Origin of the sequence: Pseudomonas sp. Irchel s3b6, assembly GCF_900187415.1 — a bacterium.
GTDB lineage: Bacteria > Pseudomonadota > Gammaproteobacteria > Pseudomonadales > Pseudomonadaceae > Aquipseudomonas.
Window position 1 is genome coordinate 398792 of the sequence record NZ_FYDM01000001.1, and the last position, 325932, is coordinate 724723.

Genomic DNA, 325932 nt, shown 5'->3' on the forward strand with positions numbered 1-325932 from the left:
CTGCCGGACGACTCGGTGCCGCACTCGGGCAGCAGTTGCAGGATCGAGTGGGCGGTCACCGATTTGCCCGAGCCGGACTCGCCCACCAGCGCCAGGCACTCGCCGGGACGGATGTCCAGGCACAGGTTGCGCACCGCCGCCTGACCACTGAAGGCCACGTTGAGGTCACGGATTTCGATCAGGTTGTCGCTCATATCAACAGTCCGCTGAAAAATGGTGGATCAAGATCGCGGATCAAGATCGTGGATCAAGATCGCGGATCAAACGCATCGCGCAATGCTTCGCCGATGAACACCAGTAACGAAAGAATCAACGCCAGGGTGAAAAACGCCGTCAGCCCCAGCCACGGTGCTTGCAGGTTCTGTTTGCCTTGGCCGATCAACTCGCCCAGCGACGCACTGCCGGCGGGCATGCCGAAGCCGAGGAAGTCGAGGGCGGTGAGGGTCGAGATGGCGCCGGTGAGAATGAACGGCAGGTAGCTCAGGGTGGCGTTCATGGCGTTCGGCAGGATGTGCCGCACGATCACTTTGCGATCCGTCAGGCCCAGGGCGCGTGCGGCCTTGACGTATTCCAGGTTGCGCCCGCGCAGGAACTCGGCGCGCACCACGTCCACCAGCGCCAGCCAGGAAAACAGCGCCATGATCCCCAGCAGCCACCAGAAGTTCGGCTCGACGAAGCCCGACAGGATGATCAGCAGGTACAGCACCGGCAACCCCGACCACACCTCCAGCAAGCGCTGGCCAAGCAGGTCGACCCAGCCGCCGTAGTAACCCTGCAAGGCACCGGCGGCGACACCGATTAGCGCGCTGATGAAGGTCAGGGCCAGGGCGAACAGGATCGACACCCGCGCCCCGAAGATCACCCGCGCCAGCACGTCGCGCGCCTGGTCATCGGTCCCCAGCCAGTTGACGGTCGAGGGTGGGCTCGGCGCCGGTTGGTTGAGGTCGTAGTTCGGTGTGTCGTCACTGAACGGGACCAGCGGGAACAGCATCCAGCCGCCGTCCTGTTTGATCAGTTTCTGCACGTAGTCACTGCGGTAGTCGGCCTGGAACGGCAGTTGCCCGCCGAACTCCTGCTCGGTGTAGCGCTTGAACGCCGGGAAGTACAACGTGTCCTGATAACTGAGCACCAGCGGTTTGTCGTTGGCAATCAACTCGCCGCCGAGGGTCAGCAGGAACAGGCCGATGAACAGCCACAGCGACCACCAGCCACGACGGTTCTTCTTGAAGCGCTCGAAACGACGGCGCGCCAGGGGCGAGAGCTTGAGCATCAGGCGTTCCTCGCGGCGAAGTCGATGCGCGGGTCGACCAGGGTGTAGCACAGGTCGCCGATGAGTTTTATCAGCAAGCCGAAGAGGGTGAAGATGAACAGCGAGCCGAATACCACCGGGTAGTCCCGGGATACGGCCGCTTCGTAGCTCATGCGCCCCAGGCCGTCGAGGGAGAAGATCACCTCGATCAACAAGGAGCCTGCGAAGAACACGCTGATGAAGGCCTGGGGAATGCCCGACACCACCAGTAGCATGGCATTGCGAAACACGTGGCCATAGAGCACCCGGCGCTCGCTCAGGCCCTTGGCGCGAGCGGTCACCACGTACTGGCGGGTGATTTCATTGAGAAACGAGTTTTTGGTCAGGATGGTCAGGGTGGCGAAACCGCCCACCACCAGCGCGGTCACGGGCAGCACCAGGTGCCAGAAGTAGTCGGTGATTTTGCCCAGTGTCGACAACTGGTCGAAGTTCTCCGACACCAGGCCGCGCACCGGGAACCAGTTCAGCGAGGTGCCGCCGGCAAACACCACGATCAGGAACATGGCAAACAGAAAGGCCGGCATCGCATAGCCGATGATGATCGCGGTGCTGGTCCAGACATCAAAGTGGCTGCCGTGATGCACCGCCTTGCGGATGCCCAGGGGGATCGACACCAGGTAGGTGATCAGGGTCGCCCACAGTCCCAGGGAAATGGTCACCGGCATCTTTTCCAGGATCAGGTCGGTCACCGTGGCGCCGCGAAAGAAGCTTTTGCCAAAGTCCAGGCGGGCATAGCTCTTGAGCATCAGCCACAGGCGCTCCACGGCGGGCTTGTCGAAACCGTACTGTTTCTCGATGTCCTTGATCAGTTGCGGGTCCAGGCCTCGGCTGGCCCGTGAGCCATGGCTCACGGCGTCGCCGGTAGCACCGGGGCCGGCACCGCCGATCCCTTGCAAGTGGGCGATGGCCTGCTCGACCGGGCCTCCGGGCGCGGCCTGCACGATCACGAAATTGACCAGCAGGATGATCACCAGGGTGGGAATGATCAGCAGCAAGCGGCGAATGATGTAAGCCAGCATCAATGGGGCCCTCCGGGTTGACTACGCCTGATGCGTTCGGCGGCCATCTGCTCATTGGTCAGCGGGGTCCGGCTCACTTCCCACCAGCTTTCGATGGCGTCGTCATTGCTCGCCTGTACCGCCGGCATGCCAAAACGGTTCCACCAGACCGTCGAGGTGCCGGGCGGGTAGTAGTTGGGAATCCAGTAGTAGTTCCATTGCAATACCCGGTCCAGGGCGCGGGCATGGTGCAGCATGTCGACCTGGGTGGTGGCCTTGACCAGGCCGCTGATCAAGGTGTCGACAGCGGGGTTCTTCAGTGCCATGTAATTGTTGGAGCCTGGGTCGGTGGCCGCCGCCGAACCGAAATAGTTGAACAGTTCGCCCCCGGGGGAGGTGGTGACCGGGAAACCGGTGACGATCATGTCGTAGTCGCGACTCATCAGGCGATTGACGTATTGCGACGAGTCGATCAGGCGGATGTTCAGGCTGATGCCGATTTGCGCCAGGGTGCGCTTGTAGGGCAGCAGCAAGCGGTCCATGCCGTTCTGGCTGATCAGAAAGGTAAAGGCCAGCGGCTCGCCTTCGGCGTTGACCAATTGGTCGCCTTCGGCTTTCCAGCCAGCCTGTTCGAGCAGGGCCAGGGCCTGCAGTTGCTTGTCGCGGATCAGGCCGCTGCCATCGGTCTTCGGTGCTTCGAACACCTGGGTGAAGACTTCATCGGGAATCTGCCCGCGCAGGGGTTCGAGAATCGCCCGCTCACCGGCATCCGGCAACTGCCTGGCGGCCAGCTCAGTGTTGGAAAAAAAGCTCTGCTGGCGGATGTACAGGTCGCGCATCATCTGCCGGTTGCTCCACTCGAAGTCCCAGAGCATTGCCAATGCCTGGCGCACGCGGCGGTCCTTGAACAGGGGATTTTGCAGGTTGAACACAAAGCCCTGGGACGGTTGCGGCGCCTGCCTGGCGAGGTGGGCTTTTTGCAGGCGGCCGTCGCTCAACGCCGGGCTGTCATAGCCGATGGAGTAGCCGGTGGCGGAGAACTCGCGGTTGTAGTCATAGGCGCCCCCGCGCAGGACCTGGCGGGCGACGTCAGTGTCGCCGAAGTACTCGATGCTGAAGTGGTCGAAATTGTACAGGCCACGGCTGACGGGCAGGTCCTTGCCCCACCAGTCGGCGTTGCGTTCGAAGGTAATGCTGCGCCCGGAGTCAATCTTGCTCACGCGGTACGGGCCGCTGCCCAGCGGGGCTTCGTAGCCGCCGCCGTTGGCGAAGTCGCGGGTTTTCCACCAGTGCTCGGGAAACACCGGCAAGGTGGCGATGTCCAGCGGCAAGGTGCGGTTTTCGTTGTTCTTGAAATCGAAGCGCAGGGTGCGCGGCGATTCGACTTCGACGCCTTTGACGTCGGCGAATTGTGTGCGGTAGCGCAGGCTGCCCTGGGTCATCAGCAGGTCGAAGGTGTAGCGCACATCCTCGGCGGTAATGGGCGTGCCATCGGCGAAGCGCGCCTTGGGGTTCAGGTAGAAGCGCAACCACAAGCCATCGTCGGCGCGCTCCATCTTTTCCGCGACCAGCCCGTACACGGTGTAGGGCTCATCCAGTGAGCGCTGAGCCAGGGGCGAATAAATCATCCCGTCGAGCTGGGACACGCCAATGCCTTTGTCGATGTACGGCAAGACGTGGTCGAAACGCCCGATTTCGATGGCCGAGCGCCGCATGCTGCCACCCTTGGGCGCCTGCGGGTTGGCGTAGGCGAAATGACTGAAGTTGGCGGGGTACCTGGCCGGTTCGCCGTAGACGGTCAAGGCGTGTTGAGGCGCCGCGTTCACGACGCCAGCACTCAAGAGCAAGGCCAGAACCGTGAAAATCAATGAGGGGAAAGCCAGTCGCATTGTCAGCCTTGAGCGCCGGGTGATCGGTGGTTCAATTTGTACGCTAGCTGTGCGTGACTCGCCAGCCAATCTCATTCGTTACATGCGCAACGGCCCACCAAAAGGCGGGCCGTTGTTTAACGCATTCGCAGGTGATCAGTCCTGACGGCTGGTCACTTCCAGCAGGTGGTAGCCGAACTGGGTCTTGACCGGGCCCTGTACGGTGTTGACCGGTGCGCTGAAGACCACGGTGTCGAATTCCTTGACCATCTGGCCTGGACCGAACGAACCCAGGTCACCGCCCTGGCGGCTGGAAGGGCAAGTGGAGTTGGTTTTGGCAACTTCAGCGAAATCAGCGCCGGCTTCGATCTGCGCCTTGAGTTCGTTGCACTTGGCTTCGCTGGCAACCAGGATGTGACGGGCAGTGGCTTTGGCCATGGGGAAATCTCCAATCTATGTTCAATAAAGTGCTGAGCCTACCGGATTCAGTGGTCTATTTCTTGTCAATCTGGTGATTGATTCGGTGTCGCCTTGCCGTCGGTCGAAAACCAACGCTCGATCCCCTCAGAGGCCGATGCGTTTCAGGCGTTCGGCGTGCTCCACGTACAACCCCACCGGGTCGACGCCAGTGCGCACCAGACCTGCCGTCTGGTTGATGCTGTCCATGTGGTCCATGGGATGGTCGGAGCGCAGGACCGTGCCCAGGTGCGAACTGTAGCGTCCGACCATGCCATCGTTCTGCTGCGCCTCGCGGGTGAAGAAACCGGAAAAGCCGCGACAGAAGACGTGCAGCGGATCAAGGGCATTGATCCCTTCAGCTAGCAGATTGCCCTGCAGTATGCCGCTCCAGGAATAGTAGCGAACACCATTGACCTGCTCATCCCCCTGGCCGCCCCAGGTATCTGGCAGACCCTGCGGGTATTTGGCATTGAAGGCGGCAACCCCTTCAGTGGTCAGCGCGTTGAGCGCGGTCAGGGCGTTCTGCGGGATGTTCGGTTGGCCACTGGCAAAACGCAGGAACTCGACAAACAAGGTCGAGGCGGCCACGGCAATCTGTTCGGGCAAGCGTCCCGGGGTCAAGGCCTTGCGCAGGCAGTCGGCCAGTTCCGAGCCGTGGTTCGGCCCGCTGACCGAGGTCACCGAGGCGACCTGCTGCGGCACGGTGGCTGCTGCATAGCGTGCCGCCAGTGCGCCCTGGCTATGGCCGATCAGGTTGACCTTGCTTGCACCGGTGCCTGTCAGCACCCGCTCGATCTGGGCCAGCAATTGCTGGCCACGGACTTCATTGCTGTGAGTGGCCGAGAGGTAGGGGATGTACACGTGGGCGCCAGCGTTCCTGAGCGCCTGCCGGATACCGTGGAACATTTCGAGTTTGCCGATGCGGTTGAATCCGAAGAGACCGTGGACCAGCATGATGGGGTATTGCGTGTCTGCATTCCGTTGCATACGCGTGCCTCTATTCCGTAAGTTCGGGAGGGATGTTCACGGCCTCACTCTAATGCAGGTGAGTAGCGGATCGATGTACGAAAAAGCCGCTATCCGTTGTTGAAAGCGGAATTTAACTACAAGGAAAAATCAGGAGTGAAGGCACTGCTCGCAGCGTCCGCCGTTACGCAATGGTCGGCGCAACGGCAGTCGAGCGAGGTCGCTTCAGGCGCTCGCCGGGTGGCCGGATTCACGCAGCCTCAGGCTGGCACTGCGCAGCAACTGCTCGGTCGCGTCCCAGCCCAGGCAGCCGTCCGTCACCGACACGCCGTAGCGCAGCGACGGGCTCAAGGGCTGGCAGCCTTCGAACAGGTGGCCTTCGATCATCATGCCGATCAGTGCGCGATTGCCGTTCAGGCGTTGCTCAAGCACGTCATTGAATACCACCGGTTGGCGCAAAGGGTCCTTGCCACTGTTGGCGTGGCTGCAATCGACCATGATGCGCGAGGCCATTTTCAGCGTCTGCAGGTCCGCCTGCAGGTGCGCGACATTCTGGCGGTCGTAGTTGGGGCCGCGGTGGCCGCCGCGCAGTACCAGGTGAGTGTCGGGGTTGCCCTGGGTCTGAATGATTGCCGGGTGCCCCTGGCTGTCGACGCCGAAGTGCCGGTGCGGATGAGCGGCCGAGCGCATGGCATCGGTGGCCACGCCAACGCCGCCGTCGGTACCATTCTTGAAGCCGACCGGGATGCCCAGGCCGCTGGCCATTTCCCGATGGATCTGCGATTCGGTGGTGCGTGCGCCGATGGCGACCCAGCTGAGCAGGTCGTCGAAGTAGCTGGCGGCCATGGGTTGCAGCAGTTCAGTGGCGATGGGCAAGCCCAGGCGCAGCATTTCACGCATCAACTCGCGCGAGAGCGTCAGGCCACCGACCATGTCGTCACTGCCGTCCAGGCGGGGGTCGTAGGCCAGGCCTTTCCAGCCGACCGTGGTGCGGGGTTTTTCGACGTAGGCGCGCATCACGATGAGCATTTCACCGCTGACGTCGGTGGCGAGTCGGGCGAGCTTTTCAGCGTATTCCAGGGCTGATTGCGGATCGTGGATGGAGCAGGGGCCGACGACGACCAGCAGACGGCTGTCTTCACCTTGCAAAATGGCGCGGACCGCTTGGCGGTGGGCGGCGACTTGCGCCGTCAGGGCATTGTTCAGTGGCAATTGCTGTTTGAGTTGCAATGAGCTGGGCAGGCGCTGGGTCAGCGTTTCATTGGCAGGGCTCAGGGTGGACAGCGGCAGAGCAGAGAGGGATGCGTTCATGTTCGGGCTTCCTGGGCTGGCGGCGGGTTCTGTCCCGCGCGCTCGGCCCTACTGGGGTGTTCGACAATTGGCCGGATTGGCCTGGCGTGTGTGCTTGCCACCGGTGGGTGACCGATCGGAGGCGGCAGGCTGTCCCGATCGGAGGCTGGTAAATCGCCAGGCGGAAAAACTGTCGTAACGGTAATAAGTGGCGTAGTTCATGTCGTAATTCCTTGAAGTCAGTGATGTCGCTAAAAAGGTGTGGCGCTAAAAAACAAAACCCCCGGTCGGGAGGCCGACCGGGGGTTGAGAACTCTCTGGCAGGCGACCCCTTGAGTAGTGGCCGCCGTGTGGGTATCAGGCGCGCCAGTGGCTAAACCAATACCCAAAATAAAAGCTTGCCGGCGCACAGACGTGATTCACCCGGGCAGCCGCAACCGAGCGCTGGGCGCTGGCGAGATGAAGCTGTGAAGGGGAATGCAACATGATCTGTCTCCGATGAATGCGCCGAGCTTACTTGAGGCGGGCACGCAGATTCAATCAGAAATTACTATCGATCCAACGTCCTGTCGCTATGGCTTAAGTCGCGCAACGCTTTGTGACAGACTCGGGGTTTGCCACGTGACACTTTTCCAGGGAAAGCAGGGATGACAACGCTGACTATCGCCGCGGCTCAATCGATCTCCATGGCCGGAGATCTCCAGGCCAATATTGCGCGGCATCAACACTTGATCCAGGCCGCTGCCGAGCACGGCGTGCAACTGCTGGTGTTTCCCGAACTGTCACTGACCGGCTATGAGCGCGGGCTGGCGGCGGAACTGGCGATCGCCCCGCACTCCACGGTGTTGCAACCGCTGCGCGATCTGGCGCGGGAAGTGGGGGTGACGGCGGTGGTGGGCATGCCGATCCGGTTGTCGGTCGATGGGCCGGTACTGATCGGTGCGCTGGTGCTGGCGGCCGATGGCTCCCTGGGGGTCTACAGCAAGCAGCATTTGCACCCCGGCGAAGAGGTGGCGTTTGCGCCGGGCTCGGGTGGCTCGCTGCTGACCATGGCTGACGATCGGGTCGCGCTGGCGGTCTGTGCCGATTTTTCCCATGCCAGTCATGCCGCCGAGGCGGCGAACAACGGTGCGAACATTTATGCCGCCGGGGTGTTGATCACCCCGGGCGGCTATGGGGCCGATGCCGCACAGCTCCAGGGCTATGCGGGCGAGCATTCGATGGTGGTGCTGATGGCCAATCACGGCGGTGCAACCGGTGGCTGGGAGTCGGCGGGGCGCAGTGCTATCTGGGCGGCGGACGGTTCGCTGCTTGCGGCGGACCCGGGTGTCGGCGAGTCATTGGTGATTGCGCGCCGAACGGCGGGTCTGTGGAGCGGGGCGGTGGTTCCGGTGCACAGTGCCTGAGCCGGCGGCAAGGGGGCTGGCGCTGCGGTTGGCCACGGCGCAGCATTTGCCTTTTGCGAGAGACCTGACGCGGCGGTCCATGCTTGCCTATTACATCCGTCATGACCTGCTTTGGCTCGATGAGGCCTTCGATGTCGCCTGGACCGGCCGGGAAAACTGGCTGATTTGCCAGGATTCAGCGGTGCTGGGGTTTGCCAGCCTGAGTCGCGATTCGAAGGCGCTGTACGTCCGCGAGTTGCACGTTGTCGAGGCATCGCGCGGGCAGGGCATCGGTACCTGGGCGCTGGGTCAGGTTTTTTCCAGGGCTTGCCAGGAGTCACGTCCAGCGCTGCGCCTGACGGTGTTCGAGGACAACCCGGCGCAGGCGCTTTACTTGCGCCTGGGACTGCAGCAAGTCGGGCGGGATGCCTGCTTCCTGAGGATGGAGCGCCGATGCCTGCGCTGAAATGTCTGCAAGGCCCTTAACTCAAGCCTTCCAAGATGTATTGAAACTGTTTAAATAACAGCTTGCTGCTAGGTCTGGCGGATCCTTTTTGCTAAGGTGTTCGGCAATCAATAAGAACATATCGCGGGGTGTCTGCTTGATTAGGGTGCTAGTAGTCGATGACCATGATCTCGTTCGTACAGGTATTACACGAATGCTGGCTGACATCGATGGCCTGCAAGTAGTCGGCCAAGCAGAGTCGGGGGAGGAATCCCTGCTCAAGGCGCGTGAGCTGAAACCCGATGTGGTCCTGATGGACGTCAAGATGCCTGGCATCGGTGGCCTTGAAGCCACCCGCAAGCTGTTGCGCAGCCATCCGGACATCAAGGTCGTGGCAGTGACCGTGTGCGAGGAAGACCCTTTTCCTACGCGGCTGTTGCAAGCCGGCGCGGCGGGTTACCTGACCAAGGGCGCCGGCCTCAATGAAATGGTGCAGGCGATTCGCCTGGTATTCGCCGGCCAGCGCTACATCAGCCCGCAGATTGCCCAGCAACTGGCCATCAAGTCGTTCCAGCCCAGCAATGATTCGCCCTTCGATGCGCTGTCGGAGCGGGAAATCCAGATCGCCCTGATGATTGTCGGCTGCCAGAAGGTCCAGATCATTTCCGACAAACTTTGCCTGTCACCCAAGACCGTGAATACCTATCGCTATCGCATTTTCGAAAAGCTTTCGATCAGCAGTGATGTTGAGCTGACACTGTTGGCGGTGCGTCACGGCATGGTCGACGCCAGCCTCTGACAATGACCGAGCCGTTTGATCCCAGCGCCTTTCTCTCGACCTGCAGTGGGCGCCCGGGTGTGTATCGCATATTCGACAGCGATGCGCGCCTGCTTTACGTGGGCAAAGCCAAGAACCTGAAGAAGCGCCTGGCGAGTTACTTCCGCAAGACTGGCCTGGCGCCCAAGACCGCCGCGCTGGTTGGTCGTATCGCCCAGGTCGAAACCACCATCACCGCCAATGAAACCGAAGCGCTGCTGCTCGAGCAGACGCTGATCAAGGAATGGCGGCCGCCCTATAACATCCTGCTGCGGGACGACAAGTCCTACCCCTATGTCTTCCTGTCGGACGGCGCATTTGCGCGCCTGAGCATTCATCGCGGGGCGAAAAAGGCCAAGGGCAAGTATTTCGGGCCTTACCCCAGCGCGGGGGCCATTCGTGAAAGCCTCAGCCTGCTGCAAAAGACCTTCTTCGTTCGCCAGTGTGAAGACAGCTACTACAAGAACCGTACGCGGCCTTGCTTGCAGTATCAGATCAAGCGCTGCAAGGCACCCTGTGTCGGCCTGGTGACGCCCGAAGCCTATGCCGAGGATGTGCGGCACTCGGTGATGTTCCTCGAGGGCCGCAGCAACGCGCTCGCGGACGAACTGTCGGCGGGGATGGAGCAGGCGGCCAGTACCCTGGACTTCGAACGGGCGGCCGAACTGCGTGACCAGATCGCCTTGCTGCGCCGGGTGCAGGACCAGCAGAGCATGGAAGGTGGCACGGGTGACGTCGACGTGGTGGCGGCGTTCACCAACCCGGGAGGCGCCTGCGTGCACCTGATCAGTGTGCGTGGTGGCCGGGTACTGGGCAGCAAGAACTTTTTCCCGCAGGTGGGTATTGAAGAAGACGTGGCCGAGGTCATGGCGGCGTTTCTTGGACAGTATTACATCAGCAGTCCCGAGCGGGACTTGCCGAGCGAGCTGATCGTCAACGTGGTCCATGACGACTTCCCGACCCTGATCGAGGCCATTCATGGGCTGCGCGGTCGCGAATTGACCATCAGCCACAGGGTACGCGGTACCCGGGCGCGCTGGCAGCAGTTGGCGGTGACCAATGCCGAGCAGGCCCTGGGCGCGCGCTTGGCCAATCGTCAGCATGTGGCCGAACGGTTCGAGGCCCTGGCACAAGTGCTCGACCTCGATGAACCGCCCCAGCGGCTGGAGTGCTATGACATCAGTCACTCCAGCGGTGAAGCAACAGTGGCTTCCTGCGTGGTGTTCGGCCCGGAAGGGCCGTTGAAGTCCGACTACCGTCGCTACAATATCGAAGGCGTCACGCCAGGGGACGATTACGCGGCGATGCACCAGGCGCTGACCCGACGCTTCAGCAAACTCAAGGACGGCGAGGGCAAGTTGCCGGACATTTTGCTGGTGGACGGCGGCAAGGGCCAGTTGTCGATGGCCCGCGATGTGCTCAATGAACTGGCCGTTCCCGACCTGATTCTGCTGGGCGTGGCCAAGGGCGCCACCCGCAAGGCCGGATTCGAAACGCTCTACCTGAATGACGCCGCCCACGAATTTACCTTGCGCGGGGATTCGCCGGCGTTGCATCTTATCCAGCAGATCCGCGACGAAGCCCACCGCTTTGCGATCACCGGGCACCGGGCGCGACGCGGGAAAACCCGCCGTACCTCAACGCTGGAAGGGATCGCGGGAGTAGGGCCGACCCGGCGCCGGGACCTGTTGAAACATTTTGGTGGATTGCAGGAGCTGTCTCGTGCAAGCATCGACGAGATCGCTAAAGCACCTGGGATCAGTAAAAAGCTTGCAGAGTTGATTTATGCAAACCTGCACAGCGAGTAGAATGCCAACTCACCTCGTAGCCAGTTGTGCCGATGAATATCCCTAATCTGATCACCGTTCTGCGCGTCCTGCTTATCCCGATCTTCATTCTGCTGTTCTATTTGCCGTATCACTGGAGCTACATCGCCTCGAGTTCAGTCTTCGCATTTGCTGCCGCGACCGACTGGCTGGACGGTTATCTGGCCCGTCGGCTGGAGCAGAGCACACCGTTCGGGGCGTTTCTCGACCCGGTGGCAGACAAGCTGATGGTCGCCGTGGCCCTGGTGTTGCTGGTACAGGAACATGCCAACCTGTGGCTGACACTCCCCGCAGCCGTCATCATTGGCCGCGAAATCGTCATCTCCGCCCTGAGGGAGTGGATGGCCGAGCTGGGAGCACGGGCACAAGTCGCCGTGTCGAACCTGGGCAAATGGAAAACCGCCGCGCAAATGCTGGCGCTGGTGATCCTGTTGGCCAACCCGTCGGACTTCAGTTTCTGGGTACTGGTGGGCTATGTCTTGCTGATGGTATCGGCAGGCCTGACCTTGTGGTCCATGGTGCAGTACCTGAGCGCCGCCTGGCCGCATCTGAAAACCGATGTGGAAAAGAAATAAAAGTTTTTTGAATCAAGGGGTTGACGCGTAATCTATTTTCTATAGAATACGCCACACCAAGACGCGGGAATAGCTCAGTTGGTAGAGCACGACCTTGCCAAGGTCGGGGTCGCGAGTTCGAGTCTCGTTTCCCGCTCCAAATATACAAAAACGCCACTCAATAGAGTGGCGTTTTTGTTTGTGCGCGATTTGTAGGCATCAGCCTGCAAATTTCAGTTATCACCGTTCTCCAGGTATTAGACGAGAGCAAATCGATCAAAGAGATGGACCCGCCACAACAGCGGGTCCGAAGGTGGATCAGAGTGTCGGCAACTGCCCGATGCGGCCCATCATCTCGGTCACGATCTGCAGGTCGAGCATGAACTGTTCGACGGTCTTGAACTCGTTGTCGTTGTGGCCGGTGTATTTGACGTCAGGCATGGCCAAGCCGAACTGCACGCCGTTGGGCAACTCATGGACCGAGGTGGCGCCGGCAGAGGTGCCAAACGTGTGTTCCATGCCAAGGTTTTCGCTGGCCACGGTAAGCAGGGCCTTGACCCATTCACCCTTGGGGTTGCGGTACATCGGCTCGGCGATCGAGTAGTCGAAGGCCGGTGCGATGTGGGTCTTCTTGCTCCAGGCGCCAAGCTTTTCGGCGATTTCGGCCTTGAGCGCTTCTGGGGACTTGCCTTTCGGCACGCGCAGGTTGACCGCGAGCTGGAAGGCGTTGTCATCCATTCCGACATAGGTCAGGGACGTGGTCAGCGGCCCCATGAAGGCATCGGAAAAACCGACCCCCAATTTCCCGCCCAGGTAGTCCAGCCCCCAGTTGTCGGCGGCATAACGGGCGGCGTCGGTAATGTGGTTGTGCTTGAGCGCGACCTTGCCGTCGAGGCTGTTGATGAAGTCCAGCATCCTGGCCACCGGGTTGACGCCTGACTCGGGCTCGGAGGAGTGGGCGGAAACGCCGGTGACCGTGAGTTTGACGTCCTTGCCGACGACCTTGGCGCTTACCTCGAAGTTGCCGCCATTGCGCTGGGCATAATCAGTACCGGCCTGCTGCAGGCTGGCGGCCAGTTCGGCGGGCTTGTCAGTCACCAGGGTGGCGACCGACGTCGACGGAATCTGGTTGGTTGCCAGGCCGCCCGTCATCGAGGTGATTTCGGCGCCTTTACCCTCTGCGGTACGTCGGGCAAAGCTTGCCATGACGGTGCCGTAGCCTTTCTCGGCAATCACCACCGGGTAGCCGCCATCCAGCGCCAGGTTGTAGTTGGGTGTCGGGTTGCGTTCGAAGTAATAGGGGATGGCGTCGCCGGTGGTTTCCTCGGTGGTGTCGACCAGCAGCTTGAAGTTCCGAGCCAGCGGCAGCTTCTCTTCCTTGATGATTTTCATGGCGTAGAGCGTCACCACGATGCCGTTCTTGTCATCCTCGGTGCCCCGGCCATACAGGCGGTCGCCGACCAGGGTGACCTTGAACGGATCGAGTCGGGTGCCGTCTTTCAGGACCCAGTTCTCCGGGGTCACGGGCACCACATCGGCATGGGCGTGAATGCCCACGACTTCATTGCCGCTGCCTTCAAGGGATATTTCATAGACGCGGTTGTCGACGTTGCGAAAGTTCAGGTCGAAGGCTTGGGCGAGGCCCTTGAGCTTGTCGGCGATCTTGATGAACTCGGGATTCTCGTGCTGGGCAACGCCGTCCACGCGCACGGTCGGGATTGCCACCAGTTCGCGCAGGGTCTGGGTGGCAGCCGTGCCGTACTTCACCCGTGCATAGAGGCCCAGCAGGCGATGGATCTCGTTCTGTTGTTCGGGGGAAAGGGTCTTGTTGCCCTGGAAGGCACTGATTGCCGGGCCGAGGTCGTCGGTTTTGGCCAGGTCGCTCTTGGCCAGGCGTTCCAGGAACTGCCTGAAATCCGTTACCGATACGTCATTGAAGGTCTTGAGGATGGCCGCGCTCTGTTGCGGGGTGATGTTGGCGTGCGCTGACGTGGTGAACGACGACAGGCTGGCGAGCATCAGGGTGGTCGCGGCCAGGTGCTTGAGTGAAAAATCCATTGCTGGGGGCATTCCTTTGCAGGCAGTGAGTGAGAAGTGTCTGATCGATGAAACAAAACATTTCAAAACTAACACCGGGAGGGAGCGGTACGGGAGTCCCTGAAGTGGGATCTGTCGCACAGAAATGCAAAAGCGACGCAGAAACGAAAAAGTCCCCCCTTCGGGAAGAAAACACATCCTGTGTTCCAAAGGGTGGGTCACTAGAGGCGAGTCTCGTTTCCTGGGGCAATTTGCCCGGGCGTGGTGATGACAGAGCTGTTCCAGGAGTGGTACACGCCAAATCGGACAAACCGAACTCCCCCAAATACGACATTTGGCGCTATCCTTACGTCAAATGTCGCATGGAGGTAATCGGTATGTCCGTAGCAAATCAAGTCGACAAGCCGACCGTCAAATCCAGGGCAAAGGCAGCCATGACGGGGGCAACGAAGGTCGCCAGAAAGCCTACCGAGGTGCTGTTACATGGCCGCAAGGGTGATACGCGCATGTTGATCATCCGGTACACGCAGGAAGGTTTTAACCTGAGCGACGTCAGGGACATGCTTTCCACTTCGGATCTGTACATGGAGCAGGGGCTGGTTCAGCGCATCACAGGGAAGTCCATCAGAACGGTCCAGCGCTTGGCGAAAGAAACCAAGCCGGTACGGCTGAATCAGCAGCAGAGTACTGTCGCCTTCCAGTACGCGCAGACCCTGGAGCACGCCACCACCGTGTTTGGCAGTCAGCAGTTGGCCGAGGACTGGCTGAAGAAACCTTGCAAGTACCTCGACGGCCATGTCCCGCTGGAGCTCATCGACAACTCGTTGGGTTTCCAGGTGGTAGAGGACTACCTGGCCCGGATTGAACACGGGGTCTACCAATGAATCCTTTGCCCTGGGACGGGAGGTGGCACGCATGGCGCCTTGACCGCGAAGTCTACAAAGATACGTGGGACAGTGGCATTGGTGCGCAACGATCCGGTGGTCGATGGAATCCTCCCGGCCGCCGGGTTATCTACGCTTCGGCCGACCCGTCCACAGCCATCCTGGAGGTCGCGACCCACCTGGGCTTTGATGCCCTCGACAGGGTGCCTCATGTGCTGACGCGCTTCGAAGTGCTGGATCCGGGACTCATCAAGGTTGTTCAACCTCAGGACGTGCCGAACCCGAACTGGCTCATCCCGTCTCAACCCTCGCCCAATCAGCAACAGTTTGCTGATGAGTTGCTGGCCCGGCATCCCTTCGTGCTCATCCCTTCTGCAGTGACTCGTCATTCGTGGAATCTCCTGGTCAGCTGCGACTTGGCCGAGGATCAATTCAAGCTTGTCACTCAGGAGCGCTTTGGTCTGGACACCCGTTTGATCAAGTAAAGGTTGCCTGGCCGGTGAGTACTCAGCCGTCGCCGTTCTTCCGAGTCAATCTGCTTGAGGGGGGAGCGCAACAAGCTTCGTCGTTCAGGTAGCGTCGCCCTTCAGCGCCGTAAGGTATCGCGCGACTGGGCGCGCGATCTCTGTGCAGGCAGGGCGGCGCTTCAGGGCCGAGGTACAGACAGGCTCAAGACTTGGCCGTCGTCAGTCCGGGCTCGGTCAGCGGTGCCGCACGGGCAATGACGCTGATGATGGTCAATGCTGCGATCACCAGCCCCGGTGAGGTTGCCAGCAGTACCCCGGCAGTGCCGGCACCGGCCGCCAGGATCTGCCCCGCGGCCAAGGGCCCGGCCACTGAGCCCAGGCGACCGATGGCCACGGCTGCGCCGACCCCGGTGGCACGCACCAGGGTCGGGTAGGACGGCGGTGCGAGGGCGTACAGCACCAGTTGCGCAGCCATCACAAACAGCCCCGCGGCAAACCCGGCGATGCCCATGGGCACGATGCCCACCGACAGGCCGACCCCGGTCAGCGCCGCCAGCAATCCGGCATAGATAAACAGCACCACCTTGATGCTGTTGCAGCGATCCAGCAGCAGCCCGCCGAGCAGCGAGCCGAGGGCGCCGCCGATGTTGAACAGCATCTGCACCAGGCCGGCCTGGGGTTTGGTGAAACCTTGTTCCAGCAGCAGCGACGGCAGCCAGTTGAGCAGCATGTACATCACCGTCAAGGTGAAAAAGTAGCTCAGCCACAAGGCCAGCGTGACGCGGGCCCGGCCTTCGCCGAACAGGGCCCGGCCGGTGGAGGTGTGCGCCACGCGGGCGTTGCCTTGTTGCAAGCGAAAGGCGCTGGACTCGGGCAGCAGCAGGATCATCAGTGGCACCACCAGCAAGGGCGCGAGGCCGCCGATGATGAAGGTCGCCTGCCAGTGATCGGTGAACAGCATGGCAACCACCGCTGCCAGGGCGCCACCCAGCGGCACGCCGGCATACATGATGCTGATGGCGGTGCCGCGGCGTTGCTCGCCCACCGCCTCGGCACACAGGGCGATCAGGTTGGGCAGGGCGGCGCCCAGGCCCAGGCCGGTCATGAAGCGCGCCAGCAGCAGGCTGGAGAAGCTACCGACGTAGGCAGTGCTGAGGGAGAACACGCCGAACAGCAGCACGGCACCGATCAGGATTTTCTTGCGGCCGATGCGATCGGCGATCCAGCCACCGAAGAACGCGCCGGGCAGCAGGCCGATGATGCCGGCACTGAACACCCAGCCCATCATTTTCGGGTCCAGGGCAAAGGTCTGGCGCAGGCCCGCGGCGGCAGTGCCGGCGGCTTGCAGGTCGAAGCCTTCGATCAGTGCAACGATAAAACACAGGGCAATGGTCAACGTCGTGCGACGTGATGGGGTGTCCATGGCGAACCTCATTATTGTTTTTGTTGGGGCTGACAGGTGAAGCAAGCAGGCCCGCATCAGGCGATGGTGGGCTGGAATTAAGATTAACAAATATAACTAAAAAATGAACGACCCAGAGTATTGCCTGAAAAAGTAGATAAATTACTTTTAAATCAACTGGATGGCATGCGGAGACAAGCTTGTCTTTAAAATAGATAACAATATTAATGTTCGATTATCGGTCACTGCGGATTGACGCCAGCCCTCGGCTGTTTCCATTCTCTGGCCGCAGACTCCCGGGACAACCCGGGTCTCGCGCTTAAAAAAACAACAACAAAGAGTGGACATCGAACATGCAAAATCCCCCTCGGGATGCCCTTGCGGCGACCCCCGCCTTACCTGTTCACGCACGCTGCCTGGCCGTGTTGGGCTTGAGCGTGATTGCCAGTCCGGCGCTGGCCGAAGGCTTCGTGGACGACAGTCACGGCACCCTGACCCTGCGCAATTACTACCTGGACCGGGAGTACAAGGACGACGGGGCGAAAACCGCGGCCCGGGAATGGGCCCAGGGGTTCATCATGAATGTGGAGTCGGGGTACACCCCTGGGGCCGTCGGCTTCGGCCTGGACGCCCGGGGATTGCTGGGGGTCAAGCTGGACTCCGCGCCTCATCGCAGTGGCACCGAGTTGCTGCCGGTGTCCAGCAGCGACAAGCGTGCGGCGGACGAGTATTCGCGCCTGGCCATGACCGGCAAGTTTCGCGTTGCCCAGACCACGGTGAAGACCGGCGATGTCTCGATCTTCCTGCCGTTCGCCTTTGCCAGCCCATCGCGGTTGTTGCCGCAGACGTTTCGCGGCACCACCCTCAGTTCCAGGGATATCGATGGGCTGACCCTCAACACTGGCTACATCGATCGCATCAACAAGCGTGATTCCACCAACTACCAGGCGATGAGCATTGCTTCGCCCAACCGGCGTTTCAACGGCGCGGCCACCACTTCGCACATGGCTTATGTCGGCGGCGATTACCAGGTGAACGAGGACCTCAGCCTGCGCGCCTATCACGCCGAGGTGGCCGAGTTGTACCAGCAGAACACCTTGGCCCTGCTGCACAATCTGCCCGTGGGCGAGGGCGTACTGACCAGCGACCTGCGCAGCTTCTTCAGTGATGAAGACGGCAGTGCCAAGGCCGGCAAAGTCGACAACCGCAACCTTTCAGCGCTGTTTGGCTATCGCCTGGGCGGCCATCGGGTGAGCCTGGGCTACATGCACGCCAGTGGTGACACAGCGACGCCCTATGTGTCGGGCACCGAGTTGATGGGCATGAGCGAGTTGACCATGAGTTCGGACTTTCTCAACGCCAAGGAGCGGACCTGGCAGGCGATCTACGACTATGACTTTGCCGCCGCCGGGGTGCCTGGCCTCAAGAGCCGGCTGCGCTATGTGCGCGGTGACCATATCGAACTGGCGGCCCTGAATGCCGACGACCGCAAGGAGCGTGAGTTCCAGATGGAGCTGGGGTATGTGATCCAGAGTGGTCCGCTGAAAAACCTCGGGCTGTTGGCGCGCAAGTCGATCTATCGCAATGACTTCCCCTCTGGCGCGGCGTTCCGCGATGAAAACCAGACCCGCTTCCAGGTGCTGTACAGCGTGCCGATCTGGTAAGGGAGCCCTGCCCAGGGCTGCCGCCGGCCGTTCCTCGCGGTGGGGGAGCGTGCCGGCGTTTTGGGTTATGCCTGGTAGACCTTTCGCAGTAGCCTGAGCAGTTCGTCCCGTTCCTGGCTGTCGAGGGCCGACGTGGATTCCTGGTCGCTCTGGGCGGCGATCTGTTTCAACTCCTTGAGCAGGGCCTCGCCGGTCTTGCTGAGAAAGATCCCGTAGGAGCGCTTGTCCGGCTTGCACCGCACCCGCACCGCCAACGCCCGTTCTTCCAGCTTGTTGAGCAGTGGCACCACTTGCGGCGGCTCGATGGCCAGCGCCTTGGCCAGGTCAGCCTGCATCAGCCCCGGGTGCTGTTCGATGATCGCCAGGGCCGAAAACTGTGCCGGCCGCAGGTCGTAGGCCGAGAGCCGGCCAATCAGGTTCTGGAACAGTTTCAACTGTGCCCGGCGCATGGCGTAGCCGATCAGGTCGTCCAGGGCGGCGTCCAGCGGCGCCTGGGTTTCGGTGGTGGCGTCCGGAGCCTGGGGGGCAGCGGCAATCGTGGAAGACTTGGCCATGACAGGGTCAATCCTCGGGCTGGCGGTTAAGAAGACTATCTAGTTTGCCGAGTTTGGCCGGGGATAGCCATGAGCATTGTCATATATCCGGGTTCCTGGCTCGGCTCATGGGTTGAAAATGCTTTGTTAAAATTGTTAATAGTTAATTGACATAACTAATTCGTCGGTTTAGTTTTTGCTCATCTTCAAACCCAGAACAAGAGAGAGCATCGCCATGAGCAACTACGAAGGTCGCTGGACAACGGTCAAGGTGGAAATCGACGAAGGCATCGCCTGGGTCATCCTCAACCGCCCGGAAAAACGCAACGCCATGAGCCCGACCCTGAACCGCGAGATGATCGACGTTCTGGAAACCCTGGAGCAGGATCCGGCCGCTGGCGTGCTGGTGCTCACCGGTGCCGGCGATGCCTGGACCGCGGGCATGGACCTCAAGGAATACTTCCGCGAAGTGGATGCCGGTCCGGAAATCCTTCAGGAAAAAATCCGTCGCGAAGCCTCTCAGTGGCAATGGAAACTGCTGCGCATGTACGCCAAGCCGACCATCGCCATGGTCAACGGCTGGTGCTTCGGTGGCGGTTTCAGCCCGCTGGTGGCCTGTGACCTGGCGATCTGCGCCGACGAGGCGACCTTCGGCCTGTCGGAAATCAACTGGGGCATCCCGCCGGGCAACCTGGTGAGCAAAGCCATGGCCGACACCGTGGGTCATCGCCAGTCGCTGTACTACATCATGACCGGCAAGACCTTTGGCGGGCAGAAGGCCGCCGAGATGGGCCTGGTCAACGAGAGCGTGCCCCTGGCGCAACTGCGCGAAGTGACTATCGAGCTGGCGCGCAACCTGCTGGAGAAAAACCCGGTGGTGCTGCGAGCGGCCAAGCATGGTTTCAAACGTTGCCGCGAACTGACCTGGGAGCAGAACGAGGATTACCTCTACGCCAAGCTCGACCAGTCGCGCCTGCTGGACACCGAAGGCGGTCGCGAACAGGGCATGAAGCAGTTCCTCGACGACAAGAGCATCAAGCCTGGTTTGCAGACGTACAAACGCTGACCCCCGGCGGTGCACGGAGGGCAGGCTGGCCGGGTGATCGAACGCCCGCCAGCGCCTGGCCCCGGTGCTCCCCTCCAACGTATTCCCGACAAAGACAATAAAGAGGAATTCCCATGCTGGACGTGCCCCTGCTGATCGGCGGCCAGTCGTGCCCCGCCCGTGACGGTCGAACCTTCGACCGGCGTAATCCGGTGACCGGTGAAGTCGTGTCGCGGGTGGCCGCCGCCACCCTGGAAGATGCCGATGCCGCCGTGGCCGCGGCCAAGGCGGCGTTTCCGGCCTGGGCAGCCTTGGCCCCCAATGAACGACGCACCCGGCTGCTGCGTGCGGCCGAACAGCTGCAGGCCCGCAGTGCGGAGTTCATCGCGGCGGCCGGCGAGACCGGCGCCATGGCCAACTGGTACGGCTTCAACGTGCACCTGGCGGCCAACCTGTTGCGCGAAGCCGCCTCCCTGACCACCCAGATCAACGGCGAGGTGATTGCGTCCGATGTCCCCGGCAGTTTCGCCATGGCCCTGCGTCAGCCCTGCGGCGTGGTGCTGGGTATTGCGCCGTGGAATGCCCCGGTGATCCTCGCCACCCGTGCCATCGCCATGCCGTTGGCCTGTGGCAACACCGTGGTACTCAAGGCCTCGGAACTGAGCCCGGCGGTGCATCGGCTGATCGGCCAGGTATTGCAGGATGCGGGCCTGGGCGATGGCGTGGTCAACGTCATCAGCAACGCGCCCGCGGATGCCGCGGCCATAGTCGAGCGGCTGATCGCCAACCCTGCGGTACGTCGGGTCAACTTCACCGGCTCGACCCATGTCGGGCGCATCGTCGGTGAACTGTCGGCGCGGCATCTCAAGCCGGCCTTGCTGGAGCTGGGCGGCAAGGCGCCGTTCCTGGTGCTGGACGACGCCGACCTGGAGGCCGCGGTGCAAGCCGCCGCCTTTGGCGCCTACTTCAACCAGGGGCAGATCTGCATGTCCACCGAGCGCCTGATCGTCGACACCCAGGTGGCCGATGCCTTTGTCGCCCGGCTGGCGGCGAAGATCGCCACCTTGCCGGCAGGCAACCCGGATGCCGGGGATTCAGTCCTCGGTTCCCTGGTGGACGCCAGCGCCGGCGAGCGCATCAAGGGGTTGATCGACGATGCCCTCGACAAGGGCGCCACCCTGGTCACGGGCGGCCAGTTGGAAGGCAGCATTCTGCAACCGACCCTGCTCGACGGCGTCACCGCTGACATGCGCCTGTATCACGAAGAGTCCTTCGGCCCGGTAGCCGTAGTGCTACGTGCCGAGGGCGATGAAGAACTGCTGCGCCTGGCCAACGATTCCGAGTTCGGCTTGTCGGCGGCGATCTTCAGTCGCGACACCAGCCGCGCCCTGGCCCTGGCCCAACGGGTCGAGTCAGGCATCTGCCATATCAACGGCCCGACCGTGCACGACGAGGCGCACATGCCATTCGGCGGGGTGAAGTCCAGTGGCTACGGCAGTTTTGGCGGCAAGGCGGCCATTGAGCAGTTCACCCAGTTGCGTTGGGTCACCTTGCAGAACGGTGCACGGCACTACCCGATCTGAGCATCCGTCGCACCGTCGGGTGACGAACGCTCGTCACCCGCGTGCCAGCCAGACATAACAATAACAAGGCTGCAGCCACCGGCTGCCACGCACCTGGTCGAACTGCTGTGCAGCGGACCGGAGACGTGCCTTGATGGAGGACAAGCACGTGAGTTCCGAATTCAGATCGCCACCCCAGGCCGAGGCCCGCGCCCCGCGTTATCGCCAGGTGTCCATCGGCCATCCGGCGGTCGAGGTCAGCGAAGAGCAGGGCGTCCTGCACATGCGTTCCCTGGAACCCTTGGCCGAATTGCCCGGGCGCCTGCTGGACCGTCTGCTGCATTGGGCGCAAGTGCGCCCGCAACAGACTTTTATCGCGGCGCGCCAGGCCGGCGGCGACTGGCGTCGGGTCAGCTACGCCGAGATGCTCGCCAGCGTCCGCGCCATTGCCCAAAGCCTGCTGGGCTACGGCCTGTCAGCCGAGCGCCCCTTGGCGCTGTTGTCGGGCAATGACATCGAGCACCTGCAGATTGCGCTGGGCGCCATGTATGCCGGTATTCCCTATAGCCCGATTTCGCCGGCCTATTCGCTGCTGTCCCAGGACTTCGCCAAGTTGCGGCATGTCTGCGATCTGCTGCAGCCCGGGCTGGTGTTCGTCAGCGATGCCGCCGCCTACCAGCGGGCGATCGACGCGGTATTGCCCAGTGAGACGCCGCTGATTACCGTTCGCGGCGAAGTGGCGGGGCGGCGGCAGACATCCTTTGTCAGTCTGCTGCAACAACCCGGTGGCAGCGAAGCCGAAGCGGCGTTTGCCGCCACCGGCCCGGACAGCATCGCCAAGTTCCTGTTTACCTCCGGCTCCACCAAGCTGCCCAAGGCGGTGGTCACCACCCAGCGCATGCTCTGCGCCAACCAGCAGATGCTGTTGCAGACCTTTCCGGTGTTCGGCGAAGAGCCTCCGGTGCTGGTGGACTGGCTGCCGTGGAACCACACCTTTGGTGGCAGCCACAACGTCGGCATTGTGCTGTACAACGGTGGCACCTTTTACCTGGACGACGGCAAGCCCACGGCCCAGGGGTTTGCCGAGACACTGCGCAACCTCAAGGAAATCTCGCCCACCGCCTACCTGACCGTGCCCAAGGGCTGGGAAGAACTGGTCAGTGCCCTGGAGCAGGACGGCGAGTTGCGCGAGCGTTTCTTCGCGCGCATGAAACTGTTCTTTTTTGCCGCCGCCGGTTTGTCCCAGCGGATCTGGGATCGCCTGGACCGGGTCGCCGAGCAGCACTGTGGCGAGCGTATTCGCATGATGGCCGGGCTTGGCATGACCGAGGCATCACCGTCCTGCACCTTCACCACCGGGCCACTGTCCATGGCCGGTTATGTCGGCCTGCCGGCCCCCGGTTGTGAGGTGCGGCTGGTGCCGGTGGACGGCAAGCTGGAAGGACGCTTTCGCGGGCCGCACATCATGCCCGGCTACTGGCGTGCGCCGCAGCAGACCGCCGAGGTGTTCGACGAGCAGGGCTACTACTGTTCCGGCGATGCGCTGAAACTGGCCGACGCCTGTGATCCGCAACTGGGGCTGATGTTCGACGGGCGCATCGCCGAAGACTTCAAGCTCAGCTCCGGGGTCTTCGTCAGCGTCGGCCCGATGCGCAATCGCGCGGTGCTTGAAGGTTCGCCCTATGTCCAGGACCTGGTGGTAGCCGCGCCGGACCGCGAATGCCTGGGGGCCCTGGTCTTTCCCCGGCTGTTCGAATGCCGACGCCTGTCCGGCTTGGGCCCGGACGCCAGCGATGCCGAGGTCCTGGCCAGCGCACCGGTGCGCCAGTGGTTCGCCGAATGGCTGCAACGGCTCAACCGCGACGCCATCGGCAATGCCAGCCGCCTGGAGTGGATCACGCTGCTGGACGAGCCGGCCTCCATCGACCGCGGTGAAATCACCGACAAGGGCTCGATCAACCAGCGCGCGGTGCTGCAGTGGCGCGCCGACAAGGTCGAGGCGCTGTATCGCGGCGAGGAGCCTTCCATCCTGCGTGCCGGTTCTCAGGTATGAGCTGCATAGGGTAGGGCACTGCGGTGTCCCTGGCCCTATTCACCCTTTTGCGGGCAGGTGGTGCGTCTGTGCACCCTTATAAAGCCGAATCCTTGAGCATTGCACTAAGCCAAGGCAAACACGGGGTATTGGCAGGGGCTGGACTCAAGACCTGAGGCCAGGCAAATACCCTGAACAGAGCTTTGTCATCATCGCCTGAGCTTGTCTGGCACATTCACTGCATAGCCTCGATCAACAGCCACGGATGATGCAGTCCAGTGGCCCGCCCAGCCGGTCAACGACGATCGGTCGGCCCTTGCGGTCGTGGGCGCTATCGGTGGGTCCGGCACAGAGGTTGGATCAAACACCGCAAAAGAACAGGCAAAGACGCCTGGAACCGCAAGGTTCCAGGCGTTTTTTTTTGCTTTTTGATCCGTGATTGATTTTGCCCAGGTGCTACTTATGAACGCCAAGGTTGCCGAGTTGAACAAGCTGCAAACGCTGATCGTGATTGGCAATGGCATGGTCGGACATCATTGTGTCGAACAGCTGATCGAGCGGGGTGCCCTTGAGCGCTACCGGCTGCACGTCTTCAGTGAAGAACCGATGCGGGCCTACGACCGCGTGCACCTTTCCGAATACTTCACCGGTCGCGATGCCGAGTCGCTGGCGCTGTCCGAGGCGTCTCTTTACCAGACGCCGGGAGTGACCTTGCATCTGGGGGTGCCAGTCCTTGCGATCGACCGCGAGCGGCGCCAAGTGATGACCGCGCAAGGGAGCGTTGCTTACGACACCTTGATCCTGGCCACCGGTTCGTACCCCTTCGTGCCGCCTGTCGAAGGCGCCGAGGGCGATTCGCGCCTGGTGTACCGCACCCTCGAAGACCTCGACGCCATCCGCGCCGCCGCCGCCAACGCCCGCCGCGGTGTGGTGGTCGGCGGTGGCCTGCTCGGCCTGGAAGCGGCCAACGCCCTGAAGAGCCTGGGCCTGGAAGCCCATGTGGTGGAGTTCGCCCCGCGCCTGATGCCGGTGCAACTGGACGAACTGGGCGGCCTTGCGCTCAAGGCGCAAATCGAGCGGCTGGGTGTCGGTGTGCACGTATCGCGCGGTACGCAGTCGATCAGCCCGGGCGAGCACTACCGCTACCGGATGAACTTTGCCAACGACGAGTTCCTCGAAACCGACCTGATCGTGTTCTCGGCCGGTATCCGGGCCCAGGATGCGCTGGCCCGCCAATGCGGGTTGGAGGTCGGGCCGCGCGGTGGCGTGGTGATTGATGACCAGTGCTTGAGCCGCGACGAGAATATTTATGCCATCGGCGAGTGCGCCTCCTGGAACGGCAGTCTGTTCGGCCTGGTCGCACCGGGCTACCAGATGGCACGCAGCGTCGCGGCCCGCCTGTGCCACGAGGCCGCCGAGCCGTTCCTGGGCGCGGACATGTCGACCAAGCTCAAGTTGCTGGGCGTCGATGTCGGCTCCATCGGCGATGCGCACGCCCATACGCCGGGCGCGCGCAGCTACCAGTTCATCGACGAGGCGACGGCCAGCTACCGGCGCCTGGTGGTGGACGCCACCGGCAAGCAGGTGCTGGGTGCGGTGCTGGTCGGTGACAACAGCTATTACGACACCCTGTTGCAATACATGCAGAACGGCATTGCCTTGCCGTCCGAACCGGCCAGCCTGATCCTGCCGTCGTCCACGGGGGCGCCGACCCTGGGCCCGGCGGCGTTGCCTGAGTCGGCCACGGTCTGCTCGTGCCATAACGTCACCAAGGGCGCCATCTGCTCGGCCATCGACGGTGGATGCTCGGACCTCGGTGTGCTCAAGGCGCAGACCAAGGCCTGCACCGGCTGTGGCGGCTGTGCCGGTTTGCTCAAGCACGTCTTCGAGCATGAGTTGGTCGCGCGGGGTGTCAGCGTCGACAAGAGCCTGTGCGAGCACTTTGCCTATACCCGTCAGGAGCTCTACGCGCTGGTACGGGTAGAAGGGGTGATCAGCTTCGAAGAACTGCTGGCCAGGCATGGCCGAGGCCACACCGGTTGCGATGTGTGCAAGCCGGCAGTCGGCTCGATCCTCGCGTCGTGCTGGAACCAGCCGATCATGGACGCCTCGCTGGTGCCGTTGCAGGACACCAACGACACCTTCATGGCCAACATGCAGAAGAACGGCACTTATTCGGTGGTGCCGCGCATTCCCGGTGGCGAGATCACCGCCGACAAGCTGATCGTGATCGGCCAGGTGGCGAAGAAATACGACCTCTACACCAAGATCACCGGTGGCCAGCGCATCGACCTGTTCGGCGCCCAGTTGCATGAGTTGCCGCAGATCTGGGCCGAGCTGATCGAGGCCGGTTTCGAAACCGGGCACGCCTACGGCAAATCGACCCGCACGGTGAAGTCCTGTGTCGGCAGTACCTGGTGCCGTTATGGCGTGCAGGACAGCGTGCACATGGCCCTGGCCCTCGAAGACCGCTACAAGGGCTTGCGCTCGCCCCACAAGCTCAAGTTCGCGGTGTCCGGTTGCACCCGCGAATGCGCCGAAGCCCAGAGCAAGGATGTGGGCGTGATCGCTACCGAGAAGGGCTGGAACCTGTATGTGTGCGGTAACGGTGGCATGCGCCCGCGCCACGCCGAACTGTTCGCCACCGACCTCGACGATGCCACGCTGATCCGTTACATCGACCGCTTCCTGATGTTCTACATCCGTACCGCCGACAAACTGCAGCGAACCTCGGTCTGGCGTGAAAGCCTGGAAGGCGGCCTGGACTACCTCAAGGACGTGATCATCAACGATAGCCTGGGACTGGGTGCGGAGCTCGAATCGCAGATGCAGTTGGTGGTCGACCGCTATGAATGCGAATGGGCCAACGCCCTCAAGGACCCGGAAAAGCTCAAGCGCTTCCGGACCTTCGTCAACGATCAGCGTCCCGATCCGGACATTCATTTTGTCCAGGAACGCGGGCAGCGGCGCCCGATCATGGCGGCCGAACTCAACCTTATCCCTGTCACCGAGGAGCTTGTCCGATGAGCCAGTCCACAACCCAGCGCAGTACTTGTTTTTCGACCCAGGACAACGCCCAGGCCTGGCAAAGGGTGTGTGCCCAGCAGGACCTGGTGAACAACTCGGGCGTCGTCGTCTGGCTCGACGGCGCCCAGGTGGCCGTGTTCTACCTGCCGGCCGCCGAGGGGCGGACCCTCTACGCCATCGACAACCATGACCCGCAATCGGGCGCGAATGTCGTTGGCCGTGGGTTGGTGGGCTGCATCAAGGGTGAGCTGGTGGTAGCGTCGCCGATCTACAAGCAGCATTTCCGCCTGGAGGACGGACGCTGCCTGGAGTACCCGCAACAACGCCTGCGGGTCTGGCCGGTACGGCTCAACGCCGGCGTGGTGGAGGTCGGGGTGGCCTGACGACGCGGCATTCGATTGATCATTCATCCACGGCACCGAGCCTCATCCCCTGAGGTCCGGTGCCTGCCAACGCCAGTGGAGACTCGTATGAAAACAGCCGCTCAGTTGCTCAAGTTGAAGGTCGTGCAAAACCGGCAGGTACACAGCATCGCGCCGGATGAAATGGTGCTGGAAGCCCTGAAGATGATGGCCGAGAAGAATGTGGGAGCACTGCCGGTCATCGAGGACGGGGTGGTGGTGGGCGTGGTCAGTGAGCGCGACTATGCACGCAAGGTGGTCTTGCAGGGACGCTCTTCGGTGGGTACGCCGGTCAGGACCATCATGAGTTCACCGGTGGTCACGGCCGACAGTCAGCAGAGCATCGAGCGCTGCATGGCGGTCATGACCGACAGTCACTTGCGCCATCTGCCGGTGGTGGAGGGTGACCGCTTGATCGGCCTGTTGTCGATTGGTGATCTGGTTAAAGAAGCCATCGTTGAACAGGCCGATCTGATCAGGCAGCTGGAGCACTACATTCGCGGGCATTGACGTCGCCCGTGCCGGGGTCAGAAGTTGATCGAGGCACTCAGGCGGGCGGTCAGTGGCGCGCCCTGGAACAGGTAGTTGTCGCCCATGTATTCCCCTGCGTCACGCCAGTAGCGCTGGTCGAACAGGTTATCGACGGTCAGGCGGAACACGGTGTCATAGCCGTCGATGCGGGTGCTGTAGCGGCTGCCGATGTTGAAGATCGCGTAGGCGTCGGCTTCTGCCTGGCCTTGCGGGTCGGCGTACTTGCCAGCGCTGTACTGCAGCCCGCCAAGCAGGGCCAGGCCGTCGACCCAGGGCAGGGCGTAGTCACCGTAGAGGCTGGCGCGCAGTGTTGGCACGTTGATCGTCTGGTGACCTTCATAGGCGGGTGTATCGCTGCCGCTGACCCGGGAGCGGATCGCCGCGACACTGGCGGTCACTTGCAGGCGGTCGCTGGCCCAGCCATTGGCCGAGAGTTCGAGGCCGGTGTTCTTCTGTTCGCCCTGTTGGGTGAAAGTGAACGAACCATCGTCATTGGGCCGGGAATACTGGTAGGCCTGGCGGATCTGGAACAGCGCCGCGGCCAGGCTGATGCGCTGCCAGTCGTACTTGATCCCGGCCTCGATTTGCCGTGAAACGGTGGGTGCGAGGGTTTCAAAGGCATTGTTGGCAAACCACGGCGCTTCGCCGCCCAGGGACAGGCCCTTGCTGTAGCGGGTGTACAACGCCAGGTTGTGTACGGGCTTGTAGATCAGTGCGGCCTGGGGCAGGAATTCATAGCGCCGGGTGTGCCGGGTGGTGTTGCCCAGATTATCGAAGGCCTCTTCATCCAGGCGCACTTCGCGCCCGCCGAGCACGGTCTGCCAGTGCTCGTTGAAGCTGATCCGGTCATTGAAAAACAGCCCGTACTGGCGACTGTCCAGGCGTCGCTGACTGTCGTTGAGCGGCCCCTGGTAAGGGGCAAAATCCTCCGGTTCGCTGTCGATGTTGGCGCTGCCGATCATCTGGTTGATGGGGTCGCGCTTATCCACCACACGGCGGAACGCGCTGGAGCCCAGGGTGAGTTCGTGGCCCAGGCCGCCGGTATCGAAGCGTCCGCTGAGCGCTGCCTGCACCTCATCGTTGCGCCGGGTATCGTCCGGGCTGTGGAAGTCGTAGAGGTCGTAGTCGCCTTGCGGGCTGAAGTAGTTGGGCACGGCCACGCCGGCGCAACTGGCCGCGCCGTAGCAACCCCAGGCAAACGAACTGTAGTCATCGATCACTACCTGGCTGCGCGAGGCGCTGAGGTTGCCTGTCCAGGTGTCGCTGAAGCGGTACTCGAAATTGCCGTTGAGGTTCAGCGCGTCCGTGGTCACCGGTTTTGAACCGCTCTGGTGGGCCAGCAGCTGTTTCGGCGAGGCGTCGTGCGGCAGGCTTGTGCCACCGAGCAATTGATAACCCGGTGCCGAGCGCTGCTCCCTGGTCTGGTACTCCAGGTCCAGTTGCAACAGCGCGGCGTCGCTGATGTTCCAGTCGAAGGCCAGGGAGGCGAAGTCGCGTTGCCCGTTGGTGTGTTCGACATAGGAGTGGATGTCTTCATGGGCCAGGTTGGCCCGCAGTCCGAACTGTTGCTCGCTGCCGAACCAGCCGCCGACGTCGGTGGCCAGGTAACCGCTGCCGCGGTCATCGGTGGAGACCGTCACCGAGCGTACGTCGGTCGGGCGCTTGGTCACGTAGTTGATCAGCCCACCGGGCTCGGAAGCGCCGCTCTGCAGGCCGGAAAGGCCCTTGAGCAATTCCACCTGTTGCTTGTTTTCCAGGCCGACATTCTGCTCGCCGGTAATGGTGCGGCCGTTGATCCTGTAGCTGCTGGCCGAGTTCAACGAGAAGCCGCGCACCATGAAGTTCTCGTAGTAACCGACCGGCGCATAGCTTTCCCCCACCGAGGCGTCGTTCCTCAGCACCTCGCTGAGCAGGCGGGCCTGTTGATCCTTGATCAAGGCTTCGTTGAACACCGCAATCGACGCCGGGGTATCGAGCAAGGGGGCCGCCTCGATGCCCGCGACCGAGGCGCTGTCGACCCGGTAGCCGGAACCGTCTTCGCCCGTCACGTTGACCGCTGGCAGTTCGGTACCGGCGGCCCGGGCCGCAGGCGCGGCGCTGGCCAATAGCAGGCCCAGGGTCAGCAGGTTGAGTGCCAGGCGCGGGGCGGACTCTCCTTCGTGGAAAGTCCGGTAAAGCATATCCATGAAAAGCTCCTGAACGACGACTGACCCGGGCAGGCGAACACCAGGGCAGGTGCCCGCGTGCGCTTCAGGCAGTCGTCGTGCTGTTAAGGCAGGGGAAAGCGAAGTGCGCCTTGAAGGTGTCAGGCTGCAGAGCTTGAGGTGGTTATCGGCACGTTTGAATCCGCGGTCCGTTGCATAAGCGCGCCATCATACAAGAGGACGAACCGCGCTCGATGATTGTTAGTGTCAGGGGGATTCCCGAGCTATTAGCAGGACCTGTGCGCCATAGATCCAAGGCTATCAGTAAGCCGAACGCCAGGTTGCACAACGAGCCCGCGGGCCTCGCTATACGCCGTGGCGCTGGACGACGACAGTCACCCGTCTTGCCGGGACGACGAACACCTGCACCTGATCGAGGTGTAAACCTGTCGGCTGTCCGTTGCCGATCTCCCCAATGAGCTACCCTCAATTGAACCATCAATGTCGGTCGCGCCCCGGGCCAATGAGCGGGGGGCCGTCCTGCGTCGATCTGTTGTTTCATTTTTGCGCCGTGCGCACAGAGTCAGCCGATGCCGTTTCTGATGCAAAGTCATGGGTGCAGTGGCTGGAACGGTGAAATGGCCAGGCGTATTCGTGCGTTCGACTGGACCCTCACGGAACTGGGCAGCGTCGATACCTGGTCGACGAGCCTGCGCAGTTCGGTGCAGTTGCTGCTGGCCTCGCCCGTTCCCTTGGTGCTGCTCTGGGGCAAGCCCGGCTACATGATCTACAACGACGCCTATTCGGTGTTTGCCGGTGGCCGGCATCCGTACCTGCTCGGTTCTCCGGTTGAGCTCGGCTGGCCTGAAGTCGCCGAGTTCAATCGCCAGGTGCTCGACACCTGCCTGGCCGGTGGCACGCTGTCCTTTCGCAATAAAGAGCTGGAACTGTTGCGCAACGGCCAGCCCGAAGCGGTGTTCATGGACCTCTATTACAGCCCGGTGGCCGATGACGACGGGGTGCCGGCCGGGGTGCTGGCGGTGGTCGTGGAGACCACGGCCCACATGGCGTCCGAGCGGCTGCGCGAGCAAACCGAAACGGCCTACCGCGCCGATAACGAACGAGTGCGCCTGGCGCTCAACGCCGGGGCCCTGCTGGGCTCCTTTGTCTGGGACATCAAGGCCGATCTGCTGTCCGGGGACGAGCGATTTGCCCGGACGTTTTCCTATCCCGCCGATCAATCGCTGGCGTTCCTGTCTCCCGAGGCCGCGAGCGAGAAAATCCATCCCGATGATCTGATCCAGCTCAGTCAACAGGTCGAGCAGGCCTTGAAAAACGGTGGCCCGTTCAATGCCGAGTACCGCATCCGGCGGCCTGATGGTAGCTATGGATGGGTGTTGGCCAGTGGCTGCTGTGAGTTCAACGAACAAGGCCAGCCCTTTCGCTTTCCCGGTGTGCTGATCGACATCCACGAGCGGAAAATCGCCGAAGAGTCCTTGCTCAAGTTCACTCGCAATCTGGAGCAGCGTGTCGCCGATGAAGTCGAAGGGCGGCTGGCCGCTGAAGAACAGTTGCGCCAGTCACAGAAGCTTGAGGCCATTGGTGGACTGACCGGAGGGGTGGCCCATGACTTCAATAATCTGTTGCAGGTCATCGCCGGCAATCTGCACCTGTTGGCACGCCACGAACCGGACAACGAGAACGTGCAGCACCGGGTGAGTGCCGCGATTGCGGCGGTGGAGCGCGGCGCGATGCTGTCGTCACAATTGCTTGCCTTCGCCCGTCGGCAACCGTTGTCGCCGGCGGTCTATAGCCTGCGGCAAATTTACGAAGGCCTGGGCGAAGTACTGCAGCGGGCGCTGGGAGAAACCATACAGATCGATGTGCAATTGCCGGACGAGTCCTGGTGCATTTATGTCGACCGCAATCAGTTGGAAAACGCCTTGTTGAACCTGGCGCTCAATGCCCGTGATGCGATGCATGGCGAGGGCACCATTGCCATCAGTGGCAAGAACGTGGAGCTCGATCAGCGGTTTTGCGCGGGCAAGGGCATCAGCACCGGGGACTACGTGCGCCTGTCGGTGGTCGACACTGGCGACGGGATGGATGCGGCGACGCTGAAACAGGCGTTCGAGCCGTTTTTCACCACCAAGGCCGATGGCCAGGGTACGGGCCTGGGGTTGAGCATGGTGTTCGGTTTCGTCAAGCAGAGCGGGGGCCATATCGATATGACCAGCGAGGTGGGGCAGGGCACGCAGGTGCATCTGTATTTCCCCCGCAGCGCGCGCGCGCAGAGCCACGAGTCGCCAATGCGCAGTGTCCAGCACAGAGGCGGTCACGAGACTATTCTGGTGGTAGAGGACAACGAAGAAGTGCGCGGTGCGACAGTCGAATTTTTACAACAGTCGGGCTATCAGGTGCTGGTGGCCGCCAATGGCGACGGCGCGATGCAGATGTTGCTGGACGGTGTGGAGGTTGACCTGATTTTCACCGATGTGGTCATGCCCGGGTTGATCAAGAGCTCGGACCTGGCCGCCTGGGCCAAGGTCCAGACGCCTGCGGTGGCGGTGCTATTCACTTCGGGGCACACTCGGGACATCATCTCCAACAACCATCAGCTCAGCCCGGACACCCATTTGCTGAGCAAACCCTACAGTCCAGATGCGCTGATGACCATGATCCGCAGTGTGCTGGCCGGTTGACGACGGCTCCCAGGGCACAGGGCCGATCACCACCAATCGGATCATCGGTTACCGCTGGTCTGATTGACGGTCGACAGCCACCGTCGGGCAAGGCCATTCTGACAACTGGCGAGCGCGTATCATGGTGTTCGCCATCGATCATCCAACGGAGGTGTTCCATGCCGGTGAAACATGACCTGTATCAGGACTTGAGCTGCAGCAGGGAAGTCGTTCAGCAAAAGCGCGCCAATGATCCACATTTGAATGCGTTGCTGGATAAATACTCGGTTATCGACGATCTGGTACTGAAGGCGGAGGCCTCGGCCCAGGGCGATGACGACGTGAGGAAGCTCAAGGAAAAACGCCTTTCGATCAAAGACGAAATATCCCAAAACCTGAACGGTTCTGCCAGAACGTGACCCGAGCACGGGGGGCGCAAACGGCCCCCCCGTGTTGCATCTAATCAGACGGTTGCAGGGCCTTGGCCAGGGGCAGGCGCACCATGTGGCTGGACTTCAGCGAGCCGAAATACAACCATTGGCCGTACTCGCGAACAGTGGTGATGGGGGCGTAATTACCGCTGCTGGCGTCCTGCAGATTGGCAATGATGTTGCCGTCCAGGTCCACACCCAGTGCCAGCGCACGCCGCTCCACGGGTTTGGGCAGCACCTTGAGTGCCCGCACGATCATCTTGCGCACGAAGGGGTACTCCGCCGTGCTGTCCAGCAGAGCATTTCGCGGCGCGTACAGCGCCACCCAGAAACGCTCATGACCATTGAAACTGAGGTTGTCCGGCAAGCCTGGCAGGTTGTCGACAAATACCTCGTGCGAGCCGGCCTTGGGGCCGCTGAGCCAATAGCGGGTGATGCGGTAGGCACCGGTCTCGTTGACCAACACGAAGGCGTCATCGGGCCCGAGCGCGACGCCATTGGCGAACTCCAGACGGTCCAGCAGCAGCTCGGTCTTGCCTGTCTGAAAGTCGTAGCGCAACAGGCGCCCGTCGCCACCGTGCTCGATGATCGCCTCGCCATCATGGCCATAACCCCACCGGCTGGACGCGTCGCTGAAGTAGGCGTAGTGCCCGGTCTTGTCGATCGTGACATCGTCGGTGAAGCCGAACCGCACGCCACCGGCTTCGGTGCTCAGGGGAATCAACTGGCCCAGCGAGTCGAGGGCCAACAGTCCCTTGATCCCGTCGGCAATGATCAACCGGCCATCCGGGTGACGGGCCAGGCCCAGCGGTCGGCCACCGGTGTCGGTCAACACCGTGAGTGCCTTGCCGTCCAGGCTGGTGCGGATCACGCGGCCGTCGTGCAGGCCGGTGATCAGGTAGTCGTCCTCCAGCAGCAGGGCTTCGGGGCCGTTGATGTTCGCCGCGCCGATGTGCTCCACGCCCTTGAGTATCCGGTTCTCGGCAAATGCCCCAGATTGCAGGGAAGGCGCGGGCTGCGGTTTCCAGGCCACCGGTTGCACCTGGGTCGGTGCCAGCAGCAGGAACAGGCCGACCAGCACCAGAAGGACGATGAGAAACCCGCTAACGCTGACTCCACGGGGTACACGACTCATCAGGCGACTGCTCCGGTCCGGGTGGGGATGCTCAGTTGCGCCTGGTCACGCAAGGCCAGCATCGACGCGGCGGACTCGTGTTCGATGCGCCGTTTGAGCAGCAACTGATTGGCCAGGCGCATCAGTAGGCCACTGAAGCGGTATTCCAGGGTCCGGACGAAGCGAGTGCCAGCGCCTTCGCTGATGCATTCATAGGTGAGCAGCAATTCCAGGCCATGATCGCCCTGGGCGCGGGCGCACCAGCGACGTCCCGGCAGGTACTCGTTGACCTCCCAGCTCAAATGCCCGGCGCGACCGCCGGCGTGAATGTCCTCTTCAAAAAGCGCACCCGCGTGCAGTGGCCCTTGCGGGCCCTCGACCTTCAACGACGAGGGGTGCCATTGCGGCCAGAGGGTCGGGCTGCTGGCATAGGCGAGCACGTCGACGGGGTCGCGTTCGATGTCGATATGGTGTTGCATGCAGGTCATGGGGCGGCTCGTGGAGTGATGGTGGGCGTGGTCCGGTTCGGCTTCCCAATACAGTGTGCCGAACAGGTAGTCCATCAGCGGAAAAACGATATTGAAATTGCGGGCCTGCATCAGCTCGCGACGGTGATGCAGTTCATGCAGGCGGCGCATCTGGCGAATCCATGGCAGGCGGGTGACAGGGTTGCCAGGTGGCAGATGCTCGCAAGCGTGGAACACTTCGTAGGTCAGGTAGCCAAGGATCATACAGCCTGCGAACAGGCCCGCCACGTTACCATTGAGCTGTTTGAGCAGCCACCAGGCGGGCAGGGTGATCACCAGGCTGTGCAGCACGATCAGCCAGGCGGGGAACAGGATCACCCGCCAGTCGCGCGCGGTGTCGTAGGTCATGTGGCCTGGCGCGAAAAAGCTGTGATGATCGCCGGCATGGCGGGCATAGAACAGCCGCGCAAAGGCCTTCTTGTGATGCCCCAGGTGCCGGTGGACCCCGTAGACCGCGAAGTTGAAAAACAGCAGGGTCAACGGTACCGCCAACCACTCAAGCGGTTGCACCTGATGGACCGTGCTCCAGAACAGGCTGATCGCCGTGATTCCGAACACCAGGACGAAACCTGCGTGCAGCCACGGGTTGTAGAACCGATGAACATCCGCCCGGTAACGGGTACGAAACGCCTGCGTGGTTTGCCTCACTGCGGTCACCTTTTATCCTTGTTATTGATAGAAGATTAGTCGTGGCCAAATTATCCGGCCAATGGATGTTTGTGATGGGGGTTCATCAAGCCGCTGAATGGGCTGGGGGAGACTCCGGCGTGGCCCCTTCAGCATCCCGAGCAGGAGGCAAGTCCATGATCGAGTGCAAGCGAGCTTATGCGCCGGCCAGTGAGAGCGACGGCTACCGGGTGCTGGTCGACCGACTGTGGCCACGCAATTGCCGCAAGCAGCAGTTGCCGCTGAATGAATGGTTGCGTGAGGTGGCGCCCTCCACGGCATTGCGGCGGGCATTCAAGGCCGGTGAGCTGGATTTTGCAGCCTTCCGGGCGAGGTATCGTCAGGAACTGGCGGCCCGGCCCGGTCATTGGTGGAAGCTCTTGGAAATCGCCGAAAACGGCACGCTGACGTTGATTTATGGCGCGCGCGACGAGACGCAGAATAATGCGCAGGTGCTGGCCCAGTGGCTTGAAGAGGAACTGGACCGGCGTGCCGATGCCAGTTCACCGGTGTGTTATGCCGAGGGGTTCAAGGCGCCCTGATCGCGTACGCCGCGGGTTCAGGTCAGCGGGTCCCAGCGCTGGGACCAGTCACTGTCGCTCTTGACCAGCCCGCGTAGCAGGTCGAACGCCTGCTGCAACGCGGCCGAATCGCGATCACGGGAGTACACCAGGTAGGTCGGGTAGCTGAATTCGGGGGCCTTGGGCACGCATTCCAGCACGCCGCTGTCGAGGTAGGACTGAACCACCCGGGTGCGGAAGTACCCGGTACCACCGTTTTGCAGGAGATACTGCAACGCCAGTGGGCCGAGGTTGAAGCTCAGTGCGGCCCTGGCCTTGTCTGGTAGCGCCGCGTCGTGCTGGCGGCGAAAATCCTGGCCCCAGTCGATGTACACGTAGGGTTCGGGCCGCGACGGCAGTCGCACCTGAATCAACTTCTCTTCCAAGAGTTGTTCGACTTGCAGCCGTGGCCAATATTCGGGCTGGAACACCAGCGCTGCGTCCAGTACGCCCATTTCCAGTTGCCTGAGCAGGTTGTCGCCGTCGCGGATTTCCGTGCGCAAGGCATAGGCCGGAATATGTTCACGGATCTCACGGGCCCAGTTGAGCATCAACGGGTTGCACAGGCTGACCTCGCCACCGATGTGCAGCACATTGCGGTAACCGTCCGGCAGCGGCAGGTCACGGCGGGCGGCTTCCCAGGTCTGCACCAGTTGATTGGCATACACCACGAAGGCCTCGCCATCGGCTGTCAGACGGGCACCGGCACGGTTACGCACGAACAAGGTACTGGCCAACTGGCTTTCAAGCTTTTGCACCCGCGCGGTGATCGCGGTCTGGGTCACGTGCAGTTTGTCCGCGGCGGCGGCGAGGCTGCCGCAACGAACGATTTCCAGGAAGGTACGGGCGAGGTCGATGTCCATGGCGGGTCGCTGATGGGGAGAGCCCGGCAGTGTAGAGCAAGGCGCCAGCAAAGGCTGCTCCGGGGACAGAAACGACGAATCCCGCCAACAAGGGCGGGATTCGTGTGGGGCAAGGCAGGGCTCCCCGTGGGGAAGCCGCTGTCTCAGGCCGGGAACAGCTCGGACAGTTTCATGGCCAGCATCATGTCGCCTTCAGCGCGCAGTTTGCCGCCCATGAACGCTTGCATGCCATCGGTTTCACCGCTGACGATGCCTTCCAGGGTTTCGCCGTCCATGACCAGGGTCACTTGAGCGTCCGGGTTCACGCCTTCTTGCAGTTCGCAAGTGCTGTCCTTGACGACCAGCGAGAAGTTCTTGTCTTCGTCGATACGGAAACCGAAAACCAGGTCCAGGCCGGCAGCAGCGGCTGGGTTGAACTTGGCTTTCATTGCTTGTACGGCGTCAGCTACGGAGGTCATGGTTCGATCCTTTTAGGTGTGTTACAGCAAGGGTCACAGTAATCCGGACTCAACGAAAGGTGATGAGGTCCGGGGCCTTCAGCAGTTGCAGGTGTGCATGACTGTTGAAGGAAGCCAGTGCCACCTCGCGACCACGGAACTTCAGGTGGTTGAGCGAGGTGTTGACGATTTGCCAGTTCAGCTCGAAGGCCTGCCTGGCCGGCATTTGAGTGATCAGGTGGAGCAGGGCGGTAATGGTGCCGCCGGACGTGAACACGGCGATTTTCTGGGTGTTGTCGGCCTGTTCGAGAATACGCTGCAAGCCGGCCTGGACCCGCTCGACGAATCCGAGCCAGCTTTCCAGGCCCGGAGGGTCGTAGGTGCCGGCCAGCCAGCGCTCGATGATCAGGGCGAAGATTCGCTGGAATTCACCCCGATTCTGCGCCGCGTTACGCAAAATGTGCAGCGCTTCGGGTTCTTCGGGCAGCAGGTCCGGCAACAGGGCGCGGATGACGGCATCGGCATCGAATTCATTGAAGGCCGAGTCGATTTCCAGAGGCGGTACCGGCAGCCCGACCGCGCCAAATTGCGCCAGGGCGCTGTTGGCGGTGTGTTGCTGGCGACGCAGGTCGCCCGACAGGCAGCGGTCGAAGCTCAAACCCAGTTCGGCCAGGTGGCTGCCGAGGATTTCCGCCTGGCGCACACCGGTCGACGACAGCACGTCGTAGTCGTCTGCACCGAAGGAGGCTTGGCCATGTCGAATCAGGTAGATGCTGCCCACGTCCGCGTCATCCCGGTACGTTGAAGGTTTTGCGAGGTTATGAGGATGCCGGTGAGCTGTCAATGAAAAAACATACGCTTGTTTGAAATGCTCGTTGGAGGCCAGTAACAGAAGGTTTCACGACTGGTCGCAACGCAGTCGCATGGGTATGCTGCAAACATCCGCGCCCGCGTGTTGAGCGGGGCACAGTCGTTAAGGAGTCAATGTGGAGTTTTTGTCCGAGTACGCAAGTTTTCTGGCTAAAACCGTAACCCTGGTCGTTGCCATCCTGGTGGTGCTGGTCAGCTTTGCTTCGCTGCGCAGCAAAGGTCGGCGCAAGTCCGCGGGCCAGTTGCAGGTCAGCAAGCTCAATGATTTCTACAAGGGCCTGCGCGAGCGTCTGGAACAGACACTGCTCGACAAGGACCAGCTCAAGGCCTTGCGCAAGTCCGAGGCCAAGGCTGAGAAAAAACACAAGAAAAAGCCCGAAGCCAAACCCCGGGTGTTCGTGCTGGATTTCGACGGCGATATCAAGGCCTCGGCCACCGAGAGCCTGCGCCACGAAATCACTGCGCTGCTGTCCCTGGCCACGCCCAAGGATGAAGTGGTGCTGCGCCTTGAGAGTGGCGGCGGCATGGTGCACAGCTACGGCCTGGCCTCCTCGCAGCTGGCGCGTATTCGCCAGGCCGGCGTGCCGTTGACCGTGTGCATCGACAAGGTCGCGGCCAGTGGCGGCTACATGATGGCGTGCATCGGCGAGAAGATCATCAGCGCCCCCTTTGCCATCCTGGGTTCGATCGGGGTGGTGGCACAGTTGCCCAACGTCAACCGCCTGCTGAAAAAGCACGACATCGACTTTGAAGTGCTGACCGCTGGTGAGTACAAGCGCACCCTGACCGTGTTTGGCGAAAACACCGAGAAGGGCCGGGAGAAGTTCCAGGAAGACCTGGACGTCACCCACGCGCTGTTCAAGAACTTCGTTGCCCGCTATCGCCCGCAACTGGCTATCGACGAAGTGGCGACCGGTGAAGTCTGGCTGGGGATTGCAGCACTGGATAAACAACTGGTCGATGAACTGAAAACCAGCGACGAATACCTCGCCGAGCGGGCCAAGGGTGCAGAGCTGTTCCACCTGCACTATGCCGAGCGCAAGACCCTGCAGGAGCGTGTCGGCCTGGCGGCCAGCGGTTCGGTTGATCGCTTGCTGCTGACCTGGTGGAGTCGTTTGACGCAACAACGCTTCTGGTGATCCCTTGCGGTCGATCAGCGACCGCTATCGCCTGCCGTTGCATCGACACCCATCAACGAGGCCTTGAGCGCTGCCAGGCAGGCAATGCTCAAGGCCTTTTTCAGGTAAGCACGGTCACCCTCGAGAGACATTGGGAATGCCGCTTGTCCTGACGGATAAAGCTCATACTGCAACTGGAATGAATACAGGCGATCGGCATGAACATGCCGGGCTGAGTGAGGATCTGCTGGGGGACTGATGAGGGCAGCAAGCCTTGAACCCCGGGTGGGGTTCAAGGCCTTGGCCCGTTAACGGCGACGGAACAGCGGCAGCGGCTCGTCGGTGGCGGCCTGGTAGGTCACCGAGAAGTCCTTGAGGCTTTCCAGGGCTTCATACGGGTCCTTGTCGGCGCGCAACGCGTAAGCGTCGAAACCGCAGCGACGCAGGTAGAACAGCTGGTCGCGCAGCACATCGCCGATCGCCCGCAACTCACCCTTGAAGCCATAGCGGTCACGCAACAGGCGCGCGTTGGAGTAGTTGCGCCCGTCGGTGAACGCCGGGAAGTTCAAGGCAATCACCTGGAACTGATCGACGTCGTCACCGATTTCCTCGGCTTCTTCTTCGGCATCCAGCCACACACCCAGGCCACCATCGCGGGCCTTGAGGGCGTGAGCATGTTCACGCCACAGGGCCAGCGGCACGATCAGGTCGTCGCAGTTGGAGATGCCGTCGAGGGTCGCGTCCTTGGGCAGCAAGTGCCAGGTTTCGTCGATGACCTCGTTGTTCTTAATGATTCGCTGCATAGACGCGTTCCTTGAAGAGGTCGATGCCGATACGTTGATAGGTGTCGATGAAGCGTTCGTCTTCGGTACGTTGTTCCACGTACACGTCGATCAGCTTCGAGATCACGTCCGGCATGTCGTCCTGGGCGAACGACGGGCCGAGGATCTTGCCCAGGCTGGCGTCGCGGCTGGCGCTGCCACCCAGGGACACCTGGTAGAACTCTTCACCTTTCTTGTCCACGCCCAGGATGCCGATGTGGCCGACGTGGTGGTGACCGCAGGCGTTCATGCAACCGGAAATGTTCAGGTCCAGTTCACCGATGTCGAACAGGTAGTCCAGGTCGTCGAAACGGCGCTGGATGGCTTCGGCGATAGGAATCGACTTGGCGTTGGCCAGGGAGCAGAAGTCACCACCGGGGCAGCAGATGATGTCGGTCAACAGGCCGATGTTCGGGGTGGCAAAGCCTTGCTCGCGCAACTCGCCCCACAGGGTGAACAGTTGGCCCTGCTCAACGTCAGCCAGAATGATGTTCTGCTCGTGGGAGGTGCGCAGTTGGCCGAAGCTGTAGCGGTCGGCCAGGTCGGCAACGCCGTCGAGCTGCTTGTCGGTCAGGTCGCCTGGAGCAACGCCGGTCGGCTTGAGCGACAGGGTCACGGCCACATAGCCCGGCTTCTTGTGGGCCAGGGTGTTGCGGGTGCGCCAGCGAGCGAAGCCCGGATGCTGCTGGTCGAGCTCGGCAAGCTCGGCGGTCTGATTGCTCAGGGCCTTGTAGTCCGGGTCGACAAAGTGTTTGGCGACGCGATGCACTTCGGCTTCGGTCAAGGTGGTCTGGCCACCGCGCAGGTGTTCCATTTCCGCGTCGACTTTCTGGGCGAAAACCTCGGGCGTCAGGGCCTTGACCAGGATCTTGATCCGTGCCTTGTACTTGTTGTCGCGACGGCCATAGCGGTTGTACACCCGCAGGATGGCATCGAGGTAGCTCAACAGGTCTTGCCACGGCAGGAATTCATTGATGAACGCGCCGACCACCGGGGTACGGCCCAGACCGCCACCGACCAACACGCGAAAGCCCAGTTCGCCAGCGGCGTTGTGTACCGGCTCAAGGCCGATGTCATGGACTTCAATCGCGGCGCGGTCGGAGGTCGAACCGTTGATTGCGATCTTGAACTTGCGCGGCAGGTAGGCGAATTCCGGGTGGAACGTGGTCCACTGGCGCACGATCTCGCACCAGGGGCGCGGGTCGATCAACTCGTCGGCGGCGACACCGGCGAACTGGTCGGTGGTGACGTTGCGCAGGCAGTTGCCGCTGGTCTGGATGGCGTGCATCTGCACGGTGGCCAGCTCAGCCAGGATGTCCGGGATGTCTTCCAGTGCCGGCCAGTTGAACTGCACGTTCTGCCGGGTACTGATGTGGGCGTAGCCCTTGTCGTAGTCGCGAGCGATCCTGGCCATCATTCGCGTCTGGCGCGAAGTCAGTTGGCCGTAAGGCACGGCAACCCGCAGCATCGGGGCGAAGCGCTGGATATAAAGGCCATTTTGCAGGCGCAGGGGGCGGAATTCTTCTTCGCTCAGCTCGCCTGCCAGATAGCGTCGGGTCTGATCACGGAACTGCTTGACGCGGTCCTCGATGATCCGCTGATCGTACTCGTCGTATACGTACATATAAGTCCTGTTCTCAGGCTTGGGCTACTTCGCAATCCGCTGCGTTTCTCGCTTGCTTGATTGTGAAAACGCCTTGGCAGTTCTGCGCGCACGGCCGCGCACTCCCCACGGAGCCGGGGCAAGATATCAGTTTGCGTTTATGCGCAAAAGTGATGTTTTAGTATATATAAAGAACCAAATCGACTAATGAGACTGATTGCTATACGACCCCCAAGTTGTCGTGCGGGCAATCATCGACTTAACTGTGATCGAGTCTTTATGCAATCACCGATAAAACCGACAAGAGGCGATGCAATGAGCAACCCGACCAAAGCACAGAAGAGCGACAGCAGCGTCGACGCATGGGCAATCCTGTTCCTGATCCTCCTGGTAGTGGGCACTGCGGTGTACTGGGTCAGCCATCAATAAGTCCGTCAAACCGGGCCCTGATCCGACGATTGTCGGACAAAACGCTAATTAATCGCGATTTGCCAGTATTTCGCTGGCTATAATGCGCGGCTGGTGACCGGGGCCCGGATGTTCAATGTTCAAGTTTCTTTATGGGGTGGTGCTGACGGTTTGCGCGGTCTACGGACCCGGTGCGCAAGCCGAGTCGGTGCTATTCCTCAATCCCGGTAACTCCAGCGAAGTGTTCTGGGTCAGCTATACCCGGTTCATGGAGGCCGCCGCCCGGGACCTGGGCATTGACCTTGAGGTGCAATATTCCGAGCGCGAGGCCGAAACCACGATCAAGCAGGCACGCGACGCCTTGTTGGGGCCGCGGCGTCCGGACTATCTGGTGTTCGTCAACGAGCAGTACGTGGCACCGGAGATCCTGCGCCTGTCCCGGGGCAGCGGGGTGAAGCTGTTTATCGTCAATAACAGCCTGACCGACGACCAACTGGCGCTGCTGGGCGATCCTCGGGAAAAGTACCCAGAGTGGCTCGGTAGCCTGGTCACCAATGACGAGGAGGGTGGCTACCTGATGCTCAAGGAGTTGATCCGCTTGCATCCTGCTGCCGCCCCCGGCCAGAAGCTCGAGCTGCTGGCATTTTCCGGGTTGAAAATCACCCCCGCCGCACAGTTGCGCGAGAAAGGCATGAGGCGTGCGTTGCGCGAGCATCCCGAGGTCGTGCTGCACCAGTTGGTGTCCGGTGCCTGGAGTCGTGAACGGGCCTATGAACAGGCGACATTGCTCTTCAAACGCTACCCCAATGTGTCGCTGATCTGGTCCGCCAACGACGAGATGGCGTTCGGCGCGATGCAGGCTTACGAAGAGTCCGGTGGCATACCGGGCGAGGGCGCGCTGTTCAGTGCGGTCAATACTTCACCGGCCGCCTTGCAGGCCCTGCTGGACCGACGCCTGAGCGTGTTGCTGGGCGGACACTTCAGCCTCGGTGGCTGGGCGCTGGTGCAACTGCATGACTATGAACAGGGCGTCCCGGTCGACCAATATGGCGGTCGTGACCGACAGGTTCCGTTGTTGCAGCTGATTGACCGGGCACAGGCCAGGCGCATGCTGGCGCAGCAAGAGACCCAGGACTACGGGGTGAACTTTCGCAGCCTGTCGGCCAGGCATCGTCCGTTGAGCTATCGCTACCCGTTCAGCCTGCAAACCCTGATGCACTGAGACGCCGATCAAATTCCGGCCAGATGCACCACCAGTTTCACGATGCCGAACAGCGTCAACGCAAAGACGGCGGTGAACACAATTCCCAGCACCACGAAATGACTCGGCTTGCCGTGGGTGAAGTCGCGGGCGCGGTTTTTGCCGCTCTGCACGCCGAAGGCCGCCGCCAGGACGCTGTGCAGCATCTGCCAGAAACTGGGTGGCTTGTTGTCGACTGGATCGTCCATAAATCCCTCGTCACCGGTGGGTGTGAGGCAAGCATAGTCAAATCTGCGGGGGGAGTGGGCCAGCACGCCGGTGCCCGCTACAGGGCTTCCATCGCCAGCAACCGTCGATCCACCGTGACAATGGCTTGCACCATCGCCTGTGCCGCCGGCGTCAGTGAATGGCCGGCGCGGCTGACCACGCCGTAATGCAACTGCAGGCCCGGGTCATCCCTGGGGATGTCGGTGAAGGTCAGCAAGCTGATCTCGCCCTTTCTGGCCAGTTCGCTCAAGGCCTCCATGGTGGCAATGCCGACGGCGTCGGAGCGCATCACCACGCGGCGGATCGCATCGAACTGGGCGCATTCCACGCGAGTCTCGAAGTCGGCTTCGCCCATCACGTCGGCGAGGATCTTGCGGATCATCGGCGGAATGCGCGTGCCCACCACCGGGTAGTCGAGCAAGGCGCGCAATGGCAGGTTCCCGGCGCGGGTCAACGGGTGTCCGGCCCGGCAGAAAAACCGCCCACGTCGGGGGCTCAGCAGTTGCACCTGATACTGCGGGTCGCCCGTGAAGTAGCGCGCGTCGGCCACCAGGAACTCGATCTGTTGCTCCTTGAGCCAGACCGCCAGTTGCTCCCAGTCGCCCTGGTCGAAGCGGGTGCGGATCGCCGGGTGGGCGCTGATGAATTCGGCCAGCGCTTCAGGTACCAGCAATTGCGCCGGGTAGGGGCCGCAGCCGAAATGCAGTTCACCACCGGTCAGGCCGTTGAATTGCATCAGTTCGTTGTGCAGGGCCTGGCTACCGGCCAACAACCGCCTTGCATGCTGCAGCACCAGTTGTCCCTGGCCCGTCAGGCGGAACTCGCGACTGCTGCGTTCCACCAGCGCGCAATCGAGGTCGCGCTCCAGGGTCTGGATACTGCGGCTGAAGGCCGGTTGGCTGAGATTGATCGCCTCGGCAGCCCGCACAAAACTGCGGTAGTCGGCCAGGGCAACCAGGTGGCGAAGCTGACGAAGATCCATTATGCGTATCCTGCATTCATTAGATGCTTTTAATGCATTTGATCGATAGCACAGGGGCTGGCATAAGTACAACCCTCGTTTACCTTCAGCGGTCGCTCATGTCCGATCAAACCTTCGCTTCCAGTGCCTTCACCCGCACTATTCTCAGTCATGCCCGGCAGGTCGGCCTGTGTGAGGAGGAGCTGTTGCAGCGTGCCGGCATCAGTCTGTCGTGGCTCGATGATCAACAGCAGCACATCCCGGCACGCTTGGTGGAACAGCTGTGGCGTGAATGTGAAATCGCCGGTGTCGGGCGCCACTTTGGCTGCGAGCTGGTCAACGGCATGGCCACCAGTTGCCTGCAAGGCATGAACATTCTGCTGGATTCGGCCGCGACCCTGCGGGTCAGCCTGGGCTGCTTTACCGACTACCTGCCACGGGTCACCAATCACGTGCTGGCCGAACTCGAAGAGGTGGACGGCGAGGCTCGCCTGCACCTGCGCCCGGCCCAGGCGCTGCCGCATTTTTTTGGCCTGGACGCGGCCACGCTCAGCCTGGTGCGCAATATCTCCCGGCGGGTCGGCGCAGCGCCGGGCGAGCTGTTCTGTCATGTTCGGCTGGCGCCCGGACAAGCCGCCGGAGACTGGCTCGGCGGGCAGGGGGTGCGTGTCGAAGCAGGCGAGCACCCGTGCCTGATCCTGCCGCTGCACGCCCTGGATTTGCCGCTACTCAGCGCCAATCCGTTCCTGCACCAGAGCATGCTGCGCCATTGGCAGGTGGCGGCCCCCAGCGAAACCCGCAGCGACAGCCTGGAGCTGGCACGGCACTGGCTGACGGCGGGCGACCAGCCGATCGAACGGATCGCCGAACGCTTGGGGTATCGCCAGCCCAGCAACTTTATCCGCGCCTTCCGCAAGCAGTTCGGGATCACCCCCAAGCAGTTTCGTCTGGGCCATTTCCAGGCGTGCGGCGATCTGGCGTGAAACCCGGATGATCATTTTTTGTCGCGCCGCGCTTGCGCCTATTGTTTGATTGTTGGGCATTTTGACCGGGCTGAGTAAATCTGACCGGAGCCTAATAATGATAAGAACATGCTCGGCCAACGCCTGCGTCCGTCCGCGACGCAAACGGCCTGGCCACACCCGACCGCATCCTCTCGCACTGGCGATACTGGCCGTCATGGTCGCGCCCTCCCAAGCGACCACGCTGGACCTCAATGAAGACTGGAGCCTGTCGACCAAGACCACCCTGACCCTGGGCAGCAGTTGGTCCACCCAGAACCCGGAAAAGAGCATGATGACCCGCGCCAACGCCCTGCAGGCGCAAGGCAAGCAGGCCAACGGCAGCAGCGTCAGCGCCGACGACAACCGGCTGAATTTCGAGCGCGGCGACCCGATCTCGCAGAACTTCAAGGGCCTGACGGACTTCAGCCTCGACGGTCAGGGGCAGGGGGCCTTTGTCCGCTTCAAGTACTGGTACGACCATGCCTACGAAACCGGTGACGGCCGGTTCAAGGATTTCGATGACTCGGGCTGGGACGACCTGTCCAAGTTCAAGGGCTTCAAGGCCCTGGACACCTATGTCTGGAAAGACTTCGTGGTCGCCGACCGGCCGCTGAACGTCAAGGTCGGCAACCAGGTGTTGTCCTGGGGTGAGGCACTGCTGATCCAGAACGGCATCAACGTGATCAACCCGCTGGACATCTCGGCATTCAACCGCCCCGGCGTGGAAATCAAGGAAGGCCAGTTGCCGGTGGAGATGCTGTCCTTCAGCCTCGGCCTGACCGACAGCCTGAACCTGGAAGGCTTTTATCAATACAACTGGCGCGAGAGCGTGCTCGACGGTTGCGGCACCTTCTTCGCCAGCAGCGATGCGATCCAGAAGGGCTGCGGGCCGCTGTACCTGAGCCAGGTGCAGACCGACCAGCAAATGCAGAATGCCGGTTTGTACGCCACCTCCCGGGGCAATGAATCGCCGTCCGACAATGGTCAGTTCGGCTTTGCCCTGCGCAACATGATCCCGGCGCTGAACGACGCGGAAGCGGCGATTTACTTCATCAACTACCACTCGCGCCTGCCGTACTTCACCCTGAATGCGCGGGATGTCACCCAGCCCGGGACCTTCCCAGGCGGCGTGCAGAATCCGAGCTACGCCGCCGCGTTCCCGGAAGACATTCGCCTGTACGGCTTCAGCCTCAATGGCGTCGAGCCCAACTCGGGAATTTCCCTGGCGGGTGAAATCAGCTACCGGCCGAACATGCCGCTGGCGATCAACGCACCGGACATCAACGTGGCGGTGATTTCCGGGCCGGGCGGCAGTTCCTGGGTCGACCTGCCGGCGGGCTTCAGCACTACCCAGGGCGACCGGTTTGATGGTTGGGTGCGCAAGGGGGTCTGGCAGATGACCGGGTCGGCGACCCAGGCCTACGACAACATCCTCGGCGCCACGCGCTTGAGCCTGTTCGGTGAGCTCGGCGTGGTGCACATCGAGGACTTGGGCGACGAACGCCTGGGGCGTAACGCCGCCTTCGGTCGCAGCAGTCCGAAAAACGGCATGCCGTGTAACACCGTGGCCTCGGGCGTTACCAACCAGTACTGCACGGACGATGGTTTTGCCACCGACTGGTCCTGGGGTTATCGACTGCGCGCCAGCCTCGAGTACAGCGACGTTTTGCCGGGGGTCAACCTGATCCCGGCGGTCAACTGGCGCCATGACGTGTCGGGTTATTCCTATGACCCGCAAGGGCCGTTCCAGGAAGGCCAGCAGGCACTGGGCCTGAGCCTGACCACCAACTACCTCAACGATTACAGCGTGGAACTGGCCTACAACGCCTTCTTCGGTTCCAACGACTACAGCACCCTGGACGATCGCGATTTTGCCTCGGTCAGCTTCAAGGTCGACTTCTAAGGAGTATCAGTGATGCGTATGCAAATTTGTGTGCTGGCCCTGGCCTGCGCGGCGAGCCTGGCGCACGCCAAAGGTACCGATTCAGCCGCCCTAGGCAAGACCCTGACGCCCATGGGCTCGGAAATCGCGGCCAATGCCGACGGCAGCATCCCGGCCTGGACCGGCGGCCTGACCAGTTCCGCCGGCAAGGTCGACAGCAAGGGCGGTTACAGCGACCCCTATGCCAATGAAAAGCCGCTGTTCACCATCACCGCGCAGAACGTGGCGCAGTACCAGAAGTTCCTCAGCCCCGGGCAGGTTGCGTTGTTCAAGCGCTTTCCCGACACCTACAAGATGAACATCTACCCGACCCACCGCAGCGCCAACCTGCCTAAAACGGTGCTCGATCAGAGTCGTGAAAACGTCGCCAAGACCAGCATGGCCGACGGCGGCAACGGGCTGCATGACTATGTTCACGGCATTCCGTTCCCGCTGCCCACTGAAGGTCTCGAGGTGATGTGGAACCACATGACCCGCTATCGCGGCGGCAGCTACGAGCGCATCAGCAGCTCGGCGCTGGTCCGTGAAAACGGTGCCACCAGCTACGTGCGCAACCAGTCGTTGATCAACTTCGCCGACACCATCAGCGGTCTTGAACCGGCTTCCAACACCCTGTTCATGTTCAAGAGCCGTGTGCTGGAGCCGGCGCGCCTGTCCGGTGAAGCGGTGCTGGTGCACGAGCCGATCGACCAGGTGGCCGAGCCGCGTTCGGCCTGGCAGTACTTGCCGGGGCAGCGTCGGGTGCGTCGTGCGCCGATGATCGCCTACGACAACAGCGCCCGTTACAGCAACGGCCTGATCACCGCCGACAACATCGACGGCTACAACGGTGCGCCGGACCGTTTCGACTGGAAGCTGGTGGGCAAACAAGAGCTGTACATCCCCTACAACAGCTACAAGATCGGCAGCCACGAGCTCAAGTACGACGCGGTGATCAAGCCCAACCATGTCAACCAGGACCTGGCCCGTTACGAGAAGCACCGGGTCTGGGTGGTGGAGGCGACGCTCAAGCCCAACGCCCGGCACATCTATGCCAAACGCCGCTTCTATGTGGACGAGGACAGCTGGCAGATCGCGCAAGCGGACCAGTACGACAGCCGCGGCGAACTGTGGCGCAGCGGTGAACTGCATGCAATCCAGCACTACGACCACGGCTTCACCTACAACGTGCTGGAAACCTCCTATGACCTGATCGCCGGGCGCTACTACGCCGGTGGCCTGGCCAACGAAGAGGTCGAGCCGATGCGTGTCGGCTTCGCCGCCAAGACCGACGACTACACCCCGTCGGACCTGCGGCGCTGGGCCAAGTAAGCCGTCCCTTGCATGGTGCCCACTGCCGCCCCTTGTAGGAGCGAGCTTGCTCGCGATGAACTCAAGAGCGACGCGTTTATTCAGAAAACACGCGTCATCGTTAACGCCCATCGCGAGCTAGCTCGCTCCTACAAAGCGGGCACTGGGCGCCGCTTTCATTGCTGTCAGGAGACATTGCCATGCGCCACTGGATAACCGCATTAGCCTTGGGGCTCGGCGCGAGCGCCGTACAGGCCACCAGCCTCGATCAACAGCAGGCCCGGGCCCTGGCCCAGGAAGCCTATGTGTTTGCCTTCGCCACCGGCGAGCACAATAAAGTGCTCAGCGCCATCGCCGCCAGGCTGCCGTTCAATGTGTTGTACAGCGAGCCACGCTTGCTGGGGCCGCAGGACGACAAAGTGGTGTCGCCGAACAACGACACCTTCTACTCCCGCGCCTTGCTCGACCTGCGTGGCGAGCCGCAGGTGCTGCAAGTCCCTGAGGTCGAGGGGCGTTACTACAACTTCCAGTTGGTGGACCTGCGCACCGATAACCTCGACTACATCGGCACCCGCGCGACCGGCAGCAAGGCCGGGCGCTACCTGATCGCCGGCCCGGACTGGCAGGGTGAGGTACCGGCCGGTTTCAACGGGGTCATTCGCTCGCCGAGCCGCCTGGTGTTCCTGATCGGGCGCACCGAGGTCAAGGGCGCCGACGATCTCGCGCAGGCAGCGCACGTGCTCAAGGGCTACGCCTTGCAGCCCCTGTCCAGGGTGCTGGGAACCCCGGCACCCGCGGCGCTGCCCACCCTGCAGTTGCCGGCCTATCAGGACAGCAAGCAGGGGCCAGCGGTGGCGTTGTTCGAGCGCTTCAACCACCTCGCCGCGCTGCACCAGTGGACTCCGGTCGAGCAGCAGAAACTGGCGCGCTATGCCGAAATCGGCCTCCAGCCAGGCGTCGGATTCGCGCCGCCGCAAGACCTCAGGGACGCGGTGGCCGAAGGCGCCGAAGCCGGCCGCGAACAGGTGCGAGTTGCCTCCAGCAAGCTGTCCGTGGAGCAGCAAGGCTGGTTCCGCTCGCCGTCCAATGTCGGCAAGTTCGGTGACGATGACCTGACCCGCGCGGCCGTGGCCTGGCGCTACATCTACGCCAACGATCCTGCCGAAGCGTTGTACCCAATGGCACTGCATGACGCCCAGGGCCAGTTGCTCGATGGCAATAAAACCTATCGCCTGCATTTCGCCGCCGGGCAGTTGCCACCGGTGGACGCCTTCTGGTCCCTGACCCTGTACGACGGCAAGAGCCAATTGCTGGTGGCCAACCCGCTGGCGCGTTACTCCCTGGGTGATCGCAGCCCCGACCTGCGATACGACGCCGATGGAGGCCTGACCCTGACCCTGGCGCACCCGACTCCGACGCAGAGCGCCCAGAGCAACTGGCTGCCGACGCCGCAAGGGCCGTTCAACCTGATGTTGCGGTTGTACCTGCCGCAACAGCGGGCACTGGATGGCCGCTACCCGTTACCGACCATCGAAGCCATCAAGGGCGAGGGCTGAACCATGAATGCTCCTTTTAGCCGTCGTCGTCTGCTCGCCGGCATGAGTGTGGCCGGTGCCGCACTGGCATGCCCGGGTTGGTTGCTGGCTGCCAGCCAGGTCAACCCAACTTCTCCCGAGGATATCCAGGCCATCACCCGGGACGCGTGGATCTACGCCTATCCGATGCTGATGCACTACCAGACCCTGGAAAAGCAGGTGCTCGACCCCGGTGCTGCCGAGTACGTCGGCGGCTTCAACCGCTTTCGCCACTACAGCAACCTGTACACACCGAAGAACCGCGAAATTGTCACGCCCAACAATGACACGCCGTACTCCTGGGCCTGGCTGGACCTGCGCAGTGAACCCCAGGTCTTGAGCGTGCCGGCGGTGGCCGAGGACCGTTACTACGTGCACCAGTTGCTGGATCAATACACCCACAACTTTGCCTATGTCGGGGTGCTGAGCACCGGGCGCGAGGCGGGGGACTACCTGATCGCCGGGCCTGGCTGGACGGGCGCAACCCCGGTGGGGATCAAGACCGTGCTGCGCAGTGAAACCGAGATCGTCATGGTGCTGGGTCGCACCGCGCTGAAGAACGCCGAGGACATGCCGGCAGTGCGTGCCTTGCAGCAGCAGTATCGCCTGCGCTCGTTGCACGAGTACGTGGGCACCCCGGCACCCGCAGCGGCACCCACCATCGCGTGGCAGGCGTGGGACAGCAAGACCGGGCTGGGGCCTGGGTTCATCAATCAGTTGAACCAGATCCTCACGCTGTGTCCGGTCCAACCGAGTGAGCAAGCGTTGCGTGAGCGGTTTGCGCGGATCGGTATCGTGCCGGGGCAGGCGTTCGACCTGGCGGCCTTGTCCGCCGAACAGCGCCAGGCGTTGATCGCCGGTATCCAGGAGGCTCAAGCGCAGATGCAGGCCGCCGGGGCCAAGGTCCGCACCACCCTGGGCCTGTTCGGGACGCGGGAGGTGTTGCAGGGCAACTACCTCAACCGTGCATTGGGCGCAGCCATGGGCATCTACGGCAACAGCGTCGAGGAGGCGTTCTACACCGGCGCCAGACAGGACAGCCAGGGCCAACCCTTGGTAGGGGGACGCGGCTACCGCCTGCGCTTCGCACCCGGGCAATTGCCACCGGCCAGCGAGTTCTGGTCGCTGACGCTGTACGACTTGCCGGACCGCCAACTGGTCGACAACCCCATCGACCGTTACTGCCTGAGCAGCCGCGACCGGTTGAAGGCGGATGCCGACGGCGGGCTGACCTTGGTCGTGCAGAGTTCAGCGCCCACCGATGGAGGCAGCAACTGGTTGCCCGCACCGCAACACGGTGCGTTCACCCTGATCCTGCGCCTGTACGGCCCCGAGCGGCAGGTGATCGAGCAGCGCTGGCAGATGCCGGTGGTGGAGGCGGTTTGAATCCGGTTTCACCATCAGGCTGCGTGATCGTTGATCGCGGGAAAGGGGTGGGCGGACCCCTCTTACACGTACTGAGTGGTCTGTAGGAGGGGAGGTTTGCCCGCGATGCCCTCTGGGTTGTCTTCGTCTTGGGGCGAAACTATGATGCGCCGCCGTCACTCCCCTGTTGGACAGGCCATCAATTAGCTAAGGATTGGCTTATGATTTTCCCGCTATGACGGTTACCACCGGCTCATGTTTCTCCACAAACATAAGGTTAATCCTGTGCTCGGTGTTCTTTGTGCCGTCTTTCGCTCTGGCTGAAGAAACCCACACAAAACATTGGCAGGATCTGACGAGCAATGATCTTTATGCGATTCATCAGCTGATAGTCACCGCTCACCCAGGTGCCTTGGACCGTGACAATAAGGATTTTACCGGCTGGGTTGAACAGGGCTATTTAAAAGCCAGTCAGTTGTCAAAACAGGTCAAGTCAAGGAAGGACTCACTGGCTGTCCTCAACTTTTACATTGCCGGTTTCCAGGATGGCCACGTAGGGTTGAGCCCGTCTGATCAGGGTAAGTCTTCCTGGGCAGGTTTCGTTTTGGGCATGCAAGGACAGCGTTTTGTTGTAAAGAATACTTCCAGAAACTGGCCAGTGCCTTTACCACCCGTTGGCTCCGAAGTGGTGGCCTGTGATGACAAACCGGTCCGCGAGACACTGGAAAATGACCTGTCACCCTACATTGATCGCAGGCTGGGTCTGGCGTCGACATGGTTGCACCTGGCTACGCAGTTGACGGTGGATGATGCCCGCTATCCCGTACTGGGCAGAGTCTTGCCAAAAAGCTGCTCAGTGGTGCTCCCGGATGGGGTGCGACAGGACTTCACCCTGCTGTGGCAACAGGACCGCGGGGAACTGGAGTCTTTCCTGCTCCAGCCTCAACCACCACAGGCTCTGCAAGATCTGGGAGGCGGGCGCTATTGGATACACGTATCGAACTTCACGCCATCTGCTGCGGATAATGCGGCCCTCAAAAAAATGCTCGATGCCATCAATCACCTCGGTGACGCCAGTTTGGTGGTGCTCGATACGCGTGGTAATCGCGGGGGTAACAGTCTGGTGGGTGTAGAGATACTGTCTGCGCTGTTAGGTTCGCAAGTGGTCAATAGCGTGGACAAACAGTCTCGTGCGTATGCGATGTGGCGTGTTTCTCCCTTTGCCTACTCCACACTCAGTCATGTTCTGGGCTCCATGGAAGGTGATTATGGGAAAAACAGTGAGGCTTATAAATTTGTTTCCGGTTTAACCCATTCGATGGAATTCGCACTTCGCGAGAAGAAAGATTGGCTGCGGCAACCGAGCAGTTCTTCAATCAATCAAGAGCGTTTTGAAGGATCAAAGGCTCATGGCTTCAAAGGCCAGTTGGCGCTGGTGACCGACTCTTTTTGCGCGAGTGCCTGCCTGGATTTCGCAGACGTTGTTCTCGCCATCCCAGGGGTCGTCCATCTGGGGTTACCCACGAGCGCGGATACGCTTTACATTGATATAGGCGCTCAAACACTGCCCAGTGGCGGCCAGTTCTGGTTGCCGTTAAAAGTATGGCGAGACCGGGCGCGAGGGAATAATCAAAGTTACGATCCACCCTTTATCTTTGAAGGGGACATTGCTGATACAGCGGCCGTGCAAAAGTGGGTGCTTGAGCGTCTGTGATTGCTACTAGAACGCCGCCAGACCGAACCCGGCCTGGCGGCTTTTTTACCCTCGATGATCAGGGTGTGACGACATTGAACTGCGGGCTGAAGGTGTCCAGGCTGCCCAGCAGCTGGCCCAGTTTCTTGCCGTCGCCCTTCAACTTGACCAGGCCTTTCTGGATGGCTGTCGGGAAGTCCAGTTGCTTGAGGGCGATCTGTTCAAGCGTTGCCTTGTTCATGCTGATGCTCGCGTCGGCCTGGGGATTGCTGCCGCTGCGGTGGGTCAGTACGCCGTTGCGCAAGGTCAGGTTGTAGGCCTGGTTCGGGTCGTCGAAGGTCCAGTTCAACGTCAGGTCATGGCCGACGGCTTTTTCGCTGTTCAGGCGAATGGCCAGGAAGTCGAAGAACATGTCAGGGGTCAGCGCCCGCACCATGTCCGCCGACACCGAACTGCCGGCAATCGGTGGCACACCGTTGCGCAGTTCCATGGCGGCGGTCAGGTACATGTTGCGCCAGGTGGCGTTCTCGCTCTGGTAACCCAGTTGCTCCAGCGCCTGGGCCTGGGTTTCGCGGCCTTCACTGTTGTCCGGCTCGGCGAACATCAACTGGTTGCCCAGTTGCGTGGCCCAGCGGTAATCGCCCTTGGTCATGGCCTCGCGCATTTTGCCAATCACGGCCGCGCCACCGCCGATGGCCTCGACATAATGCTTGGCGGTTTCCACCGGCGGCAGCGGGTTGAGGTTCGACGGGTTGCCGTCATAGAAGCCCATGTAGCGCTGATACACCGCCCGCGAGTTGTGGCTCAACGAGCCGTAGTAGCTGCGGGTGTACCACTTGTTCTCCAGCTCCCCCGGGAGTTTCTGCATGTTCTGCGCGATCTCCATCGGCGTCAGGCCCTGGTTCAACAGGTGCAGGGTGCGGTCGTTGAGGAAGGCATACATGTCACGCTGATCGGCGAGGAAGGTACGGATGCGCTCGCCACCCCAGGTCGGCCAGTTGTGCTGGGCAAAAAGTACGTCGGACTTGTCGCCGTAACGCGTCAGGCTGCTGTCCAGGTATTGCGACCAGGCCTTGGCATCGCGCACCGGGGCGCCGCGCGGAGTGAGGATGTTGTGCATCATCTGCGTGGCGTTTTCCGCCATGCACAAGGCCCGCAGCTGCGGCAGGTACAGGTTCATCTCCGACGGTGCTTCGGTGCCCGGGGTCAGCTGGAACTGCACCTCGATGCCGGCGATGGTGCGGGTATCCAGTTCCTGGCTGATCAGGTCGGTCGGCGGGATCAGGGTGATGGTGCCGCCCGATGGCGTGTTCTTGCCCATGCCGGCGTCCACCTGGCCCTTGTCGCCCCGTGGCAACAGGCTGCCGAACTGGAACTGGGCGCGGCGGCTCATGGCGTTGCCGGCGTACACGTTCTCGCTCATGACGTGTTCCATGAAGCCTGCCGGCGCGAACACCTTGACCTTGCCGGCCTTGACGTCGGCCTCGTCGATCACCCCGCGCACGCCGCCGAAGTGGTCGACGTGGGTATGGCTGTAGATCACCGCCACCACCGGTTTGTGCGGACGGTTGCGGTAGTACAGGTCCAGCGCCGCCTTGGCGGTTTCAGCCATGGTCAGCGGGTCGATGATGATCAGCCCGTCGTCACCCTCGATGATGGTCATGTTGGCCAGGTCCAGGCCGCGCACCTGATAGAGCCGGGGGCTGACTTCGAACAAACCGGCGTGGGCGCTGAGCTGGGCCAGGCGCCACAGGCTCGGGTTGACGGTGTCGGGGGCCTGGTCCTTGTCGAGGAAGGCGTAGCTCTGCATGTTCCAGATCACCTTGCCGTCGGCGGTCTTGATCGGGTCCGTGAAAGGGGCGATCAGGCCACGGTTGACCGACTCGTAGTCGGTGCGGTCACTGAAGGGCAGTTGCTTGAGCACCGCCGCATTGCTGGCAGCGGTCAAGGGGCTGGCGGCGACGGGGGCTTGGGCGGCGGCGACCGATTGTGCCAGGCAGGCGGTGATCAGGGCGGCCAGCAGGCCGCGATGGGACAGGGTGAATCGAGGCATGGAGTCTCCGTTTTTATCATTATGGCTAGACCAGCCTGGAGCCTAAACGCCAGGCCAGAGACCTCGATAATCGTCAAACGACAAAAACCATGCAGGGCGTGCAAGGCTGTCCGCTATGCTTGGATTCACTGTCTGTGTAGCGAGCGCTGCCCATGCTCGAGGTTCAAGGCGTCTTCAAACGCTACGCCACCGCGCAAGGCCCGCTGGCGGTGTTGCAGGGTGTCGACTTGCAGTTGGCGCCCGGCAGCAGCCTGGCGCTGATGGGCGAGTCGGGCAGTGGCAAAAGCACCTTGCTGCACCTGATTGCCGGGCTGGACAAGGTCGACCAGGGCAGCATCCGCTTGGGCGAACAGCGCCTGGAACGCATGAGTGAAGGCCAACGGGCGCGCTGGCGGCGTACGGAGATCGGCCTGGTGTTCCAGCAGTTCAACCTGATCGGCAGTTTGCGGGTCGAGGACAATCTGGCGTTTCAGGCGCGACTGGCCGGGCGCCATGACCCGGCCTGGCACGGGCAACTGGTGGAACGCCTGGGGCTTGGGGATGTACTGGGGCGCTATCCGGAACAGTTGTCCGGTGGCCAGCAGCAACGGGTGGCGCTAGGGCGGGCACTGGCGTCGCGGCCACGGTTGCTGTTGGCCGATGAGCCCACCGGCAGTCTCGATGAACACACCAGCGAGCAGGTGCTGGACCTGTTGCTGGAACTGCTTGAGGACAGTCCCACCAGTTTGTTGATGGTCACCCATAGCCCCAGGGTCGCCGCACGCCTGGCGCGCAAGGTGCTGTTGCAGCATGGACGGCTGGTCGATGCCGGCGCGCCGCGATGAGTGTTTTAACCCAGACCCTGCGCGCGCTGCTCAGCCATTGGCGTCAGCATCCGGTGCAGTTCTTCAGTGTGCTGACTGGGCTGTGGCTGGCCACCGGTTTGCTGACTGGGGTCCAGGCGTTGAACAGTCAGGCACGGGACAGCTACGCCCGTGCCAGTCAATTGATCGGCGGCGAACCCCAGCCCAGCTTCAGCGCTCCCAATGGCGCGCCCTTCGCCCAAGCCCTGTTTGTCGAGCTGCGCCTGGCCGGCTGGCCGGTGTCGCCGGTGGTGCAGGGGCGGGTGATGCTCAAGGGGCAGGAAGCGCAGCGCCTGCAACTGATGGGCATCGAGCCCCTGTCACTGCCGACGGGCACGGTCTTGGCCGGACAGCCCCTGGACCTGGCACGGATGGCCGAGTTCGTCAGCCCGCCGGGCCGCACCTGGATTGCTCCGCAAACCCTGCAGGCGCTGGGATTGCGTGAGGGTGATCGAGCGCAGACCACGACGGGGGCCAGTTTGCCGCCGATGCATGCCCAAGCCGACATGGCGCCCGGTGTGCTGTTGATGGACATCGGTGTTGCCCAGCAGGTGCTGGGTCTGGCGCAGCAGCTGTCACGCTTGCTGGTGCCGAAGGCGTTCGTCGCCACCCACCCTCGGCTGCCCGCCGACCTGGCCGGTCAGTTGCAACTGCAACCCGGCGGTGAAGAGCACACCCTGGCGCGGCTCACCGAGAGCTTTCACCTGAACCTCGACGCCCTGGGATTCCTGTCATTCGTTGTCGGTTTGTTCATTGTCCACGCGGCGATTGGCCTGGCACTGGAGCAGCGCCGCGGCCTGTTCAGAACCCTGCGCGCCTGCGGGGTCAGCGCACGGATGCTGATCCTGGGCCTGAGCCTTGAACTGGGCGGGTTGGCCCTGCTCGGCGGGCTGGTCGGGGTGGTCAGCGGCTACTTACTGGCCAGTGTCCTGCTACCGGACGTCGCTGCCAGCCTGCGGGGATTGTACGGCGCCGAAGTGGCGGGGCAGTTGAGCCTCAGCCCCGGGTGGTGGTTGAGCGGCATCGGCCTGAGCTTGTTGGGCGCCGGGCTGGCCGGCGTCAACAGCTTGTTGCGTGCCGCACGCCTGCCGTTGCTGGCGCTGGCGGCCCCGCATGCCTGGCATCAGGCCTATGGGCGCTGGCTGCGGCGCCAAGGATGGGTGGCCGTTGTCATGGCGCTGATCGGCGTGCTCGCGTGGGCGTGGGGGGACAGCCTGACCAGTGGTTTTGTGCTGATGGCGGCCTTGATGCTGGGGGCCGCGTTGAGTTTGCCGGTACTGCTCGATTGGGCGCTGAGTCTGGCCTTGGGTCGCAGCCATTCGGTGCTCGGCCAATGGTTTGTTGCCGATTGCCGTCAGCAGTTGCCGGCCCTGAGCCTGGCCTTGATGGCCCTGCTGCTGGCGCTGGCCGCCAATATCGGGGCGGGCAGCATGACCGCCGGCTTTCGCCAGACCTTCAGCGACTGGTTGGAGCAACGGTTGATCGCCGAGCTGTACATCACCCCCCGCAATCCAGCGCAGGCCCGCGAACTGCAGCCGTGGCTGATGCAGCAGAATCTCGCTGCGGTGCTGCCCAGCTGGCAGGTCGCGGTGACCTTGCAGGGCTGGCCGGCGGACCTTCATGGGGTGATCGATCACGGGACCTATCGCCAGCACTGGCCGTTGCTCGCAGCCCAGGGCGATACCCCCTGGGAGCAGTTGGCGAGCCACGACACGGTGATGATCAGCGAGCAACTGGCGCGCCGACTCAAGCTTCAGTTGGGCGACCGATTGAGCATCCCCACACCGCAAGGCGCCTGGGCGCCGCAGCTGATCGGTATTTATGCCGACTATGGCAATCCCAAAGGGCATCTGCTGGTCAACGACCGACACCTGTTGCACTTCTGGCCACAGCTGACGCCGAGTCGTTTCAACCTGCGCATCGAGCCGGGCCGGATTCCGGCTTTGCTCACGGCGCTGCAAGCGCGCTTTGCCCTGGACGACAGTCGCATCGTCGATCAGGCCCGGCTCAAGGGCTGGTCGGAGCAGGTGTTCGAGCGCACCTTTGCGGCGACGGCCGCCCTCAACAGCCTGACCCTGGGGGTGGCCGGGGTGGCGTTGTTCATCAGCTTGCTGACGCAAAGCCAGAGCCGTCTCGGGCAACTGGCGCCGTTGTGGGCGCTGGGGGTGACCCGCCGGCAATTGATGCTGCTCAACCTCGGACAAACCTGGCTGCTGGCATTGCTCACCCTGGTGTTGGCGCTGCCGTTGGGCATTGCCCTGGCCTGGTGCCTGGACACGGTGATCAACGTGCAGGCGTTCGGCTGGCGCCTGCCGCTGCGGGTCTTCCCGTGGCAATTGGCGCAGTTGATGGGGCTGGCGCTGTTGGCCACCTTGCTGGCCTCGGCCTGGCCGCTCTTCACGCTTTACCGCACGCAACCGGCGGACTTGCTCAGGTGCTTTGGCCATGAGGACTGACAGGTTGCTCGCGGTGGTGTTGCTGGTCTTGGCCGGGTGCGACGATGCCCCCGAGCGCCAGGAGGGGTTCGCCGGGCTGGGTGTTGACGCCGCCGCGTTCCAGCAGGTGACGCCGGGCCGGGTCTTCGGGTTTCCGGCCGATCACGCGGCCCACGATGGATTTCGTGTGGAGTGGTGGTACCTCACCGCCAACCTCAAGGACCCGCAGGGCCGGGCATTCGGTGTGCAATGGACGCTGTTTCGCAATGCCTTGCAAGCCGGCTCGGAGCAGCCCGGATGGGCCAGCCAGGTGATCTGGCTGGGCCACGCGGCGGTGACGTCGGCGACCGTGCACCACGCCGCCGAGCGTTATGCCCGGGGTGGCGTGGGGCAGGCCGGGGTGCAACAGCCACCGTTTGCCGCCTGGATCGACGACTGGCGCCTGAGCTCGCAGACAGGCAGCGATAACCCGTTGGCCGACATGCGCTTGCAGGCCAGCGGTAAAGGCTTCAGCTATCAACTGCGCCTGACCTCCAGCCGGCCAGTGGTGTTGCACGGGGAGCAGGGTTTCAGTCGCAAGTCCGAGCAGGGCCAGGCGTCGTATTACTACAGCCAGCCGTTCTTTGCGGCCAGCGGCAACCTGGAGATCGATGGCACGACCTATCAGGTCAGCGGCCCGGCCTGGCTGGACCGGGAGTGGAGCAGCCAGCCATTGATGGTCGGGCAGAGCGGCTGGGACTGGTTCTCCCTGCACCTGGACAGTGGTGCGCAGTTGATGCTGTTCCGGATTCGCCAGCAGGTTGGCGCTCCCTACGTCACCGGCACTTGGATCAATCCGGACGGCAGCACCCGTACATTGTCCCGGGATGAGATTAACCTCACGCCGTTGACGAGTTCTGAGGTGGCAGGGCGTAGCCTGCCGACACGCTGGTCAGTCAAGGTGCCGGGCCAGGGGCTGGACATCACGGTCGCGGCGCTCAACCCCAAGGCCTGGATGGATTTGCGTATTGCCTATTGGGAAGGGCCGGTGCAGGTCAGTGGCAGTGATACGGGGGTGGGGTACCTGGAAATGACCGGCTATTGAGAGGCGGATCGCAGCCCTGAGCGGTGCGCGGCAAAGTTTTAGTAAAACCGCTGATCTATGTCTATGCTCACTCGGCGCGCAGGCTTCAGACTGCTGTTGAAAGCCTTTGCTTGCACTCTTTACTCTCTCAGGGAACGTACCGCTATGAAGCTTCACACACTGACCAAAGCCATTACGCTTGCAACGCTGCTGTCTGCCGGTAGCCTCAGTGCCTACGCCGCCGATATCCCATTGTCGGCCGTGGTTGAAGCGAACCAGGTGATGACCGAGGTTATTTCCGTCGATGCGGCCAACCGCCAGGTGGTACTCAAGGGCGCCGAGGGCCAGCCGGTCATGATCCAGATGACCGAAAAGGCCAAGGACCTGGGCAACCTCAAGGCCGGTGACAAGGTGCAGATCGACGTCATCCGTTCGGTCGCCGCTTCGCTCGACACCGACATCGACAAGGGCCTGCCGGGCACCGTTGAGCGCGTCGGGGAAATGCGCGCCTCCGAGAACAACCCGAACCCGGGCGGCGAAGCCTATCGTCAGATCAAGGTCGAGCTGAAAATCACCGCGATCGACGTGAAGAAAAACGAAGTGACGCTGCAGAATCCAGCGGGCCTGACCAAGACCATCAAGGTCGAAAAACCGGAAGTCCAGGCCAAGCTCAAAGACCTCAAGGTCGGCCAGAGTGTGGTAGTGGTCTACACCGACGTGCTGAAAGTCACGACCCAGCGCTAAGCTTCAACGCGACACCTGAAAAGCGACACTCGACGCTGGTGCGCCCTGATACGGGGCGCAACCTGAAACGGCGGGTTTCGCTTTTTTTCGTTTTTGCCGTTGAAATATTGTGTCCAGATTTATTCAGAATTTCTCACCGGACAGATCGGATCCAATGTATTAAAATCGCCCCGGTTCGCCCAGTGTCAGGGCTCTTTACCAGTGCAAGGATTGCCAGGCCATAGCACTGGGCGAACGTCTTCCAGACCGTTCGACAAACAACCTTCAGTTGTACATCGTTTCTGAGTACGCACGGTCCCGCACTGCCTCCTTCCTGCTCAGCACACCAACCCTTGCAGATTCAGCACACGGCCACATTCGTCAATCGAACGCTGCTGCGTTTGCGCATACAACGCCAGCTCATCAATGGTTGAACGGCCCAGCGCGGCTTCAAACGCTTGCCGGTTCGAATGCGCGTCGTAGCGGGTCTGTGCGGCATCGCCCAGGTTCGACTGGAAAATCCCCGCGGCGCTGACCGGCAGGAAGTCCTCGTACACCAGCGGTTCCGCGCGCACATAACCGGCTTTGAGCAACCCGGCCAGGGACATGCCCTTGAGTGTATCGCGCTCGACGGCCAGGCCCTTGTCGCTGACGAAATAGCGGAAGTAGGCCAGGCCTTGCTCGCGCATGTCAGTGTAGGCGTCCGGGAATTCCTGGAAATGTTGCGTCATCAGGCTGTCGTAGCGCGCTGCGTTGGCTTCGCTGGGGAAGTCCTCGAGCTCATCGCGGGCAGCGTTGAGCAAGCGGTCGTAGAGCGCCCGCCCTTGAGGAGTCAACGCAGCGCCACGCTGCTCGATTTCGCCGAAGCGGGCGCTGTGGCTGCCGGTGGCCTGCTGTTGGTCGGTGAACGCAATGGCTTCGTCCAGCGCCTTGAAGCTGGTCTGGCGCAGGAGGATCGGGCACTGGCGGCGCGGCGGTCCCTCGATCACTGCCTTGGGGGTGATGCCGTGGCCGGGCATGCTGGCCTGCACGATGTCGATGTCCAGGGTGCGCGGGGTCAAGTGATTGATGTGCGGGCCCTTGAAGGCCACCACGTCGGCGATCAGCCGGTGCTGGGCGCTCAATTGTCGGTACTGCGCGGCGGTGACGGTGGCGCTGTGGTGCCAGCGAAACGTCTCCAGCGCCTGCTCGACAAAAACCTCGGCCTGCTGTTCATCAAGGCCGCCGTTGTGTTCGGCGTGGGCGATCAGTTCCAAGGCCCTGGCGGTGAAAATCGAACGCCGGGCCAGCACCGATTCGGCAAAGGCGCGCAGCTCGGGGTTGTCGATCAGTTCCAGGCGCAGCAGCGAGGTGAACACGCGGAACGGGCTGACCTGCAGGGACGCTTCATGCACGGCGCGAAAGGCCGTGGAGTGCACCGGCACGCCGGCGGGTGTCAGGTCGTAGTAGCCGACCGGTTCCATGCCCATCACCGCGAACAGGCGGCACAGCGTCGCCAGTTCCTCGGCGGTGCCGACGCGAATCGCGCCGTGGCGCTCCAGATCCAGGCGCTCGATTTCGCCGGTAGCGCGCAACTGCGAGGCCATCGCCGGGTCGCTGGCCAGCACCTGGGCGTTGGTGCTGGCCACCAGTTCCATCAAGGCGCCGTACAGCGGCACTTCTTCGCGGTACATGTCCGACATCGCCCGCGAGAAGCGTTGGCGGATCAGGTCAGGGCTGACGACGTTCTGGTTGCTCATAAACTCGAATCCCGGCGCAGTGACAGTGGAGTAGGCCGATTCTGTTCGGCGCCGGCATGACTGACAAACGAAGTTTCTTCCGAACTTCATTCTGCAAACGACTGCTGCGTTCAGTGCTGCGCCTGGTTCACCCGCCAGAACCGCTACACAAGGCACTGTCCGCTACAGGAGGAGGTGGAAGCCAGGGCAGGTCAGTCGTTCTTCGACTGCTATGGCGCGTCAGGCCCACTTGTCTCGCCATAGGGACTGGCCCCCTTCATCTTGGCCTCTCCAGGAACTGGCGATATAACGCCGCGGTTCTCGCCGACTGTTCCACCATTGGCATATGGCCGACGCCGTCCCAGATTTCCACGCGCATTCCGGGAATGCCCTTGGCCCAGATTTGCGCGCTGCTGACGTGAATCAGGCGGTCTTCGCGACCCCACAGCAACAGGGCAGGGGCCTGGATATCGTGCAGCCTGGCGCCGACGGGCTGGCTGGTGTGAAAATCCTCGAAAATCTCCGCCAGTTCGTCGCGCCGGGCTTGATAACGCTCGGCCAGCGCCGCCCGCACCACCCCCGGCACCCAAGGCGGGGAGGCCATGGTCATGGCGTAGAACTGATTGAAATCGGCCCGCGAATGAATCAGGAACGGGTTGCTGCCCTGGGCCAGCAATCGCTCCATGTCGCTGGGCTCGGGTGAGCTGAGGCCGGCCGGGTCGATCAGCATCAGCGACGCGACTCGCCCCGGGTGGACGGCGGCCAGCCAGGCGGCGACGTAGCCACCCATGGAGTTGCCGATCACGTGGACCTTGCCGATCCCGCAGGCATCGATCAACTGGATCATCCGTTCGGCCTGGGTCGGGATGTCATAGCCACCGCCGGCCTTGAACCCGGTTTCGCCGTGGCCAGCCTGGTCGGGAATGATCACCCGGCAATCGTCGGTAAAGTGCCGGGCGAAGCGCAGCCAGATGGTTTTGTCGGCGCTGTACCCGTGCAGCATCAGGATGGTTCGTTCAGGCGTCTCCGGTCCGCCCTGGTAGGTGACCATCTCCATCTCGGCAATCGGTACCGCGACTTTCTGCAGGCCATACAACCGCGCCTCCAGCGCCATGCTGGCGTCGTACAGCACGTGGCCGATACGCGGCCAGGTGCGCCAGGTCCAGATGACCAACAACCCGAGAACAATCCATACAACAAACATCGCGCGCTCCCCAAAACAGGTCAGGACAGAATGTGGTCCGCGGTTTTCAGTCGTCGCGTCAGTTGGTGATAGCTGAAGCTGAAGCCGGGAAACATGGCGATCACATGACCGCTCTTGCTTTGATACCAACTGTGGCAACCACCGGACTGCCACACAGTGCGTTGCATTTCACGGTGAATCATTTGGGTATAGGCGTTTTCGGCTTCCTTGCGCACTTCAATGCTGCGCAGCCCCTGATCCTTGAGGGTACGAATGCAGTCGAGGATGTAGTTCATCTGCGATTCGATGATGAACAGCGCCGAGGTATGGCCAATGCCGGTGTTGGGTCCGGTGACGATAAACAGGTTGGGGAAGTCCGGCAGGCTGGTGCCCAGGTAGGCTCGCGGGTACTGGGCCCAGAACGCACTCAATAACGTGCCGTTCCTGCCGAGCACAGGGTAGGAAATAACCCCGTCGGTGGCATCGTAGCCCGTGGCCCAGACGATCAGGTCCAGGTCGATGTGCTGTCCATCCTGGGTAAGGATGCCGCGTTCATCCAGTGCGCCGATGCCTTGTTCGCGCCCGTGCAGGGTCACGTTGGGGCGGCACAACGCCGGGTACAGGGTGCTGGACAGAATCACCCGCTTGCAGCCGATGGTGTAGTCCGGGGTGAGTTGGCGTCGCAATCCGGCGTCCGGCACCTGTCGCTTAAGGTGCTTGAGTGCCTGCTGCTGCACCAGGCGCAGCGCGGTCCTTGAGTACTTGAAGGCAATCACCCGGGTTTCGAATTGCCAGTAAATCATCCAGCGCAGCATCTTGTAGGCCGGCTTGAAGCCCAGCAGCCAGCGCTGGAAACGACCGAAGCTGCGGTCGGCGCGGGGCAGTACCCAATGGGGCGTGCGCTGGAACACGTGCAAGTGTTCGACGTCCGGCGCGAGGGTGGGAATGATCTGCGCCGCGCTGGCGCCGCTGCCGACGATGGCGACCCGTTTGTGGCGATAGTCGTAGGCATGATCCCAGGCATTGCTGTGAAAGCTCTTGCCCGCAAAGCGCTGCAGACCCTCGAACGGCGGAATCACCGGCTGGCTCAATGGCCCGGATGCGTTGATCAGGAACTGTGCGCCGAACGTGCCTTTTTCCCGGGTATGCACCTGCCACTGACGGGCCGTTTCGTCCCATTGGACCCGATCCACATCGGCCTGCAGTTCGACCCTGTCGCGTAACTGGTAGTGGTCGACAACGTACTGGGTGTAACGATGCAACTCTGGCTGTTCGGCGAACATTTGCGTCCAGCGCCAGGAAGCGAACGACAATGAGTACAGCGGGGAGGGCACGTCGACGGCGGCACCGGGGTAGGTATTCTGGCACCAGGTGCCGCCAAAAAAATCACGACGTTCCAGTAGGCGAAAATCCGTGATGTCCGCCTTGAGCAGGTTGATGGCTGCACACTGGCCGCCGAAACCGCTACCGATGATCAGCACTTGATAGGTCTGCATGGGCCTCCTCTCTTGTAGGGGTGTGTGATGCACGCTCAGACGTCGACGGAAGTCCCTCTCATTTATAGTCAATTTTTCGACACCGGGCGTTCCAGAGCTGTTTTTCTGGCCGCTGGGTGGTGATGGCGATTTGCCGTCTCCCTGTTAGACTCCAGGCATTCCCGTCTGGATTTTTTTGCCGTCTGCAGTGGCGATCAGCCGCAAATGAGGAGCTTTGGCCCCTATGCAACCAATTGGAGGAAAGGGACTTTCATTGGCCAGGAGGCTCTACACATCACGCACCCTGGGCCTTGCGTTGGGGCTGTTGTGCGTGGCACCGGCGGTCCTGCCACTGGAGCCGCCTGCGTGGTTGTTGTTGCTGATGCTGTTCAATGGCGTGCTATGGCCGCACCTGGCGTACCAATGGGCGCGTCGTTCGCCATTGCCCTATCGCGCCGAACACCGCAACTTGCTGATCGACTCGTTGACCGGTGGCTTCTGGGTCGTGGCCATGCACTTCAATCCGTTACCCAGCGCGGTGACGCTGTCGATGATGGCCATGAACAATGTGGCAATCGGTGGCGTGCGCTTTCTGCTGGCGGGCATCGGGGCCCAGGTGTTGGGTATGGGGGTTGGCTGGCTGCTGTTTGTTCCCGTGGTGATTCCCCAGACCAGCCAGTTGCAGATGTACGCCTGCTTGCCGTTGCTGACCTTGTACCCGTTGGCGCTGGGCTGGATCTGCTTTCGACAGACCTTCGCCCTGGGCAAGAGCAAGCGCGAACTGTTGGCCCTGAGCCGCACCGACAGCCTCACCGGGCTGCTGAACCACGGCGCCTGGAAAGATGCCCTGGAAGTCGAATTCCAGCGGTGCCAGCGTCAGCAGCGCGGCGGTGCCATCGCGCTGATCGACATCGACCACTTCAAGGCCATCAATGACACCTACGGCCATGTGGCCGGCGATATCGTCCTGCGGCAACTGAGCAAGATCCTCAAGCAGAACCTGCGTGCCAGTGACGTGGCCGGACGTTATGGCGGTGACGAGTTCTGCGTGATCCTGCCCGATGTCCCCCTGGCACATGCCGTTCAGGCGATGGACGCGTTGCGTGATCGTTTTTCCGGGCTGGGCTACGAGCAGAACCCGGCCCTTGAAGTCAGCCTGAGCATCGGTCTGGCGGCGTTCAACCCGACGCACGCCGATGCCACGCAATGGCTCAACGATGCGGACCTGGCGCTGTACGCCGCCAAGACCACCGGCCGCAACCGGGTGATCTGCCATGCCGACGGGCTGGTGCAGCGGGTGGCGCTGGGCTTGGTGTGAGGTTCGGGGTGTGGCCCGGTGTCAGCCCGGCATAGCCCACTCGCGCAACACCTGCTTGGTCACCTTGCCCGCCGCGTTCAGTGGCATGGCCACTTCCCCCATGCGCTCGTCGGGGACGCCGATGAATGAACGATGTCCCGATGGCGAGGGAGCTTGCTCCCGTTGGGCCGGGCTGGTGTTCCAGCGCGACGCGGCCCTGGCCAGGCGGTTGGGGTGTTTCAGAAAAAACCGGCGACCTTTTTGGGTTTGCTGCGCAACCCAGCGCGAGCAAGCTCGCTCGCCACGGGGGAATGTTGTGGGTGATAGCGATCAGGAAGGCGCCTCAGGTCATCGGTGCGTTGATGAATGCCGGCAGTTGTTCGGCGTAGGCGCTGAATGCTCGGATCTTCGGAAACTGCGTCGCATCGATCTGGTCCGGCACCACAAGCTGGGTGAAGCTCCAGGCGACGGCGAGGGTGATGCCGTCCTGCTCCAGGGTGCCGTCCATGTTCAGCGGTTGTGTATCCAGTTCCTGCTCCAGCGCCGCATACGCCGCCTGCAATTGTCCGCTCACCCGTTCAAGCCAGGGCGCGTGCTGTTTCTCGGCGGGCCGCAGATTGCGTTCGTAATAGATCTGCACCGACTTCTCGCACGCCGCCAGGGCCAGGCCGATCACGCGTAGCGAGCGCAGGCGCAGGTCGAGTCGGGCAGGCATCAGGCTTTTTTGCGGACCGCTCAAGGCTTCCAGGTAGTCGATGATCAAGGTCGAATCCATCAGCACGTCGCCGTTATCCAGCACCAGGGTGGGTGCCTTGACCACCGGGTTGATCTGCTGGAACGCCTCGAAGCCGCGGAATACCGAAATCGAGGCATGCTCGAACGGGATGTCCAGTGCTTGCAGGCTGATGGCAACACGTCTTACGTAAGGTGAGTCGAGCATTCCGATCAGCTTCATGTACAACTCCTTGAGTGATGGGCGGTGAACAGGCGCGGGTCCTGCTGCTTGAATCTAGCGCTAAACCCATGATCTTGAATACTGCCAGGATGGACTTGCCGGACGACATCGGCGGTGGCCATCAGCCGTTTGTCTTCTATATACAGCCGCTGGATTGAATTTCTTGCTATAAACGCACTCCGATAACGGCCCAAAGCTTGCCAGAGAGCAATTTAAGGGCGTTGTCAGACAAATTCCCTGTCTTTTCAGTTGCTGAGGCTTCAAGTCGGCCTTAGACTGCCGCCCCTCGTAAATTGAGTGCCGGGTGGCGCTTGGAATGTATGGCGCCTTTCCGAGACCTTGCAGGTCGACCGGAACGCTCCCTGATTCGCCTTAATGCACGTATTTTTTATAGAGAAATCAATGACAAAGGAAAAGTTGCTGGCCATGCCGGCGGATGACTACATGAATGCCGAGCAACAGGCTTATTTCACTGAGCTGCTGCAAGCCATGAAAGTGGAAACCCACGAGCGCATCGAACAGAACCGAATCGCCATTGAAAGCCTGGACACCCCGGCCGACCCGGCTGATGCGGCGTCGGTCGAAGAAGAGCGTACCTGGCTGGTGAACGCCATTGATCGTGATCAGCGCATGCTGCCTCAGCTGGAACGCGCGCTGGAGCGCATCGGCGACGACACCTTCGGCTGGTGCGATGACAGCGGCGAGCCTATTGGCCTCAAGCGCCTGCTGATCAGCCCGACCACCAAGTACTGCATCGAAGCTCAAGAGCGTCACGAGCAGATCGACAAGCACCAGCGTCAGGCCTGATTCTGTGTGACAGCCCGGACCACGGGCGTCCTTGAAAGATCGCAGCCTGCACAACGTTTATGGGGGCACTCCCTTAACGTTGTTGCAAGCTGCGATCTTTGCGTTTGTGTGCTCGAACGGTCAGCGCATTCTTCAAAGCAACCGGTGATTGTTACCGTTTGAGCAAGTCAATAGTGCAGGCACTTGGCTATTTCCCGCTCCGGATATTCATTAATCTACCTACATTGTTAGGCAGCTAATGAAGTGGTCGAGGTGCTCTCATGCAATGCAAGGTCGATGTCGCGGTAATGATCGGCAGTGGTGTCCCTGCCGGATTACGGGCGATGGGGCAGCGCGTGTGCTGGGTAGTCCTGCTCAATGGTGAGCAACGGGGCACGGCATTTTCCAGTCGTAGCGATGCGCAGGAGTGCCAGGCGGCCTGGCTGGCACAGCTGGGGGCCAGGGGCAGCGATCGCGTGCATTGAAGGTTGGATCACAGTGCTTGATGTCACGGCGGGTTGATCAGGCCTTCAATGCGCCTTGATCGACGGCAAGTTTCAGTGCCTTGGCCGACTCCATGGCCGCCACTGCCGCGCCGTTGGAGGTTTTGAACCAGCGGTCTTTTTCGACCTGGTGGCAGGTCACAGTGGTCAGTGGCGGTTTGGCGCGCATCACAATGACCGCCTGGAACTCTCCGTCGACTTCTCTGGCTTCGCCGCGGATAAAAAATTCGCCGATATCAAATTCCGTCACGTGCGCCTTCCCTTGTTCATTATTGTGTTGTGTGCAACGCAGTCCGCTGAAGGGGCTGGGTTTCAATGGTCGGGCAGTATGGCAGTTGTTGCGGGGCGGCGGCGCAGTTATGTCATCGGTGTGACGAAATGACTGCGCCTGTCACGCAGGGTTCGGGTCTCAGTGACTGACCTCGAGGTTGCGCGCAAGGGTGCAGGCTTCGTTATGATTGATGCGGAAACCTCTTACACGACCAGTTGCAGTTTCTGTGATATGGAAGAAACTATTCCCTGCGAGAACCACTTGATAACGAAGGTGTATGTGCTGTTCAAACCGGGCGCTCTCTTCTGCGCAGGTCATGGAGTGTACGGCGTGCAGGTTATAAGTGCGGTTTTTGGCGTTCGCGGATGAAGGGGAATGCGTGCTCATAAGAATTCCTTTTCTCGGGTTTGCAAGCGGTTGTACGTCGCTTTGGGTAGTCTAGCAGCGCTTCGCTGCTCTAGAATTGCCCCCACTGGTTGGAGGTTGTTGCTCATCTAAAGCAATTTTGTTCGGGTGATATGTCGGAAAAATGCTTTTTTCAAAGGGTTTTCTCCCTAAAGTTGATAGTCCAGTAGCCTCTGGTTGCTAGAAGGGATTTTTCCCTCAGCCTCTGACGACCGACAGACAAGACGGTGGGCGCGGCGATCCAGTAGTCTGCTCTTGCCTTGCAATGAAGCGCTTTTCTGCGGACTTCACGGCTTCAGCCAGGACCCTTGTTGCACTATTTTCGCTAGGGCCATTTTTTTGCTGTCCTTTTTTCGGGCAGTGTCATTTTCAGATGTGGGGAAGTTTCCTTGGCAGTAAGTAATCTCGATATGCATGCGTTGTTTGTATTGGGTGACCTGCGTGCAAAGCTGGTTAAGCAGTTTCAATCACCTTTCGTCTACATCACCGAACAAACGCCTGAAGGTATTTACGTCGCCGAGATCGATACCGGGTCGGTCATGGTCGTGGACGACAAGCCGCGTCTTGAACTCAAGGTTGGCGATCATTTTCGCGCATCCGTATTACCCAGTCGTGAAGGCGGCAAGTTTGAAATCCGGTTTCGCGAGATCAAACTGACGGTCTACGGCCTGGGTGATTACGCGTTCGTGACCACGACAGAAGGCCACGCCATCGTGTTCAAGGAAGGTCACAACGTGCTGACGGTATTCGCCGCTCATGAGCAACTGCAGGAAGGCCTGACCAAAACCCTGAAGGCGGTGACCGGTAAGGTGGCCAAATGGCGTAAAGGCGAACTCGTGACGTTCAAGGCCAGTGAGTAATGAGCCTGTCCCGCGCCGATTTTCATGAACAGAACCTGTTCAGCGCGCGTGCCGAGGCACAGCACTTGTTTGCCCAGAAGGTCGTCCGGCAGGGCGCCTGGCTGAGTTGGGTGGCTTCGCAGATTTACCAGATGCGCCCGGCGGAGTACGCCAGCATGGTGCGCAGAGAGTTGCAGCGCTTGCAGGAGGCTGGCGAACACTGAACCTTGTCCCTTCAAATGCAGGAACCTCTACTACAGTCTATGGACCGAGTGACCCGAGGTTTGCCGCTTGCGCGCGCATGACCGTTCCGTCCTGCTATTGCTGAACAGTACGAGGTGCAAGGCATGAAAGGATTTCGCTTGTTGCTGGCGGGTGCTTTGACAGCCGTCGGTTTGCTGGCATCACCCCCTGCCGCAATGGCGGCCCAGACGCCGATCCACTTTGCTGACCTGAACTGGGAAAGCGGCAGCCTGATCACCGACATCTTGCGCATCATCGTCGAGAAGGGCTACGGCCTGCCGACGGATACCTTGCCGGGCACCACCATCACCCTGGAAACCGCGCTGGCCAACAATGACATTCAGGTCATCGGTGAGGAGTGGGCCGGGCGCAGTCCGGTGTGGGTCAAGGCCGAGGCCGAAGGCAAGGTGGTGAGCCTGGGCGACACGGTCAAGGGCGCCACCGAAGGCTGGTGGGTGCCTGAGTACGTGATCAAGGGCGATCCTGCCCGGGGCATCAAGCCCATGGCGCCGGACCTGCGCAGTGTGTCGGACCTGCCCCGTTACAAGGACGTCTTCCGCGATCCGGAAACCCCGGGCAAGGGGCGCTTTCTCAATAGCCCGATTGGCTGGACTTCGGAAGTGGTCAACCAGCAGAAGCTCAAGGCCTACGGCCTGACCGACAGCTATGTGAATTTCCGCAGCGGCTCAGGCGCTGCGCTGGACGCGGAAATCAGCTCATCGATTCGTCGCGGCAAACCTGTGCTGTTTTACTACTGGTCGCCAACGCCGCTGCTTGGACGCTTCAAGCTGGTTCAACTGGAGGAGCCGCCGTTTGATGCGCAGGCCTGGAAAACCCTGACCGATGCCACTCATCCCGATCCGCAACCGACGCGCTCGTTGCCCTCGAAGCTGTCGATCGGCGTCTCCACGCCATTCCAGAAGCAGTACCCCCAGTTGGTGGCGTTCTTCAGCAAGGTCGACTTTCCCATCGAGCCGTTGAACCAGGCCCTGGCGCGGATGAGCGAGCAGCACAGCACGCCGCGCCAGGCCGCCGAAGCCTTCATGAAGGATCATCCGCAGGTCTGGAAGGCCTGGTTGCCCAGCGACGTGGCCGACAAGGTTGCCGCCGGCCTGTAGCGAAGACGGTCGCCGGCCATTTCCGCGCGTGGGGATGGCCGTTTATCGCTGAATAGGGCGTACAGCCCGTTGATCCTGCCTTGCATTGATAAAACGCAATACGCTGACAAAAGCACTGGTCTAGTCTGTTTCTCTGTCACTGAATTCAGGAATCTCGATCATGACGTTTGTGCTAGCCCAGTGGATCGCCGCCGCCTTGGTGTTGATCAGCCTGATCCATGTGTATTGGGCGCTCGGCGGCCAATGGGCCAGCGATGCCGTCGTGCCGCTGGTGCAAGGGGATCAGGGGCCACGGCCAGCGTTCAAGCCTTCCGCCCTGGTCACCCTGGTGGTGGCGGCCGGACTACTGCTGATTGCCTTGATGGTGAGCCTGCGGGTCGGCCTGTTTGTCCCGGCGATCGAGCACTGGTCGCTGCAGTGGCTGATCAGCGCGATTGCCTTGCTGATGTTCGCCCGGGCCATCGGCGATTCGGAGTCGATGGGTTTTTTCAAGGAGCACGCCGAGTCGAAGTTTGCGCGCCTCGACACCTGGGCTTACTCACCCTTGTGCGTGGTGCTGGGGGCAGGGCTGTTGGCCGTCGCCTGGGCCTGAATCGGCGAACGCGCCGAACTCAGGCCCCGGACCTCGACCAGAGCGCCTCAGCTTCCGCTTTCATTACGTCGGCTACTGACCTCGGCGGGTACATCATCCCCGGCCATCCGCTTGCGGAACAACGCCGCCCGGGCCAGTAGCAGGGTGGTCACCGGCATGGTGATCGCCAGCAGCACCGGAATCAGCCAGGCGTGCAGCACCGGGCGGGATGTGAGTACCGAGAAGTACAGGATCGACGCCAGCGCCACGCACCAGGCACCCAGTGTCGAGGCCAGCGCCGGTGGGTGCATGCGCTGGAAGTAATCCTTGAGCCGCACCAGGCCGATGGCGCCGATCAAGGTGCACAGGCTGCTGGCCAGCAGCAGAACGGCCACCAGAATCTCGACCCACAGCGGCAGTTGGTCCATCCCGTTCATTCGATCACCTCGCCACGCAGCAGGAATTTCGCCAGGGCAAACGAGCCGACGAAGCCGAACAGCGCGATCAGCAGCGCTGCTTCGAAATAAGTATCGCTGGCGTAGCGGATACCCAGCACCAGCATCATCAGCATGGCAATGACGTACAGGTAGTCCAGGGCCAGTACCCGGTCCTGGGCCGACGGACCCTTGAACAGGCGGACCAGGGTCAGCACCATCGCCAGCGAGAACAGGAACAGGCTGAAGACAATCGCGTTCGAGAGCAGGGCACTCATTCGAAAATCTCCATCAAGGGGCGCTCGTAAGTCGCCTTGAAGTGCTGGATGAAGTGCGCTTCGTCATCCAGATCGAACACATGCAGCAGCAGAATGCTGCGATCCAGCGCCAGTTCCGACCAGACCGTGCCGGGCACCACTGTGGTGATCATCGACAGCGCCGCCAGGCCGTTGGCATCGCGCAAGTCCAGCGGTACCTTGATGAACGCCGAGCGCGGCGCCCGCCGGCCGGCGTTCAGGACGCCCCAGGCCACGGCCAGGTTGGACGCCAGCACGTCACGGCCCACCAACAGGAACAGGCGCAGGATCGCCCCGGGGCGGCGGATACGGATCGGCAGCGGACGCAGCTTGCGCATCATCAGCGGCGCGCAGAACCCCAGCAACGCGCCGAGCAACAGGTTGCCGGGGCTGACGGACAGGTTCAGCACCAGCCACAGCAGCCACAGTGCCAGCGACAACCAGGGGGCAGGAAACAGGCGCTTCATGGTTGTACCTCCTGGAGCGTCGCAGAGGTTGCGGGGCCTGGAACAGCGCGGGTGCCGAGGACCGCCATCACGTATTGCTGCGGGTCATTCAACGTGTCGGCTGCCGCTTGGGTGAAACGCATCAGCGGTTCGGCCTTGAAAGTCAGCGCAATGCTCAACGCCAGCAGGGCGAAGATCGGCACGCATTCCAGCCGGCGCAGGACCGGTGACGGGCGTTCTTCCGGGGTCCAGAAGCGCTGGATGCCCAGGCGCGCAAAGGCGATCAGCGAGGCCAGCCCGGACAGAATCAGCAGGGCCAGCAGGCTCCAGGCCGCGGTCGATACCGGGTGTCCGGCAGACGCGCCGAGACCCAGCGGGTTGAGCAGGGCGCTGAGCAGGCTGAGCTTGCCAATGAACCCGGAGAGCGGCGGCATGCCGATGATCAGCAGGGCGCAAGCGATGAAGCTCAAGCCAAGGAAGGCCATGGTCCAGGGAATCACCTGGCCGACCACGGCTTGCTGGTCGTCGTCGAGGTTGATGCCCTTGGTCGGCTGGCTGGACTCCAGTGGGCGCGGCAAGGCTTCGATTTCATCGTCCAGCGGGACTTCGACAGCGGTGCGTGAGCGCTCGATCAGTTCGGCCAGCAGGAACAGGGCGCTCAGGGCCAGTGTGGAACTGACCAGATAGAACAGCGCCGCCGCCACCAGGTTGGGTTGGCCGAAGCCGATGGCTGACAGCAGGATCCCCGCCGACACCAGGATGCTCAGGCTGGCCATGCGTTCCAGGCGCTGCGCGGAAAGGATCGCCAGCGCGGCGCAGACGATGGTCGCCATGCCGCCGTACACCAGCCAGTCGCCGCCAAAATACGCCGATGCGCCGGCCTGCCCCGAGAACAGCAACGTCCACAGGCGCAGCAGGGTATAGACGCCGACCTTGGTCATGATCGCGAACATGGCCGCCACCGGGGCGCTGGCCGCGGAATAGGCCGGTACCAGCCAGAAGTTCAGTGGCCACATCCCGGCCTTGACCAGGAACGCCACTGCCAGAATGCCCGCGCCGGCGTGCAGCAAGCCGCGATCGGCTTCCGGGATCAGCGGGATCTTCTGTGCCAGGTCGGCCATGTTCAGGGTGCCGGTGACGCCGTAGATCAATGCCGCTCCAATCAGGAACAGTGACGAGGCCAGCAGGTTGATCGAGATGTAGTGCAGCCCCGATGACACCCGCGCCCGGCCAGAACCGTGGAGCATCAAGCCATAGGAGGCGGCCAGCAGCACTTCGAAGAACACGAACAGGTTGAACAGGTCGGCCGTCAGGAAGGCCCCGTAGAGGCCCATCAACTGGATCTGGAACAGCGCATGGAAGCTGGCGCCGGCACCGTCCCAGCGGGCCATGGCGAACAGCAGGGCGCTGACGCCGATGATCCCGGTCAGGACCAGCATCAGCGCCGACAGGCGATCGACCACCAGCACGATGCCGAACGGCACTTGCCAGTTGGCCGGCAGGTACACGCCGATGGAGCCGGGCTCGCCCTGTTGCTGGGTCCACAGGAGCAGCATCACCGAAATGCCCAGGCCGATCAGGCTGGAGAACAGGTTGAGCCGAGCCTTGAGCGGGCGATGTTTTTCGCCCAGCAGCAGCATCAGCGCGGCGGTCAGCAGCGGCAGCAGAATGGGCGCGGCGATCAGATGTTGCATCCCGTTCATTCTTTAGGCTCCCGGCCATCGACATGGTCGGTGCCGGTCAGGCCCCGTGACGCCAGCAACACCACCAGGAACAGCGCGGTCATGGCGAAGCTGATGACGATCGCCGTGAGCACCAGCGCCTGGGGCAGCGGGTCGGTGTAGTTCAACAAGTCCTGGGGCACGCCGTCCTTGATGATCGGCTCCTTGCCAATGAACAGGCTGCCCATGCTGAAGATGAACAGGTTGACCCCGTAGGACAGCAGGCACAGGCCCATCACCACCTGGAAGGTTCGAGGGCGCAGGACCAGCCAGACCCCGGAGGCCGCCAGTACGCCGATGGCAATTGCGATGACTTCTTCCATCAGGCCGCTCCTGGCTTGGCAATAGGTTTGGCTTGAGCGCCGGGCTTGTGCCCCCGCACCGACTGGTGCGCCAGGGCGGTCAGGATCAGCAGGGTCGAACCGACGACGACGGCGTATACGCCGATGTCGAAGAACAACGCGCTGGCGATATGAATGTCGCCCAGCAGCGGCAGCGAGAAATGCCAGGTGTGGGTGGTCAGGAACGGATAGCCCGCCGCCATTGCCCCCAGGCCGGTGACGGTGGCGAACAGTAGCCCGGTGCCCATCCAGCGCACCGGTCGCAGGCTCATCTGCGCCTCGACCCACTGGGTGCCGGCCACCATGTATTGCAGGATGAACGCCACCGACATCACCAGCCCCGCGACGAAGCCGCCTCCGGGCAGGTTGTGCCCGCGCATGAACAGGTAGAACGACACCACCAGGGCAATCGGCAGCAACAGGCGTACCAGCACCGCCGGCACCATCATGAAGCCCAGGGCGGTATCGCTGGCCTGGCGCGGGTTGACCAGGTCGGTGACCACGTCCGGTGCCAGCAGGCGCTGTTGCGCCGGCAGTTGCATGCTTTCCTTGGGTGGGCGGAAGCGTCGCAGCAGGGCGAAGACCGCCAGTGCCACCGCCGCCAGTACAGTGATTTCGCCGAGGGTGTCAAAGCCCCTGAAGTCCACCAGCATCACGTTCACCACGTTGCTGCCGCCGCCTTCGGGCAAGGCGCGGCTGAGGTAGAACGAGGAGATGTCGTTGGGCGTCTGGCGGGTCAGCATGGCATAGGAAAGCAGGGCCATGCCCACGCCCACCGCAATCGACAGCAGCAGGTCGCGCAGGCGACGAACCCGGGCCTTCGACACGCTACCAGGCAGCGGCGAGACGTCTTCGATCCGGCGCGGCAACCAGCGCAGACCCAACAGGATAAGTACCGTGGTCACCACCTCGACCACCAATTGGGTCAAGGCCAGGTCCGGCGCCGAGAACCAGACGAAGGTGACGCAGGTCATCAGGCCGCAGACGCTGACCATGGTCAGGGCGGCGAGTCGGTGATACTTGGCTTGCCAGGCGGCGCCCAGGGCGCAGGCGATTGCCAGCAGCCACAGGGTGACGAAGACGATCGAGCCCGGGATTTTCGGCCGATCGCCCCAGCTGATGCCGCTGTACAGCATGGGAATCAGGCCGGCCAGCACGGCTGCCAGTACCAGCAGGAACAGCTGGGTCTGCAGGCGCTTGGTGCTGATCTGCCGCTCCAGTCGGCGCGCCAGGCGCATCATGATCACCAGGCTACGTTCGAACAGGCGCTTGCCATTGAGCCGGCCAATCAGCGGCGGGTACTTGAAGCGCCCGTGCTTGAATTGATTGCGCAGCAGCAGGTACAACACGATGCCGCAGGACATGGCGATCAGGCTCATGATCATCGGCGCGTTCAAGCCGTGCCAGATCGCCAGGCTGTACTCGGGCAGCGTCCCGCCGACCACCGGCAGGGCGGCGGCGGCAAGCAGCGGGCCGACCACCTGGGCCGGGAAGATCCCCACCACCAGGCAGGTAAAGACCAGCAACTCGACCGGCGCACGCATCCAGCGCGGCGGTTCGTGAGGCGTGTGGGGCAGGTCGGTGGCCGTCGGGCCGAAGAACACGTCCACGGTGAAGCGCAGGGAGTAGGCGACGCTGAAGGTGCCGGCGATGGTGGCGATGATCGGCAGGCTGGTCTCGATCCAGGCGGTCGCATTGATGAACACGGTTTCGGCGAAGAACATCTCCTTGGACAGGAAACCGTTGAGCAGCGGCACGCCGGCCATCGAGGCACTGGCTACCATCGCCAGGGTGGCGGTGAACGGGATCAGGCGGATCAGGCCATTGAGCTTGCGGATGTCGCGGGTGCCACTTTCGTGGTCGATGATTCCGGCGGCCATGAACAACGACGCCTTGAAGGTCGCGTGGTTGAGGATGTGGAACACCGCCGCGACCGCTGCCAGCGGGCTGTTCAGGCCCAGTAGCAGGGTGATCAGGCCCAGGTGGCTGATGGTCGAATAGGCCAGCAGGCCCTTGAGGTCGTTCTGGAACATCGCGCAGTAGGCGCCCAGCAGCAACGTACAGGCCCCGGCCCCGCTGACGATGTAGAACCATTCTTCGCTGCCGGACAGGGATGGCCACAGGCGAGCCAGGAGAAACACCCCGGCCTTGACCATGGTGGCCGAGTGCAGATAGGCCGAGACCGGTGTCGGTGCGGCCATGGCGTGGGGGAGCCAGAAGTGGAAGGGGAACTGGGCGCTTTTGCTCAAGGCGCCGATCAGGATCAGGGGAAGCAGGATGGGGTACAGCGCATGGGCACGAATCAGATCGCCGGCGGCCAGGACCTTGTCCAGGTCATAGCTGCCGACGACATGGCCGAGGAGCATGACTCCCGCCAGCAGGCACAAACCGCCGGCACCGGTTACCATCAGGGCCATGTAGGCGCCCCGACGGGCATCGGCGCGGTGGTGCCAGTAGCCGATCAGCAGGAACGAAAAGAGGCTGGTCAGCTCCCAGAAAAACACCATTTGAATCAGGTTGCCGGAGATCACCAGCCCGAGCATGGCACCCATGAATGCCAGGAAAAAGGCAAAAAAGCGTGGCACCGGGTCTTCCGGCGACATGTAGTAACGCGCATAGAGCGATACCAGGGTACCGATGCCCAGCACCAGCAGGGAGAACAGCCAGGCGAAACCGTCCAGGCGCAGGACGAAGTTCAAACCCAGGCTGGGCAGCCAGAAGTATTCTTCGCGTATCACACCGCCGTCGGCGATCTGCGGGTACAACAAGGCCACCTGGAGGGTGCCGACCAAGGCGATCAATCCGGAGAGAATCGATTCAGCATTACGTGCGTTGTGTGGCAGCAATGCCGCCAGACAGCTGCCAATAAATGGCAGAAGCAGTAGAACTATCAGGGACATAGGCTTCTAATCTGCGGAAGTTTGTGAAGGATCATACGTGCCGCGTCCCGGATCACCAACTGCCAAGCTGTGGCAGGATCCTACAAGGTAGGCAGAAAAAGCCTGATTCACATTGTTTTGAAGTGCTTGATCGACCGGTCGGACGCTATCGCGAGCAAGCGCCGCGCCGCCCGGTTCTCCCCACGCTGGGCATCTGTTGTGTCGTGATCGCGTGCCTGCCTCCGGACCCTGTGGGAGATTCTATGGTTGAGGGCTTTCCCTCAACCATACAAGCGAGTCTGCTCGCGATGGCTATTGTTCAGGCGACGCAGCGTTCACGCCTCGATCTTGTGGGTCCTGTTCCCGCTCTGCTTCAGGCACGACAGCCTTACCTTTGGTTTTCAGCTCACTGACGATCACCGCCGCGACAATCAATGCCGCGCCGAACAGCGCCAGCCCCGGCAACCGCTCACCCGCCAGGCGCCCGGCAATCCCGGCCCAGACCGGCTCGCCGGCATAGATCAGCGTCGCACGGGTGGGGGATACACTTTTCTGCGCCCAGTTCATCGCCACCTGAATTGCGGCACTGGCGGCACCCAGGCCCAGGGCGCTGGCCAGCAGGAGCCAGGAAAACGACGGAAGCGCTTCCCGGGTCGGTGCAATCATCAGGAACGCCAGCACCGAGGTGACGGCCAGTTGCACCACCGTGACCCGTCGCACATCGACCCTGCCGGCGTAGCTGCTGATCAGGATGATTTCCGCGGCGATCGCTACCGCACTGATCAGGGTGGCGATCTCACCGGCACTGAAGTTCAACGTGGCCCCCGCGGGGCCCGAGAGCAGCATCAGCCCGGCGAAGGCCAACATGATGCCAATGCTCGGCATCAAGCCCGGACGGCGCCCGAGTACCAGCCATTGCAACAACGGCACGAACGGTACGTACAACGCGGTGATAAACGCCGACTGGCTGCTCAGGATGGTTTGCAAGCCGTAGGTCTGCAGGCCATAGCCCAGCATGATCGCCACGCCGATGAAGGCGCCGGCCTTGAACTCGAACCAGGTCAACTGGCCCAGGTTGCGCCAGGAGAACAGGGCGACGATGCCGGCGGCGGCGGCAAAGCGCAGGCCGACGAAGAACATCGGGCCGCTGACGGTCATGGCGTGCTGCACCAGCAGGAAGGTGCCCTCCCAGATCATGGTGATCAGCACCAGTACACATTCGGCCTTGCTCAGCCGAAACAAGCTGGAAGTGGGTGTGGAAGAGTTCGCTGACGTCATGGCCTTGCGCGCTACCTGAGTGGGACGCACAATGCGCCAGAAGTTGGGCAGTATACTGCGCAACACCCTCAAGTGAGCAATATAGTGCACAAAGAAAACGGCCAACGGGCTTCCGTCCTGCAACACGTCAGCCAGAATGTCCGGCGTCTGCGCCATGCCGCCGAACTGAGCCAGACCGCACTGGCGGAAAAGTCCGGGGTCAGCCGGCGGATGCTGGTGGCCATCGAGGCGGGTGAGAAAAACGTCAGCCTGACCACCCTCGACCGGGTGGCCGAAGCGCTGGACGTGGCCTTCAGTGACTTGATTTCCGCCCCCGATGCCCGGGATCCGAGCCGCATCAATGAAGTGGCATGGGCGGGCGTTATCCCCGGCAGCAAGGCCGTGTTGCTGGCCAAGGCCGCTGCGTGCCGTGAAGTGGAGCTCTGGGAGTGGCGCCTGGAACCGGGCGAGCTGTACCTATCGGACGCCGATGCCGACGGCTGGAGCGAGCAGGTGTATGTGTTCGAAGGCTGCCTGACCCTGGTGCTGGGCGATGAAGAGCGCAGGCTGGCAACCGGCGATTTCGTCAGTTTCGCCAGTAACCGCACCCACGCCTATCGCAATGACGGTGATGTAGCCGTGAGGTTCGTGCGTAACGTGGTGATCTGAACGAATCCTGGTTAATCCATTTTCTACAAAGTTTTTATAAAGCCATGATTTTAAAATAATTTACTCTCTATAAGGCGCCGAAGACCCATGAGTGAAGTTCCCCTCGGGCAAGCACAGCAGGCGGTTCGCAGTGCCGACATCCTGATCGTCGGCGGTGGCTTGAGCGGGGCGTTGCTCGCCGCCCAGTTGATGCGGTTGCCCGGCCAGCGCCAGGTACTGGTGGTCGAACCACGCGCCGAACTGGGGCGCGGTGAGGCCTATAGCGCGGTCGAACTGGGGCACACGCTCAATGGCAATGCCGCGCGCATGAGCGTCGATCCGGACAATGCCGACGACTTGACGCAATGGTTGACGGCCTTCATTGCCGGCGGCGGCTGGCCACAATCGAGCGAGCAGACGGTGCCGGTTGCCGAACTGTTCCCGCCCCGGGGCCTGTTCGGCCTGTATGCGCAGCAACGCCTGGCTGAGGCGCGAGTGCAGGGGGCGGCTCAGGGGGCGAGTGTCGAGCATGTGCGCGCCGAAGGGGTCGACCTGCAGATCGACGAGCAGGGGGCGCTGCTGACATTGAATGACGGCACCCGGTTGCGGGGCGCGGTGGCGGTTCTGGCCACCGGCATGTTCCCGGCGGCCAGGACCCCGCAGACCGAATCCAGCGGCCTGAATGCGGCGGCGCTGGATCCTTGGGACGTGGCGGCGATGGCGCAACTCGATCCGCTCGCCAGGGTAATGATCATCGGCTCCGGCCTGACCATGGTCGATGCCGTGGTGTCGCTGGAGCAGGCCGGGCATCGCGGGCCGATCGACGTGTTCTCCCGCCACGGCCTGCTGCCCCATGTGCGGCGTCAGCCACCGGCGTGGGTGGATTTTCTGGCGCTGGACCCCGGCATTGGCAGCCCACGGCAACTGATGCATGAACTGCGTCGCCAATGCCGCGCGGCGGCAGTCGAAGGGATCGACTGGCAGGCACCGCTGGACACCGTCAGGGCTCATATCGGACGGCTCTGGAGTCAGGCCACGGATGTGCAGCGCCGTCAGTTCGTGCGCCATGTGCGCCCCTGGTGGGAAAGTCACCATCACCGTTCGCCGCCCTTGAGTGCCGAGTTGGTGGCCCGATTGCATGCCGAGGGGCGGTTGCGGATCCAGGCGGCCTCATTCAAGGGCCTGGCGCCCTCGACCGATGGCCGTGTCAATATCCGTATTCGCCGTCGCGGGGAGGCGGGGACGACCCTGGTCGGTGGCGATGCCCTGATCAACTCCAGCGGTATCGAGTACGACTGGCGCCGGGTCGCCCGGGCCTTGCCGCAGCAGTTGTTGGCCCGTGGCCTGGTTCAGCCTGGGCCGTTGGCCTTGGGGATTGCCGCGCAGGCGGACGGTGCCGTGCTCGACGCCCAAGGGCAGGCCCCCCGGCGGTTGTTCGCCATGGGCCCGCCCTTGCGGGGCATGTGGTGGGAAAGTACCGCCGTCACCGACGTGGCGAGCCAGGCCAAGGCGCTGGCGCTGCGGTTGGTCAGCGGGCCGCAATCCTTGTAGATACCGTCTCAACCTTCACCGGGCAATGCAGGCGGCGCCCATGTAGGAGCGAGCTTGCTCGCGATGACCGTGAGCGCGACGTGGGGTATCAGGCAGCACGCGTTATCGTTGGCAACCCTCGCGAGCGACGCTCGCTCCTACAGGGCAATGTAGGCAGAGCCCACAGAAAACGGTTTGGATCAGGACAGGAAGCCACCGTCCACATTCAGCGAGATCCCGGTGGTGTAGCTGGACGCATCGCTGGCCAGGTACAGCACGGCGCCGGCCATTTCGCTGGGCGCGGCCACGCGCTTGAGGGGGATCTGCTGCAGTGCGGTGTTGAGGATCGCGTCGTTCTTGACCAGGGCCGAGGCGAACTTGGTGTCGGTCAGGCCAGGCAGCAGGGCGTTGCAGCGGATGCCGAACTGCGCGCATTCCTTGGCGAAGACCTTGGTCATGTTGATCACGGCGGCCTTGGTCACCGAGTAGATGCCCTGGAAGATCCCCGGAGAGACGCCGTTGATCGACGCCACGTTGATGATGCTGCCGCCACCGTTCTCGCGCATCAGCTTGCCGGCTTCCACCGACATGAAGAAGTAGCCGCGAATGTTCACGTCCACGGTTTTCTGGAAGGCGCCGAGGTCGGTGTCCAGCACATTGCAGAACTGCGGGTTGGTCGCGGCGTTATTGACCAGGATATCCAGGCGCCCGAACTGTTCGCGAATACCGGCGAAGACCTGGCTGATCTGCTCCATTTCACCGATGTGGCACGCGATGGCGGTGGCTTTGCCGCCGTCCTTGATGATCGCGTCGGCCACGTGCTGGCAGCCGTCGAGCTTGCGGCTCGAGACGATCACGTGGGCACCTTGCTGGGCCAGCAGTTTGGCGATGGCCTCACCGATGCCACGGCTGGCGCCGGAGACGAAAGCGATTTTGCCGTCGAGGTCGAACAACTGAGTCTTGGACATGGTTTTTCCTTGTTGTGGGCCGCTGGGGGGCAATAGGAACCGTGATCAGAGGCTGGATTTCGAAATGACCTGCAGGCTCATCTGCTCCAGCAGTTTGTTCATGTGAATGAACTGTGCGAAGCGTTTGTCCTGGGTCTGGCCATGGAAGAAGCGGTAGTAGATCTGCTGCACGATACCGGCCAGGCGGAACAGCCCGTAGGTGTAGTAGAAGTCGAAGTTGTCGATCCGAATGCCCGAACGTTCGGCGTAGTAGTCGACGAACTCACGACGGGTCAGCATGCCCGGCGCATGGCTGGGCTGGCGGCGCATCAGTTGCACCGGTGCCGGGTCCGCGGCTTCGATCCAGTAGGCGAGGGTGTTGCCCAGGTCCATCAACGGATCGCCCAGGGTGGTCAGTTCCCAGTCCAGCACGCCGATGATCTGCATCGGGTTGTCCGGATCCAGGATCACATTGTCGAAGCGGTAGTCGTTGTGGACGATGCTCGACGTCGGGTGGTCGGCGGGCATTTTGTCGTTGAGCCAGGCCTTGACCGCTTGCCATTGTGGCGCGTCCGGGGTCAGGGCTTTTTCATAACGGTCGCTCCAGCCCTTGATCTGCCGGGCGACATAGCCTTCAGGCTTGCCCAGGTCGGCCAGGCCGCAGGCCGTGTAGTCGACACGGTGCAGTTCAACCAGTTTGTCGATGAAGCTCTTGCACAGTGCCCGGGTGTTGGTCGCGTCCAGGCCCAGTTCTGCCGGTAGCTCGGAGCGCAGGATGATCCCCTTGACCCGCTCCATCACATAGAACTCGGCGCCGATCACTGACTCGTCGGTGCAGTGCACGTAGGCCTTGGGGCAGTAGGGGAAACCGTCCTTGAGCTGGTTGAGAATGCGGAACTCACGGCCCATGTCGTGGGCGGACTTGGCCTTGTGACCAAACGGCGGCCGGCGCAGCACGAACTCCTGGCCGGGGTACTCGAGCAAGTACGTCAGGTTCGAAGCGCCACCGGGAAACTGACTGATCCGTGGCAGACCGCTCAGGCCTGGAATATGCGCCTTGAGGTACGGGTCGATCAGGCTGGCATCGAGTTCTTCGCCGGAGCGAATACGGGTGGACTGGTCATTCAGCGCCATGCTTATCCCTTCTGCTTATTCTGGAGGCCAGAGACTATTGGCTAATCTAATGCGCACACCCGGCCCCCACAACCTCGGCGGTCCTTTATAGGTGAGCGTGTTGCCGGTCAATCAGTGTGTTTGATACAGGTGTTTGAACCTTGGGTTCAACGCGCGGCATGGTGTACCGCAACCGGCAACGCCACCGGCGTCAGCACCGGGCGATTGGAGAAAAACGCCAGCAGGTTCTGCCCCACCAGTTCCACGGTGGCCTGGGTGGCTTCGGGCGACAGGCCGGCGACATGGGGGGTGAGGATAACGTTGGCGAGTGTTTTCAGGGCATCCGGTACCTGGGGTTCGGCGTCGAAGACGTCGAGGGCGGCGCCGGCAATCCGGCGTTGTTCCAGCGCGCTGATCAGGTCGGCGGTGACGACCACGCTGGCCCGGGCAATGTTGACGATAAAGCCATGGGGGCCCAGTGCGTCCAGCGTCTGTTTGTTGATCAGGTACTCGGTGCCCAGGCCGCCCGGGGTGCAGACGAGCAGAAAGTCCGAGGCGCGCGCCAGTTCCGTGGGGGTGGTGCAGAAGTCATAGGGCACGTCGCCGCGTACCTGGCGATTGTGGTAGCTCACACTCATGTCGAAGCCGTTGGCCGCACGTTTGGCGATGGCCATGCCCACGGCTCCCAGCCCCAGAATGCCCAGGCGTTTGCCTGCCAGGGACGGGCGCATGATTTTCGGCCATTCGCCGCGCCGCACCGCGGCATCGGCCCGCGGGATGTCGCGCACCAGGGCCAGCAACAGGGCCATGGCGTGGTCGGCGACCGAGGAGGCGTTCACCCCGGCGCCATTGGTGACAGTGATGCCCCGGTTGCTGGCTGCCTGCAGGTCGACATGCTCGTAGCCGGCACCGATCACACAGATGATCTTCAGGTTGGGCAGGGCGGCGATTTCTTCGGCGTGCAGGCCCAGTGGCCCGCGAGTGAGTACGGCGTCGATGTGCCCGCCGTGGCTGCTGATGGCCTGGGCACGTTCGTCGGGGGTGGGGGCGAGGATGAGATGAAAGCCCTGGTGTTCGAGAATCGGCAGATAGTCGTTGATGGTTTCAACCAGTACCAGAACGGTGGCAGGCATGCTCAGCTCCTGAGGGTGTCGAAAAGGGCACGTCACGAATTCGCAAGATGCTCAAAGATTGCCGATTGGCCGGCGTTTGGCAATGGGGGCGGCGACTGGCAGCACCTTCAGGCCATTGATGGGCGCGCGTCAGCGAAAAAAAGCGCTGATACGCATCACCGCTCCTCAGCTAAGTCTTTGCTTCTGCTCATTAATCCCGGACAATCGCGCCCCTGTTTCGGCCGGGGCGCTGCCTGTCAGCTTTTTCTGACTCGTCCTGACCGAGTGGCAAGTGACCGGAATGCGGAGATCCGACCGGATGAATGATCAGGCCAATAGCGTTGATGAACGCTATGAAGCGGCGGCACCAGCAAGCCTCACTAGCTGGAATCGCCATGACACCACCTGGATGCTGGGCCTGTTTGGCACGGCGATTGGTGCGGGAACCTTGTTTTTGCCGATCAACGCAGGTCTTGGCGGTTTCTGGCCGCTGTTGATCCTGGCGTTGCTGGCGTTCCCGATGACGTACTACGCGCACCGCGGCCTGACCCGCTTCGTCTTGTCCGGTCGTGAAGGGGCGGACATCACCGAGGTGGTCGAGGAGCATTTCGGGATAAAGGCCGGCGCCCTGATCACCTTGCTGTATTTCTTCGCCATTTTTCCGATCCTGCTGATCTACAGCGTTGCCTTGACCAACACCGTGGGCAGCTTCCTTGAGCACCAGTTGCACATCATGCCGCCACCCCGGGCGGTTCTGTCGTTCGTGCTGATCCTCGGCCTGCTGGCGGTGGTGCGCTGTGGCGAGCAGGTGATCGTCAAGGCCATGAGCCTGATGGTCTACCCGTTCATCGTGGCCTTGCTGTTCCTGGCGGTGTTCCTGATTCCGCACTGGAACGGCGGCATCCTGGCCACCGCGACCACGCTGCCCGAGCCGTCGGCGCTGCTGCACACGCTGTGGCTGGCGATTCCGGTGATGGTGTTCTCGTTCAACCACTCGCCGATCATCTCGGCCTTCGCGGTAGACCAGAAGCGTCGTTACGGTGCTAACGCCGAAGAGCGCAGCTCGCAGATCCTGTCCCGTGCCCACCTGCTGATGGTGGTGATGGTGCTGTTCTTCGTCTTCAGCTGCGTGCTGACCCTGTCGCCGGCGCAGTTGGCCGAGGCCAAGGCGCAGAACCTGTCGATCCTGTCGTACCTGGCCAACCACTTCAGTAACCCGACCATCGCGTTCGCCGCGCCGTTGATTGCGTTCGTGGCCATTTCCAAGTCGTTCCTGGGCCACTACATCGGTGCCAGCGAAGGCTTGAAAGGCTTGATCGTGAAAAGTGGCAAGCGTCCGGGTGCCAAGGCGCTGGACCGCATGACCGCTGCGTTCATGCTGGTGGTGTGCTGGATCGTCGCCACGCTGAACCCGAGCATCCTGGGCATGATCGAAACCCTGGGTGGCCCGGTCATCGCGGCGATTCTGTTCCTGATGCCGATGTACGCGATCCGCAAGGTTCCGGCCATGGCGCGTTATCGTGGCCAGGCCTCCAACGTCTTCGTGACGGCGGTAGGCCTGGTGGCCATTTCGGCGTTGATTTACTCGCTGGCAGCCTGAGTGCCGGGTGGTTCGACCGGCCAGGCCGGTATCGAACCCGACCCTGAGTGAAAGAATGGCCGCTGACGACACCGTCAGCGGCTTTTTTTTGGTTCATCGCGGATTACCGGGAAAGACGCTCTTGATCTTCATGAAAAAGAACTCGCTATCCCGGTAACCGTACGCCATCCGCTTGATGACCTTGATTCGATTGTTTATTCCTTCCAACTGCCCCGTGTGCATCGACCCGCCGAACATGACTCAAGTACTCGCCCGGCATACGCCCCTCATTTGGACTGCTGCACCACCGGCTGAGCGATGGAATCGATCGGTGTCACCACGTCGCTGAGGTCGATATGCTTGAAATGCGGCTTCTCGCCCAGGCGCGCGTTGAAGCGCGTGTTGAAGGTGAAGTCATCCTGGGTCGGCTGGCTGAGGGGAATGCCATATACCGGTTTGATGCCCGCCACGTCATATCCCATCAACTGCAGCAAGGTCGGGAAGATGTTGTACTGACTGGATCGGTCTTTGTTGGCCCCAAGCACTGCCGGCCAGTCGAGGGTCTTGAGGCCGGTCCCCTGGATGACGACCAGAGGCACCAGCCCCTCCTCTGGTACCGGATCGCCCCCGCAGTGAGTGTTCAAACCCGGGTTACCGCGCTCATGCAGATCCTGGCCATGGTCTGAGGTGTAGATCATCACGGCATTGCTCAGGTCTGCCTTGGCCAAGACCCGTGAAAAGAATTCACCGACATTCCACCGCAAGGTGTTCTTGTAGGCATTGCGGTACAGCGCCCAGTCATCCAACTGCCCGCTGAAGCCGTCGCGGCTGCCGGTATCGGCCACATCGTCGTACTTTCCACGCGGCAGCGCCGGCCGGTAGACCATGAAGTCGTCAGGATACTTGTCATTTACAGGGAAGTGCGCGCCGATTTTATTGATGACGATCAATTGTGGCTTGCCATCATTGAGATGCTCGATCAATTGCTGCGCCGCCGCCATGTCTCGGTCGCGTACACGGACAGTGTCAAACTGGACGAACCGGTCGATGTCCTGCTTCTCGGTCTCGGTCATCAGGTTTTGCAATTTGCCACCGGTGCGCTGGGCATCGATGTAGATCGTCTCCAGCCCGGCCTTTTTCGCGTACTGCCAGATTGAAGGCAGGGTCGAGTTGATGCGCAGGTAATCGCTGCGCGTGCCGCCGTAACGCAAGGTGATGTTGGTGTCGGCGCTGCAATTGGCGATGGAGGCGGCATAGCCGTAGTTATAGATATCCACGCCTGGGTGCGACTGCATGAGGTTGCTGCGTACTCCATGCTCGGTATTGAGGTCCAGGTAGTTGCCGGTAATGCTTTCATCGATGATCAGAACGATATCGTGGCTGACCGGTTCGGTATTGCGCCTCAGGCTGACCGCCTGACGAGGGCCCACGGTATTATGGGCAGTCTCGTAGGCGAACAGACTCAAATAGGCCAACGGCGTATACATGATCGGCAACCCCCGGGCACCTTCACCGCTACGCAGGAAGAGAATGCCTGACAGCAGCACGACACCAAGCACTGGCGCTGCGACAAGTGCGGCCCCGGGCAGTGGTAAAGATCGTTTCGGCTTGAGGGCGATTCCCACCAGCAGTAACAGCCCGCTGGCAAGTGCGCTCAGGATGGTCGAGTGGTACTGGTAGAGGGCTTCCTGGATAAAGCCGCCCGAATAAACCATCGATATAAACGCGCTGTAGCTCAAATAGTCGGCAGTCACGCGAGTATAGACGTCAAAAAAGACGGCGGACGTAAAGAACAACAACGCAAATAGGTAGCGAACCAATGACTGGCGTATATACGCAGTCAAAAGTAACGCAATCAGCAGAACCCCGAATAAGCCTATATACACAAGCGCCGGAGCGCTCATGCCTAGCGACAATAGGCGTTCGAGATAGTAATCATAGCTTTTTAATACATACAGAAAGATCAGCAGTTCCTTCAGGTAACGCGTCATCCTGTCTTCTCCTGCCTGGCTGCAATTCCTTTCGCCGTCGCGCTCGACTGCCCGTGCCAGGCACATGGAGGGTTGACGTTCCTGATCGAAACTGCCGTATCGATGTCACGATAGCATCACCGTTTCAAAGAGCAAGGCAGCCTCCATAACGGCATTGACAGCAATAAACTGATGTTAAAAAGCATCAACAATTCGTTACTCAGGGAGGGTAATTCAATAAAAATTCGGTTCAGTCTGTAAGGACTCTCCGAATAAGTCCCCCAAACGTGATGAACTACGCGCTCACCACCTGACCGCGCTGCCCATGAGCCAGATGAGCTTTTCCGACTTCGAGCACGCCGGCAGCGCAAGCAAACCCGCCGCGAATGCTTCCTCGCCGAGATGGAACAGGTGGTGCCCTGGAGCGGCTTTGGGGCTGCTGCGCATCCCAAGCTCCCTCGCTACGAAGGTGTTCGGCGCGGTATTTCTGGGTGGGACAGCATGACGCGGCCGCTACACTGCGTTGTTCAAGGTCCAATTGATGTTGCTCAGTACCGGTTGCGCTCCAGGCAGGTAGGCTTGCGCTGGCAAAACCCCGTGGACGTAGGTCGGTTTTGTGCCGTCATCGATCATCGGGTCGGCCTGGAAACACTGCTCTGGAGAGACCTGATTGCCGACTGATCCGCTAATTGCATCCAAACAAACCCCCGCCAAAGGTCGCAAACGCTGGCTGGATGTACTGGCCGGGTTGTCGATCGCCGGCCTGCTGCTGCCCGAGGCGGTGGCCTATTCGAGCATCGCCGCGCTGGCGCCCCAGGCCGGGGTGATCGCCCTGTTCGCCGGTTTGCTGTGCTATGGCGTGTTCGGCACCAGCCGGTTTGCCATTGTCGCGGCAACTTCCTCGTCAGCGGCAGTGCTGGCGGCCGCCACTTCTACGCTGGCCAACGGTGACCCGCAGCTGCGTTCGAGCCTGGCAATCGCCTTGGTCCTGGTGACCGGGGTGCTGTTTGTGCTGGCCGGGCTGTTCAAGCTGGGCCGCGTGACGTCGTTCATCGCCAAGCCGGTGCTGCGTGGGTTCTCCTTTGGCCTGGCGCTGACCATTATCCTCAAGCAACTCGCCAGTGTGGTGGGGGTGCACCTGAGTGATGGCAATCTGGTGCGTTTTCTGCCGCAGTTACTGGGGCAGTTGCCTCAGTGGAACTGGGCCGCAGCCGGTGTGGCCGGTGTGGCGCTGTTGCTGTTGGCGGTATTCGCGCGGTTTCCCAGGGTGCCGGGCGGGTTGTTGGTGGTGATGATCGGCATCGCGGCCGGCCAGTGGCTGAATTTGCCCAGCTATGGGATCAAGCTGATCGGCGTCATCGACCTGAGCCTGGAGTTGCCGAGTCTGCCGGTGTTGCCTTTTACCGACTGGTTGCGCCTGGGGGAGCTGGGCTTTGCGATGGTGATGATTCTGTATGCGGAATCCTACGGTTCAATCAGCTCATTTGCCCTCAAGCACGGTGACCGGGTGTCCTCCAATCGGGACCTGCTGGCGCTGGGCGCCTCCAACCTGATGTCCGGGCTGTTTCACGGCATGCCCGTGGGAGCGGGGTATTCCGCAACCTCCGCCAACGAGGCCGCCGGCGCCAATTCGCGGCTGGCTGGCGGTGTGGCGGCGTTGGTGGTGCTGGTCATTGTCCTGACCGTGCTGCCCTATATTGCCCTGACCCCGGAGCCGGTACTGGCGGCCATCGTCATGCATGCGCTGGGTCGTGGCCTGAGCCTGAAACCCCTGGGGCGCTACTTCGTCTGGCAACGTGACCGTGTGCTGGTGGTTTGTGCCGTGGTGGCGGTGCTGACGCTGGGGGTGCTGGATGGCTTGCTGGTCTCGGTGGCGATCAGTGTGTTGTTGATGCTCAAGCAACTGTCGGTGGCGGACATCCAGGTGCTCGGGCGTGCCGGTGACGGCCATGATTTCGTCGACCTGGAGCGTCATCCCTCGGCCAGCGCGGTGCCAGGGGTGATGATTGTGCGGCCGGGAGAGGCGCTGTTTTTCGCCAACGTCGAGCGGATTCTCGGTGGCGCCTTGCATTTGGTCCGGCATTCGGAAATGCCGATTCATACGGTGATTCTCAGTCTGGAGGAGTCGCCCAATCTGGATGGCACCAGCATCGAGGCCCTGCAGGAGTTTTTTGTGCGGGTGCATGCCGAAGGCAAGCAACTGGTGCTGGCCCGTCTCAAGCATCGCGCGAAAGCGGCGTTGCTGGCGTTACCCGAGGTGGAGCGCCTGGGGGTGGTCCTCAGTGGCCGGAGTGTCGACGGTGCGGTCGGGTTGGCACTGACGCAGTAAAAGAAAGCCAGGCATAAAAAAACGCCGCCCCTTGCAAGAGGGGCGGCGTTTTCTATTGCGTTGTCAGCTTAGGCTTGAACGACCGGGATGTTGGCGTTCGCAGCAGCTTCACGGAACTCGGCAATCTGGTCGAAGGACAGGTAGCGGTAGACATCGGCCGCCATGCTGTCGATCTTGCCAGCGTATTCCATGTACTCCTCGACGGTCGGCAGGCGACCCAGGATCGAAGCCACGGACGCCAGCTCAGCCGAAGCCAGGTAGACGTTCGCGCCGTCGCCCAGACGGTTCGGGAAGTTACGGGTCGACGTCGACACGACTGTCGAGTTCGGCTCTACGCGTGCCTGGTTACCCATGCACAGCGAGCAGCCCGGCATTTCCATGCGCGCGCCAGCCTTGCCGTAGATGCCGTAGTAGCCTTCTTCGGTCAGTTGGTGAGCGTCCATCTTGGTCGGCGGCGACAGCCACAGACGGGTTGGCAGCTGACCCTTGACCTGATCCAGCAGTTTACCGGCAGCGCGGAAGTGACCGATGTTGGTCATGCACGAACCGATGAACACTTCGTCGATCTTCTCGCCAGCAACGCTGGACAGCAGACGGGCGTCGTCCGGATCGTTCGGCGCGCAGAGTACTGGCTCCTTGATCTCGTTCAGGTCGATTTCGATGATTTCAGCGTATTCGGCGTCAGCATCGGCAACCATCAGCTCAGGGTTGGCAATCCAGGCTTCCATCGCTTGAGCACGACGTTCCAGGGTACGAGCGTCGCCGTAGCCTTCGCCGATCATCCAGCGCAGCAGGGTGATGTTGGAGCTCAGGTACTCGGTGATCGACTCTTTCGACAGCTTGATGGTGCAACCGGCAGCCGAACGTTCGGCCGAGGCGTCGGACAGCTCGAAAGCCTGTTCGATGCTCAGGTTGTCCAGGCCTTCGATTTCCAGGATGCGGCCGGAGAAGGCGTTCTTCTTGCCTTTCTTCTCTACGGTCAGCAGGCCAGCCTGGATCGCGTAGTAAGGAATGGCGTGAACCAGGTCACGCAGGGTGACGCCCGGTTGCATTTCGCCTTTGAAGCGCACCAGGATCGATTCCGGCATGTCCAATGGCATAACGCCAGTGGCTGCGGCGAACGCTACCAGGCCGGAACCGGCCGGGAACGAAATACCCATCGGGAAGCGGGTGTGGGAGTCACCACCGGTGCCGACGGTATCCGGCAGCAGCATGCGGTTCAGCCAGCTGTGGATGATGCCGTCGCCCGGACGCAGGGATACGCCGCCACGGGTCATGATGAAGTCAGGCAGGGTGTGGTGGGTGGTCACGTCGATCGGCTTAGGGTAAGCCGCGGTGTGGCAGAAGGACTGCATCACCAGATCGGTCGAGAAGCCCAGGCACGCCAGGTCTTTCAGTTCGTCACGGGTCATTGGACCGGTGGTGTCCTGGGAACCCACGGTGGTCATCTTCGGTTCGCAGTAGGTGCCTGGACGAACGCCAGTCACGCCGCACGCCTTGCCGACCATCTTCTGCGCCAGGGTAAAGCCCTTGGTGCTTTCGGCAGGTGCTTCCGGCTTCTTGAACAGGTCCGACGGTGGCAGGCCCAGTTCGGCACGTGCCTTCTCGGTCAGGCCACGGCCGATGATCAGCGGAATACGGCCGCCAGCGCGCACTTCGTCCAACAAGACCGGGGTCTTCATTTCGAAGGTGGTCAGGACTTCGTCGGTGCCGTGCTTGCAGACTTTGCCAGCATGCGGGTACAGGTCGATCACGTCGCCCATGTTCATGTTGGTGACGTCGAATTCGATTGGCAGTGCGCCAGCATCTTCCATGGTGTTGTAGAAGATCGGAGCGATCTTGCTGCCGAAGCAGAAGCCGCCTGCACGCTTGTTCGGCACGTAAGGAACGTCGTCGCCGAAGAACCACAGCACCGAGTTGGTGGCCGATTTACGCGACGAACCGGTACCGACCACGTCACCGACGTAGGCGATCGGGAAGCCGGCGTTGCGCATTTCTTCGATCTGCTTCATCGGGCCGGTGACGCCTTGCTGGTCAGGCTCGATGCCTTCACGGGCCATTTTCAGCATGGCCAGGGCGTGCAGCGGGATGTCCGGACGGGACCAGGCATCTGGAGCAGGGGACAGGTCGTCGGTGTTGGTTTCGCCGGTGACCTTGAACACGCGCAGGCTGATCTTGTCGGCCAGGACAGGGCGGTTCTTGAACCACTCGCCGTCAGCCCAGGATTGCATGACGCCTTTGGCGTGAACGTTGCCGTTCTTGGCTTTTTCCGCGACGTCGTGGAACGCATCGAACATCAGCAGGGTGTGCTTGAGTTGGGCCGCTGCGACCGGGGCCAGTTCGGCGTCGTCGAGCAGGTCAACCAAGGTCACGATGTTGTAGCCGCCTTGCATGGTGCCAAGCAGTTCAACCGCGCGTTTTTTGTCGATCAGGGGGGAAGTGGCTTGGCCTTTGGCCAATGCCGACAGGAAGCCTGCCTTGACATAGGCTGCTTCGTCCACGCCAGGTGGAACGCGATTGGTGATCAGGTCCAGCAGAACGGCTTCTTCGCCAGCCGGGGGATTTTTCAGCAGCTCGACCAGGCCTGCAGTTTGTTCGGCGTTTAGCGGCTGGGGAACGATACCCAGTGCTGCGCGCTCTTCGATATGTTTGCGGTAGGCTTCAAGCACAGTTATTACCCTCATCAGTGGTCCCAATTGGGTGTCCGGGACGCTCATCCCGAAATTGCCGTACTCATGCGCTGCATGGCGTTGTGGGCCACTTAGCCAGAATTACCGACAATTCCTTACAGAAGCTGCTTTCAAAGTTTTACGCCTGCAGAACGGGGAGCTGATGAGGGTTGGCGTCAGGTTTTTCACCGCTGAAAAACCTTTCGCCAACACCGCTCTGAAGGAACGACTGTGCTCGTGACGCTTTGAAAACAGCTTCTAACGGACATTGGCGCCTAAAAAGGCTGGCTGATTCTACGGCAAAAAAAAATTAAAGGTAAGTTAGTGAGGGGTGATCAATGCTAGACAAAGGGCTAACATGCCGGCCTGTTCTGCTTTTTCGCGTTTTGCCTACCTATGCCCAATCAGACCATCAAGACCCCCTGCATCGGCCTCTGCTCCACTGTTTACGGGGACTTGGTGTGCCGTGGCTGCAAGCGTTTCCACCATGAAGTGATTCACTGGAACGGTTACAACGAGCAAGAAAAACGCGCCGTGTGGCTGCGTCTCGAGCAGTTGCTGGTGCAGGTCATGGCCGCAAAACTGGAAGTTTTCGACCCCTGGCGCCTGCGCGAACAGCTGGAATCGCGAAAAATCCGCTTCGTGCCCCACCAATCGGAATATTGCTGGGCCTATCAGCTGATTGCCCGGGGCGCGCGGGTGATCAACAACCTGGAAGCCTACGGGATGGTGCTGCTGCCGGAGTTTCGCGAGTGGAACCTGCCGGAGTTGCGCGATGCCATTGATCGGGAATTCTTCCTGCTGTCCGAGGCGCACTACCAGCGCTACATAGCGCCGGGGTTTCTCAAGGACAATTTCGGCGGTTGAGCCGCCCATGACATCGCCGGATCGTCATCGCAAGCAGGCTGCGGGGGACGATCCGGCGATAACGGTCTTGCCGGCGCCTTACTTGCCGGCGCTCACCAACTCCTCCAGATGATCCATGATTTCCTGCGGCTTGAGCACCAGCACGTCGCTTTCCAGGGCATCGAGCACCACTTCCGCGGTATTGCCGATCAGGGCCCCGGAGAATCCGCTGCGCGCCACGGTGCCGATCACCGTGACCGAGGCCTGCAGTTTATGGGCAGTGTGGGGGATCAAGACGTCCGCCGGGCCTTCCTCGATGTGCAGGTGGTCGTTGTCGATGTCGAACTCGGCCTGGAACGCCTTGCACTGTTCGCGGTAGCGCGCCTCGATGGTCTCCTTGAGCTGGAACACCGGGTCAGCGGCCGACAGCATGGGCGACGGGTGGGCGGTGATCACGTGCAACTGGGCCTTGGCCAGGTGGGCGATGTCGAAACCATGGTCGACGATGCTGGCGTGCAACACCCGGTGTTCGGGGTCGCTGTTGCCGACGTCGATGGCCGCCAGAATGGTGCCGCCGGTCCAGGGCTTCGCGGTTTTCACCAGCAACACCGGGCTGGGGCACTGGCGCAGCAGCTTCCAGTCGTCGGGGGTCAGCAGGAATTTTTTCAGCGGGTTGTCGGCAAAGTGCTGCTTGACCACCAGCCCACAGCCTTCGGCTTGCTGCACGTCGATGATGGTCTGGTGCAGGCTGTCGTGCCACGCCTGCTCGGTGGTGACGCTGTAGCCTTCGTCGAGCAGGCTGGCCTTGAGCACGGTCAACAGCGCCGAGTGCTCCTGCTTTTTATCGCAAATCAGCAGATGCAGATGGGCCTGGGTCACTCCGGCGATCAGTTTGGCGCGCTTGAGGGCCAGGCTTTCGTCGGGCAGTGGCTCGATCACCACCAGGATGCTGCGAATGGCTTGCATGGTCAGACTCTCCGCTGAATGAAAATGGCCTCGTTGCTCAACTATAGTTGCTGGTCGTGGCCTGGGGTCTTGATGCATATCAAGTGTAGCGACTGGTGGTCTGCCGGCAGGCCGGTATAATCGCGCCCTCGCTTTGAACCTATTACCCGTGAGCCTCATGTTACTGACCCCTGAATTCGTCACCGTCCTGCCCAATGCGCCTGTTGAACTGTCGGAAGCGAGCCAATGATCCTTCCTGAAATTCACGAGTTCCTGGGTTGCCGCACGCCGGACGGCTGGGTTCAGGCAGCACTGGCTGATCAGGAAACCTTGCTGATCGACCACAAGAATTGCGAGTTCAAGGCGGCCAGCACTGCCTTGAGCCTGATCGCCAAGTACCACTCCCATGTCGACCTGATCAACCTGATGTCGCGCCTGGCCCGGGAAGAACTGGTGCACCACGAGCAAGTCATGCGCCTGATGAAAAAGCGCAAGATCGAACTGCGCCAGCTGTCTGCAGGGCGCTACGCCTCGGGCCTGCGCAAGGTGGTGCGCAGTCATGAGCCGGTAAAGCTGGTGGACACCCTGGTGGTCGGTGCCTTTATCGAGGCCCGCAGCTGCGAGCGCTTTGAAGCACTGGTGCCGCATCTGGACGAAGAACTGGGCAAGTTCTACTTCGGCCTGCTCAAAAGCGAGGCCCGGCATTTCCAGGGCTACCTGAAACTGGCCTACCAGTATGGCGACGCCAAGGACATCGCCCAGGTGATCGACAGGGTACGCGCCGCCGAGCAGGAACTGATCGAGTCCCCGGACGTCGAGTTCCGCTTCCACAGCGGTGTTCCAACGCTCTGACCGGCCGGCTGAAAGACCCTCAAACACCTTGGGGGCATTTCACATGACCCGTGGCGAGCGAGCCACGGGGTAGTGCTCATGCTCGGCTCAAGCCCAGGCGCTGATGCCATTGGGCGATGGACTCCTCTGGATAGACGTCGAACTGTCGGTCGCTAGGATGCGTCTCGACTTCCACCCACGGAGCCCTGGATCCGAGCATCAAGTGGGTGTGCTGCGGCGGTATTGGCAGCGGGGTGTCGATGGCCGATGCAAACGGATGGATCAAATCTGGCCATTCGGGACTGAACAGCCACAACCCCGAGCCGCACAGCGCGCAGAAATGCCGCTCGGCGGTGCTGCGACGGGCGCGTTGGTCGCCGTCGTCCTTGAGCCGCGCATGGTAAATCGTGATGTGCTTGCGACCGCGTACTTTCAGGCTGGCGGCATCGCCCCCGAGGTTGATCGCATAACCGCCGCCGCCCTGGGTCTTGCGGCAGATCGAGCAATAACACCGTTGATAGGGGTAGGGGTGGGCGCTGGTCACACTGAACGACACCGCGCCGCAGTGGCAGGAGCCTTCGAGTTGCATGGAAACCTCCCGTCAATCTTGAGTTTGTCCCTGCAAGCCTAGTCTTTCAGCGATCCTCGATCGGCACCAGAATCGCATCGCCGGTGGCCACCAGTTTCCGTTGATCGCCGTTCTGCGCGAACAACTCGGCGCGGGCGAACACCTGCTTTTTACCGGCCTTGATCACGGTTGCCCGGGCAATGAACACTTCACCAACGGCCGGTGCCAGGCAGTTCACTGAAAAGTGCGAGGCCAATACATTGCCGGCCACCGTTCCCGCCGCAAATCCGCAGGCGGTATCCAGTAGCGCGCCGATCAGCCCCGCATGCAGGAACCCGGCATATTGCGCCATGTCGGACTCGCGAAAGGTCATCGACAGTTCCGCCTCTCCGCTGGCGGCGTGGGTGACCTCGAAGCCGCCCCAGCGGTTGAAGGCTGAGGTCGAGTTGATCCGTTTCAGTGTATCGAGCATGGCGATTCCCTCCGGTTGAGGGGGTCACCTTGCGCCGGGCGTGAGGGGATGTCATTGCCGATAAGGGAAGGTGATGAGCGGCAGGCCTGATGGTGAATACACCGGCCCGGTCACGGTCTTGCTGGAGGCCACCGACTGCGGGCAGGCCGCACTATAATTAGTCAGTGTCGGTGTGGCTGTGGCGCCACAACGCATCGGGAATCCCTTGTGCCCGCCTGAACGGCAGCGGGTGGCACAGCCGGTGGGATGAGCCGTCCGCTTGATGACACGATAGAGGCACCTGCCATGAAAAATCATTCCTTCCAGCATTACTCCCACGACGTGGGAGCGGCCGTGCACGACGCGTGGATAACGACCCGGGTGAAATCAGCTCTGGCCTTTGCAGACACGAACCTGGCCTTGCACATCAATGTCAAAACCCACGCGGGTACCGTGGCATTGAGCGGTCGGGTCAATACCCACAAGCAATGTGAACAGGCCGTGGCGATCGCCCGCTCAGTGCCTGGCGTCTGCGAGGTCGATGCCAAAGAGCTGCTGACCCATGTGTTCACCCCCGGCGGCATCTCTGAACCGCCAAACGCTGAAGAAAGCGCCGAAGACCGCACGCAGTCGTCGAAAAAAATCGACGATCAATGACCCGGTCAACCTTGTGAACGCAGCGCTCCCGACAGGGATTGGGGAGCGCCGCGTGGTCGTGCTGGCTGGATAGCCTTGCCGGGCACACTGTCCGGATCTGACGGGACAGGGTTGGGCCGCGACCAGTCCCGACCGTGCTGGACGCTATCGCACCGCCTGTGGCATCGTCCGGAGGATAAGTCACGCAGTAATCGGGGTCGGAACGATGGTGGCGGGTGAGGTAGGCGGCACACAGATATCGATGGCAACGCTCAAGGCGTTCAATCGTTGCGTTCTTCAGTTGTCGAGCCTGGCACGTGAGCGTGGCGGGTCTCATTTCATTGCCGAGGGCCTGCAGGCCTTTAGGCAACTGGTGCCCTTTGCATCGGCCTGGTGGGGCGAGATGTCCGGGACCGAGACCAGCGCCTCCCCGCAAAGCTGGATGCATGGGCGAATCAATCTGCCCGAGTCGTTTGTGGGCGAGTGGAGCAAGGTCGCAGGCGCAGATGGTTTTGCCCGGACCACCTTGAACCTGCCGGGGCAGGTGGTGTGTGACAGCGGCTTCAACGACCCCGACGAGGAGGTCAATGAGTTTGCCCGGCGATACGACCTCTTCTACCTGATGTGCGTCACGTTCGAGTTGCCCGAAAGCGGGCTGAATTTCTTCGTTTGCCTGTACCGTGGCCTGGACGACACCGGGTTCAACGAGCGCGAGGCCGGCTTGTTCGCGGCGTTTTGCGATCACTTGCTGCAATTGTGGCGATTCCAGGTGCAGGACATGATCCGTTCCGACACGGGCGACGGGGCGACGGACTTCGGCGTGGCGCGCATGGACGGCAGTCTGCTGTACGTGGGGGCGCAATTGTGTGCAGCGATTCAGCGCGAGGTACCGGGCTGGAACGGTTCGGTGCTGCCGGCGGAAGTGATCGCGCAACTGCAGAAAGTACCTTGTGTGATGCGCCTGGGGCGCAGTGCCTTGACACTGAGCCCGAATGCCGACCACGTGATCCTGTCCCTTGAGGCACAGGCCCGCGGGGTGGTGCTGGCGCCCCGTGAGCGGACCGCCGCCATGCTGTTCGCCGCCGGCCACTCCTACAAGGAAATCGCCAAGATCCTTGCGTTGAGTCCCGCGACCGTGCGCACCTACCTGCGTAACTGCTACCTGCAACTGGGGGTCAAGAGCAAGGTCGAGCTGGGTTCGGCGCTGCGTTCTCACTCCTGACGCCCGTCAGGCAAGCCTCATCATCATAGACCTCCACGGCAGGCGGGCGGAGCACCACCCGGACCGCTCCCACCAAGTGCCGGTCTCAGTAACGCGTGAACGCTGTTCCCGTGGCGAGCGAGCGTGCTCGCGCTGGGCTGCCCGGCAGCCCCAAGACCCGTCACCGGGGTTTACCTGAAAGACCGCAACCATCTTGTTGGGGGCGTTTCACGCCCCAGCGCGAGCTTGCTCCCTCGCCACGAAGACAGTGTTCAATCAAGAACAGAGGCAGCGTACACATGCCCTGCGGCTTGATTGGTGGGTGCTGACCTGTCTTTGTGGACGTAAGCCTGCTCTTGCCCCTCCTCATTTGTGGAGGTCCTTTCCGCTCCCGCGTTCTATAGGGTGTGCCCTGCATACCTCACAGGTTGCACGGCAGCGTGTCAGGGCCACTTCCACAATTATAAGAACAGGGGTGAGGCATTTGAGATTGTCCAGGCTGTTTATCGCCATTACCACGACAACGGCGCTTTCCTGCACGGCCCTGATGGGGCAGGTGCAGGCCGCAGCACCGGCAGATATGGTCATGCGCAACGGTTACGTCTACACCGTCGATGGTCGCAACTCCGTGCAGCAGGCGATTGCCATCGCGGGCGGCAAGATCGTCTATGTGGGCAGCGATGCCGGGCTCGGCCCGTACATCGGTACGCAGACACGGCAGGTGGACCTGGCGGGGCGCATGCTGATGCCGGGCTTCATCGACGCCCACATGCACCCGGGTGACGGCGGGCGCGCCATGACCTTGTGCGACCTGAAATACCAGACGATGACCCGGGCGGCCTTCCAGGCGAGCATTCAGGCGTGCCTGGATGCCGACAAGGACAAAGGGCCCGATGTCTGGCTCGAAGTGGGCAGCTGGGACCGCATGGGCATGACGGGGCTCGACGGCGACGCCGACAAGTCGACCCTGGACGCGCTGAAGACGGATCGCCCGATTCAGGTCCGCTCCACCGACTTCCATACCGTATTGACCAACTCCCGTGGCCTGGCGCTCGCCGGCATCAACAAGGACACCGTGAATCCGGGCGACGGCAAGTACGCCCGCGACAGTGCCGGCAATCCGACTGGCATCTGCGAGGACGGTGCGGCCGAGGCCATGGCCGCGGTGGTGCCGCCGGCCACTGACGCCGAGAAGCTGAACCAGGCCCGTGCCGCGCTGGATGCTCTGCGTCAGCAGGGCATTACCAGCTTCTTCGACGCCCTGTCGGGCCCGGAAAACGCCAAGGCCTTCAGCGCCCTGCAACAGTCGGGTGAGTTGACGGCCCGGGCCTTGCTGGCGATCAAGCTGGACCCGGCCGCCGCCTCAGCGGACCCGGCCAAGACCATCGCCGAGGCCAAGGCGCTGGCCAGCACCTTCGACCAGGGCGAGGCCAAGGTGGCGCCGGGGGTGAACATGCGTCACGTCAAACTGTTCATGGACGGCATCATCAACGCCCCGGCCGACACCGGAGCTCTGTTGACCCCCTACCTGCACAACGCCGGAACCGATAAGGCGCCCCAGTGGACCCCCGGGAAAAACCTCGGCGAACTGTACTTCCCGGCGCAAGTGCTCAATCCGTTGCTGCTGCAGGCGGTCCAGGCCGGCCTTGATCCGCATCTGCACGCCACTGGGGAGCGGGCGGTGCGCGACGCGCTCAATAGCATCGAATACGTGCGCCGCCAATTGCCCGGCAATGGGTTCCGCCCGGCGATCACCCATGCCGAGACGGTGGACCCTGCCGATTACGGGCGCTTCAAGGCGCTGGACGTGACCGCCAACATGTCATTCCAGTGGGCCCAGCAGGCACCGTCCACGGTCGACGGCACCAACGAGCACCTGGGCGCCGAGCGTTTTGCCCGCATGGAGCCCTCGGGCAGCATCAGCCGCGCAGGTGGTCGGGTGGCCTATGGCAGCGACTGGCCGGTTGACCCGCTGGATGAATTCCTCGCGTTGAAGATTGGCGTAACCCGTTCGGGCGATCCGCTGAACCCCCACAGCTATGGCCCCAAATACGCCGGCAGGCTCAATGACGACCCTGCATTGACGCGGGCCGAAGTGCTGCGCTCCATCACCTTGAATGCCGCCGAGCAACTGCGCCTGGAGGCCGTCGTCGGCTCGCTCGAGGTCGGCAAGTTCGCTGACCTGATCGTGCTGGACAAGAACTTCATGCAGGCACCTGAAGAGGAACTGGCTCGCAACAGCGTGCTGCTGACCCTGGTCGGCGGCAAGGCGGTGTGGGCCAAGGCACCGTTCACCGGCCTTGCGCCGACGGCGTCGACCCAGGCTTCGATTTCCCGATCCGCCCAATAGAAAACTAGAGAGCGTTCCGATGCAAAGATTTATTCCAAACCTGTTGGCCGCCGCATTGGCCTTATCCTCGGTGCAGGCGATGGCCGCCGCCGATCTCGTACTGTTCAACGGCAAGGTATTCACCGCCGAACCCGGACAAGGGTTGGTCCAGGCGGTAGCGGTGCAGGATGGCAAGATTCTCAAGGTCGGCAGCGATGCCGAAATCAACGCCCTGGCCGACGCCAGTACCCAGCGTATCGATCTGGCGGGCAAGGTGCTGATGCCCGGGATGATCGATACCCATAGCCACCCGGTGGTGGGCGCGTTCGACAGCCTGCGGGCCAACCTGCTGGATGAAGTCAAGCCGATGCCGGAGCTTGAGCAGTGGTTGATCGAGCAGGATAAGGCAGGCCGCGCCCGTGCCGGTGACGTGATCAGTATTGCCGGGACGAGTTCGGCTTACTGGGAAAAAAGCCGCGAGCTTGGGAAGGTATTCAACCAGGGCCGCTGGGCCGACCAGCCGATCGTTTTCAGCGGAATCGACGGGCATACCGGCTGGGCCAACAATGCCATGCTCAAGCGTCTGAAGATCGACGCGGCACTGGTCAAGAGCCTGCCGGAAAGAGAACGCGGCTATGTGGGCCACGAGGCGGACTTCACCCCTAACGGCTACTTTGCCGAGTCGCTTTGGGACAAGGTACGCAACGGTATTCCCGCGCCGGATGAAGCGACCATGGTCAAGGCTGCCCGCGAGGCGGTGAAAATCAACAATGAATATGGCGTCACCGCCTGGATGGACGCGGCCTCGAACGGCGGCAGCGAAGATTCGCTGTTCGATTTCAAGGCCACCCCGGACAGTGTCGGCGTACTGCCGCTGTACCGTGAGCTGGCGCAGAAGGGCGAACTCACGGCCCACGTCGCGGCGCTGCTGGTGACCAACCCCAAGAGCAAGCCCGCAGACCTGGAAGTCCTGGCCACGGTGATGAAGAAGTTCGAGGTTGTGCCCAACCTGACGTTCCCCGGGATCAAGGTGTTTGCCGACGGTGTCCTGGAATACCCGGGGCAAACGGCCGCGGTCATCGTGCCGTTCAAGAACAGCCACAAGAACGGGCAACTGCTGATCGACCCGGCGCACTTCGGTGAGCTGGTGGTGGCGGCGGAGAAGCGTGACTGGATCGTGCACATGCATGCGGTCGGCGACCGGGCCGTGCGTGAGTCGCTCAATGGCTTCGAATACGCGCGCAAGCTCAATCCGCAGCCGATGCCCCATAGCATCAGCCACCTGCAACTGGTCAACCCCAAGGAGTTCCCGCGCTTCAAGCAACTGGGGGTGATTGCCTCCATGCAATTGCTCTGGGCCACCGGTGAGAGCTACACGGTCGAACTGGTCAAGCCGTACATCAGCGCCTTTGCCTACGGTTACCAGTACCCGGCCAATTCCCTGCAACACGCCGGGGCGATGATCGCCGGCGCCAGTGACTGGCCGGTGTCCAGCCCTAACCCATGGAACGCCATTGCCCAGGCCATCACGCGCAAGGGGCCGCTGGGTGTGTTGAACGCCAAGGAAAGCGTCGACCGCCAGACCATGTTCCAGGCCTACACCCTCAACGCCGCCAAGACCCTGCGCTTGGACAAGCAGATCGGCTCGCTGGCGCCTGGCAAGCAGGCTGACCTGATCATCCTCGACCGCGATGTGTTCAAGGTCAGCAACGAGGACCTGTTCGAAACCAAGGTCTTGAACACCTTCTTTGCCGGCAAACAGGTGTACGGCCCGGCGTCCTGACCAGCGCTTCACCCGTCGCACGCAACAACTGCCTGGCTCCTCTCGCATCGAGGGGCCTGGCAGCGCCTTGCCTGAATTTACCCGCACACTCAAAAACAACAATAAGGGTTTTACATGAACGCTCGCTCAATCTTCGCCCTGGCCGGCCTGGTACTGGCCCCCCTGACCGCACAAGCCCTGACCCTCAATGACGACTTCGGCCTCGAAGTCACCCTGGGTGCCGTCAGCGACTATCGCACCCGTGGTATTTCGCAGACCCTGGGCGACCCGGCGATTCAGGGGGGCGCCACGTTGCTGCACAGCAGTGGCCTGTACATCGGCGCCTGGACCTCGAACGTGGACTTTGGCGGTGGCTACAATACGCGCCAGGAACTCGAGTACTACGCCGGCTACTACTGGCAGGCGACCGAGGCCATCAGTCTCGACCTTGGCTACATCAAGTACGACTACCCCAAGGACAGCCAATTTAACCTGAGCGAGGTCTACGCCGTCCTTGACCTGTATGGGGTCAAGCTCGGCGCCTACTACTCCAACGACACCCCGAACTACTTTGGTGAAGACCAGGACACCCTGTACGCCTACGTGGGCTACACACTCGCCTTGCCGGCCGAGTTCGGCCTGGACCTGCGCGTGGGGCACAACGACGTGAAGGACCCGGCGTTCTGGACCGCCAGCGGTGATAACCGCGAGTCCTACTACGAGTGGGAAGCCAAGCTGACCCGTGACTTCGTGGGCGTGACCTGGGGGCTGAGCTATGTCGACACCGACCTGTCAAAAAGCGAATGCGCCAGTTGGTATGGTTACAACGATCTGTGCGAGGCCACGGTGGTAGCCAGCGCCAGCAAAACATTCTAAGTTCATGCCCGTACAACAAAAACAACAGCCGCTTTCGGTTCCGCCAAGGAAACACCCCCATGACCCAGGTCATCGATAGTCCCAAACGCAGCTCACTGATCGAGACACGCTCGATCGATTTCATCCCCGAGGCCGAGCGTCACGGCAGTCTCTACAGCCAGTTCACCCTGTGGCTCGGCGCCAACCTGCAGATCACCGCCATCGTCACCGGGGCCCTGGCCGTGGTGCTGGGTGGCGATGTGTTCTGGTCGCTGATCGGCTTGCTGATCGGCCAACTGCTGGGCGGCGCGGTGGTGGCGCTGCACGCAGCGCAAGGGCCCAAGCTCGGGTTGCCGCAGATGATCTCCAGCCGCGTGCAGTTCGGCGTCTATGGCGCGGCCATCCCGATTGTGCTGGTGTGCCTGATGTACCTCGGTTTCAGCGCCACTGGCGCGGTGCTGTCAGGGCAGGCCATCGCCCAGTTGATCAGTGTCAGCGACAGTGCTGGCATCCTGATTTTTGCCGCCTGTATCGCGTTCCTGACGATCTTCGGCTATCGGGTCATTCACCTGGTTGGCCGGGTGGCCAGTGTGCTGGGCATCATTGCCTTTGCTTACCTGTTCACCCGCCTGATGACCCTCAACGACATCGGCCTGTTGCTGGACAATCGCCACTTTGGCTGGAGCACCTTCCTGCTGGCGGTGTCCCTGTCGGCATCCTGGCAGATCGCCTTTGGTCCCTACGTGGCCGACTACTCGCGCTACCTGCCGAGCAAGACGTCGTCGTGGAAAACCTTCGCCGCCGTCGGATTGGGCACGGTGCTGGGCGCCCAGGCGTCGATGGTGCTGGGGGTATTTGCCGCGGCGTTGGCCGGGGCCAACTTTCGCGGGCATGAAGTCGCGACCATCGTCGGCCTGGGCAGCACCGGGGTGATGGCCTCCTTGTTGTACCTGAGCGTGGTCTTCGGCAAGGTCACGGTGTCCACCCTCAACGCCTACGGCAGCTTCATGTGCGTGGCCACCATCATCAGCGGCTTCCGCCGTCGCCTGGAGATTACCGCCGGGCAACGCATGGTATTCGTGCTGCTGATTGTCGCGGCATCCACCACGCTGGCACTGCTGGGGCAGTACTCGTTTCTCACCTCGTTCAAGTATTTCATCCTGTTCCTGCTGACCTTCTTCACTCCCTGGAGCGCGATCAACCTGGTGGATTACTACTTCATCAACAAAGAGCGCTATGACATCCCGGCATTGTCCGATCCGGCGGGACGTTATGGCCGCTGGAACCTGTTGGGGATCGGGACGTATGTGATCGGTGTGTTGATCCAGTTGCCGTTTGTCGACACCCATTTCTACTCGGGACCGATGGTCGCGCAGCTGGGTGGCGTCGATATTTCCTGGATCGTCGGGCTGGTGGTGCCGGGTATGCTGTATTACCTGCTGGCCCGCTCGTCCGCCATGGCCGCGTTGCCCGAGCCAGGCAGCAAGGCTTGAGTGTATAGACCAGAGAGCGCTCACCCGGACGGGTGGGCGTTTTCCAGCCCGAGTCAGTTGACCTGGCGCCTGTCGATACGAAAAAGCCCGCACAAGGCGGGCTTTGGAAATCGAGTAGGTGGCCGGTGCTGGTCTCCGGCTTACAAGGTTTATCAGGCCTCTCACAGAAAAGATTATTCAAATTGGGCTTTTCTGCTTCACACGGCATAAGGGCTGGATCCCAGCGCGGAGATCTTTCTAACCGTGTACCCTTCGGAACGCGCCCCACGTCTCCTTGCTATCCTCTTGCGCATCAGTCTGCGTCTTCACCTACACCTTCAGGATAGCAAAGCTAGCTCGAAGCAAGTCGGGCTTGTTAGACCGATTGCGTTCAAGGGAAAAGGCGGCAAGCTGGAAAAATGCTATCGCTTGCCGACTCTTCTGGCGGCCCCTCAAAAAGAATGAGCCTCTACCACCTGCTTGACCCTGGCGAGTGCTTGCTCAAGTGCGTCCAGCGCCAGCGAACCCAATGCGAGCCTGATCGCGTGAGGCGGATGGGCGGAGGTTGCGAAGGGCTCGGCGGTGGACACTGAAACCTGCTGCTCCATCAACGCCGTCGCGATCCGCTCAGCCCGAACCTCTTCGCCCAGCGGCAGCCAGAGGAAGTAGGAGTTGGGATGGCTGATGCAGGTAAAGCCGGACAACGCGGCCCTGGCCATGGCTTGCCGGTAGGCGGCGTCCTGGCGTTTTTCTCCCTCCAGGCGCGTGACCGTGCCGTCGTCGAGCCACTGGCAGGCAATCGAGGTCATCACGCCCGGGGTGTTCCAGACCGTGGCGCGGATGGCTCTTTCCAGGGCCGGGACCCAGCCGACAGGCGCCGCGACAAAGCCGACGCGCAGGCCGGTGGCGACGCTTTTCGACAGGCCGGACACGTACACCGTTCTTTCCGGCGCCCGTGCCGCCAGGGGCGCCGGCGGATCTTCGGCCAGGAAGGCATAGGCGGCGTCTTCGATGATGATCAGGTCATGCTCGCGGGCGATGCGCACCAGGCGTTGCCGCCAGTCCTCGCTGGCGACCCAGCTTAATGGGTTGTGCAGGGTCGGCATGGTGTACACCGCTCGTACCTTTCTGCGTTTGCACAAGTGCACCAGGGCATCCAGGTCCGGTTCGCAGCCGGCAGAGGGGATGGGCGCCAGCTCCAGGCGCTGGGTGTCGGCGAGGACTTTGAAACCGGGGTAGGTCAAGGCATCCGTCGCCACCACATCGCCCGGGCGCAGCAGCCCCATGACGGTCGTCGCCAGGCCGTGCTGAGCGCCACTGACCATCAGCACCTGCTCTTCACCGACGTCCAGGCCCCTGCAACGCAGATGCCGGGCCACGGCGGCGCGCTCATGGGGACGGCCGCCGTGGGGTTGATAGCGCAGCAAGGCTTCCAGATCGCCCGACGTCGCCAGTTGGCGCAAGGCGCCCCGCAGCAACTCGGCCTGGCCGGGCAGGGCGGGGTAGTTGAAGTTCAGGTCCAGCACGCCCGAAGCGACTGCGTGCTGGTCGATGCCCAGCCCTGGCGGCAACGAGGTCTCCCGGACAAAGGTACCGCGCCCGGCTTCGCCACTGACCAACCCCATGGCCTCCAACTCCCCATAGACCCGGGTCGCGGTGGCCAGTGCCAGGCCTTCGCGGGTCGCCAGTTCGCGGTGGGTGGGCAGGCGCGTACCCGGTGTCAGGCGTCCGGCGCGAATGTCGGCGGCGAACGCGTCCACCAGGGACTTGTAGCGGGAGCGGGCCATGGCGTTGTATCCAGTACAATAATTTGATTGTACTGATTATTCGCCATAGCCTGCGTCCGTACAACCGCCGACCTGCGGCGGCTGCCAGCCACTTCTGTGCGAAGGCCTCCTCATGCATATCGCGATTCTCACGTTCGAAGGTTACAACGAGCTCGACTCCCTCATCGCGCTCGGCGTTCTCAACCGCGTCAAGAAACCGGGATGGCGCGTATCGATTGCCAGCCCGAGCGCCCGCGTCCGTTCGATGAACGGGGTGGTGATCGAGTCCACCGCCACGCTGCGCGAGGCCAGTGAAGCCGAGGCGGTCATCATCGGCAGTGGCTCGCTGACACGCGAAGTCGTCGCGGACAGCGCCCTGATGGGGCAATTGCAGCTTGATCCGTCACGGCAACTGCTGGGGGCGCAATGTTCGGGCACCCTGGTGCTGGCAACACTGGGGCTGCTCGATGGCGTGCCGGCGTGTACCGACCTGACCACCAAGCCCTGGGTCCAGGCGGCCGGCGTTGATGTGCTGAACCAGGCGTTCTTCGCCAACGGTAACGTCGCCACCGCCGGTGGATGCCTGGCCTCGCCCTATCTTGCGGCCTGGGTCATTGCTCGCCTGGAAGGTGTCGAAGCGGCCGAAAGCGCATTGCACTACGTGGCCCCGGTGGGGGAAAAGGAGGCGTACGTGGCGCGCGGGATGGGCAATATCGCGCCGTATTTGTAAGCGCAGTGGTTGTCGGACCCCGGCGGGATTGGAGCATGCACGGCCCCAATCCCGCCAAGTGCAGGGTTAGCCCGCCAGCAACGCTGGGGTTCGAGGCGGGATCAATCGTTTGGTCCCGGTCGACTCAAATGCCGAGGCCAAGCGCAGCAGCGTCGAATCGTCATAGGCCCGACCGGCAAACGTCAGTCCGACGGGCATGCCGATGTCCGGCATGACGCCCATCGGCACGGTGACCGTGGGCACGCCCAGGTGGCGGATGGCAAGGTTGCCGTTGGCGACCCAGACACCGTTGCTCCAGGCAATGTCCGCCGCCTGCGGATCGACATCGGCATTCGCCGGTGCCACGTCGGCCACCGTCGGGAACAGCACCGCATCGAGCCCCAACCGGTCCATCCAGTCCTCGAGATCGATGCGCCGGGTCTGTTCCAGGCCCCGCAGGCCGTCAGGCACGGTACTGATCTGGTCCCAGGGGGTAATGCCGCGCTCGGCCATCCGCACGTACTCGTCCATGCCCGCGGCAAGGTCACCTTCCCGGTTGGGGAGGGTTCCCGGGTCGTGGGGGAAAATCAGCGGTCCGTCCACGTCGACCAGGCGGTTCAATTTGGGGTCGCCATTGGCCTGGAGAAAGTCATCGAAGGCCCAGGCCGTCAGGTCCCACAACTCATGGTGCAGGAACTCCTTGGACACCAAGCCCCGGTTGTATACGGTCGGCGCACCGGGACGATCACCCTCGCAATTGGAGACCAGCGGGAAATCGACCTCGATCACTTCGGCGCCAGCGGCTTCAAGTGCCTGGCGAGCGGCTTCCCAGAGCCCGATCACCGAGGGTCGGGTGTGGATGCGCTGGCCTGTCGGGCCACCGATACCGGGCGCATCCGCCGTGCCCGCTTCGGGGTCGGCATTGATGTACATGCGCGGCACGCCCAGGCGCTTGCCCGCCAGTGCCGAGGCATTCGCGGCGAGTGCCTGGTAGGAGGCCGGACGCACCGAGGCGACGCTCGGCAGGGGCACCCAGGGTTGCATGCGCCACAGATCGCCCCGGGTGTCGGGGTCCTCCGCGACCACCACGTCGAGCACCTCGAGCAGGTCCGCCATGGTTCTGGCGAACGGCACCACAACGTCCATGGTGGGCGTCAGCGGCCAGTTGCCACGTACCGAGATCACCCCACGCGACGGCGTATAGGCACACAAGCCATTGTTCGAGGCCGGGCCCCGACCGCTGGACCAGGTTTCTTCGGCCAGGCCGAATGCGGCGAAACTGGCCGCGGTGGCGGTGCCTGCACCGTTGGACGAGCCTGAGGCGAAGGGGGCGGTCAGATAGTCTGCGTTGTACGGACTCTCCGCCCGACCATAGACCCCGCGCTGCATGCCGCCGTTGGCCATGGGCGGCATGTTGGTCTTGCCCAGGCAGATCGCGCCCGCGGCGCGCAGCCGTTCGATGGTGAACGCATCGCGATGGGCGATCAGGTTGGCGAAGGCCGGGCTGCCTGAAGCTGCGGTGAGCCCCTTGACCAGGTAACTGTCCTTGGCGGTGTAGGGGATGCCATCGAGCGGACCCCGCGTCTGACCCTTGGCCCGACGCGCATCGGAGGCCTGCGCCTCAATGAGTGCGTCGGGGTTGCGTACCACCACCGCGTTGAGGGCAGTGGGTGTGTCGGGGCCGTCGTAGGCCTCGATCCTGGCGAGATAGGCCTGGACCAGTTCAACCGCCGTGGTCTGGCCGGATTCGAGCGCTGCGCGCAGTTGGGCAATGGAAACCTCGGTGACCTCGATCATGGGGTTATCACCGTCGGCTGATGAGGGGCGTGGTAAAGGTGTTCATCACGCGGGATCCTGTGCTCAGGGGCATCACTTGTCTCAAACTGGGTGTTCATATCGGTTCTCATGCGCAGCATGCGTCAGGTCGCAAGCGCATAGTTTACTGGCGATTGCCCATTCGAAAAGCACCCGTCTGCACCTTTCGGGTTTTCCCGGTCGTGAGGGATTCTTGATCACCGTCAATCGCCTAGTCCGGCCGACACTGTAGCCTGCAAGACAACCCGTTGCTGTCGTCGAAACCACAAGGCCTGTTGCCCATGAGCGAAGTTGTGCTGACTCACCTCGATTCCGATGGCCACGCGCGGATGGTCGATGTCACCGAAAAAAACGTGACCTGCCGCGAAGCCATCGCCGAAGCCTGGGTGCGGATGCGTGCCGAAACCGCGCAGTTGATTGTCAGCGGTGGCCATCCCAAGGGAGACGTGTTCGCGGTGGCGCGGATTGCCGGGATCCAGGCGGCCAAGCGTACCAGCGAGTTGATTCCGCTGTGTCATCCGTTGCTCCTGAGCAGCGTCAGCGTGACGTTGAGCCTGGAGAGCGACAATCGGGTGCGCATCGTCGCAGGCTGCAAGCTGGCCGGGCAGACCGGGGTCGAGATGGAAGCGTTGACCGCCGCCAGTGTCGCCGCCTTGACGCTGTATGACATGTGCAAGGCGGTGGACCGTGGCATGAGCATCGAGTCGGTGCGCTTGCTGCACAAGAGCGGCGGCAAGAGCGGTATCTATGAGGCGCCAACCCCATGAAACTCACTGTGCATTATTTCTCCCGCTACCGCGAAACCCTGGGGCGCGACGCCGAAGTCATCGAGGGGCAGTTCGCCTCGCTCGATCAATTGCGCCAGCACCTGGTAGGCCGCTCCGGCGCCTGGCAGGTGCTGGCCGAGCAGCACCTCATGTGTGCCCGCAACCAGGACATGTGTGGGCTCGATGAACCCTTGAAGGACGGCGATGAAGTGGCGTTCTTCCCCACGGTGACAGGGGGCTGAGACGATGATTCGAGTACAGACCGCCTGCTTTGATCCCGGCGCCGAACTCAACGCCCTGCAGGCCGGCAGCACAGGGGTGGGCGCGGTGGTGAGCTTTGTCGGTTATGTGCGGGATTTCAACGCAGGCCAGGACGTCTGCGGGATGTTCCTTGAACACTACCCGGGCATGACCGAAAAGGCCCTGGGCAAGATCGTCGACGAGGCCCACCAGCGCTGGCCGCTGCTGGGCCTGGAACTCATCCACCGGGTCGGCGCCTTGCAGCCGGGGGACCCGATCGTTTTCGTCGGCGTCACCAGCAGTCACCGTCAGGCGGCTTTCGAGGCCTGTGCCTTTGTCATGGATTACCTGAAAACCCGTGCGCCGTTCTGGAAGAAGGAGCAGGGGGTCCAGGGCGCGCAGTGGGTCGAGGGGCGCGACAGCGATCACCAGGCGGCACAACGCTGGGCCGAAGCTGTTCCGGGGGGCACATGAGCTATCCGCTGCTGCTGACCGTGCATCTGTTTGCTGCGCTGGTGTTTATCGGCACGGTGTTCTTCGAAGTCCTGTTCCTGGAGAGTATCCGCAAGCAGCTACCGGCCAGGGTCATGCTGTTGCTCGAGCAGGGCATCGGTCGGCGCGCCAGGACCCTGATGCCCTGGGTCTTGCTGGCGTTGTTCGGTGCCGGGCTGGGCATGGTCTGGTTGCGCTACCTGCCGGTCCTGGCCGCGCCGCTGGCATCGTCGTTCGGCACCTTGCTGCTGTTGAAAATCCTGTTGGCCGTCAGCGTGCTCATGCATTTCTTCACCGCGATGTTCCTGTTCAGGCGCGGGCGCATGAAGGCCCGTTACCTGAATGTGATTCACCACAGCCTGTTCGGGCACATGGTGGCCATCGTGCTGTTGGCCAAAGGCATGTTCTATCTGACCTGGTGAACGGGACAGACGGTGGAGCCGCGCGGCACCGGCGCTTGATGCAAATCAAGGAGCCTTGAGCGATAACGCTGGACACTGGCGACCTGCAGCCAGTCTCGGAGCTCTGTCATGGCCGATTTACTCCACGCCCGCCGCGAGCCCTTCGTTCGCCACGACCAAGGCGTGCTCGACCCCAATTGTCATGTCGACACCCGCAAGTTTCATGGCGGGATCGGTTCTCTGGATGTGCTGCGGGCATTGCGTGTCAGTCGCCAGAAATGTCGTCCGCTGTCGTTGAACGTGCAGCTTCCCGCGGGTTTCAGGTCTGAGCCTCATTTTCAGTGTCTGCTGCGCGAGATCGACCTGCTGGGGTGTCACCTGGGGGCGGGGCAACGTGTCGAGCAATTCCACCTGGGCGGAGGAACCCCGCAGGCGCAGCCTGTGCAACGGCTGATGGCGCACCTGCGCAACCGGTTCAACGTTCTCGGACACGAGTGCGGCGACTACAGTGTCGACGTCGATCTGCATCACACCGATTGGGCGATGATGGGCGTGCTGCGTGAGCAGGGGTTCAATCATGTGAGCATCGGTGTCCCGGACATCGGCACCGACGGCGAGCGGTCAGCGACCTGCTACCAGAACCCCGCACCGATCCACTCGCTGATCGACGCCGCCCGCACCTTCGGTTTTCGCTCCGTCAACGTCGACCTCGGGTACGGCCACGCCTGGCAGACCCCGCACAGCTTCGCCCTGAAACTGGCGGCCATCATCGAGCTGGAGCCGGATCGCGTGCAGGTGTTCGACTACGACCAGCCGCCACCGCGCTACCGGCACGGGCACCACGCCGCCGATGCCTGCAGCGAGGACGCCAAGGGCGCGATGCGCCGGATCTGTTTTGAACAGTTGCTGGCTGCCGGTTATCAACCCATTGGCCTGGGGCAGTTTGTCCGCCCCGACGATGACCTGGCGATCGCGCAGGAACGCGGCCGCTTGCGTCGTACCTGCCACGGCTTCACCCGGCACGGCTACTGCGATCATGTCGGCTTTGGACCGGGTGCCATCAGCCAGTTCGACGAGTTGTATGCGCAAAACACCGAGGACCCTGAGCACTATCTGCAGCAGCTGCACAGTGGCCAGTTGGCAATCTGCCGTGGCTGGCGCTGCGAGGCGGGCGATCAGGTCAGGCAGTTGGTGATGGAGCGCCTGGCCTGTGACCTGGAGCTGGATATCCGGGCTATCGAAAGCCGTTACGGACTGATTTTTCGCCAGTACTTCGCCGCCGCCTGGCAGTGCCTCCGGCAGATGAGCGAGGACGGCCTGGTTGAGCTCTCGGAGCGCTTTATCAGCATTCTTCCGGCCGGACGGCTGGAGGTGGACGCTATCTGCCAGGTGTTCGAACAGGACGTGAACCACCCGGGGCACTCATCCCCTCAAGAGTTGATCGATCATGATGCCTGTCTTTGATTTCAATCGTGCCCTGGTTCGCAAATATGACCGTCCGGGGCCGCGCTACACCTCCTATCCCACGGCGCCGCAGTTCCATCAGGCCTTTGCGGTCGACGACTATCGGCAAGCGGTGCAGGCCAGCAACCAGTTGGCCGTGCCCAAGCCGCTGTCCGCCTACATCCACATTCCGTTCTGCCAGAGCCTTTGTTACTACTGCGCCTGCAACAAGATTATCACCCGCAAGCCCCAGCGCGCCGTGGAGTACCTGGGCTACCTCAAGCGCGAGATCGCCATGCAGGCGGCCTTGTTCGACCGCACTCGAACACTCACGCAGCTGCACCTGGGGGGCGGCACACCGACGTACCTGAGCGACGAACAATTGGCCGAGCTGATGGCGTGCCTGCATCAGGCCTTCAATCTGGATGACAGCGATGACCACGAGTTCTCCATTGAGGTCGACCCGCGCACCATCAGCACCGGGCAGGTGCACACGCTGCGTGGGCTGGGTTTCAATCGCCTGAGCTTCGGCGTGCAGGATTTCGATCCGGCGGTACAGGCGGCGGTCAATCGCCAGCAAAGCGAAGAGCAGATCTATGCGCTGGTCGCCGCCGCGCGCGAGGCGCACTTCAAGTCGGTCAGCGTCGACCTGATCTATGGCCTGCCGTTGCAAACGGTGGACAGCTTCGGTGTCACCCTGGACAAGATCATCGCACTGCGCCCCGACCGGATCGCCGCCTACAGTTACGCCCACATGCCGGAACTGGTGCGCGCGCAACGGCTGATTCGCCCGGCCGACATGCCGCCGCCGGAGCGCAAGCTGGAGTTGCTGGAACTGACCATCCGCCGTCTGACCGAGGCCGGTTACGTCTACATCGGGATGGATCACTTTGCCTTGCCCGAGGACGAGCTGACACGGGCCCGGGCCAATGGCACCTTGCAACGCAACTTCCAGGGGTATTCGACCCATGCCGACTGTGACTTGATCGGCCTGGGCGTATCGTCGATCGGCAAGGTCGGCGACAGCTACAGCCAGAGCGTCAAGGAGCTTTCGCAGTACTACGCGCGGATCGATCAAGGCCTGTTGCCGGTGCATCGCGGCTACCGCCTGAGTGCCGACGACCTGTTGCGCCGGGAGGTGATCAGCGACCTGATGTGTCATGGCCGGGTCGATTTCTCCCGGTACGAAAGGCGCCATGGCATCGATTTTCGAGAGTACTTTGCCGACGCCCTGGGGCAACTCCAGGAGCATGTTCGTGACGGTCTGGTGCAGATTCATGCCGACGCTTTGCACCTGCTGCCGCAGGGGTACCTGATGATGCGCAGTACGGCCATGGCGTTTGACGCCTACCTTGGGGACGGGCAAAAAGGCCTGTTTTCGCGCACGGTGTGAGCCGCTGGCCGTGCGCTTGACGGCGATCAAGTTTGCCGGCCGTGGCGCTTGCCGAGTGATCGCCGGGGCCCGTAGCGTGTTCCTTGAACCCGCTATCGAATCAGGTATCCCATGGACCCCAGGCATGCGTGCGAACCCTTCTACCAACCGCTGAATAATGAGCAGGCGCTGTTCGAGCAAGCCTGGCGACACGGCATGCCGGTCCTGATCAAGGGCCCCACGGGCTGTGGCAAGACCCGCTTCGTCCAGCACATGGCCCACCGCCTGAACCTGCCGTTGCATACCGTGGCGTGCCACGATGACTTGAGCGCCGCCGACCTGATCGGCCGGCACCTGATTGGCGCCCAGGGCACCTGGTGGCAGGACGGGCCGCTGACCCGCGCGGTACGCGAAGGGGGCATCTGTTACCTCGACGAAGTGGTCGAGGCCCGCCAGGACACCGTGGTGGTCCTGCATCCATTGGCCGACGACCGTCGTGAGTTGTTCCTGGAGCGCACCGGCGAAGTGCTGCGGGCACCGCCATCCTTCATGTTGGTGGTGTCCTATAACCCCGGTTACCAGAACCTGCTCAAAGGCATGAAGCCCAGCACCCGACAGCGTTTCGTGGCGATGCGCTTCGATTACCCGGCGCCCGCCGAGGAAGCGCGCATCGTCGCTCGCGAGGCCCGGGTGGACGCCGCGCTGGCGAACCAGGTGGTCGGGTTGGGGCAGGCATTGCGCCGCCTGGATCAGCATGACCTGGAAGAAGTGGCGTCCACACGCTTGCTGATCTTTACCGCGCGCATGATCGGTGCCGGCATGAATCCCCGCGAGGCCTGCCTAGCCTGCCTGGCCGAGCCGCTGAGCGATGATGGGGTGACGGTGGCCGCGCTGATGGACGTGGTTGATGTCTACTTCGGCTGACACCGCCGGGCGCTCGCCTCGCCACTTGCCGGGGGACCTGGCGATGTGGTTTTTCATCCTCGCCGAGCTGACGGTGTTCGCCATCCTGATACTGGCGTTCGCCGTGACCCAGGCAATCAAGCCGCAGCTGTTCGTCGAAAGCCGTCTGTTGCTCAATACGTCTACCGGCCTCGCGATGACCCTGAGCCTGCTCACCGCCGGGCTGTTCGCCGCGCTGGCCCAGGAGCAAGTCAGACGCTCATGGCCTCGCCACGGCGCTGTCTACCTGCTGGCAGCGCTGCTCGCCGCCAGCGTCTACGTGGTGTTGAAACTCACTGAATACCGGCACTTGCTGGCCTCGGGGCTGGGCATGGAGCACAACACCTTTTTCACCCTCTACTGGATCCTCACCGGGTTTCATTTTCTTCACGTATTGCTTGGCATGGTCATTCTCGGATGGCTGGCCGAGCGTTGCCGCCGTGGCCTGTACGACGCCGGCAACCGCAGCGGATTTGAATCCGGCGTGTTGTATTGGCACATGGTCGATCTGATCTGGGTCGTACTTTTTCCGCTGGTCTACGTTCTGAATTGATGGGGGGCTGATGTCAGTTTCCAGGTTTTTGCTCGTCTGTTGGGCCGCATTGGCGACGTTAAGCGTGTGCACGGTGGTGCTGGCACAGTCCGGCACGACGTGGCCGCTGTCCATGGCCATTTTGCTGGTGGCGGTCGGCAAGGCCTGGCTGATCACCGATGGCTTCATGGAGCTGCGCCGCGCACCGCGATTGTGGCGAGGGTTGATGCTGAGCTGGGCGCTGGTGCTGGCAGCCGTTGTGGGATTGATGCTGGTGTAAGGCAGCTAACCAACCTGTGGCGAGGGAGCTTGCTCCCGCTGGGGCGCGCAGCGGCCCTAAAACCAGTCACCGCGATATTCAGATAGAAAGCAGGTGCAAATGCGGCCGCTACGCAGCCGAGCGGGAGCAAGCTCCCTCGCCACAGGTATGTGCCTGGCTTCCTGGCGCCAATACCCGAGTGAAACCATCGGCGTTTCTTGATCGCCATCAAGCAGATTCCAGACCCTCGCTTCCTATCATGGACGGGCCAAGCAAAGAGGAAGCGACCATGTCAGAGACCTTCACCAAAGGCATGGCCAGGAACATCTATTTCGGGGGGAGCGTGTTCTTCTTCCTGATATTCCTGGCCTTGACCTATCACACCGAGCAGACCTTTCCTGACCGCAGCAATGCAGCGCAATTGACCGAATCAGTGATTCGCGGCAAGACGGTCTGGGAGCAAAACAACTGTATCGGTTGCCACACGCTGTTGGGCGAGGGCGCTTACTTCGCGCCTGAACTGGGCAATGTGTTTCAGCGCCGCGGCGGCGAGGAGGCGTTCAAACCCTTCCTGCATGCCTGGATGAAGATGCAGCCCCTGGGCGTACCCGGGCGTAGGGCGATGCCGCAATTCAACCTGAGTGAGCAGGAAGTCGACGACATCGCCGAATTCCTCAAGTGGAGCTCGAACATCAATACCAATGGCTGGCCGCCAAACAGGGAGGGCTGAGTGATGAGCATTGCCAATCCACATCTGAAGTTCGCCTCGCAAGCCGTGGCCAAACCTTACTTCGTATTTGCCCTGATCCTGTTCCTGGGCCAAGTGTTGTTCGGTTTGATCATGGGCCTGCAGTACGTGATAGGGGACTTCCTGTTCCCGGTCATTCCTTTCAACGTCGCGCGGATGGTGCACACCAACCTGCTGATTGTCTGGCTGCTGTTCGGTTTCATGGGGGCTGCCTACTACCTGATTCCGGAGGAGGCCGACCGTGAACTGCACAGCCCGAGGCTGGCGCTGATCCTGTTCTGGGTGTTCGCCGCCGCCGGTGTGCTGACCATTCTCGGTTACTTGCTGGTGCCTTATGCGGGCCTGGCGAAGCTGACCCACAACGAGCTGTTGCCGACCATGGGCCGGGAGTTCCTGGAGCAGCCGACCATCACCAAGATGGGCATCGTGGTGGTGTGTCTGGGGTTTCTCTACAACATCGGCATGACCCTGCTCAAAGGCCGCAAGACCACCGTCAGCATGGTCATGATGACCGGGTTGATCGGCCTGGCGGTGTTCTTCCTGTTCTCCTTTTACAACCCCGGCAACCTGGCCCGCGACAAGTTCTACTGGTGGTGGGTGGTGCACCTGTGGGTGGAGGGTGTGTGGGAACTGATCATGGGCTCGATGCTGGCCTTCGTGCTGATCAAGATCACCGGGGTGGACCGGGAAGTGGTGGAGAAATGGCTCTACGTGATCATCGCCATGGCGCTGATCACCGGGATCATCGGCACCGGTCACCACTTCTTCTGGATCGGCGCACCCGAGGTCTGGCTGTGGGTGGGCTCGATCTTCTCGGCACTGGAGCCGCTGCCCTTCCTGGCCATGGTGATCTTTGCCTTCAGCATGGTGAAGAACCGCCGTCGGCAGCACCCGAACCGCGCCGCCACGCTGTGGGCCAAGGGCACCACCGTGACCGCCTTCTTCGGTGCCGGAGTCTGGGGTTTCCTGCACACCCTGGCACCGGTCAACTTCTACACCCATGGCTCGCAACTGACCGCCGCCCACGGGCACCTGGCGTTCTACGGTGCTTACGCGATGATCGTGATGACCTTGATCAGCTACGCCATGCCACGCCTGCGCGGGCTCGGTGAGGCCGCCGACGAACGCTCGCAGACCCTGGAGATCTGGGGCTTCTGGTTGATGACCCTGTCGATGGTGCTGATCACCCTGATGCTGACCGCCGCCGGCGTGGTGCAGGTGTTGCTGCAACGTTGGGCAGAGGACGGCAGTGCCTTGCCGTTCATGGCCACGGTCGAGCATCTGCAAGGCTTGTTCTGGGCGCGCCTGGTCAGTGGGCTGGGGTTCTTCGCCGGGCTGCTCTGCTATCTGGCGAGCTTCCGCCAGCGCGCTCGTGCCGCGTTGCGCGCACCGGCGGCGGTGGTTCCATCATGAGTCGCCGTTAGGTCTGGAAAGGGTCGGTCCGGCGGTGACGCCGGGCCGTTTTTTGGCACATGAAACCAGGAGGCTCCATGGCCTTCACCCTTGAATTGGAAGAATGGGTCGGTAGCGTCTGGCATCGCTTCATCACCCGCCGCGCGAGCCCGGACTTCCCCGAGGCCCGGGTCGAACTGGCCCCGCGGCAACGCTCGCTGGCGCTGTTGCAGCGGGCCATGGGCGATGTCGGCAACCGGGGCGTGGAAGCTGCCAGCGAGCGTGACCTGCTGCTGCGGCGCACCCTGTTGCAGCAGATCGCCGGCACCTGCCGGCAAGTGCCGTTGGCCTGGTGCGACGCGCAGAATCTGCGTCTGCCGGCGAGCCTGGCGGTGTTTCCCGATGCCGGACTGAATGAGGAACTCTATCGCTGGCTGGCACTGTTGGCGGCGCATTCCGGGCCGATGCGGCACTGGGGCCGGGACAATCAACGCTGGACCCAAACTCTGTTGCAGCGCTATCCGCCGTTGCGCGCCCGCTATCGGCGCCTGGTCGAGGCCCATCTGCAACTGCGTCCGGATCCGGCGTCGCTGAGCCCTGCCGAAGCCGCGCTGGAGCGCAGTGTGTGCCAAGCCCTGCGCGAACCGGGCAGTGTCAGCGAGTTTGTGCGCAGCGAGCGGGCGGCCTGGCCGGTGCCGCTGTGGCTGTATCCGCCGCTGCATCTGGCCAGCCCGCAAGCGGCGGATGTCGAGGAGTCGGATGAGTGCCTGGCGACACCTCCGGGCGAACAGCAAGGCGGTCGCAAGCGCGCTACGCGGATCGACGACAGCACGCGCCAGGGTGGGCTGCTGGTGGTGCGCCTGGAGAACCTGTTCAGTTGGACCGAGCACGTGGACCTGGATCGCTGGTCGGATGATCGCGAAGACCCCGACGCCGCAAGGGTCGCCGATGACCTGGACCAACTGACCCTGTCGCGCACCCGCCTGCGCAAGGGCGGTGGTCTCAAGCTGCACCTGGATCTGCCACCGGCGGACGTCGATGACATCCCCCTGGGGGCGGGCATCAAGTTGCCGGAATGGGACTATCGCCAAGCACGTTTGCGGGACGACTTCGTCAACCTGCAAATGCTCGTGCCCCGTGATTCCCAGGCGCAGCCGCTGCCTGCGCGGCTCAAGCCCTCGGCGCAGCGCTTGCGGCGACAGTTCGAACACCTGCGCAACGACCGGCAGTGGTTGCGGCAGCAGCCCCAGGGCAGCGAGTTGGATATGCAGGCCTGGCTGGATTTTCACGTCGAGCGTGCACATGGGCAATGCGCCGAGCGAGGCCTGTTCATGGAGCAACGCCAGACTCGCCGCGATCTGGCGTGCCTGTTGCTGGCCGATCTCTCGATGTCCACCGATGCCCACCTGAACACTGAACATCGGGTGATCGATGTGATCCGCGACAGCCTGCTGCTGTTTGGCGAAACCCTGTCGGTGCTGGGCGACGACTTTGCCCTGTACGGGTTTTCCTCGTTGCGCCGCCAGCAGGTGCGGATGCAGGAACTCAAGGCGTTCGATCAGCGTTATGACGACACTACCCGGGGGCGCATTCAGGGGCTCAAGCCGGGTTACTACACGCGCATGGGGGCCGCCATCCGCCAGGCCACCCAACTGCTGGGCGACTGCAAGCGGCGGCGCAAGCTGTTGTTGTTGCTCACGGACGGCAAGCCCAATGACCTGGATCTGTACGAGGGGCGCTACGGCGTTGAAGACACCCGCCAGGCGGTGCTGGAGGCCAGGCGACAGGGGCTGACGCCGTTTTGCATCACCATCGATCGTGAAGCCGGTGCGTACCTGCCGTACATGTTCGGCGGCCATGGCTACACCCTGATCCACCAACCGCAACAACTGCCCCTGCGCTTGCCGCAGCTGTATCGGCAATTGACCCAGCCTTGAGGGTAATGCTGTTCAGTTAAGCGAACGCCGACCTTTTGTAGGAGCGAGCGGGCTTGCGATGGACGTTAACGATAACGCGTGTTTTCTGATTAAACGCGCTGCTCTTGAGTTCATCGCGAGCCCGCTCGCTCCTACAAATGCGGTCTCATCTTCTTAAATGAACAGCATTACAGCCTTGAGGGGGGGAGGATGGCGGCGAGCGGCCGCGCTTAACCGCGCGGCAGCCAGAAAAACATCGTCACGCAGAAGATCGCAAGGCCGATGCAAAACCACCTGAAGCGTCGTAGCGTGCGTTGTCGGGCACCGTTCGCCAGCGCCGACAGGGGCATGCCGCAGTGGCTGCAAGTACTTTGCCGAGGCGGGTGGGGGCGTTGGCAATACAGGCAGACGGGCAGGGCATTCACTCGAAGTGCTCCAGGCGCGGACGGTCGAGAATGACAATCTGGCGGCCGTCCTGGGTGATGATCTTCTCATCGATCAGGCGGCGGATGATCCGCGAGAAGGTTTCCGGCTGGATGGACAGGTGGCCGGCAATCAACTGCTTGGCCATCGGCAACTCGAAATGGCGCTCGACCGGCTGCAGGTGCATCAGTTGCGTGAGCAGGTAACGCACGACCCGGTGGGTGGCGTTTTTCAGCGACAGGGTTTCGATTTCGTTGACCCGTTGATGCAGGCGCATGCTGAGTTTGCCGAGCAGGGCGAAGGTCAGGCGGCTGTTGCTCTGCAGCAGGCGCATGTAGGTGCTGTTGCTCAGGCGATAGAGCTGCGTGGGGCCCACGGCTTCAGCCGAGGCCACATAGTTGGGCGTGTCCATCAGCATCATCGCCTCGGCGAAGGTTTGTCGCGGGCCGATGACTTCGAACACTTTCTCCTGCCCGTCCGGGGTCAGGCGGTAGATCTTCACCGCACCGGCAATCACAAAGTAAAACGAATCGGCGGGCTCGCCCTGGCGAAACAGCGGTTCGCCCTTGTCGATGCTCAGCAAATGGCTGGACCCCATCAGCTCATCCAACTGTTCTTCATTCAAGGGCTCGAACAAGTGATGGCTGCGCAGAATCTGGTGATGGACGCGGTGAAGCACCATGAGAATTCATCCTGATAGCGGAAAAAGGGGGGAGCCATAGGGGTAGGAGCGAGCGTGCTCGCGATGAACTCAAGAGCAGCGCGGTTAATCAGAAAACACGCGTTATCGTTAACGTCCATCGCGAGCTTGCTCGCTCCTGCAAAGGTCGGCATTCGCAGGCCAAGCCGTCAAACCAGGCCCAGGGAGATGCCACTGGCCAAGGCGATGACCGAGCTGAGGACGACAAACCAAGCCAGTGGCTGGATAACGTTATTCATGACGACTCCGGCGGAGTGAAAGGGGATCAAGGTGGCATGGCTTGAGCAAGACTCGGGCCAGGCGCGCCTCCCTAGCATTTAGTGGGTTTTTCAAAATCATGAGGTCAAAATGACCAAGGTGTTACGAGTCAAAATGACCATCATCTTGTCATTTGGACCATTTTCTTGGTGGTCCTCGCGATGAGGGGGACTGCCGGGACCCTTGTGTGCCGGCACCGCAGTCTCACCACGGGGGCAGGGCACGGCCCTTGCAAGTCCTGGTGTGACAGCAGGCGGGCAGTTTGCCCCCGTTGTTGCCCGGTAAGCTTGATTTGCGACAAAGGCAGTGACGCGTCATTACCGGATGATTGCCTCGGAATTCAATTCGTCGCGAGCGGACCCGTGTCAGGTCGGCAGCGAGGTAAAGGAGTGGCTTGATGCAAGTACTTGACCGCCGTACGGCGATGGCCATCGCGCCAGTGTTACGCCTGGCTTTCCGGCCGTTGTTCCTCGCCGGCGTTTGCCTGGCGTTGCTGGCGATACCGCTCTGGCTGATCGCCTTGAAGGGGGGCGTTGGTGACTGGCAGCCCGCCGGTGGCTGGCTGGCCTGGCATCGGCATGAGCTGTTGTTCGGTTTTGGCCTGGCGATCATCGCCGGCTTCCTGCTGACCGCGGTACAGACCTGGACCGGCCAGCCCGGTCTGAGCGGCAAGCCGCTGGCGGCACTGGCCTTGCTCTGGCTGGCCGCGCGGGTGGCCTGGCTGGTGAATCTGCCATGGCCGCTGGTGGCGCTGCTGGAACTGGCGTTTCCGTTGGTGGTGGCGGGGCTGATGGGGCGCTCCCTGTGGCGCGTGAGGCAGCAACGCAACTACCCGATTGTCGTGGTGTTGCTGCTGTTGGCGGCGGCGGACGGCTTGTCGGTGTACGGCCTGGCACAGGGCCATGAAGGCTGGCAGCGCCAAGGCGTGCTGACCGGCATCTGGCTGGTGGCGGCGATGATGGGCTTGATCGGTGGACGGGTCATTCCGTTCTTCACCCAGCGTGGCCTGGGCCGGACCGAGGCCGTTGCCCCCTGGGCCTGGCTCGATCGTCTGTTGTTGGCAGGGGCGGCGCTGGTGGCGCTGCTGTATGCCGCCGGGCCCGCGCTGTCGGCCAATCTCTGGATCGGCCTGCTGTTCGCAGCATTGGCGGCCGGGCACCTGGTGCGCCTGGTGCGCTGGCATGACCGCGGGCTGTGGCGCGTGCCGTTGCTGTGGTCGCTGCACCTGGCCTATGGCTGGTTGGCGCTGGCGTGCCTGGGCATGGCGCTGTGGCATTTTGGGGTGGCACTCAACCCCAGCCTGGCGGTGCATTGCCTGACGATAGGGGCCATGGCCGGGCTGATTCTGGCGATGATCGCGCGGGTCAGCCTGGGGCACACCGGGCGTGCATTGGAACCGCCGTCGGGCATGACCCTGGCGTTCATTCTGCTCAACCTGGCCTGCTTCAGCCGGGTCGTACTGGTGCTGGTGCTACCGGTGGCGGCGTTGTGGCTGGCGGGACTGTGCTGGGCCCTGGCGTTTGCGCTATACGCTTGGCGCTACGGGCCGATGCTGCTGCGGGCCCGGGTCGACGGGCATCCGGGATAAGCGCACGGCGCAGGAGGCGGACGATGATCTATCCCTTTTTACTGGTCACCCATTTGCTGGCGGCCATCGGCTTCATTGGCACACTGTTTTTCGAGGTGTACATCTGGCACTCGGCGCGTCGGCAATTGGCGGCGGATGCCCGGGCAACGGCGGACCAGGCCATTGCCGTGCGCTCGCGCAAGGTGCTGCATGGCGTGGTGCTGGTGTTGTATGGCGCAGGTCTTGGCCTGGCCTGGCAGCATCGCAGTGTCCTGAGCCATCCGCTGGACAGCCGTTTTGCCAGCCTGTTGAGCCTGAAGATCGTGCTCGCCCTGAGCATCGTCGGGCACTACCTGCTGCTGGCGTACTGGCTGCACCACGCACGGCTGACAGAGGCCCGGGCCAGCTGGATTCGCCGCAGCATCCTGGGGCACATGCTGCTGATCGTGATCCTGGCCAAGGCCATGTTCTATTGGCACGGTTGAACGTCGGTGCGTTGACCGCCAGGGTTTCTTGATCAGTGAGGACTTTGTGCTGATGCATCACCCATTCAACGCCCGCTGTTGATGGTGATCAAGGTGTTGCTGTGCACGGCCTCGCAGACTGTGCGCAACCTCACCGGAGATCACCGTCATGCCCCTTTCCCTGGCTCAGATGCGTCGCAACTACACCCTCGATGGCCTGCAGGAGGAGGGCGCGCCGGACGATCCATGGCGGTTGTTCGGCCAGTGGCTGCAACAGGCCCGCGATACCGAACAGGCACCGGTCGAGGCCAACAGCATGCTGTTGGCCACGGTCGACCGTGAGGGCCGGCCGCACTGCCGGGTGTTGCTGCTCAAGGGTTTCAGCGAAGCCGGCTTGACCTTTTTCGGTCACTACCAGAGCGCCAAGGGCCAGGAACTGGCCGCCAACCCCCATGCCGCCATGACGTTCTTCTGGCCGGCGCTGGAGCGCCAGGTGCGGATCGAAGGGCAGGTATCGCGCCTCGACCCGGATCTGTCGGATGCGTACTTCGATTCCCGCTCCCGGGCCAGTCAGTTGGGGGCCTGGGCATCACCGCAAAGCCATCCGCTGGCCAATCGGGCGCAGCTGGATGGATGGCTGGCGCAAACAACCCGGCGCTTCGACGGCCAGCCCGTGCCGCGCCCCGAGCAGTGGGGCGGTTACTGCCTGCAGCCGCAACGCATGGAGTTCTGGCAGGGGCGCGCCGACCGCCTGCATGACCGGCTGGACTACCGTCTGCACCAGGGGGTGTGGGCACGCAACCGCCTGGCTCCCTGAACGGCGGCGCCTCGTGGAGGTACCTCCTTGGAGGAATAGGTTCGCCGGGTGTTTCGGTTCAGGCTTGGGCCAGTCCTCATTTACGGGAAGGCTTGGATATGGCCCATCTGGCGCAACGCACGTTTCAACCGTTGAACATTGCCGTGCTGACCATCAGCGATACGCGCACCTTTGCCACCGACACCTCGGGGCAGACCCTGGCCGACTTGCTGCAAAAGGCCGGGCATGTGCTGATCGATCGTGACCTGGTGCCGGACGATATCTATCAGATTCGCGCCAAGGTCTCACACTGGATCGCGGACCCCCAGGTACAGGTAGTGCTGATGACCGGCGGCACCGGTTTCACTGCCCGGGACAACACGCCGCAAGCGGTGATGCCGTTGCTGGACAAGCATGTGGAAGGCTTCGGCGAGTTGTTCCGCCAGGTGTCCCTGGCGGAAATCGGCATGTCCAGCCTGCAGTCCCGCGCCCTGGCCGGGATCAGCAACGGTGTGCTGGTGTGCTGCGTACCCGGCTCGCCGGGTGCCTGCCGCACTGCCTGGAACCAGATTCTGCTGCAACAGCTGGACAGCCGTACCGGTCCGTGCAATTTCGCTCCTCACCTCAAGCCTCAACCACACCAGGTGCTCGAGGCGTGCGAGGTGCGCTCATGACCGGCCGGGTCTGTGACAGCGGTCAACTGATGCCCGTTGACGAAGCTGTCCGCCATCTGCTCGACCAGGCACCACCGCCGCCCTCGGTGCAGACGATTCCCCTGGATCAGGCCCTGGGCCGGGTGCTGGCCCGCGACATCCATTCGCCGCTGAGCCTGCCCTGCTGGGACAACAGTGCCATGGACGGTTTTGCCTTCAGGGCCGCCGACCTGCCCGCCACGGGGGGCTGCCTGCCATTGGCCGGACGTATCGCCGCGGGGCAGCAGGCAGGCTCGCCCTTGCCGGCGCAAGCGGCGGTGCGGATCTTTACCGGCGCGCCGTTGCCGCCGGGGGCTGACACCGTGGTGCCGCAGGAGAGCTGCCGGGTCGAGGGCGATCGCGTCTGGTTGCCCCCGGCAACGGTGGGCGATCACGTGCGCAAGGAAGGCGAGGAGATCCGTCAGGGACATCTGTTGCTCATGGCCGGCAAGCGCTTGCGCGCCCAGGAGCTGGGGTTGCTGGCCGGTGCCGGGATTGCCGAGGTCGAGGTCTATCGGCCGTTGCGAGTCTGCCTGTTGAGCAGTGGCGACGAGCTGCGCGAGCCGGGCCAGTCCCTGGCGCCAGGGCAGATCTACAACAGCAATCGGTATTGCCTGTCGGCCTTGTTGCGCGGCTGGGGCGTCGAGGTGCATGACTATGGGGTCATGGCCGATGAGTTGGCGGCCAGCCGGCATGCTTTGAGCCTGGCGTCGTCGGAGTGCGATCTGCTGTTGACCTCGGGCGGTGTCTCGGTCGGCGAAGAGGACCATCTGAAACGGGCCATCGATGAGTTGGGCAGCGTGGATTTCTGGCGGCTGGCGATTCAGCCAGGCAAGCCACTGGCGTTCGGCGAAGTAGCCGGCAAGCCGTGGATCGGCATGCCGGGCAATCCGTCGGCGGCGCTGGTCACCGCCCTGGTGGTGGTGCGTCCGTTCCTGCTCAGGGCCCAGGGCGTGAGTCAGGTGATGCCGCGGCCCGTGGCGCTGCCAGCGGGCTTCGACTGGCTGCAAGCCAACCGGCGCCGGCAGTACTTGCGGGCAAAACTGGTCCCCGATGCCGACGGGCGATTGAGCGTGCAGCTGCATCCCCAGCAGAGCTCGGCCATGTTGTCGGCGGCCTGCTGGGCCGATGGACTGGCGGTCGTGGAGTGCGAGCAGCAGGTGCGCAAGCACGACAACGTGCAATTCCTGTCCTTCGCCGAGCTGATGCACTGATGGCAATTGATTGCCGTCAAGGCCGTCGCTGCCGGTCTCGCTAGACTGGCGGCGCACTCGACACCGCGGGCCTGTCCGCACCCGGCACGACGCGCAGGTCCGCACGCACTCCTTGATGAGGATTCCCCATGCAACTGGTCTGCCCGGCAGGCAACCTGCCTGCGCTCAAAGCGGCGGTGCGCCAAGGCGCCGACGCCGTTTATGTCGGTTTTCGCGATGACACCAATGCCCGGCATTTCGCCGGATTGAACATGGACGACAAGCAGTTCGATGCAGCGGTCGCCCACATTCGCCAGCATCAACGCAAACTCTATGTCGCGGTCAACACCTACCCGCAACCCAAGGGCTGGGAGCGCTGGCAGCGTGCCGTGGACCGTGCCGCCGATCATGGCGTGGACGCGCTGATCGCCGCCGACCCCGGGGTCCTGGCGTATGCCAGCCAGCGTCACCCGCAACTGACCTTGCACCTGTCGGTCCAGGGCTCCGCGACCCATGCCGCCGCGCTGGCGTTTTATGCGCAGCGCTACAACATTCGGCGCGCAGTACTGCCGCGGGTGCTGTCGCTGGCCCAGGTGCGTCAGGTCGCGGCCAGCAGTCCGGTGCCCATCGAAGTCTTCGGCTTCGGCAGTTTGTGCATCATGGCCGAGGGGCGTTGCCACCTGTCGTCCTACATTACCGGCGAGTCACCGAACCTGTGCGGCGTCTGTTCGCCGGCCAAGGCGGTGCGCTGGAGCGAAGATGCCGAAGGCTTGAGCGCACGGCTCAACGACGTGCTGATCGACCGCTACACCCCTGACGAAGCCGCCGGCTATCCGACCTTGTGCAAGGGGCGCTTCCTGGTCGACGGCAAACGCTTTCATGCCCTGGAGGAACCCACCAGCCTCGACACCCTGGACCTGCTGCCGGAACTCGCGGCCATCGGGGTGGAGGCGGTAAAGATCGAAGGCCGCCAGCGCAGCCCGGCGTATGTCGAGCAAGTCACCCGGGTCTGGCGCGCGGCCCTCGATGCCCATCGCGCCGCGCCTAAAAGCTTCACGGTCAAGGACCAGTGGCGTCAGGTGCTGGCCGGTTTGTCCGAAGGCAGCCAGACCACGCTGGGCGCCTACCATCGATCATGGCAATGAGGGGCAGAACATGAAGCTGAGCCTGGGACCGGTCCTGTATTACTGGGACAAAGAACAAGTGGGGCGTTTTTACGCCGAGATGTCGAACCTGCCCCTGGATGTGATTTACCTGGGGGAAACCGTGTGCTCGAAGCGCCGGGCATTGTCCCTGGATCAATGGCTGGGCCTGGGGCGCGAATTGCAAGCGTGCAGCCAGGCGCAACTGGTGCTCTCCAGCCTGACCCTGATCGAAGCCGCGTCGGAGCTCTCCAGCCTGCGCCGCCTGTGCGACAACGGCGAGTTGCTGGTGGAGGCCAATGACATGGGCGCGGTGCAGTTGCTGGCCGAACGCAAGCTGCCGTTCGTAGGTGGCCCGGCGCTCAATCTGTACAACGGTCACGCCCTGGCGCAACTGCAAGATAGTGGGATGATCCGCTGGGTGCCGCCGGTGGAGTGTTCGGCGGCCTTGATCCGTGCGGTGCTTGAGCAGGTGCGTGAGCTGGGGCGTGAAGTGCCGCAAGTGGAAGTCTTCGCCTATGGGCATTTGCCCCTGGCCTATTCCGCTCGCTGCTTTACCGCCCGGGCGGAAAACCGGCCCAAGGATGATTGCCAGTTCTGTTGCATCAACTACCCCGATGGGTTGGCGCTCAGCAGTCAGGACGGGCAGGCGCTGTTCACCCTCAACGGTATTCAGACGATGTCGGCCGAGGTGACCAATCTGCTGGCCGACTATCCGGGGCTGGTGGCCAGCGGCGCCGATATCGTGCGCTTGAGCCCACGGGCCCAGGGCATGGCCGAGGTGATTGCGGCCTGGCAGCGGGTCCGCCTGGGCGAGGCGCCACCGTTGTTCGTCGAAGGCTGCAACGGCTATTGGCATGGCCAGGCCGGGATGTTGCGCGTCGAGGAGGCCGGCCTGTGTTGAATCGAAAGAAATGGCTGTTGCACGGTGCCGATCGCGTGCTCCCGCTGGTCCGGCGGGTGCCTTTTGTGGTGCAGCGTCTGGCGTTGCAGCAGGCCCTCAATCGCTGCCTTGCCGAGCCGTTGCGCGAGGGCGAGTTCGATCTGTTGCGCGGGCGCTGGCTGTGCCTGCGGATCCCGGACCTCGGCCTGGCGTGGTACTTGACCCGATCCCGTGCTGGGCTGCAGATCGCCGAGCGGGTCGAGGCCGATGTGACCATCAGCGGCAACTGGCGAGAGTTTCTGCTGCTGGCCAGTCGGCAGGAAGATCCGGACACCCTGTTTTTTCGCCGGCGCCTGGTCATCGAGGGGGATACCGAACTGGGGCTGACCCTGAAGAACCTGATCGACAGCCTCGATCCGGAGGTCTTGCCGGGCTGGTTGTGGCGCAACCTGGAGCGGGCGGGGAAGGGGTTGGCGGCAGGTTGAGGGGGCATTGAGCTGAGCGCGGAGCATTGTGGCGAGGGGGCAAGCCCCCTCGCCACAGGTTCGGTGTTCGCCTTCTCAGGCCAACTTCGTCACAGGTTCAGCCAGCGGCTGCTCACCCTGTTGACCCTCAGGGGCAATCAACCCTTTGATCTCTTCAAACAACTCATCACACTGCAGCCCCGTGCAATCCTCGCCATAGCGCTTGCGCAGCCCGTAATGGCTGAGAATCAGGTGCACATCGGCGTGCAGGCCATGTTGTTTCAAGCAGTTTTCGACGCATTGCAGGGGGCAGCCGTCCAGCGCCAGGATCCGGCGCCCGGAGCGTGCCTTGTTGACCAGGGCGCTGACATGCCCGCCGACTCCGGCGATGCAGGACATTTCGGCAAGCCCCTGGCGATCCAGGCGCAAGGCCAAGGTGTTGGCCAGTTGGGCGACGTTGGAACAGCCTGAACAGGAATAAACCAGAGGCAGGGTGGATGGGGGCATGAAGGCTCTCCGCTGATGGACCCCGCCAGTGTGCAAGGCTGTGCGCCGGGCGCCTTGATGATGGTCAAGTCCGCCCGCGCGCATCAGAGGTGGTGGGTGGCCAGCAGGTCTTGCGCGAGGATATGGATGGTGCGCCGCTCCATGGCGATCAGGCCGCTCTCCACCAGGCGATGCAATATCCGCGAGAAGGTCTCCGGCTGGATGCCCAGCTTCGAGGCCACCAGGCGTTTGGACACTTGCAACACGACCTGGCCGTTGTCCGGGTCGTGCTCCTGCAACAGAAAATTGATCACTCGCCGGCTGGCGTTGCTCAGGGTCAGGGTGTCGATGTCCTTGAGGCGCTGATGCAGGTGAATGCTCATGCTCGCCAGGATCGCCAGGCAGACTTTCGGCTGGTCTTCCAGGGCATTGCGGTAATGGTTGCCCTCAATGCTCACCAGCACGCTGTCCTTCAGCGCCGTGGCGCTCACCGGGTAATAGCGGGTCTGGCTGAACAGCAGGGCCTCGGCAAAAGTCTGTCCGGGCTGGACGATCTCAACCAGGTTTTCCTGGCCGTCTCCAGTGATCCGGTACAGCTTGACCTGGCCGCTGACCAGCAGGAAAAAACGCTTGGCCGGGTCCCCTTGGTGCATGAGCGTGCTGTGACAACTCAGGCGCTTGAGCGTGGCCAGGCCACAGACCTCCTCGAAGACCTTGTCCGGCAGTTGCTTGAACAGGTGATGACGACGCAAGACTGAAACGGTGGATGGGTGGGTCAGCATGGCGTACCTCCGCTGCCGGCCATGGTAGAACGCGCGGCCGTCATGGCCTATGCCTCTGCCGGCCTACCTCCAAAGGGGCATGGCCCTCAGCCGGCGTTGCGCAGATGCTCCATGGCCCACACGGCCGCCTCGACGCGCGAGCGCAGCCCCAGTTTGTGCAGCAGATTCTTCACATGGACCTTGACCGTGCCTTCGGTGATGCCCAGCTTGTGGCCGATCACCTTGTTGCTGAAGCCGCTGGCAATGGTTTTGAGCACCTGGCGCTCGCGCTCCGTCAGCTCGACCTCGGCCTGGCGCGGAGGTGAGCGCAGCGCCTGGGCCATGACCCGGGTCAGGCCCGGGCTGATCACCAGGGCGCCGTTCAAGGCATCGCGGATGTACTGAATCAGCAGCTCGGGCTCCATGTCCTTGAGTAGATAGCCATCGGCATCCAGGCGCAACGCGTCGCGAATGTCGTCCTCGGCATCGGACACCGTGAACAGCAGCACCTTGGCGTTGCAGTTCATGGCTCGCAAGCGCCGCAGGGTTTCGATGCCATTCATTTGCGGCATGTTGTTGTCGAGCAGCACCAGGTCAGGTTGCAGGGGCTCGATCATGGCCAGGGCTTCCTCGCCGTGGCCGGCTTCGCCGACGATCTGGAAATCATCTTCAAGTTCGAGCATCTGGCGGATGCCGCGACGCATCATCGGATGGTCGTCTACCAGCAGGATTCGGTATTGCGGGGACGGGTTCATGTGACGCTACCTTCTGTGGGTTGTCCGAGAAATTCCGGTCGGAATTCCATCTGGACGAGGGTGCCCTGGGGCTCCCGGGACACTATCTGCAACTGGCCACGCAAGCTGCGGGCACGTTCGTTCATGATGTTCAGGCCGTGGTGCTCGCGCTGGTCGCAGCTGCCGCTGAAGCCCCGGCCATCGTCCTCGATCGACAGCCGCACGTGCTCGCCGTCCTGGCGCAGTTGCAGCCAGGCATTTTGCGCGTGGGCATGGCGCAGGCAATTGGAGAGCGCCTCGCGGGTGATCTGCAGGATGTGAATCTGTTCGCTGGCCGACAGCTCGAAGGCCAGGCTGTCGACATGCAGGTGCACCTGGAACTCTCCCCGGCGGGAAAACTCCTGGGCCGTGTCCTTGAGTTCCTGGACCAGGCCGGCGTCGTGAATCTGCAGGCGAAAGGTGGTCAGCAGTTCGCGTAACTGGCGGTAGGCATTGTTCAGCCCTTCGCGCAGTTCGGCGGTGACGGTTTCCAGGGTCGCGACCGGTTCGCCCCGGCGCATCAGGGTTTGCATGCGGCTGACTTGCAGCTTCATGTACGACAGCGCCTGGGCCAGCGAGTCGTGCAGCTCGCGGGCGATGATGGTGCGTTCTTCGAGCAACAACAGGCGATGATCCTGTTCCCGTTGCCGCTTGAGCGAGAGCGAAGTGCCGATCAGGTTGGCCAGGGCCTGGATCAGCTGGGTTTCCCAGGCTTGTGGTGCGTGTCCATCGATGAAGTGGGCCTTGAGCTCGCCCAGTTCGCTGCCCTGGTTGCTGATGCTGAGGGTGATCGGATGGGGCTGCTGGTGTTTCTGGCAGGAGGCGCAATTGCTGCTGGCGCAGACCTCACGGTTGCGCGCGCCATGCAGGGCGAGCAGTTGCTGGGCAGGGGCCTGCAACTGGCCTTGCAGGCACAGCGACAGGCGCAGCCCGGGCAGGCGCTTCTGGAAGCGCCGGATCAGTTCATCCAGGCCCTCGGCATTGGCCAGGCGTGTCGCCAGGCTGCGGCTGCTTTGATATAGCAGCTCCAGGGCGGCATTGGCCTGTTGCAGGTTCAGGGTCTTTTGCAGGACCTGGGTCTCCAGGGTGCGGTGCGACTCTTCGATGGTTTCGGCCATGGCATTGAAGCTCATGGCCAACTGTCCCAGCTCATCCGGGGAGCGATAGTTGACCCGGGCCTTGAAGTCGCCCCGGCGAAAGCGCTGGGTTGCCTCCACCAATTCCTCCAGCGGAGTGACCACGCTGTACTGCAGTTCGTACAGGCCAATCAGCAGGATGATCATGGTGGTGAACAGGGCGACGCCCTGGATCACCTGCTGCCAGGTTTGCTTGTGCTCGCTCTGGCGCTGCAACAGGCTGACGAACCGGTTCAGCTGTTCGACGAAGGGCAGGGCGCCGGCCTGAAACGTCGCCCCGTCGCCACGGACCAGAGCCGGATGCAGTGCCTCGTTCCAGTCTTGCTGGATCTGTTGGTAGCTGCGTTGCAGGTCGGGATTGGCACCGTCTTCCAGCACCGCCTTGAGTGACTGGCTGTTGAGGCGCTGTTGCAGGCTCTGGGCAATCCGGGTGAGCTCTTCGGCGTTGGCCCCCGAGGCCAGTTTCCAGCTCAGGTGATAGGTCTCCATGCGCACCGAGCCTGCGGTGTTGATGGCCGCCGCGTCGCCCTGGCTGAACCAGGCGATCAGGCCGGCGCTCAGGGAACTGGCGAGGGCGAGCACGGCAATCAGGATCACCGCCAGCCCGGCGCGCGCGGGCAGGGAGCTGCGCAACCAGCGGATCATGGGCGCGGGCCTTGGGCAAACACAGGAAAACCGGCCATGCAGAACTCCAGGGGGGGGCGGGCGATGGTGTTGCCGCCGATCCTTGGCGCACTACCTCTAAAGAGTTGTCGACCGCTCGATGTCAGCAATGGCCTTGAGGCGAAGCGGCAAGATGCTGATAAACAAAGGGTTTACAGGTTTTTACGGACTACCTCCTTGGAGGTAGGCAGCACAAGCATAGGCCTGAGGGCCCCGGGGCTTCGTTGATCCTGATCAAGTTTTTGCGGGGTTGCTCTCTCTAGTCTGCCGCCATGGCTAATTGACTGGAGAGCGAGATGACCCAACCGCGTGTACGACAGGGCCTGGTGCTGGGCATGAGTACGCTGGCCTTCACCGTGTGCTTCATGGTGTGGATGATGTTTGCCGTGCTCGGTGTGCCCATCAAGGAGTTGCTCCAGCTCAACGAAACCCAGTTCGGCCTGCTGGCCGCCACCCCGGTCCTGACCGGCTCGCTGGCACGCTTGCCGCTGGGGCTTTTGACCGACCGCTTTGGCGGGCGCAGCGTGTTTTTCCTGCTGATGCTGTCCTGCGTGTTGCCGCTGTACCTGATCAGCCATGCCACGGCCTACTGGCAGTTTTTGGTCCTGGGCCTGTTCGTCGGCCTGGCCGGGGGTTCGTTTTCGGTCGGCATCGCCTACGTTGCCAAGTGGTTCGACCAGGACAACCAGGGCTTTGCCATGGGCATCTTCGGTGCGGGTAACGCCGGGGCCGCGGTGACCAAGTTTCTCGCCCCGGCGTTGATTGCCGCCGGCAGCTGGCAACTGGTGCCAAAGGTCTTCAGCGCGATTCTGTTCATCACCGCGCTGCTGTTCTGGTTTCTCAGTGCCGACAACAAGCAGCATCGCAGTGCCTCGGGCGCCAGTTTGCGTGAGCAACTGAGCGCGCTGAAAGACCCGGCGGTGTGGCGCTATTGCCAGTACTACTCGATCGTCTTCGGTGGCTACGTGGCCCTGGCGTTGTGGATGACCCGGTACTACGTGCAGGAATACGGTTTCAGCCTGCAAAGCGCCGCGCTGCTGGCCGCCTGCTTTTCCTTGCCGGGCGGGGTACTGCGTGCGGTCGGTGGCTGGATGTCGGATCGCTGGGGCGCGCAGAGCGTGACCTGGTGGGTGCTGTGGGTGAGCTGGATCTGCCTGTTCCTGCTGTCTTATCCGCAGACCCAGTTGCAAGTGCAAACCCTCAACGGCCCGCTGGATTTCCACATCGGCCTCAACCCTGCGCTGTTCACCGTGCTGCTGTTCGTCATGGGCATCGCCTTCGCATTCGGCAAGGCCTCGGTTTTCAAATACATCGCCAACGACTACCCGAAAAACATGGGCGCGGTGTCCGGCATTGTCGGCCTGGCCGGTGGCCTGGGCGGCTTTGTCCTGCCGATTCTGTTCGGTGCGCTGGTGGACCTGACCGGCGTGCGCTCCTCCTGCTTCATGTTGTTGTACGGCGTGGTCTGGGTGTCCCTGGCCTGGATGTACCTCAGCGAAATACGCCAACGCCCACTGCTCGGCAAGCCAGCACTGGCGGCCGCGCCCCGGATTTCCAGCATTGCCCAAGGAGACAACCATGTCCGTTCTGCAAAAGCCTGACAAGGGGCCGGTCATTCATGACTGGCGCCCGGAAGACCCCGAGTTCTGGGGGCGTAGCGGTAAACAGACGGCGACGCGCAACCTGTGGATTTCCATCCCTGCGCTGCTGCTGGCGTTTGCCGTGTGGATGGTCTGGAGCACGGTGATCGTGCGCCTGAACGCCATCGGCTTCAGTTTCACCACCGACCAGCTGTTCTGGCTGGCGGCGTTGCCGGGGCTGTCCGGTGCGACCTTGCGGGTGTTCTATTCGTTCATGGTGCCGATCTTCGGCGGCCGCCGCTGGACTGCCCTGAGCACCGCTTCGTTGCTGCTGCCGGCGTTGTGGATGGGCTTCGCCGTGCAGGACCCGAGCACGTCCTACAGCGTGTTTGTATGGATTGCCCTGCTGTGTGGTTTCGGCGGCGGCAACTTCGCCTCGAGCATGTCCAACATCAGCTTTTTCTACCCCAAGTCCCAGCAAGGCACGGCCCTGGGCCTGAACGCCGGCCTGGGTAACCTGGGGGTTTCGGTCATGCAGTTCTGTGTGCCGCTGGTGATCACCTTCGGCGTGTTCGGCTTCCTCGGCGGCCAACCGCAGACACTCGAAGACGGCAGCCAACTGTGGTTGCAGAACGCCGGGTTCATCTGGGTGCCCTTCATCGTTGTCGTGACCGTGCTGGCCTGGTTCTGCATGAATGACCTGTCCAGCGCCAGGGCCTCGTTCAGCGAGCAGGCGGTGATCTTCAAGCGCAAGCACAACTGGCTGATGTGCTGGTTGTACCTGGCCACCTTCGGTTCGTTCATCGGTTTTTCCGCGGCCTTTCCGCTGCTGATCAAGACCGCCTTTCCTGAGGTCGTCGCCCTGAAATTTGCCTTCCTTGGCCCGCTGGTGGGTGCCCTGGTGCGGCCATTGGGCGGTTGGCTGGCGGACCGGCTCGGCGGTGCGAGGGTCACGTTGTGGAACTTTGTGTTGATGATCGTGATGGTCTTTGGCGTCCTTCATTTCCTGCCGCAGAACGGCACGGGCGGCAACTTCTACGGGTTCCTCGGCATGTTCATGCTGCTGTTCATCACCACGGGCGTGGGCAACGGCTCCACGTTCCGCATGATCCCGGTGATCTTCCGCACCCTGCATGAGAAAGCCGCGGCCGGCAAGGCGCCGGCGATCCGCGAACAGGCCTTGAAAAATGCCGGCAAGGAGTCGGCCGCCGTCCTGGGGTTCAGCTCGGCCATGGGCGCCTTCGGTGCGTTCTTCATTCCCAAATCCTTTGGCACGTCGATGGCCCAGACCGGTGGCCCGGAGATGGCCTTCTACATGTTCGTCGGCTTCTACCTGAGTTGCATTGTGGTGACCTGGTGGTGGTACGCCCGTAAAGGTGCCGCGACGCCCTGCTGACATGAACCGAATCCAAACCTTGCATGGGCGGGGCATAGAACCCCGCAGCAAGCCTGAGAGGAAAGCACCATGAGTCATTTGCTGGATCAACTGCGGTATTTCAATCGCAAGCAAGGCGAGTTCTCCGATGGCCACGGGGAGACCCGCAAGGAGTCCCGCGACTGGGAGAATGTCTACCGCTCGCGCTGGCAGTACGACAAGATCGTGCGCTCCACCCATGGGGTGAACTGCACCGGTTCCTGCTCGTGGAAGATCTACGTGAAGAACGGCCTGATCACCTGGGAAACCCAGCAGACCGATTACCCGCGCACCCGCAACGACCTGCCCAACCATGAGCCGCGCGGCTGTCCACGGGGGGCCAGTTACAGCTGGTACATCTACAGCGCCAACCGGCTCAAGTACCCGAAAATCCGCAAGCCATTGCTCAAGTTGTGGCGCGAGGCGCGCCAGACCCTGGCCCCTGTCGAAGCCTGGGCCAGCATTGTCGAGAACAAGGCCAAGGCCGACTCCTACAAGAGCAAGCGCGGCATGGGCGGCTTCATCCGTTCCAACTGGGAGGAAGTCAACGAGATCATTGCCGCGGCCAACGTCTACACCGTCAAGCAATACGGGCCTGACCGGGTGGTGGGCTTCTCGCCGATTCCGGCCATGTCGATGGTCAGCTATGCCGCGGGGGCCCGTTACCTGTCGCTGATCGGCGGCGCTTGCCTGAGCTTCTACGACTGGTACTGCGACTTGCCGCCGGCCTCGCCGATGGTCTGGGGCGAGCAGACCGACGTGCCGGAATCGGCCGACTGGTACAACTCCAACTACATCATTGCCTGGGGCTCCAACGTTCCGCAGACCCGTACCCCCGACGCGCACTTCTTCACCGAAGTCCGCTACAAGGGCACCAAGACCGTGGCCATCACCCCCGACTACTCGGAAGTGGCCAAGCTCACCGACCTGTGGCTCAACCCCAAGCAGGGCACTGACGCAGCGCTGGCCCAGGCGTTCAACCATGTGATCTTCAAAGAGTTCCACCTGGACAAGCCGAGCGCCTATTTCACCGACTACGCCAAACGCTTCACCGACCTGCCGGTGCTGGTGCTGCTCAAGCCGATGCTCGGCGTGGCGCCGGGCGCCGGCTATCAACCGGATCGCTTCCTGCGGGCCTCGGACCTGACCGACAACCTCGGCCAGGAGAATAACCCGGAATGGAAAACCATCGCCCTCGACGCGAGCGGCGAACTGGTCTCGCCGCTCGGCTCGATCGGTTACCGCTGGGGTGAGCAGGGCAAGTGGAACATCCAGGCCCGCGAAGGCGGTGAGGGCCGCGAGATCGACCTGACCCTGAGCCTGATCGGTGGCGAGGTCACGGAAGTGGCGTTCCCGTACTTCGCCGGTGAGTCCCAGGAGTACTTCCAGCACGTCGCCGGCGATGCCGTGCAGTATCGCCGTGTGCCGGTGCGCAGCCTGACCCTGGCCGATGGCAGCCAGGCCAAGGTCGCCACCGTGTTCGACCTGTCGGCGGCCAACCTGGCCATCGATCGCGGCCTGGGCGGCGCCAACGTGGCCAAGGACTACAACGACGCCACTGTGCCCGGCACCCCGGCCTGGCAGGAGCAGATTACCGGCGTCAGCCGCGAGAAGGCGATCCAGATCGCCCGTGAGTTCGCCGACAACGCCGACAAGACCCGTGGCCGTTCGATGATCATCGTCGGCGCGGCGATGAACCACTGGTACCACATGGACATGAACTACCGCGGGCTGATCAACATGCTCATGCTCTGCGGTTGCGTCGGCCAGACCGGTGGTGGCTGGGCGCACTACGTGGGCCAGGAAAAGCTCCGTCCGCAATGCGGCTGGCTGCCCCTGGCATTCGGCCTGGACTGGAGCCGTCCGCCACGGCAGATGAACGGCACCAGCTTCTTCTATGCCCACAGTTCCCAGTGGCGCCACGAGAAGATGAGCATGCACGACGTGCTCTCGCCGCTGGCGGACAAGAGCCAGTTTCCCGAACACGCACTGGACTACAACATCCGCGCCGAACGCGCGGGCTGGTTGCCGAGCGCGCCACAGTTGAACACCAACCCGCTGCATATTTGCCGTGACGCTGCTGCGGCCGGCATGGCGCCCAAGGACTACGTGGTCAAGTCGTTGCACGAAGGTTCGTTGCGTTTTTCCTGCGAACAGCCCGACAGCCCGGTCAACTTCCCGCGCAACATGTTCATCTGGCGCTCCAACCTGCTGGGGTCTTCGGGCAAGGGCCATGAGTACATGCTCAAGTACTTGCTGGGCACCAAGAACGGGGTGATGAACGAAGACATCGGCAAGGTCGGCGACTGTAAACCGACCGAAGCCGAATGGGTGGACGAGGGCGCCATCGGCAAGCTCGACCTGGTCACCACCCTGGATTTCCGCATGTCCTCGACCTGCGTCTATTCCGACATCGTGTTGCCGACGGCCACCTGGTACGAAAAAGACGACATGAACACCTCGGACATGCACCCCTTCATTCACCCGTTGTCGGCAGCCATCGACCCGGCCTGGGAGTCGCGTTCCGACTGGGAAATCTACAAGGGCATCGCCAAGGCGTTTTCCAGCATGGCGGTCGGTCACCTGGGCGTTGAGCAGGACCTGGTCACCGTGCCGTTGATGCATGACAGCGTCGGCGAACTGGCCCAGCCCTTTGGCGGCACCGACTGGAAAAGCGCCGGCGTGGCGCCGCAACCGGGCAAGAACGCACCGAACCTGCAGGTGGTGGAGCGCGACTACCCGAACATCTACAAGCAGTTCACCTCCCTCGGGCCGTTGCTGGAGAAGCATGGCAACGGCGGCAAGGGCATCAACTGGAACACCGAGGAGGAAGTGAAATTCCTTGGCGAACTCAATTACCGCGAAGGCGAGGCGGGGATCAGCCAGGGGCGGCCGAAGATCGACACGGCCATCGATGCCGCCGAGGTGATTCTGTCCCTGGCCCCGGAAACCAACGGCCATGTTGCCGTCAAGGCCTGGGCCGCGCTGTCGGAGTTCACCGGTATCGACCACAGCCACCTGGCCCTGTCCAAGGCTCACGAGGCGATTCGTTTCCGTGATATCCAGGCGCAGCCGCGCAAGATCATTTCCAGCCCGACCTGGTCAGGCCTGGAAGACGATCACGTCAGCTACAACGCCGGTTACACCAACGTTCATGAAGCGATTCCATGGCGCACCATCACCGGCCGCCAGCAGTTCTACCAGGATCACCCGTGGATGCAGGCCTTTGGCGAGCAGCTGATGAGTTACCGGCCGCCGGTCAACACCCGGACCATCGAAGGGGTGAAGGGCAAGCGCAGCAACGGCGAAACCGAAATCGTCCTGAACTGGATCACGCCGCACCAGAAATGGGGCATCCACAGTACCTACAGCGACAACCTGCTGATGCTCACGCTGAGCCGTGGCGGACCGATTGTCTGGCTCTCGGAAATCGACGCCAAGCGTGCCGGTATCGAGGACAACGACTGGATCGAATGCTTCAACGCCAACGGCGCCCTGACGGCGCGGGCGGTGGTCAGCCAGCGGGTCAAGGAAGGCATGGTGATGATGTACCACGCCCAGGAACGGATCGTGAACGTGCCAGGCGCCGAAACCACCAAGACCCGTGGCGGCCATCACAACTCGGTCACCCGGGTGGTGCTCAAGCCGACCCACATGATCGGCGGCTATGCCCAGCAAGCCTACGGTTTCAACTATTACGGCACGGTCGGTTGCAACCGCGACGAGTTCGTCGTGGTGCGCAAGATGGCCAAGGTCGATTGGCTCGATGGTTCGACTGGCGATGACCTGCCGCGCCCCCTGCCGACCGAGATGGATTGAGGAGTTGTCATGAAGATTCGTTCACAAATCGGCATGGTGCTGAACCTGGACAAGTGCATCGGGTGCCACACCTGTTCGATCACCTGCAAAAACGTCTGGACCAGCCGTGAAGGCATGGAATACGCCTGGTTCAACAACGTCGAAAGCAAACCCGGGATCGGTTACCCGAAAGAGTGGGAAAACCAGGACAAGTGGAAGGGCGGCTGGGTTCGCCACGCCAATGGTTCGATCAACCCGCGCATCGGCGGCAAGTTCCGGGTGTTGGCGAACATTTTCGCCAACCCGGACCTGCCAAACCTCGACGATTACTACGAACCCTTTGACTTCGATTATCAGCACCTGCATACCGCGCCGCTGGGCGAGCACCAGCCCACTGCGCGCCCGCGTTCGCTGGTCTCCGGCAAGCGCATGGAGAAAATCGAATGGGGCCCGAACTGGGAGGAAATCCTCGGCACCGAGTTTGCCAAACGGCGCAAGGACAAGAACTTCGACAAGATCCAGGCGGACATTTACGGCGAGTACGAAAACACTTTCATGATGTATTTGCCGCGCCTGTGCGAGCACTGCCTGAACCCGGCGTGCGCGGCGTCCTGCCCGAGCGGGGCGATCTACAAGCGTGAGGAAGACGGGATTGTCCTGATCGACCAGGAGAAGTGCCGCGGCTGGCGGATGTGCATCAGTGGCTGCCCGTACAAGAAAATCTATTTCAACTGGAAAAGCGGCAAGTCCGAGAAGTGCATTTTCTGCTACCCGCGTATCGAAGCCGGGATGCCGACGGTGTGTGCCGAAACCTGTGTCGGGCGCATTCGCTACCTCGGTGTGCTGCTGTATGACGCCGACCGGATCAGCGAAGTGGCGAGCACCGCCAATGAGCAGGACCTGTACGAGAAGCAGCTTGAGATCTTCCTCGACCCCAACGATCCGGCGGTGATTCGCCAGGCGCTGGAAGACGGTGTACCGCAGTCGGTGATCGACTCGGCGCAACGTTCGCCGGTCTACAAAATGGCCGTGGACTGGAAGCTTGCGCTGCCGTTGCACCCGGAATACCGCACCCTGCCGATGGTCTGGTACGTACCGCCGCTGTCGCCGATCCAGAACGCGGCCGCCGCCGGCACCGTGGGCATGAACGGGGTCATCCCGGATGTCGACAGCCTGCGCATTCCCCTGCGCTACCTGGCCAACCTGCTGACCGCCGGCGACGAGAAACCGGTCAAACGCGCCCTCAAGCGCCTGCTGGCGATGCGCGCCTACAAGCGTTCCGAACAGGTGGACGGAGTCCAGGACCTGCAAGTGCTCAAGGATGTCGGACTGAGCGTGAGCCAGGTCGAGGAGATGTACCGCTACCTGGCGATCGCCAACTATGAAGACCGTTTCGTGGTGCCCAGCGCACACCGTGAGGAGGCCATGAGCGACGCGTTCGCCGAGCGTTCCGGCTGCGGTTTCAGTTTCGGCAGCGGCTGCAGCGGCAGCTCCGACACCAATATGTTCGGGGCGAAGAAGGCCAACCGCCGCGACATCCTGAAAACCGTGCAGTTGTGGGAGGACTGAGCATGCGCATTCTCAAAGTGATTTCACTGTTGCTCGATTACCCGACCGACACCCTGATAGCGGCTCGAGACGAACTGGAGCAGGCAATCATCCACTCCCGGGAAATCAGCCCCCGGCAACGCGGTGCGCTGTTCGAGTTGCTGGAACTGATCTGCGGCAACGACCTGATGGATGGGCAGGAGCACTACGGTGCCTTGTTCGGTCGCGGTCGCTCACTGTCGCTGCTGTTGTTCGAGCATGTACACGGTGAGTCCCGCGACCGTGGCCAGGCGATGGTCGACATGATGGCGCAGTACGAGGCCGCCGGTTTCGCCATCGGCGTCAAGGAGCTGCCGGACTATATCCCGCTGTACCTGGAGTTCCTGTCTACCCGCGAAGACCTCGAGGCCCGCGAAGGGCTGGCCGATGTTTCGCACCTGCTGGCCTTGTTGGCGGCACGTCTGGAGGAGCGCGAGAGCGCGTATGCCAGCTGCTTCCGGGCGCTGTTGCAGATTGCCGGTGCCGAGCCGCAGGAGGCGGTGGCGCAATTGCGCGCGCAGGTCGCCGCCGAATCCAGGGACGACTCGCTGGAAGCCCTGGACAAGGTCTGGGAAGAAGAGGCAGTGGACTTCCTCCAGGCCGAGCAGCAGGACCGTTGTGGCGCGCAGCCGAGTGCGCCGGGCAAGGCCCGGGAAGAAAGCGCGGTACCGCTGCACTGGGTCGATTTTCAGCATGAAGGCGTGGCCAGCGTGCCCGCCGGGGAGGTGGGCAATGTCTAAGTGGAACCTGTTGTTGTTCGGGGTGTATCCCTATATCGCGCTGGCGATCTGTCTGCTGGGCAGTTGGGCCCGCTTCGATCTTTCGCAGTACACCTGGAAGGCTGGCTCCAGCCAGATGCTCAACAATCGCGGGATGCGCGTGGCGAGCAATCTGTTCCATGTCGGCGTGCTGTTCGTGCTGGCCGGCCACTTCGTCGGCCTGCTGACCCCGGCGTCGGTCTATCACCATGTGATCAGCACCGAGCACAAGCAATTGCTGGCGATGGTCTCCGGGGGCTTTTTCGGCCTGTTGTGCCTGATCGGCCTGCTGATGCTGGTGAACCGGCGCCTGAGCGACCCGCGGGTGCGCGCCACCTCCAGCACGTCGGACATCCTGGTGCTGTTGGTGCTGCTGGCGCAGTTGGTGCTCGGCCTGCTGACGATCGTGGCGTCCACCGAACACATGGACGGCTCGGTGATGGTGCTGCTCGCCGACTGGGCGCAGAACACCGTGCTCCTGCGGCCGGTGGAGGCAGCGGCGGCGATGGCGCCGGTTGGCCTGATCTACAAGTTGCACGTGTTGCTCGGCTTGACCCTGTTCGTGCTGTTCCCGTTCACCCGTCTGGTGCACATCGTCAGCGCACCGGTCTGGTACCTGGGGCGGCGCTATCAAATCGTTCGGCAGAAAATCTGAGGAGGCAATCATGTCAGGTGGATGTGGATGTGGCGGCGGTAAAGGCGGCAGCGGCGGTTGTGGTTCTTCCCGCACCCCGGAACCGGTAATGCCCGATATCGAAGAGGGCGGGGCGGTGACGTTTGAACCGCCACACCAAGAACCCGCGCAGGCTGACGAAGCCCCCGCACAACTGATCGCCAGCAGTGAGCAGGAGTGGCCGATCATCAGCGTCAATCAGGTGCCGATCACCCCGGAAGCGATGGCCCGGGAGCTGCAATATCATCCGGCGCCCAGCCGTGAGGAGGCGGTGTACCAGGCAGCCAGGGCGCTGGTGATCCGCGAACTGTTGCAGCAGCGCATCGCCGAGCTTGGCCTGTCGCTGCAACTGGGGGCCGGCGAAAACGAAGAGGAGGCCGCCACGCGCTTGCTGCTCGAGCGCGAGGTGCAGGTGCCCGAGTGTGACGAGGCCACCTGTGAGCGTTACTACGACAGCAACCGCGCGCGCTTCCACAGTGCGCCGTTGCTGGCGGTGCGGCACATTCTGCTCGAATGTGCCCCGGACGATGCCGAGGCGCGCAGCCTGGTGCACGTTCAGGCCGAGATCCTGGTGCAACGCCTGGAGGAGTTCCCCGGCAGCTTCGCCGAGCTCGCGCAAAAGTACTCGGCCTGCCCGTCGAAGGCCCAGGGCGGCTCGTTGGGGCAGATCAGCAAAGGCCAGACCGTGCCGGAACTGGAGCGGCAGTTGTTCACCCTGGCGCCGGGGCTGGCCAGCAAGCCGCTGGAAAGCCAGTTTGGCTGGCATGTGGTCAGTGTCGACCAGCGGATCGAAGGCAAGGCGTTGCCCTATGAGGTGGTTTCGACGGCGATCCGCACCCAGTTGCAACAGGGTGTCTGGCAAAAGGCGCTGGTGCAGTACCTGCAAACCCTGATTGGCGCCGCGGATATTCGCGGCATCCATCTACAGGGCGCCGACTCACCGCTGGTGCAGTAACCACGAGGCCAAGGGGAATGTGATGAGCACGCTGATGCAGGATGGATATGGACGGCAGATCGACTACCTGCGGATGTCGGTGACGGACCGTTGTGATTTTCGCTGTGTGTACTGCATGGCCAAGAACATGACGTTTCTGCCGCGCCAGCAGGTGCTCACCCTGGAGGAGTTGCAGCGCCTGGCGACGCTGTTCGTCGGCCTGGGTGTGCGCAAGATCCGCCTGACGGGGGGCGAGCCGCTGATTCGCCCCGGCATTGTCGACCTCTGCCGTCACATCGCCGCCTTGCCGGGCTTGCGCGAGCTGGTGATGACCAGCAATGGCTCACAACTGCAACGCCTGGCCCGGCCGCTGGTAGAGGCCGGGGTCAAGCGGATGAACATCAGCCTCGATAGCCTGGACCCAGAGAAGTTTCTCGCGATCACCCGCAACGGCAATCTCGATCAGGTCCTGGGCGGCATCGAAGCGGCGCGGGGGGCGGGGTTCGAGCGGATCAAGCTCAACTGCGTGGTGATGAAAGGGCGCAACTTCGATGAAGTGCTGGCGCTGGTGCAATACGCCATCGACCAGCGCATCGATATCAGTTTCATCGAGGAAATGCCCTTGGGCGATGTCGGCCGTGCCCGGGGCGAATCGTTCTGTTCCAGCGACGAGGTCCGGGCGCTGATCGCCAGTCGCTATCCGTTGCTCGACAGCACCGAAAACAGCGGTGGCCCCGCACGCTATGTGCGTCTGGCGCAGCATCCCGAGACCCGGATCGGTTTCATTTCGCCCAACAGCCACAACTTCTGTGGCAGCTGCAACCGGGTGCGGATGACCGTTGAAGGGCGGCTGCTGCTCTGCCTGGGACAGGAGGATGCCCTGGACCTGCGCGGCTTGCTGCGTCGTTACCCGCTGGACGACCAGCCCCTGATCAACGCCGTGCAACAGGCATTGCGCCACAAGCCGTTGCGCCACGACTTCAATCCCGAAGGGACGGTGCAACTGGTGCGATTCATGAACATGAGTGGGGGGTGATTCGGCGTGTGCGGTTTTTATGTAGGAGCGAGCATGCTCGCGATGAACGCAAGAGCAACGCGTTGAGTCAGAAAGCACGCGTTATCGTTGACGACCATCGCGGGCAAGCCCGCTCCTACAGGTGGCGTTTGGCAATCGAGCGTCGACCGGCTGCCGTCACAGGTTGTGCGCCATGGCTGACTGCCACTGGCGTTTTTTTTTGCCGGTAAATCTTGATATCGATCAATTGCAGGCGTGTCCTTTATCCGTAGCCTGCACTGCATATTGTGTTTTCAAGTTAATTAAAACCTATATGTAGTGTTTGGAGTTCCAATGCATAGCACGCTGATCAGTGTAGGACGCAACCGGCTGCACAAACGCGATGGCAGTCTGGTTGCCTTCGATGCGGACAAGATTCGCCAGGCGTTGATCGCAGCGGGCAAGGCCACTGGCGAGTACACCGAGGTCGAGGTCGAAGGGTTGCTCGAGGCGGTTCTGGCCCAGCTCGAAGGGCACGCGCGACTGCATGTCGAGCAGATCCAGGACCGGGTCGAACGGGTATTGATGGACGCCGGGTTTTTCTTCGCCATGCGCGCCTACATCGTCTATCGCGAGCAGCACGGACGTTTGCGCCGCGACCGCAAGACCATGGTCGAGGTGGCGACTTCGATGAACGAGTACCTGGACCGTGAAGACTGGCGGGTGCAGGCCAATGCCAACCAGGGCTATTCCCTGGGCGGGCTGGTGCTCAACGTATCGGGCAAGGTCACCGCCAACTATTGGCTGGACGAGGTGTACAGCGAGGCTATCGGCCGGGCCCATCGCGAGGCGGATCTGCACGTGCACGACCTCGACATGCTGGCCGGCTACTGTGCGGGCTGGTCGTTGCGCACGCTGTTGCACGAAGGGCTCAATGGCGTACCCGGCCGGGTCGAGGCCGGCCCGCCGAAACACCTGAGCAGTGCCCTGGGGCAGATGGTGAACTTCCTCGGCACCCTGCAGAACGAATGGGCCGGGGCCCAGGCATTCAGTTCGTTCGACACCTACCTGGCGCCCTACGTGCGCCAGGACCAGTTGAGTTTTCAGCAGGTGCGCCAGGCGATTCAGGAGTTCATCTACAACCTCAACGTGCCATCGCGCTGGGGCACCCAGACGCCTTTTACCAACCTGACGTTCGACTGGGTGTGCCCAGAGGATCTGCGCGAGCAGATCCCGGTGATCGGCGGCGAGGAAATGCCCTTTGCCTACGGTGACCTGCAGGTGGAAATGGACCTGCTCAACCGTGCCTATATCGAGGTGATGCAGGCCGGTGACGCCAAGGGGCGGGTGTTCACCTTTCCCATCCCGACCTACAACATCACCCATGATTTTCCCTGGGACAGCGAGAACGCTGACCGACTGTTCGAGATGACCGCCCGTTACGGCCTGCCGTACTTCCAGAACTTCCTCAATTCGGACATGCAGCCCAACCAGGTGCGTTCGATGTGTTGTCGGTTGCAACTGGATGTGCGCGAGCTGCTCAAGCGCGGGGGCGGCCTGTTCGGCTCGGCCGAGCAGACCGGATCGCTAGGCGTGGTGACCCTCAATTGCGCGCGCCTGGGTTACCTGTTCAAAGGCAACGCCAGCGGCCTGCTGCAGCGGCTGGACGCCTTGATGGAGCTGGCGATGGAGAGCCTGGAGGTCAAGCGCAAGGTGATCCAGCACCATATGGACGCCGGTTTGTACCCTTACACCAAACGGTACCTGGGGACCCTGCGCAATCATTTTTCCACCATCGGCCTCAATGGCCTGCATGAAATGCTGCGTAACTTCAGCGGTGACGAGCAGGGCATGCACACTGAGCAGGGCCGTACGTTTGCCCTGCAGTTGCTGGACCATGTGCGCGCCACCCTGGTGCGCTTCCAGGAAGAAACCGGCCATCTCTACAACCTCGAAGCGACCCCGGCCGAGGGCACCACCTACCGCTTTGCCAAGGAAGACCTTAAGCGTTACCCCGACATTCTTCAGGCCGGCAGCCGCCAGGCGCCGTACTACACCAACTCCTCGCAACTGCCGGCGGGCTTTACCGACGACCCCTTCGAAGCCCTTGAGTTGCAGGACGAACTGCAATGCAAATACACCGGTGGCACGGTGCTGCACCTGTACATGGCCGAGCGGATTTCCTCGACCCAGGCTTGCAAGCAACTGGTGCGCAAGGCGCTCGGGCGCTTCCGCCTGCCGTACCTGACCGTGACCCCGACCTTTTCCATCTGCCCGGTCCACGGTTACCTCGATGGCGAACACGAGTTCTGCCCCAAGTGCGACGAGGCCTTGTTGCGCGAGCAGCACCCGGGCACGGCCCATTGATTTCATTTCACTCAACCGCAAGGAGCTACACCATGAATGCACTGCACACATTGCCTCAGGCCAAGCGTCAACGTTGCGAAGTCTGGACCCGGGTGATGGGTTATCACCGCCCGGTCTCGGCGTTCAACCCGGGTAAGCAGTCCGAGCACCGCGAGCGGGTCCATTTCACCGAATGCGCGGCATCGGCCGGGCGCCAATGAGTCGAACGCTCAGGGTCGGGGGCATGGTGCCCCTGACCACGCTCGACTATCCGGGCATGCTGGCCTGCGTGCTGTTCTGCCAGGGGTGTGCCTGGCGTTGTCGTTACTGCCATAACCCGCAGTTGATCCCGCCTCGCGGCAGTGAAGAGGTGGACTGGTGCCGGGTGCTGGCGTTCCTGCAACGCCGTGAGGACTTGCTCGATGCCGTGGTGTTCAGCGGCGGCGAGCCAACCTTGCAGGACAGCTTGCTGGCGGCCATGGATGAAGTGCGCGCGATGGGTTTTCGTATCGGCTTGCACAGTGCCGGGATCAAACCGGACGCCTTTGCCAGGGCCGTGGCCGGTGCCGATTGGGTCGGCTTCGACGTCAAGGCGCTGGCCGAGGATTGCCAGGCGATCACCGGTGTCCGGGGCAGTGGCGTGGCCAACTGGCAGAGTCTGGAACATCTGCTGGCCAGCGGCGTCGACTATGAGTGTCGCACCACGGTGCATTGGCATCTGCTCGATCCCGCACGGCTATTGACCCTCGCCCGACGTTTGAGCGAGCGCGGGGTCAAGCGTTTTGCCGTGCAACTGGTCAGGACCGAACGGATGCTCGATCCGCGCTTGTCGAGTGTTTCATTGCAGTTTGACCAGGTTGAACTGTGGGCGGCCCTGCGTGATCTGTTTCCGGAGTTCGTGTTGCGTGGGTAGGGCCAGACAGGATGATCGTTCCCACGCAGAGCGTGGGAGCGATCTAGACAGGCTGTGCATGATGTCGTTGGATACCTCAGTTCCACCCCCAGAATTGCAACCACCAGCCATACCCCACCAGTGCGTTGGCCAGTAGCAGGCAAGCACCCGCGGCGCTGCGCCGAGGCAGGGGAATGCCCTGGAGGGCCATCCGTTTCCAGCCCAGCAACAGGCTCCAGCCGATGGCGCCCAGCAACAGCCAGGCCCGGGCCGGTTGTACCCATTCCAGCAACAGCCCTTCATAGCGCAGCAACTTCACGGTGGTCGCCGACAGCCCGAGAAACAGTCCGGCGGCGCCCAGAGGGGTGAGTGTCAGGCTCAGGGGCACGTAGAGCGCAGGGTCACCGGCCAGTCGCGCCGCCCCGCGCAGCAGGATCAGCAAGCCGCCACCCAGCACCAGGGCGCTGGCCGTCAGGTACAGGACGATACTGAAGCCGTCGAGCCAGCTGAAACTGTCGTTGAGTGCGGGGTAGTGGGTCAGCAGCCACCAGGGCGCGTTGTCCTGCAAGGGCCAGAACACTTCGTGCCCGACCAGCCATTGCGCGAGGGACTGCTTGAGGGCAATGAACCAGGGGCTGACCGTCCATTGAAACGCGCCCATGGCCAGACCGATCACGCCGAACAGCAACAAGCGGGCGTCCCACGGCGACAGGTTATCTTCTGTCGCGTGGAGGATCTCCTGGTTGCTGGACCGGGCGATCAGTTGCACGGCGTCACGTTGCCCGCTGCAACGCCCGCAGGCATGGCAGTCGCTGGCGCCCCGCAGGCGACGGATGTCCAGCAAGGGCGCGCAATTGGGAGGGGGCAGGCGGGGGCCTGCATTGTCTTTCCAGCGCTGTTCGTCGACCTGGAAGTGCACCGGGGCCAGGCGCGCAAGCAGGGCAAAGACGCCGCTGACCGGGCACAGGTAACGACACCAGACGCGCTTGCCCCTGGCGAACAGCAGGCCGACGCCGACCGCCACGACCGTGGAACCGCCCAGAATCAGCAGGGCGGCCTGGGCGTAGTCATACACACTGATCAACTGCCCGTAGAGGGTGGTCAGGCAGAACGCCAGGGTCGGCCAGCCGCCCCAGCGCACCCAGCGCGGCACGCCCAGGCCTTTGCCGTACTGGCTGGCCCACTCGCTCAGTGAACCTTCCGGGCACAGCACACCGCACCAGAGTCGCCCGAACAGCAGCATCGACAGCAGCACGAACGGCCACCAGATACCCCAGAACAGAAACTGCGCGAGCAGGGTCAGGTTGTCGAGTATCCGGGCCTGGCTGTCCGGCAGCGGCAACAGGGCCGGCAGCACCAGCAGCCCGCCATAGAACAGTACGACCAGCCACTGCACCACGCGAATCGCCGTCGCGTGGCGGCGCATGCCGTCGCCCAGGCGCTGCAACCAGCGGTTGTGCCGACTCAGCCCGGGCATGGGACGGCCCTCGGGGGGCGTTGACGCAACCAGCCGCCGACCGCCAGCCAGTAACCGCTCAGCACCAGCAGGCTCAAGCCGCTGGGCGCCGCCCGGTAACCGGTCATACTCGCCAGGAAACCGCCCAGGCCATGGCTGTCATTGAGTACGGCACGGCTGTCCCACAGCGCTTCGCCGATCAGGCCATAGGCCCAGTCCGGCAAGTCCAGGGCGAGCAGTTGGCCGCTGATTCGTTCGGTGGCACTGATCAGTAGCGCCGCGCCGAGCAACAGTAGAATGACTTCGCTGGCGGCAAAGAAGCGCTGCCATGAAATGAGTCGACGGGTGCTGTGCAGCAAGCCGATGGTCAACCCCGACAGCACCAGCCCCGCACCTGCGCCGACGGCAAACAGGCCCAGCGCCGGACCTTGCAGGCGGGCCCCGGCGCCATACAGAAAGACCACGGTTTCGCTGCCCTCGCGGCTGACCGCGAGCATGGCCAGGAGCATCAGGCCAACGCCGCCCTGGCGAGCCAGCTGGCTGTCGGCCTGGCGTTGCAAATCAGTCTTGAGGCTGCGTGCGTTGCGGTGCATCCAGCCGACCATCTGCACCATCAGCAAGCTGGCCACCAGCGCCAGGGAAGCCTGGAACCATTCGTTGGCGGAACCGCTCATGGCGTCACCGGCGAACAGAATCAGCAGCGCCAGCAGGCCCGAGAGCATCAACCCCAGGAGCACGCCCGCCCATAGGTAATTGACCAGCCGAGCCGCCTGGCTTTGCTGGCTGGCCCAGGCCTGGAGAATGCCGATCACCAGCAGCGCCTCGACGCTTTCGCGCCAGACGATGAACATTGATTGATTCATGGAAACTCCGTGGTTGAGCCGGTTATTTCGCGAGGATGGCGCCCTCGGGCAACTGCGGGTTGAACTCGTCGAAGAACGGGTAGTGGCCGGGCCGCAGGGGGTGAATCACGACAAAGGTCGTCACCCCCGGTGACAGCACCTTCTCGACCCGTAACGGGGTGCTTTCGAATTCCGCCGGCCCCTCGCCGACGTTCTTCAGGATGATTTTGAAGCGCTGCCCGGCGGGGACTTCCAGCAGGGCGGGGGTGAAATGGCCGTCGCGCAGGCTCAGCTCGAAGCTGGGCAATTGGGCGTGGACCATCTGGGGTATGACCGCCCAGGCCAGTATCAGCCAGGCCAGGCGTCGGTGAACCGGGGCCAGGGGGCCTGGTGCGGGTGGCTCGGGTGCCAGGGGGGGCATTTTAGTAGCCGCCTTTTTTGCCGATCCCGGCATAGATGAACTCGTAGCGCAGTTCGCACTGTTCGAACCAGGGTTCGACACCGGTTTCCTTGTCGGTATGACGGCCCAGGGAACCATGGCCGCCGGGCGGCAGGAGGGTGAAGGTCAGCTGGTATTTGCCGGGGCCCTGCAGCTTCACGTTGTCGCCGTAGTGAGGACCGTCGTTGGCGACCATGGCATGAAAAATCCCTTTGACCGGTGGCTCGCTGCCGGATTTCTGCAGGCTGAAGGCAACGTTCAGGTAGGGCACGAAACTGCCTTCCTGAAAGCCCTGGCGATTGTCCGCTGTGGCGCGGATATCGGCTTCCAGGTGGATATCGGAGTCGGCGGTGGCGCGCATCATGCCCGCAGGCGCCATCTCGATCGGTTGCAAGTACACCGCGCCGACTTCCAGCCCCGGACACAATTGGGGTTCTCCGATCGGGTATTCCTTGGCGTGTGCCAGTGGCGCGAACAGCAGCAGGGCGAGAGACAGCGAGAGGGGAGTACGCATGATGGCTTCCTGGGGACTGACGAGTAGGAGCCCGAGTCTAGGAAGCATTACTGAGAACAATAATGATTATGGTCAATTTTCGCAGCGATCAACCGGGGGCGTCAGTGCGCCTGTCCAGGCGTGTCATGGAAGCAGGGATGCCGGAATTGACCTGCATCAAGGGCAGAGTCGCCCCGGCGCGGTAGGTTGGACACCTACCCATCGATCATCCGGGGATCGACATGGCCAAGACCTTTCCCATCAGTCCCAAACATCCTGAACGCATTTGCTGGGGGTGCGACCGCTACTGTGCCGCCAGTGCCCTGGCGTGCGGCAATGGTGCTGACCGGACGATGCATCCGGCCGAGATGATCGGCGACGATTGGTACCTGCATGGCGATTGGGGCATCGAGCCGCCCGTCGTCACCGATAAGGCGGTGGACGAAGGGCGGTCCTGAGCCTGCGTATTAGCTGGAATGGGCGATTTCTTCGTCCACCCCTTCATCCTGCGGTTGCGCTTGCCCCGGCTCTTCGGTGATCACCGTGAAGTCACTGACCTCGACCGCGCCCAACCCATAGCCCAGCAGATGGAAGGAGAACGCCTTGCGCGACTCCGGGTTATCGAAGCTGAAATCCATCTCCAGCGGTTGGTCGGCGGTGACCATCATTTCTTCCGGAAAGCCCAGCGGCACATCCTGTTCCAGTTCCTTGGCCTTGAGCAGGATGTACGCCGTCTGCTGCGGGTCGACCGCGCGCACGGTCAGGCGCACGCGGGTCTGTGAGCCCTTGGGCATTTCCAGGTATTGCGCGCCGATCAGGTTGTCCGCCCAGTCGTCCTTGATTTGCGCCTGCAGCGGGATGATCGCCGGGCTGCCGAACTGGTAGTGCTGGTTCAGGGGCGTGCGCAGCAGGGTGCGATCCAGGGCCTCGGCCCGGGCGGTGATTTGCCGTGCCCGCTGGCCGCCATATTGCCCACCATACACTGCGCGATCGGCAATGAAGCCCTCGCTGGTGTAATAGCGGCACCGCTGCTGGAAGTCGCACTCGGTGAACGTGCCCTGGCCATCGTGATAGCGCAGGTTGCCGTTGGTGTACGACATGATCTCGCGACCGGTTTCATAGTCTCGAAACAACGAACGACCGCTCAGGCTCGGTGGTACCGGCAGGGCGAAGTAGTCGAGGACCGAGGAGCTCAGGTCGACATGGCCGTAGACCCCGGGATTGATGTTGGGCAGCTGCGCCTGCTCGGGTGCCAGGGTCAGGTTGAAGCCCCAAGAGGAGGCCAGGCGCACGCCATCGATGCCGTGGGACTCGTCGGAAGTGATCATCACCAGGGTGTCCTGCAGAACGCCTTGTTGCTCCAGGCCACTGAGGAAGTTGCCCAAGGCATCGTCCAGATAGGCAACGGCCGCCTGCTTGGGTGTGTCGTAGCGCTGCAGGTAGTCTTCGGGCGCCGAGTAGGGCTGGTGTGTGCCGACGGTCAGCAGGGTGAGCATCCAGGGTTGCTGCTGCGTCTTGAGCTGGCTGACATAGTCCAGCGCCCCTTCGAAGAAGGCCTTGTCATCCTTGCCCCAAGGGAAGTCCAGGTACGATACATTGGTGAACCAGTCCAGGCCCAGGGTGGTGTCGAAGCCGATGTGCGGCATGATCTTGTCTTTGGCCATGAAGCGCAGGCCGGCACCCTGGAGGTAGTGGGTGGCAAAGCCGTGCTTGCGTAACTGGGCCGGCAGGCACGCCTGGTTACGCTCGTTCTGGGTCAGCATCTCGACGCCCTTGGGCGTGCCGTTGTCCAGCTTGTCGTAATCGCCACAGAGCATGGCGTACAGGCCGCGGATGGTCTGGTGGCTGTGTAGCACGTAGTCCGGCGTGTTCATGCCACGCTCGGCCCAGCGGCTGAGGTTGGGCATGAGGTTTTCTTGATAACTGCTGTGCAGGGCCTGGCGGTTGGCCTGGACATAGGCGCCGGGAATGCCTTCCAGCGCGATGATCAAGACGTTGCGCGCGCGGCCGGGTTCGGCAAGGATTTTCTGTCCGTTCAAGTCCAGTTGGGTGAGCCCGGCCATCTGCGGGGCCGTCTCGACCACGTCGCCCTCAAGCCATTCTTCCGTGCGCATCTGCACCTCGCCGACACCGGCGGCCAATAATTGATGGGGCAGGTTGAACAGGCGCCATTGATCGGCATCGGACGGTGCCAGGTTCTGTACGCCCCAGTGCGCGAGCAACAGCAGCAGCGGAGCCGCCCAGGCTTTTCGGGGCAGTGCTGGCCGGGGCGTCGAGCGGCCGGTCCACTGGGTGATCAGCCAGGCCAGCAGGCCCAGCCCGAGGGCCGCGGCCAGCCAGGGTTGGGCAAAACTGCCACTGGTGGATTTTTCCACGAACTGCGGATCGATCAGGTAGTTCAGATCGCCGGCATTGGGCAGTCGCCCGACGGCGCTGACCAGTTCGGCGGTGGCCACGGACATCAGGCCCCAGACCAGCAACACCGGGAGCGCCAGCCACCAGGCACGGCGATGCAGGAGCACCACCAGCAGGCTGCCGATGGCGAGGTCGGACAGGTAGCCGAGCGGATTGGACCAGCCCAGTGCGGTACGCAGGCACAGGGGGACGATCAGCACCAGGGTGATGAGGGCAATGAGGCGGGCGCGGGGGTGCTGTAACCGATGACGAAAAAGATTCACAAAAAATACTTCCAGACACGAATTCTTCACATAAGTGTGCGCAATGGTACCAAGTGATGCCAGGAATGACCGGGATATTGGCTGTGGGATCGCCCGGCTGGGCGGGGGCGGGCACGGATCACGCCTGGCATTGACCGGGCGGCTGCGCTGCAGGCCAACGGTAGAGCGTGTCAGGGGGCAGGGGCGCGCTTGCGGACTGCCAGGGGATTAAGTGTTTCAGGCTGTTTAATCGGATCGCTCAGCGGATTTTTTCCACTGCGCATACGCCTGGGGCATGCATACCGCGCACGGGCGATAACCGGCGGCGCGGGCGGTGGCTTCGTCGGCGAAGAACACCCGATGCTTGACGTAGCCGCCCCGTGCGATGGCGCGCAGGGCGCCAGGGCAATCCAGACGGCCATAGATCCTTGAACGACGATGGCCACCCAGCAGCCCCGGTTCCGTGCTCGGCACCGTCTCGCGGCGGGCGTTCAGCAAACTGTAGGTTTTCATGTCTTCGGCACTCGCCACAGGTACCACGACGCCACCGTACGGTAAGGGTGGAAGGGTTGGCCAAGGTCGATCATCTGCTTGCGACTCGGCGTGGTCGCCAGGCCTTTGAGGCGTCGATAGCCGTCCCGCACCCCGAAGTCGTCGGCGGGCAGGATGTCCGGGCGTTCGAGGGTGTAGATCAGCAGCATCTCCACGGTCCAGCGACCAATGCCACGCAGCGGGGTCAGGCGCTCGATCAGGGTTTCGTCGTCCAGGGCCAGTGCGGTCGCGTAGTCGGGCACCACACCGTCCAGGGTCGCTTGGGCGATCCCCTGGATGGTCGCGACCTTGCTGGCCGAAAAGCCGCAACCGCGCAGCAGGGCAACGTCGCTGGCCGCCAGTTGTTCGGCACTGGGAAATGACTGGCCGGGGAACAAAGCCAGCAACCGGCCGACAATCGCATCGCCGGCGCGCACGTGCAGTTGTTGATAGGCGATGGCCCGCACCAGCGCTTCATACGGATCGCGAGTCGGCTTGGGTTCGTGCAGGCAAGGGCCGACGGTGGCGATCAGGCGCGCCCAGTCAGCGTCGAGGGCGGCCAGGAACTGGCTGGCGTGGTCATAGGGCATGGCGGATCCGGATAGGCAGTGGGGCACCCTGGACAGATTAGTCCTGTGTCCAGGGTGCCGCACCCGGTGTCTTGCGGTCACATTCGTCGTGGCTGCGCCATCAGGCCTTGCTGGCGGCCAGGTAGGCGCCCAGGCGGCGTCCCATTTCTTCGGCCAGCGCCTGCAAACCGCTCATGGGACGGACCATCACTTCAAACTCGACGATTTTTCCCTGTTCGTTGAAGCGGATCATGTCGATGCCTTTGAGCGTCTTGTCGCCGACCTTGGCGCTGAATTCGAGGACAACGTTCAGCCCGTCGGCGGTCGCCAGCTCACGGTAATAGGTAAATTCCTCAAGCACGTCGATCACCGTATTGAGGATCATCGACACCACGGGCGCCCCCGGGTAAGGCGAGTGGGCGATCGGCGAGCGGAATACCGCCTGAGGGTCCAGCAAGTCGGGCAGCGCCCGCAAGTCATGGCTGCGGATCATGGCGTGCCACTGTTGCAGGGACGCTGCGGCGCTGGGATGCAGTTTCAGCTCGGACATTGTCAGCTTCCTGTGTTTTTGTTGTGCTGGAAACGTTGCTGGATGGCACGGGCCGCATGGTCTGCCCAAAGGCTGTAGATCGCCGGGCCCGGATGGAACCCGTCCGCCGCCATCAGGCCGGCCACCGGGGCAAGGCTGATGGCCAGCAATGTGCAGTGGTCCTTGCGCTCGGCCAGGCCAGCCAGCCGGTGGTTGAAACGACTGGCCCGGCTGCCCAGGTACCAGCGTAGCGGTTGCGGCAGCGCCGGGAACAGGTGCATGGGCGGCAGCGGGGACACGACAATCTGCTTCACGGCGTATTTGCCGCTCAACAACTCCATCAAGCGGTCCTGTTGAGCCAGCCATTGATCAGCGCTGATGCGGCTGGTGACATCGTTGACGCCTACGCACAGCAGCACCACATCAAAGGGTTCCGGTGAGTTGCGTTCGAGCACGTTCAACAGCGCCCGGGAGTCCAGGCCCGATTGCGCCCAGAGTGTCCAGGTAATCCGATAATCGTTGGCCAGCCGTGCGACCAGCTTCCCGGTTATGGCTTCGTCCTGGGTCGCTGCGCCGACACCGGCGGCCGCGGAATCACCCAGAATCAACAGGCGCAGCGCCACGCCACAACCGGCCACGCCCTGGCGCTCGCCCTCGGCTTCCGGCAACTTTGGGGTAACCCAGCGGGTGTAGAGGCCCTGAATCAGCAGCAATGGCCCCAACGCAATCATTGCAAAGGCTTCAGTCATTTTACCGGTTCACCTCAGGCGCGGCGCGCCATCAAGAGTACGGTTGCCGCCGCCGACAACAACCCGGCGCAGCACCGATTGAACATCCGCTTGCCTTGGGGGCGGGCAAACCATCGACGCATATGCAGGCCCATGTAGGCATACGCCGCGATGGCAATCCACTCTAGCACCAGAAACAACAGGCCCAGCAGCGCGAACTGCGGCGTTACCGGCTGCGCCGGATCGACAAACTGCGGCAGGAAGGCGGTGAAAATCAGGATCGCCTTGGGGTTGCCTGGACTGAACGAGATATTGCATCTGCCATGCGCCTCTGGTGAAGGGCAGTAACCGACCCAATGCGGACGCTGACCAGCATTTGGTTAAGGGGCGGGCTTTAGCCCGTCCCAGTGAGCGAAGCGAACGGTTTGAACCAGTTGTTATGCATGTTTTACTAGCCGTTTCTTTAAATGATACAGGTTAGTCCCGATTGGTCGATCCTCAAGAACACCATAAATCTCATAACCATGCTGCTCATAGAACTGTTTAGCATCAACGGTTTTTAAGAATGCAACTACTGCCCCATTGTTGGCGCCAATCGTTTCTGCTTTTTCCAATAGCATAGAACCGACTTTTCTACCGCGATGAGATTCCTTAACCCAAAAGGTATCAATTTCTAAGCCATCCCAGTAACAATTACAGCTTATTGCACCGATGTAGTCGCCTACTTCATCGTGTGCAACCACCATAAATATTTTATCTTCCGATTCTGGCGGTAGATTTGGATATTGAATTCGAAGATGTTCTGAAAACCTATTATTCAGAACTCCCTGATCCTTTTCTGTTGGAGAATCCAATACATCAATCTTGATTTCCACTTTACTGCTCCGATCATTCAATTTTGAGGTGCCGTACGGCTTTTGGCATAACAATTAATTTTCGATATGCGATGTCGCATAACATTCCATGTCCATGCGTAATCCCTTGAATAATCAAAAAATCGAGTCTGTAAACGCGACATCAAGAAGGGGGAAAGCGGCATATTTTTTTGCACATTACTGAAGTGTTAGCTGCGTGTCCATGGTCTGCTTTTGGCCGATTTCTGCCTGTCGCGAAGGGCATCAATCGACCCAGGCTGTGTGAAAACGCATGCGCCGTTTTGAAGTCTGCGTTGCTACGTAAAATCTGTCGGCGTTTGCTTGGTCAGCAGACCTAAAATTTGCATAGGAACGCGATTTTTGTTCCGATTCTGACTGTCAAACTTGCTCTAAAACGGTTTCACACAGCCTGGACCCGAAGCAGCCATTTCATCAATGGCTGGAAGCGGCGACTAGGCTCCTGAGGTAGGCAGTCAAATCACGAAACGGGTTTCGCGATCTCAGAGGGTGGCAATATCTACTTTGTTCATGGCTATGGTCTCCGATAGGCACCCTGTGAAAGCTTAGTGGGGGTTCACAGGGTGGGAGGGGTAACCATTTTGTGTTTTACAGATTGTATTTCAACACTTCAGCGCACAGGCGGTGCGTACTGAATCCCGCCGTTGTTCCACAAGGCGTTGAGGCCTCGCTTGATCTTCAGCACGCTGCCCTGGCCAATGTTGCGCTCAAACACTTCGCTGTAGTTGCCGACCTGTTTGACTATCTGAACCACCCAGTCCTTGCGCAGCTTCAAGTCCTTGCCGTATTCACCATCGGCACCCAGCAGCCGTGCGACATCCGGGTTCTTGGTGCTCTTGGCCTGCTCTTCGACGTTCTGCGAGGTGATGCCCATTTCCTCGGCGTTGAGCATGGCGAACAGGGTCCACTTGACGATACTGAACCACTCCTCGTCGCCCTTGCGCACCAGCGGGCCGAGCGGCTCCTTGGAGATGATTTCCGGCAGCACCACGAATTCGTCGGGGTGGGCCATTTTGATCCGTTGGGCGTAAAGGCCCGACTGGTCAGTGGTCAACACATCGCAACGACCGGCTTCCAGGCCCTTGGCGCTTTCATCGGCGGTGTCGAAGGTGATGGGGGTGTATTTGAGGTTATTGGCGCGAAAGTAATCCGACACGTTGAGTTCGGTGGTGGTGCCAGCCTGGATGCAGATGGTCGCGCCGCCCAGTTCCTTGGCGCTGCTCACCCCCAGTTTGTTGTTCACCAAAAAGCCAATCCCGTCGTAATAGGTCACGCCGGTGAACACCAGGCCCATGCCGGCGTCCCGGGAACTGGTCCAGGTGGTGTTGCGGGAAATAAGGTCGATCTCCCCCGACTGCAACGCGGTGAAGCGCTCTTTGGCGGTCAACTGGCTGAACTTCACTTTCGACGCGTCGCCAAACAGCGCGGCAGCCACAGCGTGGCAAACATCGACGTCGATCCCGGTCATTTTGCCCTGAGCGTTCGGCACGCCGAACCCCGGCAGACCATCGCTGACACCGCACTGGATAAAGCCCTTTTTGGTAATGGCATCCAGCGTCGCCCCCGCTTGAGCGGTAGCGGTCACACCCAACAGGGCGGTGGCGGCCAACAAGGCCAGGGTGGATTTCATGCTCTTCATGCCAACGACTCCCTAGTGTTTCTTGTTATTCGACGCACATGTCGCGCGCCTGCACGCACCCGATAGTGGATGAAATCCTTGATACCGGTCAGTTTTAGTGGTTTTTTAGCCGTCCAACAAACGACCTTTCGGCAAGCGCTCCTTCCGGTTTGGAATGAACTGCCCCTGGCGCCGCATCCGTTCCCCTTTAGGTGGCCTCGTGTTTTCAAAACGTTTAACGCCGTCGATGACCGCCCTGCAGTGCTTCGAAGCGGCCGCTCGCCACCTCAGTTTCACCCGCGCCGCCCAAGAGTTGCACCTGACCCAAAGCGCCGTCAGTAAGCAGGTGGCGCAGTTGGAGGAAATGCTCTGCCACAACCTCTTCGAGCGAGTGCGCCAACGCCTGCACCTGTCGCCGGCCGGCGCCTTGTACCTGACCGAAGTGCACAAAATCCTCAATCAGGTGGACATCTCCAGCCGCTACATCCTCAGCTACGGCGGCGAAACCGAAGTCCTGCGTATCGCCACCCAGCCGACCTTCGGCGACCGCTGGCTGGTGCCCAAGCTCAAGGACTTCGCAGCGCTGCACCCCCGCATTCACCTGGACGTGCGCACCGATCTGGAGCCTTTCGACGTATTGCAGGCCAAGGCCGATATCGCGTTTTTCTACGGCCAGGGCTCCTGGCCGGGTGCGACCTGCATTGAATTGTTCAGTGAAGATGTGGTGCCGGTCTGCGCCCCGGGGTTCGTCGCCAGCACCGAGATCGCCCCTTCCCAACACACTTTGCTGCAATGCACCTCCCGCCCTGAGGCCTGGCATGCATGGTTTCTGGAACAGGGTCTGCATTCGCAGAACAGCTACCACGGCCCACGTTTCGACACGTTTTACATGTGCATTCGCGCCGCCCAGTCGGGGTACGGCGTGGCGCTGGTGCCCCGGTACATGGTGAGCGACGAACTGGCCCGGGGCAGCCTGGTAATTCCCTGGGATTACGCCATGCCCAGCGCCGGCGCACACTTCATCGCCCATGCCGAGCATGCGGGGGAAGTGCCCAAGGTGAAGGCGTTTTTGCGGTGGATGGTCACGTATATCACGCCCGCCTAGGACTCCCGTGGCTCTATGTGGGAGCGGGCATGCTCCAGAGAACACCACACATCCCAAATTTTTATAATGACCCGCACACTTTACTTAGTTTGCGGCACGGACCTGCCCCCGGCTTAGATACCCCTAGCTGCTCATCAGTATTGGCGCCGAATCAAACAACGTTGCTGACATGATGCAGCTCTTCCACTGGCCGCTATTGGCCGAAATCTGCCTGTCACCTGGGTTTATATTGGGCATCGTTAGGGTTGCCCACCGCCACCAGAAACTCTTGCCGGGCCAACGCCAGCAATCCCGCTTCAGCTGTCCTGGTCTGTGTTTCGGCCTGGGGATTGGCCTTCCACAATTGATAGGCGAGGTAAAACAGGTAAGCCGCGCCGAGGATCTTGATCCCGTAGAACAACCACTCCGATGTTTGCAGCACCACCGCCAGCCCGGCCGAGGCGAGGGCGATCATCCCGGCGAACGCCAGCAAACGCCCGACCCCGGCCAGGCAGGAGGTGCGGTAGCCGTAGCGGGTCGCGTTGCTGACCGACAGCAGGTTGTTGGGGCCTGGCGCCATGTTCAGGGCGAAGCAGGCAGGGAGAAACAGGGTGAAGGTGGCGAGATCCATGGACGGCTCCGGTATGAAGGTGTTGTCCTGTTTTCAGGAGGCGGACCCGAAGCAGACTCTGGAAACATAGGACATGGGCGCAAATCCGTGCAAGGGTCATCTTGGAGGGCGAGGTTTTTGTCTTGCGCGCTTCGCCTGCATCTGATGAGCGCTGTCCTGCGGGGACTTCGGTTTCTGTATCGTGCGGGACAGAATATTGCTGCTGGCACGGGCCGATCAGTGCGATCCAGCAATCACGACCAAGCGCTCAGGCGGGGCCTAGTAATGTTGCAAGCATGCGTCCGATTTCAGCAATGCCTGCGTTGCGTTCATCCATGGATGCGTCGGTCTCGGTGATGTAAATGGCGACCACCGCTGGTTTGCGCTCAGGCGGCCAGATCACCGCAACGATGGACCGCGAACCATACCCGCCTGCACCTGTTCGATCAGCGATTCGCCAGTTCGCTGGCAAGCCTGCACGAAGCAATGGTCCGCCCACTTTGTTACCGACAAGCCAATTTTCTAGCTGCTGGCGGGAGGAGGGTGAGAGTTTGGTCCCCAGGACAAGTTCCTGCAGGCTCCGTGCAATAGCTTCAGGAGTTGTGCTGTCGCGCGGGTCGTCGGGCATGGCTTCGTTAAGTGCGGTTTCCCAGCGATCGAGTCGGGTTATATCATCCCCCAACGAGCGCATAAACCTGGTGAAGCCATCTGGTCCTCCAAGGGTGCCAAGGATTATGTTGGCCGCAGTATTGTCACTCATGGACATGGCTGCCTCACAAAGCTCAGAAAGCGTCATGCCGTCGCCGCCAACGCGTTGCTCCGTCACGGGGGAGTACGTGACGAGGTCATCTTCATGGACGACGACCCTGCGATTTGGATCCTCCTTTCCCGCATCGATACGAGCAAGAAGGCCTGCGCAAGCAAATGCCTTGAACGTGCTTGTCATGGGGAATCGTTCGTCAGCCCGATGAGACCAAACCTTTCCCGACTCCGTATCGATGATCGTTGCCCCCAGGCGTGCATTCAGGTGCGTCTCGATCTCGGTGAGTGTGCGAGATAACGGGTCATCCGTCTCGTGTTTCGCCACGGTGATTAGCGGAAATAGGCTCAAACCTACTGCGAAAGCCGCACTGAAGAAGTGTGCATATTTTAAGGGTGGGGACTTCTTGTTGTATTTGCTCATCGGCTCAGCTAACGAAATGGAGTGGCGTAGGGCAAGGTTCGTACCCCAAGCGTAGAGAATACAAAAATATCGGCTGTCTGTTGGCGTTCAGGTTGGAAGTCGACGAAAAAGCAGACCCTGTAGAGCTGATTGCGTTTGGCACCGATGAGTAACGAGAGCGACCGCTGTGATGCGGCGCGCGCATGCGGTCTCTCCCGGAGCACTGATTTACATATAAAGAGGTTTTTCCTCCTGATAATTCAAAGTCTCCCCTGGGTGGGGCACCGCCCGTCACTACTGGAAAAGGGGTAAGCCAGCCGTACCGGCATAGAAGACAATCAACTCGACGGCTTCAGCGCCGGTGACCCCTTGATGAGTGGTATCCATCACTTCAAGTACTGCATCCCCCGTGCTGAAGGATTGACGCTCCCCTGTCGCTTGCTTGATGACTTGCAAGGAGCCTTTCACCACGTATGCAGCACTGGGCATGGGATGGCGATGCCAGCGAAGCGATGTATTGGCTGGAATGACAATCCGTGTAACGGTGAGCTGGGGAGTACCTTTGGGATATTGACCATAGGCAATACCGTCCCATGACGCTGTACCCTGAACCAGCACTGTTGACGTGGGTGTTGACGACTGCTCAGCCGAAGCGTTTACGGGCAGCAAGATGACTAAGCCGATGACGCAGATTATTGTTCTAAACATATCGTACCCACGCGTTGGGAAAATAGAGAAAGCATCGCTTGTCGATTGAGGTTCGGCGATACAGTGGACGCTGTGAAAAAGTTGCCTTCTGTCGTCTGGCCGGGAGATTAGCCTGCACGGGCGATGACAAAAAAGTTCGCTTGAGCCGTTTTAAGCGTTTTTGAGAACTATCTCACTTCAGCCGTCCTGGCCTGTGTTTCGGCCCGGGAGCGGGTGTTCCCCATCAGCGCGACGTCGATGGGGGAGAATCAGGGGGGGAGGGTGGCGAGATCCAGAGGCGGGTCCACACTTGTTGTTCTGTAAGCGTCTGTTTGTGGACCCTGAGTGACGGTTCGTGAATGCCTGCATCGAACCCGTGGCGACGGCGACAGCCTCACGAGACCGGTCTGCGCAGATCCTTCATGGGCGATGACCCACCGGCGACAAGGGGGCACATCCATAGAGGCTATCAATACCATTCCCAAAACCTATTGGATGGGGTGGGAACCGCGTTCCACACTGCACAGTGGATTAGTCTGAAAACAACAGTTGGAGTTAGCCATGTCAACCGAATCGAAGTGCCCGTTCGCGGGTGACGCTCGTAAACATGTGGTAGCACAAGCCCCGTCGAATGCCGACTGGTGGCCAGATCAACTGAAACTGAGCATCCTGCACCAGCACTCTTCCAAGTCCGACCCCATGGGGGAGGGATTCAATTACGCCGAGGCCTTCAAGCAGCTTGATCTGGATGCCGTGATCAAGGACCTGCATGCCTTGATGACCGATTCGCAGGACTGGTGGCCAGCGGACTTCGGGCACTACGGCCCCTTGTTCATCCGCATGGCCTGGCACAGCGCTGGCACGTACCGCATCGCCGATGGTCGCGGCGGCGGTGGGACCGGCAATCAACGGTTCGCCCCGCTCAACAGTTGGCCGGACAACGCCAACCTCGACAAGGCGCGCAGGCTGCTGTGGCCGATCAAGCAAAAATACGGCCGCAACATTTCCTGGGCCGACCTGATGATCCTGAGCGGTAACGTTGCACTGGAGTCGATGGGCTTCAAGACCTTCGGCTTCGCCGGCGGGCGCGCGGACATCTGGGAGCCGGAAGAAGACATCTATTGGGGCTCCGAGACCACCTGGCTGGGCGACAACCGCTACACCGGCGACCGGGACCTGGAAAACCCCCTGGGTGCCGTGCAGATGGGGCTGATCTACGTCAACCCGCAAGGCCCCAATGCTAACCCGGACCCGATTGCGGCAGCGCGGGATATCCGCGAAACCTTCGCCCGCATGGCCATGAATGACGAGGAAACGGTCGCGCTGATCGCTGGCGGCCACAGTTTCGGTAAAACCCACGGTGCCGGCGATGCGCAACTGGTGGGCCCCGACCCTGAGGCGGCCGACATCGCGCAGCAAGGCCTGGGCTGGAAGAGCGCCTTTGGCACCGGGGTCGCGGGAGATGCGATCACCAGCGGCCTGGAAGTCACCTGGACCAGCACCCCAACGTCGTGGAGCAACAACTTCCTGTCCAACCTGTTCGGCTACGAATGGGAACTGACCCAGAGCCCGGCCGGTGCGCACCAGTGGAAGCCCAAGAATGGCGCTGGTGACGGTACGGTGCCGGATGCCCATGACCCCTCGAAACGTCACGCACCTTCGATGCTGACCACCGACCTGTCGTTGCGGTTCGACCCGGCCTACGAAAAGATTGCCCGGCGCTTCCACGACCACCCGGATCAGTTGGCGGACGCCTTCGCGCGGGCCTGGTACAAATTGATCCACCGCGACATGGGGCCGATTGCCCGCTACCTTGGCCCGCTGGTGCCGACCGAGCAACTGCTGTGGCAAGACCCGATTCCCGCCGTGGACCACCCCTTGATTGACGAGCAGGACATCGCCGCCCTCAAGGCCAGGCTCCTCTCTTGCGGCTTGTCCGCACCTCAGTTGGTCACCACGGCCTGGGCGTCCGCGGTCACGTTCCGCGGCAGCGACAAGCGCGGTGGCGCCAATGGCGCGCGTATTCGCCTGGCGCCGCAGAACAACTGGGCGGTCAACGAACCGGCTGAACTGGCCAAAGTCCTGGCGCAACTGGAGGCGATCCAGAACGACTTCAACAACGCGCAGTCCGGCGGCAAGAAGGTGTCGCTCGCCGACCTGATCGTGCTGGGCGGTTGCGCCGCCATCGAGGCCGCCGCAAAAAAAGCCGGTCACGACGTGAAGGTACCGTTCTCGCCAGGGCGCATGGACGCCGTGCAGGACCAGACCGACGTGGACTCGTTCGCCGTACTGGAGCCGATTGCAGATGGTTTCCGCAACTACGCCAGCAAGGGACTGGAGGATTGTGCAGCCGAGGTGCTGGTGGACAAGGCACAGTTGCTGACACTCACCGCGCCCGAGATGACGGTGCTCATTGGCGGCCTGCGTGCGCTCAACGCCAACTTCGGGCAGTCCCACCACGGCGTGTTCACTCAGCAACCGGGAACACTGAGCAATGATTTCTTTGTGAACCTGCTCGACATGAACACCCAGTGGGCGAAATCCGCCACCGCTGAAGGCGTGCTGGAGGGGCGCGACCGGGCCACGGGCACGCTCAAGTGGACGGGCACTGTGGTTGACCTGGTCTTCGGCTCCAACTCCCAACTCCGGGCACTCGCCGAAGTCTACGCCAGCAGCGACGCCCAGCCGATGTTCGTGCGTGACTTTGTCGCGGCCTGGAACAAAGTGATGAACCTTGATCGATTCGACTTAACTTAAATAGCGGGGTATAGCGCAGAGGTTGTCATGATGTTGGCGTTTGCGGCAAAAAAGCGCCTCGGCGCGGTTGCCGGCTCCAACATCTGCAGAAGGCATCCAGCGGCCATGAACTCTGGCTATCATTGTCCAGTCTTCATGGCCTAACTGCTTGGCTACCCACATTGGATGCTCTCCCGCCGAGAGCATCATCGATGCGTATGTGTGGCAGCGTTGGCATGGCCTGCGGTATCGGACCCCTGACTTCTTCATTGCCGGTACCCAGGCAATTTTGTAAATTTGTCCTGCGTGCTCCCATGGCTTCCCGATGACTGGACTCATGAAGATCCTGCACCCGCCAGCCAAGTCGAAGCTTTTTGCTGAATAAGCGCCTCGCGCGGCGGGCTCTTACGTTACGCCCGCGGGCATCGCCAGTGGCGTCGCGAAATTCAACGCAACCATGTACACCAAGCCTCTGCCTGGCCCGGTTAGCCCGGCGTTTGCACAGATGAAGTCGAACACCGCTTCGGCCTGGGCGTCATCCACCACCACGTTGACCACCCGGGAGAGCACCGCTTCTGGCACTTCGTTGCGGGGCGCCTTGGCGGCCTGCAGTACGGCTACACCGCGGCAACTGACGCTGTCCGCGCGCGTAATGCCATGCGCCTCTCGCAACAGCAGCAACAGCCTGCGTTCCGTGCCATCGTCGGGCAACACGCAGGTAATGAGTTTTGCAGCCCCGCCCGGTATACCCGCAACCGGCACGCTCACGAGGCATTCCCCTGTTCCAGCATTTCCCGGGGGATGTAGGTGGCCACTTTTTCCACCGGTGTCGTATAGATCATGCCCGCACCGGGAACATCCAGGTTGGCCGCGTGATAGATGGCCTCGAGTACCGCGTCCTGGTAGTCGGTAGCGACCAGCAGGCTGACCACTTCTTTCTCCGCATCGATGGCGATGCTGAGCAGGCCGTGCCGCTCACGGGGGCCAAGCCCGTTGGCGTGGTAGACAATGGCGCCTGGCGCGCCCATGCCCTGGGCCGCACGGATCACCAGGTCTGCGCGCCCGACGGGGACAATGCAGGTGATCAGTGCAACGTCAGTAAGGTAGGTAATGCCTTCAGCTTTCATCCCGCTTCTCCCGTGCCCAATAATTGATTCGCAGGCTGTTTCGTGACGGCCTTTGCCTGTCTCCACAACTGGAAACGCGCCCACTGTCCGAGGAGCATGACGGTGATCACGGGGCCGACGGATGCCATACAAAGTATTCCGAAACCCTCGACTGCGTTGGTGGCATTGCCCAGTCCCAGCCCCATGGCCAGAACGAGCGGCACGGTGATTGGCCCCGTGGTGACACCCGCACTGTCCCAAGCCACATTGACAAACTCTTCGGTGGAAAAAACCGTCAGTACCACAGCGAATAGGTAGGACGGCACCACCAGCCAGACCAGTGGCAGGCCGAATACCAGCTTGGCCACACCCACGGCAATACCGCAGGCGACGCCTATCGATACCGCACGTATCAGGCTGCGCTTGCGGATAAAGCCGTTGGTCAGGGTCTCTGCGGTGACGCCGAGCGCATTCAGCGCGGGTTCGGCGACGGTCGCGCCGTACCCGAGCACCCAGGCGAAGGCCAAGGCCAGTACCAGCCCCACCTGATACCTATAGAGCGGGGAGTCGTCCGAGCCGGGAGTCTGCATGAAGGCCGTCGGAATCAGCGAACCGGCACTCCCTCCCAGCTTCGACAGACCGTAGGTCAGCCCGAGATTGAACACGCACATGCCCACCACGGTCAGGGCGATACCGAGCAAGATCTCACCGCGCCGCGGCAGGCTCTGGCGCAGCAGCAGTTTGAGCACGATCAGTAGGAATACCACCAAAGGCACAATGGCCCGTAGCCCCGAAACAATCTCCAGTCCGGGGCTGACCCTGTGCCAGTGCGCAGCCTGTTGTCCGGCGTCGGTAGCGGCCTGCGCCGCGGCGATGATTTCCGCCGGCGAGGAGATAGCCGCCACGTACAGGCCCAGCGCCATAACCCCGATGACGGGAAACAGCGAGGCCAGGGTGACAACACCGAACCCGGACAGCCCGGAGCCGCCCTTGCCTGCGGCAGCCGCGATGCCGATGCCCAACGCCAGGACCAGCGGTACAGTGACCGGCCCGGTGGTGACCGCGCCAGCATCCCAGGCCAGGCCAATAACCTTTGCCAGCTCAGGGTCACTGCTCATATACACCGTCAGCAGCAGAACGGGCGCCAGCGATAAATAGATCAACGGCTTCAGGCTCCAGCCGTAGAGGAAGCGGAGCGTGCCGGCTACAGCGGCCAGGCCGACGCTGGCCCCCACAACCAGGACCAGTTCGCTGGTCCACTGATTGAGTATCGCCCAGAGGTAGGGCGCGTGCTGCGCAGAAACGTTCTGCCCAGCGGCGCGCAGCGCGCCGATAGCGGGCTCGGCGAACGTCACCCCGATGCCCAGCAGCAGGGTAACCAGCAACACCACAGGCAGGGATAACTTGCGCGGAAGGTTGCTGCCGATGATTTCGCCGAATGGCATCAGGCCGAGTTTCAGCCCTTCCATGAACAGCATCAGGCCGACGATCACGGCGAACAGCCCGCCCGTGACAAGCAGCGAGTCCTCCACCAACTGGCGCAGGATGATGATCTGAAACAACACCAGGTACAGGGCCAGCGGCACCACGGCGCGAAGCTGCGCCATCAGCCGGACATTGATATAGGGCTTGAGGATGGCGGCGATCTCGTCTCCGCGCAATTTCGCAGCTTTGTGGGGCGCGGCCTGCCAGCGGCCATCGACATCGCGAACCGGTGCGGATACCAGTTCACGCATGGGTATTTCGCGGCGACCGGCTCCGATCATGTGCATGTAGTCGGCGTAGCGAATGGGGTCTTTCATAGGGTCATCTGTTGAGGTTGATCTACCGGTGTACGATCAACAGGCGGTCTCGCATTGTCGCGATTCTGGCTAAAAGCCTGTTTTCTTTTCCTGTCGCGTAGGATTTTGCCTGCCCTCGGCAAGCAACGTGATGACTTTAGTCATGATGTTGATTGATCTATCACCCCTGCTTTCGCAGGCATTCGAGGGGAGTTTTGTCCTTTTCCCTGCTGGCGGGAAGGGCGGATACCACTCATTCAGGTCAATCGTGACCAGGGCGCCACGAACGTTTTCGGCAACCTGGGCGCGATCCAGAGCGTGAGTTCCATGAAGGCCGCTTCCAGGGCGAGCTGATTTTCGTTGATCTTGAATAACAGGGAAGGGAGCAGGCCTGAGTCTGACCTCGCATATCCGCCGTGGAGTTTTCAGCGTAGCCGCGTGGGACAGAGCAGATGGGGGCTTTGTACGCTCGGAAGAACGCCTGTGATGGCTGGCAATGTTGTCATAAAGCTGGCATTGCACAGCCCACTGGGGCCATTCAGGCCCCAATGGGTTCGAGCGATACCGCTACAGGCCGCGTGAAATAGGGCCTGAAAACCCACTGGGTGAGGTGATGAGCCTCGATCGATTCGACCTCACGTAATCCCGGGACCTGGAGGCTTCTGTACCCACTGATCCCCGACCTGGCGCCGGATGCCCCGCGCCAGGTCGGGGCAGGAGGGCGCCTGCCCGGCACGCTCAAGGGGTGATTCTGATCCGTATTTTTCGTTGCTTTCTGCTGCTGTAACGAACACCGTCCGCGCCGCACAATAACGCCATGACCGCAGACTGAAGAGGGTGGAGACCACATGTTGAAGATGGCCGTGTTTCTGGGTGGATTTCTGGCGTTAACCATCCTGATTGGTGTACTCGCCACCATTTCTCCGGTTTGACCGGAAGAGGGCAAGAGCCGCTTCGGCACCCCTCAACCCTGGTACTCCAGGGGATCAGACCTTTAAAAATCAGTGGCTTGCATAACAGTGTGCATGCTAACCTATTGAAATTCAGGGCGTTATAGCCGGATCGTTCGCGACCTCGGCCGACCCTGTAGAAAGCTCTGCAGATCCATGATCTACAGAGCTTTTTTGTTTCGATTGCGTTGCAAGGTTTTGTCTTGAAATTAGCCTCGACGAACTTGCTTAGCAGGGGATGGCTGTATATATTTCTCCCCCTGCCGCGATAGTGGCAAAAACGACGGGTTTGCATCAGATCGTCGTGAACGCTTCACCGCGCTACCGCCCGAATGGCGAAACTGGTAGACGCATGGGACTTAAAATCCCCCGCTCGTAAGGGCGTGCCGGTTCGATTCCGGCTTCGGGCACCATTTACGCTTCCAAGGTTATACCAGACCTTCTCAAAAGCCCCGCAGGCATTGGCCTAGCGGGGCTTTTTCGTTATTGCCTCCCTCCATCATTTAGCACACCTTCTCGATTTTTTTAGTACATTGCTCAGCACATCTGAATTCGACTGCCATGGTTATGTACTAATGCCCCTCACTGATACAGCTGTCAGGCAAGCAAAGCCCAAAGAGAAGGATTACAGCGTCAGCGATACCGCTGGATTGTCCTTGTTCGTAGCCGTCAAAGGCTCGAAAGCGTGGCACTTCCGATTCTCATGGCATGGACAGCAACCGCGTATATCTCTGGGCACCTACCCCGAAATATCCCTGAAAGAAGCCCGCGAACGCCGGGACCAGGCCCGCGCGCTCATTGCAAAGGGTATAGATCCTCGTTCGCAGCGCCGTGAAGAGAAGCGTGCAGCCATAACTGGCGCGGTGAAGACCTTCGAGGTGGTGGCCAACGAATGGTACGCCTTCAAGGCGCCACGCATGCTGACGGCCAAAAAAGGTGGCGCTACTCAGTCGCGCATGTATCTGGACAAGGATCTGATCCCGGTGCTTGGCAAAATCCCGGTGGCCGATGTGAAACGCGCTGATGTACTAAGTGCCATGCGTCGAGTCGAGGCACGCGGCGCACTGAACGTGGCACGAAAGTGTCGTTCATGGCTCAATGAGATTTTCAGGTTCGCCATCGCTTCCGACTACATTGAAACCAATCCTGCCTCCGACCTGGATATCGTTGCGGTCAAAGAGCCACCGGAGAAGCACAATCCGATGCTTCGACAGGCAGAGCTGAAAGACTTCCTTGTGGCACTTCGCCAATTCAATGGGGCTGCCTACACGAAGAGCGCGATCCGCATTCTGCTTCTGACCGGGGTGCGCACCGGTGAACTGCGTAATGCAACCTGGAGTCAGTTCAATCTTGATGACGCGCTTTGGACTATTCCGGCCGAAGGCGTGAAACAGCTACAAAAGGTGATCAGGGCAAAAGGGGGGGATAAGGTGCCGGCCTATCTGGTGCCACTGTCGCGGCAGGCGGCTGAAGAGGTACGTCAGGTCCATGAGATGACTGGCCGATACAAACTGCTGATCCCGGGCCGGAGTGACCCGGGCAAGCCGATCAGCGACGGTACAGTCAATATGGCCCTGAAGCGCATGGGGTATGAAGGCAGACTGACCGGGCACGGTATCCGCGCCACAATCTCAACGGCCTTGAACGAGATGGGTTACAACGAGGACTGGATCGAGGCGCAGTTGTCGCATGCGAGCTCGAGCAAAGTGCGGAAGACGTACAACCACGCGGAATACGTCGAGCAGCGACGGGGGATGATGCAGGACTGGGCCGATTATCTGGACAAGCTAGAGGGGAGGTAACCATTCTGCTCGCGGGCAGCTGCACGACTGGCTGCCCATTGCGTGACTTCCGAACGAATCCAGGCGACTGCCTTATCACCAATCTTGGCCTGACGCGGAAATTTTCCGCTGGTCGCCATACGGTAAATGGACGCCGTGCTGAGCCCGGAGATGCGGCGTACTTCTGGCAGGCGGATGTACTCGATGAAGTCTTCATTTCTTTCAGTATTCATTTGATATTCCGTGTCGCGCGTGGCGGCAGAAGGTGGGGGGAGTGGTTGCTCGCGGCGCTGGAAGTCAGCGCAGAGGATGATCTTGGTTTGAACGACCCGGCAAGTGCAATGGCGTGGAAATACAAGTGGCTGCCTTTTTGGTGTCATTGCCGACGCCGCTGACGTTGAGCGGATAGTTGAGACCCGCAGATGATATGGTTCAGCGAGCAGTAAAAGAGTGAGCAAATTTTCTGCGTATGTTCGATTGTCGGAGATAAACGACTGGCTTTATTGGCCAGTCGGATACAGATTGATTGGAGTAAAGTTAGCTATTCATATTTCTGTACCTGCTCGAGTTCTGATTCGGCCGGGTTGTTCAGATGCTTTATTAATTCGCTGAGAATTATTAAGTCGCAGTGTCGCGCACCGGTTTCCAGATCTTGGAGAACGTGCGTTACGCCATGATATTGGCGTTGCGAGGCATTGTCAGATATAAGAAGAGAAGTTATTCCGTATTTTTCTGCGTATAAGTTTCCTGTTTCCCAGGCAATGCAGAGATCAATGTCCTTTATGTATTTTTCGTTGCTGTCGAAATCTTCGATCAGACCGTCAAGGCTGAATTTGTATTCAAGGACTTTAGGGTCGGTGGTTATGCCGAATAAAACTTCAGCAGTCTCTTCTGGGATTCCTAGTGGATTAGATTCTTCGTCATAAATATATAATTCTTTCTTGAGGTCGAGACATATTTTAAAGAGCCCGTCATAAGTAAATCTTTCGTTTGTGGACATTATGCGCAGGCCTCTAATTACCCCTCCTGCGATCAATTGGTGAAATAATGCAATTACATCCTGTTCTCTGGTCGGGTTTGAAGTTATGGATACCCGTTCTACTGGAAGAAAGAAATGCTTGTTTGTTAGTTGCAATGGCTCAGCTGCTTCATGTCCAAGCATATCCTTTTTCCAGTTGCTCACTTTCATTTCTCTAATGAAATCTGGCGCAACTCCTGTATTTGGCTTCATCAGGCTATAGAGTTTCGATAGGTGATTTTCCATCAGTTTCTGACTTACGCTTTTTGAGAAGTCTGAAAGCTCTCTGTGAAAACCCTTTCTTCCTAGGTCAGGCGTGTAATTGTCGAAATGTATTAAAAAATGAACTTGGTTCTGTCTGCCTACATACCGTTTCAATGGGACGATTAACGTTTCGCCCTGAGGCATGTTATTGGCTGCAAGCTGTATTCCTGCATTAAGTACTCTGTACCCGTTTCTCAATCCAAGAGAATCATTAAATTGCTGCCATAGCTTAGTTGTGGAGCCAAATTCTACACTTACGGTAGGGGAATGTCGGTCCAGTACAATTAGCTCTTCTTCATCGAGTTTTCCATGAAGGATTTTTATTATTTCATCTGAAGACCAGGAGTCGTACATAAAGTCTAGATTGCGATATCTGTCAGGCAGTTTTTTACTTGCGCCAAATTTCGCAAAATTCTTTTCTGATGCATCAATGAGTGTACGGATCTCTGCGTTCTTGCCGGCAGTGTCATGAAGCCACAAGTAACCAGTGCCTTGGGATTCATGCGTTGTGGTGATACTATTTGAAATAACATGTACTGTTGTTATGACAGTGTGGTCTTTGCGCACTGAGCCTAAGCCGGTTTTTATAGAAAGTATCTTAAACCACTGCTCTGCAGTCTCTGTTTTAATCCAGTTTAATTTTTTTGGGTGAGTCGTTTCGTCGAATCTTACATTTATTGAAACGCCTCTGTCGAAGTTGGTGAACTCAGAATCTACTTCTGCGGTGCTAATAGGTTCAACTTTTGGGTTGGCGCCTGCAACGCTACTTTTTATCCAGTTTCTAGCGTTTACTATTCTGCCGGATGCCTTGAAGTCAGGAACCTTTGTGGAAATGCGCATAAAGTTGAAACCGTATGCTACGTAGGTAGCGCCAACGCCTTTATGTCCGCGAGTATTGCCTGATTTGAAGGAGAAGTTGGGTGCTAAAAATTGCTCAAATTTCTCTTTGTCGAGTCCTATGCCGTTATCTGAAACAGTTAAGGTGTTTTCGTCCAAGTCGATAATTATGTTTATTTTAGGTGTGTAGAACGCTAGTGAGCCTGAGGATTGCTCTAGTGAATTTCGAGCTTCTACGGCGTCAAGTGAGTTCTGGATAAGTTCACAGAAAGGGTCGTACCATCCAACATACGAACTGAGGATGTTTTCTATCTCGCGCTTTAATGCACCTAAGGCGGCTTCGTTTACAGCAGTATTCTTAAACTCAAGAGGGTCGAAAGATTTGAATGTCATGATAAGTCCTTTGTCATTTTTAGCTAAAAATAGTGCATTTCAGCCACGTGCATTTGATATCCATACTCCATTTATAAGCCAAACGCTTGACTCCCTGCTATGGAAATTCTTCTTCACCGTCTGAATGGACGCGCAGGTGCTACTCGATCTGTCTAGGCCTGGATCTGTGTATCAGGGCGCAGACAGTCATAACAGAGGCATCCATCAGGGCTGGGCTAGGTTGGTGAGGTGGGCTTTTTCCTCGAACTGGATGGCGATATCGACTGCCGATTTGTACGACCAGCGAAATGCATGGGTCTTGCCTGTGACCAGGTCAACGATGTGGTACGCCTTTGGCCCTTTGTTCATCACCTGGAAGCGCACGCGCTTTTCAGGCATTACCAGGTTGCCGAGTCGAGCGAACTCTTCGAGAGAGGCATGGGGGCGAATCATAAGTGCGCCAAGGACGTCCCGGTGTTGTTGCAGCGGTGGGTGCATTTGCATGGCTGATCCCTAGGTGTGGGTTGCGTGTATTCGTCAGCACTCGGATCTCCTGCTGGTTGCCGTTGGGGGCAGAAGGGAGTGCTGACGGATAAAAGCAGGCGTAAAAAGCCCGAGGGTTCCCGGGCTTTTCTTTGTGCGTCACACAGACCTACCTATGTGAGCGCTGGTGCCGCCATTGGGCGGGCTGCGGTATTGGTTACATGGCTGCCAATCCTCCGTGTTGGGTTGGTTGAACAATGCAGGTGGCCGGTGCTGGACCGGTGTGTGCTCATCCGCATCGGTGAAGCGTTCTGTCTTGCCACCGGCACACCTGGGAATAGCAACAACGTGAAGAACGCTTCCCGATGCGGCCTGGTGCTGAGGAGGACCAGGTGCTCAGGCAGTTAGCGACAGGCTGTCGTATGGCGTTGGTTGATTCGTTACTGGGGCTTCGACAAGCCCGCCTGAATGCGCTGCGTGATCTCGTCTCGATGCACCGAGACATCTTTGGGTGCGCTTGTTCCGATGCGTACCTGTTTGCCACTCACACCCAGCACAGTGATCGTGATGTCGTTACCGATGTTGATGCTTTCGCCTGCTTTACGAGTCAAAATCAGCATTGTCCATTTCCTTGCGTTAGTTGGTTTCCCAATGTCGCCTTGCAAGAAGCGGCATCAGTGAAACGTCACTGCATTACGCGGATTTCATTGCGCGGGAACCACGCGCCGTCGACCTTGACCATGCAGCCAACAAAGGCCGCGTAGCGGGTCTCTCGATCAGTCTGGAACCCGTAGTAGGAGCAAGTGGCCCGAGAGGCCAGACTGCTCAGCAGCATGCAGCCCACGATCAGCACCAACAGGATCAGCAGAAGCTTTGTTGCGTACTTCACGCCTCGATACCGTAGTCAGCTAGGCGAAGTCCGAAGTGCATGCCTATCTCTTTCAGCACCACCATCTCTGCGGCCTCGATCTCTCCGTCGGCCTGAGCTACGGCCAGAATGTTTACGAAGGCTTCCTCCGCGTCGGCCGGAACGTTTTTGATGTCGGCCAGTTCACGCTTGATTGCCAGCCGACCTACCTGGAAGTTGGCGTTCAACTGACCGGTGAAGCGATTGATGGTCTCGGTGATCTCGCTGCCGAAGTGCGTCAAATTTGGGTTGGAGCGAATCAGTTCGTCGAGCTTGGAAACCTCACTGGCTTCAATCTCACCATCAGCAGCGGCGACCAGTAAGCCGCCACCGACAATGGCCTGCATCAAGTCGCGGTTAACGACTTTCTTCATTTCGGCCTGAGCGTTGCCGACTTGTTTACCGAAGAGCTTTTTCATACCGAACATGGTGTTTCCTAATTGCGTGGGTGATTTCCCGCTGCACCCGTCACCAGGTGCAGAAGTGAAATGTTCCAATTGCTCGTGCCGCTTACCGGGTCATTCGCCAGTTCGGTCAACACCTCGACAGCCGGATGGGGTATCCCACCGTTGGCAGGCTTTCGTACCTGTCTGTCGCTGGTCGCCAGTAGTGGCAGCGCGTTTTTGCTCACCTGACTTTCTCTCGCCCCACAGGTGTGGCCGGGGCTGACCTCCCAGCGAATCGCCGAGTAATCGTGTATGGCGCAGATTGTTAAAGAGCGGCGCGGCTTTCGCTGCTGGGCCATTGTTGTCGTGGCGTGGGATTAATTTAAGCAAGCTGAAATATTTATGTCAAGCATGCTTAACTCAAATTTCAGAATGCTGAATGTGTGGAGCAAAAAAAAGCCCGCTCAATGGCGGGCTCTAATCATGCTTCGCAGTACTCTCGCCACCCAATCCGGACGGCCCCGCTCTCAAGGCGATCAATGCAGATCCCATCGGTTTCTTCTATCTCTTGCAGAACCAGCAGCCATGCATCAGCAGACTCTATCTCTAGCCTGGTTATGACGATGGATTGAGTTTTCTGTGCATGCGGTGCAGAGATCAGACGTTGGATTCGTCGACGTACAAGCTCATATGAGGTCTCAGCTGGGCTTTGAGGAGGAGGGCGCCGCATTGTAGTGTTCCTTGTTTTTAGCGTTTGAAAACAAAGGCTCAGGATGTCAAAAATCTGACAAGCGACATTGATTTTTCTCAGAAGACCTGAAAAAGCTCTTTCATATTTTTTGTGAGTAAAAGAAAGCCCACACACGGCGGGCTTATGAACGTTGTGAAAGGAGTAGGGAGCGCTTCATCCTTAGGTGACTCGTGAAAGGATGTCTTAGATACGAAAAAGCCCACGCATGGCGGGCTCTTTATAGACGGGGCCAAATCCCTTTGGCTGACTGTATTGTGCATATCAGGTGTGACGACGGCATGACAGTGTTGATATGAAAATCCCGATGACTACAGTTTTTGTAATGCTCTGACCACAACACCGACTATCCGACAGTTCTCCGCGCACATCTCGGTGGGGTAGGCAGGGTTTAACGGCTTCAAGTAGCGTCGACCACCATCATCTACGAGCTTTTTGAACGTGGCCTGGTCACTGTCAGCCAGTTTGGCAATCACCAACTTCCCGGATTGAACATCAGCCTCGGTATCAACCAGGATCAGGGTTCCTTCAGTGATGCTAGTCCCGACAGGTGATGTCATCGAGTCACCCTTGACCTCAAGCCAGAATGCCGGTCCTTTTGAGTTGTAATCCGAGAGTTCATAACGATCGGAGAAACCAGGCGGAAAGGGCTCGACTGCTTCGGCCCATGCACCTGCTGCAACCCAACTGATCACAGGGTAACGGAACGATTCGATGGGCTGGCGAGTGGAGGCGACGTTGGACTCGTACGCCTCTGTTTCACTTCCCTCGCCGATAGCAAGCCACTCAGCCCTAAAGCCGGTTGCTTTTGCCAGAGCGTAGAGATTCTCAGGCCTCAGGCTTTTGCTTTCGCCAGAGATCCACTGAGTAACGGCTGAATTTGCAACGCCGCATAAGGCTGCAATTTCGCCCTTCTTTTTCCCGCTGAGCGCGATGGCTCGGGCAATACGTTCATGTCTTTCCATGGACTCAATATTAAGTTAACTGAATTTAAGCATGCAGTAGGTGTAAATCTGCGTTGACTCATTAAATTAAGCATGCTGAAATTACGGCAAGCTTGAGTGAGGTTGCGCAATGAACACGCATGAGGTCGCCGAATTTTTCGGTAGTAAGACAAAGCTGGCAGCTGCACTGGGTATTCGTCCAAGCGCCGTGACTATGTGGGGAGAAACCGTTCCTGAGTCTCGGCAGTACCAGATTCAGGTGCTTTCGAAGGGGAAATTCAAGGCTAAGCGTAGGTCGCAAGCTACCTGACGTTTCCTTGCCATCCACTGAACAAATGATCGCCTCTGCACCTGCAGAGCGCCACGGAAACAAGATCGAGGTTTTACGAATGGAAGATTTCTTGAGGGCCTGTCACGACGTAGTCAAGGACGCTGACACCAAGAAGCTTGCAACCCTGATGAATATGCCGCCCGTAAGCCTGCTTCAGCGAGCGAATCCAGACAACGATGGCCACTGGATGAACGTTAAACATCTCTATGCGCTGTTGCTGCATTCGAGCGACATGCGCCCACTTGCTGCGCTGGCCGACGAGTTCTGCTTTGACCTGGTGTTTCGCGAGAAGCCGCCGGCCAAGCCTCTGATGGTTGCTCTTGGGCATCTTTCTGCTGAGTGCGGAGATGTTGGCCGGTTGATCTTTGATGCTGCCGAGGACAACCACATCAGCCAGCACGAAAAGGCCCAAGGTGAGAAAGCAATTCTTGAAGCAATCGATGCGCTCCAGATTCTCCGCGAGTCGCTCAAGGCTGCCTAAATCGCAGGCACAAAAAAGCCGACGGTCGAGGTCGGCTTCTTCAACAGCGGTAAAACGTACTGGAGTTGATTATGCATAACCACGCCACCCCCAGCAATACCCCAGATGTCGTGACACGATTCGAGCAATGCGAAAACGTGTCACTTCACACCATGTCGTCACGCGAGATTGCCGAACTCACCGGCAGCACGCATGACAACGTTCTGAAAACCGTCCGGGCGCTGGTTGCGAAGGGTGTCGTTTCTTCAAACGACACCCCCTATGTCCACCCACAAAACGGCCAGATCTACCACGAGTTCCTGTTGTCTCAGCGTGACACCCTAGTGGTGGTCTCGGGTTACAGCGTCGAGCTGCGCGCGCGGATCATTGACCGCTGGCAGGAACTGGAAGCCCAGGCAGGGCAGTTCCAGATTCCAGCGACTTATGCCGAGGCATTGCAGGCCGCTGCCGATCAGGCCAAGGACAACCAATCACTGCGTCTGGTCATTCTCGATCAGGCGCCAAAAATTGCGGCCATCAAACGCTTGGCTGCGTCTGGCGGGGCGATCTGTATCACGGACACCGCCAAGCAACTGCACATCCCGCCGACCAAATTGTTCTCCTGGCTTGAGCAGCATCGTTGGATCTTCCGCCGCAAAGGCTCCAAGCGTTGGGTTGCCTATCAACCTCGTATCACCTCCGGCTACATGACCCACAAGGTGACGGCCTTGATACCTGACCGTGAGACCGGGATCGAACGTGCTGCCTTCGATCCTATGGTCACTCCCAAAGGCCTTGCCCGCTTGGCTGAAATTAATATCGGAGCCTCGCTGTGAGTGTTCAAGCAATGTCCTGGGCACTCTCTCTGTCCATCGAATCACTGAAAGACTCCAGCGCACGGCATGTGCTGCTGTGCCTGGCCAACTACGCCGGTTCCAACGGCGCAGGTGCGTTTCCATCTGCCTCGACCTTGGCTCAAGACACCGGCCTGTCCGAGCGTACCGTTCGCTACAAGCTGGACGATCTGGAGAAGGTCGGTCTGATCCAGAAGGGCAACCAAGCGATTGCTGCGGTACACATCGATCGTCATGACCGCCGACCAGTCGTTTATGACCTTCAGTTATCGCGGGGTGCAAATCCTGCACCCCGTACAAAACGGGGTGCAGATGACGCCACGGGGTGCAACTCACAACAGAACGGGGTGCAGCCTGAGACAGAACGGGGTGCAGCGGCTGCACCCAATACGTCAATTAACCATCAAGTAACCGAACAGCAGCTGCAGCGCGAGATTTCCGATGTGATTGCCGAGCAGGACCAGGCCGCCATCGCTCCTCCGGATGACCGTCAGCGCTTTGCCATGTTCGCCACCTGGGCGCCGAGTGAGAGAGCACTGGCTGATCAGCTCACGATTGCGGGCTTGCCTGGCGATTCGGTCACCAATGACTTGCTCGCTGACTTCAAGGGCTTCTTCGTCGCCAAGCCAACGACCGTCGACAGCGCGCCCGGTTGGTGTTTTCGCCTGACTCGTTGGGTCAAGCGTGAGCAGGTCAAAGATGCTTCCAATCAATCGGTATCCCCTGATTTTGATGACTCCACCTGGGCTGATGATCTGGGGGACTTGTGATGGAGGTGAAAGCGCCGCGTAGCGCCAATCAACTGCTGAGCAAGATGGGGAACCTGCCGCCCGTTGCGCTGGTTCAACCGAAGCAATTGCCGCCTGGTACCACCGACGTCGTGAACGCGCTGTTCAAGGAGTTGCAGGCGATCTTCCCCGCGTGGAAACAGGCCTGGCCCGATGATGAAGCCCTACGGGCTGCGAAACGCAGCTGGATCAAGGCTTTCATCGTCGCCGGGATCAATACCCTCGAGCAGATTCGGTACGGCTTGCGGAACTGCCGACAACACGGTGGCGATTTCGCACCGAGTGTCGGCAAGTTTGTGAAGTGGTGTCAGCCAACGCCTGAGATGTTGGGCATTCCATCGCACGATAAGGCCTTCCGTGAGGCGTTGGTCAACTTGGACCCGAGCCGAGCGCTGTCCCGCGTGTGGTCGCACCCGGCTGTACGTCATGCCGCGCTTCAATGCGAGATGCACAACCTAAACAGCCTGGTGTCGGAGAAGGCCAGCAAGGTCTTCGACCGCGCCTATGACATCACCATCCGGATGTTGGTCAGCGGACTGCCGCTCGAAGACATCGCGGTGGGCATCGGCCACGACTCGCAGAAGCTCGAGACACAGCTGGCGGAAGAGTACGGCGACGCGCGGTTGTTGATGACGATGTCGCAGCAGTCGATCCCGCTTGACGGCAAGGTTGCCCGCGCCCAGTTGCTGGCTCGCTTTGTCAATTGCGCCGGTAAACGCGAGCAGCAAGAAGCCTCGCGCCCTAATCCACTCAATCCAACAGGTGGCTTCTGATGAATGCAGCCAAGCAACAAAACATGCTCGCCGGGCAATCATCGCTCGCCCGCAAAGTGTTCCAAGTTGTGCCAATCCAGGAGCGTTGGAGTGCTCACGATATTTTCAATTCGCTGATGGTTGCCGAGGCCACGGGTGCCCAGTTCCCGGCCATACGTCGGGGCCTTGGCGAACTGAAGGAAGCTGGTCTCATTCGCGAACCCGTTAACGGTCACTTCCAGCGTACCGCCATCACCATCAAATCCCCGAGAGAGCAGAGCATGTCGAAAGAAACCAAGCCGGCCGTCGTTGCCATCAAGAAACCCGATGCCAGTGCCCTGGATACATTGGCGATGCTTTCTGGCGAGGTCATCAGCTTTGCCGAGGAGGTCGGACAGCGGATGAAAAAGCTGGCGGCGCGCATTGAAGAAGTGGCGCTTTCCGTCGAGGCAGAGCGTGAGACCAATGCTGAATCACTCGAAAAATTCAAGCTGCTGCAATCTCTGCTGAGGGGGAGCTAATGGGCAAACGCATGGTGATCAGCTCGAAGATATCCGGTCGCCTTTTCGCTGTTCCGGATCCGGCGGACTACCGGTTCGCCGTGTTCTGTTGCTCATTCAAGATGGATCTGGGCAGCACCCCTGATCACTCAATGGTGCTGTTCGCTGACCGAGCAATGGCCGAACGCTACGGCGCTTGGATGTGGCCCTCGACATATGAAGTGATCGATCGGCTTAGCAAGGGTGATGAGCAATGACTGCTCCTTTGAAAACCCTGACGGTGAAACTGTCCGATGCCGTCATCAAACAGCATGCCAGCAACCCGACCATTACCGAGCTGAAGGATCAGCGGCATCCACTGCGTTTTCGTTACCGTCACGACCGCAGCAAAGGCAGTTGGCACCTGGTGCGTTTCGACAAGGGCGCCAAATGGAAAAAGGCTGCCAACTGGCCCGACGTGCCGGCGCGGGTCATGCTCGACAGCTTGCCAGTGGTGCAGGCCCGTTTATTGGCGGATCCGACGGCTGCAGCCACGGTGGATGGCTGGGAGCGGGTCGGCCAAGTGCTGGAATGGTACGCCACGCGCCTGAAGACCGATAACAGCTTGTCCAAAAGTCGCCGGGGATCGTCGTTATCGGCGATCTGCTGCCAGCTCCTGCCCGCGCTGAGTGACCTGCCCTTGTGCAAACTCAATGCCGATACCTTGGACCGACACCTGATCTGGCACATGCAGGCCGAGTACAGCCTGTCCTACGTCAAATCGGTATTGGACGTGCTGAAGGTAGTGTTCGGCGCCGCCTTGACGCTGAAAAAGATCACCGTGAACCCACTGCTCGGGGTGTCGTTCAGTCACTTCACCAAGGCCAAAATCAAGCCCAAGGGTGCGCGCTTGCGACACGTCGCCGTGGTGGATCTGCTGGCCGAATGGGGCGAAGCGTTCGCCGCGGACCCGGCGGCCGTGACGCTGCTGGTGTTGATGCTGACCCATGCCACCCGGATCACCGAAACCCGTCTGGCCAAGTGGAAGAACGTTCATCTGGACGCGGGGGAATGGTTCATTCCGGCCGATGACACCAAATCCAAGCGCGACCACCTGTTGCCATTGACCACGCAAGTGGTGGCCTATCTTGAGCGCTACCGAGATCGACAACTGGCCGATGGTTACGACGGGGCATACCTGTTTCCAGCGACGTCACGTGCGGGGCGACCGATGTCACGCAGCCAGGCCTTCAACATTTTTTCCCGGTTCGGGGCAGGCGAGTGGACCAGTCACGATCTGCGCAAACTGGCGCCTTCCATCTGGGCCAACCTCGGTGTCGATTCGCTGGTGGGCAAGCTGCTCCTCAATCACGCCCTGACTGAATTGGAGCGCACGTACTTTCAGGCAATGGGCGAGGCGGTCAAGCGCAATGCCCTGGAGCGGTGGCACGGCTGGCTCGACGCACAGGGTTTTGATGCATTGCAGGACAAGACAGGAGCAAGACGCGCGAGTAAGCCGGTTGCCCTGGACCCCGCAGGCTGGTTGGCCTGAAGCCGAAATCAGAAATTAATCTTACAAGAGGATTCAAACATGCAGACAGGGCAGGGGCTTGGCTTTAAGAGGCGGCGGATCGAGCTAGAGCCTTGCCCGACCTGCAAGGGCAAAGCGGTAGTGAAAGGGCTGTTTTATGAGTTGATTTGTACTGCTTGCAATGGCTCAGGTTGGGTTATTCGGGGTAGCAGGTTGGTGCTTTCTTCAGACGAGTTAGTGACCCAGTTGAGCTTCAAATTGCAGCAGGCTCAGCGCGAAATTGAAGCGCTTCAGCAGGGCTCGTCGATACCTGGCCCGGCCGAGTATTACCAACAGAACAACCGTCGCGGTGCCGGCGGATCAAATTACACAGGGGATTGAGACCATGATGATTCGAAAGCCGGCAGGCCGACCTTTGGGCGATACCGAATACCTGCTGGAGCAATGGGGCTGGTGGCGGGTGGACGGAGCTGGAGTGCCAAATTACACCTCACCAACTTTCGCGCTGATGCGTCAGGCGATGCCACAAGTGTCGGTGAGCAAAAGCTACTGCATCACCGATGACTGGGCCATTGCCATCGATAATGCAGTGGCCAGGCTTGCAAGTCGCGATCAGCAGATGGGCGACATTATCTGGCTGTACTACGGCGCCAAATGGCCGATGGTTCGAGTGGGTAAGCACTACGGGATCAGCGAGGGCAAAGCCAGAGAGTTAGCCAGGGCAGGGGTGGCGTGGGTTGATTGTGCGGTGAGCGGCATGCGGGAAGTGGCTTGACCGTGACGACCTTGTGATGGCTAGTATTGGTGTTTTTTACATCGAGAAAGCCACATGAATGTGTATGTAATAGCGGCAATGGTACTGATTACTGTAACCGTTGGTATTGTTGCCCATCTATTCAAGAAAAAGGCCGCCGAGGCTCGGGCAAATGAGCTGGATGAAGAGCGGAATGCGGAGATGCTTCGGGCAATAGCCCAACTGAAGGCAGAAGGTAGAGAAGAGTTGCCACAGCAGTCATCTGTAACGAAAGAGCGCCTTACAGTACCGCAGATGCTCGCTTTATCGTCAGCGTCCTTTGATGTGCCTATTTATGGTGAGAATACCTCTCACCGCCATAGCCAAATGCCAAGCGGCGCTGAATGCTTTTCCATGCGCACTGTAGATTCACTGCTGAGGAAGGGGTATCTAATTTCGGATAATCGATCCGGCTACTTCCTGACCGAAGAAGGGGCGGCAGCTCTACGGAGGGGGATGGGGTTCTAAGGAAATATACCCGCAGGATCAACAGAATTTCCCGAACCCCTCTAAAATTTACTTTTCCGCGCGGAATAGGTCTGTTTTTATAGCAGCGTGTGTTGCTGTGAACGCAGCGAGACGCTTTTCAAGAACCCGACCATTGAGTCGGGTTTTTGTACCCATTTATAAGCCCTGCCATCGAGCGGGGCTTTTTCGTTTTCGGCCCCATGCCTGGCTCTTTGCTCCGAGCGGATGACAGTGACATGGAGGCCGGACCTATTCGAGGACTACAGATGAACACAGAGCATCAGGCTCTCGCCGATGTGCCCCTTTGGCTGTTGGTGTTGTTGAGCATGGCTGGTTTGTCTGGCGAGATGTTGAGAGCTTCAGGTACTGACCTCGGTCTTCGACAGATCCTACAGCGTGTAGCTCTGCGCTTTCTTGCATCTGGCCTGTTGGGTATGGCCACGCTGCTGCTCGCGATCGCGCTGTGGAGCAACTTTTATCTTGCCGCCGGCCTGGGCATCGTAATCGCGGTTATCGGTGCTGATGTAACTGGCGGTTTGTACACCCAGTTTCTTGCCAAAAAAGCTGGTATCAAATGCCGTAATTCATAGCGAGGTAATGCCGTGAGTCAGTTGAAAAAATATGTCGTTGCTCCGCATCAAGTGTCGTCGGTGGTGGTTAGGGAGCCTTCGCCGTGTCCGTAGAACGGCATCTGCCGCCGACTGCAGCGCGTGTCTCGTTGATATGGGTCAGCGCGATGCGTGGTGATGGCAGCCCAGGAAACCCGGAGCGGTCGATTAACCTGTACTTCAACGACGATGGTGTGCTGATGGCCTGCTATGACCCGCTCAACGGGCCACCAGACAGCTTTGGCTCGGCCATCGCGGAAAACTAAATGGTCCAAATCAAGATCACACCCGACATGCTGCCCGTATCCGAGGCGCTGCTGGAGCTGGAGAAAAAGCACATTCCGTATGTGCTTATGGTGACCGCAACCCGTTTGGCTAAACGGGTCAAAGAAGGTGAGCTGGCCGTCATGGCGCGGCGCCTGGACCGGCCGACCCGAACCACGATGAACAGCCTGTTCGTTAAGTGGGCCACCAAGAACAAGCCGGCCGAGGTGTATTTCAAGGACTCTTGGACCTCGGGCATTCCTGCTGATACCTACCTTCAGCAGACTGTCAGGGGCGGGCCGCGCCCGCATAAGCGCTTTGAAATGGCGCTGATCGCGCGCGGTTTCATGAAGTCCAACCAGTTCGCGATCCCTAGCCCTGATGTGCTCAACCAGCATGGCAACGTATCTCGGGGGACGATGACCAAGATCTTGTCGGGTCTTGGCGCTGCGGAAACGTCGCGTGGCTATCAGGCCAATGCCTCGAACAGCAAACGCAGTCAGCGCAAGGGCAATGCCAGGAGCTATTTCTCCGGCATTGTCGGGGGTACGGCCGGTGTGTGGGAGCGTAAAGAGACCGCATTCAGCGATGCCGTAAGGCCGGTGTTTGTCTTCAGTCGGAGCGCGCCGGTGTACCGCACGATCTTCCCGTTCTTCAAGATCGCGAACAACATCGTCAAGGCCAACTATGGCACCGAGTTCCGCGGTGCGTTTGCCGAAGCGATGGCCACCGCCAAACCGTGATAGCGGGCGAAAAAGGCTGTTTCTGCGTCTTTATTGCTTGACGTGCGGGTTTTGGCGTGAATTTAACGGGTCCTCCCGAGGGGGTGGGGCTTGGGGGTAATTCGGGCCCCGCGTCTTGTGTACGTATGACCCATTTTCCCAGGTTGGTTGTTGTTTAGTCATGGCGAACTCTTCGATCACCCGGCAGCCGTTCTGGCTGAACAAATCCCGCATGGCCGAAAGCCTCGGTATTTCCACGCAAGCCTTTGATAAATGGGGCGTTGAGCCGGTGGCCAAGGTAGGGCGCGAGTCGTTCTATGACGTGCGTTCGGTGGTCGCCAATCGCTTGGCTCACCAAGAGCAGAAACACCAACCAATGGGCGCGGACGGCGAAAACCTCGATCCGCACGCCGAGCAGAAATTACTGCAGGAGCGGTTGCGGTTAACGACCGCCCAGGCCAATGCCCAGGAGCGCCGAAACCGGGTGAAAGACGCCGAGCTGGTTCCGGCCGATTTTGCCGTGTTCGCCCTGGGTCGTTTGGCCGCCATGTTGGGCTCCACGCTGGACACCATCCACGTCAAATTGAAACGAAAACATCCCGACATGGAAGCGCGCCACCTTGAGGCGGTCCAGCGGGAGATTGCAGTTACGCGTAACGAAGCCTCCGGCCTGGCCGATGCTTTGCCGGAGATCCTGAATGAATACGTTGCCGCCTTGGATGAGGGGGCTGACTAACGCGGTCACGCGCGGTTTGACGGCGCTGTTCAAAGAGCCACCGTTGACGGCCGTCGAGTGGGCCGACAAACATTTCTATCTGTCGTCGGAGTCCTCCTATCAGGAAGGCCGTTGGGAGACCGCACCCTTTCAGGTGGCGTTGCTCAATGCCATGGGTAATGACCTGATACGCGAGGTCAACGTGCTGAAGTCGGCACGGGTGGGTTATACGAAAATGCTGGTGGCCAACATGGGCTACAAGATCCAGCACAAAAAACGCAACCTGTTGAGTTGGTGTCCCGACGATGGCTCATCTGATGAACTGATGAAACGGCACATCGACACGATGATCCGTGACGTGCCGGTGGTGCGCGCCCTGGCCCCGTGGTTCGACAAGAAACACAGCGATAACACCCTCGACGCGAAGTGCTTCGACAATCAGAAGATGCTCTGGTGCCTGGGCGGCAAGGCGGCGAAAAACTACCGCGAGAAAAGCCCGGACGAGGTGATCTATGACGAACTGTCGAAGTTCGACGCCGACATCGAGGGAGAGGGCGCGCCGACCTTGCTCGGGGACAAACGCCTCGAAGGCGCGACCTTCAAGAAGTCGATCCGTGGCTCGACACCGGGTACGGCCGACACGCAATCTTCTGAAGAGGATGGCGGCGGTGATGGCTGCCAGATCACCCGTGCGGCCAACGAATCACCGCACTTCCTGCGTTTCAACATCCGTTGCCCGTGCTGCGATACCGAGCAGCACCTGAAGTGGGGCGGCCTGGACGCGGCGTATGGGGTGAAGTGGCTGAAGGATGGGTATGGTCAGGTCGAAAAAGCCTGGTACCTGTGCGAGTCCGGCCACGGTTGCACCTTCGAATATCATGAGATGATTGAGGCATCGAAGCAGGGGCGTTACCTCTGCGAGCGCAGCGGGATCTGGACCCGGGATTCGATGGCGTGGTTTTCCTCGGACGATCAACCGATTGCCACGCCGCGCTCAATCACCTTTCACATTTGGACGATTTACTCGACCTTCACCACTTGGGCGGACATCGTCAGTGACTGGCTTAAGGTCGGCAAGGACCGGGGCAAGCTCAAGACCTTTACCAACACCACGTTGGGTGAAGCCTGGGAAGAGGACCAGAGCGAGAAGCTGAACTGGGAACTGCTGCGCGACCGCCGCGAAGTCTTTGCTCAGGTGCCACGTCGCGCGGTCGCTTTGCTGGGTGGGATCGATACCCAGGGCGACCGCTATGAAGGTCGGGTGTATGCCTATGGTGCGGGCGAAGAAGCGTGGTTGGTGCACCGTTTCATTCTCACCGGCGACCCGGCCAGCACGGTGTTGCTGAAAAAGGTCGGTCAGGAGATCAATCGGCAGTTCACCCGGGCGGACGGCACGTTGATGCGCGTTGAGCGCTGGTGCTGGGACAGCGGTGGCCACTACGCCGACGAAGTGCGGGCCGAAAGCCGCAAGCATGGCGTGCATTGGGTGATCCCGATTTTCGGGGCCAGCACCTACGGCAAGCCGATTGCCAACTTTCCGCGCAAGAAAGACAAACGCAGCAAGGTCTATCTGACCGAAGTCGGTACCGACAACGCCAAAGAACTGATCTACAGCCGGTTGAAGCTACAGCCGGACGGTGATCGGCCGGCGCCCGGCTGTATCCATTTCCCGGCAGACGACCTGATCTGCGATGACGACGAGCTCAAGCAACTGACCAGTGAGAGCAAAAAGTGGGTGATCGTCAAAGGGCGCCGGGTCATGCGCTGGGATGCCAGCAAGCGCCGCAACGAAGCACTGGATTGCGCGGTGTACGCCTTGGCGGCCTTGCGCATCAGTCAGCAACGCTTTGGTCTGGATCTGGACCTGCTGGCCAAACAACTGCCTGGTTCCAATCAATGGCTCGTTCCGGAACCAGAGGACGCCGAACCCGCTGCACCGGTGCCAACTTCGGTACCGCAAGCCCAACAACCCGCACCGCCTGCCGAGTCTGGCGGCTGGTTTGATTCAGGACAAGACGCATGGCTATAACCGCTCAGGACATGGTGGACCGCTATCTGGAGGCCGAGCAGGCGATCCTGCTGGGTAAGGAAATCCTCTTCAATGGTCGCAAGCTGATCATGGATGACCTGGAAGAAATCCGCGCCGGCCGTCTGGAATGGGAGCGCCGGGTGCGGGCGCAACAGACCGCGGCGGCGGGGCAGCCGTCGTACGCCATGGCGACATTCCGGTGAACCTGCTGGACCGCGTGCTGGCTCCGGTGTTTCCGGGCATGGTGGCCGAGCGGCTGCGTGCCCGCAACACGATCATGGCGTTCGAAGCGGCGCAGGTGACGCGCACCCACAAGGCGAAAAAACAATCCGCCAGCGCGGATCGCTCGTTGCAGCGTTCGGCGCGCTCCCTGCGCGAGCAGTGCCGCAAGCTGGACGAAGACCACGACATTGTCACCGGCCTGTTCGACCGCCTGGAAGAGCGGGTGGTGGGCGGTATGGGCATTGCGGTTGAGCCGTTTCCGTTGAGTTACGCCGGGGAAGTGCACCTGGACTTTGCGGCGCAGATCAAGGCCCGCTGGGCCGAGTGGTCGTTGCGCCCGGAAACCTCCGGCGAGCTGTCCCGGCCGCAGATGGAGCGGCAGGTCTGCCGGACCTGGCTGCGCGATGGCGAAGCCTTGGCGCAAAAGCTCAAGGGGCGAGTGCCCAGCTATGACCATTTGACGGCGGTGCCTTTCGCGCTGGAGCTGCTGGAGCCGGACTACCTGCCCTGGGAATACAACGACGACGCCAAGGGCATTGTGCAGGGGATCGAGCGTAACCAGTGGCGGCGGGTCAGGGCCTATCACCTGGTCAAGCACCACCCCGGGCATGTCCCGGGTTATGGCCTGACCCTGGCCACCAAACGCGTGCCGGCCGAACAGATGATTCACATCGCGCACCGTAAACGCATTGGCCAGAACCGTGGCCAGCCGTTGCTGCATGCGGTGCTGATCCGCTTGGCGGACATCAAGGACTATGAAGAAAGCGAACGGGTCGCGGCGCGCATCAGTGCGGCGCTGGCCATGTACATCAAGAAAGGCACCCCGGACGACTACACCGCGCCATCAGCGGTGAATGGCCAGACCGCCGCCGCGCGGTCCATTCCCATCGGCCCGGGCATGGTGTTCGACGGCCTGCTGCCCGGCGAAGACGTCGGCATGATCGAAAGCAATCGGCCCAACCCCTTTCTTGAGGGCTTTCGCAACGGCCAGCTCAAGGCAGTGGCGGCCGGTACCCGGGGCACCTTCTCCAGCGTGGCCCGCAGCTATGACGGTACCTATTCCGCGCAGCGTCAGGAGCTGGTCGAGGGGCAGTTGGGTTACGACCTGCTGCAGCACGAATTTATCGACTACTGGAGTCGTCCGGTCTATCGCGAGTGGCTGCACATGGCGATTGCCAGCGGGGTGGTCAAGGTGCCGGCCGACGTCGATCCGGACACGGTGTTCGGCGCGATTTATCAAGGGCCGGTGATGCCATGGATCAACCCCGTCCATGAGGCCAATGCCTGGCAGATTCTGGTCGAAGCGGGCTTTGCCGATGAGTCGGAAGTGGCGCGGGCGCGTCAGCGCAATCCGCAGGAACTCAAGCGCTCCCGGGCTTCGGAAATTCAAACCAACCGGGACAAGGGACTGGTCTTCAGTTCGGACTTCTATCACGAGATCTATGGAAAAACGCAAACCGATGAACAGCCTAAAAAGCCTGCCGCTGATGACGCCACGGGCGTCGATCCCGACGACGAGCGAAACCAATGAACGCTGGTATTCCATGTGTGCGGCCGCACGCGGTGTGGTGGACATGCACCTGCACGGCGAGATCGGCGCCTGGGGCATCACCGCCCGGCAGTTTGCTCAGGATCTGAAAGCCCTGGGTGATGTGTCGCAGATCAACCTGCATGTGCATTCGCCGGGCGGCGATGTGTTCGAAGGCATCGCCATTTACAACATCCTCAAGCATCACCCAGCACGGGTGGATGGCTTTGTGGATGGCTTGGCCGCGTCGATGGGCAGTGTGGTGTTGATGGCCTGCAACAGCATCAGCATTCCGGAAAACGCCGTGATCATGGTGCACAAACCTTGGGGCATTCAGGGCGGCGACGCCCATGAAATGCGCCGCTATGCCGATTTGCTCGACAAGGTCGAAGGCTCCCTGGTCAGTGCCTACGTGGCCAAGACCGGGAAAACCGCCGAAGAGATCCACGCGATTCTTGAGGCCGAGACCTGGATGAACGGGGTCGAAGCGGTCGCGGCGGGGTTCGCCGACAAGATTCTGGAGCCTGTGAAGGCTTTCGCGCACATCAACTCGAAACGAATGCAGGAGTTCACCAACATGCCTACATCGGCAAAAAATCTGTTCGACCCTCGCGGTTCCGTACTCGCTCCGACCCCAGCGCCTACTCCCGCGCCACCGGCCGCCGATTCGGCACCGGCTGCTTTGACCCTGGATCAGATGCGCGCTCAGGTACTGGCGGCGGACGGCCCGCGCCGCACGGCGATCACCGCCGCGTTCTGCGGTTCACTGGGCACTACCCACACTGAGCTGCTGAACACTTGCCTCAATGACCTCGGCTGCACCGCCGAGATGGCCAGGGAGAAACTGCTGGTTGCGTTGGGCTCGACGACTACCCCAACCGGCGGGCCGGGTATGCATGGGCACGTGACCAACGGCAATCTGGTCGGCGATTCGGTGCGTGCGTCTCTGGCGGGGCGTCTGGGCCAGGCGGAAAACCAGAAGGACAACGCCTATAACCACATGAGCCTGCGTGAGCTGGCCCGTGCGTCGCTGCATGACCGCGGCATTCTGGTGGCGACCCTTGATCCCATGGCCATGGTCGGCCTGGCGTTCACCCACGACTCCAGCGACTTCGGCAACATCCTGGTGGACAGCGCCGCCAAGTCGGTGCTGCTCGGGTGGGATGAGGCGCCGGAGACCTATCACCTGTGGACCAAAAAGGGCCGCCTGAGTGACTTCAAGGTGGCCTCCCGGGTCGGCATGGGGGCGTTCCCGAGCCTGCGTGAAGTTCGCCCCGGTGCGGAATACAAGTACATCACCACCAGCGACCGCGGCGAAAAAATCCGCCTGGCCACCTACGGTGAAATGTTCAGCATCACCCGTCAGGCGATCATCAACGATGACCTCGACCAACTGAGCACGGTGCCCTACAACATGGGCCTGGCCGCGCGCGGCACCATCGGCGACCTGGTGTACGACACGCTGATCCATTCGCCGCTGATGAGCGACGGCAAAGAGTTGTTCGACGCTGAGCGCAATAACCTGTTCACCGGCGCCGGCTCGAACATGTCGATTGAAGCGCTGAGCAAGGCCAAGACGGCCATGGCCTTGCAGAAAACCCAGGTCGAGGGCGGTAAGGCCCGGACGTTGAACATTCGTCCGGCGTTTGTCCTGGTACCGGTGGCGCTGGAAGACAAGACCAACCAATTGATCCGCTCGGCCTCGGTGCCGGGCGTCGACACCAACGCCGGTATCGACAACCCGATCCGCAACTTTGCCACGGTGATCGCCGAACCACGCCTCGACGATGATTCGTCGACCACTTGGTATCAGGCTGCTCGCCAAGGTGCGGACACCATTGAGGTGGCTTACCTGGACGGCGTTGAACAGCCGTACCTGGAACAGCAGCAGGGTTTCACCATCGACGGCGTGGCGAGCAAAGTGCGGATCGATGCCGGGGTGGCGGCGCTGGATTATCGCGGCCTGAACAAGTCGGTGGGTGTGGTCACGCAGACCAAGTCGACCGCTCGCTAACCCGTTTACGTCCTCTCAATACCCCGCCCCGTGCGGGGTTTGTTGTTTCTGCACAGGAGAAATACGCATGTCCAAGAATTACTCGGGTGCCGGCGAGACGGTGACCTTTGTTGCCCCGGTAGGTGGGGCGACGGCGGGTGTGCCGCTGGTGTTGGTGGATCTGGTGCTTATCCCGATGGCCAGTGGCGTCGAGGGTGACGTCTTGGTGGGGCATATCGGCGGGGTCTGGCGCTTGGCCGCGGATGCGGCGTTGCGGCAAGGGCAGAAGGTGGCGTTGCAGGGTGGTGTGTTGGTCGATCCGCTCACGGCCACCGGTGACACAGTGCCGTTCGGCAAATTGCTGAGTGCCCCGGTCGGCGGGATTGCCGAAGCGTTGTTGATTCAGTGACGGGCCTGAGCCGCTTTCGCGACATCACAGCGCGGATGGATGCGGTGTTGGTTGATCGCTTGGGCGACCGGGCGATCAAGTCCGATGGGGTGGCGCTGTTCGGTGCGTTTTTCTCGCCCTTTGTCGGCGCAGACGTGGGCGGCAAATCGAAGAGCGTGCGCCTGGGCAATGCCATCGTCACCGATAACGTGCTGGCCCCCACCTTCACTGCGCGGGTGGTGGATGCCGCGGGGATCGAGAAAGACAGCTTCCTGACCATCGATCTGCCGGCCGAGCAGGGTGGGGGCCGTTACAAGGTGAGCAAACGCGAACCGGACGGTGCCGGCATGGTCGCCTTCATACTGAGTTTGAACAATGGATGAGCTGACGACCTTACACAATGCGATTGAGGCGACCTTCAAGGCGGGCTTGCCGTCGGTGGTCAGCGTCGAGGCGTTTCCCGAACTGGATGCTGAAGTGGGTTTGCCGGCGGTGTTGTTTGCCCTGACGGAAATCGGCGAAGCGCCGGACACGGGTAGTGGCAAGACCTCCCTGAGCGGCCGCTTCCAGGTGTGCATCATGGTCGATTCGACGATCAGTAAAGCCGCGTTGCAGGCGGCCATCTTGGCCACCGAGATCAGCAAGATCCTGCGCGGGCAGTATTGGGGGTTGGACTTTGTCGAGGAGGTGCAAGACGTACGTGCCTTTCCGGATGAGTCGATGCCCGAGTTGGCGCAGTTTGTGGTGTGGATCGTTGAGTGGAAGCAGGTGTTCCAGATCGGCGAAACCGAGTGGTTATGGCCCAACGAGCCGCCGGGCACCCTGTACCTGAACGTCGACGGCTGTACCGGTACCGGCAATGAAGATCACTACTTTCAGCCGGAGGATCTGGCATGGGATACCCCAGCGCTGAACACGACCGGATGATCGCCGCCATGCTGCTGCCCTGCGTGGTGGTCGGCGTCGATCTGATTGCCGGTCGGGTCCGGGTCAAGGCCGGCACCTGGGTCAGTGCGTGGGTGCGCTGGCACAGCCTGGCCGCTGGCAAGGCCCGGCACTGGCGGGCGCCGAGCCCGGGGGAGCAGGGCGCGCTGTTCAGCCCCAGCGGTGATCCGGCGATTGGCACCTTCATTCCCGGGCTGTATGGCAATGCCGGGGCGCCGCCGGACAACCGCGATCACGTCGAGGCCTGGTACTTCGACGATGGCGGCTCGCTGGTCTACGACTGGAGCGCCGGCAGTTACCGCATCGACTTGCCTAACGGCAGCAGCGTGACGATTACCGTCGGTGAGGCGTTGTTCGAAGTGACACCGGATCAAGTCCGGGTGGTCGCGAGCCAGATCGCACTCGTGGGTGAGGTGACTATCGACGGTGCGCTGAACGTGTCCGGCGACATCAGCGGCGCCGGCACGATCATGGATGCCGGCGGTAACAGCAACCACCACTCGCATTGAGTGCACATACACCTTCAGCCCGCCGCGTGCGGGCTTTTTCATGCCTGGAGAAAACCATGACCAGTAAAACCAAGGACGTATCCGCAGCAACTGATGAGCCCGCTCCGGCCACGTTGAGTACCTTTCTCGACACGCTCTACACCTCGCGGGTGCTGATCCTGCCCGAAGGCGGGCGCACCTTGCGTGTAGCCAAGGGGCAGGTCGCGGTGGCGTCGGACGACACGGTCGCGCTCGAGTATTTACGAGGCCGTAAGGACTTTGTCGCGGTCGAGGGCTGATCGAGATGATCGGACTGGACCGCCGCACCGGACAGCTCATTTCCGGCGTCGATCATTTGCGCCAGTCCATCGAGGACATTCTGTCCACCCCGCTGGGCAGCCGGCGGATGCGTCCGGATTACGGCAGCAAGCTGCGCCGCTTTGTCGACCTGCCGGTGAATGACGGCTGGAAGAGTGCGGTGCAGGCCGAGGTGGCCAGCACGCTAGGTCGTTGGGAGCCGCGTCTGAAACTGGGAAGGGTGCGTGCCGTGGCCATTCTGGACGGGCGCATCACCTTTGAGCTGACCGGGCAGTACCTGGGCAGTGAAGTGTCATTGGAGGTGTCCGCATGACCATGGAACTGGCGGCACTGCCGCCGCCACAAGTGCTGGAAGACCTCGACTTTGAAGTGGTCTACCAGGAAAAACTGGAAGCCTTCCGCCTGAGTATGGGCGACAACTGGACCGCAGAGCTGGAGAGCGATCCGGTGCTCAAGCTGATCGAGCAGGCCGCGTATGGCGCCTTGCAGAACCGGGCGCGAGTCAACGACGCGGGCAAGGCCTTGCTGTTGGCCCACGCCGAGCGTGCCGACCTCGATCACCTGGCGGCGAACGTCAACCTGCAGCGGCTGGTGATTCAGGCCGAAGACCTGAGCACGGTACCGCCGACGCCGCAGGTACTCGAGGAAGACGATGCCCTGCGCGAGCGGATTCAGCTGTCGTATGAAGGGCTGACCACGGCCGGACCACGCAACAGCTACATCCTGCACGCGCGCAATGCCTCGGGCCTGGTGGCCGATGCCACGGCGGAAAGCCCGTCGCCGGCCGTGGTGGTGGTCACCGTGCTCAGCCTCGAAGGCAGTGGCGCCGCCTCGCCGGAACTGCTCGAGCAGGTCCAACTGTACCTCAATGACGAGGATGTGCGGCCGGTGGCCGACCGACTCACGGTGCAGAGTGCCGTGGTCATTGATTACAGCATTGAAGCGGTGTTGTACCCGCAGACCCCGGGCCCGGAAAACGAAGCCTATCTGACCGAAAGCCAGAAACGCCTGAGCGAATGGATCAACCCGCGTCGCCGGCTGGGGTTGGAGGTGGCGCGCTCGGGCATCGATGCGCAGTTGCACATTCCCGGGATTGCTCGGGTCGAGCTGCTGGACTGGACCGATATCAGGCCGAGCAAGGCCGAGGCCGCGTATTGCACCGGCTATAGCGTAGTGCTGGGGGCCTGACATGAGCAGTTTGTTGCCGCTCAACAGCACCCCGCTGGAACTGGCCCTCGAGGCCGCGAACTACGAAGACACGCTGATTCCCCTGCGCAGCTTGTACAACGCCGACACCTGTCCCGAGCACTTGTTGCCGTACCTCGCCTGGGCCTGGTCGGTGGACCGCTGGAACAACACTTGGTCGCCGGAGGCCAAGCGCTCGGCGATCCGTTCGGCGTACGACGTGCATGCCCGTAAGGGCACCATCGGTTCATTGCGCCGGGTGGTCGAACCCTTGGGCTACTTGATTGACGTGGTGGAGTGGTTCGACACGGTGCCTGAAGGCGTGCCCGGCACCTTTGCGCTGGAGGTCGGGCTGAATGATGCCGGGATCACCGAGGAGCTGTACGAGGAACTGACCTGGCTGATCGACGACGCCCGCCCGGTCAGCCGGCACATGACCCATCTGGCCATCAGCCTGCAGACCCAAGGCGTGCTCGACATCGCCGTGTGTGTTTACGAAGGTGAAGAGATCGATGTGTACCCACCAGATCCGCAGGACATCGACGTGACCGGCGCCTTGGGCCCGGCGCTGTGCGTTGATGAAACCGATACTTTGGATGTTTACCCCTATGATTGATAAGAGCAGTCAGTTTTTTGCCATTCTCACCGCGGTGGGCGAAGCCAAACACGCCAATGCCATCGCCATGGGCCTGGACTGGATGTTTACCGAGATGGCCCTGGGCGATGCCAACGGCACCGATCCGATTCCCGATCGTCTGCAAACTCAGCTGATCAACGAGTGGCGCCGCGCGCCGATCAACCAGATTCGCGTCGATCCGGCCAACCCCAACACCGTGATCACCGAGCAAATCATTCCGCCCGAGGTCGGCGGGGAGTGGATCCGCGAGATCGGCCTGTACGACGTCGACGGCGATCTGGTGGCGGTGGCCAACTGTGCGCCGAGCTATAAGCCGCTGTTGGCCCAGGGCACCGGCAAGACCCAAGTGGTGCGGATGAATTTCATCGTCAGCAGCTCGGCGAACATCGTGCTGAAGATCGATCCGGCGGTGGTGCTGGCCACGCGTGAATACGTGGACCTCAAGATCCAGGAGGAACTGGCCAAGCTCGATTATAAACAATCGGTACGGGTTGCCACCACGGCCGCCATCACCCTGAGCAATGTGCAGACCATCGACGGTGTGGCCCTGGTTGCCGGTGACCGGGTGCTGGTGACCGCGCAGGCGCAGGCTGAAGATAACGGTATCTACGTGGTCAGCACCGAGGCGTGGACCCGGGCGGTCGATGCCGACAACAGCCTGGAAGTGACTCCCGGGCTGTTCGTCCATGTCGAGCAGGGCACCACCCACGGCGACAGCCTCTGGCAACTGGTCACCGATGCGCCGATCACCCTCGGCACTACCGGCTTGCAGTTCGCGATGATCGCGGGTGCCAGTGGGGTCAACGCCGGCACTTATCGCAGCGTCACCGTGGATACCCTCGGCCGCGTGATCGCCGGTACCAACCCGACCACCCTCGACGGCTATGGCATCACCGATGCCCTGGCGGTGAGTGAGAATCTGGCTGATGTCGCGGACGTAGCCGAGGCCCGCGACAACCTTGGGCTGGGAACCGCCGCGACCCTCAATGCGCAAACCAGTCTGGACGATGCCACGGCTGGTGCCTTGATGAAGGTGGGGGCCTTCGGACTGGGCGCACAAGCGCCGGTTGTCACGGACCTTGATGTCTTGAATGGCACGCAATTCTTCGGGTTTGATCACAGTGCGACCGGCGCGGTACCGGGCACGAACTATGACGCCATTGGCTGGCAGGTAGATGTAGCGGGCCAGCGGACACAGCTTGCAATTACGAACTCGGCGCTGTGGATTCGAACCGATGACAGCCACAACCATACATGGGACGAGTGGGTGCAGCAGTGGGATTTCAACAGTTTGGTTAAACAATCGAGCGCATGGGATGCCACTGCGGGCCGCGTGCTGCTCAATGGTGCCTTCGGGGTAGGCGGCGTAGCGCCCAATTTGCCAGGCAATGACTTCAACGCCCCTCAGGTCGGTGGCACCTATACGTTTGTTGCCGACACCCTCAACCGTCCGGACATTCCCGGCAGCGATCATGGTCTGGCGATCCATGTCGAACGTTCCTTCGGCAACCTGGCCTACCAGGAAGCACGAGTGGCCAACAGCCCGACGCGCTACCGGTACCGCACCGGGGATCACGCCACCGGGACCTGGGGTGACTGGCAGATCCTGTGGGACTCCAGCAATCTGGCTAAACAAACATCGCCAATCGACGACACGTCGGGCCATGTGTTGCTCACCGGCGCCTATGGCTGGGGGCAAGGCGGCATCGACGTTCCCGAAGGAACCGACCTCGATACCGTTACAGAGGCTGGTGTTTACCGGTTGCAAACATCACCTGAATATCCGCCAGGTATCCACTGGTCTCCGATGATAGTGGCGGTTGGACAAGACGCCGCATTCCAATTGGTCGTCAACAATCAGACTGGCACCGTCTGTTCACGGGGCGCCATCACCAGTGGAGCAGGATTTGGGTCATGGGTAACGAGCTGGAATGACAGTAACTTTAACCCTGCGGCGTATCAACTTGCCCTGGGGTTCACGCCGGTGCAACAAGGCGGTGGCGCGGGCCAGATGGCCAGCAAGATCTACATTGGTTATCGACCCGATACGGCCGATGTTGGTTTACAGGTTGATGCGGACAACCACGGGAGGATCTGGACCGAACGCAACTTTAACCCCAACGGCTACCAACTGTTGTTGGGTTATACGCCTGTGCAGCAAGGGACAGGATTTAATCAACTTCCGGGCAATAACGTTAAAATTGGTTGGGGTGCAGACGGCCAGTTGCATTGTACCGTTGACGAGCTGGATCTAAATGCAATCTGGACGGATTATTACGGCTTATCGAAAGTAGCATGGGCTGTTTCAACTTTTGGCGCCGGTACAGTAGGTTCATATGGCATATTCAAAGCATACAATGCCGTAGGCACTTCCCCCGGAACTGAGGTCGCGGGCGTGAACCTTCAATATACGGATACAGGCGGACAATCTGCACATGGTAATCCCGCAGGCACTTGGCGTTTAATGGGCGGCTTGCAAAATGCGGATGGTCAAGATAGTGATTCGGTTAGTCTTTATTTGAGGGTTATATAATGAATTTTCTTGATGTATTAAACCCTCAATGGGCAAACGCTGAGCATACTGCAATTAATGTGATGGTTGTTGAAGAAACATTAGGTGAATTGCCTTTTACGGCAATGCCTAATGATTCCACGGAGTATGGCCCTGAGATTTTCATGCGTGCCGCTGCGGGTGAGTATGGTGACGTCGCTGCCTATGAACCTCCATCGGACGCTGCTTTGTTACCTGCCGCGCGCTCCCAGCAGAAGCGGTTAATGCAGGACGCTGGTCTGGCGGCGGCACCGCTGCAGGACGCGGTCGATCTGGGCGTGGCCACCGACGAGCAGGTCGAGCAGTTGACTGCCTGGAAGTTCTACCGCATCGAGCTGAGTGAAGTGCCGCAGCAAGCCGGTTGGCCACGGGCGATTGAGTGGCCGGTCACACCGGATCAGCAGACACCCTAACGCCCCGCACTGACGGGGCGTTTTCTTTTCCGTCAGGCATCACACCGAACACTCCCACGGCCTCGCTTATGCGGGGCTTTTTCGTTTCTGGAGCATCACTTTATGAGTTTCTTTCACGGCGTCACCGTGACCCTGGTAGACACCGGGGCCCGGCACATCGCAACCCCTTCGGCGTCGATCATCGGCCTGTGCAACACCTTCACAGTGGCACCACCGGCGACTGCTGCGGCCAACGAATTATTGCTGATCACCCGCGAAAGCGAAGCCGTCGCCGCTTGGGGCCCGGACGCAGCGATCACCCAGGACTGCAAGGCGATTTTCAAACGGTCCAAGGCGGTGATTGTCGCCGTCGGTGTGCCGCTGCTGGAAGACCCGGCCGAGCAACTGTCCGCAATCATCGGCGGCGTCTGGGCCGACGGTTCCCGTACCGGCATGCAGGCGTTGCTCAACGGCAAAAGCCAATTCAACGCCCAGCCACGGTTGTTGGTGACTCCGGGGTACTCGGCGACGCTGGCGGTAGGCACCGAGCTGGTGGCGCTGGCCGACAAGCTGCGAGCCATGGCCATCATCGACGGGCCGAACACCACCGACGAAGCCGCCATCGCCTATGCCGAAAACTTCGGCAGCAAACACGCCTACATGGTCGATCCGGGCGTGCAGTTCTGGGACACCAAGACCAGCTCCACGATCAACGCGCCGGCCTCGGCCTGGACCGCCGGTCTGTTCGCCTGGACCGACGCCACCTATGGCTTTTGGGCCTCGCCATCGAACAAGGAGTTTGTCGGCATCACCGGTACCACGCGGCCGATCGAGTTTCTCGATGGCGATCCGTCTTGCCGCGCCAACCTGCTGAACAACGCCAACATCACCACGATCATCCGGGACGACGGCTATCGCCTGTGGGGCAACCGCACGTTGTCCAGCGATCCGAAATGGAAGTTCGTCACCCGGGTGCGCACCCTGGATATCGTCATGGACGCCATCCTCTACGCGCACAAGTGGGCGGTCGACCGCTCGATCACCGCCACCTACGTCAAGGACGTGACCGAAGGCCTACAGGCGTTCATGCGCGACCTGAAGAACCAGGGGGCGATCATCAACTTCGAGGTGTATGCCGACGAAGAACTGAACACCTCCAGTGAGCTCAGCGAGGGCAAGGTGTATTGGAACATCCGCTTCACCGACGTACCGCCGGCCGAAAACCCGAACTTCCGCGTGGAGGTGACCGATCAGTGGATCACTGAAGTGCTCGATACCGCTGCCTAAGGAGGCCGTCCAATGATTCTGCCAAAAGTGACCCTCAAGGCCGGCGACTGCACCCAGGTGCGCCTGCTGGAAATCGTCAAGGACGCCATCCTTTACGCGCACAAGTGGGCGGTGGACCACTCGATCACTGCCACCTACGTCAAGGATGTGAGCGCAGGCCTGCAGGCCTTCATCCGCGACCTGCAGGACCAGGGCGCCAAGCTCAACTTCGAGGTGTATGCCGACGAAGCGCTGAACACCTCCAGCGAGCTCAGCAAGGGCAAGGTGTACTGGAACATCCATTTCATCGGCGTACCGCCGGCTGAAAACCCGAACTTCCGCGTCGAGGTGACCGATCAGTGGATCACTGAAGTGCTCGATACCGCTGCCTAAGGAGGCCGTCCAATGATTCCTGAAGTGCTCTACAACACCAACCTGTTTGTCGACGGTATCAGCCTGCAAGGCGACGTGCCGAGCCTGACCCTGCCCAAGTTGACCCTCAAGACCGACGAGTACCGTGCCGGCGGCATGGACGCAGCGGTGGAGATCGACATGGGTACCGAGAAGCTCGAGGCCAGCTTCACCACCAACGGCGTGCGCCGTGAGGTGCTGAAGTTCTTTGGCCAGGCCGACCTGACCGCGTTCAACGCCTCGTTCCGCGGTGCCTTCAAGGGCCAGAAAGGTGCGGTGAAATCGGTGGTCGCCACCCTGCGGGGCAGCCTCAAGGAAGTCGATCCCGGGGAATGGAAGCCCGGCGAAAAAGCCGAGTTCAAGTACGCCGTCGCTGTGACCTATTACAAGCTGGAAATCGACGGCAGCGTGATGTTTGAAATCGATCCCCTCAACTCGATCCGTGTCGTCGACGGCACCGATCACCTGGCCGCCGTGCGGTCCGCCCTGGGCATGTAAGGAACACCACCATGAGCAACGATAAAGAAAACCTCCTGCCGAAGTGGCTGCAACTGGGCAGCGGCATTGCCACCGTCATCCTGTCCCGGCCGAGCCAGGCCAACGGCATTCAGGTCGACAAGCTGACCTTGCGTGAACCGACGGTGCGCGAGATGCGCGCCGCCACCCTGCAGGGCGGTACCAACGAAGAAGAGCAGGAAATGGTCTTGTTCTGCAGCTTGGCGAGCATTGGCCGTGCGGATCTGGAGGGGCTGTTGATGCGCGATTACCGTCGTCTGCAGACCGCCTATTTTCGTCTGGGAGCAGACGACGGGGTTTAACCCCAGGCTGCAGAAGACCCTGGCCAAGCGCTTGGCCGTCGAGCTGAATTTCTCGGCGGCCGAGATTCAGGGACTGTCGTTTTCCGAGATGGTCTGGTGGCTCACGGATTGAGCCGATCCCCGTCGCACACAGGTAACCCCCCATGGCGAACAAACTCTCCCTCGGGCTGGTGATTGGCGGCGCCGTCGACTCTTCGCTCGGTGCCGCTTTCAAAAACGTCAGCGGCGAAATGAAAAAGCTCGAGGCGCAAACCACCCGCGCCAAGGGTTTGCAGAAAGTCATCGGCGAGACCATGCGTCTGCGCGATGAATGGAAAAGAGCCCACGACAGCGGGGCGGCGAATGCCGACGCTTTGTTACGCAAGCTGGAAGCCAACAACAGTAGCCTGCGCAAGCAGGGGATCGAGGTCGGGCGCCTGCGTCAGGAGTACCTGGCGCTGGGCAAAGTGGTGCGCAGTGCCGAGTTCAAGGCCAAAGGCATGGGCCAGGTCGAGGAAGGGCGGGAAAGTCTGCGCAGCGGGATCGGCACGGCGGTGGCCGGTACCACCCTGGCCGCGGTGCCGACCAAAATCAGTGCGGACTTTCAGGCGATTGTGCGCGATATCGCGATCAAGTCCGGTACCGCGAATACCCAGCAAGAAGTCGACACCGCCCGGGACATCGTCCAGACCTCAAAGGACACCGGCATGGCCAACACCCAGGTGGCCGACCTGGTGAACCAACTGGTCGGCGGCGGCATGGAGCTGGCCGAGGCGCTGAAGTACGCGCCCGTGGCCGCAAAGTTTGCGGTCGGGCAGGGCGCGTCAGGCACCGATACAGCGAGGATGATTCTGGCGATGCAGAACAACGCCAAGATCACCGATCCCAAGAAAATGGAACAGGCCCTGGCCTCGGTCGCGCTGCTGGGCCAGCAAGGCAGCTTCGAGGCCGCCGACATGGCCAAGTGGTTTCCCGAGCTGTTGGCGCAGATGGCCAGCAGTGGCATCACCGGCCAGGACGCCGTCACCCAGTTGGGCGCCATGCTGCAGGTGCAGATCAAGAGCGCCGGCAGTGCGGATGAGGCGGCAAACAACCTGAAAAACTGGGTCGCGAAAATCGGCTCGGGGGAAACGGTCAAAGGTTATGCCGATGCCGGGATCGACTACCAGGGCTCGATGAACGCGGCGATTGCCAAGGGCCTGTCGACCTTCGAAGCCAGTTTCGAATTGGCGCGCCGGTATGTGGAAAAGACCGACCCGAAAAAGGCCAGACAGCTGCAGCAGGGGCTGACCAAAATCAGCCACGAAACCGACCCGGTCAAGGCGCAGGCGATGGCCGATGCTCTGGCCGCGACCCTGCGTACCGGCGATCTGTTCGCCGACATGCAGGTCAAGACCGCCCTGATGGCGTACACCCAGAACAAGAAACTCTACGCAGAGCTGAAAAAGGACGCCTCGGACCCCAACGGCCAGCGCAAAGAGATTCTCGACAAGAACCTGGCCGAACGCCGCGAGAGCTCGTCGCAACGCTGGGCTGAAACCGGTCAGGCGTTCAATGATTCGCTGCGTGCCATCGGTGATGCCCTGCGCCCGGCGACGGATGCGCTAGCCACCGGGATCGGTACGGCGGCACGGGGCTTGACCGCATTGTCCGAGGAAACGCCCAAGGTGGTGTTGGGCCTGGCAGCGCTGACCACCGGGGCGTTGGTGCTGGGCAAGGCCTGGGCCGCGCTGAAGATCGGCCGGGGCCTGGTGAACATTGCGCGTGGCTCGGTCAACGGAAAATCCGACATCGTGCAGCGGGTGTTCGTGACCAACGCGGATGACGTCGGGGTTGACGGGCTGGATCACGGCAAAGACGGGAAGGGCGGAAAGGGTAAAGGCCCGGCAGGCAAGGCGACCATGGGCACCCGGTTCATGAAGGGCACCGGGCCGCTGGTGGTGCTGGCCGCCGGGGTTCAAGCAGTGGACACAGCCTTGAACGCGACCACCCGCGATGAAAAGGCCGAGGGCTATGGCAATGCGGCGGGCGGGCTGGCCGGTGGCCTGGCTGGCGCGGCGGCCGGTGCGGCCATCGGTTCGGTCATACCGCTGCTGGGCACTGCGGTGGGCGGAGCGATCGGCGCCTGGCTTGGGGCCTGGGGTGGCAGTGACTTGGGCGCGACCGTGGGCAAGGCACTGTTTGGCGGGCCGGACGCGCCCACGGTGTTACCGAAAGCACCGCTCGGCATGTTCCCCATGCCCGCTGGCCAAGGAGTTGGCGACGTCGTGCGCTCGATGACCAGTACCCCGGCGACTCCGGTTACGGCGGCAGCGCTGATGCCGGTCGCCGTGGCGAAGCCGCCCGAATGGCCGAAGGTCGATCAGCAATTCACCTTCGCCCCGGCGCCAAGCATTACCGTGCAAGGTGATGTGAAAGACCCGGCGCAGTTGGTCCAGGAGTTGATGCCGCACCTGCGCCGTCAGTTTGAAGACTTCGCCCGGGAAGCGCGGGCCCGCCAGTTGTTTGATGCGCCACACGTTGGCTGAGGAAGTGATATGGCGGATGAAAAATCCTACCTGCAACACCTGCAGGGTGGGTTGAAGTACATGGTCGACGCCGGCGAGGCCGGCCGCACCGATCTGGAATCAATGACCGGGCCAATGAATGGCGCGCTCAATGAAATCGGCGGTGCGGCAGATGCCATCGAGGGCTTGCCCTTTATCAGCGAAGACCTGAGCGACAAGACCCGGCGGCTGCAGAGTGCGATCAACTCGGCGCAGGCCAAGATCGGCAAGGTGGCCAGTCTCTACAACCAGACCCAGCGGGCGCTGGCGCAGTTTGATGAGCACTTTTCCGCGCTGACCGAACAGATTGACCGGTTTGGTGCGGCGTTCAACAAGGTCGCCGGCAAGGCCAATGCGGCGCTGGGCAACATCTTCCCCACGGAATGGTTTGCCAGCGATATGACGCCAGTCCCGGAGGCGGTGAAACCGTTCCCGCACCTGCTGATCATCTACCCACTCAAACCCAATGAGCGGCCGTATTACTTCAACCTGGACACCGCGGCGTTTGACGAACTACGGCGGCAGACGTCGTTTCGGTGGGCCGCGCAGGAGCGCCTGACCCGGCGCCCGGCGCAACAGGCCGTGGGCTTGGGCGAGGAGAAGATCACCCTCAAGGGCGCGATCTACCCGAGCTTCAAAGGCGGGCTGAAGCAACTGGATACCCTGCGCAGCATCGGCGCCAAGTTGCTGCCGCTGAACCTGACCACCGGGTATGGCGAGGTGCTGGGCAACTGGTGCCTGACCAATATCGAAGAAGAGCAAAGCGCCTTGCTGCCTGGGGCGATCCCGCGCAAGCAGGGTTTTTCATTGGAGTTTGTCCGTTATGGCGATGACCTGCAGAACGGCTGACGGGGATCTGCTCGACACCCTGTGCCACCACTATTACGGCCACTTGAACCGCAGCGTCGAGGCGGTGCTGGCCGCCAATCAGGGCCTGGCCGATGAGCCACAGCCGTTCCGGGCCGGCGTGCTGATCACGCTGCCGGATCTGGTGGTCGAGACCGACAGTGTGATTTCGCTGTGGGACTGAGCCTTCTTTTCTTGTTTGGGAGACCGTTATGCAACCGCTTTTCCGTATCGTCGCCGACGGCGCTGACATTACCGCCCTGATCAATGATCGGCTGGTCTCGCTGCAGCTTGCCGACCGGCCCGGAATGGCCTCGGACTCGTTCGAACTGCGCATCGACGACCGTGATGGGGCGGTGGCGCTGCCCGCGCGTGGCGCGAGTATCGAGATCTACCTGGGCTATGCCGGCGCCGACCTGACCCGTATGGGCCGCTACACGGTGGATGAGGTGGCGGTCTCCGGCCCGCCGGACACGCTGGTGATTAGCGGCAAGGCCAGCGACATGCGCGGCAGTGGCAAGAGCACCCGCAGCGGCAGTTGGGAAGACGTCAGCCTGGCGCAGATCGTCGGCGATGTCGCGGCGCGCAATGGCTGGCAGCCGTCGTGCCCGGTCGAGACCCGGGTGCCACGCATGGACCAACTGAATGAGTCGGACTTCAACTTCATCACCCGCCTGGCCAAGAAGCACGACTGCACCGCCAAGGTCGCCGACGGCAAGCTGTTGGTCCTGCCGCGCCAGGGCGGGCAGAGCGCCAGCGGCCGGGCCTTGGCTGTCATCACCCTGCAGCGCGGCGATGTCACCCGCTGGCAGTTTCGCTTGAGCGATCGCAGCACCCACAAAGGCGTCAGCACCCAGTACCAGGACCCGGCCAGCGGAGAACTGCTGGTCTCGCACCTGGACAACCCCAACGTGCCGGAGGGCATGCCGCCGGTGCACACCGACCGCCATCTGTATCCAGACCGGACGGCCGCTGACGAGGCCGCCAAGGCGCGTCTGGCGGCGTTCAACCGTTCCACCGCCTCGGTACGCCTCGACCTGCCCGGGCGTACTGACTTGTTTGCCGAAATCTTGATCGAGGCGCAGGGCTTCAAGCGCGGGCTCGATGGCGAGTATCTGGTGGAGTCGGTGGATCACACCTTCACTCAGTCGGGGTGGACGGTGTCGGTTGAGTGCAATGGCGGTAAGGAGGGCAAGGCCAAGGCATCAGGGAAGCCGCAGAAAGTCGTGCTCGAAGTGGCAGATTGATTGCCCGGGAGGATGAACCGTCCCAGATCGAAGAGGTTTTAACCCCGAAGTAAAAGGAGCGGCCAGACTGGATGCGTCAACATCCCGCCTGGCCGCCGTCCCCGCAGATTGTCCCTGCAAGTCCAGCCAAGGCTCCTGCTCTGTGCACAAAGCGGAGCGAGCCTAACACCTGTTTATTTATACAGTAAAGGTCTTGCTATCCATGTCTACACCCATCATTCCTTGGATGGGCGGCAAACGCCGCCTGGCCGATCGCCTTATTCCGCTGTTCCCTCCTCATGAATGCTACGTTGAAGTCTTTGCCGGCGGCGCCGCGCTGTACTTCATGCGGCCGCAGGCTGCGCCCGTCGAAGTGCTCAACGACATCAACGGCGACCTGGTGACGCTGTACCGCGTGGTGCAGAACCACCTGGAAGAGTTCGTGCGCCAGTTCAAGTGGGCGCTCAGCTCACGGCAGGTGTTCGAGTGGCAGAAGATGACCCGCCCGGAAACCCTCACCGACATCCAGCGCGCCGCCCGATTTTTCTACCTGCAGCACCATGCCTTCGCCGGCAAGGTCTCCGAGCAGTCGTTTGGCACCCGCACAACCGCCCCGGCCATCAACCTGTTGCGCATTGAGGAAAACCTCTCGGCCGCATGGCAACGCCTGTCCGGCACCTACGTCGAGAACCTGCCCTGGCTCGACTGCGCCGAACGCTATGACCGTGCCCATACCTTCCACTACATGGACCCGCCGTACTGGCAGACCGCAGGCTATGGGGTGGACTTTCCGTTTGAGAACTACGAACGCATGGCCGACTTCATGCGCCGCTGCAAGGGCAGGGTGATGGTCAGCATCAACGACCACCCGGACATCCGTCGGGTGTTTGAGGGCTTTCATTTCGAGACGCTGGATATCCGCTACACCACGACCAACCAACGGCAGGGCAAGGCTGAGGTCAGTGGCGAGTTGGTGATCATGAACTGGGAGCCAGCAGCGCTTGGCGGGCTCTTTTAAAACGACCACTTTCGACCAAAAACTAATTCATGATCGACAGCAATCGGCCTAGGCTGTGTAAAAACGCAGGCCCTGTTTTTAAGTCTGTGTCGCTACGTAAAATCTGACAGTGATCGGCAGATTCATGGTCCAGGAGTTTGCGCAGGAGCGCGGTTTTCGTTCCGTGGCGGACCTTAAACCTGCTCTAAACGGTTTTACACACTCTGGGTCAAAAGCAGCCGATCAAACGCGTTTAGGAGAATATCGGCGATCCATTATCGGAGTTTAACATTAATTTAAAAACTTCTACTTCGGAATAGAGGGTGTTCTACAACTTTCAGATCTAAGTTGCGATTCCGCCGTTCGATATAGGTTCAGTCAATAACATTGCCTGCAAGCTTCTGAACTAAAGGGTGTGTGGTTTCCAGCTGTGGTCAGAATCTTGTCTCAATGAAAAATCTAATTTAATTGTAATCAAGGGCATCTAATAACTCGATTCTCGTTATGCCACCAGTAACCCGGGAAAGTAGGAGGGGCGGGCTAATGCGCGTACTAGCCCGCATGGTTTGCAAATAGTCTAATTTAATACGGAATTGCATCTTGTATTTAATTGCAGCGCGTTATGCTTTAAGTGAAGGCCGTCTCATGAACGACCCACTGATAGATCCTCAATGCCTACAATGAGTAATCTTGATCGTTTGAACTTATGGATGCCCCAAGACGGGCATAAAAATATGATGTTGCCAAATCGAAGCGACCTAATGAAGCAGGTGGATTATCCCCAATGATGTTGTTTAATCGTCCTAGAGCTTTTTTCTCCAAGTCTTCTTTTCCACGCAGTCTCCAGAGCAATGAGCTATAACGGAAAAGCTGCAGCATATTTTCATACTCGCGACGCTCTGTAAATATCTTCCAAAGTATTTCATGGCACTGATAAAAAAGAGTGTCAAATCGCTCGTTATATAAGTAATGATATAAGCGGATTAACAGGTGTTCCTCTGCGGTCGTTAGCTTAAAGTCAATATTTGACTTTAAGGAAACCTTACCTAAAGCGATCATTGCACGCATAATGTCATAGCTATCACCATTTTCTTTTGCGTCCCTGACTATACTGCGTAATTGAGTTATTCTTTCCATGTCATCCACAGTAGCGTATGCCTTAGACAGCGCTATAGTTACAGCGACCGATTTGGCCCCTTGTCGCCGCGCTTTATCCTCTAATTTTGAAAGTGCCGCAGCCCGCGTTGACTCACTACCTTCAGTGGACATTTCCAGAATTATTTGCTGGGCGCTGAGCGCAGAGTAGCTACTTTTATCCAATGCAATAACTTTTTTAGCATAAGTTACCGCGTCATCCACCTCTTTTAATGACTCAGAACAAAGAGCAAGATTCATGTAGACGCTAAGCAAGGTTCTCTTGTCTGAAATATGAGGTAGCGCAGCTAGAAGAATATCCTTTGATGTAGTAGTGTTTCGATCACCGTCTAACATCCTCAAGGCTTTGGCGTACAAAAAGTCCATGTAGTACTTGTCGGTCTCTGGGATTTCGCCTTCTAGCAAAGGAGAAATATACTGAAAGAACTCACAAGCGCTCCGATAATAATCGCCAGCTAGTAATGCGGCTCCATGATACTGAGTTAGAGATACAGCGACGGTTAACTTTCTCGGGTTGCCGAGTGCGGCCATTACTACTTTTTGGACAATCGACCGAGCATTGTCTAACTCAGCGGGAACACGACCAGGAGCATGGAATTTTAGGCTGTGCGGCGGTTTAAACTCACCTATCGACCAAGACGCCCCAAAATATGACGATGCCGCATACTCATCAAGTGTTTTACGCTCCCGATCTGTTAGCTTTGACTGTACCCACTCCCGAACTGGGCGTGTTGCAATTAAACGCTTTGTCTTATTTACATGCGATCTACTTTCAAGTTGATTAACCTCAACACCCTGTATAAAACCCCGTTGCTCAAGTATTTGTGCGTGATCAAAAAAAACGGGTTTGGTTCGATCGAAATTTTTGATCTTCCCTAGCTCCTCGCCTTGCGGGAATACACATAGTATCTTCAATAATAAATATGCTCTTTGCATTCCTGGCTCTTTTGACTCAGAGAGCTCAAGCATCGCCCTATTCAACGAGCCATCCGGCAGCGGTATTTCGGAGGTCAGAGAAGTAACTTCACTCAAAGAGGCAACACGCATATTGCGAAGATCGGTTTCAATTAGATTTGGCAAGCCATCGGTATGCTGGTAAATCTTGAGGTAATCTTCGCTTGTCAGCCCTCTATTACCTAAACGATGATGTTCAACAAAGCTACGAGTGTCAGCTTGATCCAGAGCTACGATCTCTAAAATGTTCTCGCTATCTACTGAAGGGGACTGCCTGCTAAGTATAATAATGTTCAGGCTAGGGCAATACGACAGCATAACATCAACTAAATTACTCAGATCCCTATGAAGTTTCAGCGACTCATCAGTATTGCTCGAAAATGGCGTATCTTCAAAAATTAAGTATGGATTTGATAGCTTAGAGAGGCTGTCGCATATTGATTCGAAGCTGAAGCCATACCGTGCCTTTACACCTTCGAAGAACTGGTTTCGATCAGAATACCCACTTAGATCAAGCGAATAATTAAGGGATTGTTCATGCGACATTTTCTTTTGTATTGCCCACAGGAATCCTTGCTCCCCCATGCCCCACTCTGCAGCTAACCAAAGAACCCTGGTTTTTTCAAGAATCGAGCATGCTGCTCTTAATTGTACAGCTCGAACGAAGAGTGCTTCTTTTGCCTCGCCTAGCACCTTGGCAATAACACCAAGATTCACCGCAATTCCAGCATCCTTCACTTGAATTTGCTCTGCAGTTTCATCTGATAGCTTTTCTTCTATCCATGAGTTTTTAGGCTGTACTTTACCGGCCGCTGTAGAGGTCATTTCAAAAAAATGAACAATTTTGTTAGCGTTGTCTATAGGTAAAGTGTAATCCGCGCCTATTTTTCGCTCCCCTGCAACATCTCTCGTTGCTCGCGGCAACAATGTAAGCGTCGCCGGAGCGTCAACTGCAATATCAATGATGCCTAATGAATACCCATGCTTCCTGTCTTCCTCATTACTTCCGAAGTGCTCCAACCCAAACAAAGAGGCGCTTTGTATAGAGCGTTTTACCTGCATACCTAAGTGGCTTTGTTGATATGCACCAGCAGCATGCATGTGACCATATAAGTGGGCGCCAAAACGACCACTTACATCAATTTCTTGATTGAAAATCTTAAGGCTATCGGGATGTAGCCAATCTAAAGGGTGATGAGTCACCAACAGATTCAGGTTTTGTCCTTTTGCCCAGCCAGTCGCATCACCATCGGTAACCGCACTAAGTTGATCAGGATCGATATGAAGCCTACCCTTATGGTCCTCACCATCCAGCTGGAGCCAAGTTGAGTTCAATCCGACAAGCCCGACCTTTAAATCACCGGAGGAATATACAGATGTAATATCGCCAGGAATTACCCCTGAAGCCTCCTCCAACAGAGGAATGCCAACCTCTTTTAATTGGGTTTTCCATTTTTCAAAATTTTCAAAATATTTTGAGAGCGTTGATCTCAAGTTAGAACCATCTTTCGTCCAAAAGGCGGCTCTGAGCTTAGGTGTATCCCACCAGTTGTCCAGCGCGAGCTTGACAGGGTCTAAAGCGTCGGGCCTCACAAGGTCGTGATTTCCTGGAACGCAAAAAAGATACGGCTGGAAACCAGCTTCACCGAATACACCCCACATCTCCTGAAGGGTCTTTGTTAGAGACGCAAACTCCTCAGCGTCTCCTTTTTGTGTTAGGTCTCCTGAGAAAATCACTACATCCCATTTTCCATGTTCGGATTGGAGATACCTGAAGTCATCGTAAACTTGATGTTTCACGTTTTGCCACATCCATTTATGGCTCTTCATTCCAATGTGCAGATCACTGAGATGAAGCCAAGAAAAACGTGAGCTCATGCTGAAAGTCCTTTTTGATTGGGGGGGGCGGAGGATGGCGCAATGATATCATGCGCCAATCCTTGCGTCGTAATCCTTGCCAGGGGACTCATTATTGTGAATCTTCGTCCTGGATTCCGCTACAGCAAGGCCGAAGTGACGCTGCTCAGCCTCTGCCAGCCAGGAGAGTTCACAGAGGATCTGTTCGCCACATCGCAACCGGGCGCCTAGACGAAGCTGATGGGCGTGCTGGATCAGATTAATGGCCGCTGGGGGAGGGGGACGCTGCGTTCGGCGAGCGTACCTAGTAACCAGGACTGGGCAATGCGTCGGGAAATGATGAGTCAGAGCTACACCGCCAGGCTCGATCAGCTTTGGTCAGTGGCTTGCAAATAGGGGGGGAGGCGGTAGGCAGGACGCCGGAAGGAGTTCAGGTTGGCTGGCCACGTCCTTGTTCCGTGGCCCTCCTAGCCTTACAACATCGCCAAAACGACAGTGACCCCAAGAGCCAGTGCAACAGCGGACACTGGATCAATGCCCATCAAGCCGAAGCCGATGGCCATGCCACTGAACGCACGAATGCGTTTGTGCAAAACTGCTGAACCAGCTTGTTTAGTCATACCCATAGGTATTTCCTCCCTAGCTGTTCTCCCAGTCTCATATAGCAGTTGGCGGGGAGGTTCAGACTGTCTCTGCCTATTTCCTTTTTCCGCTTTCGCGGTTTTTTCCAGGAGGTCGGTGGCAGTTACCCAACTGGACCGGTTGCAGCACGATTAACATCATCGCGACGCTGACGTTCCGAAAGTGGCGAAATGATATCTTTGGTTTACCCTTCCGCCAAGGTGTTTTTGGGCATGCTCTGGTGGCCAAGGATTGATTGCGCTAGCTGGATGCCAAGCGGATGTGTGGGCAGCGGGTCTGAAGTGGTGAGGTGAATGTAACTCGGGCAGGATTTCAAGCGTCGCAAAGCGAATGATCGGGATGTGTTGAGTGTCATACCCATCACTGAAAATAAATTCACAATCCCGCTTGCTCAGTTAGCAAATTATGCTAATCTAGATTTTAGCGGGCTATGTTAGTTCGCTTGGAGGCAGATATGTTAACTGAAATCGGTAAATTCCTTCGCAAAGCACGCATTGACCATGGGTGGCTTTTGAAAGATATGGCTGAAGGCGTCGGAATCTCCGCGGCCCACCTTTCTACGATCGAAACCGGTAAGCGGCAGATCACCCAGGACCTGGTCAGTAGGCTTGGGGCCTATCTAGGGTTGAGGGTCGGAACACAAGAATACGCGCAGCTAGAAAAGGCTGCACTGCTTAGCCGTGGGCAAGTAGAGATTGAAATGAAAGGGATGTCTGCCAAGCACCAAGAGACGGCGCTAGCTTTCTCTCGGCAGTTCAATGAGATGAATTCGGGCGATCTGGATCGAATCCTTCAGGTGCTCAATTCGGCTCAAAAGAAAGGTAAATAAGATGAGCGGCCCATCATGTGAAGTACCAGCCCGAAGTGAGGCGGAAATTTTCAAGCTCGCAGACACTGTGCGTGCAGACTTGAAGATAACCGCCGACGGATTTCCTATCATCGAGTTTTTAGAACTCGGGATGCCGCAGTTCTTTGAAGGGTTTGCCTTTGAAGTCGGAACAATGGCGCAGATGGGAAGCAACCATGGCCTTACCATCCCATCAGAAAATGTGATTCGTCTGCGAGAGGATGTTTATGAGCGTTGTTGCGAGGGGCAAGGGAGGGACCGGTTCACTGCTGCGCATGAGCTAGGTCACTATCTTATGCACCGCAATGCGGCCATAAAATTTCATCGGGCTGAACAGGGAAGGCTACCTGCTTATCTAGATAGCGAGTGGCAAGCCAACAGATTTGCAGGTGGGCTTTTGATGCCAGAACGCCTAATGAAGGCGTGCGAGTCACTGAGTGAGGTGACGCGGCGATTTGGTGTGAGCTGGGACGCAGCGTCTTACCAGAATAAAGTTTTGGCAAAGAAAGGTAAGATGAGAATTTTGAACTGATTGGAGTTGGCGCTCCAATCAATTCGGTGAGCTTTGGTGAAGGGGCTCGCCCTTGCAGTGTGGCTGCGAACGGAATGTTAGTCATTTCCTAGCGGATGGCAAGAAAAAATTTCCTTCTGCTAAGGAGGTGACTATGGAATATGCCTAAAAAACCAGCCCCTAAAGGGTTCCGTTGGGTCTTCTGTCGGTATCGACGAGTGAAGAACTCGCAACGCATGCTCGACGCGTGGGACTACGGTCGTGAAGCTTGGTGCTTCTTGGTCAGATGCTAAGTCAACTATTGGCCATCTAGACTAACTAGGGGCGATTGAGCTTAGAAATAAAAAAGCCCAAGAAGTGCGTCTAACACTTCTGGGGCTCTTGGTGAGGTGAACGAGGGTCAACCGAACCACCCTGATCCCTGCACAGATGTCTTGGGGAAGACGTCGAGAGTGTAGTAGCGGTAATGGATCAGGGCAAGTAAAAATCCTCCAACCCTTCATGGGGAGGGCCTGCCATGGCTTACTCAACTTCGAAGAGCGTGTTTGTGCATCGCTATCTCCGGTACCGGCTTGGCCGGTGGGAAAGCGTTTGCCAGCATTGGCGCTCATGCCCTGGTCAATTGACCTTGTTCTGATGCAAAAAATGGGCAGCCCTAGTGGCTGCCCATTTTTCTATTCAAATTGGATGTTGCGATTGCTGCCTGGCTACGACTGTCGAGATTGTCAATCTGGCGTCATCAGCACGGCCAGCGTCATCTTGATGAACTCTTCATTCCGGTCGATCGTGACCAATGCGCCACGTACATTTTCGGCGACTTCTGCCGAACCGCGCTGCTCGACCCAGAGCGTGAGCTCCATGATGGCAGCCTCCAGGGCAAGCTGATTTTCGTTGATCTTGAATAGCAGGGACGGGAGCAGGTCCGAGTTTGGCATCGTGGATCCTCCGTGGAGTTTTCAGCTTAGCAGTGGGATTTCTTGATTGGATTGAGGGGGGAGGTTGTTACGTTGGAATGGTGGAAACCTTATGCGGCGGTCTGGTCGCGAGGGTTACCAGGTCGCCTTCAATGGGGTTAGAATCTCCCAAGACAATGACCTCAAACGCCCCAGCATTCACAAAATAGTACAGTGGCCAGTACATCTAATCCGAAGCAGTTAGGTTTCATCCAGTGAAGACGGTGATTTTAGACCTTAATTAGATTCCGGCTTCGGCACCATATATATCAAGGGCTTACGCTTAACGGCGTAGGCCTTTTTTGTTGGGCGGGTGGTTTTCGTGTCTATAACGTGTCTGTTAGACCGTGGACATGGGCACATACACCACGGGTTCCACTTTGGAACACGGCGAGGCGTGGAGCCAACCCAATCGCAAACCCGCCGGTGATTCCGATTGCAACCCGCCACCTGTCAAGGCGCAGATTCCAGTCCGGCCACAAGCAGTCGGTGGACAGACTAGTGTGTCCTGCTACCCTCCTTACCGTAGTCGGGCTTGGCGTCACCCCAGTCAAGGAGAGAGCAGATGTCTAAAGAGCAAAAGGGTACGAACCTTTCGAAGGAATTCTTTCGGAAGATGCGAATTGCTGCAGAAAACGAGGATTTTGCGGCAGTGAATGACCTTCTCGACGAGGCGGGAAGCGGCGCATACGGCGTGGCTTGGCAGGCCGCCGGCAATGCGAATGACCTCAAGGAATCGATCTGCAAGAACCTTTCGGCCATCATTAGGATCTGCGATTCGATCATCGGAGATCCGAAGGCGGATCCTAAAGAGGTTGCTTGGGCGAGGGGTAAGAAAAAGACAGCACAGGAACAGCAGCAGAAACAAAAGTGTTCGCCGCCGCTGGTCGCCTAAGCAATCGCGGCGGCCTAACAAGTTGTTCAAGGGGTGCCCATCCGAGGTCTCTGTTTCATCTGCAACACTCCTGCTGCGTACACAGAATAGGGCAGGGTTGCGGAAATGAGCAAAAAGATGCGGAAACGATGCGAGTGTGGCCCGCCGTAATCGTAAACTCCAGAAACGACAAAGCCCTGAATAATCGCCTGCGCAATTAAATCCGGAATGACATGGGCCCCCTCTACGGATACGAGAAAAGCGCGACGTTGGGCTAATCGCCGCCACAAGTCGCTCGGACAGTGGGACAAACAACCCTGTGCGCAATTTGTGCACGGGGGACAGACCACGTTTTTCGCACTAAAGAAACCGTGGTCTGTGTGCGCCAGTACAAACTGGCAAGAGGTAGTCGGTGCAAGTCCGATACAAGAACGAAGTGGCGAATCATCTTGGCCCCCGAGTCATGCGTTGGTCATCGTGAGGCGGGCAGCGAAGCGTTGACAAGTGCAACTGCAGGCCAGCCATTGAGCCGCGAAATCATAAGTCCCGGGATGCCGTATACAGATGAGCGGAAGGTGACACGGAGCAGGGTGTCAATCGCAAGCCCTGTGACGATCCCGCGCGGTCGGAGACCCTGAGCATGTCGGGAAGCTTTTTGCACAGGAACTGGGAGGTCTCAACGGTGCCCGGCAGCAGTGTGCCGGGCGGGGCGGGAAAGGGTAATCATCGACGGCTGCTGGAGCCCATCGACGAGGTATCACCTGCAGAGGCCGAAGCGGCCTGCTATCGATAGTTCGACTAGTCTGCCATGGCGGCGTGACTCACATCAAAAAGCCTCCGCAATTCCCGGGGCGGTTCATAATGAAAAGCTGCGACGTAGAGACTAATGTTCGTAGTAGCCACGGATTACGTAGGCAGGGCAGCGAAGATTGGTAAAGCTCAGTTGATGGGGTTACGCGATGCATCGCATGGTGAGACTCGTTCTCGCAGCAACGGCCATCGCAGCCGCGCTCGCCGGCTGCGCCTCCCAGCCTCCGCCAACGACGAGCCTTGACTACAAGAGCCGCGCCGTGACGCGCAGCGATGGCGGCTTGCGCGTGTCGACCGCCGTACTGTCGGCCGCAGAAAGCGAGGCGGTCTACGGCGTGCCTCTGGCGAATACATCGATACAGCCAGTCTGGGTCGAAGTCAAAAATCGGGAAGACCGCGCCTACTACCTGCTTTCGCCGGGCCTTGATCCGAATTTCTTCCCTGCATCTGAGGCGGCCGAAGCATTTTTCTCAGGGGGCACGCAGGACGAGCGGACGGCGCTCGACCGGCACTTTCGTCGGCTGGCCTTCCGCAACCCTATCCCATCTGGCGCGACAACCTCGGGCTTCGTGTTGACCAACCTCGACGAGGGGTTCAAGTTCGTTAACCTCGATCTGGTGGCAGACGGGCGGTCGAGGCATTTCTCTGTCCTGGCCATCGTGCCGGGCCTGCGCACCGATTACCACATCAGCGAAGTGTTCAGGCAGGGCATCTATCCGCCCGAAGAGATTGTGAACTACACCGATGACGCCAGTTTCCAGGCGGCGCTGGAGGCGCTGCCGTGCTGCGTCACCAACGAGGAGGGTTCCAGGAACGGCGATCCGCTGAATCTGGTGATCGTCGGCGGCCTCGATGATGCTTTCCCCGCATTCGCGCGTCGCGGCTGGCGTGGAACCGAGGAAAAGTGGTCGGGGTCGATCATGAAAATGGTTAATTCGGCGCTGGCCGGCGAGCGCTATCCCTATGCGCCGGTGAGCGATCTCTATCTGTTCGGGCGAGCTCAGGACCTTGCCTTGCAAAAGGCGCGTGACAACGTCCACCAGCGCAATCATCTGAGGCTGTGGCTGAGTCCGATGCAATATCACGGCAAGAAGGTGTGGGTCGGACAGATCAGTCGTGATATCGGCAGCCGGCTTACCGTGCATTCTGCGACGCTGACGACGCACAAGATCGACCCTGACGTCGACGAAGCGCGGAGTGCGCTGACACAGGATATGGCGTATTCGGTGACGCTGGCCAAGTTCGGATTTGTGAAGGGTGTGGGGGCCGCGCCCAAGAGCGCGCCGCGCGAGAACCTGACGACCGATCCTTACTACACGGATGGGCTGCGCTGTGTTCTGGTATTCGATAAAATGCACACCTCCCTGGCGGAAATCGAGTTCTTTCTATCGAAGGGAATCTACGAGAATGGCGGACAGTCACCGGGGCGGGTCAAGCCATGAGCCGCTTGCCGTCGGCCCCACGCGCCACTCTGCGGTGTGCAATGCGCTGCTTGTGCACCATGAGTTGTGCAGCGATTCTTGCGCTCGTCGTTGCTTGTACGACCTGGCAGGCACCTGCCGATTTCAGTACTACCGAGTTGCGTGAACGTGCGCAGACGGCCACCAGGCACCAGGTGCGCGTCAGCGCCGCCGTGCTCAGTGCCGAAGACAGGCAGCGCATGCTGGGTGTGGAGTTGGACAAGACGCGCGTGCAGCCCGTGTGGGTCGAAGTCCAGAATCAGACTGCCGATCCACTCTTGTTGCTGCGACCGGGAACCGATCCCGACTATTTCTCGCCACTCGAAGTCGCCTGGTCCATGCACGGGATATTCGCCCCGGCAGCGAACGCGCGCATCAATGCACACTTGGACCAACTGGGGTTCAAGAATCCCGTCCTGCCAGGCGAAACGAAAGCGGGCGTGCTGTTCATCAACCCGGAGCGCGTTACGCGGCTGCTGAATATCGATCTGCTGCAGAGAAAGACGCTGATCCCGTTCTCCCTCTTCTTGCGGGTGCCGGACGATGCTGGGGAAAAATGGTTTGCCGAAGGCTTGTTCCAGCATCAGGGTTCCGAGATCAAGGACTATGACGATATGGCCGCGTTGCGTTCCGCGTTGGAGCGCCTTCCCTGCTGCGCCACTGACGCGAACGGCAGGGCGCACGGCGATCCGATCAATGCGATTCTCGTCGGCGAATTCGCCGATATCGCCGCCGCATTTGTGCGTCGCGGCTACCGGCGTGCCGCGCATCCCGCGGATGCGGCCGAACGTGTGTTCGGCCGCATGCCCGATGCCGTGGTTCGCAAGCGATCGCAAGCCGGAGCGCCGGCGACTTGGGTGCGTGTGTGGAACACGCCTATGCGCTTCGAAGGTCACTCAGTCTATCTCGCGCAGGTCGCAAGACCGACCGGCGGACGCTTTGCACCGCGCGATTCGGAAAACCTCGTCTTGCATGAGGATGTCGATGAGGCGAGAAATCTCCTGATTCAGGACATGATGTATTCGGCCGGTCTGGACAAGCTCGGGTTCGTCACCGGCGTCGGTCCCGCGTCCCAGGCACAATCGCGAACGACGTTCAGCGGCGCCCATTACTTCAGCGACGGTCTGCGTGCGGTCATGTTCTTTGCGCCGCGGCCGCTCAGCCTGTCGGAGGTGGAGATGCTCGATTGGGAAACGTATCTGGACCGGCGCGAATCGCCTGCACGCAAGGAGGTCGACGATGCCCGCAAGTGACCTGTTCGGCAGGCCGGATGACTCGGCTGGCCGTCTGTGCGGCGCCCACACATTGTTGTGCCGCGGTGGCATGGCATGGCTGATGATCGCTGGCTGCCATGCGCTCACCGCCTGCACATCTGCGCCGCTGATCGCCTACTCGACGGACACACCGCCGCTTGTGCTGGTACCAGCGTCACAGGCCGGCGTGCAGGACCAGCGGGCGCGCTTTCGCGAGATTTTCTGCTCGATCCTCGACACGCGAGCAAGCGTCCTGCCCGATAGCCGCCCTTGCGAGGAGGCACTGACGCGCGTCGGTAGCGAACCGGGTGGCACCGGCAAACCCGTCGATCTCGGTCAATCGAAACGCCGTCTGATCGGCGCTGTGGTGGCTGGCGTCGGCTACGAATGCTTCGAACAATGGCTGCAAGCGCCCGGCAGCGTAGCGATTCATCTCCGCCAGTTCGGATATGACCTGGTGCAGATCAAGGTCGACGCCTTATCGAGCTCCGCAAACAACGCTCGGCAAATACGCGACGCGATCATGGCGATGCCAGCCGAAGCCGGACCGCCGCGCCTCGTCCTGATCGGCTATTCGAAGGGCGCGCCCGACATTCTCGAAGCGATGGTCGCTTACCCGGAAGTCCGCGGCCGCGTGGCGGCAGTGATCAGCGCAGCCGGCTCGGTCGGCGGCTCGGCGCTGGCCAACGATGCCGAGCAGTACCAGGCGGACCTGTTGCGGCACTTTCCCGGTGCGACCTGCGATTCGGGCGACGGTGGCGCGATCAACAGCCTTCGACCCGCAACGCGCAAGAACTGGCTGGCGCAGAACCGGCTGCCGTCCGAACTGAACTACTATTCGCTCGTTACCTTCCCGCAGCCGGATCACATCTCGTTCGCGCTGAAATCGAGTTACAACAAGCTGGCGCGCATCGATGCCCGTAACGACAGCCAAGTGATCTTCTACGATCAAGTTGTGCCTGGCAGCACCCTGATGGGCTATATCAACGCCGATCATTGGGCATTGGCAGTGCCGATCGCCCGAACGCATTCGACCATCGCTTCACTATTGGTGACACAGAATGCCTATCCGCGCGAGGCGCTGGCGGAGGCGATGCTGCGCTTCGTCGAAGAGGATTTGGCGGCATCTTCGCGCTGATCCGCTCCCGCACGTATCGGCAGCTGGAAGCGTCAGGTTCTTCGCTTCGCTAAGAGCGCGGGCAGGGCAGGAGGCTGGATTGGCCCGTTGCAGCCGGCCAGACGGGTGACGGTGGACCAACTGATGGACCGCTTGCGGCAGATCTCCGGCGCGCAGTGCCTGCCCGACCGCTGAGCCGCCGCGGCTGACCACTGTACCGTCCGGCCCATCCGGGCGGCTCTATACTCAAACCAGATCGTGCATGAGTCGGAGGCTTACCATGCCAGCACCACGTTCCGTCAGCCCAGAGCATCCCCATCTCAACCGCGCGCTGCGCACCCTGAGTGGCTGCAACCGGGCACTGCTGCTCGTCGAAGACGAGGCGACCCTGCTTCAGGAGATCTGCCAGGTCATAGTCGAGCAGGCCGGTTACCGCATGGCCTGGGTCGGCCGCGCCGAGCACGACGAGGCGAAGGCCGTCACTCCGGTGGCCCATGCCGGGGTTGAACAGGCCTACGTCGATTCGCTGAACATCTCCTGGGCGGACAACGAACGCGGTCGTGCCGTCACCGGCACGGCGATCCGCCCCGGCCGCCTGAGTCTGGTGCGCAATCTGTTGACCGACCCCAAGACCCTGCCCTGGAGCGAGGGCGCGCGCAAACACGGCATCGCCTCGTTTCTATCGCTGCCGCTGCGGGTCGAGGGCGAGATCTTCGGTGCCCTCGGCATTGACGCGCCGGAACCCGATGCCTTCGGCGCCCAGGAAGAGGAGCTGCTGACCCAAGCCGCCGAGGACCTGGCGTTTGGCCTCCAGGCCCTGCGCACCAAGGCCAAGCGCGCCCAGGCCGAGCAAGAGACCCAACGCCTCAACCGCGCCCTGTCGACGCGGGTGGTGCCTACGAAACCAGGGGCGATTCAGTCTACGGTTAAAGCATCTAAGCCAAAAGTAATGAGGTGGTTATGCGTGAGGCTTTAGAAATAGATTTCGAAGGAAGGAGCTACAGAGTCACGTATTCAGTGGAGAACGGCATGATTAATGTCTCGGTAAACTCCGATTCTAGATGGGCTACGGTTGGGGTAACCCCACCAGAAGTCCTCGCCTGGATTATGGGGATCGAGTTGCTGGCGGACGCAAAGCGGAGGGGGGTATTGAACGGGTAAGGCCGATACGTGTTCATCATTACTATTGCCGTGGCCCCATGTAGATGAGCCAAGTAGAGCGGGCTGCTATCCGAAGCATTCCTGTGTCTCAGAGATGTTGCTATGCTCGCTCGGGGTTCGAAGTGTCGAACTTCCGATTGGTATTTTATTTAATTAGGTTCGTACTGGAGATGTAAGTGATGCAAAGGAAGGCAGAAGTTAAGTATTTGGCGCTACTGTTAATTCCGTTAATAGCGGCATGTACTACACCGGAGAGAACGCTAAGGACTGCAGGCATTCAGCTAGATCAAGGACTGGCGGTCGATAACTGCTCGGTAGGGTGTCCATCCGGAGGCAGTGCTCTAACCTTGAGCCGTGAGGCGTACACGCTGAACAACAATGGCTCAACCAAGTTTGCGAATTGGACGGCCTATAAAATCACAAAGGCCACCCCGGCCAGCGGGCGGCCTAGAAACTGGAGGACCGATCCAGATATTCCGGCCGGCGAGACGCTTGATCCAGTGGATTACAACGGTGCAAGCGTTGCGTTGAGTGTCGACCGTGGTCACCAGGCGAACTTGGCTTCTATGGGTGGCGTACGGGACTGGCAGACCCTGAACTATCTGTCGAATATCACACCGCAAAAGGCCGCTCTGAATCAGGGGGCATGGGCGCGATTGGAGGATCAGGAAAGAAAACTCAGCAAGGCTGTCGGCATTAACGAGGTGTACGTCATCACCGGGCCGCTGTATGAGAGGTTTGTCGGTTCGCTTCCAGGTACAAACAAAACTCATACCATCCCAAGTGGGTACTGGAAAATCATATTCATCGGCAGCACTCCGGCAGATGGCCTGTACGCATCGTTTGTGATGGATCAAGACACGCCGCGTACGGCCAACTATTGTGATTTTCAGGTGACCATTGACCAAATCGAAGAGCGGTCTGGTTTAACCGTTTGGAGTGGTCTGCCTCCAGATATTCAGGCAGACTTGAAGTCGAAGCCTGGGCAGTTACCGAAGAAAATCGGCTGTTAATTTGGATCGAACGATGGCAGTTGGTTTCAGGCCGCTACCTACCGTGTAGATGAGTCGAGCCAAGTAGGTGAGGGCGCTCAACGGACAAGCGCATTGAAGGTCTGGAGGCCGAAAAGGGCAAACTGTCCGGATAAGTCGACACCCTCAATGAAAAACTGAGCGAACTGGGTGGCCTGAAAGGCGAACTGGAAAAAGAACTGCTCTCCCTCAAGCGTCCTGACGGTGCCAAAGCAGCGAGCGGACACAAGGCTGCGTTCATGCAGTTCGTTCGCAAAGGCGCGGATACCGTGACCTGCAGGCCAAGGCCTTGTAAATCAGAGTAGAGGCTGATGGCGGCTATCCGTCAATTTACCGAGGCTCACAATGAGCATTCGGCCAAACCGCTCAAATGGAATAAAACGGCTGAGGCCATCATCGACTCGGTACATAAGGCAAAGCTGAGCGTGGTGAAAAATAAATTAATGGTTAACCGCTCAGTCCATTAGTCGACATTTTCATGCTGCCCATGCTTCTTGCTTGAGCGGTTTTGATTATATGAATATTTCGAAAAGTTATAGAAATATGTCAGTAGGGTCGTGCCATTTGATTCGTTTGTTTTTGGTGGGGAAGGTGAGGTTTTAGGGGGGGAGATTGCCTGGTTTGCGATTTATTGCTTTTGTAGTCGTATTTAGTTTCTTGTGGTGGACAATTTAAAACCTTGCGCTAGTCTGAGGGTTCGCCTCCTCGGAAGGAGGTCAATTAATCAAAGGAATGAACCAATGAATAAGCCAGAAACCAAGGCTCCGTTGAAACATGGTCGTGTGATTTCCCCTGCTAGCCGTACTGTTATTGCTACACAGGAAGGACTTATCCTTGACTGGCAAGCTAACGAAATGGAAGGCGGGAAGAACTTTCCGTCATTGATTGCTGGTCCATTTCCCCAGCCTTATGAGACGGATAATGTGAGCTTGGTACCGCCCGCGGATGGTTATATCCTCAGCGGTGGCAAGACCGATGCCCGCGATTGCGTTAACTTTACTAACGAAGAAATGAGTCAAAAGCTGAATCGCCCATTCACCTGGCCTTTGTTGAATGTCGATCCGGGTCAACTATTTCATGTCGAATGGGTATATCCCGTGCCTCACGTCACTCGGGGTTATAGCTGGTTCATTACCAAGGATGGCTGGGACCCGAAAAAACGGATTAGCCGTTCTCAGCTTGAGCCAACATCCTTCTGTGACGATTTTTATACTCAAGTTCCGTACTACAATTACTCCGACGAGTTGGTGCCTAAAGTTGAGCATGAAGTAAAACTTCCGGTGGGCAAGCAAGGCCATCATGTCATTGTCTTGCTTTGGATCGTTGCCAATACCGGCAATGCGTTTTATCAGGCGTTCGACGTGAACTTTAAATAATCGCGAGCCAGGTACGGCTCCTCGCACAGTTCTGAAGGAATAGAACAATGTCTAAGATTGATTTTTCATTGCTGAAGTCCCCAATAAATGATCCTGCGTCATTGATGCCGAGCATTGCCAATAAAAAAATCCTGATGGGGTTTTGGCATAACTGGGCGGCCGGTCATGGTGATGGCTATCAAGGTGGACAGTTTTCCAACCTGAATCTGGTGGATATACCCAAGGACTACAACGTTGTGGCTGTGGCTTTCATGAAAGGCCATGGAATTCCGACGTTTAAACCCTATAACTTCTCCGACGACGAGTTTCGCCGTCAGGTGGGCGTGCTGAACAGCCAGGGAAGGGCTGTATTGATCTCGTTGGGCGGTGCCGATGCTCATATCGAGTTGCACAAAGGGGATGAGCAGCCACTGGCCAACGAAATCATCCGCTTGGTTGAGGTCTACGGTTTCGACGGGTTGGATATCGACCTCGAGCAAAGCGCCATCGATTTTGCTGACAACAAGACGGTGCTGCCTGCAGCCTTGAAACTGGTGAAGGATCACTACAAAGGCGAAGGAAAGCACTTCATCATCAGCATGGCTCCTGAATTTCCGTATCTCAGGAGCGGCGGCAAGTACGTTGCTTACATTCAGGCGCTTGAGGGGTACTACGACTTCATCGCGCCTCAATACTACAACCAGGGTGGCGACGGGATTTGGGTTCAGGAGGCCAATGGCGGTCAAGGTGCATGGATTGCTCAAAACAATGATGCGATGAAAGAGGATTTCCTCTTCTACCTGACCGAAAGCCTAGTGACGGGTACTCGGGACTACATCGCCATTCCCTCGGAAAAATTCGTCATTGGCTTACCGGCCAACGTCGACGCTGCGGCCACTGGCTATGTGATTGATTCCGCGGCAGTGGTCAATGCGTTCAAGCGTCTTGAGGGTGCGGGCCATTCCATCAAGGGACTGATGACCTGGTCGGTCAACTGGGACGATGGCATCAGCAGGGACAATGTCCCTTACAACTGGGAGTTCTACAGTCGTTACGCCCCGTTGATTCACGGAGAACCAGGTATTGGTGATCGGCCAACGGCTCCCGCCAATCTGTCGTCCAGTAACGTGACCGAAACCAGCGTGACCTTGAGTTGGGGGGCTTCAGCTGGCCCTCGCCCGATCGAGGCATACACGCTGTACCGAAATGGAACTGAAGTCGGTCGTACGGCGATTTTAACGCTGAAGGATTCCGGTCTAACGCCAAACACTCAGTACAGCTACTTTGTCACGGCAACAGACTCCCTGGGGGAAGAATCGTTTCCAGGCAAGGGCCTGAGTGTTAGAACCGCTGGAGACATCACTGATCCAGAGTTCCCTGAGTGGCAGTTGAACCACCGGTATCGCAAGGAGGATGGTGTGATGTACGAAGGCAATAGGTACTTATGCCTGCAAGAGCACACATCGAACTCGGGCTGGACACCACCAGTCGCCTTTACCCTTTGGTCGAAAGTCGCAATCAGGCAGCGTGCTTAGAGCGGTAGGTGAAGCCCGGCAGTAATACCGGGCTTCATGAAAGGGTACTCCCACACCCTGCGAGGGCCACGCTTTCGCGGGGTGTTCTGTTTTTGTAACTCTATACTTTGTTCAGGGGTTTGGCTTGATGCCCAAGTGGAGGCGAACGCTATGAAATCCCCGATCACTGGCCTGCGCGTGGCCTGCGCCGTTTTTGCGCTGATGGCCGTGGCGCAACTGATGCGCCTGATTATTCGTCCTGAAATTTTCGTTGAGGGCTACCTCATGCCCCTGTGGCCGAGCGTGCTCGCCTTCATACTTCTGTGCGTGTTGAGCGTCTGGATGTGGTCGCTCGGTCACAAGTGATTGCCAATCGGATGCCCGCTGCTGTGTCCGGATGCGAGAATGGGCGAGACCATGGAACTAACACGGCCCATGGCGTCTACATTCCAGGGAGTATTCCCTTTCTGAGAGGACGGATATGTTCAGATCTCGCTCGTTGATTACAGCGGTTACATGCCTTGCGTTGGCCTGCGGTTCAGTCACCGCATCGGCCGACCCGAGTAACGGGAAGGGGCAAGGGAATGGCAAGGGCAATCCGCAATACAGCCAGGACTATGACAACCAAGGAGGCCATGGCAACAAAGGCAAACACTCAGGCGACGATTCGGACAATGGCCCGAGCATCAATCGCAGTGCCGTGCTTGGCATTATCGGGGGCTATCAGGACTACTGGAGTCCCGGGGCTTCCTTGCCACCCGGCATTCAAAAGAACCTGGCGCGAGGCAAGCCTCTACCGCCGGGGATTGCCAAGAAACTGGATGGCCGGTTGATCGGCAGGCTGCCTCACTATGATGGCTACGAATGGCAGCAAGCAGGGACCGACCTGATACTGGTCGCGCTCGCCACCGGGCTCATTTATGAAGTGCTCAACGGCGCTTTCGATTGACGGATTGGCTGACAAGCCTCATCCAGCTTGCGCATTGATGTCTCATGGGGCGGTGTGCCTGTTCGAGTCAGGGCTCACCACCTTCCGTCCGTCGCGGGGCTTGAACTGTCGGGGGCTTCAGGCGTCATACGTAACGCCATAACAACCCTCACGGAAGCTATCATGCTTTTAAAAAACAAGAGTCTCGTTGCTGTCATGTCATGCGCCCTGATGCTTGCAGCCGCCCCGTTACTCCCTGCTGACCTGTCCATCATGAACTCCGCCTACGCGAAAGAAGGTGGTGGTGGTGGTGGTGGTGGTGGTGGTGGTGGTGGTGGCGGAAACGGTGGTGGCCACGGCGGTGGTCACGGTGGCGGTACGGGTGGCGGTCACAGCGGTTCGGGTCATGCCGGTGGTTCCAGCAGCAATGGCCACGGTAAAGGACTGAGCAGCGATCATGCCGGCAAGGCCACTCGCGACCACGGTCTCAGCGGCAACCACTATGGCAGTGATCGCAATGATGATCGCGGCCACGGCACCACGACTTCAGGCATTGCCCAGTCCAAGGATACGCGCGGCGTCGCCAAGGCCACGGCAATTTCGGCGACGACGCCAGGCGATCACAACACCAAAGGGTTGAGTCATGCCGGGCCGTCGGATTCAAAGCCATCGGTTTCAAAGAAGTCCCATTGAGCGTAAAGGACTGAGCAAGCCGCTCTCCCGAGAGCCAGGCCTGCTCAGTCAGTCCGGCAGAAAGGCGCGGGCAGGTCACCCGGATCTCGTCTGACGTCCTTCAGTGAGCCTGCGCGGCACCTTTTCAGTTCTCTGCAAAGGTGTCGTGACGCTACTGGCCGGCCGGTTGTTCATTCCGTATGAGCAGCGCCCTGGCCAGGTCTTCATCGCTGGCCTTGAGGCCTGGATGATCCTGGCGAATCTGCCTGAGCACCGACTCCAGATAAACGCCCCGAATGGCGCCGTCACTGGCGACGAAGCTGGAAAGGTCATCGCGGGTGGGCGTCATGATCTTGTCGTCCTTGAACGTTGAGTACAGCGACGCGGAAACCCCGGCAGAGGTCGCGACATCGCTCGCGTCCACATCGGCCATGGCCGAACCCACGGGCAGGCAAAGCAATAGCGCAGGAATGAGCAGTAAGGAACGCATGGTGTGTCCTCCCAAAGCCTGTAGCCTGAAGGGGCCAGGCTCTTACTTTTATGAGGCGCGGTGCCCGCCGGGAGTTCCCCTCCTGAGCGTGAGTCGAGGCTGGACGGGGTTGAAGGGGGAGGGTAGTAACACAGGTTTCCCCAGGCACTCACGGCACCGGCTATAGGCCACCTTGCCAATACGAAATGATTTACAATGCCGTTCCTTTGATGGGGGCGGCTTTGCGTGGATGTTCTCGTTTTTCTGCATGACTACTTGAGCCGGTGGGTGCTTGAGCCGGTCGCCAAGCAGCTTTTCGGCCTGTTCGATCTCAATGGTCGCCTCGGTCTGGCATTCCTCTTCACGTCCTATGGCATCGCCTACAGCCTGTTCCTGCACCGCAAGCGGCGAGGACTGACCGATGCGCGCTCGTTCGTGCAGTTCATCGGCGGCCGTCGGGTGTATTTCCATCGTTCGGCCTTGCTCGATTACCGGTACTACTTCGTGCGGGCGATCCTGAAGGTTGCGCTGGTGCTGCCCATCGTGGGCCTGGTTGACCCCTACATCCTGCGCTCCGGGGACTACATCGGCTTTTTCACCCGCCTGTGGGGCGCGCGGGTGCAGGTGGGGGAGAACCTCGGGCTATCCCTGCTCTATGGGCTGGGGGTGTTTCTGCTCAAGGACTTCATCCATTACTGGGCCCATCGGGCGTTTCATTGCCGATGGTTGTGGGCGTTCCACAAGGTCCACCATTCGGCCCCCGTTCTGGTGCCAGCGACGGCAAGCCGGGTGCACTTCGTTGAAAAGATTGTCGAAAAGCTGAGCACTGCGGTTGTCCTTGGTGCCTATGCCGGTGTCTTCTGGTACGCCTGTGGCGGAGTCATCGGCCGCTATACCTTGTTCGGCGTGACCTACCTGGTGTTGATCCTCAATAGCCTGGCGGCCAACCTGCGTCACAGCCATGTCTGGCTTTCGTTCGGCCCTGTCGTCGAGCACGTGCTCAACAGCCCGGCCCAGCACCAGATTCACCACAGCGATGCGCGCCAGCACTTCAACAAGAACTTCGGTACTAACCTGTCACTCTGGGACTGGATGTTCGGCACGCTCTATGTCACCACCTCGACACCCGAGCCGGTCCGGTTCGGTACCGGGGCGCAGGATCACGAGCGGTACCTGACGGTCTACAGCCTGATCGTCACGCCCTTTGTGGACACGGCCCGCAGGCTGTTCCTGGCCAAACGTCCCAGGGTGCGTGCACCCGGAGCCTCAAAAACGCCCTCTGTGTAGTGGGCGACGGTGGTGGGCCGGGAATCCTGCCTGCGCCGCCAGGCTTTCACCGGCGCATAAAAAAGTCCGCGTTAGCGGACTTAAAGGGAGCTTTTCAAAGGAGTGGGAAGACTCTGCGCCCCAGGGTGTGATCGATTCGTGAAAAGGATGTCATGGAATTGCTAGAACGGCGTTCGCTGCAAAGGCCCGGAGGGTTCAACCGGGCATGCGTGCGGTGATTTCCCGATAAGTCTCGTCCTTCACCACCGCCAACAGCTTTTTACCGTCTTTGAGTGTTGCGATGAACGTGACTTCGGTATCTTTGCCCGCTATCAGGTACCCGGCCACAGCGCCTATCGGACCCAGAAGCACCGCCCCGGCGATTCCAAGACCGATGGCATCCCGGGTGTTCTTCACCGATTCCACACAGGCGGCTTCAAGGGTTTCAAAAGACGCGGCGGGGATCCTGACGGGACGACCGAGAAGCGTTTGCAGGGTAAAGACTCCCGATTGATAGCTGGCGTCGCCTGGCAGGAAGTCGCCAGCCAGCACGCTGATCGTTGCCATTGTTTTCGTCCTCTGGCAGCCGTGTGAACCCATCATTTCGTACCCATGAACGATGGGCGTCAACGTCATGACGATGAGCTGTAGCTCCGTTGGTCTTGCCGTGGCCGATAACGCAGGGAGAAGGGGCCTCGAGCTCATGCTCCGCGGCGAGGCAACTGGGCGACAACAGCCCATTGGCGGACGTCGTCGTTCACGTGCCCAGGCTACCGGCTGGCCGCGAGCGGTTGCGGGTGAGGCAATCCCGGCCTATGTTCCAAGCGATGCTTGGGCTGCGAGTGTCGCGTGATGACTCGCAGCAGGTTGCTGTCCATCCAGTGCGGGTTGCCGCAGCGAGGTGATGACATGCCGAACAATTCCCGTCCCGCCGTGCTCGAACTGATCGGCAATACGCCGCTGGTGCGTGTCAGTCGCTTCGATACCGGCCCGTGCACGCTGTTCCTCAAACTTGAATCACAGAACCCCGGCGGTTCGATCAAGGACCGCATCGGCCTGGCGATGATCGATGCCGCCGAGCGCGATGGCCGCTTGCGGCCTGGCGGCACCATTGTCGAGGCCACCGCCGGCAATACCGGCCTGGGTCTGGCCCTGGTGGGGCGCGCCAAGGGCTACCGGGTGGTGTTGGTGGTGCCGGACAAGATGTCCACCGAGAAGGTCCTGCACCTCAAGGCGATGGGCGCCGAGGTGCATATCACGCGCTCCGATGTCTGCAAGGGCCACCCGGATTACTACCAGGATGTCGCCGGGCGGTTGGCGCAGGAGATCCCCGATGCCTTCTTCGCCGATCAGTTCAATAATCCGGCCAACCCGCTGGCCCACGAGTGCAGCACCGCGCCCGAGATCTGGGCGCAGACCCAGCATGATGTGGATGCCATCGTCGTCGGCGTCGGATCGGCCGGCACGCTGACCGGGCTGACCCGCTTCTTTCGCCGCGTGCAGCCGAACCTGGCCATGGTGCTGGCCGATCCACTGGGCTCGGTGGTCGCCGAATACAGCCGCAGCGGCACCCTCGGTACCCCCGGTTCCTGGGCTGTGGAGGGCATCGGCGAAGACTTCATTCCGTCCATTGCCGACCTGTCCAGTGTGCGCCAGGCCTATTCGATCAGCGACGAGGAAAGCTTCGATCATGCCCGCCAATTGCTGCGCGCCGAAGGCATTCTCGGAGGCTCCTCGACCGGCACCTTGCTCGCGGCGGCACTGCGTTATTGCCGCGAGCAGACCGAGCCCAAGCGCGTGGTCAGTTTCGTCTGCGACACCGGCACCCGCTACCTGTCCAAGGTCTACAACGACCAGTGGATGAACGACCAGGGCCTGCTGCAGCGCAAGCATTACGGCGATCTGCGCGACCTGATTGCGCGCCGTTTCGAGGATGACCGAGTGATCAGCGTAGGCCCGGACGACACCTTGCTCACCGCTTTCCAGCGCATGCGCCTGGCGGACGTGTCACAACTGCCGGTGCTGGTCGGCGGGCAGCGGCTGGTCGGGGTGATCGACGAGTCCGACATTCTGCTGGGCGTGCACCAGGACGCTTCGCACTTTCGGATGCCCGTGGCCAGCGCCATGACCGACAAGGTGGAAACCCTGCCGCCGGGTGCCAGTCTGGCGGAACTGGAGGCCGAACTCGATCGTGGGCTGGTGGCGATCATCCAGGACGCCTCGGGTTTTCACGGCCTGATTACCCGGGTCGACATGCTCAATCACTTGCGGAGATCCCTTGCATGAGCCAGCACGATGAAACCGTCGAACCACGTGACTTTGCCACCCGGGTGATCCATGCCGGGCAGGTGCCGGACCCTTCCACCGGGGCGCTGATGCCGCCGATCTACGCCAACTCCACCTATGCGCAACAGAGTCCCGGGGTGCACAAGGGGCTCGACTACGGACGCTCGCACAACCCCACGCGCTGGGCGCTGGAGCGCTGTGTGGCGGACCTGGAAGGCGGGACCCGGGCCTTTGCCTTCGCCTCCGGGCTGGCGGCCATCGCCACCGTACTCGAACTGCTCGATGCCGGTGCGCATGTGGTCTCCGGCAACGACCTGTACGGCGGTACGTTCCGACTGTTCGAACGGGTGCGCCAACGCAGCGCCGGCCATCGTTTCAGCTTCGTCGACCTGACGGACCTGGCGACATTCGAAGCGGCGCTGCAGCCAGACACGCGGATGGTCTGGGTCGAGACACCGAGCAATCCCTTGCTGAGCCTCACCGACCTGGCCGCGGTTGCGCGCCTGTGTCGCGAGCGAGGCATTCTCTGTGTGGCCGACAACACCTTTGCCAGTCCGTGGATACAGCGGCCACTGGAGTTGGGTTTCGACATCGTGCTGCACTCGACCACCAAGTACCTGAACGGTCACTCCGACGTGATTGGCGGCATTGCAGTGGTCGGGCAGAACGCCGAACTGGCCGAGCGCCTGGGCTTTTTGCAGAACGCGGTGGGGGCGATCGCCGGGCCGTTCGATGCGTTTCTGACCTTGCGCGGGGTGAAGACCCTCGCACTGCGCATGGAGCGCCATTGCAGCAACGCGCTGGAACTGGCGCAATGGCTGGAGCGTCAGCCGCAGGTCGCGCGGGTCTATTACCCGGGCCTGCCCTCGCACCCGCAGCACGGGTTGGCCCAGCGGCAAATGCGCGGGTTCGGCGGAATGATTTCCCTGGACCTGAACAGCGACCTGGCCGGTGCCAAGCGTTTCCTCGAGGCGGTGCGGATCTTTGCCCTGGCCGAGAGCCTGGGCGGGGTGGAAAGCCTGATCGAGCACCCGGCGATCATGACCCACGCCAGCATCCCGGCGCAGACCCGCGCGCAACTCGGCATCGGCGATGCGCTGGTGCGTTTGTCCGTGGGGGTGGAAGCTGTCGAAGACCTGCGCGCCGACCTGGCCCAGGCGCTGGCGCGGATCTGAGCCCGTCGCCATGAACACTCCGGAACCCTTGGTAATGCGTTCTGTAGGAGCGAGCGCGCTCGCGATGGACGTTAACGATTACACGTATTTTCTGAGTAACCGCGTTGTTCTTGAGTTCATCGCGAGCACTCGAGCGTCGACCGGCTGCTCCTACAAATGCGGTTTCATCTCCCTTGGCGGGTTTCTGGATAAGCCTGCGGTTTCAGGGCTGCCGGGGGCTAGCCCGATAAGGCAGAAAAAGGGTTCAAGGGCGCGTGCCGACCCGTGCTCCCCTCCAGGTGCCTGTAGGTGTCTGCATCCGTCAGGCACAACAGTTTCCTGCCATCTTTGAGTTCAACCCAGAACGTCACCTGGGTCTCATCGTGGCTCAAGGCAGTGTCGGTGACGGCGCAGAGGGGCGCCAGCGCCAGTGTCGCGGCCAGGCCCATGCCTGCAGTGTTCTGCGTGAGTGATGGTGGGGCCTGGTTCAACAGGGTGAAATCCTTGATGTCCTTCACCGGGACGTTAAGGCCCGGCCAGGGATAGAGCGCGGTCTCGACGTTGATCACACCCGGTCCGCAGGTCCCGACACCATAAAGAAAATCACCGGCCAGAATCTGGATGTTAGCCATGTGGATGCCTCCCGATATCGACCTCGTGGACATTTCACGCCCCAAAAAAGGGCGAGTCAATGACCGGGCGACAGGCGTGGGATTCAGGCCTCAGGTATTGAGCCTTTCGCATTCGGTATGGGCTTCCAGGTGGGTTCCATAAAGGGCTTTCATTCGCTGCTTGTCCTGATTGTCGTAGAGATTGAAGCCAATCGGGGCCAAGCCGGGGTGCAGCCGAATACCTTCACGGCCGGATGCGGTTTTGGTGCGGGTCGCAGGAACCACAACGAATCGGGGGATCATTTCCCTGTCCTCTTGCCTGGCGGATCACAAGCGAGCTTCAGGTGTGTCCGATGAACTGTCCGCGCCGGGGCATTATGCCGGGATGGCCGTTTGTCCGGCCTATGGTTATGCTCAGCGGCTTATCATTCGTTAACAATAATCAAACTACAGTGACGTTATGAGCCAACCAGAGACGCGTGCGACTGCCTTAGCGCTGTATCCCGAGGATTCCCGCGAAGCAGCGGCGCTGCTCAAGCAGGCCGTGCCCTTGATGGTGCGTCACAACATTCCACCCAATCCGGTGCATTACGCGCTCTGGTACACCTACAGCAAAGGCCAGGAGCCAGAGCTCAATCGTCACCTGGACAGGATGGTCAGGGACTTCGAGGGTTTCCCGGCAGAGTCTGCTGCCCGGCTGTTTCGTGAGTACATCATCCGCGATGAACTGGAGGACGCTCGCAGCGGCCAGCAGCAGGCGATCAACCTGGTGGACGGCATGGAGCGCGACATCTCGCGCAGTGTCAAAGGCAGCCAGCATTTCCAGGACCGTCTCGGGCATTGCCTGGACATGCTGGAGGAGCCGAATGGCGAACGCTTGCCCGCTCTCCTGAGTGAACTGCAGCAGAGCACCCGGCTCATGCAGGGCCAGCAAGAGCTGTTCCTTTCCCAACTGCACTCGGCGCAAAACGAGATCAAGAGCCTGCGCGACAAGCTTGAGCGCGCCCAGTTGGCAGCGACCCTCGATGGCTTGACCCAGGTGCTCAACCGAACGACGTTCACCCGTTTACTGGAGCAGGCGCTGGGCGCCGGTCAGGCGGGTGTGGCATTGATCATGCTGGATATCGACCACTTCAAGCAGTTCAACGACCAGTACGGCCACCCGTTGGGCGACCGGGTGCTCCAGCACGTCGGCGAGGTGCTGCGCAATGCAATCAGCCCGCACGTCACGGTGGCGCGCTATGGCGGTGAAGAGTTCTGCGTCATGTTGCACGCATGCAGAGACCTTGATAACGCCGGGGATTTTGCCGAGCAACTGCGCCTGAAGGTGCAGGCCTTGCGGATCAAGGCGCGCGGTACCGACCAGGTGCTGGACAGGGTCACGGCGTCCTTCGGTGTCGCCCTCGCCAAACCGGATGACACCCTTGAGAGCCTGCTGACGCGTGCCGACGACGCGCTGTACCAGGCCAAGCGCAATGGCCGTAACCAGGTCCATCGGTCGGCCTGGAGGTGACCCTCGGGGTCTTCAGGTGAACCGCTGAAAATCGTCGCACGACAGCCGCGGATTGTCTTCAGTGGCTCAGTGTCGATAAGCGGTATGGCGCGAAAAAAGTGTGGTTATTTAAGGACTTAGCGGATAAACGGTATAAAGTTAACCTGTAAATATCTTGTTACAAGTCAATGGGTTAGGTATTATCGTCCTGCGTTCACCACCACGGTTTATGCATTTTTAAGCCCCAAGTTTCCATCAGCTACTTGGGCTTTTTTTTGCCTGCAATTTGGCCCCTAGGCCTGCAGGTTTTCTGCTGTCGGTGTTCAGTGTCCATCGCCGCCCGGTTATTTCCCCAGGCCATAAGGGCGACACAAAACGTTATTAGACCCCTCGGCAGGGCAATGCTAAAAAAGAAAGTGCACGGCATTCAATCAGCATGAAGCGGGTTGAGTCACAACGTGCACTGCATCTCCATTTGCTTAAATGGAAACCGCCCAACATTGAGCTGGGCAACGATCAATGAGTCTGATGCCGCCCTCAGGGTCAATTGCTGCGCCTCTGGCCAACTGCTCGCGCAACCGTGCATAGGGCTCATTGATCACTTTTTCTCCCGCAACCTCCAAAATCCGACACGCCATCGCTTATTGCATGGGGCGGGATGAATTGTGCCCGTTAGAATGCCCCCACTGGACAATGAGGCGGTGGCGGCAGATGCGCAGAGAAATTGGTTACTGGAACCGGGAAGGCCGGGAGTTGTTCTATTACCTGGAGTTCAACCCACACACGGCGGAGTTTTTTCTCACCTGTGAACACACCCCGCGCGAGGGTGCAGTGAGCATCAGGTCGGTGCCCCTCAGCGAGGCCCGTGGCGAGCGTTACTACGACGATGCCGTGATGATCATCAAGGAAGAGCTGTTCAAGGATTACCGGATCCAGGCGCACGCTTGATCGCTCAAGCGTGCGGGTTGTGATTTTTCGCTCAGGCGATCAGGTCAACCTTGCCGCTCGCCAGGCGGTAGATCCCGCCCACGATTTTCAACTTGCCATTGGCGAGGGCGTCACTGAGCACGGGCGATGTGGTTTTCAGGCGCTCGACCGAGTCCTTGACGTTTTGCACGGTTGCGTTGTGCAGCAGGTCGCCGGGTTCTTTCAGGACTTTGTTGATCGTGGGCTGGAGGGCGAGTGTCAGTGTCTGAATCTTGCCGGGGTATACCGTGCGGTCTTTGGCGGTTTTGATCCCAGCGATCATGGCCCCGCAACTCTCGTGGCCCAACACCAGAATCAACGGCGCGCCCAGCGCCAGTACCGAGTACTCAAGGCTGGCCAGCCCTTCGTCGGTGACAAAGTTACCGGCGATCCGAACGGCAAACAGATCGCCGCGGGCTGTATCGAACGCGTATTCGGGGGCGATGCGCGAATCCGCGCAACTCAGGACTGCAACGAACGGGTTCTGGCCGGACACCAGGGCTTCGCGCTCCGCCTTGAAGTCGTGGGTGGTGGAGGCACCGCGAATGTATCGCTCGTTTCCTTCCACCAGGCGTTGCAGGGCCTGGTCGGGGCTGAGGGCGTTTTGCGGCTTGGGTGGCGCGGCGTTTTCTTCCGCAGCCTTGGCCAGCCTGGCGGGGAGGGCGCCGGCCAGCAGCAGGGCACCTGCGCCCAGACCTGCGAGCCTCAGAAACTGGCGGCGATCATGGGGGGCGGGGCCTGGCGTTGTTTCACGGGATGGGCACATGGCATATGGACTCGGTTCATGGGGAAGAATGACTGGCACAGGGGCGAGTACTGCCCTGAGCCCCGGGTACCGCCATGTGCAAGTCTAGAGGGTTTGCCGGGTTAGCATTGCGCCCCGGTGATTGGGCGATCAACGGCGATGTCGTGAGGCAGAACCCGCTCAAAAAATGCGATACCGCTATCACTTTGCGTTTAATGCTTTCGCCTGTGCCAGCGTCGTCTACGCTGTCTGAGTGAGTCAGAACCCCATAAACGGACCTGTGGAGCCATCTCATGTAGGGGCGGGCTTGTTGAGGGTCGAATTCGCCATGTGGCGTTGGTCAGGCACCTGGTGCCGACGGTTGCATCCGGCGAGTGGCGGCGTTATCAAGGAAGTGACGCTTTCGGCATTCTGAATGGGAGGCAATAGTCATGTCACTCAATAAGCCTGAGCAGGAACTGCGGCAGGATCTGCAGGACATTGCGTCCGAGCTGCGCTGGTCCGCCGTGGAGATGAAAGCCATTGCCGCGCGACTCAGCGAGTCCGGCAATTCGGTGGACGCCCAGGCGTTGCTGCGGATGTGCGAGTTGTTCGAGCGCACCGACGCGCGATTGGGCAGTTTCGCCGGTGAGGTCAAGGCGCACAAAATCAGCCTCAAGTAAGCCCGGGCGGTCGGCAGTAGTCACACCCTTGACGCCATCGCGGGCGACCCCGTGCCCGCAGAAAATCACCCTCGAACTACTATTATTTTTGCCGAGGCCGGACAAATTCGATAAAGTTAACCATTAGGTCAACTTTTTTCAGCTTGTCAGCCCTTCGCATCGTCAGGAAGGGTTTCTGTATGACCTGAGATTTCCCAGAACACCATAATGACATGGACGGATTTCATAGCCGTCCAGAGGATGATCCATGTCCAACCGTGATATATCCCGGCGCTCCTTCTTGCAGGGCGGGTTGATCGCTGGCGTCAGCGTGACGCTGACTCCGCTCAGTTCCCAGGCATTGGCCGCCCTGATGGAAAACAGCGTGACCGTCCCGTCCGAGCAATGGCTTGGCAACAACGGCAAGGCACGCATGCGCAACGACTCACTGTCCAAGGTGTGCGGCAGCAAGGTATTTGCCCGCGACATCCGCGCCAAGGACATGCCGGGCTGGCCGCAACAGCAAGGCCACGCGATGCTGCTCAAGACCGTTCGTGCCGACCGCATCTACGAGGGTTTCGACCTGTCGTTGCTGGGCGCCGAATTGCAGCCTGACCGCATCGTCACTGCGCAGGACCTGGACAAGGACGGCATCGTATTTCCGGAAGAACACGCCCCCGATCCGCTGCTGCCGCCCGGCCAGGTACCGATGTTCATCGGCCACCCGGTGGCGATCCTGATCTGGAACGATTTCGAACGTTACCGCCAGGCCAAGAACAAACTCAAGTTCAACGACAAGGCCATCCGCTACGGTGCCCAGGCGCCGCTGTACACCCGTGACCCCTACGGCAGTTTCCGCTACGTGCGCGTGGGCGGGGCGACCTCGGCCGATGAAGACGAATTCGCCAGCCTGAAAGACTCGATCCTGTTCCCGATGATTCGCGAGCGGCGTCCGGTCTGGAACGCCCAGCCCAACCTGCATGGCAACCTGACCGAGCGCGGCCTGTTTTATGCCGACCGCATGAAACAGCAACTGGAAACCCCGCCGGAAGGCTGGATGGTGTTTGACGAGCGCTACAAGACGCCGTCCATCGAGCCGGCCGCGCTGGAGCCGGACAACGGCAACGGTTGGTACGACCCGGCGACCAAGACCCTGCATTTCGTGGTGGCCACCCAGTGCCCACTGGAGACGGCGAGCGAAACGGCGAAGATGATCGCACCGTCGCGTTTCGGCCTGAGCACGCTGAACATGCACCCGGGCTACACCGTCGGCTACGGCTCCAAGGACCACAACATTTTCGTCTACTACGCAGCCCTGGCGGCGTTGTACGGCGCCGGTGTGCCGGTACGCCTGGCCAACGACCGCTACGAGCAGTTCCAGAGCGGCATCAAGCGTCACCCGTTCGACATCCGCTACCAGTTGGCGGTGGACAAAAAGGATCACAGCTTCAAGATTTTCCGCGCCGACATGACCGTCGATGGCGGCGGCCGGATCAACTACAGCCCGTCGGTGGCCGCCGTGGGCGCCACCGCCGCGCAGTCGATCTACTACATGCCGCAGAACGACCTGCAGGTAACCGCGTATCACTCCCGTGCTGTCGAGGCCGGTTCCATGCGTGGTTATGGCACCCTGCAAAGCATGGCCGCCACCGAGATGATGGTGGATGAAGTTGCCGATCGCCTAGGGATCGATGCCATCGACCTGCGCAAGAAGAACGTGCTGCTGTCGGGGATGAAAAACACCCAGGGCGCGGTGCCGGCCGGTGCCTTGCGCCTGAACGAGATTCTCGAAAAGGCGGCGGGCAATGAGTTCTGGAAAAACCGTCACGCGCTGAAAAAGCAGGAAGACGCCAAGGACCCGGATAGCTTGTACGGGGTGGGTTTCGCCATCTGCCAGAAAGACTTCGGCACAGGCTCCGAAGCGCCAATGGCCAGCGTCGAGTTCACTGCTGAAGGTCATGTCACCCTGCGCCACATCGGTATCGAGATCGGCACCGGCATGTCCACGTCCCAGGCCCTGGTGGTCGCCGACTTCCTCGGCAATCCGGCCAGTGAAGTGAAGACCGGTGAGACCGAGTGGAAAGAGCTGCAGCTGACCAGCAGCGGCAACCCCTACATCATGAGTCAGGCCGAGCAGGACACTGTGCTGCGCAACCCGCGCTGGGTCGGCAAGATCGCCTCGGCGTCCTCGGCCACCAACTCGGCTTACTACTTCAGCCACGCCACCCGTGAAGCGGCGCGCGTGCTGTTCAACCACGGCCTGTGGCCGGCGGCCATGGAAATCTGGCGCCAGGGCCCGTTTGGCGGCCAGGCCAACCCGTATGTGGTCCGTCGTGAAGACGCCCACTGGGTCGATGGAAAGCTGACCGCCAATGGCATGGAACCGCTGCCGTTCGCCGTACTGGCCAAGCATGCCCACGAGCGTGGCCTGGTGACCGGTGCCACCGTGCACGGTTTCAACCGCTGGAGTTGGGCCGAGGCCGAGTTCAGCATCAACGGCGTGCGCGAGCGCCTGCCGCTGGATGCCCTGGCCGTGAAATACGGTACCGGTGCGCCGAAGGCCAAGCTGGCGCAGATGACCAGCGCCGGCTTCCACCTGCTGGACCGACAGAACGTCGCGTATCCGGCGACGCAGTTGAACAACGCGGCCGTGACCTACTACAGCCCCGTTGCCACTTTGGTGGAACTGAAAGTGAACAAGGGGTCGGGCGAGGTGCGCGTCCTTAACCACCATTCCTGGCTCGAATGTGGCCGGGTGCTGGTGCCGGAGCTGGTCAAGGGCCAGATCGAAGGCGGGGTCGCCATGGGCATCGGCCACGCGTTGCTGGAAGAGATGCCGCTGTACGAAGGCGGGCCGGGGGAGGGTGACTGGAACTTCAACCGCTATCGCTTGCCCATGGCCAAGGATGTCGCGGTCTGGACGCAGACGTCGGAGATCCTCCCACCCCTGTCGCCAAGCGACCCGTCCAAGGGCATTGCCGAGGTGGTGATGATTCCGGTGGTGGGCGCTATCGCCAACGCCGTGGCTCACGCTATCGGCAAACGTGTCCGTGACCTGCCTATCACTCCAGCGCGCATCAAGGAGGCCCTCAATGGCTAACCGTCCGCTTCAAATGACCCTCAATGGTCAAACCGTCGGTCCCGTCGAGGTCCCTGAAGATCTGCCGATGATCGACTACCTGCACGAGTACCGTAACCTCACCGGTTCACGTCTGGGCTGCGGCCAGGGCATTTGTCACGCCTGCGTGGTGATCGTCGACAACCCCGACGGCACCAGCGAAGAAGTGCGCACCTGCATCACCGGTGCCCACTACTTCGAAGGCAAGAAAATCCGCACCATCGAGGGCCACGCGAGTCGTGATGAAGCGGGCAAGGTCACCGAACTGAACCCGATTCAGCAACGCTTTGTCGACGAGTTCGCCTTCCAGTGCAGCTACTGCGCACCAGGTTTCGTCAACGCGGCGACCGTGCTGGTGGAAAAACTGCAGCGCCAGCCGATCAAGAAGAGCCAGCTGGAAGCGGTGATCGAGGACAGCCTCGGTCACCATATCTGCCGCTGCACCGGGTACGTGCGCTACTACAGCGCCACGCGCAACGTGCTGACCGATCTCGGCCTGGTCAAGGAGGGTTAAGCATGAAGCGACTACTTTCCGGCCTGGCTGCCGCCGTGGGTCTTGCGGTTTCGCTGATGGCGATCCAGCAGGCCCAGGCGGCCGACCAGCAGCAGATCAAGCAGGGTGAATACCTGGCGCGGGCAGCTGACTGCATGGCCTGCCACACCGCGCCCGGTGGCGCACCCTATGCCGGTGGCCTGCCCATCGTGTCGCCGTTCGGCACCATCTACGGCACCAACATCACTCCGGACAAGGAGCATGGCATCGGCCTGTACAGCGATGACGAGTTCTTCGCCGCGCTGACCGAAGGCAAGCGTCGTGACGGCGCCAACCTGTACCCGGCGATGCCATACACCTCGTATCACTTGATGCCCCGTGCCGACTCCGATGCGATTCACGCCTACCTGAAGACTTTCGAGCCGATCAACCGTGCCGCACCGGTCACCCGCCTGAGCTTTCCGTTCAACGTGCGTCTGGGCCTGACCGGCTGGAACATGCTCTACGGCAAGGACGTGAAGCTTGAGCCGACTGAAGGCAAAAGCGAGGCGTTCAAGCGCGGGCAGTACATGGTCGATGTGCTCGGTCACTGTGGTGAATGCCACACGCCGCGTGGCTTGCCTGGCGCCATGCAGCAGGACAAACGCATGACTGGCGGCTTGCTCAATGGCTACCTGGCGCCCAGCCTGCTGGCCAACGATCTGGCAGCCCGTGGCTGGACCCATCAGGACCTGAGTTCGTTCCTCAAGCATGGCATGAGCGCCCAGGGCACGATGTTCAATGAGATGTTCCCGGTGTTCCACAACAGCACCCAGAACCTCAGTGACTCGGACCTGGCGGCCATGGCTACCTTCCTGCTTGGCGATCAGCCGCCCCAGGCCAAGGTGCTGGCCACGGTGGCGCTGGACAAGATGACCGAAAGCGCCCAGCGCGGCCGTCAAAGCTACCTGAACGTCTGCGCCGGTTGCCACGGTGTCGAGGGCGAAGGCAAGCCGCACATCGCCGTGGCCATGCAGGGCAACACCACCCTGCGCCTGGAAGATCCGCGCAACCTGCTGCGCGTCATCGACGACGGGATTGGCGAACAGCAGTTCTCGGGTTTCGAGCGCATGCAACCGATGCCGGGTTTTGTCGACAAGTTGAGCGCGCAACAGACCACCGACCTGATCAACTACCTGCGTCAGGCCTGGGGCGGTCAACCGGCAGACCTGGTGATCAGCCAGATCGAGCAACTCAAGGCTGAGGCTCCGCCAGAGCACAAGGCGCACTGACATGCAGCATCTTGACCTGCAAGTGATACGGCGAGCGCTGGCCTGGTCCAGCGCGGGCCAGTGCGTGTGGCTGTGCAGCGTCCTCGGTACCTACGGCTCGGCGCCCCGTGCGCCGGGCTCGATGCTGGCGGTCAACGGCAGCGGTCATTGGATTGGCTCACTGTCGGGTGGCTGCGTCGAGGACGACTTTCTGGAGCGTATGGCCGAAGGGCTGTTCAACGACGCCGTCGCAGTGGTGCGCTACGGCGAGACGGATGACCCGCGCTCCCAGGTGAGACTGCCCTGTGGCGGGCTGCTCGATGTGCTGGTGGAGAAGCTTGAGCCGGACTGTGAGGTGCAGGCTCATCTGCGCGAACTGGAGTCCGCGTTGCTGGGGCAGCGTCGCCTGATTCGTGAGGTCGACCTGCACAGCGGCGCTCGCAGCCTGCTGGTTGACCGCGAACATGGGCCGCGTATCGAACGTGAAATCGACCGTGTACGGTTGCGCGTCGGTGCGGCGCAACGGCTGTTGCTCGCCGGTTATTCCAGCGTGGCGCAGGCCTGTGCCGAATTCGGGGTGGGCTTGGGTTTCGAAGTGATTCTGTGCGACCCACGCGACGAGGTGCTCGAAGGGGTGGTCCTGGAAAACGTCGAGATTCGCCGTCAACTGCCCTCGGTGTTCATTGCCGACGGCGGCTGCCACAGCGACACGGCGGTGGTGGCGCTGACCCACGATCCGCGTATCGACGACCTGGCCATGATGGAAGCCGTGCGCACCGACGCGTTCTACATCGGTGTGATGGGCTCCCTGCAAACCTCGCAGAAACGCTTCGAGCGTCTGCGCCGCATCGGTGGTCTGGGGGACGCTGAACTGGCGCGCATTCACGCGCCCATCGGGCTTAACCTGGGCAGCAAGACGCCAGCGGAGATCGCCTTGGCGGTGCTCGCCGATATTGTGCGGATTCGCAGCGGTATTGCCCGGGACCGGCTCTGACGCCAGGTGTTGACGCGGCAGTGATCGACCCCTGGTGAGTTCCGGCCTGAAGCTTCAGGTCGGAACGCTTAGCGGAACCTTGGCAGTGGGCGCTCAACGGGTTTGAGCGAGGTCAAGGCGCTCTGGATCAGCGGCGTGTCTTTCTCGATATCCAGCAGACGGTCGCGGATTCTCACGGCGGTCGGGTGGCCGTCATGTTTGTCTACCCAGTCGGCAATTTCCTTGCAGGCAGCGGTCAGGCGCGTCTGGCGTGAGTCGAGCAGGGTCAGCAAGGTGGTGATGGACTCTTTTTCGGACATGACAAACACCTCCATAGTCGAGAAGGTTGCAAGGGTTCGATGACAGGCCCGTGCCTGCGAGCCTGCCGCCGGTCAAGGCGCCGATCCTTCAGCTCAGTTCATTATAGCCCCTGCCATTGAACGTCGGTCACATTGCCCGGGGCCTACGTTTCAGCCTTGGCGCGCGACCCGCGAGCTGACCCGGTTGAGGCGTCGGCACTCGTTCAGGGCGTCTTCCTGGCGATCATAGCCGTCCCCGATGAACCCGCCGCGAGTACGGGTATCGGCAATCCTGTACCAGACCTCCGCAACTGGAGGCGGATGGGCCACTTCCCCGGCTCGGCGCCCCTGGACGATGATCTTGTTGCAGCGTTTCACAACGAAAATGTCTTCCATGGCGTCACCGGGGTGATTTGTATTCCCATCAACTATAGATCGCGGTGGCCAAGGTGCAAAAACAACGCGTGTCGTTCGTCGCATGGGTCACGACAGTCACGGCTGGTGGACGTTGTGCAGGCACCACCCGTCAGGTGTCCAGGCCAGGGTGTGGGTGGGCTGGAGTGCGTTGATAAACCCGGCGTCATGGGAAACGACCATGATCGCACCGGCAAACCCGCGCAGGGCCTGCTCTAGAGCCTGTACCGAAGCCAGGTCCAGGTGATTGCTTGGCTCATCGAGCAACAGCAACTGTGCCGGATTCTCGCGCCATGCGGCAACGGCAAGGGCGGCCTTGAGTCGCTCGCCACCGCTGAGCAAACGGGTCGGCATGGTCACGCGCACAGCGTCCAGTTGCAGGTGGGCCAGGCGGCTGCGCACCGCGCCCTCTGACAATGGCGTGTCCTGCAGGCTTAACTGCTCGACCACAGAGCGTTGCGGGTCCAGTTGTTCAAGGTGTTGGTCCAGGTAGGCACTCGGCACGTGGGTCAGGCACTGCCCGCTGACAGGGTTGCAGTGGGCCGCGAGCATTTTCAGCAGGGTGGATTTTCCACAACCGTTCGGCCCGCTGACGGCAACGCGCACAGGGCCGGCGAGTGAAAGTGTGAGCCAGGTGCCCGGCGCCTTGGCTGGCAGCCATGGCAATTGCGCATCGACCAGTGTGAGTACTTGCCGGCCGGTCGGTATGGCGCTTGCGGGCAGAGGAATCAGCACGGGTTCGGCGGGCGTAACTCGTATGCGGGCTTCGCGTACCTGAGCATCCATCGCGCTTTTACAGGCCTGATGCGTTTTGCGCAGATGGCCCATGAACTCGGTGGCCGAGCTTTTCATCGTGGCACGCTCAAAGCGTGAGACGTTGGCGGTGTCCGCGTTTCGGCGTGATCCGGCAGCACGCCGTTGAAGGGTGTCGTGCTCGCGCTGCAAGCGTTTTTGCTCGCGACTGCGCAGTGTGCGGGCATGATCAAGGGCTGATCGCGCCGCGTCTTGCTCGATGTCTCGCTGCGTGAGGTACGCCTCATGGTTGCCGCCAAACACCTGCACCCCCCGTTCACTGAGTTCGACGATGCGTTCAAGGCTGTTGAGCAGGGTTCGGTCGTGGCTGACCACAATCAAGCCACCGCGCCAGGCAGCCAAGCGGCCCATCAGCCAGCGGCGACCGTCGGCGTCCAGGTGGTTGGTCGGTTCATCCAGTACCAGCATCTCGGCCGGGCTGAGAAACGCGCCGATCAGCGCGATGCGCGCACGTTGACCACCGCTCAAGGTGTTCACGGGGTGGTGTGGGGTCAGTGCGCACAGGCCGGCTTCATCGAGCATTGCACGTAGACGATCGCGCATGTCCCAGCGCTCGGCCACCTGTTCAAGGTCCCGCGCGTCGGCCGTGCCGTCGGCCAGCCGCTCGAGGGCATCGAGTACCTGCGCGACGCCGGCTGCCTGAGCGACGTTTTGCTCAGCCATGACACTCGGCTCTTGTGCCACATAGGCAACGCTGGCGTGACGAATGAGGTTTCCCGAGGTGGGTTGCAACTCACCGGCAATCAATCGGGCCAGCACGGATTTGCCACTGCCATTACGACCGACGATGCCGGTGGGGCACTGATCCAGGCGCAGGGTGAGGGCGTCGAACAGGGTCTGGCCATTGGCAAATTGATAGGTGAGCCGGTTCAGGATGACCAGCGCAGGTGGATGCGTGACGTGAGTCATGGCACCTCCAGAAAATGTCGGAAAGACCAGCACGGAAGCTGGCCCGCATAGGGCCACGCGCTGCGATTACATTTTTGAAAGGCTTAGTTGTTCACGTCGAACGATCGTCCCGGGGGAGAGGAAAGGTGCATAGCCTAGCCTAGGCGCGGATACCCTTACAAGCTTCAGGTCTATTGGCCGGTGCAGTTTCAGGCCAGCACCGCCACGGCCTTGATCTGCGCCCAGAGTTGTTGCCCGGGATGCACCTGCAAGTGATCGCGCGAATACCGGGTGATGCGCGCCAGCAACGGCGTGCCGCCAGCGTCCAGTCGCACCAGGACATGGGCGGTGTTGTCGGCGGCAATTTCACTGATGACCGTGACCGGCAGCCGATTGAGGATGCTGCTCTGTTCGCCACCCGCAAGGCTCAGGCTGACATCCCGGGCCTGCACCTTGAAGCGCAACTGTTTGCCCACGGCCAGGGGCAGATGGGCCACGCGTACATTCAATGGGCTGCGGGGCAGTTGCAGGGTCAAGAGTTGGTAGTCGACGTTGTAGTCAGTCACCTGGCCGTCGATCACCACGCCCGCGTCGTCGCCCTGCGCCAGCGGCAGGTCGAGCCGCGCCAGGGTTTCGCCGACCGGTCCGCTGGCCAGGGCCTTGCCGGCGCTCAGCAGCACAATGTGATCGGCCAGGCGCGCGACTTCGTCCTGAGAATGGCTGACGTACAACACCGGTATTTCCAGTTCGTCGTGCAGCCGTTCGAGGTACGGCAGGATCTCGCTTTTGCGCTGTGAGTCCAGCGCGGCCAAGGGCTCGTCCATCAACAGTAACCGAGGGCTGGTGAGCAACGCACGGGCGATGCCGACGCGTTGCCGTTCGCCGCCGGAGAGGTGTTGCGGATGGCGATCCAGCAGGTGGCCGATGCCCAGCAACTCGGTGGCGTGCAGCAGGTCGACCCGGCGCTGCTCACGGGCAATACGCCGCAGGCCAAATTCCAGGTTGGCCCGCACCGACAGGTGGGGGAACAGGCTGGCTTCCTGAAACACATAGCCCAGCGCCCGTTTGTGGGGGGGCACAAAGTGCTTCTTGCGACTGTCCTGCCAGACCTCGTCGTTGACCTGGATAAAGCCATGCTCGGCTCGTTCCAGGCCGGCGATGCAGCGCAGGCAGGTGGTCTTGCCCGAGCCGGAATGACCGTACAGCGCCGTGACGCCACGGCCGGGCAGGTCCAGGTCGACGTCCAGGGTGAAGTCCGGGTAGCGAAGATACAGGCGCGCGTGAATCCCAGCAGTCATCGATCAGCTCCAGCCGGCCTTGGTTTTGCGGCTTGAATACAGTGCCAGCAGCACCAGGAATGAAAACACCAGCATCGCTCCGGCCAGCCAGTGGGCCTGGGCATACTCCATGGCTTCGACGTGGTCGTAGATCTGCACCGAGACCACGCGGGTCTTGTCGGGGATGTTGCCGCCGATCATCAGCACCACGCCAAATTCACCGACGGTATGGGCGAAGCCGAGAATGGCCGCGGTGACAAAACCAGGCCGGGCCAAGGGCAGGACCACACTGAAAAAGGTGTCCCAGGGATTGGCGCGCAAGGTGGCGGCCACTTCCAGGGGCCGGGGGCCGATGGCCGAGAAGGCGTTTTGCAACGGCTGGACGACAAAGGGCATCGAGTAAATCACCGAGCCGATCACCAGCCCGGTAAAGCTGAAGGTCAAGGTGCCCAGCCCCAGCGACTGGGTGAGTTGGCCAATGAACCCGTTGGGGCCGAGGGTCAGCAGCAGGTAGAAGCCGATCACCGTCGGCGGCAGCACCAGGGGCAGGGCGACGATCGCCCCGATGGGGCCGCGCAGCCAGGACCGGGTGCGCGACAGCCACAACGCAATCGGAGTGCCGATGATCAGCAAAATCACCGTGGTCAGGGACGCGAGCTTGAAGGTCAGCCAGATCGCGGCAAGGTCGGCACTCGATAGCGTCATTTAAAGTTGATAACCGTAGGATTTGATAACGGCAGCGGCTTTCGGACCCTTGAGGTAGTCAACCAGTGCCTTGGCGGCCGGGTTGTCCTTGCCTTTGTTGAGGATCACCGCGTCCTGCTTGATCGGGTCGTGCATGTCGGCGGGCACGATCCATGCCGAGCCAGCGGTGACTTTGCCGTCTTTATAGATCTGCGACAAGGCGACGAAGCCCACTTCGGCGTTACCGGTGGAGACGAACTGAAAGGCCTGGGTGATGCTCTGGCCTTCCACAATCTTGTTCTTGACCTTGTCGGTCAGCCCCAGTCTGGCCAGCACTTGCGTAGCGGCGAGGCCGTAAGGGGCGGCTTTCGGGTTGGCGATGGACAGGTGTTGGTACTGGTTGCTGGTCAGCACGTTGCCCTTGGCGTCGACGTAACCGTCCTTGGCCGACCACAGCGCCAGGGTGCCGATGGCGTAGGTAAAGCGCGAGCCGTCGACGATATCGCCTTCCTGCTCGAGTTTTTGTGGGGTGCTGTCATCGGCCGAGAGGAACACTTCGAACGGCGCCCCGTTCTTGATCTGGGTGTAGAACTGCCCCGTGGCGCCATAGGCGGCGACCAATTTATGCCCGGTGTCTTTTTCGAAGTCGGCGGCAATGGCCTGGATCGGCGCGGTGAAGTTGGCGGCGACGGCGACCTGGACTTCGTTGGCCTGGGCCGAGTTCAAGGTGAACACGGCGAGCAAGGAGGCCAGGCAAACCGGGGCAAAACCTGAGACACGCATAGTCATGAAGCGGCTCCGAAGGACGAGAGAGGTGGGCAGTGTGTGGTTGTGATTCGACTGCGCTGGGGCTGAGGCTCAACGCTATATATAAAAATATACAGCGAAAGAGCTGGGAGCGGAACTCGTCAACGGCTCATGAGTGAAAAATTGTATACAGTTTTCTGTCGGGGGACTTTCAACGGCATCTGCAGAAGGGGTGATCGTTCCCGTCCGGGAACGATCATCGAGGCGCCGAGTTCAGCGGCGTCCCAGCAAGGCCAGCGCTTCATCCGCCAGGCGTCGGGTCAGTTCGCCAGTGGGCAGTTCCACACTCAGGCGCAGCGCCTGCCCGGCCCACAGGGTGCTGAAGTCTGCCTCGTCCTTGGCGCGCAGCGGCAGCAAGGCACCGCCAGCCAGCGGGAACGCCGGGGCCTGCGGACAGATCGGGCCGAGCTCGCGCATGATCCGATTGATGATCCCCCGCGCCGGGCGCCCGGTGAAAATGTTGGTGACTGCCGTTTCGCTCTTCCTGGCGCTGCGCAAGGCCTGGTGGTGCGAGGCGCTGACCTGGGCTTGCGGCGTGAACAGGTACGCGGTGCCTAGCTGCACCGCCGAGGCGCCCAGGGCGAACGCGGCGGCGATCCCGCGTGCATCGCCAATACCACCGGCGGCGATAACGGGCACGCGGACGGCATCGACGACTTGCGGCACCAAGGCAAAGGTGCCGACCTGAGTGCTCAAGTCGTCGCTGAGAAACATCCCGCGATGGCCGCCGGCCTCGTAACCCATGGCGATGATCGCATCGCAGCCATGTTGCTCAAGCCAGACGGCCTCGGCCACCGTTGTCGCGGACGACAGCACCTTGGCGCCGGAGGCCTTGACCCGGTCGAGCAGGGATTTCTCCGGCAGGCCGAAATGGAAGCTCACCACTTCGGGGCGAAACGCCTCGACCACCTCGCAGGCGGCCTCATCGAACGGCGCCCGGTTGGACACCGGTGTCGGCGCCTCGAAATCAGCCCCCAGTTCACGGTAGTAGGGTTCCAGCAGTTGCTTCCATTGGCGGGTGCGCGACTCGTCGGCAACGGGTGGCTGATGGCAGAAGAAGTTCACATTCAATGGATGCGTGCTGTGTTGCCGTATCGTCGTGAGCGCTTCGCGTAATTGCCCGGTGCTCAGCATGGCTGCGGGCATCGAGCCCAGGGCGCCGGCGTTACTGGCGGCGATCACCATGTCCGGGCCGGTCGCGCCGGCCATGGGCGCCTGGATGATCGGCAACTCGATGCCGAGCAGATCAACAATACGGGTGTCAGGCCATTGGCTCATCAGCAGTGTGCTCCTGCATGGAAAAGGTGAATGGGGGTCGGCTGTTGCGGTTCAATCGGTTCGTCAGCGATCAAAGCCGTCACCCTTTGAGCAGGGCATCGGTGTCGTTCAAACGGGCCGGGCGACGCGCTGCTTGTCCGCGATAGCGGTGGCTCAGCCAACATCAAGGATGACTGTGCTGGCGTCAGCGATTCTGGCCCAGAGGGCAAAAATCATAGCCCTGGCATGTAGCATCGGTCATGGCTTTTTTGCGCCGTGGCTGCGAAGGTATTGGCCTGGACTCAGCTCACGGCGACCCATCCAATCAGGAGACAGTGATGTTCAAAGGCATTTTGATTGAGAACGATAACGGCGCGTACCAGGCCAGTTTGCGAGAGATCGACGACGATCAGTTACCCGAGGGCAATGTCACGGTGCGTGTGGCGTACAGCACCCTGAACTTCAAGGATGGACTGGCGATTACCGGTTCAAGCCCTGTGGTGCGCAGATTTCCGATGGTTCCCGGGATCGACCTGGCCGGCACGGTGGAGGTCAGCGAGCATCCGGACTTCAAGGTTGGAGACAAAGTGCTGCTCAATGGCTGGGGCGTGGGGGAAGGGCACTGGGGTGGGCTGGCACAGAAGGCACGGCTTGCGGGTGATTGGTTGATTCCCTTGCCGCGTGCATTCACCGAAGCCCAGGCCATGGCCATTGGTACGGCCGGCTATACCGCGATGTTGTGCATCCTGGCGCTGGAGCGCAACGGCGTGACTCCGGACCAGGGCGAGGTATTGGTAACCGGGGCCAACGGTGGTGTCGGCAGTTTCGCCATCGCCCTGTTGTCCGCGCTGGGCTACCAGGTGGTCGCTTGCACCGGTCGCCCCTCGGAGCATGCCTACCTCAAGCAGTTGGGCGCCCGCGAGATCATCGATCGGGCCAGCCTGTCGGGCCCCGGCAAGCCGTTGGCCAAGGAGCGTTGGGCGGCGGTGGTCGACTCGGTGGGCAGTCATACCCTGGCCAATGCCTGCGCCAGCACCCGGGCCAATGGTACGGTGGCGGCGTGCGGACTGGCCCAGGGCATGGACTTTCCGGGCTCTGTCGCGCCTTTTATCCTGCGCGGCATTACCCTGGCCGGGATCAACAGCGTGACTCAACCCAAGGCCCGGCGCATTGCAGCCTGGGACCGACTGGCCAGGGACCTGGACCTAGGGTTGCTGTCACTGATCAGTCACGAAATCGCTCTGAGCGATGCCATCGACCTTGCGCCACGGCTGCTGGCCGGCGAGGTGCGCGGGCGCGTTGTGGTGGATGTGAATCGTTAATCAAGGAGGAAGTGTTCATGGGTGTCAAACAACTGGAAGTACAGCCGTTTCGTGTGGCCGGACTGCGCGTGCGTACGCTTAATACCGCAGAGCAACAGGCGTCGACCGCCAGGATCGGCCCGATGTGGCAACGCTTTTTCAGCGAGGGCCTGTACGACAAGATCGCCGGCAAGACGGCGGATTCGTGGGTGTATGGCGTGTACAGCCAATATGAGTCGGACGCGAGCGGGGCGTTTGACGTGCTGGCGGGCGTGGCTGTCAATGAGGCCCCGGCCGATTACCACAGCCTTGAAGTGCAGGGCGGCCAGTACTTGGTGTTCGATGCCAAGGGGCCGATGCCGGGCAGCGTGATTGAGGCCTGGGGGCGGGTGTGGGCGTATTTCGATGAACATCCGCAGGTTCAGCGCCGGTTTGCCACCGACTTCGAGGCCTACACCGGCCCCGACAGCGTGGCCGTGCACATCGGCATTTTCTAAGGCTGGCTTTCGCGCGCCAGCAACTGACGCTTGCGTTCCACCCCCCAGCGATAGCCCGACAGGTCGCCATCGCTGCGCACCACCCGGTGGCACGGTATTGCCACCGCCAGGTTGTTGGCCCCGCACGCCTGGGCCACGGCGCGGAACGCCTTGGGCGCACCGATACGCCGGGCAATCTCGGCGTAACTGGCAGTGCTGCCCACCGGGATCTCCCGCAACGCCTTCCAGACCCGCTCCTGAAACGCTGTGCCGCGCACATCCAGCGGCAGGTCCAGGCCCAAGGCGGGGGCTTCGATGAAACCCACCACCTTGGCAATCAGTTGCTCAAACTGCGGGTCCGCGCCGATCAGGTTGGCTTGCCGGAACTTGTCTTGCAGGTCGCGGACCAGGGTATCGGGATCGTCACCGAGGAGAATCGCGCACACCCCGCGCTCGCTCTGTGCCACCACGATCGCCCCGAGCGAGCATTGGCCGACGGCAAAGCGAATGTCAGTATTCTGGCCCGCGGCGCGGTAATTGCCAGGAGTCATGCCGAGCACCTGATCGGCGGACTCGTAGAAGCGACTGTTGGAGTTGAACCCGGCGTCATACAACGCATCCGTCACCGAGCCCGCCACCTCGAGCCGTTCGCGGACTCGGCGTGAACGCTGGGCCGTGGCATAGCCCTTGGGCGTCAGGCCAGTCACGGCCTTGAACACGCGGTGGAAATGAAAGGGGCTCATGCGCGCGCTGTGTGCCAGTTCGCCGAGACTGGGCACGGTGTCGGCGGACTCGATTTGTCGGCAGGCCGCGGCGACCAGGGTGGCGTGCTGGCTGGCAACCAGGGTTTGATCCGCCGCGGCCCGCTTGCTGGGGCGGAAACCTGCGGAAAGGGCTTGTTCCTCAGTGTCGAAGAACACTACGTTCTGCGGTTTCGGCAAGCGCGCCAGGCTACTGGGGCGGCAATAGATCCCGGTGGTTTTTACCCCATAGACAAACTGACCGTCGGCGCGCGGGTCGCGAGCCAGTACGGCGGCCCAGCGGGGGTCTTGCTCGGTGGCGTGGCTGGCGGTGGTCATGGTGCGTTACCTTTTGAAGATTCAGCCCAGCTTGCCCGGTCTGAAGGCCGAAGGCACTCCGCGGCTTGCGGTCAAATTCCAGGTGTCACCCCGCGCGGCGGAAGGTGAGGTTGATCCGCTGTGCGCCCAGTTGTGGATGATGCCCCTCGTTGAGCGGCAACACGCCGTGATAGCGCAAACGGTCCACGCCGCCCCAGACCACGATGTCACCGTGAAACAGTGGCACTCGCCGGCTTTTGTCACTGCGCTTCAAGCCACCGAACAGAAAGATCGCCGGCAAGCCTAGGGAGACCGACACGATAGGCGCATCATAGGAGCGTTCGTCTTTGTCCTGGTGCAAGGACATTTTCGCACCGGGCAGGTACCGGTTGATCAGGCAGGCGTCCGGCATAAAGTCGCTGAAGCCGGCTGCCATCGCTGCGGCATGCGCCAGTTCCCGGAAGACGGCAGGCATTTCTGGCCAAGGCTGGTCGCTGAGCGGGTCGAGGCAGGTATAGCGGTAACCACTGCGATCGGTGGTCCAGCCCAGCGTGCCACAACTGCTCAAGGCAACCGACATGGTGAAACCACCCGGTGTGACCATGTTTCGAAACGGTGCTCGCTGCAAGACAGGCTCCAGCGCAGTAAGCAAGCGCGCCGCCCAGGGCAGGGCAAAGCCACGTAGAACGAATGACTGTTCGCCAATCTGTTCGGTCCGCGCCGGTTGGCGGTCTTCCCCGGCAAACAGGTCGAGGGTGACAGGGAGGCTGTGATCACTGTGCATCGTGGAAAATCACTCCAAGGGTATGCCGCTCACCGCTGTGCAGGCGACTGACGCCATGGCGCATGTTCACCCGGTAGTCGCCACGAACGCCCTGCACCGGGCGCTGGCTCACCGCAAATATCAGTGCATCGCCCTGTTCAAGGCTCATTACCATGGGCCGCGATTGCATCCTGGGGCGCTGCTCGGTGAGCACGAACTCGCCACCTGTGAAGTCTACACCGGGTGCTGACAACAGAATCGCCACCTGCAGGGGAAACACCTGCTCACCGTACAGATCCTGATGCAGGCAGTTGTAGTCCCCCGGGCCGTATTGCAGCAATAAGGGAGTAGGGCGTTGCTGGCCGGCAGCATGGCAGCGCTGCAAGAACGCGCTGTGCGCTGCGGGAAAACGGTCAGGCAGGCCCATGCGTTCATGCCAGCGGTTGGCCAATGGCGCTAGCCGGGTGTACAGCGCCCCGCGTAATTGCTCGACGAGTGCGGGCAGGGGGTAGCTGAAGTAACGGTACTCACCACGCCCGAAGCCGTGCCTGGCCATCACCACGTGAGCGCGGAAACGTGTCGGTTCGGCGTACAGCGCCGCAAGGTCGCGGCATTGCCGGGCAGTGAGCAGGCCCTTGAGGATGGCGCAGCCATCCTGGTCGAGGGTGTGCTCGAGGGCCGGCCAGGGGAGGGTGTCGATACGTTCGAGCAGCGACGGCTCGGCTGTCGCAGGGGCGGCGTTGCGGTCGTGGTGGTGCGGGGAAGTGGACATGGCTGGCTCCTGAACCCGGGTCGAGGATGACCAGTCTGGGAGGCTCAAGCGCGGGTGACACTCCGGTGCTTGCGGTCGAACTCCGGAGTGTTTGCCAGGCCGGTCGGGGACCTTACAGCGCCTTGCTCACACTGATGTCGGTGATGACATCCGCGCTTTCGCCATGGATGGCGGCAAGGGCGGCCCTGGCCTCGTCTTCAGTGCCCTTGACCAGTTGGGCGAACTCGAACCGGCGCTCGCCGTTGAGTTTGTACTTGATGACGTACTTGGTGGTTTGAGTCACGAGCGTACCTGTGTGTCACAGTGTATATAGAGGATCAGCTGAGTTTCGAGCTGGACCGACGAATGATCTTGATCGAGTGCGTCAGCGTCGGCTTGCGGGTCACACTGATCGGCCGGCGGTTGACCGTGTCGATGGTGATGTTCCAGAAACCGGTGCTCGGCGCGGTGATTTTCGCCGGGAAAGTGTCGAATGCGCCACCGTGGTAGGTGTGGCGTCCGCCATTTTTGAAGCTGCGAAAGTTGGCGTCGTTCATCAGGCGGATGTTGCAGGTTTGGGAGCATTGGATGACGACGATGTCATCTTCGTTGAGGTGCTCGCGCTGGTGGATAAATTTCATGGGGCGCCTCCAGAAGGGCTTTTTCTACAAAATCAAAACGATAGCATGTGCGATAGCGCAGTTTATCAGCCTCCACACCCGAAAAGCGGGCTCTTGGGTCCGGCTTTGACAATTAAAAACAGTTATCCGTGATTATTTGCGCAATAAAGCGCTGCATTCCGGAGAAAATCGGTATTTGTGCTGTCGGAGGGTCTTTATTGGAGGATTTGTATGAAGCGGGGCGTTTTGTTGCTGGCATTGGCGATGAGTGGTTGTGCGACAGTCTCGGACATCAATCAGACGCTGCCCACCATGAATGTGATTTCAGGGAAGAAACCACAAGAATATGCCGCCTGTGTTGCCGACAAACTGGCCACTAGCCGTGGCGCGGTGCAGATCGAACCGTACAAGGATGGCGTGCAGGTCATCGTGCCAGGAAAACTCTCCGCCGATCCGGCCGCGGTGTTTGATATCGACGCGCGCTCCGGCGGCAGCAGCATCAAGCTCCATGAGAGCCTGTCCAACGTGCCGATGCGCCCTGGCGATATCGGCAATGCGGCCAACGAGTGCATTTCTGGCTAGGGTCGATCGCCTGCCCGCACCGTCTGTTGCCCAAGCCCGGCCCCGCCACCGTTGAAGGTGTGGGGCCGGGCTTTTTCATTTCTGACCGTCTCGAACCCAGATCCGCGTTGTGATGGGCGGACCCATCACCTACTCTTCATATGCTTATGCAAAGTAGGCCTAAGCATATAACTAGAAGAATGGAGTTCGAGATGGAATTCAACCCGATGGTGTTGAGCGGCCTGATGCTCGTGGCGGCCAGCAGTGCCATGGCTGCCGATGGTCAGAAAATTTTCACCCAGGGCGGCACACAGCCGGGGGCAACCGCCTGTTTTGCCTGCCATGGCGCGGATGGCATGGGGATGCCTGCGGCCGGCTTTCCTCGATTGGCAGGGTTGTCCGCGGAGTACCTGCGCAAGCAACTGAATGATTTTCGCGGTGGTTCGCGGGGCAGCGCGGTGATGCAGCCTTTGGCCAAAGCCCTGACCGATGATGAGATCCAGGCCGTTTCCAGCGCATTGGCGGCCATGCCAGCGCCTGAAACTACCCTGGCCACGCGCGATGCCGTGCCGAAAAACGCGGGGCAAACCCTGGCATTGCGAGGTGCCTGGGACCGGCAGATTCCCGAATGCGTGATGTGTCATGGCCCGGGTGGTGTCGGCGTCGGCAGCGCCTTCCCGCCGTTGGCCGGGCAATCGGCGGGCTATCTGGTGGCGCAATTGAACGCTTGGCGCGATGGCACCCGGCACAACGACCCGAATGATTTGATGGGCCACATTGCCAAAGCCCTGACACCGGACGAGATCACCGCAGTCGCCGATTATTTCGCGACCTTGGGCAGCCAGGAGGCCAAGCCATGAGATTCCTTTCTTTGGTGCCACTGTCCCTGGCGTTGATGAGCGTCAACCTGTACGCCGCGCAGACGGTCATGGACGACCAGTCCGAGCTGAAAACCCAGGCAGTGGCAGCCGGTCATACCTCCTATTTCCAACCGCCGGCCGAACACGAGTTGCCGGACAACGCCTTTGGCAAACTGGTGCGCCAGGGCCACAGTCTGTTTGTCGACACCCGGCGCCAGGCACCGGCGTATGTCGGCAATGGCCTCAATTGCAGCAACTGCCACCTTGATCAGGGACGTTTGCCCAACTCCGCACCACTGTGGGGGGCCTATCCGATGTACCCGGCGTATCGCAAGAAGAACGACAAGGTCAACACCTTTGCCGAGCGCCTGCAGGGGTGTTTCCAGTTCAGCATGAACGGCAAGCCGCCACCGGCCGACGGGCCGGAGATTACCGCGTTGTCGGCCTATGCCTACTGGCTGGCAACCAAGGCGCCGCTCGGCGTCGAGTCACCGGGGCGCGGCTACCCTGAGGTCACCCAGCCGGCCAAGGGCTATGACCTCGCCCAAGGGGCGCAGGTCTACAAAGCGCAGTGTGCGATTTGCCATGGCGATACCGGGCAAGGGCAGAAAGTCGGCCAGGACTATGTCATGCCGCCCCTGTGGGGCAAGGACTCCTACAACTGGGGGGCCGGCATGCACCGCATCAATACGGCGGCGTCGTTCATTCAATACAACATGCCATTGGGCAAGGGAAAGAGCCTGAACGATCAGCAGGCCTGGGATGTGGCGGCGTTCATCAACAGCCATGAACGGCCGCAGGATCCGCGCCTGATCGATGGCTCCATCGAGAAAACCCGCGTGAAGTTCCATGCCAACGATGGGGTCAATCTCTACGGGCAAACGGTGGATGGGGTGCTGATCGGGCAAGGGATCCGATAAACTGTCGTCTATCGACACAATGCCGCTCTTGGGCGGCATTGTCATTTCTGGAGCAGTCAATGAAACGCGAGCAAGTCAGAGAACGGCATGCAGAGGGTCACATCTCTGCCACCCATGTGATTCAGAATCCTGCGAACCCGGGGGAATGGATCGTCTTTTTCAAGAAAAGCGCAGGGCGCAGTTTTTTCCTGGTGGATGACAATGACGAGGTCGAGTCCTTCAGCCGGCTGGATGACTTGATCGAGACCGTGCGCGGCCTTGGGATCAAGTTCGCCGAAATACACATGTGATGAGTCAGCCCGCTCTGTCGGCTACTTGCACACCACCACGACACTGCGGCTTTTGAAGTTGCCGACGTCAGCGCCAAGGGTCTTTTCACTTTCGTCGAGGGCCGGCGTACCCTCCGTGCCTACTATCCGGTAGCCGGTGCCGGCACAGGATGCATCGGCTTTCTCGTAGCATTTGGCCCAGGAGTTGGCTTCGCCCGAACAGTCAATTGCCAGGCCTTGCTGGCCATCGTCCAGGTAGATTTTGGAGGTGCTGGCGCATCCGCCCAGGAGCAGTACCGCCATCAGCGTCAGGTATTTTTTCATGGGTGGCAGCCATCAGTCAGCAGGGGCGCAGTTGCCCTGGGCAAGGATGCTACAGCCCATGGCGATCAGGCTACAGACACGCACAAAAAAACCTGCGGGCAGGCAGGTTTTTTTGCACGGGTAAGCTGTTACTCAGGCTTGGCGCCACGGCGCTTGGGTGCAGGCGGGGTGTCCTGCAGCACGGAGGCCACTTCAATCGCCATGGCTTGCGAGGGGAAAGGCCCGGCGATATTTTCGCCGCTGGCGCTGTCGACCCACCACTGGCCATCTTTGGCCTGGTTGATCAGGTAACCGTTCACACTTTTTGCTGCCGACATCTATCTGCCTCGTTGGCTGGTTCAATCGCGCAATGATAGCCGATAGCAGCCAATGTGTCTGAGCCTGTTCTCTGGTCTAAAGTGAAGCCCTCGTGTTGAACAGGGGGGCTGGCAAGTCACTGTGGCGGGTTTTAACACTGCGTGCGGTGTGAATTTGCGGAACTATCTCGCAGAATATTTCTCTATGATGGCACCGGTTAGCCAGTGCGGGGCATTGTAACGTCCCCGCCGTCTGATTAGACTGCGCCGAAACTCGTATACACAGCCCTTATCAAGGACTTTTATGATCAAGAAATGCTTGTTCCCAGCAGCCGGTTACGGTACTCGCTTCCTGCCAGCGACTAAAGCCATGCCCAAGGAAATGCTGCCGGTGGTGAACAAGCCACTGATCCAGTACGGCGTTGAAGAAGCACTGGATGCCGGCTTGACCGAAATCTCCATTGTCACCGGCCGTGGCAAACGCGCCCTGGAAGACCACTTCGACATCAGCTATGAGCTGGAAAACCAGATCAAGGGCACTGACAAAGAGAAATACCTGGTCGGTATCCGCAAGCTGCTCGACGAATGCTCGTTCTCCTACACCCGTCAAACCGAAATGAAAGGCCTGGGCCACGCGATCCTGACCGGTCGCCCACTGATCGGTGACGAACCCTTCGCCGTGGTACTGGCGGACGACTTGTGCGTCAACCTGGAAGGCGACGGCGTGCTGACCCAGATGGTCAAGCTGTACAAGCAGTATCGCTGCACCATCGTGGCGATCCAGGAAGTGGATCCGCAGGAAACCCAGAAGTACGGTGTGATCGCCGGTGACCTGATCGGTGATGACCTGTACCGCGTGCGCAACATGGTCGAGAAGCCAAAGCCTGAAGATGCTCCGTCCAACTTGGCCATCATCGGTCGTTACATCCTGACGCCGGACATCTTCAAGCTGATCGAAGAAACCGAGCCAGGCAAAGGCGGCGAGATCCAGATCACCGACGCCCTGATGAAACAGGCGCAAGACGGTTGCGTGATTGCCTACAAGTTCAAGGGCAAGCGTTTCGACTGCGGCGGCGCTGAAGGCTACATCGAGGCGACCAACTTCTGCTTCGAACACTTCTACAAGACGGGCAAGGCTTACTGATAGCTGAGTCACCGCCCTGTACTGAAAAGCCACCTTCGGGTTAATACCGTCAGTTAAGCGAACGCCAACCTATGTAGGAGCGAGCGCGCTCGCGATGAACGTTAACGATAACGCGTGTTTTCTGAATAAACGCGTTGTTCTTGAGGTCATCGCGAGCGCGCTCGCTCCTACAAATTCGGCTTCATCTCCTTAACTGACTGGCATTGACCTTCGGGTGGCTTTTTCATTTTTCGGACCCTGCGGTTCGCGGCGCTGACCATCAAAGCGGCAGCAGGTATGCTGGTGGCCTGCCGAGGAGAGTGAAATGGCTTACGATTTTGACCTTTATGTGATTGGCGCCGGTTCCGGTGGTGTACGCGCGGCGCGCTTTGCTGCGGGCTTCGGTGCAAAAGTGGCCGTGGCCGAGAGCCGTTATCTGGGTGGGACCTGTGTCAACGTGGGCTGCGTTCCCAAGAAGCTGCTGGTGTACGGCGCGCATTTTTCCGAAGACTTCGAACAGTCCCGGGGCTTTGGCTGGTCGTTGGACGAGGCCGGTTTTGACTGGGCGACGCTGATCGCCAACAAGGATCGCGAGATCAATCGCCTGAATGGCATCTACCGCAACCTGCTGGTCAACAGTGGCGTGACCCTGCATGAAGGCCACGCCAAGCTGCTGGACCCGCACACGGTCGAGATCAACGGCCAGCGGTTTACCGCCACAACCATTCTGGTCGCCACTGGCGGTTGGCCGCAGATCCCGGAGATTCCGGGGCGCGAGCACGCCATCAGCTCCAACGAAGCGTTTTTCCTCAAAACACTGCCCAAGCGCGTGCTGGTGGTGGGCGGCGGCTACATCGCCGTCGAGTTTGCCGGGATCTTCCACGGCCTGGGTGCCGAGACCACCTTGTTGTATCGCGGTGAGCTGTTCCTGCGTGGCTTTGACGGTTCGGTGCGCAAGCATTTGCAGGAAGAACTGACCCGGCGCGGGATGGACCTGCAATTCAACGCCGACATCGAGCGTATCGACAAGCAGGCCGATGGCAGCCTGAACGTGACCCTCAAGGATGGCCGTCAACTGCAGGCCGACTGCGTGTTCTACGCCACTGGGCGGCGTCCGATGCTGGACAACCTGGGCCTGGAAAACACTCAGGTCACGTTCGACAACAAAGGCTTTGTCGAAGTCGATGAGCTGTACCAGACCGCGGAACCCTCGATCCTGGCCATTGGCGATGTGATCGGCCGCGTGCAATTGACACCGGTCGCCCTGGCCGAAGGCATGGCCGTTGCGCGTCGCCTGTTCAAGCCTGAACAGTATCGTCCGGTCGATTACACCATGATCCCGACGGCGGTGTTCAGCTTGCCGAACATCGGCACCGTTGGCCTGACAGAAGAGCAGGCCCGGGAAGCGGGGCATGAGGTGCAACTGTTCGAAAGCCGTTTCCGGCCGATGAAGCTGACCCTGACCGAGTGCCAGGAGCGCACCCTGATGAAACTGGTGGTGGATGCCAGGACCGACAAGGTGCTGGGTTGCCACATGGTCGGACCGGACGCCGGCGAGATCGTCCAGGGGCTGGCAATTGCCCTCAAGGCCGGCGCGACCAAACGTGACTTCGACGAGACCATCGGCGTGCATCCTACGGCCGCTGAAGAGTTTGTCACGATGCGCACCCCAGTAGCGGGTTAAGCGCCTTTCGCGGTACCCGACGCTGTGTCTGGCGGTGCATGAAGTGTGCCTGCCAGAGCCAGCGTTTTTTTATGCAGATACTTTTTTCTTCTATTAATACTGTCGGCTAATAGCCAAAACCAATCAGCAGCATCAGGTTATCCAATGAGCCATCAGCGGACTCATTGGTTAGGATTCTCCCATCAAGTTTTTAACCACTGACGGAGAGTCAACGATGCCTATCATCAACAGCCAAGTTAAACCGTTCAAAGCGACTGCCTACAAAAATGGCGACTTCGTACACGTGTCGGACGCTGACCTGAAAGGCAAGTGGTCTGTCGTATTCTTCTACCCGGCCGACTTCACCTTCGTTTGCCCGACCGAGCTGGAAGACCTGGCCGACAACTACGCCGAATTCCAGAAGCTGGGCGTCGAGATCTACAGCGTGTCCACCGACACTCACTTTGCCCACGCGGCCTGGCACAACACCTCGCCGGCCATCGGCAAAATCCAGTACACCATGATCGGCGACCCGACCCACGTCATCTCCCGCAACTTCGACGTACTGATCGAAGAAGCCGGCCTGGCGGACCGTGGCACCTTCGTGATCAACCCTGAAGGCCAGATCAAGATCGTCGAACTGAACGACGGCGGTGTGGGTCGTGACGCCTCCGAACTGCTGCGCAAGATCAAGGCTGCCCAGTACGTTGCCGCTCACCCGGGCCAGGTTTGCCCAGCCAAGTGGAAAGAAGGCGAAGCCACGCTGGCGCCGTCCCTGGACCTGGTCGGCAAGATCTGAGTCTGTGAGTCGATCGAGGGCGATGAGCTCTTGAGCACGTAAACCGCATCGCCCCAAAAAACGCCTGGGCGAATCTGCCCGGGCGTTGTTTTTTCAAGAACCGAATAAAGGAGATCGCCCGTATGTTGGACGCCAATCTTAAAGCCCAGTTGAAGTCATACCTGGAACGGGTCACCCAGCCGATCGAGATCGTCGCCTCCCTCGACGACGGTGCGAAATCCCAGGAAATGCTCGCGCTGCTCAAAGACGTTGCCAGTCTTTGCAGCCTGATTACCTTGCGCGACGACGGTAACGATGCACGCAAACCGTCGTTCTCGATCAATCGCCCGGGTGCCGATATCAGCCTGCGTTTCGCCGGCATCCCCATGGGCCACGAATTCACTTCGCTGGTGCTGGCCTTGCTGCAAGTCGGCGGTCACCCTTCGAAGGCCAGCAGTGAGCTGATCGAACAGATCCGCTCGCTCAAAGGCGAGTTCAACTTTGAAACCTACTTCTCGCTGTCCTGCCAGAACTGCCCGGACGTGGTCCAGGCGCTGAACCTGATGGCGGTGCTCAACCCGAACATCCGTCACGTCGCCATCGATGGCGCGTTGTTCCAGGACGAAGTCACTGAGCGCCAGATCATGGCCGTGCCCAGCGTCTACCTGAACGGTGTGAACTTCGGCCAGGGTCGGATGGGCCTGGAAGAAATCGTCGCCAAACTCGACACCAGCGCCATTGAGCGCCAGGCCGAGAAAATCAGCGCCAAGGAGGCCTTTGACGTGCTGGTGGTCGGTGGTGGCCCGGCCGGTGCGTCGGCGGCAATTTACGCCGCCCGCAAGGGGATTCGCACCGGTGTTGCCGCCGAGCGGTTTGGCGGTCAGGTGCTGGACACCATGGCCATCGAGAACTTCATTTCCGTGCAGGAGACCGAAGGGCCGAAGCTGGCGGTGGCGCTGGAAGAGCACGTCAAGCAGTACGACGTCGACATCATGAACCTGCAACGCGCCGACACCCTGGTGCCGGGCAAGCATGGGGAACTGCATGAAGTCAGGTTCGCCAGCGGTGCCAGCCTCAAGGCCAGGACCGTGATTCTGGCCACCGGTGCGCGCTGGCGTGAAATGAACGTGCCGGGTGAGCAGCAATACCGCAACAAGGGCGTGGCGTACTGCCCGCACTGCGATGGTCCGCTGTTCAAAGGCAAGCGCGTGGCCGTGATTGGCGGTGGTAACTCTGGCGTCGAGGCGGCCATCGACCTGGCCGGTATCGTCGCCCACGTGACCCTGCTGGAGTTCGATGTGCAGTTGCGCGCCGACGCCGTCCTGCAGCGCAAGCTGCACAGCCTGCCGAACGTCACCGTGATCACGAATGCACAAACCACGGAAGTCACCGGTGACGGTCAGAAGGTCAACGGCCTGCGTTACAAGGATCGCCAGTCAGGCGAGACCTTGGATGTGGCGCTGGAAGGGATCTTTGTTCAAATCGGCTTGCTGCCCAACACCGATTGGCTCAAGGGCACCGTCGAACTGTCGCCGCGGGGCGAGATCATCGTCGATAACCGGGGGGAGACCTCGATCCAGGGGGTGTTCGCCGCTGGCGACGTGACGACTGTGCCGTACAAGCAGATCGTGATTGCCGTGGGCGAGGGCGCCAAGGCATCGCTGAGTGCCTTCGATCACCTGATCCGTACCTCGGCCCCTGCATAAAGGCCTGGGCCGAAAACACAAAACCTCGTAGGAGCGAGCGTGCTCGCGATGGTCGCCAACGATAACGCGGGAAGGCTGGCCCCCCGCGGCGGTCTGAGGCTTATCGCGAGCAAGCTCGCTCCTACAGAGGGAATGTGGCGGAGGTTACAGCGGCGCCGGCTGAATGATTTCAACCCAGTACGCATCCGGGTCCTTGATGAAGGCCAGGCTCTTCATGCGGCCGTCATTCAAGCGTTTCTGGAAGTCACAGCCCAGGGCTTCGAAGCGCTCGCACGCGGCGCGAATGTCGGGGACGGCAATGCAGATATGACCGAAACCACGCGGGTCGGTGTTGCCATTGTGGTAGGCGAAATCGGTGTCGTTCTCGGTGCCGTGGTTGTGGGTCAGTTCCAGGATGCCCGGGATCGACTTCATCCACTGGGTGCGGGCAGCCGCGTCGGCGGGGATCTGGTTCTTGTCGACCAGCGCGAGGAAATACAGGCTGAACTCGGCTTCCGGGAAGTCACGCTTTTCCACCAGGGTGAAGCCCAGGATGCGCGTGTAGAAGTCCAGGGACTTGGTGATGTCCTTGACCCGCAGCATGGTGTGGTTGAAGACGAATTGCTGGGTGGCGGTGTCAGGTTGGGCGGTGACGCCGGGGAAGGTATTCAGTTCGTGCAGGCTCATGGGCCCTCCGGAAAACAAGTGGGGCAAACGACGCTGCGGACAGTAACTGTCCTTGGGCTTGCGGTGTGCCAATGATACGCAACGGACCGGGTTGCGCCAAAGTAAAACCTTGGGCTATTGCCTGGGCGAGCGGCTGGGCTCAGACTTTGAAGCTCGCCCCGCCAGTGTTCTGCATGATGATCCGACTGTATAAATCCCTATTCGTATTCACTTGTCTGTTTTCGGCTATCGCGTGTGCACAGCCGGCACTTCCCGAGATCGCCTGGCCCAGTGGCTGGCAGGTGCAAGCACTGACGCAAGAGGCGGAACCCGCACCCAGTTCGCCGCAGGTCGTCAGGCAACGTGCGATAAAAAACGATGAAAATGGTGATCCGGTATTGGTCATGGAGTTGACCATGAGCCAGGTTGAAGTCGGGCATGAAGTCAATGTGCAGGGTGTCCTGCTGGAAATGCGCAAGTCGATACAGAAGGATTTTTTTCGAAGCGGCTATCAGAGTGTGTGCAACAAGATCCATCCCGCTACATTGAGCCGGTTATCGGCCCTGGAAACCACCTGCACGGTTACCCGTAATGGTCAGATGCTGTTGTCGCAAACCGTGGTCGCTGCGGTAGATGGCGATAAGGTCTATGTATTTTCCTATGCCGGCCAGGCTGAGGCTTATGCAAAAAACCAGGGTGAAATACAGGACTTTCGAAATAGTTTGAAACTTTGATGGCTGGCGCAGGGGGGTAATGCCAGTCAGTTAAGGAGGTGAAGTCGCATTTGTAGGAGCGAGCGTGCTCGCGATGAACTCAAGAGCAACGCGTTTAATCAGAAAACACGCATTATCGTTAACGTCCATCGCGAGCACTCGAGCGTCGACCGGCTGCACCTACAAAGGTCGACGTTCGCTTAACTGACTGGCATTAGGCGCCGGGGGGCTGTGATTTCAGCGCTGTGGCGCAGGCCCATTATCCAAATGGATTATATAAAAAGTTAGTTTGAGGGATTTATCGGCTTTTGCAACTAGATCGACGATCATGCCAGGCATGAAAAAGCCCTGCATATGCAGGGCTTTTGGCGTGGCGTCGAAGACTTAGGCGCGAAGCCAGGAATCAACGGTGCTGGTGCCGTATTGTTCCTTCCAGGCTTTCAGGCCGCGGTGATTACCACCCTTGGTTTCGATCAGCTCACCGGTGTGCGGGTTCTGATAAACCTTGACCACGCGCGCGCGGCGGGTCTTGGGGGCCGCAGCCAGTTGCAGGCCGGACTTAGGGTTCGGGTCGAGGATGGCGATAATGTCGCGCAGGCTCTTGCCGTAGGTTTTCATCAGCCCCTGGAGCTTTTCTTCGAATTCGATTTCTTTCTTCAGCCCGGCGTCGTTCTTCAGGGATTCCAGCTGCGCGAGCTGTTCTTGAAGGGCCTTTTCAGCTGCACGAAACTCAGCGAGTCTGGACAATATCTTTACTCCAATAGTGTGTTTGGCTGATACATACCGCCAACAAAGCTATAAGCCAAGAGCCTTGTAGCGACTCGGGGGATAGTGGCTCACCTGCCAATCCTGCTCAGGCAGGAAAAATTGTAGTAGTTAATTGAGTCGGAGTAAATCACGTCTTTTTCAAGATGTAAGGTTGCCCGGCGTTTTTTACGCAAGGGTGTGCGCCTAGTCATGGGATTCCATTTTTCAGGGCAGTTTGACCAAGGGCTTAGTGGTTCTTGAGCTCGATAATGAAGTCCGCAGCGGGCATGGGGCGACCATACAGATAACCTTGCAGGAAGTTGACCCCATGCTGGGCAAGATAGTCACTCTGCTGCAGAGTTTCCACGCCTTCGGCGACGATGCCCAGATCGAGTTTTCCGGAGAGTTCAATGATGCTTTCCAATATATGCCCGGACAAGGCATCGGCCCCGATCATCGCCACGAAACTCTGATCGATTTTCAGGAAGTCCACATTGAACTGGCGCAAGTAGCCCAGGCTGGAGTGCCCGGTGCCGAAGTCGTCGATTGCAATCTTCACCCCCAGCTCATGCAGTTGCTCGAACAGTTGAAGGGTCACGGGCGAGGGGACAATGAGTTCGCGTTCCGTCAGTTCCAGAATCAGCGCCACCGAGCCTGGCGAGAAGGCAGCGAGGAACTCACGGCAGTCGTCGACCAGTGCCAGGTCCTGGCAATGGTTGGCGGTGATGTTGATGCCGATATGGAACAACTCGTTCAAGTGTTGGGTATGGGGCGCGAGCAAGGCGGCGGTCTGGCGCATCAACGAGCGCGTCATCGGAACAATCAGTCCCGAATGCTCGGCGAATGGAATGAACAGGTCGGGACGCACCACGCCTTCTTTCGGGTGCTTCCAGCGCATCAGGACTTCGACCCCGGCCCATTGTTTGTTGTCGCCATGCACCACGGGCTGAAAGTAGGGAACGAACTCGCCGGCCTCCAGTGCGCGCTGCAATTCAAGGCTGGGCGAAGACGAGCGTTTTTGCAGCCAGTGGGTGATGGTGCCGGCGATCACGCCAAAGAAAATCAGCAGGCTGAACAGCGGCGGGTATTCACTGGCCATGTAACGCCAGACTTCACCCTCGGGAAAGCCGGCTTCCACGCCATAGGCATACCGTGAGGACTGCAGACTGCTGCGGGCGACCGGCAACTCGGGAGGCGGGGTCTCGTGCACCTTGCCATCGGCCGACAACCAGCTGTCACCGACTTGCAACAGCAACAAGGTCTTGCGGCCGATCAGGCGCAGGACATTGCTCAGGTGATAGCCATCCAGCGTGGTCAGTGCGCCTTGCCGGCCTTCACTGAGGCGATACACCAGCAGTGCGGTGTCAGGGGTGACGGGATTGCCGTTCATCAACCATAACTTGCCTTGGGTGTACTCACCCGGATCGACCTTTTCCTTGAAGTCGCCAAACAATGAACTGCAGTAAAGGATGTTGTCCCACACCAGATTGGTCGAGCGTACAAAAGGCCGGCGGGTGACTTGTTCACGCAAGGCCAGCGTGACATCGGCGCAGGGTTGTCCGGCCAGGGGCAACAGCACCTGGGCCGCGTGGGCGGTGTTGTCGAGCATCAGGTCGAACTGGCGCACAGCTTCGACGGCGGTCTGATGGGTATTTTGCGTGAGCCGGAACTCGGCTTGCATGTGCAGAATGATCACGCCCAACAGCACGGGAACCAGGCCGGCCAATAAGGTGATGGCATTGCGAACGGCGGGTTTTCGGCGGGGCTTGAGGGTCAGTGGCATGGGTGAAACCTGTGACGATGGGGTAGGGCTCTCAAATGCAGGCGTGGCAAGGGCATTCGTCCCCCAAAGAGCGCCGGTACCGGGGATGATAGATGGCGCTTGGCGTTTATGCTTTTCAACGGTAATCCAGTTGCCGTGCCAGCTTGATGAACGCCAGCGTGGCCGGTGATGCCTGGCGCTCATCCAGTACGGCCAGCCCGACCTGGCGCTCGACCTTGGGTGACAGTGGTCGCTTTACATAGCGCGGCTGCTGGGTATCGGGCAGCGAGCCTTCGGCAACGATCGTGAGGGCGTCACCGCGACTGACGGTTTCCAGGGTGCTGAGCAGCTGCGAACTGCGATAGCGGATATCCGGCTTCAGCCGGGCCGCACTGAACAAACGCGACACCAGCTCCGCCGAGCCGGCTTCGGTGAGGATGAACGGGTCGTGGCACAGGTCACTCAAACTCAGGCTGTCACGTTGGGCGAGGGGATGCTGTAGCGGAATCAGTGCCACCATCTGGTCCTCGACCAGGGCAAAGGTGTCGAAACGCTCCTCGGGCAGCACCACAAAGCCCACATCAATGCGCCGTTCCTCCAACCACTGCACGACCTGTCGGTCAGGCCCCTCATCAATGTGCACTTCGATCCCGGGCCAGGCGGCGCGGTACTGCTGCAATATCATCGGTAGCAGCTTGATCGAAGAGGTCGGGCCGAAAGAGCCAATGCGTAGCGTGCCGCGTTTCATGCCTCGGGCATCCGCCGCCTCCTGGCGCAAGGTACTGGCCAGGCCGAGCATGGCCCGGGCACGCAGCAGCAACGGCTGGCCGATGTCGCTCAGTTCAACCCGGGACGGATGCCTTCTGAGTAACTCGACGCCCAACTCCTGCTCCAGTGACTTGATGGCGTGGGACACCGCCGACTGGCTGATGCCCAGGCGGTTGGCCGCGCTGGTGAAGCTTTGCAGCTCGGCCACCCGGGAAAATATCTCGAGCTGGGTCAGTGTCATGAGTAATTGCTCATTTTACGATGATCGATCATGAGGTAAAGAATACGCCATTAGCGCAATGCCAGTGAGTTAAGTGAACGCCGACTTTTGTAGGAGCGAGCGTGCTCGCGATGAACTCAAGGGCAACGCAGTTACTCAGAAAGCACGCGTAATCGTTAACGTCCATCGCGAGCGCGCTCGCTCCTACAAATGCGACCTGTGCTCCTTAACTGAACAGCATTGCGCCATCAGCGCGCCTTTTTTCTCAGGAGTCTCATGAAAAGCCTTGTCCAGAGCCGCTCCCGTGAGTCGGATGCGCCCGTCTACCTGAAACTGGCTGCCGTCACCATGATCTGGGGCGGCACCTTTGTTGCCGGTCGGTTTCTGGCGGACGGGCTGACGCCCTTGTTGGCCGCCAGCCTGCGGTTCCTGCTGGCGAGCCTGGCGCTGCTGCTGTTCATGGCCGCGGCGCGCATTCCGCTGGTACGCCCGACATTCAGGCAGTGGCGGCAATTGGCGCTGCTGGGGTTCTTCGGGATCTTCTTCTATAACCTGTGTTTCTTTTACGGTTTGCGGTTGATCAACGCATCGCGGGCGTCGCTGATCGTGGCGCTCAACCCGGCGGTTATCGGCCTGGCCTCGTGGTTGTTGTTCAAGGAGCGGCTGAGCAGGATCCAGGTCGCCGGCATCGCACTGTGCCTGGTCGGCGCCGGCGTGGTCATTCTCGGGCGCAACCCCTCGGCGCTTGACGGGGCGGCGGCAGATACCTGGCTGGGGGATGTGCTGATACTTGGTTGCGTGCTGGGGTGGGGCGTCTATTCGTTGTGTTCCAGAGGGCTGAATCAGGCGCTGGGGCCGCTGCACACGGTCACCTATTCCATTGTGCTGGGTACCCTGATGCTTTGGGCGACCAGTGCCGTGCGGGGTGAGGTGAGTCTTGAGGCACTCATCGACCTGCAGGCGGGGCAGTGGTCGAGCCTGTTGTATCTGGGCGTGCTGGGCTCGGCTTTGGCCTATATCGGCTACTACGACGGGCTCCGCCAGATCGGCGCTACCCGTTCCGGAGTGTTTATCGCGCTGAACCCGCTGACCGCGGTGATCCTGGGCGCGCTGTTGCTGGACGAGCAGATGAGCGGCGCGATGTACCTGGGCGGCGGGGTGATTCTGCTCGGCATCTACCTGTGCAACAAACCCTTTGCATGGGCGCGAAAAAGGGGGATTTTATAGAGAAGGCGGACAAACCGTTTTACGCTGTGTAGAATCGGGTTACGCATATAAGAATAACGTCTTCTGGCAGCAGAAGCCTCGCCCGTAAAAGCCTTGGGTCGACAATGAAGATATTTGGGTTCCAATTGATCTACGGTGATTTTCTCGCCCGCAGTGTGCGAGGAATCTCCTGCGCGCCACCTGTCGCACTCAGCATTGCTCGAAACTAACGATCCGTTAATTCCAGAAAAAGCATGATGAGGCGCCAACCATGGCAGATTTATACGAAAACCCAATGGGCCTGATGGGCTTCGAGTTCATCGAACTGGCATCGCCAACCCCGAACACCCTTGAGCCGATCTTCGAGATCATGGGGTTCACCAAGGTCGCGACCCACCGTTCCAAAGACGTGCACCTGTATCGCCAGGGCGCGATCAACCTGATCCTCAACAACGAACCCCACAGCGTGGCCTCGTACTTCGCGGCCGAACACGGCCCCTCGGTGTGCGGCATGGCGTTTCGTGTCAAGGACTCGCAACAGGCCTACAAGCGGGCACTGGAGCTTGGCGCCCAGCCGATTCACATCGAGACCGGCCCGATGGAACTGAACCTGCCGGCGATCAAAGGCATCGGCGGCGCGCCGTTGTACCTGATCGACCGTTTTGGCGAAGGCAGCTCGATCTATGACATCGACTTCGTGTTCATCGAGGGCGTTGACCGCAACCCGGTCGGCGCTGGCCTGAAGATCATCGACCACCTGACCCACAACGTGTACCGCGGTCGCATGGCCTACTGGGCGAACTTCTACGAGAAGCTGTTCAACTTCCGCGAGATCCGCTACTTCGACATCAAGGGCGAATACACCGGCCTGACCTCCAAGGCCATGACCGCGCCGGACGGCATGATCCGCATCCCGCTCAACGAAGAGTCGTCCAAGGGCGCGGGGCAGATCGAAGAGTTCCTGATGCAGTTCAACGGCGAGGGCATCCAGCACGTTGCGTTCCTGTCCGATGACCTGATCAAGACCTGGGATCACCTGAAAAGCATCGGCATGCGCTTCATGACCGCGCCGCCTGAGACCTACTACGAAATGCTCGAAGGCCGCTTGCCGAACCACGGCGAGCCGGTGGGCGAGCTGCAGGCGCGCGGGATTCTGCTGGATGGCTCTTCGCAAGAAGGCGACAAGCGCCTGCTGCTGCAGATCTTCTCGGAAACCCTGATGGGGCCGGTGTTCTTCGAATTCATCCAGCGTAAAGGCGACGATGGTTTCGGCGAAGGCAACTTCAAGGCGCTGTTCGAATCGATCGAGCGCGACCAGGTACGTCGTGGCGTGCTGGCCACCGAGTAAGGTTCTGACGCTGTAAAAAAAACGCCCGGTCAGGTTTCAAGCCTGACCGGGCGTTCTGGTTTATGACATCGATTTTCGTTGCTGCCGGACCAGGTGCTTGAAGCCCTCGAACACCAGCACCAGCACCGCCAGCCAGATCGGAATGTAGGTCAGCCATTCCCCCGCCTTGATGCTTTCTCCCAGCAGCAGCGCAACCCCCAGCAGCAGCACTGGCTCGACGTAGCTGAGCAGGCCGAACAGGCTGAATGGCAGCAGGCGGCTGGCGATGATGTACACCACCAGCGCCGATGCACTGATGATCCCGAGTACAGGAATCAGCAATGACAGCCATGGGTGCTGATCGAACACCCCAAAGCCTTGTTCGCCATGGTGCACGACCCAGTAGGCCACCGGCAGCAGCAGCGCCATGTCCAGCCACAAACCGCCGAGGTTGTCCGCCGCCAGGCGTCGGCGCAGCACGAAATAGGTGGGGTAACCGATGGCCACCAGCAGGGTCGCCCAGGAAAAACTGCCCACCTGATACAACTCGTTGAGCACGCCGAGGGTGGCCAGGAACGCCGCAATCTTCTGCAGATACGACAGCCGTTCGCCGTACACCATGCGCCCGGTCAGTACCATGGTCAGGGGCAGCAGGAAGTAGCCCAGCGAAACGTTCAGGCTGTGACCGTTCAGCGGTGCCCACATGAACAGCCAGAGTTGCACGCCGAGCAAGGCCGACGACAGCAGCAAGCCACCGAACAGTGCCGGTTTGCCGGCGACCCGCCGCAGGATCTCGACGACCCGTTTCCACTCGCCGGACACCAGCATGAACACGGTCATGCAAGGTACGGTCAACAGCATGCGCCAGCCAAAGATCTCCACGCCGTCCAGTGGCGACAGCAGGGAGGTGTAGTAATACATGACGGCGAACAGCACTGAGGCTGACACCGATAGAGCGATACCTTTAGACACGCAGTCCTCGCCAAACACGGGGGGAAATTCAAGAGGGCAGAGGATAGCGTGGATTGCCCGGCGGATGTGCGCGCACACCCTGTGGCGAGCAAGCTCGCTCGCCACAGGGTGTGCGGTCCGTCCGCACACCCTGTATCGGCGTTTATCAGGCCCGCAAGGTGCGGGTCATGCGCAGCGCCAGCAGGCTGCCGCCAACAATCACCCCCGCCAGCACATACAGCGCGGCATCGGTCGAACCGCTGGTGTCCTTGACCCAGCCCACCAGGTACGGGCTGAGGAAGCCAGCCATCTGGCCCATTGAGTTGATCAGTGCCAAACCACCGGCCGCCGCGCCAGCGCTGAGCATGGCGGTGGGTACCGGCCAGAACATCGGCAGGCCGGTGAGGGCGCCCATGGTGGCGATGCTCAGGCCGAGAATGGCGATGGCCGGTGTCGTGGCGAAGTTCACCGCAATCAACAAGCCCACGGCGCCCATCAACATTGGCACCACCAGGTGCCAGCGACGTTCTTTGCGCAGGTCTGCCGAACGGCCGACGACCAGCATGAACACCGCCGCCAGCAGGTAGGGAATCGCACTGAGCCAGCCGATCACCAGATTGTCGCTGAAGCCCAGGTTCTTGATGATCGACGGCAACCAGAAGTTGATCGCGTACACGCCACTCTGGATGCAGAAGTAGATCAGGCCGAACGCCCAGATCGCCGGGTTCTTGAACACCGCCTGCAGCGAGTCGGTGGCGGTCTTGGGTTTGTTGCTCCAGTCGATGGCCTGGTCCGCCTCGAGTACCGCGCGTTCATGGGGCTTGAGCCACTTGGCGCTGGCAAAGTTGTCGCTCAACAGGAAGTACGCCATCAGGCCCAGCACCACGGTCGGGATGCCTTGCAGCAGGAACATCCACTGCCAACCCGCCAAGCCACCCTGGCCGGCGGCGAAGTGGTTGAGGATCCAGCCGGAGAACGGGCTGCCCAGCAGGCCGGAAACCGGGATGGCCGACATGAACAGCGCCATGATGCGGCCACGGCGGAAGGTTGGGAACCACTGCGAGAGGTACAGCACCACGCCCGGGAAGAACCCGGCTTCGGCGGCGCCGGTGAACAGGCGCAAGGTGTAGAACTCGGTGGGCGTGGTGACGAACAGCAGGCAGGTCGACAGCGTGCCCCAGGTCACCATCATCACCGCGATCCAGCGTCGCGGGCCGAACCGGGTCAGTGCCAGGTTGCTTGGCACACCGCACAGCACGTAGCCGATAAAGAAGATCCCGGCCCCGAGGCCGTATACGGTTTCGCTGAATTTCAGCGCATCGAGCATCTGCAACTTGGCAAAGCCAACGTTGACCCGGTCCAGGTAATTGAACAGGTAGCAGATGAAGATGAAGGGGATCAGGCGCAGGGTAATGCGCTTGTAGACGGCGTTCTTGTCGTCATCGGTGGCCAGTATGGCAGCGGCGCTCTGTGACATGGCGGGTCTCTCTTTATTATGATTTTTTGCGGTGCGAGGGTAACGTTGACCGCCTGAAGAGTCTCGGTCACCCATTGGCGGATGTCTTTGTGCCTGAGCACAGGGTTTGCGCCAACCGCCTGTGCGGGTGAACAACAATCATTGCCCCGTGTTTCAAGGAATACGCCCCATGTTCGAACTCGATCACGACCTGGCGCAGGATATCGTCGACCGGGCGATGGCCATTCTGCCCTACAACGTCAATGTCATGGACAACCAGGGGCTGATCCTGGGCAGCGGCGAGCCCGAGCGGATCAACACCCGGCACGAAGGCGCGCAGTTGGTGCTGGCCAACGGTCGGGTGGTGGAAATCGATGCCCAGACCGCCGCGCACCTCAAGGGCGTGCAGCCAGGGATCAATCTGCCGTTGCTGCTCGATCAACGCTTGATTGGCGTGCTGGGTATTACTGGCGAACCCGAGCAGCTACGCACCTATGCCGAACTGGTGCGCATGACCGCCGAGATGCTGGTCGGCCAGCGTAACCAGCAGGCTGAACAGCAATGGCGCCGCCAGCGTTGTGATGACCTGCTGGCACTGTTGCTCAGTGACGCGGGGGACTCGCCACGGCTGATCGACGAAGCCCGGCAAATGGGCCTCAAGCCGCAATTGGCGCGTACTCCATATTTGTTTGAATTGGGTCTGGAACACGCCGGCGGGCAAACGGTAGAGGCCTTGAGTGCCTGGCTGAGTTCCCGTTACCCCGATAGCTGGTGTGTGAGTTCGGCCAAGTCCTCGTTGCTGTGGTGCCGGCCAACGACCCAGACCGTGGACAACGAACGCTTGCTGGAAAAACTCCAGGGCCTGGGCTGGAACATTCTGCGTATCGCCGTGGGCGGCCAGGCCGATGGCTTGCAGGGCCTGCGTCGTTGCTATAGACGGGTCGGCGACTTGTTGGCCTATGGCCGCGACGTGCTGCCGCACAGCCGCTTGCTGACCCTCAATCGCTATCGTCTGCCGGTCATGCTCTGGCGCCACCGCAACGACGATGCACTGGATGAACTGCTCAACCCGCTGCGCAAGGTGATTGCCAGGGACACCAATGGCCAGTTGTTGGCGACGTTGCGCAGTTGGTGCGAACACGACGGCCAGAGCCAGGCCTGCGCCGAGGCCCTGGGCATTCACCGCAACAGCCTGCGCTATCGCATGGAGCGGATTGCCGAGCTCAGTGGCGTCGATCCATTGCGGCTGGACGGCATGCTGGCGTTGTACCTGGGCGTACAGCTACTGCCGCAAACCGATACGCCATTGCGCGTTTGTGGAAATGAACAATAAACCCCGGTGGTGTTTGTGCAGTGGACCGGCGTCATTGGCCAAGGCAACTGGCAGCATGCTCTGCATAACAACCGGAGAATTCACATGAAGATCGTCATCGCCCCCGACTCGTTCAAGGACAGCCTGAGTGCCATTGGCGTGGCGGATGCCATTGCCCGGGGGCTGGCCGACGTCTGGCCGGATGCGCAATTGGTCAAATGCCCGATGGCCGATGGCGGAGAAGGCACGGTCGAGGCGATTCTCGCCGCCTGCGCTGGCGAGTTGCGCAGCACTCGGGTGCAAGGGCCATTGGGCGAGCCAGTCGAGGCCCATTGGGGCTGGTTGCCCGAAAGCCACACCGCGATCATTGAGATGGCAGAAGCCAGCGGTCTGCAATTGGTGCCGCTGGAGCAGCGTGATGCGTGCATCAGCAGCACCTTTGGCACCGGCGAGCTGATCCGCGCGGCGCTGGATGCCGGTGCCCGACGCATCATCCTGGCCATTGGCGGCAGTGCCACCAATGACGGTGGAACGGGTGCGATACAGGCCCTGGGCGTGCGCTTGCTCGATGCTCGGGGGCAAACACTTCCTCGCGGCGGCCTGGTACTCAAGGACCTCGCGCGAATCGAACTCGATGGCATGGACCCGCGCCTGGCCGAGGTCCGTTTCGAAATCGCTGCCGACGTCAACAATCCACTCTGCGGTCCCCAGGGGGCCTCGGCGATTTTCGGCCCGCAGAAAGGCGCTTCGCCGCAACAGGTGCTGCTTTTGGATCAGGCTCTTGGCCACTTCGCCGATCATTGCGCGCAAGTGCTGGGCAAAGACCTGCGCGACGAACCTGGAAGCGGCGCCGCGGGTGGCCTGGGGTTTGCCGCCAAGGCGTTTTTGCAGGCGCAATTTCGTCCGGGCGTGGAAGTGGTGGCGGAACTGGTCGGGTTGGCGCAGGCGATGCGTGGCGCCGATCTGGTGATCACTGGCGAAGGCCGCTTCGATGCCCAGACCTTACGTGGAAAAACCCCTTTTGGTGTCGCGCGAATTGCCCGACAACAGGGCGTGCCGGTCATCGTCATCGCCGGCACCCTGGGCGAGGGTTACGAGCAGATGTATGCACAGGGTGTCGATGCCGCATTTGCCTTGCCCTCGGGACCGATGAGTCTGGCCCAGGCCTGCACTGAGGCGCCGCGACTGCTGCGCGAGCGGGCAGGGGATATTGCACGCGTCTGGCGAGTGGTGCTCAAGGCTGAATCCGTGCGACCTGTACAAACACCCACCTGTCAAGTCTGACAGTATCGCGGTTAAAAAATACGGCGCTTAATTCGCTCAGGTCATTACGGCCAGGCAGGGCGACAGGGCGTTGTTTGCAGTGCACATGTCGTGAGTCGAACTGCCTGACATCTTTGGTAGGCCATGAAGCCGTTCATGGCCGAAATCGAATGGTTGCGGAGCGATAAACATGGCACGTTCGTATGATGCGTCAAAAGCCGAGCAAGTACGCAAACACTATCGTGAGAGCCGGTTCGTTGCGGTGGATTTGGGTCCACCGGTGCTGGTGGATAAGATTCCCGGTGATGCCGATGGATTAATGCCGCACGATAAAGTTTCTGCTCCCTTGGAGATAGAGATCCCGCTGTTCTCGGATCGACATCGTTTTGTGCCAAACTTGCTGACAGTGGAGTGGTTGCCCGCCAGTTCATCGGAATATTTATTGGTTTTTGAAGAAGATGTACCTGGATCAGTTGCCTTGCCCGATGATCGGTTCCCTCTACTGAGGCAGCTCCCCCTCAGCCTTTTTCAGAACTACGAAGGTAAGTTCGAGTTTCGTTACCGTGTCCGCAACTGGAACGATAATACGATAGAAAGAGAGTCACCCCCAGCACCGGTGACGATCGACAGGATAGGGCCTATCCATCCTGGAACACCCGAGGCGATTGAGGGTGTTCCCGCGTTGGTTACCTCCGATATTCTGACGCGCGATGGTGGCGTGAAGTGCCAGATCCCGGACTTCGATGAAGACAAAAAAGAGTTTGTCAGGGTAATGGTGGGACTGATGGATAAACCGCCGGAGTCGGCGGCGGAATTTCCTGCCTTGGTGGTGATTGATGAGTTGCTTGATCCCGGTCGGCAAATCCTGATACCCGAGAATTTTGTAACTACCATCGGTTCGAAATTACAGTACCTGGTGTATTACTTGTACGATAAGGCGGGGAATCGCAGTGAGCGGTCTTACGACCGAAGTATTCAAGTGGCACTGGGCGAACTGCCAAGTGGTTTGTCGCCGTGCGAGGTGCCGTTGGCCGATGATGACGGGTTCATTGATCGTGCCGATGGGGCCATGCCGGTAAAAGTCCATATTCCCGAGTATACCGACTGGCAAACCACCGACGGCATTGTGATTGAGTTTGGTAATCAGACCCTGGCACGCACGCCCGTAGGCGCGCACCTTGAGTTTCCTCTGGAAATCACGATTCCGTGGTGGCGCGTGTCGGCAGCCTATGACTTCCTGGCGGGAGGGCCACAGGAAATCCAGGTAGACTACCGAGTGTTTCGTGGTGACTATCCCACCCGATCGCCGGCACCGACCCCGGCGATCTTGATCCTCGAACTCCCCGGGCCAGAGAATCCGAATCCCGAACCGATCAATCCGGTTCTTGATGTGATCCGGTTCTTGAGCTCCAGGGGCAGTGATAGCGAGTTGACGATCGATGATATCGACGAGCACGCCACGGCTTTTTTCAAGTTGCCGGACAATGTCGTGGCCAACGATGTATTCACCATTACTTATAATGGTCGGGTGATCAGCTCTGCACCTTATACAGTCAGCGGAAGCGAAGACCCCAATCAGGAAGTTTCGCGATCGATTCCATGGGACGATATTAAACTCACTCCGGTCATGACCGGGCTGGAGATGTTCTACACCTTCACTCGCCCGGGATTTGTCAATCCGCAGGAGTCGAAGCGGACAGCAATCGATGTCCTCGTTGAGGTGGTTGACCTGCCTGAGCCGTTGTTTCCCAAAGCCGTAGAGCTTGGAGGTGGCTATAAAATTTTCAATTGCACCTCACTCGAAGAAGACAGCGGCGCCTGGGGCGTCAAGGTGCATATCCCGGTATCAAATCACTTAAAAGCAGGGGTGTTGGTAAAGTTTTATTGGCAGACTTACGGGCCGGACGGGACTACCCCATTGCCTGGTACCACGATAGAAGAAGAAAGAGAAGTCTCATTGGCGGAGGAAAGTGCGGGTATGGACTGGTTCGTCGCCTATGACACCTATCTTAAACCGACGTATGTGCCGGGAACCTCGAGTTCGGGTGAGGGCAAGGCGATGTACAGCCTTCCCGTTCGCGGTGTCGATGAGTCATCTGAGTGGGAAGACGTCATTATTGGGGTATTTGAAAGCACGGGCTCAGGCAACGATCACTGCGTAATTTCCAGACCTTGAGAGTTGTTTTAGCCTGATGGCGGGAGGGTCTTTTTCTCCTGCCATCGGCCTCCTTTTTTGTAGGTTTAAACAGGATAAGTCCTACAGACCATTACAGGTTTTCTAACTAGTCTTGCGGTCTTTGAAAGTTCACGCAAAGACCATTGGTCTGACGTGCTTGACGTTTAAAACCTATAAATCTGTGGTGCCCGATGAACGCTAAATATACCTTCGTCCTCTATCCCTTGCCTGTATCCCTGAAGTGGATGAGCCTTCTGCCGTTGTTCCTGCTCAGTAGTCATTCGCTGGCCAAGGACATTACCAGAGACACCGTGATTGATAGCGGTGCTAGCGCTGAGAACTACCGCGTCAGAAACGGCGCCAATCTGACCGCCAATGGTGCGACGACCAAACAGATCCGGGTTGATCCGGGGTCCTCTGTGACACTGACGGGAACAACCGTCGACGGGACCGCGAGCAGCGTTGCTGTCGACCTGCTCGATGGCAACGCGTCCATCACGGGCAGTACTGTTACCGCCCGAACCACCGGCCTTTCACTGGGTTTCAGCGCGACTGGTTCGCCAGGCTCCAGGGCGACGGTCAGCGACAGTGATATTTCCGGTGGCGTGACAGGAGCCCTGGTCGGGAGCTTTGGTCAATTGCAATTGACCCGTAGCAAATTGACGGCAAGCAGCGATTTCGGGAGTGGTCTTCAGTTAGCCAGTGGCCAGGTATCGGCGACGGCCAGTGAGATTCGAGGCGGGGGTAATGGGGTTTTCTTTGCCCCCGGCAGCCTGGCGGCGGGTCAGGCGCTGCTAGTGCTCGATGATACGGAGGTTGAGGGCAAAACCGGCTCGGCGATTTTTGTCGATGATTTCGGCCTGACGCCGATTGACGCGCATATCGAGGTGCGTAACGGCTCCACTCTTTTGGGGGGCAATGGCACGCTTCTGGAGGTCAAGGGTGTGTCGACCGCGAGCATGCTGGTCGATCACAGCGATCTGCTGGGCAATGTCATTGCCGATTCCGCGGCCACGGCGAACATCACCCTGCAGAATCGGGCGACGCTGACCGGCCAACTGACCAACGTCGAACAGTTGACGGTCAACAGCGATGCCCGCTGGGTGATGGTCGCCGATGGCGAGGTCGCGAATCTCGCCCTCAACGGCGGTGGCGTCCAGTACGGCAATCCAGGCGAATACTACAGGTTGAACGTCGGAAATTTGTCGGGCGACGGCGGCACGTTCTACATGCACAACAACTTCAGCACGGGCCAGATCGACACCCTGGAAGTGACCGGCACCGCCAGCGGCGATCACCAGGTGGCACTCGACAGTAGCGGCACGGAACCCGTGGCTGCGGGTTCTACGGCAGTGGTCCGTATCGGTGACGGCGACGCCCGTTTTTCATTGCTGAACGGCCCGGTGGAGCAGGGAGCTTTTTCCTACGATCTGATCAAGCAGGGCGATAACGAATGGTTTCTCAACACGGCGACCCGCGTTGTCAGCCCGGGCACCCAATCGGTGATGGCCCTGTTCAACGCTGCGCCGACCGTCTGGTACGGCGAACTCAGCACCCTGCGCAGCCGCATGGGTGAAGTACGTCAGGACGGCGGCAAGGCGGGTGGCTGGATGCGTACTTATGGTAACAAGTTTGATGTCAATGCCAGTTCCGGCACGGCCTACCAGCAAACCCAGCGAGGCTTGTCGTTCGGTGTCGATGCGCCGCTGCCACTCGGTGACGGTCAATGGCTGGTGGGCTTGCTTGGCGGGTACAGCAAATCCGATCTGAACCTGAGCCACGGCACCAGCGGTACTGTCGACAGCTACTACGCAGGTGCCTACACCACTTGGCTGGATGAGCCGAGTGGTTACTACTTTGACGGCGTCTTGAAGTTCAACCGTTTCCAGAACACGTCTGACGTGCAACTCAGTGACGGCAAAAAGACCAAGGGCAAGTACGACAACACGGGTGTCGGTGCGTCTCTGGAACTCGGACGCCATATCAAGCTGGCCAATGATTATTTTCTTGAACCGTTCGCGCAACTGTCAGGGGTGATTGTTCAGGGCGAGGATTACGACCTGGATAACGGTCTCTCCGCTGAAGGTGATCGTACCCGTTCCTTGCTCGGCAAGGTCGGTGCCACGGCCGGGCGCAACTTCATGTTGGGTGAGGGCAAGGTGGTGCAGCCCTATCTGCGCGCCGCTTACGTGCATGAGTTCGCCAGCAATAACGAAGTCAAGGTCAACAACAACGCCTTCAACAATGACCTGTCGGGTTCCCGTGGCGAACTGGGCGCCGGAGTCAGCCTGACGTTGACGGACAAGGTTTCACTGCACGCTGAATTTGACTATAGCCACGGTGACAAGATCGAGCAGCCGTGGGGCGCCAATGTGGGCGCACGCTATCGCTGGTAATCGGACTCGCGTTGAGGAGAGGGTGTGAGGGTTCCTCTTCTCTTGCTGGCGTTATTGCAGTTGTTTCTGATGACCCATGGATAAACATGGGTTTGTTTTCCAACCACTCACCGGAAAGGTGTTTCTCGGTAGTCCTTCCGGCTCGCTGTTCAGTGAGGGAATAGACATGCCTAAGCACACGGCTCCTGTTGATGAACCCAATGCCAGCCTCGCTCCGCTCGTTATAGTCGGTGTATTGCCGCCGATCGAGGGTGGGGAAGACAATCTTTTGCCCAAAGATGCCTGGTTGAACCCACTGCGTGTCGAGTTCGAGTTGTGGAGTGATCACTCCACGCGTCCAGGCGCATTTGATCGTGTCCAGTTGATCTGGGACGGGGATGAAGCCAAGCCGATCGATGAAAAGCAATTTGACGGTCCCTATACAGAGGAGGACCTGGCGGACCTCTGGCTGGAAGTGCCGGCGTCCAGGCTGAGTGAAGGGGGCCACACGATTTTTTACAAGGTGTGGTCCTGGAATCAATCGCCGATACCGCGGGTAACGGAACCCGTCAATGTCACCATCGATAAAAGCCCGCCTGTTCTGGCGGGTGACCGCAAGATGGCTTTTCCTGAGGCCGTTGTTCCCCCAAGCAAAATCACCGCTCAATACCTGACGGCTAATAGTGATCAAGTGCTGGCAACGCTACCCGATTACGCCGTGAAAAAAGTCGGTGATGTCATTAGCTGGTATTGGGAAGAGTTCCCCAACAGTCAGCTCCTTGTCGATAGCCTGACCCTGGACCCGGGCAATGTCGGCCAGCCTCTGCACCTTCCCCTCAAGGGGGACATGTTGCGCGAGCGCGGTAATGGCCTACGGTATGCCACGTGTCGAGTGCGTGATCGAGTCGGTCATGAGGTCACGACGTTGCATGTCCTTCTGGACGTCAACATCCTGCCGCCGCCACTGCGCAAGCGTCCTTCGGTCAAAGAGGCAACAGGCGCAGTACTGGATCCGCTGTTTTATGGCGTTTCGGGCGTGACCGTTGTCATCCCCAGACAGGACGATGAGGACCTGGGGCTCAAGCGAGAGGTCTTCTGGCGGGGGTATGGAGAGTTGGGGTCTCACCATGCGCTGGAGCCTAACCCTGCGAATGCGCGAGAGTATCCGATACCACCGGCGGCCATCGTGCCCAACATCGGCGCAGGTAGCTATCTCCCCTTTCTGAGTCTAGACATTCAGGTACTTGCGTGATCGGCGTCCCTTGCGGTTTACAAGTAGGTGATGGTGAACGATAGCGAGCCCTTGGCAGAGCCCGCTTCTACCAGATCCGGCGCTGCGGTCTGGTAGAGGCGGGCTTTGAAACTCAAGGTGGTGGTCCCGGGGTTGATGGCCTTCAGCTTGACTTCGCTGGCCAGTGCGATAGGGGTTTCATCGTCATGCAGAATTTGCATGACCACGCCTTTGGCCGTCGAGCCGGTGCCCAGGGTAAATTGACCTGATGCGGCATCATGGATGAGAGAACCCGCGGTCGGCTCCAGGCGTATGTGTGCATAGGTGATGGTTTGCGCAGGGGTTCTGTCATCGGCCCGGCAGGCATTGAGTGTAATGTTGAAAGGCTCCGGCGTTGTGCTGTGACCAACGGCGGTGAACTCCGAGAGGTTCCACGTGCCCAGGTCTACCGGGTCGGCGCTGACGGGGTTTGTCGAAAGCGTGCACTCCGCTTGAATGACGGTCCCGGTGAGGGACATGGTGAATGCATTACCCACTCCGCTGAATTCGCCGCCAAGCAGGTCTGGGACATTCAGTTGATGTATGCCCGGTGCGATGTCACCGGTTTTGATGAAGGTGATATAGGGCCACATTAGCGAGTGCGTAAGTATGAATGGCATGTACCGCTGAATATAGCCCGCATAAGGCACCGCCAAGCTGCCACTGACTGACGTCCATGCGGTGTCGTATTGCGGGCTCAGTTTGACCACCACACCGACCCCATCGACATTGGTCATGAGTACTTTCCCGGTAATGTCTTCGCCATTGACGGGATTGAAAGTACCCGGCACGAGCGGTACATGATTGCGCCCAATGAAGTCGATCCGGGGGCCATTAGTATGGCAGTCAATTGCCAGTCCACCACCACTTACCGGCCCGTAGCGTCTGTTTACCGGCCCAATGGGCGTGCTTCGTGGCACATCCCTGGGCACGTAATGGGTACCGGCGTTGATTGTGTAGGCGATAGGCCCCGGAGTTCCGTCCTTCCAATAACAAGTATCGGCGGCGTGTGCCAGGGTCAAAGGGATAAAGGGGCTGACCACGGCAAGGGTCAGGCTACCTAGCAAGGTTTTGCTCGATATCATGTTAAATCCTGAAATAAGCAGACCGATAGACTCATGGCGCATCGGCTTGGAAAAAAGTTGCCATGTCTGCATCACAGGCACGTCAGTTCCTGTATCCGATAGCCTTGTTCTTGCGCCTGGTTGTCAATGTCCACGGGCAGTTGGCATTGCTCGGCAGGTTTTTCACCCCAGCGCACATGCAGTGTTCGGATGTCGGCAGTCGTGCCCAGCATGAACTGTCCGGCCTGTCCGACAATGCCCAGTGGCTCGCCCGCTGCATCACTGACTTGCGCGCCAAACGGCAAAGGCTCACCACGACTGTTACGAGCCGTGATGACCAACCGTTGTACCTTGCGCGCGGCAAAGCCGGCCTTGACCACCGCCCCGCGACGTGGCACCACGTGCGCCACGCCATTGTCGATTTCAACATTCGGCCCCAACTCACTGCTGTCGAGTACCACCCGATTGACGCGGTAAGGTCGAAGGTAGGGGATCAGGGCATAGCCGCGCTCATTGGTCTTGACGGCCGTGGCGTTCAATACACCGATACCGGCAATATCCGGGACATCGACCAGGCCGCTGGTTTCGCCCAGGTAAGGCCCAAGCTCGATACCGCCTTCGTGCAGCAGCAGTGCGCCGCTGGCATTCATGGACAGGCTGTTGTACTGGGTACCTTGGGTTACACCAGCACCAAAACTCGCAACGGGCGTTTGATAACCCATCGACAGCTCTGCGGTTTGCTGATTGGCGGCGCTGTTTGCCAGCGCGGCGCGGTAGTTCAGGCGGTGCTGGTCGTGACTACCGGAAACGCTGGCGCGTTGGCTGAATTGTCCCTGGCTTTCCCTGACATCGAAGGTGGCGGTGCTCGAGCGGCCGAAGTCCAGGGGAAGCGAAACGCCAAAGCTGACTTGCCTGTCGCTGAGCCCGGAATCCTTTAGCGATTGGGAAGCGTATAGGTTGTAACTGATGTTTTTGTGTTGTGTATTGAACTGAAACTGGAATTGTCGTTGCTGATAATCGGTGCGCCAGTAGTCTTCCTGGGACAGCGTCAGGTTGATGGAGCTTGAAGTGCCGATGTTTTGGTTAATCGCGGCCTCCAGGCGACTGCGCCGGCTGCCGTGAAAGCGCGAATCCTGAGCGCGTTCGCGCAGGGCTTCATCGAAATCACGGTAGCCTTGCGTGGAATAGCGATAACCGGCAAAGCGCAGGTTGGTGCGGGTCTCAAAGGTTTTCCCGTACTTGAGGGCGTAACTCATGCCCTGGCTCTGCTGACGGCTGTCGTTGGGGTTGGTGTCGGCACGCGACTGTGTGACATCAAACGACAACGCGCCGACTTGGCCCAGGTTCATCGCCAGCCCGATTGCGCCGGCCTGATAAAAGTCGCTGGCCAATAAGCCACCGTACAGTGTCGAGTCAGCGCTTGCACCGGCGGCCAGAGTGCCTTGCCAGAGCAGCGGACTCTCCAGGGTCGTGTCAGGGGCGTTGTATTGGCCCACGCTGGCGCTATAGCGCCATACCCCTTCGCGCAGCAGATTGCTGAGGGTGGAGTAGGACTGGGTGAAGCGCCGGACCTGGCCATCGGCCTCGGTCAGGATGATTTCCAGTTCACCACTGCCACCGCCCGTGCTGAGGTCATCGATCTCGTAGGGGCCGGCGCTGACATAAGTCGAATAGATCGGATAACCATTCTGCCGCACTTCCAGTTTGGCCCGGGTCTGTGCCACTCCACGAATGACCGGTGCGTAGCTTTGCAAGGTGTCGGGGAGCATCTCCATATCCGAAGCCAATTGCACCCCTTTGATGGGGACGCTGCGAAACACGTCGCCGGGTGTGATGGTTTCGCCGATGGTCAGTTGTGAGCGGGTTCCCGGTACATCGCGCTGTGCATAGGTGTAAGCCCGGGTCCATTCACGTTGGCCCTGATTGTCGTGACGAAAGGCATGATTGCTGCGCATGCGCCAGGCCCCAAGGTTCAGGCCGCTGTTCAAATACAGGTCCTGGTTGCTGGAACTCCCGGCGCTGGCACTTCGCCCCTGGAAGGCCGAAGCCTGGTAGCTGACAAACGCGGCATTGATGCCGTAGTCCCACAATTGGGGGTCGACATGACCAAGCACATCCCGGCGCATGGCAATCTGCGGTATGGAGACTGAGAGCTGCAGTTGACGGGCGTCGAAATCGGTCGAGGCGCCGGGAATCAGCGAAGCAATATCGATACAGACAGATGGAGTGGCGTCCGGTTCGGCAAAGCTGTCGAGCTTGACCCCCATCTCCTTGAGCAGTTCGTACGACAGGCAGGGAACGAGTTCGCGGGTGTCGGGCGAGGCGAGGAATTCGATTTCGCGTTGATCGAAAAACACCTGATTGATGTGAATGCGCACCAGATACCGCCCCGGGCCCAGATCCTCGCGTTCGGCCAGGGCATTCAAGGCCAGGGCACCGGCATCGCTGGGGTGGCTGTCGAGTTGGCGCATGAAGGTGGACTGGAATTGGGTCGTTGCACTGGCGTGTGCCGAATCGGTCTCCAGTAACAGGCTACTACCGCTGCTGATCACAAAAAGATGAACAAGGCGCTGCCGGGCGGGCAGGCAAAAGCGCCGGGTTAGAAAAGACATAGTCATGTTCCGGACAAGTGCATGAGCGCCAGAGCGTTAAAAACCAGGGCTGACGGGCAGGGTAATGGGCGCAGTAAAACCGCCGTAGTCGGTGATCGTCGTAAAGGTCACTTGCATGCCCTGGTCGGGCTTGACGCCTTGCAGGTCGAAGCGCTGGCTGGAGAGGGGGGCGAGCATGGCGGTGTTATCCAGCGCAACAGTCTGTCCGTTACTGAGGACTTCGATGCAGATAAACGACACATGAAACGGACTTGGATTGTTGACGCGTAAATGAGCCTGGCCATCCTCTTGTTGAATGGACCAGCTCAACTCTTTCAAACGGTCCGTCGGGTTGTCTTTGAGCTCCTGTGGTCGATAAAAAAACTTGATCCGCGTGCGCAGGGCAATATTCAGTTGGTTGTCTGAAATGGACTGTACTTGCGGAATTTCTTGAACGTTGAAGTAAAACAATGACTCGCGATCACGCGGGAGCGTGTTGGGCAATCCGTTGATCTGGACTTGCTGCTCTTTTTTTGCATTTAATCGAAACAAGGCAGGCGAAACAATAAAGGGTACCGCCGTGGTCTGGTCATCGGCAGCGGTATTGACCCAACTTTGCACGGCAAAGTCTCTGTCGCTGGGGTTGGTAATGGTCAGTGAAACATTGCGCTTGTCGCCATTGAAAACCACGCGTGTATTGCTGAGGGTCAATGCGGCCTGAGCAACGGGTAAATAAACAATGAAAGTAATAAAAAGCGCGCAGGCAGGGGTGGCTGCTCTGGCGCGTAGCAGCCATTGGAAAAGGCCAGGCATGATGAGTGTCCTTGAACGATGGATCAGAACAGACCTGCAAATCGACGCTGAGCCAGGAAGCGAACTTCCTGGCCGAGGGGATTAGTGCAAGGTTTAGATAATGTTGACGGTAAAGTTGACGTCCGCTTCGGCGGGGCCGGCTGTCACGGTAGCCGCGTGGGACTTGTAGACGGCATGAAAGGCCATGGTGCTTGGATCGGTCACGGAAATGGGGTACTGCCTCGAAGTACCGCCATTGGGTATCAGTGCCCCCAGGTTATCCTTGATTGCCACACCGAGGCCCGTGGCCACACCGGTCAAGGGTTTGAGCCCGTACAGTTCATTGCCCGGGCCCACACCGCCATGCACCGAGCTGAAGGTCACCGTGGCCGCGGTGCTTCCCGGCGGCACGGTACAGCCGGCGCCCGGGGTTATTTTCAACTGGAAGGTTTTACCCACGCTTTCGTCGCCCACGTTGGGGAATTTGTCGGTGTAGGTGTAGCCAATCAGGATCGGGCCACCGGGGGCGCCCGTGACCGGGTCAATGACGTCGATCGGGCACGTCACGCTGTCAATCCGACCCTGGAAGTTGATGGTGCCGGTCAAGGCAAATGCCGCCTGGCCTGCAAGAGCCAATGCCAGGCCCAAGGGTAAAGTGAGTAATGATTTCTTCATATTGCAGTTCCTTTGAATAAGAGGGTATGAGGACAGGGCGCGAGACTGTCTTTTTTTGAAGGCCAACATTGGTTGTCCGGATCAATAGAGGTGGAGCGGTGTCTCGACGGGGGGAGTTTAGGAGTCGTGCGGGGGGAGGGATATGAGAGAACTCTCAGTTTGGTCTAACGGGGGAGCTGTCTAGGCGGTGCAGTTGTATTCAAGTGTGGAGTGTGAACTTGTTATGATTTGCGCTGCACACCCCAATAGCTAGCTACTGGAGTGTGCAAGGAAATTTTGTTAATAAAGTTAATCTGCCAAGCGCTGTGTTTTTACTGCGAGCGTGCTGACGTATCAGCCTCGTGTGCTTCCAGTGGCCTCAAGTAAGGTTTAGACACCCACAGCATTGAATAAATGCTCAGCTCACCAAGCAACGAACGCTAGCCCGATAATTTCACCGGTTAAGAAAAGTCCTTTTGCCAATCCAGAGCTGGCCGATGCACTTGTCGAAGAGATGAGAACTTTGAAGAAGGAAAAATACCCGGCCAGAACTACCGAAAAAGGATTGATAAAATTAATGAAGATCTAAACTTGATCAGGCGTTAAGGAGGCTGAGTTAACACTGCTTCATTCATCCGTGGGGAGTGCGTGCTTTGCCATAGCTATGATCTCCTAAACCTAAAACCAGCGTGGAATTATCCTTTCAATCCGCTTACTCGCGCAAACTCCATCAATCCACCGTCATGCTCAAGCCCCAACTTGTCCATGGCGGTGCGTTTTTGCCGGCTGATGGTTTTTTCGCTGCGGTTCAGCTGCGCGGCGATCTGTCGGCCGGACAGGCCTTGAACGAACAAGCGCACCACCTCCAGTTCCCGTTCGGACAGGTTCACCAGCGGCGCTTCGGTACTGGAAGACGGCAAGGTCTGGGTCTCGAGAATCCTGGCAAACGTCGGGCAGAGATGGCGACGACCCCTGGCCACGTTTTGTACTGCTCGTCTGAGTTCACTCAAGGGGCTGTGTTTGTCGAACAGTCCGTAGGCCCCCTGGTTGAGCAACGCCTGCAGCAGGGACGGATTGCGCAACATGGTCATCACGATCAAGCGGACATGGCTGAAGTGACGTTTCACGTAGCCCATCAACGCTAGGCCATCGGGAAAGCTGCCGTAAGGCATCGAGTAATCGCTGATAAGGATGTCGCAGGGCGTGTGTTCCAGGCGGTCAATCAGCTCATCAGTGCTGTGGGCGTGGGCGACAATCGCGAACCCGTGGCTGGAGGGCGGACACAGGGTCATCTCGGCGCCCATCAGTACCACCGGGTGGTCATCGGCAAGAATGATGCGCGGTGCGTTCAGCGTGCGGCGAACACGGGTTTCAGGTGTGACGCCGCTGGAGGCATCAGTAATAGGGTATAGCAATTGCGCAGGGGGCATTCGGTGTCTCGACAGGGGCCAATGGCGCGCCGTACACCGCAGTCAGGTTCAAGACGGCTGAATCAAACCTTGCTCCAGTGCCTTGAATACTGCGGACCAGCGCGAGCTCACGCCGAATTTCCGGCGGATATTGCAAAAGTAGTAGTTCACGCCGGATTCGTTGCAATTGACAGTCTGCCAAATTTCCCTGGAAGACTTGCCTCGGGCGCTCCATAGCAGCACTTCTTTTTCACGGTTAGTCAGTGTTACGCCTTGTTGCTCGGTTTGCCGCACCTGAAACCCGGGTTGGGATTTACGAGCGCAAGGGGTGATCGTGGCCGAAGGATTCATGACAGGCACTCCCATTTGTCAATCAATGAGGTGGGCACGACGGATCCTTCCTGAAACGGGCATGGTTCCTGCGCCCGGCTTGCAGAAGACGTCGCTCTGGGCGCTGTAGTTTCAGCCCAGTTATAGCGTGGATCCAACACCTTGAAACCTGTAAGACCTAACAGGTAGGGCACCTTAATGCAGAGGACTGAGCGATTTCTGTCTCTTGAGTCTCTGGCTTGTGTAGGGATTGTCTCTGGCTTTGAGTGACTTAGCGCAATCGCACTCATGGCGCACGACTGGTTTTCCGTTGACGCCGCTCGCACCTATTAAATACAGTCGGTTTGCTTTAGGTACCTGCCTGACGACTGCCAGGTGACAACGGCAAGAGGCGATGTCCTGATCAATCTGCAATTTAACAGGGGCTCTAACCAAGCCGGAGCAATGCCTAACCAAACAACCCTGCCGCGATATTGATCGAAAACCCCAATATCGCGGTATTGAACACAAACCCGATCAAGGACTGCGCGAGAACAATCCTGCGCAGTTCCCGAGTGGCGACCCCAACATCGGCGGTTTGCACCGCCACGCCGATGGTGAAGGAGAAATACAGAAAGTCCCAGTAGTCGGGGGTTTTCAAGCCTTCGGCGAACCGTAGCGCCGGCTCCTTGCCACCCCAGGTGTAGAACAGTCGGGCGTAATGCACGCTGAAAATCACCCCGGTCAGCAGCCATGAGCCAATGACCGTCATGCCGGTAAAACCGTAGTGCAGGAGCTTGCGCGAGGTTTCCAGGTCCCTGTTGCCCGCCAGTTCAAAGGTAATGGCGGCGAGGCTGGTGATGGCGGCGATGCTGACGATGAACAGCACCAGCCCGGCATTTTCGTCTTCGACTTCGGCAATGTGTTTGACGTCATCGGCCTTGGCGCGGACGGTGAGCCATAGCATCAGCCCCAGATAAACCCAGACGCCGGCATTCCAGCCGACGAGGACTTTGCTGATCAGGGGGTGGGCGGGAACCAGGATGCCGACCGCCACGCCCAGCAAGGTTGCGGCGGTCAGGCGAGGGTGGGTGCGTAGGAGGTGGGGCATGCGAGCTCGATGGGCCGGGGTGTTGCATCACCTTAGCCCAGTGCGGTCCATTGTGGCGAGGGAGCTTGCTCCCGTTTGATCGTTCCCACGCAGAGCGCGGGAACGATCACCGTCACTGCCTGTCAGCTGTCCTTATGGCGTTTACGAACCAGCCTCATCACCACCACAAAGAACACCGGCACAAACACCACGGCCAAGGTTGCGGTGATCATCCCGCCAATCACTCCGGTGCCGATCGCCTGCTGGCTCGCCGAGCTGGCGCCGGTAGCGATCGCCAGCGGCACCACACCGAGGATGAACGCCAGCGAGGTCATGACAATCGGCCGCAGACGCAGGCGCGCGGCTTGCACCGTGGCGTCGATCAGGTCGTGACCTTCATCGTAAAGGCTCTTGGCGAACTCGATGATCAGGATCGCGTTTTTCGCCGACAGGCCAATGATGGTGATCAGGCCGACCTTGAAGAACACATCGTTGGGCATGCCCCGCAAGGTCACGGCCAATACCGCTCCCAGTACCCCCAATGGGACCACCAGCAGCACCGAGGTCGGGATCGACCAGCTCTCGTACAGCGCCGCCAGGCACAGGAACACCACCAGCAACGACAGGCCCAGCAAGATCGGCGCCTGACTGCCGGACAAGCGCTCCTGCAACGACAGCCCGGTCCATTCCTGACCCAGGCCGGTCGGGCCGAGGGCCACCAGGCGCTCGATTTCCGCCATGGCTTCACCGGAGCTGTGACCCGGGCTCGGTTCGCCGGAAATGCTGATGGCCGGGTAGCCGTTGTAGCGGGTCAACTGGGTTGGCCCCTGGGTCCATTCGGCGCGGACGAAGGTCGACAGCGGCACCATTTTCCCGGCGTTGTTGCGCACGTGGATCTTCAGCAAGTCCTCGACCTGGCTGCGTTGGTCGCCTTCAGCCTGCACCACCACCCGTTGCATCCGCCCCTGGTTGGGGAAGTCATTGATGTAGGCCGAACCCACGGCCGTGGACAGCACGTCGCCGATATCGGCGAACGAAACTCCCAGGGCGTTGGCCTGTTTGCGGTCGACGATCAGTTGCACCTGTGGGGCTTCGGCCAGGGCGCTTTCGCGCACGTTCATCAGCACCGGGCTTTTCTCGGCGGCGTCCAGCAGAGCGGTGCGTGCTTGCATCAGCGCGGCGTGGCCAAGGCCGCCACGGTCTTGCAGGCGGAATTCGAAACCGCTGGAGGTGCCGAGGCCGTCCACCGGCGGTGGCAGTATGGAATAGGCCACCGCGTCCTTGATCTGGCTAAAAGCGATGTTGGCGCGGTCGGCGATGGAGGCCGCGGAGTCCTGGCTGTCGCGCATCGACCAGTCCTTCAGCGTACTGAACGCCAGCGCCGCGTTCTGGCCGCTGCCGGAGAAGCTGAAGCCGAGAATGATGGTGCTGTCCCCGATCCCCGACTCCGTGGCGTTGTGTGCTTCGATCTGTTCCACAACCTGCACCGTGCGATTCTTGCTGGCGCCCGGCGGCAGCTGAATGTCGGTGATGGTGTAGCCCTGGTCTTCCACTGGCAGGAACGAGGAGGGCAGGCGGCTGAAGAGTACGCCGAGGCCAATCAGCAGCACGACATAGATCAACAGATAACGCCCGTTGCGTTTGAGCGCATACACCACCCAGCTTTCATAGCGCGTGGTCAGTTGGTCAAAGCGTCGGTTGAAGGCGCCGAAGAAACCACCCTTGGCGTGATGCTCACCCTTGGCAATGGGCTTGAGCAAGGTGGCGCAGAGTGCCGGGGTCAAGGTCAGGGCGAGCAGCGCCGAGAACAGGATCGAGGTGGCCATCGACAACGAGAACTGCTGGTAGATCACGCCCACCGAGCCCTGCATGAACGCCATCGGGATAAACACTGCCACCAGCACCAGGGTGATGCCGATGATGGCCCCGGTGATCTGGCTCATGGCTTTGCGCGTAGCCTCCTTGGGCGACAGGCCCTCGGTGGCCATGATCCGCTCGACGTTCTCCACCACGACGATGGCGTCGTCCACCAGGATGCCGATGGCCAGCACCATGCCGAACATGGTCAGCACGTTGATCGAGAAACCCAGCGCCAGCATGGTGGCGAAGGTGCCCATCAGTGCCACCGGCACCACCAGGGTAGGGATCAGCGTATAGCGGATGTTCTGCAGGAACAGGAACATCACCGCGAACACCAGCACCATGGCTTCGCCGAGGGTCACCACCACCTTGGTGATCGAGACTTTGACGAACGGCGAGGTGTCGTACGGGATCTTGTATTCCACGCCGGCCGGGAAGTAGCGCGCCAGCTCGTCCATTTTCTCGCGCACCAGGGTTGCGGTGTGCAGCGCGTTGGCACCGGGTGCCAGTTGTACGCCGACCGCGGTCGAAGGTTTGCCATTAAGGCGGGTGGAGAACTGGTATTCCTGGCTGCCGACCTCGACCCGCGCCACGTCGCTCACCCGCACGGTGGAGCCGTCGGGGTTGGCCCGCAAGACAATGTCAGCGAACTCTTCGGGCGTCGACAGCTGACCCTTGACCAGGACGGTGGCGGTGATTTCCTGGGTGGTACGGGTCGGCAAGTCGCCGATGCTGCCGGCCGAGACCTGGGCGTTCTGCGCGACAATCGCGGCGTTGACGTCGGCCGGGGTCAGGTTGAAACCGACCAGTTTCCGCGGGTCGAGCCAAATACGCATCGCCCGCTCGGAGCCGTACAGCGTGGCCTTGCCGACGCCGTCCAGGCGCTTGATCTCGTTCATCACGTTACGCGCCAGGTAATCACTGAGCGCCACGTCGTCGAGCTTGCCGTCGCTGGAGGTGAGAGTGATCAGCAGCAGGAAGCCGGCCGAGACCTTCTCGATCGACAAACCCTGCTGGATCACCGCCTGCGGCAGGCGCGACTCCACCGCCTTGAGGCGGTTCTGCACATCGACCTGGGCCATTTCCGGGTCGGTGCCGGGCTGGAAGGTGGCGGTGATGGTGGCGCTGCCGAGGCTGCTCTGGGACTCGAAATACAGCAGGTGATCGGCGCCGTTGAGTTCCTCTTCGATCAAGCTGACCACGCTTTCATCGACCGTCTGCGCCGAGGCGCCGGGGTATACCGCGTAAATCTCGACCTTCGGCGGTGCGACGTTGGGGTACTGCGCCACCGGCAGTTGCGGGATGGCCAAGGCACCGGCCAACAGGATAAACAATGCAACCACCCAGGCGAACACCGGGCGGTCGATAAAGAAGTGCGGCATAAAGTCTGCGTCCTGCCTACTGCCCGGAGACCTGGGCAAGGGGAAGAGGGGTGTCGTCGATCGCTACTTGCTCGCCGGGACGGGCGTGCTGCAGGCCTTCGATGACAATGCGGTCGCCGGGCTTGAGGCCACCGGTGACGATCCAGCGGTCCTGCTGTGCCTGGCCCAGTTGCACCGGTTGCTGGCTGACCCGGGCCTCGCTGTCGAGCAACAGCACCTGGGCGATGCCGGCGCTGTCACGCAGGATCGCCCGTTGCGGCACGCTGATGCCTTGCAGCTGTACCGCTTGCTCCAGGCGCACGCGAATGAAGCTACCCGGCAGCAGGTCGAGGTCCGGGTTGGGGAACTCGCTGCGCACAATGATCTGCCCGGTACCCGGGTCGACACTGATGTCGGAGAACAACAGTTTGCCGGGCAACGGATAGAGGCTGCCGTCGTCCTGAATCAGCGTGGCCTTGGCTTGATCCTGGCCGACCTGTTGCAGCTGGCCAGCCCGTAGGGCCCGGCGCAGGTCGTTAAGCTCGCGGGTCGACTGGGTCAGGTCCGCGTGGATCGGGTCCAGTTGTTGGATCACCGCCAGGGGCGTGCTTTCGTTCTGCCCCACCAGTGCACCCTCGGTCACCAGCGCCCGGCCAATGCGCCCGGAGATCGGCGCGGTGACGGTGGCATAACCCAGGTTCAGCCTGGCCAGCGCGACAGCGGCCTTGCTGGCGGCAACGTCGGCGGCGGTTTGCAGGGCATTGGCCCGTGCGTTGTCGTAGTCCTGGGCGCTGATGGCCTTGTCCGCGATCAGGCTGGCGTAGCGCTGCTCTTGAAGTCGGGCCTGGAAGGCATTGGCCTCGGCCTTGCGCAGTGCGGCCTCGGCACTGTCCAGGTCGGCCTTGAACGGTGCCGGGTCGATGCGAAACAGCACCTCGCCCTTTTTCACATCACTGCCTTCGCGGAAGGTGCGTTGCAGAACCACACCGGCGACCCGGGCGCGCACTTCGGCGATACGCGGAGCGGCAATCCGCCCGCTCAGTTCGCTGCTGATCGACAGCGGGCGGGCTGAGAGGGTTTCGATCCGTACCGTGGCCAGCGGCGCGGCCTCATCGCTGGTGGCGGTCTTGTCACAGGCGCCCAGCGTCAGGCCCAGTGCAATCAGGCCGAGCTTCGCCAACAGGTTCTTTGACATGTGAATACCCCAATAATGACCCCTGCATGCTACGGGCAGCCGGGCAGGGTAGCGGTGAACGTTTGTAGTGGCTCTGTGAAATTGTGTGAAGGTTTTGCTCGCGTACGCGTGAGGGCGTATATCCTTGACGTCTTGATCTCTAATGCGACTGATCGATTGCTCTTGCGGACAAACCCCAATGCCAATCAGTTAAGCGAACGCCGACCTGTGTAGGAGCGAGCGTGCTCGCGATGGACGTTAACGATTACGCGTATTTTCTGAGTAATCGCGTAGCTCTTGAGTTCATCGCGAGCATGCTCGCTCCTACACGTTCGATCTCATTTCCTTAACTGATCGGCATTAGGACCAGCCCCGACAGTCACCTCAGCACTTCCTGGAAACACCCATGCCCAACATTCTCCTGGTCGAAGACGACTCCGCGCTCTCCGAGCTGATTGCCAGCTACCTCGAACGCAACGGCTATCAAGTCAGCGTGATCAGCCGTGGCGATCAGGTGCGCGAGCGTGCGCGGCTCACGACGCCGGACCTGGTGATCCTCGACCTGATGCTGCCAGGCCTGGATGGCCTGCAGGTGTGCCGCTTGTTGCGCGCCGACTCGGCAACGCTACCGATCCTCATGCTCACCGCCCGTGACGACAGCCACGACCAGGTGCTGGGCTTGGAGATGGGGGCCGACGACTACGTCACCAAACCCTGCGAGCCACGGGTGCTGCTGGCGCGGGTGCGCACCCTGTTGCGGCGCAGCAGCCTGAACGAGCCGCAGACCGCCAGCGACCGGATTCTCATGGGCAACCTGTGCATCGACTTGTCGGAACGCACCGTGACCTGGCGCGAGCAGCCGGTGGAGCTGTCCAGTGGCGAGTACAACCTGCTGGTGGTGCTGGCCCGGCATGCGGGTGAAGTGCTCAGCCGCGACCAGATCCTGCAACGCTTGCGCGGTATCGAATTCAACGGCACCGACCGCTCGGTGGACGTGGCCATTTCCAAACTGCGGCGCAAGTTCGACGACCACGCCGGCGAAGCGCGCAAGATCAAGACCGTGTGGGGCAAGGGCTATCTGTTCAGCCGTTCCGAGTGGGAATGCTGAAGCCATGTTGCGCATTCTGATTCGCCTGTACCTGATCACCATTGTCACCTTCAGTGCGGCGATCTATCTGGTCCCTGACCTGGTCATCAAGGTTTTTCACGAGCGTTTTGCCAGTTACAACCTCGACCATTCCCGAGGGGTGCAGAACCTCATCGTCCAACAGTTCCAGCGTGTGCCGCCCGAACAGTGGCCGGCGCTCGCCACTGAGATGGATCAACAGTTCCGGCCGTTGCAGATCGCGGTGGCGCGGATCGACGACAGCGGTTTTACCGCCCATGAGCGCGAGCGCTTGCAACGCGGCGAGATGGTCGTGCGCATGGGGGACTGGGGCTGGCGCACCTTGGCGGTGGCGCCATTGAACGCTGAGCTGGCGGTGAAGCTGATCGTCCCGCCCGACCCGATGGACGTCAGTCTGCTGTACTGGAGCATCAATGTGCTGATCGGCGCGGCGTTGCTGGCCTGCCTGCTGATCTGGCTGCGTCCGCACTGGCGTGACCTGGAACGCTTGAAACATACCGCCGAACGCTTCGGCAAGGGGCATCTGAGCGAGCGCACCCAGATTACCGCCAGTTCCAACATCGGCCATCTGGCCCATGTCTTCGACACCATGGCCGGCGACATCGAAGACCTGCTCAACCAGCAGCGTGACTTGCTCAATGCGGTGTCCCATGAACTGCGCACGCCCCTGACCCGTCTGGATTTTGGCCTGGCCCTGGCCCTGTCCGACGACTTGCCGGCCGCCAGCCGCGAGCGCTTGCAGGGGTTGGTGGCGCACATTCGCGAGCTGGACGAGTTGGTGCTGGAGTTGTTGTCCTACAGCCGGCTGCAAAACCCGGCGCGCCTGCCGGAGCAGGTGGAGGTGTCGCTGGACGAGTTCATCGACAGCATCCTGGGCAGCGTCGATGATGAACTGGAGTCGCCGCAGATCGTCATCGATGTGTTGCTGCACGGACAGCTTGAACGCTTCAGTCTCGACCCGCGCCTGACAGCTCGGGCCATTCAGAACCTGCTGCGCAATGCCATGCGCTATTGCGAAAAGCGCATTCAGGTCAGTGTGCAGGTCGTGGCCCAGGGCTGCGAAATCTGGGTCGACGACGACGGCATCGGCATCCCCGAGGACGAGCGCGAACGGATCTTCGAACCCTTCTACCGCCTGGACCGCAGCCGCGACCGCGCCACCGGCGGCTTCGGCCTCGGCCTGGCCATCAGCCGCCGGGCCCTGGAAGCCCAGGCCGGTACGCTGACGGTAGAAGCGTCGCCTTTGGGCGGGGCACGGTTCCGGCTCTGGCTACCGAGCCTCACCTGAGGTGACGGTCTGTTGACCCGATCGCTTGGACACGATCAAGCAGGGTCACGATCAATAAACGCGGTCAGCTTGCCCAACGACTGAACTATCAGAAACCCACGCGGCTCTACTGAACAGGCCGGCTCCTCGGGAGCGGGGCCTCTGATGGTTCAATCAACGCACTGGCAGGTTACCTCATGAACACTGTGTTCAGATCTGCGTTCACCGCCCTGTTGTTCGGACTCTGCGCCGCTGCCCTGAGCAGTTGTGCCAGCCCGCCGCCGCCCGTAGTGGTTCACGCGCCGCCCACCAAAGAGTGCAGCAGCACTGAAAACACCCAGGTGCTGGGCGATGCCCGGGCCGAGGGCGAAGTCACCCGGGTGACCACCAAAACGGTGTGCGTCACGCAGTAGCGGGCAGTAGACGCTGGCAGCAATCGAGCGTCAGGCGGGCGCCGCCCAGTTCGCTGCTGCCCACGTCCAGGCTGAAGCCGTGGAGGTTGACGATGGCAGCGACAATCGACAAACCCAGGCCGAAACCGCCGTTCTTGGCGGTGTCGTCGACACGGTAGAAACGCTGGAACACGGCGGCGCGCTTGTCCGCCGCAATGCCGGGGCCGGAGTCGAGCACTTCGATGCGTGTGCTGCCGGCGTTGTTGCTCGCCCGTACCCGCACCTGGCCGCCCGCCGGGGTGAACTTGATCGAGTTGCTCAGCAAGTTCGACAGGGCTTCGAACATCAGCGCCCGGTCGCCGGTCAGCGCCGGCAAGTCCTGCGGCGCTTGCAGGCTCAAGCTCAAGTGGCCTTCCTCGGCCAGTGGCAGGTAAAAATCGTGCAGTTCCTGCAGCAGCGGCAGTGGGTCGAACAGCACAAAGCCCGAGCGGCGTTGCTGGTCTTCCAGTTCGGAAATGCGTAGCAAGCCGCGAAAGCGCGCCATCAAGGTGTCGGTTTCGGCGATCACCTGGTCCAACTGGGCGGCCTCGCTCGAGCCTTCGGCAGCGTGTTGTTGCATGCGGTAGAGCTGGGCGCGCAAGCGGGTCAGCGGGGTACGCAGGTCGTGGGCGATGTTGTCGCAGACACCTTTGACTTCGTTGACCAGGCGCTCGATGCGTTCGAGCATGGCGTTGACGATAGCGGCCAGCATGTCCAGTTCGTCGCGTCGGCTGGACAGCGGTAACCGGTGGTTCAGGTTGCCGGCGACAATGGCTTCGGCGCTGGCCTGCAGGGCACGAATCCGTTGCAGCGGGCGCCGGCGCAACAGGTACCAGCCGGCGATACCGGGAATGATGGTCAGCGACACTCCCCACAGCAGTGCGTGCAGGATGATCCGGTTCACGGCAAACAGTGAGCCGTTGTCGCGTGCCAGCACCAGCCAGCGTCCATCCAGGGTGCGGGTCGCCACGGCATCGCAGCTGTCCGGCGGCAGGCTGGCGTCATCCGGTTCACTGCAACGGTCGAGTTCGTGCACCTTGCCGTCCAGCGGCAGGTCTGCCGGAATCTGCCGGATCAGCCCGTGCAAGGGCCGTTGCTGTTCGTCGAACAAGCCGTAGGCATCGACGCCGCGCTGGTCGAAGGTGGTGCTGGCGATCAGCGCTTCATCCAGTTGGATGCCGTGAAAGCGTGAGAACAGATGCTGGCGCTGCATCATCGAGTGCCGGGCCAGGTTGTCCAGGTAGTGCGACACCTCGTAGTACATCACCCCCATGAGCAAGCCGCTCCAGACCACGAACAGCGCGCTGTAGAGCGTCAGCAGGCGGCTGCTGGACGAACGCCAGCCTTTAGACGGGTTCAGCAATGACATAACCCGAGCCTCGCACGGTGCGGATCAGCGGCAGCAGGCCCGGTGGGTCGATCTTCTTGCGCAGCCGTCCGATGTGTACATCGATCAGGTTGGTGCCGGGGTCGAAGTGATAGCCCCAGACTTCCTCGAAGATCATCATCCGCGAGAGTATCTGCCCGGTGTTGCGCAGGAGAAATTCCAGCAACTTGTATTCGGTGGGCAGCAGCGTCAGCAGTTGTCCGGCACGGGAGGCTTCGCGGCTGATCAGGTTCAGCTCCAGGTCGGCCACCCGCAGCAGGGTTTGCACGTCCTTGACGGTGGTCTGGCGGCGCAGCAGGACTTCGACCCGGGCGGCCATTTCATCGGTGGCAAAGGGTTTGGTCAGGTAGTCGTCGCCACCGGCCCGCAAGCCGCGCACGCGCTCGTCGACATCGGAGAGGGCGCTGATCATCAGAATCGGCGTCGCCACCCCCATGGTGCGCAAGGTGGTGACAATGGCCAGCCCGTCGAGCTCCGGCAACATGCGGTCCAGGGTGATCAGGTCATAGTCGCCGCTGACCGCGCGGGCCAGGCCCTCGCGACCATTGGCCACCCAGTCCACGTCCAGGCCATGGCTACTCAGCTCGGCCACGATCTCCCGGGCGGTCACGGCGTCGTCTTCAATGGTCAGGATTCGGGTCATGGGGTTTGCCTGAAAGAAAATGAAACATGGGCACCAGTGTGCCAAGAAATGCCTGGCAGGTTTCTAAAAAAACTTTCATACAGGGTAGAGGGCGTGCTGCCGGATGGCGGCGAGACTTTTCATGTGATCGACGAACATTGATATCATCGGGCCATAACTTGCCTGGAGGCTTCAAGGTGCGCGCACTGTCCCGCCGTGGCTGGATGCCATTATTGATACTGTCGTCGGTCCTTTCGTTGGGCGTTGCCACTTCCTCGGCGTGGGCGGCGAATCAGCCCTGCTCGGGGAAAAAAGGCGGTATTGCCCGGTGTGATGGCGATATTTTCTTGTGTAATGACGGTTCCATCAGCGCCTCGAAAAAGAGCTGCTCGGCGGTGTTTGGCCAGAAGGCCGGCAGCACACGGCCTCAGCCTCTCTTGCAAGGCGATGGGAGTTGTCAGTGTGGCACGGGGGCCTTTTGCACAGGGCCCAGAGGCGGCGTCTATTGCCTGACCCCTAGTGGCAATAAAAGCTATAAGCGCAAGTAACCCACTTGTTCAAGGCATACCCATCCTTCGTGGTAAGGAAGCGAAGGTCTTCGCCCCGAACGTCCGGCCCCTCGCCAAGGCTCGGCCTGTTGAGTGGTGGTGCATTTGCTGGGTATGCCCATGCTTTGTGTTACGGGGCTAAGTGTGTTTTTGATCACGCCATGGGATGTCTTGTCATTCAGCGCCTACCCTTAGCCCTCAGGTTAACAAAAGATAACGTGGCGTCGATTGTCAGACGTTTCGAAAGCTGGATAGGATAGGCCAGCTTCCGAAGGGGCTCTAGATTGCAGGTTTGCGCACTATGCGACGAATCCGCCATCGGACGCACGCCCTGAACGGCGCCCTGAAAGGTTGAATGACCTAACAATAATAATGGGGGAAAGGTCTATGAGTGAGCCTGTCATGGGTGTGGGTATTGGCCGCCCGCCGGTATTACGCAGATTCGCGTTGCTGGCTACAGCGCTCTCGCTGTTGGGCACGGCCGTGTTGTCGGCGCCGGTGCTGGCGGTTGCCACGCCAGCGGTCGACACGGTCTATTCGATCGAGTCCGGCAAGTCCGCCAAGGGCTTGATGCTGGATGTCGTGCACGCCGGCAAACGCCTGATCGCGGTCGGTGATCGCGGGCACATTCTTTATTCCGATGACCAGGGTGTCACCTGGACCCAGGCCAAGGTGCCGACGCGCCAGCTGTTGACCTCGGTGTTCTTCGTCGATGACCAGCACGGCTGGGCCGTGGGGCACGATGCGCAGATCCTCGCCAGTGAAGACGGCGGCACCACCTGGACCAAGCAATTCGAAGATTTGAAACGCGAAGCGCCGTTGCTCGACGTCTGGTTCAAGGACGTCAACAACGGCTTTGCCGTGGGTGCCTACGGTGCGGTGCTGGAAACCAGCGACGGCGGCAAGCACTGGGAGGACGCCAGTGACCGCCTCGATAACGAAGACCAGTACCACCTCAACGCCATCACCGCAGTCAAGGATTCCGGGCTGTTCATTGTCGGCGAGCAGGGCAGCATGTTCCGCTCCGCCGACTGGGGGCAGACCTGGGAGCGCGTCGAGGGGCCGTATGAAGGCTCGCTCTTTGGCGTGATCGGCACCCGCCAACCGTCGACGCTGCTGGCTTACGGGCTGCGCGGCAACCTGTTCCGTTCCACCGATTTCGGCACGACCTGGGAGCCGGTTGAGCTCAAGGCCGCTCGCGGTGCGCTGGAGTTCGGGCTGTCGGGCGCCACCTTGCTCGATGACGGCTCCATCGTGATCGTCGGGAACGGCGGCAGCGTGGTGCGCAGCAGCGACGACGGGCAGACCTTCAGCGTGTTCAACCGACCGGATCGAATTTCCGTCTCGGCCGTCACCGCGGCGGGCAACGGCAATCTGATTCTGGCAGGACAGGGCGGCGTTCGCGTCACTTCGCCAAATGGCGCCGAGCTGAGCAAGTAAGCCGGGCAAATAACAAGAAGGCGAGGATTTCCATGAGCAGTCATCATCAAGACAAGGCGACGTTTCTCGAACGCCTGATTTTCAACAATCGCCCGGCGGTGATCATCATCTGCCTGGCGGTGAGTATCTTTCTGTTCTGGCAGGCGACGCTGATCCGGCCGTCCACCAGCTTCGAGAAAATGATCCCGCTGCAGCATCCCTTCATTGAAAAGATGATGGAGCACCGCAACGACCTGGCGAACCTGGGCAACACGGTGCGTATTTCCGTGGAGGCCACCAACGGTGACATCTTCTCCAAGGAATACATGGAGACCCTGCGTCAGATCCACGACGAGGTGTTCTACATTTCCGGGGTTGACCGTTCGGGCCTCAAGTCGCTGTGGAGCCCGAGCGTACGCTGGACCGAAGTGACCGAGGAAGGCTTTGCCGGCGGCGAAGTGATCCCGCAGAGCTACAATGGCTCGACTGACAGCCTCGACCAGTTGCGCAACAACGTGCTCAAGTCCGGCCAGGTCGGGCGCCTGGTGTCCAACGACTTCAAGTCGAGCATCATCGACATTCCGTTGCTGGAGTCCTACCCGGACCCGGAAGACCAGGGCAAGCTGCTGGCCCTGGACTACCAGAAGTTCTCCCACGAGCTTGAAGACAAGATCCGCAACAAGTTCGAACAACAGAACCCCAACATCCAGATCCACATCGTCGGTTTCGCCAAGAAAGTTGGCGACCTGATCGATGGCCTGCTCATGGTGGTGATGTTCTTCGGTGTGGCTTTCGTCATCACCCTGTTCCTGCTGCTGTGGTTCACCAACTGCCTGCGCAGTACCGTGGCGGTGTTGAGTACGACCCTGGTGGCGGTGATCTGGCAGCTGGGCCTGATGCACGCATTCGGCTTCGGTCTGGACCCGTATTCGATGCTGGTGCCGTTTCTGATTTTCGCCATCGGCATTTCCCACGGCGTACAGAAAATCAACGGTATCGCCCTGCAGTCCAGCGAGGCGGACAACGCCCTGACAGCTGCCCGACGCACGTTCCGTCAGTTGTTCCTCCCGGGCATGATCGCGATCCTGGCGGACGCGGTGGGTTTCATTACCTTGCTGATCATCGACATCGGGGTGATCCACGAGCTGGCCATTGGCGCCTCCATCGGTGTGGCCGTGATTGTGTTCACCAACCTGATCCTGCTGCCCGTGGCGATTTCCTATGTCGGCATCAGCAAGCGCGCGATCGAGCGCAGCAAAAAAGACGCGACCCGTGAACACCCGTTCTGGCGCCTGCTGTCGAATTTTGCCAGCTCGAAAGTCGCGCCGGTCTCGATCCTCATCGCGCTGGTCGCCTTTGGTGGCGGCCTCTGGTACAGCAAGAACCTGAAGATCGGTGACCTCGATCAGGGGGCGCCGGAGCTGCGTCCGGACTCGCGCTACAACCAGGACAACAACTTCATCATCAGCAATTACTCCACCAGCTCCGATGTGCTGGTGGTGATGGTCAAGACCAAGTCCGAAGGCTGCTCGCGCTACGAAGCCATGGCGCCGATCGACGAACTGATGTGGAAGATGCAGAACACCGAGGGCGTGCAGTCGGCGATCTCGCTGGTCACGGTGTCCAAGCAGATGATCAAGGGCATGAACGAGGGCAACCTGAAATGGGAAACCCTGTCGCGCAACCCTGATGTGCTGAACAACTCCATTGCCCGGGCCGACGGCCTGTACAACAATAGTTGCTCGCTGGCGCCGGTACTGGTGTTCCTCAACGACCACAAGGCCGAGACCCTCGACCGCGCGGTGCATGCGGTGCAGGAGTTCGCCCAGGAAAACAACAAGGACGGCCTGGAGTTCATCCTCGCGGCCGGTAACGCCGGGATCGAAGCGGCCACCAACGAGGTGATCAAGGAATCGGAACTGACCATCCTGATCCTGGTGTACATCTGCGTGGCCACCATGTGCATGATCACCTTCCGCTCCTGGGCGGCGACCTTGTGCATCGTGTTGCCGCTGGTGCTGACCTCGGTGCTGGGCAACGCCCTGATGGCCTTCATGGGCATCGGTGTGAAAGTCGCGACCTTGCCAGTGGTGGCGCTCGGGGTGGGGATTGGCGTGGACTACGGCATCTACATCTACAGCCGCCTGGAAAGCTTCCTGCGTGCCGGCCTGCCGCTGCAAGAGGCCTACTACCAGACCCTCAAGTCCACGGGTAAAGCGGTGCTGTTCACCGGCCTGTGCCTGGCCATCGGCGTGTGCACCTGGATCTTCTCGGCGATCAAGTTCCAGGCCGACATGGGCCTGATGCTGACCTTCATGCTGCTGTGGAACATGTTCGGCGCACTGTGGCTGCTGCCAGCGCTGGCGCGTTTCCTGATCAAGCCGGAGAAACTGGCCGGGCAGAAGGGCAACTCGCTGTTCGCTCACTGATCCTCGCCTGACATGAAAAAGCCGCAACCCTCGGGTTGCGGTTTTTTTTTGCTGGATCAATCAACATCCGCAGAGAAGGCGTGGCGCAGTAGACCTGACACCCCTCGCGGGACGATGGGCTATCATGGCGCCTTTCAACTTGAAGATTGATCGCCATGACTGCTGCAACCGACACCCTGCTCAACGCCCTCGAAAGCTGTGACATGCTGGAAATCGATGGCCTGCACGCCTTTGACTTCTCGCTGGACGAGGACGATCAGTTGCACATCGAATGCATGGACGGCCGCGCGGCCAAGCGTTGGGTGTTCAGCATGGCCCAGGTGCAGGCGGCGGTATTCGATGCCTCCTTGCAAAGCTGGACCATCACCGGTGATTCCGGCGAACACCGCCTGGTGTGCCTGAGCGCGTTCAGCGGTGCCAACGACGAAGACGACGAGCGTGAGGATGCGTAACGTCTGGCCATTGTTGATGGCCGGCAGCCTGGGGGCGATGAGCGCGCAGGCGGCGCCCGCCGAGTTGCATGACCTGTTGGTCGGCAGCTACACCCAGGGCCAGAGTCAAGGCATCTACCGACTGCAGTTCGACAGCCAGAGCGGCCAGCTCAATGCCACCCCCCTGCAGGTGGTCAAGAGTAGCAACCCGTCGTGGCTGACCGTGTCCAGCGACCAGCGCCAGCTATTCGTGGTCAACGAAAACGGGCCGGGGCAAGCCGATCCGGTAGGGCGGGTCAGCAGCTTTTCGATCGAGCCCAAGACCCGTCAACTGAGCCTGATCAACCAGGTGCAGAGCCTGGGCAACGAGCCGACCCATTCAAGCCTGAGTGCGGACGGCCAGTACCTGTTCGTCAGCAACTACTCGGTGGCCGAAGACCCGGGCGGTAGCCTGGCGGTATTGCCGGTCAACGCCGAAGGCCGGCTGGAGCCGGTCGTGCAACTGAGCAGCCATCCCGCGAGCCGGGTCAATCCCGAGCGGCAGATGTCGGCTCACGTTCACTCGACGGTGTCGTCGCCTGACGGTCAGTACGTGTTCTCCAGTGACCTGGGGGCCGACAAGGTGTTTGTCTACCGCTACGACCCCAAGGCCAATCCGCAGCGACCGCTGAAGGCTGCCACGCCGGCCTCGGTGTCGTTGCCGGCGGGTAGCGGGCCCCGTCATCTGTTGTTCAGCGGTGATGGCAAGCACGCATACCTGACCCTGGAAATGAGTGCGCAAGTGGCGGTGTTCGATTACCAGGCCGGCCAGTTGACCCAGCGTCAGCTGGTGGATCTGGCGGCGGGGCAACCGGCTGCCAGGAAAGCCGCCGCGGCGCTGCATGCATCAACGGACGGTAAGTTCCTGTATGTCAGCAACCGTGGCACTGCCAATGAATTGCTGGTGTTTGCCATCGACCCGCTCAGCGGTGAGCTCAAGGCGCTGCAACGGCGCGCGGCAGACGGCGATCACCCTCGTGAGTTCAGCCTCGATCCGAGCGGCAGATTTGTGCTGGTAGCCAACCAGAAGAGCAACCAGGTCGTCGTCATTGAACGGGATGTGAACACCGGGCTGTTGGGCAAAACCGTGCAAAAAGTGCCGTTCGACGCTCCCAGCGATATCCGCTTCTTCCTCCATCAGTAAACCGCAGGCCCCGCCTGCCGGGGCTTCTACGGTTCTATTAATCGCAGTGATATCCGCTACTGCTACAAAAGATTTCAAGCGCGACAACCCTCGGGCGTACGTTTGCTCCACGGCCTACACAGGCAAGCACGCCAACTGAATACGAGGGTTACCGCCATGAACTTCAATCTCTTCTCCGTGATCGCCGCGTCCGCCATCTCCGCCAGCGTTGCGCTGCCGGCCAGTGCCAGTGTCGAGATCAACTCGAAAAAATCCGGCACCCACACCTACACCCAGAAATACCTGCAACAGAGCGCCAACTTCTACGCCGCGCTGGACCACAAGATCCAGCACTGAGATTCAATACCTGCCGAGTTGATGCAGGCGCGAAGTCACTGGATCCGTATCCGGACAACGGTGATGTCGTGCCTGCATGACGCATTTGCGACAAATCGCGGCGTCGACGTAAAAAAAGCGGGTAATGGCACATGGCTATATGTTTAAATTTGACGCTAATAAATTGACTCAATCTGTCCAAAGGATCGACGACATGGCAATGCGTCTGGCTGTGGTTCTGCTGTTTCTCTATTCCACCCCGATTCTCTCTGCAGCACAGCCTGTCGAAGGCGAACCTGAAGTGTCGCGCGAGCGCTTGATGAGCCTGTTGCACGACTGACGTACGTTGGTTGATCGATCAATTTAACTGATAGCTACTATGGATAAAGGTCACTATTCATAGCTGCTTGATTGATTGATTCTGTGGGCACTGAAACATGCCCACGGAGAACCCCATGGCCAGCACCCTTCTTACTTCTGCCAAGCACGGCGCCTACGTTGCCATCGGTGTGTACGTGGCCATGGTCCTGGTCGTCAGCCTGTCGACTCAATCGCAACGGGACATTCAGGCGCCGATAGAGGTCACATACCCCTCTACCCAGTTCGAGCATCGCGCCCACAGCGCAAGCCTTGATTCAACCGACGTTGTGCAAGCGGTGGTGCTATGAGAGGACGCAAGCTCTGGGTCGTGGCCTTCCTGGCATTCTTGACCAATGGTGCTTCACTGCTTGGCGTCGGCCAGGCCTCGGCAGGCTCGCTGGCGCGGGCCATCGAGTGCAATCACACCATCGCCCGCAACATCGAAACGGCCAAGGCGCAGGGATTGTTGGCGGGGAATCCTCCCTGCAGATCCAGGTCGCCGATTCGGGGGCCGTTTCAGGTGAATTGCCAGTCGCTGAAAATGTGTAGCGCCCTGGCTTAACCCTCAATGCCGCGTTGTAGGAGCGAGCGTGCTCGCGATGAACCTGAGAGCGCCATGGGGTGTCAGGCTGCACACGTTATCGTTGACGACCTTCGCGAGCGCGCTCGCTCCTACCTCCTACAAAGGTTGGCGTGGGTTACCCCGGGTTTTTTGCCATCACCGCGCTGAACAATGCTGACGCCAGGATCCCCTCCAGCCAGGCCTGCAGATGCCGATACGGCGTCTGCGCAAACCAGTCACGGTCGACATGGGCGAATTGGCGTATGAACGGCGCCAGCGCGACGTCCGCCAGGCTCAAATGGTCGGCCAGCAAAAACCGCTGCTGTTGCAGCAACCCGTCGAGCGTGCGCAAGAACACCTCGCCCTCGGTGCGGTAGTGCTCCATCGCGTGCTCCGGGTAACGCTCGGCATACTTGTAGCGATTGAGATGCAGCTTGAACACCTGATCGTTTTCTTCGATCAGCGCCGCCGCCAGCTGTTGTGCGGCGGGGTTGTCCTTGAGCAGCCAGTCCTGGGGGTCATGCTGGTCCAGTGCCCAGCGCATGATCTCCAGGCTCTCGTCGATCACCCGGCCGTCAAGGCTCAACACTGGCACCGTGCCCTTGCTCGACAGCGCGAGCATCTGCGGCGGCTTGGCCTTGAGGCTGACCTCGACGATGTGTACGTCCACGGCGCTGTAACGCAGGGCCATGCGCGCTCGCATGGCGTAGGGGCAGCGGCGGAAGGAGTAGAGCGTCGGCGTGCTCATTTGACCTCCAGGGTACTGAGTCCATTGCCCTGGCGGCGCACCTGGATCTGCACCGGAATCCGTTCGTGCATCTCCTGGACGTGGGAGATCACCGCGACTTTGCGGCCTTGCGCCTGCAAGCCGTCGAGGGCGTCCATCGCCAGTTGCAGAGACTCGGGGTCGAGGCTGCCGAAGCCTTCATCGATGAACAACGACTCGATTTTCAGCGTGCTTGAGGCCATCGATGCCAAGCCTAGCGCCAGTGCCAGCGAGACGAGGAAGGTTTCGCCCCCGGACAGTGAGTGCACCGAGCGCAGTTCGTCGCCCATCTCGGTGTCCATCACCAGCAGGCCGAGCATGCTGCCACCGCGCTTGAGCCGGTAGCGTCGCACCAACTGGCGCAACTGGGCGTTGGCGTGATGCACCAGCAGGTCGAGGTTGTAGGCCTGGGCGATCTTGCGGAAGGTGTCACCGGTGGCCGAGCCGATCAGGGCATTGAGTCGAGCCCAGCGTTGCCACTCGTTGTAGGCCTCATTGATGCGCTGCGCCAGCGCCTGATTGGCCTCCTGGCGGCGTTGATCCTCGGCTTGCTGCGCACGCAGTTCGGCGCACAGCTGTTCGCTGATCCCGGCCTGGGCCTGAAGCTCAAGCAGTGCCTGGGCCAACTGCTCGTGCGCAAGGTTGCCATTGTGCTGAGCCTGATGGCCTTGCAGGCGTTGTTCACGCTCCTGCAGTAGCACCCTGGCTTGCTCGACGGCTTTCTCGCTCAGTTGCAGCTGTTGGCGCAACTGGCTGACCTGCTCGTCGCTGAACGCCAGCAGGTGTTCCAGGCCAGCGTCGTCCAGTTCCGGATGCAGGGCGCGCCAGTCGGCGATCTTGCCTCCCGACTCCAGGCTTTGCGCTTGCAGTGCCTGCTGACGTTGTTGCTCGGCTTTCAGTTCGGCGGCCAATTGGATCAGTTGACTGCGCACTTCCTGCAATTGCTGGTTGGCGGTGGCTTGCGCCTGGCGCGCCTGTTCAACGCCAAGATCGAGCTGCTGTTGCCAGTGTTCGGCGCTTGGTTGCTCACCCAGCAGGTGCGCCAGCGTCTGTCGGGCGCTGTGCTGTTGCTCGGCGAGTGCGTTGAATTGCTGTTGCGCCGCTTCCAGTTGTTGGCCGCGCGTGAGCTGGCGGTCCTGTTCTTTCTCGAGGGTTTGTTGACGTTGCTGCTGCTCGCCGAGCTCTTCGCGTTGTAGCTCCAGGTGCTCCAGGCGTTGGGCAACTTGCTGGTCGAGCTGCATGAAGGTCGCGGCAGGCTCATTGCGCAAGCCTTCAAGGGTGGGGGCCGGGAGCAGGGCGCTGAAGGCCTTGAGTTCTTCTTCCAGGCGTTGGCTGTCGCTGCTCAGCTCGCGCTGCTGGATCGTCAGCTGCTGGGCCGCCTGTTGGCTAGCGTGCTCGACGGTCTGCAGTTGTTGCGCCAGGCGCGCGGCGTCTTGCTGCAGGGTGAGCAGGGCGTTTTGCCGTTGTTCATCCTGGGCGATGTTCTGAGCAAACTGCGCGTTTTGTTGCGTCAGCCAGGCGTCGCGCTTGACTGCGTCCTGGGCCAGCAAGGATGCGGCCAGCGGATGGGCTTCAAGGATGGGCGTCAGGCTCTGCAGTTGAGTGGCGAGCTGTTCCTGCTGTTGCAGCAGTTCTTTTTGCTGGGCAATCCGCCCGCCCACTTCGGTACGTAGGTCGGCGAGTTTTTCCTTGAGCAGATCGACGGCTTGCTGCGCGTTGGCCTGTTCACTTTCATCGTGCCGACCCAGGCTTTGCAGCAAGGTTTCGGGCTGATGATATGGATGCTCGACGCTGCCACAGACCGGGCACGGCTGATCGTCCTGCAACTGCCCGCGCAATTCTTCGACGCTGGCACTGCGCGCCAGGCGCTGACGTTCCAGTAACTCCTGCGTGACCTTCAAGGTCTGCTCGGCCAGCGTCAGCTCGGCCTTGGCCTGCACGCCTTCGCGGGTCAGGCGCTCGCGCTCGCTGTGCACGCTGTGCAGGCGTTGTTGCAGGGCTTGGCCGCGATGGTCGAGGTCCTGCTGGCTGGCCCACAACCGTGCCAGCTCTTCGATGGCGCGCTGCTGTTTGCGGTTGTCTTGCAGCAGGCTGCCGAGGATCTGAATCTGTTCGGCCACCGCTTCGGGTTCCGCCCCGGCCTCGCGGTACAGCAACTCCAGCTGTGTGCGCTGTTCGTCCAGTTGCCTGGCGCTGTCCGCTGCCCGTTGCTCAAGCCCGAGCAGTTCGGCCTGGCCCTGTTTCAGGCGATTGCCCACCAGCATCAGTTGCTGCAGGCGTTCACGATGAACGTTCCAAGCATCGCTGACCGGTGCCAGGTGCAGGCTGTTCTCCAACTGCGTGGCCATGTTCGCCAGGCGTTCGGCCACCCGTTGTTGCTGATCCAGCAGCCCGGTGATGGTCAGCTGGCCGTCAGCGTTGGCCTGCTCGGCGTTGTGCTTGAGTTCGGCCGCCGTGCTGATGGTCTGGTTCAGGCGCGCCAGGTTGCCCTGTTCTTCGAAGGCCTGACGCACCAGCGGGGCGTTGCTGCTGTGCTGGCTCTGGGCCTGGACCAGCGCGGCGTTGGCCGCCTCCAGAGCCTGCTCCAGTTGCGCCTGGTGCTGTTGCCGTTCGTGGTGCTGTTGATGGTGTTGCTGGATCAGCATCGCCAGCGGGCTCAGTTGCGCCGTGAGTTCGGCGTGTCGGGCAAACAGGTGACGCTGTGGCGCCAGGTGTTCCAGGCGCGTCAGGTCCAGGCGTTCGCTGGCCTGTGCCGCCCATGACTGTTGTGCCTGCTGCAGCTGCTCGGCGCCAGCCTGTTGCTGGTCCTGCAACGACTGCAGTTCCTTGAGCCAGGTGTTTTGCTGCTCCAGCTGCTTGAGTTGGGCTTGTTGGGTGCTGAGCTGTTGTCGGGCGTCGTTGAAGCGTTGGTCGAGTTCGGCGCGCGCTTCGGGGTCCAGTGGCGTGATGCCGCTGGCCTGGTCTTGCAGGAGCTTGTGGGCTTCGCGGGTTTCCTTGGCCTTGTCGAACGCACGCTTGCCCAAACGGGTGTAGAGCGCGGTGTCGGTGAGCTTTTCCAGCAGCTCGCTGCGGTCGTTGTCATCGGCCTTGAGGAAGGCGCTGAACTCGCTTTGGGCCAGCATCACCGCACGGGTGAACTGTTCGAAGTTCAGGCCCAGCACGGCTTCGAGCTGGCTCTTGTATTCGCCTTTCTGGCTGGCCAGCAGTTGATCGGTGTCCAGGTCGCGCAGGCTCTGGCGGCTGGCCTGCAGTTTGCCGTTGGCTTTTTCCCGGGCGCGATTGGCTTCCCAGCGTGCGCGATAGCGGCGGCCGTCGATCCCGTGGAAATCCACCTCGGCATAGCCCTCGCCGGTGCCGCGTCGCAGCAGGGTGCGCGGGTCGCCCGTGGCAATCTCGCCGTCGGCATCCGGCACCTTGGCGTCCCGCCCGGTGTTGTTCAGGCGCGGCACCGCGCCAAACAGCGCCAGGCACAAGGCATCGAGCAAGGTGCTTTTGCCGGCGCCGGTGGGTCCGGTGATGGCGAACAGGCCGGCACTGGCCAGCGGTTCGGCGGTGAAGTCGATCTCGAAGGGGCCTGCCAGGGAGGCGAGGTTCTTCAGGCGGATCGCGAGGATCTTCATGGCTGTTCGCACTCCTGCTGAACGTCCTGCAGCAACCGGGCAAAGTCGTTGAGGGTCTGTTCGTCGACCGCACTGCCGTAGTTGTCCAGCCAGGCGCGGCTGAACAGTTCCTGTGGGGTCAGTTGATCCAGTTCAATCAACTGGCTGCTGTCGTCGCTGGCGTCCCGCCCACCGGCACCTGCGTATTCGGCGGCGATGCGTACCAGGCGCACGGCCTTGCCTTGCAGCGCGGTTTCGATTTGCTGGCGCAGGTCCGGTTGCGGTTCGTCCAGGCGTACCCGGACTTCAAGCCAGGGCTGGCGCTGGATGTCGGCCAGCAGGTCGATGTCCGGCAGTTGCGCCAGTTGAGCGAGGATTTCACTCAGCGGCGCCGGGCCCAGACGTTGCAGTTCCACGGCCCGGGGGATCAGGCGCGGTTCGACGCTGACCAGTGTTTCGCCCTCCAGGGCAATGTCGAGAATCTGGTGCGGGTAGTTGATCTCGGAAAACGACAACGGAATCGGCGAGCCGCAGTAGCGAATGCGCTCCTCGCCGTTGACCTTCTGCGGCTTGTGCAGGTGGCCCAGGGCGACGTAGCTGATGCTCGGGCCGAACAGGCTGGCGGGCAACGCTTCGGCGTTGCCGATGATCAGGCTGCGTTCGGAGTCCTCGGACACCGAGCCGCCGGCCATGTGTGCATGGCTGATGGCGATCAGTGCCTGGCCCGGCTGGCGTTTGGCATTGGCGGCCTCAATCAGCCACTCATGCACCTGGCCGATGCCACGCAGGTAGTCATCGCCCAGGTGGGCCCCGGTGACTTCGGCGGGCCGCAGGAACGGCAGCGCCAGGCACCAGCCGGCGATGGCTCCCGAGGTGTCCGGCAGTGGAATCAGCAGGCGTTCGGCGTCCAGTTGCCCGTCATCCAGCCACAAGACCCGGCCCAGCGCGTGCGTGCGCAAGCGACGCATCAGCGGCGCGGGCAACTCGATGCGCGAGCCTGAGTCGTGGTTACCGGCGATCATCACGATGGTCAGCGCCGGTTGTTGCTCGTGAGCGCTGACGATGAAATCGTACAGGCGTTCCTGGGCTTTGACCGGCGGGTTCACCGTGTCGAAGATATCGCCGGCGATCAGCAGTACGTCGGGCTGTGCCTGCGCCAGTTGCCGCAGCAGCCACTCAAGGAAGCACGCGTGTTCGAAGTCGCGTTCCTGGCCATGCAGGTTTTGCCCAAGGTGCCAGTCGGAGGTGTGAAACAGACGCAAGGCAAACTCCGCTCAATCGATAAGTGAAAAGTCGGCCGTGTAGCAGTCGGCTTGGCGGCTGCTGCACGGGGGGTGTCCGGGGTTACTTGGGGTACAGCGGCGGCAGGCTGCTGTCGCCGACCGGGGCCTGGACCCGTTCGGAAGCCGGGATGGCACGTATGGCGCGCCACAGGTCTTCGCCTTGCCAGGACTGTCCGGTTTCGCTGTAGAGCGCGCCGTTCAGGCCGTCCAGGGCATCGGACAGCGGCACGAAGCGCGCGGCCATGTCGGCCAGGGTTTCCGGTTGCTGGCGGGCCCAGGCATCCAGCGCCTGGCGGGTGGCCTGGGGATCGTTGGCCTGGCTGGCGCGCTTGAGATCGTCGAGCAGGGTGCGCGGGCTGGGACCGGTCTGGGCCGCGCGCAGAATCGCCGGTTGCCAGCGCGCACGCCACCACAGGCCGAAGCCGAGCAGGGTGGTGCAGGCGAGGATCAGGGTGCTGAGTTTCCAGTACCACAGCGTCTCGGCGTCGACGGTGGGCGAGACCGGAGCGTTGCCTGCCGGCGTGTCGACCATCAGGCTGGGATTATTGACGATGTTCAGGGTGCGTGGCGGCAAGCTGCTGTGTTCCAGACGGTCCTCAAGGGTGTTCCACCAGACTACTTCCACCGCAGGCAAATCGATTGCGCCGCTGTGGGTGGGTACCAGCGCTTCGCGGTCCTCACGGCTGCCGATCAACCCACGGTCGCTGGTCTGATTGCTCAGTTGGGGCTGGTCGGGATAACGCCGCAAGCCGCTGACGTCAGTCGCCGGCAAGGGTGGAAGCTGCGAGCTGGCCAGGCCTTCGACCTTGAGGGTCAGGCTGCGCGTCAGTGAGTCGCCGACCTGGCTGTGATCGGGTTCCGGGTTCCAGCTTTCGCCAAGGCTCAGGCTGCGGGCCGGGAGCCAGGGTGTATCCAGCGGGTACTCAATGGGTTTGGCCTTGACTGTCAACGTTGTTTCGCTGGAGCTCACGCGCATCAGCTTGCCCGATTTCGGGCCTTGGCCCGTGGTGTCCTGGGCGGGTTGGGCATCGACCAGGGTGGCGCTGAAAATCTGCGCCGGAATCGTCAGCTCGCCACTGTGTTGCGGGTAAATCCCGTAGCGCAATTCGATCACGCCATGACGCAGGTCGTTGATGACCTTTTCATAGGTCCGCGATTCACCCAGTTGTTCGACACGTGCATCGGGAATCTGCAAGGGCGTGACGCTGCTGTCATCGTATAGCGACACCGAATGGTAGATGCGCAGGGTCAGGATCGCCTGGGCCTGCACGTACACGGCGTCCTGATCAAGGCTGGATTCGATGAACACCGGTGCCAGTTTGTCGGGCGTGTCCTGGATCTGGCTGGGCATCACCTGCAATTCGATGGGCTCGCTGCTGAACTCGCCCAGTTGCAGCGGCGCAATCACCACGGTGCCATTCTGTCTGGGCAGCAGGGTGATGATCCAGCGGGTGGTGGCGTGGTTTTCGCCATTGAGGGTATTGAGTTGGTTGACCTGCCGGGTGCCACGCACCTCGAACAGGGGCTCGAGGGCACTCAGGTCGGGTTTGCCGAACTGGGTGACGTCGCTGGATTCCAGGGTCAGCTCGACCGTCTCTCCGGAGCTCAGGTGGCTGCGATCGACGCTGGCAACTAACCCAGTAGCCTGGGCGCCCAAGGGCCAGAGAAACAGGCCGAGCAGAAGTGCGGTGAAGCGGGTCATCGAGTTTTTCCCTGATCCTGATGTTGTTGCTGTTCGTACCAGAACTTGCGCCTGAGCAGTTCACCCGGTTCATCCGGGATTTTTCGCAGCCATTGTTCAAGGGCCTCGCGGTGTTCGCCGTTGAAGTTGGCGTCGGCACTGCGCAGAGGCGGCGTGGTGGTTTGTTCGTCCCCCAGTTCGCTGCCCGGCACTTCATTATCGCCCGGTTGCGGCGGCTTGTCGGTGATCGCCGCGGCCTCGCCCTCGGCGGTGTCGGAGGAGGGCGGGGTTGGCGCGGCGGACTGTTGCTCGACACCCGGCGCCGGCTCGCTTGCAGCGCCAGGTGGCGGCGTCGATTCTGACTGTGCCGGTTGCTCATCCATGGAACTCTCTGGCCCCTCTGGAGGCACCGGTGCGCTTTGTTTGATCAGGGCTTGCACCAGCGCCTTGTTGGTCAGGGCCGGGCGCAGGTCTGGTTGCTGCTCCAGGGCTTGCTCGTAGGCATCCAGTGCCGCTTCCAGCTCACCGCTCCTGGCCAGTGCGTTGCCGCGATTGTAGTGCGCACGAGCGTCGTTGCCCTGGGCGAAGCGCTCGGCGGCCGCGGCGTACTCACCGGCTTCATAGAGCGCCACACCTTGCCATTGCGGGTCCTGAAAGTGCCTGGCGGCTTCGGCGGGCTGTTGTTGCTTGAGCAGGTGCAGGCCCTGTTGGTCAGGTCGCAACCAGAGGTCATTGAAGTCGAAGGCGTAGCTCGGTTGTGGTAGCAGCAACAGCAGCGGCAGACACAGCAACCAACCCCGCCGCCCGGCGCAGGCGGCCAGCAGCAACAGAGGCAGCAGCAACCAATAGCCCTGGTCGGCCCAGGTATCCAGGCGCAAGGTCTGACCATCCTCGCGCAGGCTGTGGGGCGCATCCAGTAGGCCCAGGCCGCGCAGGTCACTGTCGTCTACCCGCGCTTGCCGGTAACGTCCGTCCAGTTCATTGGCAAAGGTTTTCAGGCCCGGGCTGTCGAGGCGAGGCACCAGAATCGCACCCTGTTCGTCCTTCAGAAAGCTGCCGTCTTCGGCGGTGACCGGTGCGCCTTGAGCGGTGCCGACCCCCAGCATCAACCACTGCGGTGCCCGGCCACGCAAGGCCTGGCGAATGCCCAGGCGTTCCTGTTCGCCCAGGGATGAGCCGATCAGCAGGATCCGCCCCTGGCCAAGGGCGCCGCGTTCCAACAGTGTCAGCGCCTTGGCCACGGCCAGATCGGCGCGATGACCGGTTTCGGGCATGATCGATGGCTTGAGCGCCTCAAGCAGGTTACGGCTGGTGCTCAGGTCATCCGACAGTGGCACCAGGGTGTGGGCGCTGCCTGAGTAGACCACGATTGCCGTTTGTGCATCGCTGCGGTACTGCAACAGGTCGAGCAGCTTGCGTCGCGCCTGTTCAAGGCGTGTGGGCACCACATCGGTGGCGAGCATTTGCGGGGTCAGTTCCAGCAGCACCACCAACGGGTCGGCGGGTTTCTGTGCGGCCTGCTCGAGCCGTTGCCAGCTGGGTCCCAGCAAGGCCAATACCGCCAGCACCCAGGCCAGGCCCAAGGCAATCCACGGCAACTTGCTTTCGCGGCCGTTGCCGCCACTGAGCAGGGCGGCATGGAAGGCCGGTGGCAGGATCATCTGCCAGCGGCCCGCGCGCTTCTGTCGATGCCACAGTTGCCACAGCAACCAGCCGAGCACGGGCAACAACAGCAGCCACCAGGGACGAAACCAGTGCGGCCAGAGTTCGATCATCGACGCCTCCGCAGGCGCAGGCGCTGGAGCCGCTCGCGCCAGTCAGGGTGCTGTTGCAGGAAATGCTCCTTGGTGAAAAACCGTTGCAGCGGGTTATCCGGCCAGCGCTCGCGGACCACCAGCAACAGGCTCATCAGCAAGGCCGCGGCCAGCGGCCAGTTGTACAGCGCCTGGGCCGGGCGGGCCTGGGTCGGTTGCTGGTTCACCGGTTCCAGTTGATCAAGGGTTTGCTTGATCGCTTCCAGCTCCGCCGCGTCACGGGCGCGGAAGTAGCGCCCACCGGTGACCTCGGCAATCGCCTTGAGTGTGGGTTCGTCGAGGTCCAGGCTCGGGTTGACGCCCAGGAAACCCAGGGTGCCGGCTTCTTCCGGGTCGGCGCCAATGCCGATGGGATAGATCTTCACGCCTTCCTCGGCGGCCAGGCGCGCTGCCGTGAGCGGGTCGATTTCGCCGCCGTTGTTGGCGCCGTCCGTGACCAGGATCAACACGCGACTCTGCGCCGGACGCTGGCGCAGGCGTTTGAGCGCCAGGCCGATGGCATCACCGATGGCGGTGTTCTTGCCGGCGATGCCGATCCGCGCTTCGTCGAGCCAGACCCGCACGGTACGGCGGTCGAAGGTCAAGGGCGCCTGCAGATAAGCCTGACTGCCGAACAGGATCAGGCCGATCCGGTCGCCATCGCGTTGCTCCAGAAAATCCCCCAGCAGGTGCTGGACCAGCGACAGGCGACTGACCTCTTCGCCTTGCCAGTGCATGTCGGGAAAGTCCATGGAGCCCGAGACATCGACAGCCACCAGCAAGTCGCGGCCGCTGGCGGCGATCGGCAGCGGCTCGCCCAGCCATTGCGGGCGAGCGGTGGCGGTCAGCAGCAGCAACCAGAGCAGGATGAACGGCGTCTGTTGACGCCAGGCGGGCAGATTGGCCCGGGCGCGACGCCGGGCCAGGCCTTCGAGGTCGCTCAGGAAGCTGACCTTGAGCGAAGGCTCGCCGCTGTCGGCGGCCGGCAGCACAAGGCGCATCAACCACGGCAGCGGCAGCAGGGCGAAGATCCACGGCCAGGCGAACTCAAACATGTTTGCGAATCCAGGTGTCGACAGCCTGGGTCAAGCCGGCGATGGCCTTGTCATCCAGTTTGCATTCGGGCTTGTAGGCGCCCTCCACCAGAATCATCCAGCGGGTCAGGCCGGCGGCCGGGCAACGGTTGTCGAGAAAGGCCAGCCATTTGCGCCCGTTGAGGGTATGGCTCTGGCTATAGGGGTAGTCATTGCGGCACAGGCGCTTGAGCAGCCCGTTGAGCTGCTGCAGCCAGGCGCCCGCCGGTGCGCCGTCATAGGGCTTGGGCATTTGCGCCAACTCGGCCAACGCCGCGACACGCAGGGGGTCCAGCGGGATCTCGGCGCGCACGACGTTGCGTTTGACAGGAAGTAAATGGCGCAGCTTCCACAGGCCGAACCCGAGCGCGGGCAACAGAATCAACAGCAGCCACCAGCCGGGCGCCGGAGGCCAGAAGGGGATTGGTGGCGGCGTCATCAAAGGTTGCAGTTGCGCAAGGTCGCTCATTGGCTTTTCCCCGGACGTTGCGGGTTGAGGTATTCGCGCAGTTGTTCGACCATTTCGCTCTGGGTGCTCAGGGGCATCAACAGGACCCGCAGTTTCTGCGCCAGTAGCTCCCAGCGGGCGATGCGGGCTTCGGCCTGGGCGCGATAGCTTTGGCGCAACTCGAAGTTCAAGGTGTCGAGTTCTAGCTGGGCGCCGCGCTCGGCAAAGCGCAGCAGGCCGGCAGCAGGCAGGGCGTGGTCCAGCGGGTCGGACAAGGGCAGCAACAGCAGGTCGCAATGGCGCGACAACAGGCTCAGTTGCTGCTCGGCCCCGTCCGACAGGGCTCGCTCGTCGCAGATCACGATGACCAGGCTGCCGGGGCGCAGTACTTCACGGGCACGCCGCAGGGCCATGCCCAGGTCATCGCTGGCGGGCTCACCTTCGGTGCCGAGCGACTGGTTGACGCGCACCAGGCGGTTGAGCAACTGCAGCAGGCTTTGCTTGCTGCGCCGAGGCTTGATTTCGTAGTGCTCGTTGTCGCCGTACACCAGCCCGCCGACCCGGTCGTTATGCCCCAGGGCCGCCCAGCCGATCAGGCTCGCGGCTTGCGCGGCCAGGACCGACTTGAACATCAGTCCCGAGCCAAAGAACAAGCGCCGGCTCTGCTCGACCATGATGAAAATCGGTCGTTCGCGCTCTTCGTGGAACAGCTTGGTGTGGGGTTCCTGGGTGCGTGCGGTGACGCGCCAGTCGATGGTGCGCACATCGTCGCCGGCCTGGTAGACCCGTACCTGGTCGAAGTCCACCCCACGTCCGCGCAGCTTGGAGTGGTGCAGGCCAATCAGCGGGCTGCGCTGGCTTGGCGTGGAAAACAACTGCACTTCGCGCACGCGATGGCGCATCTCGATCAGCTCCGACAGGCTGACGCGGATGCCCGGTTCGGGCGCGGAGGCTGTGGTCATCGGCGTCAAGCGACGGCTACGACGTCGAGAATCCGCTGGACCACGCGGTCCTGGTCGATACCGGCGGCCTCGGCTTCGAACGACAAGATGATCCGGTGGCGCAGCACGTCAAAGAGCACTGCCTGAATGTCTTCCGGGCTGACGAAGTCACGACCGGCCAGCCAGGCGTGGGCGCGGGCGCAGCGATCCAGGGCAATGGAGCCCCGTGGGCTGGCGCCGTAGGCGATCCACTCGGACATTTCCGGGTCGAATTTGCCGGGCGTGCGCGTGGCCATCACCAGCTGCACCAGGTACTCCTCCACGGCATCGGCCATGTACAGCCCGAGGATTTCCTTGCGGGCGGCGAAGATCGTTTGCTGGGTCACCCGACGCTCCGGCTTGGATTCGCCGTTCAGTGCTTCGCCGCGGGCTTGCTGCAGGATCCGGCGTTCGACGGCGGCATCGGGGAAGCCGATTTTCACGTGCATCAGGAACCGGTCAAGCTGGGCTTCGGGCAGCGGATAGGTGCCTTCCTGCTCGATGGGGTTCTGCGTGGCCATCACCAGGAACAGCGGCGACAGCTCATAGGTGCTGCGCCCGACACTGACTTGCCGCTCGCCCATGGCCTCGAGCAAGGCCGACTGGACCTTGGCCGGTGCGCGGTTGATTTCGTCGGCCAGCACCAGGTTGTGGAAGATCGGTCCTTGCTGGAACACGAAGCTGCCGGTTTCAGGGCGATAGATTTCCGTGCCGGTGATGTCGGCGGGCAACAGGTCGGGGGTGAACTGGATACGATGGAACTGCGCCTCGATCCCTTCGGCAAGCTCTTTGATGGCCTTGGTCTTGGCCAGGCCCGGTGCGCCCTCGACCAGCATGTGGCCGTCGGCAAGCAGGGCAATGAGCAAGCGCTCGATGAGTTTTTCCTGGCCGAGAATCTGCGTTGAAAGAAAGGATCGCAGCGCCAGAAGCGCCTCACGGTGTTCCATCGTTGAATGTTCCTGGAAGAAGGCCGGGGACGCTTGCGAAAAGCGCCCGGGCGGGGGCTGATACTTTAATCTATCCGGCCCCCTGGCGACTAACGGCACCTTGGAAAAATCTGTAAATAACCGGTATTTGTGCGCAAACCTGCGCGAGTGCAGGAAACAGGCGTGCCCTTGTCGCTGCACCGGGCGGCAGGACAAGGGCAGGGCAGGCAGGTCAGTTCTTGAAGCTGGAGTGCTTGCGTCCCTGGTCAAACAGGGCAAAGACCACGACCAGCACGCCCGCAACCACCAGAATCACGGCTACGCCGTCGGTGGAGTGGGTCGCCGAGTTGGCGACCAGCGCCAAGCCGCCCAGCGGTGCGAGGCCACCGGCAATGGCGGTGCCGATCTCGCGGCCGGTGCCGAAGCCCGAGGAGCGGGTCTGGGTCGGGAACTGGCGGCTGAGGAAGGAACCCTGGGGTGCGAACATCATGGGCGCGAGGATCCCGGTGCCCACCGCGATCGCCAGGTAGATCATCATCGGCTCGCCGGTGTTGAGCAGGGCCAGGAAGGGATAGGCGAACAGCACCGAGCACAAGCCGCCCAGCATCAGTACCTTCTTGCTGCTCCACTTGTCGCAGAGCCAGCCGAATAACGGCACGGCGATGATCGCCACCAGGCTGGCAATGGTCACCGATAGCGAGGTGACATGGGCTTCGACGCCCTTGAACTGGGTCAGGTAAGCCAGGGAGAACGTCTTGAAAATGTAGCTCAGGGCGTTGTAGCCGATGGCCACGAAGAGCACCACCATCAGGCCCTTGAGGTCATTCCTGAACAGCAACGTGAGCGGCGAGACCTGTGCCTTGGCCGCGCTTTCGTCGAGCTCCTTGAATTGCGGGGTTTCCGGAATGCTGCGACGTACCCAAAGACCCACCCCCACCAGCACGATGCTGCAGATGAACGGGATGCGCCAGCCGCCGGAAAGCAGGAACTCGTTGCCGTTCATGGTCAGCAGGTAGACGGTCAGCGACGACAGCAACAGCCCCAGGTTCAGGCCCAGTGCCGGCCAGGCACCCTGGCTGCCGCGCTTGCCTTCGCTGGCATGCTCATACGAGGTGACAGCGGCCCCGGACAGTTCGGCACCCGCGCCCAGGCCCTGAATGATCCGCACCAGCACCAGGATGATCGGTGCCCAGATGCCGATCGAGGCATAGCTGGGAATCAGGCCGATCAGGGTGGTGCACACCCCCATCATGCAGAACGTGATGACCAGCACCTGTTTGCGCCCGAAGCGGTCGCCCAGGTAGCCGAACAGAATGCCGCCGAAAGGACGGGCGATGAAGCCGATGGCGAAGGTGGAGAAGGCCAGCAATGCCGCCACCTTGGGGTTGCCGGGATCGAAGAAGATCTTCGAGAACACGATCGCCGCCATGGTGGCGTACAGATAGAAGTCATACCACTCCAGCATCGAGCCGAAGATGGTGGCAGCAGCTACCTTGCGCAGCCGCTTGCGCTTTTGTTCCGGGGTTTCGTGGGCGGTCGGGGCCGCTTGATGTACCGACATCGGTGATTTCCTTCTTGGTCTTTGTAGTTATTGTTGAAGCAGGGTTCAGCGGGCGTTGAGGATCTTCTCGGCAATCATCTGGCCGATGGGGATGGCCGAGGTCGCGGCCGGGGAAGGGGCATTGCAGACATGCACCATGCGTGGGGTTTCGGCGAACAGGAAATCGTGCACCAGGGTGCCGTCGCGCATGACCGCCTGGGCGCGGATGCCGGCTTCGTAGGGCAGCAGGTCCTCGACTTCCAGGGATGGGCAATACTTGCGGCACTGTTCCAGGTAGCCGCGTTTGAATAGCGAATTCTTCATTTCCGTGGTGCCGGAACCGAGGTTGTTCCAGAGGGTTTTCCAGAACCCCGGGAAGCGGGCGTACTCGGCCACGTCGCGCCAGTTGATCGAGAACTTGCGGTAGTTCTCGCGGCCCAGTCCCAGCACGGCGTTCGGCCCGACCGTGACGCTACCGTCGATCATCCGAGTCAGGTGTACGCCCAGGAAGGGCAATTCCGGGTCGGGAATCGGGTAGATCAGGTGGTTGACGATGGCGTTCCTGGAGGCGGGCAGGCGGTAATACTCGCCGCGAAACGGAATGATCTGATGATCGATCCTGACCCCGGCCAGCGTCGCCAGGCGATCGGACTGCAAGCCCGCGCAGGCCACCAGTTGCCGGGCCTGCCAGACCTTGTCCTGGCTGCTGATGGTGACCTTGTCGGCGGTTTCGCGAATGGCGGTGACGCTGGTCTGCAGGCAGATCTCGCCGCCCGCGGCCTCGATCACCCGAGCCATGGCCTGACAGACCTCCTTGTAGTCGACGATCCCGGTGGCATCGAGAAACAGCCCGCCCAGGCCAACGATGTTCGGCTCACGGCGCTGCAGTTCGGCGGCATCCAGGCGCTCGACCTTCAGTCCGTTCTGCTGCGAACGCTCGTACAGCGCGTGCATGCGCTCGACTTCCAGCGGGGTAGATGCCACCAGCAACTTGCCGCAGACGTCGAACTTGATCTGGTGTTCGGTGCAGAACGCCTTGGTCGCCTGGGCGCCACGCTTGCACAGTTCCGCCTTGAGGCTGCCCGGGGCGTAGTAGATGCCGGCGTGGATCACGCCACTGTTGTGCCCGGTCTGGTGCCGGGCCAGGCGGGTTTCCTTTTCCAGGATCAGCAACGAGGCGTCAGGCTGACGCTCGAGGAGTGCCATGGCGGTGGCGAGGCCGACGATGCCGCCGCCGATGATGCAGTAGTCATAGATCATGCAGGTGTCACCTTGGCTTTCTTGTCAGAGAGTCTGCTTATCAGGTTGTCAGACAAAGTCATTCAAACGAAAGACGCTGCCGCGCAGCGCCCCGGGTACAGCGGGTTCAGGGTGTTTCAGTCGATGCTGGGCAGGTCTATGTTCAAACGCTTGGCCGCAGCGCGTAGATGCGCCTCGGCACAGGCCGCGGCTTGGGTCCGGTCACCGGTGGCGATCGCTTCGTACAGGGCTTGGTGTTCACGACCGGCATCGGCGGAGCCGCCGACCGAATGCGCCGCGGAATTTTCCCAGGCGGTGCGTCGCGCCTCGGCCAATTGCCCGCGCAGAAAGTCGTGGAAAGCGACGAAGTAGTCATTCTTGCTGGCGTCGGCGATGGCGCGGTGGAACTCGACATCGGCCAGGGCGGCGGCGGCAAAGTCGCTGCGCTTGTCGTGCATCTCTTGTAGCGCGGTGCGCATGCGCAACAAGTCGGCCTCGTCACGGCGCTGGGCGGCGATGGACGCGGCCTGGGTCTCGGTCCACAGGCGCATTTCGAACATCTGTACCAGATCCGGCTTACGTCCCTTCTTGCTGGGAAAGCGAAACACCGTGCCATTGGGGTTCTGGGAAATGTACGAGCCAAGCCCCCGGCGGCTGATCAGGATGCCATCGGCCTTGAGTTGCGCCACGGCCTCGCGTACCACCGAACGGCTGACGTTCAACTGTTCGGTCAGTTGCTGCTCGGTGGGCAGTCGCGATTCGGCGGTCAGGCGGCCGGAATCGATTTCTTCACGGATGGCGTTGACTACCCGTTCGACCAGGGAGTCGGGGCGCTGAAGTTGAAGCATGAGAGGGATGGCTCGCAAGTCAGGTTGTCAGACAATGCCTTTGTGCTGATTTCTTGTCAAGAAATCAGCCGTCGGCTCACAGTTCGCTGATGTAGGTGCCGGTGCCCTTGAGGATGTTCTGCAGGGTTTCTTCGACCTCGGCCAAATCGGCTTGCGCCGTGCCGTGGAGGATTTCCAGGTGGTCGTCGCCGTTGAGCGCATCGGCGTCTGCCGCAGCGATTTCGATCAGCAGGCGGGTAGGGCTCAGGGTGACCTTGACGCCGTCGAGCGTGGAGGGCTCGCCATCGAGGGTGATTTCCAGCTCGTCCTCGTCCGGGTAGCGGGTCATCAGGAACATGTCGCCCTGATTGCTGTGGCAGCACAGCATGGCCAGGTTGTCTTCTTCGTCATCGCATGGGTTGGCGATCAGGTGGGCGGTGGTCAGTTGCATGTGAGCAGTCCTGGCGCGGGGCGCAGTGTGGGCAGGCAAAGGGCGATTTTGCCAGTCCCGGTGTTTTTTTGCTGGGTTGTGTTGGGTGGGCACCCGATATTTTTCTTATGTGCCCAATGAATCGGGCGTTGTCCGAATATCAGCCGTGTTAATTGAGTAGGACGTTTCCTTAAGTGAAAGTGTGAATCTTGTGATGAACTTTCCTATGGTTTTGTAGGGCGTTTATTGGACGTAGGAATAATAAGAATAAATCGGGTTGTTTATTGTTTTTTCCTCTGTTTGTAACTTATGTTGTCGTCCCGAATGCAACGGAATGCAACGAACGATGAGTGAAGAGGGAGTTAGGTTGATGAACGAGTATTTTGAACCGCTGGGTGAAGTAAAACATCTGTCCGAGCCGGAAATCGAGGTCCTTTATCAGCGTTATCTGGCGGGGGAAAACACCAGTCACCTGATTGCCGAATACAAAATACCGGGGGCGGTGAGAAGTTTGCTGAAAGTGTTGCCGCCGTTGCTCAGCAAAGAACTCAAGTGTCCTTACTGTGACCTGCCGATGTGGGTCAAAAGGCATGCGCGGGGAACACCTGAGTCCCTGCGTCCGCCGTTCCAGTGTGTGCGCTGTGAACACCGGGTTTACCCTCACGGGCCATACAGTCGACACATGGCCTGTAGTTGCACGACCTGTTACAAGGTCAGGCAACAGGCGCTGTCTGCCCAGGCACAGCGTGACCGCGATGAACTGGTCAGACAGTACGGCGTTTGCCGTGAACCCGTGCCTTACGCCACCCTGGGTTTCGTCCAGAAACTGACGCTGCTGGCGGTACTCGACGCAGGTAAGCCCGGCACGGACAGTATCGCGCCGCTGGATGCCTCGACGCGCAACGAAGCCTTGGCGCCCAGCGAGGCAATCAGTGAAGACCTGTTGAAGAAGTTTCACGAGGCCGGGGTGTTGCGGGTTGATCCTGAATCGGACATCCACGCCTTTGAACGCGCGGCAGGCTGCAGGATCCGTAATTTCCTGGCGGTGCGCTGGCTGCCCAATGTCGCGCTTGAAGCGGGCGAGTGCAGTACGCGTGATGCGCTGTATCGAGCGCTTTATCAGGAATTGTCGGGGCGTGTCCAGCCAGCCTGGAAGAGCGAGTTGTATAACTTGATGTTTAACCTGGCCCGAGAGGAGTCCTTGGCCTACATCCGTGTGCTGGCCAGTGAAGTCAACTTTGTGTTTGGCGCCGAAAATCGTGCCGAATCGGTTGTGGGGCAGTTACTGCAAGACTTCTCGGTCAGTGAAATTTACTACTTCGCCCGGATCGCGGTAAAGAATGCAGCGCATTTTTATGCCACCGGCAACTCCAAGGGGCGAAACCATGCCTCCAACACCATTCCCGGTAATATGTTGAGCACCGCCCAGAGTGCACTCGCCGACAACTGGCGAAAGTCTGCCTATCGAGACCCTCGCGTTGCACAATCGGCCTTGCATCGGCTGCTGTACGACGTCGTGCTCAAGGATAGCGGGGCCGGCTTTTCGAAATCTCCCGGCGTGTACTGGCGCGAAGAACTGGTGCCGCGGTTTTTTTCAGCCCCGGGGTTCGGTGCGGGCACGTCCCCGTCTGTGAAGGTGTTCTGTCGTGAGTGCGACTCCGGCAACATCGATGTCAGGATGGACAAGGTTTCCCTGGATACGCTGTGCTACGACTGTGGGACGGTGAGTCAATTCCAGGCGATTCATGATGTGAGTGATTGAGGCGAAGTTGCCTGGACGGGGTTAGCGCGGGAGGGCTGGGTGAGCCTGCTGTGTACTGAGCTAAATGTCACAAAATGTGCCGCGAACAGTGTCTGACTTATCGGTTTTTTTTGGTACGAAAGTACCGCAATTCCCGGCATGGAACCGCCATTTTTCCCCGCGACTGCTAGTGTTAGTCGAGGCGCCGCCCTTGAGCTGCGTGACGATGACCGAATATGTCGCAGCATCGCAAGCACGGGCCTTGCCGCACTCGTTAAGCTGCGCAACGGATGGACACCTGTAAAGGCATTGCTTGTTAAGTCGGCAGTCGTTTTTGCAGATGCCCATCCTTGGAAGGTGAATGTGACCTGAGTGTCTCGTCCAGCTTCACCCACCTGTCGTCCTGTTTCCTCTGCCCGAGAATCAGGAACAGGGTGACGGGTTGCCCCGAAAAGGGGTTTTGCACGCGACGCTTCCATCAATAACAAGCCCAAGCGGAGTACCACAGATGGCGTTCTTCACCGCAGCCAGCAAAGCCGACTTCCAGCACCAACTGCAAGCGGCACTGGCGCAGCACATCAGTGAACAGGCACTGCCACAAGTGGCGCTGTTCGCTGAACAATTCTTCGGCATTATTTCTCTCGATGAACTCACCCAGCGCCGGTTGTCCGACCTCGCCGGCTGCACGCTTTCTGCCTGGCGCCTGCTTGAGCGCTTTGATCACGCGCAACCTCAGGTGCGCGTATACAACCCCGATTACGAACGCCACGGCTGGCAGTCGACCCACACCGCGGTCGAAGTGCTGCACCACGACTTGCCATTCCTCGTGGACTCGGTCCGTACCGAGCTGAACCGTCGCGGCTACAGCATCCATACCCTGCAGACCACCGTGCTGAGCGTGCGTCGTGGCGCCAAGGGCGAGTTGCTGGAAATCCTGCCTAAAGGCACCCAGGGTGAGGGCATTCTTCAAGAATCGCTGATGTACCTGGAAATCGACCGCTGCGCCAACGTGGCCGAACTCAATGTGTTGAGCCGGGAACTGGAACAGGTTCTCGGTGAAGTCCGCGTTGCGGTCGCCGATTTCGAGCCGATGAAAGCCAAGGTCCAGGAAATCCTCACCGGGCTGGACAACAGCCAGTTCGCGGTCGATGCCGACCAGAAAGGCGAGATCAAGGGCTTCCTGGAATGGCTGGTGGGCAACCACTTCACCTTCCTCGGCTATGAAGAGTTCGTGGTCCGCGATGAAGCCGATGGCGGCCATATCGTCTATGACCAGGACTCGTTCCTGGGCCTGACCAAGCTGTTGCGTACCGGCCTGACTCATGACGACCGTCGCATCGAAGACTACGCCGTGAACTACCTGCGCGAACCGACCCTGTTGTCGTTCGCCAAGGCCGCGCACCCAAGCCGTGTCCACCGTCCGGCTTACCCTGACTACGTGTCGATCCGTGAAATCGATGCCGACGGCAACGTCATCAAGGAATGCCGTTTCATGGGCCTGTACACCTCGTCGGTGTATGGCGAGAGCGTGCGGGTCATCCCGTACATCCGCCGCAAGGTCGAGGAAATCGAACAGCGTTCCGGCTTCCAGGCCAAGGCTCACCTGGGCAAGGAACTGGCGCAGGTGCTTGAAGTCCTGCCCCGTGACGATCTGTTCCAGACCCCGGTGGACGAACTGTTCAGCACCGTGATGTCGATCGTGCAGATCCAGGAGCGCAACAAGATTCGCGTGTTCCTGCGCAAGGACCCGTACGGCCGCTTCTGCTACTGCCTGGCCTATGTGCCGCGTGACATCTACTCCACCGAGGTGCGCCAGAAGATCCAGCAAGTGCTGATGGATCGCCTCAAAGCCACCGATTGCGAGTTCTGGACCTTCTTCTCCGAGTCCGTGCTGGCCCGTGTGCAACTGATTCTGCGGGTTGACCCGAAGAACCGCCTGGACATCGACCCGCTGCTGCTGGAAAAGGAAGTGGTCCAGGCCTGCCGCAGCTGGCAGGACGACTACGCCAGCCTTGTGATCGAAAGCTTCGGCGAAGCCCACGGCACCAATGTGCTGGCCGACTTCCCGAAAGGCTTCCCGGCAGGTTTCCGCGAGCGCTTCGCCGCGCATTCGGCCGTGGTCGACATGCAGCACCTGTTGAGCCTCTCCGAGGCCAACCCGCTGGTCATGAGCTTCTACCAGCCGCTGGCCCAGAGTACCGGCCAGCAACTGCTGCACTGCAAGCTGTATCACGCCGATACCCCATTGGCGCTGTCCGACGTGCTGCCGATCCTGGAAAACCTCGGCCTGCGCGTGCTGGGTGAGTTCCCGTATCGCCTGCGTCACAACAGCGGCCGCGAGTTCTGGATCCACGACTTCGCGTTCACCGCCGCCGAAGGCCTGAACCTGGACATCCAGCAGCTCAACGACACGCTGCAGGACGCCTTTGTCCACATCGTTCGCGGCGATGCCGAAAACGATGCGTTCAACCGCCTGGTGCTGACGGCCGGCCTGCCATGGCGCGACGTGGCGCTGCTGCGTGCCTACGCCCGTTACCTGAAGCAGATTCGCCTGGGCTTCGACCTGGGTTACATCGCCAGCACCCTGAACAACCACACCGACATCGCTCGCGAGTTGACCCGGTTGTTCAAGACCCGCTTCTACCTGGCCCGCAAGCTGACCAGCGACGACCTGGACGACAAGCAGCAGCGCCTGGAACACGCGATCCTGACCGCCCTGGACGACGTTCAGGTGCTCAACGAAGACCGCATCCTGCGTCGCTACCTGGACCTGATCAAGGCTACCCTGCGGACCAACTTCTACCAGACCGACGCCAACGGTCAGAACAAGTCCTACTTCAGCTTCAAGTTCAACCCGCACGCCATTCCAGAGCTGCCAAAGCCGGTGCCGAAGTTTGAAATCTTCGTGTACTCGCCGCGTGTCGAAGGCGTGCACCTGCGCTTCGGCAACGTGGCGCGCGGTGGCCTGCGCTGGTCCGACCGTGAAGAAGACTTCCGTACCGAAGTCCTGGGCCTGGTAAAAGCCCAGCAAGTGAAGAACTCGGTCATCGTGCCGGTGGGCGCCAAGGGCGGCTTCCTGCCCCGTCGCCTGCCGCTGGGCGGCAGCCGTGACGAGATCGCGGCCGAGGGCATCGCCTGCTACCGCATCTTCATTTCGGGCCTGCTGGACATCACCGACAACCTGAAAGACGGCGCCCTGGTGCCGCCGGCCAACGTCGTGCGTCATGACGACGATGACCCGTACCTGGTGGTCGCAGCGGACAAGGGCACTGCAACCTTCTCCGACATCGCCAACGGCATCGCCATCGACTACGGTTTCTGGCTGGGTGACGCGTTCGCCTCGGGCGGTTCGGCCGGTTACGACCACAAGAAAATGGGCATCACCGCCAAGGGCGCGTGGGTCGGCGTACAACGTCACTTCCGCGAGCGCGGCATCAATGTCCAGGAAGACAGCATTACCGTGGTCGGCGTCGGCGACATGGCCGGTGACGTGTTCGGTAACGGTTTGCTGATGTCCGACAAGCTGCAACTGGTCGCCGCCTTCAACCACCTGCACATCTTCATCGACCCGAATCCTGAGCCTGCCAATAGCTTCGCCGAGCGTCAGCGCCTGTTCGACCTGCCGCGTTCGGCCTGGTCGGACTACGACACCAGTATCATGTCCGAAGGCGGCGGGATCTTCTCCCGTAGCGCGAAGAGCATTGCCATCTCCGCGCAGATGAAAGAGCGCTTCGACATCCAGGCCGACAAGCTGACCCCGACCGAACTGCTGAACGCCTTGCTCAAGGCACCGGTAGACCTGTTGTGGAACGGCGGTATCGGTACCTACGTCAAGGCCAGCAGCGAAAGCCACGCCGATGTCGGCGACAAGGCCAACGATGCACTGCGCGTCAACGGTAACGAACTGCGCTGCAAGGTCGTGGGTGAGGGCGGTAACCTGGGCATGACCCAACTGGGTCGCGTCGAGTTCGGCCTCAATGGTGGCGGTTCCAACACCGACTTCATCGACAACGCCGGTGGCGTGGACTGCTCCGACCACGAAGTGAACATCAAGATCCTGCTGAACGAAGTGGTTCAGGCCGGTGACATGACCGAGAAGCAACGTAACCAGTTGCTCGGCAGCATGACCGATGAAGTCGGCGGCCTGGTGCTCGGCAACAACTACAAGCAGACCCAGGCCCTGTCCCTGGCGGCCCGCCGTGCCTTTGTGCGGATTGCCGAGTACAAGCGCCTGATGAACGACCTGGAAGGCCGTGGCAAGCTGGATCGCGCCATCGAGTTCCTGCCGTCGGAAGAGGCGATCACCGAGCGTGTCGCGGCAGGCCATGGCCTGACCCGTGCCGAGCTGTCGGTGCTGATTTCCTACAGCAAGATCGACCTCAAGGAGCAGTTGCTGGGCTCCCTGGTGCCGGACGACGACTACCTGACGCGCGACATGGAAACCGCTTTCCCGCCGATGCTGGTGAGCAAGTTCTCCGAAGCCATGCGTCGTCACCGCCTCAAGCGCGAGATCGTCAGCACCCAGATCGCCAACGATCTGGTCAACCACATGGGCATCACCTTCGTCCAGCGTCTCAAAGAGTCCACCGGCATGAGCCCGGCGAACGTGGCGGGTGCGTACGTGATCGTGCGTGACATCTTCCACCTCCCGCACTGGTTCCGTCAGATCGAGGCTCTGGATTACCAGGTCTCGGCGGATGTCCAGTTGGAACTGATGGATGAACTGATGCGCCTGGGCCGTCGTGCCACGCGCTGGTTCTTGCGCAGCCGTCGCAACGAGCAGAATGCTGCCCGTGACGTCGCCCACTTCGGTCCGCACCTGGCCGCGCTGGGTCTCAAGCTCGACGAACTGCTCGAAGGCCCGACCCGTGAAGGCTGGCAGACCCGTTATCAGGCTTACGTCGCCGCTGGCGTGCCTGAGTTGCTGGCACGCATGGTTGCAGGTACCACGCACCTGTACACCCTGCTGCCAATCATCGAGGCGGCCGACGTGACCGGCCAGAACGCAGCCGACGTGGCCAAGGCCTACTTCGCCGTAGGCAGCGCGCTGGACCTGACCTGGTACCTGCAACAGATCAGCGCCTTGACGGTTGAAAACAACTGGCAAGCCCTGGCCCGTGAAGCGTTCCGTGACGACATCGACTGGCAGCAGCGTGCGATCACCATTTCGGTCCTGCAAATGGGCGAGGGTGAACAGGACGTGGAAACCCGTCTGGCGCTGTGGATGGAGCAGAACCAGGCCATGGTCGAGCGCTGGCGCGCAATGCTGGTGGACATCCGTGCCGCTAGCGGCACCGACTACGCCATGTACGCGGTGGCCAACCGCGAACTGCTGGACCTGGCGTTGAGCGGTCAAGCGGTGGTGCCTGTCACTGCCTGATTGAGCGTTGAATGAAAAAGCCCCGTCTCGAGAGAGGCGGGGCTTTTTTGTCTGCGTTGTCCCGTCCTGAATAAGGTTTACACCTTCTGACCTATTTTCAGGAGGACACAATGGATTCAGGCAAAAGGCGCAGTCAGCGGGATTACACGCTGGCTTTTAAACTGTCGGTCGTCGATCAGGTCGA

Annotated in this window: 303 protein-coding genes, 2 tRNA genes and 6 pseudogenes (1 of these 311 running past the window's edge); 182 read left to right on the forward strand and 129 right to left on the reverse strand. The window is 60.9% G+C overall.

From position 1 onward, the window contains the following. The 7 genes from CKW07_RS01885 to CKW07_RS01915 form a co-directional block, all read right to left on the reverse strand. Positions 1 to 194: the 5' portion of an ABC transporter ATP-binding protein gene (locus tag CKW07_RS01885; protein WP_095143315.1), read on the reverse strand. It extends 1387 nt beyond the left edge of the window; the window shows 194 of its 1581 coding nt (coding positions 1-194); it begins with the start codon at positions 192 to 194; its stop codon lies beyond the left edge, outside the window. 53 nt (positions 195 to 247) lie between these two features. Further along, the gene (locus CKW07_RS01890; RefSeq protein WP_095143316.1) at positions 248 to 1270 is read right to left on the reverse strand and encodes an ABC transporter permease; all 1023 of its coding nucleotides are present in this window, start codon (positions 1268 to 1270) and stop codon (positions 248 to 250) included. Next, positions 1270 to 2328, reverse strand: coding sequence for a microcin C ABC transporter permease YejB (locus tag CKW07_RS01895; protein ID WP_095143317.1), 1059 nt, complete (start codon positions 2326 to 2328; stop codon positions 1270 to 1272). Before CKW07_RS01895 ends, CKW07_RS01890 begins: the two co-directional genes overlap by 1 nt. Next, positions 2328 to 4196 (reverse strand): extracellular solute-binding protein, encoded by a 1869-nt coding sequence (locus tag CKW07_RS01900; protein WP_095143318.1) that lies wholly within the window; start codon positions 4194 to 4196, stop codon positions 2328 to 2330. The genes CKW07_RS01895 and CKW07_RS01900 overlap by 1 nt, the downstream gene beginning before the upstream one ends. Positions 4197 to 4331: 135 nt before the next feature. Next, positions 4332 to 4613: a peptidylprolyl isomerase gene (locus CKW07_RS01905; RefSeq protein WP_095143319.1), complete on the reverse strand. Its 282-nt coding sequence runs from the start codon at positions 4611 to 4613 to the stop codon at positions 4332 to 4334. Positions 4614 to 4739: 126 nt separating this feature from the next. After that, positions 4740 to 5621: a triacylglycerol lipase gene (locus CKW07_RS01910; RefSeq protein WP_095143320.1), complete on the reverse strand. Its 882-nt coding sequence runs from the start codon at positions 5619 to 5621 to the stop codon at positions 4740 to 4742. A 204-nt stretch (positions 5622 to 5825) separates the two neighbouring features. Beyond that, positions 5826 to 6911 carry a 3-deoxy-7-phosphoheptulonate synthase gene (locus tag CKW07_RS01915; RefSeq protein WP_095143321.1) on the reverse strand — a complete coding sequence of 362 codons (1086 nt, stop codon included), beginning with the start codon at positions 6909 to 6911 and terminating at the stop codon, positions 5826 to 5828. Positions 6912 to 7537: 626 nt separating this feature from the next. Here CKW07_RS01915 and CKW07_RS01920 point away from each other — a divergent pair. From CKW07_RS01920 to CKW07_RS01945, 6 genes are all read left to right on the forward strand, one after another. Then, positions 7538 to 8296 (forward strand): carbon-nitrogen hydrolase family protein, encoded by a 759-nt coding sequence (locus CKW07_RS01920; protein WP_095143322.1) that lies wholly within the window; start codon positions 7538 to 7540, stop codon positions 8294 to 8296. Between the two features lie 79 nt (positions 8297 to 8375). Next, positions 8376 to 8741 (forward strand): N-acetyltransferase, encoded by a 366-nt coding sequence (locus CKW07_RS01925; protein WP_095143323.1) that lies wholly within the window; start codon positions 8376 to 8378, stop codon positions 8739 to 8741. Positions 8742 to 8877: 136 nt separating this feature from the next. Continuing rightward, positions 8878 to 9519: a UvrY/SirA/GacA family response regulator transcription factor gene (gene uvrY / locus CKW07_RS01930; protein WP_071555134.1), complete on the forward strand. Its 642-nt coding sequence runs from the start codon at positions 8878 to 8880 to the stop codon at positions 9517 to 9519. A gap of 2 nt (positions 9520 to 9521) precedes the next feature. Continuing rightward, positions 9522 to 11345, forward strand: coding sequence for an excinuclease ABC subunit UvrC (uvrC, locus tag CKW07_RS01935; RefSeq protein WP_095143324.1), 1824 nt, complete (start codon positions 9522 to 9524; stop codon positions 11343 to 11345). A gap of 32 nt (positions 11346 to 11377) precedes the next feature. After that, entirely contained in the window at positions 11378 to 11938 is a 561-nt protein-coding gene (pgsA, locus tag CKW07_RS01940; RefSeq protein WP_095143325.1) for a CDP-diacylglycerol--glycerol-3-phosphate 3-phosphatidyltransferase, read from the forward strand. A gap of 63 nt (positions 11939 to 12001) precedes the next feature. After that, positions 12002 to 12077: transfer RNA gene (locus CKW07_RS01945), tRNA-Gly, on the forward strand. Between the two features lie 158 nt (positions 12078 to 12235). Here CKW07_RS01945 and CKW07_RS01950 read toward each other — a convergent pair. Further along, on the reverse strand, positions 12236 to 13975 hold the full coding sequence (locus CKW07_RS01950; protein ID WP_095143326.1) for a dipeptidase: 1740 nt from the start codon (positions 13973 to 13975) through the stop codon (positions 12236 to 12238). A gap of 413 nt (positions 13976 to 14388) precedes the next feature. On the opposite strand from CKW07_RS01950, the gene CKW07_RS01955 reads away from it, so the two are divergent. Then, entirely contained in the window at positions 14389 to 14838 is a 450-nt protein-coding gene (locus CKW07_RS01955) for an antitoxin Xre/MbcA/ParS toxin-binding domain-containing protein (protein ID WP_256577011.1), read from the forward strand. Beyond that, positions 14835 to 15323, forward strand: a complete 489-nt coding sequence (locus CKW07_RS01960) for an RES family NAD+ phosphorylase (protein ID WP_095143328.1) — start codon at positions 14835 to 14837, stop codon at positions 15321 to 15323. Before CKW07_RS01955 ends, CKW07_RS01960 begins: the two co-directional genes overlap by 4 nt. Before the next feature lie 184 nt (positions 15324 to 15507). Here the strand turns inward: CKW07_RS01960 and mhpT are convergent, their stop codons facing one another. Further along, a complete protein-coding gene (gene mhpT / locus CKW07_RS01965; protein WP_095143329.1) occupies positions 15508 to 16728 on the reverse strand; it encodes a 3-(3-hydroxy-phenyl)propionate transporter MhpT in 1221 nt (406 codons plus the stop codon). 332 nt (positions 16729 to 17060) lie between these two features. On the opposite strand from mhpT, the gene CKW07_RS01970 reads away from it, so the two are divergent. Continuing rightward, positions 17061 to 18371 (forward strand): OprD family porin, encoded by a 1311-nt coding sequence (locus CKW07_RS01970; RefSeq protein ID WP_095143330.1) that lies wholly within the window; start codon positions 17061 to 17063, stop codon positions 18369 to 18371. A 65-nt stretch (positions 18372 to 18436) separates the two neighbouring features. On the opposite strand, the gene CKW07_RS01975 is transcribed toward CKW07_RS01970, so the two are convergent. Continuing rightward, a complete protein-coding gene (locus tag CKW07_RS01975) occupies positions 18437 to 18925 on the reverse strand; it encodes a MarR family winged helix-turn-helix transcriptional regulator (RefSeq protein WP_095143331.1) in 489 nt (162 codons plus the stop codon). Between the two features lie 214 nt (positions 18926 to 19139). Here CKW07_RS01975 and CKW07_RS01980 point away from each other — a divergent pair, with 214 nt between their 5' ends. The 6 genes from CKW07_RS01980 to CKW07_RS02005 all read left to right on the forward strand — a co-directional run bounded on the left by CKW07_RS01980 (position 19140) and on the right by CKW07_RS02005 (position 27481). Then, entirely contained in the window at positions 19140 to 19970 is an 831-nt protein-coding gene (locus CKW07_RS01980; RefSeq protein WP_095143332.1) for a p-hydroxycinnamoyl CoA hydratase/lyase, read from the forward strand. Between the two features lie 113 nt (positions 19971 to 20083). Continuing rightward, positions 20084 to 21532 carry an aldehyde dehydrogenase gene (locus CKW07_RS01985; protein ID WP_095143333.1) on the forward strand — a complete coding sequence of 483 codons (1449 nt, stop codon included), beginning with the start codon at positions 20084 to 20086 and terminating at the stop codon, positions 21530 to 21532. A gap of 148 nt (positions 21533 to 21680) precedes the next feature. Then, positions 21681 to 23564, forward strand: coding sequence for a feruloyl-CoA synthase (locus CKW07_RS01990; RefSeq protein ID WP_095143600.1), 1884 nt, complete (start codon positions 21681 to 21683; stop codon positions 23562 to 23564). A gap of 441 nt (positions 23565 to 24005) precedes the next feature. Further along, the gene (nirB, locus tag CKW07_RS01995) at positions 24006 to 26570 is read left to right on the forward strand and encodes a nitrite reductase large subunit NirB (protein WP_095143334.1); all 2565 of its coding nucleotides are present in this window, start codon (positions 24006 to 24008) and stop codon (positions 26568 to 26570) included. After that, complete coding sequence (gene nirD, locus CKW07_RS02000; RefSeq protein ID WP_095143335.1) at positions 26567 to 26953, forward strand: nitrite reductase small subunit NirD; 387 nt, start codon at positions 26567 to 26569, stop codon at positions 26951 to 26953. Before nirB ends, nirD begins: the two co-directional genes overlap by 4 nt. An 87-nt stretch (positions 26954 to 27040) precedes the next feature. Beyond that, positions 27041 to 27481, forward strand: coding sequence for a CBS domain-containing protein (locus tag CKW07_RS02005; protein WP_095143336.1), 441 nt, complete (start codon positions 27041 to 27043; stop codon positions 27479 to 27481). Between the two features lie 17 nt (positions 27482 to 27498). Here CKW07_RS02005 and CKW07_RS02010 read toward each other — a convergent pair whose 3' ends face one another. Continuing rightward, the gene (locus CKW07_RS02010) at positions 27499 to 29688 is read right to left on the reverse strand and encodes a TonB-dependent siderophore receptor (RefSeq protein WP_095143337.1); all 2190 of its coding nucleotides are present in this window, start codon (positions 29686 to 29688) and stop codon (positions 27499 to 27501) included. Positions 29689 to 30003: 315 nt separating this feature from the next. Here CKW07_RS02010 and CKW07_RS25090 point away from each other — a divergent pair. The 3 genes and pseudogenes from CKW07_RS25090 to CKW07_RS02020 all read left to right on the forward strand — a co-directional run. Further along, positions 30004 to 30084, forward strand: a pseudogene (locus tag CKW07_RS25090) (GntR family transcriptional regulator); the annotation flags it as partial. 152 nt (positions 30085 to 30236) lie between these two features. Continuing rightward, positions 30237 to 32348, forward strand: a complete 2112-nt coding sequence (locus CKW07_RS02015; RefSeq protein ID WP_095143338.1) for a PAS domain-containing sensor histidine kinase — start codon at positions 30237 to 30239, stop codon at positions 32346 to 32348. 158 nt (positions 32349 to 32506) lie between these two features. Beyond that, the gene (locus CKW07_RS02020) at positions 32507 to 32746 is read left to right on the forward strand and encodes a DUF465 domain-containing protein (protein WP_095143339.1); all 240 of its coding nucleotides are present in this window, start codon (positions 32507 to 32509) and stop codon (positions 32744 to 32746) included. Between the two features lie 40 nt (positions 32747 to 32786). On the opposite strand, the gene CKW07_RS02025 is transcribed toward CKW07_RS02020, so the two are convergent. Together CKW07_RS02025 and CKW07_RS02030 are read right to left on the reverse strand one after the other, a co-directional pair. After that, positions 32787 to 33893 carry an SMP-30/gluconolactonase/LRE family protein gene (locus tag CKW07_RS02025; protein WP_095143340.1) on the reverse strand — a complete coding sequence of 369 codons (1107 nt, stop codon included), beginning with the start codon at positions 33891 to 33893 and terminating at the stop codon, positions 32787 to 32789. Further along, positions 33893 to 35047, reverse strand: a complete 1155-nt coding sequence (locus tag CKW07_RS02030) for an SRPBCC family protein (RefSeq protein ID WP_095143601.1) — start codon at positions 35045 to 35047, stop codon at positions 33893 to 33895. Before CKW07_RS02030 ends, CKW07_RS02025 begins: the two co-directional genes overlap by 1 nt. A 155-nt stretch (positions 35048 to 35202) precedes the next feature. Between CKW07_RS02030 and CKW07_RS02035 the strand changes: the two genes are divergently transcribed. Further along, a complete protein-coding gene (locus CKW07_RS02035) occupies positions 35203 to 35607 on the forward strand; it encodes a DUF488 domain-containing protein (protein ID WP_095143341.1) in 405 nt (134 codons plus the stop codon). A gap of 17 nt (positions 35608 to 35624) precedes the next feature. Here the strand turns inward: CKW07_RS02035 and CKW07_RS02040 are convergent, their stop codons facing one another. The 3 genes from CKW07_RS02040 to CKW07_RS02050 all read right to left on the reverse strand — a co-directional run bounded on the left by CKW07_RS02040 (position 35625) and on the right by CKW07_RS02050 (position 37706). Then, positions 35625 to 36488, reverse strand: coding sequence for a LysR family transcriptional regulator (locus tag CKW07_RS02040; protein ID WP_095143342.1), 864 nt, complete (start codon positions 36486 to 36488; stop codon positions 35625 to 35627). Positions 36489 to 36631: 143 nt separating this feature from the next. Continuing rightward, a complete protein-coding gene (locus CKW07_RS02045; protein WP_095083277.1) occupies positions 36632 to 36946 on the reverse strand; it encodes an SCP2 sterol-binding domain-containing protein in 315 nt (104 codons plus the stop codon). 49 nt (positions 36947 to 36995) lie between these two features. Continuing rightward, positions 36996 to 37706: a histidine phosphatase family protein gene (locus CKW07_RS02050; protein WP_095143343.1), complete on the reverse strand. Its 711-nt coding sequence runs from the start codon at positions 37704 to 37706 to the stop codon at positions 36996 to 36998. Positions 37707 to 37911: 205 nt separating this feature from the next. On the opposite strand from CKW07_RS02050, the gene sohB reads away from it, so the two are divergent. After that, positions 37912 to 38934 (forward strand): protease SohB, encoded by a 1023-nt coding sequence (gene sohB / locus CKW07_RS02055; RefSeq protein WP_095143344.1) that lies wholly within the window; start codon positions 37912 to 37914, stop codon positions 38932 to 38934. A 287-nt stretch (positions 38935 to 39221) separates the two neighbouring features. Here the strand turns inward: sohB and CKW07_RS02060 are convergent, their stop codons facing one another. Beyond that, entirely contained in the window at positions 39222 to 39716 is a 495-nt protein-coding gene (locus CKW07_RS02060) for a DUF934 domain-containing protein (protein WP_095143345.1), read from the reverse strand. After that, positions 39700 to 41358 carry a nitrite/sulfite reductase gene (locus CKW07_RS02065; protein WP_095143346.1) on the reverse strand — a complete coding sequence of 553 codons (1659 nt, stop codon included), beginning with the start codon at positions 41356 to 41358 and terminating at the stop codon, positions 39700 to 39702. The genes CKW07_RS02060 and CKW07_RS02065 overlap by 17 nt, the downstream gene beginning before the upstream one ends. A gap of 523 nt (positions 41359 to 41881) precedes the next feature. Here CKW07_RS02065 and CKW07_RS02070 point away from each other — a divergent pair. After that, positions 41882 to 42967, forward strand: coding sequence for an ABC transporter substrate-binding protein (locus CKW07_RS02070; RefSeq protein WP_095143347.1), 1086 nt, complete (start codon positions 41882 to 41884; stop codon positions 42965 to 42967). Between the two features lie 8 nt (positions 42968 to 42975). On the opposite strand, the gene CKW07_RS02075 is transcribed toward CKW07_RS02070, so the two are convergent. Both CKW07_RS02075 and CKW07_RS02080 read right to left on the reverse strand, forming a co-directional pair. After that, a complete protein-coding gene (locus CKW07_RS02075; RefSeq protein ID WP_095083263.1) occupies positions 42976 to 43194 on the reverse strand; it encodes a DUF2970 domain-containing protein in 219 nt (72 codons plus the stop codon). A gap of 77 nt (positions 43195 to 43271) precedes the next feature. Continuing rightward, complete coding sequence (locus CKW07_RS02080; protein WP_095143348.1) at positions 43272 to 44195, reverse strand: LysR family transcriptional regulator; 924 nt, start codon at positions 44193 to 44195, stop codon at positions 43272 to 43274. Positions 44196 to 44293: 98 nt separating this feature from the next. Between CKW07_RS02080 and CKW07_RS02085 the strand changes: the two genes are divergently transcribed. From CKW07_RS02085 to CKW07_RS02110, 6 genes are all read left to right on the forward strand, one after another. Continuing rightward, positions 44294 to 45157 (forward strand): AraC family transcriptional regulator, encoded by an 864-nt coding sequence (locus CKW07_RS02085; protein WP_095143349.1) that lies wholly within the window; start codon positions 44294 to 44296, stop codon positions 45155 to 45157. A gap of 97 nt (positions 45158 to 45254) precedes the next feature. Then, positions 45255 to 47081, forward strand: a complete 1827-nt coding sequence (locus CKW07_RS02090; RefSeq protein ID WP_095143350.1) for a DUF1302 domain-containing protein — start codon at positions 45255 to 45257, stop codon at positions 47079 to 47081. A 12-nt stretch (positions 47082 to 47093) separates the two neighbouring features. Continuing rightward, positions 47094 to 48431, forward strand: a complete 1338-nt coding sequence (locus tag CKW07_RS02095; protein WP_095143351.1) for a DUF1329 domain-containing protein — start codon at positions 47094 to 47096, stop codon at positions 48429 to 48431. Positions 48432 to 48610: 179 nt separating this feature from the next. Continuing rightward, positions 48611 to 49966: a DUF1254 domain-containing protein gene (locus CKW07_RS02100; protein WP_095143352.1), complete on the forward strand. Its 1356-nt coding sequence runs from the start codon at positions 48611 to 48613 to the stop codon at positions 49964 to 49966. A 3-nt stretch (positions 49967 to 49969) separates the two neighbouring features. Then, on the forward strand, positions 49970 to 51370 hold the full coding sequence (locus CKW07_RS02105) for a DUF1254 domain-containing protein (protein WP_095143353.1): 1401 nt from the start codon (positions 49970 to 49972) through the stop codon (positions 51368 to 51370). A gap of 214 nt (positions 51371 to 51584) precedes the next feature. After that, positions 51585 to 53063, forward strand: coding sequence for a S41 family peptidase (locus CKW07_RS02110; RefSeq protein WP_095143354.1), 1479 nt, complete (start codon positions 51585 to 51587; stop codon positions 53061 to 53063). Between the two features lie 58 nt (positions 53064 to 53121). Here the strand turns inward: CKW07_RS02110 and CKW07_RS02115 are convergent, their stop codons facing one another. After that, entirely contained in the window at positions 53122 to 55095 is a 1974-nt protein-coding gene (locus CKW07_RS02115; protein ID WP_095143355.1) for an alkyl/aryl-sulfatase, read from the reverse strand. A 152-nt stretch (positions 55096 to 55247) separates the two neighbouring features. Here CKW07_RS02115 and CKW07_RS02120 point away from each other — a divergent pair, with 152 nt between their 5' ends. The 4 genes from CKW07_RS02120 to CKW07_RS02135 all read left to right on the forward strand — a co-directional run bounded on the left by CKW07_RS02120 (position 55248) and on the right by CKW07_RS02135 (position 60179). Further along, the gene (locus tag CKW07_RS02120) at positions 55248 to 55919 is read left to right on the forward strand and encodes an ABC transporter ATP-binding protein (protein WP_095143356.1); all 672 of its coding nucleotides are present in this window, start codon (positions 55248 to 55250) and stop codon (positions 55917 to 55919) included. Next, a complete protein-coding gene (locus CKW07_RS02125) occupies positions 55916 to 58393 on the forward strand; it encodes an FtsX-like permease family protein (RefSeq protein ID WP_095143357.1) in 2478 nt (825 codons plus the stop codon). Before CKW07_RS02120 ends, CKW07_RS02125 begins: the two co-directional genes overlap by 4 nt. Next, positions 58383 to 59456 (forward strand): lipocalin-like domain-containing protein, encoded by a 1074-nt coding sequence (locus CKW07_RS02130; RefSeq protein WP_095143358.1) that lies wholly within the window; start codon positions 58383 to 58385, stop codon positions 59454 to 59456. The genes CKW07_RS02125 and CKW07_RS02130 overlap by 11 nt, the downstream gene beginning before the upstream one ends. A gap of 144 nt (positions 59457 to 59600) precedes the next feature. Further along, positions 59601 to 60179: a hypothetical protein gene (locus tag CKW07_RS02135; RefSeq protein ID WP_095143359.1), complete on the forward strand. Its 579-nt coding sequence runs from the start codon at positions 59601 to 59603 to the stop codon at positions 60177 to 60179. Between the two features lie 317 nt (positions 60180 to 60496). Here the strand turns inward: CKW07_RS02135 and CKW07_RS02140 are convergent, their stop codons facing one another. From CKW07_RS02140 to CKW07_RS02150, 3 genes are all read right to left on the reverse strand, one after another. Then, positions 60497 to 61897 carry a VOC family protein gene (locus CKW07_RS02140; RefSeq protein WP_095143360.1) on the reverse strand — a complete coding sequence of 467 codons (1401 nt, stop codon included), beginning with the start codon at positions 61895 to 61897 and terminating at the stop codon, positions 60497 to 60499. A 256-nt stretch (positions 61898 to 62153) separates the two neighbouring features. Next, entirely contained in the window at positions 62154 to 63080 is a 927-nt protein-coding gene (locus CKW07_RS02145; protein ID WP_095143361.1) for an alpha/beta fold hydrolase, read from the reverse strand. A gap of 20 nt (positions 63081 to 63100) precedes the next feature. After that, on the reverse strand, positions 63101 to 64555 hold the full coding sequence (locus CKW07_RS02150; RefSeq protein WP_095143362.1) for an NAD(P)/FAD-dependent oxidoreductase: 1455 nt from the start codon (positions 64553 to 64555) through the stop codon (positions 63101 to 63103). A gap of 223 nt (positions 64556 to 64778) precedes the next feature. Between CKW07_RS02150 and CKW07_RS02155 the strand changes: the two genes are divergently transcribed. Then, positions 64779 to 65852 (forward strand): diguanylate cyclase, encoded by a 1074-nt coding sequence (locus CKW07_RS02155; protein WP_095143363.1) that lies wholly within the window; start codon positions 64779 to 64781, stop codon positions 65850 to 65852. A gap of 322 nt (positions 65853 to 66174) precedes the next feature. Here the strand turns inward: CKW07_RS02155 and CKW07_RS02160 are convergent, their stop codons facing one another. After that, entirely contained in the window at positions 66175 to 66786 is a 612-nt protein-coding gene (locus CKW07_RS02160) for a glutathione S-transferase (protein WP_095143364.1), read from the reverse strand. Between the two features lie 402 nt (positions 66787 to 67188). On the opposite strand from CKW07_RS02160, the gene CKW07_RS02165 reads away from it, so the two are divergent. Then, on the forward strand, positions 67189 to 67593 hold the full coding sequence (locus CKW07_RS02165) for a TraR/DksA C4-type zinc finger protein (protein ID WP_095083233.1): 405 nt from the start codon (positions 67189 to 67191) through the stop codon (positions 67591 to 67593). A gap of 260 nt (positions 67594 to 67853) precedes the next feature. Beyond that, on the forward strand, positions 67854 to 68057 hold the full coding sequence (locus CKW07_RS02170; RefSeq protein ID WP_095143365.1) for a hypothetical protein: 204 nt from the start codon (positions 67854 to 67856) through the stop codon (positions 68055 to 68057). 37 nt (positions 68058 to 68094) lie between these two features. On the opposite strand, the gene CKW07_RS02175 is transcribed toward CKW07_RS02170, so the two are convergent. Further along, on the reverse strand, positions 68095 to 68325 hold the full coding sequence (locus CKW07_RS02175) for a hypothetical protein (protein ID WP_095143366.1): 231 nt from the start codon (positions 68323 to 68325) through the stop codon (positions 68095 to 68097). 159 nt (positions 68326 to 68484) lie between these two features. Further along, positions 68485 to 68664: a hypothetical protein gene (locus CKW07_RS02180; RefSeq protein ID WP_256577012.1), complete on the reverse strand. Its 180-nt coding sequence runs from the start codon at positions 68662 to 68664 to the stop codon at positions 68485 to 68487. A gap of 497 nt (positions 68665 to 69161) precedes the next feature. On the opposite strand from CKW07_RS02180, the gene CKW07_RS02185 reads away from it, so the two are divergent. The 4 genes from CKW07_RS02185 (at position 69162) to CKW07_RS02200 (ending at position 71543) form a co-directional block, all read left to right on the forward strand. Beyond that, positions 69162 to 69611 (forward strand): hypothetical protein, encoded by a 450-nt coding sequence (locus tag CKW07_RS02185; protein ID WP_095143368.1) that lies wholly within the window; start codon positions 69162 to 69164, stop codon positions 69609 to 69611. Further along, complete coding sequence (locus tag CKW07_RS02190; RefSeq protein ID WP_095143369.1) at positions 69611 to 69814, forward strand: hypothetical protein; 204 nt, start codon at positions 69611 to 69613, stop codon at positions 69812 to 69814. The genes CKW07_RS02185 and CKW07_RS02190 overlap by 1 nt, the downstream gene beginning before the upstream one ends. A gap of 123 nt (positions 69815 to 69937) precedes the next feature. Continuing rightward, positions 69938 to 70951, forward strand: coding sequence for an ABC transporter substrate-binding protein (locus CKW07_RS02195; RefSeq protein WP_095143370.1), 1014 nt, complete (start codon positions 69938 to 69940; stop codon positions 70949 to 70951). A gap of 160 nt (positions 70952 to 71111) precedes the next feature. After that, complete coding sequence (locus CKW07_RS02200; protein WP_095143371.1) at positions 71112 to 71543, forward strand: DUF3995 domain-containing protein; 432 nt, start codon at positions 71112 to 71114, stop codon at positions 71541 to 71543. A gap of 47 nt (positions 71544 to 71590) precedes the next feature. On the opposite strand, the gene CKW07_RS02205 is transcribed toward CKW07_RS02200, so the two are convergent. The 7 genes from CKW07_RS02205 to CKW07_RS02235 form a co-directional block, all read right to left on the reverse strand. Further along, on the reverse strand, positions 71591 to 71959 hold the full coding sequence (locus tag CKW07_RS02205; protein ID WP_095143372.1) for a Na+/H+ antiporter subunit G: 369 nt from the start codon (positions 71957 to 71959) through the stop codon (positions 71591 to 71593). Beyond that, a complete protein-coding gene (locus tag CKW07_RS02210) occupies positions 71956 to 72234 on the reverse strand; it encodes a K+/H+ antiporter subunit F (protein ID WP_095083219.1) in 279 nt (92 codons plus the stop codon). The genes CKW07_RS02205 and CKW07_RS02210 overlap by 4 nt, the downstream gene beginning before the upstream one ends. After that, positions 72231 to 72719, reverse strand: a complete 489-nt coding sequence (locus CKW07_RS02215; protein WP_095143373.1) for a Na+/H+ antiporter subunit E — start codon at positions 72717 to 72719, stop codon at positions 72231 to 72233. Before CKW07_RS02215 ends, CKW07_RS02210 begins: the two co-directional genes overlap by 4 nt. After that, positions 72716 to 74401, reverse strand: a complete 1686-nt coding sequence (locus CKW07_RS02220; RefSeq protein ID WP_095143374.1) for a monovalent cation/H+ antiporter subunit D — start codon at positions 74399 to 74401, stop codon at positions 72716 to 72718. The genes CKW07_RS02215 and CKW07_RS02220 overlap by 4 nt, the downstream gene beginning before the upstream one ends. Beyond that, complete coding sequence (locus CKW07_RS02225; RefSeq protein WP_005789164.1) at positions 74398 to 74742, reverse strand: Na+/H+ antiporter subunit C; 345 nt, start codon at positions 74740 to 74742, stop codon at positions 74398 to 74400. The genes CKW07_RS02220 and CKW07_RS02225 overlap by 4 nt, the downstream gene beginning before the upstream one ends. Next, on the reverse strand, positions 74742 to 77660 hold the full coding sequence (locus CKW07_RS02230; RefSeq protein ID WP_095143375.1) for a monovalent cation/H+ antiporter subunit A: 2919 nt from the start codon (positions 77658 to 77660) through the stop codon (positions 74742 to 74744). Before CKW07_RS02230 ends, CKW07_RS02225 begins: the two co-directional genes overlap by 1 nt. Before the next feature lie 291 nt (positions 77661 to 77951). Then, positions 77952 to 79007 (reverse strand): DMT family transporter, encoded by a 1056-nt coding sequence (locus CKW07_RS02235; protein ID WP_256577013.1) that lies wholly within the window; start codon positions 79005 to 79007, stop codon positions 77952 to 77954. On the opposite strand from CKW07_RS02235, the gene CKW07_RS02240 reads away from it, so the two are divergent. Both CKW07_RS02240 and CKW07_RS02245 read left to right on the forward strand, forming a co-directional pair. Next, positions 79002 to 79565, forward strand: a complete 564-nt coding sequence (locus CKW07_RS02240; RefSeq protein WP_095143602.1) for a helix-turn-helix domain-containing protein — start codon at positions 79002 to 79004, stop codon at positions 79563 to 79565. The two genes, CKW07_RS02235 and CKW07_RS02240, sit on opposite strands and share 6 nt — an antisense overlap. 87 nt (positions 79566 to 79652) lie before the next feature. After that, complete coding sequence (locus CKW07_RS02245; RefSeq protein ID WP_095143377.1) at positions 79653 to 81095, forward strand: FAD/NAD(P)-binding protein; 1443 nt, start codon at positions 79653 to 79655, stop codon at positions 81093 to 81095. A gap of 179 nt (positions 81096 to 81274) precedes the next feature. Here CKW07_RS02245 and CKW07_RS02250 read toward each other — a convergent pair whose 3' ends face one another. The 3 genes from CKW07_RS02250 to CKW07_RS02260 all read right to left on the reverse strand — a co-directional run bounded on the left by CKW07_RS02250 (position 81275) and on the right by CKW07_RS02260 (position 84267). Continuing rightward, on the reverse strand, positions 81275 to 82042 hold the full coding sequence (locus tag CKW07_RS02250) for an SDR family oxidoreductase (protein ID WP_095143378.1): 768 nt from the start codon (positions 82040 to 82042) through the stop codon (positions 81275 to 81277). Between the two features lie 45 nt (positions 82043 to 82087). Further along, positions 82088 to 83155, reverse strand: a complete 1068-nt coding sequence (locus CKW07_RS02255; protein WP_095143379.1) for a phosphotransferase family protein — start codon at positions 83153 to 83155, stop codon at positions 82088 to 82090. Between the two features lie 146 nt (positions 83156 to 83301). Continuing rightward, positions 83302 to 84267, reverse strand: a complete 966-nt coding sequence (locus CKW07_RS02260; RefSeq protein WP_095143380.1) for a 2-hydroxyacid dehydrogenase — start codon at positions 84265 to 84267, stop codon at positions 83302 to 83304. A gap of 298 nt (positions 84268 to 84565) precedes the next feature. Between CKW07_RS02260 and CKW07_RS02265 the strand changes: the two genes are divergently transcribed. Continuing rightward, on the forward strand, positions 84566 to 85846 hold the full coding sequence (locus CKW07_RS02265; RefSeq protein WP_095143381.1) for an HAAAP family serine/threonine permease: 1281 nt from the start codon (positions 84566 to 84568) through the stop codon (positions 85844 to 85846). Positions 85847 to 85939: 93 nt separating this feature from the next. Here CKW07_RS02265 and CKW07_RS02270 read toward each other — a convergent pair. Both CKW07_RS02270 and CKW07_RS02275 read right to left on the reverse strand, forming a co-directional pair. After that, positions 85940 to 86068: pseudogene (locus tag CKW07_RS02270) on the reverse strand (transposase); the annotation flags it as partial. Between the two features lie 44 nt (positions 86069 to 86112). Continuing rightward, positions 86113 to 87816: a sulfatase-like hydrolase/transferase gene (locus CKW07_RS02275; RefSeq protein ID WP_095143382.1), complete on the reverse strand. Its 1704-nt coding sequence runs from the start codon at positions 87814 to 87816 to the stop codon at positions 86113 to 86115. Positions 87817 to 88120: 304 nt separating this feature from the next. Between CKW07_RS02275 and CKW07_RS02280 the strand changes: the two are divergent. Together CKW07_RS02280 and CKW07_RS02285 are read left to right on the forward strand one after the other, a co-directional pair. After that, positions 88121 to 88275, forward strand: a pseudogene (locus CKW07_RS02280) (IS5/IS1182 family transposase); the annotation flags it as partial. 190 nt (positions 88276 to 88465) lie between these two features. Then, positions 88466 to 90124, forward strand: a complete 1659-nt coding sequence (locus CKW07_RS02285; RefSeq protein ID WP_371850631.1) for a SulP family inorganic anion transporter — start codon at positions 88466 to 88468, stop codon at positions 90122 to 90124. Positions 90125 to 90192: 68 nt separating this feature from the next. Here the strand turns inward: CKW07_RS02285 and acnB are convergent, their stop codons facing one another. Next, the gene (gene acnB, locus CKW07_RS02290) at positions 90193 to 92793 is read right to left on the reverse strand and encodes a bifunctional aconitate hydratase 2/2-methylisocitrate dehydratase (RefSeq protein WP_095143383.1); all 2601 of its coding nucleotides are present in this window, start codon (positions 92791 to 92793) and stop codon (positions 90193 to 90195) included. 396 nt (positions 92794 to 93189) lie between these two features. Here acnB and CKW07_RS02295 point away from each other — a divergent pair, with 396 nt between their 5' ends. Next, a complete protein-coding gene (locus CKW07_RS02295) occupies positions 93190 to 93660 on the forward strand; it encodes a DUF1289 domain-containing protein (protein WP_095143384.1) in 471 nt (156 codons plus the stop codon). 78 nt (positions 93661 to 93738) lie between these two features. Here the strand turns inward: CKW07_RS02295 and CKW07_RS02300 are convergent, their stop codons facing one another. Next, positions 93739 to 94605, reverse strand: coding sequence for a universal stress protein (locus CKW07_RS02300; protein ID WP_095143385.1), 867 nt, complete (start codon positions 94603 to 94605; stop codon positions 93739 to 93741). Between the two features lie 225 nt (positions 94606 to 94830). Between CKW07_RS02300 and CKW07_RS02305 the strand changes: the two genes are divergently transcribed. Continuing rightward, positions 94831 to 95436: a tRNA-(ms[2]io[6]A)-hydroxylase gene (locus CKW07_RS02305; RefSeq protein ID WP_095082378.1), complete on the forward strand. Its 606-nt coding sequence runs from the start codon at positions 94831 to 94833 to the stop codon at positions 95434 to 95436. 76 nt (positions 95437 to 95512) lie between these two features. Here the strand turns inward: CKW07_RS02305 and CKW07_RS02310 are convergent, their stop codons facing one another. Together CKW07_RS02310 and CKW07_RS02315 are read right to left on the reverse strand one after the other, a co-directional pair. Beyond that, positions 95513 to 96004 (reverse strand): GFA family protein, encoded by a 492-nt coding sequence (locus tag CKW07_RS02310; protein WP_095143386.1) that lies wholly within the window; start codon positions 96002 to 96004, stop codon positions 95513 to 95515. Between the two features lie 46 nt (positions 96005 to 96050). Beyond that, positions 96051 to 96455: a PaaI family thioesterase gene (locus CKW07_RS02315; protein ID WP_095143387.1), complete on the reverse strand. Its 405-nt coding sequence runs from the start codon at positions 96453 to 96455 to the stop codon at positions 96051 to 96053. Between the two features lie 285 nt (positions 96456 to 96740). Between CKW07_RS02315 and CKW07_RS02320 the strand changes: the two genes are divergently transcribed. From CKW07_RS02320 to CKW07_RS02345, 6 genes are all read left to right on the forward strand, one after another. Then, positions 96741 to 97091 carry a BON domain-containing protein gene (locus CKW07_RS02320; protein ID WP_095143388.1) on the forward strand — a complete coding sequence of 117 codons (351 nt, stop codon included), beginning with the start codon at positions 96741 to 96743 and terminating at the stop codon, positions 97089 to 97091. 205 nt (positions 97092 to 97296) lie between these two features. After that, a complete protein-coding gene (locus CKW07_RS02325; RefSeq protein ID WP_095143389.1) occupies positions 97297 to 98292 on the forward strand; it encodes a helix-turn-helix transcriptional regulator in 996 nt (331 codons plus the stop codon). 463 nt (positions 98293 to 98755) lie between these two features. Then, positions 98756 to 100621 (forward strand): amidohydrolase, encoded by a 1866-nt coding sequence (locus tag CKW07_RS02330; protein WP_176465255.1) that lies wholly within the window; start codon positions 98756 to 98758, stop codon positions 100619 to 100621. 19 nt (positions 100622 to 100640) lie between these two features. Further along, positions 100641 to 102383 carry an amidohydrolase gene (locus tag CKW07_RS02335; protein ID WP_095143390.1) on the forward strand — a complete coding sequence of 581 codons (1743 nt, stop codon included), beginning with the start codon at positions 100641 to 100643 and terminating at the stop codon, positions 102381 to 102383. Positions 102384 to 102497: 114 nt separating this feature from the next. After that, positions 102498 to 103238, forward strand: a complete 741-nt coding sequence (locus CKW07_RS02340; RefSeq protein ID WP_095143391.1) for a TorF family putative porin — start codon at positions 102498 to 102500, stop codon at positions 103236 to 103238. Between the two features lie 59 nt (positions 103239 to 103297). Further along, a complete protein-coding gene (locus CKW07_RS02345; RefSeq protein ID WP_095143392.1) occupies positions 103298 to 104710 on the forward strand; it encodes a cytosine permease in 1413 nt (470 codons plus the stop codon). A gap of 431 nt (positions 104711 to 105141) precedes the next feature. Here CKW07_RS02345 and CKW07_RS02350 read toward each other — a convergent pair whose 3' ends face one another. After that, positions 105142 to 106476: a PLP-dependent aminotransferase family protein gene (locus CKW07_RS02350; protein WP_095143393.1), complete on the reverse strand. Its 1335-nt coding sequence runs from the start codon at positions 106474 to 106476 to the stop codon at positions 105142 to 105144. Positions 106477 to 106588: 112 nt separating this feature from the next. Between CKW07_RS02350 and CKW07_RS02355 the strand changes: the two genes are divergently transcribed. After that, positions 106589 to 107185: a DJ-1/PfpI family protein gene (locus CKW07_RS02355; RefSeq protein ID WP_095143394.1), complete on the forward strand. Its 597-nt coding sequence runs from the start codon at positions 106589 to 106591 to the stop codon at positions 107183 to 107185. Between the two features lie 66 nt (positions 107186 to 107251). On the opposite strand, the gene CKW07_RS02360 is transcribed toward CKW07_RS02355, so the two are convergent. Beyond that, complete coding sequence (locus CKW07_RS02360) at positions 107252 to 108961, reverse strand: amidase (RefSeq protein WP_095143395.1); 1710 nt, start codon at positions 108959 to 108961, stop codon at positions 107252 to 107254. Between the two features lie 311 nt (positions 108962 to 109272). On the opposite strand from CKW07_RS02360, the gene moaC reads away from it, so the two are divergent. The 12 genes from moaC to CKW07_RS02420 all read left to right on the forward strand — a co-directional run bounded on the left by moaC (position 109273) and on the right by CKW07_RS02420 (position 119504). Then, positions 109273 to 109746: a cyclic pyranopterin monophosphate synthase MoaC gene (gene moaC / locus CKW07_RS02365; RefSeq protein ID WP_095143605.1), complete on the forward strand. Its 474-nt coding sequence runs from the start codon at positions 109273 to 109275 to the stop codon at positions 109744 to 109746. Further along, a complete protein-coding gene (locus CKW07_RS02370; RefSeq protein ID WP_095143396.1) occupies positions 109743 to 109988 on the forward strand; it encodes a MoaD/ThiS family protein in 246 nt (81 codons plus the stop codon). The genes moaC and CKW07_RS02370 overlap by 4 nt, the downstream gene beginning before the upstream one ends. A 4-nt stretch (positions 109989 to 109992) precedes the next feature. Continuing rightward, positions 109993 to 110460 carry a molybdopterin synthase catalytic subunit MoaE gene (gene moaE / locus CKW07_RS02375; protein WP_095143397.1) on the forward strand — a complete coding sequence of 156 codons (468 nt, stop codon included), beginning with the start codon at positions 109993 to 109995 and terminating at the stop codon, positions 110458 to 110460. After that, positions 110457 to 110900 (forward strand): CopD family copper resistance protein, encoded by a 444-nt coding sequence (locus tag CKW07_RS02380; RefSeq protein ID WP_095143398.1) that lies wholly within the window; start codon positions 110457 to 110459, stop codon positions 110898 to 110900. The genes moaE and CKW07_RS02380 overlap by 4 nt, the downstream gene beginning before the upstream one ends. 108 nt (positions 110901 to 111008) lie before the next feature. Further along, entirely contained in the window at positions 111009 to 112343 is a 1335-nt protein-coding gene (locus CKW07_RS02385) for a coproporphyrinogen III oxidase (protein WP_095143399.1), read from the forward strand. Continuing rightward, the gene (gene hemN, locus CKW07_RS02390) at positions 112327 to 113715 is read left to right on the forward strand and encodes an oxygen-independent coproporphyrinogen III oxidase (protein ID WP_095143400.1); all 1389 of its coding nucleotides are present in this window, start codon (positions 112327 to 112329) and stop codon (positions 113713 to 113715) included. The genes CKW07_RS02385 and hemN overlap by 17 nt, the downstream gene beginning before the upstream one ends. Before the next feature lie 111 nt (positions 113716 to 113826). Then, positions 113827 to 114618, forward strand: coding sequence for a CbbQ/NirQ/NorQ/GpvN family protein (locus tag CKW07_RS02395; protein WP_095143401.1), 792 nt, complete (start codon positions 113827 to 113829; stop codon positions 114616 to 114618). Continuing rightward, on the forward strand, positions 114602 to 115189 hold the full coding sequence (locus tag CKW07_RS02400; protein ID WP_095143402.1) for a cytochrome c oxidase subunit 3: 588 nt from the start codon (positions 114602 to 114604) through the stop codon (positions 115187 to 115189). The genes CKW07_RS02395 and CKW07_RS02400 overlap by 17 nt, the downstream gene beginning before the upstream one ends. A 10-nt stretch (positions 115190 to 115199) precedes the next feature. Next, positions 115200 to 115448 carry a cytochrome C oxidase subunit IV family protein gene (locus tag CKW07_RS02405; RefSeq protein ID WP_095143403.1) on the forward strand — a complete coding sequence of 83 codons (249 nt, stop codon included), beginning with the start codon at positions 115200 to 115202 and terminating at the stop codon, positions 115446 to 115448. 268 nt (positions 115449 to 115716) lie between these two features. Continuing rightward, the gene (locus CKW07_RS02410; protein WP_095143404.1) at positions 115717 to 116157 is read left to right on the forward strand and encodes a cytochrome c; all 441 of its coding nucleotides are present in this window, start codon (positions 115717 to 115719) and stop codon (positions 116155 to 116157) included. A gap of 3 nt (positions 116158 to 116160) precedes the next feature. Further along, positions 116161 to 117588, forward strand: a complete 1428-nt coding sequence (locus CKW07_RS02415; RefSeq protein WP_095143405.1) for a cbb3-type cytochrome c oxidase subunit I — start codon at positions 116161 to 116163, stop codon at positions 117586 to 117588. Between the two features lie 77 nt (positions 117589 to 117665). Beyond that, a complete protein-coding gene (locus tag CKW07_RS02420) occupies positions 117666 to 119504 on the forward strand; it encodes a nitric oxide reductase activation protein NorD (RefSeq protein WP_095143406.1) in 1839 nt (612 codons plus the stop codon). A 209-nt stretch (positions 119505 to 119713) separates the two neighbouring features. Here the strand turns inward: CKW07_RS02420 and CKW07_RS25575 are convergent, their stop codons facing one another. Further along, a complete protein-coding gene (locus tag CKW07_RS25575; protein WP_095143407.1) occupies positions 119714 to 119908 on the reverse strand; it encodes a protein DnrP in 195 nt (64 codons plus the stop codon). Continuing rightward, entirely contained in the window at positions 119905 to 120588 is a 684-nt protein-coding gene (locus CKW07_RS02430) for a Crp/Fnr family transcriptional regulator (RefSeq protein ID WP_095143408.1), read from the reverse strand. Before CKW07_RS02430 ends, CKW07_RS25575 begins: the two co-directional genes overlap by 4 nt. Before the next feature lie 673 nt (positions 120589 to 121261). Between CKW07_RS02430 and CKW07_RS02435 the strand changes: the two genes are divergently transcribed. The 8 genes from CKW07_RS02435 (at position 121262) to CKW07_RS02470 (ending at position 128086) form a co-directional block, all read left to right on the forward strand. Next, complete coding sequence (locus tag CKW07_RS02435; protein WP_095143409.1) at positions 121262 to 122452, forward strand: NnrS family protein; 1191 nt, start codon at positions 121262 to 121264, stop codon at positions 122450 to 122452. A gap of 23 nt (positions 122453 to 122475) precedes the next feature. Then, positions 122476 to 122916 carry a CopD family copper resistance protein gene (locus CKW07_RS02440; protein WP_095143410.1) on the forward strand — a complete coding sequence of 147 codons (441 nt, stop codon included), beginning with the start codon at positions 122476 to 122478 and terminating at the stop codon, positions 122914 to 122916. A gap of 148 nt (positions 122917 to 123064) precedes the next feature. Next, a complete protein-coding gene (gene pdxH, locus CKW07_RS02445; RefSeq protein WP_095143411.1) occupies positions 123065 to 123712 on the forward strand; it encodes a pyridoxamine 5'-phosphate oxidase in 648 nt (215 codons plus the stop codon). 98 nt (positions 123713 to 123810) lie between these two features. Next, positions 123811 to 124365, forward strand: coding sequence for a molybdenum cofactor biosynthesis protein B (gene moaB, locus CKW07_RS02450; protein ID WP_095082473.1), 555 nt, complete (start codon positions 123811 to 123813; stop codon positions 124363 to 124365). After that, positions 124362 to 125597, forward strand: a complete 1236-nt coding sequence (gene glp / locus CKW07_RS02455; protein ID WP_095143412.1) for a gephyrin-like molybdotransferase Glp — start codon at positions 124362 to 124364, stop codon at positions 125595 to 125597. The genes moaB and glp overlap by 4 nt, the downstream gene beginning before the upstream one ends. A 128-nt stretch (positions 125598 to 125725) precedes the next feature. Further along, positions 125726 to 126721, forward strand: a complete 996-nt coding sequence (locus CKW07_RS02460; RefSeq protein ID WP_095143413.1) for a peptidase U32 family protein — start codon at positions 125726 to 125728, stop codon at positions 126719 to 126721. Between the two features lie 10 nt (positions 126722 to 126731). After that, positions 126732 to 127622, forward strand: a complete 891-nt coding sequence (locus CKW07_RS02465) for a U32 family peptidase (protein ID WP_095143414.1) — start codon at positions 126732 to 126734, stop codon at positions 127620 to 127622. After that, positions 127616 to 128086 carry an SCP2 domain-containing protein gene (locus CKW07_RS02470; RefSeq protein WP_095143415.1) on the forward strand — a complete coding sequence of 157 codons (471 nt, stop codon included), beginning with the start codon at positions 127616 to 127618 and terminating at the stop codon, positions 128084 to 128086. Before CKW07_RS02465 ends, CKW07_RS02470 begins: the two co-directional genes overlap by 7 nt. 75 nt (positions 128087 to 128161) lie before the next feature. On the opposite strand, the gene CKW07_RS02475 is transcribed toward CKW07_RS02470, so the two are convergent. From CKW07_RS02475 to CKW07_RS02490, 4 genes are all read right to left on the reverse strand, one after another. Then, on the reverse strand, positions 128162 to 128572 hold the full coding sequence (locus tag CKW07_RS02475) for a putative zinc-binding protein (RefSeq protein WP_095143416.1): 411 nt from the start codon (positions 128570 to 128572) through the stop codon (positions 128162 to 128164). An 83-nt stretch (positions 128573 to 128655) separates the two neighbouring features. After that, on the reverse strand, positions 128656 to 129333 hold the full coding sequence (locus CKW07_RS02480) for a Crp/Fnr family transcriptional regulator (RefSeq protein WP_095082484.1): 678 nt from the start codon (positions 129331 to 129333) through the stop codon (positions 128656 to 128658). An 86-nt stretch (positions 129334 to 129419) separates the two neighbouring features. Then, positions 129420 to 130067: a two-component system response regulator NarL gene (gene narL, locus CKW07_RS02485; RefSeq protein ID WP_095082486.1), complete on the reverse strand. Its 648-nt coding sequence runs from the start codon at positions 130065 to 130067 to the stop codon at positions 129420 to 129422. Continuing rightward, on the reverse strand, positions 130064 to 131866 hold the full coding sequence (locus CKW07_RS02490; RefSeq protein ID WP_095143417.1) for a HAMP domain-containing protein: 1803 nt from the start codon (positions 131864 to 131866) through the stop codon (positions 130064 to 130066). The genes narL and CKW07_RS02490 overlap by 4 nt, the downstream gene beginning before the upstream one ends. Positions 131867 to 132180: 314 nt before the next feature. Here CKW07_RS02490 and CKW07_RS02500 point away from each other — a divergent pair, with 314 nt between their 5' ends. From CKW07_RS02500 to CKW07_RS02555, 11 genes are all read left to right on the forward strand, one after another. After that, positions 132181 to 133485: a nitrate/nitrite transporter gene (locus tag CKW07_RS02500; RefSeq protein ID WP_095143419.1), complete on the forward strand. Its 1305-nt coding sequence runs from the start codon at positions 132181 to 132183 to the stop codon at positions 133483 to 133485. Further along, the gene (locus tag CKW07_RS02505; RefSeq protein WP_095143420.1) at positions 133463 to 134860 is read left to right on the forward strand and encodes a NarK family nitrate/nitrite MFS transporter; all 1398 of its coding nucleotides are present in this window, start codon (positions 133463 to 133465) and stop codon (positions 134858 to 134860) included. Before CKW07_RS02500 ends, CKW07_RS02505 begins: the two co-directional genes overlap by 23 nt. A 69-nt stretch (positions 134861 to 134929) precedes the next feature. Continuing rightward, a complete protein-coding gene (locus tag CKW07_RS02510) occupies positions 134930 to 138697 on the forward strand; it encodes a nitrate reductase subunit alpha (RefSeq protein WP_095143421.1) in 3768 nt (1255 codons plus the stop codon). A 9-nt stretch (positions 138698 to 138706) separates the two neighbouring features. Continuing rightward, positions 138707 to 140245, forward strand: a complete 1539-nt coding sequence (narH, locus tag CKW07_RS02515; protein WP_095143422.1) for a nitrate reductase subunit beta — start codon at positions 138707 to 138709, stop codon at positions 140243 to 140245. A 2-nt stretch (positions 140246 to 140247) separates the two neighbouring features. Next, positions 140248 to 141003, forward strand: coding sequence for a nitrate reductase molybdenum cofactor assembly chaperone (narJ, locus tag CKW07_RS02520; RefSeq protein WP_095082497.1), 756 nt, complete (start codon positions 140248 to 140250; stop codon positions 141001 to 141003). Continuing rightward, positions 140996 to 141676 carry a respiratory nitrate reductase subunit gamma gene (gene narI / locus CKW07_RS02525; RefSeq protein ID WP_095082499.1) on the forward strand — a complete coding sequence of 227 codons (681 nt, stop codon included), beginning with the start codon at positions 140996 to 140998 and terminating at the stop codon, positions 141674 to 141676. The genes narJ and narI overlap by 8 nt, the downstream gene beginning before the upstream one ends. A 10-nt stretch (positions 141677 to 141686) precedes the next feature. After that, the gene (locus CKW07_RS02530; RefSeq protein WP_095143423.1) at positions 141687 to 142649 is read left to right on the forward strand and encodes a peptidylprolyl isomerase; all 963 of its coding nucleotides are present in this window, start codon (positions 141687 to 141689) and stop codon (positions 142647 to 142649) included. A 22-nt stretch (positions 142650 to 142671) separates the two neighbouring features. Next, positions 142672 to 143664, forward strand: coding sequence for a GTP 3',8-cyclase MoaA (gene moaA, locus CKW07_RS02535; RefSeq protein WP_095143424.1), 993 nt, complete (start codon positions 142672 to 142674; stop codon positions 143662 to 143664). A gap of 312 nt (positions 143665 to 143976) precedes the next feature. Beyond that, positions 143977 to 145989, forward strand: coding sequence for a ribonucleoside triphosphate reductase (locus CKW07_RS02545; RefSeq protein WP_095143426.1), 2013 nt, complete (start codon positions 143977 to 143979; stop codon positions 145987 to 145989). A gap of 32 nt (positions 145990 to 146021) precedes the next feature. Beyond that, positions 146022 to 146189, forward strand: coding sequence for an anaerobic ribonucleoside-triphosphate reductase (gene nrdD, locus CKW07_RS02550; protein ID WP_095082507.1), 168 nt, complete (start codon positions 146022 to 146024; stop codon positions 146187 to 146189). After that, positions 146186 to 146881, forward strand: coding sequence for an anaerobic ribonucleoside-triphosphate reductase activating protein (locus CKW07_RS02555; RefSeq protein WP_305883042.1), 696 nt, complete (start codon positions 146186 to 146188; stop codon positions 146879 to 146881). Before nrdD ends, CKW07_RS02555 begins: the two co-directional genes overlap by 4 nt. A 76-nt stretch (positions 146882 to 146957) precedes the next feature. Here the strand turns inward: CKW07_RS02555 and CKW07_RS02560 are convergent, their stop codons facing one another. The 4 genes from CKW07_RS02560 to CKW07_RS02575 are packed head-to-tail and all read right to left on the reverse strand — an operon-like array spanning position 146958 to position 150111. Beyond that, entirely contained in the window at positions 146958 to 148337 is a 1380-nt protein-coding gene (locus CKW07_RS02560; protein ID WP_095143428.1) for a 4Fe-4S binding protein, read from the reverse strand. Beyond that, positions 148325 to 149179, reverse strand: coding sequence for an FTR1 family protein (locus CKW07_RS02565; protein ID WP_095143429.1), 855 nt, complete (start codon positions 149177 to 149179; stop codon positions 148325 to 148327). The genes CKW07_RS02560 and CKW07_RS02565 overlap by 13 nt, the downstream gene beginning before the upstream one ends. Positions 149180 to 149201: 22 nt before the next feature. Beyond that, positions 149202 to 149579 carry a cupredoxin domain-containing protein gene (locus tag CKW07_RS02570; RefSeq protein WP_095143430.1) on the reverse strand — a complete coding sequence of 126 codons (378 nt, stop codon included), beginning with the start codon at positions 149577 to 149579 and terminating at the stop codon, positions 149202 to 149204. A gap of 1 nt (position 149580) precedes the next feature. After that, the gene (locus tag CKW07_RS02575; RefSeq protein ID WP_095143431.1) at positions 149581 to 150111 is read right to left on the reverse strand and encodes an iron transporter; all 531 of its coding nucleotides are present in this window, start codon (positions 150109 to 150111) and stop codon (positions 149581 to 149583) included. A gap of 221 nt (positions 150112 to 150332) precedes the next feature. On the opposite strand from CKW07_RS02575, the gene CKW07_RS02580 reads away from it, so the two are divergent. Further along, positions 150333 to 150548: a DUF3079 domain-containing protein gene (locus CKW07_RS02580; RefSeq protein ID WP_095143432.1), complete on the forward strand. Its 216-nt coding sequence runs from the start codon at positions 150333 to 150335 to the stop codon at positions 150546 to 150548. Positions 150549 to 150557: 9 nt separating this feature from the next. On the opposite strand, the gene CKW07_RS02585 is transcribed toward CKW07_RS02580, so the two are convergent. The 8 genes and pseudogenes from CKW07_RS02585 to CKW07_RS02620 all read right to left on the reverse strand — a co-directional run bounded on the left by CKW07_RS02585 (position 150558) and on the right by CKW07_RS02620 (position 157636). Then, complete coding sequence (locus tag CKW07_RS02585) at positions 150558 to 152768, reverse strand: LTA synthase family protein (RefSeq protein WP_095143433.1); 2211 nt, start codon at positions 152766 to 152768, stop codon at positions 150558 to 150560. Between the two features lie 225 nt (positions 152769 to 152993). Beyond that, on the reverse strand, positions 152994 to 153260 hold the full coding sequence (locus tag CKW07_RS02590; protein ID WP_095143434.1) for an Ada metal-binding domain-containing protein: 267 nt from the start codon (positions 153258 to 153260) through the stop codon (positions 152994 to 152996). After that, positions 153257 to 153868, reverse strand: coding sequence for a DNA-3-methyladenine glycosylase (locus CKW07_RS02595; RefSeq protein WP_095143435.1), 612 nt, complete (start codon positions 153866 to 153868; stop codon positions 153257 to 153259). The genes CKW07_RS02590 and CKW07_RS02595 overlap by 4 nt, the downstream gene beginning before the upstream one ends. 100 nt (positions 153869 to 153968) lie before the next feature. Continuing rightward, positions 153969 to 154397, reverse strand: coding sequence for a nuclear transport factor 2 family protein (locus CKW07_RS02600; protein WP_095143436.1), 429 nt, complete (start codon positions 154395 to 154397; stop codon positions 153969 to 153971). A 2-nt stretch (positions 154398 to 154399) separates the two neighbouring features. Continuing rightward, the gene (locus CKW07_RS02605; RefSeq protein WP_095143437.1) at positions 154400 to 155125 is read right to left on the reverse strand and encodes an SGNH/GDSL hydrolase family protein; all 726 of its coding nucleotides are present in this window, start codon (positions 155123 to 155125) and stop codon (positions 154400 to 154402) included. A gap of 14 nt (positions 155126 to 155139) precedes the next feature. After that, positions 155140 to 155400, reverse strand: a pseudogene (locus CKW07_RS02610) (LysE family translocator); the annotation flags it as partial. Between the two features lie 141 nt (positions 155401 to 155541). Beyond that, complete coding sequence (locus tag CKW07_RS02615) at positions 155542 to 155979, reverse strand: GNAT family N-acetyltransferase (RefSeq protein ID WP_218192020.1); 438 nt, start codon at positions 155977 to 155979, stop codon at positions 155542 to 155544. A 628-nt stretch (positions 155980 to 156607) separates the two neighbouring features. Further along, positions 156608 to 157636, reverse strand: a complete 1029-nt coding sequence (locus CKW07_RS02620; RefSeq protein ID WP_095077204.1) for an amino acid ABC transporter substrate-binding protein — start codon at positions 157634 to 157636, stop codon at positions 156608 to 156610. A 226-nt stretch (positions 157637 to 157862) separates the two neighbouring features. On the opposite strand from CKW07_RS02620, the gene CKW07_RS02625 reads away from it, so the two are divergent. Beyond that, a complete protein-coding gene (locus CKW07_RS02625; RefSeq protein ID WP_256577003.1) occupies positions 157863 to 158720 on the forward strand; it encodes a LysR family transcriptional regulator in 858 nt (285 codons plus the stop codon). A gap of 241 nt (positions 158721 to 158961) precedes the next feature. Here CKW07_RS02625 and CKW07_RS02630 read toward each other — a convergent pair. From CKW07_RS02630 to CKW07_RS25105, 3 genes and pseudogenes are all read right to left on the reverse strand, one after another. Then, positions 158962 to 159330 (reverse strand): annotated as a pseudogene (locus CKW07_RS02630) (LysE family translocator); the annotation flags it as partial. Positions 159331 to 159577: 247 nt separating this feature from the next. Further along, on the reverse strand, positions 159578 to 160492 hold the full coding sequence (gene bla / locus CKW07_RS02635) for a class A beta-lactamase (RefSeq protein WP_095143438.1): 915 nt from the start codon (positions 160490 to 160492) through the stop codon (positions 159578 to 159580). Positions 160493 to 160765: 273 nt separating this feature from the next. Further along, on the reverse strand, positions 160766 to 161179 hold the full coding sequence (locus CKW07_RS25105; protein WP_141234413.1) for a cupin domain-containing protein: 414 nt from the start codon (positions 161177 to 161179) through the stop codon (positions 160766 to 160768). A gap of 540 nt (positions 161180 to 161719) precedes the next feature. Between CKW07_RS25105 and katG the strand changes: the two genes are divergently transcribed. Then, positions 161720 to 163915 (forward strand): catalase/peroxidase HPI, encoded by a 2196-nt coding sequence (gene katG / locus CKW07_RS02645; protein ID WP_095143440.1) that lies wholly within the window; start codon positions 161720 to 161722, stop codon positions 163913 to 163915. Positions 163916 to 164299: 384 nt separating this feature from the next. On the opposite strand, the gene CKW07_RS02655 is transcribed toward katG, so the two are convergent. From CKW07_RS02655 to CKW07_RS02665, 3 genes are read right to left on the reverse strand one after another with little or no spacing between them, the layout of a single operon-like run. Continuing rightward, complete coding sequence (locus CKW07_RS02655; RefSeq protein WP_095143441.1) at positions 164300 to 164662, reverse strand: hypothetical protein; 363 nt, start codon at positions 164660 to 164662, stop codon at positions 164300 to 164302. Then, positions 164659 to 165021: a P-II family nitrogen regulator gene (locus tag CKW07_RS02660; RefSeq protein ID WP_095143442.1), complete on the reverse strand. Its 363-nt coding sequence runs from the start codon at positions 165019 to 165021 to the stop codon at positions 164659 to 164661. Before CKW07_RS02660 ends, CKW07_RS02655 begins: the two co-directional genes overlap by 4 nt. Further along, positions 165018 to 166802 carry a DUF1538 domain-containing protein gene (locus tag CKW07_RS02665; protein WP_095143443.1) on the reverse strand — a complete coding sequence of 595 codons (1785 nt, stop codon included), beginning with the start codon at positions 166800 to 166802 and terminating at the stop codon, positions 165018 to 165020. The genes CKW07_RS02660 and CKW07_RS02665 overlap by 4 nt, the downstream gene beginning before the upstream one ends. A 1255-nt stretch (positions 166803 to 168057) precedes the next feature. Here CKW07_RS02665 and CKW07_RS02670 point away from each other — a divergent pair. Both CKW07_RS02670 and CKW07_RS02675 read left to right on the forward strand, forming a co-directional pair. After that, a tRNA-Leu gene (locus CKW07_RS02670) sits at positions 168058 to 168144 on the forward strand. A 162-nt stretch (positions 168145 to 168306) separates the two neighbouring features. Beyond that, positions 168307 to 169533: an integrase arm-type DNA-binding domain-containing protein gene (locus CKW07_RS02675; protein ID WP_095143444.1), complete on the forward strand. Its 1227-nt coding sequence runs from the start codon at positions 168307 to 168309 to the stop codon at positions 169531 to 169533. Here the strand turns inward: CKW07_RS02675 and CKW07_RS02680 are convergent. From CKW07_RS02680 to CKW07_RS02715, 8 genes are all read right to left on the reverse strand, one after another. Further along, on the reverse strand, positions 169506 to 169745 hold the full coding sequence (locus tag CKW07_RS02680) for an AlpA family transcriptional regulator (RefSeq protein WP_095143445.1): 240 nt from the start codon (positions 169743 to 169745) through the stop codon (positions 169506 to 169508). The two genes, CKW07_RS02675 and CKW07_RS02680, sit on opposite strands and share 28 nt — an antisense overlap. A 308-nt stretch (positions 169746 to 170053) precedes the next feature. Next, the gene (locus tag CKW07_RS02685) at positions 170054 to 172024 is read right to left on the reverse strand and encodes an ATP-binding protein (RefSeq protein ID WP_095143446.1); all 1971 of its coding nucleotides are present in this window, start codon (positions 172022 to 172024) and stop codon (positions 170054 to 170056) included. 204 nt (positions 172025 to 172228) lie between these two features. Then, complete coding sequence (locus CKW07_RS02690) at positions 172229 to 172507, reverse strand: hypothetical protein (protein ID WP_256577004.1); 279 nt, start codon at positions 172505 to 172507, stop codon at positions 172229 to 172231. 419 nt (positions 172508 to 172926) lie between these two features. Continuing rightward, positions 172927 to 173106: a carbon storage regulator CsrA gene (gene csrA / locus CKW07_RS02695; protein WP_095143447.1), complete on the reverse strand. Its 180-nt coding sequence runs from the start codon at positions 173104 to 173106 to the stop codon at positions 172927 to 172929. A gap of 65 nt (positions 173107 to 173171) precedes the next feature. Beyond that, positions 173172 to 173375, reverse strand: coding sequence for a hypothetical protein (locus CKW07_RS02700; protein WP_095143448.1), 204 nt, complete (start codon positions 173373 to 173375; stop codon positions 173172 to 173174). After that, positions 173372 to 173821: a tellurite resistance TerB family protein gene (locus CKW07_RS02705; protein WP_095143449.1), complete on the reverse strand. Its 450-nt coding sequence runs from the start codon at positions 173819 to 173821 to the stop codon at positions 173372 to 173374. The genes CKW07_RS02700 and CKW07_RS02705 overlap by 4 nt, the downstream gene beginning before the upstream one ends. 439 nt (positions 173822 to 174260) lie before the next feature. Continuing rightward, a complete protein-coding gene (locus tag CKW07_RS02710) occupies positions 174261 to 174509 on the reverse strand; it encodes a DUF1654 domain-containing protein (protein ID WP_095143450.1) in 249 nt (82 codons plus the stop codon). A gap of 329 nt (positions 174510 to 174838) precedes the next feature. Continuing rightward, complete coding sequence (locus CKW07_RS02715; RefSeq protein WP_095143451.1) at positions 174839 to 175492, reverse strand: LexA family transcriptional regulator; 654 nt, start codon at positions 175490 to 175492, stop codon at positions 174839 to 174841. A 109-nt stretch (positions 175493 to 175601) separates the two neighbouring features. On the opposite strand from CKW07_RS02715, the gene CKW07_RS02720 reads away from it, so the two are divergent. The 38 genes from CKW07_RS02720 to CKW07_RS02900 all read left to right on the forward strand — a co-directional run bounded on the left by CKW07_RS02720 (position 175602) and on the right by CKW07_RS02900 (position 205022). Beyond that, entirely contained in the window at positions 175602 to 175781 is a 180-nt protein-coding gene (locus CKW07_RS02720; protein ID WP_095143452.1) for a Cro/CI family transcriptional regulator, read from the forward strand. Between the two features lie 79 nt (positions 175782 to 175860). Beyond that, entirely contained in the window at positions 175861 to 176283 is a 423-nt protein-coding gene (locus CKW07_RS02725) for a phage regulatory CII family protein (RefSeq protein ID WP_095143453.1), read from the forward strand. 152 nt (positions 176284 to 176435) lie between these two features. Then, positions 176436 to 177098: a phage regulatory protein/antirepressor Ant gene (locus CKW07_RS02730; RefSeq protein WP_176465266.1), complete on the forward strand. Its 663-nt coding sequence runs from the start codon at positions 176436 to 176438 to the stop codon at positions 177096 to 177098. 11 nt (positions 177099 to 177109) lie between these two features. Then, positions 177110 to 177886, forward strand: coding sequence for a helix-turn-helix domain-containing protein (locus CKW07_RS02735; RefSeq protein ID WP_095143455.1), 777 nt, complete (start codon positions 177110 to 177112; stop codon positions 177884 to 177886). Next, positions 177886 to 178677, forward strand: coding sequence for a replication protein P (locus CKW07_RS02740; protein WP_095143456.1), 792 nt, complete (start codon positions 177886 to 177888; stop codon positions 178675 to 178677). Before CKW07_RS02735 ends, CKW07_RS02740 begins: the two co-directional genes overlap by 1 nt. Next, entirely contained in the window at positions 178677 to 179177 is a 501-nt protein-coding gene (locus tag CKW07_RS02745) for a hypothetical protein (protein ID WP_095143457.1), read from the forward strand. The genes CKW07_RS02740 and CKW07_RS02745 overlap by 1 nt, the downstream gene beginning before the upstream one ends. Before the next feature lie 29 nt (positions 179178 to 179206). After that, positions 179207 to 179413 (forward strand): hypothetical protein, encoded by a 207-nt coding sequence (locus CKW07_RS02750; protein WP_095143608.1) that lies wholly within the window; start codon positions 179207 to 179209, stop codon positions 179411 to 179413. Continuing rightward, on the forward strand, positions 179410 to 180687 hold the full coding sequence (locus tag CKW07_RS02755) for a site-specific integrase (RefSeq protein WP_095143458.1): 1278 nt from the start codon (positions 179410 to 179412) through the stop codon (positions 180685 to 180687). The genes CKW07_RS02750 and CKW07_RS02755 overlap by 4 nt, the downstream gene beginning before the upstream one ends. Positions 180688 to 180726: 39 nt before the next feature. Further along, complete coding sequence (locus tag CKW07_RS02760; protein WP_095143459.1) at positions 180727 to 181047, forward strand: hypothetical protein; 321 nt, start codon at positions 180727 to 180729, stop codon at positions 181045 to 181047. 4 nt (positions 181048 to 181051) lie between these two features. Beyond that, a complete protein-coding gene (locus tag CKW07_RS02765) occupies positions 181052 to 181441 on the forward strand; it encodes an antiterminator Q family protein (RefSeq protein WP_176465256.1) in 390 nt (129 codons plus the stop codon). A gap of 54 nt (positions 181442 to 181495) precedes the next feature. Beyond that, positions 181496 to 181927: a hypothetical protein gene (locus CKW07_RS02770; protein ID WP_095143461.1), complete on the forward strand. Its 432-nt coding sequence runs from the start codon at positions 181496 to 181498 to the stop codon at positions 181925 to 181927. 266 nt (positions 181928 to 182193) lie between these two features. Beyond that, positions 182194 to 182517 carry a phage holin family protein gene (locus tag CKW07_RS02775; RefSeq protein ID WP_095143609.1) on the forward strand — a complete coding sequence of 108 codons (324 nt, stop codon included), beginning with the start codon at positions 182194 to 182196 and terminating at the stop codon, positions 182515 to 182517. 83 nt (positions 182518 to 182600) lie between these two features. Beyond that, positions 182601 to 182801 (forward strand): hypothetical protein, encoded by a 201-nt coding sequence (locus tag CKW07_RS25110; RefSeq protein WP_141234414.1) that lies wholly within the window; start codon positions 182601 to 182603, stop codon positions 182799 to 182801. After that, positions 182802 to 183542 carry a hypothetical protein gene (locus CKW07_RS02780; protein ID WP_095143462.1) on the forward strand — a complete coding sequence of 247 codons (741 nt, stop codon included), beginning with the start codon at positions 182802 to 182804 and terminating at the stop codon, positions 183540 to 183542. 160 nt (positions 183543 to 183702) lie between these two features. Then, a complete protein-coding gene (locus tag CKW07_RS02785) occupies positions 183703 to 184257 on the forward strand; it encodes a terminase small subunit (RefSeq protein WP_256577005.1) in 555 nt (184 codons plus the stop codon). After that, positions 184220 to 186265: a phage terminase large subunit family protein gene (locus CKW07_RS02790; protein ID WP_095143463.1), complete on the forward strand. Its 2046-nt coding sequence runs from the start codon at positions 184220 to 184222 to the stop codon at positions 186263 to 186265. Before CKW07_RS02785 ends, CKW07_RS02790 begins: the two co-directional genes overlap by 38 nt. Further along, positions 186256 to 186468 (forward strand): primosomal replication protein PriB/PriC domain protein, encoded by a 213-nt coding sequence (locus CKW07_RS02795; protein WP_095143464.1) that lies wholly within the window; start codon positions 186256 to 186258, stop codon positions 186466 to 186468. The genes CKW07_RS02790 and CKW07_RS02795 overlap by 10 nt, the downstream gene beginning before the upstream one ends. After that, positions 186465 to 188018 (forward strand): phage portal protein, encoded by a 1554-nt coding sequence (locus tag CKW07_RS02800; RefSeq protein WP_095143465.1) that lies wholly within the window; start codon positions 186465 to 186467, stop codon positions 188016 to 188018. Before CKW07_RS02795 ends, CKW07_RS02800 begins: the two co-directional genes overlap by 4 nt. Further along, a complete protein-coding gene (locus CKW07_RS02805; RefSeq protein WP_095143466.1) occupies positions 187948 to 190029 on the forward strand; it encodes a ClpP-like prohead protease/major capsid protein fusion protein in 2082 nt (693 codons plus the stop codon). The genes CKW07_RS02800 and CKW07_RS02805 overlap by 71 nt, the downstream gene beginning before the upstream one ends. Before the next feature lie 67 nt (positions 190030 to 190096). Continuing rightward, a complete protein-coding gene (locus CKW07_RS02810; RefSeq protein ID WP_095143467.1) occupies positions 190097 to 190417 on the forward strand; it encodes a capsid cement protein in 321 nt (106 codons plus the stop codon). A 44-nt stretch (positions 190418 to 190461) separates the two neighbouring features. Next, positions 190462 to 190779 carry a hypothetical protein gene (locus tag CKW07_RS02815; RefSeq protein ID WP_256577014.1) on the forward strand — a complete coding sequence of 106 codons (318 nt, stop codon included), beginning with the start codon at positions 190462 to 190464 and terminating at the stop codon, positions 190777 to 190779. Next, complete coding sequence (locus CKW07_RS02820) at positions 190772 to 191323, forward strand: hypothetical protein (protein WP_095143469.1); 552 nt, start codon at positions 190772 to 190774, stop codon at positions 191321 to 191323. Before CKW07_RS02815 ends, CKW07_RS02820 begins: the two co-directional genes overlap by 8 nt. Then, positions 191290 to 191850, forward strand: a complete 561-nt coding sequence (locus tag CKW07_RS02825) for a phage baseplate assembly protein V (protein ID WP_095143470.1) — start codon at positions 191290 to 191292, stop codon at positions 191848 to 191850. The genes CKW07_RS02820 and CKW07_RS02825 overlap by 34 nt, the downstream gene beginning before the upstream one ends. Before the next feature lie 56 nt (positions 191851 to 191906). Further along, entirely contained in the window at positions 191907 to 192128 is a 222-nt protein-coding gene (locus CKW07_RS02830; protein ID WP_095143471.1) for a hypothetical protein, read from the forward strand. A gap of 5 nt (positions 192129 to 192133) precedes the next feature. Continuing rightward, on the forward strand, positions 192134 to 192460 hold the full coding sequence (locus tag CKW07_RS02835) for a GPW/gp25 family protein (RefSeq protein WP_095143472.1): 327 nt from the start codon (positions 192134 to 192136) through the stop codon (positions 192458 to 192460). After that, entirely contained in the window at positions 192457 to 193335 is an 879-nt protein-coding gene (locus tag CKW07_RS02840) for a baseplate J/gp47 family protein (protein WP_095143473.1), read from the forward strand. Before CKW07_RS02835 ends, CKW07_RS02840 begins: the two co-directional genes overlap by 4 nt. Position 193336: 1 nt before the next feature. Beyond that, positions 193337 to 193948, forward strand: a complete 612-nt coding sequence (locus CKW07_RS02845) for a phage tail protein I (RefSeq protein ID WP_095143474.1) — start codon at positions 193337 to 193339, stop codon at positions 193946 to 193948. Next, positions 193911 to 196502 (forward strand): phage tail protein, encoded by a 2592-nt coding sequence (locus CKW07_RS25875; RefSeq protein WP_371850632.1) that lies wholly within the window; start codon positions 193911 to 193913, stop codon positions 196500 to 196502. Before CKW07_RS02845 ends, CKW07_RS25875 begins: the two co-directional genes overlap by 38 nt. Next, positions 196502 to 196933: a tail fiber assembly protein gene (locus CKW07_RS02855; protein WP_095143476.1), complete on the forward strand. Its 432-nt coding sequence runs from the start codon at positions 196502 to 196504 to the stop codon at positions 196931 to 196933. Before CKW07_RS25875 ends, CKW07_RS02855 begins: the two co-directional genes overlap by 1 nt. 102 nt (positions 196934 to 197035) lie before the next feature. Beyond that, the gene (locus CKW07_RS02860) at positions 197036 to 198199 is read left to right on the forward strand and encodes a phage tail sheath family protein (RefSeq protein WP_095143477.1); all 1164 of its coding nucleotides are present in this window, start codon (positions 197036 to 197038) and stop codon (positions 198197 to 198199) included. Between the two features lie 12 nt (positions 198200 to 198211). Continuing rightward, positions 198212 to 198571, forward strand: coding sequence for a phage tail sheath C-terminal domain-containing protein (locus CKW07_RS02865; protein WP_371850633.1), 360 nt, complete (start codon positions 198212 to 198214; stop codon positions 198569 to 198571). Between the two features lie 12 nt (positions 198572 to 198583). Continuing rightward, positions 198584 to 199087, forward strand: coding sequence for a phage major tail tube protein (locus CKW07_RS02870; RefSeq protein WP_095143478.1), 504 nt, complete (start codon positions 198584 to 198586; stop codon positions 199085 to 199087). 11 nt (positions 199088 to 199098) lie between these two features. Further along, complete coding sequence (locus tag CKW07_RS02875) at positions 199099 to 199407, forward strand: phage tail assembly protein (protein ID WP_095143479.1); 309 nt, start codon at positions 199099 to 199101, stop codon at positions 199405 to 199407. Between the two features lie 143 nt (positions 199408 to 199550). Then, positions 199551 to 201914, forward strand: coding sequence for a phage tail tape measure protein (locus tag CKW07_RS02880; protein ID WP_095143480.1), 2364 nt, complete (start codon positions 199551 to 199553; stop codon positions 201912 to 201914). A gap of 9 nt (positions 201915 to 201923) precedes the next feature. Next, the gene (locus CKW07_RS02885; protein ID WP_095143481.1) at positions 201924 to 202781 is read left to right on the forward strand and encodes a phage tail protein; all 858 of its coding nucleotides are present in this window, start codon (positions 201924 to 201926) and stop codon (positions 202779 to 202781) included. After that, on the forward strand, positions 202756 to 202962 hold the full coding sequence (locus tag CKW07_RS02890; protein WP_057716592.1) for a tail protein X: 207 nt from the start codon (positions 202756 to 202758) through the stop codon (positions 202960 to 202962). Before CKW07_RS02885 ends, CKW07_RS02890 begins: the two co-directional genes overlap by 26 nt. Positions 202963 to 202990: 28 nt before the next feature. Beyond that, complete coding sequence (locus CKW07_RS02895) at positions 202991 to 204025, forward strand: phage late control D family protein (protein WP_095143482.1); 1035 nt, start codon at positions 202991 to 202993, stop codon at positions 204023 to 204025. A 202-nt stretch (positions 204026 to 204227) separates the two neighbouring features. Beyond that, positions 204228 to 205022, forward strand: coding sequence for a DNA adenine methylase (locus CKW07_RS02900; RefSeq protein WP_095143483.1), 795 nt, complete (start codon positions 204228 to 204230; stop codon positions 205020 to 205022). Between the two features lie 654 nt (positions 205023 to 205676). Here CKW07_RS02900 and CKW07_RS02905 read toward each other — a convergent pair. Continuing rightward, positions 205677 to 208988 (reverse strand): metallophosphoesterase, encoded by a 3312-nt coding sequence (locus CKW07_RS02905; RefSeq protein WP_095143484.1) that lies wholly within the window; start codon positions 208986 to 208988, stop codon positions 205677 to 205679. A 105-nt stretch (positions 208989 to 209093) separates the two neighbouring features. Here CKW07_RS02905 and CKW07_RS02910 point away from each other — a divergent pair. Then, positions 209094 to 209363 (forward strand): annotated as a pseudogene (locus CKW07_RS02910) (DUF4113 domain-containing protein); the annotation flags it as partial. A gap of 77 nt (positions 209364 to 209440) precedes the next feature. Here the strand turns inward: CKW07_RS02910 and CKW07_RS25390 are convergent. Further along, positions 209441 to 209593: a hypothetical protein gene (locus tag CKW07_RS25390; protein ID WP_176465257.1), complete on the reverse strand. Its 153-nt coding sequence runs from the start codon at positions 209591 to 209593 to the stop codon at positions 209441 to 209443. Between the two features lie 470 nt (positions 209594 to 210063). Between CKW07_RS25390 and CKW07_RS02915 the strand changes: the two genes are divergently transcribed. Next, positions 210064 to 210438, forward strand: coding sequence for a helix-turn-helix domain-containing protein (locus CKW07_RS02915; protein WP_176465258.1), 375 nt, complete (start codon positions 210064 to 210066; stop codon positions 210436 to 210438). 1 nt (position 210439) lies between these two features. After that, complete coding sequence (locus CKW07_RS02920; protein WP_095143486.1) at positions 210440 to 210988, forward strand: ImmA/IrrE family metallo-endopeptidase; 549 nt, start codon at positions 210440 to 210442, stop codon at positions 210986 to 210988. A 704-nt stretch (positions 210989 to 211692) separates the two neighbouring features. On the opposite strand, the gene CKW07_RS02925 is transcribed toward CKW07_RS02920, so the two are convergent. Next, positions 211693 to 211902, reverse strand: coding sequence for a hypothetical protein (locus tag CKW07_RS02925; RefSeq protein WP_095143487.1), 210 nt, complete (start codon positions 211900 to 211902; stop codon positions 211693 to 211695). A 583-nt stretch (positions 211903 to 212485) separates the two neighbouring features. Here CKW07_RS02925 and CKW07_RS02930 point away from each other — a divergent pair. From CKW07_RS02930 to CKW07_RS25395, 11 genes are all read left to right on the forward strand, one after another. Then, positions 212486 to 212815, forward strand: a complete 330-nt coding sequence (locus CKW07_RS02930; RefSeq protein WP_095143488.1) for a hypothetical protein — start codon at positions 212486 to 212488, stop codon at positions 212813 to 212815. A gap of 947 nt (positions 212816 to 213762) precedes the next feature. Further along, entirely contained in the window at positions 213763 to 215046 is a 1284-nt protein-coding gene (locus tag CKW07_RS02935; protein WP_218192021.1) for an LssY C-terminal domain-containing protein, read from the forward strand. 59 nt (positions 215047 to 215105) lie between these two features. After that, a complete protein-coding gene (locus tag CKW07_RS02940) occupies positions 215106 to 216317 on the forward strand; it encodes an LssY C-terminal domain-containing protein (protein ID WP_218192022.1) in 1212 nt (403 codons plus the stop codon). Beyond that, positions 216304 to 217455 carry a hypothetical protein gene (locus tag CKW07_RS02945; RefSeq protein ID WP_095143491.1) on the forward strand — a complete coding sequence of 384 codons (1152 nt, stop codon included), beginning with the start codon at positions 216304 to 216306 and terminating at the stop codon, positions 217453 to 217455. The genes CKW07_RS02940 and CKW07_RS02945 overlap by 14 nt, the downstream gene beginning before the upstream one ends. 259 nt (positions 217456 to 217714) lie before the next feature. Continuing rightward, positions 217715 to 218410: a GAF domain-containing protein gene (locus tag CKW07_RS02950; protein ID WP_095143492.1), complete on the forward strand. Its 696-nt coding sequence runs from the start codon at positions 217715 to 217717 to the stop codon at positions 218408 to 218410. Positions 218411 to 218774: 364 nt separating this feature from the next. Continuing rightward, positions 218775 to 219608 (forward strand): DNA/RNA non-specific endonuclease, encoded by an 834-nt coding sequence (locus CKW07_RS02960; protein ID WP_095143494.1) that lies wholly within the window; start codon positions 218775 to 218777, stop codon positions 219606 to 219608. Between the two features lie 758 nt (positions 219609 to 220366). Further along, positions 220367 to 221002: a lytic polysaccharide monooxygenase auxiliary activity family 9 protein gene (locus CKW07_RS02970; RefSeq protein ID WP_095143495.1), complete on the forward strand. Its 636-nt coding sequence runs from the start codon at positions 220367 to 220369 to the stop codon at positions 221000 to 221002. Positions 221003 to 221049: 47 nt separating this feature from the next. Beyond that, the gene (locus CKW07_RS02975; protein WP_095143496.1) at positions 221050 to 222516 is read left to right on the forward strand and encodes a glycosyl hydrolase family 18 protein; all 1467 of its coding nucleotides are present in this window, start codon (positions 221050 to 221052) and stop codon (positions 222514 to 222516) included. Between the two features lie 150 nt (positions 222517 to 222666). Then, a complete protein-coding gene (locus CKW07_RS02980) occupies positions 222667 to 222861 on the forward strand; it encodes a hypothetical protein (RefSeq protein WP_095143497.1) in 195 nt (64 codons plus the stop codon). 115 nt (positions 222862 to 222976) lie between these two features. Beyond that, positions 222977 to 223444, forward strand: a complete 468-nt coding sequence (locus CKW07_RS02985; protein WP_095143498.1) for an anti-virulence regulator CigR family protein — start codon at positions 222977 to 222979, stop codon at positions 223442 to 223444. A 162-nt stretch (positions 223445 to 223606) separates the two neighbouring features. Continuing rightward, the gene (locus CKW07_RS25395; protein ID WP_256577006.1) at positions 223607 to 224116 is read left to right on the forward strand and encodes a hypothetical protein; all 510 of its coding nucleotides are present in this window, start codon (positions 223607 to 223609) and stop codon (positions 224114 to 224116) included. Positions 224117 to 224267: 151 nt separating this feature from the next. Here the strand turns inward: CKW07_RS25395 and CKW07_RS02995 are convergent, their stop codons facing one another. Beyond that, positions 224268 to 224585, reverse strand: a complete 318-nt coding sequence (locus CKW07_RS02995; protein WP_095143500.1) for a DUF2388 domain-containing protein — start codon at positions 224583 to 224585, stop codon at positions 224268 to 224270. A gap of 225 nt (positions 224586 to 224810) precedes the next feature. Here CKW07_RS02995 and CKW07_RS03000 point away from each other — a divergent pair, with 225 nt between their 5' ends. After that, positions 224811 to 225851, forward strand: coding sequence for a sterol desaturase family protein (locus tag CKW07_RS03000; RefSeq protein WP_095143501.1), 1041 nt, complete (start codon positions 224811 to 224813; stop codon positions 225849 to 225851). Positions 225852 to 226046: 195 nt separating this feature from the next. Here the strand turns inward: CKW07_RS03000 and CKW07_RS03005 are convergent, their stop codons facing one another. Then, a complete protein-coding gene (locus CKW07_RS03005) occupies positions 226047 to 226397 on the reverse strand; it encodes a hypothetical protein (RefSeq protein WP_095143611.1) in 351 nt (116 codons plus the stop codon). 342 nt (positions 226398 to 226739) lie between these two features. Between CKW07_RS03005 and CKW07_RS03010 the strand changes: the two genes are divergently transcribed. Both CKW07_RS03010 and CKW07_RS03015 read left to right on the forward strand, forming a co-directional pair. Then, positions 226740 to 228116, forward strand: coding sequence for a pyridoxal-phosphate dependent enzyme (locus CKW07_RS03010; RefSeq protein ID WP_095143502.1), 1377 nt, complete (start codon positions 226740 to 226742; stop codon positions 228114 to 228116). Beyond that, positions 228113 to 229291: a cystathionine gamma-synthase gene (locus tag CKW07_RS03015; protein ID WP_095143503.1), complete on the forward strand. Its 1179-nt coding sequence runs from the start codon at positions 228113 to 228115 to the stop codon at positions 229289 to 229291. The genes CKW07_RS03010 and CKW07_RS03015 overlap by 4 nt, the downstream gene beginning before the upstream one ends. A 218-nt stretch (positions 229292 to 229509) precedes the next feature. Here CKW07_RS03015 and CKW07_RS03020 read toward each other — a convergent pair whose 3' ends face one another. Both CKW07_RS03020 and CKW07_RS03025 read right to left on the reverse strand, forming a co-directional pair. After that, a complete protein-coding gene (locus tag CKW07_RS03020; RefSeq protein ID WP_095143504.1) occupies positions 229510 to 229902 on the reverse strand; it encodes a hypothetical protein in 393 nt (130 codons plus the stop codon). A gap of 90 nt (positions 229903 to 229992) precedes the next feature. Next, positions 229993 to 230184, reverse strand: a complete 192-nt coding sequence (locus CKW07_RS03025) for a hypothetical protein (RefSeq protein WP_095143505.1) — start codon at positions 230182 to 230184, stop codon at positions 229993 to 229995. Between the two features lie 157 nt (positions 230185 to 230341). Here CKW07_RS03025 and CKW07_RS03030 point away from each other — a divergent pair, with 157 nt between their 5' ends. Both CKW07_RS03030 and CKW07_RS03035 read left to right on the forward strand, forming a co-directional pair. After that, positions 230342 to 231394: a GGDEF domain-containing protein gene (locus CKW07_RS03030; RefSeq protein ID WP_095143506.1), complete on the forward strand. Its 1053-nt coding sequence runs from the start codon at positions 230342 to 230344 to the stop codon at positions 231392 to 231394. A gap of 690 nt (positions 231395 to 232084) precedes the next feature. Continuing rightward, positions 232085 to 232321, forward strand: a complete 237-nt coding sequence (locus CKW07_RS03035; RefSeq protein WP_095143507.1) for a hypothetical protein — start codon at positions 232085 to 232087, stop codon at positions 232319 to 232321. Positions 232322 to 232352: 31 nt separating this feature from the next. Here the strand turns inward: CKW07_RS03035 and CKW07_RS03040 are convergent, their stop codons facing one another. Then, on the reverse strand, positions 232353 to 233105 hold the full coding sequence (locus CKW07_RS03040) for a carbonic anhydrase (RefSeq protein ID WP_095143508.1): 753 nt from the start codon (positions 233103 to 233105) through the stop codon (positions 232353 to 232355). A gap of 410 nt (positions 233106 to 233515) precedes the next feature. Here CKW07_RS03040 and CKW07_RS03045 point away from each other — a divergent pair, with 410 nt between their 5' ends. From CKW07_RS03045 to CKW07_RS03065, 5 genes are all read left to right on the forward strand, one after another. After that, complete coding sequence (locus CKW07_RS03045; RefSeq protein ID WP_095143509.1) at positions 233516 to 233746, forward strand: hypothetical protein; 231 nt, start codon at positions 233516 to 233518, stop codon at positions 233744 to 233746. A 247-nt stretch (positions 233747 to 233993) separates the two neighbouring features. Then, on the forward strand, positions 233994 to 236825 hold the full coding sequence (locus CKW07_RS03050) for a xanthine dehydrogenase family protein molybdopterin-binding subunit (RefSeq protein ID WP_095143510.1): 2832 nt from the start codon (positions 233994 to 233996) through the stop codon (positions 236823 to 236825). Further along, the gene (locus CKW07_RS03055; RefSeq protein WP_095143511.1) at positions 236818 to 237357 is read left to right on the forward strand and encodes a (2Fe-2S)-binding protein; all 540 of its coding nucleotides are present in this window, start codon (positions 236818 to 236820) and stop codon (positions 237355 to 237357) included. The genes CKW07_RS03050 and CKW07_RS03055 overlap by 8 nt, the downstream gene beginning before the upstream one ends. 2 nt (positions 237358 to 237359) lie before the next feature. After that, the gene (locus tag CKW07_RS03060; protein WP_095143512.1) at positions 237360 to 238607 is read left to right on the forward strand and encodes a cytochrome c; all 1248 of its coding nucleotides are present in this window, start codon (positions 237360 to 237362) and stop codon (positions 238605 to 238607) included. 1 nt (position 238608) lies between these two features. Beyond that, positions 238609 to 239580, forward strand: coding sequence for an XdhC family protein (locus tag CKW07_RS03065; protein WP_095143513.1), 972 nt, complete (start codon positions 238609 to 238611; stop codon positions 239578 to 239580). A 68-nt stretch (positions 239581 to 239648) separates the two neighbouring features. Here the strand turns inward: CKW07_RS03065 and CKW07_RS03070 are convergent, their stop codons facing one another. The 7 genes from CKW07_RS03070 to CKW07_RS03100 all read right to left on the reverse strand — a co-directional run bounded on the left by CKW07_RS03070 (position 239649) and on the right by CKW07_RS03100 (position 246019). After that, complete coding sequence (locus CKW07_RS03070) at positions 239649 to 239879, reverse strand: hypothetical protein (RefSeq protein ID WP_095143514.1); 231 nt, start codon at positions 239877 to 239879, stop codon at positions 239649 to 239651. A 150-nt stretch (positions 239880 to 240029) separates the two neighbouring features. Further along, entirely contained in the window at positions 240030 to 240254 is a 225-nt protein-coding gene (locus CKW07_RS03075) for a hypothetical protein (protein WP_095143515.1), read from the reverse strand. A gap of 96 nt (positions 240255 to 240350) precedes the next feature. Next, positions 240351 to 241994: an ABC-F family ATP-binding cassette domain-containing protein gene (locus CKW07_RS03080; RefSeq protein ID WP_095143516.1), complete on the reverse strand. Its 1644-nt coding sequence runs from the start codon at positions 241992 to 241994 to the stop codon at positions 240351 to 240353. Positions 241995 to 242182: 188 nt separating this feature from the next. Next, complete coding sequence (gene modC / locus CKW07_RS03085; protein ID WP_095143517.1) at positions 242183 to 243271, reverse strand: molybdenum ABC transporter ATP-binding protein; 1089 nt, start codon at positions 243269 to 243271, stop codon at positions 242183 to 242185. A gap of 3 nt (positions 243272 to 243274) precedes the next feature. Then, a complete protein-coding gene (gene modB, locus CKW07_RS03090; RefSeq protein WP_095143518.1) occupies positions 243275 to 243955 on the reverse strand; it encodes a molybdate ABC transporter permease subunit in 681 nt (226 codons plus the stop codon). After that, the gene (gene modA, locus CKW07_RS03095) at positions 243956 to 244723 is read right to left on the reverse strand and encodes a molybdate ABC transporter substrate-binding protein (RefSeq protein WP_095143519.1); all 768 of its coding nucleotides are present in this window, start codon (positions 244721 to 244723) and stop codon (positions 243956 to 243958) included. A 231-nt stretch (positions 244724 to 244954) separates the two neighbouring features. Beyond that, the gene (locus CKW07_RS03100; RefSeq protein ID WP_095143520.1) at positions 244955 to 246019 is read right to left on the reverse strand and encodes a nitronate monooxygenase family protein; all 1065 of its coding nucleotides are present in this window, start codon (positions 246017 to 246019) and stop codon (positions 244955 to 244957) included. A 317-nt stretch (positions 246020 to 246336) separates the two neighbouring features. On the opposite strand from CKW07_RS03100, the gene CKW07_RS03105 reads away from it, so the two are divergent. Together CKW07_RS03105 and CKW07_RS03110 are read left to right on the forward strand one after the other, a co-directional pair. Beyond that, positions 246337 to 247320: an MDR family oxidoreductase gene (locus CKW07_RS03105; protein WP_095143521.1), complete on the forward strand. Its 984-nt coding sequence runs from the start codon at positions 246337 to 246339 to the stop codon at positions 247318 to 247320. Between the two features lie 17 nt (positions 247321 to 247337). Next, the gene (locus tag CKW07_RS03110) at positions 247338 to 247796 is read left to right on the forward strand and encodes a GyrI-like domain-containing protein (protein WP_095143522.1); all 459 of its coding nucleotides are present in this window, start codon (positions 247338 to 247340) and stop codon (positions 247794 to 247796) included. Here the strand turns inward: CKW07_RS03110 and ada are convergent. The 5 genes from ada to CKW07_RS03135 form a co-directional block, all read right to left on the reverse strand. Beyond that, entirely contained in the window at positions 247793 to 248854 is a 1062-nt protein-coding gene (ada, locus tag CKW07_RS03115; RefSeq protein WP_095143523.1) for a bifunctional DNA-binding transcriptional regulator/O6-methylguanine-DNA methyltransferase Ada, read from the reverse strand. The genes CKW07_RS03110 and ada overlap by 4 nt on opposite strands. An 85-nt stretch (positions 248855 to 248939) precedes the next feature. Beyond that, positions 248940 to 249617, reverse strand: coding sequence for a DNA oxidative demethylase AlkB (gene alkB / locus CKW07_RS03120; RefSeq protein WP_095143524.1), 678 nt, complete (start codon positions 249615 to 249617; stop codon positions 248940 to 248942). After that, positions 249607 to 250368, reverse strand: a complete 762-nt coding sequence (locus tag CKW07_RS03125) for a 2OG-Fe(II) oxygenase (protein WP_095143525.1) — start codon at positions 250366 to 250368, stop codon at positions 249607 to 249609. The genes alkB and CKW07_RS03125 overlap by 11 nt, the downstream gene beginning before the upstream one ends. A gap of 112 nt (positions 250369 to 250480) precedes the next feature. After that, positions 250481 to 250651, reverse strand: a complete 171-nt coding sequence (locus CKW07_RS25400; RefSeq protein WP_095143526.1) for a hypothetical protein — start codon at positions 250649 to 250651, stop codon at positions 250481 to 250483. Between the two features lie 34 nt (positions 250652 to 250685). Continuing rightward, positions 250686 to 250988, reverse strand: coding sequence for a DUF1883 domain-containing protein (locus CKW07_RS03135; protein WP_095079212.1), 303 nt, complete (start codon positions 250986 to 250988; stop codon positions 250686 to 250688). 210 nt (positions 250989 to 251198) lie between these two features. Here CKW07_RS03135 and CKW07_RS03140 point away from each other — a divergent pair, with 210 nt between their 5' ends. From CKW07_RS03140 to CKW07_RS03155, 4 genes are all read left to right on the forward strand, one after another. Next, positions 251199 to 251549, forward strand: a complete 351-nt coding sequence (locus tag CKW07_RS03140; RefSeq protein ID WP_095143527.1) for a hypothetical protein — start codon at positions 251199 to 251201, stop codon at positions 251547 to 251549. A 191-nt stretch (positions 251550 to 251740) separates the two neighbouring features. Beyond that, positions 251741 to 252388 (forward strand): cytochrome c, encoded by a 648-nt coding sequence (locus CKW07_RS03145; protein ID WP_256577007.1) that lies wholly within the window; start codon positions 251741 to 251743, stop codon positions 252386 to 252388. Beyond that, complete coding sequence (locus CKW07_RS03150; RefSeq protein WP_095143529.1) at positions 252385 to 253308, forward strand: c-type cytochrome; 924 nt, start codon at positions 252385 to 252387, stop codon at positions 253306 to 253308. The genes CKW07_RS03145 and CKW07_RS03150 overlap by 4 nt, the downstream gene beginning before the upstream one ends. A 59-nt stretch (positions 253309 to 253367) precedes the next feature. Further along, entirely contained in the window at positions 253368 to 253598 is a 231-nt protein-coding gene (locus CKW07_RS03155) for a hypothetical protein (protein WP_007935641.1), read from the forward strand. Between the two features lie 21 nt (positions 253599 to 253619). Here the strand turns inward: CKW07_RS03155 and CKW07_RS03160 are convergent, their stop codons facing one another. After that, positions 253620 to 253901, reverse strand: coding sequence for a hypothetical protein (locus CKW07_RS03160; RefSeq protein WP_095143530.1), 282 nt, complete (start codon positions 253899 to 253901; stop codon positions 253620 to 253622). Positions 253902 to 254029: 128 nt separating this feature from the next. Continuing rightward, positions 254030 to 254218, reverse strand: coding sequence for a hypothetical protein (locus CKW07_RS03165; RefSeq protein WP_095143531.1), 189 nt, complete (start codon positions 254216 to 254218; stop codon positions 254030 to 254032). A gap of 283 nt (positions 254219 to 254501) precedes the next feature. Between CKW07_RS03165 and galU the strand changes: the two genes are divergently transcribed. From galU to ahpF, 4 genes are all read left to right on the forward strand, one after another. Then, positions 254502 to 255341 (forward strand): UTP--glucose-1-phosphate uridylyltransferase GalU, encoded by an 840-nt coding sequence (gene galU / locus CKW07_RS03170; RefSeq protein ID WP_095143532.1) that lies wholly within the window; start codon positions 254502 to 254504, stop codon positions 255339 to 255341. Positions 255342 to 255645: 304 nt separating this feature from the next. Continuing rightward, on the forward strand, positions 255646 to 257004 hold the full coding sequence (gene gorA / locus CKW07_RS03175) for a glutathione-disulfide reductase (protein ID WP_095143533.1): 1359 nt from the start codon (positions 255646 to 255648) through the stop codon (positions 257002 to 257004). A 214-nt stretch (positions 257005 to 257218) separates the two neighbouring features. Further along, on the forward strand, positions 257219 to 257782 hold the full coding sequence (gene ahpC, locus CKW07_RS03180) for an alkyl hydroperoxide reductase subunit C (RefSeq protein WP_095143534.1): 564 nt from the start codon (positions 257219 to 257221) through the stop codon (positions 257780 to 257782). A 122-nt stretch (positions 257783 to 257904) separates the two neighbouring features. Continuing rightward, positions 257905 to 259467, forward strand: a complete 1563-nt coding sequence (ahpF, locus tag CKW07_RS03185; protein ID WP_095143535.1) for an alkyl hydroperoxide reductase subunit F — start codon at positions 257905 to 257907, stop codon at positions 259465 to 259467. 144 nt (positions 259468 to 259611) lie between these two features. Here ahpF and gloA read toward each other — a convergent pair whose 3' ends face one another. Beyond that, entirely contained in the window at positions 259612 to 260133 is a 522-nt protein-coding gene (gene gloA, locus CKW07_RS03190; protein WP_095143536.1) for a lactoylglutathione lyase, read from the reverse strand. Between the two features lie 176 nt (positions 260134 to 260309). Here gloA and CKW07_RS03195 point away from each other — a divergent pair, with 176 nt between their 5' ends. Further along, positions 260310 to 260846, forward strand: a complete 537-nt coding sequence (locus tag CKW07_RS03195) for a DUF4946 domain-containing protein (protein ID WP_095143612.1) — start codon at positions 260310 to 260312, stop codon at positions 260844 to 260846. Positions 260847 to 261209: 363 nt separating this feature from the next. Here CKW07_RS03195 and CKW07_RS03200 read toward each other — a convergent pair whose 3' ends face one another. The 3 genes from CKW07_RS03200 to CKW07_RS03210 all read right to left on the reverse strand — a co-directional run bounded on the left by CKW07_RS03200 (position 261210) and on the right by CKW07_RS03210 (position 264343). Further along, positions 261210 to 261572, reverse strand: coding sequence for a histone-like nucleoid-structuring protein, MvaT/MvaU family (locus tag CKW07_RS03200; protein ID WP_095143537.1), 363 nt, complete (start codon positions 261570 to 261572; stop codon positions 261210 to 261212). Positions 261573 to 261819: 247 nt separating this feature from the next. Further along, on the reverse strand, positions 261820 to 263355 hold the full coding sequence (locus CKW07_RS03205; protein ID WP_095143538.1) for an EAL domain-containing protein: 1536 nt from the start codon (positions 263353 to 263355) through the stop codon (positions 261820 to 261822). A 115-nt stretch (positions 263356 to 263470) separates the two neighbouring features. Further along, positions 263471 to 264343: a LysR family transcriptional regulator gene (locus CKW07_RS03210; RefSeq protein WP_095143539.1), complete on the reverse strand. Its 873-nt coding sequence runs from the start codon at positions 264341 to 264343 to the stop codon at positions 263471 to 263473. A gap of 255 nt (positions 264344 to 264598) precedes the next feature. Here CKW07_RS03210 and CKW07_RS03215 point away from each other — a divergent pair, with 255 nt between their 5' ends. Both CKW07_RS03215 and hppD read left to right on the forward strand, forming a co-directional pair. Further along, complete coding sequence (locus tag CKW07_RS03215; RefSeq protein ID WP_095143540.1) at positions 264599 to 265549, forward strand: DMT family transporter; 951 nt, start codon at positions 264599 to 264601, stop codon at positions 265547 to 265549. A 250-nt stretch (positions 265550 to 265799) separates the two neighbouring features. Continuing rightward, complete coding sequence (gene hppD, locus CKW07_RS03220) at positions 265800 to 266876, forward strand: 4-hydroxyphenylpyruvate dioxygenase (RefSeq protein WP_095143541.1); 1077 nt, start codon at positions 265800 to 265802, stop codon at positions 266874 to 266876. A 60-nt stretch (positions 266877 to 266936) separates the two neighbouring features. Here the strand turns inward: hppD and rarD are convergent, their stop codons facing one another. Both rarD and CKW07_RS03230 read right to left on the reverse strand, forming a co-directional pair. Further along, entirely contained in the window at positions 266937 to 267827 is an 891-nt protein-coding gene (rarD, locus tag CKW07_RS03225; RefSeq protein ID WP_095143613.1) for an EamA family transporter RarD, read from the reverse strand. A gap of 145 nt (positions 267828 to 267972) precedes the next feature. After that, positions 267973 to 269283: an MFS transporter gene (locus CKW07_RS03230; protein ID WP_095143542.1), complete on the reverse strand. Its 1311-nt coding sequence runs from the start codon at positions 269281 to 269283 to the stop codon at positions 267973 to 267975. A 169-nt stretch (positions 269284 to 269452) separates the two neighbouring features. Here CKW07_RS03230 and CKW07_RS03235 point away from each other — a divergent pair, with 169 nt between their 5' ends. The 5 genes from CKW07_RS03235 to CKW07_RS03255 all read left to right on the forward strand — a co-directional run bounded on the left by CKW07_RS03235 (position 269453) and on the right by CKW07_RS03255 (position 277640). Further along, positions 269453 to 270595: a sugar diacid recognition domain-containing protein gene (locus tag CKW07_RS03235; RefSeq protein WP_095143543.1), complete on the forward strand. Its 1143-nt coding sequence runs from the start codon at positions 269453 to 269455 to the stop codon at positions 270593 to 270595. An 84-nt stretch (positions 270596 to 270679) separates the two neighbouring features. Beyond that, complete coding sequence (locus tag CKW07_RS03240) at positions 270680 to 271858, forward strand: glycerate kinase (RefSeq protein WP_095143544.1); 1179 nt, start codon at positions 270680 to 270682, stop codon at positions 271856 to 271858. Between the two features lie 169 nt (positions 271859 to 272027). Next, positions 272028 to 274013, forward strand: coding sequence for a hypothetical protein (locus CKW07_RS03245; protein WP_095143545.1), 1986 nt, complete (start codon positions 272028 to 272030; stop codon positions 274011 to 274013). Between the two features lie 191 nt (positions 274014 to 274204). After that, a complete protein-coding gene (locus CKW07_RS03250; protein ID WP_095143546.1) occupies positions 274205 to 276409 on the forward strand; it encodes an autotransporter outer membrane beta-barrel domain-containing protein in 2205 nt (734 codons plus the stop codon). 166 nt (positions 276410 to 276575) lie between these two features. Then, positions 276576 to 277640, forward strand: a complete 1065-nt coding sequence (locus CKW07_RS03255) for a hypothetical protein (protein WP_141234415.1) — start codon at positions 276576 to 276578, stop codon at positions 277638 to 277640. 17 nt (positions 277641 to 277657) lie between these two features. Here the strand turns inward: CKW07_RS03255 and CKW07_RS25120 are convergent, their stop codons facing one another. The 9 genes from CKW07_RS25120 to CKW07_RS03300 form a co-directional block, all read right to left on the reverse strand. Beyond that, positions 277658 to 278815 (reverse strand): fimbrial protein, encoded by a 1158-nt coding sequence (locus tag CKW07_RS25120; protein WP_256577016.1) that lies wholly within the window; start codon positions 278813 to 278815, stop codon positions 277658 to 277660. Further along, positions 278815 to 281334: a fimbria/pilus outer membrane usher protein gene (locus CKW07_RS03265; RefSeq protein WP_095143549.1), complete on the reverse strand. Its 2520-nt coding sequence runs from the start codon at positions 281332 to 281334 to the stop codon at positions 278815 to 278817. Before CKW07_RS03265 ends, CKW07_RS25120 begins: the two co-directional genes overlap by 1 nt. Before the next feature lie 36 nt (positions 281335 to 281370). Further along, positions 281371 to 282126: a molecular chaperone gene (locus CKW07_RS03270; RefSeq protein WP_095143550.1), complete on the reverse strand. Its 756-nt coding sequence runs from the start codon at positions 282124 to 282126 to the stop codon at positions 281371 to 281373. A 93-nt stretch (positions 282127 to 282219) separates the two neighbouring features. Next, positions 282220 to 282780 carry a fimbrial protein gene (locus CKW07_RS03275; protein ID WP_176465259.1) on the reverse strand — a complete coding sequence of 187 codons (561 nt, stop codon included), beginning with the start codon at positions 282778 to 282780 and terminating at the stop codon, positions 282220 to 282222. 674 nt (positions 282781 to 283454) lie between these two features. Beyond that, on the reverse strand, positions 283455 to 284189 hold the full coding sequence (locus tag CKW07_RS03280) for a response regulator transcription factor (protein ID WP_095143552.1): 735 nt from the start codon (positions 284187 to 284189) through the stop codon (positions 283455 to 283457). 48 nt (positions 284190 to 284237) lie between these two features. Further along, entirely contained in the window at positions 284238 to 284519 is a 282-nt protein-coding gene (locus CKW07_RS03285) for a helix-turn-helix transcriptional regulator (protein ID WP_095143614.1), read from the reverse strand. A 427-nt stretch (positions 284520 to 284946) separates the two neighbouring features. Then, positions 284947 to 285588: a DUF1345 domain-containing protein gene (locus CKW07_RS03290; protein ID WP_095143553.1), complete on the reverse strand. Its 642-nt coding sequence runs from the start codon at positions 285586 to 285588 to the stop codon at positions 284947 to 284949. Positions 285589 to 285710: 122 nt separating this feature from the next. After that, positions 285711 to 288809 (reverse strand): efflux RND transporter permease subunit, encoded by a 3099-nt coding sequence (locus tag CKW07_RS03295; RefSeq protein WP_095143554.1) that lies wholly within the window; start codon positions 288807 to 288809, stop codon positions 285711 to 285713. A 16-nt stretch (positions 288810 to 288825) separates the two neighbouring features. Then, complete coding sequence (locus CKW07_RS03300) at positions 288826 to 289983, reverse strand: efflux RND transporter periplasmic adaptor subunit (protein ID WP_095143555.1); 1158 nt, start codon at positions 289981 to 289983, stop codon at positions 288826 to 288828. Positions 289984 to 290368: 385 nt separating this feature from the next. Between CKW07_RS03300 and CKW07_RS03305 the strand changes: the two genes are divergently transcribed. The 3 genes from CKW07_RS03305 to CKW07_RS03315 all read left to right on the forward strand — a co-directional run bounded on the left by CKW07_RS03305 (position 290369) and on the right by CKW07_RS03315 (position 292768). Further along, the gene (locus CKW07_RS03305; RefSeq protein WP_095143556.1) at positions 290369 to 291070 is read left to right on the forward strand and encodes a response regulator transcription factor; all 702 of its coding nucleotides are present in this window, start codon (positions 290369 to 290371) and stop codon (positions 291068 to 291070) included. Between the two features lie 4 nt (positions 291071 to 291074). Continuing rightward, entirely contained in the window at positions 291075 to 292376 is a 1302-nt protein-coding gene (locus tag CKW07_RS03310) for an ATP-binding protein (protein WP_095143557.1), read from the forward strand. 176 nt (positions 292377 to 292552) lie between these two features. Then, positions 292553 to 292768: a hypothetical protein gene (locus tag CKW07_RS03315; protein ID WP_095143558.1), complete on the forward strand. Its 216-nt coding sequence runs from the start codon at positions 292553 to 292555 to the stop codon at positions 292766 to 292768. Here the strand turns inward: CKW07_RS03315 and CKW07_RS03320 are convergent. Further along, positions 292758 to 294155, reverse strand: coding sequence for a HAMP domain-containing sensor histidine kinase (locus CKW07_RS03320; protein WP_095143559.1), 1398 nt, complete (start codon positions 294153 to 294155; stop codon positions 292758 to 292760). The genes CKW07_RS03315 and CKW07_RS03320 overlap by 11 nt on opposite strands. Then, entirely contained in the window at positions 294133 to 294816 is a 684-nt protein-coding gene (locus CKW07_RS03325; protein WP_095143560.1) for a response regulator transcription factor, read from the reverse strand. Before CKW07_RS03325 ends, CKW07_RS03320 begins: the two co-directional genes overlap by 23 nt. Positions 294817 to 295019: 203 nt before the next feature. Between CKW07_RS03325 and CKW07_RS25590 the strand changes: the two genes are divergently transcribed. The 9 genes from CKW07_RS25590 (at position 295020) to CKW07_RS25600 (ending at position 302042) form a co-directional block, all read left to right on the forward strand. Beyond that, on the forward strand, positions 295020 to 295343 hold the full coding sequence (locus CKW07_RS25590; protein ID WP_095143615.1) for a hypothetical protein: 324 nt from the start codon (positions 295020 to 295022) through the stop codon (positions 295341 to 295343). A gap of 387 nt (positions 295344 to 295730) precedes the next feature. Next, positions 295731 to 296783 (forward strand): YCF48-related protein, encoded by a 1053-nt coding sequence (locus CKW07_RS03335; protein WP_095143561.1) that lies wholly within the window; start codon positions 295731 to 295733, stop codon positions 296781 to 296783. A 32-nt stretch (positions 296784 to 296815) separates the two neighbouring features. Then, positions 296816 to 299191, forward strand: a complete 2376-nt coding sequence (locus CKW07_RS03340; RefSeq protein WP_095143562.1) for an RND family transporter — start codon at positions 296816 to 296818, stop codon at positions 299189 to 299191. A 155-nt stretch (positions 299192 to 299346) separates the two neighbouring features. Then, on the forward strand, positions 299347 to 299643 hold the full coding sequence (locus CKW07_RS03345) for a DUF5629 family protein (RefSeq protein WP_095143563.1): 297 nt from the start codon (positions 299347 to 299349) through the stop codon (positions 299641 to 299643). Next, positions 299636 to 300805, forward strand: a complete 1170-nt coding sequence (locus CKW07_RS03350; RefSeq protein ID WP_095143564.1) for a lactonase family protein — start codon at positions 299636 to 299638, stop codon at positions 300803 to 300805. The genes CKW07_RS03345 and CKW07_RS03350 overlap by 8 nt, the downstream gene beginning before the upstream one ends. A 156-nt stretch (positions 300806 to 300961) precedes the next feature. Further along, on the forward strand, positions 300962 to 301141 hold the full coding sequence (locus tag CKW07_RS03355; protein WP_095143565.1) for a hypothetical protein: 180 nt from the start codon (positions 300962 to 300964) through the stop codon (positions 301139 to 301141). A 193-nt stretch (positions 301142 to 301334) separates the two neighbouring features. After that, positions 301335 to 301460, forward strand: a complete 126-nt coding sequence (locus CKW07_RS25595) for a hypothetical protein (RefSeq protein ID WP_256577008.1) — start codon at positions 301335 to 301337, stop codon at positions 301458 to 301460. A 115-nt stretch (positions 301461 to 301575) separates the two neighbouring features. Then, complete coding sequence (locus CKW07_RS03360) at positions 301576 to 301788, forward strand: hypothetical protein (RefSeq protein ID WP_095143566.1); 213 nt, start codon at positions 301576 to 301578, stop codon at positions 301786 to 301788. Beyond that, positions 301785 to 302042, forward strand: coding sequence for a hypothetical protein (locus tag CKW07_RS25600; RefSeq protein WP_095143567.1), 258 nt, complete (start codon positions 301785 to 301787; stop codon positions 302040 to 302042). The genes CKW07_RS03360 and CKW07_RS25600 overlap by 4 nt, the downstream gene beginning before the upstream one ends. Before the next feature lie 136 nt (positions 302043 to 302178). On the opposite strand, the gene CKW07_RS03370 is transcribed toward CKW07_RS25600, so the two are convergent. The 13 genes from CKW07_RS03370 to CKW07_RS03430 form a co-directional block, all read right to left on the reverse strand. Beyond that, positions 302179 to 302790 (reverse strand): glutathione S-transferase, encoded by a 612-nt coding sequence (locus CKW07_RS03370; RefSeq protein ID WP_095143568.1) that lies wholly within the window; start codon positions 302788 to 302790, stop codon positions 302179 to 302181. Further along, positions 302787 to 306428 (reverse strand): AAA family ATPase, encoded by a 3642-nt coding sequence (locus CKW07_RS03375; RefSeq protein WP_095143569.1) that lies wholly within the window; start codon positions 306426 to 306428, stop codon positions 302787 to 302789. Before CKW07_RS03375 ends, CKW07_RS03370 begins: the two co-directional genes overlap by 4 nt. Beyond that, entirely contained in the window at positions 306425 to 307669 is a 1245-nt protein-coding gene (locus CKW07_RS03380) for an exonuclease SbcCD subunit D C-terminal domain-containing protein (protein ID WP_095143570.1), read from the reverse strand. Before CKW07_RS03380 ends, CKW07_RS03375 begins: the two co-directional genes overlap by 4 nt. Positions 307670 to 307751: 82 nt before the next feature. After that, a complete protein-coding gene (locus CKW07_RS03385) occupies positions 307752 to 309392 on the reverse strand; it encodes a BatD family protein (protein ID WP_095143571.1) in 1641 nt (546 codons plus the stop codon). Beyond that, a complete protein-coding gene (locus tag CKW07_RS03390; RefSeq protein ID WP_095143572.1) occupies positions 309389 to 311146 on the reverse strand; it encodes a VWA domain-containing protein in 1758 nt (585 codons plus the stop codon). The genes CKW07_RS03385 and CKW07_RS03390 overlap by 4 nt, the downstream gene beginning before the upstream one ends. Continuing rightward, complete coding sequence (locus tag CKW07_RS03395; RefSeq protein ID WP_095143573.1) at positions 311143 to 312219, reverse strand: VWA domain-containing protein; 1077 nt, start codon at positions 312217 to 312219, stop codon at positions 311143 to 311145. The genes CKW07_RS03390 and CKW07_RS03395 overlap by 4 nt, the downstream gene beginning before the upstream one ends. Then, the gene (locus tag CKW07_RS03400) at positions 312212 to 312706 is read right to left on the reverse strand and encodes a DUF4381 domain-containing protein (protein ID WP_095143574.1); all 495 of its coding nucleotides are present in this window, start codon (positions 312704 to 312706) and stop codon (positions 312212 to 312214) included. Before CKW07_RS03400 ends, CKW07_RS03395 begins: the two co-directional genes overlap by 8 nt. Next, positions 312703 to 313647 carry a DUF58 domain-containing protein gene (locus CKW07_RS03405; RefSeq protein WP_095143575.1) on the reverse strand — a complete coding sequence of 315 codons (945 nt, stop codon included), beginning with the start codon at positions 313645 to 313647 and terminating at the stop codon, positions 312703 to 312705. Before CKW07_RS03405 ends, CKW07_RS03400 begins: the two co-directional genes overlap by 4 nt. A gap of 5 nt (positions 313648 to 313652) precedes the next feature. After that, a complete protein-coding gene (locus CKW07_RS03410) occupies positions 313653 to 314612 on the reverse strand; it encodes a MoxR family ATPase (protein WP_095079166.1) in 960 nt (319 codons plus the stop codon). Positions 314613 to 314823: 211 nt separating this feature from the next. Continuing rightward, a complete protein-coding gene (locus CKW07_RS03415; RefSeq protein ID WP_095143576.1) occupies positions 314824 to 316152 on the reverse strand; it encodes an MFS transporter in 1329 nt (442 codons plus the stop codon). Positions 316153 to 316197: 45 nt separating this feature from the next. Beyond that, positions 316198 to 317391: an L-2-hydroxyglutarate oxidase gene (lhgO, locus tag CKW07_RS03420; RefSeq protein WP_095143577.1), complete on the reverse strand. Its 1194-nt coding sequence runs from the start codon at positions 317389 to 317391 to the stop codon at positions 316198 to 316200. A gap of 116 nt (positions 317392 to 317507) precedes the next feature. Then, positions 317508 to 318218, reverse strand: a complete 711-nt coding sequence (locus tag CKW07_RS03425; protein WP_095143578.1) for a FadR/GntR family transcriptional regulator — start codon at positions 318216 to 318218, stop codon at positions 317508 to 317510. A gap of 76 nt (positions 318219 to 318294) precedes the next feature. Continuing rightward, positions 318295 to 318648: a hypothetical protein gene (locus CKW07_RS03430; RefSeq protein ID WP_095143579.1), complete on the reverse strand. Its 354-nt coding sequence runs from the start codon at positions 318646 to 318648 to the stop codon at positions 318295 to 318297. 256 nt (positions 318649 to 318904) lie between these two features. Between CKW07_RS03430 and CKW07_RS03435 the strand changes: the two genes are divergently transcribed. Both CKW07_RS03435 and CKW07_RS03440 read left to right on the forward strand, forming a co-directional pair. Further along, positions 318905 to 320389 carry a hypothetical protein gene (locus CKW07_RS03435; RefSeq protein WP_256577009.1) on the forward strand — a complete coding sequence of 495 codons (1485 nt, stop codon included), beginning with the start codon at positions 318905 to 318907 and terminating at the stop codon, positions 320387 to 320389. A 487-nt stretch (positions 320390 to 320876) separates the two neighbouring features. Continuing rightward, positions 320877 to 325748 (forward strand): NAD-glutamate dehydrogenase, encoded by a 4872-nt coding sequence (locus tag CKW07_RS03440; protein ID WP_095143581.1) that lies wholly within the window; start codon positions 320877 to 320879, stop codon positions 325746 to 325748. The last annotated feature ends 184 nt before the right edge of the window (positions 325749 to 325932 follow it).

What these genes read in the sequence shown, in the direction of transcription:
- CKW07_RS02720 (WP_095143452.1), top strand. Translation starts at nt 175,602, where the DNA reads ATGAACACGCATGAGGTCGCCGAATTTTTCGGTAGTAAGACAAAGCTG.
- CKW07_RS03070 (WP_095143514.1), bottom strand. Translation starts at nt 239,879, where the DNA reads ATGTCCGAAAAAGAGTCCATCACCACCTTGCTGACCCTGCTCGACTCA.
- CKW07_RS02415 (WP_095143405.1), top strand. Translation starts at nt 116,161, where the DNA reads ATGAGCATTGCCAATCCACATCTGAAGTTCGCCTCGCAAGCCGTGGCC.
- CKW07_RS01895 (WP_095143317.1), bottom strand. Translation starts at nt 2,328, where the DNA reads ATGCTGGCTTACATCATTCGCCGCTTGCTGCTGATCATTCCCACCCTG.
- CKW07_RS02680 (WP_095143445.1), bottom strand. Translation starts at nt 169,745, where the DNA reads ATGAATACTGAAAGAAATGAAGACTTCATCGAGTACATCCGCCTGCCA.
- CKW07_RS03295 (WP_095143554.1), bottom strand. Translation starts at nt 288,809, where the DNA reads ATGCCGCACTTCTTTATCGACCGCCCGGTGTTCGCCTGGGTGGTTGCA.
- CKW07_RS02310 (WP_095143386.1), bottom strand. Translation starts at nt 96,004, where the DNA reads ATGCAACTCGAAGGCTCCTGCCACTGCGGCGCGGTGTCGTTCAGTGTG.
- CKW07_RS02085 (WP_095143349.1), top strand. Translation starts at nt 44,294, where the DNA reads ATGTCCGATCAAACCTTCGCTTCCAGTGCCTTCACCCGCACTATTCTC.
- CKW07_RS02830 (WP_095143471.1), top strand. Translation starts at nt 191,907, where the DNA reads ATGACCAGTAAAACCAAGGACGTATCCGCAGCAACTGATGAGCCCGCT.
- CKW07_RS03100 (WP_095143520.1), bottom strand. Translation starts at nt 246,019, where the DNA reads ATGAGCCAATGGCCTGACACCCGTATTGTTGATCTGCTCGGCATCGAG.
- CKW07_RS03285 (WP_095143614.1), bottom strand. Translation starts at nt 284,519, where the DNA reads ATGAATCCTTCGGCCACGATCACCCCTTGCGCTCGTAAATCCCAACCC.
- CKW07_RS03195 (WP_095143612.1), top strand. Translation starts at nt 260,310, where the DNA reads ATGATCCGACTGTATAAATCCCTATTCGTATTCACTTGTCTGTTTTCG.
- CKW07_RS02435 (WP_095143409.1), top strand. Translation starts at nt 121,262, where the DNA reads ATGCAAGTACTTGACCGCCGTACGGCGATGGCCATCGCGCCAGTGTTA.
- CKW07_RS03250 (WP_095143546.1), top strand. Translation starts at nt 274,205, where the DNA reads ATGAACGCTAAATATACCTTCGTCCTCTATCCCTTGCCTGTATCCCTG.
- CKW07_RS02985 (WP_095143498.1), top strand. Translation starts at nt 222,977, where the DNA reads ATGTTCAGATCTCGCTCGTTGATTACAGCGGTTACATGCCTTGCGTTG.
- CKW07_RS02705 (WP_095143449.1), bottom strand. Translation starts at nt 173,821, where the DNA reads ATGTTCGGTATGAAAAAGCTCTTCGGTAAACAAGTCGGCAACGCTCAG.
- CKW07_RS02370 (WP_095143396.1), top strand. Translation starts at nt 109,743, where the DNA reads ATGAAACTCACTGTGCATTATTTCTCCCGCTACCGCGAAACCCTGGGG.
- CKW07_RS02940 (WP_218192022.1), top strand. Translation starts at nt 215,106, where the DNA reads ATGAGTTGTGCAGCGATTCTTGCGCTCGTCGTTGCTTGTACGACCTGG.
- CKW07_RS02825 (WP_095143470.1), top strand. Translation starts at nt 191,290, where the DNA reads ATGGGATACCCCAGCGCTGAACACGACCGGATGATCGCCGCCATGCTG.
- CKW07_RS01970 (WP_095143330.1), top strand. Translation starts at nt 17,061, where the DNA reads ATGCAAAATCCCCCTCGGGATGCCCTTGCGGCGACCCCCGCCTTACCT.
- CKW07_RS03375 (WP_095143569.1), bottom strand. Translation starts at nt 306,428, where the DNA reads ATGAAGATCCTCGCGATCCGCCTGAAGAACCTCGCCTCCCTGGCAGGC.
- CKW07_RS01905 (WP_095143319.1), bottom strand. Translation starts at nt 4,613, where the DNA reads ATGGCCAAAGCCACTGCCCGTCACATCCTGGTTGCCAGCGAAGCCAAG.
- CKW07_RS02135 (WP_095143359.1), top strand. Translation starts at nt 59,601, where the DNA reads ATGAAGCTTCACACACTGACCAAAGCCATTACGCTTGCAACGCTGCTG.
- CKW07_RS02300 (WP_095143385.1), bottom strand. Translation starts at nt 94,605, where the DNA reads ATGCAAGCCATTCGCAGCATCCTGGTGGTGATCGAGCCACTGCCCGAC.
- CKW07_RS02025 (WP_095143340.1), bottom strand. Translation starts at nt 33,893, where the DNA reads ATGAGTCGTGTACCCCGTGGAGTCAGCGTTAGCGGGTTTCTCATCGTC.
- CKW07_RS02305 (WP_095082378.1), top strand. Translation starts at nt 94,831, where the DNA reads ATGATCCTTCCTGAAATTCACGAGTTCCTGGGTTGCCGCACGCCGGAC.
- CKW07_RS02835 (WP_095143472.1), top strand. Translation starts at nt 192,134, where the DNA reads ATGATCGGACTGGACCGCCGCACCGGACAGCTCATTTCCGGCGTCGAT.
- CKW07_RS25590 (WP_095143615.1), top strand. Translation starts at nt 295,020, where the DNA reads ATGCCATTATTGATACTGTCGTCGGTCCTTTCGTTGGGCGTTGCCACT.
- lhgO (WP_095143577.1), bottom strand. Translation starts at nt 317,391, where the DNA reads ATGATCTATGACTACTGCATCATCGGCGGCGGCATCGTCGGCCTCGCC.
- CKW07_RS02620 (WP_095077204.1), bottom strand. Translation starts at nt 157,636, where the DNA reads ATGAAGAGCATGAAATCCACCCTGGCCTTGTTGGCCGCCACCGCCCTG.
- CKW07_RS03320 (WP_095143559.1), bottom strand. Translation starts at nt 294,155, where the DNA reads ATGTCATTGCTGAACCCGTCTAAAGGCTGGCGTTCGTCCAGCAGCCGC.
- galU (WP_095143532.1), top strand. Translation starts at nt 254,502, where the DNA reads ATGATCAAGAAATGCTTGTTCCCAGCAGCCGGTTACGGTACTCGCTTC.
- CKW07_RS03035 (WP_095143507.1), top strand. Translation starts at nt 232,085, where the DNA reads ATGCGCAGAGAAATTGGTTACTGGAACCGGGAAGGCCGGGAGTTGTTC.
- CKW07_RS02080 (WP_095143348.1), bottom strand. Translation starts at nt 44,195, where the DNA reads ATGGATCTTCGTCAGCTTCGCCACCTGGTTGCCCTGGCCGACTACCGC.
- CKW07_RS02865 (WP_371850633.1), top strand. Translation starts at nt 198,212, where the DNA reads ATGATTCTGCCAAAAGTGACCCTCAAGGCCGGCGACTGCACCCAGGTG.
- CKW07_RS03215 (WP_095143540.1), top strand. Translation starts at nt 264,599, where the DNA reads ATGAAAAGCCTTGTCCAGAGCCGCTCCCGTGAGTCGGATGCGCCCGTC.
- CKW07_RS25105 (WP_141234413.1), bottom strand. Translation starts at nt 161,179, where the DNA reads ATGTTTAGAACAATAATCTGCGTCATCGGCTTAGTCATCTTGCTGCCC.
- CKW07_RS02870 (WP_095143478.1), top strand. Translation starts at nt 198,584, where the DNA reads ATGATTCCTGAAGTGCTCTACAACACCAACCTGTTTGTCGACGGTATC.
- CKW07_RS02010 (WP_095143337.1), bottom strand. Translation starts at nt 29,688, where the DNA reads ATGGATATGCTTTACCGGACTTTCCACGAAGGAGAGTCCGCCCCGCGC.
- CKW07_RS03400 (WP_095143574.1), bottom strand. Translation starts at nt 312,706, where the DNA reads ATGAGCGACCTTGCGCAACTGCAACCTTTGATGACGCCGCCACCAATC.
- CKW07_RS03040 (WP_095143508.1), bottom strand. Translation starts at nt 233,105, where the DNA reads ATGTGCCCATCCCGTGAAACAACGCCAGGCCCCGCCCCCCATGATCGC.
- CKW07_RS02315 (WP_095143387.1), bottom strand. Translation starts at nt 96,455, where the DNA reads ATGCTCGATACACTGAAACGGATCAACTCGACCTCAGCCTTCAACCGC.
- CKW07_RS02335 (WP_095143390.1), top strand. Translation starts at nt 100,641, where the DNA reads ATGCAAAGATTTATTCCAAACCTGTTGGCCGCCGCATTGGCCTTATCC.
- CKW07_RS02340 (WP_095143391.1), top strand. Translation starts at nt 102,498, where the DNA reads ATGAACGCTCGCTCAATCTTCGCCCTGGCCGGCCTGGTACTGGCCCCC.
- CKW07_RS03030 (WP_095143506.1), top strand. Translation starts at nt 230,342, where the DNA reads ATGAGCCAACCAGAGACGCGTGCGACTGCCTTAGCGCTGTATCCCGAG.
- CKW07_RS03265 (WP_095143549.1), bottom strand. Translation starts at nt 281,334, where the DNA reads ATGTCTTTTCTAACCCGGCGCTTTTGCCTGCCCGCCCGGCAGCGCCTT.
- CKW07_RS03065 (WP_095143513.1), top strand. Translation starts at nt 238,609, where the DNA reads ATGCAGCATCTTGACCTGCAAGTGATACGGCGAGCGCTGGCCTGGTCC.
- hppD (WP_095143541.1), top strand. Translation starts at nt 265,800, where the DNA reads ATGGCAGATTTATACGAAAACCCAATGGGCCTGATGGGCTTCGAGTTC.
- CKW07_RS03425 (WP_095143578.1), bottom strand. Translation starts at nt 318,218, where the DNA reads ATGCTTCAACTTCAGCGCCCCGACTCCCTGGTCGAACGGGTAGTCAAC.
- CKW07_RS02950 (WP_095143492.1), top strand. Translation starts at nt 217,715, where the DNA reads ATGCCAGCACCACGTTCCGTCAGCCCAGAGCATCCCCATCTCAACCGC.
- CKW07_RS02230 (WP_095143375.1), bottom strand. Translation starts at nt 77,660, where the DNA reads ATGTCCCTGATAGTTCTACTGCTTCTGCCATTTATTGGCAGCTGTCTG.
- CKW07_RS02295 (WP_095143384.1), top strand. Translation starts at nt 93,190, where the DNA reads ATGCCCAATCAGACCATCAAGACCCCCTGCATCGGCCTCTGCTCCACT.
- CKW07_RS02225 (WP_005789164.1), bottom strand. Translation starts at nt 74,742, where the DNA reads ATGGAAGAAGTCATCGCAATTGCCATCGGCGTACTGGCGGCCTCCGGG.
- CKW07_RS03145 (WP_256577007.1), top strand. Translation starts at nt 251,741, where the DNA reads ATGGAATTCAACCCGATGGTGTTGAGCGGCCTGATGCTCGTGGCGGCC.
- CKW07_RS02200 (WP_095143371.1), top strand. Translation starts at nt 71,112, where the DNA reads ATGACGTTTGTGCTAGCCCAGTGGATCGCCGCCGCCTTGGTGTTGATC.
- CKW07_RS02875 (WP_095143479.1), top strand. Translation starts at nt 199,099, where the DNA reads ATGAGCAACGATAAAGAAAACCTCCTGCCGAAGTGGCTGCAACTGGGC.
- CKW07_RS02780 (WP_095143462.1), top strand. Translation starts at nt 182,802, where the DNA reads ATGGTCCAAATCAAGATCACACCCGACATGCTGCCCGTATCCGAGGCG.
- nirB (WP_095143334.1), top strand. Translation starts at nt 24,006, where the DNA reads ATGAACGCCAAGGTTGCCGAGTTGAACAAGCTGCAAACGCTGATCGTG.
- CKW07_RS02925 (WP_095143487.1), bottom strand. Translation starts at nt 211,902, where the DNA reads ATGCCAAACTCGGACCTGCTCCCGTCCCTGCTATTCAAGATCAACGAA.
- CKW07_RS02440 (WP_095143410.1), top strand. Translation starts at nt 122,476, where the DNA reads ATGATCTATCCCTTTTTACTGGTCACCCATTTGCTGGCGGCCATCGGC.
- CKW07_RS02465 (WP_095143414.1), top strand. Translation starts at nt 126,732, where the DNA reads ATGAAGCTGAGCCTGGGACCGGTCCTGTATTACTGGGACAAAGAACAA.
- CKW07_RS02380 (WP_095143398.1), top strand. Translation starts at nt 110,457, where the DNA reads ATGAGCTATCCGCTGCTGCTGACCGTGCATCTGTTTGCTGCGCTGGTG.
- CKW07_RS03255 (WP_141234415.1), top strand. Translation starts at nt 276,576, where the DNA reads ATGCCTAAGCACACGGCTCCTGTTGATGAACCCAATGCCAGCCTCGCT.
- CKW07_RS03025 (WP_095143505.1), bottom strand. Translation starts at nt 230,184, where the DNA reads ATGATCCCCCGATTCGTTGTGGTTCCTGCGACCCGCACCAAAACCGCA.
- CKW07_RS02410 (WP_095143404.1), top strand. Translation starts at nt 115,717, where the DNA reads ATGTCAGAGACCTTCACCAAAGGCATGGCCAGGAACATCTATTTCGGG.
- CKW07_RS02475 (WP_095143416.1), bottom strand. Translation starts at nt 128,572, where the DNA reads ATGCCCCCATCCACCCTGCCTCTGGTTTATTCCTGTTCAGGCTGTTCC.
- CKW07_RS02995 (WP_095143500.1), bottom strand. Translation starts at nt 224,585, where the DNA reads ATGCGTTCCTTACTGCTCATTCCTGCGCTATTGCTTTGCCTGCCCGTG.
- CKW07_RS03155 (WP_007935641.1), top strand. Translation starts at nt 253,368, where the DNA reads ATGAAACGCGAGCAAGTCAGAGAACGGCATGCAGAGGGTCACATCTCT.
- CKW07_RS01955 (WP_256577011.1), top strand. Translation starts at nt 14,389, where the DNA reads ATGACGGGGGCAACGAAGGTCGCCAGAAAGCCTACCGAGGTGCTGTTA.
- katG (WP_095143440.1), top strand. Translation starts at nt 161,720, where the DNA reads ATGTCAACCGAATCGAAGTGCCCGTTCGCGGGTGACGCTCGTAAACAT.
- CKW07_RS03230 (WP_095143542.1), bottom strand. Translation starts at nt 269,283, where the DNA reads ATGTCACAGAGCGCCGCTGCCATACTGGCCACCGATGACGACAAGAAC.
- CKW07_RS02725 (WP_095143453.1), top strand. Translation starts at nt 175,861, where the DNA reads ATGGAAGATTTCTTGAGGGCCTGTCACGACGTAGTCAAGGACGCTGAC.
- CKW07_RS02255 (WP_095143379.1), bottom strand. Translation starts at nt 83,155, where the DNA reads ATGGCGCTGAATGACCAGTCCACCCGTATTCGCTCCGGCGAAGAACTC.
- CKW07_RS02320 (WP_095143388.1), top strand. Translation starts at nt 96,741, where the DNA reads ATGAAAAATCATTCCTTCCAGCATTACTCCCACGACGTGGGAGCGGCC.
- CKW07_RS02360 (WP_095143395.1), bottom strand. Translation starts at nt 108,961, where the DNA reads ATGATCGAGGTCACCGAGGTTTCCATTGCCCAACTGCGCGCAGCGCTC.
- CKW07_RS02345 (WP_095143392.1), top strand. Translation starts at nt 103,298, where the DNA reads ATGACCCAGGTCATCGATAGTCCCAAACGCAGCTCACTGATCGAGACA.
- CKW07_RS03060 (WP_095143512.1), top strand. Translation starts at nt 237,360, where the DNA reads ATGAAGCGACTACTTTCCGGCCTGGCTGCCGCCGTGGGTCTTGCGGTT.
- CKW07_RS02145 (WP_095143361.1), bottom strand. Translation starts at nt 63,080, where the DNA reads ATGTTTGTTGTATGGATTGTTCTCGGGTTGTTGGTCATCTGGACCTGG.
- CKW07_RS02490 (WP_095143417.1), bottom strand. Translation starts at nt 131,866, where the DNA reads ATGATCCGCTGGTTGCGCAGCTCCCTGCCCGCGCGCGCCGGGCTGGCG.
- CKW07_RS02840 (WP_095143473.1), top strand. Translation starts at nt 192,457, where the DNA reads ATGACCATGGAACTGGCGGCACTGCCGCCGCCACAAGTGCTGGAAGAC.
- CKW07_RS03105 (WP_095143521.1), top strand. Translation starts at nt 246,337, where the DNA reads ATGTTCAAAGGCATTTTGATTGAGAACGATAACGGCGCGTACCAGGCC.
- CKW07_RS01900 (WP_095143318.1), bottom strand. Translation starts at nt 4,196, where the DNA reads ATGCGACTGGCTTTCCCCTCATTGATTTTCACGGTTCTGGCCTTGCTC.
- CKW07_RS02260 (WP_095143380.1), bottom strand. Translation starts at nt 84,267, where the DNA reads ATGCCTGCCACCGTTCTGGTACTGGTTGAAACCATCAACGACTATCTG.
- CKW07_RS02190 (WP_095143369.1), top strand. Translation starts at nt 69,611, where the DNA reads ATGAGCCTGTCCCGCGCCGATTTTCATGAACAGAACCTGTTCAGCGCG.
- CKW07_RS02165 (WP_095083233.1), top strand. Translation starts at nt 67,189, where the DNA reads ATGACAAAGGAAAAGTTGCTGGCCATGCCGGCGGATGACTACATGAAT.
- CKW07_RS02250 (WP_095143378.1), bottom strand. Translation starts at nt 82,042, where the DNA reads ATGTCCAAGACTCAGTTGTTCGACCTCGACGGCAAAATCGCTTTCGTC.
- CKW07_RS03005 (WP_095143611.1), bottom strand. Translation starts at nt 226,397, where the DNA reads ATGGCAACGATCAGCGTGCTGGCTGGCGACTTCCTGCCAGGCGACGCC.
- CKW07_RS03305 (WP_095143556.1), top strand. Translation starts at nt 290,369, where the DNA reads ATGCCCAACATTCTCCTGGTCGAAGACGACTCCGCGCTCTCCGAGCTG.
- gorA (WP_095143533.1), top strand. Translation starts at nt 255,646, where the DNA reads ATGGCTTACGATTTTGACCTTTATGTGATTGGCGCCGGTTCCGGTGGT.
- CKW07_RS02580 (WP_095143432.1), top strand. Translation starts at nt 150,333, where the DNA reads ATGGCCAAGACCTTTCCCATCAGTCCCAAACATCCTGAACGCATTTGC.
- CKW07_RS02530 (WP_095143423.1), top strand. Translation starts at nt 141,687, where the DNA reads ATGTCAGGTGGATGTGGATGTGGCGGCGGTAAAGGCGGCAGCGGCGGT.
- CKW07_RS03010 (WP_095143502.1), top strand. Translation starts at nt 226,740, where the DNA reads ATGCCGAACAATTCCCGTCCCGCCGTGCTCGAACTGATCGGCAATACG.
- ada (WP_095143523.1), bottom strand. Translation starts at nt 248,854, where the DNA reads ATGACCACCGCCAGCCACGCCACCGAGCAAGACCCCCGCTGGGCCGCC.
- CKW07_RS02820 (WP_095143469.1), top strand. Translation starts at nt 190,772, where the DNA reads ATGGATGAGCTGACGACCTTACACAATGCGATTGAGGCGACCTTCAAG.
- CKW07_RS02605 (WP_095143437.1), bottom strand. Translation starts at nt 155,125, where the DNA reads ATGACTGAAGCCTTTGCAATGATTGCGTTGGGGCCATTGCTGCTGATT.
- CKW07_RS02765 (WP_176465256.1), top strand. Translation starts at nt 181,052, where the DNA reads ATGATGATTCGAAAGCCGGCAGGCCGACCTTTGGGCGATACCGAATAC.
- pdxH (WP_095143411.1), top strand. Translation starts at nt 123,065, where the DNA reads ATGCCCCTTTCCCTGGCTCAGATGCGTCGCAACTACACCCTCGATGGC.
- CKW07_RS02120 (WP_095143356.1), top strand. Translation starts at nt 55,248, where the DNA reads ATGCTCGAGGTTCAAGGCGTCTTCAAACGCTACGCCACCGCGCAAGGC.
- CKW07_RS03310 (WP_095143557.1), top strand. Translation starts at nt 291,075, where the DNA reads ATGTTGCGCATTCTGATTCGCCTGTACCTGATCACCATTGTCACCTTC.
- CKW07_RS02155 (WP_095143363.1), top strand. Translation starts at nt 64,779, where the DNA reads ATGCAACCAATTGGAGGAAAGGGACTTTCATTGGCCAGGAGGCTCTAC.
- CKW07_RS03045 (WP_095143509.1), top strand. Translation starts at nt 233,516, where the DNA reads ATGTCACTCAATAAGCCTGAGCAGGAACTGCGGCAGGATCTGCAGGAC.
- CKW07_RS02595 (WP_095143435.1), bottom strand. Translation starts at nt 153,868, where the DNA reads ATGCCCTATGACCACGCCAGCCAGTTCCTGGCCGCCCTCGACGCTGAC.
- CKW07_RS02395 (WP_095143401.1), top strand. Translation starts at nt 113,827, where the DNA reads ATGGACCCCAGGCATGCGTGCGAACCCTTCTACCAACCGCTGAATAAT.
- CKW07_RS02905 (WP_095143484.1), bottom strand. Translation starts at nt 208,988, where the DNA reads ATGAGCTCACGTTTTTCTTGGCTTCATCTCAGTGATCTGCACATTGGA.
- CKW07_RS03335 (WP_095143561.1), top strand. Translation starts at nt 295,731, where the DNA reads ATGAGTGAGCCTGTCATGGGTGTGGGTATTGGCCGCCCGCCGGTATTA.
- CKW07_RS02045 (WP_095083277.1), bottom strand. Translation starts at nt 36,946, where the DNA reads ATGACCTCCGTAGCTGACGCCGTACAAGCAATGAAAGCCAAGTTCAAC.
- CKW07_RS02070 (WP_095143347.1), top strand. Translation starts at nt 41,882, where the DNA reads ATGTTCAAGTTTCTTTATGGGGTGGTGCTGACGGTTTGCGCGGTCTAC.
- CKW07_RS03165 (WP_095143531.1), bottom strand. Translation starts at nt 254,218, where the DNA reads ATGTCGGCAGCAAAAAGTGTGAACGGTTACCTGATCAACCAGGCCAAA.
- CKW07_RS02545 (WP_095143426.1), top strand. Translation starts at nt 143,977, where the DNA reads ATGCATAGCACGCTGATCAGTGTAGGACGCAACCGGCTGCACAAACGC.
- CKW07_RS03345 (WP_095143563.1), top strand. Translation starts at nt 299,347, where the DNA reads ATGACTGCTGCAACCGACACCCTGCTCAACGCCCTCGAAAGCTGTGAC.
- CKW07_RS02500 (WP_095143419.1), top strand. Translation starts at nt 132,181, where the DNA reads ATGACCCAACCGCGTGTACGACAGGGCCTGGTGCTGGGCATGAGTACG.
- CKW07_RS02935 (WP_218192021.1), top strand. Translation starts at nt 213,763, where the DNA reads ATGGTGAGACTCGTTCTCGCAGCAACGGCCATCGCAGCCGCGCTCGCC.
- CKW07_RS03110 (WP_095143522.1), top strand. Translation starts at nt 247,338, where the DNA reads ATGGGTGTCAAACAACTGGAAGTACAGCCGTTTCGTGTGGCCGGACTG.
- CKW07_RS02895 (WP_095143482.1), top strand. Translation starts at nt 202,991, where the DNA reads ATGCAACCGCTTTTCCGTATCGTCGCCGACGGCGCTGACATTACCGCC.
- CKW07_RS03385 (WP_095143571.1), bottom strand. Translation starts at nt 309,392, where the DNA reads ATGACCCGCTTCACCGCACTTCTGCTCGGCCTGTTTCTCTGGCCCTTG.
- CKW07_RS02735 (WP_095143455.1), top strand. Translation starts at nt 177,110, where the DNA reads ATGTCCTGGGCACTCTCTCTGTCCATCGAATCACTGAAAGACTCCAGC.
- CKW07_RS02745 (WP_095143457.1), top strand. Translation starts at nt 178,677, where the DNA reads ATGAATGCAGCCAAGCAACAAAACATGCTCGCCGGGCAATCATCGCTC.
- CKW07_RS02480 (WP_095082484.1), bottom strand. Translation starts at nt 129,333, where the DNA reads ATGCTGACCCACCCATCCACCGTTTCAGTCTTGCGTCGTCATCACCTG.
- CKW07_RS02915 (WP_176465258.1), top strand. Translation starts at nt 210,064, where the DNA reads ATGTTAACTGAAATCGGTAAATTCCTTCGCAAAGCACGCATTGACCAT.
- modB (WP_095143518.1), bottom strand. Translation starts at nt 243,955, where the DNA reads ATGACGCTATCGAGTGCCGACCTTGCCGCGATCTGGCTGACCTTCAAG.
- nirD (WP_095143335.1), top strand. Translation starts at nt 26,567, where the DNA reads ATGAGCCAGTCCACAACCCAGCGCAGTACTTGTTTTTCGACCCAGGAC.
- CKW07_RS02795 (WP_095143464.1), top strand. Translation starts at nt 186,256, where the DNA reads ATGGCTATAACCGCTCAGGACATGGTGGACCGCTATCTGGAGGCCGAG.
- CKW07_RS02220 (WP_095143374.1), bottom strand. Translation starts at nt 74,401, where the DNA reads ATGAACGGGATGCAACATCTGATCGCCGCGCCCATTCTGCTGCCGCTG.
- CKW07_RS02405 (WP_095143403.1), top strand. Translation starts at nt 115,200, where the DNA reads ATGTCAGTTTCCAGGTTTTTGCTCGTCTGTTGGGCCGCATTGGCGACG.
- CKW07_RS02805 (WP_095143466.1), top strand. Translation starts at nt 187,948, where the DNA reads ATGAACAGCCTAAAAAGCCTGCCGCTGATGACGCCACGGGCGTCGATC.
- CKW07_RS01985 (WP_095143333.1), top strand. Translation starts at nt 20,084, where the DNA reads ATGCTGGACGTGCCCCTGCTGATCGGCGGCCAGTCGTGCCCCGCCCGT.
- CKW07_RS02355 (WP_095143394.1), top strand. Translation starts at nt 106,589, where the DNA reads ATGCATATCGCGATTCTCACGTTCGAAGGTTACAACGAGCTCGACTCC.
- CKW07_RS01910 (WP_095143320.1), bottom strand. Translation starts at nt 5,621, where the DNA reads ATGCAACGGAATGCAGACACGCAATACCCCATCATGCTGGTCCACGGT.
- CKW07_RS03405 (WP_095143575.1), bottom strand. Translation starts at nt 313,647, where the DNA reads ATGACCACAGCCTCCGCGCCCGAACCGGGCATCCGCGTCAGCCTGTCG.
- CKW07_RS03135 (WP_095079212.1), bottom strand. Translation starts at nt 250,988, where the DNA reads ATGAAATTTATCCACCAGCGCGAGCACCTCAACGAAGATGACATCGTC.
- CKW07_RS02880 (WP_095143480.1), top strand. Translation starts at nt 199,551, where the DNA reads ATGGCGAACAAACTCTCCCTCGGGCTGGTGATTGGCGGCGCCGTCGAC.
- CKW07_RS01920 (WP_095143322.1), top strand. Translation starts at nt 7,538, where the DNA reads ATGACAACGCTGACTATCGCCGCGGCTCAATCGATCTCCATGGCCGGA.
- CKW07_RS03235 (WP_095143543.1), top strand. Translation starts at nt 269,453, where the DNA reads ATGTTCGAACTCGATCACGACCTGGCGCAGGATATCGTCGACCGGGCG.
- CKW07_RS03240 (WP_095143544.1), top strand. Translation starts at nt 270,680, where the DNA reads ATGAAGATCGTCATCGCCCCCGACTCGTTCAAGGACAGCCTGAGTGCC.
- CKW07_RS02770 (WP_095143461.1), top strand. Translation starts at nt 181,496, where the DNA reads ATGAATGTGTATGTAATAGCGGCAATGGTACTGATTACTGTAACCGTT.
- CKW07_RS03325 (WP_095143560.1), bottom strand. Translation starts at nt 294,816, where the DNA reads ATGACCCGAATCCTGACCATTGAAGACGACGCCGTGACCGCCCGGGAG.
- CKW07_RS03315 (WP_095143558.1), top strand. Translation starts at nt 292,553, where the DNA reads ATGAACACTGTGTTCAGATCTGCGTTCACCGCCCTGTTGTTCGGACTC.
- CKW07_RS02060 (WP_095143345.1), bottom strand. Translation starts at nt 39,716, where the DNA reads ATGCAGCGAATCATTAAGAACAACGAGGTCATCGACGAAACCTGGCAC.
- CKW07_RS03300 (WP_095143555.1), bottom strand. Translation starts at nt 289,983, where the DNA reads ATGTCAAAGAACCTGTTGGCGAAGCTCGGCCTGATTGCACTGGGCCTG.
- CKW07_RS02100 (WP_095143352.1), top strand. Translation starts at nt 48,611, where the DNA reads ATGCGCCACTGGATAACCGCATTAGCCTTGGGGCTCGGCGCGAGCGCC.
- CKW07_RS03395 (WP_095143573.1), bottom strand. Translation starts at nt 312,219, where the DNA reads ATGTTTGAGTTCGCCTGGCCGTGGATCTTCGCCCTGCTGCCGCTGCCG.
- CKW07_RS02430 (WP_095143408.1), bottom strand. Translation starts at nt 120,588, where the DNA reads ATGGTGCTTCACCGCGTCCATCACCAGATTCTGCGCAGCCATCACTTG.
- CKW07_RS02205 (WP_095143372.1), bottom strand. Translation starts at nt 71,959, where the DNA reads ATGAACGGGATGGACCAACTGCCGCTGTGGGTCGAGATTCTGGTGGCC.
- CKW07_RS02600 (WP_095143436.1), bottom strand. Translation starts at nt 154,397, where the DNA reads ATGTCCGAGCTGAAACTGCATCCCAGCGCCGCAGCGTCCCTGCAACAG.
- CKW07_RS02385 (WP_095143399.1), top strand. Translation starts at nt 111,009, where the DNA reads ATGGCCGATTTACTCCACGCCCGCCGCGAGCCCTTCGTTCGCCACGAC.
- CKW07_RS01975 (WP_095143331.1), bottom strand. Translation starts at nt 18,925, where the DNA reads ATGGCCAAGTCTTCCACGATTGCCGCTGCCCCCCAGGCTCCGGACGCC.
- CKW07_RS02170 (WP_095143365.1), top strand. Translation starts at nt 67,854, where the DNA reads ATGCAATGCAAGGTCGATGTCGCGGTAATGATCGGCAGTGGTGTCCCT.
- CKW07_RS02690 (WP_256577004.1), bottom strand. Translation starts at nt 172,507, where the DNA reads ATGCAAATGCACCCACCGCTGCAACAACACCGGGACGTCCTTGGCGCA.
- CKW07_RS02035 (WP_095143341.1), top strand. Translation starts at nt 35,203, where the DNA reads ATGATCGAGTGCAAGCGAGCTTATGCGCCGGCCAGTGAGAGCGACGGC.
- CKW07_RS02110 (WP_095143354.1), top strand. Translation starts at nt 51,585, where the DNA reads ATGACGGTTACCACCGGCTCATGTTTCTCCACAAACATAAGGTTAATC.
- gloA (WP_095143536.1), bottom strand. Translation starts at nt 260,133, where the DNA reads ATGAGCCTGCACGAACTGAATACCTTCCCCGGCGTCACCGCCCAACCT.
- CKW07_RS02125 (WP_095143357.1), top strand. Translation starts at nt 55,916, where the DNA reads ATGAGTGTTTTAACCCAGACCCTGCGCGCGCTGCTCAGCCATTGGCGT.
- CKW07_RS02760 (WP_095143459.1), top strand. Translation starts at nt 180,727, where the DNA reads ATGCAGACAGGGCAGGGGCTTGGCTTTAAGAGGCGGCGGATCGAGCTA.
- CKW07_RS02150 (WP_095143362.1), bottom strand. Translation starts at nt 64,555, where the DNA reads ATGCAGACCTATCAAGTGCTGATCATCGGTAGCGGTTTCGGCGGCCAG.
- CKW07_RS03430 (WP_095143579.1), bottom strand. Translation starts at nt 318,648, where the DNA reads ATGCAACTGACCACCGCCCACCTGATCGCCAACCCATGCGATGACGAA.
- CKW07_RS02810 (WP_095143467.1), top strand. Translation starts at nt 190,097, where the DNA reads ATGTCCAAGAATTACTCGGGTGCCGGCGAGACGGTGACCTTTGTTGCC.
- narH (WP_095143422.1), top strand. Translation starts at nt 138,707, where the DNA reads ATGAAGATTCGTTCACAAATCGGCATGGTGCTGAACCTGGACAAGTGC.
- CKW07_RS02040 (WP_095143342.1), bottom strand. Translation starts at nt 36,488, where the DNA reads ATGGACATCGACCTCGCCCGTACCTTCCTGGAAATCGTTCGTTGCGGC.
- CKW07_RS03050 (WP_095143510.1), top strand. Translation starts at nt 233,994, where the DNA reads ATGTCCAACCGTGATATATCCCGGCGCTCCTTCTTGCAGGGCGGGTTG.
- CKW07_RS03150 (WP_095143529.1), top strand. Translation starts at nt 252,385, where the DNA reads ATGAGATTCCTTTCTTTGGTGCCACTGTCCCTGGCGTTGATGAGCGTC.
- alkB (WP_095143524.1), bottom strand. Translation starts at nt 249,617, where the DNA reads ATGCACAGTGATCACAGCCTCCCTGTCACCCTCGACCTGTTTGCCGGG.
- CKW07_RS25395 (WP_256577006.1), top strand. Translation starts at nt 223,607, where the DNA reads ATGCTTTTAAAAAACAAGAGTCTCGTTGCTGTCATGTCATGCGCCCTG.
- CKW07_RS03125 (WP_095143525.1), bottom strand. Translation starts at nt 250,368, where the DNA reads ATGTCCACTTCCCCGCACCACCACGACCGCAACGCCGCCCCTGCGACA.
- CKW07_RS02790 (WP_095143463.1), top strand. Translation starts at nt 184,220, where the DNA reads ATGAATACGTTGCCGCCTTGGATGAGGGGGCTGACTAACGCGGTCACG.
- CKW07_RS02160 (WP_095143364.1), bottom strand. Translation starts at nt 66,786, where the DNA reads ATGAAGCTGATCGGAATGCTCGACTCACCTTACGTAAGACGTGTTGCC.
- mhpT (WP_095143329.1), bottom strand. Translation starts at nt 16,728, where the DNA reads ATGGACACCCCATCACGTCGCACGACGTTGACCATTGCCCTGTGTTTT.
- CKW07_RS02245 (WP_095143377.1), top strand. Translation starts at nt 79,653, where the DNA reads ATGAGTGAAGTTCCCCTCGGGCAAGCACAGCAGGCGGTTCGCAGTGCC.
- narL (WP_095082486.1), bottom strand. Translation starts at nt 130,067, where the DNA reads ATGAACCCGTCCCCGCAATACCGAATCCTGCTGGTAGACGACCATCCG.
- CKW07_RS02090 (WP_095143350.1), top strand. Translation starts at nt 45,255, where the DNA reads ATGATAAGAACATGCTCGGCCAACGCCTGCGTCCGTCCGCGACGCAAA.
- CKW07_RS01925 (WP_095143323.1), top strand. Translation starts at nt 8,376, where the DNA reads ATGCTTGCCTATTACATCCGTCATGACCTGCTTTGGCTCGATGAGGCC.
- CKW07_RS01950 (WP_095143326.1), bottom strand. Translation starts at nt 13,975, where the DNA reads ATGGATTTTTCACTCAAGCACCTGGCCGCGACCACCCTGATGCTCGCC.
- CKW07_RS02970 (WP_095143495.1), top strand. Translation starts at nt 220,367, where the DNA reads ATGAATAAGCCAGAAACCAAGGCTCCGTTGAAACATGGTCGTGTGATT.
- CKW07_RS02665 (WP_095143443.1), bottom strand. Translation starts at nt 166,802, where the DNA reads ATGAAAGACCCCATTCGCTACGCCGACTACATGCACATGATCGGAGCC.
- csrA (WP_095143447.1), bottom strand. Translation starts at nt 173,106, where the DNA reads ATGCTGATTTTGACTCGTAAAGCAGGCGAAAGCATCAACATCGGTAAC.
- CKW07_RS02570 (WP_095143430.1), bottom strand. Translation starts at nt 149,579, where the DNA reads ATGCCCCCCCTGGCACCCGAGCCACCCGCACCAGGCCCCCTGGCCCCG.
- CKW07_RS02775 (WP_095143609.1), top strand. Translation starts at nt 182,194, where the DNA reads ATGAACACAGAGCATCAGGCTCTCGCCGATGTGCCCCTTTGGCTGTTG.
- CKW07_RS02715 (WP_095143451.1), bottom strand. Translation starts at nt 175,492, where the DNA reads ATGGAAAGACATGAACGTATTGCCCGAGCCATCGCGCTCAGCGGGAAA.
- CKW07_RS02740 (WP_095143456.1), top strand. Translation starts at nt 177,886, where the DNA reads ATGGAGGTGAAAGCGCCGCGTAGCGCCAATCAACTGCTGAGCAAGATG.
- CKW07_RS03410 (WP_095079166.1), bottom strand. Translation starts at nt 314,612, where the DNA reads ATGGAACACCGTGAGGCGCTTCTGGCGCTGCGATCCTTTCTTTCAACG.
- CKW07_RS02325 (WP_095143389.1), top strand. Translation starts at nt 97,297, where the DNA reads ATGGTGGCGGGTGAGGTAGGCGGCACACAGATATCGATGGCAACGCTC.
- pgsA (WP_095143325.1), top strand. Translation starts at nt 11,378, where the DNA reads ATGAATATCCCTAATCTGATCACCGTTCTGCGCGTCCTGCTTATCCCG.
- CKW07_RS03370 (WP_095143568.1), bottom strand. Translation starts at nt 302,790, where the DNA reads ATGAGCACGCCGACGCTCTACTCCTTCCGCCGCTGCCCCTACGCCATG.
- CKW07_RS02195 (WP_095143370.1), top strand. Translation starts at nt 69,938, where the DNA reads ATGAAAGGATTTCGCTTGTTGCTGGCGGGTGCTTTGACAGCCGTCGGT.
- moaB (WP_095082473.1), top strand. Translation starts at nt 123,811, where the DNA reads ATGGCCCATCTGGCGCAACGCACGTTTCAACCGTTGAACATTGCCGTG.
- CKW07_RS02265 (WP_095143381.1), top strand. Translation starts at nt 84,566, where the DNA reads ATGAATGATCAGGCCAATAGCGTTGATGAACGCTATGAAGCGGCGGCA.
- CKW07_RS02185 (WP_095143368.1), top strand. Translation starts at nt 69,162, where the DNA reads ATGCATGCGTTGTTTGTATTGGGTGACCTGCGTGCAAAGCTGGTTAAG.
- CKW07_RS03245 (WP_095143545.1), top strand. Translation starts at nt 272,028, where the DNA reads ATGGCACGTTCGTATGATGCGTCAAAAGCCGAGCAAGTACGCAAACAC.
- bla (WP_095143438.1), bottom strand. Translation starts at nt 160,492, where the DNA reads ATGAGCAAATACAACAAGAAGTCCCCACCCTTAAAATATGCACACTTC.
- CKW07_RS02920 (WP_095143486.1), top strand. Translation starts at nt 210,440, where the DNA reads ATGAGCGGCCCATCATGTGAAGTACCAGCCCGAAGTGAGGCGGAAATT.
- CKW07_RS02975 (WP_095143496.1), top strand. Translation starts at nt 221,050, where the DNA reads ATGTCTAAGATTGATTTTTCATTGCTGAAGTCCCCAATAAATGATCCT.
- CKW07_RS01980 (WP_095143332.1), top strand. Translation starts at nt 19,140, where the DNA reads ATGAGCAACTACGAAGGTCGCTGGACAACGGTCAAGGTGGAAATCGAC.
- CKW07_RS02140 (WP_095143360.1), bottom strand. Translation starts at nt 61,897, where the DNA reads ATGAGCAACCAGAACGTCGTCAGCCCTGACCTGATCCGCCAACGCTTC.
- CKW07_RS02105 (WP_095143353.1), top strand. Translation starts at nt 49,970, where the DNA reads ATGAATGCTCCTTTTAGCCGTCGTCGTCTGCTCGCCGGCATGAGTGTG.
- CKW07_RS03340 (WP_095143562.1), top strand. Translation starts at nt 296,816, where the DNA reads ATGAGCAGTCATCATCAAGACAAGGCGACGTTTCTCGAACGCCTGATT.
- CKW07_RS02930 (WP_095143488.1), top strand. Translation starts at nt 212,486, where the DNA reads ATGTCTAAAGAGCAAAAGGGTACGAACCTTTCGAAGGAATTCTTTCGG.
- CKW07_RS03440 (WP_095143581.1), top strand. Translation starts at nt 320,877, where the DNA reads ATGGCGTTCTTCACCGCAGCCAGCAAAGCCGACTTCCAGCACCAACTG.
- modC (WP_095143517.1), bottom strand. Translation starts at nt 243,271, where the DNA reads ATGACTGCTGGGATTCACGCGCGCCTGTATCTTCGCTACCCGGACTTC.
- nrdD (WP_095082507.1), top strand. Translation starts at nt 146,022, where the DNA reads ATGAATGCACTGCACACATTGCCTCAGGCCAAGCGTCAACGTTGCGAA.
- CKW07_RS03275 (WP_176465259.1), bottom strand. Translation starts at nt 282,780, where the DNA reads ATGAAGAAATCATTACTCACTTTACCCTTGGGCCTGGCATTGGCTCTT.
- CKW07_RS03205 (WP_095143538.1), bottom strand. Translation starts at nt 263,355, where the DNA reads ATGCCACTGACCCTCAAGCCCCGCCGAAAACCCGCCGTTCGCAATGCC.
- narI (WP_095082499.1), top strand. Translation starts at nt 140,996, where the DNA reads ATGTCTAAGTGGAACCTGTTGTTGTTCGGGGTGTATCCCTATATCGCG.
- CKW07_RS02015 (WP_095143338.1), top strand. Translation starts at nt 30,237, where the DNA reads ATGCCGTTTCTGATGCAAAGTCATGGGTGCAGTGGCTGGAACGGTGAA.
- CKW07_RS02555 (WP_305883042.1), top strand. Translation starts at nt 146,186, where the DNA reads ATGAGTCGAACGCTCAGGGTCGGGGGCATGGTGCCCCTGACCACGCTC.
- CKW07_RS02560 (WP_095143428.1), bottom strand. Translation starts at nt 148,337, where the DNA reads ATGCCCGGGCTGAGTCGGCACAACCGCTGGTTGCAGCGCCTGGGCGAC.
- CKW07_RS25595 (WP_256577008.1), top strand. Translation starts at nt 301,335, where the DNA reads ATGGCAATGCGTCTGGCTGTGGTTCTGCTGTTTCTCTATTCCACCCCG.
- uvrC (WP_095143324.1), top strand. Translation starts at nt 9,522, where the DNA reads ATGACCGAGCCGTTTGATCCCAGCGCCTTTCTCTCGACCTGCAGTGGG.
- CKW07_RS02660 (WP_095143442.1), bottom strand. Translation starts at nt 165,021, where the DNA reads ATGAAAGCTGAAGGCATTACCTACCTTACTGACGTTGCACTGATCACC.
- narJ (WP_095082497.1), top strand. Translation starts at nt 140,248, where the DNA reads ATGCGCATTCTCAAAGTGATTTCACTGTTGCTCGATTACCCGACCGAC.
- CKW07_RS02420 (WP_095143406.1), top strand. Translation starts at nt 117,666, where the DNA reads ATGGCCTTCACCCTTGAATTGGAAGAATGGGTCGGTAGCGTCTGGCAT.
- CKW07_RS03360 (WP_095143566.1), top strand. Translation starts at nt 301,576, where the DNA reads ATGGCCAGCACCCTTCTTACTTCTGCCAAGCACGGCGCCTACGTTGCC.
- CKW07_RS03015 (WP_095143503.1), top strand. Translation starts at nt 228,113, where the DNA reads ATGAGCCAGCACGATGAAACCGTCGAACCACGTGACTTTGCCACCCGG.
- CKW07_RS02350 (WP_095143393.1), bottom strand. Translation starts at nt 106,476, where the DNA reads ATGGCCCGCTCCCGCTACAAGTCCCTGGTGGACGCGTTCGCCGCCGAC.
- CKW07_RS02065 (WP_095143346.1), bottom strand. Translation starts at nt 41,358, where the DNA reads ATGTACGTATACGACGAGTACGATCAGCGGATCATCGAGGACCGCGTC.
- CKW07_RS02565 (WP_095143429.1), bottom strand. Translation starts at nt 149,179, where the DNA reads ATGAATCAATCAATGTTCATCGTCTGGCGCGAAAGCGTCGAGGCGCTG.
- CKW07_RS03355 (WP_095143565.1), top strand. Translation starts at nt 300,962, where the DNA reads ATGAACTTCAATCTCTTCTCCGTGATCGCCGCGTCCGCCATCTCCGCC.
- CKW07_RS02505 (WP_095143420.1), top strand. Translation starts at nt 133,463, where the DNA reads ATGTCCGTTCTGCAAAAGCCTGACAAGGGGCCGGTCATTCATGACTGG.
- CKW07_RS03020 (WP_095143504.1), bottom strand. Translation starts at nt 229,902, where the DNA reads ATGGCTAACATCCAGATTCTGGCCGGTGATTTTCTTTATGGTGTCGGG.
- glp (WP_095143412.1), top strand. Translation starts at nt 124,362, where the DNA reads ATGACCGGCCGGGTCTGTGACAGCGGTCAACTGATGCCCGTTGACGAA.
- CKW07_RS02890 (WP_057716592.1), top strand. Translation starts at nt 202,756, where the DNA reads ATGGCGATGACCTGCAGAACGGCTGACGGGGATCTGCTCGACACCCTG.
- CKW07_RS02590 (WP_095143434.1), bottom strand. Translation starts at nt 153,260, where the DNA reads ATGAAAACCTACAGTTTGCTGAACGCCCGCCGCGAGACGGTGCCGAGC.
- CKW07_RS02860 (WP_095143477.1), top strand. Translation starts at nt 197,036, where the DNA reads ATGAGTTTCTTTCACGGCGTCACCGTGACCCTGGTAGACACCGGGGCC.
- CKW07_RS01890 (WP_095143316.1), bottom strand. Translation starts at nt 1,270, where the DNA reads ATGCTCAAGCTCTCGCCCCTGGCGCGCCGTCGTTTCGAGCGCTTCAAG.
- CKW07_RS02625 (WP_256577003.1), top strand. Translation starts at nt 157,863, where the DNA reads ATGACCGCCCTGCAGTGCTTCGAAGCGGCCGCTCGCCACCTCAGTTTC.
- CKW07_RS02730 (WP_176465266.1), top strand. Translation starts at nt 176,436, where the DNA reads ATGTCGTCACGCGAGATTGCCGAACTCACCGGCAGCACGCATGACAAC.
- CKW07_RS03080 (WP_095143516.1), bottom strand. Translation starts at nt 241,994, where the DNA reads ATGACTCACGTCACGCATCCACCTGCGCTGGTCATCCTGAACCGGCTC.
- CKW07_RS01960 (WP_095143328.1), top strand. Translation starts at nt 14,835, where the DNA reads ATGAATCCTTTGCCCTGGGACGGGAGGTGGCACGCATGGCGCCTTGAC.
- CKW07_RS02020 (WP_095143339.1), top strand. Translation starts at nt 32,507, where the DNA reads ATGCCGGTGAAACATGACCTGTATCAGGACTTGAGCTGCAGCAGGGAA.
- CKW07_RS02005 (WP_095143336.1), top strand. Translation starts at nt 27,041, where the DNA reads ATGAAAACAGCCGCTCAGTTGCTCAAGTTGAAGGTCGTGCAAAACCGG.
- CKW07_RS03350 (WP_095143564.1), top strand. Translation starts at nt 299,636, where the DNA reads ATGCGTAACGTCTGGCCATTGTTGATGGCCGGCAGCCTGGGGGCGATG.
- CKW07_RS02885 (WP_095143481.1), top strand. Translation starts at nt 201,924, where the DNA reads ATGGCGGATGAAAAATCCTACCTGCAACACCTGCAGGGTGGGTTGAAG.
- CKW07_RS02675 (WP_095143444.1), top strand. Translation starts at nt 168,307, where the DNA reads ATGCCCCTCACTGATACAGCTGTCAGGCAAGCAAAGCCCAAAGAGAAG.
- CKW07_RS03055 (WP_095143511.1), top strand. Translation starts at nt 236,818, where the DNA reads ATGGCTAACCGTCCGCTTCAAATGACCCTCAATGGTCAAACCGTCGGT.
- CKW07_RS03390 (WP_095143572.1), bottom strand. Translation starts at nt 311,146, where the DNA reads ATGATCGAACTCTGGCCGCACTGGTTTCGTCCCTGGTGGCTGCTGTTG.
- CKW07_RS02400 (WP_095143402.1), top strand. Translation starts at nt 114,602, where the DNA reads ATGTCTACTTCGGCTGACACCGCCGGGCGCTCGCCTCGCCACTTGCCG.
- CKW07_RS02075 (WP_095083263.1), bottom strand. Translation starts at nt 43,194, where the DNA reads ATGGACGATCCAGTCGACAACAAGCCACCCAGTTTCTGGCAGATGCTG.
- ahpF (WP_095143535.1), top strand. Translation starts at nt 257,905, where the DNA reads ATGTTGGACGCCAATCTTAAAGCCCAGTTGAAGTCATACCTGGAACGG.
- CKW07_RS02755 (WP_095143458.1), top strand. Translation starts at nt 179,410, where the DNA reads ATGACTGCTCCTTTGAAAACCCTGACGGTGAAACTGTCCGATGCCGTC.
- CKW07_RS02215 (WP_095143373.1), bottom strand. Translation starts at nt 72,719, where the DNA reads ATGAAGCGCCTGTTTCCTGCCCCCTGGTTGTCGCTGGCACTGTGGCTG.
- CKW07_RS02210 (WP_095083219.1), bottom strand. Translation starts at nt 72,234, where the DNA reads ATGAGTGCCCTGCTCTCGAACGCGATTGTCTTCAGCCTGTTCCTGTTC.
- CKW07_RS25875 (WP_371850632.1), top strand. Translation starts at nt 193,911, where the DNA reads ATGAAACCGATACTTTGGATGTTTACCCCTATGATTGATAAGAGCAGT.
- CKW07_RS02855 (WP_095143476.1), top strand. Translation starts at nt 196,502, where the DNA reads ATGAATTTTCTTGATGTATTAAACCCTCAATGGGCAAACGCTGAGCAT.
- CKW07_RS02510 (WP_095143421.1), top strand. Translation starts at nt 134,930, where the DNA reads ATGAGTCATTTGCTGGATCAACTGCGGTATTTCAATCGCAAGCAAGGC.
- CKW07_RS25120 (WP_256577016.1), bottom strand. Translation starts at nt 278,815, where the DNA reads ATGCAGACATGGCAACTTTTTTCCAAGCCGATGCGCCATGAGTCTATC.
- CKW07_RS03280 (WP_095143552.1), bottom strand. Translation starts at nt 284,189, where the DNA reads ATGCCCCCTGCGCAATTGCTATACCCTATTACTGATGCCTCCAGCGGC.
- CKW07_RS03075 (WP_095143515.1), bottom strand. Translation starts at nt 240,254, where the DNA reads ATGGAAGACATTTTCGTTGTGAAACGCTGCAACAAGATCATCGTCCAG.
- moaE (WP_095143397.1), top strand. Translation starts at nt 109,993, where the DNA reads ATGATTCGAGTACAGACCGCCTGCTTTGATCCCGGCGCCGAACTCAAC.
- CKW07_RS02095 (WP_095143351.1), top strand. Translation starts at nt 47,094, where the DNA reads ATGCGTATGCAAATTTGTGTGCTGGCCCTGGCCTGCGCGGCGAGCCTG.
- CKW07_RS02845 (WP_095143474.1), top strand. Translation starts at nt 193,337, where the DNA reads ATGAGCAGTTTGTTGCCGCTCAACAGCACCCCGCTGGAACTGGCCCTC.
- CKW07_RS03210 (WP_095143539.1), bottom strand. Translation starts at nt 264,343, where the DNA reads ATGACACTGACCCAGCTCGAGATATTTTCCCGGGTGGCCGAGCTGCAA.
- CKW07_RS25390 (WP_176465257.1), bottom strand. Translation starts at nt 209,593, where the DNA reads ATGGGTATGACTAAACAAGCTGGTTCAGCAGTTTTGCACAAACGCATT.
- hemN (WP_095143400.1), top strand. Translation starts at nt 112,327, where the DNA reads ATGATGCCTGTCTTTGATTTCAATCGTGCCCTGGTTCGCAAATATGAC.
- CKW07_RS02685 (WP_095143446.1), bottom strand. Translation starts at nt 172,024, where the DNA reads ATGACATTCAAATCTTTCGACCCTCTTGAGTTTAAGAATACTGCTGTA.
- CKW07_RS03290 (WP_095143553.1), bottom strand. Translation starts at nt 285,588, where the DNA reads ATGCCCCACCTCCTACGCACCCACCCTCGCCTGACCGCCGCAACCTTG.
- CKW07_RS25600 (WP_095143567.1), top strand. Translation starts at nt 301,785, where the DNA reads ATGAGAGGACGCAAGCTCTGGGTCGTGGCCTTCCTGGCATTCTTGACC.
- ahpC (WP_095143534.1), top strand. Translation starts at nt 257,219, where the DNA reads ATGCCTATCATCAACAGCCAAGTTAAACCGTTCAAAGCGACTGCCTAC.
- CKW07_RS02960 (WP_095143494.1), top strand. Translation starts at nt 218,775, where the DNA reads ATGCAAAGGAAGGCAGAAGTTAAGTATTTGGCGCTACTGTTAATTCCG.
- CKW07_RS02710 (WP_095143450.1), bottom strand. Translation starts at nt 174,509, where the DNA reads ATGCGGCGCCCTCCTCCTCAAAGCCCAGCTGAGACCTCATATGAGCTT.
- CKW07_RS02980 (WP_095143497.1), top strand. Translation starts at nt 222,667, where the DNA reads ATGAAATCCCCGATCACTGGCCTGCGCGTGGCCTGCGCCGTTTTTGCG.
- CKW07_RS03160 (WP_095143530.1), bottom strand. Translation starts at nt 253,901, where the DNA reads ATGAAAAAATACCTGACGCTGATGGCGGTACTGCTCCTGGGCGGATGC.
- CKW07_RS02900 (WP_095143483.1), top strand. Translation starts at nt 204,228, where the DNA reads ATGTCTACACCCATCATTCCTTGGATGGGCGGCAAACGCCGCCTGGCC.
- CKW07_RS02785 (WP_256577005.1), top strand. Translation starts at nt 183,703, where the DNA reads ATGGCGAACTCTTCGATCACCCGGCAGCCGTTCTGGCTGAACAAATCC.
- CKW07_RS01915 (WP_095143321.1), bottom strand. Translation starts at nt 6,911, where the DNA reads ATGAACGCATCCCTCTCTGCTCTGCCGCTGTCCACCCTGAGCCCTGCC.
- CKW07_RS02945 (WP_095143491.1), top strand. Translation starts at nt 216,304, where the DNA reads ATGCCCGCAAGTGACCTGTTCGGCAGGCCGGATGACTCGGCTGGCCGT.
- modA (WP_095143519.1), bottom strand. Translation starts at nt 244,723, where the DNA reads ATGACTATGCGTGTCTCAGGTTTTGCCCCGGTTTGCCTGGCCTCCTTG.
- CKW07_RS03140 (WP_095143527.1), top strand. Translation starts at nt 251,199, where the DNA reads ATGAAGCGGGGCGTTTTGTTGCTGGCATTGGCGATGAGTGGTTGTGCG.
- moaA (WP_095143424.1), top strand. Translation starts at nt 142,672, where the DNA reads ATGAGCACGCTGATGCAGGATGGATATGGACGGCAGATCGACTACCTG.
- CKW07_RS02575 (WP_095143431.1), bottom strand. Translation starts at nt 150,111, where the DNA reads ATGCGTACTCCCCTCTCGCTGTCTCTCGCCCTGCTGCTGTTCGCGCCA.
- CKW07_RS02130 (WP_095143358.1), top strand. Translation starts at nt 58,383, where the DNA reads ATGAGGACTGACAGGTTGCTCGCGGTGGTGTTGCTGGTCTTGGCCGGG.
- CKW07_RS02460 (WP_095143413.1), top strand. Translation starts at nt 125,726, where the DNA reads ATGCAACTGGTCTGCCCGGCAGGCAACCTGCCTGCGCTCAAAGCGGCG.
- CKW07_RS03415 (WP_095143576.1), bottom strand. Translation starts at nt 316,152, where the DNA reads ATGTCGGTACATCAAGCGGCCCCGACCGCCCACGAAACCCCGGAACAA.
- CKW07_RS02275 (WP_095143382.1), bottom strand. Translation starts at nt 87,816, where the DNA reads ATGACGCGTTACCTGAAGGAACTGCTGATCTTTCTGTATGTATTAAAA.
- CKW07_RS02115 (WP_095143355.1), bottom strand. Translation starts at nt 55,095, where the DNA reads ATGCCTCGATTCACCCTGTCCCATCGCGGCCTGCTGGCCGCCCTGATC.
- CKW07_RS03270 (WP_095143550.1), bottom strand. Translation starts at nt 282,126, where the DNA reads ATGCCTGGCCTTTTCCAATGGCTGCTACGCGCCAGAGCAGCCACCCCT.
- CKW07_RS02180 (WP_256577012.1), bottom strand. Translation starts at nt 68,664, where the DNA reads ATGACCTGCGCAGAAGAGAGCGCCCGGTTTGAACAGCACATACACCTT.